The sequence below is a fragment of the Pseudomonas aphyarum genome (assembly GCF_028657055.1).
In the GTDB taxonomy this organism is placed as follows: Bacteria; Pseudomonadota; Gammaproteobacteria; order Pseudomonadales; family Pseudomonadaceae; genus Aquipseudomonas; species Aquipseudomonas aphyarum.
The window spans coordinates 227,045-688,417 of record NZ_JAMDGS010000002.1; the positions used below are offsets into that span (position 1 = coordinate 227,045).

The following is a 461,373-nucleotide window of genomic DNA, read 5'->3' on the forward strand; positions in this document are numbered from 1 at the left end:
ATGTCCTCGCGCACGTATTCGGAGTCGGCGGTATTGCCCAGCTCGGCCAGTAAATGGAACAGCCCTTCGGCCATCGGGTCGTCGTTGATCGCGGTCCATATCTGCAAGCGTTTGGAACCCACAGTGCCGCCCGTCTCGGTCAGCCAGATCGAACGAGCCTGATGCTCGTCAAGTCGCGCGATATCGTTTTCCAGATAGCCCATACCCACCCCGACTTTCTTGCGATAGTTGTCCAGATGAGTGCTGCTCAATTCGGAAATCGGGTTGTTGCGCAGATTGATCGTTTCACTGACGCGCCGCGGTGTTTCAAACAGCCATTGCGGCAAATCACGAATGTCGTTGTCACGCAGGTCGACCCGATCCAGGTATGGCAAGCGCTGCAAACCCTTAGGCAATTCCGTGGTGCGGGTATTGCGCACGCTGAGGTCAGTCAGCTCCAGCATCTCGCTGACATCCACCGTGGCTCCAAGGGGGTTTTCACTGAGGTCCAGACTTTGCAGATTGCGCATCAGCGACAGTTTCACCAAGGAGTGCTCGGTCAGCTGAATGCGGTTTTGCCCCAGCCCCAGACGCCTGAGGTTCGGCATCAACGGCACCACCTCCGGCAACTGAGTGAGTCTGTTGCGACCCACCTCCAGGGTTTCGAGGTTCTTGAAGGCTTTGAGAAAGTAGGCGACATCGTTATCCAGATGCATGTTTTGCAGAGACAGGTGCCTGACATGGTCGAAGCTCAGTCCCAAAGGCAGGATCGGCAATTTTCCGAATCGCATGCCATCGAGCTTCAGGCCATAGGCCGGCCGGTAGAACTCGTCGGGCAGGAAGACCAGGCGGCGAAAACTGTCCTCGATCTCGTACGCCACAAGATGCCGACATTCGCGCACCTCGCTCAGCACCCCGCCCTGCTCCCGAATGGCAACCGCATCGTCCATCCAGGTATCGAGTGCTCCGCGCAGTCGCTCCAGGTCATCCTGCAATTGCCTGACCCGAAGTGCACGCGTCAGGTGATCGCTGCCCGACTGATCAAGAAACTCCCGGGCCTGGGTGTCGGAAAACAAGGGATAGAGTTTCTTCACCTTGCGTAACAAGCGTCGTGGATGCTGGGTGGTCTCGCCGGGTGGATCGGCAAGCACGCACGCGGGTTCGGGCGCCGGTGGCGCAAACGGTTCGCCACTCAATACGCGATTGCATCCCTCGCGCTCGTCCAGCGCAAGGTCGAGTAACCGGCTTCGCAGACGCCAGCCGTCTTCAGACTGGGCTACTGACAGTCCAATCGCCTTGGCCTGGCGAGATGAAAGACCCTTGAGAATCGCCTGATACAGGCTGTCCGGCCCGAGGGTCTTTCCCAGTGATCCGGTCTGGCTGTCGAACACCTCGTATCCGTTGTCGAGCCTGACCAGCGTGAGCGAATTCCCGGCCGTAAGCGGTTTCTTGCCGAGGGTCTCAAGCAGATCTCCCTTGAGTGATTGCGCCCGCAGTTCCAGGTAAAGCTGTGGATCCCACCCCCCCAGTTGCGGCAACAAGCCAATGGCCAGTTTTTCGGTATCGGCATTGGCGACTTCAGCCAGGTAGAACCCTGTCAGCGCCCGATCCAGGCGAACACTGCGCTCGGCCTCGCTCAACCGTTGTGCAATGCCCATGGGCACTCGTCCGGTCGTGCGCAGAAGCGTACGCTCGACACTCGACGCCTGACGGATCAGTTCCCTTGCATAACGCGCCGGCACATCGGGATAAGCGGCTCTCGTCTTGAGCACTTCACTGTCCAGGGTCTGGTCATAGCGCCGGTACAGGTGGTCGAACGTCGAGCGACGATCCGCCTTGACGGCCGCCCCGATGACTTTTGCCAGTGTCTCCCCTTGATCGGCCGGCATAACGTTCGAGCCGACCAGTGCCTCGACCTCACTGGGGTACAGACCGTCGATAACGGTCTGCAGCAACTCGCCCTTTTCCAGTTGGGTATCGCTGACAATGACGCTCAGGGTGTCATCTTCAATCGAGCCGGGAGGAAAGGTCTCGGTGATTTTTCCGTTTTCATCAACGACCTCGATATAGCGATCCTGCGGCCAGTTGGAAAGCTTTGGGAGCGCCTGCAACTGTTCCTGGACATGACGGGCATCGGTCGCTTCGCCGCGCTCCATGGCAGCAACAAAGTCACGCACCCGGCGCTCAAGATCGAACCGTTCGATTGTGTCTCGCAAACGCGGCGTTAGTGACAGGTTGTCATCGCTCAGGCGATGCAGCTCATCGAAGCGAGTGTCGGTCAGCCGCCGAATCATCTCCAGAGGACTGTCTTCGAAACGCTTCAACTGCGGATCGATGCGTTTAAGGGTGTAAGCCCCGGACCATTGCTCGCTCGGCTCCGAGGCATGACGCCAGCCTCCGTGCCGACCGGGTTTGAGTATCGGCGCATAAGCCTGCGCACGGACAGGGTGCTGAATGCGCCAGGCCCTGGAAACCGGATCCTGCGCCACGGCATAGGTTCGATCGTCAATGCGGGCAAAGACCTTTCCGTCGACGCGGTACAAGCCTGTAGCGTCTGGCTCGGGGCCGACCTCTGCGGGCAGAGGCTGTTCGTAGGCACTCAGTTGCGGCTTCCACAATCGGGACTGACCACTTCGGTCGAGGATGGCGGCAAAAGGCTGGAAGAAATCCGGGTGTTTTTGAACGGTCTTGATTGCCAGGGATTTCAGGACCTTGATGCCGGCGCCCACGGCGGCCATCAGGGCAATGTTTTCCGCGACGCTGAGCAAATGTGAAAAGGCTTCCTGCCGATCCCCCCGATTCCAGTCCTCGATCCCTTCGTACACCTCCGCGAGCATTTGTCCGATCGCTACGCCCATCATCAGTTGCCCCAATACCGGAACGACAAACCCCGCCACATTGGCGATTGTCATGCCGATTTCCAGGTATTGAATCAGACGCTTCTTGCGCTCCTCTTCATCGACATCGGCCGTCGGCACCGCAAGCGCACGGGCATCGAGTTGCAGCTTGCCGACATGACTCTTGAGCATGAAATCGAACAGCGGGCCAGGCATTTCCAGCTGTTTGACGTGGCCCAGGCTCGCGGTGTCGGCAAACGTCTTGAAGAAGTCGACCTTGTCGACCTCGCCGATGCAGTGGGTGAAGTAGCTTTTGTAATCAGCCATCCCCAGCTTGAATTCCAGGTACGCGATGAATGCCGTGAAGCTTGTGTACTCGCAGAGTGGCTGGCCAGGTTCGCCGGGCATGTACACCAGGCACCATTGATCGGGGTCCAGCTCGACCGATTTTTCGGAGAACACCACGACACCCCAAAGGCAGCTGTCGAGCGCTTCGATGCCCTGCATGATCAGCGGCCGGCCCTTGAACTGAAGGCTGTAGGCGTCAGCGACGCCACCGGCATCGATCAAGCGCTGAACGGTGTGGAAACCCTCCTGGGAAACGTGCTCCTTCATCAGTGCCAGATGCAAATCCAGTTGCAACATCTGCCTTTTCATCTTCGAGATGTTGCGAACCATCGGCCCGGTGACGACCCGACTGCCATTGACTTCCCGGACACCGAATACCTGCTGGAAATGCTCCTGGTATAGCCGACCCAGATCCAGCTCCCGGCAGAGTGCAGCGAACGCCGTCGGCGTCAGACCGGGGACGCCATCAGGTTTGCTGGCAATCCGCACGGCGCTGCCTTCGGGAAAGTAATCGGCTTGCGCCTCGTCGTCCGTGAAGTTCTGCATCGCTGCTTCCAGCAGTGTCGGCGTCGCAGGCGGAATGACCTTCTCTGCGCCTCCGGGCGGCATCACCGGCTCACAACCGCAATAGCTTCCCGGCAACTCGAGGTGGTCTTTCTCGACATCAAACACCGCTGACCAGCGCTTGGTCAGCGCGTCGTTCAACTGCGTGATGCAAAAGCGCTTGAGCGATTGCAGCCGGCTCAGGTCTGTCTCGACCAGCGCCTGAGTCGCGTTCAGGTCGCGCGCCGCCTTGTCCAGCGCTGCCAAGGTGTCGGCATCGGTTTTAAGCAGTACAGGGGGAAAGCTTTTCTGCAATGCCTTGGCGGTGTCCAGATCGCCTGTGACCTCCAGCAAAAAGCTCAGTTTCTGTTTTTCCGTCAGGGAGATCGGTGTGACCGACACGGGTGTAGCGGGCATGGGCAATATTCCTTTATTGCTGATGAGTCCCTCCACCCTATCGATCCCGGCGTTGAATAAAAAATACGAATAACTGCCCGTTAGACCCGGCAAACAAACAGCAATCCGCATGTTTTGAATACTTATGTACTACCCGCACCATCAATAAGGATGCTAACGGCCCACCGGTCAGATGAACGCACTTATAACTGATCGTTCTAAAACTCCCGCATCCGGGCCGGGTCAGTTTCTCAGTACCGGCCATTTCGGCGCGGTTCAGCGACACCCTCCCCAACGGAAAAACCGGTAAGGACCTTATGTGCGGATTAGCTGGCGAGTTACGTTTTGATCAACAACCTGCAGACCTTGCAGCCATCGAGCGAATCACCCATCACCTGGCGCCTCGCGGCCCTGACGCGTGGGGCTTTCATGCCCAGGGGCCGATTGCCCTGGGCCATCGACGCCTGAAAATCATGGACCTGTCGGACGGCTCGGCGCAGCCGATGATCGACAGCCAACTGGGCCTGTCCCTGGCCTTCAACGGCGCGATCTACAACTTTCCGGAACTGCGCGCCGAACTCGAAGCGCTCGGTTATGCGTTCTACTCCGGCGGCGACACCGAAGTGCTGCTCAAGGGTTACCACGCCTGGGGCGAAGCGCTGCTGCCGAAACTCAACGGTATGTTCGCCTTCGCCATCTGGGAGCGCGATGCCCAGCGCCTGTTCATCGCCCGCGACCGTCTCGGCGTGAAGCCGCTGTACCTGTCGCGCACCGGCCAACGCCTGCGTTTTGCCTCGGCCCTGCCGGCCCTGCTCAAGGGCGGTGACATCAACCCGATCCTCGATCCGGTGGCGCTCAACCATTACCTGAATTTCCACGCCGTGGTACCTGCGCCGCGCACCTTGCTGGCGGGCATCGAAAAGCTGCCACCCGCGAGCTGGATGCGCGTTGAAGCGGACGGTACCACCGAGCAGAAAACCTGGTGGACCCTGCCCTACGGCCCACACGACGACGAAAAAAACCTGACCCTCGAAGACTGGCGCGACCGCGTGCTCGACAGCACCCGCGAAGCCGTGGCGATCCGCCAACGGGCGGCAGTGGATGTCGGCGTGCTGCTTTCCGGTGGCGTCGATTCGAGCATGCTCGTCGGCCTGCTGCGCGAAGTCGGCGTGGAGAACCTGTCGACCTTTTCCATCGGTTTCCAGGATGCCGGCGGTGAGCGCGGTGACGAGTTCCAGTATTCAGATCTGATCGCCAAGCATTACGGCACCCAGCATCACCAACTGCGTATCGACGAAAGAGAAATCATCGAACAACTGCCCGCCGCGTTCCGCGCCATGAGCGAGCCGATGGTCAGCCACGACTGCATCGCCTTCTATCTGCTGTCCCGCGAAGTGGCCAAGCATTGCAAGGTGGTGCAGAGCGGCCAGGGTGCCGACGAATTGTTCGCGGGTTATCACTGGTATCCGCAAGTCGACGGCGCGGCCGATCCGTATGCGGCTTATCGCGAGGCGTTTTTCGACCGCAGCTACGACGATTACGCCGCCACGGTGCAGCCGAAATGGCTGACAGCGAATGACGCCGCCGGTGACTTCGTGAAGGAACATTTCGCACAGCCCGGCGCCGATGCGGCGGTCGACAAGGCCCTGCGTCTGGACAGCACGGTGATGCTGGTGGACGACCCGGTCAAACGCGTCGACAACATGACCATGGCCTGGGGACTGGAAGCGCGTACGCCGTTTCTCGACTATCGCCTGGTGGAATTGTCGGCCCGTGTTCCCGGCAAATTCAAACTGCCGGACGGCGGCAAGCAAGTGTTGAAAGAAGCCGCGCGACTGGTCATCCCGAGCGAAGTGATCGACCGCAAGAAAGGCTACTTCCCGGTGCCGGGTCTCAAGCATTTGCAGGGCGACACCCTGAACTGGGTGCGCGAACTGCTGCTCGATCCGAGTCAGGATCGCGGCCTGTTCAACCACGCCATGCTCGACAAACTGCTGACCGATCCACAAGGCCAGTTGACCCCGTTGCGCGGCTCCAAGCTGTGGCAACTGGCGGCCCTGAATCTGTGGCTCAGCGAACAAGGAATCTGATTGATGAAACCTCACGCCACGGCTTACAGCCAACGGCTGCTGCGCGGTCAGACACCGTCCTACGAACGCTTGCAGGCGCGTCTGGCCGAAGACGGCAGCGAGCCGGCCGCCGAGCCGATTGCGGTGCATTGCGGTTGGGGCCGGTTGCTGATCGGCCACACTTTTCCCGACCCGGCGAGCCTTGCGCGGGAGCTACTCAACGAGCAGACGGGCGAGCGCGACATTGCGTTGTACGTTGCCGCGCCGCAGCAGATTCTCGGCCTGGAACCGACTCAACTGTTTCTCGACCCGTCCGACACCCTGCGCTTGTGGTTCAGCGATTATCGTCAGGCCACCCGAGTGTTTCGTGGTTTTCGCATTCGCCGTGCGCAAAGTGACGCGGACTGGCAGGCGATCAGCCAGCTGTATCAGGCGCGCGGCATGCTGCCGATCGATGCCACCCTGCTCACCCCGCACCATCAGGGCGGCCCGGTGTACTGGCTGGCGGAAGACGACGACAGCGGCGCGGTGATCGGCAGCGTCATGGGCCTCAATCACCAGAAGGCTTACAACGACCCGGAAAACGGCAGCAGCCTGTGGTGCCTGGCGGTCGATCCACAGTGCTCGCGTCCCGGTGTCGGCGAAGTGCTGGTGCGCCATCTGATCGAGCACTTCATGAGTCGCGGTCTGAGCTACCTTGATCTGTCGGTGTTGCACGATAACCGGCTGGCGAAAAACCTCTACGCCAAACTCGGCTTTCGCAACCTGCCGACGTTCGCCATCAAGCGCAAGAACGGCATCAATCAGCCGCTGTTCCTCGGCCCGGGGCCGGAGGCGCAGTTCAACCCTTATGCGCGGATCATCGTCGAGGAAGCCCATCGGCGCGGCATCGACGTGCAAGTGGATGACGCCGACGCCGGGCTATTCACTCTCAGTCACGGCGGGCGCCGGGTGCGTTGCCGTGAATCGCTGAGTGATCTGACCAGCGCCATCAGCATGAACCTGTGCCAGGACAAGAGCCTGACCCATAACGTGCTGAAAGCCGCCGGGTTGAATGTGCCGTCACAACAGTTGGCGGGGAACGCGGATGACAATCTGGCCTTCCTCGACGAGTACCAGCGCGTGGTGGTCAAACCGCTGGATGGCGAACAGGGCCAGGGCGTGGCGGTGGATCTGCAAACCATCGAGGAAGTGCAGCAAGCCATCGAAGCCGCCAAACAGTTTGACACTCGCGTGCTACTCGAAAGCTTCCACGAAGGCTTCGACCTGCGGATTCTGGTGATCGGTTTCGAGGTAGTTGCAGCGGCGATCCGCCGCCCGGCGGAAGTGGTCGGCGACGGTCATCATTCCATCGGCGCGCTGATCGAAGCCCAGAGCCGGCGACGGCAAGCGGCTACCAGCGGCGAAAGCAAAATCCCGCTGGACCACGAAACCCAACGCACCCTGCACGCGGCCGGTTACGACTACAGCAGCATCCTGCCGGCCGGGGAGCATCTGTTCGTGCGGCGCACGGCGAACCTGCACACCGGCGGCACGCTGGAAGACGTCACGGCGATTCTGCACCCGACCCTGGCCGACGCTGCCGTGCGCGCGGCTCGGGCGCTGGAGATCCCGATGGTCGGCCTCGACCTGATGGTGCCGGCGGCGGATCAACCGGCGTACGTGTTCATCGAAGCCAACGAGCGGGCGGGTCTTGCCAACCATGAGCCGCAACCGACGGCCGAGCGGTTTGTCGATCTGTTGTTTCCGCACAGTCAGCCGGCCGTTTGATCTCTCTTCAGCGTCATTCCCGCGTTCAACGCGCGAATGACGCCCCGCAACAGGAGTTTCCATGACCACCCAATTTCCCGAACCGGATCTGAACTACCTGCAGAAAGTCCTGCTGGAAATGCTCGCCATTCCCAGCCCTACCGGGTTCACCGACACCATCGTGCGCTACGTCGCCGAGCGTCTGGAAGAACTTGGTATTCCCTTCGAAATGACCCGTCGCGGCACCATCCGCGCCACTCTCAAGGGCAAGAAAAACAGCCCCGACCGGGCGGTATCGGCGCACCTGGACACCATCGGCGCCGCCGTGCGCGCGGTGAAAGACAACGGACGTCTGACCCTGGCGCCGGTGGGTTGCTGGTCGAGCCGATTTGCCGAGGGCAGCCGAGTCAGCCTGTTCACCGACAACGGCGTGATTCGCGGCAGCGTGTTGCCATTGATGGCGTCCGGGCATGCCTTCAACACGGCCGTGGACGAGATGCCGATCAGTTGGGATCACGTCGAGCTGCGTCTGGATGCCTACTGCGCGACCCGTGCCGATTGCGATTCGCTGGGCATCAGCGTCGGCGATGTGGTGGCCTTCGATCCGCTGCCGGAGTTCACCGAAAGCGGTCATATCAGCGCCCGCCATCTGGACGACAAGGCCGGCGTCGCTGCGCTGCTGGCAGCGCTGAAAGCCATCGTCGACAGCGGCCAGGAGTTGATGATCGATTGCCATCCGCTGTTCACCATCACCGAGGAAACCGGCAGCGGCGCGGCGGCAGCGTTGCCGTGGGACGTCAGCGAATTCGTCGGCATCGACATCGCCCCGGTCGCGCCGGGCCAGCACTCCAGCGAACATGCGGTGAGCGTGGCGATGCAGGATTCCGGCGGGCCGTACGACTATCACCTGTCGCGACACCTGCTGCGTCTGGCCGGTGAGCACGAACTGCCGGTGCGCCGCGACCTGTTCCGCTATTACTTCAGCGATGCCCACTCGGCGGTCACCGCCGGTCACGACATCCGCACCGCCCTGCTCGCCTTCGGCTGCGACGCAACCCACGGCTACGAACGCACGCACATCGACAGCCTCGCGGCACTCAGTCGTCTGCTGGGGGCGTACATTCTGAGTCCGCCGGTGTTCGCCAGCGATGCGCAACCGGCCACCGGGTCACTGGACCGCTTCAGTCATCAGATCGAGCACGAAACCCAGATGGAGAGCGACACCCGTGTGCCGTCGGTGGACAGCCTTGTGGGGCAACGCGCGGACAGTTGAGTCTGGCCCTCGGCGGTCATTCGCCGTAGCATCCCGACATTGATTTAGCCGAGGTGCCCATGCTGATTCCCTACGACGCGCTCGAAGTCGACACCCTCACCCGCCTGATCGAGGATTTCGTCACCCGCGACGGTACCGACAACGGTGACGACACGCCGCTGGAAACCCGCGTACTGCGGGTTCGCCAGGCGCTGACCAAAGGCCAGGCGCTCATCGTTTTCGATCCGGAAAGCGAACAATGCCAGTTGATGCTCAAGCACGACGTGCCCAAGCACCTGTTCGACTGAAAACGGTCAGCGGCCCTTGCCGCTGGCCTGTTTGCGCTGGATCCGTTCGTAGACCTCGGCGCGATGCACGCCGACCTGCTCCGGCGCTTCGACGCCGAACCGCACGCTGGAGCCGTTGACCGCCAGAACGCGCAGAGTGATGTTGTCGCCGATGGAAATCAGTTCACCGACAACACGGCTGAGTACAAGCATGGGAGGTGTCCTTCAAGGTTTGCGAGCCTTGAAGATGCGCGGGTTTCGACCGCCCTACAATGCGCGCCGGACAATTCAGTCATTCCCTACGCGCCAAGGCGCGCAAGCCTTCAGACATTTCCCTCAGACCTACAAGATTCAGCTCGCGGAAAACCGCGGCCCGAACAGGATCACACTGGCCCCGATCACACACAGCGCCACACCGATCCAGTCCGAACCCAACGGACGGATGCGCTCGACCACCGCCAGCCAGCCAATCGAAGCAATGATGTAGATGCCACCGTAAGCGGCGTAGGCGCGACCGGCGTAGGTCGCTTCGACGCGCGTCAACAGCAGCGCGAACAGGGTCAGGCTGATCAGCGCCGGGATCACCCACAAGGCGCTTTTGCCCTGGCGCAGCCACATCCAGAACGCGAAACAGCCGGCGATTTCGAACAGCGCGGCGAGGAAGAACCACAGGTAGTTGAGCATGCAAGACATCTCGTCAGGGTGACTGTTGCGGCCACCCTAACGATGCGTCGAACCCCGGGCAAGTTCAGCCGTTGTTCTGTTTGGCCTTGGCGCGCATCTTTTCGGCCATCGCGGTCATTTCGTTGTACAGCAACTGCGGGTTTTTCTGTTTGAGTGCCCAGGCCATGCGCCCTTGTTCGTGGGGCAGGATCATGAATTCGCCGGCTGCGACTTGCTGGTAGATGTAATCGGCAATATCGCTGGCGGTGATGGGCGAACTTTCCAGCAACTTGCCGACCTGGGCTTTCATCGCCGGCGTCGGGCCACGGAAAGAATCCAGCAGATTGGTCTGGAAGAATGACGGGCAGACCACATGAACCCCGACTTCCTGTTGGGCCAGTTCGATCAACAAGCTTTCCGACAACGCCACCACTCCAGCCTTGGCCACGTTGTAGTTGCTCATCGCCGGGCCCTGCATCAGCGCGGCCATCGAGGCGATGTTGATGATCTTGCCCTTGCTCTGCTCCAGCAGCGGCAGGAACGCCTTGCAACCCTTGACCACGCCCATCAGGTTGATCGCGATCTGCCAGTCCCAGTCCTCCAGCGACAACTCGCTGAAGAAACCGCCCGAGGCCACACCGGCGTTGTTGACGATGATGTCGATACCGCCAAGTTTCACTTCGCAGGCCTGGGCAAACGCAGTGAGCTGGCTGTAATCACGCACGTCGCAGCGCTGGATGAAGCCGTCGCCGCCGGCCTCGCGAACCAGTTTGAGGGTCTCTTGCAAACCGGGCTCGCTGACGTCGGACAAGGCCAGTTGCCAGCCTTCACGCGCCCAGCGCAGCGCGATTTCGCGACCCAGGCCTGAGCCCGCGCCAGTGATCATCATGCGATTTTGCATAGCAGACAGCCTTGTTGTTCCGGGGAAGATGCGCGGAGTGTAGCGAAGGATCCGCAGCGACCCACGCTCCATCAGATTGCTGAATGGCGAGGGCAAACCGCGACAGCAAACGAAATAAGCACGCGAGCCAAATACCTTAAAAAAACATTGAATTTTCTTTCGTGCGCACCAGTCGGAATCTGTAAGCCGTCTGGATTTAGTTCAACTTCCAGCCGCCCTTGAACACCAAGACTTCACAGACACTATCAACAAGGAAATAGACATGGGCACAATTCTAATCATTATCCTGATCCTGTTGCTGATCGGTGGTCTGCCGGTCTTCCCGCACTCCAGAAGTTGGGGTTATGGCCCTTCGGGCATTATCGGTGTGGTGCTGGTAGTACTGTTGGTGCTGTTGTTACTCGGTCGGATATGACTGTTTGACCGACAAAAAAAAGAGGCCCTTCAAGGGCCTCTTTTTTATTGCGCCGAATGATCAGTCCGGCTTGCCGTTAATCACACCAGCGGTGTTGTCGATCAGGCTCTTGGTGGCCGTTTGCAGGAACGCTTCGAGCTTGAGTTTCAGCTCGGCAGTGCGCGGTGCATCCGGTACCACTTCGGCGTGCGGGTTGGCGCCCAGCTCGTACTGATAGATCTTCGGTGCCATTTCCTTCTCTTTCGGCAGCACCAGGATCTGGTCGGCGGTGACGATGGCGGTGGTCTGCTCGCTGCCCGACGGCTTGATCACACCAAAACCGGTGTCACCCTGCGGCAGGTTCAGCAGATCGCGGCCCCAGCACTGATGGCGCACTTCGCCACCGAGGCGACCCATGATGGTCGGCACGATATCGATCTGGGTGCCCACGGTGTGGTCACGGGTACCGAATTTTTCCTGGATGCCCGGTGCGATCATCAGCATCGGCACGTTGAAACGGCCAAGGTCCATTTCGGTGATCTGTCGCTCGTTGCCGAAACCGTGGTCGCCGACGATGACGAACAGGGTTTCCTTGAAGTACGGCTCCTTGCGGGCCTTCTCGAAGAACTGGCCCAGCGCCCAGTCCGCATAACGCATGGCGGTCAGGTGTTCATTGAGCGGGCCACGGTCGGTGACGCGCTCGACCGGCAACGGCGTCGGCAAGGCGTACGGCGTGTGGTTGGACAGGGTCTGCAGCAGCGCGTAGAACGGCTTGCCGTTTTCCCGCGCCTTGAGCTCCACCAGACCACGGTCGAACATGTCCTGGTCGGACACGCCCCAGGTCGGATCGGAGAACACCGGGTTTACGAAGTCGTTGCGGCCGACGAAGTTGGTCATGCCCTGATTGCTGAAGAAACCGGACTGGTTGTCCCAGGCAAAGTCGCCGTTGTAGACGTACACGTCGTCGTAGTCACGAGCGCTGAGCAACTGCGGCAGGCCGGACAGCTTGTGGCTGCCTTCCGGGGTCTGCATCAGGTATTCGAAACCCGGCAGGTTCGGGAAGCACGCCATGGTGGCAAACATGCCCTGGTGGGTGTGGGTGCCGTTGGAGAAGAAACGGTCGAACAGCAGGCCTTCCTTCGACAGCTTGTCGAGGTACGGCGTGATGTTGCCCGGCGCGCCCAGTGCGCCCACCGAGTGACCGGCCATGCTTTCCATCAGGATCACGACGACGTTCTTGATCGGCAGGGTCTTGTCGGCAGGCGGCGTGTATTCACGACGCACGGCAGCGATATCGGCATCCACCAGTTTGTCGTCCGACGTCATCAGCATCTCGCGCACCACTTTCTGTGCCTGATCCTGCGGCAGCGTGGCTTTCCAGATGTTGTCGCGATCCTCGCCCATCCGGTCCTTGGCCGCCGCGATCAGCGACAGCGTGCCGTTGAGGCCGAGCTGGTTGGCGAAGTTCGAATCGGTGGTGTACACGTCACCCCAGCGCAGCGGCGGGCCTTGGCGCAGGGTGCCGCGAGCGGCGACCACGCAGATCAGCAGGCACACCACGAACACCGCCAGACGCGCATACCATGGCGCCACTTGACGGGTGCCGACGTTGCCACCGCTGAACGGGCCACGCGGACGGGTCAGACGGTCGGCGCCCTTGAACGCCAGGGTCAGGATCAGCGTGCCCACGGCCCAGGCCAGCAGGTAACGCACCACCGGGAAACCGTACCAGAGCATGCTCATCACGGTTTTCGGGTCTTCCTTCACGTACTGGAACACCAGGCCGTTGAGGCGCTGGTGGAACTCGCGATAGAAGTCCATCTCCATCAGGCCGAGGAACAGCGCGATGCTCGAAGCAACAGTCAGCCACAGACGGAAGAACCCGCGCGCCGCCATGGCCCGTGCACTGAACAGCGCCAGCACCAACGGAATGCACAGATACACCACCAGGCGAATATCGAAGCGCAGGCCGTTGGCGAAGGCTTCGAGGAAGGTCGAGGCCGGGGTGTCGAGGATCATCTCGCGGTTGTAGACCAGCAGCGCGAGGCGCAGCACGGAAAACATCACCATCATGACCAGCGCGCACAGGAGCGTGTAGGCCAGATGCGATTTGACGGTCGGTTGCAGCAGGCGACTGGAAGATCGCTGCTGACTCAGGGCGTCCGGGTTTGCCATGTCGTTTTAGGACCCATTGGAAGTTGAAGTTGCAAAAATTCAGCTGCGCCCTGCCCTCTGTTGGCCATTCCAGGCCCCGGGGCTTGCGCGGAGCGCAAATGTTGCACGATCACCGGCGGCATTGCCATTGATTAGTGCCCGCTGCCGGACGCTTTCATTCAAGGCACGGCACGCCGGGACAGGTGCAGACAGCGCGGGCGAATTGTCTTGGAGACTTTGTGAAAATTTCGTTCAACGCATATCCGGAAACACAATAAACCTGGAAAACAAAACGCCCCGAGTTCTTCGGGGCGTTTACAGATGAACGCGACAGTTACTTCTCGGCGCGTTCTTTCAAGGCTTTCAGGGTGTTGAACGGTGCGTCGACCACAAACTTGTTGGCGATCATCGACGGCACGCTGCCGCCCGGCTCGGTGTGAACCTGATAAGTCACTTCAACCTGATCGCCTTTTGGCACGAACTTCCAGAAGCCTTTGACTTGAGCAACCCGCACAAAGCCCTTTTCTTCAGGCAGGTACTTCGGCACGCCTTCCAGGTTACGGGTCAGGCTGCCATCGGCGCCTTCAACAGTGGTGACATGCAGGATCGAATCGCGCGGGGTGACCGGCCATGGCGTGTTGAACTGAGTGTAGGTCCAGCTCTGGTCGCCTTCGTGCTTGAGCAGTTTCTGGGTCTTGCACTCGTGAATCCAGGCGCACGCACCGGAAACGTCTTCCTGCAAGGCGCGCAGTTTGGCGATGGTGGTCTTCATCACGGTCACGCCCTGATAAGACTTGTAGTCCGAACCCGGCACTTCGCTCAGGGAGACCTTGATGCCGTCCTCGTTCTTGGCGACTTTCCAGTCTTCAGCCTGGGCGGCCGAGGTGGCCAGCACGGCCGTCAAACCACACAAAACAGCGATACGATGCAGCGAACCCATAGTCTTATTCCTTATTGTTGAAGTTCCGTTCGTTTGACACATCACGCCGCCGTCATCTGCTCCCACCAGCCGAGCAGTCTGATCGCGTCGTCCTGGCTGCTGCCGCAGACTTCGGGATCGGCCTTGAATCCTGAACAGACCGCCGGACGTTCCGGTCGGCCGAAAATGTTGCACAGGTTATCGACCGACAACTGAACGCAGCGTTCACCGGCAGGTTTGCCATCGGGCATGCCTGGAATCGGCGAACTGATGGAAGGGGCAATGCAGCAGGCGCCACAGCCTTCACGGCATTTCATGACGACGCGTTCCTCGCAGCGGGCAATGTGTTAAAGGGACGCGGAACAGGGTAACCGCTTAAACGGCTGTTTTAAATTCCCTGAACCGGGGTTTTTACGCAGAAACGAAAGTGACTGACCAGTCTCCGACAAAGCGTCTGGTCTGCGGGTCACCGACGGGGACGATTTATTGCTTGAACTCGAAATCCAGTGCCGCGCCTTCGACTTCCCGGCGCTCTTCGTTGCGCAGTTGCAGCTGCATTTCATTGCTGAGCAAACGGCCGTTGAGCTGGAACCCGCTGTTCTTGTCGCCGAACATCTGCGGCAGAATCGGTTCGCGCTTGGGCAGCGTCACGGAGCCGGGAGGCTTCAACTCTTGAACCATGTCCTTGGGCAGACTCAAATCGAGCTTCGCGGACGGCAATTGCGTCTTGGCCACTTCTTTCGCCGACTTCGACTTGGAAGCGACCGGAGCGCGCTTCTTGGCGGGAGCAGCCTTTTTCTGCGGTGCTTTTTTCGCTGGAACGGTTTTCTTGGCCGTAACCGGCTTTTTCGCGGTGGCAGCTGCCGGCGTCTTTTCCTGAGCCGCGGCCGCCATGGCGCCAGGCACATAACCCATCATCAGCAGGCAGAGCACAACCCAGACGGCAGAAAATTTCGCTTTCATGAACCCAACGAAGCTAACGGCAGAGGGCCATATGCTCGCCTGTTGGGCGTCACATGACAAGCGCCCTCAACGCTTCAAAACCCGCCGGCCATCTCCTGGCAGAGCTGGGTTGCCAACATGCCGAGGGTCATCAGCGCCCGTTCCGCCTCGCGATTCCACGGGATGCCGCAGTTCAACCGGATACAGTGGTTGAACTGTTCGGTGTTGCTGAAGATCAGGCCCGGCGCAATGCTGATGCCCTGTTGCAGTGCCCGCACGTGCAGTTCCTGGGTGTTGACCCGTCCCGGCAGACTGACCCACAGAATGAATCCGCCGGTCGGCCGGGTCATCTGCGTGCCTTCGGGAAAATACTGCTGGACTGCCAACTGGAACGCGCTGAGATTTTTTCGGTATTCCTGGCGGATGTACCTTAAATGCCGGTCATAGCCGCCGTTTTCCAGGTACGCCGCGATGGCCATTTGCGTGACGCTGCACGCTGAATGGGTGCTGAAAGTCTGCAAGCGCTGGATTTCCTGCTGGTACTTGCCGGCGATCATCCAGCCGATGCGTACACCAGGCGATAACGTCTTGGAAAAACTCGAGCAGTAGATCACCCGGTCGAGACGGTCGTAGGCCTTGAGCGACTTGGTGCGCCCCTGCTCGAACATCAACTCGCCATAGATGTCGTCTTCGACGATCTGGATATCGAAGTCCGAAGCCAGTCTCAGCAGTTGTTTCTGCCGCTCTTCGGGCATGGTGCCGCCGAGTGGATTGCTCAGTCGGGTGGTCAGAACCAGCGCCTTGATCGACCATTGGTTGGCCGCCAGTTGCAGGGCTTCGAGGCTCATGCCGGTGGCGGGGTCGCTGGGGATCTCGATGACCTTCAGGCCCAGCAGATCGGCCAGTTGCAGCAACCCGTAATAGGTGGGGGATTCGGCGGCGATCAGGTCGCCGGGGCGGGTCAGCACCCGCAACGACATCTGCAAGGCGTCGACACAGCCGTGGGTGATCACCACTTCCGACGGGTCGACGACCACGCCTGCATCACGCATGCGAATCGCCACTTGGCGGCGCAGCGGCTCGAAACCCGGGCTGAACATGTAACTGAATGCCCGTGGGCTGTGAAAGCGGGTGACCTTGGCCAGTTGCTGATGCAGGGCGCGCACCGGCAAGTAATCGACACTCGGCACCGCCGCCCCCAGCGGGAACACGCCCTCACGACGGGATTCGACCAAAACTTGCTGAATGATGCTGCTGCGGGTGACCAGGCCTGGCCGTTCGACCCGGGCAATGTCCGGCGTGGGCGCCGTCAGTGCGGGAGTCTGGTGCACGTAGTAACCGGACTGCGGCCGCGCGCGGATGAGCCCCTGATCCTCGAGGTTGGCGTAAGCCTGCAACACCGTGGCATGGCTGACGTTGAGCTGCGAACTCATCTTGCGCACCGAAGGCACGCGCTCGCCCGGTTGATAGACGCCACGGCGGATATCTTCGGCCAGCTGTTGAGCAATACGTTGGTAGAGCAAGAGATTGGTCATGACGCAGCACTCGATTTCACGGGCGTTTTATTCTTGTGTGAAACAATACCGGAACAGTTTGGAAGTGTACTGGGACAGTTGCCATATTAGTCAACCATACAGTGCTGTGTCGGTTAAATCTGTACTGCTTTGTGAGGTAATCGACAGACGTAAAAAAGCCCGGTGCTGCCTGACAGCCCGGGCTTTCCAGTAACGCCACCCTTAGCGGGCGGCGCCGAGCTGGCCTTTTTCGTCGGAGAACACGATTTCCACCCGACGGTTCTGCGCACGCCCACGCTCGGAAGCGTTGGCGTCCACCGGATATTCGTCACCGTAGCCTTCGACCTGAATGCGTTTTTCGTCGATGCCCAGGTCCGTCAGCACGTCAGCCACCGACTGCGCGCGATCGCGGGACAGCTTGAGGTTTTCCTGCTTGCCGCCGGTGCTGTCGGTGTAGCCCTCGATCCGCACGATGCGTTTCGGGTTGAGTTGCAGGAACTGCACGATCTTCAGCACCACGCGGTTGGCCGAGTTTTTCAGCTCGGCTTCACCGGTATCGAACAGCACGTCACCGAGGGTCATCACCAAACCACGATCGGTCTGGGTGGTGGCCAGCGCAACGATCTGCTCTTCCAGCCATTTGCCCTGCTGTTGCACGCTCAGCAGTTTGGACTCGCGCAGGGCCAGTTGCAGGCGCTGACGTTCAAGTTCCAGCTTCGCCACACGCTCTTCGTTGAGCACCTGATTGGTGTGCTCACGGGCGATTTCGCTGTAGCGCTGACTCAGGTAGGCGTAGTGCACCACGTCCGAGCCGCTGCCCCAGTACGTCGACAGACGATCGGCACGGGCCAGGGACTCACCGGCGCGGATCACGTCTTTCGGCGCGATACGCAGCACGTTGGAATCTTCCTTGACCTTCTGGAAGTCGGTGCTGGCCTGCTGCAATGCGGATTCGCTGTGCTGACCGGCGCAGCCGTACAGGCTGGCGCAACCGGCGAGAATCAGAGTGCCGAGGGCTTTGGACTTCAGGCTCATTGGGCATCCCCCAGTTGCTTGCGCAGTCGGACGATGCGGGTGTTGAGCACGTTCACTTGCTCTTCGCTCTTCTGGGTCAACACTTTGGCTTCCGCCAGGCGTGCGTCGAGTTCGGCCTGTTCGAAGCGCATCCGCGCATTCTTGTAGGACTCACCCGCCATGCTGCCTTTGGCCCGGTTGAACTTGTCCTCGGCCAGTTTCATTTCCGGCACATCTTCAGCGGTGGCGCCCACGGCTTTGGCTTGCTCAAGGGCCTGCTCGGTCAGACGCATTTGTTCGTTAGGTGCCGGATCGCTGGCGCAACCGGCCAGGGCCAGAACGGCCATGGCCGCGAAAAGAAGTCGATTACTCACTAAGAATCCCTACTGTTTTGGGGCGCTGACAGGTGGTTGCGGCGGCTGTTGCTGCTGCGCCTTCCAGCGCTCGATGTTGCGTTGCAGCGCGGCTTCCGTCAGGCCGGACGCGGGCAATTCTGTCATCTTTTTGGCCAGCTGTCCGCGCAACCACGGATCGTTGCAGGCCGAGTTGTGCGAAACCGCGAGGAACAGACCGGGGCGGTCGATGGGTTGTTCAAAGGCCAGCAGATCATTGGCCATGCCCAGTGCCTGCGCGGCTGCCATGCCCGAGTAGCGACCGGCGAGTACATATTCCACCTCGCCCAGCAGAAGTTTCTGAAACGCCTGGGTCAGGTTTGCCGTACGGGTCAGGGTCAATTGCTGCTCGGCGAAAGTGCCGAATGCCGGGGTCATTCGAGACTTTTCCGACAAGCCGCCGGTATGCCCGTGCAGATCCTTCGCTTCGCTGTAGACCAGAGTCGACCCCTTGCGGGTCCAAACTAGATAGTCGTTTTCCAGCAACGGCGGGTGAATGTAGTCGAGGTTTTCCAGCTCGTTGAAGGTCAGCGGCGCGTCGGCCAACATGTCCATGCGCCCGCTGCGCACTTCGTCGAGGGCCTGGGAACGCTTGCCGGCGTACAGCAGATCGACTTTGATCCCCAGTTCTTTCGCCACCTGTTGCAACAGGTCGGCGCTGGCACCGATCAGTTGTTTGGGGTTCTGCGGATCCTGCCAGAGGTACGGTGGCGCATCCGGGCTGCCGGTGACGACCAGCCGCTCGCACTTGCCCGCCGCCACCGACAGGCCCGGCAACAATGCCAGTCCCAGCAACCACGAGCAGCCCAACCGACGATGCAGATCCATGGCGAAACGCTCCCACTCAAATCCGAGACAAAAAAAAGCCCGACCAAAAGGTCGGGCTCTTTATAAGTGAAGCGGCCGGATTAGACCAGCTTCTCCAACTCAGGTACGGCTTCGAACAGATCCGCCACCAGGCCGTAATCGGCCACCTGGAAGATCGGCGCTTCTTCGTCCTTGTTGATCGCAACGATCACTTTGGAGTCTTTCATGCCGGCCAGGTGCTGGATCGCGCCGGAGATACCGACGGCGATGTACAGCTGTGGCGCAACGATCTTGCCGGTCTGACCGACCTGCATGTCGTTCGGTACGAAACCTGCGTCGACCGCGGCGCGGGAAGCACCAACGGCAGCGCCCAGCTTGTCGGCCAGAGCGTACAGGTGTTTGAAGTTGTCGCCGTTCTGCATGCCGCGGCCGCCGGAAACGACGATCTTGGCAGCGGTCAGTTCAGGACGATCGGACTTGGCCAGTTCTTCGCTGACGAAGCTGGAAGTGCCAGCGTTGTGAGCAGCAGCAACGGATTCAACCGAAGCGGAACCGCCTTCAGCGGCAACCGGGTCGAAACCGGTGGCACGCACGGTGATCACTTTGATCGCAGCGGTCGATTGCACGGTAGCGATGGCGTTACCGGCGTAGATCGGACGCTTGAAGGTGTCAGCGCTTTCTACCGAGATGATCTCGGAGATCTGGTCAACGTCCAGCTGGGCGGCAACGCGCGGCAGGATGTTTTTGCCGTTGGAAGTGGCGGCAGCCAGGATGTGGCTGTAACCAGCGCCCAGCTCTGCAACCAGAGGAGCAACGTTTTCCGGCAGCTGATGCGCGTAGGCAGCATTGTCAGCGTTCAGGACTTTGCTCACGCCAGCGATTTTCGCGGCGGCTTCAGCCACGGCGCCAGCGCCCTGGCCTGCAACCAGAACGTGGATGTCGCCGCCGATTTTGGCAGCGGCAGCCACGGTGTTCAGGGTGGCCGGAGCCAGCACCTTGTTGTCGTGTTCGGCGATTACCAAGATAGTCATGATCAGATTACCTTCGCTTCGTTTTTCAGTTTCTCGACCAGTTCAGCCACCGACTTGACCTTGATACCCGCGCTGCGTGCAGCCGGCGCTTCGACTTTCAGGGTCTTGTTGGTGGAGGCGGTGGAAACGCCCAAAGCGTCCGGAGTCAGCGTCTCGAGAGGCTTCTTCTTGGCTTTCATGATGTTTGGCAGGGACGCGTAGCGCGGCTCGTTCAAACGCAGGTCGGTGGTGACGATCGCTGGCAGTTTCAGGGAAACGGTCTGCGCGCCGCCGTCGATTTCGCGGGTCACGGCAACGCTGTCGCCGGAGACTTCGACTTTCGAGGCGAAAGTGCCCTGACCGTAGCCGCTCAGTGCAGCGAGCATCTGGCCGGTTTGGTTGTTGTCGCTGTCGATGGCCTGTTTGCCCAGGATCACCAGCTGAGGCTGTTCCTTGTCGACCACGGCCTTGAGCAGCTTGGCCACGGCCAGGGAAGTCAGGTCTTCAGCGGATTCGACGAGGATGGCGCGGTCGGCACCCAGAGCCAGTGCGGTACGCAGCTGTTCCTGAGCGGTGGACGGGCCGATGGAGACGACGACGATTTCAGTCGCAACGCCTTTTTCTTTCAGGCGTACGGCTTCTTCCACTGCGATTTCGCAGAACGGGTTCATCGACATCTTGACGTTGGCGAGGTCTACGCCGGAATTGTCCGCCTTGACGCGAACCTTGACGTTGTAATCCACAACGCGTTTGACAGCTACAAGAACCTTCATGGATTCCTCGTTACTCTCCGGTGAAAAGAAAGTCGCCTAGGCGAACCTGGCGGTTGATGCTCATCGGGCACAAGGGCACCTCTAAAAACGCCGGCTGAGCGGGATGACCGTTCGTCAGTCGTGACTGACGAGTCATGCCGCTTCGCGGTGTGTAAACTGCGCGCCGAACCTGCGCTGCGCATCACCGGTTACCGCCTACGCCCTGTCTTTAGAGGTGCTCTTGAAACCACCATTCAGCCTACGGCGAGCGCAAAACCGCCCGTATCTTGACCGGAACGCCCATTCTGGTCAATACGCCAAAATGCCCTGTCATAAGCCGCGCTTCTTTGATTTCTCTGGGCTGGAGCCGATTCAAACAAACGTTTGTATTGGACGCTAAGAGTGGTGTAGATATAATGCGCCGCCTAGAGAGAAAGGTGGTTTGCCCATTATTAGCCTTGACGTTAACGTAAAGGCAATAACGGATACGACACCGAACCTCCAAATTAGAAAAAAACTGTTGAGCCTTGAGTAGGAGATAGCCTGTGGAACGCGAATACATGGAATTCGACGTGGTCATCGTCGGTGCCGGCCCCGCTGGCCTGTCCGCCGCCTGCCGTCTGAAGCAGAAGGCCGCCGAAGCCGGTAAGGAAATCAGCGTCTGCGTGGTCGAAAAAGGCTCCGAAGTCGGCGCACACATCCTGTCCGGCGCCGTATTCGAACCACGGGCCCTGAACGAACTGTTCCCTGACTGGAAAGAACTCGGCGCTCCGCTGAACACGCCAGTCACCCGCGATGACATCTTCGTGCTGAAAAACGCCGAAAGCGCGCAGAAAATTCCTGACTTCTTTGTGCCCAAGACCATGCACAACGAAGGCAACTACATTATCTCCCTCGGCAACCTGTGCCGCTGGCTCGCCCAGCAGGCCGAAAACCTGGGCGTGGAAATCTACCCGGGCTTCGCCGCTCAGGAAGCGCTGATCGATGAAAACGGCGTGGTACGCGGGATCATCACCGGCGACCTCGGCGTCGACCGCGAAGGCCATCCTAAAGAAGGCCTGTACACCCCTGGCATGGAACTGCGTGGCAAATACACGCTGTTCGCCGAAGGCTGCCGTGGCCACATCGGCAAGCAACTGATCAAGCGCTACAACCTCGACAGCGACGCCGACGCCCAGCACTACGGCATCGGCTTGAAGGAAATCTGGGAAATCGACCCAGCCAAACACCAGCCAGGCCTGGTGGTGCACACCGCCGGTTGGCCGATGGACATCATGGGCACCGAGAACACCGGTGGCTCCTTCCTCTATCACCTGGAAAACAACCAGGTGGTGGTCGGTCTGATCGTCGATCTGTCCTACAGCAACACCTACCTGTCGCCGTTCGACGAATTCCAGCGCCTCAAGCATCACCCGGTGCTCAAGCAGTATCTGGAAGGCGGCAAGCGCATCAGCTACGGCGCTCGCGCAATCTGCAAAGGCGGCCTGAACTCGCTGCCGAAAATGGTGTTCAAGGGCGGCGCACTGATCGGTTGCGACCTCGGCACCCTGAACTTCGCCAAGATCAAAGGCAGCCACACCGCGATGAAGTCCGGCATGCTCGCCGCTGAATCCGTGGCCGACGCGCTGTTCGCTGAAAAGGACGGCACCGAAGAGCTGACCACCTACGTCGACGCCTTCAAGAAGAGCTGGCTCTACGAAGAACTGTTCGCCAGCCGCAACTTCGGCCCGGCGATCCACAAGTTCGGCGCTATCGTCGGCGGCGGTTTCAACTGGCTGGACCAGAACATCTTCGGCGGCAAACTGCCGTTCACCCTGCACGACACCAAGCCGGACTACGCCTGCCTCAAGCTCGCGGCCGACTGCAAGAAGATCGACTACCCGAAACCCGACGGCAAGATCAGCTTCGACAAGCTGAGCTCGGTGTTCATCTCCGGTACCAACCATGAAGAAGAACAGCCGTGCCACCTGAAACTGACCGACCCGACCATCCCGCTGAGCAAGAACCTGCCGCTGTATGACGAGCCGGCGCAGCGCTACTGCCCGGCCGGCGTGTATGAAGTGATCACCAAGGAAGACGGCGAGAAGCGCTTCCAGATCAACGCCCAGAACTGCGTGCACTGCAAGACCTGTGACATCAAGGACCCTTCGCAGAACATCACCTGGGTGACGCCGGAAGGCGCCGGCGGCCCGACCTACCCGAACATGTAAGTCGATCCGCTGAACATCAAGGCTCCCTATATGGGGGCCTTTTTGTTGCCCGCGATTTGCCCGAAATCAAGCCGCGCGCTCATCCCCCGGGCTGCGCTCGAAATAACGTTTGTACTCGCGACTGAACTGCGACGTGCTCTGATACCCCACCCGATGCGCCACCTGCGCCACTCCTAGCCCCTCGGCGATCAACAACGTCTGCGCCTTCAACAAGCGTAAACGCTTCAGATACTGCACCGGCGACAGCAACGTGCTGCGTTTGAAATGCTCATGAAAGGTTGAAACGCTCATGTTCGCGCAACTGGCCAGCGTCTCGACGTTCAACGGTTCGGTGTAGTGCGAGTGCAAATGGCTGATCGAAGCCGCCACCCGCGCAAACTGCCCCTGCTGCTCGACCAGCGCCCGCAGCACATCAGCCTGAGGTCCGCGCAACGCCACGAACAGTAACTCTCGCACCCGCGCCGGTCCGAGAATCTGGCACTCCAGCGGATCGTGCAGACAGCGCAGCAGGCGTTCGACGCAACCGCGCATGTCATCGTCGAGCACCACCGAGGTCATCGACTCCGGTGTCTGCGCCGGAATATGCCGCCCCGGCGCCAGCCCCATGGCCAGAACCAGTTCACCGAGCAGCACCCGGTCGATCGCCACCGACACGCCGAGCAACGGCGCGTCCGGCAACGCATAGGTTTCGCACTCGAACGGCACCGGCAACGCCTGGATCAGATAATGCCCGGCGCCGTACTCCATGGTGCGCGGCCCCAGATACGCCAGTTTGCTGCCCTGGGCGATGATCATCAGGCTCGGTTCATAAATGTGCGGGCCACGGGCGACGTCGCAACTGGCGCGCAGCACCTGCACGCCCGGCAGCCCGGTCTGGCTGTAACCATCGCGCAGCGCCAGCGGTTCGATCAGCGAAACCAGGGTGGCGTTGGCATCAAGGTGACGGGTCAATTGCATCGGGTGGCTCTTCAGAAAAAATCACGGAAAAAGGGATGAAAGCATCATCGCAGATCCTTTTGCCAATGCGACCGATCAACCCCGCATGCCGGAGGATTAGGCATGACACCCGGAGGAATCGCCATGGCCGGACGACCGGACGGCGCCCAGAATGCGCCGCCTCACTTGTCACTGCTTTTGCGAGGTTTCACATGTACACCGCCATCGGCTATGCCGCTCAAACGGCCACCACTCCCCTCGCCCCGATGAAGTTCGAACGCCGCAGCCCACGGGCCGATGACGTCGCCATCGAAATTCTGTACTGCGGCGTCTGCCACTCCGACATCCACCAGGCGCGCAATGAATGGGGCATCGCCGTTTATCCGTTGATGCCCGGCCACGAGATCGTCGGAAAAGTCACCGCCGTCGGTGCGAATGTCACCAAGCACAAGGTCGGCGATCTGGTCGGCGTCGGCTGCATGGTCGACTCATGCCGCACCTGCGAAGCCTGCCAGTCGAACCTCGAGCAATACTGCCTCGAAGGCCCGACCATGACTTATGCCACGCCCGACCGGGTCGATGGCAGCAACACCATGGGCGGTTATTCGGACAGCATCGTGGTCAGCGAACACTTCGTGGTGCGCATCCCCGAGAAGCTGGATCTGGCAGCCGCCGCCCCGATTCTCTGCGCCGGCATCACCACCTATTCGCCACTCAAGCACTACGGCGTGAAGGCCGGCGACAAGGTCGGGATTCTCGGCATGGGCGGCCTCGGTCACATGGGGATCAAGTTCGCCAAGGCCATGGGCGCTGAAGTGACGCTGTTCACCCGTTCGGCAAGCAAGGCTGAGGAAGGTCGTCGTCAGGGCGCCGATCATGTGATCGTGTCCACCGACGAAGAGCAGATGAAAGCTGCAGCCGGTCGTTTCGATTTCCTGCTGGACACCATTCCGGTGCAGCACGATCTCAACCCGTACCTCGACACCCTGCGCTTCGACGGCGTGCACATTCTGGTGGGCCTGATCGAACCGATCGATCCGCCGGTCCACGCCGCGAAACTGGTGCTGGGTCGTCGCGTATTGGCCGGTTCGCTGATCGGTGGTGTCGCCGAAACCCAGGAAGTGCTGGATTTCTGCGCCGAGCACAACATCAGCTGCGACATTGAAATGCTCGACATCCGTCAGATCAATGAAGCCTACGCCCGCATGATCGCCGGCGATGTGAAATACCGCTTCGTGATCGATATGGCGACCTTGAAGCTTTAAACCTTCAAGCCAAGTTCTGCCGAGAGCCGAGCCGTGACCCCTTTGATCAGGGGAATCAGCTCGGCCATTTTTTCCAGCGGCATATACGGCACGGTGCTGGCGATGCTGATCGCCGCGACGATGCGCTTGCTCGCATCGCGGATCGGCGCCGCCACGCAACGGATCGACGGTTCGTTGTCTTCCAGATCGAACGCGTAGCCGCCGGCCACGTATTCGGTCATCCGCTGCTCCAGCTGCTCCCACGACTGTTGGGGATGCTGCGGCCAGAACTGACTTTTCCCACCCGCCGGCAGACTGATGTCGTACAGACGCTGCCAGTCCTGCGGCGCGTCATCCAGCATCAGCGCTTTGCCGATCCCGGTCCGCGCCAGCGGCATGCGATGGCCAACCCGCGAGCGCATTTCCGGGCCGTTGCGCCCCGGATTCTTCAGCAAATAAAGCACCTCGTCGCCTTCACGAATTCCCAGGTGAACGGTGTCGCCGGTCAGCGCCGACAACTCGTCCAGATAAGGCCCGGCCAGGGTCACCAGCGGCAATTCTTCGCGCGCCTGAAATCCCAGTTCGATCAGCTTCGGCCCCAGCAGATAACCGACTTGCGGCACGACGCGCAGGTAGCGCTCGTCCACCAGACAACTGGCCAGACGATGAGTGGTACTGCGCGTGGTGCCGATCAGGCGGGCGATTTCCTTGAGATCGCGGGCGCCACTGGCGACGGCCTGCACCACACCCAACCCGCGAAGCAGGGTCTGGGTGCCGGTCGGCGCGGCGTCCTTGGCGGTTTTTGGGGCGTCTTCCTGCATATCCAGCCTTTAGCGTTGAGCGAGGGAACGGGCGGCATTATGGTCGCCCGACAGGGACGACTACAACTCGATGCGCTCGACCTTGCCCACCAGCAGCACGTAGGACAAAGCACCGATCAATGCCAGAACCGCGATGTAGGTGATCGCCGGGGCGAACGAATCGCCGCTGGCCAGAAAGCCGATGACAATCGGCGTGGCAATCGCCGACAGGTTGCCGATGAAGTTGAACACCCCACCGGTCAAGCCCAGCAGCCGCGCCGGCGCCAGTGTCGAGACCAGCGACCAGGTGATCGACGCCAGCCCGTTGCCGAAAAATGCCAGTGCCAGGAAGGCAATCACCAATGGTGTCGATTCGACGAAGTTGGCGCCGATGATCGAGGTGGAAATCAGCAGCCCGCCAATGATCGGCAGCTTGCGCGCAAACCCGACGGTGCAACCACGGCGAATCAGGAAGTCGGAAAAGAACCCGGAGCACAGCACACCGATGAACGCGGCGAGAAACGGCAACGATGCCAGCAGACCGGACTTGATGAAGTCCATGCCGCGATACTTCACCAGGTAGGTCGGGAACCAGGTCAGGAAAAACCACAGCGTCGAGTTGAGGCAGAACTGGCCGAGGTAGATCCCCCACAACTTGCGTTTACTGAGGACGATACCGAGATCGGTCCAACTGAATTTCGCCTTCACCTTGGCGGTTTCGGCGGCGATATCCACCAGCCCGCCGCCCTCGCGGATCAGGTCGATTTCGCCTTGGTTGGCGCCTTTGAAATCGCGCGGTTCGCGATACACCGCGTACCAGATCGCCGCCCAGACGATGCCCACTGCGCCAGTCGCGACAAATACCATGTGCCAGCCAAATTCATGTTGCAGCCACGCCAGCACCGGGGTCAGGAACGCCAGCCCGACAAACTGCCCGGAGGTATAGAAACCGATGGCCGTAGCCCGTTCACGCTCGGGGAACCAGGTCGTCACCACGCGGCTGTTGATCGGATACGCCGGCGCTTCCAGCGCACCGACCGCCATGCGCAGCACGAACAGTGCGATGAAACTGGCGGCGAAACCGAGCATCACCGTGGCCAGAGACCACAACAGCAGCGCGACGCTGTAAAGGATGCGCGGCGGCACCCGATCCACCAGCCAGCCGCCGGGGATCTGCATGGCGGCGTAGGTCCAGCCGAACGCCGAGAAGATCAGCCCGACGTGCACCGGGTCGATGCCCAGATCCGTCGTCAGTGCCGGGGCGGCAATCGACAGGTTGCTGCGGTCGAGGTAGTTGATGACCACGGTGATGAACAGCAACACCATGATGAAAAATCGCTTGCGGCTGGGCGTGACTAACGTCGCTTGCCCGGTGAGGGTTTGCGGTTGCATGGGGAGCGCCTCTTCTTATGTTTATTGAGGTCGGATTTAGCAGGCGAGATCGTTCCCACGCTCCGCGTGGGAATGCAGCCGGGGACGCTCTGCGTCCCAAGAGCGGACGCAGAGCGTCCATTGAGGCATTCCCACGCAGAGCGTGGGAACGATCTCGTACAGGGTTTATTCGTGAATCAGGCAACAATCACCACTCGGCAAAACTGCCATCGGCATGACGCCAGATCGGGTTGCGCCAGCGGTGGCCGACCGCCGCGCGTTCGATCACGTATTCCTCGTTGATCTCGATCCCCAGGCCCGGGCCGTTGGGGATTTTCACGAAGCCTTTGTCGTAGTCGAACACCCGCGGATCCTTCACATAATCGAGCAGGTCATTGCTCTCGTTGTAATGGATGCCCAGGCTCTGCTCCTGGATAAACGCGTTGTAGCAAGCGGCGTCCAGTTGCAGACACGCCGCCAGCGCGATCGGCCCCAGCGGGCAATGCAACGCCAGCGCCACGTCGTAGGCTTCAGCCATGTTGGCGATCTTGCGGGTCTCGGTGATGCCACCGGCGTGGGAGGCATCCGGCTGGATGATGTCGACGTAACCTTCGCTCAACACCCGTTTAAAGTCCCAGCGCGAAAACAGCCGCTCGCCGAGGGCAATTGGCGTACTGGTCAGCGGTGCCAGTTCTTTCAGCGCTTCGTAGTTTTCGCTGAGCACCGGCTCTTCGATGAACATCAGTTTGTACGGGTCGAGTTCCTTCATCAGTACCTTGGCCATGGGTTTGTGCACCCGGCCATGGAAGTCGACGCCGATGCCGACGTTCGGCCCCACCGCATCACGCACGGCGGCAACGTTGGCCAGTGCCAGATCGACCTTTTCGAAGGTATCGAGAAATTGCAGCTCTTCGGTGCCGTTCATTTTCACCGCCGTAAAACCACGGCCCACCGCCTCTTTCGCGGCTCGCGCGGTGTCCGCCGGACGGTCGCCGCCGATCCACGAATACACACGGATCTTGTCCCGCACCTGACCGCCGAGCAGATCGCTGACCGACACGCCCAGCGCCTTGCCCTTGATGTCCCACAACGCCTGATCGATGCCGGCCAGTGCGCTCATGTGGATCGCGCCGCCGCGGTAGAAGCCGCCGCGATACAGCACAGTCCAGATGTCTTCGATATTGCGTGGGTCTTTGCCGATCAGGTAGTCGGACAATTCCTCAACCGCTGCAGCAACCGTGTGGGCCCGGCCCTCGACCACGGGCTCGCCCCAACCGGTCACGCCCTCGTCGGTTTCGACTTTCAGGAAGCACCAGCGCGGCGGGACGATGAAGGTGGTGAGTTTGGTGATTTTCATCTGCTTGTCTCTCTTGTTAGATGCAGCGCACGCAGCGCCGGAAAAGTCTTAGCGAAGGGCTTTCCAGGCCGCCACGTAGGCCTTGGCATTGGCCGCCACTTGCTCGGTCGTCATGCCCGGCTTGAACAACCCGGAACCGAGGCCGAAGCCTTTGACGCCAGCGTCGATGAACGCCTGCATGTTGTCCGGCGTGATGCCGCCGACCGGCGCCAGAATCGTCCCGACCGGCAACACCGCCAGCCAGGCTTTCACCACCGCCGGTCCCATCTGTTCGGCCGGGAACAGCTTGAGAATGTCCGCGCCCTCCTCCAGTGCCGCAAAGGCTTCGGTCGGTGTGGCAACGCCCGGCGACAGGTACAGCCCCGCCGCTTTCGCAGCCCGCAACACCTTGGTATCGCTGTGGGGCATGACGATGACCTGGCCGCCGGCCTCCTTCACCAATTCCACTTGTTCCGGGGTCAGCACCGTGCCGGCACCGATCAGGCAATCGGCGGGCAAAGTCTTACGCAGGATGCGAATGCTTTCGTACGGTGCGGGGGAATTGAGCGGTACTTCGATGACGCGAAATCCGGCCGCATACAGGACTTCTCCGACAGCGGCGGCTTCCTGCGGATGCAGGCCGCGCAGGATCGCGATCAGACCGTTTTGCGCCAGTGCTTGCTTGAGCATGTCAGGCCTCCAGTCAGGGTTAACGGGATGAGGAATCGATCAGTCCGGCGGCGAGCGCCAGTTGCCACAGACCACGCTCGGTGGCTTGCTCGGCCAGGGTCACCCGAGCAAAACCGCAGGCGTCGAGGGCACGGCTGTAGCGGGCGCACAACTGCGCATTGCCGATGAGGATGATCGAAGGAAGATGTGTGCTGTTGCGTCGGCGTCGTTGCACGGTAGCCAGCGCCGTCAGTTCATGGCCGATCAGCAGGCCGGACAGATAGTCCGGTTGCGCAGTAGCGCCCAGTTCGCCGGTCAGGCCGAGGCTGCGGGCGCTGAACAGGGTCGACAGCACGCCGACCTCACCCTCCGCCGACAATGCCACCTGCACGCCGCGATCAAACGCCTCGGCGTCGAACGTCGCGCTGTGCTGTTGGGTACGACCGAGAATGCTGTGCTCGCTGAGCACGGCGAACACTTCGCCGGTCATGAAGGTGTCGAAACGGGTGATGCAGTCGTCGGCCACTTCGACCCATTTCGAATGACTGCCCGGCAGGCCGATCAGCAGATCATTGCCCGCCTCGACCGGCAGATTCTGCAGGACGCCGAGGACCTGGGTTTCCTCGCCCCGCATCACATTCGGCAGCGTCGAGCGTTGAATCACACCCGGCACGATGTGCACATCGACACCGCGAAGACTGCGAACGGTTTGCAGGGATTTTCCGAGATCGGCCACGTTGGCCGGCGTATCGCGGTAGGACACTTCGCGCCAGCCCTGGGCGCTGCCGACCATGCCGCAGGCAATCACCGGCAAGTCGGGCTGCGCGTCGAGCCAGTCACCGCACGCCTCGTCGAACGCCAGTTCAAAACCGTCGGAGCATTCACGACCGTTGATGACCCTCGGCGTCTTCGGCAACTGCATGATCCCGAACGACAGCGACCGCTGCGCCAGCACCTGCCCGCCCGCCGCGAGTTTGTAAGCACGTAATGAGGTCGTCCCCCAATCGAGCGCGATCAATTGCGCCAGCATCGCTTCACCTGTTTTGTTATTGGCAGTGAGTGAGCTGGACTATAGACCTCTCATGCGTGAAATCTCAATATGTAATTTTGCATCCCATATTTTGGGATTTGCATTTCTAAAAAATCGGACAGCGAGCTGAGCAGCAATCGCAATTCGTTTAAAACTTATCGATCTCTCTTAATAGATCTGCCGTTGGAACCTTCATGTCCTCCGACAAATATATTTTATAGGAGTAGGAATTAATTCTGACCTTACAGACAATAGACTCTCGGCCCACTAATAAAGACCTCAATGCCTCACCTTCAATGATTTTCTCACTGGTATCGTTTTTTCTTTCGAAAAATAAAACATCCGCCCTGAAAACCGGCCCGGCACTTGAAATTTCAGGCTCGATAAAACCCTCTCCATATCTACCCGCAGAGTGAGGTGCCGAAAAATCAAAATCGTCCTCAAAAGAACACAGCAGCGTCTGGCTTATTTTTGATTTGAAAAGATTGACAACATCAACATCAGACGAAAAACGCACCTGATAAATGTTCCTATCCAAATAACGTTCAACACCAACGTATTGTAAATGAGCAATGGGCTTACCATGATTCATCGCACAGGAAGTGCAAAGCAAGAAAGCCATGCATAGAATTATATTACGCACATTTCCGTCCTTTAAAATGAGTAACAACAACCTGCATCAAAGCGTCTCTGGCCGAGATCCCACTTTGCAGGACTGATGTGTAGATAACCCAGGCGTCAGCGTGATTCACATTCACTCGTCCGTTCATATTCGGCCCACTTTTCATATCCCATTGTTCTCCGAAATCGGCTACGAGATCGGAAAAATTCCAGTCTTTGGCATCGGCTCTGACGTTAACCCAATATTCCGCCTTCGGTTTCGGCTCCTGACGGTAGATGTTAGAAACCCCCCACACGATTTTTCCTTCGCCAACGGGATCGAGTGTAACCAGACACGGAATTCGATACCCCTTATCAGTCAATACCGCTGACAGGTGCGCACCATTCCATCCGCCCAAGCTATGCCCAATGATATATACAGGCGTGGTCACATCAGTAATTTTCTCCAGCACATTCCTTTTCAGATCATCATCACTAATAAAATAGTTATAACCAATATGGTGGGCGTCATAATTATCAGAACAAATACCCTCAGCCTCCATATTCCTAACGAACACCTTCATGACGTCAGCAACGTTATTATTGGGGCCTGTGCCGTAATAACTTTCTTTATCACCCGCACCACCCACAAAAAACAGAACAATCTTTTTGGGAGTGATCGTGGCCTGCTTGACTGTTCCGTCCGTTTTGCAGGTCAGGTCGTGGGTCACGACCAGCCTTTTACACCCTTTCAGAGCAGGATTTTCAGCGGTCATATCTTCCTACTCCACGAACAGCTTGATCGACTCAGGCAAATGCGAACTCACCGTATGGGTAAAGCCCGCGTCATTGGTTACGCCGTGCTCAACGCTCCCATCAGCGCGTTGAATCGCGTAAGGGTGATTTGGCATGGGCTCACCAGTAATTTCGTTAATCACCTGCATCCGATCATTGAAATGCACCGGCATCGGCAACAACCCACTAAACGCCGCCCCTCCCCCGCTCTGTCCAATAATCACCGTCCCCGACCCACCGACCACGACATTGCCATGCCCTCCAGTGCTGTCGAGCATCGCGGCATTCAGACCGTTGATGAATACCGTGGCGGAAACACCGCCGGTAATCGGGCTGCCGCACGCCGATTTATCAGTCATGCGCGCAGCGGGGAGTCCGTCGAAGAACACGTCCGGAGACCCGGAGACGATCGGGTTGTTGCCGTGGCCTGGCAGTGGGCAGGCGGTTGGGTCGGTGACGCGTGCAGCGGGTTTACCACTCAATTCAAAGCTCCTTGCTTCAGAGGTTCCGGGTGAGGCTGATAGAGATCGACGTCGGTCGCGGCGAAACGCCAGCGGTTGTCGACGGAATCAAACAGCGCGTGACAATGCTCGCGGCTGTTCGGGAGGGTGAGGGTTTGCAGTTGTTGCCAGGCTTCGTCGGCATGCCAGTTCAACTCGGCAGTTGTGGCGTCATCGAGTTGGTTGAGCCAGGTGTTGTAGCCGGTCAGTCGATGCTGGTCGTAGGTGGTTTGCAGCAGCTCGGCCATTTGCGGGCCAAAATCCAGATAGCGCTCGGCCGTCCAGCGGCCGGTTTCCGAGTAGACATACCAGCCCATCGGCGACAGCACGCCTTGGTGGAAAATCGATTGCCCGGCCGGCGCGACAAAACCGCAGCACACGTGCAGGGTCAGCCAGCCTTGATGCGCATCGATAAATCCGTTCGGATCGAACGTGCGCAGCGGTATCACCCGGTAGTCATCGAAGCCCGCACTGCGCGCCATCAGCTCGGCATCGAGGCGCGAGACAAACGCGCGGATGGCTTTGCCACCCAAGCGGTTGACGGTGCAGAGGATGTCCACCGGTTGGCGGTTCGGGTTGTCGCTTGAGCCGAGGTTTTTGACCAGACCGTACAGGCGAATCGACGCCCGTAGTCCGCTCATCGCCGGTCACTCGTTGACGCAGCGAAGGCTCCACGGGCGTGGAGAAAGAGTGCCAGAGGCATTGCAGGTGTCGTCCGTGAGCGCGCAAAAATGGCGCGTAGGATGCCGGACTAGAGCGGTTTGAACAATCGAATCAGCAATCAGATTGCCACTATTTGTTCAGCCCTCGGCAAACTCGCGCAACACCTTGCCATCCATGCGATACCTCACCCACTCCTCCTGCGGCTGCGCGCCGAGGGATTTGTAGAATTCGATGGCCGGGGTGTTCCAGTCCAGCACGCTCCATTCGAAGCGGCCGCAGTCGTTGGCGCAGGCGATTTTCGCGAGGTGGCGCAGCAGGGTTTTGCCAGCGCCGCCGCCCCGTTGCTCGGGGGTGATGTAGAGGTCTTCGAGGTACAGGCAGTTGCTGCCCAGCCAGGTCGAATAGCTGAAGAAGAACACCGCGAAACCGATCGGCAAGCCGTCGCGCAGGCAGATCAGACCGTGGGCGGTGGCCCCTTCGCTGAACAGGCTGCGCTCGATGTCGGCGACACTGGCGATGACTTCGTGACGGGCCTTTTCGAAGTCTGCAAGTTCAGTGATGAACGCGAGGATTTGCGGAGCATCGCTGGGGGTCGCCGGGCGGATTTCGATCGTCATGGACGGGCCTTGTCGGAAAAAGGAAAACGCCATACTAAGGCGCCACGCCGCGCTCGTCACATGGCAATCCACAGATTAGGCTAGCGCCGCCGAATACTCGAAAGGATGCCCATGAACAACTTCGCTTTCTCGCCCCTTGTGGAACTCGCCACAGAACTGCTGCCCCACGCGCTGGAACCGTCGGAAGACGGCGCCCATGACCTTTCGCATCTGCAACGGGTCTGGCACAACGCGCGCACCTTGCAGGCCGAGGAAGGCGGCGATCTTGAAGTCCTTCTGGCAGCGGTATTGCTGCACGATTGTGTGGCCGTGGAAAAGAACTCGCCGCTGCGTTCACAGGCATCACGCCTGGCAGCGGAAAAAGCCTCAAAGGTGCTGGCGAACCTGAACTGGCCCGAAGCCAGAATCGACGCCGTCACCCATGCCATCGAAGCCCACAGCTTTTCCGCCAACATCACCCCGCTCACCCTCGAAGCGCGGCTGATGCAGGACGCCGACCGTCTCGACTCACTCGGCATGCTCGGCGTCGCCCGCACCTTTTATATCGCCGGGCGCATGGGCAGCGCGCTGTATGACCCGCGAGATCCCGAGGCCCGGGAAAGGGACTACGACGACAAGCGATTCTGCCTCGATCATTTCCAGACCAAACTGCTGCACCTCGCCGACGGTTTCCAGACCGCTGCCGGTCAACGTCTGGCGCAAATCCGTCATCAACGCCTGAAGGGTTTCATGGAGCAATTCAAGGAAGAGATCGGCGTGGTCTGACGGCGTTACTCCGGTCATTCACGATCCTGAGATCACCAAGCTCAGACCTAAGCCGCAGGCCTGACGTGTTAGATAGATGACGCTCAATTTTTCCGGTCAAGGAACCGCGTCATGCCTCAAGCAACACCCCAGGTCTCGGGCAAACTGTTCGGCCTGTTCTGCCTCGCCAGTTATCTGTTGTCGCTGTCCTATGGCGCGACGTTTTTGCTTTCGTTGCTGATCGGTTCTCGCGGCGGCAACGAGCATGACGCCGGCAGCGTGATCAGTGCGGCGATGCTCAGCACCTTCGTTGCGGTGCTGGTCTCCGGGCACCTGTCCGACTGGTTGGGCGCGGCGCGTTCGATTGCGCTGTTCGGGCTGTTGCTGGTGGCGGCGAGTCTGGGGTTTGCGATGACGCCGGGGTTCGGCCATTGGCTGCTGTTTTTCGGATTGCTGCTTGGTTTGGGCTGGGGCGTGTTCTACACGCTGGGGCCGATCATCGTCGCCAGTCTGGTGAGCCCGGCGCAGCGGGCGAAATATTTTGCGCTGCTGTCCGGCAGCATGATGACCGGGATCGGCAGCGGCCCCTTGCTGGGGCGGGCGGCGAGTGCGCTGGGTTTGCCGGTGACGTCGGCGTTCTATCTGGCGGCTGCGGCGAGCCTGATCGGCGTGCTGTTGTTCTGGCGTCTTGGTGCTCGTTTGAAAGGCACGCAGGCAACGTCAGCCGCACGAATCTCTTGGCAGGCGACTGCTCAAGTGCTCAGTTCCCGAGCGGTGTTTCCGATCATCATGGTCGGCCTCGGCGGTTGCGTGTTCGGCGGGCTGTCGAGCTTCCAGACCAGCTATGCCGCCGCCCGCTCGCTGGACTATTCGCTGTTCTTTCTGGGCTTCATGAGCGCTGCGATCAGCAGCCGGATGTTGATCGCAGGCTATGTGGTCAAGCGTGATCCGCTGCGCGCGTCGTGCCTGCTGTCGGGGTTGATGCTGGGCTCGATCGTGCTGTTCGCGTTCGGCGTGCAGAGCGGTTTCAGCTATCTGCTGGCGGCGGTGATGCTCGGTGTCGGTTACGGCCTCACCTACTCGGTGATCAACGGGCTGGCGGCCAACGAAGCGCCGGCCGGCACCACGTCGCAGGCGTTGCTGTTGTTCAGTCTGGCGTACTTCATCGGCGTGTTCGGCTTCCCGCTGTTGGCCGGGAAAATCATTGTCGAGCACGGCATGCCGACGCTGTTGCTGACGGTGCTGGCGGTGGCGGCGTTGAACTGGACGATCACCGTCGGCCGCTTGCTGTGGCGGCGAATCACCGTGGAAAGCGCACTGACGAACTGAACCGTTCGTCGCTCATCCGGCACCTATGCGACGCGAGGGCGGCCCAAGATCAGGTAAGGATTCCAATCACTGGAGAACCCCCATGATCTCGTCAAGGTTGACTGCTCTCGTTTTCGCCGCCCTGCTCTCTCCCGTGGCCTTCGCTGCGACAGCCACCGGAACCGGCCCCACCGATCCGGTCGAGCGCCCGAAAGCGCCGGCCATCCAGAGTGCCCCCGGCATGAACACCGACGGCTCGGGCGTCGAGAACGCCCTGCCGCCCGCCACCGGCACCGACCCGCGCACCCAAGGCAACGATCCGGGACGTCAGGGCGGCACTTCCGGCAATCCGGTTCCGCCGGATAACTCCGGCTCCGGCACTGGCTCGAAAACCACTACCGGTGGCTCGGGTTCCGAGGGTGCCGGTCAGTAGGCGGAAGATTCGTGGATCAGCGCGTCGACTTCGGCAGTGCCCGGTGAGGTCGCCGGGCCCCAGCGGGTGACGGCCAACGCGGCTGCAGCGTTCGCCCGCCGGGCGGCCTCATGTGGCAACAGTCCTTGCGCCAATCCAGCGACGAACACGCCTGCATGTGCATCGCCGGCACCGTTGCTGTCCACGGCTTGTACCATGAAACCCGGCACATGCTGACGCTCGCCCCGTTGATGAATCCAGCAACCCTGCGGGCCGTCGCGCACTACCATCAGCACATTCTGTGGCAGGTGCACGGTCAATCGGTCCAGCGCGGTTTCAATGTCAGCCGCGCCCGTGAAACGCAGCGCCTCGACGCTGTTGCTGGTCCACACATCGATGCGCGGCAGCAACGCCTGCATCATCGGTGAGTCCGGCGACTCCACCAGCGGGCCCGGATCGAACACCACGTTGATCGTCTTCGGCAGCGCCAGCGTCCAGTCCAGCAAGGCCTGGGCCTTGCCACTGTGCAACAGGCTGTAGCCGCTGACGTAGACGTAATCTCCCGCCTCGGCGGCAACGCTGTTCAGTTCAGTCGCAGTGACCTCGCCTTCGGCGCCGATGTAGGAAATGAAACTGCGCTCGGCCGACGCATCGGTCAGTGCCACGCAGATCCCGGTGTCGCGTTCTGCAGGCTGTTCGATGCCAATGCGAATGCCTTCGGCGTTCATCGCCTGCCGTGCCAGATCACCGAAACGACCATTCCCATGGCGACCGAGATAGACCACCGGCAAGCCATTACGCGCGGCGGCAGCCATCACATTGAAGCCGCCGCCGGCTTCGAAACTGGCGGATTGCGCCAGCACGTCACCGCCGATTTGCGGCAGCGCATCCACGGCCATGACCAGGTCGATGATGACCTGGCCGGTGTGCAACATCTTAGGCATGAGCATTCTCGGATTGCGCAGCGCGACGATCTCTCGCCCCGCCGAGTACGAAGTAAATGCCGCCGGCGACCACGAACGTCACGATCCAGCCGAGGCCGTTGTGGCCCAGCCACGAATCGGACAGGAAGCCCTTGAACCAGACGTTCTCGGCAGTGGTGCCGATGGTGGTGAAACTGAAGCCCAGCACGATGGCAATCGCCCACGCACCGAATGCGCGCCACTCGATGCCACCGCTGTACCAGTAGGCGCTGCTCGGGCTGACGTCGAGCAGGTCTTTGGGGCTGTAGTAGTGACGGTGAATCAGGTCGACCACGAAGATCCCGACCCACGCGGTGATCGGCACCGCCAACAGCGAAATGAAGGTGATGAACGGGCCGTAGAAACTGTCGGCAATCAGCATGAAGTAGATCGAGCCGGCGAAGATCGCAACGATGTCGACCACCACCGCGTACACGCGTTTGACCTTCAGGCCGAGGGTCAGCGTGGTCAGGCCGGCGGAGTACACCGACAGGTTGTTCGACAGCAGCAGGCCACCGAATGCGGTGATCAGGTACGGCACGGCCATCCAGGTCGGCAGCATGTCGCGGATCGCGACGATCGGGTCAGTCGCAGACGCCAGGTCGTTGTTGCCCACCGACAGCAGGCCGCCAAGGGTGATCAGCAACACCAGCGGAATCCCCGCGCCGAACGCCGCCGAAGCGACCAGGCGCACGGCTTTGACGCTGCGATGCTGATAGCGCGACATGTCGGCGCCTGCGTTGGCCCAGCCGATCCCGGTGCCGGCGGCCATGGTGCCGATGCCGATAATCATCGCGCTCATCGGCGCCGGCGTGGCGTTGAACACCGCGCTCCAGTCGATGGTCGCGCAGAGGAAGCCGCCGACCAGAATGTTCAGGGCGCCGAACACGTAGGTCGCCCACTTCTGAATCACCAGCAAGGTGGCGTGGCCGAGGCCGGACACCGACAGGGTCAGCAGCACGAAAATCGCGATGAAGATCAGGGTCAGCACCGGCGCGCTTTTGGCTTCCACCGGCGAGCCGAACAGGATCGAGCACAACGACAGCAGCACGAACGCAGCGGTGGTGGTGTTGACGGTTTCCCAGCCCAGACGCGACATCAGCGACACCAGCGTCGGGCCGATATTGCCGCGCACACCGAAGATCGCCCGCGACAACGTCAGGCTCGGCGCACGACCGCGACGGCCGGCAATCGAGATGATCCCCACCACCGCGAACGAACCGGCAGCGCCGAGGATGGCGACGATGATCGCCTGCCAGATCGCCAGGCCGCGAAACGCAACCAGCGTGGCGCCCAGCGGCAGGCCGAGGATGGAAATATTGGCAGCAAACCAGACCCAGAACAGTTGCAGCGGATGGCCGTTGCACTCGCCTTCCGGCACCGGTTCGATACCCCGGGTTTCCAGTTGCCCGGCGCTTTGCCCGGCGTTCGATGAACTCATGAAAAATGCTCCTGTTTGCCTTTATTGTGGTTGTGGCAATGACGCAGAACGACAAGACATCCCGCCCGTCCTGGGCCTGTCTGCGCGATCCATTGCGGGTGAATATTCAAAATTTTTTGGTGCGCCTTTGCGAGCAGCTCAGCTCCCACAGGTTCAAAGTGAACCTTGAGGTTTGCACGGTCCCTGTGGGAGCTGGCTTGCCAGCGATGGCGTCAGTCCAATCAGCGCAAGGCCAACAGCCCTGTCACCAACGGTTCCAGCTCCAGACCATTGACGGCCTTCACCGTCTCGATCATCGGCGCCGGCCAGCTCTGCAGGCCCAGGCAGGCCCCGAGCATGGCGCCGAGAATCGCGGCGATGGTGTCAGTGTCGCCACCCAGGCTCGCGGCCATGCACAGCGCATCGAACGGCGTCATTTCACCGACCGCGACTTGCTGCGCGAGGGCAAACGACACCACCACCGATTCCTGCGAGGCCACCGAGGTGCCGATCACGTCGTACAGCAGATCCGCGAGCAACACCGGGTCGCTCTCGACACTGATGCTGCGCGCCCAACTGATCCGCGACGCGATGCGCCCACCGGCCACCCAGTGCCCGTGCGCTTCCGCTTGCAGGGCGATCTGTTGGCCGAGGTTCAGCGCCTCGCCCAGATCCAGACCGTTGATGCCGGCCGAAACCACCGCCGCCACCGCCGCCGCGCTGGAAATCCCCAGCGTGGTGTTGTGAGTGACCTGACACGCCTGCACCACCGCCGCGATAAAGCGCTCGGGGTCGGCGACATCCGCCGCGATTCCCACCGGGGTGATGCGCATCGCTGCGCCGTTGGTGGTGCCATAGCGCCCGGCCTCTTCCGGCGAATGGCCGGCGAGGATCATTTCGATCGCACGTTTGGTCGACGGGCCGAGCAAGTCCTGCGAGCCCTTGGCCTGCATCTCGGCTTCCCATTCGATCAGCCGTTGCGCGAGCACCGCCGGTTCGATCCGGCCCTTGCCTTCGACCAGCAACTCGCCGACCAGAATCGCCTGTTCGGTGTCATCGGTGATCGAGCCTTTGGGCATGTTCGCGGCAATCGGCTGCAAGGGGCCGGCGTCTTGCAGATCGGTGATCTGGCCGAAGCGCTGCTTGATGGTTTCGCGGTTCAGGGATTGCGTCGGCATGCCCAGCGCGTCGCCGAGGGCCAGGCCGTAAAACGCGCCCAAGGCACGGTCGAGGGCGGTCATTTTGATTCTCCAAATTGCAGGTGCAGACGGAAATGCACCGGGTCGAGCAGGCTTTCGACCTGTTCCATGAAACGGTTCTGCCGGTCGTAGGTGGTGCGCAATGCCTTGAGGAACACCGTGCCTTCCGGACGGCCGAGCAGTTCGGCGTCCATCGCGTTGAGCGGTTCGGCGCCGATCCATTGATCGCCGCGCTCACCAACGTAACCGTAGGCGGCCAGGGTGATGGTCAGGGAATTGTCGATCAGGCCGACCCGCGGCAGGCTTTCCAGGCCTCCGGTGGCGGGCATCAGTGAGCGTTCGAGGGACACCGCCGTGCCGTCATTGGAGCGTCGGCGACGTTCGAGAAGAATGAATTGATCGGAGCCGAAACGCGGAAGCAGATCCTCGCGGGTCACGGCTTCCAGGCGCAGCACATCGGTATTGATCAGCGCCCCGCTGTCGGCCAGGGCCTGGGCCCAGCCGCTGCGTTGATCGAGCACCACCCCGTCAAACGTGACGATGGAGCCGACTCCGCTTTGCGTGGCGATGTAATTGCGCCGCTTCAGTTCGGCCAGCGCTTCGCGCAACGTGCCACGGCTGACGTTGAATTCCTGAGCCAACTGATGCTCGCCGGGCAACAGAAAGCCGTCCTCCATGAGGCCGCTTTCGATGCGTCGGACGAGCTCGTCGACCACCCGTTGTTTCTTGTCAAATCGTACCTGTCTAATCATGTACAAAGTGATAACTGAAACGGGGTTGGGTGGGCAAGGGATTTTTTGGGTGGGGTGACGGAAGGCGGGAAGATCAAGAGCGCCCTCACCCTAGCCCTCTCCCGGAGGGAGAGGGGACTGACCGAGCTGTCTCACGCTCTACATCGACCTGAAAAAGCCAGTCGATTATGGATTCAGCAAAGCACTTTCAGGTCGATGTATCTCTGAAGCATCCCCCAATCGGCTCCCTCTCCCTCCGGGAGAGGGCTGGGGTGAGGGAGCTTTTAATCTCAGCGCTGTTTCAGACGGTCGATAACCACAGCCAGCAGCAGAATCGACCCACGAATCACATACTGATAAAACGTGTCGATATTCTTCAGGTTCATCGCATTCTCGATAATCGCCAGAATCAGCACCCCGGCAATCACATGCCGAATCATCCCGATCCCGCCACTCAGCGACACCCCGCCCAGCACGCAAGCCGAAATCACTGTCAGCTCAAAGCCCTGCCCGATCATCGGCTGACCCGAAGTCATCCGCGACGCCAGAATCACCCCCGCCAGCGCACCAATCACCCCATGCACCGCGAAGATGATGATCTTCGTGCGATCAACGTTTACCCCGGCCAGCAACGCCGCTTCCTGGTTGCCGCCGATGGCCATGGTGTTGCGCCCGTAGGTCGTGTAGTTCAGCAACCAGCCGAAAAACAGGAAGCAGACGATGGTGATCAGGATCGGCACCGGCACGCCGAACAACTGACCGTTGCCGAACACGAAGAACGATTCCTGCGATACGCCCACCGCTTTGCCGTTGGCAAAAATGTAGGCCAGACCACGGACGATCTGCATGGTCGCCAGTGTCGTGATCAGCGCATTGACCCGCAATTTGGCGATCACGATGCCGTTGATCAAACCGACGATCAGGCCCATCACCAGCGCCGCACTGACGCCGAGAAACACGCTGTTGGTGTCGCGCATCACCACCGCCGCCACCACCCCGGCGCAGGCAATCACCGAACCCACCGACAGGTCGAAATGCCCCGACGCCAGGCAATACAACATGGTGCACGCGGCGATCCCGGTGGTGGAAATCGCCAGGCCCAGGCCACGCATGTTCAGCGGCGAGAGGAAGTTGTCGATCAGCAAGGTGCAGGCGACAAAAATGCCCACCGCCGCCAGCAGCATCACCCAGTCATCGAGGAAGCGCCGCATATCCAGAGGTTTGCGCTCGGTCGGCAGGGTTTCGTTTTGGGTTGTCATCATAGTCACCTCTCAGTTCGCCACGCCGTCAGCGCGGTGGCGCGGCAAAGCCAGTTGCAGCAGGTTGGATTCGTTGGCCTGGTCGCGGCTGACTTCGCCACGCAGGGCGCCCTCGCACAGCACCAGAATGCGGTCGGAAATACCCATCACTTCCATCAGATCGCTGGACACCACGATCACCGAAATACCGTCGGCGGCCAGGTTATGGATGATCTGGTAGATCTCGGCCTTGGCGCCGATGTCGATGCCCCGGGTCGGCTCGTCGAGTAGCAGGACTTTCATCGGCATCGACAGCCAGCGGCCGAGAATCGCCTTCTGCTGATTGCCACCGGACAGGAACTTGATCTGTTGCCCGGCGTGGGGCGTCTTCACTTTCAGGGCCTTGATCTGCTTATCGGCGTTGCCCTTTTCCCAGATCCCGCGCAGCAGGCAACCGAGGCCGGAGTTCGCGCCACGCGCACTGATGTTGATGTTCTCGGCGACACTGGCGAGCGGGATGATGCCTTCCTTCTTGCGATCTTCCGGGCACAGCAGAATCCCGGCGGCGATTGCATCACGTGGCGAGCGCAGCTTCAGTTCATGACCGCGCAATTCCAGGCGTCCGGCGGTATTGCGCTCAAGGCCGCTGAGCAGCCGGAACAGCTCGGTGCGCCCTGCCCCGACCAGTCCGAACAGGCCCAGAATCTCGCCTTTGTGCGCATCGAAACTGATCGGCTCGCGCAGGCCCGGGCCGAGCAATCCAACGACTCTCAGCGCCACGGCACCGCGCGGGCGACCGCGATAATCGTAGATGTCCTGAATGTCGCGCCCGACCATGCAGGTCACCAGTTGATCGTGGGTCAACTGGCTCATGTCGTCGAACGTGCGCACGTAGCGGCCGTCCTTGAACACCGTCACCGCGTCGCAGATGCGGAACACTTCTTCCATGCGATGGGAGACGTAAAGCACGACTTTGCCTTCGTCGCGCAGTCGGCCGATGATCGCCATCAAGCGGTCGATTTCCCGCGCCGAGAGGCTGCTGGTCGGTTCGTCAAAGGCAATCACATGGGCGCCACGGGACAACGCCTTGGCGATTTCCACCAGTTGCCGCTGACCGAGGGACAGGCGTCCGACCTTGGTCTGCGGGTCGATTTCATCGGCCAGGCCTTTGAGGCAGGCCAAGGCTTGCTGGCGCAGCGCGCCGCGATTGATCAGGCCGAAACTGGCCGGCAGGTGACCGAGAAACAGGTTCTCGGCCACGGTCATTTCCGGCACCAGATGCAGCTCCTGGTGAATCACCGCCACGCCGCTGCCGATGCTGTCGGCGGTGGACTTGAAGGCCATCGTCCGCTCGCCGATCTGCAGCTCGCCGCTGCTCGGAATGTAGGCGCCGCCGAGGATTTTCAGCAGGGTCGATTTGCCGGCGCCGTTCTCGCCCATCAAGGCGTGAACCTGCCCGGGGTGAGCGACGAAACTGATGCCGTCCAGCGCCTTCACGCCCGGGAAGGTCTTGCCGATCCCGTTGAAACGCAGGCTGCCGCTGGCGCTGTGTTCTTGTGTCTGTACTTGCGCGTGCATTTAAGCCACCTCATCACACCGTTCAAGCGGCCCGGCTGCCCGGGCCGCCGCTGCCGTCAGTTCCACAGGCCGATCTTCTCCAGCTCCTGCTTGAAGTTGTCGCGGGTGATCAGGGTGACGTCGTCCATCGCGGTGTACTTCGGCGGTTCTTTGCCGGTGGTGACCCACTCGTACATCATGCTCGCGGTGTTGTAGCCCTCGATGTGCGGGCTCGGCAGCATCGAACCGTAGAAGCCGCTGTTGGGCTTTTTCAACTCGCCGATCGCGTCGGTGCCGTTGATGCCGATGCCGATCACGTTGGCCGCGGCAAACCCGGCGGCTTCGGTGGCGCGCACGCCGCCGAGCACGGTGTTGTCGTTCATGCCGCCGATGATCAGGTTCTTCGCCGCGCCCGGCAGCTTGACCAGCGCCGAGTTGGTGGCGTCCATGCTGCCCGGCACGTCGAGGGTTTTCAGGGCGGCGGTCAGAATGTGTTCTTTCGGCATGCCGGCGTCTTCGAGGGCCTTCATCGAGCCGTCGGTGCGCTTCTTGCCGGTGTCGAGTTCGTTGTAGGTGTTGACCACCGCGTAGGTGTCTTTCCAGTCCCAGTTACGCTTTTTCGCCTCGGCGGCCATGGCGGCGCCCTGCTTCTGGCCGACTTCGAACGCGGCCATGCCGAGATACGGCACCTCTTCCATGAACTTGCCGTTGGCGTCGACGAAACGGTCGTCCACGGCAATCACTTTCAGGTCATTGAGTTTGGCCTTGGCCATGATCGCAGGGCCGAGGGACACGTCCGGCGGGCAGATGACGAAGCCCTTGGCGCCGTTGGCCGCGAGGCTGTCGATGGCCGAGAGGGTTTTTTCGCCGTCCGGTACGGCGATCTTGATCAGCTCGAAGCCTTTGTCCTTGGCAGCTTTCTCGGCGAAGGCCCATTCAGTCTGGAACCACGGCTCTTCGGCCTGCTTGACCAGGAAACCGATCTTCACCGGATCGGCGGCCAGCAGCGAACTGCTCAGGCTGAACGCAGTGACCGCCAGCACGGTACTGCACAGGGTACGAATCCCGAAACGACGTTTCATAAGCAGACTCCTTGTTATTTTTCTTGAGCGTTATTTGAAAAGCGTTACAGCGGTCGAAGCGTTTCCCGCGAATCATGACGACAATAGTCATATCGTATGATGATTGAATTTTGGGCGGACCTTGCCACCTGAAATCCGGATTTTCAGTCGTGGTACATCACCGAGCGACCACCATCGATGGTGATGCACGAGGCGTTGATGAACGGCGCTTCATCACTGGCCAGGAACACGGCGGTCATCGCCACTTCAATCGGCTGACCGATGCGTTTCGGTGGATGCAGATCGAAGGCGCGCTGACGTTCGGCGTGTGGGTCGGCGAAGCCGTTCCAGTAATCGACATTGAGCTGGGTTTCGATGTAGCCCGGGGCGATGGCGTTGACGCGAATGCCCTTCGGCGCGTACTCGATGCCCAGCGCGCGGGTCAGCCCGAGCAAGCCGTGCTTGGCCACCGGGTACGGGAAACAACCGGGAATGATGTTCGTGGAATGGGTCGAGGCAATGTTGATGATGCTGCCGATGCCTTGCTCGATCATCTGCGGCAACACGGCTTTGCAGCCGTACCAGGCGCCGTCGAGGTCGATGGCGAAGCAGCGTTTCCAGTCTTCTTCGGTCATTTCCAGCGGATCGCGGAACACGTTGACCCCGGCGCAGTTGACCAGCACGTCGATACGACCGTGCAGCTCGATGGCCAGTCTGGCCATCGCGTGCAGATCCTGCTGACGCGAGACGTCGGCCTTGATCGCCTGCACATCGGCGCCCTGCTCGCGCCAGTGCGCGGCGACTTTCTCGACCTTTTCAGCCTGGATATCGCTGATCACCAGTTTGGCCTGCTGCGAGGCGAAGGTCGCGACGATTGCTTCGCCGATGCCTTGAGCGGCGCCGGTCAGCAGCACGACCTTGTTTTTCAGGCGCTCACCTTTCGGTGGCTCGGGCACTGGTGGCAGGGACAGAGGTTCAGCCATGAATCAGGACTCCTGTTCGAAAGCATAAAAAAACCGGGCATCTGACGATGTCCGGTCTGGAAGGCTTCTGGAACAAAACAGGCGAGCGCACGCCGCGGCACCGAAACGGCCCGAAGCGCTGACTCCGCTGTGGAGTGCGATGGAAATTCGCTGCATCACTTCACCTGTTTTGTTCTTTTTAAGTGTGAGTGCGTGTTACTGCTGGAGCCGACTATAAACCCGACCGCCGAATAATCTCAATATATAATTTTGCATCCCATATTTTGGGATTTAATCGGCGAATCGCGTACAGAGCTTTCCGGCGACATCCACCTGCAGCGACAGCACGGCGCCGTCCAGCGGATGGTTCAGCGGACTTCTGGCGCTGGTGATGTACAGGGTTTTCAGGTCTGCGCCGCCGAATACGCAACTGGTCGGGCGGCTGAGCGGCAGATCGATCTTGCGGTCGACCTGGCCGTCCGGTGTCAGACGCAGCAGGCAGCTGCCGTCCCAGCGGGCGTTCCACACGTAGCCATCGGCGTCCATCGCCGAACCGTCCGGGCCGCCGTGCTGATCGGCGCTGTACCAAGGCTGGGCGGTGTCAAGGTTGCCGTCGGTGTGAATGAAATAGCGATACAAGGTGCTGTCGAGGCTGTCGCCGAACAGCAGCGTGGTGCCGTCGTCGCTCCAGAGCAGCGTGTTGGGAATGCCCAGGCCACGCAGCAATGGCGTGACGCGTTTATCCGGATCAACCCGGAACAGCCCGCCGGACCGACGCGTGATCGGCAGATCCTCGCCCTGCTCGCCGATGTTGTTTTGCATGGTGCCGAGCCACAAGCGGCCCTGGCCATCGCAACGTGCCTCGTTGGCGCGGTTGCCCGGTTGCGGATCGGCGACGCAGAGCAGCGTCAGTCGCGGCTCAAGTCCGGGGGAATCGAGATCGAGCCGGTAGACGCCGCTGCTCAGGGTCACCAGCGCGTCGCCGCTGGCGCAGGGAATGAACGCCGAGACGTGTTCCGGCATCTGCCAGATCTGCACGTTCTGCCCGATCAGCCGCAGCGCCTGCTTGCCGGCGATGTCCACCCAGTACAGCGCCTGGGTCGGCGCATCCCAGAACGGGCCTTCGCCCAGTTGCGCCCGATGCTCTGTCACCGCAGTCCACGTCATGCAACCTCCTGTCTTGTTGTTTTTGTCAGCTGGCTTTTTTGTCGGCCATCACCTGCGGGTAGAACCGCTTGATGGCCAGGTCGGCATTGTCGATCAGGGTCATGCAGGCCCACACCCCGCGCGCGGCATCCCGGGCGGCGATGGCGTCGGCCATGTCTTTGTGGATGGGCAATGTGCGGCGCAATTCGTCAGGATCGGCCGCAGAAACTTCGAAGGACACGGCAAGCAGCGCGCCGAGGGCCGGCACCATTTGCTCGATGAATTGATTGTGGCTGGCGGCGAGAATGCATTCGTGGAAAAACTGGTCGGCGCGGTTGTAATCAATGCCGCTGTCGACCGCCCGCTCAAGCGCGTTGTAGGCCTGCTGCACGGCTTGCACCTGTTCGACGGTCGCCCGCTCGCAAGCCCAGCGCACCGCCATCGGTTCGATGGTGCGGCGCAGGTCGAGCAGGTCATCGACGAAGTTTTCCGGCAGGCCGCTGCGTGACAACCAGCCGACGACTTGCGGATCGAACAGGTTCCAGCGCTTGATCGGCAACACCCGCGTGCCGACTTTCGGCCCGACTTCGAGCATGCCTTTGGCGACGAGGGTCTTGATGGCTTCGCGGATCACGGTGCGGCTGACCCCGAGCTGCTCGCCCAGATCGGCCTCGACCTTGATCGCCTGCCCCGGTTTGACCTGGCCGGCGGCAATCCAGGCGCCCAGCCAGTCAACCGTTGATGCGTGAAAACTGCTCGACATGGACACCCCGAAGCCGTTCGCTGTGGATGCCCAAGCTAATCATCATACGATTGGGAGTCAACGACAAAAAACCGCAGCCTGCTTTCACAGACTGCGGTTTTTCAAGGTTCGAGGCCGATGCGGAAGAACTCGCCGCCACTCCAGACACCGAGCCAGCGCTGGCCATCGATTTCACGGCTGACTGCCAGCTCGACCAATTGGTAGAACACGTTGCGGTGTATCAGCGCTTCGAGGTTGGTGCGCACATGCACGTAGGGCGCGGGTTCTTGTGTTGTCGGATCAATCTCGACGCGGATCGGATGTTCCGCGCCGGCCTCAGTGGTTTCATCGACGTTGGTGGTGAAACGCAGCACTTGCGCCTCACCCTCGCCTTCCACCTCGACGGCAATCGCCACGAATGGCGCGTCGTCGACCTTGATCCCGACTTTCTCCACCGGGGTGATCAGGAAATAGTCATCGCCATCGCGGCGGATGATGGTGGAGAACAGCTTGACCATCGGCTTGCGCCCGATCGGCGTGCCCAGGTAGTACCAGGTGCCGTCGCGGGCGATGCGCATATCGATGTCGCCGCAGAAATCCGGGTTCCACAAGTGCACCGGCGGCAAGCCTTTGGTTTTGGGGATTTGCCCCAGCAGGTCATTGGCTTTTTGCGGGCCACTCATGGCGTACTCCTTGAATTACTGGTCCCCGACGCCCAGCAGGCTGCGCGCGTACTGCGCAAGCGGTGGGCCGATCAGGTCTTCGGGCTTGTTGTCGTGGAACGTCAGTAAACCGCCACGACTCTTGATCCGTGCAGTATCAATCAAATACTGGGTGCTGGTCTCGATCAACATGATCTGAATCACACCGCCGTCGATACCGAGGCGATCCACGGCTTCCTGATCCAGCCACTCATCGGAGTTGCCGATGCGGTCGTCGGCCTTGGCAAAACGGGTGTACAGCAGGTAGTGGGCACCGGCGTCGCGGGCTTCGCCCATCGCCTGGTCGAGGCCTTCCGGCGCACGGGCGCGGCGGACCATCGGGAAGTATTCGACGAAGCCTTTGAAGGCCTCTTCGGCGACTACGTTGGGACGCGGGTAGGAACCACCCGGCGGCGCGAACGAGCCTTGCGCGATGTAGATGAACGAATCCGGCTGAATGCGGAAATTGTTTACGCGACGGCTGTCGCTGTGATCCAGCAGCCCCGCGTCGCTCATCTGGTAGCGAGTCCCTTCGGCCATGTCACTGACAGTCATACAGCCGCCCAGCGCCAAAACGGCCAGCAGCAAAACCAGGCTACGCATCCTAATCCTCCAGAAGCCGGTGACGGAAAACCGGCGAATGGCCGTAGGATGCAGCTTTTGCGCCAGTCCTTGGAAATGTGCAGTTATCCGCTTTGAAATAAGGCGTTGTGGTTAAACCGGGCTTAGCCGCCGATGATCTTCATGACGGTTGCGCCGCCGGAGAACGCGACTTCCTGCTTGTCGCCCAGCGCCTTGACCAGCAATCGCTGCAACGCCGGCAGCGCCTCATGACGCGGCTTGTCGAGCAAGTCACCGACGTAGTGGCGGTTGCTCGACGACAGGCAGCCATGCAGCCATCCTGTGGACGACAGGCGCAGGCGCGAGCAGGTTCGGCAGAACGGCACGCTTTCGTTGGCGATCACGCCGAAGTTGCCCAGACCGGGAATCGCATAGCGAACCGCCGTGGCGTCCACCGGCGCGTCGGTTTGCGCGTACTCGTAATGTTCGCCGATCAGGCTCAGCAGCTGTTGCAGGCTGACGAACTGTTGCAGGAAGGCATTGGAATCAGTGGCCAGGTGGCCCATGCGCATCAGCTCGATGAAGCGCAGTTCGAAGCCGCGTTCAAGGCAGTAATCGAGCAGCGGCATTACCTGGTCGAGGTTCTGCCCGCGCAACGGTACCATGTTGACCTTGATCTTCATCCCCGCCGCGGCCGCTTGATCCATGCCATCCAACACGGTGGCCAGATCGCCGCCACGGGCGATGCTGCGGAACGCGCCGGCGTCCAGGGTATCGAGTGAAACGTTGATGCGTCGCAGGCCGGCATCGACCAGCAACGGGAGCTTTTTCGCCAGGAGCTGACCGTTGGTGGTCAGGCTGATGTCTTCCAGGCCCATCTTGCCGACGGCGCTCATGAAAGATTCGAGTTTGGGACTGACCAGCGGCTCACCGCCGGTGATGCGCAGGCGCTCGATGCCGGCGGCTTCGATCAGATAAGCCACGCCACGTGCCATGGCCTCGGCCGACAGTTCATCCTGCGCAGCCACCAGCCGCTTGCCGTTGGGCACGCAGTAGGTACAGGCGTAATTGCAGGCTGAAGTCAGACTGATCCGCAAATTGCGAAAACGCCTGCCTTGACGGTCAACGATCATGGAGCACTCCGGCGATGGAAAATCGAGCGGCTAAAACTTGACTCACAATTCAAGTTTTAGCAAGCCCTATGCCTGAGTATATTCCTGCGGTACTGCGCCATGTAGCGAAAAACACGGCGCATAAGGCGACTGAATGATTCAGCTGCTTGGGGTTTCAGGGTCACGCTTGCGCTTGTTGCCCATACGCACGCCGATGTCCATCAGGAACTGGAAGAAACCTTCCTGATCTTCCAGCACATTGCTCCAGAACGGCGAGTGATACAGCGCCACCGCGCCGTGCACCAGCGCCCAGGATGCGCAGTAGTGGAAGTACGGCGGCACGTCTTCGAGCTTGCCTTCGCTGATGCGGCCCTTGATGAGCAACGTCAGGCGTTCGAAGTTCGAGGCACGGATCTTGTGCAGCTCCTCGACCATCTCAGGCACCTGATTGCCCTTGACCACCTTCTCTTCCAGGCGATCGAACAGGCGATAGCGCTGCGGGTCGCGCATGCGGAATTCAAAGTAGGCACGGGACAGCGCTTCCTTGTCCTTGTCGACATCGGCCGAGTGCAACAGCTCGTTCAAGTCGCGCTCGTAATCGAGCATCAGGCGCAGATAGATTTCGGCCTTGGACTTGAAGTGCTTGTAGATCGTGCCTTTGCCGATACCCACGGCATCAGCAATCATCTCGACGGTGACACTGTCTTCACCTTGTTCGAGGAACAGCTTGAGCGCGGTATCGAGAATTTCTTGCTCGCGGCGACGAAACTCACGGACCTTACGAGGTTCTTTGTGCATAAGAAAAGGTCTGTAGGGGTCAAAATTCGAAGCCGCGTATTATGCCTAACTTGCGCAAAAATGCACGGATCATCCGACCATATCTGTGTTTCTTGTTCATTTCACGAACGTTTCGGGGGGAATGAGAACATAACCGAAGCGAACGTATTCCAAATTTGTTTAAAAACCCGGGCCGGCCAACTGGACTCGGCGCCAGACTGATCAATACTTGAACTGTCGGGCGACATCTCCCCCAAGTGTCGCGCCGGTAAAGGTACCAAGGGACCGCGTGCCTTTGTTTTACTCCTAATGGTCTTAACCCGGATTCACCCCCCAGAACCCGGGTTTTTTTTGCCTGCGATTCAGGCTTTTACATTCGCCAGCGGAAACAGTCGCTTGAAGTTCTCGGTGGTCTGCTCGGCAAAGCGCTCGTAGTTCTCGCCGCGTAGCATCGCCAGAAACTCTGCCACTTCGCGCACGTATTGCGGCAGGTTCGGTTTGCCGCGATACGGGATCGGCGCCAGGTAAGGCGAATCGGTTTCCACCAGCAGGCGATCGGCCGGAACCTTGCTCGCCACATCGCGCAGCGCATCGGCATTGCGGAAGGTGACGATGCCCGACAGGGAAATGTAATAACCCATGTCCAGCGCCGCCTTGGCCATGTCCCAGTCTTCAGTGAAGCAATGCAGCACACCGGCCTGGGGCAACGCGGCTTCGCGCAGCAATTCGAGCGTGTCGGCGCGGGCGCCACGGGTGTGGATGATCACCGGTTTGCCGGTTTGCTGTGCGGCTTGCAGGTGCAGACGGAACGATTCCTGCTGCAGCTCCGCCGCTTCCGGCTCGTAGTGATAGTCCAGACCGGTTTCGCCGATCGCCACCACTTTCGGGTGATTGAGCTCGTGCAGCAGCCAGTCCAGCGCCGGCGCCGCGCCCGGTTGCACATCCAGCGGATGCACGCCGACCGAGCAATCGACGTCGTCGTAACGCTCGGCCAGGGCTTTGACGTCGGCCGCGTTGTCGGCGCTGACGCCGATGCACAGGAAGTGCCCGACGCCGCGCTGACGGGCCGCATCCAGCGCGGCATCCAGGGAACCGTCGTGAACGGCGAGGTCGAGGCGATCAAGGTGACAATGGGAATCTACGAGCATAAAAAGGACTGCAACTTACATCGTATGAGTGGGACGGTCGGATTTCAGGGCTCCGGCCAGATGAGTTTCGATGCGACTGCGCGCGGTGTTGTCGCCATCGTTGAATTGCACGCCGACGCCGGCTGCGCGGTTGCCCTGGGCGCCTTTGGGGGTGATCCAGGCCACTTTGCCGGCCACCGGAATCTTCTCCGCCTCGTCCATCAGGTTCAGCAGCATGAACACCTCGTCGCCCAACTTGTAGCTCTTGTTGGTCGGGATGAACAGGCCACCGTTCTTGATGAACGGCATGTAGGCGGCGTAAAGGACCGACTTGTCCTTGATGGTCAGGGACAAGATGCCGTTGCGCGGCCCCGGGCTGACAGGTTCATTCATGTTGACCTCCACTGCTGATGTTCAGAGTCTAGGTACACATTCTTATCTTTGGCCAGGCAAGCTCGCCCATTGCACCAGCAACGCTTCCAGCAGCAACGCCGCATTGAGGTTGGCCTTGCTCAGGACTTTCTGGCGCTGGGCGAGGATCCAGTCCTGAATATCCAGCACTTTAGCCTGGGCACTTTTCTGCGCCAGGTACTGCACGACCTTGCGCATGTCGGTCAGGCCGAGGCCTGCTTCGTCCTGGGTCAATTGATAGCGCAGGATCAGGCTCGACCAGTCGCAGAACCAGTCGAACAGCCGCAGCATCGGAATGTTTTTCCACTCTTCGGCCAATTGTGTCGGTGATTGCTGCTGCTTGAGCAGCTTCTTCACGCCTTCGACCACTTGCGCCCGCTGTTCACGCACGCCCTGCCCCTGCAAGGTGACAGCGGCCAACGGCGAGCCAGCGGCCAGAGTCAGCAACTCGACACGCTCCTCTTCGGAGCATTCCGGCAATGCCTGAGCCAGCCATTGCAGGCTCATGGCCTCGCTCGGCAGCGGGCAGGCCTGTTGCACGCAACGGCTCTTGATGGTCGGCAACAATCGGCTCGGCTGGTGGCTGACCAGCAACAGCACGGTATCACCGGACGGCTCTTCCAGACTCTTGAGCAAGGCGTTGGCGGCGTTGATGTTCATCGACTCCACCGGCTCGATCAGCACCACCTTGCGCCCGCCCAGTTGCGCGGTCTGCACCACGAAACCGACCAGATCGCGTACCTGATCGACCTTGATCGCCTTGTCCGCTTCTTCGGGTTCGAGGATGTAATTGTCCGGGTGGCTGCCGGCCTTGAGCAGCAGGCAGGATTTGCACTCGCCGCAGGCTTCAGGCGTCGGACGCTGGCACAGCAGGCTGGCCATCAGCCGCTCGGCCAGCGCGCGCTTGCCGATCCCGGCCGGGCCGTGCAGCAGATACGCGTGGGCGTGCTGAGTGCGACCGGCCAGTTGCTGCCAGAGGCTGTCCTGCCACGGATAGGCCTCAGCCACGGCTCAGCTCCAGCAAGTTCGGAATCAGGGTATCCAGCGATTGTTGAACCTTGGCCAACGGCTGGCCGGCATCGATCCGCACGTAACGCGCCGGATCAGCTTCGGCGCGCTTGAGGAACGCGCTGCGCACGGCCTCGAAAAACTCACGGCCTTCCAGCTCGAAACGATCCAGACGACCTCGGGCGCTGGCGCGGGCCAGGCCGATTTCCACCGGCAGATCGAAAATCAGCGTCAGGTCGGGACGCAAATCGCCCTGCACGAAAGTCTCCAGCGCCGCAATGCGCTCCAGGGACAAGCCGCGACCGCCACCCTGATAGGCGTAAGTCGAATCGGTGAAACGATCACACAGCACCACCGCACCACGGGCCAGCGCCGGGCGAATGACCTCAGCCAGATGCTGGGCTCGGGCGGCGAACACCAGCAGTAGCTCGGTGTCCGGGTTCATCACTTCGTCGACCGGGGCCAGCAGCACCTCACGAATGCGCTCGGCCAGCGGCGTACCGCCGGGCTCGCGGGTCAGCACCACTTCAATACCGGCGGCGCGCAGGCGCTCGGCGAGGTATTCGCGGTTGGTGCTTTTGCCGGCGCCTTCCGGGCCTTCCAGGGTAATAAACAAGCCAGTCACAGGCAGTCCTTAATCAAAGTCATTGCGTGTTTTGGGGAGCGGAGGCTTCCGGTTCCGGCGTCGGCGCAGGCTCTTGAGCAGGCGGCTGCGGCAACGACTCCGGTGCGGTATCGGGTGAGGCGGCAGGAATCGCCTCCTCGGCTGCCGGAGCGGCCTCGGGCGCGGCCGCGGGCGCCGGGCTCGAGCGGTAATCTGCGCGCCGCTTGAGCTGGTACTCGCGCACCGCGTTGTTGTGCGCGTCCAGATCATCGGAGAACACGTGACTGCCATCGCCACGGGCAACAAAGTAGAGGCTGGTGCCATCCACCGGGTTGAGTGCGGCGTGAATGGCTTCACGTCCGACCATGGCGATCGGCGTCGGCGGCAGGCCGGGAATCATGTACGTGTTGTACGGCGTGGCTTCCTTGAGGTGGGCGCGGGTCAGTTTGCCGTTATAGCGGTCACCCAGGCCGTAGATCACCGTCGGATCGGTCTGCAACTGCATGCCCAGCGCCATGCGCCGCACGAAGACGCCGGCGATCTGGCCACGCTCCTGAGGCACGCCGGTTTCCTTCTCCACCAGCGACGCCATGATCAGCGCCTGATAGGGCTCGGTGTAAGGCACGTCAGCGGAGCGTTTTTCCCACTCCTTGGCCAGCACTTCGTCGAGGCGGTCGAAGGCCTTTTTCAACAGTTCGGTATCGGTCACACCGCGCACGAAGCGGTAGGTGTCGGGGAAGAAGCGGCCTTCAGGGAACAGGCCCTTGTGACCGATTTTGGCCATCACATCACTGTCGCTCAGGCCGTTGAGGGTCTGCTCGATCTTTTCATCTTTGGCCAGCGCGGCGCGCACTTGATGGAAATTCCAGCCTTCGACCAGGGTCAGGCTGTACTGAACCACATCGCCGCGCTTCCACAGGTCAATCAGGCCGTTGACGGTCATGCCCGGCTGCATGCGGTATTCACCGCTGTGAATCGGCGTGCCGGCAAGGTTGAAACGCCAATAGACCCGCAGCCAGAACGCGTCCTTGATGACGCCATCGGCTTCGAGTCCGAGAAAAGTACGGGTCGGGGTGGATCCCTTTGGCACATCCAGCAGTTCTTCCTGCGTGATGTTCAGGGGCTGTTCCAGTGCCGAATGAATCTTCCAGGCGCTGGCGCCCAACAGCAGCCCTGCCAGAACCAGTCCGGTTTCCAGCAGCAGCAAAAGTTTACGTCTCACGAATCAGGCATCCAGTAGCGCGCGGGCAATGGTTTGCAGTTTACGGGTGAGCGGGCCAACCGGCCAGCTCAGTGCAGCACAGGCGCGTACCGGCCAGACGCCATACACGCTGTTGCAGACAAAGACTTCATCGGCCCATTGCAGTTGTTCGAGGGGGATGTCGGTGATTTGCACGGGAATGCCCAGGGACTCGGCCTGAAACAATATTTCTGCGCGCATCACGCCGGCCACACCGCAGCGTTTCAGGTCCGCCGTAATCAGCACACCGTCACGCACCAGGAACAGGTTGCTGAACACGCCTTCGATCACCCGACCGGCCTGATCGAGCATCAAACCTTCGGCATGCTCACTGTCCTGCCATTCGGCGCGGGCAATGACCTGTTCCAGTCGATTGAGGTGTTTGAGCCCGGCGAGCAACGGCTGCCTGGACAGGCGCGTGCTGCACGGAAACAGGCGAACGCCCTGCTCAGCGTGGGCCGCTGGATAAGCGGCGGGAGGATTGCCTTGCAGAATGCGTCGGCCCTGCGCCGAAGGATCCGGCGCATAACCGCGCAATCCGTCGCCACGGGTGAGGATGAGTTTGAGCACGCCCTCGCCCATCGCGGCGGCATAGGATTGCAGCTCATGGCGAACCCGCTCGATGTCGGCTGCGATGACCAGACGCGCACAGCCGTCGGCCAGACGCGTCAGATGCCGATCCAGCAGCAACGGCTGACCGCCTCGCACGGCGATGGTCTCGAACAGACCGTCGCCGTAAGCCAGGCCGCGATCTTTCAGCGACAGAGCGTCAGCCGGCAGACCGTCGACCCAGCAGTCCATCAGCCGGCGAACCGACGGAACGCCAACGTGCCGTTGGTGCCGCCGAACCCGAACGAGTTGGACAGCACGACATCGATGTCCATGTTGCGCGCGGTGTGCGGCACGAAATCGAGGTCGCAGCCTTCGTCCGACTCATCGAGGTTGATGGTTGGCGGCGCCACCTGGCTGTTGATCGCCAGCACGCTGAAGATCGCCTCGACCGCGCCCGCCGCACCCAGCAGGTGACCGGTCATGGACTTGGTGGAGCTGACCGCCAGTTTGTAGGCGTGCTCACCGAACACCGACTTGATCGCGTTGGCTTCAGCGAGGTCGCCGGCCGGCGTCGAAGTGCCGTGGGCGTTGATGTATTGCACTTGATCGACGTTGATCTTCGCATCGCGCAGCGCATTGGTGATGCAACGTGCAGCACCGGCGCCGTCGGCGGGTGGCGAAGTCATGTGGAAGGCGTCGCCACTGGTGCCGAAACCGATCAGCTCGGCGTAGATGGTCGCGCCACGGGCCTTGGCGTGCTCGAGCTCTTCGAGCACCAGGGCACCGGCGCCGTCGGACAGCACGAAGCCATCACGGCCCTTGTCCCAAGGACGGCTGGCGCGGGTCGGCTCGTCGTTGCGGGTCGACAGCGCACGGGAAGCACCGAAGCCGCCCATGCCCAGACCGCACGCGGCCATCTCGGCACCGCCGGCAATCATCACGTCGGCTTCGTCGTACATGATGTTGCGCGCCGCCATGCCGATGCAATGCGTACCGGTGGTACACGCCGTGGCGATGGCGTAGTTAGGCCCCTGTGCACCCAGGTGGATGGACAGGAAACCGGAAATCATATTGATGATCGAGCCAGGCACAAAGAACGGAGATATCCGGCGTGGGCCGGTCTCGTGCAGGGTGCGGCTGGTTTCTTCGATGTTGGTCAGACCGCCGATACCCGAACCCATGGCCACGCCAATGCGTTCACGGTTGGCATCGGTGACTTCCAGACCGGCATTGCGTACGGCTTGAAAGCCGGCCGCCAGACCGTACTGAATGAACAGGTCGAGCTTGCGCGCTTCCTTGACCGACAGGTATTCCTCGACATTGAAGCCCTTTACCGAGCCGCCAAAGCGGGTGGAATAGGCAGAAAGGTCGGTGTGTTCGATCAGACCAATGCCACTGCGGCCAGCCAGAATGCCCTGCCAACTGCTCGGCACATCCGTGCCCAGTGGCGACAACATACCCATACCGGTGACTACGACGCGTCTACGCGACACAGCACTCTCCTTTTTCAAATGACGACTTTGCATCAGGCCTAAAGAAAAAACCGCACGCCATGATGGCAGTGCGGTTTTTCCATGACAGCAAGCAACGATTACAAACTATTACGCCTGGTGGCTAGTAACGTAGTCGATTGCAGCTTGTACAGTAGTGATCTTCTCAGCTTCTTCGTCAGGGATTTCGGTCTCGAATTCCTCTTCCAGAGCCATCACCAGCTCAACGGTGTCAAGGGAGTCGGCACCCAGGTCTTCTACGAAGGAAGCGGTGTTGACCACTTCTTCTTCTTTAACACCCAGTTGCTCGGCAACGATTTTCTTGACGCGCTCTTCGATGGTGCTCATACCTTGTTTTCACTCCTAATGGACAAATTCAGGCAGCTGGCCAGTGGGTAAGTGTATAGAAAGACTTTTCAGCTTTTCAACTGAAAGCTTCACTCCTCAAACCCTGCGGCCCTCTGCCTATAAATAGATTGCAGCTTTATAACGGATTTTAGACAGCTCGTATGACATTTTTTTGAAGCAATCCGTCACATTTGAATTACATGTACATCCCGCCGTTAACCGGGATTGTAGCCCCGGTCACGTATGCCGCACCGTCGGATGCAAGAAAAGCGACCACGGACGCGATCTCTTGAGCTTGTCCCAGACGGCCCAGCGGAATCTGCGTCTGCAAGGCTTCACGCTGTGCTTCAGGCAGCTCGCGAGTCATATCGGTGTCGATGAACCCTGGGGTTACCGAGTTGACCGTAATCGAACGCGAACCGACTTCACGCGCCATGGCACGGCTGAAACCTTCCAGACCGGCCTTGGCGGCTGCATAGTTTACTTGGCCAGCGTTGCCCATGGCACCCACCACCGAGCCAATACTGATAATTCGGCCCCAACGCGCCTTGGTCATGCCGCGCAGAACGCCCTTGGACAGGCGATACAGACTGTTCAGGTTGGTATCGATCACGTCGTACCACTCGTCGTCTTTCATGCGCATCATCAGGTTATCGCGGGTGATGCCGGCATTGTTGACCAGAATCGCCACCGGCGCACCGAACTGCTCCTGAATGCTCGCCAGCACTTTGGTAACCGATTCGTCGCTGGTGACATTCAGTTCGAAACCAGCGCCTTGAATGCCGTTTTCCTTCAGGGTCGCAGCAATACGCTCGGCGCCCGAAGCGGAAGTCGCGGTGCCAACAACAATGGCGCCCTGACGACCCAGTTCCAGTGCGATAGCCTGGCCGATGCCACGGCTTGCGCCGGTGACCAGTGCAACTTTACCTTGCAGACTCATGCAAGCTTCTCCTGATTCAGACAGCCGCTGCGCGAGCAGCAGCGAAAGCGTCTGGGGTATTGAGGTTGGAAGTCGAAACGCCTTCGGCGCAACGTTTGTTCAGACCGGCCAGCACCTTGCCAGGGCCGCACTCGACCAGATTGGTCGCGCCTTTGGCGGCCAGGGTCTGTACGGACTCGACCCAGCGTACCGGCTTGTAGAGTTGCTCCAGCAGATCACGCTTGAGGGTTTCCAGATCCGCCGGCACCTGGGCGCTGACGTTCTGCACCACAGGGATCTGCGGTGCCTGCCAGTCGATGGCAGCGATGGACTCGGCGAAGCGCTCGGCAGCCGGACGCATCAGCTCGCAGTGCGACGGCACGCTGACCGGCAGCGGCATGGCACGCTTGGCGCCACGGGCCTTGCAGCCTTCGATGGCGCGCTCAACGGCAGCCTTGGCACCGGCAATCACCACCTGGCCCGGGGAGTTGAAGTTCACCGCGCTGACCACTTCGCCTTGGGCCGCTTCGGCACAGGCAGCGAGAACGTCGGCATCTTCCAGACCGAGGATGGCAGCCATGCCGCCCTGCCCGGCTGGAACGGCTTCCTGCATCAACTGGCCACGGCGCTCGACGAGCTTTACCGCGTCCGCCAGGCTCAGACTGCCGGCAGCAACCAGCGCGCTGTATTCGCCCAGGCTGTGCCCGGCAACGAAGGCCGGACGCGCACCACCTTCCGCCAGCCACAGACGCCACAGGGCGATCGAAGCGGTCAGAATGGCCGGTTGGGTTTTATCGGTTTGATTGAGCAGCTCTTCCGGACCCTGCTGGGTCAGCGCCCACAGGTCATAGCCCAAAGCATCGGATGCTTCTTTGAAAGTTTCGAGGATCAGTGGATGTTGCGCGCCCAGCTCGGCCAGCATGCCGAGGGACTGCGAACCCTGTCCTGGAAAGACGAATGCGAGGGAAGCAGACATGTAACAAGCCCCTAATGATCTTGTCGTCGGAAAAATGGCATCCCGCTAGAGGGACGCAAGAAACTGACAGTTGGATGGCCCTTTGAACCGGGCGGTCACATTTAAGCATTGTCCGACGAAAACGCCTAAGACAACAAATCCTCCAGACGGCCGTGCAGGCGCTCGGGAAGATTCTCCTGAATCTCGATCAGCGCTCGCTGAATGGCACTCTGAAACCCCTGAACCCCGGCCGAACCGTGACTTTTCACGACAATGCCCTGCAATCCGAGGAAGCTTGCGCCATTGTGTCGCGCAGGCGCCAGATCAGCCTGCAGACGCTTCATCAATGGCAGCGCCAGTGCACCGACCGCGCGGGAGGCGAGGTTTTTCTTGAACAGGGCCTCGATGCGCGCGGCAATCATGGTCGCCAGACCTTCGCTGGACTTGAGCAGGATATTGCCGACGAAACCGTCGCAAACCACTACGTCCGCCTCGCCGCGATACAAGCCGTCGCCTTCGATGAAACCGATGTAATTGATGCCCCGGGCAGCCTGCAACAGCGTTGCAGCCAGCTTGACCTGCTGATTGCCCTTGATGTCTTCGGTGCCGATATTTAGCAGCGCGACACGCGGGCGAGCAATGCCCAGGGTTTGCGCCGCTACGGAACCCATCACGGCGAACTGCAACAGATGCTCGGCGCTGCAATCGACGTTGGCGCCCAGATCGAGCAACTGACAGTAGCCCTTCTGAGTAGGAATCGCGGCGACCATGGCGGGACGATCAATCCCCGGCAGGGTCTTGAGCACAAATCGCGACAGAGCCATCAAGGCACCGGTGTTGCCGGCACTGACACAGGCCTGAACCTTGCCGTCACGCAGCAATTCGAGGGCGACACGCATCGACGAGTCCGGCTTGCCACGCAGGGCCTGGGCAGGTTTTTCGTCCATGGTGATGACTTCGGACGCGGGAACAATCGTCAGGCGCGCGCGATCGGCAGCCGATTGGCCGGTGATCAGTTCTTCAAGAAGGGAGGGTTGACCGACGAGGGTCAGGTGCAGCGAGGGCGTAGCAGAAAGGCAAGCAAGGCTGGCCTGAACAATGCTGCGGGGACCGAAGTCCCCGCCCATTGCGTCAATCGCGATGACTTGAGCGGACAAGTGATTACTCGTCAGCGCCCTTGTCGATCACTTTACGGCCACGGTATACGCCTTCTGGCGATACGTGGTGACGCAGGTGAACTTCACCAGTGGTTTTTTCTACAGACAGGGTGCTAGCCTCGAGAGCGTCGTGCGAACGGCGCATGTCACGGGCAGAGCGGGATTTTTTGTTCTGCTGAACAGCCATAATTGATTAACTCCTAAACGTTTGGGTCACGCTTTAACTGCGCCAATACACTGAACGGGTTGGACCGCGTTACCTCGTCCTCGCTCGGTTCGGGCTCATCTGCTCCCGCCGGCTGCTGGCATTCTTCCGGATGATGAGCAGGCACAATGGGCAAGGCGAGCAGAAGCTCCTCCTCGATCAGTGACTGCAGATCCAATGGATCTTCGCCCAGTTCCAGCACGTCATAACCTTTCGGCAACGACTGGGTATTCGCACCCTCCTTCACTACAGCGTAACTGCATTCGCTGTGGATCGGCAGGGTGACCAGCTCAAGACAACGCTGGCAAACCATTTTGACTTCGGTGTCGATAAAGCTGTGGATTACCACAGATTTACGTTCATCTCGTTCAAAAACGAATTTTGCCTGCACCGTACCGACATCGTCGGAAAGCGGGTCGCAGAGTCTCTTCAAATCGGCCAGCAGCAGTTCACCTTGAAGGGTGGTGCCACGGTCAGCCAATTTGCGCGGGTCAACGTGAGGTGGAATCGGGTCATTCAACATAGGCGCAGCATTATAGGGATGCACCCACCCATGTCAAAGGAAATTGTGCCCTGTCCGTCACTTGCGCGCCTCCGCTAGAATCTGTCGCCTGCCTCTGGAGATGCGAATGCTGCCTTTATTACTCGCTTCAAGCTCGACCTATCGTCGGGAATTGCTCAGCCGCCTGCGCCTGCCGTTCGTCTGCAGCTCGCCGGATATCGATGAAAGCCATCGCCCGGACGAGTCGGCAATCGAGCTGGTCAAGCGCCTCGCCGAACAGAAAGCCCGCGTCCTGGCCGACAGCCACCCTGCTCACTTGATCATCGGCTCCGATCAGGTTGCGGTACTCGGCGAGCGCATCATCGGCAAGCCGCACACCTTCGAAAACGCCCGCGAACAACTGATGGCCGCCAGCGGCGCCAGCGTGACCTTCCTCACCGGCCTGGCCCTGCTCAACAGCCAGACGGGCCACTGCCAGGTCGACTGCGTGCCTTTCACCGTGCACATGCGCGTACTGGACCAGGCCCGCGTCGAACGCTACCTGCACGCCGAGCAGCCCTACGACTGCGCCGGCAGCTTCAAGGCCGAAGGGCTGGGCGTGAGCCTGTTTCAATCCACCGAAGGCCCGGACGCCACCAGCCTGATCGGCCTGCCACTGATTCGCCTGATCGACATGCTGCTGGCCGAAGGCGTACAGATTCCCTGACCCACAAAAAACCGGCCCTCAGGCCGGTTTTTCTTGCAGCATTCGATCAGCGCAACGACGGGCCGTTGAAACCCATCCACATTGCCAGTTTCTCGGCAACGCTGGCACCGAGCTTCTTCGAGAAGCGGTCGAACGGCGATTCCTGAACGGTGAAGTCCACCAGTTCCTTTTCGCCAATCACATCACGCGCCACCGAACTGGCATTGCCCAGACCATCGATCAGCCCCAATGGCAGCGCCTGTTCGCCAGACCAGACCAGCCCGGAGAACAGCTCCGGATGATCCTTGTCTTTCAGACGATCGCCACGCCCCTGCTTGACGCTGTTGATGAACTGCTTGTGCGTGGTATCCAGCACACTTTGCCAGAACGCCGTCTCTTCCGGCTTTTGCGGCTGGAAAGGATCGAGGAACGCCTTGTGCTCGCCAGAAGTGTACGTGCGTCGCTCGACGCCAAGCTTCTCCATGGTGCCGACAAACCCGTAACCGGCCGCCGTCACACCTATGGAACCCACCAGACTGGCCTTGTCGGCATAGATCTGATCAGCAGCACTGGCGATGTAATAGGCACCGGAAGCACCCAGATCGGAAATCACCGCATACAGTTTGGTATCGGGATGCAGGCCGCGCAGGCGCTTGATCTCGTCATACACATAACCCGACTGCACCGGACTGCCGCCAGGGCTGTTGATGCGCAGGATCACGCCCTTGACCTTCTTGTCTTCGAACGCTGCACGCAGGCTGCCGACGATATTGTCGGCGCTGGCAGGCTCTTTGTCGGCGATCATGCCGGTGACATCGATCAACGCGGTGTAGTTGGAGCTGCGCGTAGCGCTCTTCTCCATGTCCATCAACGGCGTGAACAGGATCAGCGCAACAAACAGATAAACAAAGGTCAGCAACTTGAAGAAGATGCCCCAGCGTCGCGACCGACGCTGTTCCTGCACGCCGGCCAGCAGGGTCTTTTCCAGCAGCTTCCAGCTTTTCGCATCACCGTCGTCGGCAGTTGCCTTGGCCGGTGCTTTCCATTCGTCGGTCATGCCATCCACCCCAGCAAAAACGTATTAAGCCTGCTTGCCCAGCCAGGCGTGCAATTCGGAAAAATGGTCGATCGACAGTCGCGGCTCGAACTGCTGCAGTGATTCGATCGATTGCGCGCCATAACTGACCGCCACCGAATCCATCCCCGCATTGCGCGCCATCAGCAGATCGAAGGACGAGTCACCGACCATCAGCGCCTGTTCGGCACGCACACCGCAATGCGCAAGGATCTGCTCCAGCATCAGAGGGTGCGGTTTGCTTGCAGTTTCATCGGCAGCGCGGGTGATATCGAAATAATCTTCCCAGCCATTGGCCTTGAGCACCCGATCCAGCCCGCGACGATTCTTGCCGGTCGCAACAGCCAGGTGATAGCCCTGCTCGCGAAAAGACGCCATCGACTCGACTACGCCTTCGAACAACGGCGAAGGCACGGCTTCTGCAGCGATGTAGTGATCGGCGTAATACTCGCGGAACAAGGTCATTTCGGCATCGCTGATTTCGGGATACAGCGTACGGATTGCCTCGGGCAAGCCCAGACCGATGATGCCTTTGACGGCAAAATCATCACGCAACTCGAAACCTGAACGCCCGGACGCCGAGTGCATTGCCTCGACAATCCGATGAATGGAATCGGCCAGGGTGCCATCCCAATCGAAAATCAGCAGCTTGTAATCAGATGGGCGCACTCAATCGCTCCACAGTCTTGGCCCACATTTCATCGACCGGTGCCTGCAACTTGAGTTCACCGCCATCGGGCAGCGGCACGGTCAGCATGTAGGCGTGCAGGAACAGGCGCTTGCCGCCCAGATCACGAATTTCCTTACTGAAACCGTCATCGCCGTATTTGGTGTCGCCGGCAATGCAGTGCCCGGCGTGCAACGTGTGGACGCGGATCTGGTGCGTACGACCGGTGATCGGCTTGGCTTCGATCAGAGTGGCAAAATCGCCAAAGCGACGCAGGACCTTGAACACGGTCACAGACTCCTTGCCCTCCTCCTCATCGACCTCGACCATGCGCTCACCGGAGCGCAGATTGCTCTTGCCGAGCGCCGCCCGGACCTGCTTGATCGAGGTCGCCCAGTTGCCGCGAACCAGCGCCATGTAGCGCTTGTCGACACCATCACCGCGCAACGCGGCATGCAAGTGACGCAACATGCTGCGCTTCTTGGCGATCATCAGCAGGCCGGAGGTGTCGCGATCGAGACGGTGAACCAGCTCGAGTTCCTTGGCATCGGGGCGCAACTGACGAAAGGCTTCGATGACGCCGTAATTCAGGCCGCTGCCACCGTGAACCGCAATGCCGGCGGGCTTGTTGATCACGATCAGGGCCTTGTCTTCGTAGACAATCGAGGCTTCCAGGCGCTGCAACAGGCCTTGGGCCAAAGGCACCGGCTCGTCGCGCTCGGGCACGCGAACGGGCGGCACGCGCACGATGTCGCCGGCCTGCAGCTTGTATTCGGGCTTGATCCGACCTTTGTTCACACGCACTTCGCCTTTGCGCAAAATGCGGTAAATCAAGGTCTTGGGCACGCCTTTGAGCCGGGCGAGGAGGAAATTGTCGATTCGTTGGCCGGCATATTCCGGCGAGACCTCAAGCAGTTGAACGCCTGGAGTCGAAGGGGCAGTAGTCGTCATGGCGCCGATGATAACAATTTTTTATGGAATTGAAGCACTTAATCATTGCTGCTATAGTCGCGAACGCCGCCAAAAGCGGCCTGGACAGCGGAACCACGGTCAAAAACCGGCCCTGACCAACGCAATTCACCAGGACGCGAGGCCGTCCTACGGGGCTTTTGCTACGTAACGGTGGAGTTTGCAGCTGTAACAAGCGCAGGTGACATGAGGCCTGAATCACGCCGCAAAGCAGAGTTTTGACTCGCCACGCGAGCCATATTCACGGCCAGTTCACAAAGTGCAGTCAGCCGCGGATGACCCCGAGCGAAGACTCCGGAAACACCGCCTGAATTAGCCATGATGCGTGACCTCCCCTTTCGGAGCTCACGGTAAATGCCAACCCGCTGCGGATTCTGCGCGCGGCAGCACCCGAATTATCAGGGATACGTGTAGGGTGGAGATGCACAACCGCTGGACTGTGTAGCAACAGGTTTTATCAAGACGCTTCATCTCGTCCACAGCCACCGGTTGATTCCTCCTCCTGACTGAGTGCTTAAGTAGCCACAGCAAGCAGGACGCGTACGTCGCGATAACGGCCCAATTGGCCGGACATCGCTGGACACGGGAATGGCCAACCACTCCCGACGCACCTGACACCGACCGTGAGAAGTCGTGTGTGCCGAACGCCGTTTCCGGCAGCCCGGAAACCGACGGTACTACATGAAAAGAATGCTGATTAACGCAACTCAACCCGAAGAGTTGCGTGTTGCACTGGTAGATGGCCAGCGCCTCTACGACCTGGACATCGAATCCGGTGCACGCGAGCAGAAAAAGGCCAACATCTATAAAGGCCGCATCACTCGCATCGAACCAAGCCTTGAGGCTGCCTTTGTCGATTTCGGCTCCGAGCGCCACGGCTTCCTGCCCCTCAAAGAAATCTCCCGCGAATACTTCAAGAAAGCCCCTGAAGGCCGCGTCAACATCAAGGACGTCCTGAGCGAAGGCCAGGAAGTCATCGTTCAGGTCGAAAAAGAAGAACGTGGCAACAAGGGCGCAGCCCTGACCACCTTCATCAGCCTGGCCGGTCGTTACCTCGTTCTGATGCCGAACAACCCGCGTGCCGGCGGTATCTCCCGTCGCATCGAAGGCGAAGAGCGCAACGAACTGCGTGAAGCGCTGAACGGTCTGGTTGCTCCGGCCGACATGGGGCTGATCGTGCGCACTGCAGGCCTTGGCCGCAGCAGCGAAGAAATGCAGTGGGACCTCGATTACCTGCTGCAACTCTGGACCGCCATCAAAGAAGCTTCGCTGGATCGTTCCGCGCCGTTCCTGATCTACCAGGAAAGCAACGTGATCATCCGCGCCATCCGCGATTACCTGCGCCAGGACATCGGCGAAGTGCTGATCGACAGCGTTGAAGCCCAGGACGAAGCCCTGACCTTCATCCGCCAGGTGATGCCGCAGTACGCCAGCAAGATCAAGCTGTACGAAGACAGCGTTCCGCTGTTCAACCGTTTCCAGATCGAAAGCCAGATCGAGACCGCTTTCCAGCGCGTCGTCGAACTGCCGTCCGGCGGCTCCATCGTCATCGATCCGACCGAAGCCCTGGTGTCCATCGACATCAACTCGGCGCGCGCCACCAAAGGCAGCGACATCGAAGAAACCGCCCTGCAGACCAACCTTGAAGCGGCTGAAGAAATCGCCCGTCAGTTGCGCCTGCGCGACATCGGCGGCCTGATCGTCATCGACTTCATCGACATGACCCCTGCCAAGAACCAGCGCGCCGTGGAAGAGAAAGTCCGCGAATGCCTGGAAGCCGACCGCGCCCGCGTGCAGATCGGCCGCATCTCGCGCTTCGGCCTGCTGGAAATGTCCCGTCAGCGCCTGCGTCCTTCGCTCGGCGAAAGCAGCGGCATCGTCTGCCCGCGCTGCAGCGGCACCGGCATCATCCGTGACGTCGAATCGCTGTCCCTGGCAATCCTGCGCCTGATCGAAGAAGAAGCCCTGAAAGACCGCACCGCCGAAGTTCGCGCTCAAGTGCCGATCCCGGTGGCCGCGTTCCTGCTCAACGAAAAACGCAACTCGATCACCAAGATCGAACTGCGCACCCGCGCCCGCATCGTCATCCTGCCGAACGATCACCTCGAAACCCCGCATTTCGAAGTTCAGCGTCTGCGTGACGACAGCCCGGAAGCCGCGACCAACCAGTCCAGCTACGAAATCGCTGCCGCTGCCGCCGATGTCGAAGACGTCCAGCCAGCCGCCGCGACCCGCACCCTGGTTCGCCAGGAAGCAGCCGTCAAGACCGCTCCGGCCCGCGCCAACGCTCCGGTTCCGACCGAAGTCGCCGCTCCAGCCCCGGCACCTGCTCCGGTTGCCGCGCCAGAGCCAAGCCTGTTCAAAGGCCTGGTGAAGTCGCTGGTCAGCCTGTTCGCCACCAAGGAGGAGCCAGTTGCTCCGGTTGTGGTTGAAAAACCAGCCGCCGAGCGTCCGGCCCGCAACGAAGAGCGTCGCAACGGTCGTCAGCAGAGCCGCAACCGTAACGGTCGCCGCGATGAAGAACGCAAGCCGCGCGAAGAACGTGCACCGCGTGAAGAGCGCGCCCCACGTGAGCCGCGTGAAGAGCGTCAACCGCGCGAACCACGTGAAGTCCGCGAGCCACGCGAATCCCGTGACGAAGCACCGGTAGCCCGCGAAGAACGCGCACCGCGCGCCCCTCGTGAAGAACGTGCACCACGTGCCCCACGTGAAGATCGCAAGCCACGTGGCGAGCGTGAAGAACGCGTACGTGAACTGCGCGAGCCTCTGGATGCCGCTCCGGCCGTTGCCGCTGCCGCCACCGCTGAAGAGCGTCCGGCCCGTCAGCCGCGTGAAGAACGTGCGCCACGTCCTCCGCGTGAAGAGCGTCAACCGCGTGCCGAACAGGCCGCTGCTGCCGTCGCTGAAGAAGAAATCACCACCAACGAAGAGCAACTGCCGGAAGACGGTTCGGAGAACGCCGAAGGCGATCGTCCACGCCGCCGCTCCCGTGGTCAGCGTCGTCGCAGCAACCGTCGCGAGCGTCAGCGTGATGCCAACGGCAACGTGATCGAAGGTTCGGAAGAATCCGAGTCCGGCGAAAACGATCAAGCGCCAAGCACTGCCGATCTGGCCGCTGGTCTGGCTGTTACCGCTGCTGTTGCCAGCACCGTGATCAGCGCTCCAGCCGAAGCTCAGGCCCACGAGCAAGCTGAACGCGCCACCGCTGCGACCCTGGAAACTGCTCCAGTTGAAGCACCGGTTGTTGAAGCAACCACTCCGGTAGAAGCAGTTGCTGCTCCGGAAGTCGAAGTGGCTCCGGTTCGCGAAGCTCAGCCTCAGGTTGAAGTGGCTGCCGAACCAGCGGTGACCTTCGAAGCACCAGCCGTAGTTGAAGAGTCGGTTGTCGAAACCGTCGCTGAAACCGTGACCGAAACCGTGCGTGAAGTTCGCGAAGAACAGACCGCATTCAACTGGGTCGCCGAGCCGGCTGTCGCTGAAACACCAGCGCCAGTGGTTGAAGCGCCTGTCGTTGAAGAAGCCAAGGCTGCCGAGCCAGTAATTGTTGCTGAACCGGCACCGGTCGTTGAAGCCCCTGTGGTTGAAGCGCCAGTAGTAGCCGAAGCACCAGCGCCAGTGGTTGAAGCAGCTCCGGTCAGCGCCCTGACCCCAAGCGGCCGCGCACCAAACGACCCGCGTGAAGTGCGTCGTCGCAAGCGTGAAGAAGAGCGTCTGCAGAAGGAGGCCGAACTGGCCGCCGCAGCTGCTCCAGCTGCCGAAGTGGTCGAGGCAGCTCCTGCCCCGGTCGCTGAAGAAGTTGCCGTTGAGGCCGTGATTGCCGAAGCACCACGCTCCGTTCAGGAAGCGGTCGAGCAACACGAAGAGGCCCAGGAAAAAGAACACGAGCCTAAACCTCTCGTCTGATTCCAAAAGCCAATAAAAAGCCCCGCCTGGTGATCCAGGCGGGGCTTTTTTATATCTCAAGGTTTTATCAGGATGGCGGGAAAACCAGCGCATCCGGCACATCGATATCCCACAACACACCCGGATCATCCACCGCGACTTCAATCACCCGACCTTGGGCGAACAACGGCCGCGCGCCCCGGTCACCGGACAAAGCCATCAGTCCCGCTGCGAACGATCGACCAAACCCGACTGGATGCCCATAGTCACCGTTCAACGTCGGTACGCTGACCGCATCCTCGGCAATCGCCGCCACGACCCGCTCAATGCTCGAGGGCAGGATGAACGGCATATCCCCCAGCACAATCAGCCAGCCATCGGCATCCGGGCAAGCCGCCACACCGGCCGCGATGCTGTCGCCCATCCCCGTGGACTCGATCGAGACAATGTCACACCCGTAAGCCTGCGCCATGCGCATCGCCTGCGGTCGCGCCTCGGTCGTCACCAGCACTCGCTGGTCGAGACTCGCCGGCAGATTCACCAACACCTGCTCGATCACCGAATGCACCGCGCCATCGCGCCCGGTGCAATCGGCCAGCAGCTTGTCTTTGTCGGCACCCGCCACCTCGCGAAAGCGGCTGCCCTCGCCCGCCGCCAGCACAATCACTCCGATGGATCGGCTCATACACTCTCCACTGTTTTCTTCTGCTTGAGCTCGACACCATTCTTGATCGCGACGATTTCCGCCAACAGCGATAAGGCGATTTCCGCCGGGGAATGGCTGCCGATATGCAAACCGATCGGCCCGTGCAAACGGGCGATGGCCGCTTCTGACAAGCCTAGCTCAGCGAGATTTTCCCGACGCTTGATGCTGTTGACCCGAGAGCCGAGTGCACCGACGTAGAACGCTTTGGAGTCGAGCGCCGTAAGCAGCGCCATGTCGTCCAGACGTGGATCGTGAGTCAGCGCGACAATCGCCGTGCGCTCATCGGTCTGGATATTCAGCACCGCCTCGTCCGGCATGCCGGGGACAAAGCGCCCATGCTGCTCTTCCCAGCCATAGACGAATTCGGTGCGCGGATCACAGATCAGCACTTCGAAATCCAGCAGCCGCGCCATCTCGGCCACATACCGCGACAACTGCCCGGCGCCAATCAACAGCAGGCGCCAGCGCGGGCCGTAAATGGCACGCAGGGTCTGGCCGTCGAAGCTCAAGGTGTCAGTCTTGCCAGCGGGTCGCAACACCACCTCGCCAGTGCCGATGTTCAGCTCGCGCGCGACGATTTCATGGGCCTCGCAGCGATCCAGCAACTCGGCGACCCATGCCGGATCGCCGACCCGCTCCTCGGTCAGGCGCAGAGTGCCGCCGCAAGGCAGGCCGAAGCGCGCGGCTTCTTCCTGCGTGACGCCATAGGTGATCAACTGCACCGGCGGCCCGTTGGCGGGAATCCGCCCATCGTGCAGCCGGGCGATCAGATCGTCCTCGACGCAACCGCCGGACACCGAGCCGATCACCACCCCATCCTCACGTAACGCCAGCATCGCGCCGGGCGCCCGGGGTGCGGTGCCCCAGGTCTGCACCACCGAAAACAACACTACCCGCTGCCCGGCGCGGCGCCATTCGAGCACGCTGCGCAGGACATTGAGATCGGCGCTGTCCATCACGCTTGCGCCTTTTGCCAGCCCTGCAACTGGTAACGCACCGGCAGGTTACGGATGCGCTGGCCGGTAGCGGCGAAGATCGCGTTGCACAGCGCCGGTGCAATCGGCGGCACGCCGGGCTCGCCGACACCACCCAATGGCACCTCACCCGGCGGCGTCACCAGATGCACCGCGACTTCCTTCGGCGCCAGCGACATACGCGCCACTTCATACATATGGAAGTTGTCCTGCTGCACCTTGCCGTCCTTGAAGCTGATTTCACCCCACACGGCGTTGCCCAGGCCCATCACACAGGCGCCTTCGAACTGCGAACGGATCCGCTCGGGGTTGATCTGCGGGCCGCAATCCACGGCGATATCGGCCTTGTGCACGATCAGCGTGCCGTCATCCTTGACCTCGACTTCGATCACCGCCGCCACATAAGTGACGAAGCTGTAATGCACGGCCAATCCGAGGCCACGGCCCTTGGGCAATTGACGCCCCCAACCTGCTGCCTTGGCTGCCGTTTCCAGCACGGTGCGCATGCGCCCGGTGTCGATCGGATAACGCTCGGGAGATTCGCCGTAGTTCCATTCTTCACTGAGCGTGCGCGGGTCGATCTGCCGATCCGGGCCGAGCAACTTGATCTGGTACTTGAGCGGATCTTCCTTGGCCTTGTGCGCCAGTTCGTCGACGAAACTCTGGATCGCGAAACCATGGGGAATGTTCGACACCGAGCGATACCAGCCGACCCGCGTATGCACCGTGGCTTCAGGGTTTTCCAGGCGCACGTTGGGAATCGCGTAGGCCATGTTGGTAAAGCCCATGCCCAGCTCGAACGCGGCTTCGTGATTCATGCCCGGCGCGAACAGCGCGGTGATGCTCGGCGCCACCGTGCGGTGCAGCCAGGCGGAAGGCAAGCCGTCCTTGCCGACGCCAGCCTTGAGGTATTCGGCAGACACGGTGTGGAAATACGAGTTGTGGATGTCGTCTTCCCGGGTCCATTGCACGCGCACTGCTTTGCCAGGAAATTCCTTGGCGAGCACGGCAGCCTCAACGACGAAGTCCGGTTTGGACTTGCGGCCGAAACCGCCGCCCAACAGCGTGACATTGAAGGTGACGTTATCGAACGGCAGCCCCAGGCGTTCGGCGATGCGCTCGCGGGTGACCTGTGGCGCCTGGCTCGGTGCCCACGCCTCGCAGGTGCCATCCTTGTAACGGGCGATGGCGACCATCGGCTCCATCGGCGCCTGCGCCAGATGCGGCAAATAATAAGAGGCTTCGAGCGTGCTGGCTGCACTGCCGATGGCCTTGTCGATGTCGCCGGTGTTGCGCACCACTTTACCTGGTTTCAGCGAAGCGGCTTCGATCTCCTTGCGATAGGCGACCGAGTCATAAGTGGCGTTCGGGCCATCGTCCCACTCGATCTTCAGCGCTTCACGGCCCTTCAATGCCGCCCAGGTGTTGCTGGCCACCACGGCCACGCCACCCAAGGGCTGGAATTCCGAAGGCAATGGCCGGGGTTCGATCTGGATGACTTTCAGCACGCCCGGCACTTTCAGCGCGGCGCTGTCGTCGACCGACTTGACCTTGCCGCCGTACACCGCCGGACGCGCAATGACCGCGAACAGCATGCCGTCGAAATGCACGTCGGCGCCGTACACCGCGCGGCCATTGACGATGTCGGCTCCGTCGATGGCCTTGGTGCCTTCCTTGCCGATGTAGCGGAATTCCGACGGCTGCTTGAGCCGCAGGCTGTCACGGGCCGGCACCGTCAACGCACTGGCCGCAGCGGCCAGCTCACCGTAACCCAGCTCGCGCCCGGACGGCGTGTGAATGACTTTATGCAGTTGCGCGCGGCATTCGCCGACCGGCACCTTCCACTGCGCAGCGGCGGCCTGCTCCAGCATGGTCCGCGCGGCAGCGCCGCAACGGCGCATCGGTTCGTACCAGTGACGCATGCTGCGCGAGCCATCGGTGTCCTGGTTGCCGAAGCGCACTTCATCACCCGGCGCCTGCTGAACCTTGACGTGCGCCCAGTCGGCTTCCAGTTCATCGGCGACCACCATGGTCAGGCTGGTGCGCACGCCCTGGCCCATTTCCGAACGGTTGCAGACCACGGTCACCGTGCCGTCAGCGGCAATACTGACGTAGACCTTCGGATCGTCGATCCAGCCGTTGGGCATGCCGTCGGCGCCGAACTGCTTCGGTTTGTCTTCGGCCAGCGCATCCTGCCAGCCCCAACTCGCCGCCAGCACCAACGCGCCGGTGGCGCCGACGCCCTTGAGGAAGCCCCGGCGACTCAGGTTGCTCAGGGCGAAATCGTTCGGTAGACGGCTCATGCCTTGGCCTCCTTCAGGTGAGTGGAGGCCTGACGGATCGCAGTCTTGATCCGGTTGTAGGTGCCGCAGCGGCAGATGTTGCCGACCATCGCCTCTTCAATCTGCTCATCGCTCGGGTTCGGATTGGTCTTGAGCAGCGCGGTGGCGGACATGATCTGGCCGCCCTGGCAGTAACCGCATTGGGCCACAGCCGTGTCGAGCCAGGCTTGCTGAACGATCTGACCGACCGGATCGGCATGCAGGTTGTCGATGGTGGTCACGTTCTGCCCGACCACCGAACCGATCGGGGTGATGCAACTGCGCGCCGGCGCGCCGTCGATATGAATGGTGCACGCTCCGCACAGGCCCATGCCGCAGCCGAACTTGGTGCCGTTGTAACCGGCGACGTCACGGATCGCCCACAACAGCGGCATGTCCTCGGTGACATCGAGTGGATGGTCTTGACCATTGAGTTTCAGGGTAATCATGGGCACGCCCGCATATTCATGGAGGTTATGGGGTCGAGCCATCTGCCACCGCAGGGACGGTGGTGGTTCGCGCAGATCGGCTCAGGCTAATCAGGCTCTCTTGTGCCGACGGGAACGTCTGCACCGGGCCTTTGGTGGAGCAAATGACTGGTATCGTTAGCTGGCTACGTTAACCCGCGATTAACAAAAAAGCCCTGCACTTTTTAAATAGTGCAGGGCTTTGGGTTCAGCCTTGAAAGCGTAGCCTCAATAGCGATTGGGCTCCATTTCCAGCTCGACATTGAAACGTTCTGAAATGTCTTTCTGGATGCGCTGGGCCAGATCGAGCAATTGCAGCCCGGTCGCCGTGCCGTAGTTGACCAGCACCAGCGCCTGCAATTTATGCACGCCGGCATCGGCCTCACGGAAACCTTTCCAGCCGGCACGCTCGATCAACCAGCCGGCCGCCAGTTTCATCTGCCCGTCCGGTTGCGCGTAGGCCACCAGATCCGGGTGCTGCGCCTTGATCTGTGCGACCACGGCCGCCGACACCAGCGGGTTCTTGAAGAAGCTGCCGGCATTGCCGAGCACCGCCGGATCCGGCAGTTTCTCGCTGCGGATGCTGCAAATCGCTCGACTGACGTCTGTCGGCGTCGGTTGCTCGATGCCCTGCTCGGTCAGGCGCTGACGCACCGGGCCGTATTCCAGGTGCAGATGCGCGACTCGATCCAGTGCGAAGCGCACCCGCAGGATCAGCCAACGACCCGGCTGCTGCTTGAACACGCTGTCGCGGTAGGCGAAGTTGCACTCTTCCAGACTGAAGTCGCGCAGCTCGCCGGTCTGGCGATCCAGCGCCGTCAGGCCGGCGAACACATCCTTGATCTCGACCCCGTAGGCGCCGATGTTCTGCATCGGCGCGGCGCCGACGGTGCCGGGGATCAGACTGAGATTCTCCAGCCCGGAAAAACCCTGCGCCAGCGTGTGCTGCACGAACGGGTGCCACGGCTCGCCGGCTTCGGCCTCGATCACCACGCGGTTGCCGTCGTCGCTGATGACGCGAATGCCACGGCTTGCCATGCGCAGCACCAGCGCCGGGATGTCCGCCGTGAGCAACAGATTGCTGCCGCCGCCGATCACCAGCAACGGCACGTCGTGGGAAGTCGCGTAAGCCAGGGCTTCGCGCACATCGGCGTCACTGTGGGCTTCGGCAAACAGCTGCGCGCGAACGTCGACGCCGAAGGTATTGAAGGGTTTCAGGGAAACCTGCGGTTGCACCTGCAAACTCATAACCGCCCCTTCACTTCGATCAACAGCTGATCGCAGGCACGCTCGATCAGATCCAGCACCTGCTCGAAGCCCTGATCGCCGTCGTAATACGGATCCGGCACTTCGTCGACCACGCCTGCATAGCGGCGCAGGAACAAGTCGAGTTCGGCCTTGCCGGTGGACGGTTGCAAGGCCTTGAGGTTGCGCAGGTTGCTGTTGTCCATGGCGAGGATCAGGTCGTAGCTGGCGAAATCGGCGCGGCTGACCTGCTGAGCGCGTTGCGCCGACAGGTCATAACCGCGCAGTTTGGCCGCGGCCTGACTGCGTTTGTCCGGCGGATTGCCGACGTGCCAGTCGCCGGTACCGGCGGAGGCCACTTCGACCTGATCCGCCAGCCCCGCTTCACGCAACTTGTGGCGCAACACGCCTTCGGCAGTGGGCGAACGGCAGATGTTGCCCAGGCACACGAACAGAACGCGCATCAGGCCTCCAGCAGGCGACGGACGCGCTCGAGGTCTTCGGCGGTGTCGACCCCGGTCGGCGGCGCGATCAACGCGTCAGCCACGTGAATCCGCACGCCGTGCCACAGGGCACGCAGCTGTTCGAGGGATTCGGTGTTTTCCAGCCAGCACGGGCCCCAGCTCACGAAGTCCTGAAGGAAGCCTGCGCGGTAGGCATAAATGCCGATGTGACGACGATACGGCACGCCTTCCGGCAAAACATCGCGGCTCTTGGCGAACGCATCGCGGGCCCATGGCAGGGTCGCGCGACTGAAGGTCAGCGCCAGACCGTTGAGATCGCTGACAACCTTGACCACGTTCGGGTTGAACAGGGTTTCCACGTCCTCGATCGGCTCGGCCAGGGTGGCCATGCGCGCCTCGGTGTGGGCCGCGAGGTTGGCGGCGACCTGATCGATCACACTCGGCGGGATCAGCGGTTCATCACCCTGTACGTTGACCACGATGGCATCCGGCTCCAGACCCAGCTTCGCAGCCACTTCAGCCAGACGGTCAGTGCCGGAGTTGTGATCTTCACGGGTCAGCACCACTTCGGCGCCGAAAGCCTTGCAGGCCTCGACAATGCGCGCATCGTCGGTCGCCACGACCACACGGCTGGCGCTGCTTTTGCTCGCCTGTTCCCAGACGTGCTGGATCATCGGCTTGCCGGCGATATCCAGCAGCGGCTTGCCCGGCAGACGGGTCGAGGCGTAACGCGACGGGATGACAACGGTGAAGGCGGTGGTCATTTATCCAGACGCTCGTCGGTGGTCAGGGTGCGGGCTTCGCTTTCCAGCATCACCGGGATGCCGTCGCGGATCGGGTACGCCAGGCCGGCGCCCTTGCTGATCAGTTCGGTCTTGTCGGCGCTGAGCTTGAGCGGGCCTTTGCAGATCGGGCAGGCGAGGATGTCGAGCAATTTGGTGTCCATGAACATTCCCTGGATAAAAACGGATTAAGGCAAAAGACGATCCGGCAACAGGCGCATCAACTGCGTGTCGAACCAGGCCACGAAGGCCGGCGACGGCACGGCATCGACCGCCAGGTACCACCAGTCGTCGGCAGCGAAGGCGCGGCACTTCACCGCGTCCTTCTCAGTCATCACCACTGGCAATGACGGCGTGAAACTCAAGGCCTGCACGCTGTATTCGGCGTGATCGGCAAACGCGTGGGGCACAGGCCGCCAGTCTAGCGCTTCGAGGGTAATGAAGAAACGTTGCGGGTTGCCGATCCCGGCCACTGCGTGTACGGCCTGACAGGGCGGGAAATGATCGAGCGACTGGCGTTCGCCGCTGCGCAGATTGACCAGCGCCGACGGCTTGAGGTGGAAAGCGAAACCGCCGTCGCGATCCTCAAGGGCGCCGTTGAACAGCACCCCGTCAACGCTTTGCAGGCGTTCGGCCGGTTCGCGCAGGGGGCCGGCGGGCAGGCAGCGCTGGTTGCCAAGGCCACGGGCGGCGTCGATCAGCACCAGTTCCAGATCCCGCGCGAGGCGGTAATGCTGCATGCCGTCATCGGACAGGATCAGGTCCAGCGGATCGCTGTCCAGCAGGGCTCTGACGGCGGCGCTGCGATCGGGATCGATCATCAGCGGTACGCCGGTGCGCTGCACGATCAGCAAAGGTTCGTCGCCGGCGATGTCGGCAGTCTGGTCAGCTTCGACCCGCCACGGCAGTTGCGCCGGTTTGGCACCGTAGCCACGGCTGACCACGCCGACACGCAGCCCGTGGCGTCGGCAGTGCTCGATCAGCCACAGGATCATCGGCGTCTTGCCGGTGCCGCCAACGGTGATATTGCCAACCACGATCACCGGCACCGGGGATTGATAGATCTCACCCTCGCCGTCGAGAAAACGCTGACGCTTGCCGGCCACGACGCGGCGGTACAGCCACTCCAGCGGCCGCAACAGCGTCAGGGCCGGGTGACCCTGATACCACGCGGCGAGCAGACGATCGGACATGGCCATCAGGATTTGGGCGCCGCCTCGACCGTGGTCATGCGCAGATGGCTGAAACCGAGCTTGCCGGCCGCGTCCATGGCGGTGATCACGGATTGGTGCTGAGTCTTGCCGTCAGCACTGATCGACAACGGCATGTTGGTGTCGCCGTTGGCTTCTTTCTGCATGGCTTCCATCAGGGTTGCCAGATCGTTCTTCGGCAGAATCTTGTTGTTCACCGAGAACACGCCTTCGGCGCTGATGGCCACGTCCAGTTGCTTGACCTGCTGATCCTCGGCCGGCGAGCCGCTGACCGCTTCCGGCAGGTCGACGCGCAGCTGGGTTTCGCGGGTGAAGGTGGTGGTCACGACGAAAAACAGCAACAGGATGAACACCACGTCGATCAGCGACGCGAGGTTGATGTCGATGGTTTCCCGGGGCTTGCGACGGAATTTCACGCTTTTTCCCCGGCCAGATCGACGTCACGGTCGCCCTGCACCACTTCCACCAGTTTGATCGCTTCCTGTTCCATGCCCACCACCAGTTCATCGATGCGGCGTTGCAGGAAACGGTGGAAGAACACCGCCGGAATACCGACCATCAGGCCCGCAGCGGTGGTGATCAGCGCCTTGGAAATACCGCCGGCCAGCACCGAAGCGTTGGTGGTCATGCCGGAACCGGTGAAGGCACTGAAGATGTCGATCATGCCCAGCACCGTACCCAGCAGACCGAGCAACGGCGACATGGCGGCGATGGTGCCCAGCGCGTTGACGTAGCGTTCCAGCTCGTGGATGACCCGGGCGGCGGCCTCTTCGATGCACTCTTTCATGATCTCGCGACCATGCTTGGAGTTGGCCAGCCCCGCGGCGAGGATTTCACCCAGCGGCGAGTTGGCGCGCAATTCCTTGAGTTTTTCCTTGTTGAGCTGCTTGTCCTTGATCCAGACCCAGACCTGACCCAGCAGATGCTCAGGGGTGACGCGACTGGCGCGCAGGGTCCACAGGCGCTCGGCGACGATCGCCATGGCGGCGATGGAACTCAGAATGATCGGCAACATCATCCAGCCGCCGGATTTGACCAATTCCCACACAGTGACAGCCCCCTCGAAAAAGTGCGCCACTTTACCATACCGGTTCGCGATAAAGACCCGTCGCCCCGACGACCGTGCTCAACGGTACTCCGCCCCCGGCAACGGCGGGTCGCGCCAGAACCGGCGTTGTTGACGCATCGACCGGGCCGGCTGAAACCGCCCCAGTTGCAGATGAATGGCGCCCTGCTCGGCGCTGTCATGGATGTGTATGCCCTGTTTGCGGTAGCGGGCAATGACCGTCGGGTGCGGATGGCCGAACGAATTGCCCTGCCCTCGGGAAATCAGCACGGCCTGCGGATGCAATGCCTTGAGCAAGGCCATCGATGAGGAACTGCGACTGCCGTGATGCGGGGCTTGCAGCCATTGGGTATGAACTGCCAGCGCGCTGTTGAGCAGATCCCGTTCGGCGGCGCTGTCGATATCGCCGGTCAGCAGCAACCGCTCGCCGTTGGCTTCGATCTGCAACACGCAGGAGCGCTGGTTGCTGTCATGGGCGTCGGCCCACTGCCATAGATGAAAGGCAACGCCGTCCCACTGCCATTGCCGGCCGCTTTCACAGGCCTCGGCGTTCAGTGCCTCGGGCAACCCCGGCGGATCGCCGCTGATGACCCGGCTGACCGGCAATCCTTTCGCCACCGCGAGTGCGCCACCCGCGTGATCGGCATCGGCATGGCTGAGCAGCATCAGATCGAGGTGCTCCACCCCCAGTTTGCGCAATGCCGGCAGCACCACTCGCTCGCCGAGGTCGAAATCGCCGAAACGCGGGCCGCTGTCGTACAGCAAGGTGTGATGCCGGGTGCGGATCAGAATCGCCAAGCCCTGGCCGACATCCAGTTGCCAGACATCGGCCACGCCTTCGGCCAGACGTTCCCGGGGCGGAAATGCCAGCACCAGCAGCAATGGCCAGCCCAAAGGACGCAAGGGAACGCCTCGGGGCAGCAATAACAACAGGGCACCAAGACCTCCCAGCGCCCAGACCCACCACTCCATCGTCGTCGGCACCCACGCTGGCCAACGACCGGCAATCAGGGCCAGCGCCCTGAACAATCCATCGATCAGTCCGCCGGCCAGCCACAGCAGGCCTTCCCCGACATAGGGAATTGGCAGCAGCAATGTGCCCAGCAACGCCGGCGGCAGCACCGCGAAACTGACCCACGGCACCGCGAGCAGATTGGCCAGTGGCCCGCTGAGACTGATCGGCAGGCTCAGCGCCACCAGCACCGGGCACAAGCCGATCGCGATCAGCCACTGCGCGCGTGTCCAGGTCTGCCACCAGCGCCACGGCCCCAGACGGCCGCCGAAGGTGAAGATCAGCACGGCGACCGCGATAAAGGACAGCCACAACCCCGGACGCAGGCTCGCCAGCGGATCCATCAACAACACGCCGTTGAAGGCCAGCAACAAAGGCCACCAGGCACCGAGATGGCGAAATCGCAATCGCCACAGCAGCACCAGCGCAACCATTACGCAGGCCCGCCGCACCGGCACGTCGAATCCGGCCAGCAGGCCGTAACCCAGCGCAGCCGTGAACGCCAGACCGCACGCCCAGGGCAGCCAGGGCCAACGCAACGGCCAGATCCCGACCCGCGCCAGCCCGGCGACCAGCGCATACATCAACGCCGCCAACAGCCCGATGTGCTGGCCGGAAATCACCAGTAAGTGCACGGTGCCGGTGTCCTGCAAGGTCTGCCAATCCTCGCGACTGAGTCCCGAGCCATCGCCGAGAACCAGCGCAGCCAGGGCGCCGTTACGTCCCTGGGCATCCACTGCAAGCAGGCGCTGGCGAATGCTGTCGCGCCAGGCCCACTGTGCCGGCGCCAGGCGCTCGCCATCCTTCACCGTCCCGGTGGCGCCGATGCGCTGCGCCAGCAGCCAGGCTTCGTAATCAAACGCATCCGGATTGAGCAGGCCACCGGGGCGCTTGAGCTTGACCGCCAGTCGCCAGCGTTCGCCACTGCTGACCTCAGGCCCGGCGTACCAGGCCAGACGCATCAGCGACGGCAGTGTCTCGTGTCGCGAGCGCGCATCGGCCAGTTCGAAGCGCACAACGCCCTCGGCATTCTGCGGCAAGCCGACGACCCGCCCTTCCACCCAGCGCGTTTCGCCATCCAGCCGGGAAGGCAGTCGATCATTCAGCGCCATCTGCGCGTTGAAGCTCGCCCATGCGAATCCAAGCAGTAAAAACGCCAGTGGATGGCTGCGAAACGGCAGCAGCATCAGCGCCACCCACGGCAACACCAGCAATAACCCGACCGGCGGCAAGGCCGGCAAAAAAACCGGAGCCAGCAGACCGACCGCCAGCGCCATCATCCCTGTGCGCATAAGCCCGTCCTTGAGAGTCCCACCTTCAGGCATAGCGGTTGCGGGGCACGACCGTCGTTATCAATTGTCACAAAGTCTGAATGGGCGGTTCGTAGAATCCAGACATACTTGCCGCCTTAACCGACCGAGAAGCCTTATGCCCCGGCGCTTATTCAAACGTTACATGCCCGACCCGACGAGCATCAGGGAACACAAATCCTTACGCTTTCTCGGCACGTTGCTGCATGACCCGAACCTCTGGCACCTCAACCGACACTCGGTGGCCCGCGCCATGGCCGTTGGCCTGTTCGCCGCGTTCCTGCCGATTCCCGCGCAAATGCTGGTGGCCGCTGTCCTCGCGATCATGGTGCGCGGCAACATGCCGATTGCCGTGAGTCTGGTCTGGCTGACCAATCCGATCACCATGCCGGCGGTGTTCTTCTGCACGTATCAGGCCGGGGCCTGGCTGATGGATGTGCCCGCCCGCACGCTCCCCGACGAATTGACCTGGGAATGGATCAGCGGCGAACTCTCGACCTTGTGGCAACCGTTCCTGCTGGGTTCGGTGGTGGTCGGGCTGGCACTGGGCGCCCTCGCCTATTGTCTGGTGATGATGTACTGGCGCTGGTGGGTGGCCCGGCAATGGGCGCGGCGCAAGAAAAGACGTCAGGCGTGAATGCAAAACGGCCTCCACTGTGGGAGGCCGTTTTTCATTGCAGCATCGAAGGGATCAGGTGCGCATGCCGCGCCCGCTCACCAGCAACCGCGAACAACCGATATACAACACCACGGTCGCCACCAGCATGAAGGTGATCGCGATGCCGATGCGAATGTCCGACACACCGAGGATGCCGTAACGGAAGGCGTTGACCATGTGCAGCACCGGGTTGGCCAGCGACACGGTCTGCCAGAACGGCGGCAGCAAGGTGATCGAATAGAACACGCCACCAAGGTAGGTCAGCGGGGTCAGCACGAAGGTCGGGATGATCGAGATGTCATCGAAGTTGCGCGCAAACACCGCGTTGATGAAGCCCAGCAGCGAGAAGATCGTTGCCGTCAGCACCACCACCAGCACCGTCACACCGAGATGGTGTACCTGCAAATGGGTGAAGAACAGCGACAGGATCGTCACGATCACACCCACCATCAGGCCGCGCAGGACGCCACCAATGGTGTAACCGATCAGGATCGTGTGCGGCGAAACCGGCGACACCATCAGTTCTTCGATGGAGCGCTGGAACTTGCTGCCGAAGAAACTCGACACCACGTTGCCGTAGGAGTTGGTGATCACCGACATCATGATCAGACCCGGCACGATGTACTCCATGTAGGTGAAGCCACCCATGTCGCCGATCTGCCGGCCGATCAGGTTGCCGAAGATCACGAAGTACAAAACCATGGTAATCGCCGGCGGCAGCAGGGTCTGCGGCCAGATCCGGGTGAAGCGTCTGACTTCGCGGTAAACGATGGTATTGAGGGCAACGAGGTTGGGGCGCAGTTCGGAACTCATACCGCCACCTTCGACAGATTTTTCTCCACCAGGGACACGAACAGCTCCTCAAGGCGATTGGTTTTATTGCGCAGGCTCAGTACTTCGATGTTCTGCAGGGCCAGTTGGCCGAACAACGCGGTGATGCCCATGGACTTGTCGACCTGGACTTCCAGGGTATGGCCATCCAGCAGACGTGCCGGATAACCCGCCAGTTGCGGCGCGGCACTCAGGCCGTTCTTCAGGTCCAGCAGGAAGGTTTCCACATGCAGTTGGCCTAGCAGCTGACGCATGCTGGTGTTCTCGACGATGGTGCCGTGGTCGATGATGCCGATGTTGCGGCACAGCTGCTCAGCCTCTTCCAGGTAGTGGGTGGTGAGGATGATGGTGATGCCTTTCTGGTTCAGTTCGGTGAGGAACGTCCACATCGAACGGCGCAGCTCGATATCCACCCCGGCGGTCGGTTCATCGAGTATCAGCAGACGCGGTTCATGCACCAGCGCCCGGGCGATCATCAGACGACGCTTCATGCCGCCGGACAGCGAACGCGACGGCACATCGCGTTTGTCCCACAGGCCGAGCTGGGTCAGGTACTGCTCGGCACGTTCCTTGGCGATTTTCGCCGGAATGCCGTAGTAACCGGCCTGGGTCACGACGATGTCGAAGGTCTTTTCGAACTGGTTGAAGTTGAATTCCTGGGGCACCACGCCGATGGAGCGCTTGAGTGCCGCCGGATTCTTGTCCAGGTCGTGGCCAAAGATATTCACGGTGCCGCTGGTCTTGTTGACCAGGGTCGAGAGAATGCCGATGGTCGTGGATTTGCCGGCGCCGTTGGGGCCGAGCAAGGCGAAGAAGTCACCTTCGGCGACGTCCAGATCGATACCACTCAAGGCCTGGAACCCGTTGCCGTAGGTTTTGGTTAGCTGCCGGATGGACAGAGCGGAACTCATATCGGATTTACGCACCCAGTGAGGAAAAAAGGACTGAAAAAAAGCCGGCGGCGAGGAAGACAACCGCAGCGCTCGAGCGCAATGGTGCTTGCCGTCGCCGCACAAGTACAGTCAAGTGTGTCGATAGTAGGTATTAAGTCAACGCGGTCATGACGGCTTTCTGATACGCCGGACGCTGCTTCAACCGCGCGTACCAGGCTTCAAGATTCGGTTGTGGCGCGCGCTCGATCGGCATCTCGAACCAGGCATAAATGAAACTCCCGAGCGGGATATCGCCCATGCCGATTTCATTGCCGGACAGATACGGCTGATCCTTCAGCGCCTGATCGGCCATCGCCAGCAAGCCGTCACATTCCTTGATCGCCGCATGGATTGCCGGCCAGTCTTGCTTGTCTGCCGGGGTACGCAGAACGCCCCAGAACACCGTGCGAAACGGTCCGGCAAAACTGGAAGTCGTCCAGTCCATCCACTTGTCAGCGGTGGCGCGGGTCTGTGGATCCGCCGGATACCACGAAGTGTCAGCCGCATGCTTTGCCAACAGGTAACGCACGATGGCATTCGATTCCCACAGTACAAAACCATCGTCCTGAATCACCGGCACCCGCCCGTTCGGGTTCATTGCCCGGTACTCCGGCGTGTCGACCACACCAAACGCGCCGCCGGCATCGATGGCCTCGTAGGCCAGCCCGAGCTCTTCGGCAGCCCACAACGGCTTTCTGACATTCGACGAATTCTTGCGACCCCAGATCTTCAGCATGACCGCCTCTTTTCCAGTAAATGGGCAGGCAGCATACGCCGGATCAGCGGCTGCCGACATCACCGCGCATGTCGCTGGACAGTGGCTTCTGCTGATCGTTGAACAGGTGCGGATAACATTTCTGCAGATGTTCGAAGAAAAAAGATTCCGGTACATCGGCGAACTGGCCGTGATCAACCAGGTACTCCATCAGCAGTGCGCCATCGCTGTTGTACGGGTGGAAAACGCTGTCGTTCACGCCGTCGAATTCCAGCGGTGCAACGTTGAACATTTCGCAGAGCTTCTGGTTGAACGCGGGTGTGGCTTTCACCCAGCGATCGTTGAGAAACAGCTCGGTATAACCATGCATGGCGAACACTTCGCTTCTCAGCAGTTCAAGCAGACGCGGCGTCGACAGATGATTTTTCACATCCGCCAGACCGATGCGTGCGGGGATCCCGCAATGGCGCGCACAACCGGCGAGCAACGTGGCCTTGGGCACGCAATAACTTTCACCCGCCGCCAGCGCGTAGCTGCCGCGCAAGGTCTGCGGGTCGCGGCTGAAGGTGTACATGTTGTAACGCACCGCCTCGCGCACAGCGTAATAAAGACTGACCGCCTGCGCGAGCGGATCGCGGCTGGCACCACGGTGCTGCTCGGCGAACTCCACCACCGAGGGGTGGTCACTATCGATGAAGCGGCCGGGGCTCAGATACTCGTGCATGACGACATTCTCCTGATTGAGCCCCGAGTCTAGCGAGTGGTTCAGCACAGAGATAACGACGTTTCGGCCAAACATGCACGCAAAGACGCGGAAGCGGCGAACGATTTCCCACGCGTGTTGCCCACCGAACCTACAAAAGACATCCGGGGTTTCCCACGATTTCAATCACCTTGCTCTGACCGCCCCGTTTTGCAGATGCGGTCTAAGCTCTGGTGGGTCGGTTCGCCCTGGTTCACGGAGGATTAAATATGCTGTTGTTGTGGATACTGGTTCTGATCGTCGGCGTGGCGTATCTGGCCCACCGGCGCATCGCCCCGCTGCCGGCACTGGGCATCGTTGCCGCTTACCTGTTGGCGATGGGGATTTTCAGCCACGCACCGGGCTGGTTGCTGCTGATTTTCTGGGTCGTGCTGGCCATGGTGGCCGCCCCGCTGCTGTTGCCTGACCTGCGCCGCAAACACTTCACCGCGCCGCTGTTCAGCTGGTTCCAGAAAACCCTGCCCCCGATGTCGCAGACCGAACGCGACGCGATCGATGCCGGCACGGTGTGGTGGGACGGCGAGCTGTTCAGCGGCCGTCCGGACTGGGACAAGCTGCTGTCCTATCCCAAGGCGCAACTGAGCGACGAAGAACAGGCGTTCATCGACGGCCCGACCGAAGAACTCTGCGCGATGGTCACCGACTGGCAGATAGGTCAGTCGATGGATCTGCCGCCCGAAGCCTGGACCCACATCAAGGAACACGGTTTCTTCGCCCTGATCATTCCGAAGGAGTTCGGCGGCAAGGGTTTCTCCGCCTACGCCCACTCCCAGGTGGCGATGAAACTGGCGACCCGCAGCGGTGACCTCGCCTCCACCGTGATGGTGCCCAACTCCCTCGGCCCGGCCGAACTGCTGCTGCATTACGGCACCGACGAACAACGTAATAATTACCTGCCACGGCTGGCCCGGGGCGACGACATTCCGTGCTTTGCGCTGACCGGTCCGCTCGCCGGTTCAGACGCGGGTGCGATGCCCGACACCGGGATCATCTGCAAAGGCGAATGGGAAGGTCAGGAAACCCTCGGCCTGCGCCTGAACTGGGAAAAACGCTACATCACCCTCGGCCCGGTCGCGACCCTGCTCGGCCTGGCCTTCAAGGCCTATGACCCGGATCATCTGCTTGGCGACAAGGAAGATCTAGGCATCAGCCTCGCGCTGATCCCGACCGACACCCCCGGCGTGGAAATCGGTCGCCGCCACCTGCCGCTGGGCGCTGCGTTCATGAACGGCCCGAACTCCGGCAAGGACGTGTTCATCCCGCTGGATTTCCTCATCGGCGGCCAGGACATGCTCGGCAAAGGCTGGATGATGCTGATGAACTGCCTGTCGGTCGGGCGTTCGATCTCGTTGCCAGCAGTGGGCACCGGCGCGGCCAAGTTCACCAGCCTGGTGACCGGGCAGTACGCGCAGATTCGCGAGCAGTTCAACGTGCCACTCTCAGCATTCGAAGGCATTCAGGAAGCCATGGCACGGATCGGCGGCAACGCCTGGATGATGGACGCCGCACGGATGCTGACCGCCAACGCGGTGGATCTGGGCGAGAAACCTTCGGTGCTGTCGGCGATCCTCAAATATCACCTCACCGAACGCGGTCGCGAGTGCATCAGCCATGCGATGGATGTGCACGGCGGCAAGGCGATCATCATGGGCCCGAACAATTACTTGGGCCGCAGCTGGAACGGCGCGCCGATCTTCATCACCGTGGAAGGCGCAAACATTCTTTCACGCAACCTGATGATCTTCGGCCAGGGCGCAATCCGCTGCCATCCGTTCGTCCTGAAGGAAATGGCCCTCGCCGGACGCGAGGACAAGGATCAGGCACTCAAGGAGTTCGATGGCCTGCTGCTCAAGCACATTGGTTTTGCCGTGAGCAACGCCGCCAGCACGCTGGTGCTCAACCTCGGCCTCGGCCATTTCGAACATGCACCGGGAGACAAGCTCAGCCAGGGTTACTTCCGCGCGCTCAACCGTCAGGCTGCCGCGTTTGCCATGCTCGCCGACCTGAGCATGATGCTGCTGGGTGGTGAACTGAAACGCCGCGAGCGTCTATCGGCGCGTCTGGGTGATGTGCTGAGCAACCTGTATCTGGCGTCGGCAGCGCTCAAGCGTTACCACGACCTCGATTCCCCGGCGTACATGGAACCGCTGTTCCGATGGGCCATGGAAGAAAGCCTCGGCCAGTCGGAAAAAGCGCTGGATGAACTGCTGACCAACTTCCCGAACCGGGTCTTCGGCTGCCTGCTGCGAGTGATCGTGTTCCCGTTCGGTCGCCGTCACAAAGGCCCGTCGGACAAACTTGGTGCCGAGGTGGCTGCGGTCATCGGCCGGGCCAAGGGCGATCCGGCGCTGGAAGAACTGCTTGCCGGTTGCTATCGCCCGCAATCGGCCGACGATGCGGTCGGTGCACTGCAACACGCCTGCGATCAACTGAACGCTGCGCAACCACTGCATAAAAAACTGCACACGTCGCTCAAGAGCGGTCAGGTCAAACCGGTCGCCGGTGAACACGCCATCGATGCGGCGCTGGAGGCCGGAGTGTTGCAGGCCGTGGAAGCCCAGACTCTGCGTGATGCCGAAGCGGCGCGGCGCAAGGTGATCGATGTCGATGATTTCGACAAGGAGCAACTGAAACCGGCGGACGGCAAAATCCGCTGATCCCTTCAATCAGTGAAAAACAGGCGCAGGGGCTTTATACTCCCGCGCCCGTTTTGCTCTTGAGGACTTATCTCGTGTCCAACGTCGTTGCCGATCATCTGGTTTTGCTCGACCACCTGCGCAGTATCCTGGTCGCCGTAGGTGAGGCCGATCAGGTTCCCGAAGAAAGCCATGCCCTGTTCCTGGAGCGTTTCGACGAACTGCTGGCGTCACTGCCGATCGAGCCGATCGAAAGCCAATACCTGGGCCAGGACATCCTGACCCAAGTGATTACCCGTTACCCGCAAATTGCCCACCTGATCCCGCGGGATCTGCTGTGGTTCTTCGCCGGCGACTGCCTGCATTACCTGTCCGACGAAGAAATCGACATGTATCAGGCGCTGGAAGAACGTCGTTACGAAGCCGAACAGAACGACGAACCGTTCGACTGGAATCAGGAAAAACAGCTGCTGGCGATGTCCGCCCAGGACAGCAAGCACTGATTTTCGCCCGATAAAAAAGGCCCGCATGGTGATCCATGCGGGCCTTTTTTTATCGGGTCAGAGCAACCCTTCACTCTCGGGCAATTCGTACTCGGCCAATGGTTTTGTTCCGCCAGACTTTCCCGGCTTGCTCAGGGTTGGCTCTTTCTCCAGGCACTCCACCAGATAGTCGATGAACACCCGCAGCTTCGGCGGCAGATAGCGCGTCGGCGAATGCAGCAACCACAATCCGCCGTGGTACGACGCCAGGAACGTCCAGTCCGGCAGCACCTGCACGATCAGCCCCTGCTCCAGTGCATAACGCGCGGTGAAATACGGCAGGCTGCCAATGCCGATGTGCTGCAACACGGCGCCGAGACGCACGCCGGTGTGATTGGCGGCATACCGCCCGCGCACGCCGACGGTGACCGCTTTCGTGCCTTTCTTGAATTTCCATCGCGCATCACTCGGGGTTTCGCCCAGGTAAATGCAACTGTGGTTGAGCAAGTCGTGGGGATGAGTTGGCGTCCCGTGTTCGGCCAGATACTGCGGCGTCGCGCAGAGCAAATGGTCGATGGTCAGCAGTTGTCGCCCCACCAGTCCGGCCGGTGGACGATCCGTGATGCGAATGGCCAGGTCGACATGATCGTCGATCAAATCCACCTGGCGGTCTTCCAGCAACAGCTCCACATCGACCTTCGGATAGCGCCGCAGAAACTCCGGCATGTGCGGATGAATCACGAAGCGCCCCACCGCTTTCGGCACGCTGACCCGCACCAGACCTTCGGCTTCGTGGGTGAACTGGCCGCTGATCTCCATCACCGACTTCGCCGCGCTGACCATTTCCTGGCAACGCTTGAACACCTCTTCCCCACCATCGCTCAAGCGCAATTTGCGCGTGGTGCGCTGCAGCAGCCGTGTGGCCAGCGCCTTCTCCAACCGGGAAATACTGCGACTGACCGCCGAGGGCGACGAACCCAATTGGCGAGCGGCTTCGGAGAAGCTGCCGGTCTCGACGACCTTGACGAAAATCGCCATTTCACCGAGCAGCGGCAGCGGGAGATTTATGCTCACAGCGCAACAGTCCTTTGATGTTTGAACGGATTATCACGTTATTGCACGATTCATATAATTAAAAAAGAAACTTTAATAAGGGCATGGAATATGACGCTTCGCCTCTTTTTCCATAGTGATGACCTCAAGGCCAATGTGGAAGTCCTCGACTGCACGCCCCACGAGAACGAATTCGCCGTTGTGTTGCGCGCCACACTTTTTCATCCTCAAGGCGGTGGCCAACCCTGTGATACCGGCTGGATTGGCGACAGCCAGGTGCTGCGGGTCGTCCAGGAACCGGACCGGATCATTCATTTCGTCGATCAACCGGTGCCGCTGGGCATGATCCAGATTCGCGTCGACGAAGAGCGTCGCCGCTTCAACACCCGCATGCACTCTGCCGGGCATTTGATCGGCCACTTTGTCCAGGCCATGGGCTGGATGCCGATCAAGGCCCACCACTGGCCGGACGAAGGCCGGGTGCAATTCAAGCCCGGAGATTCGGCCCAGGAAGTCGATGCACAAATCGTTCAATACGGTATCGGCCAATGGATCGAACACGATCTGCCACGCCTGACGTCCCTGCGCGAAGGCGCGCGGGAAATCGGTTTCGGTGAACTGCCAGCCTATGGCTGCGGTGGCACCCATGTACGCAGCCTGAAGGATCTGGGCACAGTCACGATCGCGTCCCTTTCGCAGAAGAAAGGCACGTTGTCCGTCCACTACAGCGTGGATTGAGGATTTCGGGCGCTGCCAGATGCAGCGTCCGACGCCGGGGGAACCGCGCTCGCCGGTTCCGTTGACTATTCGATAGATGGACCTGAAACCATGATGCTTGACGTCGAGCGTCTCGATGAGACGTGCATAAAAAAACTGGCCAACGAAGAAGTCCTCGCCATCCGCGTCAAAGGCTTTCTGCCCCAGGCGCAGGCGATCCAGATTGGCGACAAGATCCTCGCCCCCGGCTTCGAGGGCTACATCAACGCGCCCAGCATCGGCCGCATCGGCATGGCGTTCTACGAGGCGGAAAACCAGCCGCTGCTGATCGAAGACTATTTCGAGCGCGCCACCAGCAACATTGCCGAACTGCGCAACCGCTGCGCGCCCTACTCGTCGCCGGTCGACACCCTGCGCTGCATGCTCGACGAATCCTGGCCCGCAGGCGCCCACCTGGAAAACCTCTACGGTCGCAAGATGTACGTCGGCCTGTCCCGAGTGGTGAAACCGGGCGTGTGCTTCCTCGCCCATCACGACATCTTCGCCAAGGACGCCCCGGAGAGTTTTCAGGCCCGCAGCCTCGAGGCGCAGTTCGCCTGCAACGTCTACCTCAACATGCCGACCGAAGGCGGCGCGTTGCAGATGTGGGAAGACGATATTTCCCCGGACCGGTTCGATGAAATGCGCGGCGACAGCTACGGCATCGACCCGGCGCTGCTCGGCCCGCCCGCCCTCGAAGTACGCCCGGAACCGGGGGATTTCATCATGTTCAATTCGCGTCGCATGCACTCGGTAACGCCGGGCGTGGCCGATCCGCGCTTGAGCCTTTCGTTTTTTGTCGGCTATCGCGGCAATGCTTCACCCCTGACTTTCTGGAGCTGAAATGACATCGAATTACCTGGGCGAGTTTCTGGCGCTGGCCACCATCCACTTTCTGGCCGTGGTCGCTCCCGGCCCGGACTTCGCCGTGACCATCCGCCAGAGTGTGCGTTTCGGCCGCTTGGTCGGCATCTGCACGGCATTGGGCATCGGCGCGGGAATTTCCGTGCACGTGCTGTACACCCTGCTGGGCGTCGGCGCCTTGATGCACACCACGCCCTGGCTGCTGACCGTCGCCAAAGTGGTCGGCGGTGCTTACATCCTTTACCTGGGCGTCAGCCTGATCCGCAGTAAACCGAAGACGGCACTGGAAGGCGAAAAAACCAGCGACGAACCGCTGGTCGAGCAATCGCTGTTCAAGGCGTTTTCCACCGGTTTCCTGACCAACGCCACCAACCCCAAGGCCACGCTGTTTTTCCTGGCGATCTTCACCACGATCATCAGCGCCAGCACACCGCTGCAAATCCAGGCCCTGTACGGGTTGTGGATGTGCGGCGTGAATGCGTTGTGGTTCGTGATCGTCGCGCTGTTCTTTTCCAGCAGCAAAGTGCGCGTGCTGTTCATGCGCATGGGCCACTGGTTCGAGCGCAGCATGGGGGTGATTCTGATCCTGTTTGCCGGGCGTCTTGTGCTGTCGATGTAAGCGCATTGATCGGAGAAGCCTGATCCAGACGGATTGGACGGGCTTTTTCATTTCTGCGCCGCTTTTGCATTTCTGTGCGACGCGTCCCACTTCGGGGGCTCCCCTATCACTCGCGGGTGGTGTTAGTTTGCGAAACCGTCTGGCGCATCGATCAGACACTTCCTACTCACTGCCTGCAAAGGAATGCCCTTAGCAATGGACTTTTCACTCAAGCAACTGGCCGCGTCAACGCTGATCCTGGCCAGCCTTTCGTCCGTCACACTGCCAGCCCACGCCAACCTTACCGAGCAGCAGAGCGCGACCATCCTCAAGACCTTCAATGAGGCAAAGGTCAGTGACTTCAGAGCGTTTCTCGGCGATCTGGCCAAGAACGACCTGAGCAAGACCGACGATCTGCGTCCAGCCATCAACGCCTTCCTCGACAACAAGACACTGACCGCCGAACAACAGAACGAGATCCATCGCCTGCTCGGCCTCTACACCCGCGTGAAGTACGGCAAAGCTGCGCTGGAAACCCTGCGTGAACTGGTGGAAATCCCGACCTTCCGCAAGGACGGTGTCGACCAGCACGACAACCCCGAATTCATCAAGATCGCTGCCAAGATCAAAGCTCTGGCTGAGTCCTTCGGCCTGAACTACCGCAACATCGACAACCGCGTTTACGAGATATCCCTCGACGGTAGCGGCAAGGACGTCGTCGGCATCCATGCTCACGCCGATGTGGTGCCGGTAACGCCTGAGAACTGGGTGCTGAAGGACGGCACCAAACTTGATCCGTTCAAGGTCACATTGATCGGCGACCGCATGTACGGCCGTGGCACCGAGGACGATAAAAACGGCATCGTCGTGACGCTGTATGCCATGAAGGTGATCAAGGAAGAGAAACTGCCACTGGCGCGCAATTTCAAACTGCTGGTGGACACCACCGAGGAAACCACCGGCGACGCGATTCCTTACTACTTCGAACGCAACCCGACGCCGGAGTACAACCTGGCACTGGACGGTGGCTACCCGGTGGTGATTGCCGAGAAGGGCTACGGCACGGTCATGGCCAAGTTCGCCAAGCGCAAGGCTGAGGGCAAAGGCGCGGAAATCACTTCGATGACCGGCGGCCTGGCGACCAATCAGATTCCATCGGTTTCGGTCGTCACCCTGGTGACCGACAAACCCGCCGACCTGGCGGCCAGCCTGCAGAAGGCCGGCGCTGAATACGCCAAGCGCAATGGCGGCGATTTCGAAGTGAACGCCAAGGTCGATGGCAAAGACGTCAAACTCACCGTCACCGGTGTTTCCGCGCACTCGTCCGAGCCTGAATCCGGCGTCAACCCGGTCGCCCGCATGCTCGACTTCATCCACAGCGTGGACGGCAAGATCGCCTTCAAGCACAACCACATCACCGACGCTGCGCACTACGCCGCCGACAACTGGGGTCTGGATTACAAGGGCAGCAAACTGGGCGTCGGTTTCGCCGATGACTTCATGGGCCCGCTGACCACGTCGCTGACCTACGTCGGCATGGACGACAAAACCTTCAAACTCGCGGTCAACCTGCGCGTACCGAAGGGCAAGTCGCCGGAAGTGCTCAAGACAGAAATCGCCGACAAACTGGCAGCCTGGAGCAAGAAGAACCATGTCGCGGTGAACTTCGACTACTCGATCGCCGAACCGATGTACCGCAACCCTGAAGGCGAGTGGGTCAAGGCATTGTTGGCCGTGGCCACCGAGAATCTGGGCATGAAACACGAATTCGGCACCTCGGCCGGCGCCACCTCGGTGCATGAACTGCCGAACGGTGTGCAATTCGGCCTGGCACGACCAGAGGTCAAGTACACCGGTCACACCGATGGCGAGTTCAAGACCGTTGACCAGTTCCTGCTGGACCTGCAGATCGTCACCGAAATGATGGGACGCATCGGGCAATTGCCGAAGCTCTGATCGCGTATCGGGCCTGCCACATTGGCGGGCCCACAAAAAAAGGACCTCGCGGTCCTTTTTTTATTGCGCGACAAAAAACGCACAAACAAAAACGCCGCTCATCACTGAGCGGCGTTTTTGTTGAATATGGAGCGGGAAACGAGACTCGAACTCGCGACCCCGACCTTGGCAAGGTCGTGCTCTACCAACTGAGCTATTCCCGCAATGGCGTCCCCTAGGGGACTCGAACCCCTGTTACCGCCGTGAAAGGGCGGTGTCCTAGGCCACTAGACGAAGGGGACAGGCTACAACTTTCACTAATAAAAACGCCGCTCTTTGCAAAGCGGCGCTTTTTGAATTTGGAGCGGGAAACGAGACTCGAACTCGCGACCCCGACCTTGGCAAGGTCGTGCTCTACCAACTGAGCTATTCCCGCAAATGGCGTCCCCTAGGGGACTCGAACCCCTGTTACCGCCGTGAAAGGGCGGTGTCCTAGGCCACTAGACGAAGGGGACACGCTACCCGGAACACATGGTGTGTGTTTCGGTGTCCAGATCCGCCTCCGAAGATTGGGTTCTGGTTTCACTCAGCACCGCCCTGAAGCGTTACTGTTTAAAATTGGAGCGGGAAACGAGACTCGAACTCGCGACCCCGACCTTGGCAAGGTCGTGCTCTACCAACTGAGCTATTCCCGCATTGGCGTCCCCTAGGGGACTCGAACCCCTGTTACCGCCGTGAAAGGGCGGTGTCCTAGGCCACTAGACGAAGGGGACACACTACAACATTCACTCCCTGCCGCGTTTCGCTGTGTGCTTTACGCTGCAAGTGGCGCGCATTCTATGGATGGATTGAAAGGTCGTCAACCCCCAGATATAAATTTATTTAAATCAATGACTTCGACCTGCTTTACGCGCCGTTTCCGGCTTTTGCGTCGCCCGACGATTGACGCCTATATTCCGACACTCGCCAAGGCGTTATAGTCCACGGCACAGGTGATGGCAATCTGCATCCCAAGGGCCAGCATTTATATAAGCCGGTTCCTGGCCGATACAGATTCAGCTTCGCCGATCCAAACCCGTCGAGCGGCGCTAGGCTCCTCTATGCCAAGCCACTACACTCGCACGCGAACCCTATAAAGAGGTCTTACCGGTGACACCACTCATGATCACCCTGCTAGTCATAGCCGGGATCGCAATCTTGATCGCCATTGGCTACATGAACCATGTGGTGGAAAACACCAAACTGGAGAAGGCCCGCACCAAGGTCGAACTCAACGACCGTCTGCGCCGTTGCGGCGAACTGACCGAAACCTTCCCCGGCCAGTTCATGACCCCGGCCCTCAAGCTGCTGCTGACCCGCCTCGAACTGAACGTCTGCCAGCGCCTGCTGAACCTGGAAAAGACCAGCGCCACCACCAAGGCCCGCATCACCGAACTGAGCGCCCTCGTCGCCCAGGGCGAATCGATCCCGGTCAACAACCCACCGGCCCCGATCCAGACCGAAGCCAAGGCCAAAGACGTCCGCTTCCTCCTCGAAGCCCTCCACGGCCAGATCACCCGCGCCGCCCAGGACGGCTTCCTGCCACCGAACGAAGCCAAACACTGGGTCCGCGAAGTACGCCACATCCTGGTGCTGCTGCACATCGAGTTCTTCAACAACCTCGGCCAACACGCCCTCCAGCAAAACCAGCCAGGCCAGGCCCGCCTCGCCTTCGAACGCGGCGTGCAATACCTGCGCAAACAGCAGGACCCGCAAATCTACGCCGAACAACTCCAATACCTGGAAAAACTCCTGGCCCGCGCCAACGCCCAGGTCATGGACAAGATTGCCCCGGTCGAAGGCGAAGAAAACCAACTGACTGCCGGCCTCAAAGATGTCGAGGCTGACGCGGACTGGAAGAAGAAAGTGATTTACGACTGAGTGCAGTCAGAGACAGAAGCCACCGAGAGGTGGCTTTTTTATTGCCCGCGAGAAAGATCAAAATCAAAAGCGCCCTCACCCTAACCCTCTCCCGGAGGGAGAGGGGACTGACCGAGGTGATGGGGGGAGGTACGCCGACGTGAAAGACCGAGTTGAACTCGGGTTTTGAAACGCATGCAACTCAACTCACACTGCTGCACCTGCTGCACCTGCTGCACCTGCTGCACCTGCTGCACCTGCTGCACCTTGCACCCTCTGCACCCTCTGCACCCTCTGCACCCTCTGCACCCTCTGCATTTTCTCCTGCTTCTTCTACTCTTGCTTCTGCTTTGGATTTGGCTTCTCACCACTCAACACAATGAGCGTTAGCTCGAGTACCGCTTTTGACGTACCGGCCCCATCGGAAGGCTGAGTGAAGGGGTTCATCCGGGGGTGGGAGCGCAGCGACCGTGCGGCGCAGCCGCATACATCGAGAGGAGGTGCAGCGAAGCAAACCGTAGGCGATGCCCCCGGATGAATCCCGGAACGAAGGAACACCGAGCCAAAGCGAGGGGCCGAACGCCGGGGCCCAGACCTTTTGGTTCCTTTTGGGGCGTTTGCCAAAAGGGACTCGCCGTAAGGGCGAAACCGCCAGAGGCAGCACCCGAAACAACGGATATTCACTCAAAACACCCCAAAACCTGGTCGGCCCCAAGGCCGCCAAGGTCAAAGCCGAAAGTGCCCCACCATCCCCCGCAACTCACTCCCCAACTGCGCCAGCTCAACACTCGAAGCCGCATTCCCCCGCATGGCAATCGAAGACTGATCCGCACTCGCCCGAATACTCGTCACACTGCGATTGATTTCCTCCGCCACCGAACTCTGCTCCTCGGCCGCCGCCGCAATCTGCTGATTCATCTGCTGAATCAACGAAACCGCCGTCGCAATACTCCCCAACGCACTCTCGGTCTGCAACGCATCACTCACCGCCAGCTTCACCAACTCACCACTGCTCTGAATCTGCTGCACCGACGAATGCGCCGCCGAACGCAACGCACTGACCAGCCGCTCGATCTCCTCGGTCGACTGCTGCGTGCGCCGGGCCAGCGCCCGCACTTCATCGGCGACCACCGCAAAGCCCCTGCCCTGCTCGCCCGCCCGCGCCGCTTCGATCGCCGCGTTGAGCGCCAGCAGATTGGTCTGCTCGGCGACACTCTTGATCACACCCAGTACCGTACCGATGTTCTGGATTTCCGCACTGAGGCTCTCGATGCTCGAACTGGCCGACGTCGCCGAATCCGCCAGTTGCTCGATCCGCGCCATGCTTTGGCGCACCACCTGCTGACCGCTTTCGACCTTGCCATCGGCGGTCTGCGCCGCGAGCGCCGCCTCTTCGGCATTGCGCGCCACATCGTGCACGGTGGCGGTCATCTGGTTCATCGCCGTGGCGACCTGTTCGGTTTCCTCTTTCTGGCTGCTGACCTCAAGGTTGGTCTGCTCGGTCACCGCCGACAGCGATTGCGCCGAACTCGCCAGCTGTTCGATCCCCGCCTGCAACCCGCTGACAATCGTGCTCAAGCCTGCGCCCATCTGCTGCATGGCCAGCATCAGTTGGCCGATTTCATCACGGCGGGAGACTTCGATCGTTGCGCTCAGATCACCGGCCGCAATCTGTTGCGCCACATGAATCACGCTGCGCAACGGCGCCACAATCAGTCGGGTGATCACCCACGCTGCAATCAGCCCGACCAGCAACGCCAACGCCGATGAGCCAATGATCAGCACCGAATTCTTTTTCAGTTCGCCCTGCATCGCGCCGTCTTGTGCGACATACGCCTGATCGACCCGCGCCACGACTTCGTCGGCCCGCTGGTGCAACTGTTGATAGACAGTCTTTTCCTGGGCCAGCAACCCGGTGTATTCGGCAAGCTTGTCGCTGAAACCGGCAATGTGCCCGGAGACCTCATTGAGCACCGTCAGGTAACCCTCGTCCTTGACCGTGGATTTGAGCTGTTCAGCCTGCGCCTGAGCCTGGGCAGCCTGTTCGATATTGCCCTGGCCGGCGCTGTCGTCACCCTTGCGGCTTTGATCCAGGCGCACCCGCGCTTCGTTCATTGCCTGCAACATCAAGCGCGAAACCTGACTGACCTGGCCGGCCTGCTCGATGAATTGCGCCCCGTCCTTGCCCTCACTGTCTTTCAGGGTGTACGCGCCGTCGTCGGCCAGACCGGCCTGCAACACATCGAGATTGTTGGCAACGCTGGACACCGACCAACTGGCCATTTCCAGCGCCAGGTCCTTGGCCTGGGACAACGAGACGAATTCATCGAACGCCTTGCGGTAAGCACCCAATGACTGTTGGACGTCGTTCATGACCGACTCATTGCCCGGCGACAAAACCTTGAGTTGGTCGGCCATGGCGATCAGACCGTCGACCCCCTCATGCAAGGCATCGACGGTTTTCGGGTTGCCGTGCAAGGCGTAGTCCTGCTCCAGCAGCCGCACCTTGAGCAGGCCACTGTTGAGCGACGACATCTGCTTGAGGCCGTCGAAGCGATGACTGATGGTTTGCAGGGACCAGACGCCAATGGCTGCCACCAGCGCAGTCAGCAGCAACACCAGCACAAACCCGATACCCAGTTTTTTTGCCATACCGAGGTTGGCAAAACGTCCTTGCACGGCCGAAATCATTGCGCGTAGTCCCCTGCCATAGTCTGTTGTCGAAGATTCGCAACGGCCTTGAACCAGCACAAGTCTCTGGCGTCGGAATAATGGCAAAAAGCTACGCACACGTCGTTTTCAGAACGCTTGAGGTCGATCCACGGTCGTGCTGCGAAAAAACTGTCGTGCCCGGGGATCACAGGCGTAAGCCACGTTGATGCGCTGCCAGTCGCAGGCTTCGCCACTGGGGCTGAACGAGGTTGCACAAGACAGCTGCACCCCGCAGCGCGAGGCTTGCCTGCGCAAGTGCGCTTCATCGGCCAGCGGCGCGCGTGCCCAGATGAACAGGCCGCCCGTGGGCTTGCCGAACACTTCCCAGTCGGCATCTTCCAGGGCCTGCAAGGCCGCCGCACGATCGGTATTGAGACGCTGGCGCTGGCGCTGCACCAGCTTGCGATAGGCGCCACTGGCCAGCATTCCGGCCAGCACCGCCTCGCAAAATCTCGAAGTGCCCATGCAACTGATCATCTTGACCCGCGCCATCCGCTCGATCAGTTCGCCATCGGCCAACACGAAACCCACCCGCAGCGAGCTGCTCAGAGTCTTGGAAAAACTGCCGACGTAAATCACCCGTCCCTCGTCATCCAGCGCTGCCAGTCGAGTGCCGCTGCCATTGTGCAGGTCAGCGTAGACATCATCTTCTATCAGCCGCAGATCGTAGAGCCTGCTCAACTCCAGGATGCGTCGGGCGACGGCCGGCAGCAGGCAACTGCCCGTGGGATTGTGGTGGTGACTGTTGATGAACAACGCGGTGGGCCGAAACTGCTGCAGCAACGCCTCGAGCGCCTCGAGATCCGGCCCGCCCGGCGTGCGGCGAACCTCCAGCAAGCGCACGCCGTGCAAGCGCAGGAGATCGAACAGCGGCGCATACCCGGGCGTTTCCACCACCACGCAATCACCGGCCTTGAACAGGGTACGCACGATCAGGTCCAGCCCGTGACTGGCGCCGGCGGTGGTCATCACCTGTTCTTCAACGGCCTTGATGCTCAGCAATCCCAGGCGCTTGACGATCTGTTCGCGCAACGCCGGCAGCCCCAGAGGCGTGCTGTAGTTGAACAGGCTGGCCATGTCGGCGCGTGTCACCTCGCGGATCGCATAGCCGAGGTCATCGGGCTCGCGCCAACTCTCCGGCAGCACACCACTTCCCAGCGTCAAACCGCCGCGCCATCGGGCGGCTGGATCGCCCCCGCTGCGCTCCCCCTCACACCCAGAGCCATCGATCGCCTTGCAGCACCCGGGCAACGAAGCCGCCACCATGAATCCCGAGCCCTGACGCGAGGCCAGAACCCCTTGCGCCACCAGGCGCTCGCAAGCCTCCATGACGCTGGACTGGCTGAGCAGATTGCACCGCGCGATCTCTCGCACGGAGGGCAGCCGCGTCGTCGGCGGCACCTGGCCCTGCATGATCCACTCGGTCAACCCGTCAACAATCTGCTGTACGACCGGCACCATTGCCAGTCGGTCAATTCTCAATTCCATGAGCACGCAAACTCCTGTCCGTTTTGCTGGCGGCAGTAAATCACAGCCACGCCCTTGAGGCTGTGCGACAAAACCGCCAAAAGCCTCCGTTCTCACCATTTGAAACACATTGTTTAGCGGATACACGGAACCGCTCCCGAGGCGAAAAAAAACCCGCCGATGGGCGGGTCCTTTTCTGTATCAGCCAACACCACCTCAGAAGGCAGTCACGCCACCATCCACGGCCAGCGAATGGCCGGTAGTAAACGCCGCACCGTCGCTGCACAGGTACAGCACCGCACTGGCAATTTCCTCGACCTTGCCGATACGTCCGACCGGGTGCATGGCGTTGGCGAACTCGCCTTTTTTCGGGTCCGCTTCATAGGCACGGCGAAACATGTCGGTGTCGATCACCGCCGGGCATACGGCGTTGACGCGGATTTTCTTCTTGGCGTACTCGATGGCGGCAGATTTGGTCAGGCCGATCACTGCATGCTTGGAAGCCGCGTAGATGCTCATCTTCGGCGCAGCGCCCAATCCAGCCACCGACGCGGTGTTGACGATCGCCCCGCCGCCCTGAGCCAGCAGCAACGGCAGCTGATACTTCATGCACAGCCAGACGCCCTTGACGTTGACGCCCATGATCGCGTCGAACTCGTCCATCGAGCCTTCGGCCAGTTTGCCCTTCTCGATTTCGATCCCGGCGTTGTTGAAGGCATAGTCGAGACGGCCGTAGGTATTGATCACCTCGTCCATCAGACTTTTCACTTCGCTTTCGACGGTCACGTTGCAGCGCACGAAGGTCGCTTCGCCACCGGCTGTACGAATCAGCGCCACGGTGCCCTCGCCCCCGGCCGTATCCAGATCGGCCACCACCACTTTCAGACCTTCGGCGGCGAATGCCTGGGCCGTTGCGCGGCCGATGCCGTTGGCCGCGCCGGTGACGACGGCTACCTGACCGGAAAACGTCATGCTCATTGTTATGTCCTCGAATGCGGGGGGATTGATGAAGGCAGCATAGCCACAGGGGCCTGAGTGACGTCAGCACTATCAAAAGGCCGGTTAGGCTTGCATGAATCGCAGTGATGAAACCCCGCCGGGGACTATCACCGTACTGGATCAGCCTGCATTCGCCCCGTGAGCCAACCTTGCGGCATCGTCCATGAAGGTCTATCAACAAGGCTTCATTCAATTCGAGTGCCTGTCAATGACCAACCAGACCAATCGCCAGTTCCTGCTCGCCAAACGCCCGGTGGGCGCCGCCACCCGCGAGACCTTCACCTATCAGGAAGTACCGGTCGGCGAGCCGGCGGCGGGGCAGATTCTGGTCAAGAACGAATACCTGTCCCTCGACCCGGCCATGCGCGGCTGGATGAACGAAGGCAAATCCTACATCCCGCCGGTGGGTCTGGGCGAAGTCATGCGCGCGTTGGGCGTAGGCAAAGTCGTCGCGTCAAACAATCCGGGGTTTGCCGTCGGCGACTACGTCAACGGTGCCATTGGCGTGCAGGATTATTTCCTTGGCGAGCCAAGAGGTTTCTACAAGGTCGATCCGAAACTGGCACCGCTGCCGGTTTATCTGTCCGCACTGGGCATGACCGGCATGACCGCCTACTTCGCCCTGCTCGATGTCGGCGCACCGAAGGCCGGCGACACCGTGGTGCTGTCCGGCGCTGCCGGCGCGGTCGGCAGCATTGCCGGGCAGATCGCCAAGATCAAAGGCTGCCGGGTGATCGGCATCGCCGGTGGCGCCGACAAGTGCAAGTTCCTGATCGATGAACTGGGCTTCGACGGCGCCATCGACTACAAGAGCGAAGACGTGCTGGCCGGCCTTAAACGCGAATGCCCGAAAGGCGTGGACGTGTATTTCGACAACGTCGGCGGCGACATCCTCGACGCGGTGCTGAGCCGCCTGAACTTCAAGGCGCGTGTGGTGATTTGCGGCGCGATCAGCCAGTACAACAACAAGGAAGCGGTCAAAGGCCCGGCCAACTACCTGTCGCTGCTGGTCAACCGCGCGCGGATGGAAGGTTTCGTGGTGATGGACTACGCCGCTCAGTACGCCAGCGCCGCCCAGGAAATGGCCGGCTGGATGGCCAAGGGTCAGCTCAAGAGCAAGGAAGACATTGTCGAAGGCCTGGAAACCTTCCCCGAGACTCTGGGCAAACTGTTCAGCGGCGAGAACTTTGGCAAGCTGGTGCTTAAGGTCTGAAAACAAAGAAGGGAGCCATCGGGCTCCCTTCTTTGATGCTTCAGCTGTTCGCTCAGGCCAGTTCGGCAACCACCGAGGCCAGTGCCTTGGCCGGATCCGCCGCCTGGCTGATCGGACGGCCGATCACCAGATAGTCGGAACCTGCATCCAGCGCCTGACGCGGGGTCAGGATGCGACGCTGGTCGTCCTGGGCGCTGCCCGCCGGACGAATCCCCGGGGTCACCAGTTGCAGCGACGGATGCGCGGTTTTCAGCGCAGTGGCTTCCAGCGCCGAGCACACCAGACCGTCCATCCCGGCCTTCTCGGCCAGTGCCGCCAGACGCAGCACTTGCTCCTGCGGCTCGATGTCCAGACCGATACCCGCCAGATCCTCACGCTCCATGCTGGTCAGCACGGTCACGCCGATCAGCAACGGCTGCGGGCCGCTGCGCTTGTCCAGCTCTTCGCGGCAGGCCGCCATCATGCGCAGGCCGCCGGAGCAGTGAACGTTGACCATCCACACGCCCATCTCGGCAGCGGCCTTGACCGCCATCGCCGTGGTGTTGGGAATGTCGTGGAATTTCAGGTCGAGGAATACTTCAAAACCCTTGTCACGCAGGGTGCCGACGATTTCTGCGGCGCAGCTGGTGAACAGCTCCTTGCCCACTTTGACCCGGCACAGTTTCGGGTCCAACTGGTCGGCCAGCTTCAGTGCGGCGTCACGGGTAGGGAAATCCAGGGCGACGATGATAGGAGTCTGGCAGGCGGACATGGATGGGCTCTCAGGCAAGTCGAAATCGGCGCGCATTGTAGCGGAACCGGCGGCGGCGCGGCACCCGATGATCGGTAAATCGTCGCGCCAACCGTGATCAGCATAGCCTTGCAGGGTATTGTGTCGAACCCGATACACAACCGACACGCCGGCAACATGCGCCCGCGCTAGCCTCGCCAGCCGCAACAAGTCCTTACAGCAGCCCTTCCCGCCTCACGGCCGGACGCCTATGCTGAAACCACAACCTCGCAGCCTATCTTTGTGGTTGGCGGCCTACTGGCAGATGAACAGCCTCATGCACAACTCCCAAGTCTCCGTGAACGACGAGCAGAAAGACGACAAGCGCTGGAGCATCCGTGCCCTGATCGTCGACGATGACGTGCCGATCCGCGAACTGATGATCGACTACCTGGCCCGCTTCAACATTCACGCCAGCGGCGTCACCGACGGCGCGGCCATGCGTCAGGCGATGCAGGCTGAACATTTCGACGTGGTAGTGCTCGACCTGATGCTGCCCGGCGAAGACGGTCTGTCGCTGTGCCGCTGGCTGCGCGCTGAATCGGACATCCCGATCCTGATGCTCACCGCCCGCTGCGAACCCACCGACCGGATCATCGGCCTGGAACTGGGCGCCGATGATTACATGGCCAAACCGTTCGAGCCTCGGGAACTGGTGGCGCGGATCCAGACGATTCTGCGTCGGGTACGCGACGACCGCACCGAACAGCGTGCGAACATTCGCTTCGACAACTGGCGACTGAACAGCGTCCTGCGCCAGCTGATCGCCGACGATGGTCTGGTCGTGCCGCTGTCCAACGCCGAATTCCGCCTGCTCTGGGTGTTCATCGAACGTCCGCGCCGGGTGCTCAGCCGCGAACAGTTGCTGGACGCCGCCCGTGGTCGCTCGATCGAAGCCTTCGACCGCAGCATCGACCTGCTGGTCTCGCGCCTGCGGCAAAAACTCGGCGACGACCCGAAAGCCCCGCAACTGATCAAGACCGTGCGCGGTGAAGGCTACCTGTTCGACGCGCGAGACATCGGCTGATGCGGGCGCGCTTCGACACGCTGTTCGGCCGCCTGTTCGGCGTGCTGTTGGTGGCGATCGTCCTGGCGCACTTGCTGGCCTTCGCCTGGTTCCGCCTCTACGGCCCGCCGCCCCCACCTCCGCCGCCGGAGTTTTCGAAAAGCCTCGACGGCAAGCAGCCGGTCCAGGATCCGCGCTACCCGCCCCGTCCGCCGCGCCCCTGGTTCGGCGGGCCGATCGTGCCGCTGACCTTCCAGTTCATCTCGCTGATCATCGCTGCGTGGTACGGCGCCAAGCTGCTGACCCGGCCGATCCAGCGCCTGAGCGATGCAGCCGAACGCCTGAGCGAAGACCTCGACAGCCCGCCACTGGACGAAACCGGCCCCCGGGAAGCGCGACAGGCCGCACACACGTTCAACCTGATGCAACACCGCATCCGCGAACAGGTGCAGCAACGCGCGCGGATGCTCGGTGCCGTTTCCCACGACCTGCGCACCCCGCTGTCGCGGCTGAAACTGCGCCTGGAAAACATCAACGACGACAAGCTGCAAGGCCAGATGCGCCAGGATCTGGACGACATGATCGGCATGCTCGACGCCACCCTCACCTACCTGCACGAACAACGCACCAGCGAAGCCTTGCAGCTGATGGACGTGCAGGCGCTGGTCGAATCACTGTGCGAAAACGCCCAGGATCAAGGCGCCGACGTGCAGGTCAGCGGCCACTGCGCACCCTTGCAGGTACAACCAATGGCGCTGCGCTCGTGCATCAACAACCTGATGGACAACGCCCTTCGCTACGCCGGCCAAGCGCACATCGAACTGCAAGACCAGCGCGAACAACTGCTGATCCGCGTCATCGACCACGGCCCGGGCATCGCGGCGGACAAGCGTGAAGCCGTGTTCGAACCATTCTTCCGCCTCGAAGGCTCACGCAACCGCAACTCCGGCGGCGTCGGCCTGGGCATGACCATCGCCCGGGAAGCGGCGCAACGCCAGGGCGGACAACTGACCCTGGCAGAAACACCCGGCGGCGGCCTGACCGCCGTGATCCAGCTGCCTCGCCACTGACCCCGACTGTGTACCGGTCGGTACAAACCTCATATACCCACGACACCTTGCGCCTTGAGGCTGCATAAGCCGGTACACCCACCGGTTTTCCAGTCCAAGGAGTGAGCCCGATGATCGGTAGCGTCAGCAACTACACGAGCTATACCAGCACCAGCAGCACCTCCACTCAGAACGCTCGCAGCCAGCAACTGCAAAAGGAACTGTTCGCCAAACTCGACAGCAACGGCGACGGCGCGGTGGATCAGGACGAACTCGGCAGCGCCCTGTCACAAAAGTCCAACGACGGCCTGCTGGTCAGCCTGAGCAAACAATTCGGCGATCTGGACAGCGACGCCAGCGGCAGCCTCAGCGCCGAAGAAATGACCGCCATGGCCCCACCCCCACCGCCCCCAGGCGACCAGGCCCCCAACACCGAACTCGCCGACGCCCTGATCAGCGCCCTCGACGCCGACGGCGACGGCGCCATCAGCAGCGACGAACTGAGCAACGGCCTGACCAGCGCCGGCAGCACAGCCGACAGCAGCAAAATCTTCTCGGCCCTGGACAAAAACGAAGACGGCGTCGTCAGCCAGGACGAACTCGCCGCCAGCCTCACCCCACCGCCACCCCCACCGCCGCAAGCCTCCAGCGACGAACTCTTCAGCCAGCTCGATGCAGACGGCGACGGCACTGTGACCGCTACCGAACTGAACAGCGCGTTGCAGACCAGCGACAGCACCTCATCGAACAACACCGACACCGCCGCCGCCCTGCTCAAGGTGCTGGACAGCGACAGCAGCGGAGGCGTCAGCAGCGACGAACTGAAAGCTGCGCTGCATGCAGGTCGCGAACGCCCGGATGACGAACAAACTGCCAGCAATACTCAAACCACTACCGAAGCGTTGAACAGGATGATTGCGAATCTGAGCAAGCAGTACTCGCTCGAAAGCACCGCGTCGGTGGGCAAGTATTTGAATGTGGCGACTTGAGATTGGGTGAGGATTTGAGGGACGACTGAGGTTGGACGGGGTGAGTGGTTTGCTTTGACTTAGCGGTGTGCCATCAAAGCGCCCTCACCCTAGCCCTCTCCCGGAGGGAGAGGGAACCGACCGAGGTGTTTAAGCGGACTACACCGACGTGAAATACCGAAGTGAACTCAGGGTTTCAAACACATATACAACCCCACTCCTGATTTGGCTTTGGCTTCCCACCACTCAACACAATGAGCGTTAGCTCGAGTACCGCTTTTGACGTACCGGCCCCGTTGGAAGGCTGAGTGGAGGGATTTATCCGGGGGTGGGAGCGCAGCGACCGTGCGGCGAAGCCGCATGCATCGAGAGGAGGTGCAGCGAAGCAAACCGTAGACGATGCCCCCGGATGAATCCCGGAGCGAAGGGACGCCGAGCCACAGCGAGGCGCCGAACATTGGGGCAAGCCCTTTTGGTTCCTTTTGGGGCGTTTGCCAAAAGGGACTCGCCGTAAGGGCGAAACCGTCAGCGGCAGCACCCGAAGCAACGGATATTCACCCCAAACACCCAAAACCTGGTCGGCCCAAAGGCCGCCAAGTCAAAAGCCTCAAACCCGAGCCTGACTCTTACTCCAATCCGTCAACAAACTATAAGCAACCGCCAAAAGCGTAGGCCCAATAAACAACCCGATAAACCCAAACGCAATCAACCCGCCAAACACCCCAAGCAACACAATCACCAACGGCAGATTCCCGCCCCGGCTGATCAGATACGGCTTGAGCACGTTATCCACACCACTGATGATGAACGTCCCCCAGATCCCGAGAAACACCGCCATCCCGTACTCGCCCTTCCAGGCCAGCCAAGCCGTGGCCGGAATCCACACCAGCGGCGGCCCCATCGGAATCAGACTGAGCAGAAACGTCACGATCCCCAGCACCAGCGCCCCCGGCACCCCGGCGATCAGGAAACCGATCAGCGCCAGCACCGCTTGCGCCGCCGCTGTACCGATCACCCCGTTGACCACCCGCTGCACGGTACCGGCCACCAGATCGATGTAGTACCCGGCCCGGTCACCGATCAAGCGCTCCAGCAGACTGTGCACGAACGCCGCCAGCCGTGGCCCGTCACGGTAGAAAAAGAACACGAAGACAATGCTCAGGGTCAGCTCGAGAATCCCGCTGCCGATCTGCGCACTGCGCGCCAGCAACCAGTTGCCGACCTGCCCCAGATAAGGTTTGACCGTCACCATCAGGGCCGCGCCCTGCTGATCGATGCTGTTCCAGATCCCGACAAGCCGTTCGCCCACCACCGGCACGCCGCCCAGCCAGCTCGGCGCCTCGGGCAGTCCGTCGACCTGCACATCCTTGATGAACGCCGTGGCATCACGCACGTGATCGGCCAGGTTAAAACCGAGCCACACCAGCGGCCCCGCCACCAGCAACATCCAGCCCATGGTCAGCAATAGCGCCGCGAGGGATTCCCGGCCATTGAGCCAGCGGGTCAGCAAGCGCATCAGCGGCCAGCTGGCAAACGCCAGCACCGCGCCCCAGAACAGCGCCGACCAGAACGGCGCCATCACCCAGAAACTGGCACCAAACAGCACCAGCAACAGGATCTGCACCAGCAGACGATCATTATTGGGCATGTGAAATCTCGAAAAAAATCAGTCAGGCAAAGAGTAGGCGAACACGTCGAGCGTGTCCGCCAAAGACACCTTATCGCAACAGATCGATGCGCAGACCTTCGCCATCGACACTGCCGGTTTCCATTCGCGCGGCGCGCACGCCCTGCCCGATCAGCGCCTGCCGCCAGGCCTCGGCTTTCGGCCCGGACACCGTCACCCGCAAGGTGGTGTCGAGGTTCAGACCACGGGACAGCAGGCGCAGCCAGGTGTCATCCGGATCGCCGGTGAGCTTTGGAAAGTCCAGCTCGCCGGTGCTTTTCAGTTCCCGCAGCAGCGTGGCCGAGGTCGGCAGCAGGTCACCGAGCGGTGCCAGCGCTTCGAACTGTTCGACGTGCAGATAGGCTTTGCGATTGCCGCGAGTGATGCTGTACAGCGCCACCAGCGTGTTGTCGCGCGGGGCCGCGAGCCTCAGCAGCAGATAGGCCTGCTGCTCGTCGGCACCGTACAGTTTGGCATTACCGAACACCTCATTGGCCCACAGGCTGCTTTCGCCGCAATCCCGGGCCTGGCACCAGAACAACAGCTGGGCATCCTGCTTTTGCAGGGCTTCGCGAGCGAGGGTGAAGGCTTCGGTGGCGGAATGCTCCGGCGGCAACTCATAGGTCACCGAGGTGGTTTGCCCCCGGGCGCTGACCTGGCCGTCGAAACGCAACTGGCCGCTGATCTTGCGGATCGAGCCGAGCGGGTAGATCCGCTCCAGTTCCACAGCGGGGCGATAGTCGACGATCTGCGCATCGGCCACACGCGGCACGATCGGCAGGTCCTGACTGCCCGGCAGGTCGGCAGCGAATAGAAAGGGACTGAAACAGCACAGCGCCAACAGACTGATAGATCGCATGGACAGGCTCATCGCAGGGGCATGGCCTGGGTGCCTTTGGGGCAGTTCGAAGTCGCAGCGGTGTAGAAATCCATCTTGGTTGTCTCCCATTTCAACCTGCCCAGCCTCGACAGTTGCCGGGAGCAAGTCAAGGAATGGCGAAGAACCGATTGAAACAGTCTGCGACAAGGTCGGCCCCGGCCTCATCGTTCAGGTGCAGATGATGCCCGCCCGGCAGCTGTTCCCGGTCAAAGGGTAGACGCTCCAGCAGCTCCGGATGTTTGGCCAGCATGCCGTCAGCGGCGACCACCAATTGCGCGGGGCAGGCAATGCGCTGAACGAAAGCCATCGCCTGTTCCTGGGTCAGACGCAGCGGCGATGGCAGGGTCAGGCGATTGTCAGTGCGCCAGGTGTAGCCGCCGGGCACCGGCATCAGACCGCGCTGGGCCAGCAGTTCGGCGGCTTCGCGACTGACCGCCACCAGCCCTTTCATCCGCGCTTCGATGGCCCGGTCGAGGGTGTTGTAGACCGGTTTGCGCTTCTCCCGAAGATCGAGCTGCGCCTGCAGGGCCATGCCCATACGCTCGGCGGCGTTTTCGCCTTTGTCGGTAGGAGGAATCACCCCGTCGATCAACGCCAGATGGGTGATGCGTTCGGGCAACGATCCCGCGAGCACCAGCGACACGATCGCACCCATGGAATGCCCGAGCAGGCCGAAACGTTTCCAGCCCAGTTGTTCGGCGACCTGCAGCACGTCATGGGCGTAATCCCACAGTGCGTAACCGGCGCCGTGCGGGCGGTGCCCGGAGTGCCCGTGACCGGCCATGTCCAGCGCCACGATGCGCAGGCCTTTGAGCTTCGGCGCCAGGCGCGCGAAGCTGTTGGCGTTGTCCAGCCAGCCGTGCAGGGCGATCACCGGCAACCCGTCTTCCGGGCCGAACAGGTGCGCCGCCAGTTCGATATGCGGCAGGCTCAGGCGCACTTCTTCGACGACGGGGTTCATGCGCAATCCTTGTCTTGCCGGCGCTCCCAGCGATCGAACAGGTTTTTCAGTAATTGCGCGGTGTCCTGCGGACGCTCAAGCGGAAACATATGGCCGCCAGGCACGGTCAGCGACTCGCCCTGAGGCAGGCGCCCGACGAAGCGGGTGTGATGGTTCATCACCACGCGGCTCTTGTGCCCACGCACCACCGCCAGCGGCACTTTCAATTGCCGGGTATGCGCAGGACTGGTGTGCGGCACGCCGCGATAGATGCTGATCTCGGTCGCAGGATCGAAGCGCAGGCGCAACTTGTCGCCGACCTTGTGCAGACCGTGCTGCAAGTAGGCATCGAAACATTCCGGATCAAAGCTGCGGAACAGGGTTTTGCCGGCGAAATAACCACGGGCACTGTCCAGATCGGCAAACTCTTCGCGGCGCCCCAGCGTGCGGCCGGCCGGCGTCAGTTTGTCGATGAAACCAAAACGCTTGGCAGCGCGGATCACCCATTGATCGGTGCGGGTCAGCACTGGCGAGTCGAGCATCACCACGCCCCGATACAACTCAGGGCAACGCAGTGCGGCGTGCAAATGCAGCATGCCGCCGAAGGAATGGCCAACACCCCACACCGGCTCATCTTGCTGTTGCAGGTGATGGATGAGTTCGTCGACCAGGTGGTACCAGTTGTCACCCGCCGGGAAACGCGGGTCATGGGCGTGTTGTTCCAGATGCGCGACCCGGTACTCGGGCGCCAGCGCCGCGAACAGTTTGCCGTAGGTGCCCGAAGGGAAACCGTTGGCGTGGGCGAAGAAGATCGGTTGCGACATACCGGCAAATCCATGAGCGGAAAACAGGCGTTGATTGTCCGTAAGACCGCGTCTCACAGCAATGACCGTAACTGCCAGGAATGATGACAGTCCGGTCAGGGCTATGACGCTTCGGCCATCAACGCGGCGGCGGTTGCTCTCCCAGCGGCACCACCGCCATGGTCAGGCGCGACACACAACTGGCCTTGCCTTCATCGCTGGTCAGGCGAATGTCCCAGACGTGGGTGGTGCGGCCGATGTGGATCGGTTTGGCCACCGCCGTCACCCGTCCGCTGCGCAGGCCGCGCAAGTGGTTGGCGTTGATTTCCAGGCCCACGCAATAGAACTTGCTGGCGTCGATGCACAGGTAACTGGCCATCGAGCCAACCGTCTCGGCCAGCACCACCGAGGCGCCGCCGTGCAGCAGGCCATAAGGCTGATGGGTGCGATGGTCGATGACCATGCTGGCCGTCAGCGATTCCTCATCGAAGGCTTCGAAGCGAATGTCCAGCACTTCGCCGATGGTGTTTTTCTGGATTGCGTTCAACTGCTCGATGTTCGGAGTGGTGCGCCACAAGGTCATCGCAGGCTTCCTTTGTTGTTTTGATCGACGCTCAATCCTGCCACAGCACCGCCTCGCTGCGCTCGCTCCATTCTTCGAAACGTGCCCCGTAGGTGTCTTCGATGATGTTGCGTTTGATTTTCAGGGTCGGCGTAAGAAACCCGTTCTCCACCGCCCAGCTGTCCTTGACCACCACCAGCCGGCGCAGGCGCTCGTGCTTGTCGAGCACCGCGTTGACCTCCTCCAGCAGCTTTTCCAGGCTCGAATGCAGCGGCGCGCGGGCCTCTTCCCGGCCCACGGCTGACAGTACGCACAACCCCAGCGGCGCACTCAGTCCATCGCCGACCACGCAGACCTGCTCGATCCGCGAATGCACCGCCAGCCGATTTTCGATCGGCGCCGGGGCGACGTACTTGCCCTTGCTGGTCTTGAAGATTTCCTTGAGCCGCCCGGTCAGGCGCAAACGCCCTTCCGCGTCCTGCTCGCCCTTGTCGCCGGTGCGCAGGAAACCGTCTTCGGTGAGAGTCTCGGCGGTTTTCTGCGGCTCCTTGAAATAGCCGAGCATGTTCGCCTGGCTGCGCACCTGCACTTCGCCGGATTCATCGATGCGCACTTCCACGTCGGGGCATGGCCGGCCGATCCAGCCTTCCTTGTACTGCCCCGGCAGGCAGATGTGCGAATACCCGCAGCTTTCGGTCATGCCGTAGACCTCCAGGACGTCGAGCCCGAGTTTCTGATACCAGCGCAACAGGGTCAGCGGCACCGGCGCCGCACCGGACAAAGCCACGCGCAAGGCATCCAGCCCCAACCCGGCCAACACCTTGTGGCCGATCCGCTTGCCGATCAAGGGCAGACCGAGGAGGAAATCCAGACGTTTCGCCGGGATCTTGCCGTAGACGCCCATCTGGAACTTGGTCCAGATCCTCGGCACACCAAACATCGCCGTCGGCCGCGCCCGCTTGAGATCGGCGAGGAAGGTGTCGAGGCTCTCGGCGAAAAACACCGTCTGCCCGGTATAGATCGACGCCAGTTCGACGAACATCCGCTCGGCCACATGACACAGCGGCAGATACGACAGCAGCCGGTCGTTCTCATTGAGACCGAACAGCTGTGTGCCGCGCGTCGTCGCGAACCCGAGATTGGCGAAGCTGTGCATTACGCCCTTGGGCAGGCCGGTGGTGCCGGAGGTGTAAATGATGGTCGCCAGTTGCTCGGCGGCGGGACGCGGATCGTCCTGGATCGGCGAGCTGCGCTGCACGTCGTCCCAATTGAAATCGAACGTGCCCGGTGGATGCAGCGGCAGGCTGACGGTGGTCAGGCCCGCCGGTACGCCTGGCGACATGCCCGGCCAGTCATCGAGTTTGCCGATGAACGCCAGCACGCTCTCCGAGTGGGTGAGCACCTGATTCACAGATTCGGCAGTGAGATTCGGATAGAGCGGCACCGAGACATGCCCGGCCATCCAGATCGCCAGGTCGGCGATGATCCAGTGCGCGCAGTTTTTCGAGATCAGGGCGATGTGGCTGCCTTGCGGCAACTCCCGGGAGCGCAGCCAGTGCGCGGCGCAGCGGGCCTGATGGCCGACGTCGGCCCAGGTCAGTGTCTCGACCTGCCCGCCGCCGATCGGCTGCACCAGAAAACGCTGACGCGGGTGCCGGGCCTCGCGTTCGTAAAACACGTCCAGCGGCAAACGGAAGGCGGAAGACATTCGACTCGCTCCTGTTTTTTGGTCTGGAGCAAGCGTAGTCAACCAAGCAAGTGCTTGGTTGACTATTTCGTACAAAAAATTTCAGGGATGTTTAAGGCTGTTGAGCGTCATCGAACCGATCAGCAATTCGCTGTGTTCAAGCTCGGCCAGCCCGGCGGTGCTGACTTTTTCCGGCGGGTAGCCCGCGCCGTGTTGCAGGTAGCTGAGCAGATTGCCCACCAGCGGATTGTGGCTGACCAGCAGCACGTTGCTCACCGACACCAGTTGCTCGGCCACGCGGTCCGGGTCAACTTCCGGGGTCAGCCACTCGACCGTACGTATCTCCGGCTCGAAGCCGAGAGCTTCGCGCACCAGTTGCGCCGTCTGCTGCGCCCGCAGGTACGGGCTGGCGTAGATGGCGGTCAGCGGCTGACCCATCAAACGGGCTGCGCTGCTCAACACTTCCTTGCGACCGTGGGCGGTCAGTTCTCGCTCGGAGTCGGGGCGCGAGCCGTAGGGCTCGGCCTCACCGTGACGCAATACCCAGAGTTTCATAGCTTGGGTTCCTCATCCCGGGCCGGATGCGGTGCCGGCGCGACAACGTGTGGCGCTTCACCTTCCGGAGTACGCGGCGTCGGCCAGTCGGCGAACGGCCAGGGTTTCTGGTCGCTGTGGAAGCTGCCGAAACGACCGATCTGCGCCAGAAACTGGCTCAGGCTGTCGCCGAAATTCATCAGGCTGGCGCTCGGGGCGCCATAGATCAAACGATAGATCAACTGCACCAGCACCGCCGCGCCGAGGATGAACTGCGCTACCTGCCAGACCAGCACGTAGACGATCATCCACAACACCCGCAGGAGGATGGATTCATATTTGGCTTCGGTTTTCGGATCGTTCATGCCCTGCTCCCTGCTGAATCAGTTGAAACCACTGGTGGAAATAAAGTCGACGTCGGTTTTCGGCTCGCCTCTCATCAGAAGACCGATTACCTGCTCAAGCGTGCGCCCTTCGAACAGGATCGCATGCAATCCGGCGACCAGCGGCATGTACACGCCGACGTCCTGGGACTTGGCCTTGAGCACTTTCAGGGTGTTGACCCCTTCGGCCACTTCACCGAGGCGCGACACCGCTTCGTCGAGGCTCAAGCCCTGGCCGAGGGCAAAACCGACCTGGTAGTTGCGGCTTTTCGGCGACGAGCAGGTAACGATCAGGTCGCCGACCCCGGCCAGACCGAGGAAGGTCATGGGGTTCGCCCCCTGATTCACCGCAAACCGGGTCATCTCGGCCAGGGCGCGGGTGATCAGCATGCTCTTGGTGTTCTCGCCCATCTCCAGCGCCACCGCCATGCCGGCGATGATCGCGTAGACGTTTTTCAGAGCGCCGCCCAGTTCAACGCCGAATCGGTCGGCGCTGGCGTAGACGCGGAAAGTGCGGCCATGCAATGCGGCCTGCACGGCTTTGCAGAGTTCTTCGTCTTCGCTGGCGACCACGGTGGCGGTCAGCGCGTGCTCGGCGATTTCCCGCGCAAGGTTCGGCCCGGACAGCACGCCGATGCGCGCCTGCGGGGCGATCTCTTCGAGAATCTGGCTCATCAGTTTGAATGTGTGGGCTTCGATGCCCTTGGTCAGGCTGACCAGCATCTTGCCGCTCAGGCGTTCGGCGTGCGCCGCCAACACCGTGCGCAGCGCGCTGGACGGCAACGCGACGAAACACAAATCGCAGGCGTCGAGGGTTTCCTGCAGGTCGGTGACCGCAGTCACGCCCGGCAGAATCTTGATGCCTTTGAGGTAACGCGGGTTCTCGCGATTGACCCGGATGGCCTCGGCCTGCTCGGGGTCACGCATCCACTGCCGGACTTGATGGCCGTTCTCGGCCAACAGATTGGCCACGGCGGTACCGAAACTTCCGCCTCCCAGGACCGCAATCGGGCGCTGTTCAGTCATATGTAATCCGTTAATCCATACCAGTGGCGATGCCGGCATTATACGGAGCGTCCCCTTCTCGGACAGCCCCGGCGTCAATTACCCGCACTTGTAGGAAGAAGACCAATAAAACCGAGGAAAATGCCTGCAACGTGACTGGAAAAGTCGTCGACCTCGGTTAACATGCGCGCCAATTCTTTGCTATCAAGGCTGCGTCGTGTTTTCTGGCCCCCCTTCCCCGCGTTCGTCCCTGCTGCTGCTGGCGCTGCTGTTCAGCCCGGTGCTGCTGGCGGACGACCTGTTTGTCGACAGTGAGGCCTTGCCGCAGATCCTGACCGCCACGCGGCTGAAACAGTCGCCGGCGGAAGTCCCCGGCAGCATGACCGTGCTCGACAGCGAACTGATCAGCGCCAGCGGCGCCCGGGACATCAGCGAACTGCTGCGTCTGGTGCCGGGGATGATGGTCGGCAACATCAGCGGCAATCAGGCTGTGGTGAACTATCACGGAACCAACGCCACTGAAGCCCGACGCATGCAGGTGCTGATCGACGGCCGCTCGGTGTACCGCGCCGGGCTCGCGACCGTGGACTGGAGCGACATCCCGGTGGCCATGGAAGACATCGAGCGCATCGAAGTCTTTCGCGGCCCGAACACCGTCAGCTACGGCGCCAACGCGCTGATGGCGGTGGTCAACATCATCACCCGCAACCCGGCGGACAGCCACGGCACACGACTGAAGCTGACGCGCGGCCAACGCGGCATCAACGACTTCTATGCCAGCCAGAGCACCGGCTGGAATGGCGGCGACCTGCGTCTGTCGTTGTCCGGCCAGGAAGACGACGGCTTCGACAGCGACCGCACCGGCGCCGATTACCGCGACAGCCGCCGCTTGAACCGCTTTAGCCTCGCCGTCAGCCAGACCCTGAGCGACAACCAGAGCCTGGACTGGCAGATCAACGCCAAGGACGGGACCAATCAACGGCCTTATACCTACCGACCGGTGTTCTCCGGGATTACCGCTGCCGGGAACAATTCCGACGTGGTTGCCAAGGACTACGCCGGTTCGGTGCGCTGGAATCTGGATCTCAATCCCGATCACAGCCTTTATGTGCAAGGCTCGGCACAACACTGGGATCGTCAACAGACCTGGCGCGCCTGTGACGCCGAAGTGTCGTTCAGCCCGCAGCTCACAGAGCTGTGGCAACTCAACCCGAACTACACCGAACGCCTGGCGCGCAACATGACCCTGTTCACCGGCCCCGGCGCCCCCGCCGGCACGCCGCAGGAAATGACCCTGGCCAATCAAGTGCTGGACCAGTGGCGCAACGGCGCGCGCCAGACTTTGTGCGGCGACATTGACCAGAGTGCCCGGGAATCGCGATACGACCTGGAATTGCAGGACACCCTCAGCCTGTCCGATAGCCTGCGTCTTGTCAGCGGCCTGAACTATCGTTACGACCGGGCCGATTCCGAGACCTATTTCAACGGCACGCTCGACGACACCACCTGGCGCGCTTTCGGCCAACTCGAATGGCGCGCCAGCGAACACTGGCTGTTGCAGGGCGGCGCCATGTTCGAAAACACGCAATTGATCGGCAGCTCGCTGACGCCCCGGTTTGCGGTCAACTACCTGTTCAACCCGCGCCACAGCCTGCGCGCGGTGTATTCGGAAGCCATCCGTTCACCGGACATGTTCGAGAACAACGTCAACTGGAGTTATCAGGTGACCAACCTGCGGCCCGCCGCCTATGGCCAGTCTTCGGCCCGCTACTTCGTCAAGACCCGGGGCCCCGGCGATCTGGACCAGGAGCACATGCGCTCGCGGGAACTGGGCTACAACGGCTATTTCCCGGAGTGGGGCCTGGCGCTGGACGTGAAGCTGTTCTACGACGAAATCACCGGGATGATCAGCGAGCCGCTGCGCAACAATCAGTACATCGCCAGCAACGCCAACGATTCGCGCTTTCGCGGCACCGAAACGCAACTGGACTGGCGCCTGAGTGCGGCCGACCGCCTGCGCCTGACGTACGCCTTCGTCGACGCCGAGGCGAGCAATCCGCTGGATCAGCAATTCACCGCACGCAACAGCGGCTCGGCCGGCTGGCTGCGCGATTGGGGCCACGGCTGGAACAGCGCCCTCTTCTATTACGGTGACAACGCGCTCAACGGTTACCGCTTCGAGCGGGTCGACACGCGCATCGCCAAACGCATCGCTCTGGGCAAGGCCCAACTGCAACTGGCCGGCGTGCTGCAACAGCGCCTCGACCATGAGCCGACCACCTTCGTCGACAACAATTACGACGAACGCCGCGTGGTGTATTTCAGCGCCGAGCTGGAGTTCTAGATGCGTTACGCCATGTCACGGAAGATGCCAACACTCGGCCAATGGCTGGCCGGGCTTTGTCTGTTCCTGACAGCGTGGCTGCATGGCGTGGCGGTGCAGGCGGCCGACATTTTGCTGACCGGCGCCGAGGAAAGCCCCGGCGTGCAGTCCTTCGTTCAGGCCCTGAGCGAACTGCGCCCGACCGACCGCGTGCATTTCCAGCCGCTGGCCAGTTTGCCGGCGCCGGGCAAGTTGCCGTCGAGCCTGCGCCTGATCCTGCTGGATCTGCCGAGCCTCGACTGGCGCATGCAGGAAAGCCAGGGCCCGGCGACGCTGGTCCTGCGCATCAGCCGCCTGCAAGCCCGGCAACGCTTCGGCGACACGCAACCACCGCACTTGAGCCTGCTGTGGGCCGATCCGCCGCTGAGCCGTCAGTTGCAACTGATCCGCCGGATCCTGCCCCAGGCCGGGCGAGTCGGCGTGCTGTTCGATCAGCACAGCGAGTTCCTGCTCAAGGAACTGCAATCGGCCGCCCAGCCGCTGAATCTGCAAATCGTCCCGCAACGCTGGGACAACACCCACGACAGCCGCCCCTTGCAGACCGTGCTGAAAAGCAGCGACGTGCTGCTGGGCCTCGACGACCCTGACCTGTACAACCCGAAAACCGCGAAGAACCTGTTGCTCAGCAGTTACTCTCGGCAACTGGCGTTGGTCGGGCCGAATGTCTCGTTCGTTCGCGCCGGCAGCCTGGCCAGCACCTACAGCGATCAGAACGACTGGCTGGCCGTCCTCGACGAGTTGCTGGACCGGCCACCGTCCACCTGGCCGCGCACGCTCTACCCCGGGCGTTTTAAAGTCTCAAGTAATGCGCAGGTGGCTCGTTCCTTAGGGATAGAACCGATGAATGAAGCGTCTGTCGCCGCAGAGCTGGCCGAAGGAGAGCGCCGCCCATGATTTTCCGCCGTTGGGACATCAACACCCGCACCCAGTTGATCAGCCTGGGCCCTGCGCTGTTGCTGACCTTGCTGCTGATCAGCTTTTTCACCTTCGTGCGCATTCAGGATTTGCGTCAGGAGCTGAACCACACCGGCCAGTTGATCGCCAACCAACTCGCACCGGCCACCGAATACGGGGTGATTTCCGGCAACAACGAAGTGCTGGAAAGCCTGCTCAAGGCCACGCTGGCCACGCCGAACGTACGGTTTCTGGAAGTGCAGGACAGCGCCAACCGGATTCTGGCCTACGTCGAACAGCCGGCGGATGCGCACAATCGTCCGCATCAGGTCGAGGTGTTCCAGGCGCCGGTGCGGCTGCAACGCATCGCCCTGCACAACGATTTCTTTCAGGACGGCAAAAGCAGCCCCGGCGTGGCCAGCGAGGATTATCTGGGGCGGGTGATCGTCGGTCTGTCCAACGACGCCTTCAGTCAGCGCCAACAGGAAATTTTGCTGAAGGCCGGGATTCTGGCGTTGTTCGCCCTGCTCTTCACGTTTGTGCTGGCGCGGCGACTGGCCGGCAGCCTGTCGCAACCGATTCGCGACATCGGCAATGCGGTCAAGGCGATTCAGGACGGCGACTACAAGACCCCGCTGCCGATTGTCGATGACACCGAGTTGGGCGCCCTGTCCCAGCACATCAACAACCTGGCCCAGGCGCTGGAGCAGGCCAGCCGCGAACAGCATCAGGCGATGGCGCAACTGATCCAGACCCGCGAAGAGGCCGAGAAAGCCAACAACGCCAAATCGGATTTCCTGGCGATGATGAGCCATGAACTGCGTACGCCGATGAACGGCGTGCTGGGCATGCTGCAATTGCTCGAAACCACCGACATGACCGAGGAGCAGGTCGAATACGCAGCGCTGGCTTCCGAGTCCACCGAGCATTTGCTCAAGGTGATCAACGACATTCTGGATTTCTCGCGAATCGAGCGTTCGGAACTGGAGCTGGAGCACATTCCGTTCAACCTCGCCGAAGTGATCGGTGCCTGCGCCCAGTCGTTCCAGCACAGCGCGGCGCAACGCGGGCTGGCCCTGCAACTGCGGATCCCCGAAGACATGCGCGACTTGCAGGTACAGGGCGATCCGACGCGGATCCGGCAGATTCTGGTCAACCTGGTCGGCAATGCGCTGAAGTTCACCGAACAGGGGCGCGTCAGCATCGAGGCGCAGTGGCAGTCGCTGGATCACGAATTGCTGTGGTTCACCTGCGCAGTGCGTGACAGCGGCATCGGTATTTCCTCGGAGAGCCTTGAGCTGATGTTCAACGCGTTCCAGCAGGCCGACAGTTCGATTTCCCGACGTTATGGCGGCACCGGCCTGGGCCTGCCGATTGCCCGCACCCTCGCCGAGCGCATGGGCGGCACCTTGCGCGCTCAGAGCGAAGAAGGTCGCGGATCGGTCTTCACCCTGGAAATTCCTCTAGCCTTATATAAGCAGGCTCTGCCCGCGCTGGCAGCACCGCGCACGCTGAACGGCGACGGTCACGGCGAAGGACGCAATGTGCTGCTGGTCGAAGACAACCCGGTCAACCAGACGGTGATCGAAGCCATGTTGCGCAGTCTGGGCTTTACTGTCAGCGTCGCCACCGATGGCGTGCAGGCGGTACGCAGCGCCGGGGACAGCCGTTTCGAAGCGATCCTGATGGATTGCCGCCTGCCGCTCATTGACGGATACGAGGCGACCCGACAGATCCGCCGCCTGCCCGGGTGCGGCCATGTGCCGATCATCGCCCTGACCGCCAATGCATTGCAGGGCGACCGCGAAAACTGCCTGTCGGCGGGCATGAACGATTACCTGGCCAAGCCATTCAAACGCAATGATCTGCAGCAGATTCTGCAGCGCTGGGTGCAGTAACGGGGCCCTTTCGAGCATCTGCGACTGGCGTGAAAAGCGAAAGTGCGGCAGTCTTAGGCACCCGAACGGGCCTCAAAAGGGGCTTGAATAAAAATTTCAGTGCACAAGTGTACATTCATGTCCTTGGTGCTGTGACTTTCACCACAACGCAATAGTCTATGAGTAGGCTGCCGGTACGAGGCATGAACGCGTCGATCGGCCGGGAAGATTTGCCCCACCTGCCGCATGGGATTATTGAGGAGCTCGCATGACCAAACAAAACGCCTTTACTCGGGAAGACCTGCTGCGCTGCAGTCGCGGTGAGCTGTTCGGCCCAGGTAACGCGCAACTGCCCGCCCCGAACATGCTGATGGTGGATCGCATCACCCTGATCAGCGAAGAAGGCGGCAAGTACGGCAAAGGTGAATTGGTCGCCGAGCTGGATATCAACCCTGACCTGTGGTTCTTCGCGTGCCACTTCGAAGGCGATCCGGTGATGCCGGGCTGCCTGGGTCTGGACGCCATGTGGCAACTGGTCGGTTTCTTCCTGGGCTGGCAAGGCCTGCCGGGCCGTGGCCGTGCGCTGGGTTCGGGCGAAGTAAAATTCTTCGGCCAGGTCCTGCCGACCGCCAAGAAAGTCACCTACAACATTCATATCAAGCGCGTCCTCAAGGGCAAGCTGAACCTGGCCATTGCCGACGGTTCGGTGACTGTCGACGGTCGCGAAATCTACACCGCCGAAGGCCTTCGCGTCGGCGTGTTCACCTCCACTGACAACTTCTAAGGGTTATTCGCATGCGCCGCGTCGTTATCACTGGTCTGGGCATCGTTTCGTGCCTGGGCAATGACAAAGAGACCGTCTCCGCTAACCTGCGTGCAAGCCGCCCTGGCATCCGGTTCAACCCGGAATATGCCGAAATGGGTCTGCGTAGCCAGGTTTCCGGCTCCATCGACCTCAACCTTGAAGAGCTGATCGATCGCAAGATCTATCGCTTCGTCGGCCACGCAGCGGCTTACGCCTACCTGGCCATGAAAGACGCCATCGCTGACTCCGGTCTGACCGAAGAGCAGGTGTCCAACCCGCGTACCGGCCTGATCGCAGGTTCCGGCGGCGCGTCGACCCTGAACCAGATGGAAGCGCTGGACATCCTGCGCGAGAAAGGCGTCAAGCGCGTCGGCCCATACCGTGTAACGCGGACCATGAGCAGCACCGTTTCGGCTTGCCTGGCCACACCGTTCAAGATCAAGGGCCTGAACTACTCCATCGCTTCTGCCTGCGCCACCAGTGCTCACTGCATCGGTACCGCCATGGAACAGATCCAGATGGGCAAGCAGGACATCGTTTTCGCCGGTGGCGGTGAAGAGGAGCACTGGAGCCAGTCGTTCCTGTTCGACGCAATGGGCGCCCTGTCCAGCAAGCGCAACGACACCCCTGAGCAAGCCTCCCGCGCCTACGACGCTGACCGTGACGGTTTCGTCATCGCCGGCGGTGGCGGCATGGTCGTGGTCGAGGAGCTGGAACACGCTCTGGCCCGTGGCGCGAAGATCTACGCGGAAATCGTTGGCTACGGAGCGACCTCCGACGGCTACGACATGGTGGCTCCAAGCGGCGAAGGCGCAATCCGCTGCATGCAGCAGGCGCTGTCCACCGTCGACACCCCGATCGACTACCTGAACACCCACGGCACTTCGACTCCGGTCGGCGACGTCGCGGAAATGAAAGGTGTGCGTGAAGTGTTCGGCGACAAGGCCCCGGCCATCAGCTCCACCAAGAGCCTGTCGGGTCACTCCCTGGGCGCCGCCGGTGTTCACGAAGCGATCTACTGCATGCTGATGATGGAAGGCAACTTCATCGCCGGTTCCGCCAACATCGACGAACTGGACCCTGAAGTGGCCGATCTGCCGGTGCTGACCAAGACCCGCGAGAACGCCACCATCAACACCGTGATGAGCAACAGCTTCGGCTTCGGTGGCACCAACGCCACCCTCGTGCTGAAGCGCTGGGAAGGCAAGTAATTCCCTTGCGCTGAGCCGCACATGAAAACGCCCCGACTGGTTCGGGGCGTTTTTTTTCGCCTGGAGAAAAGCATTTTCAGCGGCGCCAAGATGAAACGTTTGTCATGCAACTTACCGCCCTGCGACTGAATGTCGCGGATTCAAAGGGCTCCAGCGCTGTTGCAGATTTCGCAAGAATACATTGCACAAATCGGGCGTTTACTTAGCAGGCTAACAAAATCTATAACAGAGGCCTGCACACGCCTTGCTGCAGATAACAGAGATTGGAGCTAGCAGATGACTGTAAAAGTAACTGAACGCGACGATTCACACATGTCCCATGAAGGCGTAGCCGCCGGCGTACGGATCTGGGATGTGCATCAACAAGACTTGCTGGTCGGCATGTTCCACAACGAGATCGACGCCCACAACTACAAGGCCGAACTGGAACTGCAAGAACGCCAGCGGGATCTGAAATCCGCCTGAATCAAAACCACAGCATTGAAAACGACAAACCCCGCCATGAGCGGGGTTTGTCGTTTATCCCAGGGCCACTTTGCGGTCCGGTGAAATCTTTACCACATCAGATCATCAGGGATCACATAGGCCGCGTACGGATCGTCCTCGGCATTGACCTCTTCGACCTTCTCGTTGAGCTGCACGATGCGCTGCGGATCGCGCTCCTGAATCTTCAGGGCCGCCTCACGCGGAATCACTTCATAGCCGCCGGCGTGGTGCACGATCGCCAGCGAACCGCTGCTGAGCTTGTTGCGCATCAGCGTGTTGACGGAGATGCGCTTGACCTTCTTGTCGTCGACGAAGTTGTAGTAGTCCTCGGTGGTCAGCTTCGGCAGACGCGAGACTTCGATCAACTGCTTGACCTGCGCGGCGCGGGCCTTGGCTTCCGCCTTCTCCTGCTGCTGACGGTTCAGTTCCTGGTCGCGCTTGACCTTCTCGGCCTGGGCTTCCTGGGCAGCACGCTGCTGGGAGTCGTCCAGTTCGATCTGGCCTTTGTGGGCCAGGCGCTGTTGTTTCTGTTTGTCTTTGCTGACCTGCTTGGCCTGCTTTTGGTTGACCAGCCCTGCTTTGAGCAACTGGTCGCGAAGGGAAAGGCTCATTGATGCTTACTCACTTAGGCAACGGCTCAGCCGCAGCTGGGCAAATTCTTTTCCTGACGTTTGGCTTCGCCCCACAGGGCGTCCAACTCTTCGAGGGTGCAATCTTCTATGGGTCGGTGGGTGTCGCGCAATGCCTGTTCGATAAAACGGAAACGTCGTTCGAACTTGCCGTTGGCGCCACGCAACGCGGTTTCCGGATCGACCTTCAGATGCCGGGCCAGATTGACCACGGAAAACAGCAGATCGCCGATCTCGTCAGCCACCGCTTCCGGGTCATTTTCGGACATGGCTTCGAGCACTTCATCGAGTTCTTCCCGGACCTTGTCCAGCACCGGCAAGGCATCCGGCCAGTCGAAACCGACCTGCCCGGCGCGCTTCTGCAACTTGGCCGAGCGGGACAACGCCGGCAACGCAGCCGGCACATCGTCGAGCAGTGACAGTTGCTGCGGCTCGGCGGATTTCTCGGCGCGTTCCTCGGCCTTGATCTCCTCCCAGCGCTGCTTGACCTGCTCTTCGTTCAGACGCGGCACATCCAGCGGCGCATACAGATCGCCGGTGGGAAACACGTGCGGATGGCGACGGATCAGCTTGCGGGTAATGCTGTCGACCACCCCGGCGAATTCGAACCGCCCCTCCTCCCGTGCCAGCTGGCTGTAATACACCACCTGAAACAGCAGATCGCCCAACTCGCCCTGCAAGTGGTCGAAGTCGCCGCGCTCGATGGCGTCGGCGACTTCGTAGGCCTCTTCAAGGGTGTGCGGAACGATGGTCGCGTAAGTCTGCTTGATGTCCCACGGGCAACCGTACTGCGGATCGCGCAGACGGTTCATCAGGTGCAGCAGGTCTTCAAGGCTGTAGATCGGTTTCATGGAGTCCGGTTACGCCGTGTTTCGATGATGTTCGGCAACTGGGAAATCCGCCCCAGCAACCGCCCCAGCGCGTCCAGCCCCGGGATCTCGATGGTCAGGGACATCAGCGCGGTGTTGTCCTCCTTGTTCGAGCGGGTGTTGACCGCCAGCACGTTGATCCGCTCGTTGAGCAGCACCTGCGAGACGTCACGCAGCAGACCGGAACGGTCGTAGGCGCGGATGACGATGTCCACCGGATAGGTGAGCACCGGCACCGGGCCCCAACTGACCTGGATGATCCGCTCCGGCTCGCGCCCGGCCAGTTGCAGCACCGAGGCGCAGTCCTGACGGTGAATGCTCACGCCACGGCCCTGGGTGATGTAACCGACGATCGCATCGCCCGGCAACGGCTGGCAGCAGCCGGCCATCTGGGTCATCAGGTTGCCGACGCCCTGGATCTGAATGTCACCGCGCTTGCCCGGTTTGTAGCCGGTAGCCTTGCGCGGAATCAGTTCCAGCTGTTCGTTGCCGCGTTCCGGCTCGACCAGTTGTTGCGCCAGATTCACCAGTTGCGCCAGACGCAGGTCGCCGGCCCCGAGGGCGGCGAACATGTCCTCGGCGGTTTTCATGTTGGCCTTGTCGGCCAGCTTGTCGAAATCCACCGCCGGCAGGCCGAGGCGATTGAGTTCGCGCTCGAGCAGGGTCTTGCCCGCCGCGACGTTCTGATCGCGCGCCTGCAACTTGAACCAGTGCACGATCTTCGCCCGCGCCCGGGACGTGGTGACGTAACCGAGGTTCGGGTTCAGCCAGTCACGGCTCGGGGTGCCGTGCTTGCTGGTGATGATCTCGACCTGCTCGCCGGTCTGCAGGCTGTAGTTGAGCGGAACGATGCGCCCGTTGATCTTCGCGCCACGGCAGTTGTGACCGATTTCGGTGTGCACGCGGTAGGCGAAGTCCAGCGGCGTCGCGCCCTTCGGCAAGTCGATGGCGTGACCGTCCGGGGTGAAGATGTAGACCCGATCCGGCTCGATATCGACCCGCAGCTGTTCGGCGAGACCACCGATGTCGCCCAGCTCTTCGTGCCACTCGAGCACCTGACGCAGCCAGGAGATTTTCTCTTCGTAGTGGTTCGAGCCGGACTTGACGTCAGTGCCCTTGTAGCGCCAGTGCGCGCAGACGCCGAGCTCGGCCTCTTCGTGCATCGAATGGGTCCGGATCTGGACTTCGAGCACCTTGCCTTCCGGACCGATCACCGCCGTGTGCAACGAGCGGTAGCCGTTCTCTTTCGGGTTGGCGATGTAGTCGTCGAACTCTTTCGGGATGTGCCGCCACAGGGTGTGGACGATGCCGAGCGCGGTGTAGCAGTCGCGCATTTCCGGCACCAGCACGCGCACCGCACGCACGTCGTAGATCTGGCTGAATTCCAGACCCTTGCGCTGCATTTTGCGCCAGATCGAATAGATGTGTTTGGCCCGGCCGCTGATGTCGGCCTCGACGCCGGTGGCCTGCAATTCGTCCTTGAGCTGGGTCATCACGTCGGCGATGAAACGCTCGCGATCCAGCCGCCGCTCGTGCAGCAGCTTGGCGATCTGTTTGTATTGGTCGGGTTCCAGGTAACGGAAGGACAAGTCCTCCAGTTCCCATTTGATATGGCCGATGCCCAGTCGATGCGCGAGCGGCGCATAGATGTCGAACACTTCCCGGGCGACCCGGTTACGTTTTTCGTCGTCGGCGGTTTTCACCGCGCGGATCGCGCAGGTGCGTTCGGCGAGCTTGATCAGCGCGACGCGTACGTCATCGACCATCGCCACCAGCATCTTGCGCAGGTTTTCCACCTGGCCCTGGGTGCCGAGCACCATCGACTGGCGAGGGCTGAGGCTGGCACTGATCGCCGCCATGCGCAGCACGCCGTCGATCAGCTTGGCGACCACCGGGCCGAAGCGCTGGCTGACCGCCGCGAGTTCGATCTGGCCTTCGCGCACGCCGCGATAAAGAACCGCAGCCACCAGCGAATCCTGATCGAGCTTGAGGTCGGCGAGGATCTCGGCGATCTCGAGGCCGGTGCTGAAACTGCCGCTGCCTTCGGACCAGAGATTCTTCGCCGCATTGGATTGTTGCTCGGCCTGGCGAGCGTACTCGCAGGCCTCTTTCAAGGCTTCGCGATCCAGTGCCAGATCGACACTGACCGCATGATCGAGCCAAGCCTCGAGATTGATACTGCCGTCAGTGTTGATCGGCTGGTGTGCTCTCACCTGTACCATCTTGCTTTACCTTCCCTACGACGCAGATTCAATGCGTCAAATCACTGACCTTCAATGCCCGTTCGCGCTCGCGGGGCCAATGCGAGCGCTACGGACGACCAGTCGGATCAGACGAGCCATCCTGGCTCGCTTCAAATAACGCCATGGCCTCGACATGTGCCGTCTGAGGAAACATATCGAGAATCCCGGCACGTTTTAACCGGTAGCCCTGCTTGATCAATTCGACCGTATCGCGCGCCAGAGTTGCAGGGTTGCACGACACGTACACCAACCGTTCGGCGCCCAGGGTCGCCAGCTTGCGCACCACCTCGAAAGCACCGTCACGCGGTGGATCCAAGAGTACCGCAGAAAAGCCGTTTCCGATCCACTGAGCATCGGTCAAAGGCTGGGATAAATCGGCCTGAAAAAACTTTGTGTTATGCAAATTGTTGCTGGCGGCATTCGCCGCCGCACGATCGACCATGGTCTGCACGCCTTCGACCGCCACTACTTCCCGCACGGCTTTGGCCAGCGGCAAGGCAAAGTTACCGAGACCGCAGAACAGGTCGAGCACGCGCTCATCGGCGGTCGGTTTCAACCACTCCAGCGCCTGGGCGACCATGGCTTCGTTGACCCCGGCATTGACCTGGATGAAATCCCCCGGCCGCCAATCCAGTTCCAGATCCCATTGCTCCAGGCGATAGCCGAGCGACTGTGCATCATCCACCGGCTGCGGTTCGCCTTCGCCATGCAGCCAGAGCTGCGTTTCATGGAACGCGCAGAAATCCTTGAGGATCGTCAGGTCGGCCTCGGACAGCGGCGCCATGTGACGCAGCAGTACGGCGAGTGACGAGCCACTGAACAATTCGACATGCCCCAGCGCCTGAGGTTTGCTCAAGCGACGAAGCATCTCCGGCAAACGGGTCATGATCGGCTGCAAGGGCTGTACCAGCACCGGGCATTCGCTGATCGCGACGATGTCCTGGCTGCCGGCGGCACGGAAACCGACTTCAAGCTTTTTGGCTTTGCTGTCCCAGCGCACGGCGATCCGGGCGCGGCGACGGTAGCCGAATTCGGGACCGGTCAACGGCGCTGCCCACTCCTCGGGTTCGGCACTGGCGACTCGCGACAACTGCTCGGCGAGCATGCGCTGTTTCAGGGCAAGCTGTTCGTTGTGGGGCAGATGCTGAACGCTGCAACCGCCGCAGCGGCCGGCGTGCTGACAAGGTGCGGGACGGCGCAATTCACTGGCGCTGAACACGCGCTCGGTGCGCGCTTCGACCACTTTGCCGTGGGCGCCGAGCACTCGGGCTTCGACCTCTTCACCGGCGAGGGCGCCGAGGACGAACCAGGTTTTGCCTTCAAAAAACGCGATGCCGCGACCGTCATTGGCCAGGCGCTCGATGCTCAAGCGCTGCTTTTTGCCGGTCGGGATTTGCGGGGCCTTGCTGCCGCCGGTGGGCTGGAAGCGCAGGCCTCTCTCATTCTTGGCCATCAGTTGGGCGCGTCGAAAATGCCGGTCGACAGGTAACGGTCGCCACGGTCGCAGATGATCGCGACGATCACCGCGTTTTCAACTTCTTTGGACAGGCGCAGCATCGCTGCCACCGCACCGCCCGAGGACACGCCACAGAAGATGCCTTCTTCGCGGGCCAGACGCCGGGTGACGTCTTCGGCTTCGCTTTGCGCCATGTCGACGATACGGTCGACGCGCTCGGCCTGGTAGATCTTCGGCAGGTATTCCTGCGGCCAGCGGCGAATGCCGGGAATGGCCGAGCCTTCCATCGGTTGCAGGCCGACGATCTGCACGTTGTCGTTCTGCTCCTTGAGGTAGCGCGACACGCCCATGATGGTGCCGGTGGTGCCCATGGAGCTGACGAAATGGGTGATGGAGCCTTGGGTCTGACGCCAGATTTCCGGGCCGGTGGTGGTGTAGTGCGCTTCAGGATTGTCGCCGTTGGCGAACTGATCCAGCACCTTGCCACGGCCTTCGGCTTCCATCCGCTGAGCCAGATCGCGAGCGCCTTCCATGCCCTCTTCCTGGCTGACCAGAATCAGCTCCGCGCCGTAAGCGGTCATCGCCGCTTTACGTTCGGCACTGGAGTTGTCCGGCATGATCAGGATCATCTTGTAACCCTTGATCGCGGCGGCCATCGCCAGGGCGATCCCGGTGTTGCCCGAGGTCGCTTCGATCAGCGTATCGCCTTCGTGGATCTGCCCGCGCAACTCGGCACGAGTGATCATCGACAGCGCCGGACGATCCTTGACCGAACCCGCCGGGTTGTTCCCTTCGAGCTTGAGCAAAAGGGTGTTGCTGGTGACACCGGGCAGGCGCTGCAAACGCACCAGCGGCGTGTTGCCGACGCAATCGGCGATGGTTGGGTACTGCAAGGTCATGGCGTTTTTCGCAATCCGGACAGCGGGGGCGCCTATCATACCGGCAAACCTGCGCAGGCCATATCACGCAAAGTGTGGTGCTTATGGTTTCTTGGAATAAGCAATAAAAGTCGCGCCGGTGGTGAGACTTTTTAAAAGAGTGTCAGCAGTGCTGACACTTTCCTGTGCCACTCACACAATCTGCGGGCGGTTCATGTCCACTGTGGGAGCTGGCTTGCCAGCGAAGGCGTCGGGAGCGACAGCACTGTCATCCGCTACCAACCGCAGATTCAAGCGCAATCCCGATGGTCCGTTCTCGGCCCACAGGGTTCCGCCCTGGCGTTGCACCGCGTTCCTCGCGATGCTCAGGCCCAGACCAAATCCACCGTCCCCCGGCCGCGAGCCGTCGAGGCGGATGAAGGGCGAGAAGATCCGTTCCAGATCTGCCTCGGCCACGCCGCCGCCCTCGTCCTCCAGCCACAGGTGCCAGTAATCGCCATCCCGCCGACCGTCGAGCCGCACAATGCCGCCCGGTGGCGAATGGCGAATGGCGTTGCGCAGAATGTTTTCCAGCGCCTGGGCCAGGGTGTTGAGATTGCCGCGTACCCAGCAGGAAGCTTCAACCCCGCACTGCAACTGCCCCACCGGACAGCAGCTTTCGTAGCAGGCGTTTTCGGTGAGCATTTCCCATAGCGCCTGAATCTGGATCGCTTCGTCCGGCAAGGGTGCGCGTTCGGTGTCGAGCCAGGCCAGTTGCAGGGTGTCTTCCACCAATCGCTGCATCACGTCTACTTCGCGCCCGATGCGCTCGCGCAACGGTTGCAGCTGCTGCTCGCTTTCGCTGGCGACCCGCAGCCGGCTCAGGGGTGTGCGCAGTTCGTGGGACAAATCGCGCAGCAGTTGCTGTTGCAGGGCCACGGTGGATTGCAGGCGTTCGGACATCGAGTCGAAGGCGCGGGCCAGTTCGCCGAGCTCATCGGGGCGCTGAGTGATGCCGCTCGACAACCGCACATTCAATTGATCGGCGCGCCACGCATTGGCTTGCTCGCGCAGATTGTTCAGCGGTACCACCAGCAAGCGATACAGGCCGACGCACAGCAGCAAGGTGAACAGACCGGGAATCACACCGTTGGTGATGACCCGCCAGAACACCCGGTATTTCCCCGGCAAGAAACGCTCGGGCAACTCGATGACCAGACTGCCGGCAGTCGGGTCCGTGGGGAACGGTACCCGCAGCCACGGCCGGCCCTTTTTGTGAATCGGCCAGTCAAGGCCTCGCAGGAAGGTCAGGTGCTGAAGCTCCTGAGCGTTGAACGGTTGACTGCCCAGCGATTGCAGGTTGCCGCCGATCACGCCGACCCAACCGGCCTCGCGCAACTCCATGCTTTGCAACCAGCTGTCGACGCCATCGCGCTCGCCCTGCTGCCAGGCGCGCTCGGCCTCGGCGGCATAACGGCTCAACGTGCCACGGGCGTCGTCGGAGAGAAACTGATTGCGCTGCTCCATGTACCGACCCCAGGACCAGCTCAGCCAGATCATCAGCAGACAGAACGCTACCAGCAGACAGGCAAGTTTCCAGAACAGCGAGTGCCGGCCCGGCAGGTCAGACACTTTCATCGACGGCACTCAGGACGTAACCCTTGCCCCACACCGTGCGCACTTCACGCTCGGTGTAGCCGACCGACTTGAGTTTGCGGCGGATCTGGCTGATGTGCATGTCGAGGCTGCGGTCGTGGGCCGCATAACCGCGTTGCAGGACATGCTGATAAAGGAAGGCCTTGCTCAGCACTTCCTCGTCGTTGCGGTTGAGGGTTTCCAGCAGGCGGTATTCGCTGCGGGTCAGGCCGGCGGGTTGATCGAGGTAAAACACCTCGCACTGCTCGTCGTCGAAACGCAGCCCGCCGACCGGCACCACCGGAGCGATAGCCGCCGGGCGACGGTCGAGGGCGACCCGGCGCAGGATCGCCTCGATCCGCACATGCAGCTCGGCCATGCTGAAGGGTTTGGGCAGATAGTCGTCAGCGCCGAGGCGGAAGCCGCTGATGCGGTCGGCTTCGGCGCCGAGGGCTGACATCAGCAACACCGGCGTGGAATGGCTCTGACGCAGCTGGGTCAGGACATTCAATCCGTCGAGCCCCGGCAACAGAATATCCATCAACACCACATCGAACGGCTGGCGCCGGGCAATGCTCAGGCCTTCACTGCCGTTCTGGCACCAGGTGACCTGGAAGCCGCTGCGGCCCAGTTGTTCATGGACATAGGCACCGAGGACGGGGTCGTCTTCGATGGAAAGAATGCGGGGCTGGCCAATAGAGACAGGAGTCATGACTATCTGCAAATAATTCTCAGTTGGGCGATTATTCAAGATTGCCCGGCGCCCGGCAACCCAAGCTTGACCTGTCGGACAGATGACCGCTCCCCAAGCGAAGGACGACGACATCATTTTTCCCAAGATTGCCCGCAAGCAAATCGCTACACTGCGCCGATACCGCGTGCCGGACGCACGTGTGAGTCAACGATCAGCGGGATGCAGGAGAAAGGCGTGCTCAAGAAACTGGGAATCAAAGGTCGCGTATTGTTGCTGACCCTGTTGCCGACCAGCCTGATGGCACTGGTGCTGGGCGGGTATTTCACCTGGACGCAGCAGTCCGACCTGCAAACCCAACTGATGCAGCGCGGCGAAATGATCGCCGAACAACTGGCTCCGCTGGTGGCACCGGCCATGGGCCACGGCGATGCCGAACTGCTCGAGCGCATCGCCACCCAGTCCCTCGAACAACCGGACGTGCGCGCCGTGACCTTCCTCGCGCCCGACCGCACTCCCCTCGCCCACGCCGGCCCAACCATGCTCAATCAGGCGCCGAGCGGCGACAGCGCGCACTTGCTGCGACGCAGCGGCAACGATGCCACCCGCTATCTGCTGCCGGTGTTCGGCAAACACCGCAACCTCGCCGGCGAACTGATCCCGGCAGAATCCGACCGCCTGCTCGGCTGGGTCGAACTGGAGCTGTCGCACAACGGCATGTTGTTGCGCGGCTATCGAAGCCTGTTCGCCAGCCTGCTGCTGATCGGCGCGGGTCTGGCCGGCGCCGCGTTGCTGGCCTTGCGCATGGGCCGCACGATCAACCGCCCGCTGAGCCAGATCAAACAGGCCGTCGCGCAGCTCAAGGACGGTCACCTGGAAACCCGTCTGCCACCGCTGGGCAGTCAGGAACTGGATGAACTGGCGTCCGGCATCAACCGCATGGCCGGCACCCTGCAAAACGCCCGGGAAGAGTTGCAGCACAGCGTCGATCAGGCCACCGAAGACGTGCGCCAGAACCTGGAAACCATCGAGATCCAGAACATCGAGCTGGACCTGGCGCGCAAGGAAGCGCTGGAAGCGAGCCGGATCAAATCCGAATTCCTCGCCAACATGAGCCACGAGATCCGCACGCCGCTCAACGGTATTCTCGGTTTCACCCACCTGTTGCAGAAAAGCGAGCTGACCCCGCGCCAGCTCGACTATCTGGGCACCATCGAAAAGTCCGCCGACAGCCTGCTGGGGATCATCAACGAGATCCTCGATTTCTCGAAGATCGAGGCCGGCAAACTGGTGCTCGACCATATCCCGTTCAACCTGCGCGACCTGTTGCAGGACACCCTGACCATCCTCGCCCCCGCTGCCCACGCCAAGCAGCTGGAACTGGTGAGTCTGGTGTACCGCGACACGCCGTTGTCGCTGGTCGGTGATCCGCTGCGGCTCAAGCAGATTCTGACGAATCTGGTGAGCAACGCGATCAAGTTCACCCGCGAAGGCACCATCGTCGCCCGCGCCATGCTCGAAGAAGAAAACGACGACAGCGTGCAGTTGCGCATCAGCATTCAGGACACCGGCATCGGCCTGTCGAACCAGGACGTGCGCGCGTTGTTCCAGGCGTTCAGCCAGGCTGACAACTCGCTGTCGCGCCAACCCGGCGGCACCGGTCTGGGGCTGGTGATTTCCAAGCGCCTGATCGAACAGATGGGCGGCGAGATCGGCGTCGACAGCACGCCGGGCGAAGGCTCGGAATTCTGGATCAGCCTGAACCTGCCCAAGACCCGCGACGACGCCGAAGACCTGCCTTCCGCGCCATTGCTCGGGCGCCGGGTGGCGGTGCTGGAAAACCACGAACTGGCGCGTCAGGCCCTGCAGCATCAACTGGAAGACTGCGGCCTCGACGTCACGCCGTTCAATACCCTGGAAAGCCTGACCAATGGCGTTACCGGTGCTCATCAGACCGATCAGGCGATCGACCTGGCGGTGCTCGGCATCACCAGCAACGACATGCCGCCGGAACGCCTCAACCAGCACATCTGGGACCTTGAGCACCTCGGTTGCCGGGTGCTGGTGTTGTGCCCGACCACCGAGCTGACGCTGTATCACCTGTCGGTGCCCAACCCTCACAGTCAGCTGCAATCGAAACCGGCCTGCACCCGCAAACTGCGCCGGGCCTTGTCAGACATGGTCAACCCGCGCCAGCCACGCAGCGAACCCGGCGAACCGTTGTCGAGCCGCGCGCCGAAAGTGCTGTGCGTCGACGACAACCCGGCCAACCTGTTGCTGGTGCAGACGCTGCTCGAAGACATGGGCGCCAAGGTGCTGGCCGTGGAAAGCGGTTACGCCGCAGTGAAGGCAGTGCAGAACGAAACCTTCGATCTGGTGCTGATGGACGTGCAGATGCCCGGCATGGACGGACGCCAGAGCACCGAAACGATTCGCCAGTGGGAAAGCGAGCGGCACTGCACGCCGTTGCCGATCGTCGCCCTCACCGCCCACGCCATGGCCAATGAAAAACGCGCGCTGCTGCAAAGCGGCATGGACGACTACCTGACCAAGCCGATCAGCGAGCGGCAACTGGCGCAGGTGGTGCTGAAGTGGACGGGCCTGGCGTTGCGCAATCAGGCGCCGGACCGTGGCGGCGAAAGTCTGCTGGGCAATCAGGAACTGCCGATTCTCGATCACGAAGAAGGTTTGCGCCTGGCTGCCGGCAAGGCAGATCTGGCGGCGGACATGCTGGCGATGCTGCTGGCCTCGCTCGAGGCCGACCGCGAAGCCATCCGTAACGCCCGAGACAATCAGGATCAGAACAGTCTGCTCGAACGGGTGCACCGCCTGCACGGCGCCACGCGTTACTGCGGCGTGCCGCAATTGCGCGCCGCCTGCCAGCGCAGCGAAACCCTGCTCAAGCAGCAGGACCCCAAGGCCTCGACCGCACTGGACGAGCTGGAACGGGCGATCAATCGTCTGGCGGCCCAGGCGAAGATCAGCGCCTGATCCACGGCAATGTCGGTCAACGCCGACGCAGCTAAAGTTGTCGCGGGTGATTTGCGCCCGCGTCGATGCTCCAGGAGGATTTAATGCGCACGATCGTTTTCAGCAGCCAGACCTACGACCGCGACAGCTTCCTCGCCGCCGACTGCCCGGCCGGGATCGAACTGCACTTTCAGCCAGCCCGGCTCAGCCTCGACACGGCGGCGCTGGCCGAACATCACGAGGTGGTCTGCGCGTTCATCAACGATGACCTGAGCGCCCCGGTGCTCGAACGTCTGGCTGCGGGCGGCACTCGCCTGATCGCCTTGCGTTCGGCTGGCTACAACCATGTGGATCTGGCCGTCGCCAAACGTCTGGGGCTGGCCGTCGTGCGCGTACCGGCCTACTCGCCCCACGCGGTGGCCGAGCATGCGGTGGCGTTGATCCTTGCCCTCAACCGCCGTCTGCATCGCGCCTACAACCGCACCCGCGAAGGCGATTTCAGCCTGCACGGGCTCACCGGTTTCGATCTGGTGGGCAAAACGGTCGGCATCGTCGGCACCGGGCAGATCGGCGCGACCTTCGCCAAAATCATGCACGGTTTCGGCTGCGAACTGCTGGCCTACGACCCTTATCCGAACCCTGCCGTCGAAGCGTTGGGCGCGCGCTACCTGAGTCTGCCGGACCTGCTGGCACAAGCACGGATCATCAGCCTGCACTGCCCGCTCAACGAACAGAGCAAACACCTGATCAACCGCGATTCGCTGGCGCACATGCAACCGGGGGCGATGCTGATCAACACCGGGCGCGGCGGTCTGGTGGACACGCCGGCGCTGATCGACGCCCTGAAGGACGGCCAGCTCGGTTATCTGGGACTGGATGTGTATGAAGAGGAGGCGCAGCTGTTTTTCGAGGACCGCTCCGACCTGCCGCTACAGGACGATGTGCTGGCGCGGTTGCTGACGTTCCCGAATGTGATCGTCACCGCGCATCAGGCGTTCCTGACCCATGAGGCCTTGGGCGCGATTGCCGCGACCACCTTGCACAACATCGCGACCTGGGCGGCGGGTGCGCCGCAGAACCAGGTCGAAGGCTGAACGATCGGACTCAGACCGGGGGCGGCGTCGGGGTAATCGCCACGCACAGGATCAACAGCGCCAGCCAGCCGAACCCCAGCAAACGTTGTTTGAAAGAGTGCCCGCTGCGCAGCAGGAACCAGACAAACACCAGCGGCATCAGAAACGCCATGATCTTCAGCCAGCCTTCCACCGGGCGCGAACCGTCCGGGTTCAACACCGGCTCGACAGGCTGCGAACGACGACGGCGTCCCGCTGCGGCCGGCATGATCTTCGGCCGTTCGGGGGCCGGCGGCGGAACGTGGGCCTCGGGCACTGCCTTGTTACGCGGCAGGCTGCCAAAGGAAATCGTCGACGCGCCCTTTTCGGCGTGAGGCGCCTGGGCCTCTGCCAGCGGAGCCCCGCAATGAATGCACGCCGTGGCTTCGGAGCTGATGCTCCGCTTGCATTCATAACATTCGATCAGCGCCATGTTCCGTTCCTTGAAAATGAAGGCGGCAGTTTGCCACGACTGCGGTGTCGATTTGAACCGGATCGAAGGTCGCACGCGCGCATCATTCTGCAATCAAGCCCGTGCTAGCATGTCGCGCATATTTGGAGGACCCATGGTCGAACACGATTTCCGCTACACCCTGATGAACCCGCAACACACCCTCACCGAATGCCGCGCCCTGGTTCCGGGCCGTTATCAGGTCACCGGCAACGGTGGCTCGATCCGCATCGGCGACGTGCTGGTCGTGACCCTCAAAGGCAGCAAGGACTTGTCCATGCGCCTGACCGTCGACACCGTCCGCCACCTGATCAACCCGCCGGGTCAATGGACTGCCATGACCACCGGCCCGGTGTTCGGTGAACTGGCGATCCACACCTGGCAGGTCAACTGCGACAGCTGCGCCAAGGAGCTGAGCTTCGAATTCGCCGTGGACGCCAAGCTGGGCAAGCCTGCGGAAAAACCGGCCGCCACGGCACGCATCGCGGAACTGGGCTGGAAAGCCGTCGGCGACAAGCACCTGTGCCCGAAATGCCAGGAGCCGGCGTGATGAAACACCTGGCCCTGACCGCCGCTGTCGGCGCCGGCCTGATGGGTTGCGCCGCGGAGCCTGTGCAACTGCAACAGAACCGCAGCTACATTCTGGAATGGATCGGCGAGCGTCCGCTGATGGACTACAGCCACCTGACCGTGACCCTCGGCGATGATGGCCGGGCGTATGGCAATGGCGGCTGCAACCACTGGTTCGCGCCCTACACCCTGGAAGGCGACAAGCTGAGCTTCGGCAAGATCGGCAAGACCCGCAAACTCTGCGCACCGGCGCTGATGGAGCAGGAGCAACGCTTCCTTCAGGCACTGGAGCATGTGGAGCGTTGGGATGTCTCGCCGATCGAGCAGATGCGCTTTTGGCCTGCTGAAGGCAAGCCGTTGCGTTGGTGGCTGGAAGAGGGTTGATCCTTTAGATCGCCAAGCCCCTCACCCTAACCCTCTCCCAAAGGGAGAGGGGACTGACAGTGGGATGCTCAAGAGATCCATCGACCTGAAAGCATTCTGCCGAATCTGAAATCGACAAGCCTTTCAGGGCTTTGCCTAATCCATAATCGACCTGATCTTCCAGGTCGATGGAAAGCGCCAGACACCTCGGTCGGCCCCCTCTCCCTACGGGCGGTCCGACGTTTCGGGAGGACTGGGGTGAGGGATGCTTTTTAGCGGCAACTCAATTTGTCGCCTGCAACGCCTCAAGCTTCGCCATCACCCCCGCCGCCGTCTGCTCGCCCATCAACTGTTCCCGCACCTTGCCCTTGTTGTCGATGATGTAAGTCACCGGCAAGGCTTCACTGCGCGGCAGTTCGAACAGTTCCGACGGATCCTGCGCCAGCACGGTGAACTTGATGCCCAGTTTTTCGCTGGCGCTCTTCAGTTCTTCACCCTGCACGTTGTCGAAGTTGACCCCGAACACGCCGATCTTCTTGCCCTTGAGCTCGTCGGCCAGGTGATTGAGTTCCGGGATTTCCGTGCGGCACGGGCCGCACCATTCGGCCCAGTAGTTGAGCACGACCCATTGTTTGTCGAGGCGCTCGGACGCCACTTTCTGCCCGTTCTGGTCGATGCCGTAGTCGTTACCGCAGCCCCCCAGCATCAACGCCCCGATGATCGTCAATGCCGCTGCCAGTGCCCGTGTCATGTCGTGTTCCTTGTGAAAAATTGAATGCGCCTGCGACCCATCGCCTCCCAAGGTTCTGGATTGCGCGCTGCACAGTTAGAATAGCCGCCACTCTACGCAAGAAGCGACCCGCCCATGACCGATCTGACGCTTTATCACAACCCGCGCTGCTCGAAATCCCGCGGTGCGCTCGAACTGCTCGAAGCCCGTGGCCTGACACCAAACGTGGTGCGCTACCTCGAAACCCCGCTGGACGCCGCGCAGATCAAGGTCTTGCTCGGCAAGCTGGGGATCAGCGCACGGCAACTGCTGCGCACCGGCGAAGACGAATACAAGACCCTGAACCTGGCCGATGCCAGTCTCACCGAGAAACAATTGATTGGAGCGATCGCGGCGCATCCGAAGTTGATGGAGCGACCGATTCTCGAAGCCGGCGACAAAGCCGTCATCGGCCGTCCACCGGAGCAGATCCTGGAGCTGCTGCCGTGAGTGCGCCGTACATTCTGGTTCTGTATTACAGCCGCAGCGGTTCGACCAACGAGATGGCCCGGCAGATTGCCCGTGGCGTCGAGCAGGCTGGCCTCGAAGCGCGCCTGCGCACCGTGCCGGCGATCTCCACCGAGTGCGAAGCCGTGGCGCCGGACATTCCGGATGAAGGCGCGCTGTACGCCACGTTGGATGACCTGAAGAACTGCGCCGGCCTGGCCCTCGGCAGCCCGACCCGTTTCGGCAACATGGCCGCGCCGCTCAAGTACTTTCTCGACGGCACCAGCAACCTGTGGCTGACCGGCGCGCTGGTCGGCAAGCCGGCCGGGGTGTTCACCTCCACCGCCAGCCTGCACGGCGGTCAGGAAACCACCCTGCTGTCGATGATGCTGCCGTTGCTGCACCACGGCATGCTGATCACCGGCCTGCCTTACAGCGAATCGGCGCTGCTGGAAACCCAGGGCGGCGGCACGCCTTACGGCGCCAGCCATCACGCCGGGGCCGACGGTAAAAGCGGTCTCGATCAGCACGAAGTGGCGCTGTGCCGCGCACTCGGCGCACGTCTGGCCAAGACGGCCCAGAAACTGGGGAACTGAGATGGCCAGAAAGCCGAAAGTCCTGCCCGCCGTCGAGTGGCTGGAGCCACGGGTGCGGGCGATGCGGGTGATCAGTCTGCTGTGCTTTTTCGGCCTGGCCGGACTGCTCGCCGCTTATTACCTGGTGTTCGCCGACCTGCATGGGGCGCGGCCGTGGGTGATTCTGCTGATCGAGCTGATCCCGTGGATCGTGCTCGCACCGGGCATGATCATGGGCAGCGCACGCGGGCATTCGTGGATGTGCTTTGTGGTGAATCTGTATTTCATCAAGGGCGCACTGGCGGCGTATGACCCGAGCCGGCAACTGTTCGGCGTGCTGGAGATGATCGCCAGTCTGGCGGTGTTCTGCTCGGCGCTGTTGTATGTGCGGTGGCGGTATCAGCTGAATCGCAAACTGGCGGGCGAAGGCGAAGTCTCCGTCGCCTGACACACCGCTATCGCCAGCAAGCCGGCTCCCACAGGTTCCGGGATCGTTCCCACGCTCTGCGTGGGAATGCATAAAGAGACGCTCCGCGTCTCAGGGACGCAGAGCGTCCCGGGCGGCATTCCCACGCGGACGGTTCGACGCCTCGACGTGGGAACGATCACCTTAGACTCAATGGTTGACGGTGTACGCCAGCATCATCGAGATCTGGCTCATCGGCCGTCCACCGCTCTCTTCATGCCACTGGTTGAACGCGTTCTGCACCGTCGCCAGATCCCGCAGACTGCTCGGCACCTTGTCGACGATCTTCTGTGCATTCAGTGCCGCGACCACGTCGTAGCTCGGCACAAAAGTATCCTTGCCGACCATCCGCAAGAACCGTGGCGCCGACAGCCCGCCCAATTGATGACCGTGCTTTTTCAGGTACGTCCACAGGCCGACGATATCGGTCACCGGCCAGTCGGCGAGCAACGCACCGAAGCTGCCCTTCTCTTTCTCGACGTCCAGAATGAACTGCGCATTGCGCGGCACGCTCTTGAGTTTGCCCAGGTGACGGATGATCCGCGCATCCTGCATCAGCCGCTCAAGGTGTTCGGCGCTCATCAGCACGACCTTTTCCGGGTCGAACTTGAAGAACACTTCCTCGAAAGCCGGCCACTTGGCGTCCACCAGGCTGTGCTTGAGCCCGGCACGGAACACCCGCAGGGCCATGGTCGAGAGATAACGGTCGTCGCTGATCTTGCGCAGTTGCGCCGGGGTCTTGGGAACGGGCAGATGGGCTTCCAGTTCAGCCGCCGAACCGAAGCGGTTCAGACAGTATTCGTGCAGCCACTTGTAATCGCGCATGCCCTCTCCTAAAAAACGAATTGAAAACGGCGCCCGCGAGCGCCGTTTTTTTTCAAGCGATCGGATCGCTTACAGGTTCACCACATTGACGAAACGCGAAGCCGCCGTCTCGTCGATCTTCAGGCTGGTGAAGTCAAACAGGTTACGGTCAGCCAGTTGCGACGGGATCACGTTCTGCAGGCTGCGGAAAATGCTTTCGGTACGGCCCGGGGTCTTGCGCTCCCAGTCCACCAGCATTTCCTTGACCACCTGGCGTTGCAGGTTTTCCTGGGAACCGCAGAGGTTGCACGGAATGATCGGGAATTGCTTGAAGTCCGAGTAAGCCTGGATGTCTTTCTCGTTGCAGTAGGCCAGCGGACGGATCACCACATTGCGCCCGTCGTCGGCGCGCAGCTTCGGCGGCATGGCCTTGAGGCTGCCGTTGAAGAACATGTTGAGGAAGAACGTCTCGACGATGTCGTCGCGGTGATGACCGAGGGCCATTTTGGTCGCGCCGATTTCGTCGGCGAAGGTGTACAGCGTGCCGCGACGCAGGCGCGAGCACAGCGAGCAAGTGGTCTTGCCTTCCGGGATCAGCTCCTTGACCACCGAGTAGGTGTCCTTCTCGACGATGTGATACTCGATGCCCAGCTCTTTCAGGTAGGCCGGCAGCACGTGCTCGGGGAAGCCCGGCTGCTTCTGGTCCATGTTCACGGCGACGATCTCGAACTTGATCGGTGCAACCTTCTGCAGGTGCATCAGCACGTCGAGCATGGTGTAGCTGTCCTTGCCCCCGGACAGGCAGACCATGACCTTGTCGCCGTCTTCGATCATGTTGAAGTCGGTGACGGCTTCGCCGGCCAGGCGGCGCAGGCGCTTTTGCAGTTTGTTCTGGTTGACCGTAAGAGTGCCCATGACGCGAAATCCGTGAGGTGTGACGAAAGGCGGGCATTTTACGCAAAAACACTTCGCTTGTGGCCACAGGTTGTCGCCCCCTCGAATGCCCGTCTGCACAGACCCCGACGCGATTACCCCGAGGTTTTACAGCGCGATTTGCTCTAAGCCCCTATCACCTGTGCGGTTAAGACCTTTCTATACTGCGACATAAGGTCGCACACAATCTGAAGACCTGTATTTGCTCGGCCGCATTGGCCCGTAGGCGCTCCGCTGGGGGGCGATGGCAATAACGAGAGGAGTGACTGGCATGATCCATCACGTAGTGGGACTTTTTACCCACCCCGATCAGGAATGGAAGGAAATCCGTGGCGACCAGGAAGAAAGCATCAGCCACATGTACCTGACGCACACGCTGATTCTGGCGGCGATCCCCGCTGTTTCGGCATTTATCGGCACGACTCAGGTCGGCTGGGTGATCGGCAACCGCGCACCGGTGATGCTCACCGTCGAAAGCGCGTTGTGGATGACGATCATGTCTTACCTGGCAATGCTCGGCGGGGTCGCGGTCATGGGTGCCTTCGTGCACTGGATGGCCCGCACTTATGACGCCAACCCGAGCCTGGCCCGTTGCGTGGCATTTGCCACCTACACCGCGACACCGTTGTTCGTCGGCGGGCTGGCAGCGCTCTATCCGCACATGTGGCTGGGGATGATCGTCGGCACGGCGGCCATCTGCTACACGGTGTACCTGTTGTATGTGGGGCTGCCGACCTTCATGAACATTCCGTCCGACGAGGGTTTCCTGTTTTCCAGCTCGGTGCTGGCGGTGGGTCTGGTGGTGCTGGTCGCCATCATGGCGTTTACCGTGATCGTCTGGGGACTGGGCGTGGGGCCCGTCTACACCAATTAGAGAGCCACCAATTGGCTGGCCGCAACGCCGAGAAGAACAAGATCCGCCAACACAGGCCGCCGCGAGGCGGCCTTCTCGTGCCGGTTGAAAAAGAGCGACGACCATTCGGCAGCTCGACGATTCGCAACGCCCCGGCGTTGCGGCATACTCGACGCCTCTGGAGATCCATCAAGCATGCCCGAGCAACTCAATACCCGCGTCGAAGACTGTTTCCAACTCGCTGAATCCTTTTTCAAACGTCCCTTCAAACGCCCCGTGGTAAGCCTCAAGCTGCGCGGGCAAAAAGCCGGGGTCGCGCATCTGCACGAGAACCTGCTGCGCTTCAATCCGCAGCTGTACCGGGAAAACACCGAACACTTCCTCAAGCAGACCGTGGCTCACGAAGTCGCGCACCTGATCGCCCATCAGCTGTTCGGCGACCGCATCCAGCCCCACGGCGAGGAGTGGCAACTGATCATGCGCGGCGTCTACGAATTGCCACCGGACCGCTGTCATACCTATGAAGTCAAACGCCGCAGCGTGACCCGCTACATCTATAAATGCCCGTGTGCGGATAGCGATTTTCCGTTTTCGGCGCAGCGTCATAGCCTGGTCCGGCAGGGGCGGCGGTATCTGTGCCGGCGCTGTCGCAATACGCTGGTGTTTAGTGGCGAGATGCGGGTCGAGTAACCCACGAGCTACGCGACGACTTTCGCGGCACGTAGTTCGGCAATCCGCTCCGGGCTCAACCCCAACTCCGCCAACACCTGATCCGTATGCTGCCCCAGCGCTGCGCCGACATGCCGCGGCGCCGGCAACGCTTCTGAGAACTTCAGCGGGCAAGCGATCTGCGCCTGCTCCGAGCCATCCCCACGCGGCACTTGCGTCACCAGCTCCCGCGCCTGCAATTGCGGATGCTGCACCGCCTCGCCCAGGTTCAACACAGGTTCGACACAGGCATCGATCCCGGCGAACAGCTCGCACAGTTCGGCAAAGTCATGCTTCTCGAACTCGACCTTCAAGGCGTCCTTGAGCGCCCACTGCTGCTCGGGTTTGGGCGACAAGCCCTGCGCCGCCAGTTCCGCCCGGCCCAGCGCCGCACACAGTTGCTGCATGAAGGCCGGCTCCAGACTGCCCACCGACATCCAGCGCCCGTCGCGGGAGCGGTAGTAATCGTAGAAGCTGCCGCCATTGAGCATCTGATCCTCCCAGCCCGGCTCCTCACCGCAGGCCAGATATCCGGCACCGGCCATGGCGTTCAGGCTGAACGCGCAGTCGGTCATGCTCACGTCCAGATGGGTGCCCTGCCCGGTCTGCTGACGGGAAATCACCGCCGCCAACAGGCCGATCACCCCATGCAACGAGCCACCCGCGACATCCGCCACCTGCATGCCCAGCGGCAACGGCCCGCTGTCGGCGCGCCCGGTGTAGCTGGAGAGCCCGGCCAGCGCCAGATAGTTGATGTCGTGGCCGGCGCGATCCTTGTACGGCCCGGTCTGGCCGTAACCGGTGATCGACACGTAAATCAGCTTCGGATTGATCGCCTTCAGCGCCTCGTAACCCAGCCCCAGCCGCTCCATCACACCGGGGCGAAACTGCTCCAGCACGATGTCGTAATCCGCCAGCAACTGCTTCACCAGCTCAAGCGCTTCGGGCTGCTTAAGGTCCAGCGCCAGGCTGCGCTTGTTGCGGTTGAGATAAGCGTGACTGGCCGAGACGCCGTGATCGTGAGGCGGTAACACCCGCACCAGGTCGAGGCGGGTCGGCGATTCGATGCGCAGCACTTCGGCACCCATGTCCGCCAGCAGCAGCGAGGCGAACGGCCCCGGCAGCAAGGTCGAGAAATCCAGAATCTTCAGTGAGGCCAGCGGTGCAGACATGGGCGATCTCCATCAACGATGCATGCAGCCTAGGCAGCCATCGGCGATGGGGCAATTACCGGATCCATCAGTTGCGCTGACCGTTGCGCTCAAACAGCAGGCAAGAAAAAACCCGCCGAAGCGGGTTTTTCCAGTCAAGCGATGCTTACTTCACATTGCTCGGGGTTGCGCCTTCGGCCACACCCAGGTCGTCTTCCGGACGGGTATCGATGATGCCACGGCCGCCCGAAGCCAGCTCGGTCTGCAGCACGTCGGTGTCCAGCTCTTTCACCCACTTGGCCACAACGATGGTCGCAACGGCGTTGCCGACCAGGTTGGTCAGGGCGCGGGCTTCGGACATGAAGCGGTCGATACCCAGGATCAGCGCCAGACCGGCCACCGGCAGGTGACCTACGGCCGACAGGGTGGCCGCCAGTACGATGAAGCCCGAACCGGTCACACCGGCTGCGCCTTTGGAGGACAGCAGCAACACCACCAGCAGGGTGATCTGGTGAGTGATGTCCATGTGGGTGTCGGTCGCCTGAGCGATGAACACGGCCGCCATAGTCAGGTAGATCGCGGTGCCGTCGAGGTTGAACGAGTAGCCGGTCGGGATCACCAGACCTACCACCGATTTCTTCGCGCCCAGACGCTCCATCTTGATCAGCATGCGTGGCAGTACCGATTCCGAAGAGGAAGTACCCAGCACGATCAGCAGCTCTTCACGGATGTAGCGAATCATCTTCAGCACGCTGAAGCCGTGCATGCGGGCGATACCGCCGAGCACGATCAGGATGAACGCCAGGCAAGTGATGTAGAAGCAGATCATCAGTTGACCCAGCTGCACCAGCGAGCCGACGCCGTAGGCACCGATGGTGAACGCCATCGCACCGAAGGCACCGATTGGCGCGAGCTTCATGATCATGTTGATGATGTTGAACATCACGTGGGCGAAGCGATCGATGAAGTCCAGGATCGGCTTGCCGTAGGCACCCAGACGGTGCAGGGCGAAACCGAAGATCACCGAGAACATCAGCACTTGCAGGATGTCACCGGTGGCGAATGCGCCGACGATGGTGGTCGGGATCACGTTGAGCAGGAAGCCGACAACGCTTTGATCAGCACCGGCAGCTACATAGGAGGCGACTTTCGAGGCGTCGAGGGTGCTGACGTCGATGTGCATGCCATTGCCCGGTTGCACGATGTTGACCACGATCAGGCCGACCAGCAGGGCGATGGTCGAAACGATTTCGAAGTACAGGAGTGCATAACCGCCGGTCTTGCCGACCGACTTCATGTTCTGCATGCCGGCGATGCCGCTGACCACGGTGCAGAAGATGATCGGGGCGATGATCATTTTGATCAGCTTGATGAACCCGTCACCCAGCGGCTTTACGGCCACGCCGAACTGCGGGTAGTAGTGGCCGAGCGCAATACCGATACAGATTGCGACGATCACCTGGAAATACAGGGATTTGTACAGTGGCTGACGAGTCGTCATTGCAAAGTTCCTCAAGAGTCCCGCGTGGCAACATCCATCTGTTGACCGCGACACTTGAATTGCGAACCCTCCTGCACTGGAGGGATTTGTTGTGTCGAACGGCGCTTTTCCGGACCGGCTCGGCGCACGCTTCTGTCGCTCTTATCGCAAACCTCGTGCCACTTTGGTGCAAATCGCTGCAAGCCTTTTGATATCAGGGGATACGGCTTTTTCTGTATCACCGTTCGGTTACTCAAGTGTGGCGGATTTCCGCCAACTCACCCGACCTCGTCCTACAATTTGGCGGAAATCCGCCTTGTTACCGATCAAAGGCAGCCGCTACCATCGGTCGCCAGAGGAAGGATCTGCCGCTCATGCGCGAACGCACCATCGCCAGTCACTTTGCCCGCGCCGCCCTCGGTGGCGCACGGCGCTCGGGTTACGACTATTCGGACCTGCTGCAGCAACTGGGCATCAGCCCCGAACTGCTCGACGAGCCGCGCGCGCGGATCGCCCCTGAGCAATTCACCCAACTGATCCAGAACCTGTGGCTGGCCCTGGACGACGAATACCTGGGCTTCGGCAACGCGCCGAGCAAACCCGGCAGCTTCGCCATGATGTGCCACGCCATCATTCATTGCCGCAGCCTGGAGAAGGCTCTGCAACGCGGCTTATTGTTTTATAGCCTATTCCCCGAAGCCCCGCGCCTGACCCTGACCCATGAAGACGAATGGGTGCGCCTGAGCCTCGACGATGCGCAATTGTGGGACCCGGATCACTTTCTCAGCGAGAGTCTGCTGGTGATCTGGCATCGCCTCGGCAGCTGGCTGATCGGCCAGCGGATTCGCCTGGAACAGGCGAGTTTCAGCTACCCGAAACCGGCGCACGGGGCGGAATACGATCTGCTGTTTTCCTGCCCGCTGGAGTTCTCGGTAACGCAAAGCAGCCTGGTGTTTCACAGTCGTTATCTGCACATGCCGCTGTTGCAGGACGAACGCACCCTCAAGCATTTCCTCGAACGCTCCCCCGCCGACCTGCTGTCACGCCCGGACGACGGCAACAGCCTGAGCAGCCGGCTGCGCCGTTTGCTCAGCCACGACAGCGCACGCTGGCCGGACCTCGAAGCGGTTGCCGCGCACCTGCACATCAGCCCGCAAACCCTGCGCCGGCATCTGCGCGAGGAAGGCACCAGTTTTCAGGAATTGAAGGATCAGCTGCGGCGGGACATCGCGATTTATCACCTGGGGCGGGCGGATCTGTCGTTGCAACAGATCGCCGAACAGCTCGGGTTCTCCGAGCCGTCGGCGTTTCATCGGGCGTTCAAGAAGTGGACGGGGCTGACGCCGGGGGCGTATCGGGCGCAGGAGCAATGAAGCCCCAGATCAAGAGCCCCTCACCCTAACCCTCTCCCAGAGGGAGAGGGGACTGATTGGGGGATGCTCAATAAATACGCCGACCTGAAAGCTTGCTGTTGAATCCAAATTCGATGCAAATCGCTCAGGTCGATAATTTTCTCGAGGCACTTAGGTAAGTCCCCTCTCCCACTGGGAGAGGGTTAGGGTGAGGGGCGCTCGCTTTCACACCGCCGGAAAATGAATCCTGAACGCCGCCCCACCCATCGGCGAATCCCCCAAGGTCAGCTTGGCGCTGTAGCTCTCGATGATGTCCTTGACCACTGCCAGCCCGATCCCCTGCCCCGGGTGCTGACGATCCAGGCGTTCGCCGCGTTCGAGAATCCGTGCGCGCTGGTCCGGTGGTACGCCGGGGCCGTCGTCTTCGATGCAAAGTTCGCTTCCGGAATGGCTTTCGCGCACGCTGATGCGCACTTCGCCCAGACACAGGCGATAGGCGTTTTCCAGCAGGTTGCCCATCATCTCCAGCAAGGCGCCCTGCTCGATCGGCACGTAACAGTGCTCCGGCAGATCGAAGGCGACGCGCACGTGCTTGTCGCGGTAGACCTTGTCCAGCGTGTCGCACAGGCTTTGCAGCACCGGACGCAGGCGCACCTGATGGCGCACCAGACCGCTTTTGCGCAGGCTGGCGCGCTGCAACTGGTAGCCGATCTGCTGGCTCATGCGTTCGATCTGGGTTTGCAGCACCCAGGCCTGATCCCGGTCTTCGGGGCGCTGGGCCATGTCTTCGCTGACGCCTTGCAATACCGCCAGCGGGGTTTTCAGGCTGTGGGCCAGATCGTCGAGGGAGTCGCGATAACGGCTGCGCTGCTGGCGTTCGCTGTGCAGCAGGCGGTTGAGGGAACCGGTCAGGCGCAGCAGTTCGCGCGGGTGTTGTTCGCTGAGACTTTCGAGGGTTCCGCCTTCGATTTCGTCGAGTTCCTGACTGAGCCGGCGCAAGGCTTTCAGGCCCCAGGTCAGGCCGATCCACAGCAATGCGAGCAGCACCAGCAGCGCCGCGCCGAAACCGAGGTAGAGATTTTCCCGCAGGCCTTCGAGGGTGGTTTCGTATTCGCGCACCGGTTGCAGGGCCACGATACTGAAGGCCGCGCTCTTGCCGCCGAGCAGTTTGACTTCGACGTCGTAGACGAAGAATTCCTGACCGTTGGCTTCGCGGATCCGCGCGAACTCGTTGCCGAGGCCATCGTAGCGCGGCGTGTAGTTGATCTTCTCTTCCTGGGTACCCTTCGAACGCCAGACCAGATGCCCTTCGCGGTCATAGATGTAACCGAGCAGGCGATTGTCCGTGAGGTTGAAGCGCTCGTCGGGCAACTGCGCCGGCATCATCAAGCGGTTGTTTTCAACCCGCGCGGCGGAGATCAGCGTGGTGACGTCGGACGCCAGCCGCTGCTCGATCGAGTCCTGCAGCGCCAGGCTGAACGCGCCCTGCATCGCCGGGAGCAACGCGAGCATGAACAACACCGCCAGGGTGGTGGCGGCGAGCATCAGCCGGACGCGAAGGGAACGGATCAAGTGCAGCGCTCATTGAACAGGTAACCGAGGCCGCGCACGGTGTCGATCGGCTTGAACCCGGCCGGGCCTTCGAGCTTGCGGCGCAGACGGCCGACCAGCACTTCGATCACGTTCGGATCACGCTCGTCGTCATCCGGGTACAACTGTTCCATCAGCCGATCCTTGGGCACCACTTGCTGGTGATGACGCATGAGGTATTCGAGGATCCGGTATTCGTAGGCGGTCAGCGCCAGCGGTTGCTCGTCGAGGGTCGCCTGCTTGCGATTGAGGTCCAGCAACAGCGGGCCGGCGACGATGGTCGACTGGGTAAAACCGCTGGAACGGCGCAGCAACGCATTGAGCCGCGCTTCGAGTTCTTCGAACTGGAACGGTTTGACCACGTAATCGTCGGCACCGGCGGCCAGACCTTCGACCTTGTCCTGCCAGTTGCCGCGCGCGGTGAGGATCAGGATCGGAAAGGTCTTGCCGCCCGAGCGCAACTGGCGGATCAGGTCGAGCCCGCCCATGCCCGGCAGGCCGAGGTCGATCACCGCCAGGTCAAAGTTGAATTGCCCGGTCTGGTACAACGCCTCTTCGGCATTGGCCACGGACTCGACCACGTGACCGCTCTCCGTCAGGCGGGTTTGCAGGTGATGGCGCAACAGCGCTTCATCTTCGACGACCAACAGTTTCATGACGCTCTCCCGGGTAAATCGACAACTCCAAAGGCTTTCGCCTCACATGGCTGCGCCGGGTCGCCCCTCGAAGGACGACCCGGCGCGGTCCTGACGCCAATCGCTTAGAAAGCGTAGTTGGCCGACAGGTAAGTCTGGGCGCTGCTGGTCAAATCCAGCGAGCCTTGCTTGCTGCCGCCGCTCTCTTTCATTTCGGTGCTGGCGTTGCTGCGCAGGTAACGGTAACCGAGTTCGACCGAGGTGTTCTGCGAGACTTGCTGCAGCACACCGAACTGGCCGCCGACGGCGTAACCGATGTCACTGTCGCGGCTGTAGCTTGGCGAATCCTGGGTCAACTTGGTCAGACCGGCCGTGGCACCGCCGAACAGCTTGGTGCTGCTACCCACCGGGTAGAACAGATCGTAGCTGCCCAGCAGGTTTTCCTGGCGCAGTTTAATGCCATTGTGCGAGCCGGACACGTTGTCGTAGGTGGCGTAGTAGCGACCCTGGCTGTTTTGCTGACCCAGACGCAGGCCGTAGGTGTTGTTGCCGTCGATGGCCGCGGTGGCATCCGGGTGGCCGAGGTTGTCGTTCAGGGTGTTGGATTTCTTGATCTTGTCGCTGGTCTGGCCGAAGGTCAGGCCGGCGAAGTTGGTGGTGGTGTCGGCATGGGCGGCGATGCTTGCGCTCATGACGGTGAAAGCCAGCAGCAGTTTGTTCAAACGAGTCATTGAGTGTTCCTCAGTTGTGCTCTTCGGGTATGGCGCAAGGTTACTGACCCTCCCCTGTACCGCCCCTGAACGCTCTCTGAACCTGGCCTGAATGAAATGAACTAGGCTGTTTTGACCCTTTATTGTCAGGAGACCCGATCATGCGCCTGCTTCTAACCCTCGCCCTCCTTGTCTTCAGCGGCCTCAGCCAGGCTGCGATCAAGACCGAGGAAATCCCCTATCAGAGTGCCGACGGCACGAAGCTGATCGGTTACTACGCCTACGACGACGCGATCAAGGGCCCGCGCCCCGGCGTGGTGGTGGTGCATGAATGGTGGGGACTGAACGACTACGCCAAGCGCCGCGCCCGGGATCTCGCCGGGCTCGGCTACAGCGCGCTGGCCATCGACATGTACGGTGAAGGCAAGAACACCGAGCACCCGAAAGACGCGATGGCGTTCATGCAGGCGGCCACGCAAAACGCCGATGCGGCCAGCAAGCGCTTTCAGGCAGGACTGGATCTGTTGAAGAAACAGCCACAGACCGACAAGGATAAAATCGCCGCCATCGGTTACTGCTTCGGCGGTGGCGTGGTGCTGAATGCGGCGCGTCAGGGTGTGCCGCTGGCCGGCGTGGTGAGTTTCCACGGTGCGCTGGCCACCAAGACCCCGGCTACACCGGGCAGCGTTAAGGCGAAAGTCCTCGTCGAGCACGGCGCGCTGGACAGCATGGTCACCCCGGACAACGTCACGGCGTTCAAGTCGGAAATGGACAAGGCCGGCGCCGACTATCAATTCGTCAGCCTCGACGGTGCCAAGCACGGCTTCAGCAATCCTGACGCGGATCGCCTGAGCCACGGCGATCACGGTGGCCCGGATATCGGCTACAACAAGGCGGCCGATGAAAAATCCTGGGCGGACATGCAGGCGTTCTTCAAGAAGATCTTTGGCTGATTCCGGTTAACCGATCGTTCCTGCGCTCTGCGTGGGAACGATCACCTCCTCTGCACTATCCAGCCCGAAGACAACCCGGCAAAATGCCCGACATGACTGCCAGCCCTTTCCTCCCCGCCTGCTGCACCCCGCTCGATGCCCATTGGCCGCTGCCGACCGCATTGCCCGACACCGTGTTTCTGAGCACCCATTTCGACCCGTCGCAACTGCTCGGCGATGACTTTCGCCGCAGCGCCATCGAGCCGCCGCCGAGCATTCAGCGTTCGGTGGCCAAGCGGCAGGCGGAATTCCTTGCCGGGCGGATTTGCGCACGGGCGGCGTTGCAGCAGCTGGAAGGCTCAAGCACTGTTCCGGCGATCGGCGAAGATCGCGCCCCCATTTGGCCGGCGCACATCTGCGGCTCGATCACCCACAGCACCGGCCGCGCGGCGGCGATTGTCGCCAACAAACAGCACTGGCGCGGGCTGGGCATGGACCTGGAAAACCTGCTCAACGCCGAACGCGCCGAGCGTCTGGCCGGAGAGATCCTGACCCCGCCGGAAATGCAGCGCATGGCCGCCGGTGCCCGGGATCAGATCGCGCTCTGGGTGACCCTGACCTTTTCAGTGAAAGAAAGCCTGTTCAAGGCGCTGTACCCGATCGTGCAGCAGCGCTTCTACTTCGAACACGCCGAGGTTCTGGAGTGGAATGAACGGGGGCAGATCCGGCTGCGGTTGCTGACGGATCTGTCCAGCGAATGGCGCAACGGCACGCAGCTCGATGCGCAATTCGGCGTGCAGGACGGGCAGTTGCTGAGTCTGGTCAGCATCCAGGCGTAAGCGGTTTCAGCGCCGCTCCTGATTCCTCGGCCAGCTCAGGCTGAAGCACGCCCCGCCCAGACTCTTGCTCTTGCCGATCAGCGCCCGGCCGTCGTGCCAGTGGATGATCCGCCGCACGATCGACAGGCCCAGACCGTGTCCGCCGGACGCCCGGGTGCGACTGTCGTCCAGGCGCAGGAACGGCGTGAAGATTTTCTCCCAGGCGGTTTCCGGCACACCGGGCCCGTCGTCCTCGACATCCACCCGGCAACGCATCTGCCCGACCTGATAACTGACCGTTACCTTAGAACGCGCATGGCGCATGGCGTTGCTCACCAGGTTCTGCAAGGCGCGGTGCAGGTAGCGCGGCTCGGCCTCGACCCAGGCGTCATCGCAATCCGCTGCTGACAGGCAAAGACCCCGTTGCACCGTGACCTCGGCACGCAGAGGCGCCAGCTCTTCGATCACCTGATTGACCAGCGCATCCAGGTCGATGCGCTGGAAGGTCAGCGCCGGCGAGCCCTGCTCCAGCCGGGCGTACGTGAGCATTTCGTCGACCAGCTTGTCGAGATCCTCGATGTCGTGGTCCATGCCCTCACGGTACTTTTCCAGCGCCTGCGGGGTGGTGGCCGAGCCGATCATCTCCAGACCGAAACGCAGGCGCGCCACCGGCGTGCGCAGTTCGTGGGACACCGCGCGCACCAGTTCACGCTGGATCGCGAGCAACTGCTGCAAGTGCTCGGCCATGCCGTTGAACGCCGCCGCCAGTTTGCCCACCGAGTCGGCACCACGGGCCGGCACCCGGGTTTCCAGACTGCCTTTGGCGATGCGCGTGGCGGCAGCTTCGAGCCCGCGCAAACGCCGTTCGAGCTGGCGCACCAATAGATAGACGATCAGGCCGATCAGGGTCAGGCCGAGGGCGGCGATCAGCACCAGCCATTCCGGCGGGTACGGGTTCATCTGATACAGCGGCCCGATTTCCAGCACCCACGGCGTGCCGACCATGCCGGCAAACACCCGGATCGAATCGCCACCCTTGCCCAGCGCCATCACCGTATCGCCTTCGGATACCCGACGGCTCTGATCTTCGTCCATGTCGGCATCGCTGACGGTGACCAGCCGCAAATCGAAGCCGAAACCTTTGTCCTCTTTCAACTGCGCCAATCGTTTGGGCTGCTCGCCCACGGGCACCCGCACCAGTTCATCGGCCAACAGGTAAATGGTCGCCCGGGCCAGTTGCTCGCTGATCTGCTGCACCTCGCCCACCAGCACCAGTTGATCCTTGTCGCTGACCAGCCGATAGACCTTGGCCGCGTGCGGGCCGGTCTGTTCGACCAGCGCCTGGCCGCGCTGCACCCGAGTGCGCTGAGTCAGGTCGAGATCGGTCTGAGCGAAGGTCTTCAGCGCCAGCGGAATCCCGAGCAACCGCTCCCACACCAGCAAGGCGCGATGGCGTTCAGTCTCGTTCATCGGTTGCAGGTTGTCGGCCATCAGCGAAAACGTGCCGTGAGCCAGACGCTCGCGGTATTGCTCGCTGCGAACCTGGTTGAGCAGGTGCAACGCCAGCACGCCGAGCACCGCCACCAGAATCAGCGCCGCGCACATGCCGCCATAGATGCGCAGGAAGATCGAATTCACAGCGGCAGTTCTACGCAGGCTTCAGGCACGAACAGATAACCTTTGCTGCGGATGGTCTTGATCAGGCGCGGGTGATCGGGGTCGTCGCCGATCTTCGGGCGGATGCGCGAGATGCGCACATCGATCGAACGGTCCTGGCCGTCGTAGCCGATGCCGCGCAGTGCGGTGAAGATTTCTTCCCGGGACAGGATCCGTCCGGCGTTGGACACCAACAGCCAGAGCAGATCGAATTCGGCGCTGGTCAGCTCGATGCCACTCTCGCTGAGCCAGGCTTCGCGCAAGGCGTTGTCCACCACCAGCGGACCGAATTGCAGCCGACGCGGATTACCCGCTGGCGGCTCCGGTGTGTCACTGCGTCGCAGCAACGCCTGGATGCGCGCCAGCAGCAGCCGTGGGCGCACCGGTTTGCACACGTAGTCATCGGCACCGAGGTCGAGGCCGAGGATCTGGTCGGCGTCATCGGTGCGCGCGGTGAGCATCAGGATCGGTCCGTCGTAGCGATCGCGCACCTTGCGGCAAATGCTCAGGCCGTCTTCACCGGGGAGCATCAGGTCGAGGATCACCAGGTCCGGCTGTTCCTTGATGATCCGCGCCGCCGCCAGCGCGCCGTTGCCTTCGATCTCCACGCGCAATCCGTTGGCTTGCAGGTATTCACGGGTCAGTTCGGCCAGACGCTGGTCGTCCTCGACTATCAATACCTGCCAGGCTTCTTGCTCCACGGGTGACCTCTGCTTGCCGATGCTGCTTATAAAGGAAGGATCCTCCCGTCTTTTTGTCATCTTTTAGGAGGATAAGAATGCGTGCGCATGGGCCGATTGTATAAACGGCGTACAGCCAGAACACAAGTCGGTAAATGCGTTCGGACAAGGCGGATTTTTGTGATAGGGTTCGCGCCCTCAAAATTCCGCCGCGGCATTTTTTTGCGGTGGAAAACAGTGACAAACGGTCTAGCTCAGCAGGTTCGCGGCCTACACGTGAATTCGACATTTCGCACACAATTTACGCACAGGGTTATCCACAGGCTGTCCGTTGCAATCCTCCCCCAAAACGCATTATCTTGTAGCCCGCGCTTGAAAAAACCCTACATGTAGGGGTTGAGGCCAAAAAACCAAACACAAACCGGACAGTGAATTCAAGGCTTTTTATTGCCATTGTCGGGTTGAACCAAACGTATTTTCAGAAGCCCAAACCGCGCCTGCGGATGGCTACCGTTTTTCAGCCGATCACGGCGTAAACGGTACGGGTGTTGCAGTCCGAAACTGCTCCCCGAATGGAATGCGGTTTCACGCGTATCGCGCGAACCGAAGACTTCGGCATGGAAGCGGCGCCCACAAGGCCCCCTTCCTGAACTGTCCCGAAGTCGTTACCCCGGCAACTGCCGGTTGTAGTGCTTCAGGACGGAACGGTGGGCACCGTGATGGTGCCCAAACAAACATAGAGAACGTGGAGACACCCATGCAAACCGACACAACTCGCGAGAACCCGCAGGGCACCTTGCCGCAGGCCGCCGATTCGAATTCGGATCTGGCTGCCACCGCGCCTGGCCAACTGCGTGTGATCAAGCGTAATGGCACTGTCGTTCCTTACACCGATGACAAGATCACCGTCGCTATCACCAAAGCGTTTCTCGCAGTTGAGGGCGGCACCGCTGCCGCTTCGTCGCGAATCCACGACACCGTTGCCCGCCTGACCGAACAGGTCACCGCGACCTTCAAGCGTCGCATGCCATCGGGCGGCACCATCCACATCGAAGAAATCCAGGACCAGGTCGAACTGGCCCTGATGCGTGCCGGCGAGCAGAAAGTGGCTCGCGACTACGTGATCTACCGTGACGCCCGCTCCAAGGAACGCGCCGTTCGCACCACCGCCGAAGCACCGGTACAGGCGCACCCGTCGATCCGCATCACCCGCGCCGACGGCACTCTCGCGCCGCTGGACATGGGCCGCCTGAACACCATCGTCACCGAAGCCTGCGAAGGCCTGGCCGAAGTCGACGGCGACCTGATCCAGCGCGAAACCCTGAAGAACCTGTACGACGGCGTGGCCCTGAACGACGTCAACACCGCGCTGGTAATGACCGCGCGCACCCTGGTCGAGCGCGAGCCGAACTACTCGTTCGTGACCGCCCGCCTGCTGATGGACACCCTGCGCGGCGAAGGCCTGGGCTTCCTGGGCGTGGCCGAGAGCGCCACTCACCACGAAATGGCCGACCTGTACGCCAAGGCCCTGCCGGCCTACGTCGCCAAAGGTATCGAGTTCGAACTGCTGAACCCTGTGCTGGCTTCCTTCGACCTGGAAAAACTGGGCAAGGCGATCAACCACGAGCGCGACCAGCAATTCACCTACCTGGGCCTGCAGACCCTGTACGACCGTTACTTCATCCACAAGGATGGCGTGCGCTTCGAACTGCCGCAGATCTTCTTCATGCGCGTGGCCATGGGCCTGGCGATCGAAGAGAAGCAGAAAGAAGACCGTGCGATCGAGTTCTACAACCTGCTGTCCTCGTTCGACTACATGGCTTCGACCCCGACCCTGTTCAACGCCGGTACCCTGCGTCCACAGCTGTCGAGCTGCTACCTGACCACCGTGCCGGATGACCTGTCGGGCATCTACCACGCGATCCACGACAACGCCATGCTGTCGAAATTCGCCGGTGGCCTGGGCAACGACTGGACGCCGGTGCGCGCACTGGGTTCGTACATCAAGGGCACCAACGGCAAGTCGCAAGGCGTGGTTCCGTTCCTGAAAGTGGTGAACGACACCGCCGTTGCCGTTAACCAGGGTGGCAAGCGCAAAGGCGCTGTGTGTGCCTACCTGGAAACCTGGCACATGGACATCGAGGAGTTCATCGAACTCCGCAAGAACACCGGTGATGACCGTCGTCGTACCCACGACATGAACACTGCCAACTGGATCCCTGACCTGTTCATGAAGCGCGTCTTCGATGACGGCAAGTGGACCCTGTTCTCGCCGTCCGAAGTACCGGACCTGCACGACCTGACCGGCAAGGCCTTCGAAGAGCGCTACGAGTACTACGAAGCCCTGACCGAGTACCCGGGCAAGGTCAAGCTGTTCAAGACCATCCAGGCCAAAGACCTGTGGCGCAAGATGCTGTCGATGCTGTTCGAAACCGGCCACCCATGGCTGACTTTCAAAGACCCGTGCAACCTGCGTAGCCCGCAGCAGCACGTCGGCGTTGTTCACAGCTCGAACCTGTGCACCGAGATCACCCTGAACACCAACAAGGACGAGATCGCGGTCTGCAACCTGGGCTCGATCAACCTGCCGAACCACATCGTCGACGGCAAGCTGGACACCGCCAAGCTCAAGCGCACCATCGATGTAGCCGTGCGCATGCTCGACAACGTGATCGACATCAACTACTACTCGGTACCGCAGGCGAAGAACTCCAACTTCCGCCACCGTCCGGTCGGTCTGGGCATCATGGGCTTCCAGGACGCGCTGTACCTGCAGCACATCCCTTACGGTTCCGACGCTGCCGTCGAGTTCGCCGACAAGTCGATGGAAGCGGTCAGCTACTACGCGATCCAGGCTTCCTGCGACCTGGCCGACGAGCGCGGCTCGTACGAGACGTTCCAGGGTTCGCTGTGGTCCAAAGGCGTACTGCCGCTGGATTCGCAACAGATCCTGATCGAAGCACGTGGCCAGAAGTACATCGACGTCGACCTGACCGAGTCCCTGGACTGGGCACCGGTTCGCGCCCGTGTACAGAAAGGCATCCGTAACTCGAACATCATGGCCATCGCACCGACCGCGACCATCGCCAACATCACCGGCGTATCGCAGTCGATCGAACCGACCTACCAGAACCTGTATGTGAAATCGAACCTGTCGGGCGAATTCACCGTGATCAACCCGTACCTGGTGCGCGACCTGAAGGCTCGCGGTCTGTGGGACTCGGTCATGATCAACGACCTGAAGTACTACGACGGTTCGGTTCAGCAGATCGAGCGCATCCCGCAAGAACTCAAAGAGCTCTACGCGACCGCGTTCGAAGTGGACACCAAGTGGATCGTTGACGCCGCCAGCCGTCGTCAGAAGTGGATCGACCAGGCCCAGTCGCTGAACCTGTACATCGCCGGCGCATCGGGCAAGAAACTGGACGTGACCTACCGCATGGCCTGGTACCGTGGTCTGAAAACCACCTACTACCTCCGTGCCCTGGCCGCGACCAGCACCGAGAAGTCGACCATCAACACCGGCAAGCTGAACGCTGTATCCAGCGGCGGCAACCACGGTGACGACTCGGTCCTGGCAGCCCCTGCCGGCCCGGCTCCAGTACCGAAGGCTTGCGCCATCGACGAGCCGGATTGCGAAGCTTGCCAATAAGCTGAGCTGAATCAGGCGTTGCAAAACGCCTGATCCGAGAAACCCCCGACAGACTTCTGGTTTGTCGGGGGTTTTCTTTTGTCCGCAAAAAAGCAAAACCAAAAGCAAAACCCCTCACCCTAGCCCTCTCCCAGAGGGAGAGGGGACTGACCGAGTTGTTTTGGAGAGATACGCCGACGTGAAATACCGAGTTGAACTCAAGCCTTAAAAGCAAACATCCCGCACCTGCTTTTTCTTTTGCCTTTTTCTTTTGCCTTTTTCATTTGCCTTTTGCTTTTGCCTTTGCTTCCACCACTCAACACGATGAGCGTTAGCTCGAGTACCGCTTTTGACGTGCCGGCCCCATCGGAAGGCTGAGTGGAGGGATTTATCCGGGGGTGGGAGCGCAGCGACCGTGCGGCGAAGCCGCATGCATCGAGAGGAGGTGCAGCGAAGCAAACCGTAGGCGATGCCCCCGGATGAATCCCGTAACGAAGGAACACCGAGCCAAAGCGAGGGGCCGAACGCCGGGGCCCAGACCTTTTGGTTCCTTTTGGGGCGTTTGCCAAAAGGGACTCGCCGTAAGGGCGAAACCGCCAGAAGCAACACCCGCAAAAACGGATCCACCCCAAAACCGAAACAAAAAAAAGCCCCTCAAAAAGAGGGGCTCCTTAACCAGCCAAAACCCAGAAATCAGGTCATCTGAATAATGGTCTGCATGATAGTGCTCTGAGTCGAAATGGTCTTCGCATTCGCCTGATAGTTGCTCTGACCCTTGATCAAATCAACCAGCTCATTGGTCAGGTTAACGTTCGACTCTTCCAGCGAGTTCGAAACAACCGAACCCAGCGTACCGGTCTCCGGCGCATCGTAGCCCGGAATACCCGAAGCGTAAGTCTCTTTCCAGCTGGTCCCACCAATCGGCTGCAGACCCTGCTCGTTGGTGAAGCTCGCCAGCGCAACCTGGCCGATAGCCTTGCTCTGGTTGTTGCTGAAGTTGGCAAACAGCGTACCGGTACCGTCGATGGTCAGATTGGTGATCTGGCCAGTGGCGTAACCATCCTGAGTCGGAATCGAACGCGCGGTGTCAGCGTTGAACTGAGTGGTCTTGGCCATCGAAATGGTGATGCCAGCCGCGTTCGCCGAAGCGCCGTTGGCCTTCCACACACCGTTGGTGACAGTGCCCGGCACCCAGCCAGTGAGTTTCAGGTCGCTGCTGATCACGGCAGGCGGCGTGCTGACCTGAGTCAGTTGACCGGTGGAGTCGAACGTCATGGTCGAAGCAACAGGTGCGGTGACTTTCGGATCGCTACCGGTAGCATCCGGGTTACGACCGTCTACCAGGGTGTAGACCTTCCAGGTGTTGGCACCGGTTTTCACCATGTACTGGTCCATGACGTGGGAGTTACCCTGGCTGTCATAGATCGGGGTGCTGAACGATTTGGTGTAAGTCTCGGTTTTGCTAGGGTCGAACTTGCCGGCCGCCACTGTGTCGTCGATCACCGGAGCGGTCGAGTTCAGGTTGATGGTCGAGGTCACCAGCGAGGTGGACTTCGGCGCCAGGTTCGAGGTGTCGATCTTCAGATCGGTCAACACGCCGTTGATGACCTTGCCGTTGGAGTCCACACCGTAGCCTTGCAGACGCGAGGTGTAATCGGTGTTGGTGATGAAGCCGTCCTTGTCGACCTTGAACGTACCGGCACGGGTGTAGGAGATCGAGCCGTTGTTGCTCAGGGTGAAGAAACCCGAACCGTTGATGCCCATGTCCAGCACGTTGCCGGTGTTGTTGATGTCACCCTGGGTGAACTGCTGGGAAACGTTGGCCAGGCGCACACCGTTACCGATGACCTTGCTGCCGCTACCCAGGCGAGTCGCCGAGTAGACGTCTTCGAATTCTGCACGGGACGATTTGAAACCGGCGGTCGCGACGTTGGCGATGTTGTTGCCGGTCACGTCCAGTTGCTTGTTGGCTGCATAGAGACCGCTAAGGCCGATATTGAAAGACATATTCCACTCCTTTGTGCCGGTTAGTCGGCTCTATATACCAATGGTTTGTACTTTGGACAGGGCAACGGTGCCCTTGCCGGACAGGTTGAGCATCAGCTCGCCACCGGTCTGGCTGATCGTCACGCTGGTGACCGTGGCTGGCAGGTAGGTCGCCATATCGGTCGCGGTGCCGTTGATCGAGGCGTTCGCCTTGACGGTGTAGGTACCGGTTTTTACCAGGTTGCCGTCCTTGTCCTTGCCGTCCCAGGTGAAGCTCGCATTGCCGGCGGCGCGGCTGCCCAGGTCGATGGTGCGAACAACGGTGCCGCTGCTGTCGGTGATGGAGACGGTACCGCCGGCAATCGACGACGGAACGGTGACCGAACCGGTCATGCCTTTGCTCGGATCGTCGAGCTGGACCGAGTTGGTCTGCACGATCACGTTGCGGCCGACCAGCGACGAAGCCTGCAGGGCTTGCGACGAGTTGTAGTTGCCGGCCAGCGAACTGACGGTGCTGTTGAGGGTGGTAATCCCCTCAAGGCTGCTGAACTGCGCCAGCTGGGCAACGAATGCGCTGTTGTCCTGCGGGTCGAGCGGGTTCTGGTTCTTCAGCTGGGTCACCAGCAGTTGCAGGAACGCGTCCTTGCCCAGGGCCTGGCCGCCGGTCGAACTGTTGGTGGCCGAAGCGATGCCGCCGGCGGTGGTGCTACTGGTCTTCTTCGAAGAATTGGCCAGTATGTCGTTCATCGTCAGGCTGCTGGTGGTATCGGTAACACTCATGGCAGTCGCCCCTTATTACTGACCGAGGGTCAGTACCTTCTGCATCATGGTTTTGGCGGTGTTCATCATTTCGGCGTTGGTCTGGAACGACCGGCTCGCGGAAATCATGTCAGCCATTTCCTCCACCACGTTGACGTTCGGGTAGTAGACGTAGCCCTTGGCGTCGGCCGCTGGATGGTTCGGCTCGTAGCGCGCTTCGAGGTTGCTCTGGTCTTCGACCACGCCCATGACCTGTACGCCCTGGCCGGCAGCGTCCTGGTTCTGGAACAGCGAGTTGCTGCCGCCGCTCTGGCCGCCCTGGAACATGGTGGCGAACACCGGGTGACGGGCACGGTAGGTCTGGTCGATGCTCGACGAGACGGTCTCGGCGTTGGCGATGTTCGACGCCACGGTGTTGAGACGGGTGGTCTGGGCGCTCATGCCGCTGCCGGCAATGTTGAAAACGCTGGACAGGGACATGGATTACTCTCCGCGCAGGGCTGAGACCAGCCCTTTGAATTTGCTGTTGAGCAGGGTGAAGCTGGCCTGGAAGCCGACGGCGTTTTCCGCGTAGTTCGACTGTTCCAGCTGGGCGTCCACGGTGTTCTGGTCGATCGACGGCTGCATCGGCGTGCGATACATCAGCGACTCGTCGCCATTGCCCAGGCCTTCAGCTTCGATGTGACGGCTGTTGGTCATGTTCAGGGCGATCGTGCCGTTGGCGTTCTTCTGGCTCTGTGCTTCGAGCACTTTGGAGAACTCCAGATCCCGCGCCTTATAGTTCGGGGTGTCGGCGTTGGCGATGTTGTTGGCCAGCACTTCGGCGCGTTGGGCGCGGAAGCCCAGAGCCTTTTCGTGAATGCCGAGCGCTTTATCGAAGCTGATGCTCATGTCGGGAACCTTCAGGTGACCGGATTTTTCGTAACAGGGTTATAGCAAGCGGCGTGCCAGTTTGAGAAAGCCCCGGATTACGGGGCTTTGCGCGGAACCGGCAACGCGGCAATGCCAGAAAAGCGGCAACCGGTTTCCGCCGGATGCCGCTTTTCTGCCGCCACCTGCCACCGGCAAAACCTTCAGGCATAAAAAAACGGGAGCCCCTGAGGACTCCCGTTTCTTGTGTTGCCAGTCTTGATCACTTCGCCTGGTAGATGATCCCCGGGCTGCACTGAACCATCTGGTAATGATCCGGCAGACCGTTCAGCGCCTCGGAAGCGCCAAGGAACAGATAACCGCCCGGCTTCAGCGTGCTGTGGATGCGCAACAGGATGTCCTTCTTCACCTCGGCGGAGAAGTAGATCAGCACGTTGCGGCAGAACACGATGTCGAACTTGCCCAGGCTTGCGTAGCTGTCGAGCAGGTTGAACGAGCGGAACTCCACCCGGTTCTTGATCGGCGCCTTGATCACCCAGCGCCCCGGCCCTTTCGGGTCGAAGTAGCGCTGCAGACGATCGGCGGACAGACCGCGACCGATCGCCAGGCTGTCGTACTCGCCGGTCTTGCAGTTGGTCAGCATGCTGCCGGACAGATCGGTGGCAACAATCTGCACGCCCATCTTCAACTGACCGATGTTGGTCCGCTCGAACTCGTCGATCGACATCGACAGCGAATAGGGTTCCTGACCCGACGAGCAGGCCGCCGACCAGATCCGCAGACGCTGGTTGGGAGCGGCCTTGATCGCCTCGGGCAGCACCTTGTTCTTCAAGACTTCAAACGGATAGGTGTCACGAAACCACAGGGTTTCGTTGGTCGTCATGGCATCGACCACCTGCTCGCGCAAACCGCTGCGCGGCTGGGTCTGGATGCGCTGTACCAGCTCACCCAGGGACTTGATGCCTTGCTGCTCCATCAGTTTGTTGAGACGGCTCGACACCAGGTACTGCTTGTTTTCACCGAGCAAAATGCCACAGGCTTTTTCCAGGAAGACCCGGAACTGTTCGAAATCCAAATTACCCGTAGACAAATGATGCCGCCTCTTAAATCGTGTTGAACGCCAGGGGCAGAAGGCCCTTAGCTGATATCTGCTGCTTTGATCCGGTCGACTACCCGGGATGCCAGGTCATCAGGACGGAATTTGGCCAGGAAGTCATCGGCACCGACTTTCTTGACCATCGCCTGATTGAACACACCCGACAACGAAGTATGCAGGATGATATGAAGCTTTTGCATGCGAGGGTCGCTGCGGATCTCGGCCGTCAGGGTGTACCCGTCCATCTCCGGCATTTCGATGTCGGAGATCATCATCAGGAACTCTTCTTCCGGCTTCTTGCCCTCGTCGACCAGCTTGCGCAGGTAATCCAGCGCCTGCTTGCCGTCGTTCAACGCCACCACTTCGACGCCGACCGTCTGCAGGCAACGCGTCACCTGCTTGCGCGCCACCGACGAGTCATCGACCGTCAGCACCCGCAGCGACAATGCCTTGCTCTGGGTCTCGACATCCACCACGCCGACCGAAATCGCTTCCGGGGTCGGCGCCACTTCCGCCAGCACCTTCTCGACGTCGATGATTTCGACTAACTGATTGTCGACCCGAGTCACAGCGGTCAGGTAATGATCGCGTCCGGTGCCCTTGGGCGGCGGATGGATCTCTTCCCAGTTCATGTTCACGATACGTTCCACCGAGCGCACCAGGAAACCCTGGGTCTTGGTGTTGTATTCCGTGATGATCACGAACGGACTGTTCTTGTCTTTCAAAGCACCGGAGCCGGTCGCCATCGCCAGATCAAGGATCGGAATGGTCGCCCCCCGGATATTCGCCACCCCGCACACGACAGGACTGGACTTGGGCATCACCGTCAGTTGCGGGCATTGCAGCACTTCCCGAACCTTGAACACGTTGATCCCGTAGAGCTGCTGGCCGTCGAGACGGAACAACAACAGCTCCAGGCGATTCTGCCCCACCAGTTGCGTGCGCTGGTTCACCGAATCCATTACACCAGCCATGCCCAGACTCCTACACCAACGCCAAGTGTTGTTGCGACGCACATTCATTGCTAAACGGCACGGCGCTTGCTTTTTAACTCGTATGAACGCTCAAACGACATTTTTCCGACGCCTGACATCTCCCCTCCGCAGAGGGCTTTGCGCGATGTCCGCCGTTTGCCTTTTTTTCGCTGGCAGCCCTGCCGGTGCTGATGCGGTTACCTTGCCTGACATGCTTATCGGCGTCACTCAGGGCTTTCTTGAATTCACCGTAGAAGACTATCTGGCTACCAGTCAAACGGAAGGCCGTTATGAAATCGAGGTCAACCAGCTCGATCCACGCATGCGCATGCCTATGTGCGACAAGGAATTGACAGCGACACTGGAGAGTCCGGCACGCCCTCTGGGCCGTGTCACGGTCAAGGTCCGCTGCGAAGGCGCCTCCCCCTGGACGGTGTTCGTGCCCGCTCAAGTCCGCCTGTTTCGCGAGATTGTCACCACCACGCGACCACTCAAACGCGCCGGCATCATCGAGCCTCAGGACGTGACCTTGCGCGAGCGCGACGTCAGCACGATCAATCAGGGTTTTCTGACGTCGGTGGATGAAGCCATCGGCCAGAAATTGACCCGACCAACGGTAGCCGATCAAGTCATCACCCTGGTGCATCTGGAACAGGCGGAAGTGGTTCGCAAGGGTGATCAAGTGGTGATCACCGCCCGCAGCGGCACCCTTGCCGTGCGGATGCCGGGCGAAGCCCTGTCCAACGGCGGCCTGAAAGAACAGATTCGGGTAAAAAACCTCAATTCCCAACGGGTTATCAAGGCGCAGGTTATCGCGCCCGGCCAGGTGGAAGTTGCCATGTGAGCGGCCATGTAGCGGTGATGTGAGCGGCTGTATGAACGGATATTTGAAAAGCCTCTGAGTACTCAAGCAGAAAACTGGCGCTGACCAGAGCTGTTCCCTAAACTGTGCCGCAGCAGGATCTGCAACGGCGCATGCAAGCTCATTGCTAAATGAGCCTAAAGTTTTCCAGGGGATGGCCGAGAACATGGCAAGCGTCCAAATTCCCAGAGGTTTTTAACATGGTCATCGATTTCAGCCGTTTGAACAGCTCCTCGTCACTTACGGGCAGTACACGTACCAGCAACGCCAAGGAAACCGCCGAAACCGGCACCTCCGCGCCGCTGAATACCCCGGCCGAACAGGCCAGTACCGCAAAAAGCGGGGAATCGGTACACCTCAGCAATGAGGCTCAACAGTTGCAGAAGGTCACTGACAAGCTGCGCGATCAGCCTGCCGTCGATAAAGCCCGTGTGGCCGAGTTGAAAGCAGCGATTGCCGATGGCAGCTACAAGGTCGACAGCAACCGTGTAGCCAGCAAACTGCTTAATTTCGAAGCCCAGCGCCAGGCCTAGGTCAGCGCCAGGCTTTTGGACGCTTAAAACCCAAGGCCAGCCATGCACGACACTAATTTATTGCAACTGATCACCGACGACTTTGCTCCAGCTCAACAATTGCTGGAGTTACTGCAAACCGAGTCCCTCGCCTTGCACGGTCGCGACATGCCTCTGCTGGAAGAAATTCTGGCGCGCAAACAGGCATTGATCATTCTGCTCGAACAGCATGGCCGCAAGCGCAGCGAAATCCTCGCCAGTCTCAATCTGTCGCTCGACCGCGCAGGTCTGGAACAACTGGCCAGCCAGTCGAGCATCGGCGACCAGTTGCTGAGCCAGAGCGATGTCCTGACCGACCTGATTGCCCAGTGCCAGGCGGCCAACGTCAAGAACGGCCAGTCGATCATCATGCAGCAGGCCGCCACGGCCAATCAGCTGAAAATCCTCACCGGCGGCGAGCCTCCCGCGCTCTACGATGCCAGCGGCACCTTCTCCAAACTGCAGAAACCACGCGCGCTCAGCCAGGCGTGATGCTTTCTTCTATGCTTGCGCCCTATCAACGTGCGAAACATGCTGGCAAAATACTGGCCAGCCGTAGTCAAATTTTGTCTGGAGATTGATTTAACGTGTCCAACGATGACGCTCCGCAGCCCCCAAAGGTGCTCACCACGCCCCTGGAGATCTCCAGCAATCTGCGCCAGCTGCAAGAGAGCCACGATCCGCTGATCATTACGTTCCACGAGCGCAGCCAGCGCTTCCAGAGCTACCTGATTGAAGTCGATCGCGAAAACGGTTCGATCAAGCTTGATGAAATGATCCCGCGCGACGGCGAACGTTTTCTGGAAGCAGGCGAACCGTTCAAGGTTGAGGGTTTTCATGATGGCGTGCGCATTGCCTGGGAATGCACAGGGACGCTAAGCATCAAAGACTCCGACGGCGACCGCTTCTACACCGGCGACCTGCCCACCGAAGTGGTTTATCACCAGCGCCGCAACGCCTTTCGCGCCGCACTGAAACTGACCGACCTGGTCAGCGTCGTGCTCGGCGGCGAAAAACTCAAGGCACCGCTGGATGGCAAATTGCTGGACATCTCGGCCACGGGTTGCAAGCTCCGCTTTGAAGGCGATATCACCGACCGCCTGCAATTGGGCCAGGTCTATGATCGCCTGATCGCCGCACCGCTGTTCGGCAATCAACCGGTATCGGTCGAGCTGCGTTACCTGCACTTCGAAGAAAAACTCAACATCACCTTCGCCGGCCTGCGCTTTCACAACATCAGCGGCCCGGCGGCCCGCAACGTCGAGCGTTTCGTTTATCAACTGCAGCGCGAAGCGCGTCGGTTCGATAAAGACGATCTCTGATCGGCAAGCATAAAAAACGGGCAGTCACTGCGGTGACTGCCCGTTTTTTTATGCCTGGATCACGGCTTGGCGGGAGTGATGTCCGGCCCCTCGCCTTCGACTGTCGAGTCGGTGGGCACGGCAGGTTCCGGTTCGGGCTCCGGTTCAGGGGCGACCGTATTCTGCATCTGCTCCTGCACCACTTGTTCGTCAACCCGCGGGTCAAGCGCTGCCACCAGCGGCGAACTGGACATGCTGTCCGGCATCGCCACGTGATGCAGCGGTGCATCGTCGACCTGGTGCAGATTGGTCACGGCTTTCGGCCGGATCCGCCACACCAGCACCAGCGCGAAAAAGGTGAAGAACGCATACAGGCTCTGCGGCCCGAACAGCTTCATCAGCACCCCGGCCGCCAGCGGCCCGATACTCGCACCCACACCGTAGGTCACCAGCAACATCGCCGTCAGCGACACCCGGCGCTCGCCCTCCACGTGGTCATTCGAGAACGCCACCGCCAACGGATACAGGCAAAACTGCACCAGCGAGCAGAGGAAGCCAACAATGAACAACACCTCCAGCGGCACCTGCGGCAGGATCGCCAGCGGCAACGCGGCAACCGCCAGGAACAGCGCAAAGCAGCGGATCAGCAGCGCCCGGTCATAGCGATCGGACAACCAGCCTAGCGGCCACTGCACCACCAGCCCGGCAAAGATGCAGCTACCCATGAACAGACCGACCTGTTCGGTGGACAGCCCCTGCTGCGAGGCATACAACGGCGCCAGACCGTAGAACGAACCGATGATCAGCCCTGCCCCGAGCACTGTGCTCAGCGACTGCGGCACGCGCTTGATAAAGAAGCGCGGCTCCATCGGCGCCGGATGCAGCGGTGCCGGGTGAATCCGCCGGGTCAGTGCCACCGGCACCAGACACAGGGCGAAGCACAGCGCGACCAGCATCAGCAGTTCCAGACCAAGGCCCGGGTGCATGACCAGAATCAGCTGACCGAGCACCAGCCCCAGATACGACGCGATCATGTAGCCGCTGAACACCAGGCCGCGCTGATTGGCGTCGGCCTGCTCGTTCAGCCAGCTCTCGATGACCATGTACTGGCACATCATGCCGAGGCCGACGATGGTCCGCAGCACCAGCCAGGCTGGCAGCCAGTCCACCAGACCATGACCGAGCACCGCCGCGCCGACGATCCCGGCACACGCCGAGTAGGCGCGGATATGCCCGACCCGTGCAATCAGGCGGTGACCGATCTTGCCGCCCAGCACCAGACCGAAATAGTTGGCCGCCATCAACGCACCGACCCACAACCCGTCGACATGGTCGGCAGCCAGACGCAAAGCCAGATAAGTAGAAAGAAGGCCCGAGCCGATCAACATCATCAGCGAGGCGAAATACAGCGCTCGAAAGGATTTCCAGATTTGGCGCATCGGCGTTCCGAGCGGCTCCTTGCGGTAAGTATCGGGCTATCAAACGATAGCCCGACGGCAACATTTCGTCAGGCCTGGGCTGCTAGAACACGGCGTTCCCAGGGAGTGATTTCATCAAAGAAACTGGTCAACTCCATGGTCTTCGAAGCGATGTAGCCTTCGATGAACTCCGTGCCGAACAGTTCCTTTGCAAGCTGGCTGCGCTTCAGACGTTCGAGCGCCGCGTGCAAGGTACACGGCAGCGAAAGATGGTCCGGCACGTCGAACTCGCCCTGAATCGCTTCGCTTGGCTCGAGCTCATGCTCGATGCCGTACAAGCCGGCAGCCAGGCTTGCGGCGATCGCCAGATACGGGTTGGCATCGGCGCCCGGCAAGCGGTTCTCGACCCGACGCGCAACCGGCGAGCTGGCCGGAATACGCAGGCCGGCGGCGCGGTTGTCATGGGACCAGCAGGCATTGTTCGGCGACGCAAACGGATGGCACAGGCGCTGATAGGAATTTACGTTCGGCGCAAACAGCGCGGTGAAGTCAGCCATGCCCGCCTGCTGCCCGCCGATGAAGTGGCGGAACATCGCAGTCGGCTGACCGTCCGCGTCGCTGAACACATTCTTGCCGCTGCCGATCTCGACGATGCTCTGGTGAATGTGCATCGAACTGCCCGGCGTGTGCGCCAGCGGCTTGGCCATGCACACCACAGTCAGGCCATGCTTGAGCGCGACTTCCTTGAGCAGGTGCTTGAACAGGAAGGTCTGGTCGGCCAGCAGGAGCGGATCGCCGTGCAGCAGGTTGATCTCGAACTGGCTGACGCCCATTTCGTGCATGAAGGTATCGCGCGGCAGACCGAGGGCCGCCATGCATTTATAGACTTCACTGAAGAACGGCCGCAGACCGTTGTTGGAACTGACGCTGAACGCCGAGTGACCGTCCTCGCGACGACCGTCGAGACCGACTGGCGGCTGGAACGGTTGGTTCGGGTCGGTGTTCGGAGCGAACACAAAGAATTCGAGTTCGGTCGCCACCACCGGTGCCAGACCGCGGGCTGCGTAGCGGGCAATGACTTTCTTGAGCTGACCACGGGTCGACAGGTTGGAGCTTTCGCCGGTCAGCTCGTCAGCATCACAGATTGCAAAGGCCCGTGGCTCTTCGCTCCATGGCAACGGATGGATCTGCGCAGGATCGGCCACCAGCGCCAGATCGCCGTCATCGCTGCCATAGAATTTCGCGGCGGGATAACCGCCCATGATGCATTGCAGCAGCACCCCCCGGGCCAACTGCAAACGCCGCCCTTCGAGGAAACCCTCGGCGGTCATTACCTTGCCACGTGGCACACCGTTCAAATCCGGCGTGACACATTCAATCTCATCAATGCCCGTCAATCGCTGCGCGAGTGAACGCTGGCCATCGGTTGTCATGACGCAATCCTTGTTATTGTGCGAGCCGCGAACGGCGACCCGGACAAAATAGGCTTCGGCTGTTCGGAATATCAAGCAGCAGCCAACAAAAAGAATTCCGGTCGATGAATCCGTGATTCAGGGCAGGTAAATACTGAACACGCCGCCGCCCAACGGGCCGCCATTACGGATCTCGGTCCGGCCGCCAACACCGTTGCGCTGATGCAGCGCGGCGATGCGTCCGGCGAAGTACAGACCAAGGCCGGTGCTGCCGCTGCTGTGGTTGATGCCCTGCACATAATCGGACTGACGCTCGAGCATTTCGACCGGGTAGCCGTCGCCGTCGTCATTGATGCTCAGCACCAGTTGACCAGCCTCGTCGCTGACGGTGATCAGCAGCGATTCACGGGCGTAGCGGATCGCATTGTTGATGCAGTTGCCCAGCACCGAGGCAATCAGTTCACGGTCGAAGAAGCCCAGGGGACTGAGCGGATCGACTTCGTAAGTGGCGATGATTCCGCGACTGGCGAACACTTCCTGATGGGCCGCCAGTTGCGCCTCGATGAAATCGTCCAGCTCGTGATAGGCCGGCTGCAACGGCATCTGATTCACCCCAAGCTTGTACAGCCCGAGCAGTTGCACCAGCATGCCGTTGAGATGGGCGAACTCGAAGTCGATCACGCCCTGCTCCGTCCCTTGGCGCTGTGCCTCGGGCAGGCGCGCCAGCCATTGGCTGTGGGCCTGCATCAGCATCGCCAGAGAGTTTTTCATGTCGTGCACGGTGGAGGCGATCACCGTGGAAAAATCCAGTGCCTGTTCGTCTTGGTTCATTCGCCAAACGCCTTGCTTTTCAGCTTCTGATAACGCGGATAACGCGCGTCGGTGTCGGGCATCAGGCCGACCAGTTTCAGGCAGGCCCGACATTCTTCCAGCTCCGCCGACGGCACATTGGTGTCGGTGCCGTGCAGCAGCGACTGGGCCATGTTCAGCGCGATACTGATGTTCTTCGGTTGCATCTTCAGCGCCTTGCGGAACACCTCACGGGCCTCCACCAGGTTGCCGGTCTTGTACACGCGCACGCCCTGACGGTTGAGGTCGGCGGCGGCGTTGCTGGAGCTGAGAATAGTCGGGTCGTCGGTGAGCTTGGCGATGTCTTTCATCACCGTCGGGTCATCGCCGTAGATTTCCGCACAGCTCTTGAGCATCGAGGTGCCCGCCTCGGCCTGGCCGAGCATCTGCAATTGCTTGGCCACCAGCAACGCCGCCTCGGGACTCATGAACTGCTCCATGCCGTCGAGGCGCATCAGCGCTTGCTCGGTGAGCTTCTCGGCGGTCTCGGCATCGTTGAGCAACAGGCTCGTGGCCTTCATCAGACGCGCGCGAATCTGCAGGCCCGGATCGGTCGGGTTTTCTTTCGCCACCGCACTCAGTGTGGTGTTGATCTCCAGACGCGTGCGGGTGTCGAGCCCGCGTTCGCTGCCCTTGCTGATCAGCGCGTGAGCCAGGCCCAGATTGCTTTCCGGATCCTTGAAGCGCGATTGCGCGCCCTGATTCACCGCCTGGCGATAAGCCCGGGAAGCGGTGTCGAAATCTTCGTTGGCCATCGCCAGCTTGCCCAGCAACGCCTGACGGCGCACGGCCAGCGGCGACAGGCGAATCGCCTCCTCCAGCACTTGCTGCGCGCCTTTGGTATCGCCTTCGGCGACCAGCACGTCGGCCATGCCGTCATACAGCGCCGGCATCATCGGGAAGACCTTCAGGGCTTTTTCGTAAACGCCTTTGGCCTGACTGACCTGCCCGCGCTTGAACAGCAACTTGCCCAACCCGGCAAACGCCCACGGCAACGGCCGGTCGGCGATGATGCTGTCGTAAAGGCGCTCGAGCGCTTCGTTCTGGTTCATGTCGCGCAGTGCATCGGCGCGATAGCGCAGGCACAGCGGCGAATAACGGATGTCCTGTTTGCACAGGGCGATGCAGGCGTTGAGCACCTCGACCGGTTTGCCACGGTCGAGAGCTTGCAGAATCGGCTTGAGCAGGGTCTTGCGCTGCTCCAGACGTTCCAGCCGCTGAGCCAGGCCGGAACGGTTGAACGGCTTGGTCAGGTACGCGTCCGGCTCGTGCTCCAGGGCACTGAGCACCATCGCCTGGCTGGTCTCGGCCGTAACCATCACGAACACCGCTTCGTGGCTGATCAGCTTCTCCATCATCAGGTCTTCCAGCACCTGCTGACCGTTCTTCTTGCCGTCACCGAGGTGGAAGTCCTGGAGGATGAAATCGTAGGACTTCTGCGCACACATTTTCAGCGCCTGCTCACCGGTGTCGGCGGTATCCACATCCTTGACGCCCAACTCGCGCAACATCGAACGCACGGAACTGCGGAAATCCGAGAAATCATCGACGATCAGAAAACTCTTTTGGTGATACGACAGCATCGAGGATTTCCAGGCAATTGAAGAGGATGGACCATTTCCAGGCGCGCAGATGATAGCTGCCGGCCAAATGCTATCAAGCGATTTCGCGCGACTCTGAAGTCACCGAATGGGTTATCGGCCGGATCAGCGGTTCTCTTGAAGCGAGGGTTCAAGATTCGTTGCGCAAGGATTACCCTGCGCGGCGGTTCTCACCTTCCAACGGCAAAGGATTCATCGTGTACATCAAGGGACGCTACATCGTGTCGGCCTGTGCGCTGCTGTTTTTTCAGCAGGCACTGGCGAGCGGAATGGACTGCACAAAGGCGGCCAGTGTTGTGGAGAACGCGATTTGCGCGGACAAGCCGTTGTATGAGCTGGATGCGCAGATGGGGGCGGCTTACCGGAAGTTGATGAAGGCTGCACCGGCGCAGGCCGACGTGAAAAAGGCTCAGCGTCAGTGGCTGAAGGAGCGTGATCGATGTGGCGAGGAGGTCAGTTGTCTGAAGCGGCGTTATCAGGATCGTTTGCAGATTCTGAACGCGCAGTGGCTCGACGCGGTGGCCTACAAACCGGACGACATTGATAAACAGGTCATTGAGGATCTGCAGCAGCGGGTTCGGGAGATGAGCAAGGAGAATCCGGAGTTTGCGCTGGAGCGGGCGCTGAATTCTATGACGCTTGGCTACGTCGGCAGCTCGTTTTCAGCCGAGCTGGATGAAGATGAGCAACCGCTCTTCCCCACGACTATCCCCAAAGATGTCACGCAAGACGAGTGGAAAGCACTGCAAGCATCCGACATCAAGGGAGCCGCAGAGTCCGGCCAAACCTCGTACACCCTGATGGATCTGGATGGTGACGGCCAGCGTGACCTCATCGTGGAAACCTACTCCGGCGGCACCGGGATGTTTCATTACACGGAAACCTGGCGTCGGGGCGACAGCAGATTTATCAGGAGAACGGCTGAGATTGCCCCTCAGAACAGTAACGACAGCGTCCTTTTCTATACTAATGACCGCGGTGCCAATCAGGCCGTGTATCTGATCGGTGCTCGCGGAAAAATCTATTTCGCCTACCAGAACGGCAGCTACGGCGAAGATCAGGTCTACCTGCTCAATCCTCTGAAGATCAACCGGCAGGTGCCGACGATCAGCGTGCGCTACGACTACCAACTGACCGTTCCACACACTCAGTACATCGAGGACAGTGATAAAGCGTACGAACTGGAACCGTCCCTGCAGAAAGTGCTCGCCAAAGCCGTGACCGGTCTGGACACAAATACGGGGATGACGGGACAGCAGAAAAAGCCGCTCTGCCCCATCCCCCAATCCGCCAAGGACATCGAGGAATACTACGGCTACGGTGCGAGCTACTACGCGATCGAACCTGTCGCCGATTTCCCCGTGATCATTGGTGATGATTGTTATGTCGCAAGACTGATCAACTGGTTCGGCAGCTACGATGAAAAGAATGGGCTCTTCGCAAAATTGACGATGCGCAAGCCAGAAACTGAGAGCCAGGAGCGCGGATATACGGTTAACGGGCGTCGGCATATCACCCAGGTCAGCACGTCGATTGGCAAAGCTGAGGGTGGCGCCGAGACGTACTAGGTCTTTTCCCACGCAGCAAAAAGCCCCGCCAGATCACTCTGCGCGGGGCTTTTCAATAGATGGTGTCCCAGGGCAGGTTCGAACTGCCAACCTTCCCCTTAGGAGGGGGATGCTCTATCCAATTGAGCTACTGGGACACAGGACTGTCGGTGCGACAGACGGCGTGCATGTTAACGGCCAGGCCCTGATTTGTCATGTCGTCCGCAGGGCTTTTTAAGTGTAGGCAGGCGCCTTGCAAGGGTGCCGGATGTTTTACCGTGCAATTTGCATCACCGCAAAAAGCCATCATTGCAGAATGCAATGCACCCTCTTCGAAAAACCCTCTTAAATGCTTGTTTTTAAAGGACTTAACAGCGGTTAGACTATTGGCACGGCGGCTGCTTTACCGGTTCTTATACAAGAACAATCGGAGACTCGTCTCATGAACAGCGCCCTCGTGTTCGCAAACGCCATCGCACTGGCCGTCCTGGTGGGCTTTCACTTCGTCCCCGAGGACAACGAGAAAGTGGCCGGGCGCATGCCGCATTACCTGCAAGTGCAGAAGGCGCCGCAATGGGCGGTGTTGAGCGATCAGAGCTTCGCCCCGCAAGCGGTCAGCGAGTCTGAACAGGCGTTGCCGGCGCATTCGACTGAACGTCTGGTGTTTTGAAAATATCTTCAGGAGTACAGCATGTCCAAGTCAGCTGCAGGATTTCTGATCCTCGCCTTATTGAGTGGCCTCGGGCATTTTTCGCTGTTCGAGGAAACCGAAATATCCCTGCCCCTGATCGGTTGCGGCGTTTTCTCGGCGCTGTTCGTATTGGCGCTGGTGGCCGGGCGCAAGATCAAGTTTGATCCGGTCTTGCGCTAAGCCTGACCAGTTCCAGAAGATGATTGACGGCATCGGCCAGGTCGCCCGAGTTGTCGATCAGGTGCACAGGGCTGTCGGTTGAACGCCTGTCCTTGAACAGCGTGTTGCGGGCCAGCCTCGCATCGATCTGCTCAAGCGTCTCCCGGCCACGCCGGAGCAGGCGCTCACGCAAGACGTTATCTCGCACCGTCAGCAACACCGGCACCAGCGTCGGGTAGCTTTCCAGCGCTTGTCGAAGGTTCGCCCGAGACCCGTTCACCAGGACGTGTTTGCCGGCTTTCAACCATTGGTCCATTTCCACCGGAATCCCGTAGGCAAGACCGTTGGCCTCCCACGCCAGCGAAAACTCGCCGGCGCGCTGACGTTGCTCGAACTCCTGCGGCGTCACGCCAATCGCATCCTCACCCACGGATTCCGCCGAACGGGTGATCACTCGCCTGATGATTTCGCAGTTCAACGCCCGTAAGGGTTCACGCGCAGCCTCGATCAGACTGTCCTTGCCGGAGCCGGAAGGTCCCATGAGGTAAATCAGCCTGCCATCCATCCTGAAAACGCCCTCCGGCGGGCATTTGCCCCTAGTAAATCGGCCATTTGCCACTATCCTGTACAAGGTAAGGAACAACGATTCAACCCGCATAGCATGCACGTTCTGACGCCTTCGGGCATCAGTCGACGTGTTTCAGGACGCGGTCAGTGATACGGGCCGATACTTTCTTTTCAAACCAGTCCGCATTTCTGATAATTGGTGCTGGCATTACGCCTTTACCCGGATCAATATTTGTCACAGAATTGACGCCAATGATCTGGCAATTTTGAGGCATGATGCGCGCCTCATAACAATTCAGGTTGAACCATTTGGCGCGGATGCTTGTCCTACCACACATCCTGCGGCCAATCCCGAGAACCGCTCCCCTGAACTAACCGGTTAAATATATGCGCCCATTGAAACAGGCAATTTATTCCAGCCGTACGGCTGACAAGTTCGTCGTACGTCTGCCAGACGGAATGCGTGAACGCATTGCCGAGGTGGCTCGCAATCATCATCGCAGCATGAACTCCGAGATCATTGCGCGCCTTGAGCAGAGTCTTATTCAGGAAGGTGCACTGGGCGAAGAGCTGAGCATGCGCCTGGACAGCCCGGAGCTGTCGCTGCACGAACGCGAGTTGCTGCAACGCTTCCGCCAACTCTCCCATCGCCAGCAGAACGCGCTGGTTTCTCTGATCGCCCACGACGCCGAAATGGCCGCAGACGCATCCTGAGTCAAACCGAACATCTCAAGCCAGCATGAATGCTGGCTTTTTTTTGCCCGCAATTCGGGCTTCTCACAGGCGAAAAAAAGCCCGCCAATTGGCGGGCTGTTTTTTAATGCGGTCGGTCAGAGCAGGAAAATCGTCGCCAGCCCCAGGAAGATGAAGAAGCCACCACTGTCGGTCATGGCCGTGATCATCACACTGGCGCCCATCGCCGGATCGCGGCCCATCTTGGCCAGTGTCATCGGGATCAGCACCCCCATCAACGCTGCCAGCAGCAGGTTCAACGTCATGGCGGCGGTCATCACTACGCCCAGTGACCAGCTGCCATAGAGCAAGTAAGCGACCACGCCGATCACACCACCCCAGACCAGACCATTGATCAACGCCACGGCCAGCTCTTTGCGCATCAGGCGCGAGGTGTTGCCGGTGCTGACCTGATCGAGCGCCATGGCGCGAACGATCATGGTGATCGTCTGGTTGCCGGAGTTACCGCCGATGCCCGCCACGATCGGCATCAACGCCGCCAGTGCCACCAGCTTCTCGATCGAACCTTCGAACAGGCCGATCACCCGCGACGCGACGAATGCCGTGATCAGGTTGATTGCCAGCCATGCCCAACGGTTGCGCAGGGATTTCCAGACGGAGGCGAAGATGTCTTCCTCTTCACGCAGACCCGCCATGTTGAGGACTTCGCTTTCGCTCTCCTCACGAATCAGGTCGACCATTTCGTCGATGGTCAGACGGCCGATCAGCTTGCCGTTCTTGTCGACCACCGGGGCCGAGATCAAGTCGTAACGTTCGAACGCCTGAGCGGCGTCGTAGGCGTCTTCATCCGGGTGAAAACTCACCGGGTCACTCGCCATGACTTCGGAAACCTGTTTCTCCGGATCATTCACCAGCAAACGCTTGATCGGCAGCACGCCCTTGAGCACACCGTCGTAGTCGACCACGAACAGTTTGTCGGTATGACCCGGCAGCTCTTTCAGGCGACGCAGGTAACGCAGAACCACTTCGAGACTGACATCCTCACGGATGGTCACCATCTCGAAGTCCATCAGCGCACCGACCTGCTCCTCGTCGTAGGAGAGGGCCGAACGCACACGTTCGCGTTGCTGCTGATCCAGAGTCTCCATCAGCTCATGGACGACGTCTCGCGGCAGCTCGGAGGCCAGGTCAGCAAGTTCGTCGGCATCCATGTCCTTGGCCGCAGCCAGGAGCTCGTGATCGTCCATGTCGGCGATCAGAGTTTCACGGACGGAATCGGATACTTCGAGAAGAATGTCGCCGTCGCGATCGGCCTTGACCAGTTGCCAGAGCGTCAGACGATCGTCCAGCGGCAGGGCTTCAAGAATGTAGGCGACGTCGGCGGAGTGCAGATCATCGAGCTTGCGTTGCAGCTCGACGAGGTTTTGCCGGTGGACCAGGTTCTCGACCCGGTCATGATGCGGGCCTTCCTGGCGATGAGTCAGGTCTTCGACGACCCGCTGGCGCTGCAGCAGCTCGACGACCTGAGCCAGGCGATCCTGCAGGCTTTCCTGTGTTTTCTTTACTTCGATTTCGGACATAGGCGAACTCCACTCCCAGCAGCGGGGCACGCCGGAAGGATCAATCAGTCAATTCATGATTGGTGAAACGGGTTACTGAATAACTACTGGGTAAGTCCATGGAGGTTTTCCATAAGCCCCGGCGGGGCTGACGGGCGCAATGATACACCGCCTGACGGTTTTAAACGTTAAAAAATCGTGGCTGAAACAAGCGCTTGCGAGACAAAGCTGAGCGCTGTCCTGATCCTTCACACTGCGACGACTCATCCTGAAAAGAAAACACACCGGCGGTGAAAAAACTGCCGACTACGCTTGAGGACAATCGTCATGGAGGACGCCGAATGCCATCGAAAACATCCCGATTCATGCTGACCACCCTGCTCTGCCTGCCCAACATCGGGAGCGCAACGACACTTCATCGCTGCGAAGCAGCTGATGGTCGCGTCACGTTCACCACGTTGAGCTGCGCGAACGACGAGCACCTTTCATTGCAGGAAGTTCGCCCCTACTCGCCTGGCTCGACCGTGACACTGATACCCGAAGCCCGGCACGAAGAAATATCCGGTATGAATATCAGAAAACGAGAAATGGCCGTCGTCGGGCGCACTCACGATAAATGTGGAGATCTGATCGATGCACGACAGAAACGCGAGGCGATCATCAATCAACGAATCATCGCTGGCATGAGCCAACAGGATGTTGAAAGCGCCTTGGGCAAACCCGACAAGGTGAGCATCCGCAATTCGGCAACGAGTTATCGTTACGACCTCAAGCGAGGCCGCAGTGCTCAAATCGATTTTGATGAGAAAGGATGCGTGACGGGAAAAGCCAAATCCCGGACAGCAAAAAGCCCGCGTTAAACGCGGGCTTTTCGGTATATGGTGCACTCGACAGGATTCGAACCTGTGACCGCTCGGTTCGTAGCCGAGTACTCTATCCAGCTGAGCTACGAGTGCAATTTGTGTTTTTAGACCAGACCACAACTGGCTGTAACCAAGTCATCTGCATTGCTGCAACTGACTCTTAAATGGTGCACTCGACAGGATTCGAACCTGTGACCGCTCGGTTCGTAGCCGAGTACTCTATCCAGCTGAGCTACGAGTGCATTTTGTGTTTTTAGACCAGATCACAACTGGTTGAAGCCGAGTCATTTGCATTGCTGCAGCTGACTCTTAAATGGTGCACTCGACAGGATTCGAACCTGTGACCGCTCGGTTCGTAGCCGAGTACTCTATCCAGCTGAGCTACGAGTGCATTTGTTGCGCCGCATTATAGCCCGTCTAATCTCTATTCCAACCACTTTTTCTATAAATTTCAACAACTTACAGAAAAAGCCAGATTACAACGTACTAAGCAAATAATGGCGGAGAACGGGGGATTCGAACCCCCGACACCCTTTTGAGGTGTACTCCCTTAGCAGGGGAGCGCCTTCGGCCACTCGGCCAGCTCTCCGCAACACGGGGCGTATATTAACCACCTTCTTCCCCGTTTGCAAACATAAAAATCGATAAAAATTAATGGCTTGGTTCTTCGTCCTTCTCTTTCTTTATACGCAGATAGATTTCTTCACGGTGCACGGCCACCTCTTTCGGGGCGTTGACGCCGATACGCACTTGATTTCCTTTAACGCCGAGCACGGTCACGGTGATTTCGCCATCACCGATAATCAGGCTTTCTGCGCACCGACGAGTCAGAATCAGCATACCTTTCTCCTCACGCGAATCATTTCAGGGACAACAGTCTGCAAAAAAAAGGCACCCGACCTACAACCGGAGCGATCGTAGCCCTACATGCCTGAGTATTGACCAGCGCGAGCAAAAGAACAGTTCAGGGCTCGCGCCATTCAAAAAATAAAGGGCGCGGTCAGACCGCGCCCTTCATTGACCAGGATTACTCGCCCTGACGGGCCGGAGCGTCCAGTTCGAAAGCCGTGTGCAGGGCGCGCACGGCCAGTTCCAGGTACTTCTCTTCGATCACCACGGAAACCTTGATTTCCGAGGTCGAGATCATCTGGATGTTGATGCTTTCTTTTGCCAGGGATTCGAACATGCGGCTGGCCACACCTGCGTGGGAACGCATGCCGACGCCGACGATCGAGACCTTGGCAATCTTGGTGTCGCCAACCACTTCACGGGCACCGATCTCGCGAGCGGTGTTTTCCAGCACGGTTTGCGCGGACTGGTAGTCGTTGCGGTGCACGGTGAAGGTGAAGTCGGTGGTGTTATCGTGCGCGACGTTCTGCACGATCATGTCGACTTCGATGTTCGCGGCACTGATCGGGCCGAGAATCTTGAAGGCCACGCCCGGGGTGTCTGGCACGCCACGGATGGTCAGCTTGGCTTCATCGCGGTTGAAAGCGATGCCGGAAATGATCGGCTGTTCCATGGTTTCCTCTTCATCAATAGTAATGAGGGTGCCCGGACCCTCCTTGAAGCTGTGCAGTACGCGCAGCGGAACGTTGTACTTGCCGGCGAACTCCACCGCGCGGATCTGCAGCACCTTGGAACCGAGGCTGGCCATTTCCAGCATCTCTTCGAAGGTGATCTTGTCCAGACGCTGAGCGACCGATACCACACGCGGGTCAGTGGTGTAGACACCATCGACGTCGGTGTAGATCTGGCATTCGTCAGCCTTCAGTGCAGCGGCCAGCGCCACACCGGTGGTGTCGGAACCGCCACGACCCAGGGTCGTGATGTTGCCGTGCTCGTCGACGCCCTGGAAACCGGCAACCACAACCACGCGACCTGCTTTCAGATCACCGCGAATCTTCTGGTCATCAATCTGCAAGATACGCGCTTTATTGTGCGCGCTGTCCGTCAGGATCCGCACCTGGTTGCCGGTGTACGACACCGCCGGCACACCGCGCTTGATCAGCGCCATGGCCAACAGGGCGATCGTCACCTGTTCACCGGTGGAAACGATCACGTCCAGTTCACGCGGAACCGGTTGATCTTCGCCACTGATTTGCTTGGCCAGATCGATCAGACGGTTGGTTTCGCCGCTCATTGCAGACAGCACAACCACCAGGTCATCGCCGGCATCGCGGAATTTCTTAACCTTGTCGGCGACCTGCTCGATTCTCTCGACAGTGCCGACCGAGGTGCCTCCAAATTTCTGTACGATCAAAGCCATTTCAAAGCCGCCTCTGCCCATGAAGGGCGCCCAATAATCACTCAAACAGCCGCCGGGCCCGCCACTAGACTGCGGGCCCGACGGGCCGTCTTATAAACCCTGCTCGACGAATGGAACGGTCAGCGCCAGTGCGCCATCCAGTGCGCCGGCGTCGACACCGCCGCCCTGCGCCATGTCCGGACGACCACCGCCCTTCCCGCCCACTGCCGCAGCAGCCTGTTTCATCAAATCACCGGCTTTGAGTTGGCCAGTCAGGTCCTTGGTTACACCTGCAACCAGTACGACCTTTTCCTCATGGACACTGCCGAGCAGGATCACTGCGCGGCCGAGTTTGTTTTTCAGCTGATCGACCAGCGCCAGCAGCGCCTTGCCGTCCTGACCATCCAGACGCACGGCCAGCACTTTCACGCCCTTGACGTCCACGGCCGAGGCCGACAGATCGTCGCCTGCGGCAGCAGCGGCCTTGGCCTGCAACTGCTCGAGCTGCTTTTCAAGCGCACGGTTGCGCTCCAGCACAGCCGACAGCTTGTCGATCAGGTTGTCGCGGCTGCCCTTGACCAGGCTGGCCGCTTCCTTGAGTTGTTCTTCAGCAGCGTTCAAGTAAGCCAGCGCCGCAGCGCCGGTGACCGCTTCGATACGACGCACGCCCGATGCCACACCGCCTTCGCTGATGATTTTCAGCAGGCCGATGTCGCCGGTACGATTGGCGTGGATACCGCCGCACAGCTCGACGGAGAAATCACCGCCCATGCTCAGCACGCGCACGTTGTCGCCGTACTTCTCGCCGAACAGCGCCATCGCGCCTTTCTGCTTGGCGGTTTCGATGTCGGTTTCTTCGGTTTCAACGGCGGAGTTCTTGCGAATCTCGGCGTTGACGATGTCTTCCAGCGCCTTGATCTGCTCAGGCTTGATCGCTTCAAAGTGGCTGAAGTCGAAACGCAGACGCTGGCTATCAACCAACGAACCTTTCTGCTGAACATGCTCACCCAGCACCTGACGCAATGCAGCGTGCAGCAAGTGGGTGGCCGAGTGGTTCAACGAAGTCGCATGACGCACTTCAGCATCGACATGCGTTTCAACCGGTGCAGCGATAGTCAGGCTGCCGGACGCCAGCACGCCGTGGTGCAGGAACGCGCCGCCGGTCTTGGTGGTGTCACGTACGTCGAAACGGCTGTTGCCGGCCTGCAGGTAACCGCAATCGCCCACCTGGCCGCCGGATTCAGCGTAGAACGGCGTCTGATTCAGAACGATCACCGCCTCTTCGCCTTCATTCAAGACGTCGACCGATTGGCCATCTTTATAGATAGCGACAATTTTTGCCGAACCGCTGGTGTCGGTGTAACCGGTGAACTCGGTGGCCACATCAACTTTGACCAGGGTGTTGTAGTCCAGACCGAACGAACTGGCCGAACGTGCACGAACACGCTGGGCTTCCATCTCGCGTTCGAAACCGACTTCGTCAATGGTCAGGCTGCGCTCGCGAGCGATGTCCGCCGTCAGGTCCATCGGGAAACCGTAGGTGTCGTAGAGTTTGAACACCACGTCACCCGGCACCACGGTGCCTTTGAGTTCCAGCAGATCCTGCTCGAGAATCTTCAGGCCGTGATCCAGGGTCTTGGAGAATTGTTCCTCTTCGGCCTTGAGCACGCGCTCGATGTTGGATTGCTGCTTCTTCAGTTCCGGGAATGCTTCGCCCATCTCGGCGACCAGTGCCGCAACGATCTTGTAGAAGAAGCTGCCGGTGGCGCCCAGCTTGTTACCGTGACGGCAGGCACGACGGATGATCCGGCGCAGCACATAGCCACGGCCTTCGTTGGACGGCAGCACGCCGTCGGCGATCAGGAAACCGCACGAACGGATGTGGTCGGAAACGACCTTGAGCGAAGACTGGTCGCCATTTTCGCAACCGATTGCCTCAGCCGAAGCTTTCAGCAGGTTCTTGAACAGGTCGATGTCGTAGTTGGAGTTGACGTGCTGCATCACCGCACTGATCCGCTCCAGGCCCATGCCGGTGTCGACCGACGGCGCTGGCAACGGATGCAACACGCCGTCGGCGGTGCGGTTGAACTGCATGAACACGTTGTTCCAGATCTCGATGTAACGGTCGCCGTCTTCTTCCGGCGAACCCGGAGGGCCGCCCCAGATGTGGTCGCCGTGATCGTAGAAAATCTCGGTGCATGGGCCACACGGGCCGGTATCGCCCATGGTCCAGAAGTTGTCGGACGCGTAAGGCGCGCCTTTGTTGTCGCCGATGCGGATCATGCGCTCGACCGGCACACCGACTTGTTGGGTCCAGATGTCATACGCTTCGTCGTCGGAGGCGTAGACGGTGACCCAGAGCTTTTCCTTCGGCAGCTTCAGGACACCGGTCAGGAAGGTCCAGGCGAAGGTAATCGCGTCGTGCTTGAAATAGTCACCGAAGCTGAAGTTGCCCAGCATTTCGAAGAAAGTGTGGTGACGGGCGGTATAACCGACGTTTTCCAGGTCGCTGTTCTTGCCACCGGCACGCACGCATTTCTGGCTGCTGGTCGCACGGGTGTACGCGCGCTTTTCCTGGCCCAGGAAGCAGTCCTTGAACTGGTTCATCCCCGCGTTGGTGAACAGCAGGGTTGGGTCGTTGCCCGGAATCAAAGAGCTGGAGGCTACACGGGTGTGGCCTTGCTCTTCGAAGAAGCGAAGGAAGGCTTCACGGATTTCTGCGCTTTTCATTAGGTTCTTCCACGGAGGCTGCGGCCAAAGGCCTGTACGAAACGTCAACAGACGAAACGACGGCAAAGGGCCGCATTATATCGGCCCTGCGCGCGGGGTACAGCGTGTTTATACGATAGAAACGGTCAATTGGGTGGCTAACGCTGTCACTTGCGCGAAAACTCGACGAATGTCGCGATCACTTGCTCGATTTGCGAGCGATTGACGTCCATGTGCGTGACCATCCGCAGCCGGGCGGCAGCACTCAATTTGATCCCGCGTTCGGCGGCAAATGCCTTGATCGCCTCGGCGCGGTCGCCCATCTGCACGTAAACCATGTTGGTCTGCACCGGCTCGACTTTGTAACCGGCCTCGCGCAGGCCTTCGGCCAGCAACTGCGCGTTGGCATGGTCATCCGCCAAACGCTCGACGTTGTGATCCAGCGCATACAGCCCAGCCGCCGCCAGCAATCCGGCCTGACGCATGCCGCCACCGACCATTTTGCGCAGGCGCCGGGCCTTGGCAATCAACGCCGACGAACCGCACAGCACCGAACCGACCGGCGCGCCGAGGCCTTTGGACAGGCACACCGAGACCGAATCGAAATATTGGGTGATTTCCCGGGCATCGACCCCGAGCTTGACCGCCGCGTTGTACAGCCGCGCGCCGTCCAGATGCAGCTGAAGGCCGTTGTTCTGTGTGAACTGGCGAGCCCGGGCCAGATAGTCCAGCGGCAGCACCTTGCCCTGCATGGTGTTTTCCAGCGCCAGCAGGCGGGTGCGGGCGAAGTGGAAATCGTCAGGCTTGATCGCTGCTGCCACCTGATCCAGGTCCAGCGAACCGTCGACCTGCACTTCCAGCGGCTGTGGTTGAATCGAACCGAGTACCGCTGCGCCACCGCTCTCGTACTTATAGGTGTGCGCCTGCTGACCGACGATGTACTCGTCACCGCGCTCGCAGTGCGCCATCAACCCCAGCAGATTGCTCATGGTGCCGGTCGGGACGAACAGAGCGGCGGCGAAACCCAGCCGTTTCGCCAGTTCGGCTTCCAGACGATTGACCGTCGGATCTTCGCCATACACGTCATCGCCGGTGTCGGCGCGGGTCATCGCGTCGAGCATGGCGGGAGTCGGTTGAGTGACGGTGTCGCTGCGAAGATCGATAACGCTCATGAACCTGGCCTCAAGTCAGTAGGGGAAATCCCTTTACGAAGAGGAATTACTGCGGGCACAGCGTGGATTAATCAACCCTCGCGCAAGGAAAAGTCGTTTCCGACGCTTTGAAAAATCCGATGGCAATCATCACAAAGGCGCAATGCACAGCCCGGCAATCTGTGTTAAAAACGCAGCGCCGCCCGATAAAGGGCGGCGAAACGTTCTCAGGGCGGGGTGCAATTCCCCACCGGCGGTAATTGCGCGCAATGCGCATAGCCCGCGAGCGCTTGGTGACGGACACGGCAAAAGCCGTGAGCGGTGGCAAGGTCAGCAGACCCGGTGTGATTCCGGGGCCGACGGTCATAGTCCGGATGAAGAGAGAACGGGATTGACGCCAAAGGGCCGTCCGCCGTGTTCGCGCGAGCGTGCGTACCCTTGAATCCCTTTCGATTCATAACGCCCTGTTTTTCACACAAACAGGAGTCAGAACATGCAACCCACCGCTATCGACAGCAAAAGCAAACACACCCACGGCGAGCGCGTCGCGTTCATCCAGGCCTGCTGGCACAAGGAAATCGTCGACCAGAGCCGTAAAGGCTTCCTCGCCGAAATGATTGCTCAGGGTTATCAGGAATCGGACATCGATTTCTTCGAAGTCGGCGGCGCCTTTGAAATGCCTCTGCACGCCAAACTGCTTGCCAAGACCGGCCGTTATGCCGGTATCGTTGCCGCCGCCCTGGTGGTGGACGGCGGAATCTACCGTCACGAGTTCGTCGCCCAGTCGGTGGTCAGCGGCCTGATGCAGGTTCAGCTGGAAACCGAAGTGCCGGTGTTCTCGGTGTCACTGACCCCGCACCACTTCCATGCCGGCGAAGAACACCAGAAGTTCTTCTTCGAGCATTTCGTGCACAAGGGTCAGGAAGCGGCGAAGACCTGCGCCGATACGTTGCAGAAAGTGCGTGCGTTGCGCCGTACCGAGCCGCGTGCTGTAGCGGTCTGATGCAATAACGATCTCCCCCGCGCGCTGCGCGGGGGAGATTCAGTTTCAGGCAAGATTTTCGTCAGTGGTCGGCACGATCAGAATGCCCGCCCGCAGGCCGTTCTTGACCTTGGGGTTGGGGAAGATAATCCGCGCGCCCTGCTCTTCGATGATCCAGCGGGTATTGGCCAGGTCTTCGGCCAGCACATAACCCACATCCAGTTCCGAAAAGTTTTCGATGTCCGCCGGCAGGTTCAGGCGGAACGCATCGCTGTGCTTGATGATTTCCCGTGCCACGCTGAACAGTTGCAGACCGTCCAGGCCCTGCTCGGCCATTTCCGGCTCGCTGCCTTCGATGATCTGCTTCAGACGGGTTTCCAGCAGCGACACATTGACCCCGGCGTTCTGCCCGAATGGCCGCGCCTTGCCCAGTTCCAGCGTGAAGGACTCGGCCCCCAGCTTGTCGTAGGTGTAGGAGCTGAACACGATCGACGGCTTGTTCTGCAACAGCACCGCTTCCATGCCGGCGGCGCGCAGACGGGCCAGTTCAAGACGGGAATGCTGGCGACCTTCCTTCCACGGATACAAAGCGAACTGCTCGATCTTCGAACCGCGAATCGCGGTGTGCAGGTCGTAGTGCAGGCGCTGACGGTCAGGAAGGCTGAAGAAACTTGCCGCCAGGCGTTCCAGCTCGCAGGCGCGCAGGGCTTCGGAACCGCTGCTTTGTTCGTGACGGCCGTTGAACAGCCGATTGACGTCCTGCTCGACGAAACGCTCGCCCTTGCGAATCGCTTCCGGGTTGCCGAACAGGAACAGAATGCGTGCGCGCGGCTTCAGATCGCCGCGAGCGATGTCGTGCAGCAACCGGTCGAGCAATTCGATCGGTGCCGTTTCGTTGCCGTGGATGCCTGCCGACAGCAGCAGGTCCAGGCCATTGTCGCGTGCTTCGGGTGGCCGGACTTCCAGCGCACCCTCGCTCAGCCAGCGCATGCGCACGCCTTCGACAGTCAGTTGAGTCTTCTCCGCCGGTTCGCGGCCGGCGAGGGTCAGTTCAAGCAGTTTGCCGAGGGCGAGCATAGAGCGGTTTCCTTAGTGGTCGTGATTGCAATCCGGGCCGTGCACGTGGCCGTCATCGTCGCCGAGATCAGCCGGTTCCATCTCCAGTTGCAGACTTACCAGATTAGTCGCCAATGGGCGCAATAGCAGGTTGGCGTACTCTTCGTCGCCCTCTTCGACGTCCACGCCGATCAACAGTTGGCCGCGGCCGTCCTGCTGGATCCACAGCTCTTTGCCTTGCCACATGACCGCGACGCGGGTGCAGGACGTTTGCAGTTGCGTGCCGTCGGTGTCTTCAAGGATCAGCTGCAGGGAATCGCTCATGTTTTACGCTCTCTTGGGGAGATGGAACCGTGCGCCGCGACGAAGCGGCGCGCCGGCCATCAATTGATCTGGAATGGATAAACCGCGCCCAGTTTAAGGATTTGCGTCAGTTCATCCAGTGCCGTCCGGCATTCAAGCAGCAATTGCGGATCCGCCAGATCACTTTCGGTCAGGCGGTCGCGATAGTGCTTTTCAACCCATGCGGTCAACGAACCGTACAACGGGGCAGTCATGATAACCCCTGGGTTGACGGCCGCCAGCTCGGTTTCGTTGAGCGCGACGCGCAGGCGCAGGCACGCCGGGCCACCGCCGTTCTGCATGCTTTGCTTGAGGTCGAAGACTTTCACTTCGCGGATCAGGCCGCCGGAGCTGGTCAGGCCTTGCAGGTAGTTCCACACGCGCTCGTTGCCACGGCACTCTTCCGGCACGATCAGCAGCATCGAACCGTCAGGACGCGACAGCAGCTGGCTGTTGAACAGGTAGGAACGCACCGCGTCGTCCACGGTGACCGCCGAACGCGGCACGCAGACCGACTGGAAGTTGCCGCCGACCTTGGCCAGTTTGGCTTGCAGTTCGGCCAGCATCTGATCGGTGTCGAGGAACGCGTCCTCGTGATAGAACAGCACCTCGCCGTTGCCCACCGCGATCACGTCGTTATGGAACACGCCCTGATCGATCACCGCAGGATTCTGTTGCGCGTAGACCACGCCGTCGTCACGCAGGCCGTGCAAACGAGCGACTGCTTGCGACGCTTCGAGGGTCTGGCGCGCCGGGTATTTCTGCGGTGCCGGATAACGGGTGTCGAACGCACTGCGACCGAACACGAAGAACTCAACGCCGGCCTCGCCGTACTCACGGCAGAAACGCGTGTGGTTCGCCGCGCCTTCGTCGCCGAACTGCGCCACTGCCGGCAATGCGGCGTGGTGAGCGAAGTGCTGCTGGTTGGCGAACATCGCGCCCAGCACGCGACTGGTGGTCGGGTGCTCGATGCTGCGGTGGTATTTGCAGTTCAGGTTGGCGGCGGTGAAGTGCACGCGACCGTCAGCGGTGTCGGCGCTCGGGCTGACCGTGGCGGCGTTGGCCACCCACATGCTCGACGCCGAGCAGCTGGCAACCAGCAACGGCATCGCTTCTTTGGCGGCGCGCTCGATCACCTGAGCATCGGTGCCGCTGAAACCCAGACGGCGCAGAGCAGCCACGTCCGGACGCTCCTGCGGTGCGAGAACGCCCTGCTGAAAGCCCATTTCCATCAGCGCTTTCATTTTCGCCAGACCTTGCAGCGCCGCTTCCTTCGGGTTCGAAGACTGCTGGCTGTTGCTCTGGGACGCAACGTTGCCGTAGGACAGACCACCGTAGTTATGGGTCGGCCCCACTAGACCGTCAAAATTGACTTCATAGGATTTCATCAGCGAGGCTCCACGAGAATCTGTTGTTATAGGCTTCAGTAACTATTCTTTGAGACCGCGGCGCGGCCATCGCTGGCAAGCCAGCTCCCACAGGAATCTCATCGTCCTTGTGGGAGCTGGCTTGCCAGCGATGGGCATCACGCCATCTTCACGCCAGGCGTCAGGGCCGCCGGCAACACCAGGCTTGGAGTTTCCAGCGAGGCCACCGGGTACGCGCAGTAATCCGCCGCGTAGTAGGCGCTGGCGCGGTGGTTGCCCGAAGCGCCGACACCGCCGAACGGTGCGCTGCTCGCAGCACCGGTCAGCTGTTTGTTCCAGTTGACGATACCGGCACGGCTTTCCAGCCAGAACTGCTGGTAGCGCTCTTCGGAATCCGACAGCAGGCCAGCGGCCAGACCAAACGCGGTGTCGTTGGCTTCGGCAATCGCCGCCGCGAAATCGGCGTAGCGGATCACTTGCAGCAACGGGCCGAACAGTTCTTCGTCGGAACGCTCGGCAACCGCCGTCACATCAACGATGCCCGGGGTCAGCAGCGCCGACTGCGCCTGTGGCTGAGTCATCGCCAGCAGCGACACTGCACCGTTGGCCAGCAGATGCGCCTGGGCATCCATCAACGCTTTCGCAGCGCCAAGGGAAACCACCGAGCCCATGAACGGCGCCGGTTGCTGATCGAACGCGCCGACCTCGATGGTCGAGCTGACTTCCACCAGACGCTTGAGCAGGCTGTCGCCCCACGCGCCTTCCGGCACGAGCAGACGGCGGGCACAGGTGCAACGTTGACCAGCAGAAATGAACGCCGACTGAATAATCGTGTAGACCGCTGCGTCGAGGTCGGCGACCTGATCGACCACCAGCGGGTTGTTGCCGCCCATTTCCAGCGCGAGGATCTTGTCCGGACGACCGGCGAACTGCTGGTGCAGGTGATTGCCGGTACGGCTCGAACCGGTAAAGAACAGACCATCGATGCCCGGATTCGCCGCCAGAGCGATACCGGTTTCACGGGCGCCTTGCAGCAGGTTCAGGACACCGGCCGGCAGACCGGCTTCGATCCAGCACTTGACCGTCAGTTCGGCGACTTTCGGGGTCAGCTCGCTCGGTTTGAACAGCACGCTGTTACCGGCCAGCAGCGCCGGCACGATGTGGCCGTTCGGCAAATGGCCAGGAAAGTTGTAAGGGCCGAACACCGCGACCACACCGTGGGGCTTGTGGCGCAATACGGCGGTGGCGTCGCCCAACGGGCCGCTCTTCTCGCCGGTACGTTCGCGGTAGCTCTGCACCGAGATGGCGATCTTGTTGACCATGCTGGTGACTTCGGTCGCGGCTTCCCACAGCGGTTTGCCGGTTTCTTCACCGATGGTGCGGGCCAGTTCGTCGGCATGGTTTTTCAGCGCGGCGGCGAACGCTTCGAGCACGCTGATGCGATCTTCCAGGGTACGACGGGCCCAGCCCGGGAACGCCTGCCGCGCAGCCTGCACGGCCGACTCGACCTGAGCGGCCGTGGCGCCCTCCCCCGACCACAGCACTTGCTGGGTCACCGGGTTCAGCGATTGAAAAGCCTCGCCCTGACCGGCCAGCCACTCACCTGCGATGTATAGCGAATTCATTATTTCGACTCCCGGGCAGCGGACAACGCCACGGCGCGAACCTGATCGCCAGCGTTGAGTTGAAGACGTTTGGCGGTCAGCGGATCGACCACCAGGGTGCCGGCGGCCAGACGGGCCGGCGCAGCCGTGATGCGGCAGTCTTCGCGTTTGCGGTTATGGATGATGAACGGCGTGGCGTCGTCGCCCGGCGTGCCGATGGCCAGCACCAGCGCTTCGCTGTCACGCACTGCGCGGATCTTGCTGGTCTCGCACTCGATGGCGGGGCCTGCGTCGAAGATATCGACGTAACCCTGATAGCTGAAGCCTTCGCTCTTGAGCATCGCCAGCGCAGGCTCGGTGTCCGGGTGCACCTGGCCGATGACGTTGCGCGCGTCCGGCGACAGGAAGCAGGTGTACAGCGGGAATTTCGGCATCAGTTCAGCGATGAATGCCTTGTTGCCGACACCGGTCAGGTAATCGGCCTGGCTGAATTCCATCTTGAAGAAGTGACGACCCAGGCTTTCCCAGAACGGCGAACGACCGGCGTCATCCGACACGCCGCGCATCTCGGCGATGATCTTGTTGCCGAACAGTTGCGGGAATTCGGCGATGAACAGCATCCGCGCCTTGGACAGCATGCGGCCGTTGAGGCCGGTGCGGTAATCGGCGTGCAGGAACAACGAGCACAGCTCGGAGTTGCCGGTCAGGTCGTTGGCCAGGAACAGCGTCGGAATTTCGCGATAGATGTTCAGTTCCTGCGAGGCGCTGACGGTCAGGCCGACGCGGAAGTTGTACCAAGGCTCGCGCAGCCCGACGGCGCCGGCGATGGCGGAAATCCCCACCACGCGACCGTTGTCGTCTTCGAGCACGAACAGGTAGTCCGCGTCACCACGGCCGGCTTCACCGCGAAAGGTCTTCTCGGCCCAGCCGACCCGGTGGGTCAGGCGCTCTTCGTTGGCCGGCAAAGTGGTCAGGCCGGTGCCGGTGCTGCGGGCCAGGTCGATCAGAGCGGACAAATCGCTGCTGCGTACGGGACGAACAATCATGCTATCTCCTCAAACGGGCCGCCGTGGCCACCCGTGAAACTCGCTAAGGCGTTAAACCGCCACCAGGCGCACGCTGGCACCTTCACCGACGCCCAGGGCTTCGGCCGCTTCCAGATCCAGGGTCACCGGTTTGCCCGGTGCGTAATCCAGCTCAAGCAATACCGCGCGGTAATCCTGCAACTGGGCATTGGCCACCAGATACTGGCGACCGGCACCTTTGACCGGCTCGCCGATCTTCACCGGCACCACACGGCTCTGGGCGATCGAACGGATCCCCGAAACGCGCGCATGCAGGGTCGGGCCACCGTCGAAAATGTCGATGTAGTGATCGGTCTCGAAGCCTTCGCGCATCAGGATGTCGAAGGTGATCTGCGCGCGCGGGTGCACCTGGCCCATCGCTTCCTGAGCGGAGTCCGGCAGCAGCGGCACGTAGATCGGGTAATGCGGCATCAGCTCGGCGAGGAACGTCCGGCTTTTCAGGCCACACAGACGCTCGGCCTCGGCGTAGTTCAGGTCGAAGAAGTTGCGACCGATGGCGTCCCAGAATGGCGAGTCGCCGTTCTCGTCGCTGTAACCGACGATCTCGGTCACCACCGAATCGGCGAACCGTTCCGGGTGGCTGGCGACGAACAGCAGACGGCCACGGGAGTTGAGTTCAGACCACGGCGAACCCACCAGCTCGCGCTGCACGTAGAAACTGGTCAGCAAGCTGTTGCCGGTCAGGTCGTGGCATTGCGAGAGCACGTGGATCTTGTTGTGGATCTTCAGCTCGCGGGAGGCGTGCACGAAGGTCTCGTTGCGAAAGCTGTAGAACGGCTCGGAATAACCGGCCGACGCGACGATTGCCGAGCAGCCCACCAGTTTGCCGGTGGCGGTGTCTTCGAGGACAAAGAAGTAACTCTCTTCGCCGTTGAAGCTCACTTCGGCGGCAAACGAGGCTTCGCTCGCAGCGATCTTGTCGCTCAGGCGTTCAACGTCATCCGGCAAGGAAGTGACACCAATCGGGCTGTCCGCAGCCAGACGCTGTACCTCGCCCAGATCAGCCATTTGCGCGGGGCGCATCACCAGCATGGTGTCACTCCTTTCTCTACTTCAGGTCGGCGAAAGCGCCGACTCGGGAAAAAAATGCCGGGCAGGCCCGGCACAGGAAAATGGTCCCGACGCCTGTCGATGACGACAGACGCCGGGCGGTCTTGCATGAATCAGGCTTGGGTCAGTTTCGCGGCAGCACGTTCGAAGCGATCCAGACCGGCGTCGATGTCCGCGTCTTCAACCACCAGGCTCGGGGCGAAACGGATCACGTCCGGGCCAGCTTGCAGAATCATCAGGCCTTCTTGCTCAGCGGCGTTGAAGATGTCTTTGGCCTTGCCTTTCCAGGCATCGCTCAGCACGCAACCGATCAGCAGACCGAGACCACGCACCTGGGTGAACAGGCCGTATTTCTCGCCGATCTGTTGCAGGCGGGTCTTGAACTTGTCGTGCTTGGCGTTGACGCCGTTCAGCACCTCAGGGGTGTTGATCACGTCGATCACCGCTTCAGCCACGGCGCACGCCAGCGGGTTGCCGCCGTAAGTGGTGCCGTGCGTGCCGACGACCAGATGCTTGGCCAGCGCTTCGGTGGTCAGCATCGCGGCGATCGGGAAACCGCCGCCCAGGCTCTTGGCGCTGGTCAGGATGTCTGGAACCACACCGAAATGCTGGTAGGCGAACAGGTTGCCGGTACGGCCCATGCCGGTCTGCACTTCGTCGAACACCAGCAGCGCGTTGTTCGCGTCGCACAGTTCACGGGCACCTTGCAGGTAAGCCAGCTCGGCCGGCAGCACGCCGCCCTCGCCCTGGATCGGCTCCAGAACGACCGCGCAGGTCTTGTCGGAAACAGCGGCTTTCAGTGCCGCCAGATCGTTGTACGGCACGTGGGTGATGCCGGTGATTTTCGGGCCGAAACCGTCGGAGTACTTCGACTGGCCACCGACGTTCACGGTGAACAGGGTGCGGCCGTGGAAGCTGTTGAGCGCGGCGATGATTTCGTACTTCTCGGTGCCGAAACGGTCGAACGCGACACGACGGGCCAGCTTGAAGGCGGCCTCGTTGGCTTCGGCGCCGGAGTTGCAGAAGAACACGCGCTCGGCAAAGGTGGCGTCGATCAGCTTGTGTGCCAGGCGCAGGGCCGGCTCGTTGGTGAACACGTTGGACACGTGCCACAGCTTGTTCGCTTGCTCGGTCAAGGCACCGACCAGCGCCGGGTGCGCATGGCCCAATACGTTGACGGCGATGCCGCCGGCGAAGTCGATCAGCTCGCGGCCGGCCTGATCCCAGACGCGGGAACCGGCGCCACGCACCGGAATGAAAGCGGCAGGCGCGTAGTTGGGAACCATAACCTGGTCGAAATCGGCGCGTTGTACCGCAGCGTGCTCAACGGACATCGGAGTCTCCTGATGAGGGCCACTCGCCTGAAACTGGCGAGCGATGGGGGGATTGTAAGGACAGTTTTCAGCCCGGCCTTGTCGCCAAGCGACAACTTCTTATAGCGCAAACCCCGGATTTTCCCGGGTTTACGGCAATGCGACATATAGCGTCGCAAAGGCGCAGTTTAAACTGCCGCCAGCCATTTCAGCAGGCCTGCGAGCATATCAATTGCGAAGGGCTGGCCTGTCATACATATGTACCACCTGACACAGAATGCATTTTGCTCTGCTTGAGCTCTTTTTCGACGCTCAAGGACGCCAACGATGTCTGTGCCGACCGCGCTTAATCCAGCTGCGCATTATGAACCGCTGGTCAAAGCCATCCCGCAATGGCTGGGCAAAGCTTCCTCCAGACGCCGCGAGGCCCTGAAGAACCATCGACAGCCGCTCAGCACCCCGCTCAAAACCGCTCCGCGCGCGCAGCACGACGCGCTCAGAAGTGCCATTGGCAGCCAGATGACCGCGCAGAACGCCGTCGATCAAGTGCTGGACAAGGTGCAGAACCCCGCGGCCTTCGCCGAACCGATTCTCACCGCGGCCCTGAAGTCACGTTTCGCGCTGGATCTGGACGTCAGGCAAACCTTCCTGCGTCTGTACATTCCCGTCACAGCGGCTGGCATTCGCACCGGCACCCGGACCTGGACCGTGTCCTTGCTGGACGCGGCGCTGCACAACTTCGAAGTCGGGGAGACCGCCCCCGATGCCTACGCCAGCGGCTCCTCGTTCATCACTGCACCGTCCACCAGCGGGCAATTCCAGGTGCTGGCACCAATCAATGCCAAGCTCGGTATCGCAGTCTTCGCCAGTCTGTGCCGCGAACTGGACATCGGCGCGCGCTACAAAGCCTATCTGGAGGAGCAACTTGCACTGGCTGCCCCGGTCGCCGCAGCCGTGTTGCGGCACAAGGTCAACACCGCGCAACAGGCCGCTCTGCGCGCAGCGCTGAAAATGGCGCGGATGAACGGCGATATCGAACAGGCGAACCTGCAAGCGATCGAAAGTCTGCTCGATGGCAATCAAAACGTGCAGATCGATGGCCAGGCGATGCTGTGCCACGACTTGAGCATGATGTCGGTCGCCCTGACCGGAATCGTGATATTCGCCCCCGACCTGGAGCGTGCCGGTAGCGCAGTTGCCGTGGTGGCATACGTACCGGACGACCCCGAGCATCCGATCAGGCAATACAGCTCCAGCGGCGAATTCGCGACAGAACTGATCCGACAATTGCGGATGACGGACTACCAGAATTTCTTCAGCCGCTTCGTCGCCCATGAACAGCGCGGACAGCTGTTCGGCCAACTCAAGCAGCGCCTGAGCGAGATGAAATATCACCCGCCGCAGGCCGGCAGCCAATTGCCGCCCTGGCGAGAAGTCCCCATCGAAAAACCCGACCTGCAATTGACGACCACGCCCATTGCCGGCGAACTGTGGGAACAGCTCTATCAACGCAAGTTGAACAAGATCCTCAACGATGCCGCCGTGATTGCGGTCCCCACTGCCATGGTCGATCGCAATGCCCGCTGGGCGCTCTGGGACTCGTGGGTCAGGATCGCAGGCACGATCGTCGAAATCGCTTCCTTCGTGGTCCTGCCGTTCGTGCCGTTTCTCGGCGAAATGATGATGGCGTACATCAGCTATCAGTTGCTCGACGAAGTGTTCGAATCGGTCATCGACTGGGCGCAAGGGCAGACCTCCGAAGCCCGGGAACATTTCTTCTCGGCACTGGAGTCGCTGGTCCAGCTCGGCGCTTTCGGCATTGGCACCGGCATCGCCATGGCCGAACTGCCCAAGGTCTTGCCGGCCGAAGTGGTGGCGTTCATGGATCGGTTCCAGCCGGTGAAACTGCGCAACGGTAAAACCCTGTACTGGAAACCCGATTTGAAGCCATACGCGAGCAATCTGGCGCCGCCGGCAAGCGCCAGGGTCGATGCACAAGGCGTGCAGCTGCACGCAGGCAAAAGGCTGGTGCCGATCGAAGATACTCACTTCGTCGTCAACGATCACGAGCACTCCGGCAAATGGCGCATCGAACACCCCACCCGCACCGATGCCTATCAGCCGATCGTGCGGCATAACGGCGAGGGGGCGTTTCATACGGAACTGGAAAACCCGCTGCAATGGGATCGCGCCACGGTGTTGCGGCGCATCGGTCACAGCATGAAGCGTTTTACACCGACACAGCGCGAGCGGATTCTGCGCGTCAGCGGCTTCAGCGAAGACGGACTGCGCAGGATGCACCTGAATCAGGAGCGTGTACCCCCACTGCTGGGCGATACCATCGAGCGCTTCAAGATTGATCAGGCTTTGCAAACGTTCATCGAACAGATGAGCAGCAACGATCCGGCGATTTATCAAAAGGCCGATCCGTTGATCCAGCTCCAGTTGCTCAACGAACAGGGCTTGTGGACGGCCACCAGACGGCTGCGCCTGATCGATGCAGAGGACAAAACGGTCTGGCAGTCCTCGGATGACGAGCAACTGCCGCTCGCCGACATTCACCTTGAACAGCTGATTGACAGCGATCTGCTCAAGACACTGCTGTCGAGCCTCGACGAGAGCGAAATCAACACCCTGCTCAATGAAGGATTCGGACAAAAAATCGCCCTCGATGCACGCAGCCGGCAACTGCGCACCCGACTCGCGCAGATTGCCGGGCAACAGCGCCCGGCCCTGTTCGAACAACGCTATCAGTCGCGCCAGCATCGCGATGCACCGTTGGTGCAACAGGTGGCCAGACACGTGCCCGGACTGCCTGCCAGAATCACCGAAGAACTCATTCACACCGCCACCGGAACCGAGTTGCTGCAACTGGGTGAAGGCGTCCTTCCGGATCGTCAGCAGCAGCTCTCTGAAACAGCCCTGTACGAACTGCGCATCACCCGTGCCTATGAAGGCCTGGAACTCGACTCGGTGCATAACCCGGATTCCGACACACTGGCGCTTCACAGCCTGCCGCTGTTACCGGGATGGTCAAATACCGTGAGCCTCGAAGTGCGCGACCGGTCATTCGCGGGTAACAAGCTCGACACCACAGGACCCGCAGGGGCGGCAGTGGTGAAAATCCTGGTACGCCAGCCCGATGGCAACTGGCAGCCGTTCGACCAGGCCGGACAGGAACTGCACAGCCCGACGGACTTCTACACCAGTGTGCTGCAAGCCCTGCCCGACACGCAGCGTCAGGCCCTGAGCCTGCAAATCGGCGAAGGGAAAAAACTCCGACGACTCATTCGCGACAATCCTTTGCCACGCGACAACCTGCGACTCGCCCTGGAGGTCGAATCCACGCCACCCATCGCCGTCGACACACTGCGCCTGCTCGGCGCTGATGGTTACTCACGCAATCTGCCGCCCAACGACTCACCGCCCACCCTGGAAACACGGGTGCGCGATGCTTTCCCCGGCATCACACAAGAAGGCCAGCAGGCGATGGTGCTGCAGCTGCAAAACCATCCGCAGAACCCGATTGCCGAACTGTCACGCCTGCGCCTCGAATACGCTCAACTGGAAATTGACCTTGATCGATGGCAGCTCACAGAGTTACCGGTCGATCCTGCAACCGGCCAACAACTGTCTCCCGCCCGACGGGCAGCCGCGGGACGTGACCGACAACTGTTCGCGCGCGCACTGCTCAATTGCTGGCGCCGCGAGACGGCGGAGCGCTTTGGCTATCGCCTGCATTCGAGCGAGCCATTGCTGGGCGATTTGCCGGTGCTGGCGGCCGATTTCAGTCACGTCGTCAGCCTGGAGTTGAACGGCAGCGGAACGTCGGCAGGTATCGAGGCCTTTATCAGTCGTTTCCCTCGATTGTCCCGTCTCAGCCTGCAGAACTTTGACCTGCACAACTTGCCTCAAGGCCTTTCCAACCTGCACACCCTGCGCCAATTGCGGTTGCGCAACTGTGCAATCACCCTCACCGAGGGTAACCGGGCATTGCTGACTTCACTCGACAACGTGGTCGAACTGGACCTCAAAAATAACCCGCTGGGAATGAGCTTCGACCTGTCCTCCATGGCGTCGCTGACTTACCTGAACCTGTCCCGCACAGGCATTACCCAGGTGCCGGCCGGTTTGATCGGGCATGCGCAAATCAGAAGCGCGTGGCTCACCGACAACCAGATCGATACGCTTCCGGCGGCGCTGTTCGAGCTTTCAGCCACCACCGCTGCCGGGTATGACTTCTCCGGCAACCCGCTATCGGCCGCCGCGCGGGAGCAAGTGAAAACCTACTTCACCCGCACGGGGCTCAATTTCGGTGTTCGAGCCGAACAGGCTGATATTGCCCGCACCAGAGCCCTGTTTCCGGATATCGACGAGAGCCAGGCCAGCAGACTGATTTACGACCTGCCCGGCTCACTGATTCAGGGTCGCTTGCAACTGACGGCGTGGGAATCCGAGTTGGCCACGCTGAGCGCCGAACTCGCCCGCTGGACCCGGGACACCCCCGACCGGGACCCCGTCAGTGGCGCAACACTGGAGGCTAACGAGCGCTTCACCGAGCAGGATGCACGTGAAACGTTCGCAGCCACACTTCAGCGGCTGTGGCGTCAGCGCTCGAAGATTCACCCCCATGTCAGGGCCGACGTCTTGACCGTCGAAGCGTCCTTCATCGGTGACCTGCCACAGCTGAGCGCCGACTTCAGCCACATCAGTTCGCTGACCCTCAACGGCAACAAGGGGCTGCGCGGCAACGCACCGTTCCTCAGAAGCTTCCCCAGACTCAAGCGCTTGTTTGTGCGCAACAGCGAGGTTGATCAACTGGCCCGGACCCTCACTGATCTGCCGGTGCTGGAAGCGCTGGTGCTGGATAACTGTGGTGTGAGGCTCGATGCCGAGGCGCTGACGGCACTGGCCGTGCTGCCGAAACTCGAATCGCTGGAGTTGCCGGGCAATCCTCTGGGACTATTACCCGAGCTGCAAACCCTCGGTGCGCTGACCTACCTCGATCTGTCGCGCACCGGCCTGCTGGAAATCCCGCCCGGCCTGCTCGACCACCCGCGCATCAAGACCGCGATCCTCAGCGACAACCAGATCACTGAACTGCCCGAGGGTTTGTTCGAACTGTCCGCCGAGGCCGGTGACGGCTACGACCTGTCGAACAACCCGTTGAGTCTCGCCGCCCGTGAACGGATCAAACAATACAACCGCGAGACCGGCCAGGATTTCGCCGTACTCGCTGACCCGGCGGATATCGAAACCACTCAGCAGCTGTTTCCCGACCTCGATACGCAGGACGCCAGTGACGTCTTTTACAGTCTGCCGGGCTCACTGGAACAGAGCCGCAGCCAACTGCGCCACTGGCAGACAGAAATCCGTCAGCTGACCGCCGACCTCGCTCAGTGGGCGCAGGCAGGGCCAAACATTCACCCAGGCAGCGGGCAAACGCTCAACCCCCGGCAGTTGTTCGCAATGCAGAGCAACAGACAAATCTTTGCCCGACGGATCGAAGAGCTGTGGCGCTTCCGGTTTGCCGAGAAGCCCACGGAGCGAGGCAACATTTTCATGACGGACCTGCCGTTTATCGGCGAGCTACCAACCCTGTCGGCAGATTTCAGCCATATCACCCAACTGACCCTCGACGGCAACCCGACCCTGAGCGGGGTCGATGCTTTCCTTTCAGCCTTTACCGGTCTGCGCCACCTGGAACTGCATGACTTCAAACTGGGGCAACTGCCCCCGGCGTGCGAGCGCATGCCTGCACTGGAGCGATTGGTCCTGGAATATTGCGAACTGGTCATGACCGATGACACCCAGACCCGCCTGTCAGCGCTGACCCGCTTGCACTTTCTCAACCTGAGCCATAACCCGCTGGGCACCACACCGCAGTTGCAAACACTGACAGCGCTGACCCACGTGCGCTTGATCGACACCGGGATCACTCACCTGCCGGACGGTCTGGTCGAACACCCGACCCTGATCATGGCCAATTTCGAACACAACCGGATCACTGAACTGCCCGAGAGTCTGTTCAGTCTCCCGGTGCTGTCACCCAATCAATTCACATTGGGCGAAAACCCGCTGTCTGTGGCCACTCGCGAGCGGATCAAGACCAGCTACCAGCGCAATCGGCAGAATTTCGGCGTGTCGATGCCTCAGGCCGACATCGATCGCGTGCGCCTGTTATTCCCGGCGCTGGACACCGAACAGGCCAATCGCGTGCTGTACCTGCTGCCGGGCACTCTCGATCAAGGGCGCCTGCGGCTCGGCGACTGGGAAACCGAATGGCAACGGCTGGAGGACGCACTCAAGCGCTGGGCCACGGATATTCCCGAGCGCCATCCTTCCACCGGCACCGCGCTGACGGAAGACGAAAAAACCGTGGAACGCAGCGGTCGCGATCAGTGTATTCGGGATCTGCAGGCGCTCTGGCGCGAACGCTCCCGATCACGTCCTGAAATGCGATCCGACAGACTCATTCTCAACTTGCCGTTCATCGGCGAGTTGCCAGCACTCGGCGCGGATTTCAGCCATGTCACCACGCTGTCGATCACCGGCAATGCCCAACTGCGCGCTGGCGATGGTTTCCTCGGTGCCTTCACCGATCTGAAAACCCTCGAATTGCGCGATCTCGGATTGCAGCAAATACCGGATTCAATGCGCCGCATGCCTGCCCTGGAGAGCCTGGTGCTGAGCAATTGCGCAGTCGTCCTCGACGCCGAGGGCCACGCCACCCTTGCTTCGCTGACGCGCCTGAACAAACTCGACCTGTACAACAATCCATTAGGTCGCACACCGGACATCAGCGCCATGGTGGAACTGGATTATCTCGACCTGGCCGGCACCGCTATTGCCGAGGTTCCTGTCGGAATGATCAATCATCCGGAGCTGGAAATCGTCATCCTCAACAACAACCGTATCAGTGAGATCCCCGAGGAGATTTTCAGTCTGCCGGCCGACCGCGGCAACGGCTATGACTTCGGCAACAACCCGCTCGGCCCGGCCTCACGCGAGCGGGTCAAGGACTATTTCCGACGCACTGGCGGTGATCTCGGGGTGCTTGCCGAGGACGCGGATCGTGCACGGGTGCAGACGCTGTATCCCGCGCTGAACAATGAACAGGCTAGCACCTGGATCTATCGCCTGACCGGTTCCCTGGCTGATGGTCGCAGCGAAATAGCCCGCCTGGAGTCGGCCCTGAGCGAGCTGACCCGCAGCCTCGCCCACTGGAGCAGCGACATTGCGCCAGACCCGCTCAGCGGTGAAGCCTTGTCCGGCGATGCGCGCGAGTATCAGGAGCGAATGCGCGGAAAGTTCGCCGAAGCGCTGCTGACCTGCTGGCGCAACATTCCGCTTGAGGACTCAAGCCTCGAGAGTTACGGCTTCAGCTACTCGGTGAATTTCAGCGGCGAACTGCCGACGCTGGGAGCGCAATTCCTTCATGTACCCGACCTGTTTTTGACCGGTGATGGTGATTCAACGCTCGGGCGATTCCTTGAAGCATTCCCGAGTCTCGACAGCCTGGCCATTCGCCAATTCAATCTGGGCCATCTGCCCAAGGAAATTTTCACCCTCAATCGCCTGTGTGCACTGAGCCTGCCGGACTGCGAAATCCGCCTGACACCGCGCTCGGTCGCGGGACTGGCCGGCATGGACAAACTGGAAGTGCTCAACCTGCGCGCCAACCCGCTGCGACTGACTCCCGACGTCAGCAACCTGCACAGCCTGACTGACCTTGACTTGAGCGATACCGGAATCACCGAGATCCCCAGAGGGGTACTGGAAAACCTGCACTGGAACGAGCTTGACCTGTCCGGCAACGCCATCACTGAAGTACCGGAAGAACTGCTGGAAGTCCCGGCCACAGTCGGCGACCGCTACGACCTGCGCAACAATCCATTATCGGCACAGAGCCTGATGCGGATCCGCACTTACTATCACCAGACCGGAAACAGCCTGAATATCATCGGCATCGAGGGCACGCCGCGACCGCCGCACATGCCGCCTGATATGGAAATTGAAGACTGATCGAAACAACGCCATGGCAGCCGTTGCCATGGCGTGACTGACGTGGGATCAACCGCGCTCGGGCGGCACCGACGACAGTTCGAAAGGACTGCTGCTGCGCCGCTGGTTGCGGTCTTCCCGCGGCGTGGCGCCGAAGAAATTGCGATAGGCGCTGGAGAAATGCGGCCCCGAGGAGAACCCGCACGACAGGCCGATCTGGATGATCGACTTGCTGGTCTGCATCAACATCTGCCGGGCCTTGTTCAGGCGCAGTTCCAGGTAGTACTGGCTCGGCACACGGTTGAGGTATTGCTTGAAGATCCGCTCCAGCTGGCGACGGGACACGCACACGTGCTGGGCGATTTCGTCGGTGGTCAGCGGCTCTTCGATGTTGGCTTCCATCAGCAGCACCGCCTGGGTGAGCTTCGGATGGCTGGAGCCGAGTCGGTTCTGCAACGGAATGCGCTGACGCTCGCCACCTTCGCGGATGCGTTCGACCACCAGTTCTTCGGAAACCGCACCGGCCAGTTCAGCACCGTGATCACGGGCCAGCACCGCCAACAGCAAATCCAGCACCGACATGCCGCCGCACGCGGTCAGGCGATCACGATCCCAGTCGAACAGATGGCTGGTGGCGATGACTTTCGGGAAGCGCTCGGCGAAATCGTCCTGCCAGCGCCAGTGCACCGCCGCGCGGTAACCGTCGAGCAGACCGAGTTGCGCCAGCGGGTACACACCGGCCGACAGACCGCCGATCACACAACCGGCTCGCACCAGTTGCTTGAGCGCGCTGCTGAGTGCCGGCGCCAGCGTGGTCGGTGGCTCATCGGCGAGCAGGAACAGTTTCTGGAAGTTTTCGAGTTTGCCGGCCCAGGGTTCGCCGGGCAGCTGCCATTCACCTTCGGTCGGTGCTTCGGCCTGCAGGAACGACAACTCGTAAACCACGTCCGGATGCACACGCTGGGCAACACGCAAGGCCTCCTCTGCCAGCGCCAAAGTCAGAGCTTTAGTGCTGGGCCAAATCAGGAAACCAATTCGATGGGCAGTCATGGCGGGCGATCCGAAACGTAAACAGAGGGAAAAACCGAAATCGGCTGCAACCAAATTAGACCATCTGGCGCGCTGCGCAGCATGACCTAATTTGGTGCATAACGGGAGCGATTACTTGAGGCTGCCCGAGAGGAATTGTTGCAAACGTTCCGATTGCGGATTGACCAGCACTTCACGCGGGTTGCCGCTTTCTTCGACGACGCCTTTGTGCAGGAACACCAGCTGGTTCGACACTTCACGGGCGAAGCCCATTTCGTGTGTCACCACCACCATGGTCCGGCCTTCCTGAGCGAGGGCCTGCATGACTTTCAGCACGTCGCCGACCAGTTCCGGGTCGAGGGCCGAAGTCGGTTCGTCGAACAGCATCACTTCCGGTTCCATCGCCAACGCACGGGCGATCGCCACACGCTGCTGCTCGCCACCGGACATGTGCCCCGGGAACGCATCCTTACGATGAGCCACGCCAACCTTGTTCAGGTAGTGCTCGGCTTTCTCGCGGGCTTCGGCCTTGGACACGCCCAGCACGTGAACCGGCGCTTCCATGATGTTTTCCAGCGCGGTCATGTGCGACCACAGGTTGAAGTGCTGGAACACCATCGACAGGCGCGAACGCATGCGTTGCAGCTGTTTCGGATCAGCGGCTTTCAGCGCGCCGTCCTTGTTCGCCACCAGCTTCAACTCTTCGTTGTTGAGCAGGATCTTGCCCGCGTGCGGCTGCTCGAGCAGGTTGATGCAGCGCAGGAAAGTACTTTTGCCGGAGCCACTGGAGCCGATGATGCTGATCACATCGCCGGCGGCCGCTTTCAGGGAAACGCCCTTGAGCACTTCGTGACTGCCATAGCGTTTATGCAGGTCTTGGACTTCAAGTTTGTACATGCGGTCGGTTCTCACAAAAACAGTCAGTCGTTGAGCAAAGGGCCGTCGCGCAGCGCATCGCGCCCCGCCACTTTGGCCAGCCAGAAACCGGGTTGGGCGTAACGCAGCCGCTCAATGGCAAACAGCACCCCGGACGTACCAGCACACACCGTGCTGACCCGATCCGACAGCGGATCGATCACTTCGAAAATCTTGTCACCGGCTTCAACCCACTCGCCGGGCTTGCGCAGAAAACTCACCACGCCGGGATGCGGCGGCAGGAGCAATTCAGTGCCCTCGAACGGCATGCCTTCGCACGGTTCGTGCGCCGCGCTTGGCCACTCGCCACGGATCAGTCCCTGCTCGGCGAGGAACGCCAGAATGCCTTCGGCCCAGGCTTCGGCCTGCGCCGGCGTGGTATCGGCCTGACCGCCGAGTTCAACGGTGGTCGCCAGACACGCCAGTGGAATCTGCGCGTCCGGGAACAGGCGCGACAGACGCAGCCACGGCAGCGAACAGGCTTCATCGAACGAGCTGCCGCCGGAATCTTCCGCCAGCAGGCCGACCTTCACATCCAGGTGCGCGGCGAGCGAACGCCACTGCGGCCAGTGCTGCGGCAAGGCGTACATGTGCAGCGCGGCTTCGCAGTCGCAATGCAAGTCCAGCACCACATCGGCGGTGGCGGCGTGTTGCAGCAGGATGCGCTGCATGCCTTGCAACTGGCTGCTGGCCTCAGGCAATGCCGCCAAATGATCGGCCATCGCCTGACGGATCAGACGGATGTTGGCGTGCGGATCATCACCGAGTTGTCCTTCAAGCGTAGCGGCCACGGGGGCGCTGAGCTCGACGAAATCACGGTTGAAATTCTTGCCGCTGCCGGCCTCGAAACGACCCTGATGGTTGCCTTGCAGCAACTGACCGAGACCCAGCGGGTTGGCCACCGGCACCAGTTCGATGACGCCGTTGAGCAGGCCCTTGGCTTCGAGTTCGCCGAGGCGTTTTTTCAGTTCCCAGGCGGTGCGCATGCCGGGCAGTTCGTCAGCGTGGAGGCTGGCCTGAATGTAGGCCTTGCGCTCGCCGCTCCCGAAGCGGAACACCGAAATCCGGCGCTCGCTGCCCAGGTGGCTCCACGGCAGAACGTGGTCGATGCGTTCCATATCAGTGCTTCCTCGGGGCCAGGTAGCTCAGCCAGCGACGCTCGGCCAGCTTGAACAGGCGCACCAGAATGAAGGTCAGGCACAGATAGAACACGCCGGCGGTGATGTACGCCTCGAACGGCAGGTAGAACTGCGCGTTGACGGTACGGGCCGCGCCGGTGATATCGATCAGGGTCACGATGGACGCCAGACTGGTGGTCTGCAGCATCATGATCACTTCGTTGCTGTACTGCGGCAGCGCCCGGCGCAGGGCCGATGGCAGCAGGATGCGCTTGTACATCTTGAAGCGCGACATGCCCATGGCCTTCGCGGCTTCGATCTCACCGTTCGGCGTGGCCTTCAGGCTGCCGGCAATGATTTCGGCGGTGTAGGCGCTGGTGTTGATCGCGAACGCCAGGCACGCACAGAACGTTGCGCTGGACAGCCACGGCCAGAGGAAGCTTTCACGCACGGCTTCGAACTGGGCCAGACCGTAGTAGATCAGGAACAGTTGAACCAGCATCGGCGTGCCGCGAATCACGTAGGTGTAGAGCCAGGCTGCGCCATTGACCACAGCGTTCTTGGATACACGCATCAGCCCCAGCGGCAACGCCGCGAGCAGACCGAAGAACAGCGACAGCGCGAGCAACTTGAGGGTGGTGACCAGACCGCCGAGGTACAGCGGCAGGGCCTCCCAAATGACGTTGTAGTCGAAGATCATAGATCAGCCGCCCTTACGCCTACCGAGTAGCGCTTCTCAAGGTGACGCAGCGCCAGCAACGAGACACTGGTGATCACCAGGTACATCGCCGCCACTGCGAGGAAGAAGGTGAAAGGCTCGCGGGTGGCGTCGGCCGCCTGCTTGGCCTTGAACATCATGTCTTGCAGACCGACCACGGAAATCAGCGCGGTGGCCTTGGTCAACACCAGCCAGTTGTTGGTGAAGCCCGGAATCGCCAGACGAATCATCTGCGGCACCAGCACGCGGAAGAACACCTGGAAGCTGCTCATGCCGTACGCCATGCCGGCTTCGGCCTGACCTTTGGGGATCGCCATGAACGCGCCGCGGAAGGTTTCCGACAGGTACGCACCGAAGATGAAGCCGAGGGTGCCGATACCGGCGGCCAGCGGGTTCAGGTCGATGTAGTCGTCATAGCCGAGCATCGGTGCGACGCGGTTAAGCAAGTCCTGACCGCCGTAGAAGATCAGCAGGATCAGCACCAGGTCGGGAATCCCGCGAATCACCGTGGAATACAGATCGCCCAGCCACGCCAGCCAGCGCACCGGCGACAGGCGCAACGCGACGCCGATCAGCCCGAGAACGATGGCCAGGGCCATGGACGACAAGGCGAGCTGAAGCGTCAGCCAAGCGCCATCGAGGATGACAGCCCCGTAGCCTTTCAACATGATTCAGGTCCTCGAAAGTTGGGATGAAAAAATGGCGCAAACCGCAGAGATCCTGTTGCTTGCGCCATTTCGGACGGGTCGAGCGACGTCTTTACTTGCCGTAAATGTCGAAGTCGAAGTACTTGTCCTGGATTGCCTTGTACTTGCCGTTCTCGCGGATGGCCGCGATGGCGGTGTTGATCTTGTCTTTCAGGGCGTCGCCCTTGCGTACTGCGATGCCTACGCCGTCGCCGAAGTATTTGACGTCGGTGAACGCCGGGCCCACGAACGCGAAGCCTTTGCCGGCGTCGGTTTTCAGGAAGCCGTCATTCAACAGCGTAGCGTCCGCCACGGTGCCGTCGAGGCGGCCGGCGGCCACGTCGAGGTAGATTTCGTTTTGCGAGCCGTACGGCTTGATCTCGGCACCCAGCGGGGCCAGGACTTCGCGGGCGAAGCGCTCGTGGATCGAACCACGCTGCACGCCGATGTTCTTGCCCTTGAGTTCGGTCAGGCCTTCGCTGACAGCGGTGCCTTCTTTCATGACCAGGCGGGCCGGGGTGTTGTAGTACTTGTTGGTGAAGTCCACGGACTTCTTGCGGTCGTCAGTGATCGACATGGACGACAGGATCGCGTCGATCTTGCGCACTTTCAGTGCCGGGATCAGACCGTCGAACTCTTGCTCGACCCACTGGCACTTGACCTTCATCTCTTCGCACAGCGCGTTGCCGATGTCGTAGTCGAAACCGACGATGCTGCCGTCCGGCGCTTTGGAGGCGAATGGAGGGTAAGCCGCTTCGATACCGATTTTCAGAGGCTTTTCATCGGCGAATGTCGGCAGGGACAGCACGGACAGTGCCAGGGCGCCAAGCAGCACAAGTTTCTTCATCTTGGGACTCCATCGGTAAAGGGCAAAAACGGCAGAGTGAGCGACAGCCCAATATGCGAATGGGTGAAACAGAAAAGCGGTGCTGCATCCGTGGGAAATTTCCCATTGAAACCGTCAGCGATTTCAACACGAGCCACGACGAGCGAGTGATCGGCATTCTAACGACAGGCCCGAAGCCGATATTTCTTCAATGCGACAACTAATTACAGATGCATCGAGAAACCCGCTTGAGCACATTGACAGCCCTGCAATTTCATGCAAGAGCGAAAGACAGTGAACCGATCTATACTGCAAATTGCGGGCCTATTATTCGCAAACCCTTCTAATCCGGCAAGCGCGGGGTTATGTCTTATTTTTCACCGGGGGTTTTGAGGCCCGAAAACGGGGCAATGCGTTTCCGGACGCCCCGTTGCGGAGCAGGCGGTTACACATTCAGTTACTTGAAGGCGGACGGGTAACAGTGGGAATGGACTGACGGAGCAATTCGATAATTATTGGCTGCCGATTTTTTGTTCCATCAAAGGGTTGCAGCTTTGCATGAAAAACCGCTTTCGCTGGCAAGCCAGCTCCCACAGGGATCTTCGTTGCTCCCGCAACCTCCAGCACACCACAAAACCTGTGGGAGCTGGCTTGCCAGCGAAGGGGCCGGCACTGGCGACCCACAAACCACAGACAACAAAAAGCCCCGCCCGGCGTAATGCCGGACGGGGCTTTTCAGGCTTCAGACCCGCCGCTTACGCGACGTTCATGGTCTTGTGCGTATCGATCAGATGCTGCACCACACCCGGATCGGCCAGGGTGGAGATGTCGCCCAGGCCTTCGTATTCGGCCGTGGCGATCTTGCGCAGGATGCGGCGCATGATCTTGCCCGAACGGGTCTTCGGCAGCCCCGGTGCCCACTGAATCACGTCCGGTGAAGCAATCGGCCCTATCTCCTTGCGCACCCAGTTCTTCAGTTCCAGGCGCAGTTGCTCGCTCGGCTCTTCGCCATTCTTCAGGGTGACGTAGACATAAATGCCCTGCCCCTTGATGTCATGCGGCACACCGACCACCGCCGCTTCGGCGACTTTCGGGTGAGCGACCATCGCGCTTTCGATCTCGGCAGTACCCATGCGGTGGCCGGACACGTTGAGCACGTCGTCCACGCGACCGGTGATCCAGTAGTAACCATCGGCATCGCGACGGGCGCCGTCACCGGTGAAGTACATGCCACGGAAGGTCTTGAAGTAGGTGTCGACGAAACGGTCGTGGTCGCCGTACAGGGTGCGCGCCTGACCCGGCCACGAATCGAGAATCACCAGATTGCCTTCGGCCTCGCCCTCGATGATGTTGCCGAGGTTGTCCACCAGCGCCGGCACCACACCGAAGAACGGACGTGCGGCCGAACCTGGCTTGAGCGCATGAGCGCCCGGCAGCGGGCTCATCATGTTGCCGCCGGTTTCGGTCTGCCACCAGGTGTCGACGATCGGGCAACGGGACTTGCCGACGTTCTTGTAGTACCAGTCCCAGGCTTCCGGGTTGATCGGCTCGCCGACCGAACCGAGCAGACGCAGGCTGCTGCCGTCCGCGCCTTCAACAGCGGCGGTGCCGGAGGCCATCATCGCGCGGATCGCGGTCGGCGCGGTGTAGAGGATGTTGACCTTGTGCTTGTCGACGATCTTAGCCACCCGGGTGATGTCCGGATAGTTCGGCACGCCTTCGAACAGCAGCGTGGTCGCGCCATTGGCCAGCGGGCCGTACACAATATAGGAGTGACCGGTAACCCAGCCGACGTCGGCGGTGCACCAGTAGATTTCGCCCGGACGGTAGTCGAACACGCGCTCGTGAGTCATGGCCGCGTACAACAGATAGCCGCCGGTGGTGTGCTGCACGCCCTTCGGCTTGCCGGTGGAGCCGGAGGTATAAAGGATGAACAGCGCTTCTTCGGCGCCCATCTCTTTCGGCGCGCAGACGGTGCCCGCCACTTTCATCAGGTCTTCGTACCAGATGTCGCGATGCTGGTTCCACTTGATGTCGCCGCCGGTGCGCTTGCACACGATGACTTTCTGGATGCTGCTGGTTTCCGGGTTGGTCAGGGCGTCGTCGACGTTGGCCTTGAGGGAAATCTTCTTGCCGGCACGGATGCCTTCGTCAGCGGTGATCACCACTTTCGAGCGGCAGTCGATGATGCGACCGGCCAGGGCTTCCGGCGAGAAACCGCCGAACACCACCGAGTGAATCGCGCCGATCCGGGTGCAGGCCAGCATGGCGACCACGGCTTCGGGGATCATCGGCATATAAATGGTCACCACGTCGCCGCGGTGCACGTCCTGACCACGCAGGGCGTTGGCGAGTTTGCACACTTGTTCGTGCAGTTCGCGGTAGGTGATGTTGCGGCTTTCGGAAGGATCGTCGCCTTCCCAGATGATGGCGACCTGATCGCCGCGCTCGGCCAGATGACGGTCGAGGCAGTTGTAGGAAACGTTCAGGGTGCCATCGGCAAACCACTTGATGTCGACATGGTGATCGTCGAACGAAGTCTGTTTCACCGTGGTGAAAGGCTTGATCCAGTCGAGGCGCTTGGCTTGTTCGCGCCAGAAGCCGTCAGGGTTGACGACCGACTGTTGGTACATGGCTTTGTAGGTCGCCTCGTCGGTCAGCGTATTGGCCAGAACCTCGGGACGAACGGGATACAGGGAAGCCGCACTCATCTTTCCTACCTCGGTGTAATAGTTGTTTTTGTATGACCCTGTTGTAGCCGGGGCGCCCGTATAGAACCATTCGACGATGGTAGTAACAAGCCCCTACAAAACATCCAGATACCCCGGAGGAACGCTGCCAATACCTTGTCGAAATGCTTCGCAGCCCTTGTGGGAGCTGGCTTGCCAGCGATTCAGGCGACGCGGTCTTTCAGGAAAGCCAAAGTACTACCAACACAATATCCAGCGATTGTTACCAAATCTGCCAAAGGTGTTTATCAAAACCGGGTCTGTTTACCCCTACCCCGCCTCCCTAAAATTCACCTCGCCGACAAGGCAAAGCGATTAACAACGTTACAGCCCCCACGAAGGCCGTTAATCCAGCTCTTAAGTAACAAACCCAAACGATGAAGCTCCACACGCAACCCCAAAAAGGTTGCGTGACCCCACTCGACCTCAAGAAGGTAAATTTCAAATGAAAGCTTTATTGGTTCTGGCCCTCAGCAGTCTGTGCGCAACCGCCATGGCAGACGAGGTCCCGACTGATGTCGCACAGCAACAACCGGCCATCGAGGAATACACTTACTCCACTCACCTGGACATCGCCAAAGTTGTATCGATGAGCGAAGTTCCGAATGTCTGCGAAGTGGTACCGATGAAAATGGAGTACGACGACTCCACCGGCCAGCGCCACATCCTGCGTTACAGCGTGATGGGTAACGGCTGCACCAATTGATGGTTTGAGACTGCACCGAATCGGATCACTCAGCGCAACATCGAGGGTCGATTCCAGCCCGGCTTCGGTCGGGCTCAGTTGTGTTTGAAGTGACGTAAAAGGCTTGCAAAACACAAGATATAGTGAAAAACGCGGTTTTTTGCTCGTTTTTTGAGCAACCAATCACACGCAGAAAAATTAATGAAAAAATTTTCTCCGGGGCCAATCCCGGCGAAAGCCCTGTAAACCCTCGCTCCGATCGAAATCCTCCCCGCGCTCGACCGCCCTGCGCTGTTTCGCCCTCCCCCACGCCCGTGTTTTTTTCCCTATAATGCCGCCCAATCGGGTCAGCAATATTCCCTTACAGGGATCAAAGCCATTCTGAAGCCCCGCAGCAGCGACAACGCTGACCTGCGCCCGTCAGAGGCTCTCGGAAACCCGTAAAAATTTTCTGTTTATTGCCTGCGTAGCACCGCTGCAAAAAACGACATCCAACGCGGCCTGTACGGCCGTGTGAAAAACCAACCAATCAGTTTTCACACGGGCACAGGCCCTCACGCAGGAGACGACACGTCATGCTGAGCTGGGACGAATTCGACAAAGAAGACAGTGAAGTAGCAGCAGTGAAAGGCGCCAACGCCGGCCACGCTAGCGAAGCCAACATGGACCGCCTCGACAGCGCCGGCGGTGCCGCCGCCCTCGAAGCTCGCGCCGTGACCGCCGAAGACTCGGCCGCCGTGGCCCGCGCCAAGGCTGCACTGGATTCCCTCGACGTTGCCGAAGGCCTCGCCGAACTCGAAGGCTCCGCCGCCCGTGTCGCCGTTGACGAAAAGCGCATGATCAACTGCCGCGCCGACCTCAACCAGCTCGTGCCATTCAAGTACGACTGGGCCTGGCAGAAATACCTGGACGGCTGCGCAAACCACTGGATGCCGCAAGAAGTCAACATGACCGCCGACATCGCCCTCTGGAAAAACCCGGAAGGCCTGACCGACGACGAGCGCCGCATCGTGATGCGCAACCTCGGCTTCTTCTCCACCGCCGACTCGCTGGTTGCCAACAACCTGGCCCTGGCCGTGTACCGCCTGATCACCAACCCGGAATGCCGCCAGTACATCCTGCGCCAGGCGTTCGAAGAGGCGATCCACACCCACGCCTACCAGTACTGCATCGAATCGCTGGGCATGGATGAAGGCGAGATCTTCAACATGTACCACGAGATCCCGTCGGTCGCGAAAAAAGCCGCCTGGGGCCTGAAATACACCCGCGCGATCTCCGACCCGGAATTCAACACCGGCACCGTGGAAACTGACAAAGAACTGCTGCGCAACCTGATCGCCTACTACTGCGTTCTGGAAGGCATCTTCTTCTACTGCGGCTTCACCCAGATCCTCTCCATGGGCCGCCGCAACAAAATGACCGGCGTCGCCGAGCAGTTCCAGTACATCCTGCGCGACGAATCCATGCACCTGAACTTCGGCATCGACGTGATCAACCAGATCAAAATCGAAAACCCACACCTGTGGGACGCCGAAATGAAGGAAGAAGCTTCGCAGATGATCCTGCAAGGCACTCAACTGGAAATCGAATACGCGCGTGACACCATGCCTCGCGGTGTGTTGGGTATGAACGCGGCGATGATGGAGGACTACCTGAAGTTCATCGCTAACCGTCGTCTGTCGCAGATCGGTTTGAAGGAAGAGTACCCAGGGACCACTAACCCGTTCCCTTGGATGAGCGAGATTATGGACTTGAAGAAAGAGAAGAATTTCTTTGAGACTCGTGTGATCGAATACCAAACTGGTGGTGCTCTGAGCTGGGACTAAACGTCTCGCGAGACAAGATTTGACGATTGCTTCTTGACTCGTCGAATTGAGAAAGCAAAAAGCCCCGATTTGATCGGGGCTTTTTTATTTGCGGCTGTTTGTACTTTTACGTCCCTACGTTACAGCGCTCAATCTCCTACAGCACTTACAGCCGCTTCGCATTGAAGCCAACTGCAAGCACCTCTAAGCTCAATTGCAGGTGCCTAAGAAACACCCAACGTAGAAAGCTTGGCCAGTCACACAGACGCACATGTCGTCAGTGGAGCTGCCTCGCTCGTTGGGATTTCTTAAGTCCACTCTACGTTGGGGTCAGGCCCTCCAAAAATCTAAACGTAGAGGTAATGGATATGCCCGATCCTTTTTCTGTAACAGTCTTCTCGCGTCACAACCTCGCACTACACGCCCTTCTGCTCGAAAACCAAACGTGGTTCTGCGCCCGCGATGTCGGCCGCTTGATGGGTTTCCATCTATGCGAACGCATGGTCAACAAGCTAGATAAGGATCAACGTCGCGTTTTGTGGATTGAGTATTTTCGGCAACCCGAAAAGCAACTGATGCTCAGCGAGTCCGGTGTGTATGCGCTACTGGTGTATCACTACGTCCCGGGGAACCGGTTGTTACGGGAATGGTTAACTCTGCAGGTGGTGCCGGCCTTGCGTGATGCAGAACACTCGGAAAATTCAGATCGGCCGAAGTTGAGTTTGTTGGATTGGCCGGAGATGTCGTTGAGCCTGCTGCATTGGCAGGATGAAGGCTGGATTCGGCTGCGGGATATGCCTTATCTGCTGAACGATCAGACGCAACGACGGACACCGGCGAAGCCTTGGTGGAGAAAGGTTGCGCAGGTGTTTCAGTCTTCGAGGCATTCCATGGGCTAGTGATGGTGGTTGTAGGACTTCGCGAGATCCGTCGTTATTTTCTGTAGGAATTTTCGTAGACATCGGTGATGGCCACTCAGTATCGTCCGAGGGTTTTCAACCCTCGGCGATTGTATGGATACGGAAAAAACTAATAGCGATTGGAGTGACGTAGAGATTCAGGCTGCGGTCGATGCCTACCTCAAGATGCTGGCGCGTGAGCAGAGCGGCCAAAAATTCGTCAAGACTGAGGAAAATCGCATTCTGCGTGAAGGCCCACTCGCCGGCCGGACGAAGGGTTCTGTCGAATTTCGGATGCAGAACATTTCTACCGTGTTGGTAGAAATAGGTCGAAAGCGAATTGAAGGCTACAAACCTGCCAAGAATGTTGGTGCGAATGTAGCGCGTAGCATCCGTAAAGCACTTGATGACTCCACCGTTCTGACGCTTGAAGATTCTGATCCAACTGCGGACGAAGCGTTACTGGAACAACGCGCAGACAAATTTGAGCGAACGCAATTTGATTACGTCCCCAAAGGGATAAAGACACCTCTCCAAACGACGTCCACCAGAAAGGTTTACTTTCGTGATCCCGAATTGAGGGGCTGGGTTCGTCAGGAAGCCAATGGGAAGTGCGAAGGTTGTGGCGAAGAAGCGCCATTTAAGAAAAATGGAAAACCGTTTCTTGAAGTTCATCACGTAAAGCATATGTCGCAAGAAGGATCGGACCAGCCTTCGAATGTCGTGGCGCTGTGTCCCAACTGTCACCAACGTTGCCACCATTCGGATGACAGAGAAGCTTTCACTGCTTGGCTGTATGACAACGTTGGAAGACTCGAAAGGGAATAATCGCGGTTTATCTGACTAATCGCGCTTGCTGACTTTTGGGCTGCTTCGCGGCCCAGCGGGAGCTGGCTCACTCACACAGACTTTGCATCATCCCGAAAACAATCAGTGCAACCCACCCCACCACCCGCTATTAATACCCCTCCCCCACTCAAGGACCCGAGCCCCACCATGAAATTCGACCTCGCCTACTGCCTCAGCCTCGACGACAAACTGTCGATCTATGACGTTCGCGATCTCAATTTCGATGAGACGGTGGCGTTCGATTCTGCGAAGGAACACTTCCAGTGCCCCAACGACGCCTGTCGTTCGGCGTTCGATGCCTCCAACGAGTTGGGTACGTTCAACGCCAAGAACGTGAATTACGTGCGCACGCCGCACTTCAAGAATCTGCCCGGCACGCAGCATGTGGCGGGTTGTCCGTATGTGAGTTTGAAGACGTCGGCGTCGGGGGTTGAGGCGGCGGATGGGGAATCGGATGACGGGCGGGAGGAGCATTTTCCGTCGGAGTTGTTGCTGACGCGTCGTGAGTATGTGCGCAAGCCTGCCGCGCCTGCGGGGGCGGCGGATGTGTTGCGGGATGATCCGGTGCGGGTGGCGACTAGCCCCTCAAAAGAATCGCCGAGTCGGGAGACGGCGCCGGACAAGACCAGTGTCTTCGCTCACCCCGTGGAGTGTTTTGTGTCGAACTTCGCGGACAAGGATTTGCTCAAGCGCATGCCGTTGAAGATTGGCGAGCATACGGCGCCGTACAGTTCGTTCTTCAAGAAGATCGAGTATTTGATGGACAACAAGGGGCTGATTTATTGGGGCCGGATCAAGAAGATCGAGGACTTCCACAGCGCCAGTTTCCGGATCGATTTCGAGGACAAGGTCTGGTTCAAGAAGCCGGATGACAGCAAGAAGAAGCCTTATCCGGTCAGTGTTTATCTCAACAAGAAGCTGATCGACAACTACCGCAAGCGCAAGGCGTTTCTGGAAGAGATCAAGCACGCGATTGACAGCGACAAGGAGTTGTTCTGCTTCTTCTATGGTGTGACGCCGGAGTTGAAGCACGTGCCGGGCAAGAAGAACCCCGAAAAGCCTTTCGAGGTCTTCAATGCCAATATCGAGAACCTGGATCACTTCATTATTCGTGAAGCGCCGGGTCTGGCGTGATGGTTAGTTCTGGGGCAGTTGCAGTTTGACGGCGCCGGAGTGTTGTTTGATGAGGGAGTACGGCAGGACTGACCAGTCCGGCGCATCGCAGGCGCGGGCAACGCGTGCGAAGTAGGCGCCCAGGTACAGGCCTTTCGGGGTGAAGTGCCAGGACGGATAACTCCAGATGCTTTCATCGGTGTAGTCGCAACTGTCTTCATCGCCCTCCGCCGGTTTCTTCATTTCCTCGGGGTACAGCGCGGTGAGTTGTTTGACCAACCACGGCACCAGCACTTCGCGCTGGTAAGTCGAGCGCGCTGCACTTTCTTTTTCGTTCAGCGGCTGATCGCCCAGGCTGTCGCGCTCGGCGTGCAGCAAAGGTGTGCCCTCGCCTACCCACAACACATCTTCCAGCGACAATGAATGGCCGGTGTTCACGTCGATGTTGAGCGGCGAATCGCCGAAGTCCGGATGCGCGCCGCCGCAGTAATAACTGGTCGAGATGTTCAGGCTGACCACGGCCGGCGAGATCAGTTGCGGTTGTGCCTGCTGCATGAACTCGACGTTTTCTCCGCCCTGCAACTGGCAGCCGTGATAGCTGATGACTTCGTTCCACAAACGCCCGAGCAACTGTTGGTTGACCCGCTGCAGGTCATCTTTCGGCAGGCCGGACTCCACGGTAAACAAGGCAATCTTCGACTCGGGCTCCGTCCACCATTGCAGGGTGTAGCCCATGAAGTTTTCTTTCTTCGTGGCTTTGAGCTTGAGCCCCTGTAGCCGCAGATATTCGTACGGTTCGCTGGCGGGCAGCGTGGCGATGAAGGGCAACGTGGTGGAGGTCGGCGCTGCGAGTTTCGCCTCGGAGAGTTGCACCGCAAGCTTTTTGCCCTGAGGGTTTTGCCATTCACCCTGCCAACCGTTGGCGGTTTCTTCCAGCTTGAGAGTCGGCAAAGGCTTGTCGTCGCCGTAACGATTGTTGCCTTCGACCAGCGTCAGCGTGCTGTCCTGCAACGCACCACTGAGGGGCAGATCGCGGTGGTACTTCTCGTAGAAGTAGCGGCCGGTCACTTCGTCCTGCTGCTGGGTGTTGAGCTCGACCACAATCGGCGTCTTGCCCAACGTGCCGGTGAACACACGCCTGCCGTCGTCAGCCTGAGCGGTGGAAAGCAGTGAAAACAACGCGGCGGCATATGGCGCCAGGCGCAACAGTCCCTTGAGCATGGATCGATCCCTGAGTGAATAAGGCTGCGGAGTATGCAGAGGATGCGCGCAGGAATCGAGGTGCTACTTCAGTGTCATGCCCAGCATCACGACGATGAGTAGCGCGATATACACCCACGCATGCACCCGATCCGGTATCCGTCCGATCCACCGTGTGGCCATTCGAATCCCCAGCATCGAGCCCAGCGTCAGCACCGCAAACGCCAGCAGATCCAGATACCCGACAAACCATGGCCCGAGTTTTGTCTCGCTGAACCCCGCCATCACCATGTACGTCAGCGTTCCCGCCAGCGCCACCGGCACGCTCAACGGGTTGGCCATCGACGTCGCCTGCGACATGCTCAACCCGCAACGCCGCAATAACGGCACGGTCATGACGCTTCCTCCTACACCGAGAAAGGTTGCGATGGCGCCAATGCCTACACCGCCGCCGGACGTTTCCAGCGTTCCCAATCGCCGTGGGATGGCGCCTTCGGACTGCGTAAGAAATCCGCGTCGCAACAGACAGTCGACAATCGTCACGCCGAGATAGGCGATAAAGGCGTAACGAATGACTTCGCCGCTGACCCACACCGCTGCGATTGCACCGACGACCGCGCCCAACCCGATGAAGCCACCCAAGGGCCACAGGTAATCACGGATCAGGTTGCCGGCGCGGCGATGTTTGTCGGTGGCGACCAGGGCGTTGACGATCATCACGCAGGTCGAGGTGGCGACGGCGATGTGCATGGCGGATTGGCTGACCGGGTCGTCGGCGCCGTGGCTCGCGGTGAGCATGCGGTACAGCAGTGGCACGACGACAAAGCCGCCGCCGAATCCGAAGAGCACGGCAGTGACGCCGGTTAGGCAACCGAAGAGTGTCAGCACGAGGTAGAACATTGCGCGTCGTCCGTTGTTGGGGAGCGGTCGACGATAGAGCGGCGGCGCTTGGCCTGCTTCAGCAAGTCAGCCAATAATGTTTGCGTTTACGCCAATTGCTGGGTGCCGCTCGATGCGCAATGTTTCGATCAATCTGCTGGATGACACGCCGCGCCCGGTGGTGGCGATCGGTACGGATTATTCCCACGGCTATTTATTGCCACGTCATACGCATCGGCGGGCGCAATTGTTGTACGGCGCGACCGGGGTGATGCAGGTCAGCACGCATGATGGCAACTGGGTGGTGCCGCCGCAGCGGGCGGTATGGATTCCGCCGGGGGTGGCGCATGAGGTGTTGATGCTCGGGGTCAGCACTCGCAGTTTGTATATCGAGCCGGGGGCGGTGGATCTGGGTGAGCGTTGCCAGGTGATCAGTGTGTCGCCGTTGATGCGGCACTTGCTGATGGAAGCAGTGGAGCTGCCGCTGACCTATGACCTGGCCGGGCGTGACGGTGTGTTGATCGATTTGTTGCTGCATGAATTAGTGCGCAGTGCTCCGCTGCCGTTGCATATCCCGCTGCCGTCTGACGGAAGACTGCTCGAACTGTGTCAGTCCTTTCTGCATCAACCGAATGCCCACCAATCACCCCAGCATTGGGCCAATCAGCTGCACGTAAGCTTACGCACCTTCAACAGACTGTTTAGTCAGCAGACCGGCCTGAGTTTCAGTCAATGGCGCCAGCGCGCCTGCGTGGTATTGGCGCTGGCACGCCTGGCGGCGGGTGAAACGGTGACGCGAATCGCCCTGGATTTCGGCTATGACAGCCCGGCGGCGTTCTCGACGATGTTCCGTCGGATCCTCGGTCAGGCACCGTCCGTCTGGTTGGAGGCGGCGAACTAGGGCAAATCAAAAAATGCGTTTGATCCCGGCCGAAAACAACTGTACAAAAACACAGTACATTTTCCATCAGCACTCTCGAGCCCGGAGCACACCATGGCCTCTTCAGCGATGAACCTCATCCTCGAACGTATCGCCCTTTTCCAGTTCACCCCGACCCATTGCGCCCAGGCCCGAGGGATGTTGGGCTGGAGCATTGAACAGTTGGCGCGGGAGGCCAAGGTTTCAGTAGACGACATTCAGCGGTTCGAAGCGCAGCAGGACGTGGCGGATGCGGTGCGGCTGGCGTTGACCTATCGGTTTGAGGCGCAAGGGCTGGTGTTCTTTCCGGGGTTTGCGCCGGGGCGTGGGGGGAATGTCAGAGGTGCGATGCCGGAATCAGCGAGTCATGGAGATTATGCGATGGCTGACTGAACCAATTGATTGAGATTATCCCAATATAGGTATATTTTTCGCATGAGTACAAGGAAGCCACTCCTGTGGGTTAGCAGTAGCAAGAAAGATCTCAAGCAGATGCCCACTGATGTACAGGATGTTTTTGGTTACGCACTGGATTTGGCCCAAAGCGGTCTCAGACATCCAGATGCAAAACCTCTGAAGGGGTTTGGAGGCGCGGGTGTCCTTGAGTTGATTGAGGACTTTGATACGAATACCTACCGCGCCGTTTACACGGTCCGTTTTGGCAATGCGATTTACGTCCTGCATTGTTTTCAGAAAAAGTCGACCACCGGTATAAAAACCGCGCAGTGCGATGTCGATCTGATCCGAAAGAGACTTCAAGCCGCTCAGGACCACGCGAAAGGAACTTAGAAATGATTGAAATCGAAGAAGGCAGCGGCAACGTCTATCAAGACCTCGGCTTGCCCGACGCCAGTGAAATGCAGGTCAAGTCTCAGCTCGCTGCAAAGATCGGCGAAATCATCAAAGCGCGTCATCTCACTCAATCTCAAGCTTCTGAAATCTTGGGGCTGTCACAACCCAAGCTGTCCGAAATGCTGAGAGGAAAATTCCGCGGCATCAGTGAGGCCAAGATGATGGAATGCCTTTCCCACCTCGGCCGAGATGTGCAGATTGTGGTCAAACCGGCCCCCCGCTCTCGCAAAGAGGGCCGAATTGAGGTGGTGTTCGCTTGATACGGCAGGGCTTCAAATAGTCGAAGACAACGCACTGCCAACAAGGTGTTTACTCCTTGAACCCCGGATGACGCAGTTCCATCGAAGCCTGTTCGTAGCTATATGCCATGGCAAACAACTGAGGCTCGCTCCACTGCTGGCCGTAAAAGAACACGGAGGTCGGCGTGTCGTCATCGCTCATGCCCGAGGGCAAGGTGATTGCCGGGTAGCCTGCGGTGGCGGCGGAGAACTGGGAAAAGCCGTCCGATTCGGCGAACAGGGCATCCAGGTTGTGCTCACTCACCTGCTCATCGATAGCATCTTTAAAGTTCTGGCTGATGGTTGTGATCAGGGCGGTCGCCTCCTGATGGGAAAGCGCCGACGCGTTGATGGACTCCAGCATCTGCTGGCCGTGTTGCTCCTCACCGGGATTGGCCTGGTTGAAATCGATCAGTGCCTGCAATGAATTGATCGGCAGTCCCTGGCGGCTGGCGAGATATTCGGGCAGTTCATGCTTCATTCCGCCCATCAGGCCGTTGATGTAGTCATCGATGTCCGGCAGACGGACAGTCAGCGGGACCAGCGTAGCGCCCTGTTCTTCCAGAGTGGCCATGGCGGCGAGCATCTCCAGACTCGGGTTCAGTACCCTATCGTGGGACCCTGTGTACGCGATCGGATAACCGATGCGTTTTCCTTGCAAGGCGTCACTGGAAAGCAGTGCGGTGTAGTCGATGCCAGTGGGAGCGTCGGCAGTGGCGCTGTCCGAGGCGTCAATCCCTTGCATGACGTTGAAGAGCATCGCGGCATCGCGCACGGTACGGGTCAGCGTGCCCGGCGTGTCCTGCAGGCGGGTGATCGGCACGATGCCCGAGCGACTGAACAAACCCAGCGTCGGTTTGACGCCAACCACACCGTTGGCCGAGGCCGGGCAACTGATCGAACCATTGGTTTCAGTCCCCAACGCCAGCGGTGTGAAACCGGCGGCGACCGCTGCTGCCGGGCCGGAGCTGGAACCACAGGCACTTTCACTCAACACATGAGGATTTTTCCCCTGACCGCCGCGCCCGCTCCACCCCAAGGGCAGCGCCATGTCACGCATCCCCGACCACTCGCTCATGTTGGCCTTGCCCAACAGAATGGCGCCGGCATCGCGCAGTTGTTTGACCGTAAATGCATCTTGAGCAGCCGGTTGCCCGACCATGGCCAACGAGCCGGCACTGGTTTGCATGCTGTCGGCAGTATCGAAGTTGTCCTTCAACAGAACCGGGATTCCGTGCAGTGGGCCACGGAGTTTGCCTTGCGCACGCTCTTCGTCCATCGCGGTCGCGATGTCGAGAGCCTGGGGGTTCATTTCGATGATGGCGTTGAGGGTCGGGCCTTGCTTGTCCAGATCCGCAATGCGTGTGATCAAGTGTTGAACCAGTGCGACCGAGGTCAGTTCGTTGCTGACCATCATTGCATTCAGCTCGCTGGCGCTGGCGTATTCAAGTGCTGCACTGGAGGGCGCTGCGAGGGCGACGCTGCTGGTCAGCGAAAGCAGGATGGCTTGCGCCAGCGTATTCATGCTGCGTTTAAAGCGGAATTTCATTTTCTAATCCTTGTTTAAGCCAATCACGAGTGAGTCATTTCACTCGCGACCAAGCCTACCGAAGCCGCAGGAAACGGCTGTCAGCAACAAGAACCACCACCAGTAGGAAAATTCATCCAGCCTTGTAGCCGCTACAAGCAATGCGCCCTTTTTCTGACATCTCTTTTTCCATTTCCAACCACCACGCGTCCCCACGCTGCGGTTGCATCAGGTTGAATGCCTCGCCCATTTTCGGCGTGGTAATCGACACGCTGCGCTCCCAGGCCAAAGCAAGAATGCGGTCGAACGGCTCATGCCAGGCATGCATCGCCAGGTCGAACGTGCCGTTGTGGATCGGAAACAACCAGCGGCCCTTGAGGTCGATGTGGGCCTGCAACGTTTCTTCAGGTTGCATGTGCACGTAAGGCCATTCGACGTTGTAGGCGCCGGTCTCCATCAGGGTCAGATCGAAGGGGCCGTACTGTTCACCGATGCGTTTAAAACCATCGAAGTAGCCACTGTCACCGCTGAAGAAAATCCGCGTGTCGCCATCAATGATCACCCACGAAGCCCACAGGGTCTGGTTGCCATCGAACAGACCGCGACCGGAAAAGTGCTGCGACGGGGTGGCGATGAAGCGGATGCCGGCGACTTCAGTGCCCTGCCACCAGTCGAACTGGCGGATTTTGCTGGTATCGATGCCCCATTTGACCAGCGTGTCGCCAACGCCCAGCGGAGTCAGGAACACGTTGACCTTGTCCGCGAGTTTCAACACTGCTTCGTAGTCGAGGTGGTCGTAGTGGTTGTGCGACAGGATCACCGCTTCGATCGGCGGCAATTCGTCGATGCTGATCGGTGGCTGGTGAAAGCGTTTCGGGCCGGCCCATTGCACTGGCGAGGCACGCTCGGCAAACACCGGGTCGGTGATCCAGAATTTGTCCCGCAGTTTGAGCAGCAAGGTCGAGTGACCGAGGCGATAGACGCTGTGGTTGGGCGCCGCGATCAGGTCCGCGCGGGTCAGTGACTGTACCGGAATGGCCGCCGCCGGCCGGGTGTTGCGCGGTTTGTGGAAGATCATGTTCCACATGATCCGCAGCATCTTGCGCACACCTTCGCGCTGCACCGGCGCGTGGTTGCGGAATACGCCTTCGGCCTGACGCGAAGGTTCAGGGGTTTGACTGCCCGCAGAAGCAATGGATTTGGCCATGACTGAATGACTCCGGAAACACCGCGCAATTCACGGCTTTCCACGGTGGGACGATAAATGGCCAAGGCACGCACGCATCAGCCGGACATCTGGTTTTAGGTTGCACCGATTAACGCAACATTACACTGACCGGTGTACTTTCTAGGTTGCATCAAACTTGATGACAAGTAAACTGCCGAGTGTAATTTCACCCTTTTCCTGCCGAATCGAATTTATGACAGCTCCCCAGCGCCTCACCGACCGTAAACGCGAAGCCATCATCCAGGCCGCGATCGCCGAATTCCGTACCAACGGTTTCGAGGTCACCAGCATGGACAAGATCGCGGCCACGGCCGGGGTGTCGAAGCGCACGGTGTACAACCATTTTCCGAGCAAGGAAGAGCTGTTCGCCGAAATTCTCAACCAGTTGTGGGCACGGATCAGCACCGAGCAAGCCGTTTCGTATCAGCCCGATCAGCCTTTACGCGATCAATTGCGAACGATGCTGCTGGCCAAATTGCAGATGATGGCGGACGACAATTTCATGAATCTGGCGCGCGTCGCCATCGCGGCCGCGATCCACTCGCCGGAACGCGCGCAGAACATGGTGGCGCGCATGGGCGAACGCGAGGAAAGCGTGACGGTGTGGATTCGCGCGGCCCAGGCTGACGGTCGGCTGAAACCGGTCGATCCGGAGTTCGCCGCGCATCAGGTGCAGGGGCTGTTGAAGACGTTTGCCTTCTGGCCGCAGATCTCCATGGGCCAGCCCTCGCTCGACAGCGCCACGCAAAATGCCGTGGTTGATTCTGCGCTCGATATGTTTCTGGCCTGCTATCAGCTCTAGCCAAGGCCTGCGCCACGGTAAATGGCTCACAAGGACACTGAATTTTCCCGCTGGAATAAATGACAATGTCTGTCATTGGCCGATGAACGGTCTGTCTGAAGTATTACACTGCAAAGTGTTTCAGAATGAATCTGGCGCAGAACATCATGGAAAACCAACGCGGCAAAGGCTTGTCATTCGCCAGGCGCATTTATTTGCCACGGGCCATCGGATTGGGCATCGGTTACTTCAGTGTCGGTGCCGCGCTGTATCCGTTGAACATGCCAGGCTGGCTCTGGGCGCTGTTGCTGTTCAACGGTTTTCTCTGGCCGCACGTGGCCTATCAATGCTCGACCCGCTCGGCTTTCCCCTATCGCGCCGAACGCCGTAACCTGCTCTATGACTCGGTGTGCGGCGGTTTCTGGACCGCGTGTTTCCAGTTCAATCCACTGACCACCGTGACTATCCTGTCGATGATGACCATGAACAACGTGGCCGCCGGCGGCCAGCGTCTGTTCCTGCTCGGCGCCCTCGCCCAGGTGATCGGCGTGCTGCTGGGCTGGTCGGTGTTCGGGGTCCATTTCACCCTGACGGCCACGCAGACTCAGGTCTGGGCCTGTCTGCCGATGCTGACCCTTTATCCGCTGGCGCTGGGCATGGTCTGTTACCGGCTGGCAATCAAACTCGCCGAACACAAACGCACCCTGAGCACCCTGAGCCGTACCGACAGCCTGACCGGCCTGCTCAACCACGGCGCCTGGAAAGACCTGCTGCACCTCAAGTTCCAGCAGTGCCGGCAGCACAATTCCCAAGCCATCCTGGCGCTGATCGACATCGATCATTTCAAGTCGATCAACGACAGTTACGGGCATATCGTCGGCGATGCCGTGCTGCGGCAATTGAGCCGCGAGCTGAAATTCGTGCTCGACGAAAGCGAACTGGCCGGGCGTTACGGCGGCGACGAATTCTGCGTGATCCTGCCCAACCTACCACTGAACAAGGTCGAAGCGCTGATGGAGCAACTGCGTGAAGGAATGGATCGATACCGTCATCCCGACGTCCCCGAGCTACGCGTCAGCCTGAGCATCGGCCTCGCCCGCTATCAATCCGTCTACGCCGACGCCCTTGAATGGTTCGACGATTCCGACAAGGCGCTGTACAGCGCAAAACACGGGGGACGCAATACGATCAGCGTCGCGTTGAGCCGCTCCACCGCCTGAGAAAACTTGTACAAATTGGAGAAATATCGATTTCTTGTACAACTTTATAAAGTTTTGTATAAGTGAATCCGTCAGCCTGGATGCTGGCACACTGCTGCTAATCATCAGCACGTCCGGCTAGCCGGCGCGGGAACAGGGACCCAACCTCCAGCCCTATTTCCAGAGTGCCGCCAGCATGTTTTTCAACCGCCACAAGTCCGCCCTCGACGATCTCCAGAACACCCTTACCGAACAAGCCGGCCTGCTGGAAGCGATCAACCGCTCCATGGCCGTGATCGAGTTCGATCTCGACGGCGTCGTGCTACGCGCCAACGACAACTTCCTGAACACCATGGGCTACAAGGCCGAGCAAGTGATCGGTCAGCCCCATCGACGCTTCTGCCCGCCCGAGATTGCCCGCAGCAGCCAATACACCGAGTTGTGGTCGAAGCTGAAAAACGGTCAGTTCCAGTCCGGCACTTTTGAACGGCTCAATAGCCAGGGCCGGCCAGTCTGGCTGGAAGCCAGTTATAACCCGATCAAGGATGCGTCTGGACGCGTGGTAAAAGTGGTCAAGTACGCCATGGACGTCACCGCCAAAGTCCAGCAGGAAAGTGAAGCCAACGCCAAGTTGCAGGCCATCGACCGCGCCATGGCGGTGATTGAATTCGACCTCGACGGCAATATCCTCACGGCCAATCAGAATTTTCTGACGCGCATGGGTTACACCCTCGCCGAGCTGAAGGGCAAACATCATCGGCTGTTCTGCCCTGCGGATCTGGTCAACAGCAGCGACTATCAGGACTTCTGGCGCCGATTGAATCAGGGCGAGTTTTTCCAGGGTCAATTCGAACGCATCGATAAACGCGGTCAGACCGTGTGGCTCGAAGCCAACTACAACCCTGTTTATGACGCTGCTGGCCGATTGTGCAAAGTGGTGAAGTTCGCCTCGGACGTCACCGCTCGCGTCGAGCAGCACGAGCAGGATGCACGCAGTGCCAGCGCCGCTTATCACATCTCCGTCGCCACCCGAAAAGTCGCCGAGCAAGGTACGCAAGTGATTCAGCAAGCGGCCAGTGAAATGCGCGACATCGCCGACGACATCGCCGAATCCTCGACCTTGATCGCACAACTGGGCGAGCGCTCCGAACAGATCACCGCCATCGTCAACACCATTCGCGCGATTGCCGATCAGACCAACCTGCTGGCCCTGAATGCCGCCATCGAAGCCGCCCGCGCCGGCGAGCAGGGTCGCGGCTTTGCCGTGGTAGCCGATGAAGTACGGCAGCTGGCAGCGCGTACCAGCGGTTCGACAGCAGAAATTTCCAACATGATCGGCCTGATCCAGAGTGAAACCCGCCAGGCGATCAAGAGCATGGAAGGCACCCGTGGTCGCGCGGCGCAGGGCGTTGAGCTGGCAGATCAGGCGGGCACGGTGATTTTGCAGATCCGGGACGGCGCCAGCGAAGCGGTGGAAGCCGTGAGCATGTTCGCCAATGACCGGGCGCCGGGTTAAACACGACTACGGCAAACGCAGCGCCCGCCCCAGTTCATCGAACAGCGTGACCACCGAGCGCAATGCGCGGCAGTCCGGGCGGGTCAGCAGCCACAGCGCGGTATCGTAACCGTGCAAAGGTTCGCTCAGGGCTTGCAACCCTTCATTGATGAGAAAGTCCGGCAACGCCGCCACGCCCAGCCCCGCACGCACCAGTTCCGTCACCGACAACATGCTGTTGCAGCGATAGCTCGGTGTCACACCCGGCAACTGCTGGCGGCGCCAAGCGACGGTCGGGTGATCGGGCAGAAAGTCGTCCGGGGCGATCCACGTCAGCGCCGCCAGATCGGCCGCTTCAACCTTTTGTAGATAACGCTGACTGGCGCAGACCCGGTAGGAAATCTTCGCCAACTGCCGTCCGACCAGATGCTCCGGCGGTGTACGCGTCAGGCGCAGGGCGATGTCGGCATCGCGACGGCTGAGGTTGGCGAAATCGTTGGACGTGCTCAGTTCGATGGTCAGCGCCGGATAGTTCGGCATGAACTGCGCCAGCGCCGGCAGCAGCAGACCTTGCAACACCGAGTCGGTACACGTCAGGCGTACCGTGCCGCTGACCACTTCCCCGCCCTGCTCGACGCCAATACGCGCCGCTTCCAGAGCTTGTTCAGCACGTTCGGCCTGCTCGGCCAGAGTCTGCGCAAGGCTGGTGGGCAAATAACCGGCGCGGCTTTTTTCGAACAGTTGCTGGCCGAGAGATGCTTCCAGTCGGCGCACGGCGCGAAACACCGTCGACACATCGACCTTCAACAGCTGCGCGGCCCGGGCCAGAGAGCCGCCGCGCACTAATGCGAGGATCAGGGCCAGATCCGGGAAATCGAGCTGGTATTGCGTGGCTGCATTGATCACTTGGGCAAACGCCAATTTAGAGTGCGTGAACGCCAATCTATAGTGAGCGTCATCCCTCAACAAGCACAGCGAGTACTCATGGAATCCAGAGCCCTGCGCATCGCCCTGATTGGTGATTTCGATCCGCAAGTCACCGCCCACCAGGCTATCCCGGTCGCCCTCGGACTGGCGGCGGAACACCTTCGCCGTCCGGTCGAATTCGAATGGTTGGCCACCGACCGAATCCTGCCCGAGACGCCGCTGGAACAATTCGACGGCTTCTGGTGTGTCCCGGCCAGTCCCTACAAAAGCGAAGACGGTGCCCTGCGAGCCATCCGCTTTGCCCGCGAGCAGCAGCGCCCTTTCCTCGGCACCTGCGGCGGTTTTCAGCATGCGGTGCTGGAGTTTTCCCGCCACGTACTGGGCTGGGCCGACGCCGAACATGGCGAAACTTCACCTGACTCGAGCCGCGCAGTGCTCACACCGCTGACCTGCTCGCTGGTGGAAGCGGTGGACAGCATTCATCTGGTGCCCGGTTCGTTGATCGCCAAGGCGTACGAAACGTCGGAGATTAGTGAAGGCTATCGCTGCCGCTACGGTGTGAATCCGCAATTCGAACGGGAGTTGCTGACCCATGAACTACACGCCGTGGGGCACGATTCGGCAGGCGATCTGCGCGCCATCGAACTGAAAAACCATGTGTTCTTTGTCGCCACACTGTTCCAGCCGGAACGCGCAGCGCTCAAGGGGCAATTGCCACCACCGGTGCGAGCGTTTGTCGAAGCCTGCTCGGAGCAATGTCGATGAAACCGAACACTGAGTGTTTCGCCGTGATCTTCACTTCGACCCGCACCGAGGGCGACAACGGCTACACCGAAGCGTCCGAGCGCATGATGCAACTGGTGGCCGAGCAACCGGGTTTTCTCGGCATCGATTCGATCCGGGGCGCGGACGGGGTGGGGATTACGGTTTCGTACTGGGAGAGCGAGGCGGCGATTCTGGCCTGGCGCGAGCATCCGGAGCACCGGGTGATTCAGGCGCGTGGGCGGGCCGAGTGGTATTCGGCGTTTCAAACGCGGGTGTGTCGGGTGGAGCGGGAGTATCGATTCGAGAAGTGAATATCGCGCCATCGTCAGCAGGCTGGCGATGGCGGCAAATGATTCACCGAAGCATCTCAGCCCTTCACCAGACTACGCACCGCCTCAATCTCCGGCACTTCGCGTTTATTCATATAAACGCGCAACGGCTCGGTGATGTTGATCCGGTCATCGATGTTCTTGTCCAGCAACAACTGGATCAGCTCACGCTTGAGGGTCATGGTCTGTTCGGTGGTCGGTGCCCAGACGAATTCGCTGCACGGGATGATGCCGTCATCGGCCACGTCCATGCCGAACGAGTCCTCACTGAAGCGCACGATGTACTGGCCGGTCTTGCGGTTGAGGCCGACAAAACCCTTGAGGTCGTCGGCGGCCTGGCAGATGAGTTGCGATGTGATGCGCATGGTAAACCTCACAAGAGTGATCGAAGGTTTACACGCAGGGCATTGAGGCGCGCCCTCTGCCGGGGCGGTTGCCGTGGCCAAGCGTACTGCAAACAAACGCACAAAAGTGCGGAAATTTTCGCTTTCAGTACGTTTATGTCGGTCTTGCGATAGCACGTTTTCGTTTGAGTTGCTAAAAGGGACATCTTCGAAAATACCTGCGAAAGGACCTCGACATGCCCGCCACGTTTACCAAAAGCGCTCTGCTGCTGAGCCTGATGCTCGGCCTCGGTCAGGCCCAGGCCGCCAGCCAGCCAAACCCGGTCGCGCTCGCTGCCTCCGAGGGCATTCCGCACCCGGCGGTGATCGCCCACCGTGGCGCGTCCTTCGATGCCCCGGAATCCACCGCCGCGTCCTACAAACTGGCGCGCGACCTGGGCGCCGATTACCTGGAGATGGACTTGCAGCGCAGCAAGGACGGCGTGCTGTTCGCCCTGCACGACGACAACCTGCAGCGCACCACCGACGTCGCCACCAAGTTCCCGGAGCGCAAGGACAGCCCGGCCAATGCCTTCACCATGGCCGAACTGAAAACCCTCGACGCCGGCAGCTGGTACAACGCCAAGTACCCGGATCGCGCGCGCCCGTCCTATGTCGGTCTGAAGATTCTGACCCTCGACGAAATCATCGACATCGCCCAGGCCAATCCGAAGCACAAGCCGGGCCTGTACATCGAAACCAAGGAGCCGAAGCTGTTCCCGGGGATCGAACATGACCTGAAGGAAAAACTCCAGGCCCGCGGCTGGCTGGTTCCGGCCGGCGCCAAACCGGCTAAAAACGTCGCCAGCGTCGGCGAGAGCAACGGCAAGGTGATCCTGCAAACCTTCGAGAAGAGCCGCCTGGAAATGCTGCAAAAGGAAATGCCGCAGGTGCCGAAAATCCTGTTGCTGTGGGTCGGCGAAGGCAGCATCGAGCCGAAATCCAAAGTGACCTTTGCCGAATCCGGCGAGAAGGACAAGAACGCGTTCTACGGCAAGCAGGAGCCGAAATCCGAAGCCGAGTTCAAGCAGTGGATCGACTACGCCAAGGCCCAGGGTGCGATCGGCACCGGCCCTTCGGCGAAGCTGACCCACGGCGGCGATCAGAGCTATTCGGATCTGGTGCAGCCCTGGATGAACAAATACACCCACGAAAAGGGAATGCTGGTGCACGTCTACACCGTGGATGAGCCGGTGGACTTCGAGAAAGTCATGGCCTCTGGTGTCGACGGCATCTTCACCAACCGCGCCAGCGAACTGCTGAAATTCTACAAACGCCCGGCCGCCGCCAGTGTGGATCAGGTGTTGAAGAACAACGGCTTCTGATGCAACCGGACACCCCGTGGACAGGCCGCCTCTGGCTGGGGCACGACCATGGCCTGATCCACGGGATGTCGGGGCGCACCGCGCCCCACTCCCACTATGCGCACCAACTGATTCTTGCCCCTGACCGCCCGGTGACTGTGCTAGTCGAGGACAAACCCGTCACCACTTCCCGCCTGCTGATTGCCTCGCAGACTCGGCATGCGATTGTCGAGGCGCCGGATCCGGTATTCACCGTGTACGCCGAACCGTTGCGGTTTGATGCCGAGACATTGCGCGATGCGCTGTTCGACATCGAGTGGTCGCTGCCGGCGCTAAATCACGCCATTGGCCAATGCCCGCGTCGCCCTCTGAATGACCCGCGAATCGAACGGGCCCTCGCGACCGTCGACGCCTCACTGTCGAGCAAAGTCGCCGCCAGCGTCGTGGCCGATTCCGCCCATGTGTCGCTGAGCCAGTTGCAGCGGTTGTTCGTCAGTCAGGTCGGTTTGCCCGTGCGACGGCTGGTGCTGTGGCGGCGATTACGGCTGGCGATGGCTGCGATTCTGGCGGGCAGTGCGGTGACCGATGCTGCCCACGCCGCCGGTTTTGCCGATTCGGCGCACTTCTCCCGCAGCCTGAAAAAACTCTTCGGCGTGACGGCGCGTCAGGCGTTGCAACACATAGAATTGCGCCTGCTGGACTGACTCAACGTCGCAAGCCCTCCGGTACTTTCGGCTCCCTTCCCAGCGCTACCAGTTCGAACGGATCGAGCAACTGCGCCACGTAGTCACGGGGAAAATCCGGGCGACTGCCGATGCCCAGATCGCACTCGCCGATCCGGTAATCCTCGGTGTAAAACCCAGTCCCCAGCAGCCAGTCCCACAACGTGAAGAACAGCCCGAAGTTGACGTCACCCGCGCGCCCATACTTCATGTGATGGAACCGGTGCAGCGGCGCCCAGGCGAAGACCCAGCGCAACGGGCCAATACGCATGTCGACGTTCGAATGCTGCAACAACAGCTGGATCGCAATGGCGAACGCCAGCAATACCGCCACCTCGGACGGAATGCCCAGCACCAGCAACGGCAACAGCCCCGCCGTCGCCTCCAGCAGTTGATGCAGCGGATGCTTCATCAAACCGTTGAACCCGTAGAGCCGCTCGACGCTGTGATGAATCGCATGCAACCGCCACATCCACGGCACACGATGGCTGGCGTAATGCATCAGGCTCACACCCGCATCGGCGATGAAAATCGCCAGCGCCACTTGCAGCCACAACGGCCAGTTCGACGGCCACGCACCGTCAATCGCCAGCAACGCCACCAGCCCCGGCAACGCCAGCAGGCCGATGGCGTTGAGTGCTTCATTTACCAGTGCGTGCAGGATGTCGCGACGACGATCACCGGCGGGTCGGTTCCAGTTCACTTCATAAGGCAACAGCCATTCGCCCGCGAACGACACCGCCAGCGCTAAAACAAAAAGCGGCAACAACCACAGCAGCGAATATCCCGCCAACCCTATTGCGCCACCAATAAATCCAGCCCAGAACAACGGCGCGTACAGCCACGAAAAGATGCGTTTCATGTCCACCTCCATTAATCGAAGGCTGAGCATGAAAGTTTGCGCAGAACCGCAATTGAACAAACGACGCAAACCGGTCGGGTGTTTTTAAGGGTGAATTAAGTTGCGGCGATTAACCTGAACTCACTTAAACGAATCACCCAAAGGAATAACCGATGAAAACCCTGACTGCCCTGTTTACCGCTGCCGCCCTGACCCTCACCGCTGGCCTGGCCCAGGCTGACGTTCGCGTTGACCAGATCCCGCAACTGGTCAAGGAAGGCAAGATCAAGTCGCTGGAGTCTATGAACGAACAAGCGCTGAAACTGCATCCGGGCGCGACCATTACTGACACGGATCTGGATAATCACTTCAATGGTTATGAGTATGAAGTTGAACTGCGTACTGCTGATGGCAAGGAGTTTGATGTGGACTTCGATGCGACGACTGGCAAGGTGCTGACCAACAAGCAAGACACTTGATTGACTGATAAGACAAAGCCGCATGACGTTTGGGTCGTGCGGCTTTTTTGTGTCTGTAGTTTGACGGAACCCTTGCTGCGCCTGTGAGATTTACCCCCTCACCCCAGCCCTCTCCCCCAAGGGGGCGAGGGGGAAAGGGAGCCGATTTTCATGCTGTTCAAACCTGAGTTCGACTCAGAACTGTCAGGTCGGTGTACTTCGAACATTCAACTCGATCAGTCCCCTCTCCCCCAAGGGGGCGAGGGGGAAAAGGAGCCGATCGGGGGATGCTCCAGTCCTGAGTTCGACACAGGATTTTCAGGTCGGCGTAACTCGAACATTCAACTCGGTCAGTCCCCTCTCCCTCCGGGAGAGGGCTAGGGTGAGGGGAAAGGCTTCACGCGGTCGTACTGACCAACGAACCGGAAGTACCGCTGTCCGAATCCTGCAACGCCGCCAACAACGCCGCAGTCGCCGTCTGCAACGAAGCCGACGTCGTCGCGATCTGCGATTGCGCAGCCGCGACATCCGCCGCCTTGGCATCCTGGCTTTCCTGCTTCGCCTGAGCCGCTTGCAGCGCCTTTTGCTCTTCCTGCAATTGCTTCTGCAACTCGGCAATCTGCTTGCGCAGTTCTTTCACGGTATCCGACTCATCGCTGCTGGAACTGCTGTCCCCCGCCGGCGCCGCGCCACCGCCCGCCGCCACTTTGCTGGTGTCGGCCTTCACGCCAGTGCTGGCCGCCGCGGTGGTCGAGGTGTCATCACCGGTGTCGGCAATCGACGTTTTGCTGGTGGGCGTGGTAACGGTCTGATTGATCGAAACAGACGTGATGCTGACCATGGGAAATCTCCAATGCCGGTTATAGATAACCGGGCATCGGCGGCGGTCTGCACGAATTGAGATCGACTGTGTACCGACTCGGTAACCGAACCGGTACACAGTCACTGACCGGTCAGACGCTCAGGCGAGCGGTGACGTCGTTCAGTTGGCCGGACAGGCCGTGCAGGTTCTGGCTGGCGCTTTCGGTGCGCTGCACGTTGTCGAGGTTGGTGCTGGCGATCGAAGTGATCTCGGTCAGGTTGCGCGAGATGTCTTCGGCCACCGAGGTCTGCTCTTCAGCTGCCGTGGCGATCTGGCGGTTCATGTCGCGGATCGCTTCCACCGCGTGGGTGATGCGCTCGAGCATGGCGCCGGCCTGGGTCACTTGCTCGACGCTTTCATCGCTGCGGGTCTGGCCGCTGTCGATGGCCTGGGCTGCATCCACCGCGCCGGTCTGTACGCTGTGAATGATCTGGTTGATCTCGATGATCGACTCCGCCGTACGCTGCGCGAGGTTGCGCACCTCATCGGCCACCACGGCAAAACCACGCCCGGCTTCACCGGCGCGGGCCGCTTCGATGGCGGCGTTGAGCGCCAGCAGGTTGGTCTGCTCGGCGATCCCGCGAATCACTTCCAGCACCTTGCCGATGCGGCCGCTGTCGGCTTCCAGACGACGGATCACCGTGGCGGTGTTGGCGATTTCGCCGCGCATCTGGGTGATGCTGTGGATGGTGCTCTGCATGACCTTCTCGCCCTGCTGCGCGGACTGGTCGGCATCGTCGGCAGCACGCGCTGCGTCGGCCGCGTGACGGGCGACTTCCTGGGCGGTGGCGGACATTTCGTTCATCGCCGTGGCCACCTGATCGGTGCGGTTGAACTGCTCGTTGGTACCGCCGGCCATCAGCGTGGCGATGGCGTTCAACTCGCCGCTGGCGCTGTCCAGATCCTTGGCGCTGCGTTGCAGATGATTGAAGGTTTCGGCGAGGAAGTCGCGCAGGGTGTTGGCGGCCGCCGCCAGGTTCCCCAGCTCGTCCTGACGGTCGCTGGCCACGCGCTCGACCAGACGGCCCTTGCTCAACTGGGTGACGTAGTCGATGAGTTTGCGGATCGGCTCGACCAGGTTGCGGTTGACCAGCCACAGGCTGAGCAAACCGATCAACAGACCGGACGCGAGCATCACCAGCAGCCCCAGCCACACGGTGCGATCGGCACTGGCGCTGATCTGCGCCGATTGCTCGGTGCCCTGCTTGCGCAACTCGGCCACCAATTCGCTCATCTGATCGCTGGCGGCGCGGTCGACCCCTTTTACCGCAGCGTCGCCGGCAGTCGGATCGGCACCGGCCGTCACGTAGGCATCACGGCCCTTCTGATACGCGGAACCGAGCAGGCGATGTTCTTCGCGCAGACGTTCGATGCGGGTTTTCAGCGCAGGCTCGAGGCCTTTCTGATTGGCCAGCTCACCGAGGATGTTCTGCACATCGCGCTGCCGATCTTCGAACTGGCCCCAGTACTTGGCCAGATCCGCCGGTTGCTTGCCGCGCAGCAGGACGTTTTTCCACTCCTGGACCTGCACCTTGAATTGCAGGTTGGCTTCGTCGATCAGTTGCGAGGTGTGCAAGGGGCCGGCGATCAACTGGCTGTAACTCTGCACGCCGTTGGACAGGAAGTGAAAGCAGGCCAGCGCGATCAACAGCATCGCCAGCAGGCTGCCGCTCAGCAGGGCGAGAATTTGCGCTCTCAGGGATTTTTGCAGCATCGCAGGTACTCGGGACAGGGATGAGGCACGTCCGGTAAGACGTGATTTTTTGGCCGGACATCCGTGTCGGCGGACCTTGGCTCTTGGCCGAAGGCGCGCAACCTAACTCATGCGTGATCGGCGTGCCAGAGCCCTTCTTGAGAAAAATCCGACCGCCGGTAACGCGTTGATTTGACGTCATTTTGCTGTCACACAAACGTCATGTGACATTGCGATGATGCGGCTCAGGTGAATCTGCAAATCCCGCGACAGACGCCTCCTCGCAGCGAGCCTTCATGAACCACAGCCTCGATATCAGTCATCGTGATCCTGACCTGTTCGGCCTGCTTTACGGCTTTCGGTTTCGCCCCGGCGAACGCGGGCGCGAGGTGGATTCGGCGACCGCCCTGCGCTGCCTGCAGGACGATAGCGAGGGCGATGAATTTCTCTGGCTGCACCTGAACCTGGCCCATGCCGCGTGCGAGCGCTGGATGAAAAGCCATCTGCAATTGCCCGAAGAGTTTTTCGAAGCGCTGCACGAAGGTTCGCGCTCGACCCGCATCGAGCATGTCGATTCGGCGTTGCTGGCGGTGGTCAACGACGTGGTGTTCAACCTCAGCAGCATGGTGTCTTCGGACGTGTCGACGCTGTGGGTCTGCGTGCGCAGCAAACTGATCGTCAGCGCACGCCTGCAACCGCTGCATTCGGTGGACAAGCTGCGTTCTTCGGTGAAGTCCGGCGAGTGCTTTCGTTCGCCGCTGGAACTTTTGGTGCACCTGCTGCGCGATCAGGGCGAAGTGCTGACGCAGATCGTGCGCAAGACCAGCATGAGCGTCGATCAGGTCGAGGACGAATTGCTCTCCTCGCGACTGTCGACCAACCGCGCCGAACTCGGCGCCAACCGGCGAGTGCTGGTGCGCCTGCAACGGCTGCTGGCGCTGGAGCCGGGTTCGCTGCTGCGCCTGCTCAACCGGCCACCGCCGTGGTTGCAGAAGGAAGACGTGAAGGAGCTGCGCAAATCCACCGAGGAGTTCGCGCTGATCATCAACGACCTCACGGCCCTCGGTGAACGGATCAAGCTGTTGCAGGAAGAGATCGCCGCCAACCTCAACGAACAGAGCAACCGCACGCTGTTCACCCTGACCGTGGTGACGGTGCTGGCGCTGCCGATCAACATCATTGCCGGTTTTTTCGGCATGAACGTTGGCGGTGTGCCGCTGGCTACCGATCCGGAAGGGTTCTGGATTCTGGTGGCGCTGGTGGCGACGTTCACGGTGATTGCCGGGCGCTGGGCGTTTCGCAAGCGGCGGGATTATTAAGACCGGCGGCGCGGCTAATCCGCCAAACACTGATCTGTCGCAGCCTCTCTGTAATATTTAGCAACGATCATGGGCGACACTCCTTCCCCCGCTCAGGATTGTCCTCCCATGGCTACTCCCTCCCTGACCGCCAGCCCGGCCCCCGCTGCCAGTGGCAGGCCGGCCCTCGACAAGAAAACCGGCCCGTTCACCTACGTAGTGTTTTTCGCGGTACTGGCGATGGGGATGCTGTTCACCGCCTACAGCCTGATGCACGACATGCACGAACTCGGCACGGTGGTCACCACCTGGACCCCGTTCCTGCTGCTCGGCGTGGCGTTGTTGATCGCACTGGGTTTCGAGTTCGTCAACGGTTTCCACGACACCGCCAACGCCGTGGCCACGGTGATCTACACCCACTCGCTGCCGCCGAATGTGGCCGTGGTGTGGTCGGGTTTCTTCAACTTCCTCGGCGTGCTGCTATCCAGCGGCGCGGTGGCGTTCGGCATCATCGCGTTGCTGCCGGTGGAGCTGATTCTGCAAGTCGGTTCGTCCGCCGGTTTCGCGATGATCTTCGCCCTGCTGATCGCAGCGATCCTGTGGAACCTCGGCACCTGGTGGCTGGGCCTGCCGGCCTCGTCGTCGCACACGCTGATCGGTTCGATCATCGGCGTCGGTGTGGCGAATGCGCTGATGCACGGCCGCGACGGCACCAGCGGTGTGGATTGGGCCCAGGCGACCAAGATCGGTTACGCGCTGCTGCTGTCACCGCTGGTGGGTTTCGGTTGTGCGGCGCTGTTGCTGCTGGCGTTGCGCGCGTTCGTGAAGAACCGTTCACTGTACAAGGCCCCGGAAGGCAACACCCCGCCGCCGTGGTGGATTCGCGGTCTGCTGATCCTGACCTGCACCGGCGTGTCCTTCGCTCACGGTTCCAACGACGGCCAGAAAGGCATGGGCCTGATCATGCTGATTCTGGTCGGCACCCTGCCGATGGCTTATGCGCTGAACCGCACCATGCCGGAAGAGCAGTCGCTGCAATTCGCCGCTGTCGCCCAAGTGACCCAGCAAGCGCTGGTGAAAAGTGCGCCACTGCCGGCTCCGGCCGATCCACGCGCAGTGCTCTCCGACTACGTGCGCAGCAAGGAAGCCACGCCGCAACTGATCCCCGCCCTCGCCTCCCTGACCGGGCACATCGGTGAAGAAGTGAAGGGCTACGGATCGCTGGCGAAAGTCCCGGCCGAGGCCATGGGCAACGTGCGCAACGACATGTACCTGGCCAGCGAAACCATTCGCCTGATGGACAAGAACAAGGTCGGCACTTTCGACGCCGACACCACCGGCAAGCTGCAACTGTTCAAGCAACAGATCGACAACGCCACCCGGTTCATTCCGCTGTGGGTGAAGATCGCGGTGGCGATTGCCTTGGGGCTGGGCACCATGGTCGGCTGGAAGCGGATCGTGGTCACGGTCGGCGAGAAGATCGGCAAGACCCACCTGACCTATGCCCAAGGTGCGTCGGCTGAAACCGTGGCGATGCTGACCATCGGCGCCGCCGACATGTTCGGCCTGCCGGTGTCGACCACCCATGTGTTGTCCTCGGGCGTGGCCGGGACCATGGTCGCCAACGGTGGAGGCTTGCAGATGAAGACCATCCGCAATCTGCTGATGGCGTGGGTGTTGACCTTGCCGGCGGCGATTCTGCTGTCGGGCAGTTTGTATTGGCTGTTCACCCAGATCTTCTGATCCAGCCGAATCCCTGTGAGAGCCGTTGCTCCCACAGGGATTTGCCGCAGAAATCAGAGCGTCGAACGAATCAAATCCCCCAGCCAGTCCATGAACACCCGCACCCGCAACGGCAGATGCCGCTGTCTCGCGTACAATAGTGAAATGCCCATCGCCGGCGCGGTGTATTGCGGCAGCACCGTCACCACCTCGCCGGTATCCAGATAGGTGTTCATGCCGGTACGCGGCACCTGAATCAGACCGAATCCACCCAGGCACGCCGACTCGTAGGCATCGGTGCTGTTGACCGTCACGCTGCCGGCCATCGGTGCGCGGTGCACTTGCCCGTCCTGCTCGTAGACAAACCCTTCCGAACGCGAACCCAGCACACCGACGTAGTGCACCAGCCGATGCTGCGCCAGATCTTCAAGGGTCTGCGGCACGCCGTAGCGCTCCAGATACGCGGGGCTGGCGCAGTTGATCATGCTGAAATCCCCCAGATGCCGCGCCACCACCGACTGATCGGGTTGCGCGCCGATGCGCACCACGCAATCGAAACCTTCGGCGAGCAGGTCGACCCGGCGATCGGTGCTGCTGATTTCCAGCTCCAGATTTGGATGACGGGCCATGAATTCCGGCAGCTTCGGCATGATCAGCCGCCGAGACAGAATGTTCGGCATATCGACCCGGATCCGCCCGGTCAGCGATGCTTCGTCCTGGCGGAACAGGTTCTCGATTTCGTCCATGTGCGACAGCAGATCCTTGCTCCGCTCGTACAGCGCAAGGCCGTCCTGAGTCGCCTGGACCTTGCGCGTGGTGCGTTGCAACAGACGCGTGCCGAGCAGACTTTCCAGCGCCTGCACCTGTTCGGACACCGTCGAGCGCGGCAGCCCAAGACTCTCCCCCGCCATCGTGAAACTCGACAATTCGCTGACCCGGACGAAGGTGCGCAGCAGTTCCAGTTTGTTCATGGGCCACCCATTGATTGTTCGGACAATCCGACCAGTGATTCCGGTTTCAGTCTGTTTATCACCTCATGGCGGATAAATAAACTTTGCCTCATCAACCGTCACCGCCATCGAGGAAGACCCATGAACCGCAAAATCGCATTGATCACCGGTGCCAGCCGTGGCCTCGGCAAGAACGCCGCCCTGCACCTCGCCGCCCAAGGCGTGGACATCATCGGCACCTACAACAGCCGCGCCGATGAAGCCCAGGCGCTGGTGCAGGAACTGGAAACCCTCGGCGCCAAAGCCGTGATGCTGCAACTGGATGTCGGGCGCAGCGAAGGCTTTGTCGATTTCGCTGTGCGGGTCGGACAAGCGCTGCAACAGCTGGAGCGTCCGCGCTTCGATTTCCTGATCAACAACGCCGGCATTGGTGTGCATGCCTCCTTCGCCGACACCACACCGGAGCAGTTCGACCTGCTGATGAATGTGCAGTTGAAAGGGCCGTTCTTCCTGACTCAGCAGCTGCTGCCGCTGATCAACGATGGCGGGCGGATCATCAACATCTCCAGCGGTCTGGCCCGCTTCACCTTGCCGGGTTACGCGGCTTACGCGGCGATGAAAGGCGCGATGGAAGTGCTGACCCGTTATCAGGCCAAGGAGCTGGGCGCGCGGCAGATCGCCGTGAATATCCTGGCACCGGGCGCCATCGAAACCGACTTCGGCGGCGGCGCGGTGCGCGACAATTCGGCGCTGAACGCGATGGTCGCCAGCAACACCGCGCTGGGCCGTGCCGGGCAGCCGGATGACATTGGCGGTGCGCTGGCGCTGCTGCTGTCGCCGGGCGCGCAGTGGATCAACGGTCAGCGGATTGAAGCGTCGGGCGGGATGTTTCTCTAAACCCTGCAAAAATCCCGGACAAAAAAATCGCAGCCCTCACAGGCGGCGATTTTTTGTTTTCAGCTCTGGCAGACGCTGCGCATCACCAGCCGCTCGCGCACCACGTCATAACCCCAGTGGTAGACGTAGGTGTACGGCAGGAAGAACAGCAGCACGCCGATGTCGAGCAGGAACGCCTGCCACAGGCTGACCGACAGCCACCAGGCAATCAGCGGCACGCCCATCACGATCAACCCGCCCTCGAACAGCAGCGCGTGCGCCACTCGCACCCAGGCGTTGTGGGCGATGTTCCAGCGCTTGAGCATGCGGTCGAAGAAGCCGTTGAACACCACGTTCCAACCCAGGGCCAGCATCGCGATGGCGATCGTGACAGCGCCCATTTCGACCAGCGGTTTGCCCATGATCCACGCCAGCAGCGGGGTACAGATCAGGATCGCCAGCAGTTCGAAACCGATGGCCTGGAAGATACGTTCAGTGATGGATTTGTTGGCAGTCATGGCCGAAGTCCTCTGTGAAGATGGTTGCCATGATCCAGCACCACACCGATACTTCATAACCAATAACCATCGATCAAGGCGATAGTTCATGGCGTCTCAGGAAGTGTTGCTGGCGTTTGTCCAGGCGGCGACTCAAGGTTCGTTTTCGGCAGCAGCGCGCAAACTCGGGCGCAGTCAGTCGACGGTGAGTGCGGCGGTGGCCAGTCTTGAGATTGATCTGGATCTGATCCTGTTCGACCGCAGCAGCCGCAAACCGACTCTGACCCCGGCCGGCCACGTGATGCTGCAACGGGCCGAGGCGATTCTGTCGGCCACCAGCCGGCTGGAAATGACCGCCCGGCAATTGGCTCAGGGCGTCGAGCCGAAACTCACGGTGGCGATTTCCGACACTTATCAGTCCGACCGATTCGAGGCGGCGCTGGTGGGTTTCGAGCAGCGCTATCCGGATCTGGAGCTGGAATGCCTGATCGCCGAATGCGATGACCTGGTCGAACTGGTGCAGCGCGGCCGGGCGCACCTGGCGTTCGCCGAGATGCAGGACAACTACCCGCCGGACCTGGCGACCGCGACCGTCGCCGAACGCACGGAAATCGCCTTGTTTGTGGGGCGTGGGCATCCGCTGGCGACTCAGGAATCCATCGATCAAACGGTTCTTGAGCAGCATCGCGAGCTGCGCCTGGCCACCATCGTCAATCCCTATGACAGTCGCGGCAAAGGTCGGGTGTGGTCGGCGCCGAGTTATCTGATGCTGCTGGAAATGGCCGAAAAAGGTTTCGGCTGGGCGCCGCTGCCGCGCTGGCTAGTGGAACGTTTCGGCAATGACTTGCTGGTGGAACTGAAGGTGCGCGGCTGGCCGAAACCGGTGTTCGTTGATGCGCTGTGGTCGCGGCTGTACCCGCCGGGGCCGGCGGGAAGCTGGTTGTTGAGCAAGATGCTGGAGTAGCTCAGGCGGCTTCGATGGCTGCCGGGCGGTTCACCTGAAAATACTCGTGCAACCCGCGCATCGTCGGCAGCTCCAACGCCTGCGCCGCATAGCACAATCCTACCCGCCGGGTCGGTGCCGGCAGGTGCAGCGCGCGCACGACGATGCGTTCATGCCCGCTGACCAGCGACTGCGGCAACATCGCCACGCCAACACCCGCCGCCACCATGTGCAACGCCTGTTGCAGTGAACCGGCATGCCCCGCCACCGTTTCGGGCGAGCGCCCGTACAGCGCCATCAACCGCTGATGGGACGGATGTTGCGGGCAGGTGATCCAGTCCTCGATGGGCGCCCAGCCCGCCTGCGCGTTGGCCATCGGATGGTCGAGGGGCAGCGCCATCACATAGGATTCTTCCCACAGCGGCAGGAACAGTTCGTCCTCGCAGCACATTTCCTCGACCGCCAATCGACCATCGCCGTGACAGCCCTCTTCCAGGGTCAGCAACAGATTGGGCAACGCCTGATGGGCCATGCGCACAAAGGCTTCGATATGGCTGGCGGCGATGTCGCCCTCGATGCCGAGGGTCAGCGGCGCACGGTTTTCGCGGCCGCGAAACATCCGGCTCAGCGCCTCGGACTCGGCCACCATCCGGCGTGCCTGCGGATACAGCAGCCGCGCTTCGTCGCTGACTTCCACGCCACGGGGCTGACGCACGAACAGCGTCGCGCCGAGTTCTTCTTCCAGCTGTTTGATGGTCACCGACAACGTGGGCTGACTGATGAACAGCCGTTGTGCGGCGGCGGTGATGTTGCGTTCCTCGAACACCGCGAGGAAGGCTTTGAGATGGCGGATATCCATAGGAGATTCCGATAGCAGACAGAGGAATAAGGCATTTTTCAGCCTCCAGCGGGCTAAATATACTGCGTCACGAATCTGGTTATTTGTTTTTCTTATCTCAGGAGTTCAACCATGAGCAAGCCATTGATCATCATCACCGGCGCCAGCTCGGGCATCGGCGAAGCCACCGCCCGCCGCTTGAGCGCTGCCGGCCATCCTCTATTGTTGCTGGCTCGACGCATCGAACGCCTTGAAGCACTGGCACTGCCGAACACCCTCAGCCGCCGCGTCGACATCACCGACCGCGCCACATTGCTGGCCGCTGTGGCCGAAGCGGAAGCACAGTTCGGTCCGGCCGATGCGCTGATCAACAACGCTGGGGTGATGCTGCTGGGCGAGATGAGCAAACAGGATCCGGCGCAGTGGGACCAGATGCTCGACGTCAACGTGAAAGGCCTGCTCAACGGCGTGCACGCGGTGGTCGCCGGGATGATCGAGCGCAAGCACGGCACGATTATCAACGTCAGCTCGGTGGCCGGGCGCAAGACGTTTCCGAATCATGTGGCGTATGTCGGCACCAAGTTTGCCGTGCATGGGTTGTCGGAGAATCTGCGTGAAGAGTTGTCGCCGCATAACGTCCGGGTGACCACGATTGCGCCGGGTGCGGTGGAGACCGAGTTGCTGAGCCACACCACGGATGAGGTGATCAAGACCGGGTATCAGGCCTGGAAGCAGGACATGGGTGGGACGGTGTTGAGTGCCGAGGATGTGGCGACGGCGATTGCTTATGCGTATGGGCAGCCGCAGGGGGTTTGTATTCGCGAGATTGTGATGGCTGCGACACGCCAACAGGCCTAAAGCCGAAAGGCAAAAGCAAAAGCTCCCTCATCGGAACGCCGCCCGCCCAGCCCTCTCCCGGAGGGAGAGGGAGACGACCGAGGTGTCTCGCGTCATACATCGACCTGAAAAATCGAGTCGATTATGGACTCACGGCGAATTAGTTCACGTCGGCGTCGAGGTGACTTACGTGAGAGTCAGACCTGAAAGATCTGGTCGTTTATGGATTCACGGAGAATCGCTCACGTCGGCGTATCTCTCCAATATCCCCGGATCGGTCCCCTCTACCTCTGGGAGAGGGCTAGGGTGAGGGCAAGCGATCCAAAGCCGAAAGCCGCCCTTCAATAAACCGTCGCTCCGGCTCCTGCCGCGTCAACTCCAGCGCCCGCGAATAAGCCGCCCTAGCCTCCTCAACCCGCCCCAACTGCCGACAGAGTTCCGCCCGCGCCGAATGCGCCAAGTGGTAATCCTGCAACTCCCCGCGCCCCAGAATCCCCTCAATCAAGGTCAACCCCGCCAGCGCGCCATCACGCTTGGCCACCGCCACCGCCCGGTTCAACTCGATCACCGGCGACGGCACCGCCCGCAACAAAACGTCATACAGCCCGACGATCTGTTCCCAGTCCGTCTCCCCCGCCGTCGGCGCTTCGGCGTGCACCGCCGCAATCGCCGCCTGCAGGCAGTACGGCCCGAAACGTCCCGTGGTCAGCGCCTTTTCCACCAGGTCGCAGCCTTCGACAATCAGCTCGGCATTCCACAATCCGCGATCCTGATCATCCAGCAGAATCAATTCCCCATCCGGTGTCGACCTCGCCGACCGCCGCGATTCATGCAACAACATCAACGCCAGCAACCCCATGACCTCCGGATCCGGCAACAACTCCAGCAACAACCGCCCAAGGCGGATCGCCTCGCGGGTCAGGTCTTCGCGGGTCACCTGGGCGCCGCCGGACGCCGAATAACCCTCGTTGAACACCAGATAAATCACCCGCAACACACTGTCGAGGCGTTCGGGCAATTCGCTCAGGCTCGGCACTTGATAGGGGATTTTCGCATCGCGAATCTTCGCCTTGGCCCGCACGATGCGCTGGGCAATCGCTGCCGGCGCCGAGAGGAATGCCCGGGCGATTTCTTCGGTGGTGAGGTCGCAGACTTCACGCAGGGTCAGCGGCACTTGCGCATCTGCCGCCAGCGCCGGGTGGCAGCAGGTGAAGATCAGGCGCAAGCGATCGTCTTCCACGTCTTCAGCGTCCCATTCGGACTGTTCCAGTTCTTCCAGTTGCGCCAGCAATAACGGGTGCGAGGCCTTGAATCGTGCACGACGGCGCAACACGTCGATCGCCTTGAAGCGCCCGGTGGACACCAGCCAGGTTCGCGGATTGTCCGGCACGCCGTCGCGCTGCCAGCGCTCGACCGCGACGAAGAACGCCTCGTGCAAGGCTTCTTCGGCGAGGTCGAAATCGCCGAGCAGGCGGATCAGGGTCGCGAGGATCCGCCGCGAGTCTTCGCGATAGACCTGCTCGACCCGCGCCCGGACCTCAGACATTCAACTGGCGCACGGGACGCACTTCGACGCTGCCGACCCGGGCCGCCGGAATGTTGCCGGCGACCTGAATCGCTTCGTTGAGATCCCGCGCGTCGATCAGGTAGAAACCCGCCAGTTGCTCCTTGGTCTCGGCGAACGGGCCGTCGGTGATCGACAGCTTGCCGTTGCGCATGCGCACCGTGGTGGCGGTCTGCACCGATTCCAGCGCTTCGGCGGCGACCATCCGGCCGCTGTCCTGGATCGACTCGGCGTAGGCCCAGCACTCGGCATCTTCCGGGCTGTCGGGCGACGAATGCAGCAGGCGCTCATCGCTGTAGACCAGGCATAAATACTTCATGGCGTTCTCCTGAATCGGACGGATCAACTATGGCTGAAGATCAGGGTTTCACATCGAACAGGGTCGCGCCGCTCATCGGGTCGAACGGTGCCGACCAGTGTTCGTGGGCGATCTTCCACGCCCCGCCGATCTGCCGGTAGCACGCGGTGACGCGCATCCAGCAACTCTGGGTTTCGCCCTTTTCATTGGTCCCGCCGCAGTTGGCGACCCAGTGGGCGAAGGCGATGTTGTCGGCGGTCTCGATGGCGATTTCATGGAACTCGAAAATGTGCGGGCCGGGGCACATTTCCATGCAATCCACCCAGTGCGCGCGGTAGGCCGGTTTGCCCTTGAATTGCAGGGCCTTGATCGCATCGAAGGAAACGATGTCGTCGGCGTACAGGCCCATGACTTTTTCCACGTCCTTGGTCATCACCGCCTCGCGGTAGGTGTCGATCAGGGTTTGAATCTGCGCTTGCGTACTCATGGGGTTTCTCCCTGGTTTTTGTTGTGAAGACACCCTTAGTCGTTCGGCGATTTGCCGGATCGACAACCGAAACAAAAAATTTCCGAAGAGGACAAAATCGCTAGAATCCGAGGCTCATCTTTGTAGGAAAAAGGAAATTCCCGTGTCAGCCCGACTCGTGCCTTACGAAAGCCTGAACGCCACCCAACGCCAACAGGTCGAGGCCATTGAAATCCACGCCGAGCAGATCAAGTTCTCCGGCGACATCCACGGCGCCCTCCACACGCTGCTGTCAAAACCCGGCCCCGGCGTGAAAGGTTTTGCGCTGCTGGCCGAAGACGTGCCGGTGGCCTTTCTGCTGCTCAAACGCCCGCCGGTTCTGCCGGAATGGGCCGATAAACACAGTGCCACCCTGCATGCGTTGCAAGTCGATCACCGCGCCCAGGGCAAGGGTTACGGCAGAGCCTGTCTGCTGGCGTTGCCGGAAGTTGCGCGCCAGGCCTGGCCAGAGATCAAAGGGCTGGAACTGTCGGTGGACGCCGACAACGACGCCGCGATTGCGCTGTATGCCAAGTACGGCTTCGTCGACAGCGGCGAAGCGTACAAGGGCCGCATCGGCTACGAGCGGCGCATGGGGCTGTTCTTCTAATCGTCGAGGGAGCAACGATGATCGATTCAATCGAAGCGCTGGAAGCCATTTACGGACGGCCTCACGAACGGGCGGTGCGCAAGCAGATCGGTTTTCTCAACGAGGACTATCAGGCGATGGTCCGGGTTTCGCCGCTGGTGATTGTCAGCTCGGTGGGTGCCGACGGCATCGACGGTTCACCGCGCGGCGATGCGCCGGGGTTTGTGCGGATCATCGACGAGCGCACGCTTGCTCTGCCGGATCGCCCGGGCAACAACCGCATCGATACCTTGCGCAACGTGCTGCACGATCCGCGAGTGTCGCTGCTGTTCATCATTCCGGGGATTGGCGAGACGTTGCGGGTCAACGGTACGGCGACCATCAGCGCTGATCCGGCGTTACTGGAAAGCTTTGCGGTCAACGGCAAACCGGCGCGCACGGTGTTGCTGGTGACGGTGGAGGCGGCGTTCTTTCATTGCTCGAAAGCGTTTGTGCGTTCGGATGCATGGAATCCGGAAACTCACTTGCCACGTTCTGCGCTGCCTACTGCTGGCGCGTTTCACAAGCGTCTGAATGATGGGCAGTTCGATGCCGAGGCCTATGATCGCGAGGCCCCGGCGCGGGTGCGTGACACCCTTTACTAAACTCAGAACTAAAAACACTGCAAAACCCTGTGGGAGCTGGCTTGCCAGCGAAGGCGTCGGCACATCAAACATTGATGTCGACTGAACCACCGCTATCGCTGGCAAGCCAGCTCCCACAGGTTCCGCGTAATGACTTACAGAGTCAGGATCATCTCGTGCCACGCCATCCCGCCGTGGTCGGACTCGGACGGTTTGATGTAGGCAAAACCGAATCCGGCGTACAGCGGGATGTGCCGTTCCTTGCACATCAGGTGAATCGTCGCCTTGCCCTGCTCACGCATGCGCTCGATGAATTCACCCAGCAGATGCTTGGCCAGACCCAGGCCCTGATAATCCGGGTGCACCACCACCGACATGATCACCACGTTCGGCCCGGCCGGGTCGTGGCCGATCAGTTCCTTGAATGCCTCGTCGGACATCTGCACATCAAACGCCGCACCGGAGTTGATGAATCCGGCCACCTGCCCGTCCACCTCGGCGACGATAAAACCGTCCGGCCAGGTGGCGATGCGCGTGGCAATCTTCTCGCGGGTCGCGGCTTCGTCGCCCTCGTAGGCGAGGGTTTCGATGGCGTAGCAGCGGTCCAGGTCGGTGGCGGTGACGTGGCGGATGACGGTGTTCATGGCGGCTCGAAATCTTTGGAATCAGGGCCGCCAAGGATAAAGGAATAAGGTGTTCATATCGATCCGCGCAGGGGGCGTAAAGCCTGCGTATAAGCGCTTTTCTTCGGGTTCGGGACGGTCTATTTCTGACGCCTGTCTCTGATCACCCGAGGAGGGAACCGTTTATGAGCAGCGTTGAGATCGGTTTGTTGATGGTGTTGGGCATCAGCTTCTTCGGCTTCATTACCCTGGGCATCGACCTGTTGCGGGCGCGACGGATCAAGGGCAAGTAAGGCTCGACGGCAGCGCGAAGCAGGTTCGCGCTGCCGGTTGCCGATCAGGTTTTCTTTTCCACCGGGACGCAGATTTCCAGCTTGCCGGTATTGGTTTTCGGATTGAAGTCCGCGCTGTAGCGTTCCAGCTCCGGGGCGTTGAGCCCTTTGTAGTCGGACGCCGGCAGCCAGGTGTTGTAGATGTAATCAATGGTCTGCGGCAGCTGATCCAGCGAACCCTTGTGTTCGAACACCGCGTACTGGCGTGGCAGGATTTCGATCCACGGATACTTTTCCTGCGGGAAGTCATCCAGCTTCCTGATCTCGACCCCGGCCATGTAATCGAAACCGCCGTTGCCGTCGAAATTGCTGCAAACGCCGTAGGTCACTTCACCCTTCTGCCCCGGAATATTTCCGATGTGCGGGATCAGTTTTTCCCACAGCGCGGGAATGTCTTGAACAGTCTCTTTGGTAAAGCGATCGCGAAAACCTGCAATCAGCAGGAAATGTCCATGTTCGAAGCGAGGTTCAGCCACTTCGACGCGTTTTTGCTCATCCATGACTCGACTCCTTGAACGAAAAAAGTGGGTTCGGCTGGGAGTATAGAAGCCAAACCCGATTCGCACATTTACAGCGTATGCAGGGCCTCGGCGGCGCCCGAACCGACGAACTCGTTATAACCGGATACGATCACGTAGACCGCGAAATAGCAGAAGATCGCTGCAGATGCCATATAGGAATAGCGCAGCAGTTTGTCGCCCAGCAACTTGCCGCCATGGCTCGCAGCGAAGCACAGCCCCGCCGACCACAACAGCCCGGCGCACAGGAAGCCGCCGAGGAACAGCGCCGAGCTCAAAGGACCGCCGCCACCTGAGCGGGCGATCAACGTGCCGCCCACTGCCGCGAACCAGAGGATGGCGCTCGGCGACGACATGGCGAGAAAAATCCCACGGAAGAATTCCTTGCGATGGGAGTTCTGGCCGACCTCGGCGGTCGCCGCCAGTTGCGCCTCGTGGTGGATCGCCGAATAGATCATCTTCGCCGCGAAGTAGATCAACAGCGCTGAACCGCCGATCCACAGCACCCAGCGCACGGTTTCGTATTGCAGCAGAACGGTCATTCCGGCCAGCGCCAGCACCGCGTAGATCAGATCGCCGACGCAGGTGCCGAGGCCCAGCGCGAAGCCTTGAAAATAGCCGCGCTGCATCGCCAGGGTGATCATCGCGATGTTGGCCACGCCGATATCCAGGCACAGCGAAAGGCTCAGCAAGAAGCCACTGGTAAATTCCATCAACCGATTTCCTTGGGAAAAATTTGTTTACAAAGGCTCTGGACAGTATGCCATCGCTGACCTTATCGTCCGCCACAGGTCACCGCAGTGACCAGCGTCGCTCGGACGGTTCCGGGCGCTTACGTTATCCGAGGCAACAATGGCTGAACAAGGTTCGCCGCGCCGCTTTGCGCGCATAGATCGACTCCCCCCTTACGTTTTCAACATCACTGCCGAGCTGAAGATGGCCGCCCGACGTCGTGGCGAAGACATCATCGACTTGAGCATGGGCAACCCCGACGGCGCCACGCCGCCGCACATCGTTGAAAAACTGGTGCAGGTTGCACAACGCGAAGACACCCACGGTTACTCCACGTCCAAGGGCATTCCGCGCCTGCGCCGGGCGATTTCCAACTGGTACAAGGAACGCTACGAGGTCGAGATCGACCCGGAAAGCGAAGCCATCGTCACCATCGGTTCCAAGGAAGGCCTGGCGCACCTGATGCTGGCGACCCTGGATCAGGGCGACACCGTGCTGGTGCCTAACCCGAGCTACCCGATCCACATCTACGGTGCCGTGATTGCCGGCGCCCAGGTGCGGTCGGTGCCGCTGGTGCCGGGCGTGGACTTCTTCGCCGAGCTGGAACGGGCGATTCGCGGCTCGATCCCGAAACCGAAGATGATGATTTTGGGCTTCCCGTCCAACCCGACCGCGCAGTGCGTGGAGCTGGATTTCTTCGAGCGGGTGATCGCCCTCGCCAAACAGTACGACGTACTGGTGGTGCATGATCTGGCCTACGCCGACATCGTCTACGACGGCTGGAAAGCCCCGTCGATCATGCAGGTGCCGGGCGCCAAGGACATCGCGGTGGAATTCTTCACCCTGTCCAAGAGCTACAACATGGCGGGTTGGCGGATCGGCTTCATGGTCGGCAACCCGGAACTGGTCAGCGCCCTGGCGCGGATCAAGAGCTACCACGACTACGGCACGTTCACCCCGCTGCAGGTGGCCGCGATTGCTGCGCTGGAAGGTGATCAGCAATGCGTGCGCGACATCGCAGAACAGTATCGCCAACGCCGCAATGTGCTGGTCAAAGGCCTGCATGAACTGGGCTGGATGGTCGAGAACCCGAAAGCTTCGATGTACGTCTGGGCGAAGATTCCCGACGCCTACGCGCACCTCGGTTCGCTGGAATTCGCCAAGAAACTGCTGGCCGAGGCCAAGGTCTGCGTCTCGCCGGGTGTCGGCTTTGGCGAGTACGGCGATGATCACGTGCGCTTTGCGCTGATCGAGAACCAGGACCGGATTCGCCAGGCGGTACGCGGGATTCGCGGGATGTTCCGGGCGGATGGCTTGGGCACCAAGTAACTCGCGAATTGCACCCACAAAAAAACCGCATCGCTGCGGTTTTTTTGTGCCTGCATCTTCTTAAACGAAGAGACCCTTAGACGAACAGCGACAACAACAGAATAAAGCCCAGACCCACCACCGACAGGATGGTTTCCATCGCCGTCCAGGTCTTGAAGGTCTCGGCCACGGTCATGTTGAAGTACTGCTTCACCAGCCAGAAACCGGCGTCGTTGACGTGGGACAGGATCAGGGAACCGGCACCGGTGGCCAGCACCAGCAGCTCACGGTTCACGCCCGGGATCATCCCCACCACCGGCACCACAATGCCCGCGCCCGTGATGGTCGCCACGGTGGCCGAACCGGTCGCGATGCGGATCACCGCCGCCACCAGCCACGCAAGCAGGATCGGCGAGATCTGCGCGCTGACCGCCATGTGGCCGATCACGTCACCCACGCCGCTGGTCACCAGCATCTGCTTGAAGCCACCGCCGGCACCGATGATCAGGATGATCGCGGCAGTTGGCGCCAGGCTCGCGTCGAGCCATTTGAGCATCTGCTGAGAACCGATGCCCTGCTTGTAGCCGAAGGTGTACAGCGACAGCAGCAATGCCAGCAGCAGCGCCGAAATCGGGTGACCGATCATGTCCATCCAGGTGCGGAAGAAATGACCGTCCGGCAGCGCCACGTCGGCGAAGGTTTTCAGCAGCATCAGGAACACCGGCAGCAGCACGGTGACGAGGGTGATGCCGAAGCTTGGCAGCTCCTGCGAGTCCGACTCACGGGCCAGTTGATCGACCAGCTCCTGATTCGGCGTACCGGGAATGTGCTTGGCGATGAACGTACCGAAGATCGGACCGGCAATGATGGCGGTCGGCAGCGCGACGATCAGACCGTACAGAATGGTCTTGCCGATGTCGGCACCGAACACGCCGATGGCCAGCAGCGGACCCGGGTGCGGCGGCACCAGACCGTGCACGGCGGACAGGCCGGCGAGCAGCGGGATACCGATCTTGATGATCGACACGCCGGTGCGGCGAGCCACGATGAACACCAGCGGAATCAGCAGCACGAAACCGATTTCGAAGAACAGCGGAATGCCCACCAGGAACGCGGCGAACATCATCGCCCACTGGACCTTGTCCTTGCCGAACGCGCGGATCAGAGTCTGGGCGATCTGATCGGCACCGCCGGATTCGGCCATCATCTTGCCGAGCATCGTACCCAGCGCAAGGATGATGCCGACGAAACCGAGCACGCCACCGAAGCCGTCCTGGAACGCCTTGATGATGGTGCCGATCGGCATGCCGGACGTCAGGCCGAGGAACGCGGCGGCGATGGTCAGGGCAATGAAGGGGTGAATCTTGAATTTGGTGATCAGGACGATGAGTCCGATCACCGTAACCACTGCATCGAGCAGCAGATAGGCGTCATGGGACATGCCAAACATTGGGGGTGTCTCCTGGTTTGTTGTTGTTATTAAAGCGGGTTAATCAGAAGTCGAAAGGACAGCGCTATCTTCGCAATCACACTCATACCGCCTGTTTCAGGCCATGGGCCTGCCACCAGACGTGGGCTTGCGACGCCAGTTCTTCAACGCTGTGGATCGAAGCATTCAGGGCCAGGGTCAACGGCTCGCCCTTGGGCGATTCGAGGGTGGCGAACTGGCTTTCGATCAGGGTGGCCGGCATGAAGTGGCCCGGACGGTGGGACACACGTTCGGCGGCCACTTCCGGCGTCAATTCGAGGAACACGAAGCCCAGGCCCGGCAAGGCGCTGCGCAGACGTTCGCGATAAATGTGCTTGAGGGCCGAGCAGGTCAGCACCGGGCGTTCGCCCAGGGCATCGACGCGACGCAGTTCGTCGCACAGGCTGTCGAGCCAGCCGGCACGGTCTTCGTCATTCAGGGGGATCCCCGCGCTCATCTTTTCGATGTTCGCGGCCGGATGGAAAGTATCGCCTTCAATGGCAGTGGCGCCGCTCAATTGGCACAGGGCCTCGCTGACGCACGTCTTGCCGCAACCGGCAACGCCCATGATGACCAGGGCGGTGATGGGATGATTCATGTAACACCTCAGCGCGCAGACAGCGCTACCTTTGCTAGCTATGACTCTAGTGCACAGGCAGAAGTTGCCGACGCCTTCTTGTCGTTTTTTTGGGTTGCAGCAGGTTTGTTCCCGACGCCAAAAAGCGAGGATCAGGCAGGACCTCGCTTACGCATTTGCAGCTGCATAAGGACAGCGCTACCTTAGTGCCTTGATTTTTGTTTGGCAAGCCGCCCGATGACCACCCCTAAAAACGATAAAAACACCCGCACCACCGGCCGTCCCACCCTTAATGAAGTCGCCCGTCTGGCCGGCGTCAGCCCGATTACCGCTTCCCGCGCCCTGCGTGGGGTCAGCACGGTCGCCACCGAATTGGTGGAAAAAGTCCAGAAAGCCGCGCTGGAACTCAACTATGTGGTCAACCCCGCCGCCCGCGCTCTGGCCTCGGCCCAGAGCCATTCAGTGGTGGTTCTGGTGCCTTCGCTGTCCAACCTTTTATTCATCGACACCCTGGAAGCCATTCATCGGGTACTGACACCCAAAGGCTTCGAAGTGCTGATCGGCAACTTCCACTATTCCCGCGACGAAGAAGAAAATCTGCTGCGCAACTACATGGCCTATCAGCCACGCGGTTTGCTGCTGACCGGCTTCGACCGAACCGAAAGCTCGCGGCGGATGATCGAGGCCAGCAACATTCCCTGCGTGTACATGATGGAGCTGGACAGCGCCGCCGGGGTGAACTGTGTCGGTTTCTCGCAGCTCAGCGCCGGGGAAACGGCTGCCGAACATTTGCTGTCCCGTGGCCGCAAGCGTCTGGCGTACATCGGCGCACAGCTTGACCAGCGCACGTTGCTGCGTGGTGAAGGCTTTCGCAAAGCGCTACAGAAAGCCGGCCGTTACGACCCGGATCTGGAAGTGCTGACCCCGCGTTCATCGTCCGTGGGCCTGGGCGGCGAGTTGTTCCTGCAACTGCTGGCGGCGCATCCGGATGTCGATGCGATCTTCTTCGGCAACGACGACCTGGCTCAGGGCGCATTGCTCGAAGCGCTGCGCAACGGGATCAGGATCCCCGAGCAAGTGGCGATCCTCGGCTTCAACGACCTGCCGATGTCGGAACACATGGTGCCGCGCCTGAGCAGCATCAACACGCCCCGCGAAGCGATCGGCAAGCGTGCGGCGGAGCAGATGCTGACGCTGATGGCCGGCAACAGCGTGGCGCGGCCGGTCGAAGACATGGGGTTCGAGCTGAAGATTCGCGAGAGCACCTGACTCAACCGCCCAGCAACTCCACCAGAGCCAGCGCGCCCTTCTGCAGCGGCTGGCTCTTGAGCCACACCGCGTGCACCGGCAGCACCAGGCCGTTTTCGATGTTGCGAAAATTCAGCCGTTTCAGCCGTCCGCTATCGAGCCACGGCTGCACCACCGACAGCGGAAAATTGCCCCAGCCCAACCCTGCCTCGACCATCTCCAGCGCCGTTTCCAGGTTATCGGTGCGCCAGTGGGATTCGGCCACCAGCGGCCGGGTTTCGCTGATCGGCAGATCGCGACTGCCGACCACGATCTGCCGCACATGCACCAGATCCTCGAGAAACAGATCCTGCCCCTGCAACAACGGGCTGTCCGCCGCCAGCGTGGCGATCATCCGTTCACTGCCGACAAACTGAAAGCGCTCCAGCACATTCACGCTCAACCCGGCGAACGCAAGGCACACGCTGATCCGACCGCTGTGGAGCATCGCCAGCACATCATCCTGCGGCGCGGTCAGCACTTCGATGTCGAGCAGCGGATGGCGCTCGCTGAGGTCCTTGATCGCCGTCAGCAACCGTCGGCGATCGATATCCGCCGCCACGCCAATCGACAATTTGCTCTCCAGCCCCAGCGACAACTGCACCGCGTGCACCTGCAATTGCTTGAGCTGATCGGCGATCAGCCGCGCATGGGGCACCAGCGACAGCGCCATCGCCGTGGGTTGCGGTTCGCGGTGACTGCGATCAAACAGCGAGTAACCGAGTTCGGCCTCCAGATTGCCGATGGCCATGCTCACCGCCGACGGGACTTTGCCCAATGCCCTGGCAGCGGCGGAAAACGAGCCGCGCTCGATCACGGCGAGAAACAGTTCGATGCTTTCGCTGTTGAAATTCACTTCTCACACCTATCAATAAAACTGAAAGCTACTGACTTTTTCTGTCACCTTCATTGAAGCTATCTTTCGTCGCCTTCGCCAGCCCCACTGGCCACAAGTCGCAAGAAAGAGGCAATTCCCCATGCAAGGCGTCAAACGCAAACTGGTCTATGTGTCGCTCTATGAAGTGATCGGCATGACCTTCTCGGCCCTCGGCCTGGCCCTGTTGTCCGGCACTTCGCCCGGCAGCACCGGTCCACTGGCGGTGATCATCACCACCATCGCCGTGACCTGGAACGTCATCTACACCTCGCTGTTCGAGCGCTGGGAAAGCCGCCAGGTGTCGCGCACCCGCACGGTAAAACGCCGCATTGCCCACGCCGTCGGCTTCCAGCTGACGCTGATCGTGTTCCTTATTCCGCTGATCGCGTGGTGGATGAACATCAGTCTGGTGCAGGCCTTTTTGCTAGACCTGGCGCTGATCGTGTTCATCCCTTGCTACACCTTCGCGTTCAACTGGCTGTTCGATAAGGTGTTCGGCCTTCCGGCCTCGGCATTGCCGGATCCACAGCCCGCGACATAAATCGTTAATTGGTAAGCGGATATTGCAAGAAATCGGCGGTTTTCCCGTGCCAACCGCCGATATAAACAATCCTTGATTTCCGATAGCAGGCTAAGCTTTTCCATCAATAAAAAATGGATCAGCCCATGACTGCACACGCCCCCGCCGCGCAACGCGACGGCATCGACCCGATACGCGCCGCCGAGATTTCCGCCCGCATCGACCGCCTCCCGGCAGTGGCCACGATCTGGCGGCTGGTGGCGCTGCTGTCGATCGGTGGTTTTTTCGAACTCTACGACCTGTTCCAGACCGCCTACATCAGCCCCGGCCTGATCCGCGACGGCATCTTCGCCACCGGCAATCAGGGCGTGTTCGGTTTCTCCGATCAGGCCGCGTTCGCTTCGGCGACGTTCCTCGGCCTGTTTCTCGGCGCCAGCCTGCTGAGCCCGATGGCGGATCGGTTCGGGCGGCGCGCGATCTTCACTTTCGCGCTGGTCTGGTACACCGTGGCCACGGTGCTGATGGGCGTGCAGAGTTCGGCGCTGGGGATCATCTGCATGCGTTTTCTGGTGGGCATCGGCCTCGGCATCGAGTTGGTAACCATCGACGCCTACCTCTCGGAACTGGTGCCCAAGCGCATGCGCAGTTCGGCGTTTGCCTTCGCATTTTTCGTGCAGTTCCTGTCGGTGCCGGCGGTGGCGCTGATGTCCTGGTGGCTGGTGCCACAGGCGCCGTTCGGGGTGTCCGGCTGGCGTTGGGTGGTGTTGGCCAGCGCGGTGTTTGCGCTTTTTATCTGGTGGCTGCGCAAGCGTCTGCCGGAGTCGCCGCGCTGGCTGGCCCAGCATGGCCGTTTCGATGAGGCGAACCGGATTCTCGACGACATCGAGGTGCGCTGCGAAAAAGATCACCGCCAGCCACTGGACGCGCCGGAAGCGGTAGCCGTCGATGTCGAAGGCAAGGGCCGTTTCGCCGATATCTGGCAGCCACCGTACCGCCGCCGCGCATTGATGCTGATCGTCTTTCACATTTTCCAGGCCATCGGCTTCTTCGGTTTCGGCAACTGGTTGCCGGCGCTGCTCTCCGGGCAGGGCGTCAGCGTCACTCACAGCCTGATGTATGCGTTCATCATCACCCTCGCCTACCCGCTCGGGCCGTTGCTGTTCGTCAAATTCGCCAACCGCTTCGAGAACAAATGGCAGATCGTCGGCTCGGCCCTGGGCGCCATGACTTTCGGCACCCTGTTCGCGTTGCAGACCAGCGCCTTCGGCCTGATTTTCTGCGGTGTGATGATCACCTTCTGCAATGCCTGGCTGAGCTTCAGTTATCACTCCTATCAGAGCGAACTGTTCCCCACCAATATCCGCGCCCGGGCGGTGGGCTTCTGTTACTCGTTCAGTCGCTTGTCGACAGTGTTCAGCAGCCTGTTGATCGGTCTGTTCCTCGATCACTTCGGCACGCCCGGCGTATTGGCATTCATCGTCGCCAGCATGTTGATCGTGATGTTGACCATCGGCTATTTCGGCCCCCGCACCCGCAACCTGGCGCTGGAAAACATTGCCCATCGCTGACGGACATCGGTCATCCTCTGCCGCCCACCGGCAAGGGATGACCGCTTTGCCTGTTCACGCAAAACAACAAGCCATTGAAACAAAAGGATTTATTCGATGGGCACGGTAATTGCTGCCTAGGGCTGACAGTCATTACCTACAGGTTCATTCATCATGTTGGTCAGTGCAAAACAACAGCAAATCATCCACCTGCCCAAGCAGCTGAATGATGATGCAACCGCCACCGCAGCGGCTGGTCTGCAAGGCGGCCTGCACGGCGCGATGCTGCAGACCCTGCAAAACCAGGCCCAGGCGCAAACCGCCGAAGCCACCGCCAAAGTGCAGGAATCGGCCACCCAACTGGCGACCCAGCAAGTCAGCGAAGCCACGCGCATCAGCGACAACGTCGACGAAGCCTTCGCCAAGACCCGCGTCGCCCTGCAAACCTCTGATACTTCGCAGACCAAATCCACGGGCTCATCGGCCATGGACGAGTTCAAGGACTACATGAGCAAGTCGCCGGAACAGCGTCTGCGCGACAGTATCCTCAAGGAAATGGGCCTGACCGAAGACGACATCAAAGCCATGCCGCCGGCTCAACAACTGGCCATCGGCAAAGAGATCGCCGAGCGCCTGCAGGACAAGATGAAGCTGGCCGAAGCCGAGAAGCAGAACAAACAGGACGCCAACTCGGCGAAGATCAGCGACGAGTCGGCGGACAAGTTCCTCGCTTCGCTCTGATTCGCCTAGATCTGAAACGCGGCGCAATAAAAAAGGATCCCCACGGGGATCCTTTTTTTCAGCCGTGAAACCGTCAGTTCAACTGCAACGTCTCGTTGAACTGACTGATCGCATCCACCACATGCCGCGAGCCCTGCTGAATCTCCCGGATCGCGTCGCCCGCCTCGTTCGCCAGTTCCACCCCGAGCCCGGTGCGGCTCAGGCTCGACTGCATGCTCGACACGGCGCTCAATGACAACTCATGGTTCTTGCGCACCACGTCGACGATCTCCAGGGTCGCCTGACTGGTCCGCGCCGCGAGGCTGCGCACTTCGTCCGCCACCACCGCAAAACCACGCCCGTGCTCACCCGCCCGCGCCGCCTCGATGGCCGCATTGAGCGCCAGCAGGTTGGTCTGGTCGGCAATTCCGCGAATGGTCTGAACGATGGTGCCGATGATGTCCGACTGCTTGCTGACGGCATCGATGCTCAGCGCCGCTTCATTGAGGTCGCGGGAAATGTCCTGAATGATCTGCACCGTTTGCTGCACGACCTGTGAGCCTTTTTGCGCGCAGGCGTCGTTTTGTACCGAGGTGCTGTGGGCCGATTCCGCAGCGGTCTGCAAGGTGGTCATCTGGTGGGTGATATCGCTGGCGAACTTCACCACTTTGTACAGCCGGCCCTTGGCGTCGAACAACGGGTTGTACGAGGCTTCGAGGTAAACGGTCTGCCCGGACTTGTTCTTGCGCTCGAACCGGTGCGAGTGATATTCGCCGCGATTGAGCGAAGCCCAAAATGCCTTGTACTGCGCGGATTCGGCTTCAACCCGGTGACAAAACAGACTGTGGTGATGACCGACGATTTCGTTGAGCGAGTACTGCATGGTCTTGAGGAAGTTGTCGTTGGCCGTGATCACATTGCCTTCCGGGGTGAACTCGATCACTGCCATCGAACGGCCGATGGCGGCGAGCATGCTTTCCTCTTCTTTTTCCTTGTTCACGCGCGCCGTGATGTCCGACGCCACTTTGATCACGCTTCTGACTTGTTTGTCCGGGCCATACACCGGCATGTAGCTCGCCTCGAGCCAGATCTCCTGACCGCGCTTGTTCAAGCGCAGGAAAGTCCCGCTGATGGGTTCGCCACGGGCAAGGTCACGCCACAACTTGGCGTATTCCTCGCTGCGGTAAAACTCCTCTTCACAAAAGACCCGGTGATGTTTGCCACGCACTTCCTCGGCGCTGTAGCCCATGGTTTTGCAGAAGTTCTCATTGGCATCCAGAACAATGCCTTCGGGGGTGAATTCGATCATTGCCATCGAACGGCTGATCGCCTCCAACTTGGCGTTGGCTTCGGTCAGGGCACAACTGAAGCGTTCGATTTCCTGCAGGTCAGCCTTGTGATGTAGGTTGAACATGTCTCTATCACCTTCCGCGCGGTTCTTTGATTTGATGAAAGTTCAGGTCTTTCAGAATCCACCACTACGTTCCACAGAACAGGCACACGCATTCCTCCACAGGAGGAAGTTGTCAGGTGATAAACGATGATTAATCAAAGAGTCCATGCAGCGACGCTCTAATCAAGACATCCTTCTCTTGATAGCCCGCGGGCGGGCCATTCCTAACATGCAGAAGAACTTCCATTTAAAAACAGCTCCTTGTCGGTCAAGTGTCGGTGCCTTGAATTGCGCACTCTGGCAGCTTTGTTCACGGCTAACCGCTTGCGGTCGAGGCGCATTGGATGGCGTTCGACATAGTTAGTTATGAATGAGCATAGACAGCACGAAGCCTTGCGCAAGGCCACTAGTCGGCCAGCACTGAGGGAATTCGGACAGGAAGCGGACGAGAAACGGTTCAGCGGCGGGGGTGTTGGTTGCCATTGCGACTGACTCGCAATGGCAACTTTTGAAACGACACAAATATCAGAAAAGAACTACAGACTCCCGCTCACCTTGTCCGCCACATCACCAGGCACCCAAGGCTTCCAAACTTGCGGCTGGTCGCGCAGGAATGCTTCGGCGACCTGGCGTGGCTGCTGGCGCTTCTCGCTCATCCCGGCCAGGGTCTGGTTCAGCAGATCGATCGGCAAATCGACTTTCTCAAAGAACGTCACCAGCTCCGGGTACTGCGCTTTGAACGGCGCCGACACGCCAATCGCCAGGCTCGCCGGCATCGAACGGGTGCCTTTCGGATTGGGATTGTTGGCATCGGCCAGGGTTTTCCAGGCTTCGGCGTCGAACGGCGGCTCTTCCAGCTTCACCAGTTTGAAGCGACCGAGCAGCGGCGTCGGCGACCAGTAGTAGAACAGCACCGGTTTGCCGCGCTTGATCGACGACGCCACCTCGGCATCCAGCGCCGCGCCGGAGCCGGTGCGGAAGTTGACGAAGCTGTCGTTCAGCGCATAGGCCTTGAGCTTCTGGCTGTTGACGATCTCCGAGGTCCAGCCGGTCGGGCTGTTGAGGAACCGCCCGCGAGTCGGGTCTTCCGGGTCCTTGAACACATCCTTGTAGCGCGGCAGGTCGGCCACCGATTTCAGCTCCGGCGCCAGCGGTTTGATCCCGCGCTCGGGGTCACCCTTGATCACGTATTCCGGCACCCACCAGCCTTCGGTCGCGCCTTTCACCGTGTCGCCGAGGCCGAACACCTTGCCCTCGGAGGCAGCCTTGACCCACGCCGGACTGCGCCCGGCCCACTCTTCGCCGATCACTTGAATGTCATTTTTTGCCAGCGCCGCTTCCAGGCTGACGGTGCTGCCCGGCAGCGTATCGGTCGGGTAGCCGTAGCCTTTTTCGACGATCAGGCGCAGCACTTCGGTGATGAAACTGCCGCTTTCCCAGGTGATGTCGCCGAAGTGGATCGGCGCTTTTGTTTCCGCGGCGACAACGTGCCCGGCAGTCAGAGTCAGGGCCAGCAGCGAACTGCCGAGCAGGGTTTTGATCGATCTCATGCGGACCTCTTGTTCTGGGAGGAAATCAGGGTTTGGTTGGCGCTGTGGCGGTTGCACAGGGCCTGGGAGCGGGTCATGTACATGCTCACCGAACGCTGGGAGATGCCCAGTTCGGCAGCGATTTGCGGGTAGGTCAGGCCGTCGATGCGCGCCAGCAGAAAGGTCGAGCGCACCTTGCCCGGCAGGCGTTGGAGTGTCCGGTCCAGGTGCTTGAGGCTCTGCGACAGGCCGGCGAGTTCTTCGGGAGACGGCGCGTGATCGAGGTCGCCTTGTTGCAGTTGGTGCAGATGCCGGCGCTCCAGATCGCCCCGCCGCCAGCGCTCGTACAACAAGCGTTGGGCGATGGTGGTGAGCAAGGCGCGGGGTTCGCGGATGGCGGTCAGGCCCGGCGCTTCGAGCAGTTGCGCGAAGGTTTCGGCGGCGATGTCTTCGGCCGTGGCCGCATCATTCGATTGCCGACGCAGACGTGTGCACAACCACGGGTAATGGTCGCGAAACAACGTGTTCACATGATTGCGATGGGATGAGTCGGCGCCGGACATGGGGGCTCCTTGGTAAAGGGTCGCTGAATGTCCGGTCGTCCGGTGGCGCGATCCTAGCAAGGTGCCTTATGCGTTAAAAATACTTAAAAAGAATTTTTATATTCCATTAGTGAATTACAAGAAACCACTAACGCAAGCGGCCATAACCCAGTTCCTCGGCCTCGCGCTGGTAATCCAGCAGGACGAGGTAATCGCTTTCGCTGGCGGGCAGGACGTCGGGCAAACCGAGGATGCGGGCCACGTCCGGCAGGTCTTGGAGGCTGCGGTTCATGGCCCGGCGCAGGTGTTCGATCTGCTGGTCCGTCGTGCTGGCCGCAGTGATAAAGGGCAAGGTCGGGCTGAACGCACTGCGCGCCACTACCCGCAATCCGCTGACCTCTTCGGCGGCGTACTGCGCCAGGTACGCAAAGGTCACGCTGTCGATGGCCGCCAGATCGGCGCGGTCTTCGCGCAACCAGCGCAGGCTTTCGCGATGTCCGCCACTGATGCCGACCGAGGCGAAAAACTGGCCGTCCCGGTGCAACGGTGCCAGACGCTGACGCAACAGATTCATGCCGCTGTTGGAGTCTTCGCTGTTGATCACCCCGTGGCTGCCGAAGAATTCCGCCAGGCTGCGGCGCGGGTCATCGGTGCGGGCGAGGATCAGGCTGCAATGATTGCCGGCGCTGGCGTCCGGCAATTCGTAGCGTGGACGACCGACAATCCTCACCTGCCCACGCAGCGCGGTCATCAGCGGATAGCCGCAGGTCTGGGTCAGCAGCAACTCAGGCGAGCGCCAGAGTTCCAGCAGCGACAGGCCATCGGCATCGAGCCGGGAACGGCCGAGGTGTTCGAGGATCCGCGCCAGCCACCGCTCGTTCGCCGCGCGGATCGGCTCGGGTGCGATGTACATCAACAGTTCTGCGTATCCTGACGTCATGGTCGCCTCAAATAAACGGATGCTGCGGGCTGTCGATCGGCTTGATGCCGTGCCGGCGCCACAGTTGTCCATAACCTTGCACCAGAAATCCGCCGCTGCGCGCCACCCATTGTTCCCGGCGCATGCGGTAGGCCTCGGGCAAGTCGTACCACGATAGCTTCGGCAAATCGTGGTGCACCAGATGGAAATTCAGGTTCAGGAACAGCCAGCGCCACGGCCATCCGGCTTCGTTGAGCACCGTGCGCTGCTCCGGTTGCATGTGCGGCCGGTGTTCATAGTAGGAGCGAACCATCGCGATCGACAGCGCCGGCACGCTGATCAGAAACAGGTAATGCCACACCGGCAACACGCTATGGCGGGCGATGAAAAACAGCATCAGCACGGTCAGGGCGCCGTGGGTCAGCCACATCAGCCAGGCCTGGCGCTCGCGGTATTTCAGACGTTGCAGTTCTTCACCGGCCAGCGCCAGCAACACCAGCGGTGCGCCAAGAATGAAGCGGCCCAATACGGTTTTGTTCAGCCAGTGCAGGCTGCGTTCGAACAGCGAACTGCCCTGCCAGCGTTCGGCGCTCAGGTAACGGCTTTCAGGATCGACGCCGGGGATCGTCAGGTCTTCGTCGCGATGGTGCTGCAAATGGCTGTCGCGATAAAGCGTGTACGGATACCACACGGCAAACGGCGCATAGCCGAGGACTTTGTTGACGAAGGTCCAGCGCGTCGGATGACCGTGGAGCAATTCGTGCTGCACCGACAGCCACAGCACCAGCAACGGAATCAGCAGCAGCGTGCTCCACCAGACGCCGAGCCGTTCGCTGCCCAGCATAATCGCGAACCAGCCGCCGTACACGCCGATCAGCAGCAGCCACGTCGGCCACTCAGTGCGGGCGGTGAAGCGCTGGCGCAGGGTTTCGATTTGCTGACGATGGTGATCGTCAAAGTAATGGGCCATGGCGTTGCTCGGAAAAGGAGTCCATTCCTTCTGTGCAACGACAACGGCAATTCTTGCAGATTATTTTTGCAGGCTGTTTTCAAGGACAAGACAGGAGCCCGGATCCGGGCTCCCGAAAGGCGTGATCAATGGCCAAAGATGTCGACTTTTTTCGCCCTTTTCTCGTGGCGTTTCTCGATGGCGGTCTTGGCCGGTTTCTTCTTCGCGGCTTTCTTCGAATCCATACCTTTGGACATGATGCGTACTCCACTCAGAGGGGATGTGAGATCAGGTATACACCTATCCCGGCGGGCACGTTGTTTTATAATCCGCGGCTTTTGCACCGGCAGTCCGATTCATGACCGACATCCGTTACAGCCAGCTCGACGACCTGTCCTGGCCCTTGATGAACAAGTTCTACCGCCAGCATCAATCGTCGATGAAAGCGGTGCGCGAGGCGCAATTGTGGGTGGCGCGGCGGGAGGAAATCGTGGCGGCGCTGTGTCTGCGGCCGGTGTTCGGCGGGCATTGGCTGACCGGGTTGTTCGTCGATCCGGCCTGCCGTGAGCAAGGCATTGCCGCGCAGCTGATTGCCGAAGCAGTGAAGGGTCTGGATATGCCGGTGTGGCTGTTCTGCCACCCGGACTTGCGCGGTTTCTACGAGCGGCGCGGCTTCACCTTCGACCCCGCCCTGCCCCAGGCCATGGCCGAGCGCTTGAGCCGTTATGCGCGGAGCAAGCCGATGATTGCCATGGAGCTGGCGCCGCGCGCGGACTAGTCAGTCGTCAGCGTTGGGATCAAGGTCCGGGAACATCACTTCGGTGAAACCGAACTTGCTGAAGTCGGTAATGCGAGACGGGTACAGGCGCCCGATCAGGTGATCGCATTCATGCTGCACCACCCGCGCGTGAAAGCCCGAAGCCACGCGCACGATTGGCTCGCCCTTGGGGTCGACGCCTTCGTAACGAATCTGCTGATAACGATCCACCGCGCCCCGCAGGCCGGGCACCGACAGGCAGCCCTCAAAACCCTCTTCCATCAACGGACTGAGCGGCGTGATCAGCGGGTTGATCAGGATCGTCTGCGGCACCGCTTCGGCGTCCGGGTAGCGTTCGCTGTGCTCGAAACCGAAGATCACCAGTTGCAGGTCGACGCCGATCTGCGGCGCGGCCAGGCCGACCCCGCCGACGCTTTCCATGGTCTGGAACATGTCATCGATCAGTTGCCACAGTTCCGGGCTGTCGAGCATTTCGGCTGGCACTGGCGGGGCGATGCGCAGCAGGCGCTCGTCGCCCATCTTCAGGATTTCACGGATCATGATCAGGCTTCGTCAGTGTTCGGCTTGAGCGAGTGATCGCGCCCGAGGCCGGAAACGTGTTGTTTGGGATGTTCATCGAGCTCGCCGGGGACCTTCTCGCCCGGATCCTTGCCCTCGTTGGACATGTGTTCGATCACCGCATTCATCTCTGCGCCGAGCAACAACACGGCGGCGGAAATGTAGAAATACAGCAACAGCACGATGATCGCACCGATGCTGCCATACATGGCGTTGTAGTTGGCGAATGTCTTGACGTAGAACGCGAAGCCCAGAGACGCGATGATCCACACCACCACCGCCAGCACCGAGCCCGGGGTGATGAAGCGGAACTCCTGTTTGACGTCGGGCATCACGTAGTAGATCAGCGCCACGGCCACCATCATCAGGATCACGATCACCGGCCAGCGGGCGATCGTCCACACCGTGACGATGACTTCTTCCAGCCCCACCTGCGCGGCGATCCAGCCCATCACCTGCGGGCCGAGCACCATCAGCGCGGCAGCGGCCAACAGCATGCCGGCAATGCCGACGGTGTAGATGATCGACAGCGGAAAGCGCTTCCAGATCGGCCGGCCCTCGACCACGTCGTAGGCGGCGTTCATCGCGCTCATCATCAGGCGCACGCCGGCAGACGCGGTGTACAGGGCGATGACGATACCCACCGAGAGCAGCCCGCCCTTGGATTGCTGCAGTTGATCGATCACCGGGTTGACCTGCTCCAGCGCCTGGGGCGGCAGGACCAGTTCCGATTGCAGGCGCAGCCAGGAGAAGAAGTCCGGCAGGTGCAGGAAACCGATCAGGGCAATCAGGAACAGGATGAACGGGAACAGCGAAAACAGCATCTGGTAGGCCAGTGCCGAGGCATAGGTCGACATCTCGTCTTCCATGAACTCGGTGACGGTGCGCACGATGACCCGGTGCAGGGGCAGACCTTTCATGTCGGGGAAAATCATTCGCGTCTCCTTTCGCCGCAAAACAGGTTGAAGTCGTGGCGACTCAGGGGCCGTTTTTCTCTCATCAAAGTAGCTTACTTGGCGACTTTGAAACACTGTGATCCGTGACCGCATGTGAACGGGACACGAAAACGGCCATCCTTGGATGGCCGCTTCGTTGTTTCGTTCAAGGCTCGATCAAGCCTTGTCGACGCCTTTCTTGATCGCGTCCTTGGCTTTGCCCACCGCTTGCTGGGCCTCGCCTTTCTTCTCTTGCAGTTTGCCCTCGGCTTGCAGCTTCTGGTTGTCGGTGGCTTTGCCGACACCTTGCTTGACGTTGCCGACCGCTTCGTTGGCCATGCCTTTTACTTTATCGCCTGTGCTACTCATGGTGTTTCTCCTTGGTGCATTAAAGGGGAAAAGTCAGTACGTAATGATTGACTGGCCCGGTTTGCGCCAAGTTTCATTTATTTTCAGGGCTTCATTTCGTCGCGGCGTGCAGGTTGGGCTTTATGTTTGCGAGCGTACCCACGAGAATGCCCACCATAAGGGCGCCATGCGCCACAGAACCGATCCCGCAGGAATGTTATGAAACTCGATAAAAAGCAGGCCATCGCCCGTCGCAACCAGGAACTGGGCGGTGCCGTGCTCGGCACCAACAACTGCCACTTCGCCGAACTGAACCGCAACCGCAACATCTGGTGGTTCGACTTGCCGGTGTCGCGACTGGCGATCGGTCAGTACGAGTGGATTCACCTGTTGATGCACACCCCGGCCACCGACGAACTGCTGCACCTGAAAGTGCCGACCGTGTTCCTGCGTGAAAAGCTCGAAGGCCTGGTGATCCGCAACGAAGGCAAACGCAAGGCAGCCCTGAGCCTGGAACTGAGCGCCGACAAGGACTCGTACCTGCAGGACATGCGCCCGGCGGGCACCAATGTGAATTTCGCGCCGTTCCGTCAGTAAGATTTCGGGGGGCCCCTCCCCCCTCACCCTAGCCCTCTCCCAGAGGGAGAGGGGACCGACCGAGGTGATTGGACAAGGTACGTCGACCTGAGATATCGAGCCGAACTCGGGTTTTGAACAGCCCCCGATCGGCTCCCTCTCCCTCGGGAGAGGGCTGGGGTGAGGGGCAGGTTCACCGCATAATCCAGACCCTGCTCTGCACCAACAAAAAGCCCCGCATCTGCGGGGCTTTTCGTTTTACGCGGCGCTCTTCGCCTTGATCTTCTTCAGCTCTTCGTCGCGCAGTTCGCGACGCAGGATCTTGCCGACGTTGGTGGTCGGCAGCGCATCGCGGAACTCCACCGAACGCGGCACCTTGTAGCCGGTGACGTTGGCGCGCATGTGCTCCATCACCGTTTCCTTGGTCAGGGTGACGCCCGGTTTGGCGACGATGAAGATCTTGATCGCCTCGCCGGATTTCTCATCCGGAATGCCGATGGCCGCGCACTGCAACACGCCCGGCAGGGCCGCCAGCACGTCTTCCAGTTCGTTCGGGTACACGTTGAAACCGGAGACCAGAATCATGTCTTTCTTGCGATCGACAATACGCATGTAGCCGTCCGGCTGGATCAGCGCGATGTCACCGGTCTTCAGCCAGCCTTCGCTGTCGAGCATCTCGTCGGTGGCTTCCTGACGCTGCCAGTAACCCTTCATCACTTGCGGGCCCTTGACGCACAGCTCGCCGATTTCGCCCAGCGGCTGCTCGACACCGGCATCGTCGATGACTTTGCACAGGGTCGACGGCACCGGAATGCCGATGGTACCGATCTGGATGTTCTGGATCGGGTTGACCGTGGCCACCGGGCTGGTTTCGGTCATGCCGTAACCTTCGCAGATAGGGCAACCGGTGACCGCTTTCCAGCGCTCGGCCGCGGCCAGTTGCAGGGCCATGCCGCCGGACAGGGTGACTTTCAGCGCCGAGAAATCCAGCTTGCGGAAACCTTCGTTGTTGCACAGGGCCACGAACAGCGTGTTGAGGCCGACGAAGCCGCTGAACTTCCACTTCGACAGTTCCTTGACCATCGCCGGCAGGTCGCGCGGGTTGCTGATCAGGATGTTGTGGTTGCCGATCAGCATCATCGCCATGCAATGAAAGGTGAACGCATAGATGTGGTACAGCGGCAGCGGGGTGATCAGGATCTCGCAACCTTCATTGAGGTTGGAGCCCATCAGCGCCTTGCACTGCAGCATGTTGGCAACGAGGTTGCGATGGGTGAGCATCGCGCCCTTGGCCACGCCGGTTGTGCCGCCGGTGTATTGCAGCACCGCGACATCGCCGCTGTCCGGGTTGGCTTCGGCAACCGGCTGGCCCTGGCCCTTGCTCAGCACGTCGTTGAACTTGACGGCTTTTGGCAGGTGATAGGCCGGAACCATTTTCTTCACGTACTTGATGACGCTGTTGATCAGCAGGCGCTTGATCGGCGGCAGCAGGTCGGCGACTTCGGTGACGATGACGTGTTTGACGCCGGTTTTCGGCACCACGGCTTCGGCCAGGTGCGCCATGTTCGCCAGGCACACCAGCGCCTTGGCACCGGAGTCGTTGAATTGGTGTTCCATTTCCCGCGCGGTGTACAGCGGGTTGGTGTTGACCACGATCAGCCCGGCACGGATGGCACCGAAGACGGCGACCGGGTACTGCAACACGTTGGGCAGTTGCACGGCGATTCGATCACCGGGCTGCAAATCGGTATGCTGTTGCAGATAAGCGGCAAACGCACCGGACAATTCGTACAGTTCACCGTAGGTGATGGTTTTGCCCAGGTTGCTGAACGCCGGTTTGTCGGCGAAGCGTTGGCAGGATTGCTTCAACACTGCCTGAATATTCGGGTACTCGTCTGGATTGATGTCGGCAGCAATTCCAGCGGGGTACTTATCCTTCCAAAAGTCTTCGATCATGGAAGCCCACTCCTCAGCAACGCGAATTCAGCACCGCATTTGATGCGATTATTATTGGTGTTTGTTTATTGGTGAGTCTGGCTTTTTACAAGGCCGAGAAGTCACAAAGCGCGCCGAGAGTAGCAGCTTTGCCAAGGGTCGACTAGAGCCAAAAGCGGCCCCTACAGTCATTTTCATGACTCAAGAACTACTGGCAGTCATTTTAGAGCAAAAATCCTATAACACCTTGAAAGTCCCGGTTTTCGGGGACAACGTCGGGGATACAAAGCAAAAGATCGCAACCTCCAGCAGCTTTAGGAAGCCGCCAGAGGCTGCGATCTTTCGTACTCAACGGGTACTCATCACCGATCAGGCGATATCACGCAACTCCCGCCGCAGAATTTTCCCGACAGGCGTCATCGGCAACGACTCACGCAGCACGATGTGTTTCGGCACCTTGTACGCCGTGAAATTCTCTTTGCAGTAAGCCTTCAGCTCTTCCAGGCTCACGCCGGTTTCCCGCGCCACCACAAACAGCTTCACCGCCTCGCCGGAACGTTCGTCCGGCACGCCGATCACTGCGCAGTTAGCGACTTTAGGATGAGCCATCACCACGTCTTCGATTTCGTTCGGGTACACGTTGAAACCCGAGACGATGATCATGTCCTTCTTGCGGTCGACGATACGCACGAAACCGTCCGGGTCGATCACCGCGATGTCGCCGGACTTGAACCAGCCCTCGGCATCCAGCACTTCGGCGGTGGCCTCGGGTTTCTGCCAATAACCCTTCATGATCTGCGGGCCCTTGATGCACAGCTCGCCGCGCTCCCCCAGAGGCTGCTCGACGCCGTCGTCATTGATGACCTTCAAGCGGGTGCCCGGCACCGGCAGGCCGACCGTGCCGATCCGCGACAGCTCGCCGTACGGGTTGGTGCAGGCCACCGGCGAGGTTTCGGTCAGGCCGTAGCCTTCGGTGATGCGGCAACCGGTGATCTGCTCCCAACGCTCGGCGGTGGCCTTGACCAGCGCGGTGCCGCCGGAGTTGGTGAGCTTGAGGGTGGAGAAATCCAGGGTCTTGAAGTCCGGATGATCCATCAGCGCGACAAACAGCGTGTTGAGCCCCAGCAGCGCCGAGAACTTCCAGTTCTTCAGCTCCTTGATGAAGCCGCCGATGTCACGCGGGTTGGTGATCAGAACGTTGTGGTTGCCCGACACCATCATGCACATGCAATTCGCGGTGAACGCATAGATGTGGTACAGCGGCAGCGGCGCAATCATCACCTCCTGCCCTTCGCGCAACAACGGCTGACCATCGCTGCCGAACTGACCGAGACAGGCGCGAACCTGCTGCATGTTCGCCACCAGATTGCCGTGGGTGAGCATCGCGCCCTTGGCCAGGCCGGTGGTGCCGCCGGTGTATTGCAGGACGGCGATGTCGTCGAGACCGACCTTCAGCGGCTTGATGCCCAGCCCCCGGCCCATGCGCAGCGCGCTCTTGAAGGAAATCGCCTGAGGCAGCGAATACGCCGGGACCATTTTCTTCACTTTGCTGACCACGGTGTTGACCAGCCAGCCCTTGGCGGTGGGCATCAGGTCGCCCATCTTCGCTTCGATCAGATACTGGATGTCAGTGTCCGGCAGCACTTCCTGGACCTTCTGGCCGAACATGTTCAGGTACACCAGCGCCCGGGCACCGGAGTCCTTGAACTGGTGACGCATCTCCCGCGCGGTGTACAGCGGGTTGGTGTTGACCACGATCAGCCCGGCGCGCAGGGCGCCGAACACAGCAATCGGATAATGCAGGACGTTCGGCATCTGCACCGCGATGCGATCCCCGGGCGCCAGATCGGTGTGAGCTTGCAGGTAACCGGCAAACGCGGCGCTCTGGCGCTCCAGCTCGGCATAGGTCAGGGTCACGCCCATGTTGCTGAACGCCGGGCGATCAGCGAATTTCTTGCAGGAACGCTCGAACACCTCGATCACCGACTTGAATTCACCCGCGTCGATGTCCAGGGGTACGCCCGCCGGGCGTTTGTCATTCCAGAAATCAGGTTGCATTGTTCTTGTCCTCTTTACCTGAGCCGATCCGGGGCCGCTTCGCTGTCATTTCTTTCTGTCCCTGAAAAAGCCGAGAGCAAAAAGCGGGGCTTCACGGACACTAGCAGCTATGGTCAATCAGGCAAATATGGGCAAGGTCGTCATTGATCGTGTGAATCTTCCTGCCGTGGCGTGAGCTGATCGGACGCGCTATACAATGCAACCTCTGCAAGACGCTTCAGCAAAAACAGGCCGCAAAAGGAATCGCCATGATCCACGACACCTTCTGGCTGGACGCGAGTGACCGCAGCCGCCTTTTCGTCAACCTGTGGCTACCGAGCGCGCCGCTGAAGGCGGTGATTCTGCTGGCCCATGGCATGGCGGAACACAGCGCCCGTTACGCACGGCTGGCAGAGGCGTTCTGCGCTAAAGGCTACGGTGTATATGCGCTCGATCAGCGCGGCCATGGCAAAACTGCCGAACATGGGACGCTGGGGCATTTCGCCGACGACGATGGCTGGTGCAAGGTGGTTGGAGATCTCGCGAGCCTCAACCAGCGCATCGGCCAGCGTCATCCGGGGGTGCCGATCGTGCTGCTCGGGCACAGCATGGGCAGCTACATTGCCCAGGCCTATTTACTGCATCACAGCGCCAGTCTGCATGGCGCGATTCTCAGCGGCTCGAATTTCCAGCCGGTTGCGCTGTACCGCGCGGCCCGGCAGATCGCCCGGTTTGAAAAGCTGCGCCAGGGCGCCAAGGGTCGCAGCGCGCTGATCGAGTGGCTGTCGTTCGGCTCGTTCAACAATAAATTCAAACCGGCGCGCACCGCGTTTGACTGGCTGAGTCGCGACCCGGCCGAGGTCGACAAGTACGCCACCGACCCGCTGTGCGGCTTTCGCTGCACCAATCAACTGTGGATCGACCTGCTCGGCGGGTTGCAGCAAATCAGCAAAGCGTCCAATCTCGCCCAGATCGATCCGGGCCTGCCGCTGCTGGTGATCGGCGGCGAATGTGATCCGGTGAGCGAAGGCAAGCGTCTGACTGATCTGGCCAACGCCTTGCGCGCGGCCGGCAGCCAGAACCTGCAACTGAAGATCTACCCGCAGGCGCGGCACGAATTGTTCAACGAGAGCAACCGCGACGAAGTGACCGCCGATGTGCTGGCCTGGATCGACCAGGCCCTGAGCCATCGCCGGCCGCACCGCAGCGAATAATTTTTTTTTGGATTCATTTCATCCGTCACAGGAATTCAGACCCATGACCCAGGTTACCAACATCCCTTACGAAGCCCTCGAAGTGGGCCAGACCGCGAGCTACAGCAAGACTGTCGAGGAACGCGACATTCAGCTGTTCGCCGCGATGTCCGGCGACCACAACCCGGTGCACCTGGACGCCGAGTTCGCCGCCGCCAGCATGTTCAAGGAACGCATCGCCCACGGCATGTTCAGCGGCGCGCTGATCAGTGCCGCAGTCGCTTGCGAGCTGCCTGGGCCGGGCACCATTTATATCGGCCAGCAGATGAGCTTCCAGAAACCGGTGAAGATCGGCGACACCCTGACCGTGCGCCTGGAAATCCTCGAGAAATTGCCAAAATTCCGCGTGCGCATCGCCACTCGCGTATTCAACCAGCGCGATGAGCTGGTGGTGGATGGCGAGGCCGAGATCCTGGCGCCGCGCAAGCAACAGACCGTTACCCTGCCGACGTTGCCGGCCATCAGCATCGGCTGATCGTCCTCGGTTAAATCCGGACACAAAAAAACGCCAGACCAGCTGGCGTTTTTTGTTGGCCTCGAACGCTTACGAGCGTGCGCGAGCCTGGTTACGCAGCGCTTTCACCTGATCGTGATTGCGTTGCACACCGTGGTACTGGCGTTCGACCAGATCACGAATGCCGACCAGGTTGTGTTTGTTGATCTTCTCGATCGCTTCACGGTAAGCCTTCAGGGCGTGGTCTTCACCGCGCTCGGCTTCGTTGAGCACCGCCTCTTCGTCCTTGCCGGTGAACATCGCTTTGACGTCGACCCAGCGACGGTGCAGATCACCGCTGACACTGGTCGAAGTTTCCGGCTCGCCACCCATCGAACGCACGGCGGATTGCAGCTCGGCCGCAGCCGTTGCGCAATCGGCGGAGCGTTTCACGAACAGGGTTTTCAGCTCTGGATGCTTGATGTCTTCAGCGCAGGTCTTGAACCCTTCCTGACCGTCCTTGCTGGTTTCGATCAGGTCGTTGAGGACGGAGATGGCTTCTTTATTCATGTCAGTCATTTTTCAATTCCTTGCGTGGGTGAAAGATGCAAGGAGTGTTGCAGTGGTCGTGCCAGCTTCCCTTAAAGAATTTAATCTTTAATTTTCAATAACTTACAAATACAACGAGAATCTGTATGCCTGTTATTTGCATGATCTGTCATTTGGCCTGCATGCAGAATGCCTGTATTTTCCGAAGTGTTTTCAAAGCCAGACGATTCCAACGATGAACCCTGAAAAGCTCGAACTGCTGATCACCCGCGAAATGCCCTTCGGCAAGTACAAGGGCCGGATCATTGCCGACCTGCCGGGCCCCTACCTGAACTGGTTTGCCCGGGAAGGATTTCCCCATGGCGAACTGGGCGGGCTGTTGGCGTTGATGCAGGAAATCGATCACAACGGCCTGTCGGAACTGCTCGAACCGCTGCGCGCCAAACACGGCAAGCCTGCCCCGCGCCACTGAGGCGTCACCCTGATCCAAGTCGAGTCGACCATGCCCGATAACACCCGCCGCGCCCGAGACGAAGCCTTCTGGCAAACCTTCGCCGACCGTTACGACCGCCACCCCGGCCCCGTGAATCTGGAGAACGGTTACTTCGGGCGCATGTCGCGCACCGTGGTCGAGGAGTACCAACGCAACATCGAGCTGATCAACAACAGCAACTCGATCTACGTGCGCCAGCGTTTCGAACAGCACGACAGCCTCGACATCCGCGCGCAACTGGCGGAGCTGATCGGCGTCCGTGCGCAAAGCGTGGCGTTCACCCACAACGCCACTGCCGGCCTGCAATCGCTGATCCGCAACTACAACCGCCTGCAGCCGGGCGACCAGGTGCTGATCTGCGATCTGGAGTACGACACGGTCAAGGGCGCCATGCGCTGGCTGGCAAAGCATCGCGGGGTCGAGGTGATCGAGGTTGAGCACGCCCACCCCGCCACCTTCGACAGCCTGCTGGCGACTTACCGCGAAGCCTTCATCCGCTATCCCAAGCTCAAGCTGATGGCGCTGACCCACGTCACCCACCGCACGGGGCTGGTGATGCCGGTGCAGGCCATTGCCGCGCTGGCCAAGGAGCACGGCGTCGACATCATCCTCGATGGCGCCCATGCCCTTGGTCAGATCGAGTTCGACCTGGAGGAGCTTGGCATCGCCTTCGCCGGGTACAACCTGCACAAGTGGATCGGCTCGCCGCTGACCCTCGGCTTTCTCTACATTGCTCCGCAGCGCCTCGCCGACATTGATCCCGACATGGGCGAGATGCATTTTTCGACTGGCGATATCCGCTCACGCACGCCCTACAGCACGCCGAACATTCCGGCGTTGATGACCTTGCCGCTGGTATTCGAAGAACACCGCTCACTGGGTGGGGCGGCGGCCAAAGGCGCGCGGGTGAATTACCTGCGCAACCTGTGGGTCAGCGCCGTGCGTAACCTGCCGGGCATCGAAGTCATGACCCCGGACGATCCGCGTCTGTATTGCGGCATCACCTCGATGCGTTTTACCCGGCATGCCGACCAGCAGGCGATGGTCGAACGCTTGCTCAACGACTACAACCTGTTCACTGTCGTGCGCAACGGCGCTGCCTGCGGGCCTTGCATCCGTGTCACGCCGTCGCTGACCACGACGGCGGCGGAAATTCAGTCGCTGATTCAGGCGCTGAACGAACTGCGTTAAACCGTGTACTTGTCGAAGTCCTCGGGCTTGATCTGCGACGACACCGCAAAGGTGTCGATGCCGATCGTGAGGTGGCCGAAGTAACCGTCCTCGTGCGAATCGCGGCCGATCGGCCACACCGTCAGGGTCGATTCTTCGCCGCCCATGTTGGCGTAGTAAGCATCGTCGGTGTTGCACACCGGCAGCGAACTGCGCCCGCGATAGGCCTTGGCGTTGAGCACGCCACGGGACACCACCTCCGGAAAATACAGCTGCCCGACCCAGGCCACGTTGCGCTCCTCGAGGTATTCATTGCCGGCGACGATGCGCACCGCCACGTGAATATGCAGGGCACGCCCGGCATAAAAACCCGGGTAGATCGTGGTAAAGCGCACCCTGCCCTTGTGGTCGCTGAACTGGCCACCGCGCAGGTAGGTGTCATCGTCGGTTCGCGGGATCGAGCCGATCTCCCCGACGTCGACTTCCACATCCGGATTGATCCGGCTCCAGCCGGAATAGGCGCCGCGTGCGTTGCAGTGCCAGATATCCACCAGCGCACCGCTGACCGGCTCGGCGGTCATGGCATCGACGATGGTCAGGCGCAGCAGCAGCGGCAGGCCTTCTGCGCCTTCGCTGATGTTGCGGCGCAGCAGTTTGGGATTGCGAAAATACGGCCCGGCGACTTGCTCGGGGGCCAGTTGATAAACCGATGGGGCTGAAGGCTGGTTATCCATGACGCGTTCTCTCTTCCATAAGATGAACGCAGGTTAACGCCACGCGCAAAGCCAGGTGCGGTAACTATGTATCTCTAGATAACGTATCTCGAGATAACAAAGTTTTTTCAGGCAAAAAAAAACGGTGCACCGACCAAGCGCACCGTAAAGCCGTAGAACACACAACGAAGTGTAAGGTGAGAATCAGTCCAGCAGCGCCAACGCCTCGGCGGTGCATTCCTGAATGCGGGCCCAGTCGCCGTTCTTGATCCACTCAGGATCGAGCATCCAGCTACCGCCCACGCACATGACGTTTTTCAGCGCCATGTAACTCTTGATGTTGGCAGGGCCGACGCCGCCAGTCGGGCAGAATTTCACTTCGCCGAACGGGCCGCCAAGGGCCTTGATTGCCGCCACGCCGCCGCTGACTTCAGCCGGGAACAGCTTGAAGCGGCGATAACCCAGGCCATAGCCTTCCATGATGCCGGAGGCATTGCTGATGCCCGGCAGCAGCGGGATCGGGCTTTCGACGCTGGCTTCCAGCAGGTCACGAGTGATGCCAGGCGTGACGATGAATTGCGAACCGGCGGCTTCGGCTGCAGCCAGCATATTGCGGTCGAGCACGGTGCCCGCACCGGTCACCAGTTCCGGGCGCTGTTCGCGCAGGATCTGGATCGCCTTGAGGCCGAACTGCGAACGCAGGGTCACTTCCAGCGCGGTCAGACCACCGGCGGCCAGGGCGTCGGCCAGCGGCAGCACGTCCTGTTCGCGGGCGATGGTGATCACCGGCAGGATCCGCGCCTTGGCGCAGAGGCTGTCGATCAGGGCAACTTTGTCCGCCATGGAAACGGTCGGGGATGGGGTTGTCATAGCGGCTGTTCCTTGGCTCATGGGCACCAGTAAATCTCTAACGTAGGTTGCAGAAACGCGCGAACCGGCATGGCGGCGACGTCGTTGGATGCCAGTGCGGCATTCAGGGTGGTCAGTTTCGACTGACCGGAAATCGACAGAATCTTGTGCCGGGCCGAGGCCAGCAGTGCGCGGCTCATGGTCAGGCGCTGACGCGGCACGCTTGGCGCCAGCATCGGCCAGCAGCGACGGGTGCCGTCGGCTTGCAGGGCTTCGGCCAGGTTCGGGCTGTCCGGGAACAGCGACGCGGTGTGACCGTCATCGCCCATGCCCAACACCAGCACGTCGATGGGCGGCAACTCGGCGAGCAAACGATCGGCCTGCTCCGCAGCCTGCTCGACGTTGGCCGCCGCGCTGTAAAGGCTGAGAAACTGCGCCTTGGCCGCCGGGCCCTTGAGCAAATATTGCTTGAGCAGACCGGCGTTGCTGTCGGCGTGTTCGACCGGCACCCAGCGCTCGTCGGCCAGGGTCACGACGACCTTCGACCAGTCCAGTTCCTGCTTGGCCAGGTGCTGGAAAAACGCCACCGGGCTACGACCGCCGGACACCACCAGCACGGCGTTGCCGCGTGCCGCCAGCGCTTCGCTCAATTGCTTGGCGACATTCAGCGCCAGGCCTTCGGCGAGCAGCACCGGGCTCTTGAATTCGCGGGCATTCACGCCCTCGGGCAGTTTCACATCAGATATCGCCATACCACGACCTCCCGTCCCGCGTGATCAATGCAATGGAGCTCATCGGCCCCCACGACCCGGCCGCATACGGCTTGGGCGCGTCACCGGATTTTTTCCACCCGGCGATCAGCTGGTCACACCATTTCCACGCGGCTTCGATTTCATCTTTACGGACAAACAGGTTCTGATTGCCGTTCATCACTTCCAGCAACAACCGCTCGTAGGCATCGGGGATCCGAGCGCTGCGCCAGGTGTCGGAAAAATTCAGTTGCAGCGGGCCGCTGCGCAGTTGCATGCCCTTGTCCAGGCCTTGCTCTTTGGTCATCACGCGCAAGGAAATGCCTTCGTCCGGTTGCAGGCGGATGATCAGTTTGTTGCTGATCTGCAGGCGCTGCTCGGGGGCGAAGATGTAGTGCGACGGTTCCTTGAAGTGGATGACGATCTGCGACAGTTTCTGCGGCATGCGCTTGCCGGTGCGCAGGTAGAAAGGTACGCCGGCCCAGCGCCAGTTGCGGATGTCGGCACGCAGGGCGACGAAGGTTTCGGTGTCGCTCTGGGCGTTGGAGTTCGGTTCTTCGAGGTAGCCCGGCACGGACTTGCCTTCGCTGTGCCCGGCGATGTACTGGCCGCGCACCACTTGCGTGGTCAGGCCTTCCGGACTGATCGGCGCCAGAGCCTTGAGCACCTTGACCTTCTCGTCGCGGATGCTGTCGGCGGACAGGTCGGCCGGCGGGTCCATGGCGATCAGGCAGAGCAGTTGCAGCAGGTGGTTCTGGATCATGTCCCGCAGCTGGCCGGCCTTGTCGAAGTAACCCCAGCGGCCTTCGATACCGACCTTCTCGGCCACGGTGATTTCCACGTGGGAGATGTAGTTCTGGTTCCACTGGGTTTCGAACAGGCTGTTGGCGAAACGCAGGGCGATCAGGTTCTGAACGGTTTCTTTGCCCAGGTAATGGTCGATGCGGTAGGTGCGGTTCTCCGGGAAGAACTGCGCCACGGCGTCGTTGACCTTGCGCGAGGATTCCAGGTCGGAGCCGATCGGTTTTTCCAGCACCACGCGGGTGTTTTCCGCCAGACCGACTTTCGCCAGGTTCTCGCAGATCGCGCCATACACCGCCGCCGGAGTGGCGAAGTAGGCAATCATGCGTTGCGCGCTGCCGGCCAGTTCGGCCAGCGCCACATAATCTTCAGCCTTGAGGAAGTCGACGTGCAGGTAGGTCAGACGCGCCAGAAAGCGCTCGGCCACGGCCTCGTCCAGTTCCTTGCCCACGTAACGGCGTAGCTCGGCGGCGATGAACGCCAGGTGCTGCTGCTCGGTGCCCGCCTCACGGGCCAGTGCGATAATGCGCGTGTCCTCGTGCAGCAGGCCGGCGCCATCAAGGTGATAAAGGGCAGGAAACAGCTTGCGCAGAGCCAGATCGCCCAAGGCGCCGAACAAGGCGAAGGTGCACGGTTCAACCGTAATCGAAGGCATGATGTTTGTTCTTTTATCAAGTTAAGCTACAAATACCTTTTTTCAAGGCATCACTCAAGGGAAAATGTAGTAATAATCACAACATTTTCGCAAAATACAGATTCCGAGTGGTGGTCGGTCGGAGCCATCAGTAGGATAGGCCACCGTCACGGGCCACATCAAAGGCCCAATTTGCATAGCCGCGCGCTTATCGGCGCCGGTGAATCTAGGAATTCTTATGGACCGCGTGCGAAATTTACTGGAACAGATCCAGAGTCGCCTTGAAGAGCTGAACAAGGCCGAACGCAAAGTCGCCGAAGTGATCCTGCTCAACCCACAGCAGGCCACCCGCTTCAGCATCGCCGCCCTCGCCCAGGCGGCGTCGGTCAGTGAACCGACGGTCAACCGTTTCTGCCGTTCGTTCGGCGTCAGCGGCTACCCCGAACTCAAGCTGCAACTGGCCCAGAGCCTGGCCAGCGGCGCGGCGTATGTCAGCCGTGCAGTAGAAGCCGACGACAATCCCGAGGCTTACACGCAGAAGATTTTCGGCAGTGCGATCGCGTCGTTGGACAGCGCTTGCCAGGCGCTGGACCCGAACCTGATCAGCCGCGCCGTCGACCTGTTGATCCAGGCCCGGCAGATCCACTTCTTCGGCCTGGGTGCTTCGGCTCCGGTGGCGCTGGATGCGCAGCACAAGTTCTTCCGTTTCAACCTGGCGGTGACCGCCCACGCCGACGTGCTGATGCAACGCATGATTGCTTCGGTGGCGCACACCGGCGAGCTGTTCGTGATCATTTCCTACACCGGCCGCACCCGCGAACTGGTGGAAGTGGCGCGCATCGCCCGGGAGAACGGCGCTTCGGTGCTGGGCCTGACAGCAGAGAATTCGCCACTGGCCAAGGCCAGTACGCTGAGCCTGAATATTCCATTGCCGGAAGACACTGACATCTACATGCCGATGACTTCGCGGATCATTCAGTTGACGGTGCTGGATGTACTGGCGACGGGGATGACGCTGCGTCGCGGGGTGGATTTCCAGCCGCATCTGCGCAAGATCAAAGAGAGCTTGAATGCGAGCCGGTATCCGGTTGGGGATGAATTCAACTGAGGCGTTAAAAGCTTAAAAGCTAAAAAAGCAACCCTCACCCCAGCCCTCTCCCGGAGGGAGAGGGAGCCGACGGAGGTGTCTTGCGTTATACATCGACCTGAAAGATTGGGTCGATTATGGATCCCGGTCACCGCGACCTCTGGCTTGGCCAAGCCAAGATCACCGCCGCAGTCGCAGGTCGATGTACATAGCCAATCCAACTCGGTCAGTCCCCTCTCCCCCTGGGAGAGGGCTAGGGTGAGGGCAGCGGTGGGACTGACACACTCAAACCCCAGCCCAAGCCTGCAAACTCAAATGCGCCTTCTCCCCCGGCGCCAGATGCAGGCTGTCAGTCCCTCCCGCCGCCGCCTCAACACAAACAAATTCCGAAATCTCATCCCAGCTCACGCCCAGCAACGGCCGTGCCCCCGGATGCCACACTACGGTGTCCGCGCTGTCGCCGGTATCGATGCACAATTCGCGCTGCCAAGCGTGATCCTTGAGCTGCAATTCGCCGTCGTGCTGGAACACGCGCTGACAGCCACCATCGACCCGCAACTCGCCTTCCTGCTGGCAAACCTCACGGTTCAACTGATCGTAACCCTGCGCACCTTCGAGCCCAGACAGCGCTATCTCACTCACATCACCAATACGCCAGTAAGCGTGCAAAGCCTGGCTCAACTGGCACGGCATGTCGTCCTGATGCTCGGTGCTCAGGCGCAACTCCATGCGTTCGCCCAGGTGCGCGTGCAGGTCCACCTGCCAGTCGCACAGCTGCAATTGCCAATGCAGGCGCACGCCGTCATCGGCGGTGCTGCTGTCGAGCAGTTTCCAGTCCAGCAGTCGCGCCCAGCCATGGGACGGCCACGCGTTTTCGCTCGGATGACGGCCATACCACGGCCAGCACACTGGCACGCCGCCACGAATCGCGCCGACATGCGGCCACTTCGCCGCACACCACAACCACGGCTTCTGCCCGCGTGGCTGAAAGTGCAGCAACTGCGCACCCTGACGACTGAACACCGCCTGACACAGCGGATGATCGATCACCAGCACATCGCGCATCTGATAGCGCTCCCAGGCGAACACCGGTCGTTCGCGCAGGGATTTGAAGAAGCGTTGCAGCGGATGCTCATGCATGGGCCACGGTTCCAGATTCAACTTTCATGGGCTGCGACACCCCTTTCCAAAAAAAAGCGGACAGCCTGGGCTGTCCGCAAATATGCGCACATAGAGAGGAGCTTATCGCAGACGCGTCAGAACGTAGACTGAATTTTCAGACCAGCGACCAAAGCGTTATCCACTTCATCCACACCGCCCGGATGAGTGATGTATTGCAGGTTCGGGCGCACGGTCAGCCAGTTGGTCACGTGGAAGCCGTAGTTGATCTCGTAGTTGTATTCGGTTTCACGAATCGGCGCGAACACCGGATTGTCGTAGTCCGAAACACCGTTGGAGACGTTGAGCAGTTCAGCGTTTTTCTTCACGTCATCGTTGACGTGAATGCGTGCCGCACCGATACCGAAGTCATCCTTCGGACGCGCATCGAACAGACCTTTGTACACAAACATCACGGACTGGTAGTTGTCGATGAAGTTGGTGTCCTTGTCGTGGAACGTGGCGTTGGCAGCGATGCTCAGGCCACGGCTCTTGTCACCGTTGTGGCTGGTGAGTTGCTGTTGCGCAACGAACCAGTAACCGTGCTTGCTGCTGTGTGTGCGGTAGGCATCACCGGTGGTTGCCGCGTCGAAACCGTTGACGTCTTCGCGAACGTCGTCGGCATCGGCCGTGCTCTTGTAGTAACCGACACGGTATTCGCCCGGCAGGCTGTTCGGGTTAGGCGACCAGACCAGTTCCACTGGCAATACGGTGCCTTTGGTGCCGCTGCCGCTCAGCTTGAAGCCGTTGCCGTGTTCCAGTTGCGACGGGTTCTGGTTGTACGCACCGATCTGCGCGTAGAGCTCGTCGTTGATGTTGTACTTGACGCGAATGGCCGCCTGGCTGACCGGCCAGTTGTACCAGATGTTGGTCGCCCAGTTACCCACTTGCGAACCGCAGAACGCCAGGTTCTGGAACTCGCACGGGAAGGTGTTGAAGTCTTCGCCTTCACCGAAGTAACCGGCCTTGATGTCGAGCTTGTTGTCGAAGAACTGGTGTTTGATCCACAGCTGGGTCAGACGCACCATGTGGCCACGACCGTAGACTTCCTGCGAGGAGCTCAGAGTGCCGGCACGCGGATCGCCAACGCGGTCGTTGGAAATGTTGTAGCCATTACGGTTGGTGAACTGGACCTTGGCCTGGGTGTTGTCCCAGCCCCACAGTTTTTGCAGATCCAGCGCCACGCCCAGACCGAACTGGTCGGCGTAACGCGCAGTCTTGTCGTCGTTGAAACCGCCGTGAAGGTTGCCGCCCACTTCACCGACGTAGTCCATCTTGATGTCGATACCCTGCTCGATCAGCTTGGTACGTTCGCCACCCCAGTCCCCGGTCATCCACTCCGAATCGGAGCTGAACGCGTCAGCCGCGTGGACGCTACCGGCCAGCATCATTGCCGCAATCGCCGACAACTGACCGATACGCTGAGCGTTGTTGTTCTTCTTCATCCCTACATCCTCGTTTTATTGTTATTAACTGTTCTTCTTATCTAACGCGGTTTACATCTGATGCGGCGCGCGACAGGCCACGCACCGCGTGCTCCCTGCGGAAACGGGCGAGCCCGCTCCCGCATTTGTTGATCAGCGACCCTTGAACTGGGCCACGTTGGCGCTGTGCGATTCGGTTTTCGGCAGGCCTGCAACCCCCAGGCGCTCGCCGGACTTGGCGTCGAACAGCAGCACTTTCGACGGATCGAATTGCAGGGTCAGGGTCTCGCCCACCTGCGGCGCCACGTCCGGCGCCAGACGGCAGCAGACCTTGGTGTCGTTGAGGTTGACGAACACCAGGGTGTCCGGACCGGTCGGCTCGGTGACCTGCACTTCCGCCTTGATGCTCGGCAGGCCGTTGCCCTCGCCGTTGGCCAGCGCAATCTGCTCCGGGCGCAGGCCGAGGATCACTTCGCGGTCTTCGAGACCGGCGTCCTGCATCGCCATCGGCAATTCGCAACGGGCCTGGCCGCTGTCGAGCAGCGCCACCAGACGGCCGTCCTTGCGTTGCAGGCGCAGCGGGATGAAGTTCATCGGCGGCGAACCGATGAAGCTCGCCACGAACAGGTTGGCCGGGTCGTTGTAGATCTCTTTCGGCGTACCGAACTGCTGGATGATCCCGTCCTTCATCACCGCCACTTTGTCGCCCAGGGTCATCGCTTCGATCTGGTCGTGGGTCACGTAGACCGTGGTGGTTTTCAGGCGCTGGTGCATCAGTTTCATTTCGGTGCGCATCTCGACGCGCAGCTTGGCGTCGAGGTTGGACAGCGGTTCGTCGAACAGGTAGATCTTCGGTCGACGCGCCAGGGCACGGCCCATCGCCACGCGCTGTTGCTGACCGCCGGAGAGCTGGCCCGGCTTGCGATTGAGCAGGTGCTCGATCTGCAGCAGCTTGGCCACGCGGGCGACTTCTTCGTCGATCGCCAACTGGCTCATCTTGCGAATCTTCAGACCGAACTCGATGTTCTCGCGCACGCTCATGGTCGGGTACAGCGCGTAGGACTGGAACACCATGGCGATGTCGCGATCTTTCGGGCTCATGCCGCTGACGTCCTGGTCACCGATCATGATTGCGCCGCCGGTGATGGTTTCCAGGCCGGCGATGCAGTTCATCAGGGTCGACTTGCCGCAGCCCGAAGGCCCGACGAGGATCAGGAACTCACCGTCCTTGATCGACAGTTCGATGTTCTTCAGGGTGTCCGGCAGGCCGGCACCGTAGGTCTTGTTTACATTGCGAAGTTCGAGCGTAGCCATGATTACCCCTTGACTGCGCCGGCCGTCAGCCCGCGCACGAAATACTTGCCTGCGACCACATAGACCAGCAGGGTCGGCAGCCCGGCGATCATCGCCGCCGCCATATCCACGTTGTATTCCTTGGCCCCGGTGCTGGTGTTGACCAGGTTGTTCAGCGCCACCGTGATCGGTTGCGAATCACCGCTGGAGAACACCACGCCGAACAGGAAGTCGTTCCAGATCTGGGTGAACTGCCAGATCAGGCAGACCATGATGATCGGGGTGGACATCGGCAGGATGATCTGGCGGAAGATCGTGAAGAAACCCGCGCCATCGAGACGTGCCGCCTTGATCAGTGCATCCGGAATGCTCACGTAGTAGTTACGGAAGAACAGCGTGGTGAACGCCAGACCGTAGACCACATGGATGAACACAAGGCCCGTGGTAGTGCTCGCCAGCCCCATCTTGCCGAGGGTGAACGACGCCGGCAGCAGCACGGTCTGGAACGGCAGAAAGCAGCCGAACAACAGCAGACCGAAGAACAGTTGCGATCCGCGGAAGCGCCAGAACGACAGCACATAACCGTTCAACGCACCGATGGCGGTGGAGATGATCACGGCCGGAACGGTGATCTTGATCGAGTTCCAGAAGTAGCCGTCAACGGTGGCCCAGGCTTTCACCCAGCCGATGCCGCTGACCACGGTCGGCCAGCTCAGCAGGTTGCCGGTGGAGATGTCTTCCGGGGTCTTGAAGCTGGTCAGCAGCATGACCACCAGCGGTACCAGATACAGCAGGACCGCGAGGATCAGCACCGCGTAGATCGCGATGCGACTCAGGCTGATGGCCGGTTTGGAGGCGAGACTAGTCATGACGCTTGGTCCTCAGCTCGGAGTACAGGTAAGGCACGATGATCGCGAGGATCGCACCGAGCATCAGGATTGCACTGGCCGAGCCCATGCCCATCTGTCCACGACTGAAGGTGAACGAGTACATGAACATCGCCGGCAAATCGGAGGAATAACCCGGGCCGCCGGCCGTCATGGCCGCCACCAGGTCGAAGCTCTTGATCGCGATGTGCGCCAGGATCATCACCGCACTGAAGAACACCGGACGCAGGCTTGGCAGCACAACCTTCCAGTAGATGCGCGGCATGCTTGCGCCGTCGATCTGGGCGGCACGGATGATCGATTGATCGACGCCACGCAGACCGGCGAGGAACATCGCCATGATGAAACCCGAAGCCTGCCAGACCGCCGCGATCACCAGGCAATACACCACGCGATCCGGGTCGATCAGCCAGTCGAGACGGAAGCCTTCCCAGCCCCAGTCCCGCAGCAATTTGTCCAGGCCCATGCCCGGGTTGAGCAGCCATTTCCACGCGGTACCGGTGACGATCATCGAGAGCGCCATCGGGTACAGGTAAATGGTGCGAATGAAGCCTTCACGACGGATTTTCTGGTCGAGGAAAATCGCCAGGGTCACGCCGATTACCAGAGTGATGCCGATGAACATGCCGCCGAACACGGCCAGGTTCTTGCTCGCCACCCACCAGCGGTCGTTGTCGAACAGACGCTCGTATTGCGCCAGCCCTGCCCACTTGTAGTTCGGCAGGAAGGTCGACGTGGTGAACGACAGGACAAACGTCCAGAGGATATAGCCATAGAAGCCCACCAGAACGATGAACATGCTCGGCGCCAGCACCAGTTTCGGTAGCCAGCGCTGCAATGCGTCGAACGGCGAGGCCTTGCTGAACACAGCAACAGAACTCATGGGAAGATCCAGTAAAGAAGATGAAGGACCGCTGCAAGCGGCAGGCTTCAGGCCGATGCGCGACCTGAAGCTTGCAGCTGCTCTACGCTGACGTTACTTGGCAGCCTTGATGGCAGTGCCGAGTTTCTTGGCAGCGTCGGCCGGGTCGGCTTTCGGGTCGTTGATGTAGTTGGTCACGACATCAAAGAACGCGCCCTGCACTGCCAGCGTGGTCGCCATGTTGTGCGCCATGCTCGGTTGCAGGCCGCCGTTCTTGGCGTCTGCCAGGAAGTCCTTGGCAGCGGTCTGGGCGCAGGAGTCGAAACCGTACTTGCCCATGTCGGCGAGCATGTCGTTACGCACCGGGATCGAGCCCTTGTTGATGCTGAAGACTTTCTGGAAGTTTTCACCCAGCACGACTTTGGCGATGTCCTGCTGACCGGCCGCGGTGCCCGCGTCCTTCTGCTTGAACACGGCCAGCGAGTCGATGTTGTAGGTGAACGCCTTGTCGGTGCCCGGGAAGGCTACGCACTCGTAGTCCTTGCCGGCGACTTTCTTGGCGGCAGTCCATTCGGACTTGGCCCAGTCACCCATGATCTGCATGCCGGCCTTGCCGTTGATGACCTTGGCCGCTTCCAGGTTCCAGTCCTGGCCTTTGCCGTCCTGGTCCATGTAGGTCGCGACTTTCTTCAGCTCGGTCAGGGCCTTGACCATTTCCGGGCCGGTCAGGGCAGCGTTGTCGAGGTCGACCAGGGCTTTCTTGTAACCATCAACGCCCATCACCGACAGCACGACCGCTTCGAACACGGTGCTGTCCTGCCATGGCTGACCGCCGTGAGCCAGCGGGATGAAGCCCGCAGCTTTGAGCTTGTCGCCGGCGGCGTAGAATTCTTCGAGGGTGGTCGGGGCTTTTTCGATACCGGCTTTCTTGAAGACTTCCGGGTTGATCCACAGCCAGTTCACGCGGTGAATGTTCACCGGCACGGCCACGTAATCACCTTCGAACTTCACGGTGTCGGAGACTTTCTTGTCGAGCAGGCTGTCCCACTTCTCGGACTTGGAAACGTCTTTCAGGACGTCAGTGTCGAGCAGACCGGTCGACGCCCATTCCTGGATGTCCGGGCCCTTGATCTGGGCAACGCCTGGCGGGTTGCCGGCTACCGCGCGGCTTTTCAGCACGGTCATGGCAGTCGCACCGCCACCGCCGGCGACAGCGCCGTCTTTCCAGGTGAAACCGTCTTTCTCGACTTGTGCCTTGAGCACATCGACGGCAGCTTTTTCGCCACCGGACGTCCACCAATGCACGACTTCCACCGAACCTTTGGATTCGGCAGCGGAAACACTCAGGGGCAGCACAGCGAGCGGGAACAGGGAGGCGACAGAAATGACAGTAGCGAGGCGAGAAATCGCATTCATCTGAGATGTACCTTTCTTGTTGTTATGCATGCAAGTCTGGTGCTTGCGCTGCACACGAGTTTAAACAGAGCGTTTCCCCTCGCAGGTAACGAAGGGACGCGCGAATGTCACCACATGGTTACACAGGAACGCTTCGGGACAGGTGTGCCAGAGCACTGGCCATGCTCGGTGCCAGCGGCAAACGCGGAATTAGAACGGCCTGCCAGGCGTGGTACAGATCCGGTTTGCCCGCCCAGATATCGGCACTCGGGCGGTTCTGCGGATCGAGTTCGTGATGCCAGCTGCCGTCGCAACGGTCGATGAAATGTGTTTCGCAAAATTCCCAGAACAGGCGATACCAGGTTTCGTACTGCGCATCGCCGGTGCGTTTGAGCAAGGCACTGGCGGCAGCGCTGGCCTCGGCGTGTGTCCAGTGCAGGCGATGGCGCACCACCGCTTTGTTGTGCCAGTCGAGGGTGTAGACGATGCCCGGCCCACCATCGACATCCCAGCCATGGCGGCAGTTTTGTTCGAACAGCTTTTGCGCGTCGGTGGCCAGCCAGCCGGGGGTGAGCATACCGGCCTGAACCCGCGCCGCTTCGAGGTGCAGCAACAGCCGCGCCCACTCGAAACCGTGGCCCGGCGTGGTGCCGTAGGGACGAAAACCGTCGGCGGGATTGTCATGGTTGTATTCACGCTGCGGCTGCCAGTCGCGGTCGAAATGCTCGATCACCAGGTAATCGTTGGCGGCGGCATGACCGTGAATCACCCGTTCGACAATGCGTTGCGCACGCACCAGCCAGCGTGGATCTTCGGTGACATCGGCCAGCGCAAGGAAGGCTTCGGTGGCGTGCATGTTGCTGTTGGCGCCGCGATAGGCTTCTTCTTCGCGCCAGTCGCGGTTGAAGAATTCGCGCATGGCGCCCTCTTCTTCGCTCCAGAAATAGGTGTCGATGATGTCGATGGCGTCATCCAGCAACGCTTGGGCGCCGGGGCGTTGCGCAACCACCGCGGAACTCGCCGCGAGGGCGACGAAAGCATGCAGATAAGCGTTCTTGCCGGTGTTGCCGTCACGGTGTTCGGCGACAGCGAACCAGCCGCCGTGCAGCGCATCACGCAACGGGCCGCGCAGGGCCGCAATGCCGTGATCGACCAGCTCGGCGAACCCCGGCAGGCCTTGAATGTGGGCCATGGCGAAACTGTGGGTCATGCGTGCGGTGTTCATGGTTTCGGCTTGCGCGCCGGCCTGAAGCTGGCCGCGCTCATCGAGATTGCCAAAGCCTTCGGGCAGCCGCGAAGCCTTGGCAAATGCCAGCAGACGAAGGCCTTCATTGGCGAGCCATTGCTGGTGGGCAGGGGCGTTCAGCCAACTGCTGAAGCCCGGATTGAAGTGATCCATGGGTGGCCTTTTTTGTTGTTATGACTGCGGGGAGTCTAAACAACGGGCCGGGAGGGGCTTGTAACGAAGGGGGCGGGTTTTGTCACTGAGTCGTGACAAAGAGCCAGCCCTCACCCCAGCCCTCTCCCGGAGGGAGAGGGGGCCGACCGAGGTGTCTGGCGCCATACATCGACCTGAAAGACTTTATCGATTATGGATTCAACGCAAATCGTTCAGGTCGGCGAACCTCTGCAATATCCCTCGGTCGGCTCCCTCTCCCTCCGGGAGAGGGCTGGGGTGAGGGAAACGCTTTTGACTCAGTCCGCCGATCGCGGCAATTGCAGGGTCACGCGCAACCCACCCTCACGCAGATTCTGCAACGTCACCTCCCCGCCATGGCTATGGGCAATGTTGCGGGCAATCCCCAAACCGAGACCATACCCCTGCTGCTGCCCCGCCAACCGAAAGTGCGGCTCGAACACCTGCTCCAGCCGCTGCTCCGGCACGCCCGGCCCTTCGTCGTCGACGTGCAACACGAATGCGCTGTCATCGTCATCGATGTGCAAATGCGCGTTCTGCCCGTACTTCAACGCGTTGTCGATCAGGTTGCCGATGCAACGCTTGAGCGCCAATGGCTTGCCCGGATACGCCGCCAGCGCCCGTCCCTGCTGGGTCACGCGACCGTTGCCGTTGGGCGCCAGATACGGCTCCACCAGGCAGTCGAGCACATGATTCAGGTCCACCGGCTCGATGTTTTCGTGGATGTCGGTGTCCTTCACGCATTGCAGCGCGCCTTTGACCAGCAGCTCCAGCTCATCCAGATCGCGGCCGAACTTGGTTTGCAGCGTTTCGTCTTCCAGCAGTTCGACCCGCAGTCGTAGACGGGTGATCGGCGTGCGCAGGTCATGGGAAATCGCGCTGAACAATTGGCTGCGCTCGGTCAGGTAACGGCTGATCCGCTCGCGCATGGTGTTGAACGCGCGCCCCACTTCCACCACTTCACTGCCACCGCCCTCGGCCACCGGCTCGACGTCGGCGCCCAGCGACAAGTCCCGCGCGGCCCGCGCCAGACGCTTGAGTGGCCGGCTCTGCCAGTGCACCAGCAGGCCGATGAACAACAACAAAAATCCACTGGTGAAGACGATGAACCACACCTGCTGAGTCGGCAGGCCTTGTTCTTCCAGACTGGTATAGGGCTCGGGCAACAGCGAGGCGATGTACAGCCACTCACCGGGCGCCAACTGAATCTGGGTCACCAGCACCGGCGGATTCACCGGTTCCAGGGTCAACGCGTAATGCGCCCACGAACGTGGCAACTCATCGAGTTTCAACCCGGCGTTGAAGATCCGTAAGTCATCGGGGCTGACGAAGGTCACCAGGATGTCAGTGTCCTGACCCAGCGACTGACGCAGCACTTCATCCACCGCTTTCAGCACCGCGGCCTTGCGCGGCGTCACCGGCAGCACTTCCATGCCCAACGGTTTGTCATTGAGCGTCACCACAAAACGCGTGCCGCCCATGCTGCGCAATTGGTCGAGCACCAGCGGCCGATAGGCCACTGGCAACGAACGGAAGTAACTGACACTGGCGGTCATCGAATGGGCGAGGCTGCGAGCGCTGGTGACCAGGCCTTCGAGCTGGGTCGCGCGCAATTGGGAAACCCAGATCACGCTGGACAGGGTCTGGGCAAATAACACCGCGAGCAACGTCAGCAGCAGCATCCGCCCGAGCAGCGAACGCGGCATCGGCACTTTGCGCGCGGTGGTGCGCAGGAACTCAGTGACCATTGCCGGCAACCACATTGGCTGCCAGCTGGTAGCCGCTGCCACGCACGGTGCGGATCAGCCGTGGCGGCTTTTCGGTGTCGCGCAGACGCTGGCGCAAACGGCTGACGGCCATGTCGACGATGCGGTCGAGGGGCATCAGGTCGCGGCCTCGGGTGGCGTTACCGATGGTGTCGCGGTCGAGGATTTCCTGAGGGTGATCGAGGAACAGTTTCAGCAGGGCGAAGTCGGCGCCGGACAGAATCACTTCCTCGCCGTCAGTGTGAAACAGTCGATGGCTGACCATGTCCAGCCGCCACTCATCGAACGCCAGCACTTCACTGCCGCCGCGTTCCTGGCCGAATTGGGCGCGACGCAGCAGGGCCTTGATCCGGGCTTGCAGTTCGCGGGGGCTGAAAGGTTTGCCGAGGTAATCGTCGGCGCCGAGCTCCAGGCCGATGACCCGGTCGGCTTCGTCGGAACTGGCGGTGAGCATGATGATCGGCACCTGGGCCTGACGCGGATGCTGGCGCACCCAGCGGCACAGGCTGAAGCCGTCTTCATCGGGCAGCATCACATCGAGGATCACCAGATCGCTCGGCGCTTCGTTCAGCGCCTGACGAAAACCGGCGCCATCCGCCGTGGCCCGTACCTGAAAACCCGCGCGGGTCAGGTAGGTTTCCAGCAACTCGCGTATCTCCTGGTCGTCATCGACCAACAAAATCGACTTGTTGACTGAGCTCACTTCGAAGGCATCCTTGTTGTTGGAATTGGGCGGATTATGCCTGATGTGTCGAGGGTTCCCACGCTCGGCGTGGGAATGATCATTGACCGGATTGTTCGAGCGCCACTCCTGCGCCGACGAGGCCGGAATACGGCGCCGTCACCAGCCACACCGGAATCCCCTTGAAGTAATCGCTCATGCAGCCCTTGTCAGCGAAGCTGCGGGCGAAACCGCTTTCGAGGAAGAAATCGGCAAAGCGCGGAATCACGCCGCCAACGATATACACCCCACCGCGACCGCCAGTGGTCAGCACGTTGTTGCCGGCCACGCGACCGAGCCAGCAGCAGAACTGCTCCAGCACTTCCAGGGCAATCGGGTCGCCTGCAAGACCTGCCGCAGTGATTGCCTCAGGTGTGTCGAGTTTCGGTTCATGACCATCCACCGCGCAGATCGCCCGGTAGACTCGAGGCAAGCCGCCGCCGCTCAACGCGGTTTCCGCGCTGACATGGCCAATTTCGTTGTGGATGTGCTGCCAGAGCTGGGTTTCACGCGGGCTGCTCAGCGGCAGATCGACGTGGCCGCCCTCGCCCGGCAACGCGGCAAACCGCCCTTCACCGAGATCAAGCAAGGTGCCGACGCCCAGACCAGTGCCTGGGCCGATCACCACTGCCGGGCGCAATGGCTCAGGCTCGCCCTCGCAGACCACGCGAAATTCGCCGGGCTGCAAACGGGTCATGCCCAAAGCCATCGCCGAGAAATCGTTGACCAGCAACAACTGCTCGACCTGCAAGGTCTGGCAGAACGCCTTGCGGCTCAGCCGCCAGTGGTTGTTGGTGAACTTGAATTCATCGCCGCTCACCGGCCCCGCCACCGACAGGCACACCGAGCCGATGGCGCCCGGCGCCAGACCGAGCCCGCTCAGGTAGAGGCTGATCGCCTCTTCCGGGCTGGCATGGTCGGCCGTGGCCAGCACCTGAACCGATTCGAGCTGCTGATCTTTCCACAACGCGAACCGCGCGTTGGTGCCTCCGATGTCACCGACCAAAGCCAGTTTCAATTAAGCGTCTCCAGGGCAGAAGTGAAGGCGCTGGCGCCCTGCTCCGCCGAGCTGAAGGCCAAACGCATGAAGCCAAACAGCTCGCGACCGCTGCCGATGTTGTTGCCCAACAGGCCTTTGGCAGGTTCGCGCGCTGCGAATTCGGCGGCGTCCACCTTGAGTTCCAAGGTGCCTTTGACGCCATCGACGCGGATGATATCGCCCTCTTGCACGCGCGCCAAAGCGCCGCCTACATAAGCCTCCGGGCTGACGTGAATCGCCGCCGGGATTTTCCCCGACGCGCCGGACATGCGCCCGTCCGTCACCAGCGCCACCTTGAAGCCGCGATCCTGCAGCACGCCGAGGAACGGCGTCATCTTGTGCAGCTCAGGCATGCCGTTGGAACGCGGACCCTGGAAGCGCATCACCGCGACAAAATCCTTCTCCAGCAGACCGGCCTTGAACGCGTCCGCCAGATCCTGCTGATCCTGGAACACCATGGCCGGTGCTTCGACGATCTGGTTTTCCAGCGCCACGGCGGACACCTTCATCACGCCGCGACCGAGGTTGCCTTCCATTACGCGCAAGCCGCCCTCTGCCGAGAACGCACGGGCCACCGGGCGCAGGATGTTTTCGTCGAGGCTGTCGGTCGGGCCTTCGCGCCACACCAGCTTGCCGTTATCGAGGAACGGCTCTTTGGTGTACTGGCTCAAGCCGTGGCCGAGCACGGTGTTGACGTCTTCGTGCAGCAGGCCGGCTTCCAGCAGTTCGCGGATCAGGAACGACATGCCGCCCGCGGCCTGGAAGTGGTTGATGTCGGCCTTGCCGTTCGGATAGACGTGGCTCAGGGTCGGCACGACTTCGGAGAGGTCGGCCATGTCCTGCCAGGTCAGTTGAATACCCGCCGCCATGGCGATGGCCGGCATGTGCAGGGTGTGGTTGGTCGAGCCGCCAGTGGCGTGCAGCGCGACGATCGAGTTGACCAGCGCCTTCTCGTCGACGATTTCGCCGATCGGCATGAAGTTGCCATTTTGTTTGGTCAGGCGGGTGACCTGGTGCGCGGCTTCGCGGGTCAGGGCGTCACGCAGCGGCGTGTTCGGGTTGACGAACGACGCGCCCGGCAAGTGCAGGCCCATGACTTCCATCAGCAACTGGTTGGTGTTGGCGGTGCCGTAGAACGTGCAGGTGCCCGGGCTGTGGTAGGACTTCATTTCCGATTCCAGCAGCTCTTCGCGGGTCGCCTTGCCTTCGGCGTACTTCTGCCGCACGTCGGCTTTTTCCTTGTTGGAAATCCCCGAAACCATCGGCCCGCCCGGTACGAAAATCGTCGGCAGGTGACCGAAACGCAGCGACCCCATCATCAGGCCCGGCACGATCTTGTCGCAGATGCCGAGCATCAGCGCGCCGTCGAACATGTTGTGGGACAGCGCCACCGCCGTCGACATCGCGATCACTTCGCGGCTCGGCAGGCTCAGCTCCATGCCCGGCTCGCCCTGGGTCACGCCATCGCACATCGCAGGCGTGCCGCCGGCGAACTGGCCGACCGAGCCGATTTCGCGCAGGGCGTTCTTGATCTGTTCCGGGAAGACTTCGTACGGCTGGTGCGCCGAGAGCATGTCGTTATATGACGAAACAATCGCGATGTTCGCCGAGTTCATCATCCGCAGGCTGTGCTTGTCTTCGCTGCCACACCCGGCCACGCCATGGGCGAAGTTGGCGCATTGCAGTTTGCCGCGCATCGGCCCGTCAGTTGCAGCGCCGCGAATCAGCGCAAGGTAAGCCTGGCGCGTGGCGCGGCTGCGGGCGATAAGCCGTTCGGTGACCTCAAGAACGCGGGGATGCATGTGTAGAACTCCAGGCTAACGGATGTGGCGACCTGATTGTCTATGCTGATCAAAGAGCCCGCACGCATGGGATGACGGGCGGTTTTCTTGATCATTCGGACCAGTTGATTCAGGTCACTCGTTGTAGATAAAACAAAATATTGCCACTAAAAAGGCTTGTTTTCTATTTTTATGCGAATAATCTTGTAATTCCAACAACAAAACGACGGCGGCGCTGTTCAATGACTCTTCGAATCGCAATCAATGGTTTTGGCCGCATCGGCCGTAATGTCCTGCGCGCACTGTATACCCAAGGCTATCGTCAGGATTTGCAGATCGTCGCCATCAACGATCTGGGCGACAGCGCGATCAATGCGCATCTGCTCAAGTACGACACCGTTCATGGCACATTCGACGCCGAAGTTGCTCATGACAACGAGAGCCTGACCGTCAACGGCGACCGCATTTCGGTCAGCGCCATCCGCAACCCGGCCGACCTGCCATGGGCCGCGGAAAAGATTGATGTGGTGTTCGAATGCACCGGTCTGTTCACCGACCGCGCCAAAGCCGCCGCGCATATTACCGCCGGCGCACGCAAAGTGATTATCTCGGCCCCGGCCAAAGGCGCCGATGCCACCGTCGTTTACGGTGTGAACCACGACATTCTGCGTCAGTCGCACCAGATCATTTCCAACGCGTCGTGCACCACCAACTGCCTCGCGCCAGTCGCGCAAGTGCTGCACCGCGAGCTGGGTATCGAAAGCGGTCTGATGACCACCATTCATGCCTATACCAACGACCAGAACCTGACCGACGTCTATCACACCGACCCGTACCGCGCCCGCTCCGCCACCCAGAACATGATCCCAAGTAAGACCGGCGCTGCCGAAGCCGTGGGTCTGGTGTTGCCGGAACTGGCGGGCAAGCTGACCGGCATGGCCGTGCGTGTGCCGGTGATCAATGTGTCGCTGGTTGACCTGACCGTGCAGTTGAAGCGCGAAGCCTCGGCCGATGAAGTCAACGCATTGATGAAAGCCGCGAGCCAGCATTCGAAGATCCTCGGCTACAACACCTTGCCGCTGGTATCGAGCGACTTCAACCACAACCCGCTGTCGTCGATCTTCGACGCCAACCACACCAAAGCCAGCGGCAAACTGCTGAAAGTGCTGGCCTGGTACGACAACGAGTGGGGCTTCTCCAACCGCATGCTCGATAACTGCCTGGCGCTGTGCAACGCGGAATAAAACCGCTGCCGCCATTTTGTGAGCGGGAAAAAGCTTTACCAACCTTTGACAAATCAACACTTGACCACTCGGGCGGATGATAAGCATTATCATTCGCTCGAAATGGATCAGGTCTTCCCGTGAGTCAATCACACTTCAATCACGTCTTCCTCGCCCAGCGCACTTCGCTGCTGCGGACCCTGGAACGGATGGTCAACAACCACAGCACCGCCGAAGACCTGTTGCAGGAAACCTACCTGCGCGTCACCCGGGCGCTGAGCGAACAGGCCATCGATCACCTTGAACCCTTTGTCTTCCAGACCGCGCGCAACCTGGCGCTGGATCATTTGCGTGCGCGCAAGATTCATTCGCGCACCATGGTCGACGACGTGCCGCAGGACGTGGTGCACAGCGTCGCCGCCCCCGCCAGCAGCGCCGAAGACGCCGCCCACGCCGAACAATTGCTGGAGCGCCTGAACGTGAGCCTCGGTGAACTCAGCCCCCGCCAACAGCAAATCTTCATCCTCAGCCGCCTGCACGGGCACAGCTATCAGGAAATCGCCGAAGAACTGAGCGTGTCCCTCAGCACGGTGCAGAAAGAACTCAAACTGATCATGACCATCTGCATCGGTGTCGCCGAGCGCTTGAACGGCGACTGATCTGCAAGCCTTGTCTGTATTCGACAGGATCGACTGCACTGATCATCGGGCTTTGTTACCCTTGCCCGACTTTTACGCTTCACTAAAAAAACAGCCGTGCACAGACACTGCCGAGGAAAAACCGTGACGGACACCCACCGCTCCCCTTCGCCTTCATCGGCGCAGGACGCCGCAAGCGCAATGGACCAGGCTCTGGACTGGCTCATCGTGCTCGGCAGTCCGGACGAGGAGCAGACCCGGCAATTCCATGCCTGGCTGGCGGCCGATCCGTTGAATGCCGAGGCGTTCGCCAAGGCCCAGGCGATCTGGGACGGCCCGCAGATTGCCCAGTGCGCACAGAACCTCGCGGCCAAACCGAAGAAAGTCACCGTCCTCACTCGCCTGCGCCCGCACTGGAAGCCGCTGGCCACCGCCGCCGTTCTGCTGCTCGGGCTGTTCAGTTTCAGCAACCTGCCGATGCGTCTGCAGGCCGATCACCTGACCGTGGTCGGCGAACGTCAGCGCCTGCAGCTTGAGGACGGCTCGAAAGTCCTGCTCAACACCAATTCCGCGTTCTCCAGCACGATCAACGATCAGCAGCGAGTCGCGCGGCTGTATCAGGGCGAAGCGTTTTTCGAAATCCCGGCCAGCCGCAGTCAGCCGCTGGAAATCGACGCCGGGCCGGTGAAAGCCAGCGTGCGCGACACCGCATTTGCCGTGCGTTATCTGGACGGCGTGGCACAGGTACGGGTGCAGCGTGGCGATGTCGATCTGCGGGCGACCCGTGACGATGCTCGTGTGCGGCTGTCCGCCGGAGAAAGCATCCGCATCGGCCCGAACGGTTTCGACCGCCCGGCCAAAGTTGACGCCGCTACCGATCTGGCGTGGGTGCAGGGTCGGCTGATCTTCGAGAACTGCCCGCTGAACCAGGTGCTGGCGGAACTGCGCCGCTACTACCCGGGCTTCATCATCAACACCAACGAACAGTTGGCCGACGTCGCCGTCACCGGCAATTACCGTCTCGACCAGCCGCTGGACGTGGTGCGTTCGCTCGCTCACATCACCTCGGCCAAGCTTCAGGAATTCCCGGCGCTGGTGATTCTGAACTAAATGAGAATTATTTTTACTCGATAGCCAAAGCTCGTTCGTCTCGTTATAGCCAATGCAATTGATTCGCATCTCGCGAGATCAATCAGCACCTATAAAGATTCGTGCGACACGGAGCGCTATCGATGTCCTCACGCCTTACCCGCCAGACTTCTTCCCCTTCCCGCGTGCTGTCGCTGCTGACCGCTGCCATCCTGATGGCCGGCACCGCGCCGCTGATGGCCGCCACCGAACAGCCGACGCGCAACATGGGCGATTACTCGTTCGCCATTGCCCAGCAGCCGCTGGTGTCGGCGCTCAATGCGTTCACCGCTGTCACGGGCTGGCAGGTCGGATTGCCGGCGGAACTGGGTCAAGACGTGTCGTCGCCGGGCGTGCGCGGTTCGCTGCCACCGGAAAAAGCCCTGGAGCGCCTGTTGGTGGGGACCAACCTGAGCTTCCGCAAACTGAGCAACAACAACGTCGTGCTGGAAAAACGCGCCAGCAGCGGCGCACTTAACCTCGATCAGGTGACCATCAGCGCCACCCGTCAGGAACAGTCGATCAACAGCGTGCCGGCCACCGTCACCGTGCAGACCCGTCAGGATCTGGACCGCAACAACGTCAACACCATCAAGGATCTGGTGCGCTACGAGCCGGGCGTGTCCGTCGGCGGCGCCGGCCAGCGCGGCGGAATCAGCGGCTACAACATCCGCGGCATCGACGGCGACCGCATCCTGACTCAGGTCGACGGCGTCGAAGTGCCGGACGGTTTCTTCAACGGCCCGTACGCCAAGACCCAGCGCAACTACGTCGACCCGGAAATCATCAAGCGCGTCGAAATCCTCCGTGGCCCGGCCTCGGTGCTGTACGGCAGCAACGCCATCGGCGGCGCGGTCAGCTACTACACTCTCGACCCGGACGACATCATCAAGCCCGGCAAAGACGTCGGCGCCCGCCTGAAAACCGGCTACAGCTCTGCCGACGAGAGCTGGCTGAAATCCGCCACCGTCGCCGGTCGCGCCGACCAGTTCGACGGTTTGCTGCACTACAGCCAGCGCGACGGTCATGAAACCGACTCCTACGGCAGCAACAACGGCACCGGCCTTGAGCGCACCGCCGCCAACCCGGAAGACGTGAAAGCCACCAACGTGCTGGCCAAGATCGGCTGGAACTACAACGAAGGTTCGCGCCTGGGCCTGACCTACGAAAAGTACAAGGATGATCGCGACACCGATCAGAAAAGCGCTTATGGCGGCCCGTACTTCAACGGCGCCCCGACGATCCCGAACAGCGTACTGCCCGGCGGCATGTACCAGTGGCGTACCGGCAACGACACCATCACCCGCGAGCGTTTCGGCCTGGAGCACAGCTTCGAGCTCGACAGCCTGCTGGCGGACAACGTGAAGTGGAGTCTCAACCACCAGACCGCCAAGACCGACCAGAGCACCGACGAGTTCTACTACCCGATGACCCGTAAAGTGCTGCGCACCCGCGACACGATCTACGAGGAAAAACAATGGGTGTTCGATGCGCAACTGGACAAGGCATTCGCCATCGGTGACACCGATCACGTGCTGACCTACGGCACCACCATCAAGCAGCAGAAAGTCACCGGCTCGCGCAGCGGCGACGGCAAGTGCCTGGCAATCGGTCGCGGCTGCACCGCCATCGGCGCCACCAGCGCGGCTGACGTGCTGAAAAAATCCAGCGACTTCCCGGACCCGACCATCAACACCTACAGCCTGTTCGCCCAGGATCAGATCAGCTGGAACAACTGGACCTTCCTGCCGGGCCTGCGCTACGACTACACCCAGCTCAAGCCGCACATCACTCAGGAATTCCTCAACACCGTGGCGGCCGACGGCAAGGGCACGGTCAGCGACGAGAACAAGACCTGGCATAAAGTCTCGCCGAAATTCGGCCTGACCTACGCCCTGACCGAAAACTACACCTGGTACGGTCAGTACGCCGAAGGCTTCCGCACCCCGACCGCGAAAGCGCTGTACGGCCGCTTCGAAAACAGCACCACCGGCTACAACGTGGCGCCGAACCCGGACCTGGAACCGGAAAAAAGCAAAAGCTATGAAACCGGCCTGCGCGGCAACTTCGAGCAAGGCTCGTTCGACGTGGCGGTGTTCTATAACAAGTACCGCGACTTCATCAACGAAGACGCCGTCACCCCGGGCTACAGCGAGCTGACGTTCCAGTCCAGCAACATCAAGCACGCCACCATCAAGGGTGCCGAAGTCAAAGGTCGCCTGAAACTGGATTCCTTCGGTGCGCCGCAAGGCCTGTACACCCAGGGTTCGATCTCCTACGCCTACGGACGCAACAACGACAACGGCGAGCCGTTGAACAGCGTCAATCCGCTGACCGGCGTATTCGGTCTGGGTTACGACCAGGACAACTACGGTGGCCTGCTGAGCTGGACCGTGGTCAAGAAGAAGGATCGCGTCGACGACAGCAACTTCAAGTCGCCGGACGGTGTCAGCAGTCAATTCAAGTCGCCGGGCTTCGGCATTCTCGATCTGGCCGGTTATTACAAGGTCACCGACGACGTTACCGTCAGCGGCGGCATCTACAACCTGACCGACAAGAAATACTGGCTGTGGGATGACGTGCGCGGTTACGACAGCGTCGGCGAAGCGTCGGTGACACAACCGGCCAACCTTGATCGCCTGACCCAGCCGGGTCGCAACTTCGCGATCAACCTGGTCTGGGATATCTGATCCGGATGACCTCACGGCGCGCATGCATTGCCGCGCCGTGAGGTTTTTTTACTGTCCGGCGCTTGCCCGTACGTCTCGTTATCAAGCGCCTCTTCTTTTCAAGGACATCTCATGAGCACCCCGGAAAAAGCCCTGCGTTCGCAACGCCTGAACCAGATCACCCACGAGCCGCACAGCAAGCTCGACGCACTGGTCAAGGCCCACGCGCCGTTCGAGACCCGCGCCAATTTCGCCCGTTTCGTGGTCGCGCAGTACCTGTTCCAGTCGGAACTGGTGTCGCTGTACAACGATGCCGAACTGACCGCCATCGTCCCTGACCTGTCGGCCCGCTGTCGCGCCGAAGCGGCCAGGGCCGACCTCGCCGACCTCGACACCGAAGTGCCTGCGCCAGTCGCCGGCGCGGTGAAAAACCCGAGCAAGGCCCGCGCCCTGGGCTGGATCTTCGTCTCTGAAGGCTCCAAGCTCGGCGCTGCGTTCCTGATCAAACGCGCCGTAGCGCTGGACCTGAGCGAAACCTTTGGCGCCCGTCACCTGGGCGAGCCTGAGGGTGGTCGCGCTGAAGGCTGGAAGAGCTTTGTGCGCACCCTCGACTCGCTGCAATTCAGTGCTGAAGAGGAAGCCGAAGTGGAGCAGGGCGCGATCGACGCGTTCAACCGCTTCACGGTGCTGCTGGAACAGGCTTACGCCAAAGAAGCCGAACCGGCCTGATCCCAGCCACACCGTAAACCCTGTGGGAGCTGGCTTGCCAGCGATGACGGCGTGTCAGACAGCATCCCTGTCGACTGACCGAACGCTATCGCTGGCAAGCCAGCTCCCACAAGGAGTTGCGTAAGTCTGTAAGATTCCCACCCTGTCACATAAGCCTCTCGCTGAGCCCATGCCCCAACCCGCCTCCTCCCGACTCGCCCGCCTGCTGTTCGGTCTGCTCGCCTATGTCAGCCTCGGCATCGGCCTGATCGCCATCGTCGTGCCCGGCCTGCCGACCACCGAGTTCATCCTGCTCGCCGCCTGGGCCGCGACCCGCAGTTCGCCGCGCCTGAGTGCCTGGCTGGAAAACCATCGGCTGTTCGGCCCGATCCTGAGCAACTGGCGCAACGGCAAGATCATAGCCCGCAAGGCCAAGGTCAGCGCCACCGTCAGCATGTTGCTGTGCGCCACGCTGATGCTGGTGATGCTCGACCACGGCTGGCCGATTTATCTGGCGATCGCGGGGATGACGATGGGCAACCTGTGGATCTGGTCACGACCGGAAGCGTTGCCGAAGATTTCCTGATTTTTCCCTTGTTTTCAGGGCTTTTACCCGCGCAAACGTTTAGCCATGACCGTTCGTCGGCATGCGCCTCATGCGCCCTCGCCCCGCGCCGATGAGCATTGAATGGCGCTGAATGGATTTGGCGAACCGGGCACTCCCACCGCCCCGTAGCCAACAGCTCATCCATTCGCGAGAACGTCCCATGTTCGACTCTCTGTCCATCCGCCTGAAAATCGTCCTGCTCTCCGGCCTGTGCCTGCTCGGCGTGGTCGCGCTGATCGTCGGCATCAACATCTACCAGACCAACCAGAACGACGAACTGGTCAGCACCTCCAGCAGCAAAATGCTCACCGCCAGTGTGCAAAACCTGTTGCAGGCCAAGGCTGCCGAACAGGCGGTGCAGGTGCAGAAAACCTTCGGCGAAAGCCTGTTGGTGATCACCGCGCTGGCCGATCAGATCAAGGACATGCGCGTCATGGCCGCCAAGCGTTCGCTGGACGCCGGCGCCCTGCGTGAAGAGTTGAACCAGAGCCTGAAGACCGCCTTCGAGCGCAACAGCAAGGTGCTCGGCATCTGGCTGGCGTTCGAACCGAACGGGCTGGACGGCAAGGACAGCGAGTTCGTCAACGACGCCGCGCGCCAGTCCAACGAAGCCGGGCGCTTCGCTACCTACTGGAGCCGCGCTGCCGGTTCGTCGCTGAACACGATCATGGTCGAAGAAGACATGACCAAGACCACCCTCAGCCTCAGCGGCACGCCCTATAACAGTTGGTACACCTGCCCTCGCGACAACAAGCGCACCTGCCTGCTTGACCCTTACGCCGACACCGTGGGCGGGAAGGAAATGCTCATGACCACCATTTCCGTGCCGTTGCTGGTGGACGGCAAGGCCATCGGCGTGGTCGGTATCGACATCGCACTCGATGCGCTGCAAGCGGCGGCCGTGGGTTCCCAACGCGAACTGTTCAGCGGTGCCGGGCACATGCTGATCGTCTCCGGCAGCGGCGTGCTGGGTGCCTACAGCACCGACGCGACCAAGGTCGGCAAAGGCATCGCCGAAACCCTCGGCGGCGAAGGCAAGGACATCCTGCAACTGCTGAGCGCCGGCACGCCGAAAATTCTGGAACAGGGCGACCTGATCCGCGCCGTGTACCCGGTCGATCCGATCGGCAACTCCCGGGCCTGGGGCGTGGTCATCGACCTGCCAAAACAAGTGCTGCTGGCCGACTCGGTCAAGCTGCAAGCCGTACTCGACGATGCGCAGGAAACCGGCACGATTACCGCACTCGCAGTGGCCGTGATCGCAGGCTTGATCGGCCTGGTGCTGATCTGGCTCACCGCCTCCGGCGTGACCCGTCCGATCAACAGCGTTGCCGAGATGCTGAAGAACATCGCCAGCGGTGAAGGCGATCTGACCCAGCGTCTGAACTACACCAAGAAAGATGAACTGGGCGAACTGGTGAACTGGTTCAACCGCTTCCTCGACAAGCTGCAACCGACCATCGCCCAGATCAAACAGAGCATCACCGAAGCCCGTGGCACCGCCGATCAGTCGTCGGAAATCGCCCGCCAGACCAGCGAAGGCATGCAGGTGCAGTTCCGCGAGATCGATCAGGTGGCGACCGCCTCCAACGAAATGAGCGCCACCGCTCACGACGTCGCCAACAGCGCTTCAAATGCGGCCAACGCGGCGAAAGGCGCCGACCAGTCGGCCAAGGACGGGATGTCGATCATCGAGCGCAGCACCCGCGACATCAATCAACTGGCGGACGAAGTCAGCAAAGCGGTGACCGAAGTCGAAGAGCTGGCGGTCAACAGCGAGCAGATCGGCTCGGTGCTGGAAGTGATCCGCAGCATCGCCGAACAGACCAACCTACTGGCGCTGAACGCCGCAATCGAAGCGGCCCGTGCCGGTGAAAGCGGTCGTGGTTTTGCGGTGGTGGCCGACGAAGTCCGTAACCTGGCCAAGCGCACTCAGGACTCGGTGGAAGAAATCCGCGTGGTCATCGAACGCATCCAGACCGGCACCCGTGGCGTGGTCGCGACCATGCATTCAAGCCAGACCCAGGCCCACAACAACGCCGGGCAGATCCGCCAGGCCGTGGACGCCCTCGGCAAGATCAGCGACGCGGTCACCGTGATCAGCGACATGAACCTGCAAATCGCCAGCGCCGCCGAACAGCAGAGCGCCGTGGCCGAAGAGGTCAACCGCAACGTCTCGGCGATCCGCACCGTCACCGAAACCCTGACCGAACAGGCCACCGAATCGGCGGCGATCAGCAGCCAGCTCAATGCCCTGGCCAGTCAGCAGATGAAATTGATGGATCAGTTCCGCGTCTGATTTGATCTATGATCAGGCCCTCTTCCGGAGGGCCTTCGATGACCGATCTGCTCACGTCCATTCAAGCCGCGCTCGGCTTGTCCCGCACGCCGATTCCGTTCACCGCCGAGGGCGCCCTGCCTTCGGCGTTTGCCGTCACCGACCTTGCCTGCGCGAGCATTGCCGCGGCCGGGCAAGCCGTCGCCGAACTCCTTCAGCAGCAAGCCGGCGACTTGCCCAGCGTAGAAGTCGACCGCCGACTGGCCTCGTTCTGGTTCGCCACCTCTTTGCGACCGATCGGCTGGGAAGTGCCGCCGCTGTGGGATCCGGTGGCCGGCGACCATGCGACAAAGGACGGCTGGATCCGCCTGCACACCAACGCCCCGCATCACCGCGCCGCCGCTGAAAGCGTGCTCGGCGCCTGTGCCGACCGCGCGGCGATGGCGGCGAAAGTCGCGCAATGGGCCAGTGCCGATCTGGAGCAAGCGGTGGTCGAGGCCAAGGGTTGTGCGGCTGAAATGCGCAGTTGGCAACAGTGGCAGAAACATCCGCAAGGGCTGGCGGTGAATGCCGAGCCCTTGGTGCATTTCAGTGATGGGAAAGACGAAAGTCATCAATCCTGGCAAGGCACAGCGGCGCAACCATTGGCCGGGCTCAAGGTGCTCGACCTGACCCGCGTACTGGCCGGCCCGACCGCCAGCCGTTTTCTTGCAGGGCTGGGCGCCAATGTCCTGCGCATCGACCCGCCGACCTGGAACGAACCCGGCGTGGTGCCGGAGGTGACCCTCGGCAAACGTTGTGCGCGACTGAATCTGCACGAGCCGGCAGATCGCGCAGTGTTCGAAAGTCTGCTCAAGGATGCCGACATTCTTCTGCACGGCTATCGCGCCGACGCCCTTGAACATCTCGGCTTCGGCGTCGAACGCCGCCGACAACTGGCGCCGGGGCTGATCGACGTTTGCCTCAACGCCTACGGCTGGAGCGGCCCGTGGCAGAACCGCCGGGGCTTCGACAGTCTGGTGCAGATGAGCAGCGGGATTGCCGAGGCCGGGCAGCGCTGGAAGCAGGCGGACAAACCGACACCACTGCCGGTGCAGGCGCTGGATCATGCGACGGGGTATCTGATGGCGGCGAGTGTGATTCGGTTGCTGGCTGAACGGTTACGCAGCGGTCGAGGTGGATCAGCATGGTTGTCGCTGGCGCGGACGGCGAAGTTGTTGGTTGAGCATGGGGCTGGGACGGACGAAGCGTTGCGTCCGGAAAATCCACAGGATCAAAGCTTGCTGGTGGAGCAGACACCGTGGGGGCCGGCGCATCGGCTTCAAGCGCCGCTGAAGATCAGCGGGACGCCTCTGCAGTGGGTTTTGCCGGCAACTGAGTTGGGGTCGCATCGTCCGCAGTGGTTTTGAGATTTGTGCATGGTTTGAGATCGCTGCCCTCACCCCAGCCCTCTCCCGGGGGGAGAGGGAGCCGACCGAGTTGTCTGGCGCCATGCATCGACCTGAGAGATCGAGTCGATTTTGGATTCGATGCAGAACGTTCAAGTCGGTGTAAATCTCCAATACCCCCCAATCGGCTCCCTCTCCCTCCGGGAGAGGGCTGGGGTGAGGGCATCGGTTTCAAGCCGTAAATAGAACAATCAATCAAAGCGACTCAAAGACGCCCACAACACCTGCGCCGCATACCCCCGAAACGGCCGCCAGGCCTCTGCCCTAACAGACAACTCTCGTACCGTCATCCGCTCCCCTTCCAGCACCTCCAGCGCCCGCAGCAACCCCACATCACCGGTCGGAAATCCGTCCATATCCCGCAACTGGCGCAGGGCGATGTACTGCGCCGTCCAGTCGCCAATCCCGTGCAGCGCCAACAACCGCGCCGTCCCGGAGGCAAACAGCAGCGGATCGTCCAGCGACGCCTGCGCCACCCCGGACAAGGTGCGTCCGCGACTTTTCGGCATGCCCAGCGTCGCCAGATCAGCGTTCGCCAAAACCTTTGCCTGAGGAAAGACGTGAGTCAGCCCCGGCACCGCAGAACGCAAAGGCTCGCCATACTGCGTCACCAGTTTTCCCGCCAGCCGAATCGCCGCGACCACAGTGATCTGCTGCCCCAACACCGCGCGAAACGCCAACTCCAAACCATCCCACGCCCCCGGCACCCGCAACCCCGGACGCTCGGCGATCAGCCGCGCCAGCAGCGGATCCGCCGCCAGATGCCGCTGCATCGTCGGCAGATCCGCATCCAGATCAAACATCCGTCGCAAGCGCGCAACAATCTCGGTAACCGCCGACGGATCCGGGAAATCCAGTTCCACCTCCAGCGCATCACCATCGCCGGGCCAGACCGAAACCGTACCGTGAAACCCGTTCAACCCGATGCTGCGCGAATACACGCCATCGACCACCGTCTCCATTCCCGTCACCGCCCGGGCCGCGAGAAATCCGAGCATCGCCGGCCAGTCACAGGATCCGCGATAGTCGAGCCGCAATCTCACAGGGACAACACGCCGCTGTACAACCCGTAGGCCGCGAGCCCGGCCCCGGCGATGACGCAGGTGAAAATCCCCTTCTCGAGCGTGGTGAACAACGGCTCGCCCTGCTCATGCTTGGCCTTGGCGAACAGGATCACCCCCGGCGCATACAGCAGCGCCGACAGCAGCAGGTATTTCACCCCGCCGGCGTACAACAGCCACACCGCGTAACACAGCGCGATGCCGCCGATCAGCAGATCCTTGGTGCGTTCGGCGGAGGCATGTTCATAGGTTTCACCTCGTCCGCTGAGTAACACCGCATAGGCTGCCGACCACAGATACGGCACCAGAATCATCGACGAGGCGAGGTAAATCAGGCTGGTGTAAGTGCCGGCGGAAAACAGCGTGATCAGCAGGAAAATCTGGATCATCACGTTGGTCAGCCACAACGCGTTGACCGGCACATGGTTGGCGTTTTCCTTTTTCAGGAACGCCGGCATCGTATTGTCCTTGGCGGTGGCGAACAGGATCTCCGCGCACAACAGCGCCCACGACAGCAACGCACCGAGCAACGAAATGGCCAGGCCCACACTGATCAGCAGCGCGCCCCATGGCCCGACGATGTGTTCCAGCACGGCGGCCAGCGACGGGTTCTGCAAGGTCGCCAGTTCCGGCTGACTCATGATCCCCAGCGACAGCACGTTGACCAGCACCAGCAGCGCCAGCACACCGATAAAACCGATCACCGTGGCGCGGCCCACATCCGAGCGCTTCTCCGCCCGCGCCGAGTAAACGCTGGCGCCTTCGATACCGATGAACACGAACACGGTGACCAGCATCATGTTGCGCACCTGATCCATCACGCCGCCGAAATTCGGGTTGCTGCGACCCCAGATATCGCGGGTAAAAATGTCGGCCTTGAACGCCACGGCGGCGATGACCACGAACATGATCAGCGGAATGATCTTGGCCACGGTGGTCAACTGATTGATCAGCGCCGCCTCCTTGATCCCGCGCATCACCAGAAAGTGCACGGCCCACAAAAGCACCGAGGCGCAGCCAATGGCGATTGGCGTATTGCCCTGACCGAACACCGGAAAGAAGTAGCCGAGGGTGCTGAACAGCAACACGAAATACCCGACGTTACCCAGCCAGGCACTGATCCAGTACCCCCACGCCGAAGAAAACCCCATGTAGTCGCCAAACCCGGCCTTGGCGTAGGCATAAACGCCGGAGTCCAGTTCCGGTTTGCGGTTGGCCAGGGTCTGGAACACGAAGGCCAAAGTGAGCATGCCGATCGCCGTGATGCCCCAGCCGATCAGGATGGCCCCGGCATCGGCCCGGGCCGCCATGTTCTGCGGCAGGGAAAAAATCCCCCCGCCAATCATCGAACCCACCACCAGGGCGATCAGTGCACCAAGGCGCAGCTTTTGCGTCGGTTGCGACATTCCAGCGTCTCCAAGTTCCAGAGCGGCGAATGCCGCGAAACCGTTATGCAACCGGCTTTTAACTAAATGGATAAAGCGTAATGACGTTTATTGAATAACGCCAACTTGCGCCTTTTATATATAGCCATTGGCGCTAACGCCCTAGCACGCTCAGACAGTTTTGTGCGCGAATCCTAATAAATCAATTCTGTACTGAAAACAGCGGTGAAAAATTTGCCAAAACCTGAAAAGGAACTAGCGTGATAATTCGAAAGTAATAGGATCCATTCTTAACCACTTCGGACAAAAGGCCTCTAGGACGGGCCTTCCAGACAATAGCTTTATGCCTCCAGACGTTTCATAAGTCATTCATTAACAATGGAATGTGACTATGCACTGATCTAAGTCAGCTGTTTGAAAAGCCAACAGAACTACGCTGTGAACTCTTCTCTCCTGCAATGGAGTCATGCAATGTCTGAAGCTCCCGGAAAACTACGACTAGGTGCACTGGTTGCATTGGTAGTCGGTTCAATGATCGGTGGCGGGATATTCTCTTTGCCACAAAACATGGCCGCCAGTGCCGACGTCGGCGCGGTACTGATTGGCTGGGCCATCACCGCTGTCGGCATGCTCACCCTCGCTTTCGTCTTTCAAACCCTCGCCAATCGCAAGCCTGACCTGGACGGCGGTGTCTACGCCTACGCCAAGGCCGGTTTCGGCGATTACATGGGTTTCTCCTCGGCCTGGGGTTACTGGATCAGTGCCTGGCTGGGCAACGTCGGTTACTTCGTTCTGCTGTTCAGTACCCTCGGCTATTTCTTCCCGATTTTCGGTGAAGGCAACACCGTTGCCGCCGTGATCGGCGCCTCTGTCCTGTTGTGGGGCGTGCACTTCCTGGTGCTGCGCGGGATCAAGGAAGCGGCATTCATCAACCTCGTGACCACCGTCGCCAAGGTCGTGCCGCTGCTGCTGTTCGTGCTGATCGCGGTCTTCGCCTTCAAACTGGACATCTTCACCGCCGACATCTGGGGCGTGAAAAACCCGGATCTGGGCAGCGTGATGAACCAGGTGCGCAACATGATGCTGGTCACCGTATGGGTGTTCATCGGCATCGAAGGCGCGAGCATCTTCTCGGCCCGGGCGGAAAAACGTTCGGACGTCGGCAAGGCGACCGTGATCGGTTTCATCACCGTGCTGCTGTTCCTGGTGCTGGTGAACGTGCTGTCGCTGGGCATCATGACCCAGCCGGAACTGGCCAAACTGCAAAACCCGTCGATGGCCGCAGTGCTGGAACACGTGGTCGGTCACTGGGGCGCGGTGCTGATCAGCGTCGGTCTGATCATCTCGCTGCTGGGGGCGTTGCTGTCGTGGGTGCTGCTGTGTGCGGAGATCATGTTCGCCGCCGCCAAGGACCACACCATGCCGGAGTTCCTGCGCAAGGAAAACGCCAACCACGTGCCGGTCAACGCCCTGTGGCTGACCAACGCGATGGTGCAGTTGTTCCTGATCATCACCCTGTTTTCGGCCAGCACTTACCTGTCGCTGATCTACCTCGCCACTTCGATGATTCTGGTGCCGTACCTGTGGTCGGCGGCCTACGCCCTGCTGCTGGCGGTGCGCGGCGAAAGCTACGAAGGCTTCGCGGCCGAACGGCGCAAGGACCTGATCATCGGCGCCATCGCCCTGATCTATGCGGTGTGGCTGCTCTATGCCGGTGGCGTGAAGTACCTGCTGCTCTCGGCCCTGCTCTATGCCCCCGGCGCGATCCTGTTCGCCAAGGCCAAACTCGAACTCAAACAACCGGTTTTCACCAACGTCGAGAAGCTGATTTTCGCCGCAGTGGTCGTGGGTGCCCTGGTGGCAGCCTACGGACTGTATGACGGCTTCCTGACTCTGTAATTGCCCAACGTTTTCACTCTGGAGGATCACTGAAATGACCACGGAAAAAGCTAAGTACGGCGTCCATTCCGAAGCCGGCAAACTGCGCAAAGTCATGGTTTGCTCCCCAGGTCTGGCCCATCAGCGGCTGACCCCGAACAACTGCGATGAACTGCTGTTCGACGACGTGCTGTGGGTCGCTCAGGCCAAGCGCGACCACTTCGACTTCGTGACCAAGATGCGTGAGCGCGGGATCGAAGTGCTGGAAATGCACAACCTGCTGACCGATATCGTCGCCATCCCCGAAGCGCTGGACTGGATCCTCGAGCGCAAGGTCACCGCCGATTCGGTGGGCCTGGGCCTGATCAACGAAGTCAAATCCTGGCTGAAAAGCCTGGAGCCGCGACACATCGCCGAATTCCTGATTGGCGGCGTCTCCGCCGATGACCTGCCGGACAGCTTCGGTGGCAAGACCATCCAGATGTTCCGCGACTTCCTCGGCCACTCCAGCTTCATTCTGCCGCCGCTGCCGAACACCCAGTTCACCCGCGACACCACCTGCTGGATCTACGGTGGCGTCACGCTGAACCCGATGTACTGGCCGGCGCGTCGTCAGGAAACCCTGCTGGCCACCGCCATCTACAAATTCCATCCGCAGTTCACCAACGCCGATTTCGAGATCTGGTACGGCGACCCGGACAAGGATCACGGCAGCTCGACCCTCGAAGGCGGCGACGTGATGCCGATCGGCAACGGAGTGGTGCTGATCGGTATGGGCGAGCGCTCGTCGCGTCAGGCCATCGGCCAACTGGCGCTGAACCTGTTCAAGAACAAGGCCGTGGAAAAAGTCATCGTCGCCGGCCTGCCGAAATCCCGCGCGGCAATGCACCTGGACACCGTGTTCAGCTTCTGCGACCGCGACCTCGTCACGATCTTCCCGGAAGTGGTCAACCAGATCGTCGCCTTCACCCTGCGCCCTGACGAAAGCAAACAGGGCGGCATCGACATCCGTCGCGAAGAAGGCACGTTCCTCGACGTCGTGGCCAAAGCCCTCAACCTGTCAAAACTGCGCGTCGTCGAAACCGGCGGCAACAGCTTCGCCGCCGAACGCGAGCAGTGGGATGACGGCAACAACGTGGTGGCCGTGGAGCCGGGCGTGGTCATCGGCTACGACCGCAACACCTACACCAACACCCTGCTGCGCAAGGCCGGGGTCGAGGTCATCACCATCAGCGCCGGCGAACTGGGCCGTGGCCGTGGCGGCGGCCACTGCATGACCTGCCCGATCGTGCGCGACCCAATCGACTACTAAACGACCATCTCCCCGGCCGCACTGACCCTGTCGCGGCCGGGCCGATTACCGAATCCAAGGAGAATCATCATGGCGTTCAACATTCACAACCGTAACCTGCTCAGCCTGGAACACCACACCCCGCGTGAGCTGCGTTACCTGCTCGACCTGTCCCGCGACCTCAAACGCGCCAAGTACACCGGCACCGAGCAGCAACACCTGAAGGGCAACAACATCGCCCTGATCTTCGAAAAAACCTCGACCCGCACCCGTTGCGCGTTCGAAGTCGCCGCTTATGACCAGGGCGCCAACGTCACCTACATCGACCCGAATTCCTCGCAGATCGGCCACAAGGAAAGCATGAAAGACACAGCCCGCGTGCTGGGTCGCATGTACGACGCCATCGAGTACCGTGGCTTCAAGCAGGAAATCGTCGAAGAGCTGGCCAAGTTCGCCGGCGTGCCGGTGTTCAACGGCCTGACCGATGAATATCACCCGACCCAGATGATCGCCGACGTGCTGACCATGCGTGAGCATGCCGACAAGCCGATCCACGAGATCAGCTACGCCTACCTCGGCGACGCGCGCAACAACATGGGCAACTCGCTGCTGCTGGTCGGCGCCAAACTCGGCATGGACGTGCGCATCTGCGCGCCGAAAGCCCTGTGGCCCCACGATGATCTGGTGGATCGCTGCAAAAAATACGCAGAGGAAAGCGGTGCCCGCATCACCCTGACCGAAGACCCGAAAGCCGCCGTCAAAGGCGTGGACTTCATCCACACCGACGTCTGGGTATCGATGGGCGAGCCGGTGGAGGCCTGGGCCGAGCGTATCCAGCAACTGCTGCCGTATCAGGTCAACGCCGAGCTGATGAAAGCCACCGGCAACCCGCGCACCAAGTTCATGCACTGCCTGCCGGCGTTCCACAACAGCGATACCAAGGTCGGCAAACAGATCGCCGAACAGTATCCGCACCTGAAAAACGGCATCGAAGTGACCGACGACGTGTTCGAGTCGCCTGCCTGCATCGCCTTCGAGCAAGCGGAAAACCGCATGCACACCATCAAGGCGATTCTGGTGTCGACTTTGGCTGATCTGTAACCCGGCGCAGCTCCCACTGACACGACACGGTCACTGTGGGAGCTGGCTTGCCAGCGATAGCGGTGTGTCAGCCAACGACAATGCTGACTGACCCGGCGCCATCGCGGGCAAGCCCGGCTCCCACAGTGACCGCGCTCGTTCAGTCAGACCTTATTGTTATTCAGAAGGACATGCACCATGCGTATCGTCGTAGCTCTGGGCGGTAACGCCCTGCTCCGCCGTGGTGAGCCGATGACCGCTGACAACCAGCGCGCCAACATCCGCATCGCCACCGAGCAAATCGCCAAGATCCATCCCGGCAATCAACTGGTCATCGCCCACGGCAATGGCCCGCAAGTCGGCCTGCTGTCGTTGCAGGCAGCGGCCTACACTTCCGTCACCCCTTACCCGCTGGACGTGCTCGGTGCCGAAACCGAAGGCATGATCGGCTATATCATCGAACAGGAACTGGGCAACCTGCTGGACTTCGAAGTCCCGTTCGCCACCCTGCTCACCCAGGTCGAAGTCGACGCCAACGACCCGGCCTTCAAGAACCCGACCAAACCGATCGGCCCGGTCTACGACAAGGCCGAAGCAGAAAAACTCGCCGCCGAAAAAGGCTGGGCCATCGCCCCGGACGGCGACAAGTTCCGTCGCGTGGTGGCCAGCCCCCGGCCGAAACGTATCTTCGAAATCCGCCCGATCAAGTGGCTGCTGGACAAGGGCAGCATCGTGATCTGCGCCGGCGGTGGCGGCATTCCGACCATGTACGATGAAAACCGCAACCTCAAAGGCATCGAAGCGGTCATCGACAAGGACCTGTGCTCGGCACTGCTGGCCGAACAGCTGGAGGCGGACCTGCTGGTAATCGCCACCGACGTCAACGCCGCGTACATCGACTTCAAGAAACCCACCGAGAAAGCCATCGCCCAGGCCCACCCGGACGAACTCGAACGCCTGGGCTTCGCCGCCGGTTCCATGGGGCCGAAGGTGCAGGCAGCCTGTGAATTTGCGCGCCATACTGGCAAGGTCGCGGTGATCGGTTCGCTCTCGGACATCGAAGCCATCGTCCAGGGCACCGCCGGTACGCGGGTCAGCACGGCAGCGCCGGGCATCACCTACCGATAAAAAGAAACTCCGGGGGCAGACCTCAGGTCTGCCCTTCTCCCATGCCTTGAAAGGAGAAAACCATGGCCCAGTTCGAACCCGGCCGCTTGCACATCGAGCGCCACGCGTTGACTGACGACGACGTCAATTACAACGTGTGCCTCGACTATGAAGTGTTCACCGATCCTCAGAAAGGCAAAGGGATACAGTTCACCCTGCACGGCAGCATGCAGGGCAAGGACATGAAAGAGACGTTTTTCCTGCCCAAGGAAGAGGCCTACAACTTCGCCCGCGACGTGACCCGGATTGCCGAGAAATACGGGATTCCCAAGGCGCACAGCCAGATCGGCTCGGTGCACAAGCATTACGACCTGATGTTTGAAGACATCCGCAAGCAGCTGAATATGCAATCCGGGGATCCGGTTAATCCCGAGCATTTCGAGTAACCCCCAAAAGCCCCCTCACCCCAGCCCTCTCCCAGAGGGAGAGGGAGCCGATCGTGCGATGCTTCAGAGTTACGCCGACCTGAAAGCTCTTCGCTGAATCCATAATCGACTCGATTCTTCAGGTCGATGTATCACGCAATACACCTCGGTCAGCTCCCTCTCCCTCCGGGAGAGGGCTGGGGTGAGGGGTGGATCTCCTGCAAGACACTAATCTCAAGATTTCACCCCAGTCCCCCATCAAGGCATACTTGCCCCCCTCCGCACTCCAGAACCCAGAACCGCCCCATGCGTATCCACGTCAGCTTCATCGACCGCGTCGGCATCACCCAGGAAGTCCTGGCCCTGCTCGGTGGGCGCAACCTCAATCTGGATGCGGTGGAAATGGTCCCGCCGAACGTCTACATCGACGCCCCGACCCTCAGCCCGCAAGTGCTCGAAGAACTGAAAGATGCGTTGTTCCGCGTGCGTGGCGTAGAAGCCGTGGTGGTGGTCGACATCCTCCCCGGTCAACGTCGGCACTTGCAGCTCGACGCGTTGCTCGCGGCAATGACCGACCCGGTGCTGGCGCTGGACAGCGCCGGCAAGGTGCTGCTGGCCAACCCGGCGCTGATTGCCTTGTACGGCCGCGAGCCGGCGGGTGAAAGCGTCTCGGAACTGTTCAACGATCCGGGCCTGCTCGAAACCCTGCTCGAACAAGGTTTCCGCCTGCCGCTGCGAGAAATCACCGTCAACGGCCAGACCCTGTTGTTGGACGCCACGCCGATCACCGACGCCGGCGCCCTGCTGACCCTGTATCAACCGAACCGCATCGGCGAACAGCTCTCGGCACTGCACCACGACCACGCCGAAGGTTTCGATGCGCTGCTCGGTGAATCGCCGCCGATCCGCACCCTCAAGGCTCGCGCGCAACGGGTGGCGGCCCTCGATGCGCCGCTGTTGATCCAGGGCGAAACCGGCACCGGCAAGGAACTGGTGGCCCGCGCCTGCCACGCCATCAGCGCCCGGCACAACGCGCCATTCCTCGCGCTGAACTGCGCGGCCCTGCCGGAGAACCTCGCCGAGAGCGAACTGTTCGGCTACGCCCCCGGCGCCTTCACCGGCGCGCAACGCGGCGGCAAACCGGGGCTGATGGAACTGGCCAACCAAGGCACGGTGTTCCTCGATGAGATCGGCGAGATGTCGCCGTACTTGCAGGCCAAACTCCTGCGTTTTCTCAACGACGGCAGCTTCCGTCGGGTCGGCGGTGATCGTGAGGTGAAGGTCAACGTGCGGATTCTCAGCGCCACCCACCGCGACCTGGAAAAAATGGTCAGCGAAGGCCTGTTCCGCGAAGACCTGTTCTATCGCCTCAACGTACTCAACGTCGAAGTGCCGCCACTGCGCGAACGCGGTCAGGACATTCTGCTGCTCGCCCGCTATTTCATGCAGCAGGCCTGTGCGCAGATCCAGCGCCCGGTCTGCCGCCTCGCCCCCGGCACCTATCCGGCGCTGCTCGGCAACCGCTGGCCGGGCAACGTGCGGCAATTGCAGAACGTGATCTTCCGCGCCGCCGCGATCTGCGAAAGCAGCCTGGTGGACATCGGCGACCTCGACATCGCCGGCACCTCGGTGGCGCGCCAGACCGACACCGACGTCGACAGCCTGGAAGAAGCGGTCGAAGCCTTCGAGAAATCGCTGCTGGAAAAGCTCTACGTCAGCTACCCCTCGACCCGCCAACTGGCCAGCCGCCTGCAGACCTCGCACACCGCGATTGCCCATCGGCTGCGCAAGTACGGGATTCCGGGCAAAGCCTGACTCCGCGCCAAAAGCGACCTCCATCTGTACTGAAAGCGCTACAGCGGAACGATATCGCTACACCCTCCTCCGATCACCGCTGTGCAAGGCTTTGATCCGGTTCAGCTTTTTTCTTCGCCCCGCGCTGTAGCGATTTCGCTACAGCCAATCTGATCGCGCTCGCTCGCAAATCAATCAAGCTATTGATTTATAAGGATATTTTTACGTTGGCCGCGTTCTTGCTAAGTAACCGCTCATAAAATCAGGGCATTGCCGCCCGAGTATTCCACCGCGTCCACCAGACGAGTCTGGCCCCTAGGAGATTCCATGAGCGAGTTGCGTTTTACTGAAGATCACGAATGGCTGCGCGCCGAAGCCGATGGTTCTGTCACCGTTGGCATCACCGCTTTCGCGCAGAACGCCCTGGGCGACGTGGTGTTCGTGCAACTGCCTGAATTGCAGGCGTACGAGAAAGGCGCCGAAGCCGCCACCGTGGAATCGGTAAAAGCCGCCAGCGGCGTGTACATGCCACTGGACGGTGAAGTCCTGGCCACCAACCCGGCCCTGGAAGACAGCCCTGAGCTGGTCAACGAAGATCCGCTGGGCGAAGGCTGGTTCTTCCGCTTCAAGCCAGCCGACGCTTCTGCCGTCGCCAAGCTGCTGGATCAGGACGCCTACGACCGCCTGATCAAAGCCCAAGCCGAAGCCTGAGGAACCTGACATGACCCAAGTAAATCTCGGCACCGCCAACGAATTCATCGCCCGTCACATCGGCCCGCGCGCCGGTGACGAGCAAGCCATGCTCAACAGCCTCGGCTTCGACTCGCTCGAAGCCCTGAGCGCCAGCGTCATCCCGGAAAGCATCAAGGGCACCAGCGTGCTCGGTCTGGACGATGGCCTGAGCGAAGCCGATGCCCTGGCAATGATCAAAGGCATCGCCGGCAAGAACCAGCTGTTCAAGACCTACATCGGCCAGGGCTACTACAACTGCCACACGCCGTCGCCGATCCTGCGCAACCTGCTGGAAAACCCGGCCTGGTACACCGCTTACACCCCGTACCAGCCAGAAATTTCCCAGGGCCGTCTCGAAGCGCTGCTGAACTTCCAGACCCTGATCAGCGACCTCACCGGCCTGCCGATCGCCAACGCTTCCCTGCTCGACGAGGCCACCGCCGCTGCCGAAGCCATGACCTTCTGCAAACGCCTGAGCAAGAACAAGGGTAGCCACCAGTTCTTCGCCTCGATCCACAGCCACCCACAAACCCTCGACGTGCTGCGCACCCGTGCCGAGCCGCTGGGCATCGACGTGGTCGTGGGCGATGAGCGCGAGCTGACCGACGTGACGCCGTTCTTCGGCGCGCTGCTGCAATACCCGGCCAGCAACGGTGATGTGTTCGACTACCGCGAACTGACCGAACGCTTCCACGCTGCCAACGCACTGGTCGCTGTCGCCGCTGACCTGCTGGCCCTGACCCTGCTGACCCCGCCAGGCGAGTTCGGTGCGGACGTGGCCATCGGCAGCGCCCAACGCTTCGGTGTACCGCTGGGCTTCGGTGGCCCGCACGCGGCTTACTTCTCCACCAAAGATGCGTTCAAGCGCGACATGCCGGGCCGTCTGGTCGGTGTTTCGGTTGACCGTTTCGGCAAACCGGCCCTGCGTCTGGCGATGCAGACTCGCGAGCAACATATCCGCCGCGAGAAAGCCACGTCGAACATCTGCACCGCACAAGTGCTGCTGGCCAACATCGCCAGCATGTACGCCGTGTACCACGGCCCGAAAGGCCTGACCCGGATCGCCAACCGCGTGCATCACCTGACCGCGATCCTGGCCAAGGGCCTGAGCGCACTGGGCGTGACCGTCGAGCAAGCCAGCTTCTTCGACACCCTGACCCTGGCCACCGGCGCGCAAACTGCTGCGCTGCATGACAAGGCCCGCGCCCAACAGATCAACCTGCGTGTGATCGACGCCCAGCGTCTGGGCCTGTCGATCGACGAAACCACTACCCAGGCCGACATCGAAACCCTGTGGGGCCTGTTTGCCGACGGCAAGACCCTGCCGGATTTCGCTGCTTTGGCCACTGCCACGCAAAGCACCATTCCAGCAGCGCTGGTTCGCCAGTCGCCGATCCTCAGCCATCCGGTGTTCAACCGTTATCACTCGGAAACCGAGCTGATGCGCTACCTGCGCAAACTGGCGGACAAGGACCTGGCACTGGATCGCACCATGATCCCGCTGGGCTCGTGCACCATGAAACTCAACGCCGCCAGCGAAATGATCCCGGTGACCTGGGCCGAATTCGGCGCCCTGCACCCGTTCGCTCCGGCCGAGCAAAGCGCCGGTTACCAGCAACTGACCGACGAACTGGAAGCGATGCTCTGCGCCGCCACCGGTTACGACTCGATCTCCCTGCAACCGAACGCCGGTTCCCAGGGTGAATACGCCGGTCTCCTGGCGATTCGCGCCTATCACCAGAGCCGTGGCGAAGACCGTCGCGACATCTGCCTGATCCCGTCGTCCGCCCACGGCACCAACCCGGCGACCGCCAACATGGCCGGCATGCGCGTGGTCGTGACCGCGTGCGACGCCCGTGGCAACGTGGACATCGAAGACCTTCGCGCCAAGGCCATCGAGCACCGCGAACACCTCGCCGCGCTGATGATCACTTACCCGTCGACCCACGGCGTGTTCGAAGAAGGCATCCGCGAAATCTGCGGCATCATTCATGACAACGGCGGCCAGGTGTACATCGACGGCGCCAACATGAACGCGATGGTCGGCCTCTGCGCACCGGGCAAGTTCGGCGGCGACGTGTCGCACCTGAACCTGCACAAGACCTTCTGCATTCCGCACGGCGGTGGTGGCCCGGGTGTCGGCCCGATCGGCGTGAAATCGCACCTGACGCCATTCCTGCCAGGCCATGGCCACATGGAACGCAAGGAAGGCGCGGTCTGCGCAGCACCGTTCGGCAGCGCGAGCATTCTGCCGATCACCTGGATGTACATTCGCATGATGGGTGGCGCAGGTCTGAAGCGCGCTTCGCAACTGGCGATCCTCAATGCCAACTACATTTCCCGTCGCCTGGAAGAGCACTACCCAGTGCTGTACACCGGCAGCAACGGTCTGGTGGCGCACGAGTGCATCCTGGATCTGCGTCCACTGAAAGACAGCAGCGGTATCAGCGTTGATGACGTGGCCAAGCGTCTGATCGACTTCGGCTTCCACGCCCCGACCATGTCGTTCCCGGTGGCCGGCACGCTGATGATCGAGCCGACCGAAAGTGAATCCAAAGAAGAACTGGACCGTTTCTGCGACGCCATGATCCGCATCCGCGAAGAAATCCGCGCGGTGGAAAACGGCACCCTGGACAAGGACGACAACCCGCTGAAGAACGCTCCGCACACCGCTGCAGAGCTGGTCGGCGAGTGGACTCACCCGTACAGCCGCGAACAAGCGGTGTACCCGGTGGCGTCGTTGATCGAAGGCAAGTACTGGCCGCCGGTCGGTCGCGTCGACAACGTGTTCGGCGACCGCAACCTGGTCTGCGCCTGCCCGTCGATCGAAAGCTACGCTTGACCTGTAAGGGGGCGGGTTCGCCCGCCCCTTTCATGCGTGCCTGATGTGCCTATAACAAGAAACCGGAGAACAACCATGTCGTTAAGCGTGTTCGACCTGTTCAAGATTGGCATCGGCCCCTCCAGCTCCCACACCGTCGGCCCGATGCGCGCAGCTGCGCGCTTCGTCGAAGGCCTGCGTCGGGAAAACCTGTTGTCCGCCACCACCAGCGTCAGGGTCGAGTTGTATGGATCCCTCGGCGCAACCGGCAAGGGCCACGGCAGCGACAAGGCCGTGCTGCTGGGCCTGGAAGGTGAACACCCGGACACCGTGGATACCGAAACCGTCGCCGCCCGTCTCTCGGAGATTCGTGGCAACGGGCGTTTGAACCTGCTCGGCGAACACAGCATTGCGTTCAACGAGAAAGAACACCTGGCAATGATCCGCAAGCCGTTGGCCTATCACCCCAACGGCATGATCTTCCGCGCCTTCGATGCGGCGCGATTGCAGATCCGCAGCCGCGAGTACTACTCGGTCGGCGGTGGTTTTGTGGTCGACGAAGACGCGGCCGGCGCCGACCGCATCGTCGAGGACGCCACCCCGCTGACATTCCCGTTCAAGAGTGCCAAGGACTTGCTTGGTCACTGCGCCACCTATGGTCTTTCGATCAGCCAGGTGATGCTGACCAATGAAAGCGCCTGGCGCCCGGAAGCGGAAACCCGCGCCGGTCTGCTGAAAATCTGGCAAGTGATGCAGGACTGCGTAGCCGCCGGCTGTCGCAACGAAGGCATTCTGCCGGGTGGCCTGAAGGTCAAACGGCGGGCGGCGGCGTTGCACCGGCAACTATGCAAGAACCCGGAATCGTCGCTGCGTGATCCGCTGTCGGTGCTGGACTGGGTCAACCTCTACGCCCTCGCCGTCAACGAAGAAAACGCCAACGGCGGGCGTGTGGTCACGGCACCGACCAACGGCGCGGCGGGCATCATTCCTGCTGTTTTGCATTACTACATGCGCTTCATTCCCGGCGCGAACGATGACGGCGTGGTGCGCTTCCTTCTCACCGCGGCGGCCATCGGCATTCTGTACAAGGAAAACGCCTCGATCTCCGGTGCCGAAGTCGGCTGTCAGGGCGAGGTCGGCGTTGCGTGCTCGATGGCGGCCGGTGCGTTGTGCGAAGTCCTCGGCGGCAGCGTGCAACAAGTGGAAAACGCCGCTGAAATCGGCATGGAACACAACCTCGGCCTGACCTGCGACCCGATTGGCGGGCTGGTGCAGGTGCCGTGCATCGAGCGCAACGCGATGGGCTCGGTCAAGGCGATCAACGCCGTGCGCATGGCCATGCGCGGAGACGGGCAGCACTTCGTCTCCCTCGACAAGGTCATCCGCACCATGCGCCAGACCGGCGCCGACATGAAAAGCAAATACAAGGAGACCGCCCGTGGCGGTCTGGCGGTCAACATTATCGAGTGCTGATCAGACGCCCTCTCCCTGTGGGAAAGGAATGAACAACCTCCTCTCCCCCGGGTGAGGGTCGTACTTAGCTCCCTCTCCCTCTCCCTCCGGGAGAGGGCTGGGGTGAGGGGCTTTTGATCTTGATCTTGCCCTCGATCCCAAAACACATTTTCAAGGAGCCACGCATGTCCACCGAACAACTGTCGAAAACCCCGCTGCACGCTCTGCACATCGAACTCGGCGCCCGCATGGTGCCGTTCGCCGGCTACGACATGCCGGTGCAATACCCGCTGGGCGTGATGAAAGAACACCAGCACACCCGTGAGCAGGCCGGGCTGTTCGATGTCTCGCACATGGGCCAGATCCGCCTGACCGGCGCCAATGCCGCCAAAGCCCTGGAAACCTTGGTGCCGGTGGACATCATCGACCTGCCGGTCGGCATGCAGCGCTACGCGATGTTCACCAACGAATCCGGCGGCATCCTCGATGACTTGATGGTCGCCAACCTGGGTAATGACGAACTGTTCCTGGTGGTCAACGCCGCGTGCAAGGACCAGGACCTGGCCCATCTGCAAAAACACATCGGCGATCAATGCAAGATCGAGCAACTGTTCGAAGGACGCGCCCTGCTCGCCCTGCAAGGCCCGGCCGCCGTGACCGTGCTGGCACGCCTGGCGCCGGAAGTGGCGAAGATGACCTTCATGCAATTCACCCGCGTGAAGTTGCTGGGCGTCGACTGCTTTGTCAGCCGTTCGGGCTACACCGGTGAAGACGGTTTCGAAATTTCGGTTCCGGCAGCCGACGCGGAAAAACTCGCCCGCGCCCTGCTGGCCGAACCGGAAGTCGCCGCCATCGGCCTCGGCGCCCGTGACTCGCTGCGCCTGGAAGCCGGCCTGTGCCTGTACGGCCACGATATGAACACCGAAACCACCCCGATCGAAGCCAGCCTGCTGTGGGCAATCTCCAAGCCTCGGCGTGCCGATGGTGCACGTGCCGGTGGTTTCCCGGGTGCAGAACAGGTCTTCGCTCAACAGCAGAACGGCGTTCAGCGCAAACGCGTCGGCCTGCTGCCGCAAGAGCGTACGCCGGTCCGTGAAGGTGCAGAAATCGTCAACGAAGCGGGCGAGATCATCGGCAGCGTGTGCAGTGGCGGTTTCGGCCCGACCCTGGGCGGCCCGCTGGCCATGGGTTACCTGGACAGCGCCTACGTCGCGCTCGACACGCCAGTTTGGGCGATTGTTCGTGGGAAAAAGGTGCCATTGCTTGTAAGCAAAATGCCATTTGTTCCACAACGCTACTATCGCGGTTGATTGACTGTTTCTATAAGTAACGCGATTGCGTTATGCGTGCACTAATGTGTAACGCAATCGCCATAAAACAGTGCACTCCGTTTACATTCGATTCGAATATGAACTTGGCTTATAACGTTCGAAAACAATTGAACAAGCCAATCGAATAAGCCGGACTAGTGGACCGACTAAGTGCCAGCAAGCGCAGGAAAACCGGGGCCTTCACAGGGCTTGTTTTTCCTCCCGTAGTTGGCGTAGAGTTTGTCCACTGTGTTTGCATGGGTCAGCTTGGAATCGTGACCTGGGCAGTAGCCTACAAGTTAGCTACATCCCGTTCGACGTCTTCTTACTCTCCTGCAACCAGCCCCAGTACTCTTTCATGAGAAAGAGACTGTCATCAATTTATGCGTCAAAGGAAATAAGAAATGTCCACACGTCAGAGCGGTACCGTCAAGTGGTTTAACGACGAGAAAGGTTTTGGTTTTATCACTCCAGAAAGCGGTCCGGATCTGTTCGTGCATTTCCGCGCCATTCAGGGCAACGGCTTCAAGAGCCTGAAAGAAGGCCAGAAAGTGACCTTCGTTGCAGTGCAAGGCCAGAAAGGCATGCAAGCTGACGAAGTCATCGCAGAAGCCTGATTTCTGTTACGAAAAAGCCCCTGATATTGATATCAGGGGCTTTTTTGTGGGCGCAAATCCGTAAAATGGCGCTTCACTTTCCGTCCAGAGGCTGCCATGTCGAAACACCTGCTCACTCCCCAGGGCGATTTCCCCGCCGTCGGCCTGGGCCGTCGTCTGGCAGCGATGTTCTATGACTTTCTGCTGTGCACTGCCCTGCTGATCGTGACCGGTGGCGTCTACAAGATGATTCAGGCCGCGATCATCGGTGAGGAGCGTCTGCGGGTTCTGACCGATGCCGGGCAACTGGATGGCGATCCGCTGTACTCCACGGTGCTGCTGCTAGTGTTGTTTGGCTTCTTTGCCAAGTTCTGGACCCACGCCGGGCAGACCCTGGGCATGCAGGTCTGGGGCATTCGCGTGCAGAACGCCGATGGCACTGCGATCAGCCTGTGGCAGGCGTTACTGCGGTTCATGGTGTCGATTGCGTCGTGGCTGTGCCTGGGCATTGGTTTCTTCTGGTCGCTGTTCGACAAACAGAAACGCGCCTGGCATGACATCTACTCCGACACGCAGCTCGTGCGAATCCCGAAGAAAACCAAATAATCCTCCAGATGCAAAAACGCCCCGATCCAATCGGGGCGTTTTTGTTTGCGTCTCAAGGTCAGGCGTTGCCGGCCAGTTTCATCCGCGCAGCTTGAGTGAAGTCGAGCATGCGTTTGAGCGGACGAATCGCCTGCGGGATCAGCGCCGGGTCAACAAAGATCTCGTTCGAGCCTTCCTTCAGGCACTTGAGCGTGCGCTCAAGGGTGTTCATGGCCATCCACGGGCAATGCGCGCAACTGCGGCACGCCGCGCCGTTACCGGCGGTTGGCGCCTCGATGAAGACCTTGTCCGGGCACAGCTGCTGCATCTTGTAGAAGATGCCGCGATCGGTGGCGACGATCAGGGTCTTGTTCGGCAGCGATTGCGCGGCAGCAATCAGCTGACTGGTGGAGCCGACGGCGTCCGCCAGCTCGATCACCGAGGTCGGCGACTCCGGATGCACCAGAATGGCAGCGTCCGGGTACAGCGCTTTCATGTCTTCCAGTTGCTTGGACTTGAACTCTTCGTGGACGATGCAGGCACCGTCCCAGAGCAGCATGTCGGCGCCGGTCTGACGCTGGATGTAGGTGCCCAGGTGCTTGTCCGGGCCCCAGATAATGGTTTCGCCGTTGTCCATCAGGCTTTCGACGATTTCCAGTGCGCAACTGGAGGTCACTACCCAGTCGGCCCGGGCTTTGACCGCGGCCGAGGTGTTGGCATACACCACCACGGTGCGTTCCGGATGCTGATCGCAGAACGCCGAGAACTCGTCCACCGGGCAACCCAGATCCAGCGAGCAGGTCGCTTCCAGGGTCGGCATCAGCACTCGCTTTTCAGGGTTGAGAATCTTCGCGGTCTCGCCCATGAATTTCACGCCGGCAACCACTACGGTCTTGGCCGGATGGGCGTTGCCAAAGCGGGCCATTTCCAGGGAATCGGACACGCAACCGCCGGTTTCTTCGGCGAGGGCCTGGATGATCGGATCGCAATAAAAGTGGGCAACCAGCACCGCGTCCTGAGCCTTGAGCTCGGCGGCGATGGCGGAACGGTAATAAGCCTCTTCCTCGGCCGTCAGCGGTTTGGGCTGCTTGGCGTCGAGGTGGGCTTGTACCAGAAGGCGTTCGGAAATCTGCGTCATGTTCGCAAGACCTGCAGGCGCATTCGCGCGAAAGTCGAGTATACACCCGGCTCCGGACCGCTTGAGGGTACCGCCGGGAGAGTGAGTATTATCAGGCACGGACAGCATTGAAGCTGCGCAAGGCTACAGAATATCCCGTTGATACAAAAGATGATTCTGACCTGCGTCACGGCAGGAAGAAACGAAGGGAGGGATGCCCGAATCGCAGGCAAAAAAAAACCCGGAAATCCTCACTTTCGTGGGCCTTCCGGATTTTCTAAACCGCCAAATATGGTGGGTCGTGTGGGATTCGAACCTACGACCAATTGGTTAAAAGCCAACTGCTCTACCAACTGAGCTAACGACCCGCTGTGTGGTGGCGCGTATAATACTGATTTTTAAGGACTATTCAACACCTAATTTGAAAATAATCAAAAATAAGGTGTCGGGTCGCTGATTCCGGCCGCCGCGAAGCCTTCTGCACGCAGTCGGCAGCTGTCGCATTTGCCGCAAGCGCGGCCGTCATCGTCGGCCTGATAGCAGGAAACAGTCAGCCCGTAATCAACGCCAAGCTTCACGCCCGCCTGGACGATCTGCGCCTTGCTCAGGTTCTGCAGCGGTGCCTGGATGCGGAAACCATTGCCTTCCACACCGGCCTTGGTTGCCAGATTGGCCATGCGCTCGAACGACTCGATGAACTCGGGACGGCAATCCGGGTAACCGGAGTAATCCACCGCGTTGACGCCGATAAAGATGTCACGGGCGCCGAGCACTTCAGCCCAGCCGAGAGCCAGCGACAGGAAAACCGTGTTGCGCGCCGGCACGTAAGTCACCGGAATGCCTTCGCCCAACTCTTCCGGGATATCGATGCTGGTGTCGGTCAAGGCCGAGCCGCCCATGCCGTTCAGGTTCAGGCCGATCACCTTGTGCTCGACCACGCCCAGGTCGCGGGCAACGCGAGCAGCGGCATGCAGTTCGGCGTGGGAACGCTGACCGTAATCGAAACTCATGGTGTAGCAGGCGTAGCCTTCCGCGCGGGCCATGGCCACGACAGTGGCGGAATCCAGACCACCCGACAGCAGGATTACCGCACGTTTCTGGCTAGTGTTCAGTTGTTCAGTCATCTCAGCGCCCCGGCTCATCATTCCATAGATATTTATGCAGCTGCAGTTGCAGGCGCACTGGCAGGTTATCCGCCACCACCCAGTCCGCCAGATCCCGAGCGTTCAGGTCGTGGTGACTTGGGGAAAACAGCACTTCACCCGCACGTCGCTCGAGACCGTACTGGATCAGCTTCGATACCGCCCAGTCATAGTCCTCCCGCGAGCAGATGACAAACTTCACCTGGTCGTTGGGCGTCAGCAGTTCGATGTTCTCGTAACGGTTGCGATGGGCTTCTTTGGAGTCTGGCGTCTTCAGGTCGACCACCCGACTGACCCGCGGATCGACCGCCGAGATGTCGAGGGCGCCGCTGGTTTCCAGCGAGACTTCATAGCCGGCATCGCACAACTGTTTGAGCAAAGGGATGGCATTGGGCTGTGCCAGCGGCTCACCGCCAGTAACGCAGACGTAGCGCGGGCGAAAGCCGGCCACTTGCTCGAGGATGTCGTCGAGGGTACGGATCGTGCCACCGCTGAACGCGTAGGCGCTGTCGCAGTATTGGCAACGCAATGGGCAACCGGTCAGGCGCACAAAAACAGTGGGCAGCCCGGCAGTCCGCGTTTCCCCCTGCAACGAGTAGAAAACTTCGGTGATTCTCAATGTGTCTTGCATAGTCGCCACGGGCGTAACAGCTAAACAGGCTGTCCGCCTCCGTCAGGCACTTCAGGCAACCCCGCCAACGCGTAGATCACCAGAAGCGTGTTTCATAAAAGGGCGTGAATTCTAACGAAAAAACCCGCGACAAGCGCGGGTTTCTTCCAAACGGGTCAAACACTGTTACATGCGTTGCAGATCGCGCTGGGCCAACTGCGCGGCGGACGTGCCCGGATATTGGGCCACCACCTGCTGCAGAATGCCTTTGACCTTGTCGGTATGACCGAGGCGGCGCTCTACGTCAGCCAGCTTGTACAGCGAATCCGGCACTTTGGCGTGCTTGGGATACAGCTGCGAAACCTTGGCGAAAGCCTGACCTGCACCTTGCAGATCGCCTTTGGCCAGGTTCACTTCACCCAGCCAGTACTGGGCGTTACCCGCGTATTGGCTGTTCGGGTATTTACGCAGGAAAGCGGCAAACGCCTGGCTGGCCTTGTCGAAATCCTTGGCCTTGATCAGGTCGAAAGCTGCATCGTAATACAGCTTTTCCTTGGCCGGATCAGCCGGTTCGCCACCCGCGGCAGGTGCCTGGGCGGCCGCAGCCGCCCCGGCTCCAGCGGCGGCACCGGCAGCAGCACTTGCATCGCCACCGGCAGAAGAATTCTCGGGAGTCGCGGCAGGTGCAACGCCGGATCCTATGCGCCGATCAAGATCCTGGTATCGCTCCAGGGATTCCTGTTTCATGCGCGAAACTTGGTTCTGCAGTTCTTCGATCACGCCTTGCTGGCGCGACAGTTGATCCTGCATTTGTTGCAGTTGGTTGAACAGCATGCCTTGTGCCGAGGCAGGGGCCGAAGCCGCTCCCCCGGCATAGGCGCCGTTCGTACCGTAACCTGCAGGCGGATAACTGCTCCCGCTATTGTTATAACCGGAGTTGTCATCGACCACAGGAACCGCAGCCCACGCCGCAAGCGGCGCGAGGCTGAGAGCCAGAACAGTTACAGCACGACGGCACGTTCGCATATCGAATTACTTACGCAGTTCGACGCGACGGTTTTGAGCCCAGGACTGCTCGTCGTTGCCGGTAGCAACTGGACGCTCTTCGCCGTAGGAAACCAGTTCCAGCTGAGCTGGGGAAACACCTTGCAGTACCAGGTAGCGCTGAACGGCTTTCGCACGACGCTCGCCCAGTGCCATGTTGTACTCACGAGTACCACGTTCGTCGGTGTTGCCTTCCAGAACAACGCGAGCGCCGTTTGCTTTCAGGTCTTTGGCGTGAACGTCCAGAGCGCGCATGGCTTCTGGCTTCAGGTCCGAGCTGTCGTATTCGAAGTAGAAGGTGGTGATTGCGCGCAGAGCAGCTTCTTCGCTCAGGGAACCGTCAACTGCACCAGTGTTTGCGCCGTAACCAGCGTTTGGATCAACAGCGCCTTCACCGGCGTTGTCGCCGCCTTTGGACGAGCAACCTACAGCTACAGCCATGGCCAGAGCCAGCGCAGCAAATTTACCAAACTTCAGCATTTCCATCGTGAAACTCCTAATGAACCCCAGTGTGTTAAGTAAAACGTAAAGCGCCGCGTCAGTTCAGGTAAGGGGACCAGGACGGTTCTCTGACTTCGCCTTGAGCGGTAGGAAGCGGGAGCCTCACGCGTCCATTAATGGACACGAGCATCAAGACTCCCCGGCCCTGCTGGCGGGTGGCGTAGATTACCATGGTGCCGTTGGGCGCAACAGTAGGCGACTCGTCCAGAGTGCTATCAGTGAGGATTTTTACACTTCCGCGCTGCAAATCCTGGGCCGCCACTTTGAAATTGGTGAAACCGTCCTGACGATGGATCATCACCAGGGTCTTTTCATCCGCCGAAAGCTTCGGGTTGGCGTTGTAGTTGCCCACGAACGTCACACGTTCGGCACCACCGCCACCAGCGCTGGTCTTGTAGATCTGCGGCTTGCCGCCACGGTCGGAGGTGAAGTAGATGGTCGAACCATCCTTGCCCCAGTACGGTTCGGTGTTGATGCCAGGACCTGCGGTCACACGGGTGATCTGACGCGAACCGAGGTTCATCACGTAGATGTCCGGGTTACCGTCTTTCGACAGCACGAACGCCAGGCGATTGCCGTCCGGCGACCAGGCTGGCGCGCCGTTCAGGCCTTCGAAGTTGGTGATCTGCTCGCGGCGACCGGTGTCGATGTTCTGCATGAAGATGCGCGGACGCTTCTGTTCGAACGACACGTAGGCGATACGCTTGCCGTCCGGTGCAAAACGCGGCGACAGGATCGGCTCGCGCGATTGCAGCAGGGTCACGGCGCGGGCGCCGTCATAGTCCGAGCGCTGCAGGGTGTAACGGGTGTTCTTCTCGGAGAAACGCTCGGCTGTGACGTACAGCAGGCGAGTCGAGAATGCACCTTTAATACCGGTCAGCTTTTCGAACGACTGATCGGAGATGAAGTGCGCCATGTCGCGCAGCTGTTCGGTAGTACCGGACACACTGCCGTCAGCCACTTTCTGCTCGGTGGCGACGTTGAACAGAGCCCACTGCACCTGCAGACGGCCACCGGCCGGCGCGATGCTGCCGACCATCATGTATTGCGCGCCCACCGCCTTCCAGTCACGGAAGATGATTTCGCTCGGCTGACTTGGCTGGCTGATCATGTTTTGCTTTGGAATCGGCGAGTAATAGCCCGAGTTGCGCAAATCGTTACCAATGATTTCAGCCATGTCATCCGGCAGGACGGCACCGCCCTGGAAACCGAACGGTACGACGGCGATCGGAGTTGCCCGATCGCTGCCGCTGGTGACCAGAATGTTCTTTTCATCCGCCATCGCGATCCCTGCCATGCAGCAGATCACGACCAGCATTCCTCGAAGAAGGTTTCTCACAAGGCTAGATCCTCAGGTGTGAATGTCATCTTGAATGAACGATACGGAGCGAAATCGCTCGGCTTCATTCCCTGCATTTCCGTCAAACGTCCAATATTCTTGACCGCTGCCACTGCCGACGCATCGAACGGACCGTCGCCACTGGACTTGGCCACGCTGACCGAAGTCACCGTACCGTCCGGCAACATGCCGATCTGCAGTACAACCGTCATGCCTTTGCGTGCCGAAGGTGGACGTGCCCAGCCTTCCGCTGCCCGCGCACGAATCAGGTCATCGAAACTGCCCGCGACTTCATCGCCCTGCTCATCGGCCAAGGCCTGCTGGCGCTGCGGCGTGTCGGAAAGCAAATCTGCCAGGGCCTGAGCCTTTTTGTCTTCGGCGGATTTACGTGCCGCGTCCTGCGCTTTCTTCTTCGCAGCATCGGCAGCAGCTTTCTTCTTCGCGTCTTCGGCGACTTTCTTCTTCGCCTCTTCAGCTTCAGCTTTCTTCTTGGCGTCTTCGGCGGCTTTCTTCTTCGCGTCTTCGACGATCTTCTTCTTGGCTTCATCAGCGGCCGCTTTCTTGGCCTCTTCTTCAGCAGCCTTCTTGGCTTCTTCTTCGGCTTTCTTCTTGGCTATATCAGCCAATTGTTTCTCTTCTGCCTTCTTGGCTTCGGCGGTTTTCTTCGCGTCTTCGGCTTTCTTGGCTTCATCAGCCTTCTTCGCCTCGTCCGCTTTCTTCGCCTCATCGGCCTTCTTGGCTTCCTCGGCCTTTTGAGCCGCTTCTTCTTTCTTTTGTTCCGCAGCCTTCACCGCTTCCTGCTCGACCTTTTTCTGCTCCATCTGCTCGACTTCGGTCTGGCGCGCGGCGGATTTCTTCGCCTCACCCGCAATCTTCTGATTGGTCTGGGTGGTTGCCTGACTTTTCGATTTCAGCTGGTACAGGGTCGCCTGGACAATCGGCTTGGCCGGCGGCAGCTCCGGAGTCAGGGCGAAACTGACGAACAGCATGCCGAACACCAGCACGTGCAAGCCAATCGCCCAGACACTAGGCCAGAAGTAGCTTTCCGAGGCGGACGGCTCTCGCTGTTGCTGCATCAGGGCGCCTCGGTGATCAAGCCAACGTTACCGACCCCGGCTTTCTGCAGCCCGCCCATGGCGCCCATGACGGAGCCATAATCGACGGACTTGTCGCCACGGATGAAGACCTGGGTACGCTTGCCGCCTTCAGTGCCGGCGCGAATGATCTTGGTCACCGCGTCGGTCATCTGTGGCAGGGTCATGGCCCGGTCCTGCTGCTTCTCGGTGTCGACTTCGCTGCCAAGGTTCCAGTAGTAGGTCTTGTCCGACTTGATCGAAATGGTCAGCACCTGGGTGTTGTTGTCCTGCGGCAAGGCTTCGCTGGAAACCTTGGGCAGATCCACTTTCACGCCCTGATTGAGCATCGGCGCAGTCACCATGAAGATGACCAGCAGCACCAGCATCACGTCGATGTAAGGCACTACGTTCATCTCGGCGACCGGCTTGCGCTTGTGTCGGGCTCGAGTGATTAAAGCCATCGGGAAATACCTGCTTATTCTTCGCTGGTGTGCACTTTGCGGTGCAGGATCGCCTGGAATTCATCGGCGAAGGTGTAGTAGCGGCTCAGCAAGGTTTCGCTGCGGGCAGAGAAACGGTTGTAAGCGATAACGGCCGGGATCGCGGCGAACAGACCGATCGCAGTGGCGATCAGGGCTTCGGCGATGCCGGGTGCCACGGTAGCCAGGGTGGCTTGCTGGGCGCTGGCCAGACCACGGAAGGAGTTCATGATCCCCCAGACGGTACCGAACAGACCGATGTACGGGCTGACGGAACCGACGGTGGCGAGGAACGGCAGGCTCTGCTCGAGCTTTTCTTCTTCGCGGGAGATGGCGACGCGCATGGCACGGGCCACACCTTCCATTACCGCTTCAGGATCGACGCCTGGCTGCTGACGCAGACGGGAGAACTCCTTGAAGCCGGCACGGAAGATCTGCTCGACGCCCGAATCCGGATCCGGGTTGCTGCCGGCCTGACGGTAGAGTTTGGACAGGTCGATACCCGACCAGAAGCGCTCCTCGAAGCTCTCCAGGGCGCGTCGACCGGCGCGCAGCAGGTTGCTGCGCTGAAAGATCATGATCCATGAGGTCACCGATGCGGCCACCAGGGTCAACATTACCAACTGCACCACGATGCTGGCATTGCTGACCAGGCTCCACATGGAGGAATGGTCGACGACGTTAGCTTCCACGCTTTATCTCCTGCTTTGAGTGTGTACCCGTGCCGACCGCGTCGGCAAAGGCCGCACGCAGGTCTTCGGGAAGGGCCCGGGGTTTCAAACTGTTAGTGCGCACACAGGCCACCAGAAACTGCCCTTCGCAGAGCAGCACATTATCCGTTGCCCGCCTGACCTGCTGTCGAAAGCGCAGGCTGGCACGGTTCAATTCGATTACATCAGCGCTTACCAGAAGCTCGTCGTCCAGTCGCGCCGGCGCGTGGTAACGCGCTTCGCTGGAATGCACGACGAACAACAGGTCCTCCCCTGCCAGCGCCGACTGGGCAAAGCCCAGCTCCCGGAGCCGCTCGGTTCGAGCCCGTTCCATAAACTTGAGGTAATTAACGTAATACACGATGCCGCCCGCATCGGTGTCCTCGTAATAAACGCGACATCGATGTGCGAACGGCTCAAGCCCGTTTTGCGCGCGCATACTCTAGTGCTTACTCCTCGGGTTGCCAATCCGGCCAGGCAACTGTTTTTCATTGTTCGAAGGCTTTACCGCAAAAGTACCGTCCTGAGACAGTACAAACGCTGAATAAATCGACAATAAATGTGTATTAATCGTCCACGGCATCGAGAAACTCGTCTACCACGGGCATCTCGCCCATTCGTGTCGGAATGTTTAAACCAAAATGCAGGTACGCGTGACGGGTAACCACCCTGCCCCGTGGTGTCCGCATGATGTAACCCTGCTGAATCAGGTACGGCTCAAGCACGTCTTCAATAGTGTGGCGCTCTTCGCTGATCGCCGCCGCCAGACTGTCGATACCCACCGGGCCGCCATCGAACTTCTCGATCATGGTCAACAGCAGACGCCGGTCCTGATGATCGAAACCGTGCTCGTCGACATCCAGCAGATTCAGCGCCAGATCCGCGACAGCCTTGGTGATGTGGCCCTTGGCCCGGACTTCGGCAAAATCCCGCACCCGACGCAACAGTCGGTTGGCGATCCGCGGTGTGCCACGGGCGCGGCGCGCAATCTCGAACGCCCCTTCCGGATCCAGCGGCAGGCCGAGGATGTTCGCCGAACGGCTGACAATCGTCGCCAGGTCAGCGGTGCTGTAGAACTCGAGACGCTGGACGATACCGAAACGGTCACGCAACGGGTTGGTCAGCATGCCCGCCCGCGTCGTCGCTCCAACCAGGGTGAACGGCGGCAGATCGAGCTTGATCGAACGCGCCGCCGGCCCTTCACCGATCATGATGTCGAGCTGGAAATCTTCCATCGCCGGGTACAGCACTTCTTCGACGATCGGCGACAGGCGATGGATTTCATCGATGAACAGCACGTCGTGCGGCTCAAGGTTGGTCAACAGCGCCGCCAGATCCCCCGGACGTTCCAGCACCGGGCCGGATGTACTCTTGATCGACACGCCCATTTCCTGGGCGATGATGTTGGCCAGTGTGGTTTTACCCAGCCCCGGCGGACCGAAGATCAGGGTGTGGTCGAGGGATTCGCTACGGCCACGGGCGGCCTGGATAAACAGTTCCATCTGCTCGCGAACGGTCGGCTGGCCGATGTATTCGGCCAGGCTGACGGGACGTATCGCCCGATCCTGGACTTCTTCGCGCTCACGCGGACTGTGCGTGGCGGCGATCAGACGATCAGCTTCAATCACTTAAATCATTCCCTTCAGGGCGCGTCGAATCATGTCTTCGCTGCTCAGGCCTTTCTCTTTGATCGCGGAAATCGCCTTGCTCGCTTCCTGTGGCTTGTAGCCCAGGGAAATCAGCGCGCTGACCGCATCGTTCTCGGCGGTATTGACCGGTGCCGGGCCGTCCGGCTGGTTCGGCACCAGCGCAAACATGGCCGGCGAGGTTTCCCAGGCCTTGAAGCGATCCTTGAGCTCGACCAGCAGACGCTCGGCGGTTTTCTTGCCCACCCCCGGCACCTTGGTCAGCGCCGAGGTGTCCTGGGATTGCACGCAGCGGATCAGTTCGTCGACTTCCAGACTCGACATCAAGGCCAGGGCCAGTTTCGGTCCTACACCATTGAGACGGATCAACTCGCGAAAAAAGTCTCGCTCACGCTTTCCGGCAAAACCATAGAGTAACTGCGCGTCTTCGCGCACAACCAAATGGGTGTGCAAGGTCAGCGGTTCACCGACCGACGGCAGACGATAAAGGGTGGTCATGGGCACTTCCAGCTCATACCCGAGGCCGTTTACATCCAGAATCAGGTGCGGCGGCTGTTTTTCAGCCAGAGTGCCGCGCAAGCGTCCAATCACGTTTCAGATCCTTGAGCGTTGGCCAGCCGTGGGCTGGCGACCGACAGAACATGGATTGACGGCCGACGACCCAGGCGCGAAATCCACATTCCGTGAAATTGACTGCTGATGCTATCAGAGACGCAGGCGCCCGCCACGACTGCGTGCCGTTCCCAAGCCGTGCGGCAACAGACTGGAGCGGGTGTGGGCGTGACAAATGGCAATCGCCAGGGCATCCGATGCGTCGATTTGCGGTTTGCTCGTCAGCTTGAGCATGTGCATGACCATCATCTGCACCTGTTCCTTATTGGCAGCGCCGGTGCCGACCACAGCCTGCTTGACCTGGGTGGCCGTGTACTCGGCGATCTCCAGGCTTTCTTCGGCGCCGGCAACGATAGCGGCCCCACGGGCCTGCCCGAGCTTGAGCGCCGAATCGGCGTTTTTCGCCATGAACACTTTCTCGATGCCCATGGTGACCGGGCCGTAGGTCTGGATGATTTCCCGCACGCCGCGATAGACGATCTGCAACCGCTCATGCAGCTCGCCGGCACCGGTGCGGATACAACCCGAGGCGACATAGATGCAACCGCCGCGTCCGGTATCGCGAACAATGCCGTAGCCGGTAATGCGCGAACCGGGGTCGATACCAAGAATTAAAGTCATAAGCCTGCTGGTTCGAAAAAACACAAAAACAAATGTGGGAGATTCCGTGCTTGAGGGGAAGCCTCAAACCCGGAATCTCCCACATTGAATCGTAGTCGCTCTTAACCGAGCTGAGCGGCCACGTCTTCCGGAATGTCCGCGTTGGAGTAGACGTTCTGCACGTCGTCCAGGTCTTCCAGCATGTCGATCAGCTTGAGCACCTTCTCCGCACCCTCCAGATCCAGTTCGGCGCTGGTGGTCGGCTGCATGACGATTTCCGCGTCATCACCCTTGAAGCCGGCGGCTTCCAGGGCATTGCGCACCGCGTAGAAACTGGTGAACGAGGTGAACACGTCGATCGAGCCGTCTTCGTGGCTGACCACGTCGTCGGCATCGGCTTCCAGCGCCGCTTCCGTCAGTGCGTCTTCGTCGACGCCCGGGGCAAAGCTGATCTGCCCCTTGCGTTCGAACAGATAGGCTACCGAACCATCGGTACCGAGATTGCCGCCACACTTGCTGAACGCATGACGCACCGCCGCTGCGGTACGGTTGCGGTTGTCGGTCATGCACTCGACCATCACCGCCACGCCGCCCGGGCCGTAACCTTCGTAGGTCAGCTCTTCAACGTTGTCGGCTTCGGTCGCGCCGGCGCCACGGGCCACGGCACGGTCGATGATATCGCGGCTCATGTTAGCGCCCAGCGCCTTGTCCAGTGCCAGACGCAGACGCGGGTTGGAGCCCGGATCACCGCCGCCCTGACGGGCCGCCACGGTCAGTTCGCGGATCCACTTGGTGAAGATCTTGCCTCTCTTGGCATCCTGGCGTTCTTTGCGGTGCTTGATGTTCGCCCACTTGGAATGACCTGCCATAACTCGCTCCGAATTCTCTTGAACAATGCCCGCCATGCAGATGCATCGGCCGGCAAAAAAATCTTGTTTTCAATCACTGCAGAAAGAAAAAAGGCGCATCCGAAGATGCGCCTTCAGGCCCGTCTTACTCGGCCTTTGGCGTTTCGCGCAAACGAATGTGCAATTCGCGCAATGCCTTCGCATCCACGACACCCGGCGCCTGCGTCATCACGTCGGCAGCACTCTGGGTTTTCGGGAAGGCGATCACTTCACGGATCGACTGGGCGCCGGTCATCAGCATCACCAGACGATCCAGACCGAAGGCCAGACCACCGTGCGGCGGCGCGCCGTATTTCAGGGCGTCGAGCAGGAAGCCGAACTTCTCTTCCTGTTCCGCTTCGTTGATGCCCAGCAGACGGAACACCGCCTGTTGCATCTCTTTGCGGTGGATACGGATCGAACCGCCACCCAGCTCGGTGCCGTTCAGCACCATGTCGTAGGCACGGGACAGAGCGCCAGCCGGGTTGGCTTCCAGCTCTTCCGGCGAGCACTTCGGCGCGGTGAACGGGTGGTGCAGAGCCGAGAAGCTGCCGTCGTCGTTCTCTTCGAACATCGGGAAGTCGACGACCCACATCGGTGCCCACTCGCAGGTCAGCAGCTTCAGGTCGTGACCGAGCTTGATACGCAGCGCGCCCAGGGCTTCGCTGACGATCTTGGCCTTGTCGGCGCCGAAGAACACGATATCGCCGTCGACTGCGCCGACGCGATCGAGGATCACGTTCAGGTTGGCTTCCGGGATGTTTTTCACGATCGGCGATTGCAGACCGTCAACACCGGCAGCGCGCTCGTTGACCTTGATGTACGCCAGGCCCTTGGCACCGTAGATGCCGACGAACTTGGTGTAGTCGTCGATCTGCTTGCGCGGCATGCTTGCCCCGCCTGGAACGCGCAGTGCGGCGATACGGCATTTCGGATCGTTGGCAGGGCCGCTGAAGACCTTGAAATCAACTTCTTTGAGCTGATCGGCCACGTCGACCAGTTCCAGCGGGTTACGCAGGTCCGGCTTGTCGGAACCGTAACGGCGCATGGCTTCTTCGAAAGTCATGTGCGGGAATTCACCGAATTCCAGATCCAGCACTTCCTTGAACAGGTTGCGGATCATGCCTTCGGTCAGGCCCATGATGTCTTTTTCGTCGAGGAAGCTGGTCTCGATGTCGATCTGAGTGAACTCAGGCTGACGGTCGGCACGCAGGTCTTCGTCGCGGAAGCACTTGGCGATCTGGTAGTAGCGGTCGAAGCCGGCAACCATCAGCAGTTGTTTGAACAGCTGTGGCGATTGCGGCAGCGCGAAGAACGAACCGGCGTGGGTACGGCTAGGCACGAGGTAGTCGCGCGCGCCTTCCGGAGTGGCACGGGTCAGGATCGGGGTTTCGACGTCGAGGAAGCCGTTCTCGTCCAGGTAGCGACGGATGCTGGTGGTCATGCGCGAACGCAGACGCAGCTTCTCGGCCATTTCCGGACGACGCAGGTCCAGGAAGCGATAGCGCAGACGGGTTTCTTCGCCGACGTCGGAGAACTCGTTCAGCGGGAACGGCGGGGTTTCCGACTCGTTCAGCACTTCCAGTTCGTAGCCCAGCACTTCGATCATGCCCGACGCCATGTTGGCGTTGGTGGCACCGGCCGGACGCAGGCGCACCTTGCCGGTGATCTTCACAACGTATTCGCTGCGCACGCGATCGGCGGCGGCAAAGCTCTCGGCGCGATCCGGATCGAACACTACCTGGGCCAGACCGTCACGATCACGGATATCGAGGAAAATCACCCCGCCGTGGTCGCGACGACGGTGAACCCATCCGCAAAGGGTAATTTCCTGGCCTTCCAGGCTTTCGTTCAGTTGGCCGCAATAATGGCTGCGCATCATGGTAGTGGTTCGCTTCTCGTAATTCGAAATTCGGTGGAGATCCCGCTGCACTCAAGCACTGTGCAACTAGTGGAAACTCGCGCGTGTCGTTCGACCTGGGTTTGAACCCTAGTCAGATTTGTCGCCACCGGCCAGATTCTTCTTCGCGCCGGTCTTGAAATCGGTTTCGTACCAGCCGCTGCCGCTGAGGCGAAAGCCCGGCATCGACAGCTGCTTCTTGAGTTCCGGCGCCTGGCAGGCAGGGCAATCGACCAGTGGTGCGTCGCTGATCTTTTGAATGGCTTCCAACTGATGACCACAGGAAGCACATTGGTAATCGTACATCGGCATGGGGTTGTCTCGGCAATCAGATTGCCAGCACGCGCAGGGCTGTGCGGCGAAAGAGCGGGATTATATCCATTAAATGCGGCCTGTGCAGCCGGAAGACTGCACAGGCCGTCTTGTCAGTGACAACCCGCGTCGTGCATCCCCGGAGAATCCCGCAGGCCATGCACCACACACACCACCCGCACCAGACCGCTGAAGTTTTTCACCCCGCCATGGCGCAGGTGCACTTCACGATCGACACGGGACAACAACGTGCCGACCGAACAGCAATTGTCCTCGGCCATCCGGCCCAGGATGTTCCAGTAAACCTGCTCCAGCCGCATGCAGGTCGCGAACCCGTTCAAGCGTACCGATCGGGACAGCGGCCGGATCAACTCCATGTCGAATCCGCCGAGAAACGGCTCCCCGAACTTTTCCTGCTGCAAACCGACAGCAATGTCGCCTCGCCTGTCTCCACCTTCCATATCGCTGACACTCCTTTGCCATTTCTGCGCCTGTGTTCAAGGCGAGTTCCTGTGACCTCATTAAAAGCGCAGGTGCAAAGGCAGATCCAGATGACTTTTTGACCATCCATGTAGGATAAGCCAACGCGATACGGAGGATCATGGAGCGGCGAGGCGGCTTCCTTGTTTCCTACCGTCGCGAATGATTTTTCCGGGCAAAAAAGAGAAAAGCGCACGAGCGAAGGATCCGTGCGCTTTCCGTCATCAGGCCTCGAGCAGTGCGCGGAGCATCCACGCGGTTTTCTCGTGAACCTGCATGCGCTGGGTCAGCAGGTCGGCGGTCGGCTCATCGCTGACTTTATCCAGCAGAGGGAATATCCCCCGCGCCGTGCGGGTGACCGCTTCCTGCCCCTCGACCAATTGCTTGATCATGTCCTCGGCACTCGGCACGCCCTCCTCTTCCTTAATAGAAGACAGGCGCGCATAGGTCGCGTACGCGCCCGGCGCCGGAAAGCCCAGCGCCCGGATTCGTTCGGCGATCGAATCCACCGCCAGGGCCAGTTCGTTGTATTGCTCCTCGAACATCAGATGCAGGGTCCGGAACATCGGCCCGGTGACGTTCCAGTGGAAGTTGTGAGTCTTCAGATAGAGCACGTAGGTGTCCGACAGCAGGCGCGAGAGCCCTTCGACGATGGATTTGCGGTCTTCTTCACTGATACCGATATCGATTGCCATGCTTACCCCCTAACGGCGATTGAATTCATCCAGCAGGTGTCGGTTCACTGTAGCAAGGCCTCCCTCGCATCGCAGCCCCCGTATCGACCCGATAGAGGCGACAAATCGCCCCACGCGCTGCCGCTGGCCGGCGTGATTTGAGTAGCCGCAGGCTTTGCTGTTAAATAGGCAGTGTGTCGCTACGCCCCGTTTTCCGGGCCTGCGCATAGGCTGATGCCGTGCACGTGTCCAACGCCTCTTATTGTTCCGAAGCGAACCGTGCGCCTTCAGCTCTTCCTTGTGAGCCGTCATAACGTGAGTCAATAAAAATGTTGAAAATCGTCCACCTGCTAATGGGCGCAGCAGCCTTGCTGCTGTCCTTCATACCCAGCCTGAAGTCCGAAGCGGTACCTTACCTGCAACAACCCGATGCACTTTACCTGGCCTTTTTCGGCCTGCTGAACCTGATCCTTGCGCCAGTCATCCCTTACTGGAACAAAGGTCCGCGCCAGCATCTGCAAAATCTGGTCAGCGCCTTGCTGGTCCTGACCGTTGTCCTGCAAACCCTGACCCTGATCGCGCCGATGCCTGTCATCGCCGGCCAGCCAGCCGTGCTGTTCAGCCTGGTGATCGCACTGGTCGCCGTGGTTCTGCACCTGGCCGTCAGCTTCTACAAATCCTCACCGGCCGCCGCCGCGCAAAGCTACGACATGAGCAACCGCGATACCGGCACCGTCAAGTGGTTCAACACCTCCAAGGGCTTCGGCTTTATCTCCCGGGATTCCGGCGATGATATTTTCGTGCACTTTCGCGCCATCCGTGGCGAAGGCCACCGCGTCCTGGTCGAAGGCCAGCGCGTGGAGTTCTCGGTGATGAACCGTGACAAGGGCCTGCAGGCCGAAGACGTGATCGCCGCCCTGCCACGTCGCTGATCCACGTCTCCCGCAATAAAAAAACCGCGAACAGCCAGGCTGTTCGCGGTTTTTTAATGGGTGCGTTTTTCACGGGAGCCTGCCCGTGCACATTTCAATAGTGTGGCGGTGGCGCATCTTCTTCAAAAGATCCGAACTGACCCACCATCTCTTCCTGGCGTTTGAGTACGGCTGCCATCTGCAATTGCAGACGCTCGACCACTCGCTGCTGCTCCACCAGCACATCGTTCAATGCCTGGATGGTGTCGTCCTGAAATGCCAGGCGACTTTCCAGCTCGGTAACACGTTGTTCGAGGCTCATCACTCAGCCCTCCAGAAAGGTGAAATCTTCGTCCAGCACCAGACGCAGGCGTTTGCGGATCGCGGCCACTTGCTCGGCAGTGTAAGGCCTGGCGGGGTGCTTGCCCCAGACCGGCGCCGGCCAGGCGGCGTCATCCCGTTTACGCACGATCACATGCATATGCATCTGGCTGACCACGTTACCCAGGGTCGCGACATTCATCTTGTCGGCGTCGAAGGAATCCTTGAGCACCTCGGCCAGGGCCGTGGTTTCTTGCCACAAGGTCTGCTGGTCGGCGACATCCAACTGAAACAACTCGCTGATATCGTCGCGACGAGGCACCAGGATGAACCACGGGTAGTTGGCGTCGTTGGACAACAGCAATCGGCAAAGCGGGAAATCGCCGATGGTCAGCGTGTCCTGTTGAAGTCGTGGGTCTAAAGCAAACACTGCGCGCACTCCCGGCGAAATGACCTGTTTTCAGCTTAGCGCCCCGCTGTGAAAGCAGCGCGCCAGGCGACTGGACGGCAGCATACCTGCGATTGACGTGTCCTTCACGGCGAATGCGCCACGGCAAGGAATCTTCCGCGCCCTGCAAAGTGACATTTGTGGCACGAGCGCACCAGAACAGAACCCGCACTGCATTCGAACGCGGGAAATGACCGGTTCAGGAAGCAACGTTTACGTACCATCGACGGCTCAACTGTATGAATTCAGTACAGCCAATAAAATTTTTTGCACCAAAACCGCACAGCACGTCTACGCTCAGTGCGTCGGGCATCCGCCGAATACTCACCGACGGGGTGAACCGGTAACGTTTTTGGTTGTCGCGCTGCGACTTTCAGGGAGCAACACCATGCGAAGGATGGCGTCAAGCCTGTTTGAAAGGCCCTCGAAGCCCCCGGTTTTATGAGGTTTTTACAGCGTCAGACGAGCACCTTGAAAAAAACCGGAACAATTCAGCGGTTTGTGCACGCTTGTTGCATTCATACCCATATGGACTATAAGCGCACCACAAGAAGTGGATGCCTTGAGCCCCATAAAAACAGTGGCAGGGTTGCCCGATGGAGATTCAAGCGTTTTGCCAAGGGACTCTTTTTTACCGATGCTCAAGCCCTGTAAAACAGCGCTGAAGTTGTCAGTCCCATTGCATTTGGACTGTAAATTTGCGACATCTACCAAGCCGTTTGCGACACGCTCGTAAAGAAGCTGAAAGGTTGGATTCGCAAGTATCGCCAACATGGTCGGCGTGATATAAGTTTGCGCCGACACAAAAAGAAAGAGCCGCCCAGATAATAAAACAGGTGGGACGGCAGTACTCTTCTAAAACCAAAGGAGCAAATCACGATGCGCGTGATGAAGTGGAGCATGATCGCACTGGCAGTTGCAGCAGCAGCCAGTACTCAAGTGGCTACGGCCGCACCGTTTGTAAGTGACCAGGCTGAAGCGAAAGGCTTTGTTGAAGACGCGAAGTTTGATGTGTTGCTGCGCAACTATTACTTCAACCGCGACAAGAAGAACACCACCTCCAATGACCAGAAAGACTGGACCCAGGGTTTCCTGAGCAACTTCAGCTCCGGCTACACCCAAGGCACCGTGGGTGTTGGTGTTGATGCATTCGGTTACCTGGGTATCAAACTGGATGGCGGCGACGGCACCACCGGTTCGGGCAACACCAGCCTCGACTCCCAAGGCCATGCCCACGACTCCCTCGGTAAAGCAGGCGCAGCGATCAAGGCCCGCATCTCCAAAACCGAGCTGAAATTCGGTGAATTCCAGCCAAGCACAGCTCCGGTCTTCGCCGTTGGCGGCTCCCGTCTGATCCCTCAGACTGCTACCGGTTTCCAACTGCAGAGCAGCGAAATCCAGAACCTGGATCTGGAAGCAGGCCACTTCTACTCGGCCTCCAGCCAGGACGAGATGAACAGCAACGGTGAACTGCACTCGCAATACGCCAGTACCACTGATGATCCTGTCACTGGCAGAACCATGGACTTCGCCGGTGGTAAATACGGCGTCACCGACAACCTGAGCGTCTCGCTCTACGGTTCGAAGTTCAAGGACATCTGGAACCAGTACTACGCCAACGTGAACCTCACCACTCCATTCGGTGGTGACACTTCGCTGAACACCGACTTCAACATCTACCGCACCAACGACACCGGTAGTGCCAAAGCCGGCGACATCAGCAACACCACGTTCTCCCTGGCAACCGCGTTGTCGTTCCTGAAAGCGCACACCGTGACTCTGGCCTTCCAGAAAGTCGACGGCGACACCCCGTTCGACTACGTCGGTGTAGGTGACAACAACCGTGGTGGCGACTCGATCTTCCTCGCCAACTCCATCCAGTACTCCGACTTCAACGGTCCTAGCGAAAAATCTGCACAGATTCGTTATGACCTGAAAATGGCCGAGTACGGCGTTCCGGGCCTGAGCTTCATGACCCGTTACGTGAAAGGCTGGGACATCGACGGTAGCAAAATGGATGCTGACAGCCCTTACCGTGCGTACGGTTACGGTGAAGATGGCAAACATCACGAAACCAACCTGGAAGCCAAATACGTAGTTCAGACCGGCCCTGCCAAAGATCTGTCCTTCCGTATTCGTCAGGCATGGCACCGTGGTAACACCGACCAGGCTGAAGGTGATATCAACGAGTTCCGTCTGATCGTCGACTACCCACTGTCGATCTTGTAATCGCCAACATTTAGTTCGCGGTAACAACAAAAAGGCCCATCTTCGGATGGGCCTTTTTTATTGCCTGTCACTTGTAATAAATGCCTGACCGATAAGTCAGGCAATTAATTAGCAACCTATCATTACACTGCCGATTCCTGAACCACACGAATCACTCGTTGCGGAAACGGGATATCAATTCCGGCAGTTTTTAAACGATCTCGGGACTGTTCGTTAAACATGAACATCACATCCCAGTAATCGGCAGTTTTAACCCATACACGCAGAGACACAGTGATCGAACTGTCACCCAGTGTCGAAATAACGGCCTGAGGCGCCGGATCCTGCAACACGCGATCATCCTTGGCCAGATCCAGCAGCACCTGACGGGCCTTTTGCAGATCGGCTTCGTAATCCACACCCACGTCGAACACCACTTTGCGGGTCGGCTGACGGTTGGTGTTGGTGATGATGCCGTTCGACAGGTTGCCGTTCGGCACGATGATGGTCTTGTTGTCACCGGTGCGCAGCACGGTGTGGAAGATCTGGATGCTGTCGACAGTACCCGCCACACCCTGGGCTTCGATCCAGTCACCGATGCGGAACGGACGGAACAGCAGAATCAGCACGCCGCCGGCGAAGTTCGCCAGACTGCCCTGCAACGCCAGACCGATGGCCAGGCCGGCCGCACCGATTGCCGCGACGAACGAGGTGGTCTCGACGCCGATCATCGACGCCACGCTGACGATCAGCAGCACCTTGAGAATGATGTTGGCCAGGCTGCTGATGAAACCTTGCAGCGCCAGGTCGGCATTGCGCAGGGCCAGCAGGCCGCCGAGCTTTTGCGTGACCTTGTTGATCAGCCACCAGCCGATGGCCAGGGTAATCACCGCCAGCAACACGCGGCTGCCGTATTCCATGATCATCGGAATCCACGCCTGGGACGCCTTGACCAGGTTGTCCACCTCAGCATTCAAATCCATCTTTTATCTCCTGATTGCCGGCTTCCCGGGCTGTAAAAAACCAGCGGCAGAAAGACCGGGCCGTAAAGGGCTCAATCGTTTCTGCCGTTGCTTGGGCCTCGGACGCTTTAAACGCCGAGAGGTTCCCGACCGAAAAGCTTAGTCGCGGAAGTTGTTGAACTGCAGTGGCATGCCGAATTCCTTGGCACGCAGGGCCGCGATGGCTTCCTGCAGGTCGTCACGCTTCTTGCCGGTCACACGCACCTGCTCGCCCTGAATGGCGGCCTGTACCTTGAGCTTGGCTTCCTTGATGTGGCCGACGATCTTCTTCGCCAGTTCCTTGTCGATGCCTTCCTTGAGGACGGCGTCCTGTTTCATCAGCTTGCCCGAAGCGAAGGAGTCTTTGACTTCAAGGCACTGCACGTCGATCTTGCGCTTGACCAGGGCCAGCTTGAGGATCTCGATCATCGCTTCCAGCTGGAAATCGGCTTCAGCGGTCAGGTGGACGGTCAGGTCCTTTTCCTTGAATTCAAAGCTGCCCTTGCCTTTCAGGTCATAACGACGATCGAGTTCCTTCACGGCGTTCTCGACCGCGTTGGTGAGTTCGTGTTTGTCCAGTTCGGATACCACGTCGAACGACGGCATGTAATCTCTCCAATAAAAAGGCGCGCTCGTACGGAACGCGGCGCGCTTGGCTTGCGGTTAAAATCGGGCTCATTATAACGGGTCTTTTCCCACCGACACGGCGAGCCTTGCATGCCTGTACCTTACCGAGTGAAAAACTGATGTCCACCCCTTGGCATGTCCTCGGCGCCGGAAGTCTGGGCACGCTCTGGGCCACGCGTCTGGCCCGGGCCGGATTGCCGGTCCGGCTGATCCTGCGCGACCTCGACCGCCTGCACGACTATGCAACGGCGGGTGGCCTGACTCTCGTCGAACAAGGCGTGGCCAGCCGTTACGCGATCCCCGGTGAAACCCCGGACAGTCCCGGCCCCATCCGTCGCCTGCTGGTGGCCTGCAAAGCCTACGACGCCGAAGCGGCCGTGGCCGGGCTTGCCCATCGTCTGGCACCGGACGCCGAACTGATTCTTTTGCAGAACGGCCTCGGCAGCCAGGAAGCGGTCGCCGCGCGAGTCCCGCAGGCCCGCTGCATCAGCGCCTCCAGCACCGAGGGCGCCTTTCGCGACGGCGACTGGCGCGTGGTGTTCGCCGGCCACGGCTACACCTGGCTCGGCGACGCCGGCCATCCCGTGGCGCCATTCTGGCTGGACGATCTTGAGGCAGCGAAAATCCCCCACGAATGGAGCGCCGACATCCTCACACGCCTGTGGCGCAAACTGGCGCTCAACTGTGCGATCAATCCGCTGACGGTGCTGCACGACTGCCGCAACGGCGGCTTGCAGCAACATCACTGCGAAGTCGCCACGCTGTGCGGCGAACTGACCGAGCTGCTCGAACGTTGCGGGCAACCGGCCGCGGCGGACAACCTGCAGCAGGAAGTGGAACGGGTGATCCAGGCCACGGCGGCGAATTTCTCGTCCATGTATCAGGACGTGGCCAGCCAGCGCCGCACCGAGATCAGCTATTTGCTTGGGCATGCCTGCAAGGTTGCAGAGCGTCATCAGTTGAACCTGCCGCATCTGAAGCAATTGCAACAGCGGCTGACCGCTCATCTGCACAGTCTCGGATTGCCCGTCGACTGAGCAGCGGCTACGCTGGCCACTTGTTCCTTTGCTGCGATAAACCTGATGCCATTGCGCCAGCGTCTTGAAAACCTGCCGGTCGGCCAGAAACTGCTGGCCGCCCTGCTGGTGCTGTTGACCACCGTGTTGCTGGTCGCCAACCTGACCTTTATCAGCGCCGCCTATTACATTTCCCAGGAAAGCATGGCGCCCCAGGCGTTGCAGACCATCGGCCGGCTGGTGTCGAACCCGAGTCTGGTGGCCGAAGCCTTGCAGTCGCCGCAAAGCGCCGAACGCCTGCTTAACGAACTCAACAGCTATTCACCACTACGCGCCGCAGCTCTGTACGACGGCAAAGGCGAACGACTGGCGCAGCTGCAACACGGCGACAAACTCAAACTGCCGGAACGCTACCGGCACATCGAAGCCTGGCAACTGACCGAGTTTCGCAGCAATCAACTCATCACCCTGCCCCGCCCCGGTACTGCGCCGGGCCACCTGCTTTTGGTGGCCAGCAGCGAACTGCCAGTCGCGTTTTACACCGGCACGCTCACGGCCAGTCTGGGGATTCTGATTTTCAGTGTGCTGCTGTGGCTGGTCATCGCCCGGCAGATCAAGCGCCTGATCACCCGCCCGATTCATCAGCTGGAAGAACTGTCCCGCCAGGTGACCCGCGAGGAGAACTACGCCCTGCGCGCCTCCCGGGGTAATCATGACGAAATCGGCAGCCTTGCCGAAGCATTCAACACCATGCTTTCGCGCATCGAGGCCCGGGAGCAGCAACTCAAGCGTGCCCGCGACGATTCCCAGGCGGCCTACGATCAGGCCCAGGGTCTGGCCGAAGAAACCCGCCACACCAACCGCAAGCTGGAGCTGGAAGTCCAGGTGCGCAGCAAGATCGAGAAGAAACTCACCGGCTTCCAGAACTACCTCAACAGCATCATCGACTCCATGCCCTCGGCGCTGATCGCCCTCGACGAGCAGCTCTACGTCACCCAATGGAACCAGGAGGCCAGCGCGCTTTCCGGTACACGGCTGGACGAAGCGCTGAACCAGCCGATCTTCCTCGCCTTCGAGCCGCTCAAGCCGTTCCTGCCGCAACTCAAGCAGACCGTCGAGCAACATACGGTGGCGAAAATCGAGCGGGTGACGTGGTTCAAGGACGACGAGCCCAAGCACTACGCCCTCACTTTCTACCCGTTGATGGGCGGCGCCGGGCGCGGCGTGGTGATCCGGATCGACGACATCACCCAGCGCCTGTCGCTGGAAGAAATGATGGTGCAGTCGGAGAAAATGCTGTCGGTCGGTGGCCTTGCCGCCGGCATGGCTCACGAGATCAACAACCCGCTGGGGGCGATCCTGCACAACGTGCAGAACATTCGCCGACGCCTGTCGCCAGACCTGCCGAAGAACCTCGAACAGGCCGAACAACTGGGCATCGAACTCGATACCGTGAACCGCTACCTGCAAGGCCGGGAAGTCCCGCAACTGCTCGACGGCATCCAGCAGGCCGGTGCCCGGGCGGCAAAAATCGTCACCCACATGCTCAGCTTCAGCCGCCGCAGCAACCGCCAGATGGCGCCGTGCGACCTGCCGGCGCTGATCGATCAAGCGGTGGAAATCGCCGGTAACGACTTTGACCTGGCCATCGGTTTCGACTTCAAGGGTCAGGCGATCATTCGCCAGTTCGACCCGGCGCTGGGCCCGGTGCCCGGCACTGCCAACGAACTCGAACAGGTACTGCTCAACCTGCTGAAAAACGCCGCGCAGGCGATTCACCAGCGCGAAGATGACAGCGAGCCGGGGCGAATCACGTTGCGAACCCGGCTCAATCCGCCCTGGGCCGAGATTCAGGTCGAGGACAACGGCATCGGCATGAGCGAAAACGTGCGCAAGCGCACCTTCGAGCCGTTCTTCACCACCAAGGAAATCGGCCAGGGCACTGGCCTCGGGCTGTCGGTGTCGTACTTCATCATCACCAACAACCACAAAGGGCAGATGGAAGTGCAGTCGGCGCCGGGGCAAGGCACCTGCTTCACCCTGCGCCTGCCACTGGCGCAACCGGCGCCCATCGCCGCCGAAACCAATCAACTACCGAGGTAAACCATGGGCTTTCGCTTGTCGAAGATCTACACCCGCACCGGCGACAAAGGCGAAACCGGACTCGGCGACGGCCGCCGGGTGCCCAAGGATCACCCGCGCATCGAAGCCATTGGCGAGGTCGATACGCTGAACAGTCAGGTCGGCGTGCTGCTGGCCGGATTGATCGCCGAGCGCGAAACCTGCCCCGGGCTGAATGAGCTGATCGACGTGTTGGCGCCCTGCCAGCACCGATTGTTCGATCTTGGTGGCGAGCTGGCGATGCCGGAATATCAGGCACTGAACGCAGCAGAAATCGAACGGCTGGAAGCCGCCATCGATGTGTGGAACGAAGAATTGGGGCCGCTGGAGAATTTCATTCTGCCGGGCGGTTCGATGCTGATTGCCCAGGCCCATGTCTGCCGCAGTCTGGCCCGCAGTGCCGAGCGGCGTTGCCAGCATTTGAATGCGATCGAGCCGTTGGCCGGGGTTGGCCTGGCGTATATCAATCGCTTGTCGGATCTGTTGTTTGTCGCGGCCAGACTGATCGCCCGGCGTCAGGGTATTGCCGAGATTCTGTGGCAACCGGCGGCGAAACCCGAGAACTGATCACTCCCACGCCAGGCGCGGGAGTGCTCGGGTGCCTATTCAGGCCTCAGGCCAGAACGCCCGAATCCCCGCCACACCCTGAGCCCCGGCATCCCACGCTTTTTTGCGCTCCGCCGGGCCGACGCCGCCCAACAGAAACACCGGTTTGCTGAAGCCTTCGATCAGCGTCGAAGCCTGCTCCCAGCCCAGCGGCTGTGCATCCGGGTGAGTCAGGGTCGGCTGCACTGGCGACAGGGTGACGAAATCCACCCCCATCTGTTCGGCCAGCGCCAGTTCTTCAGCGTTGTGGCAGGACGCCGCCAACCAGCGCTCCGCCGGCAGCGGACGCCCTGCCGCCGCGTACTTGCGCAACTGCGCCGAGGTGATGTGCCAGCCAGCGGACGGGAAATCGCCCAGCCATTCGAACGGGCCCTTGATCATCAACTGCGCTTTGCCGGCGCACAGACCAACTGCATCCACCGCCAGATCGCGGTATTTCGGGTCATAGCCATTCGGCGCACGCAGCTGGATCAGCTTGATGCCACCGGCAATCGCCTTCTGGATACCGCGCAGCAAGGCCGGGGTTTCCAGATCTTCCGGGGTGATCAGGTATTCAGCGGGCAGACGCGCCGCCGCGACGATCGGCTGGTTGGCTGCCGGGAACTCGTAATCCGTCAGCTCCTTGGCCGAAACCCAGGCCAAAGGCTGGCCCTCGGCACCGTGGGGTTCGCCGGTGAAGCTCAAGACTTCCCAGACATCCAGCAACACCTGCTTGTCCGGGTAATCGTGGCGCACCTTGATCAGCGGCCGAGCGGCGCCGACGACAATGCCCAACTCTTCGTGCAGCTCCCGAGCCAGCGCAGTTTGCACCGACTCGTCGGCTTCGACCTTGCCACCGGGAAACTCCCAGAGGCCGCCCTGATGCTGGGTATCGGCACGCCGGGCGATCAGAATCTTGCCGCTGTCGTCACGAATGACGGCGGCGGCGACATGTACACGTTTCACGACTGCAATTCCTCCAGTCCTGCCTTTTGCCAGGCCTTGAAGGCCGGCCATTGGTAGACGGTTTCAACATAGGCTTCATCGTCGGCCGGCAACTTCACCTGATAGGTACGCAGGCGCACGGCAATCGGTGCGAAGAACGCATCGGCGAGGGACACCCGACCAAACAAATAAGGCCCAGGCTCGGTCGCGGCGGCACGGCATTCGGCCCACAACGCGAGCATGCGCTCGACATCGACCTTCACTTCCGGCGGCACCGGGTTGAGCGGCGCGTCGTGGCTCAGGTTGAACGGCATGTGGTTGCGCATGGCGAAGAAGCCGCTGTGCATCTGCGCGCAGGCGGATCGGGCCTGGGCACGGGCGGCGATATCGGTCGGCCAGAGCTGCTCGGAAGGAAACTGTTCGGCCAGGTATTCGGCAATCGCCAGAGAATCGGCGACGGTGCCACGGGCGGTTTTCAGCAGCGGCACCTTGGCGGTTGGCGAGTGCGCCAGCAGCCGCTCGCGGGTGTCGGGCTTGCCGAGTTTGACCAGTTCTTCGGTGTAGGGTGCGCCGGTCAGTTCAAGCGCCAGTGCCGCGCGCAGGGACCAGGAAGAAAGCAGTTTGTCGCCGATGATCAGGTGAAGGCTCATGTTCGGGTCCTTTCATGGGACAGAAGAAAAGGAGGTCCGCAGACCTCCCTCTTCGGCAGGGATCAGGTGCGGTATTCGGCGTTGATCTTCACGTACTCGTGAGACAGGTCGGTGGTCCAGATGGTTTCGCTGCAATCGCCGCGACCCAGTTCGATACGGATGGTGATTTCTTCCTGCTGCATCACCGCCGAGCCCTGGGCTTCGGTGTAGGTCGCGGCGCGGGCGCCACGGCTGGCGATGCACACTTCGCCAAGGAACACGTCGATCTTGCTCACGTCCAGATCCGGCACGCCGGCACGGCCGACGGCGGCGAGGATGCGACCCCAGTTCGGGTCGGACGCGAACAGTGCAGTCTTGATCAGCGGCGAGTGGGCCACGGTGTAGCCGACGTCCAGGCATTCCTGGTGATTGCCGCCGCCGTTGACTTCAACGGTCACGAACTTGGTCGCGCCTTCGCCGTCACGCACGATGGCCTGGGCCACGTCCATGCACACTTCAAACACGGCCTGCTTCAGCTTGGCGAACAGCTCGCCTTCGGCACGGGTGATTTCCGGCAGCGCAGCCTTGCCGGTGGCGATCAGCATGCAGCAGTCGTTGGTCGAGGTGTCGCCGTCGATGGTGATGCGGTTGAACGACTTGTTGGCGCCGTCCAGCATCAGGTTGTGCAGCACGTCGCGGGAGACTTTGGCGTCGGTGGCGATGTAACCGAGCATGGTCGCCATGTTCGGACGGATCATGCCCGCGCCTTTGCTGATGCCGGTGACGGTGATGGTCACGCCGTCATGCTGGAACTGGCGGCTGGCGCCTTTTGGCAGCGTGTCGGTGGTCATGATGCCGGTGGCGGCGGCTTCCCAGTTGTTTTCCGACAGATCGTCCAGCGCGGCCTGCAGCGCGTTTTCGATCTTCTCGACCGGCAGCGGCTCGCCGATCACGCCGGTGGAGTACGGCAGGATCTGGCTGGCATCGACGCCAGTCAGTTCAGCCAGTTTGGCGGTGGTGCGCTCGGCAGCAGCCAGGCCCGGTTCGCCGGTGCCGGCGTTGGCATTGCCGGTGTTGGTCAACAGGTAACGCACCGGGTTCTGCACGCGCTTCTTGGCCAGGATCACCGGCGCTGCACAGAAAGCGTTCAACGTGAACACGCCCGCCACGGTGGAACCTTCGGCACAACGCATCACGACGACATCCTTGCGCCCCGGGCGCTTGATGCCGGCCGAAGCGATACCGAGTTCAAAACCGGCAACCGGGTGCAACGTTGGCAAAGGACCAAGACCAACAGCCATGAATGCGCTCCTTACTCAATTATGTCAGCACCGCCAAGCGTAGTGGCGGTGGTGTAAATGGCAAAACGCCGCGACGGCTGGTGCCGGTCGCGGCGCGGGTATTTCAGCGATTGAAACGGGGTTTACTGGATCTGCCCGTGGCAATGCTTGAATTTCTTGCCCGAACCGCAGTAGCACAGTTCGTTGCGGCCCAGCTTCTGCTCGTTGCGGACCGGGGCGGTGGCGAGGGCCACATCGACCTCTTCACCGACCAGTTCCGGTTGCGCTTCCAGGCTAGGAGCCTCGGCGTGCTCGAACTGCATGCGGGCGGCCAGTGCTTCGGCTTCCTGACGCAGGCGTTGCTCTTCTTCGGCTGGATCTTCGCGGCGAACCTGAACGTGCGACAACACACGGATCGAGTCTCGCTTGATCGAATCCAGCAGCTCGGAGAACAGCGTGAAGGACTCGCGCTTGTATTCCTGCTTCGGGTTCTTCTGCGCATAACCACGCAGGTGGATGCCGTGACGCAGGTGATCCATGGTCGACAGGTGGTCTTTCCACAGGTCGTCCAGAACGCGCAGCACGATCTGCTTCTCGAACGAACGCAGGGCTTCGGCGCCAGCCTGGTCTTCTTTTTCGTTGTACGCGGCGATCAGCTCGTTCATCAGCTTCTCGCGCAGGGTTTCTTCGTACAGGTGATCGTCTTCGTCGAGCCATTGCTGGATCGGCAGTTTCACGCCGAAGTCGCTGGCGATCGACGCTTCCAGACCGGCCACGTCCCACTGCTCTGGCAGCGATTGCGGCGGAATGTGTGCGCTGACGGTGGCGTTCAGGACGTCCTGACGGAAATCAGCGATGGTTTCACCGATGTTGTCCGCCGCCAGCAACGTGTTACGCATGTGATAGATCACTTTACGCTGTTCGTTGTTGACGTCGTCGAACTCGAGCAGTTGCTTGCGAATGTCGAAGTTGCGGCCTTCAACCTTGCGCTGTGCCTTCTCGATGGCGTTGGTCACCATACGGTGCTCGATCGCTTCACCGGACTGCATGCCCAGGGCTTTCATGAAGTTCTTCACCCGGTCAGACGCGAAGATGCGCATCAGGCTGTCTTCCAGCGACAGGTAGAAGCGGCTGGAACCGGCGTCACCCTGACGGCCGGCACGGCCACGCAGCTGGTTGTCGATACGACGGGATTCGTGACGCTCGGAGGCGATCACCTGCAGACCGCCGGACTCCAGCACTTGCTGGTGACGCTTCTGCCAGTCGGCCTTGATCTGGGCGATCTGCTCGGGGGTCGGGTTTTCCAGCGACGCGACTTCAACTTCCCAGTTGCCGCCCAACAGGATGTCGGTACCACGACCGGCCATGTTGGTGGCGATAGTCAGTGCGCCCGGACGACCGGCCTGCGCGATGATTTCAGCTTCTTTTTCGTGGAACTTGGCGTTCAGAACCTTGTGTTCGATGCCTTCCTTCACGAGCAATGCGGACATGTGCTCGGAGGTTTCGATGGTCGCAGTACCCACCAGCACCGGACGGCCGGCGGCCATGCTTTCCTTGATGTCGTTGACGATCGCCGCGTATTTCTCTTCGGCGGTCAGGAACACCAGGTCGTTGTAGTCCTTACGGGCCAACGGCTTGTTGGTCGGGATCACGATGACCGGCAGGCCATAGATCTGATGGAATTCGAACGCTTCGGTGTCGGCCGTACCGGTCATGCCGGACAGTTTTTCGTACAGACGGAAGTAGTTCTGGAACGTGGTCGATGCCAGGGTCTGGCTCTCGGCCTGGATGTTCAGGTTTTCCTTGGCTTCGATGGCCTGGTGCAGGCCTTCGGACAGACGACGACCCGGCATGGTACGACCGGTGTGTTCGTCGACCAGCACGACCTGACCGTCCTGCACGATGTATTCGACGTTGCGATGGAACAGTTTGTGCGCACGCAGACCGGCATAGACGTGAGTCAGCAGGCTCAGGTTGTGCGCCGAGTACAGGCTCTCGCCCTCGGCCAGCAGACCGATGCTGGTCAGCTGGTCTTCGATGAACTGGTGACCGGATTCGTTGAGTTCGACCTGACGGGTCTTCTCGTCGACGGTGTAATGGCCTTCCTGGGTGACTTCGCCTTCGACTTCTTCGACGTGCAGCTTGAGTTTCGGGATCAGCTTGTTGATCTCGATGTACAGCTTGGAGCTGTCCTCGGCCTGACCGGAAATGATCAGAGGAGTACGCGCTTCGTCGATGAGGATGGAGTCGACTTCGTCGATCACGGCAAAGTTGAGTTCGCGCTGGAATTTCTCTTCCATGCTGAACGCCATGTTGTCGCGCAGGTAGTCGAACCCGAATTCGTTGTTGGTGCCGTAGGTGATGTCGGCGGCGTAGGCCAGACGTTTCTCTTCCGGCGGCTGGAACGGCGTCACGATGCCGACGCTCAGGCCGAGGAATTCATACAGCGGGCGCATCCAGTTGGCGTCACGGCGGGCCAGGTAGTCGTTCACGGTCACAACGTGCACGCCCTTGCCGGACAGCGCGTTGAGGTAAACACCCAGGGTACCCACCAGCGTCTTGCCTTCACCGGTACGCATTTCGGCGATCCGGCCTTCATGCAGGGTCATGCCGCCGATCAGCTGGACGTCGAAGTGGCGCATGCCCATGACACGCTTGCCGGCTTCGCGGGCGACCGCAAAGGCTTCCGGCAACAGCTTGTCGAGGGTCTCCCCCTTGGCAATGCGGTCCTTGAACTCTGCGGTCTTGGCGCGCAGTTGATCGTCCGAAAGGGCGACCATCTTCTCTTCGAAGGCATTGACGAGCTGCACCGTCTTGAGCATGCGTTTGACTTCACGCTCGTTCTTGCTTCCAAAAAGTTTCTTTAACAAAGGCGCAAACATATCGGCAGGATCTTCCACACTAAAGGGATGGAGGGCGGCCCCGTGAGTCGCCCGTGCAGCCCTCATGGCCGCATGCGAACGAGCATTCTACCCGGAAACGGTGGTGAGGAAAGTGGGGATATTCCACGATGCTGGCACTGCGCTTTGACGGGGCTCACTTAAAATAGGGGCGTTTTGCTCAACTTCAAGCCGTACAGCAAAGAAGTTAGTCGTTGATTTAATGGGCAAAGCAGGGACAAAAGCAATGGGCGAGTGAAATGGGTGCCATCTGCTACCATGGCGCCTCTGTCACTTCAGGTCCTAGATCATGGCATTTCGCCCTCTCACAGCCAGAGCGCCCGCCGTTCTGCTACGCGAAGCCAGGCCGTTGAAAGCCATCCTCGGTCATGCCCAGCGCCTGGCCCATCTGCAACGTCTGCTCGAAAGCCAGCTGCAACCCGCCGCCCGTGAACACTGCCATGTGGCCAAGTGGCGCGAAGGCGAACTGCTACTGATCGTCACCGACGGCCATTGGGCGACGCGCCTGCGCTATCAGCAGAAACGTCTGCAACGGCAACTGCAGATGTTCGATGAGTTCGCCAATCTGACGCGAATCAAGTTCGCCGTGCGGCCACCGACCATCCAGCGCGAAGCGAGCGGGCCGACGATCGACCTGTCGACGGATGCGGCGGCGACCATCCAGGCCACCGCCGACGGGATCAGCGATCCGAATCTGCGGGCGGCACTGGAACGACTGGCCGCCCACGCCAAACCCAAAACCTGAACCTCGTTGTTCAGCGGCGCTTGCTGCCGCCGAGCAACGAGCCCATCAGACCGCGCACCAACTGTTTACCCAGCGAATTCGCCGCCTGGCGCATCGCCGACTTGAGCGCCTGCCCCGCCGCCGTGCCGAGGAACTCTCCGGCCTTGTCCGCCAGACTCGGCTCTTCAGCGGCCGGTTTGCCCGGCGCCGCTTCAGCCTCCGGTGCCAGCCCCTTGCGACCCATCAGGATTTCATAGGCCGACTCGCGATCGATCGGCTTGTCATAACGGCCCTTGAACGGCGAGCCGGCAATCAGCATCGTGCGCTCGGTCTCGGTCAACGGCCCGATCCGTGATTGCGGTGGCGCCACCAATACTCGTTGCACCATTTCCGGCGTGCCCTTTTCCTGCAAAGTGCCGACCAGCGCCTCGCCAATCCCGAGTTCAGTGAGCACCGACAAGGTGTCGAACGCCGGATTCGGCCGGAAGCCATCGGCCACTGCCCGCAGGGATTTCTGTTCCTTGGCGGTGAACGCGCGCAGGCCGTGCTGGATCCGCAGCCCCAGCTGCGCCAGCACATCGTCCGGCAGATCGCCCGGCGACTGGGTGACGAAATACACGCCCACGCCTTTGGAACGGATCAGCCGCACCACTTGCTCCAAGCGCTCTTGCAAAGCCTTGGGCGTATCGCCGAACAACAAATGCGCCTCATCGAAAAACAGCGCCAGCAGCGGTTTGTCGGCATCGCCGCGTTCCGGCAGTTGCTCGAACAGTTCGGCCAGCAGCCACAGCAGGAAGGTCGCGTAGACCTTCGGCGCCTCATGCACCAGACGGCTGGCATCGAGCAAATGGATGCGCCCGCGACCGTCTGCCGTCGGTTGCAGAATGTCTTCCAGTTGCAGCGCCGGTTCGCCGAACAACGCTTCGGCGCCCTGCTGCTCCAGCGTCGCCAGACGCCGCAACAGTGCCTGACTGGAACCGGTGGTGAACAGCGCGGCGTCTTCGCCCAATAGCTGCGGATTGTCCTTGAGGTGATTGAGCAGCGCTTTCAGGTCTTTGAGATCCAGCAGCAACAGGCCTTCGCGATCCGCCACCTTGAACGCTGCGTACAACGCCGACTGCTGGCTATCGGTCAGTTCCAGCAAGGCGCCGATCAGCAGCGGGCCCATTTCACTCAACGTAGTGCGCAACGGATGACCGGACTGACCGTGAATGTCCCACAAGGTCACGGGATACGCCTGAGGCGTGTGCTTGAGCCACGGCATGCCGGCGATGCGCTCGGCAATCTTGCCCTGAGGGTTGCCGGCAGCACCGAGGCCGCACAGGTCGCCCTTGACGTCAGCGGCAAACACCGCGACCCCGGCGTCGCTGAACGCCTCGGCCAGACGCTGCAAGGTGACGGTCTTGCCGGTACCGGTCGCGCCGGCCACCAGTCCGTGACGGTTGGCCAGGCGCATGGCCTGGGCGATCGGTTGCCCGCCGAGGTCGGCGCCGATTACGAGTTGCGAAGATTCAGGCATTTGGTCACCCAATGGTTAATCTTTGATCGAGCATGGCCGATAGCTAAAGGTGACAGATGCGACTGACATCCGCATCGGAGATTTCCCTAAGGAGAAGCGGAAATACCTGCTTGTACCCATCAAGCCCACCTGGCGAGTATCTATAGAAGCACGCCCTGAATAATAAGACCTTAGCGGAACCCCAAGCCATGAACAAAAATCTGCGTTTCAGCCACAAAATCCTGCTTGCCGCCGCCCTCATCGTCATTGCCGCCTTCGCCTCGTTCACGCTGTACAACGACTGGTTGCAGCGCAATGCGATCCGCGAGGACCTGGACAATTACCTCAACGAGATGGGCGAAGTCACCGCCGACAACATCCAGACCTGGCTCAGCGGGCGCATCCTGCTGATCGAGAACGCGGCCCAGAACATCGCCATCAATCCCGAGCCTGCCGCCGTCGCCAGCCTGCTGGAACAGAAAGCCCTGACGTCGACCTTCATGGCGTCCTACCTCGGCGATGCCACCGGGCACTTCACCATCCGCCCGGACGCGAAGATGCCGGACGGTTTCGATCCGCGCGTTCGCCCTTGGTATAAAGGTGCCGAAAGCAGCAGCACCTCGACCCTGACCGAACCGTACATCGATGCGGCCACCGGCCAGACCATCATTTCCATCGCCACCGCCGCGAAAAAGGCCGGTCAGAGCGTGGGCGTGGTGGGCGGCGACCTGAGCCTGCAAACCCTGATCAACACCCTCAGCGCCCGGGACTTCTCCGGCATGGGCTACGCGTTCCTGGTCAGCGCCGACGGCAAGATCCTGGTGCACCCGGACAAGGCCCTGGTGATGAAATCACTGAAAGAAGCCTATCCGCAGGACACCCCGCGCATCAGCAGCGACTTCAGTGAAGTCACCGTCGACGGCAAGACCCGCATCGTCACCTTCACCCCGATCAAGGGCCTGCCGTCGGTGAACTGGTACATCGGTCTGTCGGTGGACAAGGACAAAGCTTTTTCGATGCTCAGCGAATTCCGCGCTTCGGCCGTGATCGCGACCGTGATTGCGGTGGCGATCATCATCGCCCTGCTCGGCATGCTGATCCGCATCCTGATCCAGCCGCTGCACGTGATGACCCGCGCCATGGAAGACATCGCCGACGGCGAAGGCGACCTGACCAAGCGCCTGACCATCCAGAACCAGGACGAATTCGGCGTGCTCGGCACCGCGTTCAACCGTTTCGTCGAACGTATTCACGGCTCGATCCGCGAAGTGTCGTCGGCCACCGGCCAGGTCAACGAAGTCGCCCTGCGCGTGGTAGCAGCCTCGAACTCGTCGATGTACAACTCCGACCAGCAAGCCTCGCGCACCAACAGCGTGGCGGCGGCGATCAACCAGCTCGGCGCCGCCGCCCAGGAAATCGCCCGCAACGCCGCCCAGGCCTCGACTCAGGCCAGCGACGCGCGCGGCCTGGCCGAAGACGGTCAGCAAGTGGTGGATCGCAGCATCAAGGCGATGAATCAGCTGTCGAGCATGCTCAGCGCGTCGAGCAGCAATATCGAATCGCTGAACAGCAAGACCGTGAACATCGGCCAGATCCTGGAAGTGATCACCAGCATTTCCCAGCAGACCAACCTGCTGGCGCTCAACGCGGCCATCGAGGCAGCACGTGCCGGTGAAGCCGGTCGTGGTTTTGCAGTGGTGGCGGACGAAGTGCGCAACCTCGCCCACCGCACCCAGGAATCGGCACAACAGGTGCAGACCATGATTGAGGAGCTGCAAGTCGGCGCCCGCGAATCCGTCAGCACCATGAGCGACAGCCAGCGCCACAGCCAGGACAGCGTGGACATCGCCAACCTCGCCGGCGAGCGCCTGAACAGCGTGACCCAGCGCATTGGTGAAATCGACGGGATGAACCAGTCGGTGGCGACCGCGACCGAGGAACAGACGGCTGTGGTCGAGTCGATCAACGTGGATATCACCGAGATCAATACGCTGAATCAGGAAGGTGTCGAGAACTTGCAGGCGACGTTGCGGGCTTGTTCGGATCTGGAGCAGCAGGCTTCGCGATTGAAGCAGTTGGTGGGTAGTTTCCGGATCTAAGATCAAGAGCTGAAGATCAAGAGCTTACCCCCTCATCGGAACGCCGCCCGCCCATCCCTCTCCCCCAGGGGGGCGAGGGGAAAGGGAGCAGATCTCCAGGGTTCTCAGGTCCTGAGCTCGACGCAAAACTGTCAGGTCGATGTATCACGACCAAACCCCTCGGTCAGTCCCCTCCCCCCCCCCTGGAAGAGGGTTAGGGAAAGGGAGGAGATCGGGGTTAATTCAAAACCTGAGTTCGGCTCGATATCTCAAGTCGATGTATAGCGAAAGAACCACTCGGTCAGTCCCCTCTCCCTCAGGGAAAGGGTTAGGGAAAGGGAGCTAATCGGGGTTAATTCAAAACCTGAGTTCGGCTCGATATCTCAGGTCGATGTATCACGACCAAACACCTCGGTCAGTCCCCTCTCCCTCTGGGAGAGGGTTAGGGTGAGGGCCTGGCGCCCTCAACCCCACCACAAATCCCCCTGCCGCCCCCCACCGCGAAACCCCGACCGAACATCTATTCTTGATAAAGGTCAACCAAGGGAGATCAACGCGGAGGGACGTTCACCGTGCATATCGCCGACATCACCATGTTCTACGCCCCGGCCAGCGGCGGCGTGCGCACCTATCTGGATGCCAAGCACCGTCGGCTGGGGGGCAAACCCGGCATCCGCCACAGCCTACTGATTCCCGGCGCGGATTTCGGCGAACGTGATGGCGTCTACACGGTTCCCGCCCCCGCCCTGCCCTTCGGCAAAGGCTATCGTTTCCCCCTGCGGCTGGCCCCTTGGCGAAACGTCCTGCAGGATCTGCAGCCTGATCTGATCGAAGTTGGTGATCCGTACCTCACCGCATGGGCTGCGCTCGATGCGCGTCGACAACTCGATGTGCCAGTGATCGGCTTCTATCACTCGGATCTGCCGCTATTGGTGGGCAACCGCATGGGCCACTGGGTCACGCCGAATGTCGATGCGTATGTGCGCAAGTTGTACGGCAATTTCGACCGGGTGCTGGCGCCCAGCCAGGTGATGGCCGACAAGCTCAGCGGGCTGGGCGTGCGCAATGTCTTCGTGCAACCGCTGGGCGTTGATCTGCACACCTTCCACCCGGATGCCCGCGACGCCGGATTGCGCAGCGAATTGGGGATCGCCGAGGACACGCGCCTGCTGATCTTCGCCGGTCGCGGCTCCAAAGAGAAAAACCTGCCGGTGCTGCTCGACTGCATGAAACGCCTGGGCCCGCGCTATCACCTGTTGCTGGTCGGTTCGTCGATGCCGGCGTCCCTCCCGGACAACGTTAGCGTAATCGACCGGTTCTGCCCGGCCGCGCAGGTCGCGCGGCTGATGGCCAGTGCCGACGCGCTGATCCACGCCGGCGATCAGGAAACCTTCGGCCTGGTGATTCTGGAGGCCATGGCCTGCGGCATTCCGGTGGTGGCGGTGGCGGCCGGGGCGTTCGAGGAAATCGTCAGCGAATCCTGCGGCCTGCTCTGCGCGCCGAACAATTCGCAGGCCATGGCCAATGCCGTACGCGAACTGTTCAGTCGCGGAACTGGCGTACTCGGCAAGCAGGCACGCCAGCATGTCGAACGGCATTACGCCTGGGACACGGTGGTCGACAGCCTGCTGGGTCATTATCACGCCGTACTCGGCGATTCGGTTCCTCGGGTGGTCAATGGCTGAATTTCACGAGCGCCCGGCGCTGATGCTGGTGCTGCATGACGTGGCGCCCTCCACGTGGGCCGATTATCGAGCGTTCGTCGAAGCCGTTGACCGGTTGGGCAACGTCCCGATGACGTGGCTGGTAGTCCCGGACTTTCATCGACACGATGCTCTTGAAGCCCATCCGGATTTTTGCCGAATGCTCGACCAGCGCGTCGCACGTGGCGATGAACTGGCCCTGCACGGCCACTTTCATGAAGACACCGAACCCGGCCCGCGCACCGCGCACGACTGGTTCATGCGCCGGATCTACACCCACGAAGGCGAGTTCTATCAGTTGTCCCGTGAAGCCACCCTCGCCCGCCTGCGCCCGGGCATCGATCTGTTTCGGCGCCACGACTGGCCGCTGCACGGTTTCGTCGCCCCGGCCTGGTTGATGAGCGCCGGCACGCGCCAGGCATTGCGCGAATTGCCACTGCGCTACACCAGCGATCCGCAGCGTCTTTATCACTTGCCGGAATTCACCGCGGTCGAGGCTCCGGGATTGGTCTGGAGCGCACGCAGTGCCTGGCGTCGCGGCATGTCGAAGTTCATCAGCGAACAGCGTGAGCAGCGCTGGCGTCAGGCGCCGGTGATTCGTCTAGGCTTGCACCCGGTGGACATGCGCCACCGCTTTTCCCGGGATTACTGGTGGCGCACCCTTGAACGACTGTTGGCGGACGGACGCGTGCCCATGACCAAAATCGACTGGCTGACGCGCCAGCGCACTCAAGCCGAGCGTGCCGCTTGAGCCGCGGCATTCTGTTGCTGATCGGCCTGCTGGTGGCCGTGGCGGTGCCCGTCCTGCTCGGGGGCGGCGAGACCTGGGGGCGCCTGCAAGCCTTTCCGCTGCGCTGGCTGTTGATCATGTTCGCCATGGTTCTGCTGTGCTGGGGCATCAACACCTTGCGCCTGCGGCTGTTGCTCGGCGATCAGCGTGACCGGGTCACGCCCGTCAAAAGCCTTGGGGTGGTGATGGCTGCCGAATTTGCCTGGTGCGCCACGCCCGGCGGCAGCGGTGGGCCGTTGACGATCATGGCGCTGCTGGCGCGCAGCGGCGTGCGCCCGGCCCGGGGCAGTGCCGTGTTTGCGATGGATCAGTTGAGCGATCTGCTGTTCTTTCTCTGCGCCCTGAGCGGGATCCTGATCTACGCGCTGTTCCAGCATCTCAGCGACCGTATGGAATGGCTGCTGATCGTCAGTGCCCTGTCGTTGACCGGTGGTCTGTTCAGTTGCGTGCTGGTCGCGCGTTATCACCGTCGATTGATTCGCCTGAGCGGGCGCCTGCTGGCCGGGATGAACGTCGAACCGCGTACCCGACGGCGCTGGGCGCGGCAGTTGCTGCACTTTCTGGCCGCTTTCACCGATGCGCTGAAATTGCCGTGGCAGACGTTGATCAAGGTGTTCGTCCTGACCTGCGTGCATTGGTCGCTGCGATACAGCGTGCTGTATCTGGCGTTGCGTGGGCTGGGGGCGGATGTGCAGTGGGCCTGGACGTTTCTGATCCAGATGCTTTCGCTGGGTGCGGGGCAATTCAGCCTGTTGCCGGGCGGTGCCGGTGCAGCGGAATTGACTTCGGCGGCGCTGCTGGCACCAATGGTCGGCAAATCGACCGCGGCGGCGGCGATCCTGATCTGGCGGGTGGTGACGTTTTACTTCTATCTGGTGGTCGGTGGTCCGGTGTTTCTATTGATGCTGGGCCGGCCGTTGCTGAAAAAACTGCTGAGCGTCAGACAGGCTTCTTGAGGTCATCCTCTTCGTCCTTGAGCTGTTCCCACAGTTCGGCAGCGCCGGGAAACTCCGTGCCGTCCTCCGGGCTCAGGTCATCCGGGTCATAGCGGCTCAGGCAACCCTCGCCGAGGGTGGCGGGTGCCTTGGAAGTGGCTTTGTCCAGTGGATCGCTCATCGGTAACTCCCCCAAGGTCCATGGATCGCTCCCACGCTCTGCGTGGGAGCGCACCTGAATCAGAACACCACGGTCTTGTTGCCGTGCACCAGCACGCGGTCTTCCAGGTGATAACGCAGGCCACGGGCCAGCACCATCTTCTCGACGTCACGGCCGAAACGCACCATGTCTTCGATGCTGTCGCTGTGGCTGACACGCACCACGTCCTGTTCGATGATCGGGCCGGCATCCAGCTCTTCGGTCACGTAGTGGCAGGTCGCACCGATCAGCTTCACGCCGCGCATCGAAGCCTGGTGGTAAGGCTTGGCACCGACGAACGACGGCAGGAAGCTGTGGTGAATGTTGATGACCTTGTGCGCATATTCGCGGCACATGTCCGGCGGCAGGATCTGCATGTAGCGCGCCAGCACCACCACTTCGGCGTCGTGCTGCTTGACCAGGCGCGACACTTCATCGAAGGCCGGTTGTTTGTCCTGCGGATTGACCGGCACGTGGTAATAAGGAATACCGTGCCACTCGACCATGCTGCGCAGGTCGTCGTGGTTGGAAATCACGCAGGAGATCTCGCAATCCAGTTCGTCGCTGTGCCAGCGGTGCAGCAGGTCAGCCAGGCAGTGGGATTCGCGGCTGGCCATCAGCACCACGCGTTTTTTCTGCTCGGTGTCGGTGATGCGCCAGTCCATCGAGAACTCTTCGGCGATCGGTGCAAACTTCTCGCGCAACACCTCGATACCGAAAGGCAGGGAATCGGCACGGATTTCGTGACGCATGAAGAACCAGCCGACCTGGTTATCCGAGTGGTGGCTCGCTTCGGTGATCCAGCCATTGTGGGCCGCCAGAAAGTTACTGACTTTGGCAACGATGCCAACGCGGTCCGGGCAAGAAATCACCAGCCGAAAAGTGCGCATGAGGGGGAAACTCCAGAACTTCGCAAAGGCGGCCATTCTAGCGACTGCGCGGGAAAACTGCAGTATTGATGACCCTCTGAGCCTCACGGCAGCCCGTCGCAGCTTTTTTGACGCCCGTAAACGCCAGAATGATGGCGCAGTAGTAGCCATGCATGAACAGGCTTGTGTGAATATCTGTGAAGACTCCATCACAATATTTAACTGAACATTCAATTCAGGGCTTTTCAACGTAACTAATTCAAATAAAAACCCCGGTTAAATGTTTACTTGATGAAACAGCCTGACTATTATTGCCGCACTGTCCCCTGCCATCGCGCACTCCCACATAAGGTAGTAATCATGTCCTTGATCAACGAATATCGTGCCACCGAAGAAGCTATCAAAGAGCTGCAAGCCCGTTTGAAGAACCTGTCGCAAGACGACAAACTGCAAGCCGAGCTGGAATTCGAAGGCAAACTGCGCACACTGATGGGCGAATATTCCAAATCCCTGCGCGACATCATCGCGCTGCTGGATCCAGAGTCCAAAACCAAAGCACCACGTGGTGGCGCAGCCAAAACTACCGGCACCAAGCGTGCTCGCAAAGTTAAACAATACAAAAACCCGCACAACGGCGAAGTCATCGAAACCAAAGGTGGCAACCACAAAACTCTGAAAGAGTGGAAAGCCAAGTGGGGCGGTGACGTGGTTGAAGGCTGGGCTACCCTGCTGGGCTAAGCCGCAACCCTTGTCGCAGAGCGCTTCTGTGACACAAAAAAACGCCAGCGAATGCTGGCGTTTTTTTATGCCCGGCATTCAAGCGCCGGACATGTTCGATTTCAAAGATCCAAACGTTTGCGCAATGCCTGGACATAGTTCTGCCATTCAACCAACACCTCGGTCTGCATCGGCGCAGCACTAAGCAGCCATTGCTCCATGGCCTCGGCAAAAGATTGCAAGGTATTAGGCGCACCCCACTCCGGCTCGGACAAGCGTTGCCGGCAAAAGGTTTTCCAGCGTTCTTGCTCTTCGAAATTCAACGTATCGGGAAAGTTACGTGCTCGATATCGAAACAACAATTCAGGCAAACGTTCATCATCGAACGGCCATTGCTCTCGCGCCAATTGAGCAGGATCGGTCGTCCTCACTTGCTCACATAAACGACGATCGCGATCACCGATAAATCCGTCGTACAACTGTTGTTCGGGATCTTCACTCGAAGTGAAATCTTCGCTGGCATAAATCGCCGAGACTTTATCTTTCCAAACTTGTTGTGCGTCACTTAGTCGCAATGCACGCGCCTGATACAACGCCATGTCCAGACCCAGACGCTGCTGATCTTCAGCTCTCAGCACCGCCAACGGCGCCACCACCGGGCACTTGTTGATGTGAATAAGCTTGAGCGGCACCGGCAACTCGCCTTCGGCCAGGTCGTCACGCCGGGTATACAGGCGCTGGCGCAATGTTTCGGCATCCAGGTCGAGCAGACCCTGAGGATCCAGGTGCAGATCACACACGATCAAAGCGTTCTTGTTGCGCGGATGCCAGGCCAGCGGCAGCACCACGCCGACATAACTGCGCGCAGCGGAGAAACGACCGGAGATGTGCACCATCGGTTGCAACAATCGAATCTGGTCCATGACCTTCTGTTTGCTGCGCAACTGGAACAGCCAGTCATACAGCTTCGGCTGCTTCTCGCGGATCAACCGGGCCAGGGCGATGGTGGCGCGAACGTCCGACAAGGCTTCGTGAGCATTGCCGTGGTCGATGTTGTTGGCGGCGGTCAGGCGTTCGAGCTTGAGCGTCACCTTGCCTTCGTCATCGGTCGGCCAGACCAGCCCATCGGGGCGCAACGCGTAGGCGGCGCGCACTACATCGATCAGGTCCCAGCGACTGTTGCCGCCCTGCCATTCACGGGCATAGGGATCGAAAAAGTTGCGGTACAGACTGTAGCGGGTCATCTCGTCGTCGAAGCGCAGGGTGTTGTACCCAGCGCCGCAGGTGCCGGGAGCCGCGAGCTGAGCATGGACCCGGGTCATGAAGTCGGCTTCGCTCAAACCCTGTTCGGCGAGGCGGCTCGGGGTGATGCCGGTGATCGCGCACGCCGCCGGGTGCGGCAGGATGTCTTCGCTGGGCTGGCAGTAGAGATTGACCGGCGCGTCGATTTCGTTGAGTTCGTGGTCGGTGCGGATCCCGGCCACCTGCAACGGGCGGTCGCATCGGGGATTGATGCCGGTGGTTTCGTAGTCGTACCAGAAAATGGAAGTCACGGGCGGTTCCTGAACTGAAGATCGGCAAAGTCTAGGCGTTCGACTGCGGTCGCGGCCAGCGCCGCATCATTCAGTCACCTTTGGTTGAAGGATGTGTATGACATAGTTATGTCGTTTCCCCCCGAGAGACTGCTAGCATCGGACGCACTTGCATCCCGATCCGGCAACATCAGGTAGCCCATGCTCGAGACCACAGCACCGCCAAGGAAAGCACCGCTGGCCCCGCCACTGGACACGCGGCACCAGGTCGAAACGCCGGAAGGCGTCGACTTGCCGCTGCGTCCCGCTGGCCTGATGGTGCGTGCCGTGGCGTTCACCATCGATCTGGGGTTTCGCGGGCTGATCCTGGGCCTGCTGCTCATGGTGCTGGCGTTGCTCGGTAAACTCGGTATCGGCCTCGGCTCACTGCTGCTGTTCGTGGTGAGCTGGTGGTACATGGTGTTGTTCGAAGTACTGCGTCAGGGCCGCTCGCCGGGTAAACAATGGATGGGTCTGCGGGTGGTGCACGACGACGGCACACCGGTCGGCTGGTCGGCGTCGCTGCTGCGCAACCTGCTGCGTTTTGTCGACCTGATGCCGTTCGGCTATTTCCTCGGTGCGATCAGTTGCCTGCAACACCCGACCTTCAAACGCCTCGGCGACATCGCTGCCGGCACGCTGGTGATCTATAGCGAACGCCCGCTCAAGCGCCCGCAATTGCCCGATGCCGAACCGCGCCGCTCACCGATCCCGCTGACCCTGACTGAACAACGCGCCCTGCTCGCTTTCGCCGAACGCCAGGGCGAACTGTCGACGGCGCGGGTCAACGAACTCGCTGCATTGCTCGCTCAGCCACTGCACATCAGCGCGCCGAAAGCCGTCGATGAACTCAACGGCATCGCTCGCAGCCTGTTGGGTCCGACATGAAGCAAAGTCTTTTCGAATCCCGCCACAAGGCCGAATGGGAGCGTTTTGCCCTCGCCGTCGAACGACTTGAACGGGGCAAGGACACCTCGCAGGTAGCGGAATTTCCCAAGGCCTATCGCCGACTCTGCCAGCATTTGGCGCTGGCGCAGGAACGTGGCTATAGCAGTTTTCTGGTCGACTCCTTGCAACAGCAAGTGCTGCGCGGGCATCAACAGCTTTACCGGCATCGCAGCCAGCTCGGCGCGAACGTGCTGGGTTTCATCCTCGCCGGCTTTCCACGGTTGGTGCGCGCCGAATGGCGCTTCGTGCTGGCCGCCGCCCTGTTGTTCTTCGGCAGTCTGGCCGGTTTCGGTTTACTGGTTTTCCTGTTTCCGGAGCTGGTCTACAACCTGATCCCCGCCGATCAGGTGCGCGAGATGCAAAGCATGTACGACCCTGCCGCCGGCCATCTCGGGCGTTCGGCCGAGCGCGCGGCGAGCGAAGACTGGGTGATGTTCGGCTACTACATCATGCACAACATCGGCATCGCCTTTCAGACCTTCGCCAGCGGTTTGCTGCTGGGGGTGGGCAGTGCATTTTTCCTGTTCTACAACGGGCTGATCATCGGCGCGGTGGCCGGACATCTCAGTGAGATCGGCTTCGGCCAGACCTTCTGGTCGTTCGTGATCGGGCACGGTGCGTTCGAACTCAGCGCCATCGCCCTGGCCGGTGCGGCAGGACTGAAACTGGGTTGGGCGTTGATCGCACCGGGACGCCTGACACGAATCGAGGCCCTGCAGATTGCGGCGCGCCAGAGCATCCTGCTGATCTGTGGCGTGATGCTGTTTCTGTTGATCGCCGCGTTTATCGAAGCCTATTGGTCGTCGCGCACCGGGGTTACGCCGCAGACCAAATACCTGGTCGGCGCCGGGCTCTGGCTCTGCGTGGCGATCTATCTGCTGTTCGCCGGAAGGACCCGCCATGCGCCTGAGTGATGCGACCGTGGCGATCCGTCCGCGCACCACCTGGGAAGCCATGGACCTGGGCGTGCTCATGAGCCAGCAACATCGACGCCTGCTGATAACCAGTTGGGCCATCGTCACCCTGCCGCTGTTCGCGGTGCTCAGCCTGTTGCTGTGGGATTCACCGTCACTCGCCGTGTTCATCTTCTGGTGGCTGAAACCGGCGTACGAACGCTTGCCGCTGTACATCCTCTCCAAGGCGCTGTTCGGCGAAACACCCACCTTGAAACAGGCCTTGCGCCAATGGCCGCGCCTGCTCAAGCCGCAATTGCTCGCCAGCCTGACCTGGCGCCGCTTCAGCCTGAGTCGCAGCTTCCTGCTGCCCGTGCTGCAACTCGAAGGCCTCGACGGCGCGGCCCGCCAGCAGCGTTTACAAGTGCTGCTGCAACGCAATGCCGGCGCCGCGCAGTGGTTGACGATCATCGGCGTGCATCTGGAAACGGCGCTTTGGATTGGCCTGATGGTGTTGTTCTATCTGCTGCTGCCGCAACAGGTCGAAACCGATTGGGACTGGCAAAGCCTGATCTTCGCGGCCGACTACGAATGGCGCTGGCTGGAGCATCTGACCAATGCGTTCTATGCGCTGATCCTGGTGATCTGGGAACCGGTGTATGTCGCCTGCGGGTTCAGCCTGTATCTGAACCGCCGCACCGTCCTCGAAGCCTGGGACATCGAACTGGTGTTCCGCCGCTTGCGCCAGCGTTTGAACAGCGGCGTGATCGGCTTGCTGCTGGTAGCGTGTCTGCTGTTGCCGGGCGTGCCCTCAGCCTGGGCCGCCGAGCCTGCCACTGCTCCGGATGCACCGCGTCTGTTGAATCAGCCGCTGACCAGCGAGGCGTCCCGCAACAGCATCAAGGCCTTGCTCGAACAACCGCCGTTCAAGAACAAGGAAACCGTCACCCGTTATCGCTTCGGTGAGGATCCCGCGGCTGCCGAAAAACCCAGGGAAGGCGAAGCACCGCAATGGTTGAAAACCCTGCTCGACTGGCTGGACGGCCGACACCTCGACGGTCTGGCCAAGGCGATCGAAGTCGTGCTGTGGGGCGCAGTGATCGCCGGGCTCGGCTGGCTGATCTGGCGTTATCGGGATTTTCTGCAAGCGTTCGTCGGCCGCCGTCCGCGCTTGCCCGAACAGATCAAAAAGCCCTTGCCACAACAAGCCTTCGGTCTGGACCTGCAAAAGGAAAGCCTGCCCGATGACATCGCCAGTCACGCGGAACAGCTCTGGCAAACCGAGCCGCGCGCAGCGTTGGGTCTGCTGTACCGGGCTCTGCTCAGTTATCTGTTGCACGACTTCAACCTGACCCTGAAACCTGCCGACACCGAAAACGAAGTGCTGGCCCGGATCGAACAGTTGCAGCGTCCGGATCTGCTCACTTATAGCCGTCACCTCACCGGCCACTGGCAGAACATGGCCTACGGGCACCGCGTACCGGCGGCCCATCTGCAACAGGAATTGTGTGACGGCTGGCGCAGCCTGTTCGGCCACGGAGTCGCCCGTTGAACCGGCGCGTGCTCTGGCTTTTGGGTGGCGCGCTGATCGTCGCCCTGCTCGGTGCGCTGGGCATTTATCTGTACCTCAAGGCCACGCCTTACCAGGCCGAGGTCGATCACGGCCCGTCCCCCGCTGCACAAGCCAATCCCTATCTGGCGGCGGAGATGTTTCTGCGTGAGCGCGGGATCGACGTAACCCATGCTGAAAGCCTCGCCGTTTTGCCCGACATCGATCCGCGCCAGCACACGCTGCTGATGTTCAACGACCGCTCGAAAATGACACCGCGTCAGGTCGATCAGGTTCTGAACTGGGCCCGGGCCGGCGGAAGGCTGGTGTTCGTCGCCGAATCGATCTGGGATGAAAAGACCGGCCAGAGCAACGACCTGCTGCTTGATCGCGTGCAACTGCATCAATCCTTCACCAAGGATCTCAAGGGCACGCCGCCGGATGCCGCCGAAGATCCCTGGCCCAATCTGACCAAGCTCTATCTTGAAGACGAAGGCGCCCCGGCCTATGCCGGGTTCGACACCGCGTTCCACCTCGACGACCCGAAAAACCTCGCCCAGGCCTGGGCCAACAGCGCGAAAGCCACGCACATGATGCAACTGGCTTTCGGCCTCGGCACGATCACCGTGGTCACCGATGCCGATCTGTGGAAAACCCCGGCCATTGCGCAACACGACAATGCCTGGCTGCTTTGGTATCTCAGCGCCGACACGGCCGTGACCTTGTTGTACAACACCGAACACGACGGTCTGCTGACCCTGCTCTGGCGCTATTTCCCGCAAGCCATCGTCGCCTTGCTGGCGTTGATCGGTCTGTGGCTGTGGCATGTCGGCGTGCGTCACGGCCCGGTGCAGGCGCCCGCCCCAAGTGGTCGTCGGCAGTTGATGGAGCACCTGCGCGCCAGTGCCGATTTCATCCTGCGTCACAACGGTCAACAGACCTTGCTGCAAGCCTTGCAGCAGGACGTCCTGCGCCGCGCCCGTCACCGTCATCCCGGTTTCGACCAACTGAACGTCGCCGAACAATGGCTGGTGCTGTCGCGCCTGACCCGCCAACCGACCCGTGCCATCAGCCAGGCCCTGAGCCCGGCACCGAAGCGGCGTATGTCCAGCGCCGAATTCTGCCGTCAGGTCGCCCACCTGCAAGCCTTGAGGAACATGCTATGACCGAACACATCGAACCCGGCTCGCCCAGCCACACGGCCCAGCAACGCCAGCGCGCCAGCCAGTTGGCGCAAGCGGTGCGCGGTGAATTGCAGAAGGCGCTGATCGGCCAGAACGCTGTGATCGACGACGTGCTGACCGCGCTGATCGCCGGCGGTCACGTGCTGCTCGAAGGCGTTCCCGGCCTCGGCAAAACCTTGTTGGTACGCGCCTTGGCAAAATGCTTCGGCGGCGAGTTCGCGCGCATTCAGTTCACCCCGGACCTGATGCCCAGCGACGTTACCGGCCACGCGGTCTACGACCTGCAGACCGAACAATTCAAACTGCGCAAAGGCCCGCTGTTCACCCACCTGCTGCTGGCCGACGAGATCAACCGCGCCCCGGCCAAGACCCAAGCCGCCCTGCTTGAAGCGATGCAGGAACGTCAGGTCACCCTCGAAGGCCGGGCCCTGCCGATTGCCCAGCCGTTCATGGTGCTCGCCACGCAAAACCCGATCGAACAGGAAGGCACTTACCCGCTGCCGGAAGCCGAACTCGACCGCTTCATGCTCAAGGTGCGCATGGATTACCCCGACGCCGATCAGGAGCTGGACATGGTGCGACAGGTCAGTCGCTCGACCCGCGCCGACATGCTCGATGTGCAACCACTGCGCACCGTGTTGCAGGCCAAGGACGTGCAAGCCCTGCAACGCATCGCCAGCGATCTGCCGCTGGACGATCAGGTGCTCGATTACGCCGTGCGCCTGGCCCGCAGCACCCGCACCTGGCCGGGGCTGACCCTCGGCGCCGGGCCACGTGCCTCCATTGCACTGGTGCGTTGCGCACGCGCCCGGGCCCTGTTGCGCGGCGGTGAATTCGTGATTCCCGACGACATCAAGGGCTGCGCACTGGCGGTGTTGCGCCATCGCGTACGCCTTGCGCCGGAGCTGGACATCGAAGGGCTGCAAGTCGATCAAGTCCTTCAGCAACTGCTCGACCAAGTACCGGCGCCGCGCCTGTGAAACCCTCGCGCCTGCTGTTGATCTGGCTGGCGATCCTGCTGGCCATCGGCATTGTGCTGGGCGCGTTGCAGGCGCTGGACGTCGAGGTGCCATCGAGCCTGCTGTCGATCAACTGGGGATTGTTGCTGGCGCTGTTTGCGCTGAGCCTTCTGGACGCGCTGCGCCTCAAGCGCCTGCCCTCGCCCCGCGTGCAACGACAGATGCCCGGCAGCCTGGCCCTCGGTCGCTGGAGCGAAATCCGGCTGGAGGTCGAACACGACCTCGAGCAACCACTGACCATTCAACTCTTCGACCACGTACCCGACGGCCTCAGCCACGAAAACCTGCCGCTCTCCACCGAGCTGCAACCCGGCCAGCGCAGCCTGATCGGCTACCGCCTGCGCCCGCTAAAGCGCGGCCACTTCACCTTCGAAATCTGCGAACTCAACCTGCCGAGCCCCTTGGGCCTGTGGTCCGGCAAACGCCTGCTGAACATCACCGACCACACCCGCGTCTACCCCGACTTCGCCCGCCTCTACGGCGGCCAGTTGCTGGCGGTCGACAACTGGCTCAGCCAGCTCGGCGTGCGCCAGCGCCAACGCCGTGGCCAAGGGATGGAATTCCATCAACTGCGCGAATTTCGCGAAGGCGACAGCCTGCGCCAGATCGACTGGAAAGCCACCGCCCGCCACCGCACACCGATTGCCCGGGAATACGAAGACGAACGGGATCAACAGATTGTTTTCATGCTCGACTGCGGGCGACAGATGCGCAGTCAGGACGGCGAGCTGTCGCATTTCGATCATGCGTTGAATGCGTGTCTGCTATTGAGTTATGTGGCGTTGCGCCAGGGGAATGCGGTGGGTTTGTCCACCTTCGCCAGTGATCAGCCGCGGTTTATTGCACCGGTCAAAGGGGCGGGGCAACTCAAGGTATTGCTCAACGGAGTTTATGATCTGGATAGCACGCGGCGTTCGGCGGATTATCCAGCGGCGGTGAATCAGTTGTTGGCCAGGCAGAAGCGTCGGGCGCTGGTGGTGCTGGTGACGAATGTGCGGGATGAAGACGATGAAGAACTGCTGAGTGCCATGACACAACTGGGCAAGCAACACCGTGTACTGATTGCAAGCCTGTACGAAGAAAGACTCGAAGACGTGCGGCTGACTCCGGTTCAATCGCTGACGGATGCGCTGGCCTATTGTGCAACGGTGGATTACTTGAACGGCACGGCAAGACTCCATGAGCAGTTGAGGACTCACGGAGTACCGATCATCAATGCACGGCCCTCGGAACTGGGCGCAGAGTTGGTGACGCGATATCTGGCCTGGAAAAAAAGCGAGGCCTTGTGACTGCCGGATCAGCGGTCCACAACAGGCACAGTCACCCCCTTGCTGACCGAACTACCGCCGGGGTTTTTCAGGGTGACCCAAAGAGAAACCTGATCAGAGGTTGAAATCGGCGACCAGGAATGCGTGAACTTGCCCTGATTGTCAGTGCTTGTTTCCTGGGTTGCCTGCCCATTTCTGGAAACGAAGATTTTCCTGTTCGCCATGGGTTGTCGGGACCTGGTTGCCACGATCAGCGCGGTCATAGTGGTGAATGTGTTAACGAGCACCGGACTGATCGAAGCCGTCACAGACTCGATATCCGCATGGTCAGGAGAGTCAAGCGGATCAAGAACCTCGTAATTCAAGGTCTTCGATCCGGCGGAGTCATTCCGGACATAGGCAGCCAACTGATGCAAACCAACAAACGCAGGCGTCACTTTCACCTCTGCAAGCCCATTTACATTGGTCATGGACGTGCGCGACTGCATAGTCGGAAAACGCCAAACCACCGGGACACCTGGTGCGACTCCCCCGTGTCGCTCATAGAGCACCCGAGCTTGTGCTGTCAGGGTTTCACCCAGCCAGACCTCGGTTTTGTCACTGGTCAGTTCTTCAACGACCAGTTCATCCTGTTGGGCTGACAGTATCAACGACTTCACATTGCTGCCGGCCAGACCGCTTCGAACCGATGCGATCAATCGGGTTTCACCTGGCACCATCCAGAACTCGATCGATGCCTTGCCTTGTGCATCAGTGAACGTTGAATCCAGTTTTTGACTGCCCTGCCGCCAGCCCACCTCGATCCCTGACAGAACCATCCCGCTGAGGGCCGAAACCACTAATACATGCGCCAACACTTTTTGCCCGGGCTGACCGCTCGGCACATCAACGACCAACTCCTCGATCCGGCACGGTTCATTCATTGAGTAGCGGAAGTTGACTGAAGCCGAATCAGCACCGCCCGCAACAGTCGCGGTGACGATACCTGGTCCCGCAATTCGAGGAACAAAGCTGATCCGCGCGACACCCCGATAGCTGGTGTAAGTCTCTCTCGATTCCTGCTCCCCCAGCTCCCACCGGATCGGCAAACCTCTCATGGCCTTTCCGGTCAACGCATGGGTTACGGTGACTTCAGCGTTCACTGTTGCTCCCCAATCAACGACCTCAAGAACACTACTTGTCGAGGTAATCCGGGCGACAAGGACTTGACTTCCCAAAGACAGGTGCTGAACAGCAGATCGTTCCAGCAAGCGAGAGGCAGCCAACTGCAAAGACACACTGGCATCCTTCACATCTCCATCCGTGAACTCAAAATCCAGCCCCTGCTCATCCAACGCGTGGAACTCACCCAACACCCGATTGAATTCGAGCCCGACCTCACTCCGGCCGGGATTAACCAGACCCAGCGCCAACGTTTGATCAAGCAAGGGGCTGCCATCTCTCGCAAAAAGACGGAAACCGAAGGCCTCACCGCGCCTCGGAAAAAATGCCTTCTCTGCCCACGCATACCGCTGTGAATCGCTCACGGAAACATCCAGATCCAGCCAGGGATCCGTTGCCAGGGCTGTGAGCTGCGCCCCGGTTTCCGCCGTTGACCCATCGTAAGGATTCGAAGCAACAGCAGTAATCGGGCTTACACCGGCCTGACTCGGCAGAACATCGAGCCGTGCCCAGCCATCGGCGTCTGTCCGCAAGGAAACCGGCCCGGCACTCCCGGTCTGCACCGCGATTTCCGCCCCCTCGACCGGCTGATCATTGAACGCCGAGCCCAAGCGAAACTCGACCCGGGCACGCTCTCCCTTGCTCATGACGGGATCAATGGCAGGACCGCGCGTGGCCAGAATCTTGAGTTTGTTATGACCCAACTTCAATTGAGTCTGCATCGTCAGTGACTCTCCATCGATCACGATGGTAGCGGTCTGAGTCATCTCGACATCGGCTGTGCTGTCGGTGAAGTCCAGTTGCCTGCGCGCACCACCGGCCGTCATGACGACATCTTCAGTCAGTGGTGGGTTGACCACCATTCCCGGTGCCAAGGGTGTGATCGCCATTTTCACAGGCAGCCCATGCAGTGCGCTGATCCCATATGGCATATGGATCGACTGGTGAGACGTCCTCAGGCAGGGATACAACGTATCTTTACCCGGTTCAGCTGAGACATGATCAAGCATCGCCCGGGCCTCACTGGCGAGATCGGCGGCCAGCAGCCGCAAGGGAAACTCGCGCATTTCCGGCAAATGGGAACTGCTGAATGCCAATGTCGAGAGCCCGCTGAGATCGGTGCCCGAGGTGATGTCCCACTCGAGGCCGGAACTCGTCATCACCCGAGGGACACCGACTTGCGGGTTCAGCTGAAACCTCGGCAAAAGGGGCGTATTCGCATTCCAGTGCAGTGCAATCGACTTGCCGATAAAGCTGCTGCCCGCAACGGGATCAATCCGCAATTTGTGCGCTCTGCCACGTCGGCAGATTACGCCCTGCACAACCCGGTCGATCGGATTTCCGTCCAGAGAGAAGTTGACCTGCCCTTTCCATGCGCTGGTGGACAATGCCTTGACGGCGAATGAATGCTCCTGCACAGGCGCGTCTTCGTGGCGCCGTACCCGCGCGACGATATCGTAATCACCGGCATTGGCCGGCGAGTGATCCACACTTGCCCAGCCATCCACGCCCGTGAGGGATCTGACCGTTCCGGTCGGTGTATCAAACTCGACGCCTACGTTACTGACAGGTTGTCTGTCGCCCCTTTGCACTTTCACCATGCAGGTGACAATTTCGCTTTCGTCCACCACCGGCAACTTGTTCGGTCCCCAGGTCTCTCCGATCTCGACTCTGTTGTACGCCAGTGACAGGGCATTGCCTGGTGATGAATGCTGCAATTCGGAACAACCGAGGGCCCAGTCAAACAGGCCGTCGCGCTTGTCCTCGAAGTTCGTTGTCCAGAGGACTGTACCGCCATCTACAGGCGCTGGAGCCCCGAAATCCGGTTGAGCGGTAGCCCCCACGTCCGCTGGCAAATCGCCCTCGGCCCAGATCAGGAAAAATTCAGCACCACTCAGAGGGTGACCCTCCGGAATGTCCAGATTGACGAGAAAGCGCTCACCGCGCTCCGGATAGCGGGTTTTCGCCCCCCAGAAAGCCGGTGCCCCACCATCGAACCGAGCCTGTAAGGTTTTGAAAGGATCAATAGCAAACGCCTGAACCTCGAATGTACGCGTCGCTTCGCCATTTTCGGACAAAAGGCTGGCAACCGAGGCGGTAACCCTGCTCACCCCCTCCTCGGTTGGCGTGTACAGATAGGTCGCTTGACCTTGAGCATCGGTGAGTGCCCGGTGCAGAACCTTCCCGGCCTTACCCTCTACCCGCCAGACCACCTCGCTGGCTACCGGTGCGTGGGTATAAAAGGATCGGACCTGAACCTGCAGCTCCACCGATTGGCTGTACTCGATGACCGGGCACGTCTCGGCCTGTTTGAGTACGAGCAGCTCCAAGAGGTGATGCCCCCAGGAAACCAACAGCGAATACGGTGGCGCCGAGTATTTGCTGTAAATCTTCGCCTTCAGTTCATAAGGCTCTTTGCCTGACGGCTCTGGACAATCCAGCAGCCAGTCCAGACCGATGAGCTGAGACTTTCCCAACTCGGGCTCGGCGCTAATGGCCTCCAGCGGGTTATCTTCAAGCCACAGGTTGGCCTCAAGGTTTTTCCAGACACTCTCAGGATCAACCGCAAAAGAAACCCTGTGACGTTGATCCCCGGTAGCGCCCAGGCAGATCGGCAGGACGTTGCCCGCGTCGAAACGTTTGCCATCATTGAGTACGGCAAACAGCTCCAGCGCCGGAAGATTCAGCTTTATCTCTATCCTGGTCAAACGAATTTCCACAGAGCTGGGTTCACCCGCAGCCCTTACCGGGCTGATCAGATTGAGTACAAGCTCATCTCCTGCTTGCAGACCCAACCCGTCAGGCAAAACTTCTTCCAGCTCGATCAGATTAACCGCCGAGGGTGCGGCATCTTGTAATCGAGTCTTCGCCGGCAAATCGATTACAAACTTTTCCGGGCTGTCCTTTTTGTTGACCACCACTTGCCCGGCTGATGACGGGTAGGTGTTTTCATAGAGAAACCGCAAGTGATAACGGACATCAACCTGCTGTCCGATCGGCACAACCATCCTTTGCCGAACCGCCGCGCGGTGGGTCAGTGTCATGATCGATACGAGGGTGTCTTCCCATCGATCTTCCCGGATACCTACACCACCCGGATTGACCACATCATCCCAGTGGTCGTAGCCCTCAGTCATGTCGCCGTTCATCACGAAGTTGTGATCCGATTCGATGCCCCTCTGGCTCATGATTGCGTCCCCTTGGCCTCGACCTTGCGCTCAGCCTCGTTCACCAGCTCCTGTACTTTTCTGGAGAAAGCCAGATCCCCGACCTTGGCGGTGTAAAACACCTTGATCACGATATCGGTCAGCGATAACAGCATCGGCTCTCGCTTCAAATGCCAGGGAAACACGATCTGCCAGCGCGAGACGGCACCGGTGTTTTCGAACGGTAGCGTCATGCCTTCGTCAGCTCTGAGGGAAACCGTACCGGTATCATCCAGCCCCGTGGACAGGGAAACCTGCTGCCCGCTGCTCAGGTTGATCAGCACATCGACAGGCGCAACGCCCTCACCGGAGTGCAGATACTCCAGAGACTCGCTCGACGGTTTTGTGGCGATATAACTGCCAACCTGTACCAGGTTCGCCACCACATTTTCGAAGGGCCCGGTGAGCACCGGCAGACTGACCTCAACGCGAGAAATCTGGCGGCAGTAATGATCGTGGTAGTCGCGATCGAACAGCAGCTGAATCAGCTCGAAATCCAGTGTGCCCGTTGTCACCAAGTGGTCCAGCGCAGCAGCCCAGTTGTCAAACCCCTTCGGCCGGGTCGTCGGATCATCGAACAGCCGTTGCAGCGAAACGGTCTTGACGATCTCCTGGCGTCGCTCCCGGCGTTGCAAATATTCCGACCGCATTCGCAACAGACCGGCCTGTAATGTCACGCCAGCCGTCAAGCCGCGCCGCTGGTCGCGCCAGACATCGGTGTCCAGTTGATAGGCATCGAACTCGCAGGTTTCCGCTCGCAAGGCTGTCTGAGCGCTCAGGCACAGCGCAATGGCGGCGTCGTATGCCCGAAAGTGCAAGGTCTGCAGTTGCCCCATCAGCCACTGGTAAAGTTCCAGATTGGTCGCACGGGTCTGCAGGAACTCGAACAGTTTGAGCGCCTGACTATTCGCGGCAAGGGTGTGCTCCAGATTGATCCTTGCTGCATTGATGGCCCGTTCCTGGGCCGCAATCTGGGCACTGATCGCATTCTTTTCAGCAGTGGCCTGATTACGCAGCAGCCGCCATTCCTCTCGGCGGCGGCGATAGCTTTCGGAGGTGGCCGTCTTGTCGGCATTGGCGCGCTGCACGTCTGCAGCAATCTGGAAGCCAAACCCTACGGCACTCACCAGATGACCCGGCTGATGACCGCCATTGGCCATTCCGAAAACGTTGGGAAACGCATGGATGACCGCCGCCCCCATCTGGAAACCGGTGGCCAGAGAAATGAAGCGCGAGGCCTGCTCGACGTGCTCCATGACTGTTAACTCATCGGGTGAAATGTGTTTGTCGTACAGATCGGCGTAGTGCAGCTCACGCTCTTCGGCCATGGTTCTGCTGTGCTGCAGCGCCGTGAGGCTCTCGACCTCACGTGCGATGGATTCTTCCTGTGCACGGCGAGTGAATTCGCCCAGCACAGTCAAATGGTGTCGCTCCAACGTCTCCTGCTGGACACGATCCTGCTGTTCAAGCAGCCGCTGTACTTCGTTCCCCAGCTCCTGCAAGTGCTGCACCATCTGCAACGCCGCATTGAACAGTACGTCCCAGCGATAGACCGCCACTCGCAACTGCCCGCCCATCGGTCGCACCGGTCCCGCGCTACCGGCTGCCAGGCGGTTCAACAACTCACTTGGATCCATAGCAGTAAAAAGAGGGATGGATGCAAGCTTGCCGTCGATTGTCCGACCATGACGGATGTTGTCGATACGCTGATCAGGCAGGTCAAAAAACGTCAGCAAACGCGGACTGACCGGTATCTTGAAAGAGGACGTGCCGTAGACACCCATATGCTGCTTACGCGCAGCCCTGACCGGCAAACCCTTTTCCGGCAGCTGCAGTGTCTTTTCAAAATCCGCGAGGGCCGATCGGTTCTGCATCTCTTCCACGAGCTCACCAAGCTCCTTTGCAACCCAGCGATTGACGCTACGGGTATCCGGCCTGGCCCCCATCAGCGATCGGGCCCGGACATACTGCAGCTTGGCGGCCGTCAGGCTGTCTCGTGTCATCTGGCGAAAGAGCCAGTCGCCCCAGGCGATGTGGATGTTCACGTACTCGAGGAAAATCACGATCTGGTAATGCCAGGGCGATGAATAGGCGATGGCATCGGGATCTCCCGGAGCGAAGACTTCATAGGCGATGTCGGGCTTTTCCACGTCCAGAGGCCGGCAATGCCAGTATTGCGGTCTTGCCGGGGTATCACCCTGCGCCGGTTTCGCGGGCGCCTGCGGCTCGAATATGAAATGCAACCAGCGCTGGGCCGCTTCAAAACGGCTCTCGTCACGTAGCCGGACGGCAATCAGGTGCGGCAAGTGAAAAAACAGCTCCCAGAAAAACAAACCGTTGGCGCCATCAAACGGACCGTTCGGCTCGACCTCGCCCTCGGGCAAGGGTGGTTCCTTCGGAAACTGCGTCGCCCAGTCCAGCAACGATCCAATCGATACACTGGAGCGCAACACCAGATCGTGGCCGATCAACGTATTGAGCCGGACGTATTTCAGGGTGAGAACAGACGGCGGTTGATTGAAGGCCAGAAACTGGGCGCCCTGCGCATCGGTGTCATGGATATACGGCAGAGGTCCATGCTCACCGAGCGTGGCGGGAACCGTCAGGACGAGGGTTCGCGCACCGTTGTTTGCGGCACCTGTCAGCGTCACGGTAATTGTGCTGCTGTTGAACGCCGACCGCTTGATTTCCAGCCATTTGGTTGCCCATCCACCGGAAGGCGGGTACTTGTCAGTCAATGGCTCCGGGTCGGTACCGGTGGAGAACTTGACGGCCAGCGTGAAATCTATCCCTGTGCCATCGCCACGCGAGACATGAGCACAATGCCCCTGAACCCAGAGTGAGTGCTCGCCAGGGCTGTTACGCACGATGTAAGCCTTGATCCCCAGGTACTCGGCCAGCGTGCCGGGCTTGGTGATCTGGCTGTCAACGGCCGGAAACAACTGAGGCCGCATTTTTTGCTGAAGCGTACGGCGCTCGACAAACAAGTGATTGGCCAGGTAATCCATGACCGCCGTTTCATCCTTCACTTTGCGAAACAGCGAGTCACGGGTTTCATAGATCGCGACAGACAGCGCTGACGACGTATCGACTTTGGGCTGGGCATTGGTCACATGCACCGCCAGCCTGCCCTTTGGATACGAGGTATCGATCTCGTCGCGCAAAACCACCGCGACCAACCGGCACCCCTTCGATACGTCCTTGTCCGTCTTCAGCAGATGCAAGCGAATGGGTGGTGACCAGCTGTCGTCCAGCGCGATGAACGCCACCATGACTTCCAGCTCATGGAGGCTTTGCAGTTGACCCTCGTTATCGAAAACCCCCGGACGCCATTGGGCCCAGACCATGCACGGCCGCCCTTCCCAATAGACCATCCGACAGTCCAGCACGGTGTCATCGGTGGGAATGTCGGCAGGTTTCCATTCTCGCCACGCTGTCGGGTTGACCGATGACGAGTCGACCGCGAGTTCAATGTGCGCTTCACGCCAGAACCAGCCAAAAGGTGCAACGCGTTGCCTGCCCACCAGGTAATAACGCGTGTTCAGCGGATTGGCTCCACCCAGATAACCGGTCAGGACATTCATATTGCAGGTTTCTTCAAAGCTGCGCAGGTAGCGCTGCGCGCCCTTGAGCACAGAATCGTCAGTGATCGAGGTCTGATTCACATAGCTTTCAAGAGTCCTGAACAACCCGGTTTTACGGATGCGCACATAAGGCGTGATGTAATCCTCAGGTGTGCACAACAGCAGCTTGCTTGCCGACCACAGCCCGTAACTGCTGGTCAGCTCCCACTCCTCCAGAAGATCAGGATCGAACTCCCGCCCGTCGTACCCTGGTTCAAACTTCTGGAGCACCGCAAGAATGTAAGCCTGCAAACAGCTCACAGCCTCCGCCACCCACGAGGTTTCAATCTCGTCACTGTCCAGCGGGTCGGAGCGCAGCCATTCCCAAAGGTCATCCGCCGATTGGGTATTCATCGGAAAAGGAAGCTCGGCCTTTTCATGTTTGGCGTGAAGGCAGAAATCAATCAACGCATTGCGGCGCAGGGCTGACAACTCACCTGAAGTTTTGTTGAGCATCACCGTCTCCTGTCACTGTTTGCGTTGCTTGCGGGGCGCTGGCACTCGCCGGTGCGCGGGAAGGGCTTCGACAAACGTCACATCGCGGAACGTAACGGTCGTCGAATTTTCAGCCGTCGCTTTAACCTTCACGGTAATCGGCTCGCCTCTGGTGAACGTCAACTCGGTGCGTCCTTGCTGGTCAGTAACAGTCTTGATCACACCCTTCGTCGGCGGATTGAGTATCCAGGCCACCAATGCGTCTGCGATGGGGTTGTCGTAGGCGTCCTGAACGATGGCGCGGTAGGTCACCGGCGTTCCGATCAGCACCGTGCTGTCGGGCACGGGGAAAGGGTTTGGGGATTTCAAATGGAGTGAGGCCATATCCGGCCCGATCTCGATTCGCGGAGCGGCTGTCTCTTCACCCAGGTCGAGCCTGAACGTCGGCGTGACGCTGCCCATCCGGCTGCCCGGGAAAAACTTCACCGTCGCCGTGCCGTCGCCGCCGGTGGTGATCATTGAAGGTTCAAACCGGCCCAGCGTGGTGGCGCAATGAACATTGACGTTCAATCGCGCCTGACCTTCGCGGTTCTCTACCGTTACAGTAAATTCGGCAAATTCGTCCGGTTTGTTGGCGATCAACCTGACGGGATCGGGTACCGTCGTCCAGCGCACGACCAGGTCCAGCCCCCCGGCGATGACATCGTCTGCATAAGTCGGTTCGGTCGTGGTCGTCAGACTGGCTCTGACAAGGTCTGCGACGTGCTCATAGTCGGCATATTCGCTGTCCGGTGGCAGCGTCCCCAACTCGAGGAGTGTCCTGGCACTCTGACCGGTCTTCTTGGCCAACAAGCGAATGCGTGTCAGCACATCGAGTTGTTGCAGGGTCACGACCAAGCCTTTCGACGGATTCACATGGGTGGAGCAGATGCGCACTTCATCCACGCTCCAGTTGAACAGCTCGGCGAGCCACTTCGCGGCACGCTCCTGAACCAGCTCAAGACCGTGATTGGCCAGATTGGCCGGCAGCGCGTTAATGCGGCGCAGATAGTCAACCAGCCTCGTTTCCGGCTGATCGCTCATGCCCAGGGCACGTTTGTAGACTGTCAGGTAATACAACGTTGAAAGGTCGAATGCGTCGACCGAATTCAGACCGAACCATTGGCGATACCCGGTCGCGATGAAGTGATTCAGGAATTCCCTGCCGAGTTCCAACCTCGCGACCACGGCGCTGCGCCTCGAGAACTCCGCCATCACCTGCAGAACAGGATCGCTCGGCGGGTCTTCCCGCCGCAGCACAGTACCGCTGTCCGTGAAAGCTTCCGGCAATGCGAGCACTTGAGCCAATACGAAATGCACATTTGCGCCGGACCAGCCAAGTACCTGCAGAACCAGATCCGGATTCAGACCGCTATACGCAGCCAACCCCTCCTGCACCATGCTGTTCTGACTGGCGCGGCAACGCAGCACGACCGCCAGAATCAGCTCTACCAGACCTGTATCGAGGCTTCCCGTCTCCGACACCACGGCCCGCTCCGTCATTTCCCGGGCATGGGCTTCGTAGGTCTGATCCGCTGACTCAGCAAAATCACGAATCAGTCCCTGTTCGTCAACCAACGCCGCCAAGGCCCGCAACCACTGGCGATTGTTCGACAAGGGCTCGATACCGGCCATTTTCAGTACATCTTCCGTCACCTGAGCCACCGGGGCCTGCCGACGCCATTGATCGAACAGCGAGAGTTGTCTTTCATCGGGCCGGTTCGGTGGCCAGACTGTTGCTTGTTGCACCACCCAGTGCATCGGTAACTGCACGGTCTGAGCCCATTGCACGCAATCCATCAAGGCATGCATCACACTCAGTACGTCCGGGTTATCAGCTGATTGTTGGTTGTTGATCTGCGGCACGCCGGCCAGTGTGTTCACCCAGACCTGACCTCCCTTCAGGTTCAACAACAGGACCGCCTCGATCGGAGTAATCCCCAGTAACCGGGGCAGCCTGACCATGCGATAAAAACTGGACACGATCGGCAAGCTGCATTTGAGCTCAGTCAGGCCATGAGCGGCGGCAATCAGGGTGGCGAGGTAAAAATAGGTTTCCAGATCAATGCCCAGGCCCGCGCACAATTGCTTGACCGTAAGCAGATCGGCAGCAGTTACGGGAACCACCGGGAAGGATCGGTCATCAAGTACCAAAGGACGAGAACTGGCGGCACCACTGTTGAAAATTCGATCGTATTGGGCACGCTCCGTACCGCGCCCGAAAACGCAAAGCGGCCCGATGAAAGCGGCGAAGTCTTCTGCGGTGCATCCAAAGAGCTCCCGCAGTTCCTGGAACAGGCCCAGAGCTCGCAAAGTATTGGCTGTGATCCAGTAACGAGAGGGGGGCGGCGAGGGCACTTCAGCGAGCATTGCCGCAACGATCAGTCGATCGGTTTCGTGACTGGCCAACCGCAACCAGTCAGTCAGTCGCACTATACGATTGGCACGGTCAACCCGGTCCGGTTCCATATCCTCGAAACGGTTGAGCAGTTCCAGGCCGCTATTGACGATAGTGATGGGCGGGGCTTTTGCCTCATGAATGAAAACAGACCCATGGTCCTTGCCTGTTACAGAACCGGCGACGAAATCTGGCGCATTTTCGGACAGGAATGGAGTAGAGCCTTCAATCGAAAGCAATGCCTCAAGCGCCAGCGTACTCAGTTTCGTTCTTTCATTGAAAACGGAGACGAGCCTCAGATTACCAACCGAAATGTCCTTCAGACCGAGGTATTTTTGGTAAAACTCATCCGCCCCATCCGGAAAATGCGGCGCCTGCGTCAAGATTCTCCGCTGTGATGAACTCAACCGTGCAGCTTGAACGAGGGCGTCATCCGACTTGTCGCTCCAGGGCGCCGAACGAAGAAAGTACGGATACTGCAAATCACACAGGCGCACCACGCTGCCCACCGATTCGCCTTGCCCCTTCAGTACATGATCGAGCGTGACCCATGGCCAGTGAAAGGGCAGTTCACGAGGAAACGCCTTTTGGTTCAACGCCTCGTCGAGGTTTTGAATGGACCCCAGCGTGGAGGTGATGAAGTGCTCCATGATGCGGCTGATCACTTCCACCGACGACACTGCACCATGGACGGACTTGACATCGATCAACAGTTTTTCGAGATCCGTACGCCGGTCAACCAGCGGAAAATCCTTGCCATCGGTCGTCCCCAGCCGATGCAATGCCCAATGCAACAGGTCTGTCAGATACGCCGCAGGCGAATGAATGGCTTCGATCGCATCCGGCGGGCACAAATTGTCGAAGTTCGGCTTGAACAACAAGGCGTAAGTCGGACCGTTATTGAGCCCCGTACGCGCAACGACCCTGGCATCCCTGGCAGTCAATTGGTGCTCGATGAACTGCCGCAATACCACGGTCGACAGCACATTGAGGCGCTGCTGGAACTCTACGGCCTGCTGCCGGTCCAGGCCAAAGTCATGCATCAAACCGTCAACGCCTTTCTGCGCCAGTACGGTGACCGATCCCCCCGCCTTGAAAAAACGTGTCAGTGCCGTCGTGGACGAACGCTTGGGCTTTCCGACCGCCTGGGTGAACATCTTCTGAGCGATCTGGGCGGGAGAGCGGGTCATGTTGATGCTCCTGGTTCCGACACGGTTTCCAGTAAAGGAATGGCGATTTCGAGTTGTCCGTGCAATGAATTAGGCGTCACTGAGCCAACGAGGTCTACTGTCAGAACTGACAGTAGACGCGACCATTGGTCGGATTACGCCAGGCCTGGCGGTTCGTCAGGCGGCACGACTTCGAACCGTTTGCTGTCCGCTGGCATGGAACGTTTTCCACCCACGACCTGCACGGCACGGGCCCATTGCGGGCCAGCAGGCAGATTTCGCTCGGATGCACCGGCCCAACGTCCGCCGTTGGTCACAAGAGCCTCGGCATGTTTCTCGTCGGAGTCGTACCAGGCGACCACATCAACCTGCGAACCCTCGAAAGCACCGCCTGCGAATCCGGGCGTTGCTTCCTCCCACTTGCCCTCCAGCGGTTCGTCAAATGTGGGTGGGGCCATAAGCCGCTGCACGGACCTGGGCTCAGACCAACCCGAGCGGAACTCACCGTTGCGCTGTTCGGTGATGAGTGAAAGGTCGGTGCCGGTCTCAGGAAGCTCGACCGGACAGAGCCACGTCCCGTCGTTCTGGACCTTGGTCCGCCCCAGCTCCGTAAAATCAGGCAAGGCAACCACGACGTCATCTGCCGGGAATCCGAACCCGCAAATCGGCGCAGTCTTTCCGACAGCCTCACCAATACCTGGCGTTTCAATGAGTGCCTTGCCGGGAACGATCGTGATCAGCACATCCTGGCTATGCGGCGACTCCTGATCCTTGAAGTACTGCCTGGCGTTCAGTACGCATGGCCCCAATGGCCGTGTGAAATTCTGTTCGAAATATCCATCGCCAAATAGCGGATAAACACGAAAAGGATCGCCGTCGAGGTACACATCCACCTCAGTCCGGTCGAATCCTTTTCCCGCTCTGGCATAGCCTTTTACCGTGAATGTCCGGGGAACCGATGCTCCTGTTTCTGGAAGGTCGATCGTTGGCGCAAGCAGCACCACTTTGAAAGCGACCGTATTGCTGGGCGGCGATTCCAGATCACCCAGCACCTGGATGGCGAAGACGGCATGGGGACCGTAATCGAGTTCCGTGAGCGCTACCGACCATTCATCCCCTGTCGCGATCGTCTCTCCCAATAGCTGGTGGGTCACAAAATCGAAAACCCTGATCGTGAAACCGTCGAACCCGCCGGTGCCGTGCAATACCGGCAAATGATCCGTTTCCCCACCGGGTGGCGGGGTAATCACCGGTACGCTCACCGCTATATCGAAGGACATGGACACCGGGTTGGAGGTTTGCCCGCCGAACGTCTGCGTGACAGTGACCGTGTGCCTGCCGGGGCGAAATGGCGTAGAGCGCTGGAAATCCCATTGCCCGTTCTTGTCCGCATCCTCAAGCGGATGGGAGGCAGGATTGTCACTGAACGTGATCGTCAGCTCTGCTCCCGGCCAGCATTGGCCAACAACCTCTGCAAACACACCGTTCGGGGTCACTTTTTCGATAACGGCAGGGGGGGCAGAGATGATGACGGAAACAGGCGGTTGAACCCGTCCTGATTGCAGCGTTGTGAACCACTGAATGGCCGTAACCTGATACGTACCGGGAGCCCAGCGTTCGGTTGCCGTGCTGGACCAGGTCGTATCTGCGCGAACGTCGACGATTGGCACGATCGCGGAACTGGCGCCTTCCAGTCGGACCTCGACTCTGGAGGCCGGTTGATCGGACCAGTTCCTGCCCGTACCGTAGAATGTGGGAATGCCGTCCGGGTTGACGCGCGAACTCAATGTCGGAGGAGGTACAGGCACCTCGACCGTGGTGTCCTCCGATATCCAGTCCGAATAGATCGGTTGCCCTGCACCGTCGGGCACACTTTGTCGACCGTTAACCAGCGAGGTCCCCGGCAACCAGTCAGGAAAGAAAACCGTCCAGGGAGACGTTGCCACGGTAAAGGAGTGGAAAGGCATCCCGTTGTTCACGACGTGGAGATAGAACGTCGCGCCGATATGCCCGGTACCTCCGAGGGTCACCTTGCCTTGGGCATCGACCTGTACCGTCAGTTTGCCGGGTTGTGAGGGCTTTAGTTTGAACGGGCGAGAATCGCTTCGGTCGGAAGGCACTCTCAACGTCTGCTGAGCAGCAAGGCGGACTTCCCCGGGCGGGATACTGGCCGGGATATCGACCAGTACACTCCAGGCATTCCCTGTTACCGATTGAAGAGTGCCGACCACCGTATCATTCAGATCGAGAAGGATCCTCATGATGGCCCCGACCTCGCCCTCGATGCCGCTCACCGTGAATGAACGATTCTGCACTGATTGGGCGGCGGGTTGGGTAATGACAGGCAACTTGGGCAAAACGGAAACAGGCACCTTGTCGGACCATGTCGTTTGCCCGGCATACTCCTGGCTTGCATGAAAAGTGAACGGCCCGATGGGGAGCGGTGTGGTCAGCCGTATGCTCCACTGACCGCCTTGGGCCGTTCCAGATCCATAGAGAATCACCCCACTATCAGCCTCGTAGACCTTGATTGTCGCTCCCGAATGGCCCTTACCGTTGATCATCGGTTGGCGTTCTCGCAACGAGTCACCGGACTTTGGAGAATCAATGGTGACAGCAGTCACCACCAGATTCACAGTGACCCGGTTGGACTCGCCTGAAACAGAATTCCGGATAGTCTGTTTGGCGTAGAAGGTCAGTGTCGTAAGACCAGGGGGAAAGGTGGCAGAGGCAGTCCAGCTTCCATCGGTTGCAATAACCGCAGTAGCGAGTTGAGCACCGCCATTGGCATTATGCAGGGTGATAGTTCCAGCGTTAGGTATGCCTCCCGTGCCGGTAACCGTGAACGGATTCGTTGTCACATCGCCTGAGGGGCTTGTAATGACAGGCGTGGCGGGCTTGAAGGTGAGGACGATGTCCACTTCCATTTCTACGTCTTCTACACCCGATCTGTCATAAATGTATTTGAAGTAAACAGTGGCGCTCCCGTTCGGTGAATTAACCGACCCGGTAGCTTCCAGCGGATTCCACTGGCCGTTTTGATTACCTATATCATTCCAGGTGCGATCCCACGTGTTCTGACTGCTGGCTCTGACATATAAGTTGCCTTTTTTCTCTCCATTATCCTTGGCGTTATAACGTGATGTCCTGCACTTGAATTGACTCCCGTCCGCAGTAAATTCACTGAAAAACTCCAAACTGCACCAATAGCCAGTGCCTCCATAATTTCTGTACGCTCGGATCTCCTGCCGCTCCTCCAAGACTTCATCTGACTGGATGAATGATGGCGACGTCGAATTGCTCGTGTCTGGAACATCATTTTCAATGGCGCCTTCTTCATGATCTTCCATAACCTGCTCCTCGACGGGATGTGTAGGACACGAGCTGACCTTTCTCATTAATGCCAATTCGGTCATGACCGACACCTGTAGGATCTGACAGTCCCGACAAACGGTAACTCTTCCCACAGCCCGGTCCGGCAGCGTCCTGCAAGTCGTAACAACGGGCTACGACGGCTTGTGCCATTGCCTACAAATCACTCAGAATCCGCCGGCTTGTGCGCTTTTGTGTTGGCCCGTAACTTGATCCCCGTCGCTGCAATCAGCGGCCGGGTTTAGTCGCTCGGGAGGTATCGCGAAGGTGCATAAGCGTCATCAAGTCGGGTATTCCCTATCCCCGCACTCGATGGTGGCTGTGTGCAGGGCGCCCCTGGGCGCACCGGTTTTCGCGATTCCTTTCCGGTCGACTAACCTGCCCACAGCCGCCACCCTTTGCTTAGTCGCAAATGGGTGGTGGCTCCAAAACAGGAATCGCGAAATGAAAAAACCGACGCCAAATCCACCACTGGACACCGATCCAACGGACCCGACCGATCAACCCGATCCGGTCTCCCCCTACGCCTCCGTCGATTCAAAGAAACTCCACGACGCCGCTCACCGGGCCCTGGATTTCTACCTCAATCCCCCAAAGGACAAACCGCGCAACTCTGTGGATCGCGGCATGCAGATGTTCAAGGTCGACCCGGACATCAACCCGGAAGCCATCGCCATCCAGACCTACGAGACCTTTTCTTCGGTCAGCATCCTGCTGCTCGACCTGGCTGACAGCCTGGACGACAAGCCGCGGCATCTGGCGATGGCGATCTATCAGTTGAGCGAGATGGGATTGTTGCTGGCAGAGAGGACGCTGGATAACGAGCGGGCGATTGCGATAAACGAGTAAGAAAAAAGGGCCACAACCTTCGTCAGGTTGTGGCCCTTCTTGTTTTCAGGCCGAAGCCGACAACAGCTGAAAGCTGAAGTACTGCTTCAATGCCTCGACCAGTTGCCCATACTCCGGCGGCGTCCGGTACAGGCTGAAGCCGGCATCGTAGTGCCGGGGGGTCGCGTCTTCGTGGCACCACAGGCAGCACGCCGTCAGGTCGATGACCTGCTGACAGCCCTCGCCCAAGGGGATTTTCAGGCGCAGGTTGAATTCGGCCCCGATCATCATCGGCAACTGGCTGATGAGCATCAGCCCGTCTTCGGACACGTTGCCCAGAAAGCCGATGGGTTTGTCGGTGACGCTGTTGAACACTCGCAGAAAATATGGCAGCTGATGCCGTTCGATTCGACGGTCGGTAAACATACGCAATTCGCCATGCAAGGCCCTGTCACAGAGCCGCACTCTCGCTTCGGAACGGGCCTGTGCGTCAGGCTCGCTCTCCCCGCTCCCGGTGTGGCGCTCGCCACGTACTGCTCATGCCAGTCGCAGGTGTTGCGCCGGTCTGGAGCCCAGGCTCTAAACCGGTGTCATTGGACTATAGCTCACCTTGTACAGCCGGCCAGCTTTTGTATGACAACCACCATCAAAAGCGAGTCGGGCGTACCACAGCGGCGCTGCGGGTCGGATAGTGACCCAGGCTCTGCAGGGTTTCCAGACGCGCACGGGCGCGGTAGGCGTATTCGCTGTTGGGGTACGAGGCGATGATGAACTGATAGGTCTGCGCCGCATCGACGAACATTTTCTGCCGTTCCAGGCACTGGCCGCGCATCATCGACACTTCCGGCCACACGTAAGGGCGGGCACGGCTGGCGCGTTCGACCTTGGACAGTTCGAGCATCACCTGCTCGCAATTGCCCCGGTCATAGGCGCTGTAGGCGTTATTCAAATGATGGTTCATCGACCAACGGGTGCAGCCCGTGACAGCGAGGACGCTGAGGGCAAGGGCGGCAATGGGCACGAATCGCATGGGGGGTTCTCCTGTCTTGTGCTCTGTATCGACCCTCGGTCGAAAATCTTCAGGCGCGTTTGTCCCAAAGTTGCCGTGTTCAATAAAGAAAGTATTAAGTAGTGCAAACGAACAATGACTACACCCCAAGAGCATAGTAGCCTTCGCTGGCGCTTGAACCTGAGGAGTCTTTGCATGTCCGTCCGTCGTACCAAAATCGTCGCTACCCTTGGCCCGGCCAGTAACTCGCCGGAAGTTCTCGAACAGCTGATTCTGGCTGGCCTGGACGTCGCCCGTCTGAACTTCTCCCACGGCACCCCCGACGAGCACAAGGCTCGCGCGAAGCTGGTGCGTGACCTCGCTGCCAAGCACGGCCGCTTCGTCGCTCTGCTCGGTGACCTGCAAGGCCCGAAAATCCGTATCGCCAAATTCGCCAACAAGAAGATCGAGCTGAAGATCGGTGACAAGTTCACCTTCTCCACCAGCCATCCGCTGACCGAAGGCAACCAGCAAGTGGTCGGCATCGACTACCCGGACCTGGTCAAGGACTGCGGCGTGGGCGACGAGCTGCTGCTCGACGACGGCCGCGTGGTCATGCGCGTTGAAACCGCCACCGCGACCGAGCTGAACTGCGTCGTGACCATCGGCGGCCCGCTGTCCGACCACAAAGGCATCAACCGTCGCGGCGGCGGCCTGACCGCTCCGGCCCTGACTGAAAAAGACAAGGCCGACATCAAGCTCGCCGCTGAAATGGAAGTCGACTACCTCGCCGTGTCCTTCCCACGTGACGCCGCCGACATGAACTACGCCCGTCAACTGCGCGACGAAGCCGGCGGCACCGCCTGGCTGGTGGCGAAGATCGAACGCGCCGAAGCCGTGGCCGACGACGAAACCCTCGACGGTCTGATCAAGGCGTCCGACGCGGTGATGGTTGCCCGTGGCGACCTGGGTGTGGAAATCGGCGACGCTGAACTGGTGGGCATCCAGAAGAAAATCATTCTGCACGCACGCCGCCACAACAAGGCGGTGATCGTGGCGACCCAGATGATGGAGTCGATGATCCAGAATCCGATGCCAACCCGCGCTGAAGTGTCCGACGTGGCCAACGCCGTGCTCGACTACACCGACGCCGTGATGCTGTCTGCCGAATCCGCTGCCGGCGCTTATCCGCTGGAAGCCGTGCAGGCGATGGCGCGCATCTGCGTCGGCGCTGAAAAGCACCCGACCAGCAAGACTTCCAGCCACCGCATCGGCAAGGAATTCGAGCGCTGCGACGAAAGCATCGCGCTGGCGACCATGTACACCGCCAACCACTTCCCGGGCGTCAAGGCGATCATCGCGCTGACCGAAAGCGGCTATACCCCGCTGATCATGTCGCGTATCCGTTCGTCGGTGCCGATCTACTGCTTCACCCCGCACCGCGAAGCCCAGGCCCGCGCGGCAATGTTCCGTGGCGTGTACACCGTACCGTTCGACCCGGCTTCGCTGGCACCGAACGAAGTCAGCCAGAAAGCCATCGACGAGCTGGTCAAGCGCGGCGTGGTCGAGAAAGGCGACTGGGTCATCCTGACCAAGGGCGACAGCTACCACACCACCGGCGGCACCAACGGCATGAAGATCCTGCACGTAGGTGATCCGCAGGTCTGAGTGACCGGTTGCTGAAAATGAAAAGCCCCGCCATGTGAATGGCGGGGCTTTTTGGTTTCTGGGTTGGATTTTGTGTTGGGCTTTAGATCGTACCCCCTCACCCCAGCCCTCTCCCCCAGGGGGGCGAGGGGGAAAGGGAGCCGATCGGGGGCCTTTCAAAATAGACGTTCGGCTCTATGCACATTCTGATTTCGGTGCTTGCAGATCCTGAGTTCAACGCTTAAAGATCCTGAGTTCAACGCGGTTTTCCAGGTCGATGTAAAACGCCCGAACAACGCGGTCGGCTCCCTCTCCCTCCGGGAGAGGGCTGGGGTGAGGGGGGCTTTTAGTGCTTGCGAATAAACCCGGTCAACGCCGCCAACGCCTCCGGCGACCTCAGCCGCTGAGTGAATAGCGCGCCCTCCTCCTCGATCACCTTGCGAATCAACTCGCGATCCGGCGCCCGCATCAACTGCTTGCTGATCCGCACCGCCTCGGCCGGCAGCTCGTCAAACCGCAACGCCATCTCCCGCGCCTTGGCCAGAGCCGCTTCGCCACTGCCCAGCGCCTCGGTCGCGATCCCCCATTGCGCCGCCTGCTCACCGGTAAAACCTTCACCGAGCAACAACAGTTCCGACGCTTTGGCCTGCCCCAACAAACGCGGCAGGATCAGGCTGGAACCGAATTCCGGGCACAAACCGAGATTGACGAACGGCATGCGCAACCGCGCATCCCGCGCCACGTACACCAGATCACAATGCAGCAACAGCGTCGTGCCAATCCCCACCGCCGCCCCGGCCACGGCGGCGATCACCGGTTTGCGGCATTCGAGCAGTTCAAGCATGAAGTGAAACACCGGGCTGTCGAGGTCGCTCGGCGGTTGCTGGATGAAGTCGGCGATGTCGTTGCCGGCGGTGAAGCACTCGGCGCTGCCGGTGATCAGCACAGCGTTGATTTCAGGGTCGCTGTCGGCCTGTTTCAGCGCCTCGGCCAACTGGCTGTACATGGCGCGGGTCAGGGCGTTTTTCTTGTCCGGGCGGTTGAGGCGCAGGGTCAGCAAACCGCGTTCGCGGTGCAGCAGGATGGCTTCGGGCATGGCAGGTCTCGCGTCTGAGAATTCAGCGCTCAACCACGGCTCAGGAAGGCATCGGCCAGCAGTTGATTGCGCGGCAGTCCGGCCAGGAACAGACGCTTGGCAAACGCGTCGACGCTGGCCGTCGAGCCGCAGACTAAGGCCAGGGTTTGTCGGGAAACAAGGCGCAGTTGCGCCAAAGCGCCCGGCAACTCGGCCGCCGTCCACCCTTCGACGCTGAGGTTTTCCCGCTGCGCGGCCAGTGCTTCAAGGGGTTTGGCCAGGTAATGCCCGTCGGCATCATGGGCCAGATGAATGACGCGAATGGCGCCCCGATGATCGTGACGCAAGGCTTCGCGCAACACACCGAACAACGGGCCGAGCCCGGTGCCGGCGGCCAGCAGCCACAACGGCCGGTCGTGCCAGTCCGGGTCGTAATGCAGCGCACCGCCGCGCAGTTCGCCGAGGCGGATCGGGTCGCCGATCTGCAAGCGGCGCGCAGCATCGCTGAATTCGCCGGGCTGGCGGCAATCGAGGTGGAATTCAAGAAAGCGGTCTTCTTCCGGCAGACTCGCCAGCGAATACGGCCGCGCAATGTGGCCGGCCCACAGCACCAGATGCTGGCCGGCGCTGTAGCGCAACGGCCGCTGGGGTGTCAGGCGCAGACGCAACACGCTGTCGCCGAGCCAGTCCAGCGCTTCGACCGTGGCCGGGCGACCATCGGTGACGGGATCGAAGGCGTGCACCTGCAAGTCTTCGATGACCTGACACTGGCAGGCCAGCCGCCAACCCTGATCACGCTGCTCGGCGCTCAAGGCATCGGGGCGACTGTCGGCGGGCAAACCCTGCACGCATTGCACCAGACACGCATGGCAACTACCGGCGCGGCAACTGTAAGGCACCGCCACACCGTTCTGATTGAGGGCATCGAGCAGGTTGCTGCCCGCCGCCACCGACCACTGTCGCTCACCGACCCGCAGTTCAGGCATCGACGTTCTCCCACGCGGCTGCACAACGGTTGCGCCCGTCGCGCTTGGCCCGGTACAGCGCCTGATCGGCACGCTGCAAGGCGTCGTCCAGATCATCGCCCAGCTCCAGCAGAGTCATGCCGGCGGACAGGCTCAGGTTTTTCACATTCAGGCCCACCAGTTCAACGTCGGTAAAGGCGATGCGCAGGCGTTCGCAACAGGCGGTCAGGCGCTCGGCGTTGCAATCGGGCAGCAGCACCACGAATTCTTCACCACCATAACGCGCCAGCACGTCGCCGTCGCGCAGACAGGCCCCGGCCACCCCGGCGAAGGCTTGCAGCACCTGATCGCCGGCGGCGTGGCCGTGAATATCGTTGATGCGTTTGAAGTGGTCGAGGTCGATCAGCGCCAGACCGTGCACCACGTCGGCCTCCATCGCATTCAGCTCGCGGGTGGCCAGGCGCAGGAAATGCCGGCGGTTGAACAGCCCGGTCAGTTCGTCGGTGGCCACCAGGTCTTCGAGCTGGCGCATCATCCCGCGCAGGGTGTCCTGATGCGCCTGCAAGGCGAACCGGCGCTGGCGCATGCGTTGGCGCGAGGTCTGGACGAAGCGGGCGTAAATCACCAGCCACACCAGCACGATCAGCAGGATACACACCTGCAACGCGGCCAGCGCCGGGTCGGGTAACTCGAAGTGATAGCCGTCCCACAAGGTGATGGCACAGAAACTGAAGAACACCAGCATCGCGCAGCGCACGAACGCCCGACGCGACAGGTGGAACAGACCGAACAGCAGGATCAGCACATAAAAGACCAGGAACTCGCCCCGGGCTTCGTCCAGATGGGCGATCAGCCACGTCTGCCAGCCGAGGCCCAGCAACACCTGGACTTCGGTCAGGCTCGGGTCGGAAAAGCGCAGGTTGCAGCCGGAAAAGAACACGGCGAACAGGGTCGCCTGGCTGATCACCACCAGCGCGCTGCCGACGGCGACACCGGCCAGCGAGTCATCGTAGTGTCCGGTGAAATACGCCAGCCACAGCAGCAGCAAGGCCAATCCATAGGTGGCTGCAGCGAGGGCGAAGCGTTTGAGCAAAAGACGTTGAATGGCGTTATGGGTCAATCGTTGACTCACCGTGCGATAAGAGGCTGACCGAGTGTCCTACTCTACAGACCGGCTGCCACTTTAGTGGCCCAGTCGATAAATGACCATTGATTTTCGGGCCGGGTATTTGGCGTCAAAGGCATGACCTTCGTGTACCGCCAAGAGCGCCCTCACCCTAACCCTCTCCCGGAGGGAGAGGGGACTGACCGTGATATTTTGTCGAATGTCGGCATCCTGAAATATCGCGTCAGACATCTATTTCAAGCTCTACACAAATCAGCTCCCTCTCCCTCCGGGAGAGGGTTGGGGTGAGGGCAGCGATATGAAAGTGAAAACCGATGCCAAATCTTCCCCCAACCATGCGACCAACGAATGACTACCGGCGCGTGTCACCACCGGGGAGGCGCGGTATACTGCCGCGCCTTTTTAGCGTCGCGCCAGCAGCCCCGGCGTGCCTTGAAAGGTGTCTGCGACCGACCGATGCATCCAAGCCGCAGGCACCTTATTGAATGTTCCCGTCTTTTAGAGGAGCGCGACTCATGACCGTGATCAAGCAAGACGACCTGATTCAGAGCGTTGCCGACGCCCTGCAGTTCATTTCCTACTACCACCCCGTGGACTTCATCCAGGCGATGCACGAAGCCTACCTGCGCGAAGAATCGCCAGCGGCCCGTGACTCGATGGCGCAGATCCTGATCAACTCGCGCATGTGCGCCACCGGCCACCGGCCGATCTGCCAGGACACCGGCATCGTGACCGTGTTCGTGCGTGTGGGCATGGACGTGCGTTGGGATGGCGCGACCATGAGCCTGGACGACATGATCAACGAAGGCGTGCGCCGCGCCTATAACCTGCCGGAAAACGTCCTGCGTGCTTCCATCCTGGCCGACCCGGCCGGTGCGCGTAAGAACACCAAGGACAACACCCCGGCGGTCATCCACTACTCCATCGTTCCGGGCAACACCGTGGAAGTGGACGTGGCGGCCAAGGGCGGTGGTTCCGAGAACAAGTCGAAAATGGCCATGCTCAACCCGTCCGACTCGATCGTCGACTGGGTGCTGAAGACCGTTCCGACCATGGGCGCCGGCTGGTGCCCACCGGGCATGCTGGGCATCGGCATCGGCGGTACTGCCGAGAAAGCCGCTGTGATGGCCAAGGAAGTGTTGATGGAATCCATCGACATTCACGAGCTGAAAGCCCGTGGCCCACAGAACCGCATCGAAGAAATGCGTCTGGAGCTGTTCGAGAAGGTCAACCAGCTGGGCATCGGCGCCCAGGGCCTCGGTGGCCTGACCACCGTGCTCGACGTGAAGATCATGGACTACCCGACCCACGCCGCCTCCTTGCCGGTGTGCATGATCCCGAACTGCGCCGCCACCCGTCACGCGCACTTCGTGCTCGACGGTTCCGGCCCGGCTTCGCTGGAAGCGCCACCGCTGGACGCCTACCCGGAAATCGTCTGGGAAGCCGGCCCGTCGGCCCGTCGCGTCAACCTCGACACCCTGACCCCGGAAGACGTGCAGAGCTGGAAGCCGGGCGAAACCGTCCTGCTCAACGGCAAGATGCTCACCGGTCGCGACGCTGCGCACAAGCGCATGGTCGAGATGCTGAACAAGGGCGAAACCCTGCCGGTTGATCTGAAAGGTCGCTTCATCTACTACGTCGGCCCGGTTGATCCGGTGGGTGACGAAGTGGTTGGCCCGGCGGGCCCGACCACCGCCACGCGGATGGACAAGTTCACCCGTCAGATCCTCGAGCAGACCGGCCTGTTGGGCATGATCGGCAAGTCCGAGCGCGGCCCGACCGCCATCGACGCGATCAAGGACAACAAGGCTGTGTACCTGATGGCCGTCGGCGGTGCCGCTTACCTGGTGGCGCAGGCGATCAAGAAGTCCAAGGTTCTGGCGTTCGCCGAGCTGGGCATGGAAGCGATCTACGAGTTCGAGGTCAAGGACATGCCGGTCACCGTCGCGGTGGACAGCAAAGGTGAGTCGGTGCACATCACCGGTCCTGCGATCTGGCAACAGAAGATCAGCGAAAGCCTGGCGGTAGAAGTGCAGTAAGCGCTTCATCCGTTAGCGAAAAGGCCGGGCGGTCAGCAATGACCGCCCGGCCTTTTTTTCGCCTGCCATAAAGCGATGAGCAAAACACCTGTCAGATCTGACAGGTGTCGGAACAAAGGCGCTCTGTTAGCGTGCAATCTCGGCATTCACCGGTTGCGTCACCATGGCTCTCGATGCAGATGCACTCGTTACCCCGCCCTCCATTGCCCAGACTGCGTCCATTGCCACGGGCGGACGCACCTGGGGGGAAATGGGTGCAACCGGCCAACGCGCCTACTCATTGCCGGTTCCGTTTCTGAATGCACGCACGCTCAATCCCGAGTTGCATCTGGTCTACGACGCCAATTCGGGCAACGGCAAATGCGGCCTAGGCTGGGATTTCAATCCGGGTGCCATCTCGTGCAAGACCAGCAAGGGTGTACCGAAATACACCCCCGCAGACGTCATGCAGGCTGACGGCATCGACCTGCGGCCAAAACTGACAACCCGCGGCAAGATCAAGGCCACCCGGCGCACACGGGGCAAAGGCCGGCGAGCCAGGACGTTTTCGGTGGTGCGTTACATACCTCGTCTGGAAAGTTCGTTCGACCGATATGAACTCTGGACACCGACTGACGGTACCAACCCCTTCTGGATCGTCTCCCGCGCCGACGGCTCGCAATACTGCTACGGCAGGACCCCGGACTCGTGCATTTTCGACCCGACAGCCCCGACGCACATTGCCGCGTGGTTGCTGGTTGAAATCAGGAATCCCGTGGGCGAAAACATCTTTTACGAATACAAGGCTGACGACAAAGTCGCCGACCCACGCTTTGACTATCAGACACAGCGCTATCTGCGCCAGGTCTGTTACTGCAACAGAAGCGCCAGTACCGATCTGTATTGTCTGGATCATGCGCAACCCGAAACACTCGACTGGCTGTTCCGCCTGATCGTCGACTACGGCGAACGCATTGCCGGATATGACGATGTTCCGCCGTACGCGGCCGCCAACGAAAATGCCTGGAGCGTCCGTGCCGACCCCTTTCGCATGCATCGCTTCGGTTTCGAGGTCGGCACCCGACGCCTTTGCAGACAATTTCTGCTGTACAACCACATCGAATCCACGCCGGTCCTGGTCAATCGTCTGTTGCTGGAACACCAGACCACACCGCTGCAATACAACCACCTGAACGCCGCGCACTACATGAGCTACGACGCGCAGGGCCGGGTCAAGCACACCCCTCCGCTCGAGTACTTCTATCAGGCGTTCGTACTCGACACCCACCCAAAATCCTTCCTTGCGCTTGATCACATGCCCGGCCTGAACGACGGCCAGCCCTACCACTGCGTGGACCTCTATGGTGAAGGCCTGCCCGGTTTTCTCTGCCAGTACGACAACGCCTGGTATTACCGTGAGCCTCTGCGCCGCACACCCGGCACGGATGAAATCGTCTACGGATCCTGGACCTTGCTGCCACTGGCGCCGAACGCCGACAGCAGCAAACCGGTGGTGCAGATCCTCACCGACCTGACCGGCGACGGGCGCCTGGACTGGATCGTCGCGCAGCCCGGTGGCAGCGGGTATTACACGTTCAATCCCGATGGCACCTGGTCATTGTTCAAACCGTTCAGCCAGTTTCCCGTGGAGTTCTTCCATCAGTTGGCGCGACTGGGCGATCTGAGCGGCGATGGTCTGGATTCCATGGCCCTGATCGGCCCGAACAGCGTGCGGGTGTACGCCAACCTGCGGGAAAAGGGTTTCGCGCCCGGCCAGGATGTGCCCCATGCCCCGGACCGGTTGCCGCTGTTCAGCGACGCCCGCAGCGAACTGGTGTCGTTCAATGGCATGGGCGCCAGCGGCATGGAGTTGTGCCGGATCCGCCACGATGAAATCCGTTGCTGGGTCAGCCTCGGCCATGGCCGGTTTGCAGACGGGTTCAAGCTGAGCAACTTGCCGTTCGGCTATGGCGAGTTCGATGCCGACCGGGTGCGCATCGCCGACCTGGACGGCTCCGGCGCCCCGGCCTTCATTTATCTGTCCTCTGATTGCTTCGAAATCTGGTTCAACCAGGGTGGCAACAGCCTCGCCGCTGCGCCAGTACGCGTTGCATGGCCGCGAGGCGTGCGCTACGACAACCTTTGCCAGGTGACCTTCGCCGACCTGCAAGGCATTGGCTGCGCCAGTTTGCTGCTGACCGTGCCGCACATGACACCGCAGCATTATGTTTACCACTTCGTCAGCGAACGGCCGTATCTGCTCACCGGCTGCAACAACAACATGGGCTACAGCGCCACGCTGGGTCATCGCAGCAGTGCGCAGTTCTGGCTGGATGAAAAGCGTCAGACACTGGTCGCATGCCAGAAACCGGTGTGCCATCTGCCGTTTGCGCAGATGGTTCTCGCCTGGTTGCGCCAGGACGATGAGATCACCGGCAATCAGTTGCAGCAGTCATTCGAGTATTTCGAGGGTTTCTACGACGGAATCGAACGCGAGTTTCGCGGCTTCGGCCGGGTCTGCCAGATTGACAGTGAACTGGAACCGGGCAAGGCCGAAGACGGCCATACCGCGCCGATGCGCACGACCCACTGGTTTCATACCGGCCAAGAGATCGATCGGGTCCTGAAGGGAACCTGCGAACTCGACGATGAGATCACGCCACTGGGGCCCACCCTCGTTTCTGCGTTCGATGGCAAACGCCGTAAAGAACGGATTCGCCAGCGAAGCAAAACCGCCGACAATCCCGAAATCGCCTACGCCCTGGCCGGCCGCCCGCTTCGCACCGAGGTCTGTCAGGCGGACGACCCCGCCCCCGCTCGCCTGTTCTCCCTGAGCGAATTTCGCTATCGGGTGCGGGTGGTCGACGAAACACCGTCCAGCCTGCTGGTGCTCGAACTGGAAACCCGCACCCATCAATACGAACGCTTCATGGATGACCCGAACTGCCAACACGGGATCAACCTGGCATGGGACGAGTTCGGCCATTTGACGCACAGTTTCAATGTGGCCTGTGCAAGGCGCCGCACCGAGTCTGACGAACCGCCCTTCGAACCGGAGGAGCAACGACAAGCTTGGATCGACAGCCACGATGAGCAACAGCAGTACTTTTATCTGACGCAAACCCGTGCCGAACCTGTTCATCTGACCACTGACGGCCATTGGCTGCTGGGCTTGCCCTGGCGCCAGCGCGGCAATGCGCTGAAGCTGCCCGTGGGCGCACTGCCGGGCGGATTGCGTGCAGCGGATATAAGTTTCGAAAACTTCGAGCAATACCAGGACAGCACCGAGTGGACGGCCGCGCGGGAATTGACCTCGCTATCGCAACAAACGTATCTGGAGGCCGCCGGCAAGATCCTGTACCCGCCGCGACAAGGCCCCATCGAGCAGGCCGTGTTCGACAAAAAGGCCCTGGCGGCCTACGACGATGTGCCGATTGTCATTCGGGACGAGCTGACCAGAATCGGCTACGCCCCGATGACGCTGTTCCTCCCGGAAGACCCCGCACAGGATCTGCTGCAAAACCTGTGGTCGGCACAGAGCGGCTTTTTCACCTACGCCGATGCCAGTGGTTTTTATCACGTCACCGATATACAGCAGACGGCCAGCCATGGCGTGACGCATCTCGACTGGGACGCGAACCATCTGCTGGCCGTCGCCTTCACGGCGCCGGACGGCTGCATCACTTCGGTGGCGTACGACATGCACACACTGTTGCCGCAGCGTGTCACGGACCCCAACGAGAACATTCAGGAAGTACGTTACGAAGCCGGTGGCCAACCTCTTGCCCACAGTTTTCATGGCACCGAAGAGGGAGTGCCCGCCGGTTTCGCCCCCCTGTCCGCTTATCCGCCACAGTCTGACCTGAGTGTCGAATACGCCCTCGCCAATCCGAAAGCCGTACTGGCATCCGCCGCCAGTGTGGTGCGTACCGAGCTGTTCAGCTGGATGCCGATGCTTGCGCCAGAAACAGCACGACTCAAAAGAAAGCAATGGATCGCCAGCGGCCTGATCCTGCCCGACGGCCACGTGCGCGCCTCGGCGCTGCGCTGGCTGAATCAACGAGAACAACGTACGACCAGTGAACAGACCCTGCTCAAGCTCATTCATACCGCTCTCAGGCAACCCGTGCACAGCCTCGTCATGGTTGCGGATCGTTACCCCGACGATCCCCTGCAACAGACTCAGAGGACCCTCCGTTACGTCGACGGTTTCGGTCGCGAGCTGCAAAGCAAACAACTTGTACCGCCGGGCGATGCCTTCGTGGCCACCCCCGAGGACAACCTCGCGACCGGCGCCGATGGCAAACCGGTCGAGCTGCCGGCGACCCAACGATGGCGAGTCCAGAGTCGTGTCGAATACAACCACAAGGGCGAGACCATCCGGGTCTATCGCCCGTACTTCCTCAATACCCACCGCTGCATCAACGACAGCGCGATGCGTGAGCACGGTTACCACGACCAGATCTTCTACGACGCCCCGGGGCGGCCGATCCGGACCGTCAATGCCCTCGGCCATCTGGCGTTCGACATCCTGCACCCTTGGTTCAAGCTCAGCTATGACTTCAACGACACCGATGACACGCCCGCTCCCCCACCTGCAAGACTGCTCAAACCGCCCGCCAGACCGGCAAAAAAGGTCAAGCCATGAATGCCAGCGTACATGGGTGCACGCCGTCGGTAGCCGTCAGCGGCCCGCGCGGTGAAGCCATTCGACAGATCGAGTATCTGCGCTCGGTCGTCGGTGAGCAGGCGCAAGCGCTCATCCACCGCCAGCGCTATGACGTTGCCGGTCACCCGGTTGCGCAGCGGGATCCGCGTCTGGCCACACCCAATACAACCACCGTGCATCGGCTCGACGGCATGGTGGTCAGGACGCGCAACGTCGACGGTGGCCAGAACACTGTCCTGCCAGGGCTCGGCGGCGAGCTTTTGCAGAGCTGGGACACAAACGGCAATCACCGGGAAATGACCTACGATCCGCAACTGCGCCCGCAGGAGGTCACGGAAAATGGTGTTACCGGCTTCGAAACCTTCAGCTACGACAACGCTTCGGCCGACCCGACATTCAACCGACGCGGGCAGATGAAGGTGCTGAGTGATCCATCGGGCACGCTCCAGAGCAACAGTTTCGGCATGAAGGGGCAGACACTGGAAGAAACTCGCAGCTTCAAGGACGGCAAGATCTGCACCAGCCGCCAGCGTTTCAGCGCCGTCGGTGCGCTGCTCGAAACCACTGACGCCGGCGGGCATGTACAACAATCGGCCTACGACGTCGCCGGACAGCTTGTCCAGGTGCAGTTGCAGCTCAGCGGGCAAACCTTTCAGGACATTTTGAACGGGGCGGATTACAACGCCGCCACCCAGATCACCGAACAACGGCTCGGCAACGGTGTGGTCAGCCGCTGGCACTACCGAGAGGCCGACGGACGCCTGCTTCGACAGTACGCGCAGAAGGCTTCCGAGCCGGCGATTCAGGATTTCGAATATGACTATGACCGGGTGGGCAACATCACCCGCATTATCGATCATACCTACACACCGACGTTTTTCCGGAACCAGCGGGTCGACGGTGAACGCACGTTTGCCTATGACTCGATATACCGGCTGATCCGCGCCACCGGCCACAGCGACGCCCCGCCCGCGGACAATTCCGGGCGACCGCAACCCACTGATCCCAACGACCGGCGCAACTATGTAGAGACTTTCGAATACGACGACGGCAACAACCTGAAAAAGCTGACCCACATTCGCGACGGCAACACCTACACCCGCGAGATGTTCATCGATCCGGCCAGCAATCGCGGTGTGCGCTGGGGAGAGGGAGACCCGGCGCCTGACTTCAATACCCTATTCGATCGCGCCGGCAATCTTCTGGCCCTGCAACCCGGCCAGCCAATGGACTGGAACAGCCGCAATCAGCTGCAATCACTGATCCTCGCTGAGCATGAAAGCGGTCCGCCCGATCAGGAGCTGTATCACTACAGCCAAGGCGCGAGGGTCTACAAGCGCCACGAAACCCACACCAGCAAAGTCAGCCACGTGGATGAAGTGCATTACGTGAGAAGTCTGGAAATCCGCACCAAAAGCAGCGGTGAAGAGTTGCACCGGATCACTGTCGTCACCGGTGTCGGTGAGGTGACGTGTCTGCATTGGAGAGCCGGTAAACCGCCGGCTATCGATGACAATCAACTGCGTTACTCGCTGACGGACCATTTGGGTTCGAACGTAAAAAAACTGGATCAGCAAACGCGTCTGATCAGCGACGAAAGCTATTACGCCTTCGGCGGCACAGCGTCGATGGCCGCGCGCTCGCAGATCGAAGCGGACTACAAGTTCACCCGCTACTCGGGCAAGGAAATGGATGTCACCGGGCTTTATTACTACGGCAACCGATATTACGCACCGTGGCTGTGTCGCTGGGTGAGTGCCGATCCGGCCGGCGATGCGGACGGGCTGAACCGGTATGCGTTTGTCGGGAACAATCCGCTGAGCTACGTGGACCCGTCGGGAGGCACCAGAGCAGAAGCCGCCATCATGCTGTACGCAGGTTTTGTTTCCCAGGTGGCCGGGAATGCCGAGTACACACTCGACAGGCTGCACAACATCATCCAGCAAAAAGGCCTCAAGCGAAGTCTGTTCGCCAATCTGACGGTCGAGGGTTTGAAAGGCGGGATCGGCTATGAAGCCGGACTGATTGGCGGAGGACAAATCGACATGGCCATGCCTGGCTTCCCTGCCACTACGCCTTACACCACGCCAGGGGGACTGATCGGAGGCAACATCGGCGGAGATGTGTCGGGTGCGATGGCTGATGTGCCGTTGAAGAGCATGCCGTTCCATCTCGGCCCGCTGATTCCACAAACATCACAACTGTCCGTCGCAGCAATAGACAGCAACCTCGGCATTACGGATGCCGTCAAGGAAATCGGCAGCTGGAGTGACTTCAAAAATGAAGTCATGCATCCGGCACTTGATTCAGTCTTCAACCCCGATTTTTTGATGAACCGGGTGATGGCGTCATGGATATCAATCATCCCCGCTACGCTTAGTATGTTTGCCCGGGCAATAGAAGGTGAAGACATCAAGAATCGCCTTGATCCGGTCAAGATCCAGAAAATCGAAGACATGCTCAACGGCTGGCAGGCCGCTCTCGAGGAGCGTTCGGCATGGGTCGAAAACGCTTTCGATGCATTTGGCAAGGATGTGCTCTACCCGGCGGATCTGCTTCCCAACGTCAACATGACGACCACGAAAGAAACGTTGGCCCCCATCAGCAGAGCAGGCTTGCGGCAGCAAACTCGAGCCGTCATGGCGGATATTGCGCATGCCCAAAGAGGATTGGCCGCTTACAGGGAGATGGGCACCACGGACAATCAATTCTTGAGACGCCAGGCCCATCCTCGCAAATGACCGTTCTGCAACGAGTTGCTGATTCAGCCGCGGCGGTGACAGCCACCAATAACGCCGGCAGTGACGTTGAAGGCGACGCTTCGTCAATACGCCGTACCGGGCGGGCGCATGCTATCTTGCCAGCCCGTCCTGCCACCCACTCGCCCCAGCATGCTGCCGACTTCCCGTACCCTGCGTCTGTCGTTGTACACCCTGCTGATCATCGCCGGCGCCGCCCTGGCTGCAACGCTTGCGATTCGCCACGCCGAGCGCCAGGCGCTGGAAGAAGACGCCGCGCGGGCCAATCAACAGCTGGCGCTGTACGCCAACTCGCTGCATACCCTGATCGACCGCTACCGCGCCCTGCCCGCCGTGCTGGCGCTGGACCCGCAATTGCGTGCGGCGCTGGCAGGTCCGGTGGATGACGAACAGCAGGCTGCGCTGAATCTGAAGCTGGAAAAGATCAACGGCGCGGCGCAGTCCTCGACGCTGGAACTGCTCGACCACACCGGCCTTGCGGTGGCGGCCAGCAACTGGCGTCTGCCCAGCAGCTACGTCGGCCACAACTACGGCTTTCGCCCCTATTTCAGTCAGACCCGCACCCAAGGCACCGGGCGTTTCTACGCGGTCGGCGTGACCAGCGGGATTCCCGGTTACTTCCTGTCCAGCGCGGTGCTCGGCGACAACGGCGAGTTTCTCGGGGCGATGGTGGTCAAGCTCGAATTCCCCGAACTCGAACGCGAATGGAGCCAGGGTAGCGACACCCTGCTGGTCAGCGATGCGCGCGGGATCATCTTCATTGCCAACCAGCCCGGCTGGCGCTATCGCCTGCTGCACCCGCTGAGCCCGGCCGATTACCGCGAGATCAAGGCCACCCGCCAATACGACAAACAGTCGCTGGTGCCGCTGACGCACTTGGCGCTGCGCAGTTTTGACGACAACAGTGATTTGCGCCGCGTCGAAGGCCCGCAAGGCACGGCGGATTACCTGTGGGAATCGCTGCCGCTGACCGCCGAAGGCTGGACCCTGCATCTGCTGCGGCATCCGCAGGTGTCCTTCGAGGATCAGCGTAATGCCGGGCTCGCCGCCGCCGGAGTATGGCTGGCGCTGGTGTTCCTGTTGCTGTTCCTCAACCAGCGCTGGCGCCTGGCGAAAATGCGCCAGCGCAGCCGCGAAGAGCTTGAGCAACTGGTCGAGGAACGCACCCGCGATTTGCGTACCGCCCAGGATGGTCTGGTGCAGTCGGCAAAACTGGCGGCACTGGGGCAGATGTCCGCCGCGCTGGCCCACGAAATCAATCAGCCGCTGACCGCCCAGCGCATGCAACTGGCGACCCTGCGCCTGCTGCTCGATCATGGCCGGGTCGATGACGCCTACAAGGCGCTCAAACCGGTGGATGAAATGCTCACGCGCATGGCCGCCCTCACCGGCCACCTGAAGACCTTCGCCCGCAAGAGCCCCAGCGGTTTGCGTGAACGGCTGGATCTGGCGACGGTGGTCGATCAGGCCCTGCAATTGCTCGATGCGCGTCTACGCGATGAGCAGGTCAGTCTGGTGCTGCACCTGACCCGCCCGGCGTGGGTGCGCGGCGATGCGATCCGCCTCGAACAAGTGCTGATCAACCTGCTGCGCAATGCCCTCGATGCGATGCAGGGCAAACCGTGCAAACGTCTGGAAATCCGTCTGGAAGCCGACGAGCAACTGTGGCGCCTGAGCGTCATCGACAACGGTGGCGGCATCGCCGAAGAACATCTGGGTCAGGTGTTCGATCCGTTCTTCACCACCAAACCTGTGGGTGACGGACTGGGTCTGGGGCTGGCGGTATCGTTCGCCATCGTTCATGAATCCGGCGGGCGCCTGTGCGCCGAAAATGGTGACAACGGCGCGGTGTTCAGCCTGACTTTGCCGATCGATCTGGAGGCGCACATCTGATGCTCAACTCGGTGATGGTGGTCGATGACGAAAGCAGCATTCGCAATGCCGTCGAGCAATGGCTGAGCCTGTCCGGGTTCGAGGTGCAGCTGTTCAGCCGCGCCGAGGAATGCCTGGCGGCGCTGCCCGCGCATTTTGCCGGGGTGATTGTCAGCGACGTGCGCATGCCCGGCCTCAGCGGTCTTGAACTGCTGGCCGAAGTGCAGCGCCGGGATGCCGATCTGCCGGTGATTCTGCTGACCGGCCACGGCGATGTGCCGATGGCGGTCGAAGCCATGCGCGACGGCGCCTACGACTTTCTGGAAAAACCCTTCAGCCCCGAGACCCTGCTCAGCAGCCTGCGCCGGGCGCTGGACAAGCGTCGGCTGGTGCTGGAAAACCGCGCCCTGCACGAACAGGCCGACAACCGCGCCAGACTGGATGCGACGCTGCTCGGAGTGTCGCGCGGCTTGCAGACGTTGCGCCGACAGGTGCTGGACCTCGCAACATTGCCGGTCAACGTGCTGATCCGAGGCGAGACCGGCAGCGGCAAGGAACTGGTCGCCCGCTGCCTGCACGACTTCGGCCCGCGCGCCGACAAGCCGTTCGTGGCGCTGAACTGCGCGGCGATCCCCGAGCAGTTGTTCGAAGCCGAGTTGTTCGGGCATGAGAGCGGCGCGTTCACCGGGGCTTCGGGCAAGCGCATCGGCAAGCTGGAATACGCCGATGGCGGCACGCTGTTTCTCGATGAAATCGAAAGCATGCCGCTGGCCCAGCAGGTGAAACTGCTGCGGGTGTTGCAAGAGCAGAAGCTGGAGCGGCTGGGGTCGAACCAGAGCATTCGGGTGGACTTGCGGATCGTCGCGGCGACCAAACCCGACTTGCTGGATGAAGCCCGGGCCGGGCGTTTTCGCGAAGACCTGGCGTATCGCCTGAACGTCGCCGAATTACGATTGCCGCCGTTGCGTGATCGTCGCGAAGACATTCCGTTGTTGTTCGAATCCTTCGCCCAGAGCGCCGCCCAGCGTTTGGGCCGGACTTTCCCGCCGCTCAGTGGTGCGCAGTTGAGCCATCTGCTGAGCCATGACTGGCCGGGTAATGTGCGGGAGTTGGCGAACGTGGCCGAGCGTCAGGTGTTGGGGCTGGATGAACCGGTGCAGGGGATTGATCCGGGGCAGTCGCTGGCGGCGCAGCAGGAAGCGTTTGAGGCGCAGTGTTTGCGGGCTGCTTTGACACGGCACAAGGGGGATGTGAAAGCCGTGCTTGAGGAACTGCAACTGCCAAGGCGCACGTTTAATGAAAAGATGCAGCGGCATGGGTTGAGTCGGGAGATGTTTTTGGCTGAGTGAGTTCGGCTGGAGATTTTTGGTGTGGCTGAAATCCATCCCCCTCACCCCAGCCCTCTCCCCCAGGGGGGCGAGGGGGAAAGGGAGCCGATCTCCTTGTTTTTCTAAATCTGCGTTCGACTCAATATCTCAGGTCGATGTACCCCGAAAGTACAACTCGGTCAGTCCCCTCTCCCTCCGGGCGGTCCGACGTTTCGGGAGGGCTAGGGTGAGGGGGAAAGGGAGCCGATTTGCGCTGGTTTTCAAACCTGAGTTCGACTCGATATCTCAGGTCGGTGCACCTCGAACAATCTACTCCGTCAGTCCCCTCTCCCTCCGGGAGAGGGCTAGGGTGAGGGGGCTTTTGATTCAAACCCCATAAGCGGAAATCCGCTCATTCATTCCGGATCATCGGCAAAATCCCGCTCAACCCATCTTCCCAGCCCCTCTAAACCGGCCCTCCCCCCGTTGGCACAGCTCCTGCTATAGCCCTCGCAGGCTGCGTTTCAACGCGCTCCACAAAAACAATTAAACGAAGGATCCTTCAATGGATAACTCCAACGCCCTGCCTCTTGGGTCGGCTGCCGTGCCGGCCAAAGAACGAACCACCGCCAGTCGCATCAAGTCGATCTTCAGCGGTTCCGTCGGCAACATGGTCGAGTGGTACGACTGGTACGTCTATGCCGCCTTCTCGCTGTACTTCGCCAAAGCCTTCTTCCCCAAAGGCGACACCACCGCCCAACTGCTCAACACCGCCGCGATCTTCGCCGTGGGCTTCCTGATGCGCCCGATCGGTGGCTGGCTGATGGGCCTGTACGCCGACAAGGTCGGACGCAAAAAAGCCCTGATGGCCTCGGTTTACCTGATGTGCTTCGGCTCGCTGATCATCGCCCTGAGCCCGGGTTATGAAACCATCGGTGTCGGCGCGCCGATCCTGCTGGTGTTCGCCCGTCTGCTGCAAGGCCTGTCGGTCGGTGGCGAATACGGCACCTCGGCGACTTACCTGTCGGAGATGGCGACCAAGGAGCGTCGCGGCTTCTTCTCCAGCTTCCAGTACGTGACCCTTATTTCCGGCCAGCTCATCGCGCTGGGCGTGCTGATCGTGCTGCAACAGTTCCTGACCACCGAAGAGCTGTACGCGTGGGGCTGGCGTATTCCGTTCGCCATCGGCGCGCTGTGCGCGGTGGTAGCGTTGTACCTGCGTCGCGGCATGGAAGAAACCGAGTCGTTCACCAAGAAGGAAAAGTCCAAGGAAAGCGCCATGCGCACCTTGATGCGCCATCCGAAGGAACTGCTGACCGTGGTCGGCCTGACCATGGGCGGTACGCTGGCGTTCTACACCTACACCACCTACATGCAGAAATACCTGGTGAACACCGTCGGCATGAGCATCTCCGACTCCACCACCATTTCCGCCGCCACGCTGTTCCTGTTCATGTGCCTGCAACCGATCATCGGCGGCCTGTCCGATAAAATCGGTCGTCGTCCGATCCTGATCGCCTTCGGCGTGCTCGGGACGATTTTCACCGTGCCGATCCTGATGACCCTGCACACCATCCAGACCTGGTGGGGCGCGTTCTTCCTGATCATGGCGGCGCTGATCATCGTCAGCGGCTACACCTCGATCAACGCCGTGGTGAAGGCCGAGCTGTTCCCGACCGAAATCCGCGCCCTGGGCGTCGGCCTTCCGTACGCACTGACCGTGTCGATCTTCGGCGGCACCGCCGAATACATCGCGCTGTGGTTCAAGAGCATCGGCATGGAAACCGGTTACTACTGGTATGTGACCGCGTGCATCGCGGTGTCCCTGCTGGTGTACATCACCATGAAAGACACGCAGAAACACTCGCGCATCGTCACTGACTGATCGCAAAAAAACGCGCGAAGGTACAAGACCTTCGCGCGTTTCTTTCCTGTCCGATTTCCCGATCAGGACAACTCGGCAACCACCTTTTTGCTGCCATAACGCTTCTGCGCATACGACGCCCCGACGATCATCACCAGCAGAATCCCCGCCAGTACCGCCGACGAACCGATGGTGCCAAAGTCCAGTCCGCCCTTCTCATGGGACTTGGTCATCAAGTCGCCCAAGGTCGCGCCAAACGGCCGGGTCAGCACGAACGCCACCCAGAACAGCGCCACCGACGAAATCTTCGTGAAGTACTTGAGCAGCACGACCACGCCAATCGCCGAGCCGATCAACAGCGCGCCACCGGCAAAGCCCAGGCCGGAGTCGTCCGCCAGGTAATCGCCGAGCGCGGTGCCCAGGGTGTTGGAGAACAGGATCGCCATCCAGTAGAACATCTCGCCGCGAAAGCTCTGCACCTTGGTCACGTTGAGCGAATCACCGCTCAGGCGCCATGCCGCGAAGATCCCCAGCAGGATCGCGATCAGGATCATGGAACCGGTGGCGTAACCGAGTTCCAGCGTGCGGTCCATGAAGTCGGACATGGTGGTGCCGGCGGTGCTGGTCGACAGGATCACGATCCAGTACAGCAACGGCTTGTAAGTCTTGGACATCAGCTGCGCGATCAGCGTCAGGACAAACACGCTGATCAGGATCAGCGAGCTGATGGCGTAGCCGACGTTAAGGGTCATCGACAACAAATCCCCCGCGGTTTCCCCCAGGGTCGTCGCGCAGATTTTCATGACCCAGAAGGCCAGGGTGATTTGAGGCAGTTTGTTCATCGCGGGCAACGCTCCAGTGTGTGACGGCCGGTTTTTGGCTTTATGGCCGTGGGCAGACTGGCGTTGCGCGGGTGAAAAACCGGTCGGGAATCCATGAAAAATCTGTCACACACGCAAAAAACGGCGATTAATCACCGGTTAATGCCCCTGCCGCATCCTGCACCTACCTGATCGATTAACTGCGCGACGCTCGCTCCGACGACGAAAGCGAATTGAATGCGTCGCCCTTAATATCAATTTAATCGATTGTTTTTAGCATTATTTTGCGCTTTTTAATCAATGTAGTTGGCGTAGCATGAACCCCATGCGAAACACATCGCCAACGAATTTCGAATCTGGAGAACGACCATGAAAACCAAACTGATCCTCGCCCTGACCCTGTCCGTACTGGCCGCCAACACCTTTGCCGCCGACGGTTCGGACAAAACCAAATCCGCCGACTTCATTTCCGGCGCCAGCGCTGCCATCGAAACCAGCCACACCGGCACCTACGCTGCCGATGGTTTCGACAAGACCAACGTCGGCAAAGCCGTTGCTGCTGATGGGTTCGATAAAACCGGCACTGCCAACGCCATCACTGCAGACGGTTTCGATAAAACCGGCACCGCCAACGCCATCGCTGCAGACGGTTTCGATAAAACCGGTACCGCCGCTGCCATCAGCTGATTACCAGAATGCAGACACCAAAGCCCGGCCATTGCCGGGCTTGTTCATTTCCAAAGGTCGGTATTTGATCTTCGCGGATCGGACTTGCACTATTGGTCGCTTACAGAAGCCTTCAGGATCACCCCGCCATGCCCGATGACATCCATTTCTACGAACCCGCCAACGGCCACGGTCTGCCCCACGATCCGTTCAACGCCATCGTCGGCCCGCGTCCCATCGGCTGGATTTCTTCGCAGGATGCCGAGGGCCGGTTGAACCTGGCGCCCTACAGCTTTTTCAACGCGTTCAACTACATTCCGCCGATCATCGGGTTCTCCAGCGTCGGTCGCAAAGACAGCCTGAACAACATCGAGCAGACCGGCGAGTTCGTCTGGAACCTCGCCACCCGCCCGTTGGCCGAGCAGATGAACCAGAGCTGCGCGATGGTCGGGCCGCAGGTCAACGAGTTCGAACTGGCGGGGCTGACGCCGGTGGCGTCGAAGGTGATTGCCGTGCCGCGCGTGGCCGAAAGCCCGGTGTCCTTCGAATGCAAGGTCACCCAGATCATTCAGTTGCAGCGCGCCGACGGCGAGACCGTGCCGAGCTGGCTGGTGCTCGGCGAAGTGGTCGCCGTGCATATCGCCAAGTGGCTGTTGAAGGACGGGATCTACGACACCGCCGCCGCCGAACCGATTCTGCGGGGCGGCGGGCCGGCGGACTATTTCCAGCTGGGGCCGGAGGCGTTGTTCAAGATGTGGCGCCCGGGGGCGACGAAGTAAGCGCTTACCAGATCAGCTCGGCGTCGTCGGTGACGCCCTTGAGCTTGTCCAGTTCATTGATCGCGGCTTCATCGGCGGCGATGGCGCCGGGGAAAACCTGATCGTTCAGCAGTTTGTGAAAGCGCGGTGCGCCGCCGTCGACCAGGGCCTTGACGGCGATTGCCGCGTGATAACCCTTGTTGCCGCCCAACTCGACGGGGACTACAGCGGAAACCGCTTCGAAGTGTTCGAACTCTTTACGTGCCATATCGCAGGTCCTGGCTCAGTCGGATAAGCCCGACATTAAACATTCAACCGGCGAGTTTGTGTATCGGCGCAGTGCATTGCCCTACGGCCTGTGCGGCCGAGACTTCCTTGAAGGTGTGGAAATCCAGGCTGTTGACCACCAGCTCCTGCACCAGCTCGGCAAAGATTTCCATCGACGGGCTGCTGAAATAGGCGGTCATCGATTGCTGGTTGTTCCAGAAACCGGAGACCAGCCACAACTCCGGATCACACTGCGAATGCTGCAAGGCGAAGCTCAGGCAACCGGGGGCGGCACGGGACGGTTCGATCAGGGCGCTCAGGCGCATGCCGAGTTCCGCCGAACGCCCGGCGCGCGCTCGAACGAAGGCCATATGACTGACGGGAATCTGCTTGGACATGTTCAACCCTCCCAGGGAGTCGCGTGGCAGCCGGGGACGGGCTGCGACAGGATCCAAGGTTAAGGGCCGGGCACCGCTCGCCGTTAGTCTATTCCTGCCGTCGCGTTGCACAATCCTGCGAGACTGTCGTGCAGACCTGTAACAAGTCGTGAATTGCTGTCACCGTCCTGTCACACCGGTTTCGAGCAAGTTTTACAGGGCTCGCCCTGTCATGTCTGGGCAGGTACGCAACACCGTGCAGGATCAGGCAAGCATTTCGCAGGATGTGTCTACCGCTTGCGCTTGCACAAACATATGCTCTGCTCCCATTCCATCCCTTGCCGAGGAGGCTGTGCATGACGTCGTTCGATCGTTTTCAGGCGCCGCCCGATGCCGACATGGAAAAGCAGCGCGCGGAACTGGCGGCCATCATTCGCCGCAACACGTCCGAAGATGGCAGTTATGCCACTGCCGTCGGTTCTCTGTTCATGTCGCGCCACACCCAGTCCCATGACTTCGCCCCGGTGCTCGCGCAACCGGCGCTGTGCATCATGGCCCAGGGTCGCAAAGAGGTACGGCTGGCGGACGAATTCTTCAATTACGACCCGTTGAATTATCTGGTGGTGTCGGTCTCGATGCCGTTGAGCGGTCGGGTGGTGAATGTCTCGCCCGAAGAGCCGATCTTCGCCGTGCGCCTGGACATCGATCCGGCGGAAATCACTGCGCTGATCGCCGATGCCGGCCCGATGGGTGTACCGACCCGTCCGACCGGGCGTGGTTTGTATGTGGAGAAGATCGACAGCGCCATGCTCGATGCGGTGCTGCGTCTGGCGCGCCTGCTCGATGCACCGAAAGACATCGCCATGCTCGCGCCGCTGATCCGCCGGGAAATTCTCTATCGCCTGCTGCGCAGTCCGCAGGGCCATCGGCTGTACGAAATCGCCATCGCCAACAGCCAGAGCCACCGCATCAGCCAGGCGATCAAATGGCTCAACGGCAACTTCGAACAGCCGCTGCGCATTGATGATCTGGCGAAAGAAGTGAACCTCAGCGTCTCGACCCTGCATCACCGCTTCAAGGCGATGACGGCGATGAGTCCGTTGCAGTATCAGAAGCAACTGCGCCTGCAGGAGGCGCGGCGCTTGATGTTGGCTGAGGGGTTGGAGGCTTCGGCGGCGGGGTATCGGGTGGGGTATGAAAGTCCTTCGCAGTTCAGTCGTGAGTACAGCCGGTTGTTTGGCGCGCCGCCGTTGCGGGATCTGGCGCGATTGCGGCTTTCGGTGTGAACTCAGAAGCTCCCCCTCACCCTAGCCCTCTCCCGGAGGGAGAGGGAACTGACCCGGGGATATTCAAGAAGTACACCGACCTGAATGAATGGTTTTGAATCCAGAATCAAGTTGAACGACTGGTTTTGAATCCAGAATGGGGATCGACTGGTTTGAATCCATAATCGACTCGGTCGCTCAGGTCGACGGATAACGCCAGACACCTCGGTCGGCTCCCTCTCCCTCCGGGAGAGGGCTGGGGTGAGGGGGATTCGGGGGCAAGTCCGTATCAAGCGCCGAGCACCCGACACGCCTCACTCGGCAACGTCACCGACACCGGATGCCCGATCCCCAACCCAAAGCCCTGACACGGCGTACTCAACGCCGTAAACGTAACCCCCGAACACTCCACCGTAGTCTCGATAGTCGCACCGATATCCCGCACAAACGTCACCTTGCCCAGCAAGCGATTGCCCGCAGCGGCTTGGGGCGCCGACAGTTGCAGGTCTTCAGGACGGATCAACATCTTCACTTTCTGCCCGACCACGATGCTGCTGCAGATCGGCACTTGCAGCGCATCGCCGCCCGGCAGCACGACCTTGCCATCGCCCAGCGCGGTGGCCGGGAAGATGTTGCCGGAGCCGATAAAGTCCGCGACGAATTCGTTGGCCGGATGCCGGTAGATTTCAATCGGCGTACCCACCTGCTGCACCCGATGTTCACCCAGCACCACCACGATATCGGCCATGGTCATGGCCTCGCGCTGATCGTGGGTCACCATGATCGTGGTGATATTCAGGCGTTGTTGTAGCTGGCGGATTTCCACCTGCATCGACTCGCGCAACTTCGCGTCCAGCGCTGATAGCGGTTCGTCGAGCAGAAGGATTTTCGGATGCGAGGCAATCGCCCGGGCAATCGCCACTCGCTGACGCTGGCCGCCGGAGAGTTTGGCCACCGGGCGATCAATCATCGGTTGCAGCTGGATCAACTCAAGCAACTCCACCACCCGCGCCTGTTGATCGGCCTTGCTCACACCGCGCAGCTTCAGCGGATAGGCGATGTTCTCGCCCACGGTCATGTGCGGGAACAGCGCCAGCGACTGAAACACCATGCCGAAGTTGCGCAGGTGCGCCGGGGTGTGGCCGATGTCCTCGCCGTCCAGGCGGATCTCGCCGCCGGTGAGGGTTTCCAGCCCGGCGATCATTCGCAGCAACGTGGTCTTGCCGCAGCCCGACGGGCCGAGGAAGCACACCAGTTTGCCCTCCGGCAAATGCAGGTTGACGTCTTTTACCGCGCAGGCCGAGCCGTAGTGTTTCTCGACGTTTTCCAGAATCAGACCAGACATAAATCACCTCAAGAAATCAGAACGAAACGCCGCCTTCACCTACCAGCTTCTCCAGCGCCCAGATCAGGACGAAGTCGATCAGCACGATCAGCACGGCAAACGAGAACACGGTAGGGTCGAGCGATGACACGGTGCGGCTGTACATCCAGATCGGCACGGTCATGACGTCGATGGTGTAGAGGAAATAGGTCACGGTGAATTCGTTGAACGAGACGATGAACGCCAGCAGCATCCCCGCCAGAATCCCCGACTTCATCAACGGCACCACCACATCGACGATGGCGCGCAACGGCGAGGCGCCGAGCATCTGCGCGGCTTCTTCGACTTCACTGCCGATGGAAAGCATGGCCGCCGTGCAGTTCTTCACCACGAACGGCAGCGCCAGAATCACGTGGGCAATCACCAGCCGCGAAGTAGTCATGTGGAACGGCAGGCTGTCGAACACCAGCAGCAAGGCCAGACCCAGCACCACCATCGGGAACACCAGCGGCAGCGACATCAATTGCAGCGCCACGCCCTTGCCACGGAACTCACAACGGGTCAGCGCGTAGGCCGCCGGCACCGCGATCAGCGTGGCGAAAATCATCGTCAGGCACGCCACCAGCAAACTGGTGCCCATGGCCTGGCCGAGGCTCAGCACATCGCTGGCGTCCGGCGAGACGAAGGTGTGCCACGCCGCCTTGTACCATTGCAGGCTGTAGCTGCTCGGCGGGAAGTCGAGGTTCGACGCGCCGCTGAACGACATCACGATCATGGTCAGGATCGGCAACACCGCCAGGAACAAAATGATCCCGGAGAGGATGCCGGCGAACTTGCCGGTATCGCCCGGCAACAGCGACTGACGCTTCTTGATCAGGGCACTCATTGCGAAGCCTCCAGCAGACGACGACGGCGGCCGGTGATGTATTCGGACAAGGTCATGATGGCGAGCGTGGTGACGATCAGCACCACACCGGCGGCGGATGCGGCGGGCCAGTTCATCAGCGGGGCGATCTGGTCATGCACCATCACCGCGAGCATCGGCACGCGCCGACCGCCGAGCAACAACGGCACCACAAAGCTGCTGGCGTTGTAGGCGAACACCAGGGTCGCGCCGGTGATGATCCCCGGCAGACTCATCGGCAACACCACCTGACGGAACACCTGAAAACGACTGGCGCCGAGGGTGGCGGCAGCTTCTTCGTAGCTGCGGGCGACACCGCGCATGGCGCTGGCAATCGGTAGCACCGCGAGCGGAAACGCGGTTTGCACCAGGCCCATCAACACGCCGTTCTGGTTGTACAGCAGCATGATCGGCCGCTTGATCAGACCAAGGCCCATCAGGGTCTGGTTGAGCATGCCGCCGGGGCCGAGGATCACCAGCCAGCCGTAGCTTTGCAGCAGCAGGTTGACCAGCAGCGGCAACAGCACCGCCGCCAAAAAAATCCGCCGCACGAATGGTGAGGTCAGGCGCGACATGGTGTACGCCACCGGGATCGCCAGCACCACAGCGATCACCGCGCTGATCAGTGCCAGACGCAAGGTCAGCAGCAACGACTTGAGGTAGTAGGGTTCGAGCAACTGCGCGTAACTGGCCAGGCTGAAACCGGACCACTCCGCGCCTTTGGTGCCGACACTCATGCGCAGCACCAACAGGCTGGCGGCAATCAGCACGCCGAGAAACAGCATCGACGGCGTGAGAAAAAACCACGCCCGCGCCGTCGGCGAAACACCGCGCGCCGGGCGCACGTCACCCGCGCCGACCGGCTGGGTCAGGGATTGATGTTCCATAGCAATGATCTCGTCAATGGAGAACGAATCTCCCGGGCACCCCGATCATGCGGTGCCCCGGAAGGTCGGCGTCAGGAAGAAAAGATTTCCGTGTAGCGACGAATCCACTGGTCATGCACGGTCGCCAGGAAGGCGTTGTCGTGCATGATCGCCTTCTCTGCGATCTGCTCCGGCGTTAGGATGAACGGGCTCTTGCGCGCTTCGGCGGAGATGATCGCCTTGGCGTTGACCGGGCCGTTGAAGATGTCTTCGGCCATCTTGCCCTGCACCAGCGGGTCGAGGGAGTGGTCGATGAAGGCGTACGCCAGGTCGGTGTCGCCCGGACGGTTCTTCGGCATCACCGAGAGCATCAGGTCGGTGTAGAAACCTTCCTTCATGCCGAACGTGGCGCCGAGGCCATAGTTGGGATCGCGGATCTGCTTGGGGAAAAACGCCGGGGCGTAAAGGCCGCCCATGTCCAGTGAACCGGTGCGGAACAGCTCGGCGATCTGGTTGGGGTTTTCACCCAGGGTCACCACGCGGTCTTTCAGCTCCGCGAGCTTCTTGAAGCCCGGTTCGATGTTGTGCTCGTCACCACCGGCCAGTTTGGCGGCGATGATGATCAGGTCCATCGCCTCGGTCCAGTTCGGCGGCGGCAGGAAAATGCTCGGTGCCAGATCGGCGTCCCACAGCGCGGCGTAACTGTCCGGCGCTTCCTTCTGGGTGCGGGTGCTGTAGACCAGACTGTTGCACCACAGCAGGTAACCGATGCCGTGACCGTTGGCCCCGGTGCGGTATTTTTCCGGGACGTCGACCAGATTGGGAATGCGGTTGAGATCGGGTTTTTCCAGCAGCCCGGCAGCGGCCAGACCTTCAGCGCCGACGCCAGCCAGGGTGATGATGTCGTACTGCGGACGGTCACCGCCGGCCTTGAGTTTGGCGACCATTTCTGAGGTGCTGCCGGTGCGGTCGGCAATCACTTTGGCGCCGGTCTTGGCTTCGAAGGTTGCCGCGATATTGCGCAGTGCGGCGAGGCCCGTGTCATCGGACCAGGTCAACAGGCGCAGGGTCTTGCCGGCAAAGCGGGTGTCGCTGGCACTGGCCCGGATGAAGGGCATGCTCATGGCCGCCGCAGCCACCGAGGCCACGCCGACGGTTTTGATGAATTGACGCCTGTTCAGATCGTGCTCGCCCATTTAGGACTCCCATTATTCTTGTAAGTATGAGACTGATCGCAACCCTTGCATCTGCCTGACCGGAATTGCTCAAGCGCCCGGTTTCAAAGGGCTTGAGCATGGTCTGCGGGTTCATCCTGAGGTCGTGCAAAACACCTGACTATCGATAAAAACTCATTGGAGCCATGACGCCAGCGCATGCCTCGTTGCGAGGCATGCGCTGACCTTTTTCGGGCATTCAGAGCGCGCGGATCACGTGCTTGATTTCCTGAAATGCCGCCAGGCCCCACGGCCCTAACTCGCGACCGATGCTGCTCTGTTTGTAGCCGCCCCACGCGGTCTGCGGGAAGATCACCTGCGGCGCGTTGAGCCACACCAGCCCCGCCTGCAAGGCATTGGCGACCCGATCCGCAGTCTCGGCATTGCGCGTGACGACACTGGCGACCAGACCGAACTGGCTGTCGTTGGCCAGGGCAATCGCCTCGGCCTCCGAAGCAAAACTTCGCACGCAGATCACCGGGCCAAAAATCTCTTCACACCACAGCGCACTGTCGAGGGGCACTTCGGTGAAGATCGTCGGCTGCAAGAAATATCCGCGCGGCAGATCGGCGGGACGATTGCCGCCACAGATCAGCTTGGCACCGGCGCTCAGACCGCGGTCGATGTGACCGAGCACTCGCTGGTACTGCGCCTGATTGACCAGCGCGCCCATCTCGACTTCAGGATCGAACGGATCGGCCACACGGATTTTTTCCGCGCGGGCCTTCAGACGAATCAGGAATTCATCGGCGATTTCATCGGCGACCAGCACCCGGCTGGTGGCCGAGCACATCTGCCCGGCGTTGAAGAAACCACCTCCGCAGGCCAGCTCCACCGCCAGATCAAGGTCGGCATTTTCCAGAATCAGCAGCGAGGATTTGCCGCCCAGTTCCAGGCTAACGCCCTTCACGGTTTCGGCGGCGCGCTGCATCACTTGCACACCGACGGCGTTGCTGCCGGTGAAGGAAACCTTGGCGATGCGCGGGTCCGCCGACAGCGGCGCACCGACCGCCAGACCGGTGCCGCACACCAGGTTGAACACGCCTTTGGGCAGACCGGATTCGGCAATGATGGTCGCCAGTTCCAGCTCCGGCAGCGGCGTGACTTCAGACGGCTTGAGCACCACGCAGCAACCGGCGGCCAGGGCCGGGGCGAGTTTCCACGCGGTGGTGACCATCGGGAAATTCCACGGCACGATCAGCCCGACCACACCGCACGGCTCGCGGCGCAGACGTGCGCTGAAATCGTCGCTCGGCAGCGGAACATCGCTGTCGAGTTTGGCGTCGAGGCCTTCGGCGAGTTCGGCGTAGTACTCGAACGTGGCGATCACGTCGTCGACATCGATGCCCGCTTCGAACTGCGGTTTGCCGTTGTTGCTCGACTGCAACTTCATCAGATGTTCGCGGCCGTTGCGCACGCCACTGGCGATGTTGCGCAGGATCGCGGCGCGCTCGGCACCCGTGGTTTTCGACCAGCCCTTGAAGGCTTCGGTCGCCGCCGCTACCGCTTGGTTGACGGCGCTTTCGTCACCGCCGTTGACCGTGGTCAGCAGCGCTTCGGTGGCCGGGTTGATCACGCGCAGGTGTTCGCGGCCGGCGGACCATTGGCCGTTGATGTACAGGCCGTCGAGTGTGGTCGGGAAATTCATCATTGGGCCACCGCCTTCATCCATTGGGTCTGGTCGATTTCGATCAGGGTCGGGCCCTGACGATCGGTGGCGGCGCGCAGTGCACCGCGCAGGTGTTCGGCCGAGCTGATCGCTTCTGCTGCGCAACCCAGAGCTTTGGCCACACCGATGAAGTCCGGGGTGTAGATGTCCACGCCCACCGGCTCGATGGCGCGGTTGACCATGTACTTCTTGATCTCTTCGTAACCCTGGTTATTCCACAGCAGGATGATCACCGGGGTGCGCGCTTCGACGGCGCTGGCCAGTTCCGGCAGGGTGAATTGCAGACCGCCGTCACCGATCAGGCACACCACCGGCGGACGTGCACCGTGTTCGAGGTTGCCGCCGAGCCACGCGCCAATCGCCGCCGGCAAGGCGTAACCGAGGGTGCCGTAACCGGTGGACGAGTTGAACCAGCGGCGCGGACGCTCCGGGTTGAACGTGAGGTTGCCGGTGTATACCGGTTGCGTGGAGTCACCGACGAACACCGCGTTCGGCAGTTCGTGCAGCACGGTTTCGAGGAAACGGGTCTGGGCCAGCGTCGGGGCATCCCAGGTCGCGGCCAGGTCTTCCCGCAGACGCGCGGCACGTACCTGACCCCAATCGTTGCGGCGCTCGGCCAGTGGCTTGTGCGATAGCGCACTGAGCAGCGCTTGTGCGGCGTTGCGCGAGTCGGCCACCAGCGCCACGTGAGGCGGGTAGTTGCGCACGGTCTGGTCAGGGTCGATATCCACGCGTAGCAGCTTGCCGGGGATTTCGAAACCACCGGCGAAGGTGACGTCGTAGTCGGTTTCCGCCAGTTCGGTGCCGATCGCCAGCACCACGTCGGCATCGGCTACCAGAGCGCGAGTCGCTACAAGGCTCTGGGTCGAACCGATCAGCAGAGGATGGCTGGACGGCAGCATGCCTTTGGCGTTGATGGTCAGGGCCACTGGCGCGTCGAGCAGTTCGGCCAGTTCGGTGAGTTCGGCAGCCGCGTCGATGGCGCCGCCACCGGCGAGGATCAGCGGACGCTGGGCGCCGGCCAGCAGTTCAGTCATGCGGCTCACGGCGGCCGGCGCAGCACCGGCGCGGTCGATGTTGACCGGCACGCTGGCGAGCAGTTCGTCGGCTTCTTCGACCAGCACGTCCAGCGGAATTTCGATGTGTACTGGACGCGGACGCCCGGCCTGGAACAGCGCAAACGCACGGGCCAGCACGCCCGGCAATTCGGACGCCGACATCAGCGTGTGGGAGAACGCCGCCACGCCACCGACCAGTGCGCTCTGGTTCGGCAGTTCATGCAGCTTGCCGCGACCGCCGCCCAGTTGACTGCGCGACTGCACGCTGGAGATCACCAGCATCGGGATCGAATCGGCGTACGCCTGGCCCATGGCGGTGGTGATGTTGGTCATGCCTGGACCTGTGATGATGAAGCACACACCCGGTTTGCCGCTGGTGCGGGCGTAGCCGTCGGCCATGAAGCCGGCGCCCTGTTCATGGCGCGGGGTGACGTGGTTGATGCTCGAACGGGCCAGCCCGCGATACAGCTCCACGGTATGCACCCCGGGAATGCCGAACACCTGCTCGACCCCATAATCTTCGAGTAACTTGACCAGTACTTCGCCACACGTCGCCATGTCTTTGCCCTTCTTGTTCGTTGAGGCACCGGGCTTTAAAGGAACCGGTGATTGGCCTCATTGAAACGGGCGACCCGTAGCCGCAACAATCGATAAAAGCTCATACTAGCCATGTCCTCACGTCATACCTTGGATCCACATGAAACGACTGCCTCCCCTGCCCGCCCTGCATACGTTTCTGATTACCGCGCAGTGCTGCAACTTCACCCGGGCCGCCGAGCAGTTGCACATCACTCAAGGTGCGGTGAGCCGGCAGATCGCCGGACTGGAGGAACATCTGGGCTATGAGTTGTTCATTCGCCTGGCCCGTGGCCTGGAACTGACGGCCGAAGGTCGCGAATGGCTGCCACGGGTGCAGCAGGTGTTCAGCCTGATCGGCGACTCGGTGGAGCAGATCGGCGCCAAACGCGAGACCCTGCAACTCAAGGCACCGAGCTGCGTGATGCGCTGGCTGTTGCCGCGCCTGCTGCAATGGCAGCGCGAGCGCCCGGACGTGCCGGTGAAACTCACGGCGTCGTTGCAGCACGGGGTGGACTTTCATCGTGAGCAGTTCGACGCGGCGGTGATCTACGGCACCGCGCCCCATGACTCACCCGCGACCCTACATCTGTTCGATGAGCAACTGACGCCGGTCTGCTCGCCGACCCTGCTCAACGGCGGGCCGGCCCTGCACACACCGGCAGATCTGCAACAGCATCTGCTGCTGCACCCGACTCACACGGATGACGACTGGACACTCTGGCTCGAAGCCGCCGAACTGCACTTGAGCAATATCGCCAGCGGTCAGCATTTCGAGACGCTGGATCAGGCGATGTCGATGGCGTCCCACGGGACGGGGGTGGCGATCGGCGACTGGTCACTGATCGGCGACGACTTGAACGCCGGGCGACTGGTGATGCCGTTCGATCTGAAGGTGAAGACGGGATTGGGCTATTACATCGTGGCGCCGGCATCGGAGCCGTCGGCGAAATTGCAGGAGTTGATGGGGTGGTTGGTTGAGCAAGCTCATACGCGGTGAAGCCCTGCCCTCACCCCAGCCCTCTCCCGAGGGAGAGGGAGCCTACCGTGGGATGCTTGAGAACTACGCCGACCTGAACGTGCTGTACCGAATCCATAATCGACCAGAACTTTCAGGTCAATGAATCACGTCAGACACCTCGGTCGGCTCCCTCTCCCTCCGGGAGAGGGCTGGGGTGAGGGCCGGCTTTCGGATCAGACACAAACCCCGAAAACCACCCAAACCCTCAATAACCGACAGTAAACCGCTGACGCGAATGCTTCGGCGTTTCCACTTCGTCGATCAGCGCAATCGCATAGTCGGCAAACGTAATCGAGCTCTGACCTTCAGCACTCACCAGCAAGTCATCCTTGCCGACCCGGAACTTGCCGGTACGCTCGCCTTCGACAAACAGCGCCGACGGCGACAGGAACGTCCAGTCCAGCTCCTTCTCCTGACGCAGCGCATCAAGGAACGCCGCACCAGCACTGGCCTCAGCCTTGTACTCGGCCGGGAAACCGGCGCTGTCGATCACACGAGTGCCGTCCGGCAGCAACAGCGAACCGGCACCGCCGACCACCAGCAGACGTTTCACCCCGGCCTGTTTCACCGGACCGATCAGCGCGCTCGCCGGCACCGTAGCGAAATGTGCGGCACTAATCACCACATCGTGACCGGTGACAGCGTCCTGCAACGCGGCGGCGTCCAGCACGTCGACATTCTTGCTGACCACACCGGCGCGGGCGCCGATCTTCGAGGTATCCCGAGCGATGGCGGTGACGCTGTGGCCGCGACGCAGGGCTTCTTCCAGCAGTTGGCTGCCGGCACGGCCGGTGGCACCAATGATTGCGATCTTGCTCATGACATTCTCCAGTTGGCTTGAGAGTGCTGCGTTTTCAGAATCGGGTTACCACTGCATTTCGCCCTTGGCGACCTTGGCGCTCAGTTCCAGGGAGCTTTCTTCGCCCAGCTTCGGGTAGCGTTTTTTCATCGCGGCGATCAGCGCGGCAGAGTCCTTGGCCTTGGCGGTTTCTTCGTCGAACGCCTTGATGTAGTCGGCAGTAAATTTCACGGCCGCCAGCGAACGGGCGCTGTCACCCAGGTAGTGACCGGGCACCACGGTTTTCGGTTTCAGGGTTTCGATCGAGTGCAGGGTTTCCAGCCAGTCGGCGTGGGATTGTGCGGTCTGGGTGTCGGCCATCCACACGTGGATGTTCTCGGCGACAACCACACCGCCGACCACGGCTTTCAGCGAAGGAATCCACACGAAGCTGCGATCCGGCTGCTTGCCTTCCAGGCCGACCACCTGCAACTTCTGCCCTTCAAGCATCAGGCTGTCGCCCTTGAGCACGCCCGGCACGATGGTTTTGGCCGGCACGTCGGCGCCCATTTTCGGGCCCCAGAACGCAAGCTTGCCGTCGACGGTTTTTTTGATGTGATCAACGGTCGGTTGCGAAGCCAGCACCTTGGCATCCGGGAAGGCTTTGGTCAGGGTGTCGAGACCGAAGTAGTAATCCGGATCACCGTGGCTGATGTAGATGGTGGTCAGTTGCTTGCCGCTGGCGCGGATCTTTTCCACCACTTGCTCGGCCTGGGATTTGCCGAACTGGGCGTCCACCAGAATTGCGTCCTTCTCGCCGCTGACCAGTACCGAAGTCACCGGGAAGATCGCGTTGGTGCCCGGGTTGTAGACGTCGAGAGTCAGGTTGGCAGCCGCTGCGTGGGCAGCAAAGCCGAGGGTGGCGGTGGCCAGTAAAACGCGCTTGAGGGTGGTGAAGCCGATCATGGGTTGCTCCGCTGTTCGAATGCCGTGCTTGGCGATGGGGACAGAGCTTAGTTGCCAGACTCGTTACAAAAAATGCGATGCTTGAACATAGTTTGTTTCTGAAAGCGGGCAAATCATGGATCGTCTCCAAGCAATGCGGGTGTTTGTCACGGTGGTGGATCTGGGCAGCCAGTCGGCGGCGGCCGATCACCTGGACCTGTCGCGGCCGGTGGTGTCGCGCTATCTGGCGGAACTGGAAGACTGGGTCGGCGCGCGCCTGATGCACCGCACCACGCGCAAATTGAGCCTGACCGCCGCCGGCAACGAAATCCTGCCGCGCTGCCGGCAAATGCTGGAGCTGTCCGGCGACATGCAGGCCGCCGTCAGCGAACCCGCCGATGCGCCACGGGGTTTGTTGCGGATCAGCGTCAGCACCTCGTTCGGCCAGGCGCAACTGGCCGATGCCATGGCGGCGTTCGTCAAAGCGTATCCGGGGGTGAACATCGATCTGCAAATGCTCGATCGCACCGTGAACCTGGTGGACGAGCGCATCGACCTGGCGATCCGCACCAGCAATGACCTCGATCCCAACCTGATCGCCCGTCGCCTGACAGTCTGCCGTTCGGTGGTCTGCGCCGCACCCGCCTATCTGCGGGAACACCCGCAGCCGCAGCGCGTAGAAGATCTGAGCCGGCACAACTGCCTGACCCATTCCTATTTCGGCAAAAGCCTGTGGCATTTCGAGGAGGATGGCGAACCGGTCTCGGTGCCGGTGCAGGGCAACATCAGCGCCAACGAAGCCAGCACCCTGCTGCGGGCGACCCTGTCCGGCGCCGGCGTGGCGATGCTGCCGACCTATCAGGCCGGGGTGCATGTGCACAGCGGCGAACTGGTTCGCCTGCTGCCCCACGCCGAACCTCGGCAGATGAACATCTACGCCGTGTATGCCTCGCGCAAGCACATGCCGGCGGCATTGCGCTGCATGCTGGACTTTCTGGTGCAGCGTTTCCCCGAAAACCCGCAATGGGATATCGGGCTGTAATCCCGTTCGCAGAGCCGCTGGCAACTCCACGGCGCTGACCTATGCTGAAAGTAGTACCCAAGGGTATTCGTTCAGAGGTCAACGCCATGAACACCAGAACAAGAAGATACCTCGCGATTTTCATCACCTGCGCGGCCACGCTGGCGCTGTATGGCACCGCTGCGTGGCGCGTGGAGCAGTTGCGGCAACTGCCCCGTGAGTACGCGAGCTGCAACTTCGAGCGCTGCATCCCTCACAACGCCACCCTCAACGCCCTGCGCTGATACAAGGTTCAGGCGTCGTCGTTCTGCTCGGCCTTCAAGCGGTCGCGGAATGCCTTTGGCGAGATCCCCACCCGGCGCCGGAACAGACGCGTGAAGTTGGTCGGATCGGAAAAACCCAACACCTCGGACATCTCGTAAATGGTCATGCTCGTATAAGTCAGCAGACGCTTGGCTTCGAGCAACTGACGCTCGTGCATGATCTGCAACGCCGGTTGCCCCGCCAGTTCACGGCAGGTGCCGTTGAGGTGCGAGACGGAAATCCCCAGACGATGGGCCAGGTCTTCGACCTTGACGTGCTGGCGGTAGGTTTCTTCCACCAGCTGAATGAACCCGTTGAGGTATTCGCGCTGGCGCTGCGGGCGTTGCGTGGCGTTGTGACGGTGGATCGCCTGACGGCTGACCCAGACCATGATCACGCTGACCAGCGAATGCATGAGCATTTCCCGCGCCGGTTGATGGCCGTTGTACTCGGCCTGCAACGCGGCAAACAGACTGTTGAGGTACTCCGCGTCCTTGCCCGCCGGATAGCTTTCGGCCTGGGCAAGAGCCTGCACCGCGCTGCCCAATTGCGCCTGCAAATGGTTGATCAACGGTGTGGCGAGGGTGACGACAAATCCTTCGACGTCCTCGGAAAAACGGAATCCATGCACCGATAACGGTGGCAGGATCTGGATCGCGGCTTCGTTCAGTTGCGTGCGTTGGCCTTCGATTTCAAGCTCTGCCTGACCTTTGAATACGAAGAGCAACTGGCACAAATCGGCGTGGCGGTGGGGTTTGATTTCCCATTGGTGTTCGCGGCTGCGTTTGGAAATGGTTTCACAGTGCAGCAAGTCAGGGGTCGGCCAGTCCAGGCTTTCACCGTAGAGCTTGAACACCGGAATCGAAGGCAGGTCAGGCTTGTTCATCACTTCAATCCAGGCCTCGAGGTTTGCGGGCGATAATCGCACCGATTGGCAGAATGTACAGGTATCGGCTCAGTTTTCACCTTCAATTGACAGACCCGCAAGGGAAAAATGCAAGCACTCGAATCCTGAAAATCATTCACCGGCCGTTGTCGCGTGAAGCTTGCGAGTCATAAAAACAATGAAAACGCTGAAAACCCAAGTCGCCATCATCGGCGCCGGTCCGTCCGGATTGTTGCTCGGCCAACTGCTGCACAACGCCGGCATCGACACCCTGATTCTGGAGCGTCAGACACCTGACTATGTGCTCGGCCGAATCCGCGCCGGTGTGCTTGAACAAGGCATGGTAGAGCTGTTGCGCGAGGCTGGCGTGGGTCAGCGGATGGACGCCGAAGGTCTGGTGCACGGTGGTTTCGAACTGGCCCTCGACGGGCGCCGGATCCACATCGACCTGCAAGCCCTGACCGGTGGAAAAACCGTGATGGTCTATGGCCAGACCGAGGTCACCCGCGACCTGATGGCCGCTCGTCGGGAGACCGGCGGACAGACAATCTATGAAGCCAGCCATGTCGTTCCCTGTGGCATGAAAAGCGACGAAGCCTATGTCACCTTCGAAAAGGACGGCGAAACCTGGCGCGTCGATTGCGACTACATCGCCGGTTGCGACGGTTTCCACGGCGTGGCCCGGCAGTCGATTCCCGAGGACTGCCTGAAAGTCTTCGAACGGGTTTATCCGTTTGGCTGGCTGGGCATTCTCGCCGACACACCACCGATTCACGATGAACTGGTCTACGCCCGCCACGAGCGCGGCTTCGCCCTGTGCAGCATGCGCTCGGCGACCCGCACCCGTTATTACCTGCAAGTGCCGGCCGAAGAACACGTCGACGACTGGTCGGATCAGCGTTTCTGGGATGAGCTGCGCAATCGTCTGCCGGAGGATCTGGCGCAGAAACTGGTGACCGGTCCGTCGATTGAAAAGAGCATCGCGCCGCTGCGCAGTTTTGTGGTCGAGCCGATGCAATACGGGCGGATGTTTCTGGTCGGGGATGCGGCGCACATCGTTCCGCCGACCGGTGCCAAGGGCTTGAATCTGGCGGCCAGCGATGTCAGCACGCTGTTCAGGATTTTGCTGAAGGTTTACCGCGAAGGTCGCACAGACTTGCTGGAGAAATACTCGGAGATCTGTCTGCGCCGGGTGTGGAAAGCCGAGCGATTTTCCTGGTGGATGACTTCGATGCTGCACCGCTTCGACGAGCATGATGATTTCAGTCAGCGAATCTGCGCTTCGGAACTGGACTACTTTGTCAGCTCAGAGGCCGGTCAAAAAACCATTGCAGAAAATTACGTCGGGCTTCCTTATGAGGCTATCGAATAGCCTGCTACCGACTTACACTGGCGAGCACTCACCCGCTCGCCGTGGCACTGCGGGTCAATCACTGCCCGCAGGTTCGCCCGTGACCAATCTCAACCATCCCGAAACGCCCAAACCGGCCATTCGCAGCGTGCTGGTCGCGCTGATGATGGCGATCTTTCTCGGTGCGCTGGACCAGACCATCGTCGCCGTTTCCATGCCGGCCATCTCCGCACAATTCAAGGACGTCAGCCTGCTGGCCTGGGTGATTTCCGGCTACATGGTGGCGATGACCGTGGCGGTGCCGATCTACGGCAAGCTCGGTGACCTGTACGGGCGGCGCAAACTGATGCTGTTCGGCATGGGCCTGTTCACCCTCGCCTCGCTGTTCTGCGGCATGGCCCAGAGCATGGAGCAACTGGTGCTGGCGCGGATTTTCCAGGGCATCGGCGCTGGCGGGATGATTTCAGTGAGTCAGGCGATCATCGGCGACATCGTTCCGCCTCGCGAGCGCGGGCGTTATCAGGGCTATTTCTCCAGCATGTACGCGGTGGCCAGTGTGGCCGGCCCGGTGCTCGGCGGTTACATGACCGAGTACCTGTCATGGCGCTGGGTGTTCCTGATCAACCTGCCACTGGGCCTCGGCGCGTACTGGGTGGCGCGACGCAACCTGATCGGCCTGCCGATTCCCCAGCGCAAACCAATCATCGATTACCTCGGCACGCTGCTGATGATCATCGGCCTGACCGCGCTGTTGCTGGCGATCACTCAGGTCGGCCAGGGCCATGCGTGGCGCAGCAGCGAAGTACTGGGCCTGTTCGCTTGCGCGGTAGCAGTGTTGGCGGTGTTTGTCTGGCACGAGCGGCGCGCCCGGGAGCCGTTGCTGCCGATGCACCTGTTCACCAACCGCAGCGCCCTGCTGTGCTGGTGCACGATTTTCTTTTGCAGCTTCCAGGCGATTTCGTTGATTGTGCTGATGCCGCTGCGCTTTCAGAGCGTGACCGGCGCCGGGGCCGATAGCGCTGCCCTGCACTTGCTACCGCTGGCGATGGGTTTGCCGATCGGCGCGTATTTCGCCGGACGTCGCACCTCGATCACCGGTCGCTATAAACCGCAGATTCTGACCGGCGCGCTGCTGATGCCGATCTCGATCCTCGGCATGGCCTTCAGCCCGCCCGATGCGACGCTGCTCAGCAGCCTGTTCATGTTGCTCAGCGGGATCGCCGGTGGCATGCAGTTCCCGACCTCGCTGGTCGGCACGCAGAATTCGGTCGAGCAAAAGGACATTGGCGTCGCCACCAGCACCACCAACCTGTTCCGCTCACTGGGCGGCGCGGTGGGGGTAGCGTTGATGTCGGCGCTGTTGCTGGCGTTGTTGCAGGATTCCAGTTTCGCTCACCTGGCCGGCAGCTCGCTGATGAGCGAAGGGCATTCCGGCAACGTGCTGCTCGACGGTCTGAACGCGGCGCCCGGCGACGCGCAGAACGCCTTGCGTGCCGAATTGCTGGTGACGTTCCGGCATTTGCTGATGGTCAGCGCGGCGGTGTCGCTGCTCGGGCTGGCGGCGGCGATTGCCATGCCCAACCGGTTGCTGCGGGGCCGTGAACACGGCGCCCGCTGATTGATGCCAATGGATCCCACGCGCGGCGTGGGAGCTTTCAGCAATCAAGCACTGTAATAACCGACCGCCACCAGCATGTTCCCGACCTTCTTCAGGTAGGCATGCTTGTCCTCGACCTTGCCGGTCACCGGGTTTTTCCAGCGGTACTCGTACTCGCCCTCATCCTGTTTGCCGATCAGCGCCAGAATCGGCTCGCCCACCGGTTTGCCTTCCGGGTCATCGACCTTGGCAAAATCGGTGTTGATCAGACGCAAATTCGTGCCGTGGGCGACGTAGCGCTTGTTGTCGAGATTGACCACGAACACATACAGGTCGTCCTGCAGGTAACCGCCCTTGAGCGAGTTGATCGCGGACAGCGTGCCCTTCTCGTCCTTGGTCAAATCGGTGGCCGCTTTGTCGAGCAACGCTTTCGCCTGTTCCGCCGACGCGCGCGGCAAGTAGTAACCCACCGCCAGAATCCGCTGACCGATGCGTTGATAGTAAACGTGCTTGCGCTCAACCTTGCCGTCGGACCAGTTCTGCCAGCGGTATTCGGCCTGCTGGATGCCGTTGCCTTCCGGCACTTTCAAGGCGTCCTTGAAGGACTTCTGCAAGTCCGGCCCGAGGACTTCGCTGACGTCGCGACCGATCAATGCCGACGACGGCCCGCCGCTGGCAAGCATCACGCCCTTGGTGTCGACCACGAACACGTAACGGTCCTTGTCGACGAATTCGCCCTGACGGCTGAACGCCGCGAACGCCTTGTCGCCGTTGTCGTGGTAATAGGCCAGCGCCTTTTCCAGCAAGGCGATGGCGGCCTTGCTGTCATCTTTTTCCGTGGTGGCCGCGTTGGCCTGACCGAAACTCAACAGCAGCACCGCGCCGAGCCAGGCCAGCTTGTGCACAAACCCCATGACGCATCCCTCGTTCTTGTTGGTGTTTCAAGAGCGTAGACGGCCTGAAGGCATGTATGGATATTCAGAAAGCTTCTGAATGTTGCTGTGGCGAGGGCGTTCATTCCCTCGCCACACAAGAGGCTTACGGACGGGCGTTGAGTTGCTGTTGCAGGTTCTGGATCTGCGCTTGCAGGGTGTTGATGTTGCGGGTCATCTGCCCACGGAACGCATCGAATTCGGCGGTGTTGGTGCCGCCCTGCGCAGCGGCCGGACGGTTGTCCTGCTCGCTCTTGAGGATGACGATTTCCTGCTCCAGACGATCGATCGCAGGGTTCGACCCACCTTGTTTTTTCAGGGCCGTGATGTCGGCACCGAGGCTCTTGAACTGCGCATCGAACCCCTTCACCTGTGCATCGAAGCTCTTGAGCTGGGCGTCGAGCTTGCTGGTGTCGGCCGGCGTGCTTTTCAGCGTGGCCAGCTCGGCGCTCAGGGCTTTGACCTGGGCCTGCAACTGGGTGTTGGCGTTCTGTTGTTCGGTGGTCTGGGCGGTCATCTGCGCCAAGCGCTTGTCCAGATCCGTCGCTTGCCCGGCCACGCCTTGCTGCTGTTTGCTCTGATCCTGAAGGGCGCTTTGCAACTGTTTGATCTGCAGCTTCAGGGCTTCGCTGTCGGTGGTGACGTTGGTCTGGCTGGCCACGACCTTGCCGGAAATGTCCTGCAGGCGCCCCGCCGCTTCCTCACTGATGCGCGCGAAACTTTCCTGGGTCGCCACCAGTTGCTGCTCCATCAGCGAAATCTGCTGGAAGCTCCACCAGGCCAGACCGATGAAGGCGAAGAACAATGCGCCGACCAATGCCCACAACGGCCCGGTGCTGGCGGCCTTGACCTTGACCACCGGCGGCGTGCGCGAATGCACGGTGGTGCGGGCGGTGGCCGGGAAATCGTCGTCATCGAGGGTATCGGCGCGCAGGCTCGGTACATCGTCGAAATCGTCGTGGGCATCGTTACGCATGGACATTGAGGCAACCTTTGTGAAACGCGGTGATGGCAGATTGGGGCGAAGTATAAACCCCGCGGCCGCTGGGGTTGACCCTCAAGCCGTGGCGCGGTTCAGTGCCGGCCGGCAGATTCGTATCAACGAATGTCCTGGGCCTTCCACCAGCCACAGAACTCATCGAGGGCCGTCCACAGACTGACTTTCGGATCGTAGTCCAGATAATGCCGGGCGCGACTGATGTCGAGGGTGAAATTTTTGTTCATCACCTGCATGCCCAGGCGCGACAGGGTCGGCTCGGGACGCCCGGGCCAGAGCTTGCACACCCCTTCGTTGAGCGCCGCCACGCTGTAGGCCAGTCCGTAGGAACGGTACTTGGTGACCTGTGGGACTTCCATCTTGCGCATCACGTAATTGACCACATCCCACAGCGGCACCGGAGCGCCGTTGCTGATGTTGTAGGCCTTGCCCAGCGCGGAAGTATCGGCCAGCAAACTGCTGAGCAACGCTTCGTTGAGGTTGTGCACGCTGGTGAAATCGACCTTGTTCAGACCGTTGCCGATGATCGCCAGACGGCCCTTGCGCTGCATGTTCAGCAAGCGCGGGAAGATGCTCATGTCGCCGGCGCCGGTGACGAAACGCGGGCGCAGAGCGAGGGTTTCGAGTCCGAATTCCTGGGCGCCGAAGACCTTTTGCTCGGCCAGGTATTTGGTCGCGGCGTAGTGATGCTTGAAGCGCTTGGGCACTTGTTCTTCGGTCAGGCCGAGATGGTCGCGACCGTCAAAGTAGATCGAGGGCGACGACAGATGCACCAGCCGCCGAACCCGTTGTTTCAGGCAAGCCTCGACCACGTTTTCGGTGACCTGCACATTGCCCTGATGGAAGTCCTGATAGCGTCCCCACAAGCCGACCGCACCGGCGCAATGCACCACGGCTTCGACATCGCTGCACAGCGCACGCACCAGATCCGGGTCGCTCAAATCGCCTTGAACGAACTCGGCACCGCGACGCACCAGATGCTCGACACCCTCGGCCCGGCGACCGTTGACCCGCACGTCCAGGCCCTGCTCCAGGGCGAAACGCGCAAAGCGTCCGCCAATGAAGCCGCTTGCGCCGGTGACCAGAATTTTCATGTAGAGCTCCGCTGTCTTTCGTTTTGCCTGATTCGTGAGTCTTGACGCTGGCCGTCAGTCCAACGGCACCAGCCATTGCGCCGACGAGCGCACCAATTGCTCGGTCAACAGCCCGAGCAACTGACCGCCATTGCGCCAATGATGCCAGTACAAGGGCACGTCGATCGGTTTATCTGGCAACAGTTCACGCAGTACGCCGCGCTCCAGTTGCTCGCGCACCTGCAATTCCGGCACCAGTCCCCAGCCGAGCCCGGCTTCGGTCAGGCGGATGAAACCTTCGGACGACGGGCACAGGTGATGTTCGAAACCGCCATCGACGCCGAGGGACGCGAGGTATCGATGCTGGAGAAAATCGTCCGGGCCGAAGACCAATGCGGGGGTGCGTGGCAATTGTTCGGCCCGCACACCGTCGGGAAAATGCCGCTCGATGAACGCCGGGCTGGCCAGCGCCCGATAGCGCATCGCCCCGAGCAGCACGCTGCGCGCGCCTGCCACCGGTCGCTCGCTGGCGCACAGGCAACCGGCTACTTCACCAGCGCGCATGCGCTTGAGGCCGACGGTCTGGTCTTCGACGATCAGATCAAGCAATAGATGTTGTTCGGCGCAGAAGTCGCCCACCGCCTCGGCCCACCAGGTGGCGAGGCTGTCGGCATTCAGGGCGATACGCAGGCGCTCCGGCAGGCCTTCTTCGTCCAGCGCCGGCACCAGCGTCTGCAAATCCCGTTCAAGCAGGCGCACCTGCTGCACATGGTTGAGCAGACGCCGACCAATTTCGGTGGGCGACGGCGGCGTGCCGCGCACCAAAACCGGCTGGCCAACCCGCGCCTCCAGCAGTTTGATCCGCTGGGATATCGCCGATTGCGAAAGGCCCAGCACCTGCGCCGCCCGTTCGAATCCGGCCTGCTCGACCACGGCGGCCAGAGCGGAAAGTAATTTGTAGTCGAACATCAGTTTTCCTAATGAGCGATCAGCACTATTGGTTTTTCTTATACAGCGTCAACCGGGAGAATAGCCAGCAAGCACTCTTTATCAAGGACCACCCCCATGGCTGGCGAAACCTCATTGACCACCCTGCTGCGCAGCATGAGCCCGCAGCTCAATGCCGGCGAATACGTGTTCTGCACCTTGCGCGACGGTCAGTTGCCGAGCGGTCTGGAAGTTGTAGGCAGTTTCCGAGAACAGGAAGGCCTGACGGTGATTCTCGAACGTTCCCACGCCGAGCGCGCCGGTTTCAGCTTCGACTACGTCGCAGCCTGGATCACCTTGAACGTGCACTCGGCGCTGGAAGCGGTCGGCCTGACCGCCGCATTCGCCACCGCACTGGGCAAGGCCGGCATCAGTTGCAACGTGATCGCCGGTTATTACCACGACCATCTGTTCGTCGGTCAGGCCGACGCCGAACGTGCCATGAAAGTGCTGCGCGATCTCGCAGCCAACGCGGAGTAACCGTCATGTGGCAAAGCTATACCAACGGTTTGCTGGTGGCGTTCGGGCTGATCATGGCGATTGGTACGCAGAATGCTTTTGTCCTGGCGCAGAGCCTGCGGCGTGAACATCACCTGCCGGTCGCCGCGCTGTGCGTCGCCTGTGATGCGTTGCTGGTGGCGGCAGGTGTGTTCGGTCTGGCCACGGTGCTGGCGCAGAACCCGACCTTGCTGGCGGTTGCCCGCTGGGGCGGCGCGGTGTTCCTGATCTGGTACGGCAGCCAGGCGTTGCGCCGGGCCTGCTCGAAACAGAGCCTGCAACAGGGTGAAAACCAGACCGTGCGTTCGTTGCGGGCGGTGATGCTCAGCGCACTGGCGGTGACCCTGCTCAACCCGCACGTCTATCTCGACACCGTTTTGCTGATCGGCTCCCTCGGTGCGCAACAGTCGGTGCCCGGCGCTTATGTCGTGGGCGCGGCGAGTGCTTCGCTGCTGTGGTTCTTCACCCTGGCGTTCGGCGCGGCATGGCTCGCACCATGGCTGGCGCGGCCGAGTACGTGGCGGATTCTTGATCTGCTGGTGGCGGTGATGATGTTCACCGTGGCAGGGCAATTGATATTGGCGTCCTGAATTATTCCAAAAGGCTCTGGAACCTCTATCCCACACAGTTGTTGCGTGGTTAAGCCGCACCCCCGGTGCTATGATCCGAACCCTGCGCCGCAAAGAGTAAAAACTCGCCGGTGCATTTCTGGCCGCCCGTGATCGGCCTTGCGCTCACCGCAACAGACCTGATTAGGAGAATCATCATGGCTTTCGAATTGCCGCCGCTGCCTTACGCACACGATGCCCTGCAGCCGCACATTTCCAAGGAAACCCTGGAATTCCACCACGACAAGCACCACAACACCTACGTCGTGAACCTGAACAACCTGGTGCCAGGCACCGAGTTCGAAGGCAAGACCCTGGAAGAAATCGTCAAGACTTCCTCGGGCGGCATCTTCAACAACGCCGCTCAGGTCTGGAACCACACCTTCTACTGGAACTGCCTGGCGCCAAACGCCGGCGGTCAACCAACCGGCGCACTGGCTGAAGCCATCAACGCGGCTTTCGGTTCGTTCGACAAGTTCAAGGAAGAGTTCAGCAAAACCTCGATCGGCACCTTCGGTTCCGGCTGGGGCTGGCTGGTGAAAAAGGCTGACGGTTCCCTGGCTCTGGCCAGCACCATCGGCGCCGGCAACCCGCTGACCAGCGGCGACACCCCGCTGCTGACCTGCGACGTGTGGGAACACGCTTACTACATCGACTACCGTAACCTGCGTCCTAAGTACGTCGAGGCGTTCTGGAACCTGGTCAACTGGAAGTTCGTGGCCGAGCAGTTCGAAGGCAAGACCTTCACCGCTTAAGCTGCACGCCAGACAAAAAACCCGGTTATTGCCGGGTTTTTTTCTGCCCGCAGAAATCATCACGGGTGCGTCCCATCACAAACAGGGCCTTTTCCCACACGCAAAGCAGCCCTTCTCGCCTTGCTCCCAAGCCACGGCGAACTACCATCAAAAGAGGAAAAATTGTCCGACGCCCCTCAAGTTGGAGGCCAAAACTACCGACACAGTACAAATAGGGCAAATACTCCAGACAGCAGCATTTCGGCCAAGGCCACGGACAAATTTTCCGCGGCTCGATTGTCCCTTTGACTGCCAACACGGGATTGCCAATACTCATGGCAACTTGACGCTACCCGCACGGAACAAGGAATAACCCTTTGAAGCTGGAACTCAAGAACAGCTTGTCGGTGAAGTTGCTCCGGGTCGTGCTCCTGTCGGCATTGATCGTCGGCGTGGTCTTGAGCTGCGCGCAGATCGTTTTCGATGCCTATAAAACACGCCAGGCCGTCGCCGGCGATGCCGAACGCATCCTCGACATGTTCCGCGATCCCTCCACCCAGGCTGTCTACAGCCTGGACCGGGAGATGGGCATGCAGGTGATCGAAGGCCTGTTCCAGGACGACGCCGTGCGCCAGGCCTCCATCGGCCATCCCAACGAAGCGATGCTCGCGCAGAAATCCCGTGAGCTGCAGCATTCCAACAGTCGCTGGCTGACCGACCTGATCCTCGGCCAGGAGCGCACGTTTACCACCCAACTGGTGGGACGTGGGCCGTATAGCGAGTATTACGGCGACCTGAGCATTACCCTCGACACGGCCACCTACGGTCAGGGTTTCATCGTCAGCTCGGTGATCATCTTCATTTCCGGCGTGTTGCGCGCCCTGGCCATGGGCCTGGTGCTGTACCTGGTCTATCACTGGCTGCTGACCAAACCGCTGTCGCGGATCATCGAACACCTCACCGAGATCAATCCGGACCGCCCCAGCGAACACAAGATTCCGCAGCTCAAGGGCCACGAGAAAAACGAACTGGGGATCTGGATCAACACCGCCAACCAGTTGCTCGAATCCATCGAACGCAATACCCACCTGCGCCACGAGGCAGAAAACAGCCTGCTGCGCATGGCCCAATACGATTTCCTCACCGGCCTGCCGAATCGCCAGCAATTGCAGCAGCAACTGGACAAGATTCTGGTGGATGCCGGCAAGCTGCAGCGCCGGGTTGCGGTGTTGTGTGTCGGACTGGATGACTTCAAAGGCATCAACGAACAATTCAGCTACCAGACTGGCGACCAATTGCTGCTGGCCCTGGCTGATCGTCTACGCGCCCACAGCGGTCGCCTCGGCGCCCTCGCCCGACTCGGCGGTGACCAGTTCGCGCTGGTGCAGGCCGATATCGAACAGCCTTACGAAGCGGCGGAACTGGCGCAGAGCATTCTCGATGACCTCGAAGCGCCGTTCGCCCTCGATCATCAGGAAATCCGTCTGCGCGCCACCATCGGCATCACCCTGTTCCCGGAGGATGGCGACAGCACCGAGAAACTGTTGCAGAAGGCCGAGCAGACCATGACCCTGGCCAAGACCCGCTCGCGCAACCGCTATCAGTTCTATATCGCCAGCGTCGACAGCGAGATGCGCCGCCGTCGCGAACTGGAAAAAGACCTGCGCGACGCGCTGTTGCGCGACCAGTTCTACCTCGTCTATCAGCCGCAGATCAGCTACCGCGATCATCGCGTAGTCGGGGTCGAGGCATTGATCCGCTGGCAGCATCCGGAACACGGTCTGGTGCCGCCGGACCTGTTCATCCCGCTGGCCGAGCAGAACGGCACCATCATCGCCATCGGCGAATGGGTGCTGGATCAGGCCTGCAAGCAACTGCGCGACTGGCACGATCAGGGCTTCGTCGACCTGCGCATGGCGGTCAACCTGTCCACCGTGCAACTGCACCACGCCGAACTGCCGAGAGTGGTCAATAACCTGTTGCAGATGTACCGCCTGCCGCCGCGCAGTCTGGAGCTGGAAGTCACCGAAACCGGCCTGATGGAAGACATCAGCACCGCCGCTCAGCACCTGTTGAGCCTGCGCCGCTCTGGTGCGTTGATCGCCATCGACGACTTCGGCACCGGCTATTCGTCGCTGAGCTATCTCAAGAGTCTGCCGCTGGACAAGATCAAGATCGACAAGAGCTTCGTCCAGGACCTGCTGGATGACGACGATGACGCGACCATCGTTCGCGCCATCATTCAACTGGGCAAGAGCCTCGGCATGCAGGTGATCGCCGAGGGCGTGGAAACCGCCGAACAGGAAACCTACATCATCTCCGAAGGCTGCCACGAAGGTCAGGGCTACCACTACAGCAAACCGCTGCCGGCGCGGGAGTTGAGCGTTTATCTCAAGCAGGCCCAGCGTAGCAACGCGGCCATCCTCTGAAACCTGTCTGCGAAGCCCGGCAAAACCCTTGATCCGCCGGGCGTGGTCTACGCTGTTGATCCAGCGCAGACCCCGCGCAAATAGGAAATATTTCCAGCTACAACCCTTTACACATAATGCGAAAGATTTGCATTATGTCGCAGCTTTTGCGCACCCCCGCGCCTGTCCACTCAATTACCGAAGCAGGATGTTCGCCATGATTCGTATGCCTCTGGCTACCGCCAGTCTGCTGGCCATCGCTATTTCCCTCGCCGGTTGCGGCGAAGGTAAAGACAAAGAAAAGGCCGCCGCTCCTGCGCCGACTCCGGCTGCGAGCACCGCTGCACCGGCTGCGCCTGCTGCTGCCGGTAAAGTCGACGAGGCCGCCGGCAAAGCCGTTGTCTCGCACTACGCCGACATGGTCTTCGCCGTTTACAGCGATGCCGAATCCACCGCGAAAACCCTGCAAACCGCCATCGACGCGTTCCTCGCCAAGCCGAACGCCGACACCCTGAAAGCCGCCAAGGCTGCCTGGGTTGCCGCTCGCGTTCCTTACCTGCAGAGCGAAGTGTTCCGCTTCGGCAACACCATCATCGACGACTGGGAAGGTCAGGTGAACGCCTGGCCTCTGGACGAAGGCCTGATCGACTACGTCGACAAATCCTACGAACACGCACTGGGCAACCCGGGCGCCACCGCCAACATCATCGCCAACACCGAAGTACAGGTCGGCGAAGACAAGGTCGACGTCAAGGACATCACTCCGGAAAAACTCGCCAGCCTGAACGAGCTCGGCGGTTCCGAAGCCAACGTTGCTACCGGCTACCACGCCATCGAATTCCTGCTCTGGGGCCAGGACCTGAACGGCACCGGCCCTGGTGCCGGCAACCGTCCTGCGTCGGACTACCTGGAAGGCAAAGGCGCCACCGGCGGTCACAACGATCGTCGTCGTGCCTACCTGAAAGCCGTGACCCAGCTGCTGGTCAGCGACCTGGAAGAAATGGTCGGTAACTGGAAGCCGAACGTTGCCGACAACTACCGCGCCACCCTGGAAGCCGAACCGGCTGAAAGCGGCCTGCGCAAAATGCTGTTCGGCATGGGCAGCCTGTCCCTGGGCGAGCTGGCTGGCGAGCGCATGAAAGTGTCCCTGGAAGCGAACTCCCCGGAAGACGAACAGGATTGCTTCAGCGACAACACCCACAACTCGCACTTCTACGATGCCAAGGGCATTCGTAACGTTTACCTGGGCGAGTACACCCGTGTCGACGGCACCAAAATGACCGGCGCCAGCCTGTCGTCGCTGGTGGCCAAGGTTGACCCGGCTGCCGACACCGCACTGAAAGCCGATCTGGCCGCCACCGAAGCCAAGATCCAGGTCATGGTCGATCACGCCAACAAGGGTGAGCACTACGACCAGTTGATCGCGGCCGGCAACACCGCCGGCAACCAGATCGTCCGCGACGCCATCGCTTCGCTGGTCAAGCAGACCGGTTCGATCGAAGCCGCTGCCGGCAAACTGGGCATCAGCGACCTGAACCCGGACAACGCCGATCACGAGTTCTGATCACAGGGTCCGAGTTAAAAAAGGCGACCTTCGGGTCGCCTTTTTCATAGCTGCTATTTGTGGTGATGCTGATGGCCCCATCGCTGGCAAGCCAGCTCCCACAAGTACCGCGGTGTTTGCAATCTCTGTGTTCACCACCAAACCCTGTGGGAGCTGGCTTGCCAGCGATGGCAGCACCTCGATCTAAAGCCAAACCCTGCCCCACATCAAGCAAACGATAATTCCTCTTATTCAATCCCCCCTGCCCTGTTAGACTTTGCGCCTTTGATTTTGCCCTTCTTGCAGGAAGTCTGATGCCCTCGCTGCCTCTTCGCTTGTCCGCACTGTTTCTGGCCCTGGGCCTGAGTGCCTGCGATGACGCCCCGCGTTTCACCAAGGCCGAGCCGGGTGAGGCTCGTTCCGGCGGCGCGGCGACCGTGCGCAAGAGCGATCAGAACGCGTTTTCCCTGCCGTCCGCCAACCTGCCGCCCTCGCGGCGGGTGGACTTCAGCGTCGGCAACAGCTTCTTCCGCAGCCCGTGGGTGATCGCGCCGTCGACCACCACCGCTCGCGATGGTCTCGGCCCACTGTTCAACACCAACGCCTGCCAGAACTGCCACATCAAGGACGGTCGCGGCCATCCGCCGACGCCAGATGCGGCCAACGCGGTTTCAATGCTGGTGCGTCTGTCGATTCCCGATGCGCCGGCCTATGCCAAGGTCATCGAACAGGTGGGCGTGGTGCCCGAGCCGGTCTACGGCGGCCAGTTCCAGGACATGGCCGTCCCCGGCGTCGCGCCGGAAGGCAAGGTGCGGGTCGATTACACGCCAGTGCCGGTGCGCTTCAAGGACGGCACCGAGGTCGAGCTGCGTAAACCGGTCTTGCAGATCACCCAGCTCGGCTACGGCCCGATGCACCCGGACACGCGTTTTTCTGCGCGAGTGGCTCCGCCGATGATCGGCCTGGGCCTGCTCGAAGCGATCCCCGAGGAAGCGATCCTCGCCAACGCCGCCGCGCAGGCCAAAGAGAACAACGGCATCAACGGCCGGCCAAACCGGGTCTGGGACGATGAGCAGCACAAGACCGTCATGGGGCGATTTGGCTGGAAAGCCGGCCAGCCGAACCTCAATCAACAAAATGTTCACGCGTTTTCTGGTGATATGGGCCTCACCACCAGCCTGAGACCGTTTGATGACTGCACCGACGCGCAAACCGCCTGCAAACAGGCGCCGAACGGCAACGGCCCGGACGGCGAACCTGAAGTCAGCGACAACATCCTGCGCCTGGTGCTGTTCTACAGCCGCAACCTCGCCGTTCCCGCCCGTCGTGGCGTCAACGATGCGCAAGTGCTGGCCGGCAAGAATCTGTTTTTCCAGGCGGGATGCCAGTCCTGCCACACGCCGAAATACACCACCGCCGCCAACGCGGCCGAACCTGAACTGGCAAATCAAGTGATTCGCCCGTACAGCGATCTGCTGCTGCACGACATGGGCGAAGGGCTGGCGGACAACCGCACCGAATTCCAGGCTTCCGGCCGCGACTGGCGCACCCCGCCGCTGTGGGGCATCGGCCTGACGCAGGCGGTCAGCGGCCACACCCAGTTTCTGCATGACGGCCGCGCCCGCAACCTGCTCGAAGCCGTGCTCTGGCACGGCGGCGAAGCGAAGGCGGCGCAGCAACAGGTTTTGTCTTTCAACGCCGAGCAGCGTGCCGCGCTGCTGGCGTTCTTGAACTCACTTTAAACACTTAAAAGAATCGGGAGCCCGACATGTTCCGTCCCAAGCTGTTGTTCACCAGCCTTGCCGCACTGGCCCTCGGCGCGTGCTCGCCGCAGGATCCGCAAGCCGTCACCTCGGCGGCCATCGCCAAATCGGTGATCCTGCCGACCTACACCCGCTGGGTCGAAGCCGACAAGCAACTGGCCGTCAGCGCCCTCGCCTACTGCCAGGGCAAAGAGTCGCTGGACACCGCCCGTGCCGACTTCCTGCACGCGCAGAAAGCCTGGGCCGAGTTGCAACCGCTGTTGATCGGCCCGCTGGCCGAGGGCAACCGTTCGTGGCAGGTGCAGTTCTGGCCAGACAAGAAAAACCTGGTCGGCCGTCAGGTCGAGCAACTGGTCACCGCGCAGCCGCAGATCGATGCCGCCGCACTGGCCAAGTCCAGCGTCGTGGTTCAAGGCCTGTCCGCTTACGAGTACATCCTGTTCGACGCCAAGCCTGACGTGGCCAACGACGCGCAGAAAGCCAAGTACTGCCCACTGCTGGTAGCCATCGGCGAACGTCAGAAACAACTGGCCGAAGAGATTCTCAGCAGCTGGAACAACACCGACGGCATGCTCGCGCAGATGAGCAAGTTCCCGAACCAGCGCTACGCCGACTCCCACGAAGCGATCGCCGATCTGCTGCGGGTACAGGTCACCGCCCTCGACACTCTGAAGAAAAAACTCGGCACCCCGATGGGCCGCCAGAGCAAGGGTGTGCCTCAGCCGTTCCAGGCTGACGCATGGCGCAGCCAGTCGTCCATGGAGTCGCTGGAAGCCAGCCTCGCAGCGGCCAAAACCGTCTGGGAAGGCGTCGACAACAAAGGCCTGCGCGGCCTGCTGCCGGCTGAACAAAAGCCGCTGGCGGACAAGATCGATGCAGCCTACGCGGCATCGCTCAAACTGTTCGGCAGCACTCAGCGCTCGCTGACCGAAATGCTCAACGATGACGCCGGTCGCCAGCAGCTCAACGACATCTACGACAGCCTCAACGTCGTCCACCGCCTGCACGAAGGCGAGCTGGCCAAGGCGCTGGGCATCCAACTGGGCTTCAACGCCAACGACGGTGACTGATGAGGGCACGTGCCATGCTGCGACGCCAGGCTCTGACTTTAGGTAGTTTGCTGCTGGGAGCAGTGACACTGGGCGGCTGGACGCTGTTCAAGCGCAAGGACCAAAGCCCGCTGCTGCTGTCGGCGCGGGACGACACCGACGGCAAGCATTACGCCGTCGGTTATCGGCTGGACGGCACCCAGGTGTTTGCCACCGAAGTCGGCCAGCGCTGCCACGACATCATCAATCACCCGACGCTGCCAATCGCGCTGTTCGTCGCCCGCCGGCCGGGCACCGAGAGCTACCTGATCGACCTGCGCAACGGTGGATTGCTGCAAACCGTGACGTCGCAGCCGAACCGGCACTTCTACGGCCACGCGGTGATCCACCACAGCGGCGACTACCTGTACGCCACCGAAAACGACACCACCGATCCGGGCCGTGGCCTGCTCGGGGTGTACAAATTCGAAGGCGAACGGCTGGTGCACAGCGGCGAGATTTCCACCCACGGTCTCGGCCCGCATCAGGTGTCGTGGATGCCCGACGGTGAAACCCTGGTGGTGGCCAACGGCGGGATCCGCACCGAGGCCGAAAGCCGGGTCGACATGAACCTCGACGCCATGGAACCGAGCCTGGTGCTGATGCAACGCGACGGCACCCTGCTGAGCAAGGAAACCCTCGCCCAGCAGATGAACAGCGTGCGCCACCTGGGGATCGCCAGCGACGGCACCATCGTCGCCGGCCAGCAATTCATGGGGCCTTCCCATGAGCGCTCGGAGCTGCTGGCGATCAAACGTCCCGGTCAGCCATTCGTGGCGTTCCCGGTGCCGGAGCATCAGTTGCAGTCGATGGGGCATTACACCGCCAGCGTCGCCGTGCACAGCGAGCTGCGCCTGGTGGCACTGACCGCACCGCGCGGCAACCGCTTCTTCATCTGGGATCTGGACAGCGGCGAAGTGCGCCTCGACGCCCCGCTGCCCGACTGCGCCGGCGTCGGTGCGGTGAAGGACGGGTTTGTCGTGACCTCCGGTCAGGGACGTTGCCGCTACTACGATTGCCGCCAGGACGATCTGCTGGCCAAACCGCTGGATTTGCCCGCAGGGCTCTGGGACAACCATCTTCATCTGATGGCCTGAAATTCGCCGCCGACCGTTCGGTCGGCGGCACCGCTTTTTTGTATCGCCTCCCCTCATACCCGGTAAAAACTGGCAGTTGGAATCCCTGCCGGACTCGGGGTAATGTGCCCGCCTGTCTCGCCTGATTTTCTCCAAGGAACTGGAAATATGCTGCGTCGCCGCATGCTGATCATGTTGGGTGTTGTACTGCTGATCGTTCTGCTTCTCGCCGGTTACAAGGCCTTCTCGATCTATACGATGATCCAGGGCTTTTCGAAACCGAAGCCGCCGATCAGCGTCGCCGTGGCCACGGCCGTCGAGCGCCCGTGGCAGATGCGTCTGCCCACCGTTGGCACGCTGAAGGCGCTGCAAGGCGTCGACCTGAGTCTGGAGAACGCCGGCACCGTCACCGAGCTGAAGTTCGAATCGGGGCAGAAGGTCAAGGCCGGCCAACCCTTGCTGCAACTGGACAGCGCCGTCGAAGCCGCCTTCCTCGAAACCGCGAAGGCCGATCTCGGCCTCGCACAGCTGGATTACGGTCGCGGCAGCCAGCTCGTCGGCAGCAGCGCCATCTCCAAAGGCGAATTTGACCGGCTCTCGGCGCAGTTGCAAAAGAACAAGGCGACGGTCAATCAACTCAACGCAGCGCTGGCGAAAAAACGCATCGTCGCGCCCTTCAGCGGCACCATCGGCATCCGCCTGGTGGACATCGGCGACTACCTCGCCAGCGGCACCAAGATCGCCACCCTGCAGGATCTGAGCAGCCTTTACGCCGACTTCTACGTGCCCGAACAGTCGGTGCCGAAACTGGCCATTGGTCAGCCGGTGCAGATTACAGTCGCGGCGTATCCCGGCCAGCACTTCACCGGCGCCATCACCGCGATCAACCCGATCGTCGAAAGCACCACCCGCAACATTCTGGTCCGCGCCACCCTGGCCAACCCCGACGGCAAGTTGCTGCCGGGCATGTTCACCAGCATCGAGGTGCTGCTGCCGGATCCGCAGAAACACATCGTGGTTCCGGAAAGTGCGATCACCTACACCCTCTACGGCAACTCGACGTACGTGGTCACCCAGAAAAAAGCCGAAGACGGCACCGTCGAAAAAGACGACAAGGGCCAGCCGGTACTGATCGCCGAGCGTCGGTTCGTCGAGACCGGCGAACGCCGCGAAGGTCAGGTGATGATCAACAAGGGCGTGCAGAGCGGCGAACAGGTGGTGACGGCCGGCCAGATCAAACTGGACAACGGCGCCCACATTGCCATCAGCGACGACAAGACCCTCGGCGAGCAGAACAGTCCGGCCCGCGCCGACTGATCAAGGAAACCCCATGGCTTTTACCGATCCGTTCATCCGCCGCCCGGTGCTCGCCACCGTGGTCAGCCTGCTGATTGTGCTGCTGGGCTTCCAGGCCTGGAGCAAGCTGCCGCTGCGCCAGTATCCGCAAATGGAAAACGCCCTGATCACGGTGACCACCGCGTACCCCGGGGCTAACGCCGAAACCATCCAGGGCTACATCACCCAGCCGATGCAACAGAGCCTGGCCAGCGCCGAGGGCATCGACTACATGACCTCGGTCAGTCGCCAGAACTTCTCGGTGATTTCGATCTACGCGCGCATCGGTTCCAACAGCGACCGCTTGTTTACCGAACTGCTGGCCAAGGCCAACGAGGTGAAGAACAAACTGCCTCAGGACGCCGAGGATCCGGTGCTGAGCAAGGAGGCCGCCGACGCCTCGGCGCTGATGTACATCAGCTTCTTCAGCAAGGAGCTGAACAACCCGCAGATCACCGACTACCTGTCACGGGTGATCCAGCCGAAACTGGCGACCCTGCCGGGCATGGCCGAGGCGGAGATTCTCGGCAACCAGGTGTTCGCCATGCGCCTGTGGATCGATCCGGTGAAACTCGCCGGTTTCGGCCTCAGCGCCAGCGACGTGACCAACGCGGTGCGCCAATACAACTTCCTCTCCGCCGCCGGCGAAGTGAAAGGTGAGTACGTGGTCACCAGCATCAATGCCAACACCGAGCTGAAGTCCGCCGAAGCCTTCGGCAAGATTCCGCTCAAGGTCAGTGGCGACAGCCGGGTGCTGCTCAGCGATGTGGCACGAGTGGAGATGGGCGCGGAAAACTACAACTCCATCAGTTCGTTCGGCGGCACGCCCTCGGTGTACATCGGGATCAAGGCCACGCCCGGCGCAAACCCGCTGGAAGTGATCAAGGAAGTGCGCAAGATCATGCCGGAGCTGGAAGCCCAGTTGCCGCCCAACCTCAAGAGCGAGATCGCCTACGACGCCACGCTGTTCATCCAGGCCTCCATCGACGAAGTGGTGAAAACCCTGTTCGAGGCGGTGCTGATCGTGATCGTGGTGGTGTTCCTGTTCCTCGGTGCCCTGCGTTCGGTAGTGATTCCGGTGGTGACCATTCCGCTGTCGATGATCGGCGTGATGTTCTTCATGCAGATGATGGGCTACTCGATCAACCTGCTGACCCTGCTGGCGATGGTGCTGGCCATCGGGCTGGTGGTGGACGACGCGATTGTGGTGGTGGAAAACATCCACCGGCACATCGAGGAAGGCAAGACACCAATGGAGGCCGCGCTCGAAGGCGCCCGGGAAATCGCCATGCCGGTGGTGTCGATGACCATCACCCTGGCGGCGGTGTACGCACCGATCGGTTTTCTCACCGGGCTGACCGGGGCGCTGTTCAAGGAGTTTGCGCTGACCTTGGCCGGGGCGGTGGTGATCTCCGGCGTCGTCGCCCTGACCCTGTCGCCAATGATGTGCGCCGTGCTGCTGCGCCACGATGAAAACCCCACGGGTCTGGCCCACCGCCTCGACCGGATTTTCGAAAGCCTCAAGCGCCGCTACCAGAGCATGCTGCACGGCACGCTCAATACCCGGCCGGTGGTGCTGGTGTTTGCGGTGATCGTGCTGTGCCTGATTCCGGTGCTGCTCAAGTTCACCAAGTCGGAACTGGCACCCGACGAAGACCAGGGCATCATTTTCATGATGGCCAACGCCCCGCAGCCGACCAACCTCGATTACCTGAACACCTACACCGACGAGTTCATCAAGATCTTCAAGGAGTTCCCGGAGTACTACTCCTCGTTCCAGATCAACGGCTACAACGGGGTGCAGAGCGGCATCGGCGGTTTCCTGCTCAAGCCGTGGAACGAGCGCAGTCGCACGCAAATGGAAATCCTCCCCGAGGTGCAGGGCAGACTCGAGGGCATTCCGGGCCTGCAGATCTTCGGTTTCAACCTGCCATCGCTGCCCGGCACCGGTGAAGGCCTGCCGTTCGAGTTCGTGATCAACACCGCCAATGACTACGAGCTGTTGCTGCAAGTGGCCGACCGGATCAAGAAGCGCGCCATGGAATCGGACAAATTCGCCTTCGTCGACCTCGATCTGGCTTTCGACAAACCCGAAGTGGTGGTCGACATCGACCGCGCCAAGGCTGCGCAGATGGGCGTGTCGATGCAGGATCTGGGCGGCACCCTCGCCACTCTGCTGGGCGAAGCCGAGATCAACCGGTTCACCATCGAAGGCCGCAGCTACAAGGTCATCGCCCAGGTCGAACGGGCCTACCGCGACAACCCGGACTGGCTGAACAATTACTACGTGAAAAACACCCAGGGCGAACTGCTGCCACTGTCGACCCTGATCACCGTGACCGACCGCGCACGACCGCGACAGCTCAACCAGTTCCAGCAACTCAACGCGGCCAAGCTGTCCGGGTTCCCGCTGGTGAGCATGGGAGAAGCCATTGACAGCGTGTTGCAGATTGCCCGGGAAGAAGCCCCGGCCGGTTTTGCTTTCGATTACGGCGGCGCATCGCGGCAGTTCGTCCAGGAAGGCAGCGCGCTGTGGGTGACCTTCGCGTTAGCGCTGGCGATCATTTTCCTGGTGCTGGCGGCGCAGTTCGAAAGTTTCCGCGACCCGCTGGTGATTCTGGTGACCGTGCCGCTGTCGATCTGCGGGGCGCTGATTCCGCTGTTTCTCGGCTGGTCGAGCATGAACATCTACACCCAGGTCGGGCTGGTGACGCTGATCGGGCTGATCAGCAAGCACGGGATCCTGATCGTCGAGTTCGCCAACCAGTTACGAAAGGAGAAGGGCCTGACACCCCGTGAGGCGGTGGAGGAAGCGGCGGCTATTCGTCTGCGCCCGGTGTTGATGACCACCGCGGCGATGGTGTTCGGCATGGTGCCGCTGATCGTGGCTACCGGCGCCGGTGCGGTCAGCCGTTTCGACATCGGGACGGTGATTGCCACCGGGATGTCGATCGGGACATTGTTCACGCTGTTTGTCCTGCCCTGCGTTTACACCTTGCTGGCGAAACCCGATCCCAAGGCATGACGCAGTAAAAAAAGCCATGACTCAATAAAAAAGGCCCCGCATCAGCGAGGCCTTTGGCTCTTGTAGAAAGAGATTTCAATCGATTCAACTCTGCGGCCTCATCCCTTGAGAAAGTCCGAACATGAACAGCAACAGATCATGATCGGGTTGTGTGGCCACGGCGGCTTTCGCCACCCGTGGCATCGGGCAATGCGGATCGCTCGCCGAGGCGCCGATCACCTGCATGCGTGGCTGTTCCCAGGCCGCCACCGCCAATGATGCAACTGCCAAGGCTCCTACCAGAAACAAACCTCGAGCAATTTCTAGTTTCATCGCTATAAACCTTTGATAGCGCTGCCAAACGCCGTCTCATAAAAGTAGACGAGTTTTTTCCAGTCTGTCGCGCTGAACGACGAGTGGCGGCGCAATTGCTTCATGTCATGGGCAGCCGCGCGATGAGCGGTCAGACGCTGACGGCATTTTTCCAGATCGATCAGGGCGACTTCGACCTTGGCCGACTCACCTTCGCCCGTCACCCGCACAAACACGTGCTTGATGTAGATGCAGCTGTGCTGCCAACGGCCCTTGTGCATGCGCGCCAGGTTTTCGGCGAGGTCCTTGAGCACGCGCTCATAGACGGCTTCGCCATATTGCTCGCGACCGCCGCCGGCTTCCCAATGCTCAAGCTCCTGAAAGCCATCGAGGGATTTGGTCACCAACAGCGCACGCCATTTGAATTTCGGATCGGGCTGGGCACCGCAGAACACGATTTCGGGGACTCGAACGCCGAGCTTGGCAACGCCCGTCAGCGCATCGAGCTCGCGCAATACGGTCGGTCGGCCGAACGGGTGCTGCCAGCTGCGATAGATATGTCCGGTCTGGCGTTTGGCATACAGCAGCTGGCCATCGCGCCCCATGACCCGTTGCACACCACTTTCGCCACCACGGCGCACATTGGGTTCCTCGACCCACTCGCCACGCTGGTTCCAGTAGTAGTCGAAGCGATCCTCGGGAGCGACTTCCGCTTCTGCTGCAAATTGCACTGCCATCCTCTTACCTCTTGCGTAATACGTAGACTCGCCACATGGCATAGAGCGGAATAAAGTCCAGTTGTTCCTGGATCCGGAATCCCGCGTCTTCGAATTCCTTTTCAACTGTTGCGGCCGGTAACACAAACCGGTTCTGGTAACCCTCCTGACCACGCTTTTGCTCGGCGCGCTTGCGTTTCCAGGCCTTGAAATTGCCGTCCACCCACAGCGAAATGATCACGCTGTCCCGGGTGACACGCTCGAACTCGCGCAGAATCGCCCGGCGGTGTTCGGCCTCGCCGATGTGATGCAGCAGTCGCATGCAGAAAATGCTGTCGACGGCGTTATCAGGCAAGGCGATGTCGAACGCAGACGTGTGCAAGGGTTGTACCCGTTTCACCACATCCGCCGGTTGCGCCTGCATGGCGGTCTTGATCATCGACTCGGAGTTGTCCGCTCCGATGATCACCCGGTTGGGCTTTTCCGCGAGCAATGGCCAGAAACGTCCTGCGCCGCAGGGCAGGTCGAGCACCAGTCCAGGCTCACCAACGAGGGTCAATGCCTTGCGGGCCAACTGCTGATCCCGCCAGTTGGACAAACGACGCCCCAGACCGTCCTGGTGTTTGCGCAGGTACTTCTGCGCATGGTTGTCGTCGTACTTTTCGGAAAAATCGAGTTTGATCGGGCCGGCCATCACCAGGACTCCTGAATTACTGATGACGCCACCTTAAGCAGCGGCGTGTCAGCGTCAGGTCATCCCTTTGTGAAAAAAACGTCATGTAAATCGGCAAACTATTTCAAGGTTATACAGGAATTGGACAGGTTGGCGGGAGTACCCTCATCAACCGGCTGATCTTCAGCGCTTGCCCAGATCGACCTCGAAACGGCAGCCATTGGGCTCCATCGTGCTCAATGTGACGCTCCAGCCTTCGTTCTCACAAATGCGCTGAACCAGCGACAAGCCCAATCCAAGCCCTTCGCCGCGCTTTTCGTTGCCGCGTACAAACGGCTGGAACATGGCTTCACGTTTTTCCTCGGGGATGCCCACGCCCGAGTCCTCGACCACGAAACCGTTCTCATTGAGCGTCAGGCGAATAAACCCCTGCTCCGTGTAGTGCAAGGCGTTACGCAGCAAGTTGCCCATCACGGCATTGAGCAGCGTCGCGTTGTAACGAGTGTCGGGCGGGTTTCCCGGTTCGAAAATCAGCTGCAAGCCTTTGGATTCGATGGGCTCGCGCCACAGACAGAGCAAGTTGTCGGCCACTTGCGCGAGGGTGTGCCGGGGCGCGGCGCCAGCGTCTTCGCGCTGGGCACGGGCGAGCATCAGGAAGGTCTGCACCAGTTCGCGCATCTCCTCACTGGCGCGCGCGATGCGTTGAACCTGGGCCTTGCCGCGCTGATCGATACCCGGGTTTTCCAGCAGCAGTTCACAGGAACTGGCCAGCACCATCAGCGGTGTACGCAATTCGTGGCTGACGTCGCTGGTGAACAGTCGCTCCCGCGTCAGCGCCTGACGCAGACGTCCAAGCGTGGCATCGAACGCCACCGCCAGTTCGCCCACCTCGTCTGCCGCGTAGTCCGGCGCCAGCGGAGGCGCCAGTCCGAGCAACTGGTCGCGATGGCGCACCTGGCGGGCAAGACGCACCACCGGGGCCATCACCTTGCGCGCCAGCACCCAGCCAAGGAACACCGCCAGCGCCAGACTGAGCACGAAGCCCACCAGCACCACGGCGAACAGCACGCGCTCGCGCTCTTCGAAATCGCTTTGATCCTGCAGCAGCACATAGCGGCGACCGTCGACCACCTCGACCATCGCGTGGTACGACAGCTGCTCGCGAAAGACTTCATGGAAACCCGAATCCAGGTGCCGCAGGTCCTTGGGCAGCTCGAAATCGCCCGGCCCGCCGCTGAAGTAGAACAACTGATCCGGCTCCGGCCGATGGCTCCAGTCCGAGACGTTGTCCATCAGCAGCAGGCGTTGCAGATCCCCGCCCAGCCCGGCGGAAATCAGTTTTTCCTCGACCAGGTGCACGGTCGCGACGATGCCCATCGCAAACGCGCCGGCCACCAGCGCGCTCATCAGCGCAAAGGCGATGATGATCCGCTGGGCAAGGCTTTGCTTAAACTCCATCGCGGCCCTCGGCCAGGCGATAACCCACGCCATGCACGGTGTGCAGCAATGGCTTGGCGAATGGTTTGTCGATCACCTGACGCAATTGGTGGACATGGCTGCGCAGGCTGTCGCTGTCCGGGCAGTCATCGCCCCACAGCGCTTCTTCGAGAATTTCCCGACGCAGGACATGCGGGCTCTTTTGCATCAGCACCGCCAGCAGTTTGAGGCCGACCGGGTTGAGCTTGAGCAGTTTGCCTTCGCGGGTCACTTCGAGGGTATCGAGGTCGTAGCTCAGATCACCGACCTGCAGGGCACGACGACCGCCGCCCTGAGTGCGGCGCATCACCGCTTCGACCCGGGCTGCCAGTTCCGACAGCGCGAACGGTTTGACCAGATAATCGTCGGCCCCGGACTTGAAGCCCTGCAAGCGGTCATCGAGCTGATCGCGAGCGGTGAGCATGATCACCGGCGTATCGCGACGAGCGTCTTCGCGCAGGCGCTTGCACAGGGTGTAGCCGTCGATGCCCGGCAGCATGATGTCGAGCACGATCAGGTCGTAGTGCTCGGTGGCGGCCAGATGCAGGCCCGACAGACCGTCCTGGGCGCAATCGACGGTGTAGCCTTTGAGCCCCAGGTAATCGGCCAGATTGGCCAGGATATCGCGGTTGTCTTCGACCAATAGAATTCGCATGGGCACCTCCTCCGTACACGGTAGCGGCCGTCTTGGCCCGCGCAGCTTACGACCATCGCCGACTCAGGGCTAGGGCGGCAAGCCCCACAAATCGAGTCTTTCAACCAAATTCATTCCTTAACAAGTTTTTCACTATCGGTTCACAACCTGACTACAGTGACAAGGCGAGACTCTCGCGCCATTAGATATAAGGAATGTAGACAATGGACTCCTTCAAGACGGCGCCTGTGCGCTTTCTGCTGCTGGTCACCGGCGCCTGGCTGGTGGTGTTTCTCCTGACCCGAACCGTACTGTTGCTGACTCATCTGGATGAGGCCGGCGGCGTGGCATTTTCCATGTTCGGCATCGGCTTGCTGTATGACCTGGGCTTTCTCGCCTATGCCGCGCTGCCGATGGGCCTGTATTTGCTGTTGTGTCCGCCGGCCCTGTGGCGCCGACGCGGTCATCGCTGGTTCCTTCAGGGACTGCTGACGGTCAGTCTGTTCGCCATGCTGTTCACCTCCGTGGCCGAATGGCTGTTCTGGGACGAGTTCGGTGTGCGCTTCAACTTCATCGCCGTCGACTATCTGGTGTATTCCGATGAAGTCTTGAACAACGTGCTGGAGTCTTACCCGATCGGCACGTTGCTGAGCATTCTTGCGCTGCTCGCGGTGGCGCTGAGTTTCGCGTTGCGCAAACCTTTCAACGCGGCGCTGGACGCCCCGCTGCCGCCATTGCGCGGTCGTCTGCTCAATGCCCTCGGTCTGTTGGTCGTCGCGGGACTGAGTCTGCAACTGCTCAGTCAGGACGCGCCGCGCGCTCAGGGCGGCAATGCCTATCAAAATGAACTGGCGAGCAATGGCCCGTATCAGTTCTTCGCCGCGTTCCGTAACAACGAACTGGACTATGGCCAGTTCTACAGCAGTCTGTCGCCGGAAAAAGTCGCCGGCCAGATTCGTGCTGAATTGAGCGAACCCAACGCGCGCTTCATCGGCCAGGATCCACAGGACATCCGCCGGGTGATCGACAACCCGGGCACTGTGCGCAAACCGAACATCGTGCTGGTGACCATCGAAAGCCTCAGTGCCAAGTACCTGGGCAGCAATGGCGATGAGCGCAACCTGACACCGAATCTGGATGCCTTGCGCAAGCAGAGTCTGTACTTCAACAACTTCTACTCCACCGGCACCCGCACCGACCGGGGCCTGGAAGCCATCACGCTGGCCATTCCGCCGACGCCGGGCCGTTCGATCGTCAAGCGCATCGGCCGCGAAAGTGGCTTCGCCAGCCTCGGCCAGCAACTCAGCGCCGTCGGCTACGACAGCGTGTTCGTCTACGGCGGACGCGGTTATTTCGACAACATGAACGCGTTCTTCAGCGGCAACGGCTACCGCGTCGTCGATCAGAGCAGCGTCGATGAATCGGAAATTCACTTCAAGAATGCCTGGGGCATGGCTGATGAGGATCTGTACAAGCAGACCCTGAAACTGGCCGATGCCGATTACGCCAGGCAGCAGCCTTTCCTGTTGCAACTGATGACCACGTCCAACCACCGCCCTTATACCTATCCGGACAACCGGATCGACATCAAGTCCGGCAACGGTCGCGATGGCGCGGTGAAATACACCGACTACGCCATCGGCCAGTTCCTGGACCAGGCGCGGCAGAAACCGTGGTTCGACAACACGATCTTCATCTTCGTCGCCGACCACACCGCCGGCAGCGCGGGCAAGGAAGACCTGCCGATCAGCAACTATCAGATCCCGCTGTTCATCTATGCGCCGAAGCTGATCGAGCCACGGGAAAACGCGCAACTGGCCAGCCAGATCGATCTCGCGCCTACCCTGCTGGGGTTGCTGAACCTGGATTACCAATCGACGTTCTTCGGTCGCAACCTGCTGCAGGACAACCCGCTGCCACCGCGGGTCGTGGTCGGCAACTATCAACATCTGGGACTGTTCGATGGCAAGGATCTGGCGATCCTCAGCCCGCGCCAGGGCCTGCGCCGGCATGACGATGCGCTGACCGAAAGCCGCGAGTCCCGGGCCGACAGCGACGACCCGCTGATCAGTCGCGCCATCACCTATTACCAAACCGCCAGTTATGGCTTCAAGCAACAGCTGCTTGGCTGGAAGGCGCCCAAGGAGGGTGCCGAGCAAATCAGCGAACGTTAATCGAAGCGCCCCGGGCTGATGCCCCGGGGCGTTTCCCGCTCTGGATATGTCATGTCATCAAGCGTTGTACGCCCTGCCCCTCGCCCGCTGAATTTCTGGTTGTGCCTGGGGATTCCCGCCGTGGCGGCCGTTATTCTGGTTCTGTTGGAGCTGACCGATCTGGACATGGATCTGGCCCGACTCTTCTATGATCCGGCTGCCGGCGACTTCATCGGCCGCCACAGTTACTTCCTGGAAAACATCCTCCACGACCGCGCCAAGCAAGTGGTGATCGCCTTTTCGGTGTTTGCCATCCTCGGGTTCATCGGCGCGTTTTTCATCGAGCGGCTCAAACCGTTCAAGCGTGAGCTGGGTTGCCTGGTGCTATCGCTGGGTCTGGCCACCTCGTTTGTCACGCCGGTGAAAGCGGTGACAGCGGTACAATGCCCATGGAGCCTCGAACAGTTTGGCGGTCACGAAACGTACAGCAAACTGCTGGATCATCGCCCGCCGACCGACAAGCCCGGTCGTTGCTGGCCGGGTGGTCATGCGGCCACCGGTTTCACCTTGTTTGCGCTGTTCTTCGTGCTGCGTGATCGCCGCCCACGGCTGGCCCGTCAGGCGTTCATCTTTGCCTTCGCACTGGGGTCGGTGTTCTCGATCAGCCGGATGATGCAGGGCGCGCACTTCTTCTCCCACAACGTGTGGACAGCGATCTTCTGCTGGCTGATCTGTCTGGGCTCGTACTACTGGGTTTTGTATCGCCCGGCAGCCAAGGCTGAAGCAAACACGCAGGCCCGTCCGGTCAACGCCTGATCTCTGAAGCGCGGGCAATAAAAAACCCCGTCTGCTCACGCAGACGGGGTTTTTCGTTACAGGGGTAAGGCTGGCTTACATCATGCCGCCCATGCCACCCATGCCGCCCATGTCTGGCATACCGCCGCCAGCTGCACCTTCTTTCTTCGGTGCGTCAGCAACAGCTGCTTCGGTGGTCAGGATCAGACCGCCGATGGAGGCTGCAGCTTGCAGAGCCGAACGGGTTACCTTGGTTGGGTCCAGGATGCCCATTTCGATCATGTCGCCGTATTCGCCGGTAGCAGCGTTGTAGCCGAAGCTGCCTTCGCCGTTCTTGACCTTGTCGACAACCACGCTTGGCTCGTCGCCGGAGTTGGCAACGATCTGGCGCAGCGGCGCTTCAACAGCGCGACGCAGTACAGCGATACCGACGTTCTGGTCAGCGTTGTCGCCTTTCAGTTCGGTCAGGGCTTCCAGAGCGCGGATCAGCGCAACGCCACCGCCAGGTACCACGCCTTCTTCAACGGCTGCGCGGGTTGCGTGCAGGGCGTCTTCAACGCGGGCTTTCTTCTCTTTCATTTCAACTTCGGAACCGGCGCCAACCTTGATCACTGCAACGCCGCCGGACAGCTTGGCCAGACGCTCTTGCAGTTTTTCACGGTCGTAGTCCGAGGAAGTCTCGGCAACCTGGGCACGGATCTGAGCGATACGGGCTTCGATGTCGCCTTGAACGCCAGCACCGTCAACGATGATGGTGTTTTCCTTGGACAGGGTCACGCGCTTGGCGCTACCCAGGTGTTCCAGGGTGGTGCTTTCCAGGCTCAGGCCGATCTCTTCGGAGATAACGGTACCGCCGGTCAGAACGGCGATGTCCTGCAGCATGGCCTTGCGACGGTCGCCGAAGCCTGGAGCCTTGACGGCTGCGACTTTAACGATGCCACGCATGTTGTTCACGACCAGAGTCGCCAGGGCTTCGCCTTCAACGTCTTCGGCAACGATCAGCAGTGGACGGCCGGCTTTGGCAACGGCTTCCAGCACTGGCAGCATTTCGCGGATGTTCGAGATCTTTTTGTCGACCAGCAGGATCAGCGCGCCTTCCAGCTCGGCAACCATGGTGTCCGGCTTGTTGACGAAGTACGGGGACAGATAGCCACGGTCGAACTGCATGCCTTCTACAACCGACAGTTCGTTTTCCAGGCCCGAGCCTTCTTCAACGGTGATCACGCCTTCTTTGCCGACTTTTTCCATGGCTTCGGCAATGATGTCGCCGATGGAGTTGTCGGAGTTGGCGGAGATGGTGCCTACCTGAGCGATAGCCTTGGTGTCAGCGCATGGCTTGGACAGGGCTTTCAGTTCTTTGACGATCGCGATGGTCGCTTTGTCGATACCGCGCTTCAGGTCCATCGGGTTCATGCCGGCAGCGACGGCCTTCAGGCCTTCGTTGACGATCGACTGAGCCAGAACGGTAGCGGTGGTAGTACCGTCACCAGCGTCATCGTTGGCACGGGAGGCAACGTCTTTGACCAGCTGCGCGCCCATGTTTTCGAAACGGTCTTCGAGTTCGATTTCCTTGGCGACGGAAACGCCGTCCTTGGTGATGGTCGGAGCGCCGAAGCTCTTCTCGAGGATCACGTTACGGCCTTTCGGGCCCAGGGTCGCTTTTACCGCGTCAGCCAGGACGTTTACGCCAACCAGCATTTTCTTGCGGGCGGAATCGCCGAATTTAACTTCTTTAGCAGCCATGATCGATATTCCTTAAATACTTTGTAGTAGCGGGAAAATGAGCGGGAAATCAGCCTTCCAGTACAGCGAGAATCTCGTTCTCAGCCATTACCAGCAGGTCTTCGCCGTCGACTTTCACAGTGTTGCTGCCGGAGTAAGGACCGAACACAACCTTGTCGCCGACTTTAACGGCCAGCGCACGCACTTCACCGTTTTCCAGAGTCTTGCCTGGGCCTGCAGCGACAATCACACCGTGGTTGGCTTTTTCAGCAGCCGAACCTGGCAGGACGATACCGCCAGCGGTTTTCTTTTCTTCTTCGCTGCGACGGATAACGACGCGGTCATGCAGAGGACGAAGCTTCATTGTCGATCTCTCCTAATTGTGGTTTTCATCGGCCGGTGTAGTCCCGGCGGGTTTAACGAATCCGGCCTGCGCCGGTTGCGGCTCGTCGAGCGAACCGCGGAAGTCTGTCCGACTCAAAATGTCGGAAACCTTTCGGTGACCGATACATAAGGGCGCATAAGCTTATTACAAGGGCGGGGGCTAAAAAATTTTCACGCAAGCTGCATGAATTAGCCCCACAAACGAACACGGCACCCGAAGGTGCCGTGTCGATGCAGATGTTACTTGGTGTCGCGATGTTCGAATTCGCCTTCGATCACATCGCCTTCCCGGCCCAGAGGCTGGCGCGGTGCAGGACCGCCGCGAGGTTGCAGGTCATCGGCGAACGCTCGCTGGCGCATGGCCTGTTCTTCAGCGCGCTGGCGCATCTTGTTGGCGACCAGTCGACGACTGAACGGCAACAGCAGCACCAGACCGACCACGTCGCTGATGAAGCCCGGCAGGATCAACAGGCCACCGGCCAGGGCCAGCATCAGGCCTTCGAGCATGGTTTGCGCAGGCAGTTCGCCGCGGTTCAGGCTTTCACGGGCACGCAGTGCGGTGGCCAGCCCGGCGACGCGCAGCACGAACACGCCGAACATCGAGCCGAGAATGATCAGCAGCAGGGCCGGGAAAAATCCGATCGATCCTGCCACTTTGACGAATACGAACAGCTCCAACACCGGGAACAGCAGAAAGAGCAACAAAAAAGGGCGCATCAAAGTTTCCTCAACGCAAGAAATGCCTTGCAGTAAGCCTTAGATGACGTCGCCCTTTCGTGAATTCAAGCGTCGGCCACCGCATTTTTTGGCCAGACCTCGGCGTGAGCCAGAGAAACCAAGGCCTCGCGCACTTGTATCGGCGTATGACAAGGCGCTTGAAACGGCAGCCAGTACAGCGCCTGGCCGATGCGCAGGTGCATGCCTTCGGTGTCGATCCCGGCCAGTTGCGCCGGTACGGTTTTCGGCAGACCTGCCAAGTCGACGTAATGGGCGATGGCCTTGGCGTGGTCGCTGTTCATGTGCTCGACCATGCTGATTTCGGCCTTGCCGGCGAACGGGTTGGCCAGGGTCAGGTGATCGACCCAGTGGATCGCGCCGAAGCCGCCGATGTAGCGATGGCGCACCGGCTTGAGCACCCAGAAATCGAAATCGTGAGCCTTGTGGTAATTCTGCGAATCGGGGAAATAACGGTAGTAACGCTCGGCGGCGGCTTCGATGGCGGCAGCGTCTTCGAGTTTTTCCGCTTCGGCCAGATAGGTCAGGCGACCAACGGCTTGCACATCGTCGGCCTCGCGCTCCCCCACCAGCAGCGAACATTTCGGATCTTTCTGCAGGTTGTGGGTGTGCTGGGCGATGCGGCTGATCAGGATCAGCGGCCGGCCTTGCTCGTCCAGGCAGTAGGGAACCACGGAGCCGAATGGAAAACCGGGCATCGATTTGGAGTGGGTCGACAGCACGCCACGGTATTCCTTGAGAAGCAATTCTCGGGCATTCTTAGCCGCTTCAACGCTCAATTTATGACTCCTTAAATAGAATCCGTCGAAAAAACGGACGGGCGCATGGGGTTTGTTCCACACGCCATCGGGCAGTTCTCATGTGCAACAGGCCCCTGGCCGGTGCAGATCGAGAGGCTACCTATAAGGACCACTCTGACCTGCTCTCGGGGGCATGCGAATGCAACTCAACGACAAAGTAATCATTATCACTGGCGGTTGCCAAGGCTTGGGCCGTTCGATGGCCGAGTATTTCGCAGGCAAGGGCGCGAAGCTGGCGCTGGTCGACCTGAACCAGGAAAAACTCGATGACGCCGTCGCGGCCTGCAAGGCCAAGGGTGTCGAGGCCCGCAGCTACCTGTGCAACGTCGCCAACGAAGAGCAAGTGACGCACATGGTTGCCCAGGTCGCCGAAGACTTCGGCGCGATCCACGGCCTGATCAACAACGCCGGGATCCTGCGCGACGGCCTGTTGCTCAAGGTCAAGGACGGCGAGATGACCAAGATGAGCCTGGCCCAATGGCAGGCGGTGATCGACGTCAACCTGACCGGCGTATTCCTTTGCACCCGTGAAGTGGCGGCGAAAATGGTCGAGCTGAAGAACAGCGGCGCGATCATCAACATCTCGTCGATTTCCCGCGCGGGCAACGTCGGCCAGACCAACTACTCCGCCGCCAAGGCCGGCGTCGCTGCAGCGACCGTGACCTGGGCCAAGGAACTGGCGCGCTACGGCATTCGCGTGGCCGGCATTGCACCGGGCTTCATCGAAACCGAGATGACCCTGGGCATGAAACCCGAAGCGCTGGAGAAAATGACCTCGGGCATTCCGCTCAAGCGCATGGGCAAGCCGGAAGAAATCGCCCATTCGGCGGCCTACATCTTCGAGAACGACTACTACACCGGCCGGATTCTGGAGATGGACGGCGGGTTGCGCATCTGACGTCTGTCACGCAATGAAAAACGCCCCGGTGCACAGGCACCGGGGCGTTTTTGTTTAAACCACAGGCATCAATCGTCGCTGATGGTGATGTTCGGCATCGCCGGCGACGCCGCTTCCTGCAACACGATCCGCGCGCCGACGTGGCGGGCCAATTCCTGATAAACCATGGCGATCTGGCTGTCCGGCTCGGAAATCACCGTCGGCTTGCCGCCATCGGCCTGTTCGCGGATCAGCATCGACAGCGGCAACGAAGCCAGCAGCTCGACGCCGAACTGGGTCGCCAGCTTCTCGCCACCGCCCTCACCGAACAGATGCTCGGCGTGTCCGCAGTTCGAGCAGATGTGCACGGCCATGTTTTCCACCACGCCCAGCACAGGAATGTTGACCTTGCGGAACATTTCCACGCCTTTACGCGCGTCGAGCAGCGCCAGATCCTGCGGTGTCGTGACAATCACAGCACCGGCCACCGGGACTTTCTGCGCAAGGGTCAGCTGAATGTCGCCGGTGCCTGGCGGCATGTCGATCACCAGATAATCCAGGTCGCCCCAAGCGGTTTGCGTGACCAGTTGCAGCAGCGCGCCGGAGACCATCGGCCCGCGCCAGACCATCGGCGTGTTGTCGTCGGTCAGGAACGCCATCGACATCACTTCCACGCCATGGGCCTGAAGCGGCACGAACCACTTCTGATCCTTGACCTGCGGACGGGTGCCCTCGGGAATGCCGAACATGATGCCCTGGCTTGGGCCATAGATATCGGCGTCGAGGATCCCGACTTTCGCGCCTTCACGGGCCAGTGCCAGCGCCAGGTTGGCGGCGGTGGTGGATTTACCCACGCCGCCCTTGCCCGACGCCACGGCAACCACGTTCTTGACGTTGGCCAGCCCCGGAATCTGCGCCTGGGCCTTGTGCGCGGCGATCACGCTGTTGACTTCAACCTTGGCCGACACCACGCCGTCGAGGTTTTCGATGGCCAGTTGCAGCAATTGCGCCCAGCCGCTCTTGAACAGACCGGCGGCATAGCCGATTTCCAGCTGCACGCTGACGCGATCACCGGTGATTTCGATGTTGCGCACGCAACCGGCGCTGACCGGATCCTGGTTCAGGTAAGGGTCGGTGTATTGGCTGAGGACGGCTTCCACCGCTGCGCGAGTGACGGCGCTCATGGGCAACTCCGATAACAAGACTGGGAAAAGATGGCGGGTATCCTACCCCTTCTGTCCTCCGGACGGCATGTCCGGCAACGATTTGCAGAGGTGAAATATCTTTCCCGGCGCTTTATAGTGGCCGACCTCCGTTTCATCAAGTAGCGAAGCCCCACATGTCCGAACCACGCAAGATTCTCGTCACCAGCGCCCTGCCCTACGCCAACGGTTCGATCCACCTTGGCCATATGCTGGAATACATCCAGACCGATATGTGGGTGCGCTTCCAGAAGCATCGTGGCAATCAGTGCATTTATGTCTGCGCCGACGACGCCCACGGTTCGGCGATCATGCTGCGCGCGGAAAAGGAAGGCATCACCCCGGAACAACTGATCGCCAACGTCCAGGCTGAACACAGCGCCGACTTTGCCGAGTTCCTGGTGGACTTCGACAACTTCCACTCCACTCACGCCGAAGAAAACCGTGAGCTGTCGAGCCAGATCTACCTGAAGCTGCGTGACGCCGGGCACATCGCCCAACGTTCGATCACCCAGTATTTCGACCCGGAAAAGAAAATGTTCCTGGCCGACCGCTTCATCAAGGGCACCTGCCCGAAATGCGGCACCGAAGACCAGTACGGCGACAACTGCGAAAAATGCGGTGCGACCTACGCGCCGACCGACCTGAAGGATCCGAAGTCGGCAATCTCCGGCGCCACCCCGGTGCTCAAGGATTCCCAGCACTTCTTCTTCAAGCTGCCGGACTTCCAGGAAATGCTGCAGGCCTGGACCCGCAGCGGCACCCTGCAGGACGCCGTGGCCAACAAGATCGCCGAATGGCTGGACGCCGGCCTGCAACAGTGGGACATCTCCCGCGATGCGCCGTACTTCGGCTTCGAGATCCCGGGCGAGCCAGGCAAATATTTCTACGTGTGGCTGGACGCGCCGATCGGCTACATGGCCAGCTTCAAGAACCTCTGCAACCGCACGCCGGAGCTGGACTTCGACGCGTTCTGGGGCAAGGACTCCACCGCCGAGCTGTATCACTTCATCGGCAAGGACATCGTGAACTTCCACGCCCTGTTCTGGCCGGCGATGCTCGAAGGCGCGGGTTTCCGCAAGCCGACCGGGATCAACGTGCACGGCTACCTGACTGTCAACGGTCAGAAGATGTCCAAGTCTCGCGGCACGTTCATCAAGGCCCGTACCTACCTGGATCACCTGTCGCCGGAATACCTGCGCTACTACTACGCGGCCAAACTGGGCCGTGGCGTCGACGACCTCGACCTGAACCTCGAAGACTTCGTGCAGAAGGTCAACTCCGACCTGGTCGGCAAAGTGGTCAACATCGCCAGCCGTTGCGCCGGTTTCATCCAGAAGGGCAACGCCGGCCTGCTGGTGGACACCAACGCCGCACCGGAACTGACCGAAGCATTCCTGGCTGCGGCACCGAGCATCGCCGACGCCTATGAAGCCCGCGACTTTGCCCGTGCCATGCGCGAAACCATGGCGTTGGCCGACCGCGCCAACGCCTGGATCGCCGACAAGGCACCGTGGTCGCTGAACAAGCAGGAAGGCAAGCAGGATGAAGTCCAGGCGGTTTGCGCCACGGCGATCAACCTGTTCCGCCAGCTGGTGATCTTCCTCAAGCCGGTGCTGCCGCTGCTGGCCGCCGATGCCGAGGCGTTCCTCAACGTCGCCCCGCTGACCTGGAACGACCACACCACCCTGCTGGCCAACCACCAGTTGAACGAATTCAAACCGTTGATGACCCGCATCGACCCGGTAAAAGTGCAAGCCATGACCGACGCCTCGAAAGAAGACCTGACCGCCAGCCAGACCGACACCGGCGCCGCCGCGCCTGCCGGCAATGGCGAACTGGCCAAGGATCCGCTGTCGCCGGAAATCGACTTCGACACCTTCGCCGCCGTCGACCTGCGCGTGGCGCTGATCGTCAAGGCCGAACACGTTGAAGGCGCGGACAAGCTGCTGCGTCTGACCCTCGATATCGGTGACGAACAACGCAACGTGTTCTCCGGGATCAAGAGCGCTTATCCGGACCCGTCCAAGCTCGACGGTCGCCTGACCATGATGATCGCCAACCTCAAGCCACGGAAAATGAAGTTCGGCATCTCCGAAGGCATGGTGATGGCGGCCGGCCCTGGCGGTGAAGAAATCTACCTGCTGAGCCCGGACAGCGGCGCCAAGCCGGGTCAGCGCATCAAGTAAGGTTCTGCACTGACCGATCCCACAGGCGTACCCCGTGCGCCTGTGGGATTTTTCATATCTGGCCCGCCCTCCACGGCTGCCGGATAATGCCTAACCTTAAGTGACACACGCCCGTTCCTGCCGGCAGAACCATGACCGAACTCGTGCTTACGCTCTTCAGTGCTGCGCTGATCAACAACTTCGTGTTGCACTGGCCGCTGGGCGTCGATCCGCTGTTGGCGGGCGAACGCCGTCAGGTGCATGCGCTGGGGCTGGCAACGTTGTGTCTGATGCTGATTGTCGGTGTGGCGGGTTACGCGATCTGGCATTGGCTGCTGGTGCCGTTGCAACTGGAATTCCTGCGCCTGTTTGTGTTTCTGCCGTTGAGCGTCCTGCTGATCACGCCGTTGCTGAAGCTGTTGGCACATTGGCGCCCGACGCTGCCATTCGATGGCTTGTGGCCGCTGCTGCTGGGCAATGCCGGTGTGCTGGGGCTGACGCTGATCAACGCGCAAACGGACAAAGGCCTGTTTCATGCGATTGCGCTGAGCCTTGGCGCCGGTCTGGGTTTCTGGCTGGTGTTGAGCCTGTTCAGCGATTTGCGTGAGCGCACGGCCGACAACGATATTCCCCTGCCCTTTCGTGGCCTGCCGATCCTGTTGATCGGCGCCGGACTGATGGCCGTGGCTTTTCTCGGATTCAGTGGACTGATCAAAACATGAGTCTGATTCAACGCATCGATGCCTTGCTGCCGCAGACCCAATGCGGCAAGTGCGGCCATCCCGGATGCAAACCCTACGCTGAAGGCATCGCCGACGGCGAGCCGATCAACAAGTGCCCGCCGGGTGGCGACGAAACCATCGCGGCGCTGGCCGAACTGTTGAAAATCCCGGTGCTGGAACTGGACATCAGCCGTGGTTCGGCGCCGCCGCAAGTAGCGTTCATCCGCGAAGCCGAATGCATCGGCTGCACCAAGTGCATTCAGGCGTGCCCGATCGACGCCATTGTCGGCGCAGCGAAGCTGATGCACACCGTCATCATCGACGAATGCACCGGTTGCGATCTGTGCGTGGCGCCCTGCCCGGTCGATTGCATCGAAATGCATCCGCTACCTTTGGGCACGCTGCCGGTGGTGGGTGGTCTGGCCGCCAACCTTGAAGAACAACAGGCCCGCGCGGCCAAACGTGATCACGCCCGCCAACGCTTTGAACGGCGCAATGCTCGCCTGCAACGCGAAGAACAGCTGAAGCAGACCGAACGCGAAGCCCGGGCGCAGCGTGCGGCACAGGTCGAAGTCGCCGCCACCACGCTCGATCCGGTGCAGGCGGCGCTGGAACGGGTGCGCGCGCAAAAAGCCGCGACCGCCGATGCTGCGCTGAAAAAAGCCAAGATCGACGTGGCCATGAGTCGCGCGCAGTTGAACAAGTCGCTCAAGGCGTTCGGTCATCCGCCGACCTTCGATCAGCAATCGCAACTGATCGTCCTGCAGCAGCAATTCGAGGCGGCCGAACAGGCACTGGCGAAGCTGGAAAGCAGCGCGGCACCTGCGCCGGTCGTGGCCGCCCCGGCAAAAGACGCCGATCTGAAACGGGCGAAAATCCAGTTGGCAATGCGCCGCGCCGAGCTGAAAAAGGCGCAAACCGCAGAGGCCCCGCCAGCCGAGATCGCCGCGCGGGAGCAAGCGCTGCGTGACGCAGAACAGGCGCTGCACAACGCCGAAGCCGCCAGCGTTCAACCGGCGCCCGAGCTTGTGCGCGTGGAGAAACGTCCGATCGACGACCGGCTGCGCCAGCTGAAAACCGAACTGGCCTACGCGCGCGCCGATCTGAACAAGCTGCAACGGCGCGACGGCACGCCTGCCGACATCCTCGAAAAGGCCCGCGCCCGCCTGCAAGAAGCAGAGCGGCAGGTACAAGCCCATGTCATCCATTGAGACCAGAGACGAGCGCCTGCAACAGGCAATGAAGCTGGTTTTGCTGGCGACATTGCCGGGATTACTGGCGTTGTTCTGGTTTTACGGTTGGGGCGTGTTGATCAACCTGATCCTGTCCGTCGTCACGGCTTTGGGCGTTGAAGCCGCTGTGACACATCTGCGCCGACAACCGCTGCAGGCCACCTTGACCGATGGCAGTGCGGTGGTCAGCGCCACGCTGCTGGCAATTGCCCTGCCGCCTTATTGCCCGTGGTGGCTGACTGTCACGGCGATCGCCTCGGGCCTGCTGCTGGGCAAACATCTCTACGGTGGCGTGGGCCGAAACCCGTTCAATCCGGCCATGCTCGGCTTCGCCTTGGCGATGGTGATGTTTCCTCAGCCGATGACTCATTGGCCGGCCCATGGCATGGATCTGACGGCGGCTTTTGGCCAGGTGTTCAACCTGGGCGCACATCCGGACGCCTGGGTTCAGGCCACTGCGCTGGACAGTCTGCGCATCAATAAAAGCCTGACCATGGACGAACTGTTTGCCGGCAATCCGGCATTCGGGCGCTTTGGCGGGCACGGTGTTGAATGGGTGAACCTGGCGTTCCTCGCCGGTGGGTTGTTTCTGTTGCAGCGTCGGGTGTTTGGCTGGCATGCGCCGGTCGGCATGCTCGCCAGCCTGTTCGTGATCAGCCTGTTGTGCTGGAACGGTTCGGGGTCGGACTCCCACGGCTCGCCACTGTTTCACCTGCTGAGCGGCGCGACGATGCTGGGGGCATTTTTCATCGTCACTGAACCGGTATCGGGGGCAAAAAGTCCGCTCGCCCGTCTGCTGTTCGGCATCGGCGTGGGCTTGCTGACTTACGTGATTCGCTCCTGGGGCGGTTACCCCGACGGCGTGGCGTTTGCGGTGCTGTTGATGAACCTGTGCGTGCCGGCGCTGGAGCGCTTCGCCGTGGCCCGTCAGGCGCAGGTGGCGCCATGAACCGCACGAGCAGCCTGATCACACTGGCGTTGATTACCGCGCTGGGCATCGGCGTGACGTGGCTGGTGCAACGCAGCAATGCGCCGCAGATCGCCGCCGAACAGCGTCTGCTTGAAAGTCGCAAGTTGCTGGACGTGCTGCCGGTCGACGCTTACGACAATCAGCCGCTTGAACAACCTCTGACGCTGACCGACATCAACTTGAGCCACAGTCTGTTGCTGGGTGGTTATCGGGCGAGCAAAAGCGGCCAACCTGTGGCGGTGCTGTTGCGCAGCCAGACCCAAGGTTATGCCGGCAATATCGAGTTGCTGATTGCCATCGACGCCAACGGTCGATTGCTCGGTGTGAAAACCCTCGAACAAAACGAAACGCCTTCGCTGGGTGGGCATATCGGCGACTGGCCAAATGGCTGGCTTCAGACCTTTCGCGGAAAATCGAGCAACCAACCGACGGACGCCGGGTGGGCCTTGAAGAAGGATCAGGGGCAATTCGATCAGATCGCTGGCGCAACCATTACGTCTCGTGCGGCGATCAATGCCATCCACGATGCCCTGCGTTATTTCGATGAACATCGGACGACCCTGCTCGGGAGCGCGCCATGAATACGTCAGCGACTTTGTCGACCTCAATGATGCTGGTGCTGTTGATCGGCGCCACCGACTCTGTGGCGGGCGCGCTGGCGACTCTGTTGATGTTTGCGGTTGTCGTGGGCGTTTACGGTTTGTGCATGACACCGCTACGCTCGCGCCTGAGCAGCGAAAGCCTGTTGCCGATCAGCCTGGTACTGGCCGCGACCCTGGCGGGCTGCGCCGATATTGTTCTGCAACGCAGTGCGCTGCAGTGGCATCAACTGATCAGTTTTTATGCAGGGCTGATTGGCTTGCAGTGTGTCGCGCTGGAGCACAATGGATTTTTTCGCCAGCCCGTTCGTAATCGACTGAAACTGTGCGGTCTGTTTGCCGTGCTGATGATTGTGCTCGCAGTGTTGCGTGAGCTGATCGGTCAGGGCAGCATCGGCCATCAGCTGTCGGAACATTGGCAAGGTTTGATTCTGTTCGGCGATGGCCTGCATTTCGCGACGCTGGCGCCCGGCGCCTTCATATTGCTTGGACTGTTACTGGCCGCCCGTCAGGCCTGGACTCGCCCCTGCGACCTACCCGAGGAAACGCATCACCCATGAATGCCGCAAAACGTCTGGAGATCTTCCGCAGGCTTCACGAGGACAACCCCGAGCCCAAGACCGAACTGGCCTACTCCTCGCCTTTCGAACTGTTGATCGCGGTGATTCTGTCCGCGCAATCCACGGACGTCGGGGTGAACAAGGCGACGGCGAAGCTGTTCCCGGTGGCGAACACGCCAGCGGCCATTCACGCCTTGGGCGTCGAAGGGTTGTCCGAGTACATCAAGACCATCGGCCTCTATAACAGCAAGGCCAAAAACGTGATCGAGACCTGCCGCCTGCTGGTCGAGTTGCACAACGGTGAAGTGCCGCAGACGCGCGAAGAACTGGAGGCCTTGCCCGGCGTGGGCCGCAAGACAGCCAACGTCGTGCTCAACACCGCGTTCCGCCAGTTGACCATGGCGGTGGACACCCACATCTTCCGGGTCAGCAACCGCACCGGCATTGCACCGGGTAAAAATGTGGTCGAAGTCGAAAAGAAGCTGATGAAGTTTGTGCCAAAAGAATACCTGCTCGACTCGCACCACTGGCTCATTCTTCACGGACGCTACGTGTGTCTGGCGCGTAAACCCCGTTGCGGCAGCTGTCGGATCGAAGATTTATGCGATTACAAGCACAAAACTTCTGACGATTGAGCGGCTATTGGTTTTATTGATTTATCGATTGAAAAAATCTTTTTTACCATCTGCTGGAATATCGATATAAGGAGCGCCAAAGGCAGTCTTAGCCTGGAGTTGACCTTATGAGCACCAGCAAAGAGCAATTGGAAGCAGATGACGACTTTATTGCCACGGAGGCCGATGATGCCGAACCTGTGGTTGAAGTCGCCAAGACCAACCTGAGCAAACGCCGAACCATCGACAACCTGCTTGAGGAGCGTCGATTGCAGAAGCAACTGGCTGATTACGATTTTGATCTCTGATAATTGAAAGCCTCCCGAAACGGAGGCTTTCCACTTTCTGCCGCCAGCTGATTCCGACTCCCCCATCCCCCACCAGCGACGGACACCATCAAACAAGACCGTTTCGCTGTGCCAGTTCGATCAGATCCACCAGGGAACGGGCGTTGAGTTTCAACAACAACCGGGTCTTGTAGGTACTCACGGTCTTGTTGCTGAGAAACATGCCATCGGCAATTTCCTTGTTGGTCTTGCCGCGCGCCAACTGCTGCAACACCATCATTTCGCGCCCGGACAGGCGATCGACCATATCCGCCTCGCTGGCACTGCCAAGGCTGGTCCGCACGGTGTGCAACGCCTGATTCGGAAAATAGCTGTAACCGGACAGCACCGCCTTGATGGCACTCAACAATTCCGTCAGATCCTGCTGCTTGCAAACATACCCCGCCGCCCCCGACTGCATGCAGCGCATGGAAAAATGCCCTGGCGACTGGGATGTGAGCACAAGTACTTTCAACGGCATCGCACTCGTCGTAAGACGGGCAATGACTTCCAGGCCATCCAGTTTCGGTATGCCGATATCCAGAATGACGATATCGGGCATCTGGTCGCGAGCAAGTTGTAACGCATCCACTCCATTATCGGTTTCTGCAATGACTTCGTAGCCATGACGTTCCATCAGCATACGTACCGCAAGACGAATGACGGGGTGATCATCCACGATCAGCACTTTATTCATGGGCAAGTCCAGTTTCGCTGTTCGAATTTTTAGAACCGGCACAATAACGTAGTCATTTCATCCATGGCATGGATAAGTTCTTCTACACCAGCACCGAGAGACGCCTCCTACAGGCAATAAAGATTATTCCTACAGAAAAGACTCACTTACAAAAAATCATGAATTCACATCAGGAAGTTCGGCGTCTGCCACGCCCTCCTTCAGAGCCTTCACGACAGGCTGAAAAAACTCCAAAAAAAAAAGATCAACAACCAGACATTAAAAACAACTGAAACAACTTACATATATCGCACCCCCGAAATTTAATATAAACACCAATCACCGACAGTCCTGTTTACCCGACAACTTGAACACGACCACTCAATTCAACCAAGACGACGAGAAAGACCATTAATGAGTAAAGACCATGCTAAAAATCAACAGGAAGATTCCCAACCCCATCACCGTCATTGCCATCTTCGCTTTCATATCGGAGACCTCCGCCGCCGTGTCATTGCCATTCCTTAATAATAATGAGCGGGAGCTCTACGTCTGGTTTCTGATCAGTTTTCCGTTCTACCTGTTATTTCTTTTTTTCATCACGCTAAACTTCAACTATCGCTCTCTGTATGCTCCATCCGACTTCGACAATGACAAGAACTTCCTCAAGGCTTTCGAAGAGGAAATTACTCTTCCAACCGAGGTTTCTCCCACCCAACCGAACGTCGAGTTACACGCTGTCAAACTACCCAGACCGTTGGACAGGGTATACATCATTGACATTCGACAGATACACACGAGTTCGGAAATAGAGGTGCTATTGGAAAAATTCCCACATCCAAACAAGCATTCGCTGAGATTATTCCTGTTTGTAGCCGACGCTGCGTCAGATGTTTTACTTAGAGACCATATCGAAACCCTGGCCAAACAAACAAAGAGAAGCCAAGGAACAACGTTCTGTATTGTTTACGACACGAACTCGTTGACCACATCTGTATTGGGAAAGATTTGAAAGGGGATAAAACGCGGAGCAAGACATCCATGCAATGCACGATGTACAGCCGATGAGGACAGTAACGTTGACCGATATCGATCAAATCAAAGAAAGGGCATCCCAAAAAAAACGGCCTTGTCACTACGACAAGGCCGTTTTTTCACATCAGGCCCGAAGGTCTCAGAACAGCTTGCGGCCCTTGTTGGCAGCAATGCGCATGCGCAGCGCGTTGAGCTTGATGAAGCCCGCCGCGTCGGCCTGGTTGTAGGCGCCGCCATCTTCTTCGAAAGTCGCGATGTTGGCGTCGAACAGCGAATCGTCGGACTTGCGGCCGGTCACGATCACGTTGCCCTTGTACAGCTTCAGGCGCACAACGCCGTTCACGTTGACCTGGGAGGCGTCGATCATCTGTTGCAGCATCAGACGCTCAGGGCTCCACCAGTAGCCGGTGTAGATCAGGCTGGCGTACTTCGGCATCAACTCGTCTTTGAGGTGAGCGACTTCGCGGTCCAGGGTGATCGATTCGATGGCGCGGTGAGCGCGCAGCATGATGGTGCCACCCGGGGTTTCGTAGCAGCCACGGGACTTCATGCCGACGTAGCGGTTCTCGACGATGTCCAGACGGCCGATGCCGTGTTCGCCACCGATCTTGTTCAGCGTCGCCAGCACGGTGGCCGGGGTCATTTCAACGCCGTCCAGCGCAACGATGTCGCCATTGCGGTAGGTCAGTTCCAGGTATTGCGGGGTGTCAGGAGCCTTCTCCGGAGAGACGGTCCAGCGCCACATGTCTTCTTCGTGCTCGGTCCAGGTGTCTTCCAGCACGCCGCCTTCATAGGAGATGTGCAGCAGGTTGGCGTCCATCGAGTACGGGGATTTCTTCTTGCCGTGACGCTCGATCGGGATCGCGTGCTTCTCGGCGTAGTCCATCAGTTTCTCGCGGGACAGCAGGTCCCACTCGCGCCAAGGGGCGATCACTTTCACGCCTGGCTTGAGTGCGTAGGCACCCAGTTCGAAACGCACCTGATCGTTGCCCTTGCCGGTTGCGCCGTGGGAAATGGCGTCGGCGCCGGTTTCGTTGGCGATTTCGATCAAACGCTTGGCGATCAGCGGACGTGCGATGGAAGTACCCAGCAGGTACTCGCCTTCGTAAACGGTGTTGGCGCGGAACATCGGGAACACGAAGTCACGCACGAATTCTTCGCGCAGGTCGTCGATGTAGATTTCTTTGACGCCCATGGCCTGCGCCTTGGCGCGAGCCGGCTCGACCTCTTCGCCCTGACCCAGGTCAGCGGTGAAGGTCACGACTTCACAGTTATAAGTATCCTGCAGCCACTTGAGGATCACCGAAGTGTCCAGGCCGCCGGAATACGCCAGAACGACCTTGTTTACGTCCGCCATGCCATCACTCCACGGGGTTCTACGGAAAGCCGAGGAGTCTACCGCCCAAACGCGATAATTTACAGAGGCGCGACAGCTTAAGACGACAAAGCGACAGAATCTGTCGAGAGGGCGACGATGACCGACGGGTCAGGAAGTCGCCGCAGCATTGGCCGGGGCGCTGGCCGTCGGTGCCGGAGCTGCCGTTGCTGCCACCCGTGCCAGGTGCACGTTGACCCGGCGATTCTTGGCCCGGTTGGCGGCATTGGTGTTCGGCACCAATGGGTAACGCTCGCCATGGAAGCGCACGGTGATCTGCGATTCCTGGATGCCGTTGGCCTTGAAGAAGTCGACCACGGCCAGCGCGCGGCGGCGCGACAGTTCGCGATTGGTCAGGCGATTGCCGCTGTTGTCCGAGTGGCCGTCGAGTTCGATGTGATTGACCGTCGGATCGGCCTTCATGTACTCGAGCATCACTTGCAGCTTGGCCTTGGCGGCGGCGTCCAGTTCGATGCCTTCGCCGGGGAAGCCGATCTGCGATTGTTTGACCTGATCGAAATTCTGCGGGAGCAGTTTCGCCACGCAGGTCTGATAGTCGTTGAACGCCTTGCTGAACTTGACCGGCAACAGGCGCACTTCCGACACCCGTCCATCGCCAGATGCCCGGCGTACCACCGGGCTGCGACCGTCCATCAGCCCGCTGATCAGTTGCCCGGCCTGGGATTGGGAACTGTTGAACAGCACGTTGCCGCTGCCCAGTCGAACTGTGCCCAGATTGATATCGCCACGTCCCGGCTGCCACGGCGCAGCCGCTGCCAGCAGGGTCGCCGAACCGCCGCCGAGCATGGCGTTATAGGCGTTCAGGCGGAAGGTCGCCTGCTCGCCGGCCTTGCGCACGAATTGCCCCGAGCCGAAGTCGGTGATCGGCTGCGTCAGGCGGCACTCGAACTTGTCGCCCTCGACCGTCCACTCAATGTTCTCCAGACGGGTCTGGTAGGTCAGTGCCATCGCGGGAAGGCTGGCAAACACACTGAGCAAGGCTAAATATCGCTGGCGCACGGGAGGCTCCATTGGCTTCTACAACAAAAAAGACCGAGACATACATCTTTACGGCATACCTATGGGATATCGGACGCTCGTCGCAAAACTTGATAGCGAGTGCCTGCAAGAGTCTTTTCCGGTAGCATTCGCCTCAGTTTGACCCGCCTGGAATCCCCTCATGTCCGACCGCCTGACCCTGCTGCGTCCCGACGACTGGCACATTCATCTTCGCGATGGTGCCGTGTTGACCAATACCGTTGCGGATGTCGCGCGCACCTTTGGTCGCGCCATCATCATGCCCAACCTGGTACCTCCGGTGCGCAACGCCGCTGAAGCCGACGGCTATCGCCAGCGGATTCTCGCTGCCCGCCCGGCCGGCAGTCGTTTCGAACCGCTGATGGTGCTGTACCTCACCGACCGCACCCAGCCCGAAGAAATCCGTGAAGCCAAGGCCAGCGGTTTCGTGCACGCCGCCAAGCTGTACCCGGCCGGCGCCACCACCAACTCCGATTCCGGGGTCACCAGCATCGACAAGATTTTCCCGGCGCTGGAAGCCATGGCCGAAGTCGGCATGCCGCTGTTGATCCACGGTGAAGTCACCCGTGGCGACGTCGACGTGTTCGACCGCGAAAAAATCTTCATCGACGAGCACATGCGTCGCGTGGTCGAGCGTTTCCCGACGCTGAAAGTGGTGTTCGAACACATCACCACCGGCGATGCCGTGCAGTTCGTCAACGAGGCTTCGGCCAACGTCGGCGCGACCATCACCGCGCATCACCTGCTCTACAACCGCAACCACATGCTGGTGGGCGGGATCCGGCCGCACTTCTATTGCCTGCCGATCCTCAAGCGCAACACGCACCAGGAAGCCCTGCTCGACGCCGCCACCAGCGGCAGCGCGAAGTTCTTCCTCGGTACCGACTCGGCGCCGCACGCCCAGCACGCCAAGGAAGCCGCCTGCGGCTGCGCCGGCTGCTACACCGCGTACGCCGCCATCGAGCTGTATGCCGAAGCCTTTGAACAGCGCAATGCGCTGGACAAGCTCGAAGCCTTCTCCAGCCTCAACGGCCCGCGTTTCTACGGCCTGCCGGCGAACACCGATCGCATCACCCTGGTTCGTGAAGAATGGACCGCCCCGACCAGCCTGCCGTTCGGCGAGCTGACCGTTATCCCGCTGCGCGCCGGTGAAAAACTGCGCTGGCGCCTGCTGGAGGAACACGCGTGAGTGAAGACCATTTCGACGACGAACTGGACGG

The 461,373-nt window shown here is 60.6% G+C and carries 417 protein-coding genes, 12 tRNA genes, 7 pseudogenes and 1 riboswitch (2 of these 437 only partly in view); of the genes and pseudogenes, 170 read left to right on the top strand and 266 right to left on the bottom strand.

Annotated features, from left to right (window positions below; genetic code table 11):
* Positions 1–4,124: the 5' portion of an NEL-type E3 ubiquitin ligase domain-containing protein gene (locus tag M5G18_RS02685; protein WP_273898520.1), read on the bottom strand. 709 nt of this gene lie to the left of the window's left edge; only the first 4,124 of its 4,833 coding nucleotides appear in the window; the start codon lies at positions 4,122–4,124; its stop codon lies off the left edge, out of view.
* Between the two features lie 296 nt (positions 4,125–4,420).
* On the opposite strand from M5G18_RS02685, the gene M5G18_RS02690 reads away from it, so the two are divergent.
* The 4 genes from M5G18_RS02690 to M5G18_RS02705 all read left to right on the top strand — a co-directional run bounded on the left by M5G18_RS02690 (position 4,421) and on the right by M5G18_RS02705 (position 9,481).
* Positions 4,421–6,193, top strand: a complete 1,773-nt coding sequence (locus M5G18_RS02690; protein ID WP_273898521.1) for an N-acetylglutaminylglutamine amidotransferase — start codon at positions 4,421–4,423, stop codon at positions 6,191–6,193.
* 3 nt (positions 6,194–6,196) lie between these two features.
* Positions 6,197–7,942 (top strand): N-acetylglutaminylglutamine synthetase, encoded by a 1,746-nt coding sequence (gene ngg / locus M5G18_RS02695; RefSeq protein ID WP_273898523.1) that lies wholly within the window; start codon positions 6,197–6,199, stop codon positions 7,940–7,942.
* A gap of 61 nt (positions 7,943–8,003) precedes the next feature.
* Complete coding sequence (locus M5G18_RS02700) at positions 8,004–9,194, top strand: osmoprotectant NAGGN system M42 family peptidase (protein WP_273898525.1); 1,191 nt, start codon at positions 8,004–8,006, stop codon at positions 9,192–9,194.
* A 59-nt stretch (positions 9,195–9,253) separates the two neighbouring features.
* Positions 9,254–9,481: a YheU family protein gene (locus M5G18_RS02705; protein WP_003192759.1), complete on the top strand. Its 228-nt coding sequence runs from the start codon at positions 9,254–9,256 to the stop codon at positions 9,479–9,481.
* A 6-nt stretch (positions 9,482–9,487) separates the two neighbouring features.
* Here the strand turns inward: M5G18_RS02705 and csrA (M5G18_RS02710) are convergent, their stop codons facing one another.
* The 3 genes from csrA (M5G18_RS02710) to M5G18_RS02720 all read right to left on the bottom strand — a co-directional run bounded on the left by csrA (M5G18_RS02710) (position 9,488) and on the right by M5G18_RS02720 (position 11,024).
* Positions 9,488–9,673, bottom strand: a complete 186-nt coding sequence (csrA, locus tag M5G18_RS02710; RefSeq protein WP_007950875.1) for a carbon storage regulator CsrA — start codon at positions 9,671–9,673, stop codon at positions 9,488–9,490.
* A gap of 138 nt (positions 9,674–9,811) precedes the next feature.
* Complete coding sequence (locus tag M5G18_RS02715) at positions 9,812–10,144, bottom strand: YnfA family protein (protein WP_007950874.1); 333 nt, start codon at positions 10,142–10,144, stop codon at positions 9,812–9,814.
* Between the two features lie 64 nt (positions 10,145–10,208).
* The gene (locus M5G18_RS02720; protein ID WP_273898529.1) at positions 10,209–11,024 is read right to left on the bottom strand and encodes an SDR family oxidoreductase; all 816 of its coding nucleotides are present in this window, start codon (positions 11,022–11,024) and stop codon (positions 10,209–10,211) included.
* A 256-nt stretch (positions 11,025–11,280) separates the two neighbouring features.
* Between M5G18_RS02720 and M5G18_RS02725 the strand changes: the two genes are divergently transcribed.
* The gene (locus M5G18_RS02725; protein WP_169432680.1) at positions 11,281–11,439 is read left to right on the top strand and encodes a DUF3309 family protein; all 159 of its coding nucleotides are present in this window, start codon (positions 11,281–11,283) and stop codon (positions 11,437–11,439) included.
* A gap of 60 nt (positions 11,440–11,499) precedes the next feature.
* Here the strand turns inward: M5G18_RS02725 and M5G18_RS02730 are convergent, their stop codons facing one another.
* From M5G18_RS02730 to M5G18_RS02775, 10 genes are all read right to left on the bottom strand, one after another.
* The gene (locus M5G18_RS02730) at positions 11,500–13,593 is read right to left on the bottom strand and encodes an LTA synthase family protein (RefSeq protein ID WP_273898530.1); all 2,094 of its coding nucleotides are present in this window, start codon (positions 13,591–13,593) and stop codon (positions 11,500–11,502) included.
* A gap of 313 nt (positions 13,594–13,906) precedes the next feature.
* A complete protein-coding gene (locus M5G18_RS02735) occupies positions 13,907–14,512 on the bottom strand; it encodes an START domain-containing protein (RefSeq protein WP_007950871.1) in 606 nt (201 codons plus the stop codon).
* A gap of 41 nt (positions 14,513–14,553) precedes the next feature.
* Complete coding sequence (locus M5G18_RS02740) at positions 14,554–14,808, bottom strand: YkgJ family cysteine cluster protein (RefSeq protein WP_085745031.1); 255 nt, start codon at positions 14,806–14,808, stop codon at positions 14,554–14,556.
* 166 nt (positions 14,809–14,974) lie between these two features.
* The gene (locus tag M5G18_RS02745; protein WP_273898534.1) at positions 14,975–15,454 is read right to left on the bottom strand and encodes a translation initiation factor 2; all 480 of its coding nucleotides are present in this window, start codon (positions 15,452–15,454) and stop codon (positions 14,975–14,977) included.
* Between the two features lie 74 nt (positions 15,455–15,528).
* Positions 15,529–16,968 (bottom strand): aminotransferase-like domain-containing protein, encoded by a 1,440-nt coding sequence (locus M5G18_RS02750; protein WP_007950868.1) that lies wholly within the window; start codon positions 16,966–16,968, stop codon positions 15,529–15,531.
* 201 nt (positions 16,969–17,169) lie between these two features.
* Positions 17,170–17,982, bottom strand: a complete 813-nt coding sequence (locus tag M5G18_RS02755) for an OmpA family protein (RefSeq protein WP_007950867.1) — start codon at positions 17,980–17,982, stop codon at positions 17,170–17,172.
* Positions 17,979–18,335: a DUF4398 domain-containing protein gene (locus M5G18_RS02760; RefSeq protein WP_170929392.1), complete on the bottom strand. Its 357-nt coding sequence runs from the start codon at positions 18,333–18,335 to the stop codon at positions 17,979–17,981. The genes M5G18_RS02755 and M5G18_RS02760 overlap by 4 nt, the downstream gene beginning before the upstream one ends.
* Positions 18,336–18,344: 9 nt before the next feature.
* Positions 18,345–19,181 carry a substrate-binding periplasmic protein gene (locus tag M5G18_RS02765; RefSeq protein ID WP_085745035.1) on the bottom strand — a complete coding sequence of 279 codons (837 nt, stop codon included), beginning with the start codon at positions 19,179–19,181 and terminating at the stop codon, positions 18,345–18,347.
* Between the two features lie 80 nt (positions 19,182–19,261).
* On the bottom strand, positions 19,262–20,191 hold the full coding sequence (locus M5G18_RS02770; RefSeq protein WP_085647477.1) for an electron transfer flavoprotein subunit alpha/FixB family protein: 930 nt from the start codon (positions 20,189–20,191) through the stop codon (positions 19,262–19,264).
* A 2-nt stretch (positions 20,192–20,193) separates the two neighbouring features.
* Positions 20,194–20,943, bottom strand: coding sequence for an electron transfer flavoprotein subunit beta/FixA family protein (locus M5G18_RS02775; RefSeq protein WP_007950859.1), 750 nt, complete (start codon positions 20,941–20,943; stop codon positions 20,194–20,196).
* Positions 20,944–21,467: 524 nt separating this feature from the next.
* Between M5G18_RS02775 and M5G18_RS02780 the strand changes: the two genes are divergently transcribed.
* Entirely contained in the window at positions 21,468–23,132 is a 1,665-nt protein-coding gene (locus tag M5G18_RS02780; RefSeq protein WP_007950858.1) for an electron transfer flavoprotein-ubiquinone oxidoreductase, read from the top strand.
* Between the two features lie 66 nt (positions 23,133–23,198).
* Here the strand turns inward: M5G18_RS02780 and M5G18_RS02785 are convergent, their stop codons facing one another.
* Positions 23,199–24,089, bottom strand: coding sequence for an AraC family transcriptional regulator (locus M5G18_RS02785; protein ID WP_007950856.1), 891 nt, complete (start codon positions 24,087–24,089; stop codon positions 23,199–23,201).
* Positions 24,090–24,280: 191 nt separating this feature from the next.
* Here M5G18_RS02785 and M5G18_RS02790 point away from each other — a divergent pair, with 191 nt between their 5' ends.
* On the top strand, positions 24,281–25,333 hold the full coding sequence (locus M5G18_RS02790; RefSeq protein ID WP_011335405.1) for an NAD(P)-dependent alcohol dehydrogenase: 1,053 nt from the start codon (positions 24,281–24,283) through the stop codon (positions 25,331–25,333).
* On the opposite strand, the gene M5G18_RS02795 is transcribed toward M5G18_RS02790, so the two are convergent.
* The 10 genes from M5G18_RS02795 to M5G18_RS02840 all read right to left on the bottom strand — a co-directional run bounded on the left by M5G18_RS02795 (position 25,330) and on the right by M5G18_RS02840 (position 33,693).
* Positions 25,330–26,133, bottom strand: coding sequence for an IclR family transcriptional regulator (locus M5G18_RS02795; protein WP_007950852.1), 804 nt, complete (start codon positions 26,131–26,133; stop codon positions 25,330–25,332). The genes M5G18_RS02790 and M5G18_RS02795 overlap by 4 nt on opposite strands.
* A gap of 60 nt (positions 26,134–26,193) precedes the next feature.
* Complete coding sequence (locus tag M5G18_RS02800) at positions 26,194–27,504, bottom strand: MFS transporter (protein WP_273898538.1); 1,311 nt, start codon at positions 27,502–27,504, stop codon at positions 26,194–26,196.
* A gap of 187 nt (positions 27,505–27,691) precedes the next feature.
* Positions 27,692–28,840: a galactonate dehydratase gene (dgoD, locus tag M5G18_RS02805; RefSeq protein ID WP_007950849.1), complete on the bottom strand. Its 1,149-nt coding sequence runs from the start codon at positions 28,838–28,840 to the stop codon at positions 27,692–27,694.
* 48 nt (positions 28,841–28,888) lie between these two features.
* On the bottom strand, positions 28,889–29,509 hold the full coding sequence (locus M5G18_RS02810) for a 2-dehydro-3-deoxy-6-phosphogalactonate aldolase (protein WP_273898539.1): 621 nt from the start codon (positions 29,507–29,509) through the stop codon (positions 28,889–28,891).
* Positions 29,510–29,528: 19 nt separating this feature from the next.
* Positions 29,529–30,518: a 2-dehydro-3-deoxygalactonokinase gene (locus tag M5G18_RS02815; protein ID WP_273898540.1), complete on the bottom strand. Its 990-nt coding sequence runs from the start codon at positions 30,516–30,518 to the stop codon at positions 29,529–29,531.
* A gap of 148 nt (positions 30,519–30,666) precedes the next feature.
* Positions 30,667–31,161 (bottom strand): hypothetical protein, encoded by a 495-nt coding sequence (locus M5G18_RS02820; RefSeq protein WP_273898541.1) that lies wholly within the window; start codon positions 31,159–31,161, stop codon positions 30,667–30,669.
* Positions 31,154–31,894, bottom strand: a complete 741-nt coding sequence (locus M5G18_RS02825) for an alpha/beta hydrolase family protein (protein WP_273898542.1) — start codon at positions 31,892–31,894, stop codon at positions 31,154–31,156. The genes M5G18_RS02820 and M5G18_RS02825 overlap by 8 nt, the downstream gene beginning before the upstream one ends.
* Positions 31,895–31,900: 6 nt before the next feature.
* Positions 31,901–32,395: a PAAR domain-containing protein gene (locus M5G18_RS02830; protein ID WP_074688083.1), complete on the bottom strand. Its 495-nt coding sequence runs from the start codon at positions 32,393–32,395 to the stop codon at positions 31,901–31,903.
* On the bottom strand, positions 32,392–33,054 hold the full coding sequence (locus tag M5G18_RS02835; RefSeq protein WP_273898543.1) for a hypothetical protein: 663 nt from the start codon (positions 33,052–33,054) through the stop codon (positions 32,392–32,394). Before M5G18_RS02835 ends, M5G18_RS02830 begins: the two co-directional genes overlap by 4 nt.
* 159 nt (positions 33,055–33,213) lie before the next feature.
* Positions 33,214–33,693, bottom strand: a complete 480-nt coding sequence (locus tag M5G18_RS02840; protein WP_041475599.1) for a GNAT family N-acetyltransferase — start codon at positions 33,691–33,693, stop codon at positions 33,214–33,216.
* A gap of 111 nt (positions 33,694–33,804) precedes the next feature.
* Here M5G18_RS02840 and M5G18_RS02845 point away from each other — a divergent pair, with 111 nt between their 5' ends.
* The 3 genes from M5G18_RS02845 to M5G18_RS02855 all read left to right on the top strand — a co-directional run bounded on the left by M5G18_RS02845 (position 33,805) and on the right by M5G18_RS02855 (position 36,178).
* A complete protein-coding gene (locus M5G18_RS02845; RefSeq protein WP_273898545.1) occupies positions 33,805–34,458 on the top strand; it encodes an HD domain-containing protein in 654 nt (217 codons plus the stop codon).
* Positions 34,459–34,569: 111 nt separating this feature from the next.
* Positions 34,570–35,766, top strand: a complete 1,197-nt coding sequence (locus tag M5G18_RS02850) for an MFS transporter (protein ID WP_273898546.1) — start codon at positions 34,570–34,572, stop codon at positions 35,764–35,766.
* A gap of 82 nt (positions 35,767–35,848) precedes the next feature.
* Entirely contained in the window at positions 35,849–36,178 is a 330-nt protein-coding gene (locus tag M5G18_RS02855) for a hypothetical protein (RefSeq protein WP_273898547.1), read from the top strand.
* Here the strand turns inward: M5G18_RS02855 and M5G18_RS02860 are convergent.
* The 27 genes from M5G18_RS02860 to M5G18_RS02990 form a co-directional block, all read right to left on the bottom strand.
* Positions 36,172–37,101 carry a PfkB family carbohydrate kinase gene (locus M5G18_RS02860; RefSeq protein ID WP_273898548.1) on the bottom strand — a complete coding sequence of 310 codons (930 nt, stop codon included), beginning with the start codon at positions 37,099–37,101 and terminating at the stop codon, positions 36,172–36,174. The two genes, M5G18_RS02855 and M5G18_RS02860, sit on opposite strands and share 7 nt — an antisense overlap.
* Positions 37,094–38,560 carry a purine-cytosine permease family protein gene (locus M5G18_RS02865; protein ID WP_085683520.1) on the bottom strand — a complete coding sequence of 489 codons (1,467 nt, stop codon included), beginning with the start codon at positions 38,558–38,560 and terminating at the stop codon, positions 37,094–37,096. Before M5G18_RS02865 ends, M5G18_RS02860 begins: the two co-directional genes overlap by 8 nt.
* A 221-nt stretch (positions 38,561–38,781) precedes the next feature.
* Positions 38,782–39,780 (bottom strand): ADP-ribosylglycohydrolase family protein, encoded by a 999-nt coding sequence (locus M5G18_RS02870; protein ID WP_273898549.1) that lies wholly within the window; start codon positions 39,778–39,780, stop codon positions 38,782–38,784.
* Positions 39,777–40,490, bottom strand: a complete 714-nt coding sequence (locus M5G18_RS02875; protein ID WP_192562002.1) for a GntR family transcriptional regulator — start codon at positions 40,488–40,490, stop codon at positions 39,777–39,779. Before M5G18_RS02875 ends, M5G18_RS02870 begins: the two co-directional genes overlap by 4 nt.
* A 269-nt stretch (positions 40,491–40,759) precedes the next feature.
* Positions 40,760–41,728 (bottom strand): L-arabinose ABC transporter permease AraH, encoded by a 969-nt coding sequence (gene araH / locus M5G18_RS02880; RefSeq protein WP_011335422.1) that lies wholly within the window; start codon positions 41,726–41,728, stop codon positions 40,760–40,762.
* 12 nt (positions 41,729–41,740) lie between these two features.
* Complete coding sequence (gene araG, locus M5G18_RS02885) at positions 41,741–43,285, bottom strand: L-arabinose ABC transporter ATP-binding protein AraG (protein WP_273898552.1); 1,545 nt, start codon at positions 43,283–43,285, stop codon at positions 41,741–41,743.
* Positions 43,286–43,341: 56 nt separating this feature from the next.
* Entirely contained in the window at positions 43,342–44,346 is a 1,005-nt protein-coding gene (locus M5G18_RS02890; protein WP_273898554.1) for a substrate-binding domain-containing protein, read from the bottom strand.
* Between the two features lie 143 nt (positions 44,347–44,489).
* On the bottom strand, positions 44,490–45,308 hold the full coding sequence (locus M5G18_RS02895) for an SDR family oxidoreductase (protein ID WP_273898556.1): 819 nt from the start codon (positions 45,306–45,308) through the stop codon (positions 44,490–44,492).
* A gap of 270 nt (positions 45,309–45,578) precedes the next feature.
* Positions 45,579–46,454, bottom strand: coding sequence for an SMP-30/gluconolactonase/LRE family protein (locus M5G18_RS02900; protein WP_273898557.1), 876 nt, complete (start codon positions 46,452–46,454; stop codon positions 45,579–45,581).
* Positions 46,455–46,479: 25 nt separating this feature from the next.
* A complete protein-coding gene (locus M5G18_RS02905; RefSeq protein ID WP_007950814.1) occupies positions 46,480–47,196 on the bottom strand; it encodes a FadR/GntR family transcriptional regulator in 717 nt (238 codons plus the stop codon).
* Between the two features lie 101 nt (positions 47,197–47,297).
* Positions 47,298–47,858: a DUF1285 domain-containing protein gene (locus M5G18_RS02910; protein WP_221533156.1), complete on the bottom strand. Its 561-nt coding sequence runs from the start codon at positions 47,856–47,858 to the stop codon at positions 47,298–47,300.
* 15 nt (positions 47,859–47,873) lie between these two features.
* On the bottom strand, positions 47,874–48,479 hold the full coding sequence (locus tag M5G18_RS02915) for a DUF4823 domain-containing protein (RefSeq protein WP_007950810.1): 606 nt from the start codon (positions 48,477–48,479) through the stop codon (positions 47,874–47,876).
* Positions 48,480–48,601: 122 nt separating this feature from the next.
* The gene (locus M5G18_RS02920; RefSeq protein ID WP_096820964.1) at positions 48,602–49,570 is read right to left on the bottom strand and encodes a GTP 3',8-cyclase MoaA; all 969 of its coding nucleotides are present in this window, start codon (positions 49,568–49,570) and stop codon (positions 48,602–48,604) included.
* A gap of 138 nt (positions 49,571–49,708) precedes the next feature.
* Positions 49,709–50,347 carry a TetR/AcrR family transcriptional regulator gene (locus tag M5G18_RS02925; RefSeq protein WP_007950805.1) on the bottom strand — a complete coding sequence of 213 codons (639 nt, stop codon included), beginning with the start codon at positions 50,345–50,347 and terminating at the stop codon, positions 49,709–49,711.
* A gap of 341 nt (positions 50,348–50,688) precedes the next feature.
* Positions 50,689–51,474, bottom strand: coding sequence for a TatD family hydrolase (locus M5G18_RS02930; protein ID WP_064383477.1), 786 nt, complete (start codon positions 51,472–51,474; stop codon positions 50,689–50,691).
* 15 nt (positions 51,475–51,489) lie between these two features.
* The gene (locus tag M5G18_RS02935) at positions 51,490–51,846 is read right to left on the bottom strand and encodes a PilZ domain-containing protein (protein WP_007950801.1); all 357 of its coding nucleotides are present in this window, start codon (positions 51,844–51,846) and stop codon (positions 51,490–51,492) included.
* A gap of 42 nt (positions 51,847–51,888) precedes the next feature.
* Positions 51,889–52,872: a DNA polymerase III subunit delta' gene (locus tag M5G18_RS02940; protein WP_273898560.1), complete on the bottom strand. Its 984-nt coding sequence runs from the start codon at positions 52,870–52,872 to the stop codon at positions 51,889–51,891.
* A complete protein-coding gene (gene tmk, locus M5G18_RS02945; RefSeq protein WP_007950797.1) occupies positions 52,865–53,497 on the bottom strand; it encodes a dTMP kinase in 633 nt (210 codons plus the stop codon). The genes M5G18_RS02940 and tmk overlap by 8 nt, the downstream gene beginning before the upstream one ends.
* Before the next feature lie 19 nt (positions 53,498–53,516).
* Positions 53,517–54,698: an endolytic transglycosylase MltG gene (gene mltG / locus M5G18_RS02950; protein WP_273898561.1), complete on the bottom strand. Its 1,182-nt coding sequence runs from the start codon at positions 54,696–54,698 to the stop codon at positions 53,517–53,519.
* A gap of 3 nt (positions 54,699–54,701) precedes the next feature.
* Positions 54,702–55,517: an aminodeoxychorismate lyase gene (gene pabC, locus M5G18_RS02955; protein ID WP_273898562.1), complete on the bottom strand. Its 816-nt coding sequence runs from the start codon at positions 55,515–55,517 to the stop codon at positions 54,702–54,704.
* Positions 55,517–56,761, bottom strand: a complete 1,245-nt coding sequence (fabF, locus tag M5G18_RS02960; RefSeq protein WP_273898563.1) for a beta-ketoacyl-ACP synthase II — start codon at positions 56,759–56,761, stop codon at positions 55,517–55,519. Before fabF ends, pabC begins: the two co-directional genes overlap by 1 nt.
* 108 nt (positions 56,762–56,869) lie before the next feature.
* Positions 56,870–57,106: an acyl carrier protein gene (gene acpP, locus M5G18_RS02965; protein WP_003175607.1), complete on the bottom strand. Its 237-nt coding sequence runs from the start codon at positions 57,104–57,106 to the stop codon at positions 56,870–56,872.
* 196 nt (positions 57,107–57,302) lie between these two features.
* Positions 57,303–58,046 (bottom strand): 3-oxoacyl-ACP reductase FabG, encoded by a 744-nt coding sequence (gene fabG, locus M5G18_RS02970; RefSeq protein ID WP_007950790.1) that lies wholly within the window; start codon positions 58,044–58,046, stop codon positions 57,303–57,305.
* Positions 58,047–58,062: 16 nt separating this feature from the next.
* Positions 58,063–59,001: an ACP S-malonyltransferase gene (fabD, locus tag M5G18_RS02975; protein ID WP_007950787.1), complete on the bottom strand. Its 939-nt coding sequence runs from the start codon at positions 58,999–59,001 to the stop codon at positions 58,063–58,065.
* Between the two features lie 125 nt (positions 59,002–59,126).
* The gene (plsX, locus tag M5G18_RS02980) at positions 59,127–60,137 is read right to left on the bottom strand and encodes a phosphate acyltransferase PlsX (RefSeq protein ID WP_074688106.1); all 1,011 of its coding nucleotides are present in this window, start codon (positions 60,135–60,137) and stop codon (positions 59,127–59,129) included.
* A 4-nt stretch (positions 60,138–60,141) separates the two neighbouring features.
* Entirely contained in the window at positions 60,142–60,324 is a 183-nt protein-coding gene (rpmF, locus tag M5G18_RS02985) for a 50S ribosomal protein L32 (protein WP_003179396.1), read from the bottom strand.
* 13 nt (positions 60,325–60,337) lie between these two features.
* Positions 60,338–60,865, bottom strand: coding sequence for a YceD family protein (locus M5G18_RS02990; RefSeq protein WP_003204262.1), 528 nt, complete (start codon positions 60,863–60,865; stop codon positions 60,338–60,340).
* Between the two features lie 106 nt (positions 60,866–60,971).
* Between M5G18_RS02990 and M5G18_RS02995 the strand changes: the two genes are divergently transcribed.
* Positions 60,972–61,550: a Maf family protein gene (locus M5G18_RS02995; protein ID WP_273898564.1), complete on the top strand. Its 579-nt coding sequence runs from the start codon at positions 60,972–60,974 to the stop codon at positions 61,548–61,550.
* Between the two features lie 46 nt (positions 61,551–61,596).
* On the opposite strand, the gene sppA is transcribed toward M5G18_RS02995, so the two are convergent.
* The 3 genes from sppA to rluC are packed head-to-tail and all read right to left on the bottom strand — an operon-like array spanning position 61,597 to position 64,222.
* Positions 61,597–62,586 carry a signal peptide peptidase SppA gene (sppA, locus tag M5G18_RS03000; protein WP_262161323.1) on the bottom strand — a complete coding sequence of 330 codons (990 nt, stop codon included), beginning with the start codon at positions 62,584–62,586 and terminating at the stop codon, positions 61,597–61,599.
* Between the two features lie 24 nt (positions 62,587–62,610).
* A complete protein-coding gene (locus M5G18_RS03005; RefSeq protein ID WP_134021312.1) occupies positions 62,611–63,273 on the bottom strand; it encodes an HAD-IA family hydrolase in 663 nt (220 codons plus the stop codon).
* Positions 63,260–64,222 (bottom strand): 23S rRNA pseudouridine(955/2504/2580) synthase RluC, encoded by a 963-nt coding sequence (gene rluC, locus M5G18_RS03010; protein ID WP_007950779.1) that lies wholly within the window; start codon positions 64,220–64,222, stop codon positions 63,260–63,262. The genes M5G18_RS03005 and rluC overlap by 14 nt, the downstream gene beginning before the upstream one ends.
* Positions 64,223–64,921: 699 nt before the next feature.
* Here rluC and rne point away from each other — a divergent pair.
* Positions 64,922–68,143 (top strand): ribonuclease E, encoded by a 3,222-nt coding sequence (gene rne, locus M5G18_RS03015; protein ID WP_273898565.1) that lies wholly within the window; start codon positions 64,922–64,924, stop codon positions 68,141–68,143.
* A 67-nt stretch (positions 68,144–68,210) separates the two neighbouring features.
* Here the strand turns inward: rne and M5G18_RS03020 are convergent, their stop codons facing one another.
* The 12 genes from M5G18_RS03020 to M5G18_RS03075 all read right to left on the bottom strand — a co-directional run bounded on the left by M5G18_RS03020 (position 68,211) and on the right by M5G18_RS03075 (position 79,662).
* Positions 68,211–68,807, bottom strand: a complete 597-nt coding sequence (locus M5G18_RS03020) for a nucleotidyltransferase family protein (RefSeq protein WP_273898566.1) — start codon at positions 68,805–68,807, stop codon at positions 68,211–68,213.
* Positions 68,804–69,784, bottom strand: coding sequence for an XdhC family protein (locus tag M5G18_RS03025; RefSeq protein WP_085607339.1), 981 nt, complete (start codon positions 69,782–69,784; stop codon positions 68,804–68,806). Before M5G18_RS03025 ends, M5G18_RS03020 begins: the two co-directional genes overlap by 4 nt.
* Positions 69,784–72,105, bottom strand: a complete 2,322-nt coding sequence (locus tag M5G18_RS03030) for a xanthine dehydrogenase family protein molybdopterin-binding subunit (RefSeq protein ID WP_007950775.1) — start codon at positions 72,103–72,105, stop codon at positions 69,784–69,786. The genes M5G18_RS03025 and M5G18_RS03030 overlap by 1 nt, the downstream gene beginning before the upstream one ends.
* Entirely contained in the window at positions 72,102–72,572 is a 471-nt protein-coding gene (locus M5G18_RS03035; protein WP_039770687.1) for a (2Fe-2S)-binding protein, read from the bottom strand. The genes M5G18_RS03030 and M5G18_RS03035 overlap by 4 nt, the downstream gene beginning before the upstream one ends.
* Before the next feature lie 246 nt (positions 72,573–72,818).
* A complete protein-coding gene (gene murB, locus M5G18_RS03040; protein WP_273898567.1) occupies positions 72,819–73,838 on the bottom strand; it encodes a UDP-N-acetylmuramate dehydrogenase in 1,020 nt (339 codons plus the stop codon).
* Positions 73,835–74,299 (bottom strand): low molecular weight protein-tyrosine-phosphatase, encoded by a 465-nt coding sequence (locus tag M5G18_RS03045; protein WP_007950772.1) that lies wholly within the window; start codon positions 74,297–74,299, stop codon positions 73,835–73,837. The genes murB and M5G18_RS03045 overlap by 4 nt, the downstream gene beginning before the upstream one ends.
* Complete coding sequence (gene kdsB / locus M5G18_RS03050; protein WP_064383500.1) at positions 74,299–75,063, bottom strand: 3-deoxy-manno-octulosonate cytidylyltransferase; 765 nt, start codon at positions 75,061–75,063, stop codon at positions 74,299–74,301. The genes M5G18_RS03045 and kdsB overlap by 1 nt, the downstream gene beginning before the upstream one ends.
* Entirely contained in the window at positions 75,060–75,245 is a 186-nt protein-coding gene (locus M5G18_RS03055; RefSeq protein ID WP_003174668.1) for a Trm112 family protein, read from the bottom strand. Before M5G18_RS03055 ends, kdsB begins: the two co-directional genes overlap by 4 nt.
* 24 nt (positions 75,246–75,269) lie before the next feature.
* Complete coding sequence (gene lpxK, locus M5G18_RS03060; RefSeq protein ID WP_273898569.1) at positions 75,270–76,280, bottom strand: tetraacyldisaccharide 4'-kinase; 1,011 nt, start codon at positions 76,278–76,280, stop codon at positions 75,270–75,272.
* Positions 76,280–76,708, bottom strand: a complete 429-nt coding sequence (locus M5G18_RS03065; RefSeq protein WP_007950767.1) for an ExbD/TolR family protein — start codon at positions 76,706–76,708, stop codon at positions 76,280–76,282. Before M5G18_RS03065 ends, lpxK begins: the two co-directional genes overlap by 1 nt.
* Positions 76,705–77,340: a MotA/TolQ/ExbB proton channel family protein gene (locus tag M5G18_RS03070; protein WP_007950766.1), complete on the bottom strand. Its 636-nt coding sequence runs from the start codon at positions 77,338–77,340 to the stop codon at positions 76,705–76,707. Before M5G18_RS03070 ends, M5G18_RS03065 begins: the two co-directional genes overlap by 4 nt.
* A 78-nt stretch (positions 77,341–77,418) precedes the next feature.
* Positions 77,419–79,662, bottom strand: coding sequence for a DNA internalization-related competence protein ComEC/Rec2 (locus M5G18_RS03075; RefSeq protein ID WP_273898570.1), 2,244 nt, complete (start codon positions 79,660–79,662; stop codon positions 77,419–77,421).
* Between the two features lie 136 nt (positions 79,663–79,798).
* On the opposite strand from M5G18_RS03075, the gene M5G18_RS03080 reads away from it, so the two are divergent.
* Complete coding sequence (locus M5G18_RS03080) at positions 79,799–80,317, top strand: DUF2062 domain-containing protein (RefSeq protein WP_007950764.1); 519 nt, start codon at positions 79,799–79,801, stop codon at positions 80,315–80,317.
* 54 nt (positions 80,318–80,371) lie between these two features.
* Here the strand turns inward: M5G18_RS03080 and M5G18_RS03085 are convergent, their stop codons facing one another.
* From M5G18_RS03085 to M5G18_RS03100, 4 genes are all read right to left on the bottom strand, one after another.
* Positions 80,372–81,151, bottom strand: a complete 780-nt coding sequence (locus tag M5G18_RS03085) for an ABC transporter permease (protein WP_007950763.1) — start codon at positions 81,149–81,151, stop codon at positions 80,372–80,374.
* The gene (locus M5G18_RS03090) at positions 81,148–82,080 is read right to left on the bottom strand and encodes an ABC transporter ATP-binding protein (protein ID WP_007950762.1); all 933 of its coding nucleotides are present in this window, start codon (positions 82,078–82,080) and stop codon (positions 81,148–81,150) included. The genes M5G18_RS03085 and M5G18_RS03090 overlap by 4 nt, the downstream gene beginning before the upstream one ends.
* Positions 82,081–82,213: 133 nt before the next feature.
* Entirely contained in the window at positions 82,214–82,837 is a 624-nt protein-coding gene (locus tag M5G18_RS03095; protein ID WP_127799338.1) for a glutathione S-transferase family protein, read from the bottom strand.
* Positions 82,838–82,880: 43 nt separating this feature from the next.
* Entirely contained in the window at positions 82,881–83,540 is a 660-nt protein-coding gene (locus M5G18_RS03100) for a transglutaminase-like domain-containing protein (protein ID WP_273898572.1), read from the bottom strand.
* Between the two features lie 248 nt (positions 83,541–83,788).
* Here M5G18_RS03100 and M5G18_RS03105 point away from each other — a divergent pair, with 248 nt between their 5' ends.
* The gene (locus M5G18_RS03105) at positions 83,789–86,236 is read left to right on the top strand and encodes an acyl-CoA dehydrogenase (RefSeq protein WP_273898574.1); all 2,448 of its coding nucleotides are present in this window, start codon (positions 83,789–83,791) and stop codon (positions 86,234–86,236) included.
* A gap of 74 nt (positions 86,237–86,310) precedes the next feature.
* The gene (locus M5G18_RS03110; RefSeq protein ID WP_007950758.1) at positions 86,311–86,718 is read left to right on the top strand and encodes a PA2817 family protein; all 408 of its coding nucleotides are present in this window, start codon (positions 86,311–86,313) and stop codon (positions 86,716–86,718) included.
* A 57-nt stretch (positions 86,719–86,775) separates the two neighbouring features.
* On the opposite strand, the gene M5G18_RS03115 is transcribed toward M5G18_RS03110, so the two are convergent.
* The gene (locus tag M5G18_RS03115; RefSeq protein WP_115078866.1) at positions 86,776–87,771 is read right to left on the bottom strand and encodes a LysR family transcriptional regulator; all 996 of its coding nucleotides are present in this window, start codon (positions 87,769–87,771) and stop codon (positions 86,776–86,778) included.
* A 90-nt stretch (positions 87,772–87,861) separates the two neighbouring features.
* Between M5G18_RS03115 and M5G18_RS03120 the strand changes: the two genes are divergently transcribed.
* From M5G18_RS03120 to M5G18_RS03135, 4 genes are all read left to right on the top strand, one after another.
* Complete coding sequence (locus M5G18_RS03120; protein WP_273898577.1) at positions 87,862–88,488, top strand: alanyl-tRNA editing protein; 627 nt, start codon at positions 87,862–87,864, stop codon at positions 88,486–88,488.
* Positions 88,489–88,578: 90 nt separating this feature from the next.
* Positions 88,579–89,349: a 2OG-Fe(II) oxygenase gene (locus M5G18_RS03125; RefSeq protein ID WP_007952184.1), complete on the top strand. Its 771-nt coding sequence runs from the start codon at positions 88,579–88,581 to the stop codon at positions 89,347–89,349.
* Position 89,350: 1 nt separating this feature from the next.
* Positions 89,351–89,989, top strand: coding sequence for a LysE family translocator (locus M5G18_RS03130; protein WP_064383517.1), 639 nt, complete (start codon positions 89,351–89,353; stop codon positions 89,987–89,989).
* Between the two features lie 195 nt (positions 89,990–90,184).
* A complete protein-coding gene (locus tag M5G18_RS03135) occupies positions 90,185–91,924 on the top strand; it encodes a dipeptidase (protein WP_273898578.1) in 1,740 nt (579 codons plus the stop codon).
* 127 nt (positions 91,925–92,051) lie between these two features.
* Here the strand turns inward: M5G18_RS03135 and M5G18_RS03140 are convergent.
* From M5G18_RS03140 to M5G18_RS03165, 6 genes are all read right to left on the bottom strand, one after another.
* A tRNA-Gly gene (locus M5G18_RS03140) sits at positions 92,052–92,127 on the bottom strand.
* Between the two features lie 2 nt (positions 92,128–92,129).
* Positions 92,130–92,205, bottom strand: a tRNA-Glu gene (locus M5G18_RS03145).
* A gap of 58 nt (positions 92,206–92,263) precedes the next feature.
* Positions 92,264–92,339, bottom strand: a tRNA-Gly gene (locus M5G18_RS03150).
* A gap of 3 nt (positions 92,340–92,342) precedes the next feature.
* Positions 92,343–92,418: transfer RNA gene (locus M5G18_RS03155), tRNA-Glu, on the bottom strand.
* Between the two features lie 104 nt (positions 92,419–92,522).
* A tRNA-Gly gene (locus tag M5G18_RS03160) sits at positions 92,523–92,598 on the bottom strand.
* Between the two features lie 2 nt (positions 92,599–92,600).
* A tRNA-Glu gene (locus tag M5G18_RS03165) sits at positions 92,601–92,676 on the bottom strand.
* A 388-nt stretch (positions 92,677–93,064) separates the two neighbouring features.
* Between M5G18_RS03165 and M5G18_RS03170 the strand changes: the two genes are divergently transcribed.
* Positions 93,065–93,823 (top strand): hypothetical protein, encoded by a 759-nt coding sequence (locus M5G18_RS03170; RefSeq protein ID WP_173892861.1) that lies wholly within the window; start codon positions 93,065–93,067, stop codon positions 93,821–93,823.
* 705 nt (positions 93,824–94,528) lie between these two features.
* Here M5G18_RS03170 and M5G18_RS28930 read toward each other — a convergent pair.
* The 4 genes and pseudogenes from M5G18_RS28930 to M5G18_RS03185 all read right to left on the bottom strand — a co-directional run bounded on the left by M5G18_RS28930 (position 94,529) and on the right by M5G18_RS03185 (position 98,959).
* Positions 94,529–95,410 (bottom strand): methyl-accepting chemotaxis protein, encoded by an 882-nt coding sequence (locus tag M5G18_RS28930; RefSeq protein WP_420793900.1) that lies wholly within the window; start codon positions 95,408–95,410, stop codon positions 94,529–94,531.
* A 27-nt stretch (positions 95,411–95,437) separates the two neighbouring features.
* Positions 95,438–96,493: pseudogene (locus tag M5G18_RS28935) on the bottom strand (methyl-accepting chemotaxis protein); the annotation flags it as partial.
* Positions 96,494–96,601: 108 nt separating this feature from the next.
* Positions 96,602–98,002: an aminotransferase-like domain-containing protein gene (locus tag M5G18_RS03180; RefSeq protein ID WP_273899409.1), complete on the bottom strand. Its 1,401-nt coding sequence runs from the start codon at positions 98,000–98,002 to the stop codon at positions 96,602–96,604.
* 195 nt (positions 98,003–98,197) lie between these two features.
* Positions 98,198–98,959, bottom strand: coding sequence for an SDR family oxidoreductase (locus tag M5G18_RS03185; protein WP_123466861.1), 762 nt, complete (start codon positions 98,957–98,959; stop codon positions 98,198–98,200).
* Positions 98,960–99,188: 229 nt separating this feature from the next.
* Between M5G18_RS03185 and M5G18_RS03190 the strand changes: the two genes are divergently transcribed.
* Positions 99,189–100,193 carry an NADP-dependent oxidoreductase gene (locus M5G18_RS03190; RefSeq protein ID WP_085730437.1) on the top strand — a complete coding sequence of 335 codons (1,005 nt, stop codon included), beginning with the start codon at positions 99,189–99,191 and terminating at the stop codon, positions 100,191–100,193.
* Positions 100,194–100,245: 52 nt separating this feature from the next.
* On the opposite strand, the gene pyrF is transcribed toward M5G18_RS03190, so the two are convergent.
* The gene (pyrF, locus tag M5G18_RS03195) at positions 100,246–100,944 is read right to left on the bottom strand and encodes an orotidine-5'-phosphate decarboxylase (RefSeq protein WP_007960372.1); all 699 of its coding nucleotides are present in this window, start codon (positions 100,942–100,944) and stop codon (positions 100,246–100,248) included.
* Between the two features lie 295 nt (positions 100,945–101,239).
* Between pyrF and M5G18_RS03200 the strand changes: the two genes are divergently transcribed.
* The 3 genes from M5G18_RS03200 (at position 101,240) to xopAW (ending at position 104,006) form a co-directional block, all read left to right on the top strand.
* Positions 101,240–101,989, top strand: coding sequence for a response regulator (locus M5G18_RS03200; protein WP_064384157.1), 750 nt, complete (start codon positions 101,240–101,242; stop codon positions 101,987–101,989).
* Entirely contained in the window at positions 101,989–103,038 is a 1,050-nt protein-coding gene (locus M5G18_RS03205) for a sensor histidine kinase (RefSeq protein WP_273899407.1), read from the top strand. The genes M5G18_RS03200 and M5G18_RS03205 overlap by 1 nt, the downstream gene beginning before the upstream one ends.
* A gap of 110 nt (positions 103,039–103,148) precedes the next feature.
* The gene (gene xopAW, locus M5G18_RS03210) at positions 103,149–104,006 is read left to right on the top strand and encodes a XopAW family type III secretion system calcium-binding effector (protein ID WP_273899405.1); all 858 of its coding nucleotides are present in this window, start codon (positions 103,149–103,151) and stop codon (positions 104,004–104,006) included.
* A 586-nt stretch (positions 104,007–104,592) separates the two neighbouring features.
* Here the strand turns inward: xopAW and M5G18_RS03215 are convergent.
* The 9 genes from M5G18_RS03215 to M5G18_RS03255 form a co-directional block, all read right to left on the bottom strand.
* Positions 104,593–105,633, bottom strand: a complete 1,041-nt coding sequence (locus tag M5G18_RS03215) for an AI-2E family transporter (RefSeq protein ID WP_007957818.1) — start codon at positions 105,631–105,633, stop codon at positions 104,593–104,595.
* 70 nt (positions 105,634–105,703) lie between these two features.
* Positions 105,704–106,510 (bottom strand): DUF4892 domain-containing protein, encoded by an 807-nt coding sequence (locus M5G18_RS03220; protein ID WP_273899404.1) that lies wholly within the window; start codon positions 106,508–106,510, stop codon positions 105,704–105,706.
* A gap of 127 nt (positions 106,511–106,637) precedes the next feature.
* A complete protein-coding gene (locus tag M5G18_RS03225) occupies positions 106,638–107,492 on the bottom strand; it encodes an alpha/beta hydrolase (protein ID WP_273899403.1) in 855 nt (284 codons plus the stop codon).
* Positions 107,489–108,295 carry an alpha/beta fold hydrolase gene (locus tag M5G18_RS03230; RefSeq protein WP_085683559.1) on the bottom strand — a complete coding sequence of 269 codons (807 nt, stop codon included), beginning with the start codon at positions 108,293–108,295 and terminating at the stop codon, positions 107,489–107,491. The genes M5G18_RS03225 and M5G18_RS03230 overlap by 4 nt, the downstream gene beginning before the upstream one ends.
* A 118-nt stretch (positions 108,296–108,413) precedes the next feature.
* Entirely contained in the window at positions 108,414–108,857 is a 444-nt protein-coding gene (locus tag M5G18_RS03235; protein ID WP_273899401.1) for a hotdog fold thioesterase, read from the bottom strand.
* Positions 108,858–108,888: 31 nt separating this feature from the next.
* On the bottom strand, positions 108,889–110,544 hold the full coding sequence (locus M5G18_RS03240; RefSeq protein ID WP_273899400.1) for an AMP-binding protein: 1,656 nt from the start codon (positions 110,542–110,544) through the stop codon (positions 108,889–108,891).
* A gap of 81 nt (positions 110,545–110,625) precedes the next feature.
* On the bottom strand, positions 110,626–111,078 hold the full coding sequence (gene sixA / locus M5G18_RS03245; RefSeq protein WP_007957806.1) for a phosphohistidine phosphatase SixA: 453 nt from the start codon (positions 111,076–111,078) through the stop codon (positions 110,626–110,628).
* A complete protein-coding gene (locus M5G18_RS03250) occupies positions 111,075–111,422 on the bottom strand; it encodes a DUF4389 domain-containing protein (RefSeq protein WP_273899397.1) in 348 nt (115 codons plus the stop codon). The genes sixA and M5G18_RS03250 overlap by 4 nt, the downstream gene beginning before the upstream one ends.
* An 18-nt stretch (positions 111,423–111,440) precedes the next feature.
* Entirely contained in the window at positions 111,441–112,466 is a 1,026-nt protein-coding gene (locus tag M5G18_RS03255) for an NAD(P)H-dependent glycerol-3-phosphate dehydrogenase (protein ID WP_007957803.1), read from the bottom strand.
* Positions 112,467–112,662: 196 nt separating this feature from the next.
* On the opposite strand from M5G18_RS03255, the gene M5G18_RS03260 reads away from it, so the two are divergent.
* From M5G18_RS03260 to M5G18_RS03285, 6 genes are all read left to right on the top strand, one after another.
* A complete protein-coding gene (locus tag M5G18_RS03260; RefSeq protein WP_273899396.1) occupies positions 112,663–114,789 on the top strand; it encodes a TonB-dependent receptor plug domain-containing protein in 2,127 nt (708 codons plus the stop codon).
* Positions 114,790–115,722 (top strand): ABC transporter substrate-binding protein, encoded by a 933-nt coding sequence (locus M5G18_RS03265; protein ID WP_273899395.1) that lies wholly within the window; start codon positions 114,790–114,792, stop codon positions 115,720–115,722.
* Positions 115,719–117,620 carry an ATP-binding protein gene (locus tag M5G18_RS03270; protein WP_273899393.1) on the top strand — a complete coding sequence of 634 codons (1,902 nt, stop codon included), beginning with the start codon at positions 115,719–115,721 and terminating at the stop codon, positions 117,618–117,620. The genes M5G18_RS03265 and M5G18_RS03270 overlap by 4 nt, the downstream gene beginning before the upstream one ends.
* 247 nt (positions 117,621–117,867) lie before the next feature.
* Complete coding sequence (gene fabA / locus M5G18_RS03275; protein WP_003227150.1) at positions 117,868–118,383, top strand: 3-hydroxyacyl-[acyl-carrier-protein] dehydratase FabA; 516 nt, start codon at positions 117,868–117,870, stop codon at positions 118,381–118,383.
* Positions 118,384–118,394: 11 nt separating this feature from the next.
* On the top strand, positions 118,395–119,615 hold the full coding sequence (fabB, locus tag M5G18_RS03280; RefSeq protein ID WP_007957797.1) for a beta-ketoacyl-ACP synthase I: 1,221 nt from the start codon (positions 118,395–118,397) through the stop codon (positions 119,613–119,615).
* Positions 119,616–119,891: 276 nt separating this feature from the next.
* The gene (locus M5G18_RS03285; protein WP_007957795.1) at positions 119,892–120,080 is read left to right on the top strand and encodes a hypothetical protein; all 189 of its coding nucleotides are present in this window, start codon (positions 119,892–119,894) and stop codon (positions 120,078–120,080) included.
* Positions 120,081–120,169: 89 nt separating this feature from the next.
* Here the strand turns inward: M5G18_RS03285 and M5G18_RS03290 are convergent, their stop codons facing one another.
* The 7 genes from M5G18_RS03290 to M5G18_RS03320 all read right to left on the bottom strand — a co-directional run bounded on the left by M5G18_RS03290 (position 120,170) and on the right by M5G18_RS03320 (position 128,502).
* Positions 120,170–120,712 (bottom strand): DUF2058 domain-containing protein, encoded by a 543-nt coding sequence (locus tag M5G18_RS03290; RefSeq protein ID WP_007957793.1) that lies wholly within the window; start codon positions 120,710–120,712, stop codon positions 120,170–120,172.
* Positions 120,713–120,738: 26 nt separating this feature from the next.
* A complete protein-coding gene (mazG, locus tag M5G18_RS03295; RefSeq protein ID WP_273899418.1) occupies positions 120,739–121,572 on the bottom strand; it encodes a nucleoside triphosphate pyrophosphohydrolase in 834 nt (277 codons plus the stop codon).
* A gap of 5 nt (positions 121,573–121,577) precedes the next feature.
* The gene (gene relA / locus M5G18_RS03300; protein WP_007957789.1) at positions 121,578–123,821 is read right to left on the bottom strand and encodes a GTP diphosphokinase; all 2,244 of its coding nucleotides are present in this window, start codon (positions 123,819–123,821) and stop codon (positions 121,578–121,580) included.
* An 88-nt stretch (positions 123,822–123,909) separates the two neighbouring features.
* Positions 123,910–125,295 (bottom strand): 23S rRNA (uracil(1939)-C(5))-methyltransferase RlmD, encoded by a 1,386-nt coding sequence (gene rlmD, locus M5G18_RS03305; protein WP_273899389.1) that lies wholly within the window; start codon positions 125,293–125,295, stop codon positions 123,910–123,912.
* Positions 125,295–126,197 (bottom strand): cysteine synthase CysM, encoded by a 903-nt coding sequence (gene cysM, locus M5G18_RS03310; protein WP_045121847.1) that lies wholly within the window; start codon positions 126,195–126,197, stop codon positions 125,295–125,297. Before cysM ends, rlmD begins: the two co-directional genes overlap by 1 nt.
* 171 nt (positions 126,198–126,368) lie before the next feature.
* The gene (locus tag M5G18_RS03315) at positions 126,369–127,793 is read right to left on the bottom strand and encodes a sensor histidine kinase (RefSeq protein WP_273899388.1); all 1,425 of its coding nucleotides are present in this window, start codon (positions 127,791–127,793) and stop codon (positions 126,369–126,371) included.
* Entirely contained in the window at positions 127,780–128,502 is a 723-nt protein-coding gene (locus tag M5G18_RS03320; protein ID WP_273899387.1) for a response regulator transcription factor, read from the bottom strand. Before M5G18_RS03320 ends, M5G18_RS03315 begins: the two co-directional genes overlap by 14 nt.
* 216 nt (positions 128,503–128,718) lie before the next feature.
* Between M5G18_RS03320 and M5G18_RS03325 the strand changes: the two genes are divergently transcribed.
* Together M5G18_RS03325 and M5G18_RS03330 are read left to right on the top strand one after the other, a co-directional pair.
* The gene (locus M5G18_RS03325) at positions 128,719–131,472 is read left to right on the top strand and encodes a response regulator (protein WP_273899386.1); all 2,754 of its coding nucleotides are present in this window, start codon (positions 128,719–128,721) and stop codon (positions 131,470–131,472) included.
* 83 nt (positions 131,473–131,555) lie between these two features.
* Positions 131,556–132,545, top strand: a complete 990-nt coding sequence (locus tag M5G18_RS03330) for a 2-hydroxyacid dehydrogenase (RefSeq protein WP_273899385.1) — start codon at positions 131,556–131,558, stop codon at positions 132,543–132,545.
* A gap of 10 nt (positions 132,546–132,555) precedes the next feature.
* On the opposite strand, the gene M5G18_RS03335 is transcribed toward M5G18_RS03330, so the two are convergent.
* Positions 132,556–132,996, bottom strand: a complete 441-nt coding sequence (locus M5G18_RS03335) for a hypothetical protein (RefSeq protein ID WP_273899384.1) — start codon at positions 132,994–132,996, stop codon at positions 132,556–132,558.
* A 133-nt stretch (positions 132,997–133,129) separates the two neighbouring features.
* On the opposite strand from M5G18_RS03335, the gene M5G18_RS03340 reads away from it, so the two are divergent.
* Both M5G18_RS03340 and M5G18_RS03345 read left to right on the top strand, forming a co-directional pair.
* Positions 133,130–133,564 carry a hypothetical protein gene (locus M5G18_RS03340; RefSeq protein WP_007957770.1) on the top strand — a complete coding sequence of 145 codons (435 nt, stop codon included), beginning with the start codon at positions 133,130–133,132 and terminating at the stop codon, positions 133,562–133,564.
* Positions 133,564–133,968 (top strand): META domain-containing protein, encoded by a 405-nt coding sequence (locus tag M5G18_RS03345; protein WP_273899383.1) that lies wholly within the window; start codon positions 133,564–133,566, stop codon positions 133,966–133,968. Before M5G18_RS03340 ends, M5G18_RS03345 begins: the two co-directional genes overlap by 1 nt.
* 262 nt (positions 133,969–134,230) lie before the next feature.
* Here M5G18_RS03345 and M5G18_RS03350 read toward each other — a convergent pair whose 3' ends face one another.
* Positions 134,231–134,698 carry a TlpA disulfide reductase family protein gene (locus tag M5G18_RS03350; RefSeq protein ID WP_007957768.1) on the bottom strand — a complete coding sequence of 156 codons (468 nt, stop codon included), beginning with the start codon at positions 134,696–134,698 and terminating at the stop codon, positions 134,231–134,233.
* Between the two features lie 114 nt (positions 134,699–134,812).
* Here M5G18_RS03350 and arsC point away from each other — a divergent pair, with 114 nt between their 5' ends.
* Genes arsC through M5G18_RS03365 form a run of 3 tightly spaced genes read left to right on the top strand, consistent with a single transcriptional unit; the run spans position 134,813 to position 136,186 of the window.
* Complete coding sequence (arsC, locus tag M5G18_RS03355; RefSeq protein ID WP_273899382.1) at positions 134,813–135,166, top strand: arsenate reductase (glutaredoxin); 354 nt, start codon at positions 134,813–134,815, stop codon at positions 135,164–135,166.
* Complete coding sequence (gene wrbA, locus M5G18_RS03360; RefSeq protein WP_007957765.1) at positions 135,163–135,759, top strand: NAD(P)H:quinone oxidoreductase; 597 nt, start codon at positions 135,163–135,165, stop codon at positions 135,757–135,759. The genes arsC and wrbA overlap by 4 nt, the downstream gene beginning before the upstream one ends.
* Position 135,760: 1 nt before the next feature.
* Positions 135,761–136,186, top strand: coding sequence for a DUF2069 domain-containing protein (locus tag M5G18_RS03365; protein ID WP_011335491.1), 426 nt, complete (start codon positions 135,761–135,763; stop codon positions 136,184–136,186).
* Positions 136,187–136,354: 168 nt separating this feature from the next.
* Here the strand turns inward: M5G18_RS03365 and M5G18_RS03370 are convergent, their stop codons facing one another.
* A complete protein-coding gene (locus tag M5G18_RS03370; RefSeq protein WP_085683575.1) occupies positions 136,355–137,029 on the bottom strand; it encodes a DNA-3-methyladenine glycosylase I in 675 nt (224 codons plus the stop codon).
* Positions 137,030–137,098: 69 nt separating this feature from the next.
* On the bottom strand, positions 137,099–137,923 hold the full coding sequence (ttcA, locus tag M5G18_RS03375; protein ID WP_064598661.1) for a tRNA 2-thiocytidine(32) synthetase TtcA: 825 nt from the start codon (positions 137,921–137,923) through the stop codon (positions 137,099–137,101).
* Positions 137,924–138,212: 289 nt separating this feature from the next.
* Between ttcA and M5G18_RS03380 the strand changes: the two genes are divergently transcribed.
* Positions 138,213–138,815, top strand: coding sequence for a Yip1 family protein (locus M5G18_RS03380; RefSeq protein ID WP_007957761.1), 603 nt, complete (start codon positions 138,213–138,215; stop codon positions 138,813–138,815).
* Positions 138,816–138,989: 174 nt separating this feature from the next.
* Positions 138,990–139,484 carry a SprT family zinc-dependent metalloprotease gene (locus tag M5G18_RS03385; RefSeq protein ID WP_007957760.1) on the top strand — a complete coding sequence of 165 codons (495 nt, stop codon included), beginning with the start codon at positions 138,990–138,992 and terminating at the stop codon, positions 139,482–139,484.
* 8 nt (positions 139,485–139,492) lie between these two features.
* Here the strand turns inward: M5G18_RS03385 and M5G18_RS03390 are convergent, their stop codons facing one another.
* Positions 139,493–140,674 carry a CaiB/BaiF CoA transferase family protein gene (locus M5G18_RS03390; protein ID WP_273899378.1) on the bottom strand — a complete coding sequence of 394 codons (1,182 nt, stop codon included), beginning with the start codon at positions 140,672–140,674 and terminating at the stop codon, positions 139,493–139,495.
* A 145-nt stretch (positions 140,675–140,819) separates the two neighbouring features.
* On the bottom strand, positions 140,820–142,154 hold the full coding sequence (locus tag M5G18_RS03395) for a dicarboxylate/amino acid:cation symporter (RefSeq protein WP_273899377.1): 1,335 nt from the start codon (positions 142,152–142,154) through the stop codon (positions 140,820–140,822).
* A gap of 353 nt (positions 142,155–142,507) precedes the next feature.
* Between M5G18_RS03395 and M5G18_RS03400 the strand changes: the two genes are divergently transcribed.
* Positions 142,508–143,506, top strand: coding sequence for an AraC family transcriptional regulator (locus M5G18_RS03400; protein ID WP_273899376.1), 999 nt, complete (start codon positions 142,508–142,510; stop codon positions 143,504–143,506).
* A gap of 204 nt (positions 143,507–143,710) precedes the next feature.
* On the opposite strand, the gene M5G18_RS03405 is transcribed toward M5G18_RS03400, so the two are convergent.
* From M5G18_RS03405 to M5G18_RS03415, 3 genes are all read right to left on the bottom strand, one after another.
* The gene (locus M5G18_RS03405; RefSeq protein ID WP_085683579.1) at positions 143,711–145,057 is read right to left on the bottom strand and encodes an ATP-binding protein; all 1,347 of its coding nucleotides are present in this window, start codon (positions 145,055–145,057) and stop codon (positions 143,711–143,713) included.
* Complete coding sequence (locus M5G18_RS03410) at positions 145,054–145,731, bottom strand: response regulator transcription factor (RefSeq protein ID WP_007957754.1); 678 nt, start codon at positions 145,729–145,731, stop codon at positions 145,054–145,056. The genes M5G18_RS03405 and M5G18_RS03410 overlap by 4 nt, the downstream gene beginning before the upstream one ends.
* 104 nt (positions 145,732–145,835) lie before the next feature.
* Positions 145,836–146,441, bottom strand: coding sequence for a hypothetical protein (locus M5G18_RS03415; protein ID WP_273899373.1), 606 nt, complete (start codon positions 146,439–146,441; stop codon positions 145,836–145,838).
* A gap of 140 nt (positions 146,442–146,581) precedes the next feature.
* Here M5G18_RS03415 and M5G18_RS03420 point away from each other — a divergent pair, with 140 nt between their 5' ends.
* Both M5G18_RS03420 and M5G18_RS03425 read left to right on the top strand, forming a co-directional pair.
* A complete protein-coding gene (locus M5G18_RS03420; protein WP_007957749.1) occupies positions 146,582–147,373 on the top strand; it encodes a dienelactone hydrolase family protein in 792 nt (263 codons plus the stop codon).
* A gap of 92 nt (positions 147,374–147,465) precedes the next feature.
* Positions 147,466–148,191: a 4'-phosphopantetheinyl transferase family protein gene (locus M5G18_RS03425; protein WP_273899372.1), complete on the top strand. Its 726-nt coding sequence runs from the start codon at positions 147,466–147,468 to the stop codon at positions 148,189–148,191.
* A 6-nt stretch (positions 148,192–148,197) separates the two neighbouring features.
* Here the strand turns inward: M5G18_RS03425 and M5G18_RS03430 are convergent, their stop codons facing one another.
* A complete protein-coding gene (locus tag M5G18_RS03430; protein WP_007957745.1) occupies positions 148,198–149,808 on the bottom strand; it encodes an ATP-binding protein in 1,611 nt (536 codons plus the stop codon).
* The gene (locus M5G18_RS03435) at positions 149,805–150,527 is read right to left on the bottom strand and encodes a response regulator (protein WP_273899371.1); all 723 of its coding nucleotides are present in this window, start codon (positions 150,525–150,527) and stop codon (positions 149,805–149,807) included. Before M5G18_RS03435 ends, M5G18_RS03430 begins: the two co-directional genes overlap by 4 nt.
* Positions 150,528–151,263: 736 nt before the next feature.
* Between M5G18_RS03435 and M5G18_RS03440 the strand changes: the two genes are divergently transcribed.
* A complete protein-coding gene (locus tag M5G18_RS03440) occupies positions 151,264–154,158 on the top strand; it encodes a ribonucleoside-diphosphate reductase subunit alpha (RefSeq protein ID WP_273899370.1) in 2,895 nt (964 codons plus the stop codon).
* A 672-nt stretch (positions 154,159–154,830) separates the two neighbouring features.
* On the opposite strand, the gene flgE is transcribed toward M5G18_RS03440, so the two are convergent.
* The 6 genes from flgE to M5G18_RS03470 form a co-directional block, all read right to left on the bottom strand.
* Entirely contained in the window at positions 154,831–156,144 is a 1,314-nt protein-coding gene (flgE, locus tag M5G18_RS03445) for a flagellar hook protein FlgE (RefSeq protein WP_273899368.1), read from the bottom strand.
* A gap of 30 nt (positions 156,145–156,174) precedes the next feature.
* Positions 156,175–156,903 (bottom strand): flagellar hook assembly protein FlgD, encoded by a 729-nt coding sequence (gene flgD / locus M5G18_RS03450; protein WP_273899367.1) that lies wholly within the window; start codon positions 156,901–156,903, stop codon positions 156,175–156,177.
* A gap of 15 nt (positions 156,904–156,918) precedes the next feature.
* Positions 156,919–157,362 (bottom strand): flagellar basal body rod protein FlgC, encoded by a 444-nt coding sequence (gene flgC, locus M5G18_RS03455; RefSeq protein ID WP_007960329.1) that lies wholly within the window; start codon positions 157,360–157,362, stop codon positions 156,919–156,921.
* Positions 157,363–157,365: 3 nt separating this feature from the next.
* Positions 157,366–157,773, bottom strand: coding sequence for a flagellar basal body rod protein FlgB (gene flgB, locus M5G18_RS03460; RefSeq protein ID WP_007960328.1), 408 nt, complete (start codon positions 157,771–157,773; stop codon positions 157,366–157,368).
* 241 nt (positions 157,774–158,014) lie between these two features.
* Positions 158,015–158,842 carry a protein-glutamate O-methyltransferase CheR gene (gene cheR / locus M5G18_RS03465; protein ID WP_007960327.1) on the bottom strand — a complete coding sequence of 276 codons (828 nt, stop codon included), beginning with the start codon at positions 158,840–158,842 and terminating at the stop codon, positions 158,015–158,017.
* 47 nt (positions 158,843–158,889) lie between these two features.
* Positions 158,890–159,822 (bottom strand): chemotaxis protein CheV, encoded by a 933-nt coding sequence (locus M5G18_RS03470; protein ID WP_085607426.1) that lies wholly within the window; start codon positions 159,820–159,822, stop codon positions 158,890–158,892.
* A gap of 82 nt (positions 159,823–159,904) precedes the next feature.
* On the opposite strand from M5G18_RS03470, the gene flgA reads away from it, so the two are divergent.
* The 4 genes from flgA (at position 159,905) to M5G18_RS03490 (ending at position 162,557) form a co-directional block, all read left to right on the top strand.
* Positions 159,905–160,666 carry a flagellar basal body P-ring formation chaperone FlgA gene (gene flgA, locus M5G18_RS03475; protein ID WP_081493604.1) on the top strand — a complete coding sequence of 254 codons (762 nt, stop codon included), beginning with the start codon at positions 159,905–159,907 and terminating at the stop codon, positions 160,664–160,666.
* 218 nt (positions 160,667–160,884) lie between these two features.
* Positions 160,885–161,217 carry a flagellar biosynthesis anti-sigma factor FlgM gene (gene flgM / locus M5G18_RS03480; protein ID WP_273899363.1) on the top strand — a complete coding sequence of 111 codons (333 nt, stop codon included), beginning with the start codon at positions 160,885–160,887 and terminating at the stop codon, positions 161,215–161,217.
* 42 nt (positions 161,218–161,259) lie between these two features.
* On the top strand, positions 161,260–161,727 hold the full coding sequence (locus tag M5G18_RS03485; protein ID WP_007960323.1) for a flagella synthesis protein FlgN: 468 nt from the start codon (positions 161,260–161,262) through the stop codon (positions 161,725–161,727).
* A gap of 95 nt (positions 161,728–161,822) precedes the next feature.
* The gene (locus M5G18_RS03490) at positions 161,823–162,557 is read left to right on the top strand and encodes a flagellar brake protein (protein WP_007960322.1); all 735 of its coding nucleotides are present in this window, start codon (positions 161,823–161,825) and stop codon (positions 162,555–162,557) included.
* Between the two features lie 59 nt (positions 162,558–162,616).
* Here M5G18_RS03490 and M5G18_RS03495 read toward each other — a convergent pair whose 3' ends face one another.
* The 4 genes from M5G18_RS03495 to M5G18_RS03510 all read right to left on the bottom strand — a co-directional run bounded on the left by M5G18_RS03495 (position 162,617) and on the right by M5G18_RS03510 (position 167,798).
* A complete protein-coding gene (locus tag M5G18_RS03495; protein WP_273899362.1) occupies positions 162,617–163,975 on the bottom strand; it encodes an MFS transporter in 1,359 nt (452 codons plus the stop codon).
* A 68-nt stretch (positions 163,976–164,043) separates the two neighbouring features.
* Positions 164,044–165,285, bottom strand: coding sequence for a glutamine synthetase family protein (locus tag M5G18_RS03500; RefSeq protein WP_273899416.1), 1,242 nt, complete (start codon positions 165,283–165,285; stop codon positions 164,044–164,046).
* 219 nt (positions 165,286–165,504) lie between these two features.
* Positions 165,505–166,197: a sensor histidine kinase gene (locus M5G18_RS03505; RefSeq protein ID WP_273899361.1), complete on the bottom strand. Its 693-nt coding sequence runs from the start codon at positions 166,195–166,197 to the stop codon at positions 165,505–165,507.
* A complete protein-coding gene (locus M5G18_RS03510) occupies positions 166,194–167,798 on the bottom strand; it encodes a tetratricopeptide repeat-containing response regulator (protein WP_273899360.1) in 1,605 nt (534 codons plus the stop codon). Before M5G18_RS03510 ends, M5G18_RS03505 begins: the two co-directional genes overlap by 4 nt.
* Before the next feature lie 215 nt (positions 167,799–168,013).
* Between M5G18_RS03510 and M5G18_RS03515 the strand changes: the two genes are divergently transcribed.
* The gene (locus tag M5G18_RS03515; RefSeq protein WP_273899359.1) at positions 168,014–169,384 is read left to right on the top strand and encodes a lysozyme inhibitor LprI family protein; all 1,371 of its coding nucleotides are present in this window, start codon (positions 168,014–168,016) and stop codon (positions 169,382–169,384) included.
* A gap of 60 nt (positions 169,385–169,444) precedes the next feature.
* On the opposite strand, the gene M5G18_RS03520 is transcribed toward M5G18_RS03515, so the two are convergent.
* Positions 169,445–169,521 (bottom strand) — tRNA-Arg (locus M5G18_RS03520).
* Positions 169,522–169,805: 284 nt separating this feature from the next.
* Between M5G18_RS03520 and M5G18_RS03525 the strand changes: the two genes are divergently transcribed.
* Positions 169,806–170,033 (top strand): hypothetical protein, encoded by a 228-nt coding sequence (locus M5G18_RS03525; RefSeq protein ID WP_085701582.1) that lies wholly within the window; start codon positions 169,806–169,808, stop codon positions 170,031–170,033.
* A 21-nt stretch (positions 170,034–170,054) separates the two neighbouring features.
* On the top strand, positions 170,055–170,234 hold the full coding sequence (locus M5G18_RS03530; protein ID WP_007960291.1) for a PA3371 family protein: 180 nt from the start codon (positions 170,055–170,057) through the stop codon (positions 170,232–170,234).
* Here M5G18_RS03530 and phnN read toward each other — a convergent pair.
* Positions 170,209–170,778: a phosphonate metabolism protein/1,5-bisphosphokinase (PRPP-forming) PhnN gene (gene phnN / locus M5G18_RS03535; protein ID WP_273899358.1), complete on the bottom strand. Its 570-nt coding sequence runs from the start codon at positions 170,776–170,778 to the stop codon at positions 170,209–170,211. The two genes, M5G18_RS03530 and phnN, sit on opposite strands and share 26 nt — an antisense overlap.
* A 389-nt stretch (positions 170,779–171,167) precedes the next feature.
* On the opposite strand from phnN, the gene M5G18_RS03540 reads away from it, so the two are divergent.
* Positions 171,168–171,494, top strand: coding sequence for an Arc family DNA-binding protein (locus M5G18_RS03540; protein ID WP_003178899.1), 327 nt, complete (start codon positions 171,168–171,170; stop codon positions 171,492–171,494).
* Positions 171,495–171,610: 116 nt separating this feature from the next.
* On the opposite strand, the gene mgtE is transcribed toward M5G18_RS03540, so the two are convergent.
* Complete coding sequence (gene mgtE, locus M5G18_RS03545; RefSeq protein WP_007960287.1) at positions 171,611–173,053, bottom strand: magnesium transporter; 1,443 nt, start codon at positions 173,051–173,053, stop codon at positions 171,611–171,613.
* A gap of 320 nt (positions 173,054–173,373) precedes the next feature.
* Between mgtE and M5G18_RS03550 the strand changes: the two genes are divergently transcribed.
* Positions 173,374–173,892, top strand: a complete 519-nt coding sequence (locus M5G18_RS03550; protein ID WP_273899357.1) for a cell envelope protein SmpA — start codon at positions 173,374–173,376, stop codon at positions 173,890–173,892.
* Between the two features lie 19 nt (positions 173,893–173,911).
* Here M5G18_RS03550 and M5G18_RS03555 read toward each other — a convergent pair.
* From M5G18_RS03555 to ltaE, 8 genes are all read right to left on the bottom strand, one after another.
* A tRNA-Arg gene (locus M5G18_RS03555) sits at positions 173,912–173,988 on the bottom strand.
* 72 nt (positions 173,989–174,060) lie between these two features.
* A tRNA-Arg gene (locus tag M5G18_RS03560) sits at positions 174,061–174,137 on the bottom strand.
* 72 nt (positions 174,138–174,209) lie between these two features.
* Positions 174,210–174,286: transfer RNA gene (locus M5G18_RS03565), tRNA-Arg, on the bottom strand.
* A 107-nt stretch (positions 174,287–174,393) separates the two neighbouring features.
* Positions 174,394–174,484: transfer RNA gene (locus tag M5G18_RS03570), tRNA-Ser, on the bottom strand.
* A gap of 62 nt (positions 174,485–174,546) precedes the next feature.
* Positions 174,547–174,735 carry a carbon storage regulator CsrA gene (gene csrA / locus M5G18_RS03575; protein ID WP_002554426.1) on the bottom strand — a complete coding sequence of 63 codons (189 nt, stop codon included), beginning with the start codon at positions 174,733–174,735 and terminating at the stop codon, positions 174,547–174,549.
* 187 nt (positions 174,736–174,922) lie between these two features.
* Positions 174,923–176,164 carry an aspartate kinase gene (locus tag M5G18_RS03580; RefSeq protein ID WP_007951048.1) on the bottom strand — a complete coding sequence of 414 codons (1,242 nt, stop codon included), beginning with the start codon at positions 176,162–176,164 and terminating at the stop codon, positions 174,923–174,925.
* Positions 176,165–176,254: 90 nt separating this feature from the next.
* On the bottom strand, positions 176,255–178,873 hold the full coding sequence (gene alaS / locus M5G18_RS03585; protein ID WP_127799427.1) for an alanine--tRNA ligase: 2,619 nt from the start codon (positions 178,871–178,873) through the stop codon (positions 176,255–176,257).
* 146 nt (positions 178,874–179,019) lie between these two features.
* Positions 179,020–180,024 (bottom strand): low-specificity L-threonine aldolase, encoded by a 1,005-nt coding sequence (gene ltaE / locus M5G18_RS03590; protein WP_273899356.1) that lies wholly within the window; start codon positions 180,022–180,024, stop codon positions 179,020–179,022.
* A 198-nt stretch (positions 180,025–180,222) separates the two neighbouring features.
* Positions 180,223–180,394: riboswitch (FMN riboswitch) on the top strand.
* A 102-nt stretch (positions 180,395–180,496) separates the two neighbouring features.
* Here ltaE and M5G18_RS03595 point away from each other — a divergent pair.
* On the top strand, positions 180,497–181,006 hold the full coding sequence (locus M5G18_RS03595) for a 6,7-dimethyl-8-ribityllumazine synthase (RefSeq protein ID WP_011335530.1): 510 nt from the start codon (positions 180,497–180,499) through the stop codon (positions 181,004–181,006).
* Between the two features lie 45 nt (positions 181,007–181,051).
* Here M5G18_RS03595 and astE read toward each other — a convergent pair whose 3' ends face one another.
* From astE to M5G18_RS03630, 7 genes are all read right to left on the bottom strand, one after another.
* Entirely contained in the window at positions 181,052–182,062 is a 1,011-nt protein-coding gene (gene astE / locus M5G18_RS03600) for a succinylglutamate desuccinylase (RefSeq protein WP_163976196.1), read from the bottom strand.
* 12 nt (positions 182,063–182,074) lie between these two features.
* A complete protein-coding gene (locus M5G18_RS03605) occupies positions 182,075–182,365 on the bottom strand; it encodes a hypothetical protein (protein ID WP_011335531.1) in 291 nt (96 codons plus the stop codon).
* 59 nt (positions 182,366–182,424) lie between these two features.
* A complete protein-coding gene (gene astB / locus M5G18_RS03610; protein WP_085607454.1) occupies positions 182,425–183,771 on the bottom strand; it encodes an N-succinylarginine dihydrolase in 1,347 nt (448 codons plus the stop codon).
* Between the two features lie 137 nt (positions 183,772–183,908).
* Positions 183,909–185,378, bottom strand: coding sequence for a succinylglutamate-semialdehyde dehydrogenase (astD, locus tag M5G18_RS03615; RefSeq protein ID WP_273899415.1), 1,470 nt, complete (start codon positions 185,376–185,378; stop codon positions 183,909–183,911).
* The gene (gene astA, locus M5G18_RS03620) at positions 185,375–186,400 is read right to left on the bottom strand and encodes an arginine N-succinyltransferase (protein WP_064598805.1); all 1,026 of its coding nucleotides are present in this window, start codon (positions 186,398–186,400) and stop codon (positions 185,375–185,377) included. The genes astD and astA overlap by 4 nt, the downstream gene beginning before the upstream one ends.
* A 51-nt stretch (positions 186,401–186,451) precedes the next feature.
* Positions 186,452–187,471, bottom strand: coding sequence for an arginine/ornithine succinyltransferase subunit alpha (aruF, locus tag M5G18_RS03625; RefSeq protein WP_007951057.1), 1,020 nt, complete (start codon positions 187,469–187,471; stop codon positions 186,452–186,454).
* A 131-nt stretch (positions 187,472–187,602) separates the two neighbouring features.
* Positions 187,603–188,823, bottom strand: a complete 1,221-nt coding sequence (locus M5G18_RS03630; RefSeq protein ID WP_064598809.1) for an aspartate aminotransferase family protein — start codon at positions 188,821–188,823, stop codon at positions 187,603–187,605.
* A 306-nt stretch (positions 188,824–189,129) separates the two neighbouring features.
* Between M5G18_RS03630 and M5G18_RS03635 the strand changes: the two genes are divergently transcribed.
* Positions 189,130–196,827, top strand: a complete 7,698-nt coding sequence (locus M5G18_RS03635; protein ID WP_273899355.1) for a dermonecrotic toxin domain-containing protein — start codon at positions 189,130–189,132, stop codon at positions 196,825–196,827.
* A gap of 48 nt (positions 196,828–196,875) precedes the next feature.
* Here M5G18_RS03635 and argR read toward each other — a convergent pair whose 3' ends face one another.
* From argR to acs, 7 genes are all read right to left on the bottom strand, one after another.
* The gene (gene argR / locus M5G18_RS03640) at positions 196,876–197,856 is read right to left on the bottom strand and encodes a transcriptional regulator ArgR (RefSeq protein WP_085709719.1); all 981 of its coding nucleotides are present in this window, start codon (positions 197,854–197,856) and stop codon (positions 196,876–196,878) included.
* 111 nt (positions 197,857–197,967) lie between these two features.
* Entirely contained in the window at positions 197,968–198,732 is a 765-nt protein-coding gene (locus tag M5G18_RS03645; RefSeq protein WP_003227281.1) for an ABC transporter ATP-binding protein, read from the bottom strand.
* Between the two features lie 23 nt (positions 198,733–198,755).
* Complete coding sequence (locus M5G18_RS03650; protein WP_179694044.1) at positions 198,756–199,868, bottom strand: succinylglutamate desuccinylase/aspartoacylase family protein; 1,113 nt, start codon at positions 199,866–199,868, stop codon at positions 198,756–198,758.
* A 1-nt stretch (position 199,869) separates the two neighbouring features.
* Positions 199,870–200,568, bottom strand: a complete 699-nt coding sequence (locus M5G18_RS03655) for an ABC transporter permease (protein WP_007951062.1) — start codon at positions 200,566–200,568, stop codon at positions 199,870–199,872.
* Positions 200,565–201,254, bottom strand: coding sequence for an ABC transporter permease (locus tag M5G18_RS03660; protein ID WP_007951063.1), 690 nt, complete (start codon positions 201,252–201,254; stop codon positions 200,565–200,567). Before M5G18_RS03660 ends, M5G18_RS03655 begins: the two co-directional genes overlap by 4 nt.
* A gap of 91 nt (positions 201,255–201,345) precedes the next feature.
* The gene (locus tag M5G18_RS03665; protein ID WP_007951064.1) at positions 201,346–202,119 is read right to left on the bottom strand and encodes an ABC transporter substrate-binding protein; all 774 of its coding nucleotides are present in this window, start codon (positions 202,117–202,119) and stop codon (positions 201,346–201,348) included.
* Between the two features lie 734 nt (positions 202,120–202,853).
* The gene (acs, locus tag M5G18_RS03670) at positions 202,854–204,809 is read right to left on the bottom strand and encodes an acetate--CoA ligase (RefSeq protein WP_007951065.1); all 1,956 of its coding nucleotides are present in this window, start codon (positions 204,807–204,809) and stop codon (positions 202,854–202,856) included.
* Between the two features lie 463 nt (positions 204,810–205,272).
* On the opposite strand from acs, the gene M5G18_RS03675 reads away from it, so the two are divergent.
* From M5G18_RS03675 to M5G18_RS03695, 5 genes are all read left to right on the top strand, one after another.
* Positions 205,273–205,533: a DUF2790 domain-containing protein gene (locus M5G18_RS03675; RefSeq protein ID WP_085709715.1), complete on the top strand. Its 261-nt coding sequence runs from the start codon at positions 205,273–205,275 to the stop codon at positions 205,531–205,533.
* Positions 205,534–206,087: 554 nt separating this feature from the next.
* Entirely contained in the window at positions 206,088–207,338 is a 1,251-nt protein-coding gene (locus tag M5G18_RS03680; protein ID WP_007951068.1) for a ribonucleotide-diphosphate reductase subunit beta, read from the top strand.
* Positions 207,339–207,685: 347 nt separating this feature from the next.
* Positions 207,686–208,216 (top strand): BRO-N domain-containing protein, encoded by a 531-nt coding sequence (locus M5G18_RS03685; RefSeq protein WP_273899414.1) that lies wholly within the window; start codon positions 207,686–207,688, stop codon positions 208,214–208,216.
* A gap of 114 nt (positions 208,217–208,330) precedes the next feature.
* On the top strand, positions 208,331–209,044 hold the full coding sequence (locus M5G18_RS03690) for an HNH endonuclease (protein WP_273899353.1): 714 nt from the start codon (positions 208,331–208,333) through the stop codon (positions 209,042–209,044).
* A gap of 168 nt (positions 209,045–209,212) precedes the next feature.
* Complete coding sequence (locus M5G18_RS03695; protein WP_273899352.1) at positions 209,213–210,199, top strand: hypothetical protein; 987 nt, start codon at positions 209,213–209,215, stop codon at positions 210,197–210,199.
* 3 nt (positions 210,200–210,202) lie between these two features.
* On the opposite strand, the gene M5G18_RS03700 is transcribed toward M5G18_RS03695, so the two are convergent.
* Positions 210,203–211,399, bottom strand: coding sequence for a hypothetical protein (locus tag M5G18_RS03700; RefSeq protein WP_273899351.1), 1,197 nt, complete (start codon positions 211,397–211,399; stop codon positions 210,203–210,205).
* Positions 211,400–211,462: 63 nt separating this feature from the next.
* Positions 211,463–212,278 carry a sulfite exporter TauE/SafE family protein gene (locus tag M5G18_RS03705; RefSeq protein WP_273899350.1) on the bottom strand — a complete coding sequence of 272 codons (816 nt, stop codon included), beginning with the start codon at positions 212,276–212,278 and terminating at the stop codon, positions 211,463–211,465.
* Positions 212,279–212,390: 112 nt separating this feature from the next.
* Here M5G18_RS03705 and M5G18_RS03710 point away from each other — a divergent pair, with 112 nt between their 5' ends.
* The 4 genes from M5G18_RS03710 (at position 212,391) to M5G18_RS03725 (ending at position 214,288) form a co-directional block, all read left to right on the top strand.
* On the top strand, positions 212,391–213,158 hold the full coding sequence (locus M5G18_RS03710) for an AraC family transcriptional regulator (RefSeq protein ID WP_273899349.1): 768 nt from the start codon (positions 212,391–212,393) through the stop codon (positions 213,156–213,158).
* Positions 213,159–213,251: 93 nt separating this feature from the next.
* A complete protein-coding gene (locus tag M5G18_RS03715) occupies positions 213,252–213,569 on the top strand; it encodes a helix-turn-helix domain-containing protein (RefSeq protein WP_273899348.1) in 318 nt (105 codons plus the stop codon).
* A 42-nt stretch (positions 213,570–213,611) separates the two neighbouring features.
* Positions 213,612–213,965 carry a type II toxin-antitoxin system RelE/ParE family toxin gene (locus M5G18_RS03720; RefSeq protein ID WP_103386049.1) on the top strand — a complete coding sequence of 118 codons (354 nt, stop codon included), beginning with the start codon at positions 213,612–213,614 and terminating at the stop codon, positions 213,963–213,965.
* A 2-nt stretch (positions 213,966–213,967) separates the two neighbouring features.
* Positions 213,968–214,288, top strand: coding sequence for a helix-turn-helix domain-containing protein (locus tag M5G18_RS03725; RefSeq protein ID WP_039773303.1), 321 nt, complete (start codon positions 213,968–213,970; stop codon positions 214,286–214,288).
* A 49-nt stretch (positions 214,289–214,337) separates the two neighbouring features.
* Here the strand turns inward: M5G18_RS03725 and M5G18_RS03730 are convergent, their stop codons facing one another.
* Together M5G18_RS03730 and M5G18_RS03735 are read right to left on the bottom strand one after the other, a co-directional pair.
* On the bottom strand, positions 214,338–215,855 hold the full coding sequence (locus tag M5G18_RS03730) for an amidase family protein (RefSeq protein ID WP_273899347.1): 1,518 nt from the start codon (positions 215,853–215,855) through the stop codon (positions 214,338–214,340).
* 112 nt (positions 215,856–215,967) lie between these two features.
* Entirely contained in the window at positions 215,968–217,041 is a 1,074-nt protein-coding gene (locus M5G18_RS03735; RefSeq protein ID WP_273899346.1) for an MBL fold metallo-hydrolase, read from the bottom strand.
* A gap of 214 nt (positions 217,042–217,255) precedes the next feature.
* On the opposite strand from M5G18_RS03735, the gene M5G18_RS03740 reads away from it, so the two are divergent.
* From M5G18_RS03740 to M5G18_RS28945, 4 genes and pseudogenes are all read left to right on the top strand, one after another.
* On the top strand, positions 217,256–217,864 hold the full coding sequence (locus tag M5G18_RS03740; RefSeq protein ID WP_207983704.1) for a TetR/AcrR family transcriptional regulator: 609 nt from the start codon (positions 217,256–217,258) through the stop codon (positions 217,862–217,864).
* A 146-nt stretch (positions 217,865–218,010) separates the two neighbouring features.
* On the top strand, positions 218,011–219,063 hold the full coding sequence (locus M5G18_RS03745) for a diguanylate cyclase (RefSeq protein WP_273899412.1): 1,053 nt from the start codon (positions 218,011–218,013) through the stop codon (positions 219,061–219,063).
* A 265-nt stretch (positions 219,064–219,328) separates the two neighbouring features.
* Positions 219,329–220,012: pseudogene (locus M5G18_RS28940) on the top strand (PAS domain-containing protein); the annotation flags it as partial.
* A gap of 108 nt (positions 220,013–220,120) precedes the next feature.
* Positions 220,121–220,558, top strand: a pseudogene (locus M5G18_RS28945) (methyl-accepting chemotaxis protein); the annotation flags it as partial.
* Positions 220,559–220,564: 6 nt separating this feature from the next.
* On the opposite strand, the gene M5G18_RS03755 reads toward M5G18_RS28945, so the two are convergent.
* Entirely contained in the window at positions 220,565–221,506 is a 942-nt protein-coding gene (locus tag M5G18_RS03755; protein ID WP_273899344.1) for a LysR family transcriptional regulator, read from the bottom strand.
* Positions 221,507–221,521: 15 nt separating this feature from the next.
* Here M5G18_RS03755 and M5G18_RS03760 point away from each other — a divergent pair, with 15 nt between their 5' ends.
* Together M5G18_RS03760 and M5G18_RS03765 are read left to right on the top strand one after the other, a co-directional pair.
* Positions 221,522–222,229, top strand: coding sequence for a CTP synthase C-terminal region-related (seleno)protein (locus M5G18_RS03760; protein ID WP_273899343.1), 708 nt, complete (start codon positions 221,522–221,524; stop codon positions 222,227–222,229).
* Positions 222,226–222,540, top strand: a complete 315-nt coding sequence (locus M5G18_RS03765) for an antibiotic biosynthesis monooxygenase family protein (protein ID WP_273899342.1) — start codon at positions 222,226–222,228, stop codon at positions 222,538–222,540. The genes M5G18_RS03760 and M5G18_RS03765 overlap by 4 nt, the downstream gene beginning before the upstream one ends.
* Before the next feature lie 56 nt (positions 222,541–222,596).
* Here the strand turns inward: M5G18_RS03765 and M5G18_RS03770 are convergent, their stop codons facing one another.
* Positions 222,597–222,923: a DUF2025 family protein gene (locus M5G18_RS03770; protein WP_273899341.1), complete on the bottom strand. Its 327-nt coding sequence runs from the start codon at positions 222,921–222,923 to the stop codon at positions 222,597–222,599.
* Between the two features lie 215 nt (positions 222,924–223,138).
* On the opposite strand from M5G18_RS03770, the gene M5G18_RS03775 reads away from it, so the two are divergent.
* Positions 223,139–224,266, top strand: coding sequence for a glycerophosphodiester phosphodiesterase (locus tag M5G18_RS03775; protein ID WP_273899340.1), 1,128 nt, complete (start codon positions 223,139–223,141; stop codon positions 224,264–224,266).
* Positions 224,266–224,949, top strand: a complete 684-nt coding sequence (locus M5G18_RS03780) for a helix-turn-helix transcriptional regulator (protein WP_273899339.1) — start codon at positions 224,266–224,268, stop codon at positions 224,947–224,949. Before M5G18_RS03775 ends, M5G18_RS03780 begins: the two co-directional genes overlap by 1 nt.
* A 1-nt stretch (position 224,950) precedes the next feature.
* On the opposite strand, the gene M5G18_RS03785 is transcribed toward M5G18_RS03780, so the two are convergent.
* Positions 224,951–225,829, bottom strand: coding sequence for a sterol desaturase family protein (locus M5G18_RS03785; RefSeq protein WP_273899338.1), 879 nt, complete (start codon positions 225,827–225,829; stop codon positions 224,951–224,953).
* Between the two features lie 152 nt (positions 225,830–225,981).
* On the opposite strand from M5G18_RS03785, the gene M5G18_RS03790 reads away from it, so the two are divergent.
* On the top strand, positions 225,982–226,287 hold the full coding sequence (locus M5G18_RS03790; protein ID WP_007951089.1) for a PepSY domain-containing protein: 306 nt from the start codon (positions 225,982–225,984) through the stop codon (positions 226,285–226,287).
* Positions 226,288–226,663: 376 nt separating this feature from the next.
* On the opposite strand, the gene M5G18_RS03795 is transcribed toward M5G18_RS03790, so the two are convergent.
* The 3 genes and pseudogenes from M5G18_RS03795 to M5G18_RS28955 all read right to left on the bottom strand — a co-directional run.
* Entirely contained in the window at positions 226,664–227,107 is a 444-nt protein-coding gene (locus M5G18_RS03795) for a hypothetical protein (RefSeq protein WP_273899337.1), read from the bottom strand.
* Between the two features lie 112 nt (positions 227,108–227,219).
* Positions 227,220–227,987, bottom strand: a complete 768-nt coding sequence (locus M5G18_RS28950) for a methyl-accepting chemotaxis protein (protein WP_371924007.1) — start codon at positions 227,985–227,987, stop codon at positions 227,220–227,222.
* Between the two features lie 165 nt (positions 227,988–228,152).
* Positions 228,153–228,842, bottom strand: a pseudogene (locus M5G18_RS28955) (methyl-accepting chemotaxis protein); the annotation flags it as partial.
* Positions 228,843–229,117: 275 nt separating this feature from the next.
* Between M5G18_RS28955 and M5G18_RS03805 the strand changes: the two are divergent.
* Positions 229,118–230,140: a transporter gene (locus M5G18_RS03805; RefSeq protein ID WP_085606510.1), complete on the top strand. Its 1,023-nt coding sequence runs from the start codon at positions 229,118–229,120 to the stop codon at positions 230,138–230,140.
* A 108-nt stretch (positions 230,141–230,248) separates the two neighbouring features.
* Entirely contained in the window at positions 230,249–231,862 is a 1,614-nt protein-coding gene (locus M5G18_RS03810) for an inorganic phosphate transporter (protein ID WP_273899335.1), read from the top strand.
* A gap of 53 nt (positions 231,863–231,915) precedes the next feature.
* Here the strand turns inward: M5G18_RS03810 and M5G18_RS03815 are convergent, their stop codons facing one another.
* Positions 231,916–232,812 carry a LysR family transcriptional regulator gene (locus tag M5G18_RS03815; protein WP_273899334.1) on the bottom strand — a complete coding sequence of 299 codons (897 nt, stop codon included), beginning with the start codon at positions 232,810–232,812 and terminating at the stop codon, positions 231,916–231,918.
* A 120-nt stretch (positions 232,813–232,932) separates the two neighbouring features.
* Between M5G18_RS03815 and M5G18_RS03820 the strand changes: the two genes are divergently transcribed.
* Complete coding sequence (locus M5G18_RS03820) at positions 232,933–233,688, top strand: SDR family NAD(P)-dependent oxidoreductase (protein WP_273899333.1); 756 nt, start codon at positions 232,933–232,935, stop codon at positions 233,686–233,688.
* Positions 233,689–233,747: 59 nt separating this feature from the next.
* Here M5G18_RS03820 and M5G18_RS03825 read toward each other — a convergent pair whose 3' ends face one another.
* Positions 233,748–234,185, bottom strand: a complete 438-nt coding sequence (locus M5G18_RS03825; RefSeq protein ID WP_011335569.1) for a multidrug/biocide efflux PACE transporter — start codon at positions 234,183–234,185, stop codon at positions 233,748–233,750.
* 88 nt (positions 234,186–234,273) lie between these two features.
* Between M5G18_RS03825 and M5G18_RS03830 the strand changes: the two genes are divergently transcribed.
* Entirely contained in the window at positions 234,274–235,128 is an 855-nt protein-coding gene (locus M5G18_RS03830; protein WP_011335570.1) for a LysR family transcriptional regulator, read from the top strand.
* 1 nt (position 235,129) lies between these two features.
* Here the strand turns inward: M5G18_RS03830 and M5G18_RS03835 are convergent, their stop codons facing one another.
* Entirely contained in the window at positions 235,130–235,966 is an 837-nt protein-coding gene (locus tag M5G18_RS03835; protein WP_273899332.1) for a LysR family transcriptional regulator, read from the bottom strand.
* A gap of 111 nt (positions 235,967–236,077) precedes the next feature.
* On the opposite strand from M5G18_RS03835, the gene M5G18_RS03840 reads away from it, so the two are divergent.
* A complete protein-coding gene (locus M5G18_RS03840) occupies positions 236,078–236,803 on the top strand; it encodes an SDR family oxidoreductase (RefSeq protein WP_273899331.1) in 726 nt (241 codons plus the stop codon).
* A 280-nt stretch (positions 236,804–237,083) separates the two neighbouring features.
* On the opposite strand, the gene M5G18_RS03845 is transcribed toward M5G18_RS03840, so the two are convergent.
* From M5G18_RS03845 to M5G18_RS03855, 3 genes are read right to left on the bottom strand one after another with little or no spacing between them, the layout of a single operon-like run.
* Positions 237,084–238,328 (bottom strand): RNA polymerase sigma factor, encoded by a 1,245-nt coding sequence (locus tag M5G18_RS03845; RefSeq protein WP_273899330.1) that lies wholly within the window; start codon positions 238,326–238,328, stop codon positions 237,084–237,086.
* Positions 238,321–238,665 carry a YciI family protein gene (locus M5G18_RS03850; protein WP_273899329.1) on the bottom strand — a complete coding sequence of 115 codons (345 nt, stop codon included), beginning with the start codon at positions 238,663–238,665 and terminating at the stop codon, positions 238,321–238,323. The genes M5G18_RS03845 and M5G18_RS03850 overlap by 8 nt, the downstream gene beginning before the upstream one ends.
* Before the next feature lie 40 nt (positions 238,666–238,705).
* Complete coding sequence (locus M5G18_RS03855; RefSeq protein WP_273899328.1) at positions 238,706–239,131, bottom strand: YybH family protein; 426 nt, start codon at positions 239,129–239,131, stop codon at positions 238,706–238,708.
* 142 nt (positions 239,132–239,273) lie between these two features.
* Here M5G18_RS03855 and M5G18_RS03860 point away from each other — a divergent pair, with 142 nt between their 5' ends.
* Positions 239,274–239,759, top strand: coding sequence for a GNAT family N-acetyltransferase (locus tag M5G18_RS03860; protein ID WP_273899327.1), 486 nt, complete (start codon positions 239,274–239,276; stop codon positions 239,757–239,759).
* Positions 239,760–239,776: 17 nt separating this feature from the next.
* Positions 239,777–240,382, top strand: coding sequence for a pyridoxamine 5'-phosphate oxidase family protein (locus tag M5G18_RS03865; RefSeq protein WP_273899326.1), 606 nt, complete (start codon positions 239,777–239,779; stop codon positions 240,380–240,382).
* A 134-nt stretch (positions 240,383–240,516) separates the two neighbouring features.
* Here M5G18_RS03865 and M5G18_RS03870 read toward each other — a convergent pair whose 3' ends face one another.
* From M5G18_RS03870 to M5G18_RS03880, 3 genes are all read right to left on the bottom strand, one after another.
* Positions 240,517–241,005, bottom strand: coding sequence for a GNAT family N-acetyltransferase (locus M5G18_RS03870; protein ID WP_273899325.1), 489 nt, complete (start codon positions 241,003–241,005; stop codon positions 240,517–240,519).
* Positions 241,006–241,321: 316 nt separating this feature from the next.
* Positions 241,322–241,816, bottom strand: a complete 495-nt coding sequence (locus M5G18_RS03875; RefSeq protein WP_273899324.1) for a GyrI-like domain-containing protein — start codon at positions 241,814–241,816, stop codon at positions 241,322–241,324.
* A gap of 68 nt (positions 241,817–241,884) precedes the next feature.
* Positions 241,885–242,547, bottom strand: a complete 663-nt coding sequence (locus tag M5G18_RS03880; protein WP_039766147.1) for a LysE family translocator — start codon at positions 242,545–242,547, stop codon at positions 241,885–241,887.
* A gap of 139 nt (positions 242,548–242,686) precedes the next feature.
* Here M5G18_RS03880 and alaC point away from each other — a divergent pair, with 139 nt between their 5' ends.
* The gene (gene alaC / locus M5G18_RS03885; protein ID WP_074688274.1) at positions 242,687–243,895 is read left to right on the top strand and encodes an alanine transaminase; all 1,209 of its coding nucleotides are present in this window, start codon (positions 242,687–242,689) and stop codon (positions 243,893–243,895) included.
* A gap of 76 nt (positions 243,896–243,971) precedes the next feature.
* On the opposite strand, the gene M5G18_RS03890 is transcribed toward alaC, so the two are convergent.
* Together M5G18_RS03890 and M5G18_RS03895 are read right to left on the bottom strand one after the other, a co-directional pair.
* Positions 243,972–245,324, bottom strand: coding sequence for a GntP family permease (locus M5G18_RS03890; protein ID WP_007951120.1), 1,353 nt, complete (start codon positions 245,322–245,324; stop codon positions 243,972–243,974).
* A gap of 82 nt (positions 245,325–245,406) precedes the next feature.
* Positions 245,407–245,940, bottom strand: coding sequence for a gluconokinase (locus M5G18_RS03895; RefSeq protein WP_007951121.1), 534 nt, complete (start codon positions 245,938–245,940; stop codon positions 245,407–245,409).
* A 216-nt stretch (positions 245,941–246,156) separates the two neighbouring features.
* Between M5G18_RS03895 and gntR the strand changes: the two genes are divergently transcribed.
* Positions 246,157–247,188: an HTH-type transcriptional regulator GntR gene (gntR, locus tag M5G18_RS03900; protein ID WP_039766142.1), complete on the top strand. Its 1,032-nt coding sequence runs from the start codon at positions 246,157–246,159 to the stop codon at positions 247,186–247,188.
* Between the two features lies 1 nt (position 247,189).
* On the opposite strand, the gene M5G18_RS03905 is transcribed toward gntR, so the two are convergent.
* The gene (locus M5G18_RS03905) at positions 247,190–248,062 is read right to left on the bottom strand and encodes a LysR family transcriptional regulator (RefSeq protein WP_273899323.1); all 873 of its coding nucleotides are present in this window, start codon (positions 248,060–248,062) and stop codon (positions 247,190–247,192) included.
* A gap of 121 nt (positions 248,063–248,183) precedes the next feature.
* Here M5G18_RS03905 and M5G18_RS03910 point away from each other — a divergent pair, with 121 nt between their 5' ends.
* The 3 genes from M5G18_RS03910 to M5G18_RS03920 all read left to right on the top strand — a co-directional run bounded on the left by M5G18_RS03910 (position 248,184) and on the right by M5G18_RS03920 (position 250,891).
* Positions 248,184–248,624, top strand: a complete 441-nt coding sequence (locus M5G18_RS03910; protein ID WP_273899322.1) for a PACE efflux transporter — start codon at positions 248,184–248,186, stop codon at positions 248,622–248,624.
* Between the two features lie 125 nt (positions 248,625–248,749).
* Positions 248,750–250,171, top strand: coding sequence for an MFS transporter (locus tag M5G18_RS03915; protein ID WP_273899321.1), 1,422 nt, complete (start codon positions 248,750–248,752; stop codon positions 250,169–250,171).
* A gap of 153 nt (positions 250,172–250,324) precedes the next feature.
* A complete protein-coding gene (locus M5G18_RS03920; protein WP_273899320.1) occupies positions 250,325–250,891 on the top strand; it encodes a hypothetical protein in 567 nt (188 codons plus the stop codon).
* 73 nt (positions 250,892–250,964) lie between these two features.
* Here M5G18_RS03920 and M5G18_RS28960 read toward each other — a convergent pair whose 3' ends face one another.
* The 6 genes and pseudogenes from M5G18_RS28960 to M5G18_RS03945 all read right to left on the bottom strand — a co-directional run bounded on the left by M5G18_RS28960 (position 250,965) and on the right by M5G18_RS03945 (position 256,223).
* A complete protein-coding gene (locus tag M5G18_RS28960; RefSeq protein ID WP_371320920.1) occupies positions 250,965–251,504 on the bottom strand; it encodes a methyl-accepting chemotaxis protein in 540 nt (179 codons plus the stop codon).
* Positions 251,505–251,513: 9 nt separating this feature from the next.
* Positions 251,514–252,284 (bottom strand): annotated as a pseudogene (locus M5G18_RS28965) (PAS domain-containing protein); the annotation flags it as partial.
* Between the two features lie 515 nt (positions 252,285–252,799).
* Complete coding sequence (locus M5G18_RS03930; protein ID WP_273899318.1) at positions 252,800–253,813, bottom strand: ABC transporter substrate-binding protein; 1,014 nt, start codon at positions 253,811–253,813, stop codon at positions 252,800–252,802.
* The gene (locus tag M5G18_RS03935; protein WP_273899317.1) at positions 253,810–254,355 is read right to left on the bottom strand and encodes a sigma-70 family RNA polymerase sigma factor; all 546 of its coding nucleotides are present in this window, start codon (positions 254,353–254,355) and stop codon (positions 253,810–253,812) included. The genes M5G18_RS03930 and M5G18_RS03935 overlap by 4 nt, the downstream gene beginning before the upstream one ends.
* A 127-nt stretch (positions 254,356–254,482) precedes the next feature.
* Positions 254,483–255,274, bottom strand: coding sequence for a phosphate/phosphite/phosphonate ABC transporter substrate-binding protein (locus tag M5G18_RS03940; protein ID WP_273899316.1), 792 nt, complete (start codon positions 255,272–255,274; stop codon positions 254,483–254,485).
* 7 nt (positions 255,275–255,281) lie between these two features.
* Entirely contained in the window at positions 255,282–256,223 is a 942-nt protein-coding gene (locus tag M5G18_RS03945; protein ID WP_273899315.1) for a fatty acid desaturase, read from the bottom strand.
* Positions 256,224–256,560: 337 nt separating this feature from the next.
* On the opposite strand from M5G18_RS03945, the gene M5G18_RS03950 reads away from it, so the two are divergent.
* Complete coding sequence (locus M5G18_RS03950) at positions 256,561–256,980, top strand: GNAT family N-acetyltransferase (protein WP_273899314.1); 420 nt, start codon at positions 256,561–256,563, stop codon at positions 256,978–256,980.
* Here the strand turns inward: M5G18_RS03950 and def are convergent, their stop codons facing one another.
* The 3 genes from def to M5G18_RS03965 all read right to left on the bottom strand — a co-directional run bounded on the left by def (position 256,981) and on the right by M5G18_RS03965 (position 258,842).
* Positions 256,981–257,520: a peptide deformylase gene (gene def, locus M5G18_RS03955; RefSeq protein ID WP_007951144.1), complete on the bottom strand. Its 540-nt coding sequence runs from the start codon at positions 257,518–257,520 to the stop codon at positions 256,981–256,983. It abuts the gene before it with no gap.
* 2 nt (positions 257,521–257,522) lie between these two features.
* Positions 257,523–258,473, bottom strand: coding sequence for a YihY/virulence factor BrkB family protein (locus M5G18_RS03960; protein WP_262158640.1), 951 nt, complete (start codon positions 258,471–258,473; stop codon positions 257,523–257,525).
* 177 nt (positions 258,474–258,650) lie between these two features.
* Positions 258,651–258,842, bottom strand: a complete 192-nt coding sequence (locus tag M5G18_RS03965) for a CsbD family protein (protein WP_007951148.1) — start codon at positions 258,840–258,842, stop codon at positions 258,651–258,653.
* 198 nt (positions 258,843–259,040) lie between these two features.
* Between M5G18_RS03965 and M5G18_RS03970 the strand changes: the two genes are divergently transcribed.
* Positions 259,041–259,418 (top strand): hypothetical protein, encoded by a 378-nt coding sequence (locus M5G18_RS03970; RefSeq protein WP_007951149.1) that lies wholly within the window; start codon positions 259,041–259,043, stop codon positions 259,416–259,418.
* A 237-nt stretch (positions 259,419–259,655) separates the two neighbouring features.
* Here M5G18_RS03970 and fadD1 read toward each other — a convergent pair whose 3' ends face one another.
* The gene (gene fadD1, locus M5G18_RS03975) at positions 259,656–261,353 is read right to left on the bottom strand and encodes a long-chain-fatty-acid--CoA ligase FadD1 (RefSeq protein ID WP_273899312.1); all 1,698 of its coding nucleotides are present in this window, start codon (positions 261,351–261,353) and stop codon (positions 259,656–259,658) included.
* 348 nt (positions 261,354–261,701) lie between these two features.
* Entirely contained in the window at positions 261,702–263,390 is a 1,689-nt protein-coding gene (fadD2, locus tag M5G18_RS03980) for a long-chain-fatty-acid--CoA ligase FadD2 (RefSeq protein ID WP_085745177.1), read from the bottom strand.
* Positions 263,391–263,638: 248 nt separating this feature from the next.
* On the opposite strand from fadD2, the gene M5G18_RS03985 reads away from it, so the two are divergent.
* The gene (locus M5G18_RS03985) at positions 263,639–264,583 is read left to right on the top strand and encodes an alpha/beta hydrolase (protein WP_273899311.1); all 945 of its coding nucleotides are present in this window, start codon (positions 263,639–263,641) and stop codon (positions 264,581–264,583) included.
* 43 nt (positions 264,584–264,626) lie between these two features.
* A complete protein-coding gene (locus tag M5G18_RS03990) occupies positions 264,627–265,097 on the top strand; it encodes a MaoC family dehydratase (protein WP_003227420.1) in 471 nt (156 codons plus the stop codon).
* Between the two features lie 69 nt (positions 265,098–265,166).
* On the opposite strand, the gene M5G18_RS03995 is transcribed toward M5G18_RS03990, so the two are convergent.
* Positions 265,167–265,634, bottom strand: a complete 468-nt coding sequence (locus M5G18_RS03995; RefSeq protein ID WP_273899310.1) for a PA2169 family four-helix-bundle protein — start codon at positions 265,632–265,634, stop codon at positions 265,167–265,169.
* A gap of 205 nt (positions 265,635–265,839) precedes the next feature.
* On the opposite strand from M5G18_RS03995, the gene M5G18_RS04000 reads away from it, so the two are divergent.
* Positions 265,840–266,076, top strand: coding sequence for a DUF3820 family protein (locus M5G18_RS04000; RefSeq protein ID WP_003213031.1), 237 nt, complete (start codon positions 265,840–265,842; stop codon positions 266,074–266,076).
* Between the two features lie 30 nt (positions 266,077–266,106).
* Positions 266,107–267,288, top strand: a complete 1,182-nt coding sequence (locus M5G18_RS04005; RefSeq protein ID WP_273899308.1) for an aminotransferase class V-fold PLP-dependent enzyme — start codon at positions 266,107–266,109, stop codon at positions 267,286–267,288.
* On the opposite strand, the gene M5G18_RS04010 is transcribed toward M5G18_RS04005, so the two are convergent.
* The 4 genes from M5G18_RS04010 to zwf form a co-directional block, all read right to left on the bottom strand.
* Positions 267,285–268,001, bottom strand: a complete 717-nt coding sequence (locus M5G18_RS04010) for an intradiol ring-cleavage dioxygenase (protein WP_273899307.1) — start codon at positions 267,999–268,001, stop codon at positions 267,285–267,287. The genes M5G18_RS04005 and M5G18_RS04010 overlap by 4 nt on opposite strands.
* Before the next feature lie 183 nt (positions 268,002–268,184).
* Positions 268,185–268,850: a bifunctional 4-hydroxy-2-oxoglutarate aldolase/2-dehydro-3-deoxy-phosphogluconate aldolase gene (locus M5G18_RS04015; RefSeq protein ID WP_011335602.1), complete on the bottom strand. Its 666-nt coding sequence runs from the start codon at positions 268,848–268,850 to the stop codon at positions 268,185–268,187.
* Between the two features lie 17 nt (positions 268,851–268,867).
* On the bottom strand, positions 268,868–269,581 hold the full coding sequence (pgl, locus tag M5G18_RS04020; protein ID WP_085606568.1) for a 6-phosphogluconolactonase: 714 nt from the start codon (positions 269,579–269,581) through the stop codon (positions 268,868–268,870).
* Entirely contained in the window at positions 269,568–271,034 is a 1,467-nt protein-coding gene (zwf, locus tag M5G18_RS04025) for a glucose-6-phosphate dehydrogenase (RefSeq protein WP_273899306.1), read from the bottom strand. The genes pgl and zwf overlap by 14 nt, the downstream gene beginning before the upstream one ends.
* A gap of 226 nt (positions 271,035–271,260) precedes the next feature.
* Between zwf and M5G18_RS04030 the strand changes: the two genes are divergently transcribed.
* The gene (locus M5G18_RS04030; protein ID WP_169842436.1) at positions 271,261–272,121 is read left to right on the top strand and encodes a MurR/RpiR family transcriptional regulator; all 861 of its coding nucleotides are present in this window, start codon (positions 271,261–271,263) and stop codon (positions 272,119–272,121) included.
* Between the two features lie 264 nt (positions 272,122–272,385).
* Here M5G18_RS04030 and M5G18_RS04035 read toward each other — a convergent pair whose 3' ends face one another.
* The 11 genes from M5G18_RS04035 to edd form a co-directional block, all read right to left on the bottom strand.
* Complete coding sequence (locus M5G18_RS04035; RefSeq protein ID WP_273899305.1) at positions 272,386–273,240, bottom strand: D-hexose-6-phosphate mutarotase; 855 nt, start codon at positions 273,238–273,240, stop codon at positions 272,386–272,388.
* 116 nt (positions 273,241–273,356) lie between these two features.
* Complete coding sequence (locus M5G18_RS04040) at positions 273,357–274,703, bottom strand: carbohydrate porin (protein WP_273899304.1); 1,347 nt, start codon at positions 274,701–274,703, stop codon at positions 273,357–273,359.
* 132 nt (positions 274,704–274,835) lie between these two features.
* Positions 274,836–275,996 (bottom strand): ABC transporter ATP-binding protein, encoded by a 1,161-nt coding sequence (locus M5G18_RS04045; protein ID WP_273899303.1) that lies wholly within the window; start codon positions 275,994–275,996, stop codon positions 274,836–274,838.
* A gap of 2 nt (positions 275,997–275,998) precedes the next feature.
* On the bottom strand, positions 275,999–276,844 hold the full coding sequence (locus tag M5G18_RS04050; protein WP_007951164.1) for a carbohydrate ABC transporter permease: 846 nt from the start codon (positions 276,842–276,844) through the stop codon (positions 275,999–276,001).
* Positions 276,837–277,745, bottom strand: coding sequence for a carbohydrate ABC transporter permease (locus tag M5G18_RS04055; protein ID WP_007951166.1), 909 nt, complete (start codon positions 277,743–277,745; stop codon positions 276,837–276,839). The genes M5G18_RS04050 and M5G18_RS04055 overlap by 8 nt, the downstream gene beginning before the upstream one ends.
* A 93-nt stretch (positions 277,746–277,838) precedes the next feature.
* Entirely contained in the window at positions 277,839–279,140 is a 1,302-nt protein-coding gene (locus M5G18_RS04060) for an ABC transporter substrate-binding protein (protein ID WP_007951167.1), read from the bottom strand.
* Between the two features lie 118 nt (positions 279,141–279,258).
* A complete protein-coding gene (locus tag M5G18_RS04065) occupies positions 279,259–280,518 on the bottom strand; it encodes a D-mannose isomerase (RefSeq protein ID WP_273899302.1) in 1,260 nt (419 codons plus the stop codon).
* Between the two features lie 296 nt (positions 280,519–280,814).
* On the bottom strand, positions 280,815–282,242 hold the full coding sequence (locus M5G18_RS04070) for an ATP-binding protein (protein WP_207986257.1): 1,428 nt from the start codon (positions 282,240–282,242) through the stop codon (positions 280,815–280,817).
* Between the two features lie 31 nt (positions 282,243–282,273).
* Positions 282,274–283,005 (bottom strand): response regulator, encoded by a 732-nt coding sequence (locus tag M5G18_RS04075; RefSeq protein ID WP_085697149.1) that lies wholly within the window; start codon positions 283,003–283,005, stop codon positions 282,274–282,276.
* A gap of 79 nt (positions 283,006–283,084) precedes the next feature.
* The gene (locus tag M5G18_RS04080) at positions 283,085–284,041 is read right to left on the bottom strand and encodes a glucokinase (protein ID WP_273899301.1); all 957 of its coding nucleotides are present in this window, start codon (positions 284,039–284,041) and stop codon (positions 283,085–283,087) included.
* Positions 284,038–285,864: a phosphogluconate dehydratase gene (gene edd, locus M5G18_RS04085; RefSeq protein ID WP_085606582.1), complete on the bottom strand. Its 1,827-nt coding sequence runs from the start codon at positions 285,862–285,864 to the stop codon at positions 284,038–284,040. Before edd ends, M5G18_RS04080 begins: the two co-directional genes overlap by 4 nt.
* A gap of 221 nt (positions 285,865–286,085) precedes the next feature.
* On the opposite strand from edd, the gene gap reads away from it, so the two are divergent.
* From gap to M5G18_RS04125, 9 genes and pseudogenes are all read left to right on the top strand, one after another.
* Positions 286,086–287,087, top strand: coding sequence for a type I glyceraldehyde-3-phosphate dehydrogenase (gene gap, locus M5G18_RS04090; RefSeq protein ID WP_085689348.1), 1,002 nt, complete (start codon positions 286,086–286,088; stop codon positions 287,085–287,087).
* A 119-nt stretch (positions 287,088–287,206) separates the two neighbouring features.
* Positions 287,207–287,725, top strand: a complete 519-nt coding sequence (locus M5G18_RS04095; protein ID WP_273899300.1) for an RNA polymerase sigma factor — start codon at positions 287,207–287,209, stop codon at positions 287,723–287,725.
* A gap of 123 nt (positions 287,726–287,848) precedes the next feature.
* Positions 287,849–288,814, top strand: coding sequence for a FecR family protein (locus tag M5G18_RS04100; RefSeq protein WP_273899299.1), 966 nt, complete (start codon positions 287,849–287,851; stop codon positions 288,812–288,814).
* Between the two features lie 122 nt (positions 288,815–288,936).
* Positions 288,937–291,522, top strand: coding sequence for a TonB-dependent receptor (locus M5G18_RS04105; RefSeq protein ID WP_273899298.1), 2,586 nt, complete (start codon positions 288,937–288,939; stop codon positions 291,520–291,522).
* 111 nt (positions 291,523–291,633) lie between these two features.
* Complete coding sequence (locus M5G18_RS04110) at positions 291,634–292,230, top strand: biliverdin-producing heme oxygenase (RefSeq protein WP_273899297.1); 597 nt, start codon at positions 291,634–291,636, stop codon at positions 292,228–292,230.
* A gap of 169 nt (positions 292,231–292,399) precedes the next feature.
* On the top strand, positions 292,400–292,795 hold the full coding sequence (locus M5G18_RS04115) for a YbaN family protein (protein ID WP_085606588.1): 396 nt from the start codon (positions 292,400–292,402) through the stop codon (positions 292,793–292,795).
* Positions 292,796–293,249: 454 nt separating this feature from the next.
* Positions 293,250–294,257 (top strand): annotated as a pseudogene (locus M5G18_RS28970) (methyl-accepting chemotaxis protein); the annotation flags it as partial.
* Positions 294,258–294,359: 102 nt separating this feature from the next.
* Positions 294,360–295,115 (top strand): methyl-accepting chemotaxis protein, encoded by a 756-nt coding sequence (locus M5G18_RS28975; RefSeq protein WP_371320921.1) that lies wholly within the window; start codon positions 294,360–294,362, stop codon positions 295,113–295,115.
* 38 nt (positions 295,116–295,153) lie between these two features.
* Entirely contained in the window at positions 295,154–296,503 is a 1,350-nt protein-coding gene (locus M5G18_RS04125; protein WP_273899295.1) for a CoA transferase, read from the top strand.
* 230 nt (positions 296,504–296,733) lie between these two features.
* On the opposite strand, the gene M5G18_RS04130 is transcribed toward M5G18_RS04125, so the two are convergent.
* Together M5G18_RS04130 and arcD (M5G18_RS04135) are read right to left on the bottom strand one after the other, a co-directional pair.
* Entirely contained in the window at positions 296,734–297,585 is an 852-nt protein-coding gene (locus M5G18_RS04130) for a DNA-3-methyladenine glycosylase family protein (protein ID WP_273899294.1), read from the bottom strand.
* Positions 297,582–299,009: an arginine-ornithine antiporter gene (arcD, locus tag M5G18_RS04135; protein ID WP_273899293.1), complete on the bottom strand. Its 1,428-nt coding sequence runs from the start codon at positions 299,007–299,009 to the stop codon at positions 297,582–297,584. Before arcD (M5G18_RS04135) ends, M5G18_RS04130 begins: the two co-directional genes overlap by 4 nt.
* Positions 299,010–299,459: 450 nt before the next feature.
* Here arcD (M5G18_RS04135) and arcD (M5G18_RS04140) point away from each other — a divergent pair, with 450 nt between their 5' ends.
* The 12 genes from arcD (M5G18_RS04140) to M5G18_RS04195 all read left to right on the top strand — a co-directional run bounded on the left by arcD (M5G18_RS04140) (position 299,460) and on the right by M5G18_RS04195 (position 314,080).
* The gene (gene arcD, locus M5G18_RS04140) at positions 299,460–300,887 is read left to right on the top strand and encodes an arginine-ornithine antiporter (protein WP_230733105.1); all 1,428 of its coding nucleotides are present in this window, start codon (positions 299,460–299,462) and stop codon (positions 300,885–300,887) included.
* Positions 300,888–300,921: 34 nt separating this feature from the next.
* The gene (gene arcA / locus M5G18_RS04145) at positions 300,922–302,178 is read left to right on the top strand and encodes an arginine deiminase (RefSeq protein ID WP_273899292.1); all 1,257 of its coding nucleotides are present in this window, start codon (positions 300,922–300,924) and stop codon (positions 302,176–302,178) included.
* A gap of 69 nt (positions 302,179–302,247) precedes the next feature.
* A complete protein-coding gene (locus M5G18_RS04150) occupies positions 302,248–303,258 on the top strand; it encodes an ornithine carbamoyltransferase (protein ID WP_007951186.1) in 1,011 nt (336 codons plus the stop codon).
* Positions 303,259–303,435: 177 nt separating this feature from the next.
* Positions 303,436–304,365 (top strand): carbamate kinase, encoded by a 930-nt coding sequence (arcC, locus tag M5G18_RS04155; RefSeq protein WP_207983749.1) that lies wholly within the window; start codon positions 303,436–303,438, stop codon positions 304,363–304,365.
* A gap of 62 nt (positions 304,366–304,427) precedes the next feature.
* On the top strand, positions 304,428–304,790 hold the full coding sequence (locus tag M5G18_RS04160; RefSeq protein WP_007951188.1) for a DUF5064 family protein: 363 nt from the start codon (positions 304,428–304,430) through the stop codon (positions 304,788–304,790).
* 285 nt (positions 304,791–305,075) lie between these two features.
* A complete protein-coding gene (locus M5G18_RS04165; RefSeq protein WP_273899291.1) occupies positions 305,076–306,584 on the top strand; it encodes a sigma-54-dependent transcriptional regulator in 1,509 nt (502 codons plus the stop codon).
* A gap of 306 nt (positions 306,585–306,890) precedes the next feature.
* Positions 306,891–307,274 (top strand): glycine cleavage system protein GcvH, encoded by a 384-nt coding sequence (gene gcvH, locus M5G18_RS04170; protein ID WP_007951190.1) that lies wholly within the window; start codon positions 306,891–306,893, stop codon positions 307,272–307,274.
* Between the two features lie 10 nt (positions 307,275–307,284).
* Positions 307,285–310,137: an aminomethyl-transferring glycine dehydrogenase gene (gcvP, locus tag M5G18_RS04175; protein WP_273899290.1), complete on the top strand. Its 2,853-nt coding sequence runs from the start codon at positions 307,285–307,287 to the stop codon at positions 310,135–310,137.
* A gap of 75 nt (positions 310,138–310,212) precedes the next feature.
* Positions 310,213–311,589 (top strand): L-serine ammonia-lyase, encoded by a 1,377-nt coding sequence (locus M5G18_RS04180; RefSeq protein ID WP_230733112.1) that lies wholly within the window; start codon positions 310,213–310,215, stop codon positions 311,587–311,589.
* Positions 311,590–311,753: 164 nt separating this feature from the next.
* On the top strand, positions 311,754–312,878 hold the full coding sequence (gcvT, locus tag M5G18_RS04185) for a glycine cleavage system aminomethyltransferase GcvT (RefSeq protein WP_273899288.1): 1,125 nt from the start codon (positions 311,754–311,756) through the stop codon (positions 312,876–312,878).
* Positions 312,879–313,282: 404 nt separating this feature from the next.
* A complete protein-coding gene (locus tag M5G18_RS04190; RefSeq protein WP_007951194.1) occupies positions 313,283–313,495 on the top strand; it encodes a cold-shock protein in 213 nt (70 codons plus the stop codon).
* A 96-nt stretch (positions 313,496–313,591) separates the two neighbouring features.
* Complete coding sequence (locus M5G18_RS04195; RefSeq protein ID WP_273899287.1) at positions 313,592–314,080, top strand: RDD family protein; 489 nt, start codon at positions 313,592–313,594, stop codon at positions 314,078–314,080.
* A gap of 58 nt (positions 314,081–314,138) precedes the next feature.
* On the opposite strand, the gene nadA is transcribed toward M5G18_RS04195, so the two are convergent.
* The 19 genes from nadA to M5G18_RS04290 form a co-directional block, all read right to left on the bottom strand.
* On the bottom strand, positions 314,139–315,197 hold the full coding sequence (nadA, locus tag M5G18_RS04200; protein ID WP_039766022.1) for a quinolinate synthase NadA: 1,059 nt from the start codon (positions 315,195–315,197) through the stop codon (positions 314,139–314,141).
* A 271-nt stretch (positions 315,198–315,468) separates the two neighbouring features.
* A tRNA-Lys gene (locus M5G18_RS04205) sits at positions 315,469–315,544 on the bottom strand.
* A 63-nt stretch (positions 315,545–315,607) separates the two neighbouring features.
* Positions 315,608–316,300 carry a 7-cyano-7-deazaguanine synthase QueC gene (gene queC / locus M5G18_RS04210; protein ID WP_007951197.1) on the bottom strand — a complete coding sequence of 231 codons (693 nt, stop codon included), beginning with the start codon at positions 316,298–316,300 and terminating at the stop codon, positions 315,608–315,610.
* A gap of 1 nt (position 316,301) precedes the next feature.
* A complete protein-coding gene (queE, locus tag M5G18_RS04215; RefSeq protein WP_007951198.1) occupies positions 316,302–316,949 on the bottom strand; it encodes a 7-carboxy-7-deazaguanine synthase QueE in 648 nt (215 codons plus the stop codon).
* A gap of 165 nt (positions 316,950–317,114) precedes the next feature.
* Complete coding sequence (gene ybgF / locus M5G18_RS04220; RefSeq protein WP_011335639.1) at positions 317,115–317,954, bottom strand: tol-pal system protein YbgF; 840 nt, start codon at positions 317,952–317,954, stop codon at positions 317,115–317,117.
* Between the two features lie 6 nt (positions 317,955–317,960).
* Entirely contained in the window at positions 317,961–318,458 is a 498-nt protein-coding gene (pal, locus tag M5G18_RS04225) for a peptidoglycan-associated lipoprotein Pal (protein WP_003178634.1), read from the bottom strand.
* Positions 318,459–318,510: 52 nt separating this feature from the next.
* Positions 318,511–319,791 carry a Tol-Pal system beta propeller repeat protein TolB gene (gene tolB, locus M5G18_RS04230; RefSeq protein ID WP_162831782.1) on the bottom strand — a complete coding sequence of 427 codons (1,281 nt, stop codon included), beginning with the start codon at positions 319,789–319,791 and terminating at the stop codon, positions 318,511–318,513.
* Between the two features lie 17 nt (positions 319,792–319,808).
* Positions 319,809–320,888: a cell envelope integrity protein TolA gene (gene tolA, locus M5G18_RS04235; protein ID WP_273899286.1), complete on the bottom strand. Its 1,080-nt coding sequence runs from the start codon at positions 320,886–320,888 to the stop codon at positions 319,809–319,811.
* Positions 320,888–321,340 (bottom strand): protein TolR, encoded by a 453-nt coding sequence (tolR, locus tag M5G18_RS04240; RefSeq protein ID WP_162130475.1) that lies wholly within the window; start codon positions 321,338–321,340, stop codon positions 320,888–320,890. The genes tolA and tolR overlap by 1 nt, the downstream gene beginning before the upstream one ends.
* Before the next feature lie 23 nt (positions 321,341–321,363).
* Positions 321,364–322,059 carry a protein TolQ gene (gene tolQ / locus M5G18_RS04245; protein ID WP_007912733.1) on the bottom strand — a complete coding sequence of 232 codons (696 nt, stop codon included), beginning with the start codon at positions 322,057–322,059 and terminating at the stop codon, positions 321,364–321,366.
* Positions 322,049–322,516 carry a tol-pal system-associated acyl-CoA thioesterase gene (gene ybgC, locus M5G18_RS04250; protein ID WP_007951203.1) on the bottom strand — a complete coding sequence of 156 codons (468 nt, stop codon included), beginning with the start codon at positions 322,514–322,516 and terminating at the stop codon, positions 322,049–322,051. Before ybgC ends, tolQ begins: the two co-directional genes overlap by 11 nt.
* Positions 322,517–322,643: 127 nt before the next feature.
* Positions 322,644–323,705, bottom strand: coding sequence for a Holliday junction branch migration DNA helicase RuvB (gene ruvB / locus M5G18_RS04255; protein WP_007951204.1), 1,062 nt, complete (start codon positions 323,703–323,705; stop codon positions 322,644–322,646).
* Entirely contained in the window at positions 323,706–324,314 is a 609-nt protein-coding gene (ruvA, locus tag M5G18_RS04260) for a Holliday junction branch migration protein RuvA (protein WP_007951205.1), read from the bottom strand.
* A 114-nt stretch (positions 324,315–324,428) separates the two neighbouring features.
* Entirely contained in the window at positions 324,429–324,956 is a 528-nt protein-coding gene (gene ruvC, locus M5G18_RS04265; RefSeq protein WP_007951206.1) for a crossover junction endodeoxyribonuclease RuvC, read from the bottom strand.
* A gap of 101 nt (positions 324,957–325,057) precedes the next feature.
* A complete protein-coding gene (locus M5G18_RS04270) occupies positions 325,058–325,804 on the bottom strand; it encodes a YebC/PmpR family DNA-binding transcriptional regulator (protein ID WP_003227527.1) in 747 nt (248 codons plus the stop codon).
* Positions 325,805–325,928: 124 nt separating this feature from the next.
* Positions 325,929–327,704 carry an aspartate--tRNA ligase gene (gene aspS / locus M5G18_RS04275; protein ID WP_007951209.1) on the bottom strand — a complete coding sequence of 592 codons (1,776 nt, stop codon included), beginning with the start codon at positions 327,702–327,704 and terminating at the stop codon, positions 325,929–325,931.
* 108 nt (positions 327,705–327,812) lie between these two features.
* Complete coding sequence (locus M5G18_RS04280) at positions 327,813–328,034, bottom strand: FmdB family zinc ribbon protein (protein WP_007951210.1); 222 nt, start codon at positions 328,032–328,034, stop codon at positions 327,813–327,815.
* A gap of 113 nt (positions 328,035–328,147) precedes the next feature.
* A complete protein-coding gene (locus M5G18_RS04285; protein WP_273899285.1) occupies positions 328,148–328,495 on the bottom strand; it encodes a ribbon-helix-helix domain-containing protein in 348 nt (115 codons plus the stop codon).
* Positions 328,496–328,738: 243 nt separating this feature from the next.
* A complete protein-coding gene (locus tag M5G18_RS04290; protein ID WP_007951212.1) occupies positions 328,739–329,209 on the bottom strand; it encodes a Dps family protein in 471 nt (156 codons plus the stop codon).
* Between the two features lie 308 nt (positions 329,210–329,517).
* Here M5G18_RS04290 and M5G18_RS04295 point away from each other — a divergent pair, with 308 nt between their 5' ends.
* A complete protein-coding gene (locus M5G18_RS04295) occupies positions 329,518–330,120 on the top strand; it encodes a cold-shock protein (RefSeq protein WP_007951213.1) in 603 nt (200 codons plus the stop codon).
* A 94-nt stretch (positions 330,121–330,214) separates the two neighbouring features.
* Here M5G18_RS04295 and M5G18_RS04300 read toward each other — a convergent pair whose 3' ends face one another.
* The 3 genes from M5G18_RS04300 to M5G18_RS04310 all read right to left on the bottom strand — a co-directional run bounded on the left by M5G18_RS04300 (position 330,215) and on the right by M5G18_RS04310 (position 331,672).
* Positions 330,215–330,421 (bottom strand): SlyX family protein, encoded by a 207-nt coding sequence (locus M5G18_RS04300; RefSeq protein ID WP_007951214.1) that lies wholly within the window; start codon positions 330,419–330,421, stop codon positions 330,215–330,217.
* Positions 330,422–330,424: 3 nt separating this feature from the next.
* A complete protein-coding gene (locus M5G18_RS04305; RefSeq protein WP_273899284.1) occupies positions 330,425–330,850 on the bottom strand; it encodes an HIT domain-containing protein in 426 nt (141 codons plus the stop codon).
* Positions 330,851–331,318: 468 nt separating this feature from the next.
* Entirely contained in the window at positions 331,319–331,672 is a 354-nt protein-coding gene (locus M5G18_RS04310; protein ID WP_134020340.1) for a hypothetical protein, read from the bottom strand.
* A 75-nt stretch (positions 331,673–331,747) separates the two neighbouring features.
* Between M5G18_RS04310 and M5G18_RS04315 the strand changes: the two genes are divergently transcribed.
* Positions 331,748–333,097 (top strand): OprD family porin, encoded by a 1,350-nt coding sequence (locus M5G18_RS04315; RefSeq protein ID WP_273899283.1) that lies wholly within the window; start codon positions 331,748–331,750, stop codon positions 333,095–333,097.
* A gap of 122 nt (positions 333,098–333,219) precedes the next feature.
* Here the strand turns inward: M5G18_RS04315 and M5G18_RS04320 are convergent, their stop codons facing one another.
* Both M5G18_RS04320 and M5G18_RS04325 read right to left on the bottom strand, forming a co-directional pair.
* Positions 333,220–334,059 (bottom strand): mechanosensitive ion channel family protein, encoded by an 840-nt coding sequence (locus M5G18_RS04320; protein WP_007951217.1) that lies wholly within the window; start codon positions 334,057–334,059, stop codon positions 333,220–333,222.
* A gap of 138 nt (positions 334,060–334,197) precedes the next feature.
* Positions 334,198–334,683, bottom strand: a complete 486-nt coding sequence (locus tag M5G18_RS04325) for a YajQ family cyclic di-GMP-binding protein (RefSeq protein WP_007951218.1) — start codon at positions 334,681–334,683, stop codon at positions 334,198–334,200.
* Positions 334,684–334,823: 140 nt separating this feature from the next.
* On the opposite strand from M5G18_RS04325, the gene M5G18_RS04330 reads away from it, so the two are divergent.
* Genes M5G18_RS04330 through M5G18_RS04340 form a run of 3 tightly spaced genes read left to right on the top strand, consistent with a single transcriptional unit; the run spans position 334,824 to position 338,408 of the window.
* Positions 334,824–335,741 carry a putative 2-dehydropantoate 2-reductase gene (locus M5G18_RS04330; protein WP_273899282.1) on the top strand — a complete coding sequence of 306 codons (918 nt, stop codon included), beginning with the start codon at positions 334,824–334,826 and terminating at the stop codon, positions 335,739–335,741.
* Between the two features lie 45 nt (positions 335,742–335,786).
* Positions 335,787–337,823: a sensor histidine kinase gene (locus M5G18_RS04335; RefSeq protein ID WP_273899281.1), complete on the top strand. Its 2,037-nt coding sequence runs from the start codon at positions 335,787–335,789 to the stop codon at positions 337,821–337,823.
* Positions 337,824–337,826: 3 nt separating this feature from the next.
* Positions 337,827–338,408, top strand: coding sequence for a cob(I)yrinic acid a,c-diamide adenosyltransferase (locus M5G18_RS04340; RefSeq protein ID WP_273899280.1), 582 nt, complete (start codon positions 337,827–337,829; stop codon positions 338,406–338,408).
* A 39-nt stretch (positions 338,409–338,447) separates the two neighbouring features.
* Here the strand turns inward: M5G18_RS04340 and M5G18_RS04345 are convergent, their stop codons facing one another.
* From M5G18_RS04345 to secA, 4 genes are all read right to left on the bottom strand, one after another.
* Positions 338,448–339,392 carry a Nudix family hydrolase gene (locus M5G18_RS04345; protein ID WP_273899279.1) on the bottom strand — a complete coding sequence of 315 codons (945 nt, stop codon included), beginning with the start codon at positions 339,390–339,392 and terminating at the stop codon, positions 338,448–338,450.
* Positions 339,389–340,021 carry a glutathione S-transferase family protein gene (locus tag M5G18_RS04350; protein ID WP_273899278.1) on the bottom strand — a complete coding sequence of 211 codons (633 nt, stop codon included), beginning with the start codon at positions 340,019–340,021 and terminating at the stop codon, positions 339,389–339,391. The genes M5G18_RS04345 and M5G18_RS04350 overlap by 4 nt, the downstream gene beginning before the upstream one ends.
* Before the next feature lie 62 nt (positions 340,022–340,083).
* Positions 340,084–341,301 (bottom strand): bifunctional glutamate N-acetyltransferase/amino-acid acetyltransferase ArgJ, encoded by a 1,218-nt coding sequence (gene argJ / locus M5G18_RS04355; RefSeq protein WP_273899277.1) that lies wholly within the window; start codon positions 341,299–341,301, stop codon positions 340,084–340,086.
* 122 nt (positions 341,302–341,423) lie between these two features.
* Complete coding sequence (gene secA, locus M5G18_RS04360; RefSeq protein ID WP_273899276.1) at positions 341,424–344,162, bottom strand: preprotein translocase subunit SecA; 2,739 nt, start codon at positions 344,160–344,162, stop codon at positions 341,424–341,426.
* Between the two features lie 307 nt (positions 344,163–344,469).
* Between secA and M5G18_RS04365 the strand changes: the two genes are divergently transcribed.
* Positions 344,470–344,925 carry a DUF721 domain-containing protein gene (locus M5G18_RS04365; protein ID WP_007951226.1) on the top strand — a complete coding sequence of 152 codons (456 nt, stop codon included), beginning with the start codon at positions 344,470–344,472 and terminating at the stop codon, positions 344,923–344,925.
* Positions 344,926–344,935: 10 nt separating this feature from the next.
* Here M5G18_RS04365 and M5G18_RS04370 read toward each other — a convergent pair whose 3' ends face one another.
* Complete coding sequence (locus M5G18_RS04370) at positions 344,936–346,423, bottom strand: helicase HerA-like domain-containing protein (protein ID WP_179693958.1); 1,488 nt, start codon at positions 346,421–346,423, stop codon at positions 344,936–344,938.
* Positions 346,424–346,611: 188 nt separating this feature from the next.
* On the opposite strand from M5G18_RS04370, the pseudogene M5G18_RS28980 reads away from it, so the two are divergent.
* The 5 genes and pseudogenes from M5G18_RS28980 to M5G18_RS04390 all read left to right on the top strand — a co-directional run.
* Positions 346,612–347,643 (top strand): annotated as a pseudogene (locus M5G18_RS28980) (HAMP domain-containing protein); the annotation flags it as partial.
* Between the two features lie 93 nt (positions 347,644–347,736).
* Positions 347,737–348,501, top strand: coding sequence for a methyl-accepting chemotaxis protein (locus tag M5G18_RS28985; RefSeq protein ID WP_371807424.1), 765 nt, complete (start codon positions 347,737–347,739; stop codon positions 348,499–348,501).
* Between the two features lie 551 nt (positions 348,502–349,052).
* Positions 349,053–350,165: an N-acetylglucosaminyl phosphatidylglycerol synthase gene (locus tag M5G18_RS04380; RefSeq protein WP_273899274.1), complete on the top strand. Its 1,113-nt coding sequence runs from the start codon at positions 349,053–349,055 to the stop codon at positions 350,163–350,165.
* Positions 350,158–350,934 carry an N-acetylglucosaminyl phosphatidylglycerol deacetylase gene (locus tag M5G18_RS04385; RefSeq protein WP_273899273.1) on the top strand — a complete coding sequence of 259 codons (777 nt, stop codon included), beginning with the start codon at positions 350,158–350,160 and terminating at the stop codon, positions 350,932–350,934. Before M5G18_RS04380 ends, M5G18_RS04385 begins: the two co-directional genes overlap by 8 nt.
* Positions 350,931–351,929 (top strand): glucosaminyl phosphatidylglycerol flippase, encoded by a 999-nt coding sequence (locus M5G18_RS04390; protein ID WP_273899271.1) that lies wholly within the window; start codon positions 350,931–350,933, stop codon positions 351,927–351,929. The genes M5G18_RS04385 and M5G18_RS04390 overlap by 4 nt, the downstream gene beginning before the upstream one ends.
* Here the strand turns inward: M5G18_RS04390 and M5G18_RS04395 are convergent.
* Both M5G18_RS04395 and purU read right to left on the bottom strand, forming a co-directional pair.
* Positions 351,913–352,089, bottom strand: a complete 177-nt coding sequence (locus tag M5G18_RS04395; RefSeq protein ID WP_007951232.1) for a hypothetical protein — start codon at positions 352,087–352,089, stop codon at positions 351,913–351,915. The two genes, M5G18_RS04390 and M5G18_RS04395, sit on opposite strands and share 17 nt — an antisense overlap.
* A 59-nt stretch (positions 352,090–352,148) precedes the next feature.
* On the bottom strand, positions 352,149–352,997 hold the full coding sequence (gene purU, locus M5G18_RS04400; RefSeq protein WP_011335666.1) for a formyltetrahydrofolate deformylase: 849 nt from the start codon (positions 352,995–352,997) through the stop codon (positions 352,149–352,151).
* 339 nt (positions 352,998–353,336) lie between these two features.
* On the opposite strand from purU, the gene mvaT reads away from it, so the two are divergent.
* Positions 353,337–353,714, top strand: a complete 378-nt coding sequence (gene mvaT / locus M5G18_RS04405; RefSeq protein ID WP_007951234.1) for a histone-like nucleoid-structuring protein MvaT — start codon at positions 353,337–353,339, stop codon at positions 353,712–353,714.
* Between the two features lie 101 nt (positions 353,715–353,815).
* Here the strand turns inward: mvaT and sbcB are convergent, their stop codons facing one another.
* The gene (gene sbcB, locus M5G18_RS04410) at positions 353,816–355,246 is read right to left on the bottom strand and encodes an exodeoxyribonuclease I (RefSeq protein WP_273899270.1); all 1,431 of its coding nucleotides are present in this window, start codon (positions 355,244–355,246) and stop codon (positions 353,816–353,818) included.
* Between the two features lie 180 nt (positions 355,247–355,426).
* Here sbcB and M5G18_RS04415 point away from each other — a divergent pair, with 180 nt between their 5' ends.
* The 6 genes from M5G18_RS04415 to M5G18_RS04440 are packed head-to-tail and all read left to right on the top strand — an operon-like array spanning position 355,427 to position 362,146.
* Positions 355,427–356,152, top strand: a complete 726-nt coding sequence (locus tag M5G18_RS04415) for an RDD family protein (RefSeq protein ID WP_273899269.1) — start codon at positions 355,427–355,429, stop codon at positions 356,150–356,152.
* Positions 356,149–357,126, top strand: coding sequence for a stage II sporulation protein M (locus tag M5G18_RS04420; protein WP_273899268.1), 978 nt, complete (start codon positions 356,149–356,151; stop codon positions 357,124–357,126). The genes M5G18_RS04415 and M5G18_RS04420 overlap by 4 nt, the downstream gene beginning before the upstream one ends.
* Entirely contained in the window at positions 357,113–358,657 is a 1,545-nt protein-coding gene (locus tag M5G18_RS04425) for a DUF4129 domain-containing protein (protein WP_273899267.1), read from the top strand. The genes M5G18_RS04420 and M5G18_RS04425 overlap by 14 nt, the downstream gene beginning before the upstream one ends.
* Positions 358,654–359,820, top strand: coding sequence for a DUF4350 domain-containing protein (locus M5G18_RS04430; protein ID WP_273899266.1), 1,167 nt, complete (start codon positions 358,654–358,656; stop codon positions 359,818–359,820). The genes M5G18_RS04425 and M5G18_RS04430 overlap by 4 nt, the downstream gene beginning before the upstream one ends.
* Positions 359,817–360,818: an AAA family ATPase gene (locus M5G18_RS04435; RefSeq protein WP_273899265.1), complete on the top strand. Its 1,002-nt coding sequence runs from the start codon at positions 359,817–359,819 to the stop codon at positions 360,816–360,818. Before M5G18_RS04430 ends, M5G18_RS04435 begins: the two co-directional genes overlap by 4 nt.
* Positions 360,815–362,146, top strand: a complete 1,332-nt coding sequence (locus M5G18_RS04440) for a DUF58 domain-containing protein (RefSeq protein WP_273899264.1) — start codon at positions 360,815–360,817, stop codon at positions 362,144–362,146. The genes M5G18_RS04435 and M5G18_RS04440 overlap by 4 nt, the downstream gene beginning before the upstream one ends.
* 8 nt (positions 362,147–362,154) lie before the next feature.
* Here M5G18_RS04440 and M5G18_RS04445 read toward each other — a convergent pair whose 3' ends face one another.
* From M5G18_RS04445 to M5G18_RS04460, 4 genes are all read right to left on the bottom strand, one after another.
* Positions 362,155–366,474 carry a hypothetical protein gene (locus M5G18_RS04445; RefSeq protein WP_273899263.1) on the bottom strand — a complete coding sequence of 1,440 codons (4,320 nt, stop codon included), beginning with the start codon at positions 366,472–366,474 and terminating at the stop codon, positions 362,155–362,157.
* A complete protein-coding gene (locus tag M5G18_RS04450) occupies positions 366,471–370,571 on the bottom strand; it encodes a Tc toxin subunit A-related protein (RefSeq protein ID WP_273899262.1) in 4,101 nt (1,366 codons plus the stop codon). The genes M5G18_RS04445 and M5G18_RS04450 overlap by 4 nt, the downstream gene beginning before the upstream one ends.
* A 12-nt stretch (positions 370,572–370,583) precedes the next feature.
* Positions 370,584–374,177, bottom strand: a complete 3,594-nt coding sequence (locus M5G18_RS04455) for a Tc toxin subunit A (RefSeq protein ID WP_273899261.1) — start codon at positions 374,175–374,177, stop codon at positions 370,584–370,586.
* Positions 374,178–374,311: 134 nt separating this feature from the next.
* Positions 374,312–377,506, bottom strand: coding sequence for a hypothetical protein (locus M5G18_RS04460; RefSeq protein ID WP_273899260.1), 3,195 nt, complete (start codon positions 377,504–377,506; stop codon positions 374,312–374,314).
* A gap of 466 nt (positions 377,507–377,972) precedes the next feature.
* On the opposite strand from M5G18_RS04460, the gene M5G18_RS04465 reads away from it, so the two are divergent.
* Positions 377,973–378,377, top strand: a complete 405-nt coding sequence (locus M5G18_RS04465) for a DUF6124 family protein (protein ID WP_273899259.1) — start codon at positions 377,973–377,975, stop codon at positions 378,375–378,377.
* A gap of 45 nt (positions 378,378–378,422) precedes the next feature.
* Here M5G18_RS04465 and M5G18_RS04470 read toward each other — a convergent pair whose 3' ends face one another.
* Positions 378,423–378,782, bottom strand: a complete 360-nt coding sequence (locus tag M5G18_RS04470) for a PilZ domain-containing protein (RefSeq protein ID WP_273899258.1) — start codon at positions 378,780–378,782, stop codon at positions 378,423–378,425.
* A gap of 220 nt (positions 378,783–379,002) precedes the next feature.
* The gene (locus M5G18_RS04475) at positions 379,003–379,386 is read right to left on the bottom strand and encodes a tetratricopeptide repeat protein (protein WP_273899257.1); all 384 of its coding nucleotides are present in this window, start codon (positions 379,384–379,386) and stop codon (positions 379,003–379,005) included.
* A 174-nt stretch (positions 379,387–379,560) separates the two neighbouring features.
* On the opposite strand from M5G18_RS04475, the gene pyk reads away from it, so the two are divergent.
* Positions 379,561–381,012, top strand: a complete 1,452-nt coding sequence (gene pyk / locus M5G18_RS04480; protein WP_273899256.1) for a pyruvate kinase — start codon at positions 379,561–379,563, stop codon at positions 381,010–381,012.
* Positions 381,013–381,337: 325 nt separating this feature from the next.
* Here pyk and M5G18_RS04485 read toward each other — a convergent pair whose 3' ends face one another.
* Genes M5G18_RS04485 through M5G18_RS04495 form a run of 3 tightly spaced genes read right to left on the bottom strand, consistent with a single transcriptional unit; the run spans position 381,338 to position 384,151 of the window.
* A complete protein-coding gene (locus M5G18_RS04485; protein ID WP_273899255.1) occupies positions 381,338–382,087 on the bottom strand; it encodes an enoyl-CoA hydratase-related protein in 750 nt (249 codons plus the stop codon).
* A 29-nt stretch (positions 382,088–382,116) separates the two neighbouring features.
* The gene (locus tag M5G18_RS04490; protein WP_273899254.1) at positions 382,117–383,052 is read right to left on the bottom strand and encodes an iron-sulfur-binding ferredoxin reductase; all 936 of its coding nucleotides are present in this window, start codon (positions 383,050–383,052) and stop codon (positions 382,117–382,119) included.
* Positions 383,045–384,151 (bottom strand): GGDEF domain-containing protein, encoded by a 1,107-nt coding sequence (locus M5G18_RS04495; protein WP_273899252.1) that lies wholly within the window; start codon positions 384,149–384,151, stop codon positions 383,045–383,047. Before M5G18_RS04495 ends, M5G18_RS04490 begins: the two co-directional genes overlap by 8 nt.
* A 521-nt stretch (positions 384,152–384,672) precedes the next feature.
* On the opposite strand from M5G18_RS04495, the gene M5G18_RS04500 reads away from it, so the two are divergent.
* The 6 genes from M5G18_RS04500 to M5G18_RS04525 all read left to right on the top strand — a co-directional run bounded on the left by M5G18_RS04500 (position 384,673) and on the right by M5G18_RS04525 (position 398,667).
* Positions 384,673–386,196 (top strand): fumarate hydratase, encoded by a 1,524-nt coding sequence (locus M5G18_RS04500; RefSeq protein WP_007960181.1) that lies wholly within the window; start codon positions 384,673–384,675, stop codon positions 386,194–386,196.
* A 163-nt stretch (positions 386,197–386,359) separates the two neighbouring features.
* A complete protein-coding gene (locus tag M5G18_RS04505) occupies positions 386,360–390,823 on the top strand; it encodes a SpvB/TcaC N-terminal domain-containing protein (RefSeq protein ID WP_273899251.1) in 4,464 nt (1,487 codons plus the stop codon).
* A complete protein-coding gene (locus tag M5G18_RS04510) occupies positions 390,820–393,585 on the top strand; it encodes an RHS repeat-associated core domain-containing protein (RefSeq protein ID WP_273899250.1) in 2,766 nt (921 codons plus the stop codon). The genes M5G18_RS04505 and M5G18_RS04510 overlap by 4 nt, the downstream gene beginning before the upstream one ends.
* A gap of 150 nt (positions 393,586–393,735) precedes the next feature.
* Positions 393,736–395,496: a sensor histidine kinase gene (locus M5G18_RS04515; protein WP_273899249.1), complete on the top strand. Its 1,761-nt coding sequence runs from the start codon at positions 393,736–393,738 to the stop codon at positions 395,494–395,496.
* The gene (locus tag M5G18_RS04520) at positions 395,496–396,824 is read left to right on the top strand and encodes a sigma-54-dependent transcriptional regulator (protein WP_273899247.1); all 1,329 of its coding nucleotides are present in this window, start codon (positions 395,496–395,498) and stop codon (positions 396,822–396,824) included. The genes M5G18_RS04515 and M5G18_RS04520 overlap by 1 nt, the downstream gene beginning before the upstream one ends.
* Positions 396,825–397,347: 523 nt before the next feature.
* Entirely contained in the window at positions 397,348–398,667 is a 1,320-nt protein-coding gene (locus tag M5G18_RS04525; protein WP_273899246.1) for an MFS transporter, read from the top strand.
* A gap of 62 nt (positions 398,668–398,729) precedes the next feature.
* Here the strand turns inward: M5G18_RS04525 and M5G18_RS04530 are convergent, their stop codons facing one another.
* The gene (locus M5G18_RS04530) at positions 398,730–399,488 is read right to left on the bottom strand and encodes a COG4705 family protein (RefSeq protein WP_273899245.1); all 759 of its coding nucleotides are present in this window, start codon (positions 399,486–399,488) and stop codon (positions 398,730–398,732) included.
* 348 nt (positions 399,489–399,836) lie between these two features.
* Between M5G18_RS04530 and M5G18_RS04535 the strand changes: the two genes are divergently transcribed.
* Positions 399,837–400,154, top strand: a complete 318-nt coding sequence (locus tag M5G18_RS04535) for a hypothetical protein (protein WP_273899243.1) — start codon at positions 399,837–399,839, stop codon at positions 400,152–400,154.
* A gap of 128 nt (positions 400,155–400,282) precedes the next feature.
* A complete protein-coding gene (locus tag M5G18_RS04540; RefSeq protein ID WP_085606680.1) occupies positions 400,283–400,912 on the top strand; it encodes a flavin reductase family protein in 630 nt (209 codons plus the stop codon).
* Between the two features lie 4 nt (positions 400,913–400,916).
* Here M5G18_RS04540 and M5G18_RS04545 read toward each other — a convergent pair whose 3' ends face one another.
* The gene (locus tag M5G18_RS04545; RefSeq protein WP_007960172.1) at positions 400,917–401,159 is read right to left on the bottom strand and encodes a hypothetical protein; all 243 of its coding nucleotides are present in this window, start codon (positions 401,157–401,159) and stop codon (positions 400,917–400,919) included.
* A 43-nt stretch (positions 401,160–401,202) separates the two neighbouring features.
* Positions 401,203–401,556: a putative quinol monooxygenase gene (locus M5G18_RS04550; RefSeq protein WP_007960171.1), complete on the bottom strand. Its 354-nt coding sequence runs from the start codon at positions 401,554–401,556 to the stop codon at positions 401,203–401,205.
* A 335-nt stretch (positions 401,557–401,891) separates the two neighbouring features.
* On the opposite strand from M5G18_RS04550, the gene M5G18_RS04555 reads away from it, so the two are divergent.
* Positions 401,892–402,821 carry an AraC family transcriptional regulator gene (locus tag M5G18_RS04555; protein ID WP_273899242.1) on the top strand — a complete coding sequence of 310 codons (930 nt, stop codon included), beginning with the start codon at positions 401,892–401,894 and terminating at the stop codon, positions 402,819–402,821.
* Positions 402,822–403,089: 268 nt separating this feature from the next.
* Here the strand turns inward: M5G18_RS04555 and M5G18_RS04560 are convergent, their stop codons facing one another.
* From M5G18_RS04560 to M5G18_RS04585, 6 genes are all read right to left on the bottom strand, one after another.
* The gene (locus tag M5G18_RS04560) at positions 403,090–404,145 is read right to left on the bottom strand and encodes an ABC transporter ATP-binding protein (RefSeq protein WP_127799637.1); all 1,056 of its coding nucleotides are present in this window, start codon (positions 404,143–404,145) and stop codon (positions 403,090–403,092) included.
* 16 nt (positions 404,146–404,161) lie between these two features.
* Entirely contained in the window at positions 404,162–405,010 is an 849-nt protein-coding gene (locus M5G18_RS04565; RefSeq protein WP_064599073.1) for an ABC transporter permease, read from the bottom strand.
* The gene (locus M5G18_RS04570) at positions 405,007–405,915 is read right to left on the bottom strand and encodes an ABC transporter permease (protein ID WP_007960163.1); all 909 of its coding nucleotides are present in this window, start codon (positions 405,913–405,915) and stop codon (positions 405,007–405,009) included. The genes M5G18_RS04565 and M5G18_RS04570 overlap by 4 nt, the downstream gene beginning before the upstream one ends.
* Positions 405,916–405,986: 71 nt before the next feature.
* The gene (locus M5G18_RS04575) at positions 405,987–407,090 is read right to left on the bottom strand and encodes an ABC transporter substrate-binding protein (protein WP_085606688.1); all 1,104 of its coding nucleotides are present in this window, start codon (positions 407,088–407,090) and stop codon (positions 405,987–405,989) included.
* Positions 407,091–407,307: 217 nt separating this feature from the next.
* A complete protein-coding gene (locus M5G18_RS04580) occupies positions 407,308–408,756 on the bottom strand; it encodes an aldehyde dehydrogenase family protein (protein WP_273899241.1) in 1,449 nt (482 codons plus the stop codon).
* Positions 408,756–410,393 (bottom strand): 5-guanidino-2-oxopentanoate decarboxylase, encoded by a 1,638-nt coding sequence (locus tag M5G18_RS04585; RefSeq protein WP_236191411.1) that lies wholly within the window; start codon positions 410,391–410,393, stop codon positions 408,756–408,758. The genes M5G18_RS04580 and M5G18_RS04585 overlap by 1 nt, the downstream gene beginning before the upstream one ends.
* A 139-nt stretch (positions 410,394–410,532) precedes the next feature.
* Here M5G18_RS04585 and M5G18_RS04590 point away from each other — a divergent pair, with 139 nt between their 5' ends.
* Positions 410,533–411,411 carry a LysR substrate-binding domain-containing protein gene (locus M5G18_RS04590; RefSeq protein WP_074688417.1) on the top strand — a complete coding sequence of 293 codons (879 nt, stop codon included), beginning with the start codon at positions 410,533–410,535 and terminating at the stop codon, positions 411,409–411,411.
* 226 nt (positions 411,412–411,637) lie between these two features.
* Here M5G18_RS04590 and M5G18_RS04595 read toward each other — a convergent pair whose 3' ends face one another.
* Together M5G18_RS04595 and M5G18_RS04600 are read right to left on the bottom strand one after the other, a co-directional pair.
* The gene (locus M5G18_RS04595; RefSeq protein WP_273899239.1) at positions 411,638–412,252 is read right to left on the bottom strand and encodes an NAD(P)-dependent oxidoreductase; all 615 of its coding nucleotides are present in this window, start codon (positions 412,250–412,252) and stop codon (positions 411,638–411,640) included.
* A gap of 45 nt (positions 412,253–412,297) precedes the next feature.
* Positions 412,298–413,176, bottom strand: coding sequence for an MBL fold metallo-hydrolase (locus M5G18_RS04600; RefSeq protein ID WP_273899237.1), 879 nt, complete (start codon positions 413,174–413,176; stop codon positions 412,298–412,300).
* 115 nt (positions 413,177–413,291) lie between these two features.
* Between M5G18_RS04600 and M5G18_RS04605 the strand changes: the two genes are divergently transcribed.
* Both M5G18_RS04605 and M5G18_RS04610 read left to right on the top strand, forming a co-directional pair.
* Positions 413,292–414,197 carry a LysR family transcriptional regulator gene (locus tag M5G18_RS04605; RefSeq protein ID WP_273899235.1) on the top strand — a complete coding sequence of 302 codons (906 nt, stop codon included), beginning with the start codon at positions 413,292–413,294 and terminating at the stop codon, positions 414,195–414,197.
* 86 nt (positions 414,198–414,283) lie between these two features.
* On the top strand, positions 414,284–414,460 hold the full coding sequence (locus tag M5G18_RS04610) for a hypothetical protein (protein WP_007953274.1): 177 nt from the start codon (positions 414,284–414,286) through the stop codon (positions 414,458–414,460).
* Positions 414,461–414,468: 8 nt separating this feature from the next.
* Here the strand turns inward: M5G18_RS04610 and M5G18_RS04615 are convergent, their stop codons facing one another.
* Complete coding sequence (locus tag M5G18_RS04615) at positions 414,469–415,365, bottom strand: helix-turn-helix domain-containing protein (protein WP_007953272.1); 897 nt, start codon at positions 415,363–415,365, stop codon at positions 414,469–414,471.
* 178 nt (positions 415,366–415,543) lie between these two features.
* On the opposite strand from M5G18_RS04615, the gene pobA reads away from it, so the two are divergent.
* Both pobA and M5G18_RS04625 read left to right on the top strand, forming a co-directional pair.
* On the top strand, positions 415,544–416,737 hold the full coding sequence (gene pobA, locus M5G18_RS04620; protein ID WP_179693925.1) for a 4-hydroxybenzoate 3-monooxygenase: 1,194 nt from the start codon (positions 415,544–415,546) through the stop codon (positions 416,735–416,737).
* A 79-nt stretch (positions 416,738–416,816) separates the two neighbouring features.
* The gene (locus M5G18_RS04625; RefSeq protein WP_273899232.1) at positions 416,817–418,334 is read left to right on the top strand and encodes an MDR family MFS transporter; all 1,518 of its coding nucleotides are present in this window, start codon (positions 416,817–416,819) and stop codon (positions 418,332–418,334) included.
* A 44-nt stretch (positions 418,335–418,378) separates the two neighbouring features.
* Here the strand turns inward: M5G18_RS04625 and M5G18_RS04630 are convergent, their stop codons facing one another.
* The 4 genes from M5G18_RS04630 to M5G18_RS04645 form a co-directional block, all read right to left on the bottom strand.
* Positions 418,379–419,227 (bottom strand): cache domain-containing protein, encoded by an 849-nt coding sequence (locus tag M5G18_RS04630; protein ID WP_007953267.1) that lies wholly within the window; start codon positions 419,225–419,227, stop codon positions 418,379–418,381.
* A gap of 124 nt (positions 419,228–419,351) precedes the next feature.
* Entirely contained in the window at positions 419,352–420,227 is an 876-nt protein-coding gene (locus M5G18_RS04635; protein ID WP_273899229.1) for an ATPase, read from the bottom strand.
* Between the two features lie 116 nt (positions 420,228–420,343).
* The gene (locus M5G18_RS04640) at positions 420,344–421,336 is read right to left on the bottom strand and encodes an NAD-dependent epimerase/dehydratase family protein (RefSeq protein WP_085606710.1); all 993 of its coding nucleotides are present in this window, start codon (positions 421,334–421,336) and stop codon (positions 420,344–420,346) included.
* A 54-nt stretch (positions 421,337–421,390) separates the two neighbouring features.
* A complete protein-coding gene (locus M5G18_RS04645) occupies positions 421,391–422,284 on the bottom strand; it encodes a LysR family transcriptional regulator ArgP (protein WP_085606712.1) in 894 nt (297 codons plus the stop codon).
* A gap of 96 nt (positions 422,285–422,380) precedes the next feature.
* Here M5G18_RS04645 and M5G18_RS04650 point away from each other — a divergent pair, with 96 nt between their 5' ends.
* The 10 genes from M5G18_RS04650 (at position 422,381) to M5G18_RS04695 (ending at position 436,380) form a co-directional block, all read left to right on the top strand.
* Positions 422,381–422,782 (top strand): ACT domain-containing protein, encoded by a 402-nt coding sequence (locus M5G18_RS04650; protein WP_273899227.1) that lies wholly within the window; start codon positions 422,381–422,383, stop codon positions 422,780–422,782.
* A gap of 5 nt (positions 422,783–422,787) precedes the next feature.
* Positions 422,788–423,390 carry a LysE/ArgO family amino acid transporter gene (locus M5G18_RS04655; RefSeq protein WP_011335710.1) on the top strand — a complete coding sequence of 201 codons (603 nt, stop codon included), beginning with the start codon at positions 422,788–422,790 and terminating at the stop codon, positions 423,388–423,390.
* Positions 423,391–423,566: 176 nt separating this feature from the next.
* Entirely contained in the window at positions 423,567–424,163 is a 597-nt protein-coding gene (locus tag M5G18_RS04660; protein ID WP_003227660.1) for a superoxide dismutase, read from the top strand.
* Positions 424,164–424,519: 356 nt separating this feature from the next.
* The gene (locus tag M5G18_RS04665; protein WP_007953246.1) at positions 424,520–426,571 is read left to right on the top strand and encodes a putative bifunctional diguanylate cyclase/phosphodiesterase; all 2,052 of its coding nucleotides are present in this window, start codon (positions 424,520–424,522) and stop codon (positions 426,569–426,571) included.
* A gap of 196 nt (positions 426,572–426,767) precedes the next feature.
* Positions 426,768–428,114: an imelysin family protein gene (locus M5G18_RS04670; RefSeq protein WP_273899223.1), complete on the top strand. Its 1,347-nt coding sequence runs from the start codon at positions 426,768–426,770 to the stop codon at positions 428,112–428,114.
* Between the two features lie 293 nt (positions 428,115–428,407).
* Complete coding sequence (locus M5G18_RS04675) at positions 428,408–429,835, top strand: di-heme oxidoreductase family protein (RefSeq protein ID WP_273899222.1); 1,428 nt, start codon at positions 428,408–428,410, stop codon at positions 429,833–429,835.
* 26 nt (positions 429,836–429,861) lie between these two features.
* Positions 429,862–430,926: an imelysin family protein gene (locus M5G18_RS04680; protein ID WP_007953243.1), complete on the top strand. Its 1,065-nt coding sequence runs from the start codon at positions 429,862–429,864 to the stop codon at positions 430,924–430,926.
* Positions 430,927–430,940: 14 nt separating this feature from the next.
* Entirely contained in the window at positions 430,941–432,041 is a 1,101-nt protein-coding gene (locus M5G18_RS04685) for a DUF1513 domain-containing protein (protein ID WP_273899220.1), read from the top strand.
* Between the two features lie 147 nt (positions 432,042–432,188).
* Positions 432,189–433,337, top strand: coding sequence for an efflux RND transporter periplasmic adaptor subunit (locus M5G18_RS04690; RefSeq protein WP_273899217.1), 1,149 nt, complete (start codon positions 432,189–432,191; stop codon positions 433,335–433,337).
* Between the two features lie 13 nt (positions 433,338–433,350).
* On the top strand, positions 433,351–436,380 hold the full coding sequence (locus M5G18_RS04695) for a multidrug efflux RND transporter permease subunit (RefSeq protein ID WP_273899216.1): 3,030 nt from the start codon (positions 433,351–433,353) through the stop codon (positions 436,378–436,380).
* A gap of 84 nt (positions 436,381–436,464) precedes the next feature.
* Here M5G18_RS04695 and M5G18_RS04700 read toward each other — a convergent pair whose 3' ends face one another.
* The 5 genes from M5G18_RS04700 to colR all read right to left on the bottom strand — a co-directional run bounded on the left by M5G18_RS04700 (position 436,465) and on the right by colR (position 440,191).
* The gene (locus M5G18_RS04700) at positions 436,465–436,692 is read right to left on the bottom strand and encodes a hypothetical protein (protein ID WP_011335717.1); all 228 of its coding nucleotides are present in this window, start codon (positions 436,690–436,692) and stop codon (positions 436,465–436,467) included.
* A gap of 2 nt (positions 436,693–436,694) precedes the next feature.
* A complete protein-coding gene (locus M5G18_RS04705; protein WP_273899214.1) occupies positions 436,695–437,408 on the bottom strand; it encodes a lipopolysaccharide kinase InaA family protein in 714 nt (237 codons plus the stop codon).
* Positions 437,409–437,412: 4 nt separating this feature from the next.
* The gene (locus M5G18_RS04710; protein ID WP_273899212.1) at positions 437,413–438,081 is read right to left on the bottom strand and encodes a class I SAM-dependent methyltransferase; all 669 of its coding nucleotides are present in this window, start codon (positions 438,079–438,081) and stop codon (positions 437,413–437,415) included.
* 162 nt (positions 438,082–438,243) lie between these two features.
* Positions 438,244–439,518 carry a sensor histidine kinase gene (locus tag M5G18_RS04715; RefSeq protein ID WP_273899210.1) on the bottom strand — a complete coding sequence of 425 codons (1,275 nt, stop codon included), beginning with the start codon at positions 439,516–439,518 and terminating at the stop codon, positions 438,244–438,246.
* The gene (gene colR / locus M5G18_RS04720) at positions 439,508–440,191 is read right to left on the bottom strand and encodes a two-component system response regulator ColR (RefSeq protein ID WP_007953224.1); all 684 of its coding nucleotides are present in this window, start codon (positions 440,189–440,191) and stop codon (positions 439,508–439,510) included. The genes M5G18_RS04715 and colR overlap by 11 nt, the downstream gene beginning before the upstream one ends.
* 203 nt (positions 440,192–440,394) lie before the next feature.
* Here colR and M5G18_RS04725 point away from each other — a divergent pair, with 203 nt between their 5' ends.
* Positions 440,395–442,344, top strand: coding sequence for an LTA synthase family protein (locus tag M5G18_RS04725; RefSeq protein WP_273899208.1), 1,950 nt, complete (start codon positions 440,395–440,397; stop codon positions 442,342–442,344).
* A 51-nt stretch (positions 442,345–442,395) separates the two neighbouring features.
* Positions 442,396–443,139 carry a phosphatase PAP2 family protein gene (locus M5G18_RS04730; RefSeq protein ID WP_273899206.1) on the top strand — a complete coding sequence of 248 codons (744 nt, stop codon included), beginning with the start codon at positions 442,396–442,398 and terminating at the stop codon, positions 443,137–443,139.
* A 75-nt stretch (positions 443,140–443,214) separates the two neighbouring features.
* Here the strand turns inward: M5G18_RS04730 and groL are convergent, their stop codons facing one another.
* The 4 genes from groL to M5G18_RS04750 all read right to left on the bottom strand — a co-directional run bounded on the left by groL (position 443,215) and on the right by M5G18_RS04750 (position 446,738).
* The gene (gene groL, locus M5G18_RS04735; protein WP_007953220.1) at positions 443,215–444,861 is read right to left on the bottom strand and encodes a chaperonin GroEL; all 1,647 of its coding nucleotides are present in this window, start codon (positions 444,859–444,861) and stop codon (positions 443,215–443,217) included.
* 49 nt (positions 444,862–444,910) lie between these two features.
* Positions 444,911–445,204 carry a co-chaperone GroES gene (locus tag M5G18_RS04740; protein ID WP_003227685.1) on the bottom strand — a complete coding sequence of 98 codons (294 nt, stop codon included), beginning with the start codon at positions 445,202–445,204 and terminating at the stop codon, positions 444,911–444,913.
* A gap of 260 nt (positions 445,205–445,464) precedes the next feature.
* The gene (locus M5G18_RS04745) at positions 445,465–445,941 is read right to left on the bottom strand and encodes an FxsA family protein (protein WP_007953217.1); all 477 of its coding nucleotides are present in this window, start codon (positions 445,939–445,941) and stop codon (positions 445,465–445,467) included.
* A 65-nt stretch (positions 445,942–446,006) separates the two neighbouring features.
* The gene (locus M5G18_RS04750) at positions 446,007–446,738 is read right to left on the bottom strand and encodes a HugZ family pyridoxamine 5'-phosphate oxidase (RefSeq protein ID WP_221533552.1); all 732 of its coding nucleotides are present in this window, start codon (positions 446,736–446,738) and stop codon (positions 446,007–446,009) included.
* A gap of 160 nt (positions 446,739–446,898) precedes the next feature.
* Between M5G18_RS04750 and M5G18_RS04755 the strand changes: the two genes are divergently transcribed.
* Positions 446,899–447,657: an SDR family oxidoreductase gene (locus M5G18_RS04755; RefSeq protein ID WP_011335726.1), complete on the top strand. Its 759-nt coding sequence runs from the start codon at positions 446,899–446,901 to the stop codon at positions 447,655–447,657.
* A gap of 68 nt (positions 447,658–447,725) precedes the next feature.
* On the opposite strand, the gene apbC is transcribed toward M5G18_RS04755, so the two are convergent.
* Positions 447,726–448,820, bottom strand: coding sequence for an iron-sulfur cluster carrier protein ApbC (gene apbC, locus M5G18_RS04760; protein WP_096818437.1), 1,095 nt, complete (start codon positions 448,818–448,820; stop codon positions 447,726–447,728).
* Positions 448,821–448,975: 155 nt separating this feature from the next.
* Between apbC and metG the strand changes: the two genes are divergently transcribed.
* The 8 genes from metG (at position 448,976) to M5G18_RS04800 (ending at position 456,011) form a co-directional block, all read left to right on the top strand.
* On the top strand, positions 448,976–451,027 hold the full coding sequence (gene metG, locus M5G18_RS04765; protein WP_085606738.1) for a methionine--tRNA ligase: 2,052 nt from the start codon (positions 448,976–448,978) through the stop codon (positions 451,025–451,027).
* Positions 451,028–451,158: 131 nt separating this feature from the next.
* The gene (locus M5G18_RS04770) at positions 451,159–451,728 is read left to right on the top strand and encodes an electron transport complex protein RnfA (RefSeq protein WP_273899197.1); all 570 of its coding nucleotides are present in this window, start codon (positions 451,159–451,161) and stop codon (positions 451,726–451,728) included.
* On the top strand, positions 451,725–452,939 hold the full coding sequence (rsxB, locus tag M5G18_RS04775) for an electron transport complex subunit RsxB (protein WP_273899196.1): 1,215 nt from the start codon (positions 451,725–451,727) through the stop codon (positions 452,937–452,939). The genes M5G18_RS04770 and rsxB overlap by 4 nt, the downstream gene beginning before the upstream one ends.
* A complete protein-coding gene (locus M5G18_RS04780) occupies positions 452,926–453,909 on the top strand; it encodes an RnfABCDGE type electron transport complex subunit D (protein ID WP_273899195.1) in 984 nt (327 codons plus the stop codon). The genes rsxB and M5G18_RS04780 overlap by 14 nt, the downstream gene beginning before the upstream one ends.
* Complete coding sequence (locus M5G18_RS04785; protein WP_273899193.1) at positions 453,906–454,511, top strand: RnfABCDGE type electron transport complex subunit G; 606 nt, start codon at positions 453,906–453,908, stop codon at positions 454,509–454,511. Before M5G18_RS04780 ends, M5G18_RS04785 begins: the two co-directional genes overlap by 4 nt.
* On the top strand, positions 454,508–455,089 hold the full coding sequence (locus M5G18_RS04790; RefSeq protein WP_273899192.1) for an Rnf-Nqr domain containing protein: 582 nt from the start codon (positions 454,508–454,510) through the stop codon (positions 455,087–455,089). Before M5G18_RS04785 ends, M5G18_RS04790 begins: the two co-directional genes overlap by 4 nt.
* Positions 455,086–455,724, top strand: a complete 639-nt coding sequence (gene nth, locus M5G18_RS04795; RefSeq protein ID WP_007953205.1) for an endonuclease III — start codon at positions 455,086–455,088, stop codon at positions 455,722–455,724. The genes M5G18_RS04790 and nth overlap by 4 nt, the downstream gene beginning before the upstream one ends.
* A 107-nt stretch (positions 455,725–455,831) precedes the next feature.
* Positions 455,832–456,011 carry a PA3496 family putative envelope integrity protein gene (locus M5G18_RS04800; RefSeq protein ID WP_007953204.1) on the top strand — a complete coding sequence of 60 codons (180 nt, stop codon included), beginning with the start codon at positions 455,832–455,834 and terminating at the stop codon, positions 456,009–456,011.
* Positions 456,012–456,099: 88 nt separating this feature from the next.
* Here the strand turns inward: M5G18_RS04800 and M5G18_RS04805 are convergent, their stop codons facing one another.
* The gene (locus M5G18_RS04805; RefSeq protein ID WP_273899190.1) at positions 456,100–456,726 is read right to left on the bottom strand and encodes a response regulator transcription factor; all 627 of its coding nucleotides are present in this window, start codon (positions 456,724–456,726) and stop codon (positions 456,100–456,102) included.
* Between the two features lie 406 nt (positions 456,727–457,132).
* On the opposite strand from M5G18_RS04805, the gene M5G18_RS04810 reads away from it, so the two are divergent.
* Entirely contained in the window at positions 457,133–457,717 is a 585-nt protein-coding gene (locus M5G18_RS04810) for a hypothetical protein (protein WP_273899188.1), read from the top strand.
* A gap of 162 nt (positions 457,718–457,879) precedes the next feature.
* On the opposite strand, the gene M5G18_RS04815 is transcribed toward M5G18_RS04810, so the two are convergent.
* Both M5G18_RS04815 and M5G18_RS04820 read right to left on the bottom strand, forming a co-directional pair.
* Positions 457,880–459,097: an argininosuccinate synthase gene (locus tag M5G18_RS04815; protein WP_007953201.1), complete on the bottom strand. Its 1,218-nt coding sequence runs from the start codon at positions 459,095–459,097 to the stop codon at positions 457,880–457,882.
* 129 nt (positions 459,098–459,226) lie between these two features.
* Positions 459,227–460,135, bottom strand: coding sequence for a flagellar protein MotY (locus tag M5G18_RS04820; RefSeq protein WP_273899185.1), 909 nt, complete (start codon positions 460,133–460,135; stop codon positions 459,227–459,229).
* 160 nt (positions 460,136–460,295) lie between these two features.
* Between M5G18_RS04820 and pyrC the strand changes: the two genes are divergently transcribed.
* Together pyrC and rnt are read left to right on the top strand one after the other, a co-directional pair.
* Complete coding sequence (gene pyrC / locus M5G18_RS04825; protein ID WP_273899183.1) at positions 460,296–461,342, top strand: dihydroorotase; 1,047 nt, start codon at positions 460,296–460,298, stop codon at positions 461,340–461,342.
* Positions 461,339–461,373: the beginning of a ribonuclease T gene (rnt, locus tag M5G18_RS04830; protein WP_007953196.1), read on the top strand. Its footprint extends 640 nt past the window's final position; 35 of the gene's 675 nt are visible here — the first part of the coding sequence; it begins with the start codon at positions 461,339–461,341; its stop codon lies off the right edge, out of view. Before pyrC ends, rnt begins: the two co-directional genes overlap by 4 nt.

Excerpts from the sequence above, each read along its gene's own strand:
- M5G18_RS03185 (WP_123466861.1), bottom strand. The coding sequence starts at position 98,959 with ATGAGCATGACGTTTTCCGGTCAGGTAGCCGTCGTCACCGGCGCGGCC.
- M5G18_RS03770 (WP_273899341.1), bottom strand. The coding sequence starts at position 222,923 with ATGCGCATCACATCGCAACTCATCTGCCAGGCCGCCGACGACCTCAAG.
- flgE (WP_273899368.1), bottom strand. The coding sequence starts at position 156,144 with ATGTCTTTCAATATCGGCCTTAGCGGTCTCTATGCAGCCAACAAGCAA.
- aruF (WP_007951057.1), bottom strand. The coding sequence starts at position 187,471 with ATGCTGGTGATGCGCCCCGCGCAAATGGCTGATCTGGGCGAGGTACAG.
- M5G18_RS04475 (WP_273899257.1), bottom strand. The coding sequence starts at position 379,386 with ATGCGATTCGTGCCCATTGCCGCCCTTGCCCTCAGCGTCCTCGCTGTC.
- M5G18_RS04485 (WP_273899255.1), bottom strand. The coding sequence starts at position 382,087 with ATGCCCGAAGCCATCCTGCTGCACCGCGAACGCGGTTTGCTGACCCTG.
- M5G18_RS04110 (WP_273899297.1), top strand. The coding sequence starts at position 291,634 with ATGAGCACCCCGGAAAAAGCCCTGCGTTCGCAACGCCTGAACCAGATC.
- M5G18_RS04670 (WP_273899223.1), top strand. The coding sequence starts at position 426,768 with ATGATTCGTATGCCTCTGGCTACCGCCAGTCTGCTGGCCATCGCTATT.
- M5G18_RS03470 (WP_085607426.1), bottom strand. The coding sequence starts at position 159,822 with ATGGCTGGTGTAATGGATTCGGTGAACCAGCGCACGCAACTGGTGGGG.
- fabD (WP_007950787.1), bottom strand. The coding sequence starts at position 59,001 with ATGTCTGCTTCCCTCGCATTCGTCTTTCCAGGACAGGGTTCGCAGTCC.
- M5G18_RS04705 (WP_273899214.1), bottom strand. The coding sequence starts at position 437,408 with ATGGCAGTGCAATTTGCAGCAGAAGCGGAAGTCGCTCCCGAGGATCGC.
- gcvP (WP_273899290.1), top strand. The coding sequence starts at position 307,285 with ATGACCCAAGTAAATCTCGGCACCGCCAACGAATTCATCGCCCGTCAC.
- M5G18_RS03650 (WP_179694044.1), bottom strand. The coding sequence starts at position 199,868 with ATGGAACGCATCGACCACGTTCTGCCGTGGAGCCACCTGGGCAGCGAG.
- M5G18_RS03550 (WP_273899357.1), top strand. The coding sequence starts at position 173,374 with ATGCCATCGAAAACATCCCGATTCATGCTGACCACCCTGCTCTGCCTG.
- M5G18_RS02850 (WP_273898546.1), top strand. The coding sequence starts at position 34,570 with ATGCCTCAAGCAACACCCCAGGTCTCGGGCAAACTGTTCGGCCTGTTC.
- argR (WP_085709719.1), bottom strand. The coding sequence starts at position 197,856 with ATGACTGCCCATCGAATTGGTTTCCTGATTTGGCCCAGCACTAAAGCT.
- M5G18_RS04180 (WP_230733112.1), top strand. The coding sequence starts at position 310,213 with ATGTCGTTAAGCGTGTTCGACCTGTTCAAGATTGGCATCGGCCCCTCC.
- M5G18_RS03730 (WP_273899347.1), bottom strand. The coding sequence starts at position 215,855 with ATGAAATTCCGCTTTAAACGCAGCATGAATACGCTGGCGCAAGCCATC.
- M5G18_RS03830 (WP_011335570.1), top strand. The coding sequence starts at position 234,274 with ATGGCGTCTCAGGAAGTGTTGCTGGCGTTTGTCCAGGCGGCGACTCAA.
- M5G18_RS03995 (WP_273899310.1), bottom strand. The coding sequence starts at position 265,634 with ATGACTGACATGAATAAAGAAGCCATCTCCGTCCTCAACGACCTGATC.
- M5G18_RS04575 (WP_085606688.1), bottom strand. The coding sequence starts at position 407,090 with ATGGGCGAGCACGATCTGAACAGGCGTCAATTCATCAAAACCGTCGGC.
- M5G18_RS03370 (WP_085683575.1), bottom strand. The coding sequence starts at position 137,029 with ATGCGCGATTACAAGTGGCTGCACGAATACTGTCTGAACCGCTTCGGT.
- pgl (WP_085606568.1), bottom strand. The coding sequence starts at position 269,581 with ATGGCGATATCTGATGTGAAACTGCCCGAGGGCGTGAATGCCCGCGAA.
- M5G18_RS03540 (WP_003178899.1), top strand. The coding sequence starts at position 171,168 with ATGCGCCCATTGAAACAGGCAATTTATTCCAGCCGTACGGCTGACAAG.
- M5G18_RS03930 (WP_273899318.1), bottom strand. The coding sequence starts at position 253,813 with ATGAGATCGATCAAAACCCTGCTCGGCAGTTCGCTGCTGGCCCTGACT.
- pal (WP_003178634.1), bottom strand. The coding sequence starts at position 318,458 with ATGGAAATGCTGAAGTTTGGTAAATTTGCTGCGCTGGCTCTGGCCATG.
- M5G18_RS02745 (WP_273898534.1), bottom strand. The coding sequence starts at position 15,454 with ATGAAAGCGAAATTTTCTGCCGTCTGGGTTGTGCTCTGCCTGCTGATG.
- dgoD (WP_007950849.1), bottom strand. The coding sequence starts at position 28,840 with ATGAAAATCACCAAACTCACCACCTTCATCGTCCCGCCGCGCTGGTGC.
- M5G18_RS03130 (WP_064383517.1), top strand. The coding sequence starts at position 89,351 with ATGACATCGAATTACCTGGGCGAGTTTCTGGCGCTGGCCACCATCCAC.
- M5G18_RS04755 (WP_011335726.1), top strand. The coding sequence starts at position 446,899 with ATGCAACTCAACGACAAAGTAATCATTATCACTGGCGGTTGCCAAGGC.
- M5G18_RS03380 (WP_007957761.1), top strand. The coding sequence starts at position 138,213 with ATGATCCATCACGTAGTGGGACTTTTTACCCACCCCGATCAGGAATGG.
- M5G18_RS04565 (WP_064599073.1), bottom strand. The coding sequence starts at position 405,010 with ATGAGTGCCCTGATCAAGAAGCGTCAGTCGCTGTTGCCGGGCGATACC.
- M5G18_RS04315 (WP_273899283.1), top strand. The coding sequence starts at position 331,748 with ATGCGCGTGATGAAGTGGAGCATGATCGCACTGGCAGTTGCAGCAGCA.
- M5G18_RS03920 (WP_273899320.1), top strand. The coding sequence starts at position 250,325 with ATGTTGGTCAGTGCAAAACAACAGCAAATCATCCACCTGCCCAAGCAG.
- M5G18_RS04710 (WP_273899212.1), bottom strand. The coding sequence starts at position 438,081 with ATGGCCGGCCCGATCAAACTCGATTTTTCCGAAAAGTACGACGACAAC.
- M5G18_RS02785 (WP_007950856.1), bottom strand. The coding sequence starts at position 24,089 with ATGCAATTGACCCGTCACCTTGATGCCAACGCCACCCTGGTTTCGCTG.
- M5G18_RS28950 (WP_371924007.1), bottom strand. The coding sequence starts at position 227,987 with ATGGCCGGCGGTACCAACGAGCAGTTCAACCGCACCGATCAGGTGGCC.
- arsC (WP_273899382.1), top strand. The coding sequence starts at position 134,813 with ATGACCGATCTGACGCTTTATCACAACCCGCGCTGCTCGAAATCCCGC.
- M5G18_RS04320 (WP_007951217.1), bottom strand. The coding sequence starts at position 334,059 with ATGGATTTGAATGCTGAGGTGGACAACCTGGTCAAGGCGTCCCAGGCG.
- M5G18_RS03320 (WP_273899387.1), bottom strand. The coding sequence starts at position 128,502 with ATGACTCCTGTCTCTATTGGCCAGCCCCGCATTCTTTCCATCGAAGAC.
- M5G18_RS03655 (WP_007951062.1), bottom strand. The coding sequence starts at position 200,568 with ATGATCTTCGACTACAACGTCATTTGGGAGGCCCTGCCGCTGTACCTC.
- arcA (WP_273899292.1), top strand. The coding sequence starts at position 300,922 with ATGACCACGGAAAAAGCTAAGTACGGCGTCCATTCCGAAGCCGGCAAA.
- M5G18_RS03765 (WP_273899342.1), top strand. The coding sequence starts at position 222,226 with ATGAAACCGAACACTGAGTGTTTCGCCGTGATCTTCACTTCGACCCGC.
- M5G18_RS04510 (WP_273899250.1), top strand. The coding sequence starts at position 390,820 with ATGAATGCCAGCGTACATGGGTGCACGCCGTCGGTAGCCGTCAGCGGC.
- M5G18_RS03940 (WP_273899316.1), bottom strand. The coding sequence starts at position 255,274 with ATGACGTCAGGATACGCAGAACTGTTGATGTACATCGCACCCGAGCCG.
- relA (WP_007957789.1), bottom strand. The coding sequence starts at position 123,821 with ATGGTACAGGTGAGAGCACACCAGCCGATCAACACTGACGGCAGTATC.
- M5G18_RS03760 (WP_273899343.1), top strand. The coding sequence starts at position 221,522 with ATGGAATCCAGAGCCCTGCGCATCGCCCTGATTGGTGATTTCGATCCG.
- rlmD (WP_273899389.1), bottom strand. The coding sequence starts at position 125,295 with ATGGCCAAGAATGAGAGAGGCCTGCGCTTCCAGCCCACCGGCGGCAGC.
- ltaE (WP_273899356.1), bottom strand. The coding sequence starts at position 180,024 with ATGAGCGTTATCGATCTTCGCAGCGACACCGTCACTCAACCGACTCCC.
- xopAW (WP_273899405.1), top strand. The coding sequence starts at position 103,149 with ATGATCGGTAGCGTCAGCAACTACACGAGCTATACCAGCACCAGCAGC.
- murB (WP_273898567.1), bottom strand. The coding sequence starts at position 73,838 with ATGAGTTTGCAGGTGCAACCGCAGGTTTCCCTGAAACCCTTCAATACC.
- M5G18_RS03690 (WP_273899353.1), top strand. The coding sequence starts at position 208,331 with ATGGATACGGAAAAAACTAATAGCGATTGGAGTGACGTAGAGATTCAG.
- M5G18_RS03240 (WP_273899400.1), bottom strand. The coding sequence starts at position 110,544 with ATGTCTTCCGCCTTCCGTTTGCCGCTGGACGTGTTTTACGAACGCGAG.
- M5G18_RS03695 (WP_273899352.1), top strand. The coding sequence starts at position 209,213 with ATGAAATTCGACCTCGCCTACTGCCTCAGCCTCGACGACAAACTGTCG.
- nth (WP_007953205.1), top strand. The coding sequence starts at position 455,086 with ATGAATGCCGCAAAACGTCTGGAGATCTTCCGCAGGCTTCACGAGGAC.
- M5G18_RS02870 (WP_273898549.1), bottom strand. The coding sequence starts at position 39,780 with ATGACCGCCCTCGACCGTGCCTTGGGCGCGTTTTACGGCCTGGCCCTC.
- sixA (WP_007957806.1), bottom strand. The coding sequence starts at position 111,078 with ATGAAACTCTGGGTATTGCGTCACGGTGAGGCCGAGCCCTACGGCTCG.
- M5G18_RS03285 (WP_007957795.1), top strand. The coding sequence starts at position 119,892 with ATGACTGTAAAAGTAACTGAACGCGACGATTCACACATGTCCCATGAA.
- mvaT (WP_007951234.1), top strand. The coding sequence starts at position 353,337 with ATGTCCTTGATCAACGAATATCGTGCCACCGAAGAAGCTATCAAAGAG.
- M5G18_RS02770 (WP_085647477.1), bottom strand. The coding sequence starts at position 20,191 with ATGACTATCTTGGTAATCGCCGAACACGACAACAAGGTGCTGGCTCCG.
- M5G18_RS03085 (WP_007950763.1), bottom strand. The coding sequence starts at position 81,151 with ATGAGTTCCGAACTGCGCCCCAACCTCGTTGCCCTCAATACCATCGTT.
- M5G18_RS02740 (WP_085745031.1), bottom strand. The coding sequence starts at position 14,808 with ATGAAATGCCGTGAAGGCTGTGGCGCCTGCTGCATTGCCCCTTCCATC.
- acs (WP_007951065.1), bottom strand. The coding sequence starts at position 204,809 with ATGAGTGCGGCTTCCCTGTATCCCGTTCGTCCCGAGGTTCTGGCCAAT.
- M5G18_RS03660 (WP_007951063.1), bottom strand. The coding sequence starts at position 201,254 with ATGTTGAAAGGCTACGGGGCTGTCATCCTCGATGGCGCTTGGCTGACG.
- M5G18_RS02920 (WP_096820964.1), bottom strand. The coding sequence starts at position 49,570 with ATGATCGTTGACCGTCAAGGCAGGCGTTTTCGCAATTTGCGGATCAGT.
- M5G18_RS03740 (WP_207983704.1), top strand. The coding sequence starts at position 217,256 with ATGACAGCTCCCCAGCGCCTCACCGACCGTAAACGCGAAGCCATCATC.
- lpxK (WP_273898569.1), bottom strand. The coding sequence starts at position 76,280 with ATGGCCATGTCCGATCGTCTGCTCGCCGCGTGGTATCAGGGTCACCCG.
- M5G18_RS04730 (WP_273899206.1), top strand. The coding sequence starts at position 442,396 with ATGTCATCAAGCGTTGTACGCCCTGCCCCTCGCCCGCTGAATTTCTGG.
- M5G18_RS04340 (WP_273899280.1), top strand. The coding sequence starts at position 337,827 with ATGGGCTTTCGCTTGTCGAAGATCTACACCCGCACCGGCGACAAAGGC.
- ybgC (WP_007951203.1), bottom strand. The coding sequence starts at position 322,516 with ATGCGCGCGCAAAACGGGCTTGAGCCGTTCGCACATCGATGTCGCGTT.
- M5G18_RS04045 (WP_273899303.1), bottom strand. The coding sequence starts at position 275,996 with ATGGCTACGCTCGAACTTCGCAATGTAAACAAGACCTACGGTGCCGGC.
- M5G18_RS04370 (WP_179693958.1), bottom strand. The coding sequence starts at position 346,423 with ATGCCTGAATCTTCGCAACTCGTAATCGGCGCCGACCTCGGCGGGCAA.
- M5G18_RS03790 (WP_007951089.1), top strand. The coding sequence starts at position 225,982 with ATGAAAACCCTGACTGCCCTGTTTACCGCTGCCGCCCTGACCCTCACC.
- nadA (WP_039766022.1), bottom strand. The coding sequence starts at position 315,197 with ATGACGCAGATTTCCGAACGCCTTCTGGTACAAGCCCACCTCGACGCC.
- fabG (WP_007950790.1), bottom strand. The coding sequence starts at position 58,046 with ATGAGTCTGCAAGGTAAAGTTGCACTGGTCACCGGCGCAAGCCGTGGC.
- M5G18_RS03835 (WP_273899332.1), bottom strand. The coding sequence starts at position 235,966 with ATGGATATCCGCCATCTCAAAGCCTTCCTCGCGGTGTTCGAGGAACGC.
- M5G18_RS04660 (WP_003227660.1), top strand. The coding sequence starts at position 423,567 with ATGGCTTTCGAATTGCCGCCGCTGCCTTACGCACACGATGCCCTGCAG.
- aspS (WP_007951209.1), bottom strand. The coding sequence starts at position 327,704 with ATGATGCGCAGCCATTATTGCGGCCAACTGAACGAAAGCCTGGAAGGC.
- M5G18_RS04685 (WP_273899220.1), top strand. The coding sequence starts at position 430,941 with ATGCTGCGACGCCAGGCTCTGACTTTAGGTAGTTTGCTGCTGGGAGCA.
- M5G18_RS03330 (WP_273899385.1), top strand. The coding sequence starts at position 131,556 with ATGCGCACGATCGTTTTCAGCAGCCAGACCTACGACCGCGACAGCTTC.
- M5G18_RS04450 (WP_273899262.1), bottom strand. The coding sequence starts at position 370,571 with ATGCTCAACAAAACTTCAGGTGAGTTGTCAGCCCTGCGCCGCAATGCG.
- M5G18_RS04600 (WP_273899237.1), bottom strand. The coding sequence starts at position 413,176 with ATGATCGGCTTCACCACCCTCAAGCGCGTTTTACTGGCCACCGCCACC.
- M5G18_RS03845 (WP_273899330.1), bottom strand. The coding sequence starts at position 238,328 with ATGTCTGAGGTCCGGGCGCGGGTCGAGCAGGTCTATCGCGAAGACTCG.
- M5G18_RS03820 (WP_273899333.1), top strand. The coding sequence starts at position 232,933 with ATGAACCGCAAAATCGCATTGATCACCGGTGCCAGCCGTGGCCTCGGC.
- M5G18_RS03945 (WP_273899315.1), bottom strand. The coding sequence starts at position 256,223 with ATGGCCCATTACTTTGACGATCACCATCGTCAGCAAATCGAAACCCTG.
- M5G18_RS03220 (WP_273899404.1), bottom strand. The coding sequence starts at position 106,510 with ATGCGATCTATCAGTCTGTTGGCGCTGTGCTGTTTCAGTCCCTTTCTA.
- tolA (WP_273899286.1), bottom strand. The coding sequence starts at position 320,888 with ATGCAGCAACAGCGAGAGCCGTCCGCCTCGGAAAGCTACTTCTGGCCT.
- M5G18_RS04805 (WP_273899190.1), bottom strand. The coding sequence starts at position 456,726 with ATGAATAAAGTGCTGATCGTGGATGATCACCCCGTCATTCGTCTTGCG.
- M5G18_RS03235 (WP_273899401.1), bottom strand. The coding sequence starts at position 108,857 with ATGACCTTGTGGCGCACCACTCCGAACATCGAGCAGTTGAACGCAATC.
- M5G18_RS03095 (WP_127799338.1), bottom strand. The coding sequence starts at position 82,837 with ATGCTGAAGATCTGGGGTCGCAAGAATTCGTCGAATGTCAGAAAGCCG.
- apbC (WP_096818437.1), bottom strand. The coding sequence starts at position 448,820 with ATGAGCGCCGTCACTCGCGCAGCGGTGGAAGCCGTCCTCAGCCAATAC.
- colR (WP_007953224.1), bottom strand. The coding sequence starts at position 440,191 with ATGCGAATTCTATTGGTCGAAGACAACCGCGATATCCTGGCCAATCTG.
- ybgF (WP_011335639.1), bottom strand. The coding sequence starts at position 317,954 with ATGCGAACGTGCCGTCGTGCTGTAACTGTTCTGGCTCTCAGCCTCGCG.
- flgM (WP_273899363.1), top strand. The coding sequence starts at position 160,885 with ATGGTCATCGATTTCAGCCGTTTGAACAGCTCCTCGTCACTTACGGGC.
- M5G18_RS04650 (WP_273899227.1), top strand. The coding sequence starts at position 422,381 with ATGGCTGGCGAAACCTCATTGACCACCCTGCTGCGCAGCATGAGCCCG.
- M5G18_RS02795 (WP_007950852.1), bottom strand. The coding sequence starts at position 26,133 with ATGCAGGAAGACGCCCCAAAAACCGCCAAGGACGCCGCGCCGACCGGC.
- M5G18_RS04815 (WP_007953201.1), bottom strand. The coding sequence starts at position 459,097 with ATGGCGGACGTAAACAAGGTCGTTCTGGCGTATTCCGGCGGCCTGGAC.
- M5G18_RS02730 (WP_273898530.1), bottom strand. The coding sequence starts at position 13,593 with ATGGCAAACCCGGACGCCCTGAGTCAGCAGCGATCTTCCAGTCGCCTG.
- M5G18_RS04280 (WP_007951210.1), bottom strand. The coding sequence starts at position 328,034 with ATGCCGATGTACGATTACCAATGTGCTTCCTGTGGTCATCAGTTGGAA.
- M5G18_RS03345 (WP_273899383.1), top strand. The coding sequence starts at position 133,564 with ATGAAACACCTGGCCCTGACCGCCGCTGTCGGCGCCGGCCTGATGGGT.
- M5G18_RS03530 (WP_007960291.1), top strand. The coding sequence starts at position 170,055 with ATGTCCAAGTCAGCTGCAGGATTTCTGATCCTCGCCTTATTGAGTGGC.
- edd (WP_085606582.1), bottom strand. The coding sequence starts at position 285,864 with ATGCATCCCCGCGTTCTTGAGGTCACCGAACGGCTTATCGCCCGCAGC.
- astE (WP_163976196.1), bottom strand. The coding sequence starts at position 182,062 with ATGCTCGCCCTCGGCAAACTGCTTGAACTGACCCTCGCCGGCCGCGAA.
- M5G18_RS03390 (WP_273899378.1), bottom strand. The coding sequence starts at position 140,674 with ATGTCTGCACCGCTGGCCTCACTGAAGATTCTGGATTTCTCGACCTTG.
- flgA (WP_081493604.1), top strand. The coding sequence starts at position 159,905 with ATGAACGCTCAAACGACATTTTTCCGACGCCTGACATCTCCCCTCCGC.
- M5G18_RS04015 (WP_011335602.1), bottom strand. The coding sequence starts at position 268,850 with ATGACAACCCCATCCCCGACCGTTTCCATGGCGGACAAAGTTGCCCTG.
- M5G18_RS03045 (WP_007950772.1), bottom strand. The coding sequence starts at position 74,299 with ATGCGCGTTCTGTTCGTGTGCCTGGGCAACATCTGCCGTTCGCCCACT.
- M5G18_RS28960 (WP_371320920.1), bottom strand. The coding sequence starts at position 251,504 with ATGACCACCTTGCAGACCGCTGCGGAATCGGCCCACAGCACCTCGGTA.
- M5G18_RS03525 (WP_085701582.1), top strand. The coding sequence starts at position 169,806 with ATGAACAGCGCCCTCGTGTTCGCAAACGCCATCGCACTGGCCGTCCTG.
- M5G18_RS03665 (WP_007951064.1), bottom strand. The coding sequence starts at position 202,119 with ATGAAGAAACTTGTGCTGCTTGGCGCCCTGGCACTGTCCGTGCTGTCC.
- rluC (WP_007950779.1), bottom strand. The coding sequence starts at position 64,222 with ATGACGACTACTGCCCCTTCGACTCCAGGCGTTCAACTGCTTGAGGTC.
- def (WP_007951144.1), bottom strand. The coding sequence starts at position 257,520 with ATGATCCGTGAAATCCTGAAGATGGGCGACGAGCGCCTGCTGCGCATC.
- M5G18_RS03745 (WP_273899412.1), top strand. The coding sequence starts at position 218,011 with ATGGAAAACCAACGCGGCAAAGGCTTGTCATTCGCCAGGCGCATTTAT.
- M5G18_RS02890 (WP_273898554.1), bottom strand. The coding sequence starts at position 44,346 with ATGAAACGTCGTTTCGGGATTCGTACCCTGTGCAGTACCGTGCTGGCG.
- M5G18_RS04115 (WP_085606588.1), top strand. The coding sequence starts at position 292,400 with ATGCCCCAACCCGCCTCCTCCCGACTCGCCCGCCTGCTGTTCGGTCTG.
- M5G18_RS03350 (WP_007957768.1), bottom strand. The coding sequence starts at position 134,698 with ATGACACGGGCACTGGCAGCGGCATTGACGATCATCGGGGCGTTGATG.
- M5G18_RS02790 (WP_011335405.1), top strand. The coding sequence starts at position 24,281 with ATGTACACCGCCATCGGCTATGCCGCTCAAACGGCCACCACTCCCCTC.
- M5G18_RS04605 (WP_273899235.1), top strand. The coding sequence starts at position 413,292 with ATGGATCGTCTCCAAGCAATGCGGGTGTTTGTCACGGTGGTGGATCTG.
- M5G18_RS04570 (WP_007960163.1), bottom strand. The coding sequence starts at position 405,915 with ATGGAACATCAATCCCTGACCCAGCCGGTCGGCGCGGGTGACGTGCGC.
- M5G18_RS03580 (WP_007951048.1), bottom strand. The coding sequence starts at position 176,164 with ATGGCTTTGATCGTACAGAAATTTGGAGGCACCTCGGTCGGCACTGTC.
- M5G18_RS04640 (WP_085606710.1), bottom strand. The coding sequence starts at position 421,336 with ATGAAAATTCTGGTCACCGGCGCAAGCGGCTTCATTGGCGGACGCTTT.
- M5G18_RS04435 (WP_273899265.1), top strand. The coding sequence starts at position 359,817 with ATGACCGAACACATCGAACCCGGCTCGCCCAGCCACACGGCCCAGCAA.
- ngg (WP_273898523.1), top strand. The coding sequence starts at position 6,197 with ATGAAACCTCACGCCACGGCTTACAGCCAACGGCTGCTGCGCGGTCAG.
- M5G18_RS02930 (WP_064383477.1), bottom strand. The coding sequence starts at position 51,474 with ATGCTCGTAGATTCCCATTGTCACCTTGATCGCCTCGACCTCGCCGTT.
- M5G18_RS03415 (WP_273899373.1), bottom strand. The coding sequence starts at position 146,441 with ATGACTCGTTTGAACAAACTGCTGCTGGCTTTCACCGTCATGAGCGCA.
- M5G18_RS03645 (WP_003227281.1), bottom strand. The coding sequence starts at position 198,732 with ATGTACAAACTTGAAGTCCAAGACCTGCATAAACGCTATGGCAGTCAC.
- M5G18_RS03990 (WP_003227420.1), top strand. The coding sequence starts at position 264,627 with ATGACCCAGGTTACCAACATCCCTTACGAAGCCCTCGAAGTGGGCCAG.
- M5G18_RS04655 (WP_011335710.1), top strand. The coding sequence starts at position 422,788 with ATGTGGCAAAGCTATACCAACGGTTTGCTGGTGGCGTTCGGGCTGATC.
- M5G18_RS03780 (WP_273899339.1), top strand. The coding sequence starts at position 224,266 with ATGCAACCGGACACCCCGTGGACAGGCCGCCTCTGGCTGGGGCACGAC.
- fabA (WP_003227150.1), top strand. The coding sequence starts at position 117,868 with ATGACCAAACAAAACGCCTTTACTCGGGAAGACCTGCTGCGCTGCAGT.
- metG (WP_085606738.1), top strand. The coding sequence starts at position 448,976 with ATGTCCGAACCACGCAAGATTCTCGTCACCAGCGCCCTGCCCTACGCC.
- M5G18_RS03215 (WP_007957818.1), bottom strand. The coding sequence starts at position 105,633 with ATGCCCAATAATGATCGTCTGCTGGTGCAGATCCTGTTGCTGGTGCTG.
- M5G18_RS04550 (WP_007960171.1), bottom strand. The coding sequence starts at position 401,556 with ATGTCCAAGCAGATTCCCGTCAGTCATATGGCCTTCGTTCGAGCGCGC.
- M5G18_RS02690 (WP_273898521.1), top strand. The coding sequence starts at position 4,421 with ATGTGCGGATTAGCTGGCGAGTTACGTTTTGATCAACAACCTGCAGAC.
- purU (WP_011335666.1), bottom strand. The coding sequence starts at position 352,997 with ATGCGCACTTTTCGGCTGGTGATTTCTTGCCCGGACCGCGTTGGCATC.
- M5G18_RS04055 (WP_007951166.1), bottom strand. The coding sequence starts at position 277,745 with ATGAGTTCTGTTGCTGTGTTCAGCAAGGCCTCGCCGTTCGACGCATTG.
- gcvH (WP_007951190.1), top strand. The coding sequence starts at position 306,891 with ATGAGCGAGTTGCGTTTTACTGAAGATCACGAATGGCTGCGCGCCGAA.
- M5G18_RS02865 (WP_085683520.1), bottom strand. The coding sequence starts at position 38,560 with ATGAGTTCATCGAACGCCGGGCAAAGCGCCGGGCAACTGGAAACCCGG.
- M5G18_RS04040 (WP_273899304.1), bottom strand. The coding sequence starts at position 274,703 with ATGAAGAAGAACAACAACGCTCAGCGTATCGGTCAGTTGTCGGCGATT.
- M5G18_RS03120 (WP_273898577.1), top strand. The coding sequence starts at position 87,862 with ATGACGCTTCGCCTCTTTTTCCATAGTGATGACCTCAAGGCCAATGTG.
- M5G18_RS03915 (WP_273899321.1), top strand. The coding sequence starts at position 248,750 with ATGACTGCACACGCCCCCGCCGCGCAACGCGACGGCATCGACCCGATA.
- M5G18_RS02815 (WP_273898540.1), bottom strand. The coding sequence starts at position 30,518 with ATGCTGGCGCAATTGATCGCGCTCGATTGGGGGACGACCTCATTACGT.
- M5G18_RS04285 (WP_273899285.1), bottom strand. The coding sequence starts at position 328,495 with ATGGAAGGTGGAGACAGGCGAGGCGACATTGCTGTCGGTTTGCAGCAG.
- M5G18_RS03400 (WP_273899376.1), top strand. The coding sequence starts at position 142,508 with ATGCGCGAACGCACCATCGCCAGTCACTTTGCCCGCGCCGCCCTCGGT.
- M5G18_RS04810 (WP_273899188.1), top strand. The coding sequence starts at position 457,133 with ATGCTAAAAATCAACAGGAAGATTCCCAACCCCATCACCGTCATTGCC.
- M5G18_RS03960 (WP_262158640.1), bottom strand. The coding sequence starts at position 258,473 with ATGATTTTCCCCGACATGAAAGGTCTGCCCCTGCACCGGGTCATCGTG.
- cysM (WP_045121847.1), bottom strand. The coding sequence starts at position 126,197 with ATGACCTTGCAGTACCCAACCATCGCCGATTGCGTCGGCAACACGCCG.
- M5G18_RS04460 (WP_273899260.1), bottom strand. The coding sequence starts at position 377,506 with ATGGAAGATCATGAAGAAGGCGCCATTGAAAATGATGTTCCAGACACG.
- queC (WP_007951197.1), bottom strand. The coding sequence starts at position 316,300 with ATGACTGAACAACTGAACACTAGCCAGAAACGTGCGGTAATCCTGCTG.
- M5G18_RS04035 (WP_273899305.1), bottom strand. The coding sequence starts at position 273,240 with ATGCATGAGCATCCGCTGCAACGCTTCTTCAAATCCCTGCGCGAACGA.
- M5G18_RS04595 (WP_273899239.1), bottom strand. The coding sequence starts at position 412,252 with ATGAGCAAGATCGCAATCATTGGTGCCACCGGCCGTGCCGGCAGCCAA.
- M5G18_RS03500 (WP_273899416.1), bottom strand. The coding sequence starts at position 165,285 with ATGACCGCCGAGGGTTTCCTCGAAGGGCGGCGTTTGCAGTTGGCCCGG.
- M5G18_RS04580 (WP_273899241.1), bottom strand. The coding sequence starts at position 408,756 with ATGAATTTCCCGACCACACTCGACGGCCTGTACATCAACGGCCAATGG.
- M5G18_RS02775 (WP_007950859.1), bottom strand. The coding sequence starts at position 20,943 with ATGAAGGTTCTTGTAGCTGTCAAACGCGTTGTGGATTACAACGTCAAG.
- M5G18_RS02810 (WP_273898539.1), bottom strand. The coding sequence starts at position 29,509 with ATGCTCAAGCAAGCACTGGCGCAAAACGGTCTGATCGCGATCCTGCGC.
- M5G18_RS03270 (WP_273899393.1), top strand. The coding sequence starts at position 115,719 with ATGATTTTCCGCCGTTGGGACATCAACACCCGCACCCAGTTGATCAGC.
- M5G18_RS04530 (WP_273899245.1), bottom strand. The coding sequence starts at position 399,488 with ATGAACAAACTGCCTCAAATCACCCTGGCCTTCTGGGTCATGAAAATC.
- M5G18_RS03685 (WP_273899414.1), top strand. The coding sequence starts at position 207,686 with ATGCCCGATCCTTTTTCTGTAACAGTCTTCTCGCGTCACAACCTCGCA.
- M5G18_RS04295 (WP_007951213.1), top strand. The coding sequence starts at position 329,518 with ATGTTGAAAATCGTCCACCTGCTAATGGGCGCAGCAGCCTTGCTGCTG.
- alaC (WP_074688274.1), top strand. The coding sequence starts at position 242,687 with ATGGCTGAACAAGGTTCGCCGCGCCGCTTTGCGCGCATAGATCGACTC.
- M5G18_RS03825 (WP_011335569.1), bottom strand. The coding sequence starts at position 234,185 with ATGACTGCCAACAAATCCATCACTGAACGTATCTTCCAGGCCATCGGT.
- M5G18_RS04745 (WP_007953217.1), bottom strand. The coding sequence starts at position 445,941 with ATGCGCCCTTTTTTGTTGCTCTTTCTGCTGTTCCCGGTGTTGGAGCTG.
- flgB (WP_007960328.1), bottom strand. The coding sequence starts at position 157,773 with ATGAGCATCAGCTTCGATAAAGCGCTCGGCATTCACGAAAAGGCTCTG.
- M5G18_RS03055 (WP_003174668.1), bottom strand. The coding sequence starts at position 75,245 with ATGGACACCAAATTGCTCGACATCCTCGCCTGCCCGATCTGCAAAGGC.
- M5G18_RS03870 (WP_273899325.1), bottom strand. The coding sequence starts at position 241,005 with ATGAACACCGTCATCCGCCACGTCACCGCCACCGACCTGGACCGCTGC.
- M5G18_RS04525 (WP_273899246.1), top strand. The coding sequence starts at position 397,348 with ATGGATAACTCCAACGCCCTGCCTCTTGGGTCGGCTGCCGTGCCGGCC.
- M5G18_RS03230 (WP_085683559.1), bottom strand. The coding sequence starts at position 108,295 with ATGTCGCAACCGATCTTCTTCGCCCACGCCAACGGTTTCCCTTCGGGC.
- rne (WP_273898565.1), top strand. The coding sequence starts at position 64,922 with ATGAAAAGAATGCTGATTAACGCAACTCAACCCGAAGAGTTGCGTGTT.
- M5G18_RS04195 (WP_273899287.1), top strand. The coding sequence starts at position 313,592 with ATGTCGAAACACCTGCTCACTCCCCAGGGCGATTTCCCCGCCGTCGGC.
- M5G18_RS03385 (WP_007957760.1), top strand. The coding sequence starts at position 138,990 with ATGCCCGAGCAACTCAATACCCGCGTCGAAGACTGTTTCCAACTCGCT.
- csrA (WP_002554426.1), bottom strand. The coding sequence starts at position 174,735 with ATGCTGATTCTGACTCGTCGGTGCGCAGAAAGCCTGATTATCGGTGAT.
- M5G18_RS03875 (WP_273899324.1), bottom strand. The coding sequence starts at position 241,816 with ATGGATGAGCAAAAACGCGTCGAAGTGGCTGAACCTCGCTTCGAACAT.
- M5G18_RS02700 (WP_273898525.1), top strand. The coding sequence starts at position 8,004 with ATGACCACCCAATTTCCCGAACCGGATCTGAACTACCTGCAGAAAGTC.
- ttcA (WP_064598661.1), bottom strand. The coding sequence starts at position 137,923 with ATGGGCACTCTTACGGTCAACCAGAACAAACTGCAAAAGCGCCTGCGC.
- M5G18_RS04555 (WP_273899242.1), top strand. The coding sequence starts at position 401,892 with ATGACGTCGTTCGATCGTTTTCAGGCGCCGCCCGATGCCGACATGGAA.
- M5G18_RS04520 (WP_273899247.1), top strand. The coding sequence starts at position 395,496 with ATGCTCAACTCGGTGATGGTGGTCGATGACGAAAGCAGCATTCGCAAT.
- M5G18_RS03805 (WP_085606510.1), top strand. The coding sequence starts at position 229,118 with ATGAACCACAGCCTCGATATCAGTCATCGTGATCCTGACCTGTTCGGC.
- M5G18_RS03715 (WP_273899348.1), top strand. The coding sequence starts at position 213,252 with ATGGCCTCTTCAGCGATGAACCTCATCCTCGAACGTATCGCCCTTTTC.
- M5G18_RS04680 (WP_007953243.1), top strand. The coding sequence starts at position 429,862 with ATGTTCCGTCCCAAGCTGTTGTTCACCAGCCTTGCCGCACTGGCCCTC.
- M5G18_RS04010 (WP_273899307.1), bottom strand. The coding sequence starts at position 268,001 with ATGGATAACCAGCCTTCAGCCCCATCGGTTTATCAACTGGCCCCCGAG.
- M5G18_RS03890 (WP_007951120.1), bottom strand. The coding sequence starts at position 245,324 with ATGTTTGGCATGTCCCATGACGCCTATCTGCTGCTCGATGCAGTGGTT.
- M5G18_RS02905 (WP_007950814.1), bottom strand. The coding sequence starts at position 47,196 with ATGTCGAGCAGTTTTCACGCATCAACGGTTGACTGGCTGGGCGCCTGG.
- M5G18_RS03020 (WP_273898566.1), bottom strand. The coding sequence starts at position 68,807 with ATGAGCCGATCCATCGGAGTGATTGTGCTGGCGGCGGGCGAGGGCAGC.
- M5G18_RS02875 (WP_192562002.1), bottom strand. The coding sequence starts at position 40,490 with ATGATTAGACAGGTACGATTTGACAAGAAACAACGGGTGGTCGACGAG.
- M5G18_RS04770 (WP_273899197.1), top strand. The coding sequence starts at position 451,159 with ATGACCGAACTCGTGCTTACGCTCTTCAGTGCTGCGCTGATCAACAAC.
- M5G18_RS03190 (WP_085730437.1), top strand. The coding sequence starts at position 99,189 with ATGACCAACCAGACCAATCGCCAGTTCCTGCTCGCCAAACGCCCGGTG.
- M5G18_RS04150 (WP_007951186.1), top strand. The coding sequence starts at position 302,248 with ATGGCGTTCAACATTCACAACCGTAACCTGCTCAGCCTGGAACACCAC.
- M5G18_RS03135 (WP_273898578.1), top strand. The coding sequence starts at position 90,185 with ATGGACTTTTCACTCAAGCAACTGGCCGCGTCAACGCTGATCCTGGCC.
- M5G18_RS03495 (WP_273899362.1), bottom strand. The coding sequence starts at position 163,975 with ATGCGCCAAATCTGGAAATCCTTTCGAGCGCTGTATTTCGCCTCGCTG.
- M5G18_RS03485 (WP_007960323.1), top strand. The coding sequence starts at position 161,260 with ATGCACGACACTAATTTATTGCAACTGATCACCGACGACTTTGCTCCA.
- fadD2 (WP_085745177.1), bottom strand. The coding sequence starts at position 263,390 with ATGCAACCTGATTTCTGGAATGACAAACGCCCGGCGGGCGTACCCCTG.
- M5G18_RS04800 (WP_007953204.1), top strand. The coding sequence starts at position 455,832 with ATGAGCACCAGCAAAGAGCAATTGGAAGCAGATGACGACTTTATTGCC.
- M5G18_RS03700 (WP_273899351.1), bottom strand. The coding sequence starts at position 211,399 with ATGCTCAAGGGACTGTTGCGCCTGGCGCCATATGCCGCCGCGTTGTTT.
- M5G18_RS03200 (WP_064384157.1), top strand. The coding sequence starts at position 101,240 with ATGCACAACTCCCAAGTCTCCGTGAACGACGAGCAGAAAGACGACAAG.
- M5G18_RS04335 (WP_273899281.1), top strand. The coding sequence starts at position 335,787 with ATGCCATTGCGCCAGCGTCTTGAAAACCTGCCGGTCGGCCAGAAACTG.
- M5G18_RS03985 (WP_273899311.1), top strand. The coding sequence starts at position 263,639 with ATGATCCACGACACCTTCTGGCTGGACGCGAGTGACCGCAGCCGCCTT.
- M5G18_RS03675 (WP_085709715.1), top strand. The coding sequence starts at position 205,273 with ATGAAAGCTTTATTGGTTCTGGCCCTCAGCAGTCTGTGCGCAACCGCC.
- M5G18_RS02855 (WP_273898547.1), top strand. The coding sequence starts at position 35,849 with ATGATCTCGTCAAGGTTGACTGCTCTCGTTTTCGCCGCCCTGCTCTCT.
- M5G18_RS03510 (WP_273899360.1), bottom strand. The coding sequence starts at position 167,798 with ATGCTGTCGTATCACCAAAAGAGTTTTCTGATCGTCGATGATTTCTCG.
- M5G18_RS02860 (WP_273898548.1), bottom strand. The coding sequence starts at position 37,101 with ATGCCTAAGATGTTGCACACCGGCCAGGTCATCATCGACCTGGTCATG.
- M5G18_RS03105 (WP_273898574.1), top strand. The coding sequence starts at position 83,789 with ATGCTGTTGTTGTGGATACTGGTTCTGATCGTCGGCGTGGCGTATCTG.
- M5G18_RS02895 (WP_273898556.1), bottom strand. The coding sequence starts at position 45,308 with ATGGCTGAACCTCTGTCCCTGCCACCAGTGCCCGAGCCACCGAAAGGT.
- pyk (WP_273899256.1), top strand. The coding sequence starts at position 379,561 with ATGTCCGTCCGTCGTACCAAAATCGTCGCTACCCTTGGCCCGGCCAGT.
- csrA (WP_007950875.1), bottom strand. The coding sequence starts at position 9,673 with ATGCTTGTACTCAGCCGTGTTGTCGGTGAACTGATTTCCATCGGCGAC.
- M5G18_RS04050 (WP_007951164.1), bottom strand. The coding sequence starts at position 276,844 with ATGACTAGTCTCGCCTCCAAACCGGCCATCAGCCTGAGTCGCATCGCG.
- M5G18_RS03865 (WP_273899326.1), top strand. The coding sequence starts at position 239,777 with ATGATCGATTCAATCGAAGCGCTGGAAGCCATTTACGGACGGCCTCAC.
- M5G18_RS04695 (WP_273899216.1), top strand. The coding sequence starts at position 433,351 with ATGGCTTTTACCGATCCGTTCATCCGCCGCCCGGTGCTCGCCACCGTG.
- M5G18_RS02910 (WP_221533156.1), bottom strand. The coding sequence starts at position 47,858 with ATGAGTGGCCCGCAAAAAGCCAATGACCTGCTGGGGCAAATCCCCAAA.
- M5G18_RS02925 (WP_007950805.1), bottom strand. The coding sequence starts at position 50,347 with ATGCACAAAGAACCTCGTAAGGTCCGTGAGTTTCGTCGCCGCGAGCAA.
- M5G18_RS04000 (WP_003213031.1), top strand. The coding sequence starts at position 265,840 with ATGAACCCTGAAAAGCTCGAACTGCTGATCACCCGCGAAATGCCCTTC.
- M5G18_RS04350 (WP_273899278.1), bottom strand. The coding sequence starts at position 340,021 with ATGAGCCTTCACCTGATCATCGGCGACAAACTGCTTTCTTCCTGGTCC.
- M5G18_RS04300 (WP_007951214.1), bottom strand. The coding sequence starts at position 330,421 with ATGAGCCTCGAACAACGTGTTACCGAGCTGGAAAGTCGCCTGGCATTT.
- M5G18_RS04395 (WP_007951232.1), bottom strand. The coding sequence starts at position 352,089 with ATGAGCGATCCACTGGACAAAGCCACTTCCAAGGCACCCGCCACCCTC.
- arcD (WP_230733105.1), top strand. The coding sequence starts at position 299,460 with ATGTCTGAAGCTCCCGGAAAACTACGACTAGGTGCACTGGTTGCATTG.
- M5G18_RS02705 (WP_003192759.1), top strand. The coding sequence starts at position 9,254 with ATGCTGATTCCCTACGACGCGCTCGAAGTCGACACCCTCACCCGCCTG.
- M5G18_RS02990 (WP_003204262.1), bottom strand. The coding sequence starts at position 60,865 with ATGTTGAATGACCCGATTCCACCTCACGTTGACCCGCGCAAATTGGCT.
- rsxB (WP_273899196.1), top strand. The coding sequence starts at position 451,725 with ATGAGTCTGATTCAACGCATCGATGCCTTGCTGCCGCAGACCCAATGC.
- M5G18_RS03735 (WP_273899346.1), bottom strand. The coding sequence starts at position 217,041 with ATGGCCAAATCCATTGCTTCTGCGGGCAGTCAAACCCCTGAACCTTCG.
- M5G18_RS04645 (WP_085606712.1), bottom strand. The coding sequence starts at position 422,284 with ATGTTCGACTACAAATTACTTTCCGCTCTGGCCGCCGTGGTCGAGCAG.
- M5G18_RS03025 (WP_085607339.1), bottom strand. The coding sequence starts at position 69,784 with ATGGACAGCGCCGATCTCAATGTCCTGCGCAGCGTGCTCGAATGGCGC.
- astB (WP_085607454.1), bottom strand. The coding sequence starts at position 183,771 with ATGAAATCCTATGAAGTCAATTTTGACGGTCTAGTGGGGCCGACCCAT.
- M5G18_RS02800 (WP_273898538.1), bottom strand. The coding sequence starts at position 27,504 with ATGCAACCGCAAACCCTCACCGGGCAAGCGACGTTAGTCACGCCCAGC.
- M5G18_RS04785 (WP_273899193.1), top strand. The coding sequence starts at position 453,906 with ATGAACCGCACGAGCAGCCTGATCACACTGGCGTTGATTACCGCGCTG.
- M5G18_RS04615 (WP_007953272.1), bottom strand. The coding sequence starts at position 415,365 with ATGAACAAGCCTGACCTGCCTTCGATTCCGGTGTTCAAGCTCTACGGT.
- gcvT (WP_273899288.1), top strand. The coding sequence starts at position 311,754 with ATGTCCACCGAACAACTGTCGAAAACCCCGCTGCACGCTCTGCACATC.
- M5G18_RS03970 (WP_007951149.1), top strand. The coding sequence starts at position 259,041 with ATGAAACTCGATAAAAAGCAGGCCATCGCCCGTCGCAACCAGGAACTG.
- M5G18_RS03630 (WP_064598809.1), bottom strand. The coding sequence starts at position 188,823 with ATGTCCGTTGAGCACGCTGCGGTACAACGCGCCGATTTCGACCAGGTT.
- M5G18_RS04190 (WP_007951194.1), top strand. The coding sequence starts at position 313,283 with ATGTCCACACGTCAGAGCGGTACCGTCAAGTGGTTTAACGACGAGAAA.
- M5G18_RS02840 (WP_041475599.1), bottom strand. The coding sequence starts at position 33,693 with ATGACGATCGAAATCCGCCCGGCGACCCCCAGCGATGCTCCGCAAATC.
- M5G18_RS04165 (WP_273899291.1), top strand. The coding sequence starts at position 305,076 with ATGCGTATCCACGTCAGCTTCATCGACCGCGTCGGCATCACCCAGGAA.
- M5G18_RS04270 (WP_003227527.1), bottom strand. The coding sequence starts at position 325,804 with ATGGCAGGTCATTCCAAGTGGGCGAACATCAAGCACCGCAAAGAACGC.
- M5G18_RS03605 (WP_011335531.1), bottom strand. The coding sequence starts at position 182,365 with ATGAGCGATTCCCTGCAGCTGATCCTTGAAGACACCGACGGCACGCAA.
- M5G18_RS04515 (WP_273899249.1), top strand. The coding sequence starts at position 393,736 with ATGCTGCCGACTTCCCGTACCCTGCGTCTGTCGTTGTACACCCTGCTG.
- flgD (WP_273899367.1), bottom strand. The coding sequence starts at position 156,903 with ATGAGTGTTACCGATACCACCAGCAGCCTGACGATGAACGACATACTG.
- M5G18_RS04590 (WP_074688417.1), top strand. The coding sequence starts at position 410,533 with ATGAAACGACTGCCTCCCCTGCCCGCCCTGCATACGTTTCTGATTACC.
- M5G18_RS04630 (WP_007953267.1), bottom strand. The coding sequence starts at position 419,227 with ATGGGGTTTGTGCACAAGCTGGCCTGGCTCGGCGCGGTGCTGCTGTTG.
- acpP (WP_003175607.1), bottom strand. The coding sequence starts at position 57,106 with ATGAGCACCATCGAAGAGCGCGTCAAGAAAATCGTTGCCGAGCAACTG.
- M5G18_RS03795 (WP_273899337.1), bottom strand. The coding sequence starts at position 227,107 with ATGGTCAGCATCACGTCTGTTTCGATCAATCAGACCGTTACCACGCCC.
- M5G18_RS03075 (WP_273898570.1), bottom strand. The coding sequence starts at position 79,662 with ATGCGCACAGGGATGATGGCGCTGGCGGTCGGTCTGCTGGCTCCGGTT.
- M5G18_RS04560 (WP_127799637.1), bottom strand. The coding sequence starts at position 404,145 with ATGTCTGGTCTGATTCTGGAAAACGTCGAGAAACACTACGGCTCGGCC.
- M5G18_RS04690 (WP_273899217.1), top strand. The coding sequence starts at position 432,189 with ATGCTGCGTCGCCGCATGCTGATCATGTTGGGTGTTGTACTGCTGATC.
- M5G18_RS02845 (WP_273898545.1), top strand. The coding sequence starts at position 33,805 with ATGAACAACTTCGCTTTCTCGCCCCTTGTGGAACTCGCCACAGAACTG.
- zwf (WP_273899306.1), bottom strand. The coding sequence starts at position 271,034 with ATGCCTTCGATTACGGTTGAACCGTGCACCTTCGCCTTGTTCGGCGCC.
- M5G18_RS04715 (WP_273899210.1), bottom strand. The coding sequence starts at position 439,518 with ATGGAGTTTAAGCAAAGCCTTGCCCAGCGGATCATCATCGCCTTTGCG.
- M5G18_RS04675 (WP_273899222.1), top strand. The coding sequence starts at position 428,408 with ATGCCCTCGCTGCCTCTTCGCTTGTCCGCACTGTTTCTGGCCCTGGGC.
- gap (WP_085689348.1), top strand. The coding sequence starts at position 286,086 with ATGACTCTTCGAATCGCAATCAATGGTTTTGGCCGCATCGGCCGTAAT.
- M5G18_RS04610 (WP_007953274.1), top strand. The coding sequence starts at position 414,284 with ATGAACACCAGAACAAGAAGATACCTCGCGATTTTCATCACCTGCGCG.
- M5G18_RS03030 (WP_007950775.1), bottom strand. The coding sequence starts at position 72,105 with ATGAGCCGTCTACCGAACGATTTCGCCCTGAGCAACCTGAGTCGCCGG.
- M5G18_RS02915 (WP_007950810.1), bottom strand. The coding sequence starts at position 48,479 with ATGCGTAGCCTGGTTTTGCTGCTGGCCGTTTTGGCGCTGGGCGGCTGT.
- M5G18_RS03125 (WP_007952184.1), top strand. The coding sequence starts at position 88,579 with ATGATGCTTGACGTCGAGCGTCTCGATGAGACGTGCATAAAAAAACTG.
- secA (WP_273899276.1), bottom strand. The coding sequence starts at position 344,162 with ATGTTTGCGCCTTTGTTAAAGAAACTTTTTGGAAGCAAGAACGAGCGT.
- pyrC (WP_273899183.1), top strand. The coding sequence starts at position 460,296 with ATGTCCGACCGCCTGACCCTGCTGCGTCCCGACGACTGGCACATTCAT.
- M5G18_RS03420 (WP_007957749.1), top strand. The coding sequence starts at position 146,582 with ATGCGCCTGCTTCTAACCCTCGCCCTCCTTGTCTTCAGCGGCCTCAGC.
- M5G18_RS03255 (WP_007957803.1), bottom strand. The coding sequence starts at position 112,466 with ATGACTGAACAGCGCCCGATTGCGGTCCTGGGAGGCGGAAGTTTCGGT.
- M5G18_RS03100 (WP_273898572.1), bottom strand. The coding sequence starts at position 83,540 with ATGCACGAGTATCTGAGCCCCGGCCGCTTCATCGATAGTGACCACCCC.
- M5G18_RS04780 (WP_273899195.1), top strand. The coding sequence starts at position 452,926 with ATGTCATCCATTGAGACCAGAGACGAGCGCCTGCAACAGGCAATGAAG.
- M5G18_RS04635 (WP_273899229.1), bottom strand. The coding sequence starts at position 420,227 with ATGTCCATGCGTAACGATGCCCACGACGATTTCGACGATGTACCGAGC.
- pobA (WP_179693925.1), top strand. The coding sequence starts at position 415,544 with ATGAAAACGCTGAAAACCCAAGTCGCCATCATCGGCGCCGGTCCGTCC.
- M5G18_RS03425 (WP_273899372.1), top strand. The coding sequence starts at position 147,466 with ATGACTGCCAGCCCTTTCCTCCCCGCCTGCTGCACCCCGCTCGATGCC.
- M5G18_RS04070 (WP_207986257.1), bottom strand. The coding sequence starts at position 282,242 with ATGCCGCGTTCGCTGCTCGGGCGGATGCTGCTGCTGACGTTGCTCGCG.
- pabC (WP_273898562.1), bottom strand. The coding sequence starts at position 55,517 with ATGGACTGCTGGGTCGACGGTCTGCCGGCTGACGCTCTGTCGCTGAAA.
- M5G18_RS04490 (WP_273899254.1), bottom strand. The coding sequence starts at position 383,052 with ATGCCTGAACTGCGGGTCGGTGAGCGACAGTGGTCGGTGGCGGCGGGC.
- M5G18_RS02720 (WP_273898529.1), bottom strand. The coding sequence starts at position 11,024 with ATGCAAAATCGCATGATGATCACTGGCGCGGGCTCAGGCCTGGGTCGC.
- M5G18_RS03315 (WP_273899388.1), bottom strand. The coding sequence starts at position 127,793 with ATGAAAGTGTCTGACCTGCCGGGCCGGCACTCGCTGTTCTGGAAACTT.
- M5G18_RS02835 (WP_273898543.1), bottom strand. The coding sequence starts at position 33,054 with ATGAGCGGACTACGGGCGTCGATTCGCCTGTACGGTCTGGTCAAAAAC.
- astA (WP_064598805.1), bottom strand. The coding sequence starts at position 186,400 with ATGATTGTTCGTCCCGTACGCAGCAGCGATTTGTCCGCTCTGATCGAC.
- M5G18_RS04365 (WP_007951226.1), top strand. The coding sequence starts at position 344,470 with ATGGCATTTCGCCCTCTCACAGCCAGAGCGCCCGCCGTTCTGCTACGC.
- fadD1 (WP_273899312.1), bottom strand. The coding sequence starts at position 261,353 with ATGATCGAAGACTTTTGGAAGGATAAGTACCCCGCTGGAATTGCTGCC.
- M5G18_RS03965 (WP_007951148.1), bottom strand. The coding sequence starts at position 258,842 with ATGAGTAGCACAGGCGATAAAGTAAAAGGCATGGCCAACGAAGCGGTC.
- M5G18_RS03505 (WP_273899361.1), bottom strand. The coding sequence starts at position 166,197 with ATGAACCAAGACGAACAGGCACTGGATTTTTCCACGGTGATCGCCTCC.
- M5G18_RS02750 (WP_007950868.1), bottom strand. The coding sequence starts at position 16,968 with ATGACCAATCTCTTGCTCTACCAACGTATTGCTCAACAGCTGGCCGAA.
- M5G18_RS02995 (WP_273898564.1), top strand. The coding sequence starts at position 60,972 with ATGCTGCCTTTATTACTCGCTTCAAGCTCGACCTATCGTCGGGAATTG.
- M5G18_RS04505 (WP_273899251.1), top strand. The coding sequence starts at position 386,360 with ATGGCTCTCGATGCAGATGCACTCGTTACCCCGCCCTCCATTGCCCAG.
- M5G18_RS04125 (WP_273899295.1), top strand. The coding sequence starts at position 295,154 with ATGACCGATCTGCTCACGTCCATTCAAGCCGCGCTCGGCTTGTCCCGC.
- kdsB (WP_064383500.1), bottom strand. The coding sequence starts at position 75,063 with ATGACCACCGCCTTCACCGTTGTCATCCCGTCGCGTTACGCCTCGACC.
- M5G18_RS03850 (WP_273899329.1), bottom strand. The coding sequence starts at position 238,665 with ATGAAGTATTTATGCCTGGTCTACAGCGATGAGCGCCTGCTGCATTCG.
- M5G18_RS28975 (WP_371320921.1), top strand. The coding sequence starts at position 294,360 with ATGCAGGTGCAGTTCCGCGAGATCGATCAGGTGGCGACCGCCTCCAAC.
- argJ (WP_273899277.1), bottom strand. The coding sequence starts at position 341,301 with ATGGCTGTTGGTCTTGGTCCTTTGCCAACGTTGCACCCGGTTGCCGGT.
- M5G18_RS04065 (WP_273899302.1), bottom strand. The coding sequence starts at position 280,518 with ATGGATCACTTCAATCCGGGCTTCAGCAGTTGGCTGAACGCCCCTGCC.
- M5G18_RS03815 (WP_273899334.1), bottom strand. The coding sequence starts at position 232,812 with ATGAACAAACTGGAACTGCTGCGCACCTTCGTCCGGGTCAGCGAATTG.
- M5G18_RS03340 (WP_007957770.1), top strand. The coding sequence starts at position 133,130 with ATGGTCGAACACGATTTCCGCTACACCCTGATGAACCCGCAACACACC.
- pyrF (WP_007960372.1), bottom strand. The coding sequence starts at position 100,944 with ATGTCCGCCTGCCAGACTCCTATCATCGTCGCCCTGGATTTCCCTACC.
- M5G18_RS03090 (WP_007950762.1), bottom strand. The coding sequence starts at position 82,080 with ATGAGTTCCGCTCTGTCCATCCGGCAGCTAACCAAAACCTACGGCAAC.
- M5G18_RS03440 (WP_273899370.1), top strand. The coding sequence starts at position 151,264 with ATGCAAACCGACACAACTCGCGAGAACCCGCAGGGCACCTTGCCGCAG.
- M5G18_RS03720 (WP_103386049.1), top strand. The coding sequence starts at position 213,612 with ATGAGTACAAGGAAGCCACTCCTGTGGGTTAGCAGTAGCAAGAAAGAT.
- M5G18_RS03910 (WP_273899322.1), top strand. The coding sequence starts at position 248,184 with ATGCAAGGCGTCAAACGCAAACTGGTCTATGTGTCGCTCTATGAAGTG.
- M5G18_RS03725 (WP_039773303.1), top strand. The coding sequence starts at position 213,968 with ATGATTGAAATCGAAGAAGGCAGCGGCAACGTCTATCAAGACCTCGGC.
- M5G18_RS04385 (WP_273899273.1), top strand. The coding sequence starts at position 350,158 with ATGGCTGAATTTCACGAGCGCCCGGCGCTGATGCTGGTGCTGCATGAC.
- M5G18_RS04465 (WP_273899259.1), top strand. The coding sequence starts at position 377,973 with ATGAAAAAACCGACGCCAAATCCACCACTGGACACCGATCCAACGGAC.
- mgtE (WP_007960287.1), bottom strand. The coding sequence starts at position 173,053 with ATGTCCGAAATCGAAGTAAAGAAAACACAGGAAAGCCTGCAGGATCGC.
- M5G18_RS03775 (WP_273899340.1), top strand. The coding sequence starts at position 223,139 with ATGCCCGCCACGTTTACCAAAAGCGCTCTGCTGCTGAGCCTGATGCTC.
- M5G18_RS03080 (WP_007950764.1), top strand. The coding sequence starts at position 79,799 with ATGCCCCGGCGCTTATTCAAACGTTACATGCCCGACCCGACGAGCATC.
- M5G18_RS04005 (WP_273899308.1), top strand. The coding sequence starts at position 266,107 with ATGCCCGATAACACCCGCCGCGCCCGAGACGAAGCCTTCTGGCAAACC.
- rpmF (WP_003179396.1), bottom strand. The coding sequence starts at position 60,324 with ATGGCTGTTCAGCAGAACAAAAAATCCCGCTCTGCCCGTGACATGCGC.
- M5G18_RS04535 (WP_273899243.1), top strand. The coding sequence starts at position 399,837 with ATGAAAACCAAACTGATCCTCGCCCTGACCCTGTCCGTACTGGCCGCC.
- alaS (WP_127799427.1), bottom strand. The coding sequence starts at position 178,873 with ATGAAAAGCGCAGAAATCCGTGAAGCCTTCCTTCGCTTCTTCGAAGAG.
- M5G18_RS04500 (WP_007960181.1), top strand. The coding sequence starts at position 384,673 with ATGACCGTGATCAAGCAAGACGACCTGATTCAGAGCGTTGCCGACGCC.
- araH (WP_011335422.1), bottom strand. The coding sequence starts at position 41,728 with ATGACAACCCAAAACGAAACCCTGCCGACCGAGCGCAAACCTCTGGAT.
- M5G18_RS04455 (WP_273899261.1), bottom strand. The coding sequence starts at position 374,177 with ATGACCCGCTCTCCCGCCCAGATCGCTCAGAAGATGTTCACCCAGGCG.
- queE (WP_007951198.1), bottom strand. The coding sequence starts at position 316,949 with ATGCAAGACACATTGAGAATCACCGAAGTTTTCTACTCGTTGCAGGGG.
- phnN (WP_273899358.1), bottom strand. The coding sequence starts at position 170,778 with ATGGATGGCAGGCTGATTTACCTCATGGGACCTTCCGGCTCCGGCAAG.
- M5G18_RS04545 (WP_007960172.1), bottom strand. The coding sequence starts at position 401,159 with ATGGCACGTAAAGAGTTCGAACACTTCGAAGCGGTTTCCGCTGTAGTC.
- M5G18_RS02715 (WP_007950874.1), bottom strand. The coding sequence starts at position 10,144 with ATGCTCAACTACCTGTGGTTCTTCCTCGCCGCGCTGTTCGAAATCGCC.
- M5G18_RS03840 (WP_273899331.1), top strand. The coding sequence starts at position 236,078 with ATGAGCAAGCCATTGATCATCATCACCGGCGCCAGCTCGGGCATCGGC.
- M5G18_RS03785 (WP_273899338.1), bottom strand. The coding sequence starts at position 225,829 with ATGAAACGCATCTTTTCGTGGCTGTACGCGCCGTTGTTCTGGGCTGGA.
- M5G18_RS03950 (WP_273899314.1), top strand. The coding sequence starts at position 256,561 with ATGACCGACATCCGTTACAGCCAGCTCGACGACCTGTCCTGGCCCTTG.
- M5G18_RS04105 (WP_273899298.1), top strand. The coding sequence starts at position 288,937 with ATGTCCTCACGCCTTACCCGCCAGACTTCTTCCCCTTCCCGCGTGCTG.
- M5G18_RS04445 (WP_273899263.1), bottom strand. The coding sequence starts at position 366,474 with ATGAGCCAGAGGGGCATCGAATCGGATCACAACTTCGTGATGAACGGC.
- M5G18_RS02825 (WP_273898542.1), bottom strand. The coding sequence starts at position 31,894 with ATGACCGCTGAAAATCCTGCTCTGAAAGGGTGTAAAAGGCTGGTCGTG.
- M5G18_RS03810 (WP_273899335.1), top strand. The coding sequence starts at position 230,249 with ATGGCTACTCCCTCCCTGACCGCCAGCCCGGCCCCCGCTGCCAGTGGC.
- M5G18_RS03935 (WP_273899317.1), bottom strand. The coding sequence starts at position 254,355 with ATGTCCGGCGCCGACTCATCCCATCGCAATCATGTGAACACGTTGTTT.
- groL (WP_007953220.1), bottom strand. The coding sequence starts at position 444,861 with ATGGCTGCTAAAGAAGTTAAATTCGGCGATTCCGCCCGCAAGAAAATG.
- M5G18_RS03705 (WP_273899350.1), bottom strand. The coding sequence starts at position 212,278 with ATGTTCTACCTCGTGCTGACACTCTTCGGTTGCCTAACCGGCGTCACT.
- M5G18_RS03225 (WP_273899403.1), bottom strand. The coding sequence starts at position 107,492 with ATGAACCCCGTCGTCGAAGAAGTGCGCCTGAGCCTGCCGCATATCGAA.
- M5G18_RS03680 (WP_007951068.1), top strand. The coding sequence starts at position 206,088 with ATGCTGAGCTGGGACGAATTCGACAAAGAAGACAGTGAAGTAGCAGCA.
- M5G18_RS04325 (WP_007951218.1), bottom strand. The coding sequence starts at position 334,683 with ATGCCGTCGTTCGACGTGGTATCCGAACTGGACAAACACGAACTCACC.
- M5G18_RS04470 (WP_273899258.1), bottom strand. The coding sequence starts at position 378,782 with ATGTTTACCGACCGTCGAATCGAACGGCATCAGCTGCCATATTTTCTG.
- M5G18_RS04740 (WP_003227685.1), bottom strand. The coding sequence starts at position 445,204 with ATGAAGCTTCGTCCTCTGCATGACCGCGTCGTTATCCGTCGCAGCGAA.
- M5G18_RS04700 (WP_011335717.1), bottom strand. The coding sequence starts at position 436,692 with ATGAAACTAGAAATTGCTCGAGGTTTGTTTCTGGTAGGAGCCTTGGCA.
- M5G18_RS28985 (WP_371807424.1), top strand. The coding sequence starts at position 347,737 with ATGTACAACTCCGACCAGCAAGCCTCGCGCACCAACAGCGTGGCGGCG.
- M5G18_RS03035 (WP_039770687.1), bottom strand. The coding sequence starts at position 72,572 with ATGATTACCCTGAAACTCAATGGTCAAGACCATCCACTCGATGTCACC.
- M5G18_RS03855 (WP_273899328.1), bottom strand. The coding sequence starts at position 239,131 with ATGAGTACGCAAGCGCAGATTCAAACCCTGATCGACACCTACCGCGAG.
- M5G18_RS04420 (WP_273899268.1), top strand. The coding sequence starts at position 356,149 with ATGAAGCAAAGTCTTTTCGAATCCCGCCACAAGGCCGAATGGGAGCGT.
- ruvC (WP_007951206.1), bottom strand. The coding sequence starts at position 324,956 with ATGACTTTAATTCTTGGTATCGACCCCGGTTCGCGCATTACCGGCTAC.
- M5G18_RS04290 (WP_007951212.1), bottom strand. The coding sequence starts at position 329,209 with ATGGCAATCGATATCGGTATCAGTGAAGAAGACCGCAAATCCATCGTC.
- M5G18_RS03880 (WP_039766147.1), bottom strand. The coding sequence starts at position 242,547 with ATGGAATTTACCAGTGGCTTCTTGCTGAGCCTTTCGCTGTGCCTGGAT.
- arcD (WP_273899293.1), bottom strand. The coding sequence starts at position 299,009 with ATGTCGCAACCGACGCAAAAGCTGCGCCTTGGTGCACTGATCGCCCTG.
- M5G18_RS04160 (WP_007951188.1), top strand. The coding sequence starts at position 304,428 with ATGGCCCAGTTCGAACCCGGCCGCTTGCACATCGAGCGCCACGCGTTG.
- M5G18_RS03410 (WP_007957754.1), bottom strand. The coding sequence starts at position 145,731 with ATGAAACTGTTGGTCGTCGAAGATGAAGCGCTGTTGCGCCATCACCTG.
- M5G18_RS04585 (WP_236191411.1), bottom strand. The coding sequence starts at position 410,393 with ATGGCGACGTGTGGCGAAGTACTGGTCAAGTTACTCGAAGATTATGGG.
- M5G18_RS02755 (WP_007950867.1), bottom strand. The coding sequence starts at position 17,982 with ATGAGCCTGAAGTCCAAAGCCCTCGGCACTCTGATTCTCGCCGGTTGC.
- M5G18_RS28930 (WP_420793900.1), bottom strand. The coding sequence starts at position 95,410 with ATGCTGGCCATGCAGCAGATGGGCGCAGGCTTGAGCACGATTGTCAGC.
- M5G18_RS02735 (WP_007950871.1), bottom strand. The coding sequence starts at position 14,512 with ATGGGTTCGCTGCATCGTATCGCTGTTTTGTGTGGTTTGACGGCCGTG.
- M5G18_RS04330 (WP_273899282.1), top strand. The coding sequence starts at position 334,824 with ATGTCCACCCCTTGGCATGTCCTCGGCGCCGGAAGTCTGGGCACGCTC.
- M5G18_RS04060 (WP_007951167.1), bottom strand. The coding sequence starts at position 279,140 with ATGAATGCGATTTCTCGCCTCGCTACTGTCATTTCTGTCGCCTCCCTG.
- M5G18_RS04790 (WP_273899192.1), top strand. The coding sequence starts at position 454,508 with ATGAATACGTCAGCGACTTTGTCGACCTCAATGATGCTGGTGCTGTTG.
- M5G18_RS03205 (WP_273899407.1), top strand. The coding sequence starts at position 101,989 with ATGCGGGCGCGCTTCGACACGCTGTTCGGCCGCCTGTTCGGCGTGCTG.
- M5G18_RS03595 (WP_011335530.1), top strand. The coding sequence starts at position 180,497 with ATGCAACCCACCGCTATCGACAGCAAAAGCAAACACACCCACGGCGAG.
- M5G18_RS02935 (WP_007950801.1), bottom strand. The coding sequence starts at position 51,846 with ATGAATGAACCTGTCAGCCCGGGGCCGCGCAACGGCATCTTGTCCCTG.
- sppA (WP_262161323.1), bottom strand. The coding sequence starts at position 62,586 with ATGACCGACGAATGGAAAGCACCGGCCAAGGCAACTGCCGACGACGGT.
- M5G18_RS03335 (WP_273899384.1), bottom strand. The coding sequence starts at position 132,996 with ATGGCGCTGATCGAATGTTATGAATGCAAGCGGAGCATCAGCTCCGAA.
- M5G18_RS02765 (WP_085745035.1), bottom strand. The coding sequence starts at position 19,181 with ATGGATCTGCATCGTCGGTTGGGCTGCTCGTGGTTGCTGGGACTGGCA.
- M5G18_RS03265 (WP_273899395.1), top strand. The coding sequence starts at position 114,790 with ATGCGTTACGCCATGTCACGGAAGATGCCAACACTCGGCCAATGGCTG.
- fabB (WP_007957797.1), top strand. The coding sequence starts at position 118,395 with ATGCGCCGCGTCGTTATCACTGGTCTGGGCATCGTTTCGTGCCTGGGC.
- M5G18_RS03710 (WP_273899349.1), top strand. The coding sequence starts at position 212,391 with ATGCGCAATGTTTCGATCAATCTGCTGGATGACACGCCGCGCCCGGTG.
- M5G18_RS02900 (WP_273898557.1), bottom strand. The coding sequence starts at position 46,454 with ATGACGTGGACTGCGGTGACAGAGCATCGGGCGCAACTGGGCGAAGGC.
- M5G18_RS04425 (WP_273899267.1), top strand. The coding sequence starts at position 357,113 with ATGCGCCTGAGTGATGCGACCGTGGCGATCCGTCCGCGCACCACCTGG.
- M5G18_RS04415 (WP_273899269.1), top strand. The coding sequence starts at position 355,427 with ATGCTCGAGACCACAGCACCGCCAAGGAAAGCACCGCTGGCCCCGCCA.
- M5G18_RS04540 (WP_085606680.1), top strand. The coding sequence starts at position 400,283 with ATGCCCGATGACATCCATTTCTACGAACCCGCCAACGGCCACGGTCTG.
- M5G18_RS03395 (WP_273899377.1), bottom strand. The coding sequence starts at position 142,154 with ATGACGACTCGTCAGCCACTGTACAAATCCCTGTATTTCCAGGTGATC.
- M5G18_RS03170 (WP_173892861.1), top strand. The coding sequence starts at position 93,065 with ATGATCACCCTGCTAGTCATAGCCGGGATCGCAATCTTGATCGCCATT.
- M5G18_RS03895 (WP_007951121.1), bottom strand. The coding sequence starts at position 245,940 with ATGAATCATCCCATCACCGCCCTGGTCATCATGGGCGTTGCCGGTTGC.
- M5G18_RS03290 (WP_007957793.1), bottom strand. The coding sequence starts at position 120,712 with ATGAGCCTTTCCCTTCGCGACCAGTTGCTCAAAGCAGGGCTGGTCAAC.
- M5G18_RS04725 (WP_273899208.1), top strand. The coding sequence starts at position 440,395 with ATGGACTCCTTCAAGACGGCGCCTGTGCGCTTTCTGCTGCTGGTCACC.
- M5G18_RS03180 (WP_273899409.1), bottom strand. The coding sequence starts at position 98,002 with ATGGAATTGAGAATTGACCGACTGGCAATGGTGCCGGTCGTACAGCAG.
- M5G18_RS03365 (WP_011335491.1), top strand. The coding sequence starts at position 135,761 with ATGGCCAGAAAGCCGAAAGTCCTGCCCGCCGTCGAGTGGCTGGAGCCA.
- gntR (WP_039766142.1), top strand. The coding sequence starts at position 246,157 with ATGACCACCCCTAAAAACGATAAAAACACCCGCACCACCGGCCGTCCC.
- araG (WP_273898552.1), bottom strand. The coding sequence starts at position 43,285 with ATGCACGCGCAAGTACAGACACAAGAACACAGCGCCAGCGGCAGCCTG.
- tolB (WP_162831782.1), bottom strand. The coding sequence starts at position 319,791 with ATGCTGGTCGTGATCTGCTGCATGGCAGGGATCGCGATGGCGGATGAA.
- flgC (WP_007960329.1), bottom strand. The coding sequence starts at position 157,362 with ATGTCCCTGTCCAGCGTTTTCAACATTGCCGGCAGCGGCATGAGCGCC.
- M5G18_RS03250 (WP_273899397.1), bottom strand. The coding sequence starts at position 111,422 with ATGAACGATCCGAAAACCGAAGCCAAATATGAATCCATCCTCCTGCGG.
- M5G18_RS03635 (WP_273899355.1), top strand. The coding sequence starts at position 189,130 with ATGTCTGTGCCGACCGCGCTTAATCCAGCTGCGCATTATGAACCGCTG.
- arcC (WP_207983749.1), top strand. The coding sequence starts at position 303,436 with ATGCGTATCGTCGTAGCTCTGGGCGGTAACGCCCTGCTCCGCCGTGGT.